General features: G+C 40.0%; 410 protein-coding genes and 7 tRNA genes (1 of these 417 only partly in view). 227 read left to right on the top strand and 190 right to left on the bottom strand.

The window, feature by feature from the left end; genetic code table 11:
- The 3 genes in view from kdsA to ACO1XM_RS02075 are tightly spaced (at most 59 nt apart) and all read right to left on the bottom strand, a layout consistent with a single transcriptional unit that may run on beyond the window.
- A protein-coding gene (kdsA, locus tag ACO1XM_RS02085; protein WP_486225448.1) for a 3-deoxy-8-phosphooctulonate synthase crosses the window boundary here: on the bottom strand, positions 1–184 show its beginning. 638 nt of this gene lie to the left of the window's left edge; the window shows 184 of its 822 coding nt (coding positions 1–184); the start codon lies at positions 182–184; its stop codon lies beyond the left edge, outside the window.
- A gap of 59 nt (positions 185–243) precedes the next feature.
- Positions 244–879, bottom strand: coding sequence for a Uma2 family endonuclease (locus tag ACO1XM_RS02080; RefSeq protein ID WP_486225447.1), 636 nt, complete (start codon positions 877–879; stop codon positions 244–246).
- Positions 880–937: 58 nt separating this feature from the next.
- Positions 938–1,477: a KdsC family phosphatase gene (locus ACO1XM_RS02075; RefSeq protein ID WP_486225446.1), complete on the bottom strand. Its 540-nt coding sequence runs from the start codon at positions 1,475–1,477 to the stop codon at positions 938–940.
- 74 nt (positions 1,478–1,551) lie between these two features.
- Between ACO1XM_RS02075 and ACO1XM_RS02070 the strand changes: the two genes are divergently transcribed.
- The 8 genes from ACO1XM_RS02070 (at position 1,552) to ACO1XM_RS02035 (ending at position 10,473) form a co-directional block, all read left to right on the top strand.
- Entirely contained in the window at positions 1,552–4,005 is a 2,454-nt protein-coding gene (locus ACO1XM_RS02070) for a penicillin acylase family protein (protein ID WP_486225445.1), read from the top strand.
- Positions 4,002–4,352 carry a hypothetical protein gene (locus ACO1XM_RS02065; protein ID WP_486225444.1) on the top strand — a complete coding sequence of 117 codons (351 nt, stop codon included), beginning with the start codon at positions 4,002–4,004 and terminating at the stop codon, positions 4,350–4,352. The genes ACO1XM_RS02070 and ACO1XM_RS02065 overlap by 4 nt, the downstream gene beginning before the upstream one ends.
- A gap of 210 nt (positions 4,353–4,562) precedes the next feature.
- Positions 4,563–5,678 carry an acyloxyacyl hydrolase gene (locus ACO1XM_RS02060; RefSeq protein ID WP_486225443.1) on the top strand — a complete coding sequence of 372 codons (1,116 nt, stop codon included), beginning with the start codon at positions 4,563–4,565 and terminating at the stop codon, positions 5,676–5,678.
- Between the two features lie 72 nt (positions 5,679–5,750).
- A tRNA-Ser gene (locus tag ACO1XM_RS02055) sits at positions 5,751–5,839 on the top strand.
- 114 nt (positions 5,840–5,953) lie between these two features.
- Positions 5,954–6,027 (top strand) — tRNA-Arg (locus ACO1XM_RS02050).
- A 79-nt stretch (positions 6,028–6,106) separates the two neighbouring features.
- Positions 6,107–6,180 (top strand) — tRNA-Pro (locus ACO1XM_RS02045).
- A 442-nt stretch (positions 6,181–6,622) separates the two neighbouring features.
- Positions 6,623–9,796: an N-6 DNA methylase gene (locus ACO1XM_RS02040; protein WP_486225442.1), complete on the top strand. Its 3,174-nt coding sequence runs from the start codon at positions 6,623–6,625 to the stop codon at positions 9,794–9,796.
- Positions 9,796–10,473 carry a hypothetical protein gene (locus ACO1XM_RS02035; protein ID WP_486225441.1) on the top strand — a complete coding sequence of 226 codons (678 nt, stop codon included), beginning with the start codon at positions 9,796–9,798 and terminating at the stop codon, positions 10,471–10,473. Before ACO1XM_RS02040 ends, ACO1XM_RS02035 begins: the two co-directional genes overlap by 1 nt.
- 282 nt (positions 10,474–10,755) lie before the next feature.
- On the opposite strand, the gene ACO1XM_RS02030 is transcribed toward ACO1XM_RS02035, so the two are convergent.
- Positions 10,756–11,100: a hypothetical protein gene (locus ACO1XM_RS02030; protein WP_486225440.1), complete on the bottom strand. Its 345-nt coding sequence runs from the start codon at positions 11,098–11,100 to the stop codon at positions 10,756–10,758.
- Between the two features lie 167 nt (positions 11,101–11,267).
- On the opposite strand from ACO1XM_RS02030, the gene ACO1XM_RS02025 reads away from it, so the two are divergent.
- Positions 11,268–11,477: a helix-turn-helix transcriptional regulator gene (locus tag ACO1XM_RS02025; protein ID WP_486225439.1), complete on the top strand. Its 210-nt coding sequence runs from the start codon at positions 11,268–11,270 to the stop codon at positions 11,475–11,477.
- Positions 11,478–11,541: 64 nt separating this feature from the next.
- Here the strand turns inward: ACO1XM_RS02025 and ACO1XM_RS02020 are convergent, their stop codons facing one another.
- The 5 genes from ACO1XM_RS02020 to ygiD form a co-directional block, all read right to left on the bottom strand.
- Positions 11,542–14,151, bottom strand: coding sequence for an ABC transporter permease (locus ACO1XM_RS02020; RefSeq protein ID WP_486225438.1), 2,610 nt, complete (start codon positions 14,149–14,151; stop codon positions 11,542–11,544).
- The gene (locus tag ACO1XM_RS02015; RefSeq protein WP_486225437.1) at positions 14,148–14,486 is read right to left on the bottom strand and encodes a PadR family transcriptional regulator; all 339 of its coding nucleotides are present in this window, start codon (positions 14,484–14,486) and stop codon (positions 14,148–14,150) included. The genes ACO1XM_RS02020 and ACO1XM_RS02015 overlap by 4 nt, the downstream gene beginning before the upstream one ends.
- A 17-nt stretch (positions 14,487–14,503) precedes the next feature.
- On the bottom strand, positions 14,504–17,164 hold the full coding sequence (locus ACO1XM_RS02010) for an ABC transporter permease (protein ID WP_486225436.1): 2,661 nt from the start codon (positions 17,162–17,164) through the stop codon (positions 14,504–14,506).
- A complete protein-coding gene (locus ACO1XM_RS02005) occupies positions 17,161–17,499 on the bottom strand; it encodes a PadR family transcriptional regulator (RefSeq protein ID WP_486225435.1) in 339 nt (112 codons plus the stop codon). Before ACO1XM_RS02005 ends, ACO1XM_RS02010 begins: the two co-directional genes overlap by 4 nt.
- A 130-nt stretch (positions 17,500–17,629) precedes the next feature.
- Positions 17,630–18,457: a 4,5-DOPA-extradiol-dioxygenase gene (gene ygiD, locus ACO1XM_RS02000; protein ID WP_486226527.1), complete on the bottom strand. Its 828-nt coding sequence runs from the start codon at positions 18,455–18,457 to the stop codon at positions 17,630–17,632.
- 233 nt (positions 18,458–18,690) lie between these two features.
- On the opposite strand from ygiD, the gene ACO1XM_RS01995 reads away from it, so the two are divergent.
- Positions 18,691–20,190: an OmpA family protein gene (locus ACO1XM_RS01995; protein WP_486225434.1), complete on the top strand. Its 1,500-nt coding sequence runs from the start codon at positions 18,691–18,693 to the stop codon at positions 20,188–20,190.
- Between the two features lie 176 nt (positions 20,191–20,366).
- Here the strand turns inward: ACO1XM_RS01995 and ACO1XM_RS01990 are convergent, their stop codons facing one another.
- The 4 genes from ACO1XM_RS01990 to ctlX form a co-directional block, all read right to left on the bottom strand.
- A complete protein-coding gene (locus tag ACO1XM_RS01990; RefSeq protein ID WP_486225433.1) occupies positions 20,367–21,209 on the bottom strand; it encodes a pirin family protein in 843 nt (280 codons plus the stop codon).
- Positions 21,210–21,287: 78 nt separating this feature from the next.
- Positions 21,288–21,851 (bottom strand): hypothetical protein, encoded by a 564-nt coding sequence (locus tag ACO1XM_RS01985; RefSeq protein ID WP_486225432.1) that lies wholly within the window; start codon positions 21,849–21,851, stop codon positions 21,288–21,290.
- Between the two features lie 317 nt (positions 21,852–22,168).
- The gene (locus ACO1XM_RS01980) at positions 22,169–23,650 is read right to left on the bottom strand and encodes a dihydrolipoyl dehydrogenase family protein (RefSeq protein ID WP_486225431.1); all 1,482 of its coding nucleotides are present in this window, start codon (positions 23,648–23,650) and stop codon (positions 22,169–22,171) included.
- 67 nt (positions 23,651–23,717) lie between these two features.
- Positions 23,718–24,671, bottom strand: coding sequence for a citrulline utilization hydrolase CtlX (gene ctlX, locus ACO1XM_RS01975; protein ID WP_486225430.1), 954 nt, complete (start codon positions 24,669–24,671; stop codon positions 23,718–23,720).
- Between the two features lie 36 nt (positions 24,672–24,707).
- Between ctlX and ACO1XM_RS01970 the strand changes: the two genes are divergently transcribed.
- The 3 genes from ACO1XM_RS01970 to ACO1XM_RS01960 are packed head-to-tail and all read left to right on the top strand — an operon-like array spanning position 24,708 to position 27,789.
- Complete coding sequence (locus ACO1XM_RS01970) at positions 24,708–26,684, top strand: sensor histidine kinase (protein WP_486225429.1); 1,977 nt, start codon at positions 24,708–24,710, stop codon at positions 26,682–26,684.
- A 1-nt stretch (position 26,685) separates the two neighbouring features.
- Complete coding sequence (locus ACO1XM_RS01965; protein ID WP_486225428.1) at positions 26,686–27,252, top strand: phosphatase PAP2 family protein; 567 nt, start codon at positions 26,686–26,688, stop codon at positions 27,250–27,252.
- Positions 27,253–27,279: 27 nt separating this feature from the next.
- A complete protein-coding gene (locus ACO1XM_RS01960) occupies positions 27,280–27,789 on the top strand; it encodes a YdeI/OmpD-associated family protein (protein WP_486225427.1) in 510 nt (169 codons plus the stop codon).
- A gap of 7 nt (positions 27,790–27,796) precedes the next feature.
- On the opposite strand, the gene ACO1XM_RS01955 is transcribed toward ACO1XM_RS01960, so the two are convergent.
- From ACO1XM_RS01955 to ACO1XM_RS01945, 3 genes are read right to left on the bottom strand one after another with little or no spacing between them, the layout of a single operon-like run.
- Positions 27,797–28,870 (bottom strand): glycoside hydrolase family 53 protein, encoded by a 1,074-nt coding sequence (locus ACO1XM_RS01955; RefSeq protein ID WP_486225426.1) that lies wholly within the window; start codon positions 28,868–28,870, stop codon positions 27,797–27,799.
- A 40-nt stretch (positions 28,871–28,910) separates the two neighbouring features.
- Positions 28,911–29,495, bottom strand: a complete 585-nt coding sequence (locus ACO1XM_RS01950; RefSeq protein WP_486225425.1) for a riboflavin synthase — start codon at positions 29,493–29,495, stop codon at positions 28,911–28,913.
- Position 29,496: 1 nt separating this feature from the next.
- The gene (locus tag ACO1XM_RS01945) at positions 29,497–31,119 is read right to left on the bottom strand and encodes an amidohydrolase (protein WP_486226525.1); all 1,623 of its coding nucleotides are present in this window, start codon (positions 31,117–31,119) and stop codon (positions 29,497–29,499) included.
- A 178-nt stretch (positions 31,120–31,297) separates the two neighbouring features.
- Between ACO1XM_RS01945 and ACO1XM_RS01940 the strand changes: the two genes are divergently transcribed.
- From ACO1XM_RS01940 to ACO1XM_RS01910, 7 genes are all read left to right on the top strand, one after another.
- A complete protein-coding gene (locus ACO1XM_RS01940; RefSeq protein WP_486225424.1) occupies positions 31,298–31,870 on the top strand; it encodes a hypothetical protein in 573 nt (190 codons plus the stop codon).
- A gap of 6 nt (positions 31,871–31,876) precedes the next feature.
- Positions 31,877–32,161: a winged helix-turn-helix domain-containing protein gene (locus ACO1XM_RS01935; RefSeq protein WP_486225423.1), complete on the top strand. Its 285-nt coding sequence runs from the start codon at positions 31,877–31,879 to the stop codon at positions 32,159–32,161.
- A 43-nt stretch (positions 32,162–32,204) separates the two neighbouring features.
- Complete coding sequence (locus ACO1XM_RS01930) at positions 32,205–32,729, top strand: hypothetical protein (protein WP_486225422.1); 525 nt, start codon at positions 32,205–32,207, stop codon at positions 32,727–32,729.
- A 44-nt stretch (positions 32,730–32,773) separates the two neighbouring features.
- Entirely contained in the window at positions 32,774–33,331 is a 558-nt protein-coding gene (locus tag ACO1XM_RS01925) for a DUF7010 family protein (RefSeq protein ID WP_486225421.1), read from the top strand.
- 8 nt (positions 33,332–33,339) lie between these two features.
- Entirely contained in the window at positions 33,340–34,095 is a 756-nt protein-coding gene (locus tag ACO1XM_RS01920) for a tetratricopeptide repeat protein (protein WP_486225420.1), read from the top strand.
- A gap of 4 nt (positions 34,096–34,099) precedes the next feature.
- Positions 34,100–36,211, top strand: a complete 2,112-nt coding sequence (locus ACO1XM_RS01915) for a carboxypeptidase-like regulatory domain-containing protein (protein WP_486225419.1) — start codon at positions 34,100–34,102, stop codon at positions 36,209–36,211.
- Positions 36,212–36,301: 90 nt separating this feature from the next.
- On the top strand, positions 36,302–37,207 hold the full coding sequence (locus tag ACO1XM_RS01910; protein WP_486225418.1) for a DUF72 domain-containing protein: 906 nt from the start codon (positions 36,302–36,304) through the stop codon (positions 37,205–37,207).
- Positions 37,208–37,219: 12 nt separating this feature from the next.
- Here the strand turns inward: ACO1XM_RS01910 and ACO1XM_RS01905 are convergent, their stop codons facing one another.
- Positions 37,220–39,247 (bottom strand): tetratricopeptide repeat protein, encoded by a 2,028-nt coding sequence (locus ACO1XM_RS01905; protein WP_486225417.1) that lies wholly within the window; start codon positions 39,245–39,247, stop codon positions 37,220–37,222.
- 128 nt (positions 39,248–39,375) lie between these two features.
- Here ACO1XM_RS01905 and cysS point away from each other — a divergent pair, with 128 nt between their 5' ends.
- Positions 39,376–40,878 (top strand): cysteine--tRNA ligase, encoded by a 1,503-nt coding sequence (cysS, locus tag ACO1XM_RS01900; protein ID WP_486225416.1) that lies wholly within the window; start codon positions 39,376–39,378, stop codon positions 40,876–40,878.
- Positions 40,879–40,962: 84 nt separating this feature from the next.
- Positions 40,963–41,256, top strand: a complete 294-nt coding sequence (yidD, locus tag ACO1XM_RS01895; RefSeq protein WP_486225415.1) for a membrane protein insertion efficiency factor YidD — start codon at positions 40,963–40,965, stop codon at positions 41,254–41,256.
- Here yidD and ACO1XM_RS01890 read toward each other — a convergent pair.
- The 6 genes from ACO1XM_RS01890 to tsaD form a co-directional block, all read right to left on the bottom strand.
- Positions 41,253–41,642, bottom strand: a complete 390-nt coding sequence (locus ACO1XM_RS01890; protein ID WP_486225414.1) for a tellurite resistance TerB family protein — start codon at positions 41,640–41,642, stop codon at positions 41,253–41,255. The two genes, yidD and ACO1XM_RS01890, sit on opposite strands and share 4 nt — an antisense overlap.
- Before the next feature lie 194 nt (positions 41,643–41,836).
- The gene (locus tag ACO1XM_RS01885) at positions 41,837–42,331 is read right to left on the bottom strand and encodes an HNH endonuclease (protein ID WP_486225413.1); all 495 of its coding nucleotides are present in this window, start codon (positions 42,329–42,331) and stop codon (positions 41,837–41,839) included.
- Between the two features lie 60 nt (positions 42,332–42,391).
- A complete protein-coding gene (locus ACO1XM_RS01880; protein WP_486225412.1) occupies positions 42,392–43,180 on the bottom strand; it encodes a C40 family peptidase in 789 nt (262 codons plus the stop codon).
- A gap of 233 nt (positions 43,181–43,413) precedes the next feature.
- Positions 43,414–43,878: an SsrA-binding protein SmpB gene (smpB, locus tag ACO1XM_RS01875; RefSeq protein ID WP_486225411.1), complete on the bottom strand. Its 465-nt coding sequence runs from the start codon at positions 43,876–43,878 to the stop codon at positions 43,414–43,416.
- Position 43,879: 1 nt separating this feature from the next.
- Complete coding sequence (locus ACO1XM_RS01870) at positions 43,880–44,263, bottom strand: thioesterase family protein (RefSeq protein ID WP_486226523.1); 384 nt, start codon at positions 44,261–44,263, stop codon at positions 43,880–43,882.
- Positions 44,264–44,305: 42 nt separating this feature from the next.
- The gene (tsaD, locus tag ACO1XM_RS01865; RefSeq protein WP_486225410.1) at positions 44,306–45,310 is read right to left on the bottom strand and encodes a tRNA (adenosine(37)-N6)-threonylcarbamoyltransferase complex transferase subunit TsaD; all 1,005 of its coding nucleotides are present in this window, start codon (positions 45,308–45,310) and stop codon (positions 44,306–44,308) included.
- A gap of 10 nt (positions 45,311–45,320) precedes the next feature.
- On the opposite strand from tsaD, the gene ACO1XM_RS01860 reads away from it, so the two are divergent.
- The 16 genes from ACO1XM_RS01860 to ACO1XM_RS01785 all read left to right on the top strand — a co-directional run bounded on the left by ACO1XM_RS01860 (position 45,321) and on the right by ACO1XM_RS01785 (position 61,803).
- A complete protein-coding gene (locus ACO1XM_RS01860; protein ID WP_486225409.1) occupies positions 45,321–49,883 on the top strand; it encodes a translocation/assembly module TamB domain-containing protein in 4,563 nt (1,520 codons plus the stop codon).
- Positions 49,864–50,796: a DUF2279 domain-containing protein gene (locus ACO1XM_RS01855; RefSeq protein ID WP_486225408.1), complete on the top strand. Its 933-nt coding sequence runs from the start codon at positions 49,864–49,866 to the stop codon at positions 50,794–50,796. Before ACO1XM_RS01860 ends, ACO1XM_RS01855 begins: the two co-directional genes overlap by 20 nt.
- Positions 50,797–50,928: 132 nt before the next feature.
- On the top strand, positions 50,929–51,327 hold the full coding sequence (locus ACO1XM_RS01850) for a hypothetical protein (protein ID WP_486225407.1): 399 nt from the start codon (positions 50,929–50,931) through the stop codon (positions 51,325–51,327).
- A 76-nt stretch (positions 51,328–51,403) separates the two neighbouring features.
- Positions 51,404–51,856 carry an SRPBCC family protein gene (locus ACO1XM_RS01845; protein ID WP_486225406.1) on the top strand — a complete coding sequence of 151 codons (453 nt, stop codon included), beginning with the start codon at positions 51,404–51,406 and terminating at the stop codon, positions 51,854–51,856.
- A 153-nt stretch (positions 51,857–52,009) separates the two neighbouring features.
- Positions 52,010–52,876 carry a hypothetical protein gene (locus ACO1XM_RS01840; protein WP_486225405.1) on the top strand — a complete coding sequence of 289 codons (867 nt, stop codon included), beginning with the start codon at positions 52,010–52,012 and terminating at the stop codon, positions 52,874–52,876.
- 386 nt (positions 52,877–53,262) lie between these two features.
- Positions 53,263–54,042, top strand: a complete 780-nt coding sequence (locus ACO1XM_RS01835; protein ID WP_486225404.1) for a hypothetical protein — start codon at positions 53,263–53,265, stop codon at positions 54,040–54,042.
- A gap of 146 nt (positions 54,043–54,188) precedes the next feature.
- Positions 54,189–54,752, top strand: a complete 564-nt coding sequence (locus ACO1XM_RS01830; protein WP_486225403.1) for a hypothetical protein — start codon at positions 54,189–54,191, stop codon at positions 54,750–54,752.
- 162 nt (positions 54,753–54,914) lie between these two features.
- Positions 54,915–55,454, top strand: a complete 540-nt coding sequence (locus ACO1XM_RS01825; protein ID WP_486225402.1) for a hypothetical protein — start codon at positions 54,915–54,917, stop codon at positions 55,452–55,454.
- A gap of 161 nt (positions 55,455–55,615) precedes the next feature.
- The gene (locus ACO1XM_RS01820; RefSeq protein ID WP_486225401.1) at positions 55,616–56,107 is read left to right on the top strand and encodes a hypothetical protein; all 492 of its coding nucleotides are present in this window, start codon (positions 55,616–55,618) and stop codon (positions 56,105–56,107) included.
- A gap of 176 nt (positions 56,108–56,283) precedes the next feature.
- The gene (locus ACO1XM_RS01815) at positions 56,284–56,682 is read left to right on the top strand and encodes a hypothetical protein (RefSeq protein ID WP_486225400.1); all 399 of its coding nucleotides are present in this window, start codon (positions 56,284–56,286) and stop codon (positions 56,680–56,682) included.
- A 178-nt stretch (positions 56,683–56,860) separates the two neighbouring features.
- Positions 56,861–57,241 (top strand): hypothetical protein, encoded by a 381-nt coding sequence (locus tag ACO1XM_RS01810; protein ID WP_486225399.1) that lies wholly within the window; start codon positions 56,861–56,863, stop codon positions 57,239–57,241.
- A gap of 656 nt (positions 57,242–57,897) precedes the next feature.
- Positions 57,898–58,335 (top strand): hypothetical protein, encoded by a 438-nt coding sequence (locus ACO1XM_RS01805; protein ID WP_486225398.1) that lies wholly within the window; start codon positions 57,898–57,900, stop codon positions 58,333–58,335.
- Positions 58,336–58,376: 41 nt separating this feature from the next.
- The gene (locus ACO1XM_RS01800; protein WP_486225397.1) at positions 58,377–58,835 is read left to right on the top strand and encodes a hypothetical protein; all 459 of its coding nucleotides are present in this window, start codon (positions 58,377–58,379) and stop codon (positions 58,833–58,835) included.
- Positions 58,836–58,920: 85 nt separating this feature from the next.
- The gene (locus ACO1XM_RS01795) at positions 58,921–60,081 is read left to right on the top strand and encodes an HNH endonuclease (protein WP_486225396.1); all 1,161 of its coding nucleotides are present in this window, start codon (positions 58,921–58,923) and stop codon (positions 60,079–60,081) included.
- 267 nt (positions 60,082–60,348) lie between these two features.
- Positions 60,349–60,891, top strand: coding sequence for a hypothetical protein (locus ACO1XM_RS01790; RefSeq protein WP_486225395.1), 543 nt, complete (start codon positions 60,349–60,351; stop codon positions 60,889–60,891).
- Between the two features lie 393 nt (positions 60,892–61,284).
- Positions 61,285–61,803, top strand: coding sequence for a hypothetical protein (locus tag ACO1XM_RS01785; RefSeq protein WP_486225394.1), 519 nt, complete (start codon positions 61,285–61,287; stop codon positions 61,801–61,803).
- Between the two features lie 728 nt (positions 61,804–62,531).
- On the opposite strand, the gene katG is transcribed toward ACO1XM_RS01785, so the two are convergent.
- Positions 62,532–64,760 carry a catalase/peroxidase HPI gene (gene katG, locus ACO1XM_RS01780; RefSeq protein WP_486225393.1) on the bottom strand — a complete coding sequence of 743 codons (2,229 nt, stop codon included), beginning with the start codon at positions 64,758–64,760 and terminating at the stop codon, positions 62,532–62,534.
- A gap of 177 nt (positions 64,761–64,937) precedes the next feature.
- Between katG and ACO1XM_RS01775 the strand changes: the two genes are divergently transcribed.
- Together ACO1XM_RS01775 and ACO1XM_RS01770 are read left to right on the top strand one after the other, a co-directional pair.
- On the top strand, positions 64,938–65,870 hold the full coding sequence (locus tag ACO1XM_RS01775; RefSeq protein ID WP_486225392.1) for a LysR substrate-binding domain-containing protein: 933 nt from the start codon (positions 64,938–64,940) through the stop codon (positions 65,868–65,870).
- Between the two features lie 526 nt (positions 65,871–66,396).
- Positions 66,397–66,852: a GNAT family N-acetyltransferase gene (locus tag ACO1XM_RS01770; protein WP_486225391.1), complete on the top strand. Its 456-nt coding sequence runs from the start codon at positions 66,397–66,399 to the stop codon at positions 66,850–66,852.
- Positions 66,853–66,863: 11 nt separating this feature from the next.
- Here ACO1XM_RS01770 and ACO1XM_RS01765 read toward each other — a convergent pair whose 3' ends face one another.
- Entirely contained in the window at positions 66,864–69,155 is a 2,292-nt protein-coding gene (locus ACO1XM_RS01765; protein WP_486225390.1) for a GH92 family glycosyl hydrolase, read from the bottom strand.
- Positions 69,156–69,371: 216 nt separating this feature from the next.
- Positions 69,372–71,648 carry a GH92 family glycosyl hydrolase gene (locus ACO1XM_RS01760; RefSeq protein WP_486225389.1) on the bottom strand — a complete coding sequence of 759 codons (2,277 nt, stop codon included), beginning with the start codon at positions 71,646–71,648 and terminating at the stop codon, positions 69,372–69,374.
- Positions 71,649–71,897: 249 nt separating this feature from the next.
- On the opposite strand from ACO1XM_RS01760, the gene ACO1XM_RS01755 reads away from it, so the two are divergent.
- The gene (locus ACO1XM_RS01755) at positions 71,898–72,299 is read left to right on the top strand and encodes a DoxX family protein (RefSeq protein ID WP_486225388.1); all 402 of its coding nucleotides are present in this window, start codon (positions 71,898–71,900) and stop codon (positions 72,297–72,299) included.
- A gap of 71 nt (positions 72,300–72,370) precedes the next feature.
- Here the strand turns inward: ACO1XM_RS01755 and ACO1XM_RS01750 are convergent.
- Positions 72,371–72,452: transfer RNA gene (locus ACO1XM_RS01750), tRNA-Leu, on the bottom strand.
- An 87-nt stretch (positions 72,453–72,539) separates the two neighbouring features.
- Complete coding sequence (locus ACO1XM_RS01745) at positions 72,540–75,983, bottom strand: PAS domain S-box protein (protein ID WP_486225387.1); 3,444 nt, start codon at positions 75,981–75,983, stop codon at positions 72,540–72,542.
- A 111-nt stretch (positions 75,984–76,094) separates the two neighbouring features.
- Here ACO1XM_RS01745 and ACO1XM_RS01740 point away from each other — a divergent pair, with 111 nt between their 5' ends.
- The 8 genes from ACO1XM_RS01740 (at position 76,095) to ACO1XM_RS01705 (ending at position 84,810) form a co-directional block, all read left to right on the top strand.
- Positions 76,095–76,460, top strand: a complete 366-nt coding sequence (locus tag ACO1XM_RS01740; RefSeq protein WP_486225386.1) for a response regulator — start codon at positions 76,095–76,097, stop codon at positions 76,458–76,460.
- On the top strand, positions 76,457–77,572 hold the full coding sequence (locus tag ACO1XM_RS01735; RefSeq protein WP_486225385.1) for a HEAT repeat domain-containing protein: 1,116 nt from the start codon (positions 76,457–76,459) through the stop codon (positions 77,570–77,572). Before ACO1XM_RS01740 ends, ACO1XM_RS01735 begins: the two co-directional genes overlap by 4 nt.
- A gap of 7 nt (positions 77,573–77,579) precedes the next feature.
- Entirely contained in the window at positions 77,580–79,025 is a 1,446-nt protein-coding gene (locus tag ACO1XM_RS01730; RefSeq protein WP_486225384.1) for a glycosyltransferase family 2 protein, read from the top strand.
- A 50-nt stretch (positions 79,026–79,075) separates the two neighbouring features.
- Positions 79,076–80,344, top strand: a complete 1,269-nt coding sequence (locus ACO1XM_RS01725) for a YaiO family outer membrane beta-barrel protein (protein WP_486225383.1) — start codon at positions 79,076–79,078, stop codon at positions 80,342–80,344.
- A 114-nt stretch (positions 80,345–80,458) separates the two neighbouring features.
- The gene (locus tag ACO1XM_RS01720) at positions 80,459–80,977 is read left to right on the top strand and encodes a hypothetical protein (RefSeq protein WP_486225382.1); all 519 of its coding nucleotides are present in this window, start codon (positions 80,459–80,461) and stop codon (positions 80,975–80,977) included.
- A 309-nt stretch (positions 80,978–81,286) separates the two neighbouring features.
- The gene (locus ACO1XM_RS01715) at positions 81,287–83,698 is read left to right on the top strand and encodes a TonB-dependent receptor (RefSeq protein ID WP_486225381.1); all 2,412 of its coding nucleotides are present in this window, start codon (positions 81,287–81,289) and stop codon (positions 83,696–83,698) included.
- A gap of 54 nt (positions 83,699–83,752) precedes the next feature.
- The gene (locus ACO1XM_RS01710; protein ID WP_486225380.1) at positions 83,753–84,310 is read left to right on the top strand and encodes a PepSY domain-containing protein; all 558 of its coding nucleotides are present in this window, start codon (positions 83,753–83,755) and stop codon (positions 84,308–84,310) included.
- Positions 84,311–84,339: 29 nt separating this feature from the next.
- Positions 84,340–84,810, top strand: coding sequence for an FKBP-type peptidyl-prolyl cis-trans isomerase (locus tag ACO1XM_RS01705; RefSeq protein ID WP_486225379.1), 471 nt, complete (start codon positions 84,340–84,342; stop codon positions 84,808–84,810).
- A 61-nt stretch (positions 84,811–84,871) separates the two neighbouring features.
- Here the strand turns inward: ACO1XM_RS01705 and ACO1XM_RS01700 are convergent, their stop codons facing one another.
- Together ACO1XM_RS01700 and ACO1XM_RS01695 are read right to left on the bottom strand one after the other, a co-directional pair.
- Positions 84,872–87,232: an ABC transporter permease gene (locus ACO1XM_RS01700; protein ID WP_486225378.1), complete on the bottom strand. Its 2,361-nt coding sequence runs from the start codon at positions 87,230–87,232 to the stop codon at positions 84,872–84,874.
- A gap of 115 nt (positions 87,233–87,347) precedes the next feature.
- Positions 87,348–88,580, bottom strand: a complete 1,233-nt coding sequence (locus ACO1XM_RS01695; RefSeq protein ID WP_486225377.1) for an ABC transporter permease — start codon at positions 88,578–88,580, stop codon at positions 87,348–87,350.
- Between the two features lie 124 nt (positions 88,581–88,704).
- On the opposite strand from ACO1XM_RS01695, the gene ACO1XM_RS01690 reads away from it, so the two are divergent.
- The 3 genes from ACO1XM_RS01690 to ACO1XM_RS01680 are packed head-to-tail and all read left to right on the top strand — an operon-like array spanning position 88,705 to position 94,314.
- The gene (locus ACO1XM_RS01690; protein ID WP_486225376.1) at positions 88,705–89,964 is read left to right on the top strand and encodes an asparagine synthetase B; all 1,260 of its coding nucleotides are present in this window, start codon (positions 88,705–88,707) and stop codon (positions 89,962–89,964) included.
- 27 nt (positions 89,965–89,991) lie between these two features.
- The gene (locus ACO1XM_RS01685) at positions 89,992–90,378 is read left to right on the top strand and encodes a hypothetical protein (RefSeq protein ID WP_486225375.1); all 387 of its coding nucleotides are present in this window, start codon (positions 89,992–89,994) and stop codon (positions 90,376–90,378) included.
- 9 nt (positions 90,379–90,387) lie between these two features.
- On the top strand, positions 90,388–94,314 hold the full coding sequence (locus ACO1XM_RS01680) for a T9SS type A sorting domain-containing protein (RefSeq protein ID WP_486225374.1): 3,927 nt from the start codon (positions 90,388–90,390) through the stop codon (positions 94,312–94,314).
- Positions 94,315–94,446: 132 nt separating this feature from the next.
- On the opposite strand, the gene ACO1XM_RS01675 is transcribed toward ACO1XM_RS01680, so the two are convergent.
- The 3 genes from ACO1XM_RS01675 to lpxK form a co-directional block, all read right to left on the bottom strand.
- Positions 94,447–94,854, bottom strand: a complete 408-nt coding sequence (locus ACO1XM_RS01675) for a PH domain-containing protein (RefSeq protein WP_486225373.1) — start codon at positions 94,852–94,854, stop codon at positions 94,447–94,449.
- Positions 94,855–94,916: 62 nt separating this feature from the next.
- Positions 94,917–96,803 (bottom strand): putative porin, encoded by a 1,887-nt coding sequence (locus ACO1XM_RS01670; protein WP_486225372.1) that lies wholly within the window; start codon positions 96,801–96,803, stop codon positions 94,917–94,919.
- 20 nt (positions 96,804–96,823) lie between these two features.
- Positions 96,824–97,864, bottom strand: coding sequence for a tetraacyldisaccharide 4'-kinase (lpxK, locus tag ACO1XM_RS01665; protein ID WP_486225371.1), 1,041 nt, complete (start codon positions 97,862–97,864; stop codon positions 96,824–96,826).
- A gap of 72 nt (positions 97,865–97,936) precedes the next feature.
- Between lpxK and ACO1XM_RS01660 the strand changes: the two genes are divergently transcribed.
- The 3 genes from ACO1XM_RS01660 to ACO1XM_RS01650 are packed head-to-tail and all read left to right on the top strand — an operon-like array spanning position 97,937 to position 101,332.
- Positions 97,937–99,034, top strand: a complete 1,098-nt coding sequence (locus tag ACO1XM_RS01660; RefSeq protein ID WP_486225370.1) for a Nif3-like dinuclear metal center hexameric protein — start codon at positions 97,937–97,939, stop codon at positions 99,032–99,034.
- The gene (locus tag ACO1XM_RS01655; protein WP_486225369.1) at positions 99,034–99,846 is read left to right on the top strand and encodes a zinc ribbon domain-containing protein; all 813 of its coding nucleotides are present in this window, start codon (positions 99,034–99,036) and stop codon (positions 99,844–99,846) included. Before ACO1XM_RS01660 ends, ACO1XM_RS01655 begins: the two co-directional genes overlap by 1 nt.
- Positions 99,847–99,850: 4 nt before the next feature.
- Complete coding sequence (locus ACO1XM_RS01650; protein WP_486225368.1) at positions 99,851–101,332, top strand: tetratricopeptide repeat protein; 1,482 nt, start codon at positions 99,851–99,853, stop codon at positions 101,330–101,332.
- On the opposite strand, the gene ACO1XM_RS01645 is transcribed toward ACO1XM_RS01650, so the two are convergent.
- The gene (locus ACO1XM_RS01645) at positions 101,311–101,934 is read right to left on the bottom strand and encodes a histidine phosphatase family protein (protein WP_486225367.1); all 624 of its coding nucleotides are present in this window, start codon (positions 101,932–101,934) and stop codon (positions 101,311–101,313) included. The two genes, ACO1XM_RS01650 and ACO1XM_RS01645, sit on opposite strands and share 22 nt — an antisense overlap.
- A gap of 118 nt (positions 101,935–102,052) precedes the next feature.
- Between ACO1XM_RS01645 and ACO1XM_RS01640 the strand changes: the two genes are divergently transcribed.
- The 10 genes from ACO1XM_RS01640 to ACO1XM_RS01595 all read left to right on the top strand — a co-directional run bounded on the left by ACO1XM_RS01640 (position 102,053) and on the right by ACO1XM_RS01595 (position 111,189).
- The gene (locus ACO1XM_RS01640) at positions 102,053–102,478 is read left to right on the top strand and encodes a hotdog fold thioesterase (RefSeq protein WP_486225366.1); all 426 of its coding nucleotides are present in this window, start codon (positions 102,053–102,055) and stop codon (positions 102,476–102,478) included.
- Positions 102,479–102,500: 22 nt separating this feature from the next.
- Positions 102,501–103,712, top strand: coding sequence for a chorismate-binding protein (locus ACO1XM_RS01635; protein ID WP_486225365.1), 1,212 nt, complete (start codon positions 102,501–102,503; stop codon positions 103,710–103,712).
- A 2-nt stretch (positions 103,713–103,714) separates the two neighbouring features.
- Positions 103,715–105,439, top strand: a complete 1,725-nt coding sequence (menD, locus tag ACO1XM_RS01630; RefSeq protein WP_486225364.1) for a 2-succinyl-5-enolpyruvyl-6-hydroxy-3-cyclohexene-1-carboxylic-acid synthase — start codon at positions 103,715–103,717, stop codon at positions 105,437–105,439.
- Complete coding sequence (gene menB, locus ACO1XM_RS01625; RefSeq protein ID WP_486225363.1) at positions 105,429–106,253, top strand: 1,4-dihydroxy-2-naphthoyl-CoA synthase; 825 nt, start codon at positions 105,429–105,431, stop codon at positions 106,251–106,253. Before menD ends, menB begins: the two co-directional genes overlap by 11 nt.
- Positions 106,254–106,400: 147 nt before the next feature.
- Positions 106,401–106,778 carry a TerB family tellurite resistance protein gene (locus ACO1XM_RS01620; RefSeq protein ID WP_486225362.1) on the top strand — a complete coding sequence of 126 codons (378 nt, stop codon included), beginning with the start codon at positions 106,401–106,403 and terminating at the stop codon, positions 106,776–106,778.
- A gap of 4 nt (positions 106,779–106,782) precedes the next feature.
- Positions 106,783–107,874: an AMP-binding protein gene (locus ACO1XM_RS01615; RefSeq protein WP_486225361.1), complete on the top strand. Its 1,092-nt coding sequence runs from the start codon at positions 106,783–106,785 to the stop codon at positions 107,872–107,874.
- Between the two features lie 217 nt (positions 107,875–108,091).
- Positions 108,092–108,799 carry a YebC/PmpR family DNA-binding transcriptional regulator gene (locus tag ACO1XM_RS01610; RefSeq protein ID WP_486225360.1) on the top strand — a complete coding sequence of 236 codons (708 nt, stop codon included), beginning with the start codon at positions 108,092–108,094 and terminating at the stop codon, positions 108,797–108,799.
- Complete coding sequence (locus tag ACO1XM_RS01605; RefSeq protein WP_486225359.1) at positions 108,799–109,551, top strand: hypothetical protein; 753 nt, start codon at positions 108,799–108,801, stop codon at positions 109,549–109,551. Before ACO1XM_RS01610 ends, ACO1XM_RS01605 begins: the two co-directional genes overlap by 1 nt.
- 103 nt (positions 109,552–109,654) lie before the next feature.
- The gene (locus tag ACO1XM_RS01600) at positions 109,655–110,524 is read left to right on the top strand and encodes a porin family protein (RefSeq protein ID WP_486225358.1); all 870 of its coding nucleotides are present in this window, start codon (positions 109,655–109,657) and stop codon (positions 110,522–110,524) included.
- A complete protein-coding gene (locus tag ACO1XM_RS01595) occupies positions 110,521–111,189 on the top strand; it encodes an SDR family NAD(P)-dependent oxidoreductase (RefSeq protein ID WP_486225357.1) in 669 nt (222 codons plus the stop codon). The genes ACO1XM_RS01600 and ACO1XM_RS01595 overlap by 4 nt, the downstream gene beginning before the upstream one ends.
- A 2-nt stretch (positions 111,190–111,191) precedes the next feature.
- Here ACO1XM_RS01595 and ACO1XM_RS01590 read toward each other — a convergent pair whose 3' ends face one another.
- Positions 111,192–111,899 (bottom strand): SDR family oxidoreductase, encoded by a 708-nt coding sequence (locus ACO1XM_RS01590; protein WP_486225356.1) that lies wholly within the window; start codon positions 111,897–111,899, stop codon positions 111,192–111,194.
- A gap of 57 nt (positions 111,900–111,956) precedes the next feature.
- On the opposite strand from ACO1XM_RS01590, the gene ACO1XM_RS01585 reads away from it, so the two are divergent.
- From ACO1XM_RS01585 to ACO1XM_RS01575, 3 genes are read left to right on the top strand one after another with little or no spacing between them, the layout of a single operon-like run.
- Positions 111,957–112,697, top strand: coding sequence for an MlaE family ABC transporter permease (locus ACO1XM_RS01585; protein WP_486225355.1), 741 nt, complete (start codon positions 111,957–111,959; stop codon positions 112,695–112,697).
- The gene (locus tag ACO1XM_RS01580) at positions 112,694–113,446 is read left to right on the top strand and encodes an ABC transporter ATP-binding protein (protein WP_486225354.1); all 753 of its coding nucleotides are present in this window, start codon (positions 112,694–112,696) and stop codon (positions 113,444–113,446) included. The genes ACO1XM_RS01585 and ACO1XM_RS01580 overlap by 4 nt, the downstream gene beginning before the upstream one ends.
- Before the next feature lie 15 nt (positions 113,447–113,461).
- Positions 113,462–114,259 (top strand): carbon-nitrogen hydrolase family protein, encoded by a 798-nt coding sequence (locus ACO1XM_RS01575; protein WP_486225353.1) that lies wholly within the window; start codon positions 113,462–113,464, stop codon positions 114,257–114,259.
- Here ACO1XM_RS01575 and ACO1XM_RS01570 read toward each other — a convergent pair.
- The 3 genes from ACO1XM_RS01570 to ACO1XM_RS01560 are packed head-to-tail and all read right to left on the bottom strand — an operon-like array spanning position 114,256 to position 117,661.
- Positions 114,256–115,023 carry a succinate dehydrogenase/fumarate reductase iron-sulfur subunit gene (locus ACO1XM_RS01570; protein WP_486225352.1) on the bottom strand — a complete coding sequence of 256 codons (768 nt, stop codon included), beginning with the start codon at positions 115,021–115,023 and terminating at the stop codon, positions 114,256–114,258. The genes ACO1XM_RS01575 and ACO1XM_RS01570 overlap by 4 nt on opposite strands.
- 2 nt (positions 115,024–115,025) lie before the next feature.
- Complete coding sequence (locus ACO1XM_RS01565) at positions 115,026–116,948, bottom strand: fumarate reductase/succinate dehydrogenase flavoprotein subunit (RefSeq protein WP_486225351.1); 1,923 nt, start codon at positions 116,946–116,948, stop codon at positions 115,026–115,028.
- Between the two features lie 35 nt (positions 116,949–116,983).
- A complete protein-coding gene (locus ACO1XM_RS01560; RefSeq protein ID WP_486225350.1) occupies positions 116,984–117,661 on the bottom strand; it encodes a succinate dehydrogenase cytochrome b subunit in 678 nt (225 codons plus the stop codon).
- Between the two features lie 548 nt (positions 117,662–118,209).
- On the opposite strand from ACO1XM_RS01560, the gene dnaE reads away from it, so the two are divergent.
- Together dnaE and trxA (ACO1XM_RS01550) are read left to right on the top strand one after the other, a co-directional pair.
- On the top strand, positions 118,210–122,394 hold the full coding sequence (dnaE, locus tag ACO1XM_RS01555) for a DNA polymerase III subunit alpha (RefSeq protein WP_486225349.1): 4,185 nt from the start codon (positions 118,210–118,212) through the stop codon (positions 122,392–122,394).
- Between the two features lie 205 nt (positions 122,395–122,599).
- The gene (gene trxA / locus ACO1XM_RS01550; protein ID WP_486225348.1) at positions 122,600–122,923 is read left to right on the top strand and encodes a thioredoxin; all 324 of its coding nucleotides are present in this window, start codon (positions 122,600–122,602) and stop codon (positions 122,921–122,923) included.
- Positions 122,924–123,001: 78 nt separating this feature from the next.
- Here the strand turns inward: trxA (ACO1XM_RS01550) and ACO1XM_RS01545 are convergent, their stop codons facing one another.
- Complete coding sequence (locus ACO1XM_RS01545; protein ID WP_486225347.1) at positions 123,002–123,976, bottom strand: polyprenyl synthetase family protein; 975 nt, start codon at positions 123,974–123,976, stop codon at positions 123,002–123,004.
- A gap of 94 nt (positions 123,977–124,070) precedes the next feature.
- Between ACO1XM_RS01545 and ACO1XM_RS01540 the strand changes: the two genes are divergently transcribed.
- Genes ACO1XM_RS01540 through ACO1XM_RS01530 form a run of 3 tightly spaced genes read left to right on the top strand, consistent with a single transcriptional unit; the run spans position 124,071 to position 126,967 of the window.
- The gene (locus ACO1XM_RS01540) at positions 124,071–124,916 is read left to right on the top strand and encodes a mechanosensitive ion channel family protein (protein WP_486225346.1); all 846 of its coding nucleotides are present in this window, start codon (positions 124,071–124,073) and stop codon (positions 124,914–124,916) included.
- A 2-nt stretch (positions 124,917–124,918) separates the two neighbouring features.
- Positions 124,919–125,947 (top strand): magnesium/cobalt transporter CorA, encoded by a 1,029-nt coding sequence (corA, locus tag ACO1XM_RS01535; protein WP_486225345.1) that lies wholly within the window; start codon positions 124,919–124,921, stop codon positions 125,945–125,947.
- A 57-nt stretch (positions 125,948–126,004) separates the two neighbouring features.
- Positions 126,005–126,967 carry a calcium/sodium antiporter gene (locus ACO1XM_RS01530; RefSeq protein WP_486225344.1) on the top strand — a complete coding sequence of 321 codons (963 nt, stop codon included), beginning with the start codon at positions 126,005–126,007 and terminating at the stop codon, positions 126,965–126,967.
- 3 nt (positions 126,968–126,970) lie between these two features.
- Here ACO1XM_RS01530 and ACO1XM_RS01525 read toward each other — a convergent pair whose 3' ends face one another.
- Together ACO1XM_RS01525 and ACO1XM_RS01520 are read right to left on the bottom strand one after the other, a co-directional pair.
- The gene (locus ACO1XM_RS01525) at positions 126,971–128,953 is read right to left on the bottom strand and encodes a BatA domain-containing protein (RefSeq protein WP_486225343.1); all 1,983 of its coding nucleotides are present in this window, start codon (positions 128,951–128,953) and stop codon (positions 126,971–126,973) included.
- Between the two features lie 267 nt (positions 128,954–129,220).
- The gene (locus ACO1XM_RS01520) at positions 129,221–129,556 is read right to left on the bottom strand and encodes a single-stranded DNA-binding protein (RefSeq protein ID WP_486225342.1); all 336 of its coding nucleotides are present in this window, start codon (positions 129,554–129,556) and stop codon (positions 129,221–129,223) included.
- Positions 129,557–129,692: 136 nt separating this feature from the next.
- Here ACO1XM_RS01520 and ACO1XM_RS01515 point away from each other — a divergent pair, with 136 nt between their 5' ends.
- The 5 genes from ACO1XM_RS01515 to ACO1XM_RS01495 all read left to right on the top strand — a co-directional run bounded on the left by ACO1XM_RS01515 (position 129,693) and on the right by ACO1XM_RS01495 (position 136,548).
- The gene (locus tag ACO1XM_RS01515; protein ID WP_486225341.1) at positions 129,693–130,073 is read left to right on the top strand and encodes a hypothetical protein; all 381 of its coding nucleotides are present in this window, start codon (positions 129,693–129,695) and stop codon (positions 130,071–130,073) included.
- 128 nt (positions 130,074–130,201) lie between these two features.
- On the top strand, positions 130,202–130,771 hold the full coding sequence (locus tag ACO1XM_RS01510) for an NUMOD4 domain-containing protein (protein ID WP_486225340.1): 570 nt from the start codon (positions 130,202–130,204) through the stop codon (positions 130,769–130,771).
- A 485-nt stretch (positions 130,772–131,256) separates the two neighbouring features.
- A complete protein-coding gene (locus tag ACO1XM_RS01505; RefSeq protein WP_486225339.1) occupies positions 131,257–131,901 on the top strand; it encodes a cation efflux transmembrane domain-containing protein in 645 nt (214 codons plus the stop codon).
- Between the two features lie 61 nt (positions 131,902–131,962).
- On the top strand, positions 131,963–136,192 hold the full coding sequence (locus tag ACO1XM_RS01500) for a CHAT domain-containing protein (protein ID WP_486225338.1): 4,230 nt from the start codon (positions 131,963–131,965) through the stop codon (positions 136,190–136,192).
- A gap of 35 nt (positions 136,193–136,227) precedes the next feature.
- Positions 136,228–136,548, top strand: coding sequence for a low molecular weight protein tyrosine phosphatase family protein (locus ACO1XM_RS01495; RefSeq protein WP_486225337.1), 321 nt, complete (start codon positions 136,228–136,230; stop codon positions 136,546–136,548).
- 72 nt (positions 136,549–136,620) lie between these two features.
- Here ACO1XM_RS01495 and ACO1XM_RS01490 read toward each other — a convergent pair whose 3' ends face one another.
- From ACO1XM_RS01490 to ACO1XM_RS01480, 3 genes are all read right to left on the bottom strand, one after another.
- A complete protein-coding gene (locus ACO1XM_RS01490) occupies positions 136,621–136,809 on the bottom strand; it encodes a hypothetical protein (RefSeq protein ID WP_486225336.1) in 189 nt (62 codons plus the stop codon).
- Positions 136,810–136,904: 95 nt separating this feature from the next.
- Positions 136,905–137,303 carry a hypothetical protein gene (locus tag ACO1XM_RS01485; protein WP_486225335.1) on the bottom strand — a complete coding sequence of 133 codons (399 nt, stop codon included), beginning with the start codon at positions 137,301–137,303 and terminating at the stop codon, positions 136,905–136,907.
- Between the two features lie 30 nt (positions 137,304–137,333).
- Positions 137,334–137,873 (bottom strand): thioredoxin family protein, encoded by a 540-nt coding sequence (locus ACO1XM_RS01480; protein WP_486225334.1) that lies wholly within the window; start codon positions 137,871–137,873, stop codon positions 137,334–137,336.
- Positions 137,874–138,061: 188 nt separating this feature from the next.
- On the opposite strand from ACO1XM_RS01480, the gene ACO1XM_RS01475 reads away from it, so the two are divergent.
- Positions 138,062–138,286, top strand: coding sequence for a hypothetical protein (locus tag ACO1XM_RS01475; protein ID WP_486225333.1), 225 nt, complete (start codon positions 138,062–138,064; stop codon positions 138,284–138,286).
- A gap of 182 nt (positions 138,287–138,468) precedes the next feature.
- Here the strand turns inward: ACO1XM_RS01475 and ACO1XM_RS01470 are convergent, their stop codons facing one another.
- The 9 genes from ACO1XM_RS01470 to ACO1XM_RS01430 form a co-directional block, all read right to left on the bottom strand.
- Positions 138,469–138,918, bottom strand: a complete 450-nt coding sequence (locus ACO1XM_RS01470; protein WP_486225332.1) for a hypothetical protein — start codon at positions 138,916–138,918, stop codon at positions 138,469–138,471.
- A gap of 2 nt (positions 138,919–138,920) precedes the next feature.
- On the bottom strand, positions 138,921–142,769 hold the full coding sequence (locus ACO1XM_RS01465; protein ID WP_486225331.1) for a T9SS type A sorting domain-containing protein: 3,849 nt from the start codon (positions 142,767–142,769) through the stop codon (positions 138,921–138,923).
- A gap of 302 nt (positions 142,770–143,071) precedes the next feature.
- On the bottom strand, positions 143,072–143,647 hold the full coding sequence (locus tag ACO1XM_RS01460; RefSeq protein ID WP_486225330.1) for a YkgJ family cysteine cluster protein: 576 nt from the start codon (positions 143,645–143,647) through the stop codon (positions 143,072–143,074).
- Positions 143,648–143,661: 14 nt separating this feature from the next.
- Positions 143,662–144,132: a hypothetical protein gene (locus ACO1XM_RS01455; protein WP_486225329.1), complete on the bottom strand. Its 471-nt coding sequence runs from the start codon at positions 144,130–144,132 to the stop codon at positions 143,662–143,664.
- Positions 144,119–144,628, bottom strand: coding sequence for a dihydrofolate reductase family protein (locus ACO1XM_RS01450; protein WP_486225328.1), 510 nt, complete (start codon positions 144,626–144,628; stop codon positions 144,119–144,121). Before ACO1XM_RS01450 ends, ACO1XM_RS01455 begins: the two co-directional genes overlap by 14 nt.
- Positions 144,629–144,631: 3 nt before the next feature.
- Complete coding sequence (locus tag ACO1XM_RS01445) at positions 144,632–144,856, bottom strand: hypothetical protein (RefSeq protein WP_486225327.1); 225 nt, start codon at positions 144,854–144,856, stop codon at positions 144,632–144,634.
- 97 nt (positions 144,857–144,953) lie between these two features.
- Positions 144,954–145,376 carry an SRPBCC domain-containing protein gene (locus tag ACO1XM_RS01440; protein ID WP_486225326.1) on the bottom strand — a complete coding sequence of 141 codons (423 nt, stop codon included), beginning with the start codon at positions 145,374–145,376 and terminating at the stop codon, positions 144,954–144,956.
- 20 nt (positions 145,377–145,396) lie between these two features.
- Positions 145,397–145,756, bottom strand: a complete 360-nt coding sequence (locus tag ACO1XM_RS01435) for a hypothetical protein (protein WP_486225325.1) — start codon at positions 145,754–145,756, stop codon at positions 145,397–145,399.
- Positions 145,757–145,863: 107 nt separating this feature from the next.
- Complete coding sequence (locus ACO1XM_RS01430; RefSeq protein WP_486225324.1) at positions 145,864–146,841, bottom strand: helix-turn-helix transcriptional regulator; 978 nt, start codon at positions 146,839–146,841, stop codon at positions 145,864–145,866.
- A 76-nt stretch (positions 146,842–146,917) separates the two neighbouring features.
- On the opposite strand from ACO1XM_RS01430, the gene ACO1XM_RS01425 reads away from it, so the two are divergent.
- Together ACO1XM_RS01425 and ACO1XM_RS01420 are read left to right on the top strand one after the other, a co-directional pair.
- Positions 146,918–147,724 (top strand): c-type cytochrome, encoded by an 807-nt coding sequence (locus ACO1XM_RS01425; RefSeq protein WP_486225323.1) that lies wholly within the window; start codon positions 146,918–146,920, stop codon positions 147,722–147,724.
- 78 nt (positions 147,725–147,802) lie between these two features.
- A complete protein-coding gene (locus ACO1XM_RS01420) occupies positions 147,803–149,698 on the top strand; it encodes an ATP-binding protein (RefSeq protein ID WP_486225322.1) in 1,896 nt (631 codons plus the stop codon).
- A 2-nt stretch (positions 149,699–149,700) separates the two neighbouring features.
- On the opposite strand, the gene ACO1XM_RS01415 is transcribed toward ACO1XM_RS01420, so the two are convergent.
- Positions 149,701–150,276, bottom strand: a complete 576-nt coding sequence (locus ACO1XM_RS01415) for a hypothetical protein (RefSeq protein ID WP_486225321.1) — start codon at positions 150,274–150,276, stop codon at positions 149,701–149,703.
- A gap of 150 nt (positions 150,277–150,426) precedes the next feature.
- On the bottom strand, positions 150,427–152,862 hold the full coding sequence (locus ACO1XM_RS01410; protein ID WP_486225320.1) for a DUF5916 domain-containing protein: 2,436 nt from the start codon (positions 152,860–152,862) through the stop codon (positions 150,427–150,429).
- A gap of 238 nt (positions 152,863–153,100) precedes the next feature.
- On the opposite strand from ACO1XM_RS01410, the gene ACO1XM_RS01405 reads away from it, so the two are divergent.
- The gene (locus ACO1XM_RS01405) at positions 153,101–153,613 is read left to right on the top strand and encodes a metallophosphoesterase family protein (protein WP_486225319.1); all 513 of its coding nucleotides are present in this window, start codon (positions 153,101–153,103) and stop codon (positions 153,611–153,613) included.
- A gap of 5 nt (positions 153,614–153,618) precedes the next feature.
- On the opposite strand, the gene ACO1XM_RS01400 is transcribed toward ACO1XM_RS01405, so the two are convergent.
- The 3 genes from ACO1XM_RS01400 to ACO1XM_RS01390 form a co-directional block, all read right to left on the bottom strand.
- A complete protein-coding gene (locus tag ACO1XM_RS01400) occupies positions 153,619–154,620 on the bottom strand; it encodes a tetratricopeptide repeat protein (RefSeq protein ID WP_486225318.1) in 1,002 nt (333 codons plus the stop codon).
- 89 nt (positions 154,621–154,709) lie between these two features.
- Positions 154,710–155,984: an OmpA family protein gene (locus ACO1XM_RS01395; protein ID WP_486225317.1), complete on the bottom strand. Its 1,275-nt coding sequence runs from the start codon at positions 155,982–155,984 to the stop codon at positions 154,710–154,712.
- Positions 155,985–156,072: 88 nt separating this feature from the next.
- Positions 156,073–157,023, bottom strand: a complete 951-nt coding sequence (locus ACO1XM_RS01390) for a glycosyltransferase family 2 protein (RefSeq protein ID WP_486225316.1) — start codon at positions 157,021–157,023, stop codon at positions 156,073–156,075.
- Positions 157,024–157,130: 107 nt separating this feature from the next.
- Between ACO1XM_RS01390 and ACO1XM_RS01385 the strand changes: the two genes are divergently transcribed.
- The 11 genes from ACO1XM_RS01385 to ACO1XM_RS01335 all read left to right on the top strand — a co-directional run bounded on the left by ACO1XM_RS01385 (position 157,131) and on the right by ACO1XM_RS01335 (position 168,774).
- A complete protein-coding gene (locus ACO1XM_RS01385) occupies positions 157,131–157,652 on the top strand; it encodes a hypothetical protein (protein ID WP_486225315.1) in 522 nt (173 codons plus the stop codon).
- Between the two features lie 41 nt (positions 157,653–157,693).
- Complete coding sequence (locus ACO1XM_RS01380; RefSeq protein ID WP_486225314.1) at positions 157,694–158,644, top strand: L-threonylcarbamoyladenylate synthase; 951 nt, start codon at positions 157,694–157,696, stop codon at positions 158,642–158,644.
- Between the two features lie 103 nt (positions 158,645–158,747).
- Positions 158,748–159,839: a 6-phosphofructokinase gene (locus ACO1XM_RS01375; RefSeq protein ID WP_486225313.1), complete on the top strand. Its 1,092-nt coding sequence runs from the start codon at positions 158,748–158,750 to the stop codon at positions 159,837–159,839.
- Between the two features lie 316 nt (positions 159,840–160,155).
- Positions 160,156–161,340: a phosphoglycerate kinase gene (locus ACO1XM_RS01370; RefSeq protein WP_486225312.1), complete on the top strand. Its 1,185-nt coding sequence runs from the start codon at positions 160,156–160,158 to the stop codon at positions 161,338–161,340.
- 178 nt (positions 161,341–161,518) lie between these two features.
- Entirely contained in the window at positions 161,519–164,392 is a 2,874-nt protein-coding gene (locus ACO1XM_RS01365) for a sensor histidine kinase (protein ID WP_486225311.1), read from the top strand.
- Positions 164,393–164,455: 63 nt separating this feature from the next.
- A complete protein-coding gene (locus ACO1XM_RS01360) occupies positions 164,456–165,184 on the top strand; it encodes a LytR/AlgR family response regulator transcription factor (protein ID WP_486225310.1) in 729 nt (242 codons plus the stop codon).
- A gap of 175 nt (positions 165,185–165,359) precedes the next feature.
- Positions 165,360–165,617 carry an RNA recognition motif domain-containing protein gene (locus ACO1XM_RS01355; protein WP_127122086.1) on the top strand — a complete coding sequence of 86 codons (258 nt, stop codon included), beginning with the start codon at positions 165,360–165,362 and terminating at the stop codon, positions 165,615–165,617.
- Between the two features lie 94 nt (positions 165,618–165,711).
- Entirely contained in the window at positions 165,712–167,184 is a 1,473-nt protein-coding gene (locus ACO1XM_RS01350) for an SLC13 family permease (protein ID WP_486225309.1), read from the top strand.
- Positions 167,185–167,304: 120 nt separating this feature from the next.
- The gene (locus ACO1XM_RS01345; RefSeq protein ID WP_127122088.1) at positions 167,305–167,655 is read left to right on the top strand and encodes a DUF6249 domain-containing protein; all 351 of its coding nucleotides are present in this window, start codon (positions 167,305–167,307) and stop codon (positions 167,653–167,655) included.
- A 40-nt stretch (positions 167,656–167,695) separates the two neighbouring features.
- Positions 167,696–168,244 carry an RNA polymerase sigma factor gene (locus tag ACO1XM_RS01340; RefSeq protein ID WP_486225308.1) on the top strand — a complete coding sequence of 183 codons (549 nt, stop codon included), beginning with the start codon at positions 167,696–167,698 and terminating at the stop codon, positions 168,242–168,244.
- Positions 168,245–168,249: 5 nt separating this feature from the next.
- Entirely contained in the window at positions 168,250–168,774 is a 525-nt protein-coding gene (locus ACO1XM_RS01335) for a hypothetical protein (protein ID WP_486225307.1), read from the top strand.
- Between the two features lie 237 nt (positions 168,775–169,011).
- Here the strand turns inward: ACO1XM_RS01335 and ACO1XM_RS01330 are convergent, their stop codons facing one another.
- Both ACO1XM_RS01330 and ahcY read right to left on the bottom strand, forming a co-directional pair.
- Positions 169,012–169,287 (bottom strand): hypothetical protein, encoded by a 276-nt coding sequence (locus ACO1XM_RS01330; protein WP_486225306.1) that lies wholly within the window; start codon positions 169,285–169,287, stop codon positions 169,012–169,014.
- Positions 169,288–169,389: 102 nt separating this feature from the next.
- A complete protein-coding gene (gene ahcY / locus ACO1XM_RS01325) occupies positions 169,390–170,697 on the bottom strand; it encodes an adenosylhomocysteinase (protein ID WP_486225305.1) in 1,308 nt (435 codons plus the stop codon).
- Positions 170,698–170,813: 116 nt separating this feature from the next.
- Here ahcY and ACO1XM_RS01320 point away from each other — a divergent pair, with 116 nt between their 5' ends.
- Positions 170,814–171,515 (top strand): DsbA family oxidoreductase, encoded by a 702-nt coding sequence (locus tag ACO1XM_RS01320; protein ID WP_486225304.1) that lies wholly within the window; start codon positions 170,814–170,816, stop codon positions 171,513–171,515.
- Between the two features lie 103 nt (positions 171,516–171,618).
- Here the strand turns inward: ACO1XM_RS01320 and ACO1XM_RS01315 are convergent, their stop codons facing one another.
- Complete coding sequence (locus ACO1XM_RS01315; protein WP_486225303.1) at positions 171,619–172,374, bottom strand: biotin--[acetyl-CoA-carboxylase] ligase; 756 nt, start codon at positions 172,372–172,374, stop codon at positions 171,619–171,621.
- Positions 172,375–172,428: 54 nt separating this feature from the next.
- Between ACO1XM_RS01315 and rsfS the strand changes: the two genes are divergently transcribed.
- Both rsfS and ftsH read left to right on the top strand, forming a co-directional pair.
- Positions 172,429–172,806, top strand: coding sequence for a ribosome silencing factor (gene rsfS, locus ACO1XM_RS01310; RefSeq protein WP_486225302.1), 378 nt, complete (start codon positions 172,429–172,431; stop codon positions 172,804–172,806).
- Between the two features lie 50 nt (positions 172,807–172,856).
- Entirely contained in the window at positions 172,857–174,932 is a 2,076-nt protein-coding gene (gene ftsH / locus ACO1XM_RS01305; protein WP_486225301.1) for an ATP-dependent zinc metalloprotease FtsH, read from the top strand.
- A 415-nt stretch (positions 174,933–175,347) separates the two neighbouring features.
- Here the strand turns inward: ftsH and ACO1XM_RS01300 are convergent, their stop codons facing one another.
- Positions 175,348–176,361 carry a redoxin domain-containing protein gene (locus tag ACO1XM_RS01300; protein ID WP_486225300.1) on the bottom strand — a complete coding sequence of 338 codons (1,014 nt, stop codon included), beginning with the start codon at positions 176,359–176,361 and terminating at the stop codon, positions 175,348–175,350.
- A gap of 277 nt (positions 176,362–176,638) precedes the next feature.
- On the opposite strand from ACO1XM_RS01300, the gene ACO1XM_RS01295 reads away from it, so the two are divergent.
- The 3 genes from ACO1XM_RS01295 (at position 176,639) to ACO1XM_RS01285 (ending at position 180,406) form a co-directional block, all read left to right on the top strand.
- On the top strand, positions 176,639–176,977 hold the full coding sequence (locus tag ACO1XM_RS01295) for a PadR family transcriptional regulator (RefSeq protein WP_486225299.1): 339 nt from the start codon (positions 176,639–176,641) through the stop codon (positions 176,975–176,977).
- A gap of 14 nt (positions 176,978–176,991) precedes the next feature.
- The gene (locus ACO1XM_RS01290) at positions 176,992–179,553 is read left to right on the top strand and encodes an ABC transporter permease (RefSeq protein ID WP_486225298.1); all 2,562 of its coding nucleotides are present in this window, start codon (positions 176,992–176,994) and stop codon (positions 179,551–179,553) included.
- A gap of 85 nt (positions 179,554–179,638) precedes the next feature.
- Positions 179,639–180,406, top strand: coding sequence for an alpha/beta fold hydrolase (locus ACO1XM_RS01285; RefSeq protein ID WP_486225297.1), 768 nt, complete (start codon positions 179,639–179,641; stop codon positions 180,404–180,406).
- 63 nt (positions 180,407–180,469) lie between these two features.
- On the opposite strand, the gene ACO1XM_RS01280 is transcribed toward ACO1XM_RS01285, so the two are convergent.
- Positions 180,470–182,371, bottom strand: a complete 1,902-nt coding sequence (locus tag ACO1XM_RS01280; RefSeq protein ID WP_486225296.1) for a tetratricopeptide repeat-containing sensor histidine kinase — start codon at positions 182,369–182,371, stop codon at positions 180,470–180,472.
- A 243-nt stretch (positions 182,372–182,614) separates the two neighbouring features.
- On the opposite strand from ACO1XM_RS01280, the gene ACO1XM_RS01275 reads away from it, so the two are divergent.
- The 7 genes from ACO1XM_RS01275 to ACO1XM_RS01245 all read left to right on the top strand — a co-directional run bounded on the left by ACO1XM_RS01275 (position 182,615) and on the right by ACO1XM_RS01245 (position 188,504).
- Positions 182,615–183,136, top strand: coding sequence for a GNAT family N-acetyltransferase (locus ACO1XM_RS01275; RefSeq protein ID WP_486225295.1), 522 nt, complete (start codon positions 182,615–182,617; stop codon positions 183,134–183,136).
- Positions 183,137–183,667 (top strand): DUF4269 domain-containing protein, encoded by a 531-nt coding sequence (locus ACO1XM_RS01270; protein ID WP_486225294.1) that lies wholly within the window; start codon positions 183,137–183,139, stop codon positions 183,665–183,667. It abuts the gene before it with no gap.
- 181 nt (positions 183,668–183,848) lie between these two features.
- On the top strand, positions 183,849–184,460 hold the full coding sequence (locus ACO1XM_RS01265; protein ID WP_486225293.1) for an HAD family hydrolase: 612 nt from the start codon (positions 183,849–183,851) through the stop codon (positions 184,458–184,460).
- A 57-nt stretch (positions 184,461–184,517) separates the two neighbouring features.
- Entirely contained in the window at positions 184,518–185,498 is a 981-nt protein-coding gene (gene rlmF / locus ACO1XM_RS01260; RefSeq protein ID WP_486225292.1) for a 23S rRNA (adenine(1618)-N(6))-methyltransferase RlmF, read from the top strand.
- Positions 185,499–185,697: 199 nt separating this feature from the next.
- Positions 185,698–186,540 (top strand): LytTR family DNA-binding domain-containing protein, encoded by an 843-nt coding sequence (locus ACO1XM_RS01255; RefSeq protein WP_486225291.1) that lies wholly within the window; start codon positions 185,698–185,700, stop codon positions 186,538–186,540.
- A gap of 62 nt (positions 186,541–186,602) precedes the next feature.
- Positions 186,603–187,814, top strand: a complete 1,212-nt coding sequence (locus ACO1XM_RS01250) for a dioxygenase family protein (RefSeq protein WP_486225290.1) — start codon at positions 186,603–186,605, stop codon at positions 187,812–187,814.
- Between the two features lie 105 nt (positions 187,815–187,919).
- Positions 187,920–188,504, top strand: a complete 585-nt coding sequence (locus tag ACO1XM_RS01245; RefSeq protein ID WP_486225289.1) for a Crp/Fnr family transcriptional regulator — start codon at positions 187,920–187,922, stop codon at positions 188,502–188,504.
- Here the strand turns inward: ACO1XM_RS01245 and ACO1XM_RS01240 are convergent.
- Positions 188,497–188,907, bottom strand: coding sequence for a DUF6326 family protein (locus ACO1XM_RS01240; protein WP_486225288.1), 411 nt, complete (start codon positions 188,905–188,907; stop codon positions 188,497–188,499). The genes ACO1XM_RS01245 and ACO1XM_RS01240 overlap by 8 nt on opposite strands.
- 269 nt (positions 188,908–189,176) lie before the next feature.
- On the opposite strand from ACO1XM_RS01240, the gene ACO1XM_RS01235 reads away from it, so the two are divergent.
- From ACO1XM_RS01235 to ACO1XM_RS01215, 5 genes are all read left to right on the top strand, one after another.
- A complete protein-coding gene (locus ACO1XM_RS01235) occupies positions 189,177–189,497 on the top strand; it encodes an ArsR/SmtB family transcription factor (protein WP_486225287.1) in 321 nt (106 codons plus the stop codon).
- Positions 189,494–190,459, top strand: coding sequence for an SRPBCC domain-containing protein (locus ACO1XM_RS01230; RefSeq protein ID WP_486225286.1), 966 nt, complete (start codon positions 189,494–189,496; stop codon positions 190,457–190,459). The genes ACO1XM_RS01235 and ACO1XM_RS01230 overlap by 4 nt, the downstream gene beginning before the upstream one ends.
- Before the next feature lie 36 nt (positions 190,460–190,495).
- On the top strand, positions 190,496–190,870 hold the full coding sequence (locus ACO1XM_RS01225) for a DoxX family protein (RefSeq protein WP_486225285.1): 375 nt from the start codon (positions 190,496–190,498) through the stop codon (positions 190,868–190,870).
- Positions 190,871–191,206, top strand: coding sequence for an iron chaperone (locus ACO1XM_RS01220; RefSeq protein ID WP_486225284.1), 336 nt, complete (start codon positions 190,871–190,873; stop codon positions 191,204–191,206). It begins immediately after the preceding gene.
- Positions 191,207–191,340: 134 nt separating this feature from the next.
- Positions 191,341–193,029 (top strand): carboxypeptidase-like regulatory domain-containing protein, encoded by a 1,689-nt coding sequence (locus ACO1XM_RS01215; RefSeq protein ID WP_486225283.1) that lies wholly within the window; start codon positions 191,341–191,343, stop codon positions 193,027–193,029.
- A 46-nt stretch (positions 193,030–193,075) separates the two neighbouring features.
- On the opposite strand, the gene ACO1XM_RS01210 is transcribed toward ACO1XM_RS01215, so the two are convergent.
- The 3 genes from ACO1XM_RS01210 to ACO1XM_RS01200 all read right to left on the bottom strand — a co-directional run bounded on the left by ACO1XM_RS01210 (position 193,076) and on the right by ACO1XM_RS01200 (position 196,478).
- Positions 193,076–193,510 carry a tellurite resistance TerB family protein gene (locus tag ACO1XM_RS01210; RefSeq protein WP_486225282.1) on the bottom strand — a complete coding sequence of 145 codons (435 nt, stop codon included), beginning with the start codon at positions 193,508–193,510 and terminating at the stop codon, positions 193,076–193,078.
- A gap of 182 nt (positions 193,511–193,692) precedes the next feature.
- Positions 193,693–194,784, bottom strand: coding sequence for a TolB family protein (locus ACO1XM_RS01205; protein WP_486225281.1), 1,092 nt, complete (start codon positions 194,782–194,784; stop codon positions 193,693–193,695).
- Positions 194,785–194,798: 14 nt separating this feature from the next.
- Positions 194,799–196,478 (bottom strand): AMP-binding protein, encoded by a 1,680-nt coding sequence (locus tag ACO1XM_RS01200; RefSeq protein ID WP_486225280.1) that lies wholly within the window; start codon positions 196,476–196,478, stop codon positions 194,799–194,801.
- 433 nt (positions 196,479–196,911) lie between these two features.
- On the opposite strand from ACO1XM_RS01200, the gene ACO1XM_RS01195 reads away from it, so the two are divergent.
- The 8 genes from ACO1XM_RS01195 to ACO1XM_RS01160 all read left to right on the top strand — a co-directional run bounded on the left by ACO1XM_RS01195 (position 196,912) and on the right by ACO1XM_RS01160 (position 203,550).
- Positions 196,912–197,379, top strand: coding sequence for an Lrp/AsnC ligand binding domain-containing protein (locus ACO1XM_RS01195; RefSeq protein ID WP_486225279.1), 468 nt, complete (start codon positions 196,912–196,914; stop codon positions 197,377–197,379).
- A 122-nt stretch (positions 197,380–197,501) separates the two neighbouring features.
- Positions 197,502–198,947 (top strand): Fe-S cluster assembly protein SufB, encoded by a 1,446-nt coding sequence (gene sufB / locus ACO1XM_RS01190; protein ID WP_486225278.1) that lies wholly within the window; start codon positions 197,502–197,504, stop codon positions 198,945–198,947.
- Between the two features lie 42 nt (positions 198,948–198,989).
- A complete protein-coding gene (gene sufC / locus ACO1XM_RS01185; RefSeq protein ID WP_486225277.1) occupies positions 198,990–199,745 on the top strand; it encodes a Fe-S cluster assembly ATPase SufC in 756 nt (251 codons plus the stop codon).
- 6 nt (positions 199,746–199,751) lie between these two features.
- Positions 199,752–201,038, top strand: coding sequence for a Fe-S cluster assembly protein SufD (sufD, locus tag ACO1XM_RS01180; RefSeq protein ID WP_486225276.1), 1,287 nt, complete (start codon positions 199,752–199,754; stop codon positions 201,036–201,038).
- Between the two features lies 1 nt (position 201,039).
- A complete protein-coding gene (locus tag ACO1XM_RS01175) occupies positions 201,040–202,281 on the top strand; it encodes an aminotransferase class V-fold PLP-dependent enzyme (RefSeq protein ID WP_486225275.1) in 1,242 nt (413 codons plus the stop codon).
- On the top strand, positions 202,278–202,712 hold the full coding sequence (locus tag ACO1XM_RS01170) for a SufE family protein (RefSeq protein WP_486225274.1): 435 nt from the start codon (positions 202,278–202,280) through the stop codon (positions 202,710–202,712). Before ACO1XM_RS01175 ends, ACO1XM_RS01170 begins: the two co-directional genes overlap by 4 nt.
- Entirely contained in the window at positions 202,709–203,059 is a 351-nt protein-coding gene (locus ACO1XM_RS01165; protein WP_127122123.1) for an SUF system Fe-S cluster assembly protein, read from the top strand. Before ACO1XM_RS01170 ends, ACO1XM_RS01165 begins: the two co-directional genes overlap by 4 nt.
- A gap of 74 nt (positions 203,060–203,133) precedes the next feature.
- Positions 203,134–203,550: a BrxA/BrxB family bacilliredoxin gene (locus ACO1XM_RS01160; RefSeq protein WP_486225273.1), complete on the top strand. Its 417-nt coding sequence runs from the start codon at positions 203,134–203,136 to the stop codon at positions 203,548–203,550.
- Positions 203,551–203,733: 183 nt separating this feature from the next.
- Here ACO1XM_RS01160 and kdsB read toward each other — a convergent pair whose 3' ends face one another.
- Both kdsB and ACO1XM_RS01150 read right to left on the bottom strand, forming a co-directional pair.
- Entirely contained in the window at positions 203,734–204,486 is a 753-nt protein-coding gene (gene kdsB / locus ACO1XM_RS01155) for a 3-deoxy-manno-octulosonate cytidylyltransferase (protein WP_486225272.1), read from the bottom strand.
- The gene (locus ACO1XM_RS01150; protein WP_486225271.1) at positions 204,483–205,811 is read right to left on the bottom strand and encodes an NfeD family protein; all 1,329 of its coding nucleotides are present in this window, start codon (positions 205,809–205,811) and stop codon (positions 204,483–204,485) included. The genes kdsB and ACO1XM_RS01150 overlap by 4 nt, the downstream gene beginning before the upstream one ends.
- Positions 205,812–205,994: 183 nt before the next feature.
- Here ACO1XM_RS01150 and ACO1XM_RS01145 point away from each other — a divergent pair, with 183 nt between their 5' ends.
- On the top strand, positions 205,995–207,059 hold the full coding sequence (locus ACO1XM_RS01145) for a LysM peptidoglycan-binding domain-containing protein (protein WP_486225270.1): 1,065 nt from the start codon (positions 205,995–205,997) through the stop codon (positions 207,057–207,059).
- Between the two features lie 11 nt (positions 207,060–207,070).
- Here ACO1XM_RS01145 and ACO1XM_RS01140 read toward each other — a convergent pair whose 3' ends face one another.
- Positions 207,071–207,886 carry a class I SAM-dependent methyltransferase gene (locus tag ACO1XM_RS01140; protein WP_486225268.1) on the bottom strand — a complete coding sequence of 272 codons (816 nt, stop codon included), beginning with the start codon at positions 207,884–207,886 and terminating at the stop codon, positions 207,071–207,073.
- Positions 207,887–208,006: 120 nt separating this feature from the next.
- Between ACO1XM_RS01140 and ACO1XM_RS01135 the strand changes: the two genes are divergently transcribed.
- Positions 208,007–208,378, top strand: a complete 372-nt coding sequence (locus ACO1XM_RS01135) for a VOC family protein (protein WP_486225266.1) — start codon at positions 208,007–208,009, stop codon at positions 208,376–208,378.
- 1 nt (position 208,379) lies between these two features.
- Positions 208,380–208,718, top strand: a complete 339-nt coding sequence (locus ACO1XM_RS01130; RefSeq protein WP_486225264.1) for a DUF3291 domain-containing protein — start codon at positions 208,380–208,382, stop codon at positions 208,716–208,718.
- A gap of 50 nt (positions 208,719–208,768) precedes the next feature.
- On the opposite strand, the gene ACO1XM_RS01125 is transcribed toward ACO1XM_RS01130, so the two are convergent.
- A complete protein-coding gene (locus ACO1XM_RS01125) occupies positions 208,769–209,455 on the bottom strand; it encodes a TonB family protein (protein ID WP_486225262.1) in 687 nt (228 codons plus the stop codon).
- 314 nt (positions 209,456–209,769) lie between these two features.
- On the opposite strand from ACO1XM_RS01125, the gene ACO1XM_RS01120 reads away from it, so the two are divergent.
- Positions 209,770–210,873, top strand: coding sequence for a VIT1/CCC1 transporter family protein (locus ACO1XM_RS01120; RefSeq protein WP_486225260.1), 1,104 nt, complete (start codon positions 209,770–209,772; stop codon positions 210,871–210,873).
- 344 nt (positions 210,874–211,217) lie between these two features.
- Here ACO1XM_RS01120 and ACO1XM_RS01115 read toward each other — a convergent pair whose 3' ends face one another.
- Both ACO1XM_RS01115 and ACO1XM_RS01110 read right to left on the bottom strand, forming a co-directional pair.
- Entirely contained in the window at positions 211,218–211,760 is a 543-nt protein-coding gene (locus ACO1XM_RS01115) for a YkgJ family cysteine cluster protein (protein WP_486225258.1), read from the bottom strand.
- A 66-nt stretch (positions 211,761–211,826) separates the two neighbouring features.
- The gene (locus tag ACO1XM_RS01110; protein WP_486225256.1) at positions 211,827–212,174 is read right to left on the bottom strand and encodes a hypothetical protein; all 348 of its coding nucleotides are present in this window, start codon (positions 212,172–212,174) and stop codon (positions 211,827–211,829) included.
- An 88-nt stretch (positions 212,175–212,262) separates the two neighbouring features.
- On the opposite strand from ACO1XM_RS01110, the gene ACO1XM_RS01105 reads away from it, so the two are divergent.
- The 4 genes from ACO1XM_RS01105 (at position 212,263) to ACO1XM_RS01090 (ending at position 215,988) form a co-directional block, all read left to right on the top strand.
- Positions 212,263–213,186, top strand: coding sequence for a helix-turn-helix transcriptional regulator (locus ACO1XM_RS01105; protein WP_486225254.1), 924 nt, complete (start codon positions 212,263–212,265; stop codon positions 213,184–213,186).
- A 46-nt stretch (positions 213,187–213,232) separates the two neighbouring features.
- A complete protein-coding gene (locus ACO1XM_RS01100) occupies positions 213,233–215,167 on the top strand; it encodes an AAA domain-containing protein (RefSeq protein ID WP_486225253.1) in 1,935 nt (644 codons plus the stop codon).
- Between the two features lie 168 nt (positions 215,168–215,335).
- Complete coding sequence (locus ACO1XM_RS01095) at positions 215,336–215,785, top strand: hypothetical protein (protein WP_486225251.1); 450 nt, start codon at positions 215,336–215,338, stop codon at positions 215,783–215,785.
- 2 nt (positions 215,786–215,787) lie between these two features.
- Positions 215,788–215,988, top strand: coding sequence for a helix-turn-helix transcriptional regulator (locus ACO1XM_RS01090; RefSeq protein ID WP_486225249.1), 201 nt, complete (start codon positions 215,788–215,790; stop codon positions 215,986–215,988).
- 141 nt (positions 215,989–216,129) lie between these two features.
- On the opposite strand, the gene ACO1XM_RS01085 is transcribed toward ACO1XM_RS01090, so the two are convergent.
- The 7 genes from ACO1XM_RS01085 to ACO1XM_RS01055 all read right to left on the bottom strand — a co-directional run bounded on the left by ACO1XM_RS01085 (position 216,130) and on the right by ACO1XM_RS01055 (position 224,888).
- Positions 216,130–216,567 (bottom strand): hypothetical protein, encoded by a 438-nt coding sequence (locus ACO1XM_RS01085; RefSeq protein ID WP_486225247.1) that lies wholly within the window; start codon positions 216,565–216,567, stop codon positions 216,130–216,132.
- Between the two features lie 38 nt (positions 216,568–216,605).
- A complete protein-coding gene (locus ACO1XM_RS01080; protein WP_486225245.1) occupies positions 216,606–217,883 on the bottom strand; it encodes an ABC transporter permease in 1,278 nt (425 codons plus the stop codon).
- 5 nt (positions 217,884–217,888) lie between these two features.
- Positions 217,889–218,527, bottom strand: a complete 639-nt coding sequence (locus tag ACO1XM_RS01075) for an ABC transporter ATP-binding protein (protein WP_486225243.1) — start codon at positions 218,525–218,527, stop codon at positions 217,889–217,891.
- A gap of 98 nt (positions 218,528–218,625) precedes the next feature.
- A complete protein-coding gene (locus ACO1XM_RS01070) occupies positions 218,626–221,874 on the bottom strand; it encodes a VPS10 domain-containing protein (protein ID WP_486225241.1) in 3,249 nt (1,082 codons plus the stop codon).
- A 183-nt stretch (positions 221,875–222,057) separates the two neighbouring features.
- On the bottom strand, positions 222,058–223,353 hold the full coding sequence (locus tag ACO1XM_RS01065; RefSeq protein WP_486225239.1) for a hypothetical protein: 1,296 nt from the start codon (positions 223,351–223,353) through the stop codon (positions 222,058–222,060).
- 58 nt (positions 223,354–223,411) lie between these two features.
- A complete protein-coding gene (locus ACO1XM_RS01060) occupies positions 223,412–224,269 on the bottom strand; it encodes a hypothetical protein (RefSeq protein WP_486225237.1) in 858 nt (285 codons plus the stop codon).
- Positions 224,259–224,888 carry an RNA polymerase sigma factor gene (locus ACO1XM_RS01055; RefSeq protein WP_486225235.1) on the bottom strand — a complete coding sequence of 210 codons (630 nt, stop codon included), beginning with the start codon at positions 224,886–224,888 and terminating at the stop codon, positions 224,259–224,261. The genes ACO1XM_RS01060 and ACO1XM_RS01055 overlap by 11 nt, the downstream gene beginning before the upstream one ends.
- A gap of 202 nt (positions 224,889–225,090) precedes the next feature.
- Here ACO1XM_RS01055 and ACO1XM_RS01050 point away from each other — a divergent pair, with 202 nt between their 5' ends.
- From ACO1XM_RS01050 to hisIE, 12 genes are all read left to right on the top strand, one after another.
- Positions 225,091–225,864, top strand: a complete 774-nt coding sequence (locus tag ACO1XM_RS01050) for a class I SAM-dependent methyltransferase (protein WP_486225233.1) — start codon at positions 225,091–225,093, stop codon at positions 225,862–225,864.
- Positions 225,865–225,933: 69 nt separating this feature from the next.
- The gene (locus ACO1XM_RS01045; protein ID WP_486225231.1) at positions 225,934–227,145 is read left to right on the top strand and encodes an MFS transporter; all 1,212 of its coding nucleotides are present in this window, start codon (positions 225,934–225,936) and stop codon (positions 227,143–227,145) included.
- A gap of 145 nt (positions 227,146–227,290) precedes the next feature.
- Complete coding sequence (locus tag ACO1XM_RS01040) at positions 227,291–227,725, top strand: ABA4-like family protein (RefSeq protein ID WP_486225229.1); 435 nt, start codon at positions 227,291–227,293, stop codon at positions 227,723–227,725.
- On the top strand, positions 227,712–228,497 hold the full coding sequence (locus tag ACO1XM_RS01035; protein ID WP_486225227.1) for a hypothetical protein: 786 nt from the start codon (positions 227,712–227,714) through the stop codon (positions 228,495–228,497). Before ACO1XM_RS01040 ends, ACO1XM_RS01035 begins: the two co-directional genes overlap by 14 nt.
- A gap of 250 nt (positions 228,498–228,747) precedes the next feature.
- Positions 228,748–229,611 (top strand): ATP phosphoribosyltransferase, encoded by an 864-nt coding sequence (gene hisG / locus ACO1XM_RS01030; protein WP_486225225.1) that lies wholly within the window; start codon positions 228,748–228,750, stop codon positions 229,609–229,611.
- A gap of 16 nt (positions 229,612–229,627) precedes the next feature.
- Positions 229,628–230,920: a histidinol dehydrogenase gene (gene hisD, locus ACO1XM_RS01025; protein ID WP_486225223.1), complete on the top strand. Its 1,293-nt coding sequence runs from the start codon at positions 229,628–229,630 to the stop codon at positions 230,918–230,920.
- 9 nt (positions 230,921–230,929) lie between these two features.
- The gene (hisC, locus tag ACO1XM_RS01020) at positions 230,930–231,967 is read left to right on the top strand and encodes a histidinol-phosphate transaminase (protein WP_486225221.1); all 1,038 of its coding nucleotides are present in this window, start codon (positions 230,930–230,932) and stop codon (positions 231,965–231,967) included.
- Positions 231,964–233,079 carry a bifunctional histidinol-phosphatase/imidazoleglycerol-phosphate dehydratase HisB gene (gene hisB / locus ACO1XM_RS01015; RefSeq protein ID WP_486225219.1) on the top strand — a complete coding sequence of 372 codons (1,116 nt, stop codon included), beginning with the start codon at positions 231,964–231,966 and terminating at the stop codon, positions 233,077–233,079. The genes hisC and hisB overlap by 4 nt, the downstream gene beginning before the upstream one ends.
- A gap of 93 nt (positions 233,080–233,172) precedes the next feature.
- Positions 233,173–233,763: an imidazole glycerol phosphate synthase subunit HisH gene (hisH, locus tag ACO1XM_RS01010; RefSeq protein WP_486225217.1), complete on the top strand. Its 591-nt coding sequence runs from the start codon at positions 233,173–233,175 to the stop codon at positions 233,761–233,763.
- The gene (gene hisA / locus ACO1XM_RS01005) at positions 233,760–234,476 is read left to right on the top strand and encodes a 1-(5-phosphoribosyl)-5-[(5-phosphoribosylamino)methylideneamino]imidazole-4-carboxamide isomerase (RefSeq protein WP_486225215.1); all 717 of its coding nucleotides are present in this window, start codon (positions 233,760–233,762) and stop codon (positions 234,474–234,476) included. The genes hisH and hisA overlap by 4 nt, the downstream gene beginning before the upstream one ends.
- Positions 234,466–235,218 (top strand): imidazole glycerol phosphate synthase subunit HisF, encoded by a 753-nt coding sequence (hisF, locus tag ACO1XM_RS01000; RefSeq protein ID WP_486225213.1) that lies wholly within the window; start codon positions 234,466–234,468, stop codon positions 235,216–235,218. The genes hisA and hisF overlap by 11 nt, the downstream gene beginning before the upstream one ends.
- 2 nt (positions 235,219–235,220) lie before the next feature.
- The gene (hisIE, locus tag ACO1XM_RS00995) at positions 235,221–235,829 is read left to right on the top strand and encodes a bifunctional phosphoribosyl-AMP cyclohydrolase/phosphoribosyl-ATP diphosphatase HisIE (protein WP_486225211.1); all 609 of its coding nucleotides are present in this window, start codon (positions 235,221–235,223) and stop codon (positions 235,827–235,829) included.
- An 8-nt stretch (positions 235,830–235,837) separates the two neighbouring features.
- On the opposite strand, the gene ACO1XM_RS00990 is transcribed toward hisIE, so the two are convergent.
- Together ACO1XM_RS00990 and ACO1XM_RS00985 are read right to left on the bottom strand one after the other, a co-directional pair.
- The gene (locus ACO1XM_RS00990) at positions 235,838–237,157 is read right to left on the bottom strand and encodes a sialidase family protein (RefSeq protein ID WP_486225209.1); all 1,320 of its coding nucleotides are present in this window, start codon (positions 237,155–237,157) and stop codon (positions 235,838–235,840) included.
- Positions 237,158–237,251: 94 nt separating this feature from the next.
- Positions 237,252–239,153: a CocE/NonD family hydrolase gene (locus tag ACO1XM_RS00985; RefSeq protein WP_486225207.1), complete on the bottom strand. Its 1,902-nt coding sequence runs from the start codon at positions 239,151–239,153 to the stop codon at positions 237,252–237,254.
- A 79-nt stretch (positions 239,154–239,232) separates the two neighbouring features.
- Here ACO1XM_RS00985 and ACO1XM_RS00980 point away from each other — a divergent pair, with 79 nt between their 5' ends.
- The 6 genes from ACO1XM_RS00980 to ACO1XM_RS00955 all read left to right on the top strand — a co-directional run bounded on the left by ACO1XM_RS00980 (position 239,233) and on the right by ACO1XM_RS00955 (position 247,720).
- Positions 239,233–240,249, top strand: coding sequence for an alkaline phosphatase D family protein (locus ACO1XM_RS00980; protein WP_486225205.1), 1,017 nt, complete (start codon positions 239,233–239,235; stop codon positions 240,247–240,249).
- Between the two features lie 53 nt (positions 240,250–240,302).
- Positions 240,303–242,132, top strand: coding sequence for an NAD(+) synthase (gene nadE / locus ACO1XM_RS00975; RefSeq protein ID WP_486225203.1), 1,830 nt, complete (start codon positions 240,303–240,305; stop codon positions 242,130–242,132).
- Between the two features lie 74 nt (positions 242,133–242,206).
- Complete coding sequence (locus ACO1XM_RS00970) at positions 242,207–243,322, top strand: prolipoprotein diacylglyceryl transferase (protein ID WP_486225201.1); 1,116 nt, start codon at positions 242,207–242,209, stop codon at positions 243,320–243,322.
- A 39-nt stretch (positions 243,323–243,361) separates the two neighbouring features.
- Positions 243,362–244,804 (top strand): BamA/TamA family outer membrane protein, encoded by a 1,443-nt coding sequence (locus ACO1XM_RS00965; protein ID WP_486225199.1) that lies wholly within the window; start codon positions 243,362–243,364, stop codon positions 244,802–244,804.
- A 52-nt stretch (positions 244,805–244,856) separates the two neighbouring features.
- Complete coding sequence (locus ACO1XM_RS00960) at positions 244,857–245,675, top strand: PorV/PorQ family protein (protein ID WP_486225197.1); 819 nt, start codon at positions 244,857–244,859, stop codon at positions 245,673–245,675.
- Positions 245,672–247,720: a helix-hairpin-helix domain-containing protein gene (locus ACO1XM_RS00955; RefSeq protein WP_486225195.1), complete on the top strand. Its 2,049-nt coding sequence runs from the start codon at positions 245,672–245,674 to the stop codon at positions 247,718–247,720. The genes ACO1XM_RS00960 and ACO1XM_RS00955 overlap by 4 nt, the downstream gene beginning before the upstream one ends.
- Before the next feature lie 83 nt (positions 247,721–247,803).
- Here the strand turns inward: ACO1XM_RS00955 and ACO1XM_RS00950 are convergent, their stop codons facing one another.
- The 7 genes from ACO1XM_RS00950 to porX form a co-directional block, all read right to left on the bottom strand.
- Positions 247,804–248,484, bottom strand: coding sequence for a hypothetical protein (locus ACO1XM_RS00950; RefSeq protein WP_486225193.1), 681 nt, complete (start codon positions 248,482–248,484; stop codon positions 247,804–247,806).
- A 220-nt stretch (positions 248,485–248,704) separates the two neighbouring features.
- Positions 248,705–249,940: a cation:proton antiporter gene (locus ACO1XM_RS00945; RefSeq protein ID WP_486225191.1), complete on the bottom strand. Its 1,236-nt coding sequence runs from the start codon at positions 249,938–249,940 to the stop codon at positions 248,705–248,707.
- 125 nt (positions 249,941–250,065) lie between these two features.
- Complete coding sequence (locus tag ACO1XM_RS00940; RefSeq protein ID WP_486225189.1) at positions 250,066–250,275, bottom strand: hypothetical protein; 210 nt, start codon at positions 250,273–250,275, stop codon at positions 250,066–250,068.
- A 24-nt stretch (positions 250,276–250,299) separates the two neighbouring features.
- Positions 250,300–250,896 (bottom strand): L,D-transpeptidase family protein, encoded by a 597-nt coding sequence (locus ACO1XM_RS00935; RefSeq protein WP_486225187.1) that lies wholly within the window; start codon positions 250,894–250,896, stop codon positions 250,300–250,302.
- A 54-nt stretch (positions 250,897–250,950) separates the two neighbouring features.
- Positions 250,951–252,171 carry an alanine dehydrogenase gene (locus tag ACO1XM_RS00930; RefSeq protein ID WP_486225185.1) on the bottom strand — a complete coding sequence of 407 codons (1,221 nt, stop codon included), beginning with the start codon at positions 252,169–252,171 and terminating at the stop codon, positions 250,951–250,953.
- On the bottom strand, positions 252,146–252,607 hold the full coding sequence (gene tsaE, locus ACO1XM_RS00925; RefSeq protein ID WP_486225183.1) for a tRNA (adenosine(37)-N6)-threonylcarbamoyltransferase complex ATPase subunit type 1 TsaE: 462 nt from the start codon (positions 252,605–252,607) through the stop codon (positions 252,146–252,148). The genes ACO1XM_RS00930 and tsaE overlap by 26 nt, the downstream gene beginning before the upstream one ends.
- Positions 252,597–254,156 (bottom strand): T9SS response regulator signal transducer PorX, encoded by a 1,560-nt coding sequence (gene porX / locus ACO1XM_RS00920; RefSeq protein WP_486225181.1) that lies wholly within the window; start codon positions 254,154–254,156, stop codon positions 252,597–252,599. The genes tsaE and porX overlap by 11 nt, the downstream gene beginning before the upstream one ends.
- A gap of 38 nt (positions 254,157–254,194) precedes the next feature.
- On the opposite strand from porX, the gene ACO1XM_RS00915 reads away from it, so the two are divergent.
- The 6 genes from ACO1XM_RS00915 (at position 254,195) to ACO1XM_RS00890 (ending at position 260,083) form a co-directional block, all read left to right on the top strand.
- Positions 254,195–255,421, top strand: a complete 1,227-nt coding sequence (locus ACO1XM_RS00915) for an HD domain-containing protein (RefSeq protein ID WP_486225179.1) — start codon at positions 254,195–254,197, stop codon at positions 255,419–255,421.
- A 104-nt stretch (positions 255,422–255,525) separates the two neighbouring features.
- A complete protein-coding gene (gene lpxD / locus ACO1XM_RS00910) occupies positions 255,526–256,584 on the top strand; it encodes a UDP-3-O-(3-hydroxymyristoyl)glucosamine N-acyltransferase (protein WP_486225177.1) in 1,059 nt (352 codons plus the stop codon).
- A gap of 85 nt (positions 256,585–256,669) precedes the next feature.
- Entirely contained in the window at positions 256,670–258,067 is a 1,398-nt protein-coding gene (locus tag ACO1XM_RS00905) for a bifunctional UDP-3-O-[3-hydroxymyristoyl] N-acetylglucosamine deacetylase/3-hydroxyacyl-ACP dehydratase (protein ID WP_486225175.1), read from the top strand.
- Positions 258,064–258,846: an acyl-ACP--UDP-N-acetylglucosamine O-acyltransferase gene (gene lpxA, locus ACO1XM_RS00900; RefSeq protein WP_486225173.1), complete on the top strand. Its 783-nt coding sequence runs from the start codon at positions 258,064–258,066 to the stop codon at positions 258,844–258,846. Before ACO1XM_RS00905 ends, lpxA begins: the two co-directional genes overlap by 4 nt.
- Before the next feature lie 14 nt (positions 258,847–258,860).
- A complete protein-coding gene (locus ACO1XM_RS00895; RefSeq protein WP_486225171.1) occupies positions 258,861–259,493 on the top strand; it encodes an ABC transporter ATP-binding protein in 633 nt (210 codons plus the stop codon).
- Between the two features lie 101 nt (positions 259,494–259,594).
- Positions 259,595–260,083, top strand: coding sequence for a hypothetical protein (locus ACO1XM_RS00890; protein ID WP_486225169.1), 489 nt, complete (start codon positions 259,595–259,597; stop codon positions 260,081–260,083).
- Between the two features lie 50 nt (positions 260,084–260,133).
- Here the strand turns inward: ACO1XM_RS00890 and ACO1XM_RS00885 are convergent, their stop codons facing one another.
- Together ACO1XM_RS00885 and ACO1XM_RS00880 are read right to left on the bottom strand one after the other, a co-directional pair.
- The gene (locus ACO1XM_RS00885) at positions 260,134–262,500 is read right to left on the bottom strand and encodes an endonuclease MutS2 (RefSeq protein WP_486225167.1); all 2,367 of its coding nucleotides are present in this window, start codon (positions 262,498–262,500) and stop codon (positions 260,134–260,136) included.
- The gene (locus tag ACO1XM_RS00880) at positions 262,497–262,871 is read right to left on the bottom strand and encodes a DUF4296 domain-containing protein (protein WP_486225165.1); all 375 of its coding nucleotides are present in this window, start codon (positions 262,869–262,871) and stop codon (positions 262,497–262,499) included. The genes ACO1XM_RS00885 and ACO1XM_RS00880 overlap by 4 nt, the downstream gene beginning before the upstream one ends.
- Positions 262,872–262,981: 110 nt before the next feature.
- Here ACO1XM_RS00880 and ACO1XM_RS00875 point away from each other — a divergent pair, with 110 nt between their 5' ends.
- Genes ACO1XM_RS00875 through ACO1XM_RS00865 form a run of 3 tightly spaced genes read left to right on the top strand, consistent with a single transcriptional unit; the run spans position 262,982 to position 265,819 of the window.
- The gene (locus ACO1XM_RS00875; RefSeq protein ID WP_486225163.1) at positions 262,982–263,860 is read left to right on the top strand and encodes a DUF58 domain-containing protein; all 879 of its coding nucleotides are present in this window, start codon (positions 262,982–262,984) and stop codon (positions 263,858–263,860) included.
- 2 nt (positions 263,861–263,862) lie between these two features.
- Complete coding sequence (locus tag ACO1XM_RS00870) at positions 263,863–264,777, top strand: hypothetical protein (RefSeq protein WP_486225161.1); 915 nt, start codon at positions 263,863–263,865, stop codon at positions 264,775–264,777.
- Positions 264,770–265,819, top strand: coding sequence for a vWA domain-containing protein (locus ACO1XM_RS00865; protein ID WP_486225159.1), 1,050 nt, complete (start codon positions 264,770–264,772; stop codon positions 265,817–265,819). Before ACO1XM_RS00870 ends, ACO1XM_RS00865 begins: the two co-directional genes overlap by 8 nt.
- Here the strand turns inward: ACO1XM_RS00865 and ACO1XM_RS00860 are convergent, their stop codons facing one another.
- Both ACO1XM_RS00860 and ACO1XM_RS00855 read right to left on the bottom strand, forming a co-directional pair.
- Entirely contained in the window at positions 265,820–266,446 is a 627-nt protein-coding gene (locus ACO1XM_RS00860) for a LysE family translocator (protein WP_486225157.1), read from the bottom strand. It abuts the gene before it with no gap.
- A complete protein-coding gene (locus tag ACO1XM_RS00855) occupies positions 266,430–267,986 on the bottom strand; it encodes a GH3 family acyl-acid amido synthetase (RefSeq protein WP_486225155.1) in 1,557 nt (518 codons plus the stop codon). Before ACO1XM_RS00855 ends, ACO1XM_RS00860 begins: the two co-directional genes overlap by 17 nt.
- 44 nt (positions 267,987–268,030) lie before the next feature.
- Between ACO1XM_RS00855 and ACO1XM_RS00850 the strand changes: the two genes are divergently transcribed.
- Positions 268,031–268,708: a YggS family pyridoxal phosphate-dependent enzyme gene (locus tag ACO1XM_RS00850; protein WP_486225153.1), complete on the top strand. Its 678-nt coding sequence runs from the start codon at positions 268,031–268,033 to the stop codon at positions 268,706–268,708.
- The gene (locus tag ACO1XM_RS00845; protein ID WP_486225151.1) at positions 268,705–269,070 is read left to right on the top strand and encodes a DUF423 domain-containing protein; all 366 of its coding nucleotides are present in this window, start codon (positions 268,705–268,707) and stop codon (positions 269,068–269,070) included. The genes ACO1XM_RS00850 and ACO1XM_RS00845 overlap by 4 nt, the downstream gene beginning before the upstream one ends.
- Before the next feature lie 51 nt (positions 269,071–269,121).
- On the opposite strand, the gene ACO1XM_RS00840 is transcribed toward ACO1XM_RS00845, so the two are convergent.
- A complete protein-coding gene (locus tag ACO1XM_RS00840) occupies positions 269,122–269,526 on the bottom strand; it encodes a DUF1573 domain-containing protein (RefSeq protein ID WP_486225149.1) in 405 nt (134 codons plus the stop codon).
- Positions 269,527–269,647: 121 nt separating this feature from the next.
- Between ACO1XM_RS00840 and ACO1XM_RS00835 the strand changes: the two genes are divergently transcribed.
- Genes ACO1XM_RS00835 through coaD form a run of 4 tightly spaced genes read left to right on the top strand, consistent with a single transcriptional unit; the run spans position 269,648 to position 272,335 of the window.
- Positions 269,648–270,121 (top strand): NUDIX domain-containing protein, encoded by a 474-nt coding sequence (locus tag ACO1XM_RS00835; protein ID WP_486225147.1) that lies wholly within the window; start codon positions 269,648–269,650, stop codon positions 270,119–270,121.
- Positions 270,122–270,165: 44 nt separating this feature from the next.
- On the top strand, positions 270,166–270,981 hold the full coding sequence (locus tag ACO1XM_RS00830) for a hypothetical protein (protein WP_486225145.1): 816 nt from the start codon (positions 270,166–270,168) through the stop codon (positions 270,979–270,981).
- 1 nt (position 270,982) lies between these two features.
- The gene (locus ACO1XM_RS00825) at positions 270,983–271,873 is read left to right on the top strand and encodes a DUF3822 family protein (protein WP_486225143.1); all 891 of its coding nucleotides are present in this window, start codon (positions 270,983–270,985) and stop codon (positions 271,871–271,873) included.
- Between the two features lie 6 nt (positions 271,874–271,879).
- Positions 271,880–272,335: a pantetheine-phosphate adenylyltransferase gene (gene coaD / locus ACO1XM_RS00820; protein WP_486225141.1), complete on the top strand. Its 456-nt coding sequence runs from the start codon at positions 271,880–271,882 to the stop codon at positions 272,333–272,335.
- Positions 272,336–272,338: 3 nt separating this feature from the next.
- Here the strand turns inward: coaD and ACO1XM_RS00815 are convergent, their stop codons facing one another.
- From ACO1XM_RS00815 to ACO1XM_RS00750, 14 genes are all read right to left on the bottom strand, one after another.
- Positions 272,339–274,786, bottom strand: coding sequence for a TonB-dependent receptor domain-containing protein (locus ACO1XM_RS00815; RefSeq protein ID WP_486225139.1), 2,448 nt, complete (start codon positions 274,784–274,786; stop codon positions 272,339–272,341).
- Between the two features lie 54 nt (positions 274,787–274,840).
- Complete coding sequence (locus tag ACO1XM_RS00810) at positions 274,841–275,476, bottom strand: NUDIX hydrolase (protein ID WP_486225137.1); 636 nt, start codon at positions 275,474–275,476, stop codon at positions 274,841–274,843.
- On the bottom strand, positions 275,476–276,420 hold the full coding sequence (locus tag ACO1XM_RS00805) for a tetratricopeptide repeat protein (RefSeq protein ID WP_486225135.1): 945 nt from the start codon (positions 276,418–276,420) through the stop codon (positions 275,476–275,478). The genes ACO1XM_RS00810 and ACO1XM_RS00805 overlap by 1 nt, the downstream gene beginning before the upstream one ends.
- A gap of 76 nt (positions 276,421–276,496) precedes the next feature.
- Positions 276,497–276,781 carry a hypothetical protein gene (locus tag ACO1XM_RS00800; RefSeq protein ID WP_486225133.1) on the bottom strand — a complete coding sequence of 95 codons (285 nt, stop codon included), beginning with the start codon at positions 276,779–276,781 and terminating at the stop codon, positions 276,497–276,499.
- Positions 276,782–277,021 (bottom strand): hypothetical protein, encoded by a 240-nt coding sequence (locus ACO1XM_RS00795; protein WP_486225131.1) that lies wholly within the window; start codon positions 277,019–277,021, stop codon positions 276,782–276,784.
- Between the two features lie 74 nt (positions 277,022–277,095).
- Positions 277,096–277,422 carry a rhodanese-like domain-containing protein gene (locus ACO1XM_RS00790; RefSeq protein WP_486225129.1) on the bottom strand — a complete coding sequence of 109 codons (327 nt, stop codon included), beginning with the start codon at positions 277,420–277,422 and terminating at the stop codon, positions 277,096–277,098.
- 18 nt (positions 277,423–277,440) lie between these two features.
- Entirely contained in the window at positions 277,441–278,847 is a 1,407-nt protein-coding gene (locus tag ACO1XM_RS00785; RefSeq protein ID WP_486225127.1) for an MBL fold metallo-hydrolase, read from the bottom strand.
- 251 nt (positions 278,848–279,098) lie between these two features.
- Entirely contained in the window at positions 279,099–279,428 is a 330-nt protein-coding gene (gene trxA / locus ACO1XM_RS00780; RefSeq protein WP_486225125.1) for a thioredoxin, read from the bottom strand.
- 128 nt (positions 279,429–279,556) lie between these two features.
- Positions 279,557–281,365, bottom strand: coding sequence for a bifunctional metallophosphatase/5'-nucleotidase (locus ACO1XM_RS00775; RefSeq protein ID WP_486225122.1), 1,809 nt, complete (start codon positions 281,363–281,365; stop codon positions 279,557–279,559).
- A gap of 12 nt (positions 281,366–281,377) precedes the next feature.
- On the bottom strand, positions 281,378–282,124 hold the full coding sequence (locus ACO1XM_RS00770) for a DUF6503 family protein (RefSeq protein WP_486225120.1): 747 nt from the start codon (positions 282,122–282,124) through the stop codon (positions 281,378–281,380).
- 39 nt (positions 282,125–282,163) lie between these two features.
- Positions 282,164–283,036, bottom strand: coding sequence for a sterol desaturase family protein (locus tag ACO1XM_RS00765; protein ID WP_486225118.1), 873 nt, complete (start codon positions 283,034–283,036; stop codon positions 282,164–282,166).
- A gap of 94 nt (positions 283,037–283,130) precedes the next feature.
- Positions 283,131–283,628 (bottom strand): rhodanese-like domain-containing protein, encoded by a 498-nt coding sequence (locus tag ACO1XM_RS00760; protein ID WP_486225116.1) that lies wholly within the window; start codon positions 283,626–283,628, stop codon positions 283,131–283,133.
- Positions 283,628–284,020 carry a rhodanese-like domain-containing protein gene (locus ACO1XM_RS00755; protein ID WP_486225114.1) on the bottom strand — a complete coding sequence of 131 codons (393 nt, stop codon included), beginning with the start codon at positions 284,018–284,020 and terminating at the stop codon, positions 283,628–283,630. The genes ACO1XM_RS00760 and ACO1XM_RS00755 overlap by 1 nt, the downstream gene beginning before the upstream one ends.
- A gap of 17 nt (positions 284,021–284,037) precedes the next feature.
- Complete coding sequence (locus ACO1XM_RS00750; RefSeq protein ID WP_486225112.1) at positions 284,038–284,445, bottom strand: DsrE family protein; 408 nt, start codon at positions 284,443–284,445, stop codon at positions 284,038–284,040.
- Between the two features lie 104 nt (positions 284,446–284,549).
- On the opposite strand from ACO1XM_RS00750, the gene ACO1XM_RS00745 reads away from it, so the two are divergent.
- Entirely contained in the window at positions 284,550–284,864 is a 315-nt protein-coding gene (locus tag ACO1XM_RS00745; RefSeq protein WP_486225110.1) for a rhodanese-like domain-containing protein, read from the top strand.
- 227 nt (positions 284,865–285,091) lie between these two features.
- Here the strand turns inward: ACO1XM_RS00745 and ACO1XM_RS00740 are convergent, their stop codons facing one another.
- Positions 285,092–286,513: an MBL fold metallo-hydrolase gene (locus tag ACO1XM_RS00740; RefSeq protein WP_486225108.1), complete on the bottom strand. Its 1,422-nt coding sequence runs from the start codon at positions 286,511–286,513 to the stop codon at positions 285,092–285,094.
- A 201-nt stretch (positions 286,514–286,714) separates the two neighbouring features.
- Here ACO1XM_RS00740 and ACO1XM_RS00735 point away from each other — a divergent pair, with 201 nt between their 5' ends.
- On the top strand, positions 286,715–286,924 hold the full coding sequence (locus tag ACO1XM_RS00735; protein WP_486225106.1) for a YgaP family membrane protein: 210 nt from the start codon (positions 286,715–286,717) through the stop codon (positions 286,922–286,924).
- Between the two features lie 81 nt (positions 286,925–287,005).
- Complete coding sequence (locus tag ACO1XM_RS00730; RefSeq protein ID WP_486225104.1) at positions 287,006–287,347, top strand: hypothetical protein; 342 nt, start codon at positions 287,006–287,008, stop codon at positions 287,345–287,347.
- 73 nt (positions 287,348–287,420) lie between these two features.
- On the opposite strand, the gene ACO1XM_RS00725 is transcribed toward ACO1XM_RS00730, so the two are convergent.
- The 13 genes from ACO1XM_RS00725 to ACO1XM_RS00665 form a co-directional block, all read right to left on the bottom strand.
- On the bottom strand, positions 287,421–288,851 hold the full coding sequence (locus tag ACO1XM_RS00725; RefSeq protein ID WP_486225102.1) for a hypothetical protein: 1,431 nt from the start codon (positions 288,849–288,851) through the stop codon (positions 287,421–287,423).
- 7 nt (positions 288,852–288,858) lie between these two features.
- Complete coding sequence (locus ACO1XM_RS00720) at positions 288,859–289,911, bottom strand: c-type cytochrome (RefSeq protein WP_486225100.1); 1,053 nt, start codon at positions 289,909–289,911, stop codon at positions 288,859–288,861.
- A 21-nt stretch (positions 289,912–289,932) separates the two neighbouring features.
- Positions 289,933–290,211 carry a hypothetical protein gene (locus tag ACO1XM_RS00715; protein ID WP_486225098.1) on the bottom strand — a complete coding sequence of 93 codons (279 nt, stop codon included), beginning with the start codon at positions 290,209–290,211 and terminating at the stop codon, positions 289,933–289,935.
- Positions 290,208–290,360, bottom strand: coding sequence for a hypothetical protein (locus ACO1XM_RS00710; RefSeq protein WP_486225096.1), 153 nt, complete (start codon positions 290,358–290,360; stop codon positions 290,208–290,210). Before ACO1XM_RS00710 ends, ACO1XM_RS00715 begins: the two co-directional genes overlap by 4 nt.
- Before the next feature lie 77 nt (positions 290,361–290,437).
- Positions 290,438–290,947, bottom strand: a complete 510-nt coding sequence (locus tag ACO1XM_RS00705) for a DUF6691 family protein (protein WP_486225094.1) — start codon at positions 290,945–290,947, stop codon at positions 290,438–290,440.
- Between the two features lie 18 nt (positions 290,948–290,965).
- A complete protein-coding gene (locus tag ACO1XM_RS00700) occupies positions 290,966–291,529 on the bottom strand; it encodes a YeeE/YedE family protein (RefSeq protein ID WP_486225092.1) in 564 nt (187 codons plus the stop codon).
- Positions 291,530–291,676: 147 nt separating this feature from the next.
- Positions 291,677–291,886, bottom strand: coding sequence for a hypothetical protein (locus tag ACO1XM_RS00695; RefSeq protein ID WP_486225090.1), 210 nt, complete (start codon positions 291,884–291,886; stop codon positions 291,677–291,679).
- On the bottom strand, positions 291,846–292,094 hold the full coding sequence (locus ACO1XM_RS00690) for a DUF6132 family protein (RefSeq protein WP_486225089.1): 249 nt from the start codon (positions 292,092–292,094) through the stop codon (positions 291,846–291,848). Before ACO1XM_RS00690 ends, ACO1XM_RS00695 begins: the two co-directional genes overlap by 41 nt.
- A 5-nt stretch (positions 292,095–292,099) precedes the next feature.
- A complete protein-coding gene (locus tag ACO1XM_RS00685; RefSeq protein WP_486225087.1) occupies positions 292,100–292,894 on the bottom strand; it encodes a sulfite exporter TauE/SafE family protein in 795 nt (264 codons plus the stop codon).
- Positions 292,895–292,959: 65 nt separating this feature from the next.
- Positions 292,960–293,565, bottom strand: a complete 606-nt coding sequence (locus ACO1XM_RS00680; protein WP_486225085.1) for a Crp/Fnr family transcriptional regulator — start codon at positions 293,563–293,565, stop codon at positions 292,960–292,962.
- Between the two features lie 132 nt (positions 293,566–293,697).
- Entirely contained in the window at positions 293,698–294,438 is a 741-nt protein-coding gene (locus ACO1XM_RS00675; RefSeq protein ID WP_486225082.1) for a hypothetical protein, read from the bottom strand.
- 164 nt (positions 294,439–294,602) lie between these two features.
- On the bottom strand, positions 294,603–295,727 hold the full coding sequence (locus ACO1XM_RS00670; protein ID WP_486225080.1) for a 2Fe-2S iron-sulfur cluster-binding protein: 1,125 nt from the start codon (positions 295,725–295,727) through the stop codon (positions 294,603–294,605).
- 27 nt (positions 295,728–295,754) lie between these two features.
- Positions 295,755–298,010: a DUF5916 domain-containing protein gene (locus tag ACO1XM_RS00665; protein ID WP_486225078.1), complete on the bottom strand. Its 2,256-nt coding sequence runs from the start codon at positions 298,008–298,010 to the stop codon at positions 295,755–295,757.
- A 105-nt stretch (positions 298,011–298,115) separates the two neighbouring features.
- Here ACO1XM_RS00665 and purB point away from each other — a divergent pair, with 105 nt between their 5' ends.
- Both purB and ACO1XM_RS00655 read left to right on the top strand, forming a co-directional pair.
- A complete protein-coding gene (gene purB / locus ACO1XM_RS00660) occupies positions 298,116–299,459 on the top strand; it encodes an adenylosuccinate lyase (protein WP_486225076.1) in 1,344 nt (447 codons plus the stop codon).
- A gap of 153 nt (positions 299,460–299,612) precedes the next feature.
- The gene (locus tag ACO1XM_RS00655) at positions 299,613–300,146 is read left to right on the top strand and encodes a rhodanese-like domain-containing protein (RefSeq protein WP_486225074.1); all 534 of its coding nucleotides are present in this window, start codon (positions 299,613–299,615) and stop codon (positions 300,144–300,146) included.
- A 1,189-nt stretch (positions 300,147–301,335) separates the two neighbouring features.
- Here the strand turns inward: ACO1XM_RS00655 and ACO1XM_RS00650 are convergent.
- Positions 301,336–301,409: transfer RNA gene (locus ACO1XM_RS00650), tRNA-Arg, on the bottom strand.
- A gap of 134 nt (positions 301,410–301,543) precedes the next feature.
- On the opposite strand from ACO1XM_RS00650, the gene ACO1XM_RS00645 reads away from it, so the two are divergent.
- Positions 301,544–302,311 (top strand): outer membrane beta-barrel protein, encoded by a 768-nt coding sequence (locus tag ACO1XM_RS00645; protein WP_486225072.1) that lies wholly within the window; start codon positions 301,544–301,546, stop codon positions 302,309–302,311.
- 130 nt (positions 302,312–302,441) lie between these two features.
- Here ACO1XM_RS00645 and ACO1XM_RS00640 read toward each other — a convergent pair whose 3' ends face one another.
- A complete protein-coding gene (locus tag ACO1XM_RS00640) occupies positions 302,442–302,927 on the bottom strand; it encodes a YkgJ family cysteine cluster protein (RefSeq protein ID WP_486225070.1) in 486 nt (161 codons plus the stop codon).
- 162 nt (positions 302,928–303,089) lie between these two features.
- Between ACO1XM_RS00640 and ACO1XM_RS00635 the strand changes: the two genes are divergently transcribed.
- Positions 303,090–304,220 carry a glycosyltransferase family 4 protein gene (locus ACO1XM_RS00635; protein WP_486225068.1) on the top strand — a complete coding sequence of 377 codons (1,131 nt, stop codon included), beginning with the start codon at positions 303,090–303,092 and terminating at the stop codon, positions 304,218–304,220.
- Here the strand turns inward: ACO1XM_RS00635 and ACO1XM_RS00630 are convergent.
- Together ACO1XM_RS00630 and ACO1XM_RS00625 are read right to left on the bottom strand one after the other, a co-directional pair.
- Positions 304,217–305,554, bottom strand: coding sequence for an MATE family efflux transporter (locus ACO1XM_RS00630; RefSeq protein ID WP_486225066.1), 1,338 nt, complete (start codon positions 305,552–305,554; stop codon positions 304,217–304,219). The genes ACO1XM_RS00635 and ACO1XM_RS00630 overlap by 4 nt on opposite strands.
- Before the next feature lie 41 nt (positions 305,555–305,595).
- Complete coding sequence (locus tag ACO1XM_RS00625; RefSeq protein WP_486225064.1) at positions 305,596–305,904, bottom strand: DUF3817 domain-containing protein; 309 nt, start codon at positions 305,902–305,904, stop codon at positions 305,596–305,598.
- A 515-nt stretch (positions 305,905–306,419) separates the two neighbouring features.
- On the opposite strand from ACO1XM_RS00625, the gene ACO1XM_RS00620 reads away from it, so the two are divergent.
- Positions 306,420–307,484: a 3-oxoacyl-ACP synthase III family protein gene (locus ACO1XM_RS00620; protein WP_486225062.1), complete on the top strand. Its 1,065-nt coding sequence runs from the start codon at positions 306,420–306,422 to the stop codon at positions 307,482–307,484.
- Between the two features lie 146 nt (positions 307,485–307,630).
- Here the strand turns inward: ACO1XM_RS00620 and ACO1XM_RS00615 are convergent, their stop codons facing one another.
- Together ACO1XM_RS00615 and ACO1XM_RS00610 are read right to left on the bottom strand one after the other, a co-directional pair.
- Complete coding sequence (locus ACO1XM_RS00615) at positions 307,631–308,089, bottom strand: cold-shock protein (RefSeq protein WP_486225060.1); 459 nt, start codon at positions 308,087–308,089, stop codon at positions 307,631–307,633.
- A 271-nt stretch (positions 308,090–308,360) separates the two neighbouring features.
- Positions 308,361–310,802 (bottom strand): TonB-dependent receptor, encoded by a 2,442-nt coding sequence (locus ACO1XM_RS00610; protein WP_486225058.1) that lies wholly within the window; start codon positions 310,800–310,802, stop codon positions 308,361–308,363.
- 157 nt (positions 310,803–310,959) lie between these two features.
- On the opposite strand from ACO1XM_RS00610, the gene ACO1XM_RS00605 reads away from it, so the two are divergent.
- Positions 310,960–311,610, top strand: coding sequence for a MarR family winged helix-turn-helix transcriptional regulator (locus ACO1XM_RS00605; protein ID WP_486225056.1), 651 nt, complete (start codon positions 310,960–310,962; stop codon positions 311,608–311,610).
- A gap of 56 nt (positions 311,611–311,666) precedes the next feature.
- Here ACO1XM_RS00605 and ACO1XM_RS00600 read toward each other — a convergent pair whose 3' ends face one another.
- Positions 311,667–314,066 (bottom strand): ABC transporter permease, encoded by a 2,400-nt coding sequence (locus tag ACO1XM_RS00600; RefSeq protein ID WP_486225054.1) that lies wholly within the window; start codon positions 314,064–314,066, stop codon positions 311,667–311,669.
- Positions 314,067–314,209: 143 nt separating this feature from the next.
- Complete coding sequence (locus ACO1XM_RS00595; RefSeq protein ID WP_486225051.1) at positions 314,210–315,298, bottom strand: DNA alkylation repair protein; 1,089 nt, start codon at positions 315,296–315,298, stop codon at positions 314,210–314,212.
- 227 nt (positions 315,299–315,525) lie between these two features.
- On the opposite strand from ACO1XM_RS00595, the gene ACO1XM_RS00590 reads away from it, so the two are divergent.
- Positions 315,526–316,182 carry a carbonic anhydrase gene (locus ACO1XM_RS00590; RefSeq protein WP_486225049.1) on the top strand — a complete coding sequence of 219 codons (657 nt, stop codon included), beginning with the start codon at positions 315,526–315,528 and terminating at the stop codon, positions 316,180–316,182.
- Positions 316,183–316,477: 295 nt separating this feature from the next.
- On the opposite strand, the gene ACO1XM_RS00585 is transcribed toward ACO1XM_RS00590, so the two are convergent.
- The 14 genes from ACO1XM_RS00585 to ACO1XM_RS00520 form a co-directional block, all read right to left on the bottom strand.
- Positions 316,478–317,689 carry a hypothetical protein gene (locus tag ACO1XM_RS00585; RefSeq protein WP_486225047.1) on the bottom strand — a complete coding sequence of 404 codons (1,212 nt, stop codon included), beginning with the start codon at positions 317,687–317,689 and terminating at the stop codon, positions 316,478–316,480.
- A 297-nt stretch (positions 317,690–317,986) separates the two neighbouring features.
- Positions 317,987–318,058 (bottom strand) — tRNA-Arg (locus tag ACO1XM_RS00580).
- Positions 318,059–318,155: 97 nt separating this feature from the next.
- Complete coding sequence (locus ACO1XM_RS00575) at positions 318,156–318,671, bottom strand: cupin domain-containing protein (protein WP_486225045.1); 516 nt, start codon at positions 318,669–318,671, stop codon at positions 318,156–318,158.
- 237 nt (positions 318,672–318,908) lie between these two features.
- On the bottom strand, positions 318,909–321,074 hold the full coding sequence (locus ACO1XM_RS00570) for a S9 family peptidase (RefSeq protein WP_486225043.1): 2,166 nt from the start codon (positions 321,072–321,074) through the stop codon (positions 318,909–318,911).
- Positions 321,075–321,132: 58 nt separating this feature from the next.
- Positions 321,133–327,804 carry an Ig-like domain-containing protein gene (locus ACO1XM_RS00565; protein WP_486225041.1) on the bottom strand — a complete coding sequence of 2,224 codons (6,672 nt, stop codon included), beginning with the start codon at positions 327,802–327,804 and terminating at the stop codon, positions 321,133–321,135.
- 57 nt (positions 327,805–327,861) lie between these two features.
- Positions 327,862–328,764: a PorP/SprF family type IX secretion system membrane protein gene (locus ACO1XM_RS00560; protein ID WP_486225039.1), complete on the bottom strand. Its 903-nt coding sequence runs from the start codon at positions 328,762–328,764 to the stop codon at positions 327,862–327,864.
- Between the two features lie 159 nt (positions 328,765–328,923).
- Positions 328,924–329,760: a hypothetical protein gene (locus ACO1XM_RS00555; RefSeq protein ID WP_486225037.1), complete on the bottom strand. Its 837-nt coding sequence runs from the start codon at positions 329,758–329,760 to the stop codon at positions 328,924–328,926.
- Entirely contained in the window at positions 329,757–330,326 is a 570-nt protein-coding gene (locus ACO1XM_RS00550; protein ID WP_486225035.1) for a hypothetical protein, read from the bottom strand. The genes ACO1XM_RS00555 and ACO1XM_RS00550 overlap by 4 nt, the downstream gene beginning before the upstream one ends.
- Positions 330,259–331,401, bottom strand: a complete 1,143-nt coding sequence (locus tag ACO1XM_RS00545) for a glycosyltransferase family 4 protein (protein WP_486225033.1) — start codon at positions 331,399–331,401, stop codon at positions 330,259–330,261. Before ACO1XM_RS00545 ends, ACO1XM_RS00550 begins: the two co-directional genes overlap by 68 nt.
- Before the next feature lie 7 nt (positions 331,402–331,408).
- Positions 331,409–332,470, bottom strand: coding sequence for a hypothetical protein (locus tag ACO1XM_RS00540; protein WP_486225031.1), 1,062 nt, complete (start codon positions 332,468–332,470; stop codon positions 331,409–331,411).
- A complete protein-coding gene (locus ACO1XM_RS00535; protein WP_486225029.1) occupies positions 332,463–333,644 on the bottom strand; it encodes a glycosyltransferase family 4 protein in 1,182 nt (393 codons plus the stop codon). The genes ACO1XM_RS00540 and ACO1XM_RS00535 overlap by 8 nt, the downstream gene beginning before the upstream one ends.
- A 221-nt stretch (positions 333,645–333,865) precedes the next feature.
- Positions 333,866–334,498 carry a response regulator gene (locus ACO1XM_RS00530; RefSeq protein WP_486225027.1) on the bottom strand — a complete coding sequence of 211 codons (633 nt, stop codon included), beginning with the start codon at positions 334,496–334,498 and terminating at the stop codon, positions 333,866–333,868.
- Positions 334,499–334,546: 48 nt separating this feature from the next.
- Positions 334,547–336,583: a tetratricopeptide repeat-containing sensor histidine kinase gene (locus ACO1XM_RS00525; protein ID WP_486225025.1), complete on the bottom strand. Its 2,037-nt coding sequence runs from the start codon at positions 336,581–336,583 to the stop codon at positions 334,547–334,549.
- Between the two features lie 88 nt (positions 336,584–336,671).
- A complete protein-coding gene (locus ACO1XM_RS00520; RefSeq protein WP_486225023.1) occupies positions 336,672–337,472 on the bottom strand; it encodes a helix-turn-helix domain-containing protein in 801 nt (266 codons plus the stop codon).
- 52 nt (positions 337,473–337,524) lie between these two features.
- Here ACO1XM_RS00520 and ACO1XM_RS00515 point away from each other — a divergent pair, with 52 nt between their 5' ends.
- The 4 genes from ACO1XM_RS00515 to ACO1XM_RS00500 all read left to right on the top strand — a co-directional run bounded on the left by ACO1XM_RS00515 (position 337,525) and on the right by ACO1XM_RS00500 (position 344,052).
- Positions 337,525–339,999: an FtsK/SpoIIIE family DNA translocase gene (locus ACO1XM_RS00515; RefSeq protein ID WP_486225021.1), complete on the top strand. Its 2,475-nt coding sequence runs from the start codon at positions 337,525–337,527 to the stop codon at positions 339,997–339,999.
- A 33-nt stretch (positions 340,000–340,032) separates the two neighbouring features.
- Entirely contained in the window at positions 340,033–340,674 is a 642-nt protein-coding gene (gene lolA1, locus ACO1XM_RS00510) for an outer membrane lipoprotein periplasmic chaperone LolA1 (RefSeq protein ID WP_486225019.1), read from the top strand.
- A 241-nt stretch (positions 340,675–340,915) separates the two neighbouring features.
- A complete protein-coding gene (locus ACO1XM_RS00505) occupies positions 340,916–341,605 on the top strand; it encodes a nitroreductase family protein (protein WP_486225017.1) in 690 nt (229 codons plus the stop codon).
- Between the two features lie 128 nt (positions 341,606–341,733).
- On the top strand, positions 341,734–344,052 hold the full coding sequence (locus tag ACO1XM_RS00500) for a TonB-dependent receptor (RefSeq protein WP_486225014.1): 2,319 nt from the start codon (positions 341,734–341,736) through the stop codon (positions 344,050–344,052).
- 241 nt (positions 344,053–344,293) lie between these two features.
- Here ACO1XM_RS00500 and ACO1XM_RS00495 read toward each other — a convergent pair whose 3' ends face one another.
- The 10 genes from ACO1XM_RS00495 to ACO1XM_RS00450 form a co-directional block, all read right to left on the bottom strand.
- A complete protein-coding gene (locus tag ACO1XM_RS00495; protein WP_486225012.1) occupies positions 344,294–344,677 on the bottom strand; it encodes an MmcQ/YjbR family DNA-binding protein in 384 nt (127 codons plus the stop codon).
- Positions 344,678–344,857: 180 nt separating this feature from the next.
- Positions 344,858–345,295: a hypothetical protein gene (locus ACO1XM_RS00490; RefSeq protein WP_486225010.1), complete on the bottom strand. Its 438-nt coding sequence runs from the start codon at positions 345,293–345,295 to the stop codon at positions 344,858–344,860.
- Between the two features lie 106 nt (positions 345,296–345,401).
- Entirely contained in the window at positions 345,402–346,175 is a 774-nt protein-coding gene (locus tag ACO1XM_RS00485) for a hypothetical protein (protein ID WP_486225008.1), read from the bottom strand.
- A 206-nt stretch (positions 346,176–346,381) separates the two neighbouring features.
- Positions 346,382–347,161, bottom strand: coding sequence for an RHS repeat domain-containing protein (locus ACO1XM_RS00480; RefSeq protein WP_486225006.1), 780 nt, complete (start codon positions 347,159–347,161; stop codon positions 346,382–346,384).
- Positions 347,162–347,310: 149 nt separating this feature from the next.
- Entirely contained in the window at positions 347,311–348,156 is an 846-nt protein-coding gene (locus tag ACO1XM_RS00475; RefSeq protein WP_486225004.1) for a hypothetical protein, read from the bottom strand.
- A gap of 82 nt (positions 348,157–348,238) precedes the next feature.
- A complete protein-coding gene (locus tag ACO1XM_RS00470; protein ID WP_486225002.1) occupies positions 348,239–348,625 on the bottom strand; it encodes a hypothetical protein in 387 nt (128 codons plus the stop codon).
- Positions 348,626–348,814: 189 nt separating this feature from the next.
- Positions 348,815–349,777, bottom strand: a complete 963-nt coding sequence (locus tag ACO1XM_RS00465; protein WP_486225000.1) for a DUF6242 domain-containing protein — start codon at positions 349,775–349,777, stop codon at positions 348,815–348,817.
- A gap of 157 nt (positions 349,778–349,934) precedes the next feature.
- The gene (locus tag ACO1XM_RS00460) at positions 349,935–350,417 is read right to left on the bottom strand and encodes a hypothetical protein (protein WP_486224998.1); all 483 of its coding nucleotides are present in this window, start codon (positions 350,415–350,417) and stop codon (positions 349,935–349,937) included.
- 125 nt (positions 350,418–350,542) lie between these two features.
- On the bottom strand, positions 350,543–350,794 hold the full coding sequence (locus ACO1XM_RS00455) for a hypothetical protein (RefSeq protein WP_486224996.1): 252 nt from the start codon (positions 350,792–350,794) through the stop codon (positions 350,543–350,545).
- 989 nt (positions 350,795–351,783) lie between these two features.
- Positions 351,784–352,209, bottom strand: a complete 426-nt coding sequence (locus tag ACO1XM_RS00450; RefSeq protein ID WP_486224994.1) for a hypothetical protein — start codon at positions 352,207–352,209, stop codon at positions 351,784–351,786.
- A 637-nt stretch (positions 352,210–352,846) separates the two neighbouring features.
- On the opposite strand from ACO1XM_RS00450, the gene ACO1XM_RS00445 reads away from it, so the two are divergent.
- The 6 genes from ACO1XM_RS00445 to ACO1XM_RS00420 all read left to right on the top strand — a co-directional run bounded on the left by ACO1XM_RS00445 (position 352,847) and on the right by ACO1XM_RS00420 (position 358,560).
- Positions 352,847–353,332 (top strand): hypothetical protein, encoded by a 486-nt coding sequence (locus ACO1XM_RS00445; protein WP_486224992.1) that lies wholly within the window; start codon positions 352,847–352,849, stop codon positions 353,330–353,332.
- A gap of 179 nt (positions 353,333–353,511) precedes the next feature.
- Positions 353,512–354,786 carry a WG repeat-containing protein gene (locus ACO1XM_RS00440; protein WP_486224990.1) on the top strand — a complete coding sequence of 425 codons (1,275 nt, stop codon included), beginning with the start codon at positions 353,512–353,514 and terminating at the stop codon, positions 354,784–354,786.
- Positions 354,787–355,947: 1,161 nt separating this feature from the next.
- Positions 355,948–356,328, top strand: coding sequence for a DUF2784 domain-containing protein (locus ACO1XM_RS00435; RefSeq protein ID WP_486224989.1), 381 nt, complete (start codon positions 355,948–355,950; stop codon positions 356,326–356,328).
- Positions 356,329–356,357: 29 nt separating this feature from the next.
- On the top strand, positions 356,358–356,948 hold the full coding sequence (locus ACO1XM_RS00430; RefSeq protein ID WP_486224987.1) for a hypothetical protein: 591 nt from the start codon (positions 356,358–356,360) through the stop codon (positions 356,946–356,948).
- Positions 356,949–357,110: 162 nt separating this feature from the next.
- Positions 357,111–357,908, top strand: a complete 798-nt coding sequence (locus tag ACO1XM_RS00425) for a hypothetical protein (RefSeq protein ID WP_486224985.1) — start codon at positions 357,111–357,113, stop codon at positions 357,906–357,908.
- A gap of 22 nt (positions 357,909–357,930) precedes the next feature.
- Complete coding sequence (locus tag ACO1XM_RS00420; protein WP_486224983.1) at positions 357,931–358,560, top strand: GNAT family N-acetyltransferase; 630 nt, start codon at positions 357,931–357,933, stop codon at positions 358,558–358,560.
- A 120-nt stretch (positions 358,561–358,680) separates the two neighbouring features.
- Here the strand turns inward: ACO1XM_RS00420 and ACO1XM_RS00415 are convergent, their stop codons facing one another.
- Positions 358,681–358,974 carry a hypothetical protein gene (locus ACO1XM_RS00415; RefSeq protein WP_486224981.1) on the bottom strand — a complete coding sequence of 98 codons (294 nt, stop codon included), beginning with the start codon at positions 358,972–358,974 and terminating at the stop codon, positions 358,681–358,683.
- Between the two features lie 98 nt (positions 358,975–359,072).
- On the opposite strand from ACO1XM_RS00415, the gene ACO1XM_RS00410 reads away from it, so the two are divergent.
- The 5 genes from ACO1XM_RS00410 (at position 359,073) to ACO1XM_RS00390 (ending at position 364,215) form a co-directional block, all read left to right on the top strand.
- Positions 359,073–359,270: a helix-turn-helix domain-containing protein gene (locus ACO1XM_RS00410; protein WP_127122314.1), complete on the top strand. Its 198-nt coding sequence runs from the start codon at positions 359,073–359,075 to the stop codon at positions 359,268–359,270.
- 416 nt (positions 359,271–359,686) lie between these two features.
- The gene (locus ACO1XM_RS00405) at positions 359,687–360,205 is read left to right on the top strand and encodes a hypothetical protein (RefSeq protein ID WP_486224979.1); all 519 of its coding nucleotides are present in this window, start codon (positions 359,687–359,689) and stop codon (positions 360,203–360,205) included.
- 119 nt (positions 360,206–360,324) lie between these two features.
- Entirely contained in the window at positions 360,325–360,573 is a 249-nt protein-coding gene (locus ACO1XM_RS00400; RefSeq protein WP_486224977.1) for a hypothetical protein, read from the top strand.
- Between the two features lie 161 nt (positions 360,574–360,734).
- Positions 360,735–361,343, top strand: a complete 609-nt coding sequence (locus tag ACO1XM_RS00395) for a phosphoribosyltransferase family protein (RefSeq protein WP_486224975.1) — start codon at positions 360,735–360,737, stop codon at positions 361,341–361,343.
- A gap of 232 nt (positions 361,344–361,575) precedes the next feature.
- On the top strand, positions 361,576–364,215 hold the full coding sequence (locus ACO1XM_RS00390) for a CHAT domain-containing protein (protein WP_486224973.1): 2,640 nt from the start codon (positions 361,576–361,578) through the stop codon (positions 364,213–364,215).
- 158 nt (positions 364,216–364,373) lie between these two features.
- Here ACO1XM_RS00390 and ACO1XM_RS00385 read toward each other — a convergent pair whose 3' ends face one another.
- Entirely contained in the window at positions 364,374–364,667 is a 294-nt protein-coding gene (locus ACO1XM_RS00385; protein ID WP_486224971.1) for a hypothetical protein, read from the bottom strand.
- Between the two features lie 98 nt (positions 364,668–364,765).
- Here ACO1XM_RS00385 and ACO1XM_RS00380 point away from each other — a divergent pair, with 98 nt between their 5' ends.
- The 3 genes from ACO1XM_RS00380 to ACO1XM_RS00370 all read left to right on the top strand — a co-directional run bounded on the left by ACO1XM_RS00380 (position 364,766) and on the right by ACO1XM_RS00370 (position 369,664).
- The gene (locus tag ACO1XM_RS00380) at positions 364,766–364,963 is read left to right on the top strand and encodes a helix-turn-helix domain-containing protein (RefSeq protein WP_486224969.1); all 198 of its coding nucleotides are present in this window, start codon (positions 364,766–364,768) and stop codon (positions 364,961–364,963) included.
- A gap of 445 nt (positions 364,964–365,408) precedes the next feature.
- Positions 365,409–368,453, top strand: coding sequence for a TrlF family AAA-like ATPase (locus tag ACO1XM_RS00375; RefSeq protein ID WP_486224967.1), 3,045 nt, complete (start codon positions 365,409–365,411; stop codon positions 368,451–368,453).
- A gap of 185 nt (positions 368,454–368,638) precedes the next feature.
- Complete coding sequence (locus ACO1XM_RS00370) at positions 368,639–369,664, top strand: hypothetical protein (protein WP_486224965.1); 1,026 nt, start codon at positions 368,639–368,641, stop codon at positions 369,662–369,664.
- Positions 369,665–369,812: 148 nt separating this feature from the next.
- Here ACO1XM_RS00370 and ACO1XM_RS00365 read toward each other — a convergent pair whose 3' ends face one another.
- A complete protein-coding gene (locus ACO1XM_RS00365) occupies positions 369,813–370,031 on the bottom strand; it encodes a helix-turn-helix transcriptional regulator (protein WP_486224963.1) in 219 nt (72 codons plus the stop codon).
- Positions 370,032–370,206: 175 nt separating this feature from the next.
- Between ACO1XM_RS00365 and ACO1XM_RS00360 the strand changes: the two genes are divergently transcribed.
- From ACO1XM_RS00360 to ACO1XM_RS00340, 5 genes are all read left to right on the top strand, one after another.
- A complete protein-coding gene (locus ACO1XM_RS00360) occupies positions 370,207–370,554 on the top strand; it encodes a hypothetical protein (protein WP_486224961.1) in 348 nt (115 codons plus the stop codon).
- 334 nt (positions 370,555–370,888) lie between these two features.
- Positions 370,889–371,269: a VOC family protein gene (locus ACO1XM_RS00355; protein WP_486224959.1), complete on the top strand. Its 381-nt coding sequence runs from the start codon at positions 370,889–370,891 to the stop codon at positions 371,267–371,269.
- Positions 371,262–372,113 carry a helix-hairpin-helix domain-containing protein gene (locus tag ACO1XM_RS00350; RefSeq protein WP_486224957.1) on the top strand — a complete coding sequence of 284 codons (852 nt, stop codon included), beginning with the start codon at positions 371,262–371,264 and terminating at the stop codon, positions 372,111–372,113. The genes ACO1XM_RS00355 and ACO1XM_RS00350 overlap by 8 nt, the downstream gene beginning before the upstream one ends.
- A gap of 249 nt (positions 372,114–372,362) precedes the next feature.
- On the top strand, positions 372,363–373,259 hold the full coding sequence (locus tag ACO1XM_RS00345) for a c-type cytochrome (RefSeq protein WP_486224955.1): 897 nt from the start codon (positions 372,363–372,365) through the stop codon (positions 373,257–373,259).
- 36 nt (positions 373,260–373,295) lie between these two features.
- Positions 373,296–374,174 carry an SDR family NAD(P)-dependent oxidoreductase gene (locus ACO1XM_RS00340; protein WP_486224953.1) on the top strand — a complete coding sequence of 293 codons (879 nt, stop codon included), beginning with the start codon at positions 373,296–373,298 and terminating at the stop codon, positions 374,172–374,174.
- A gap of 39 nt (positions 374,175–374,213) precedes the next feature.
- Here the strand turns inward: ACO1XM_RS00340 and ACO1XM_RS00335 are convergent, their stop codons facing one another.
- Positions 374,214–374,987, bottom strand: a complete 774-nt coding sequence (locus ACO1XM_RS00335) for a LuxR C-terminal-related transcriptional regulator (protein WP_486224951.1) — start codon at positions 374,985–374,987, stop codon at positions 374,214–374,216.
- 935 nt (positions 374,988–375,922) lie between these two features.
- Here ACO1XM_RS00335 and ACO1XM_RS00330 point away from each other — a divergent pair.
- Positions 375,923–376,423: a hypothetical protein gene (locus tag ACO1XM_RS00330; RefSeq protein WP_486224949.1), complete on the top strand. Its 501-nt coding sequence runs from the start codon at positions 375,923–375,925 to the stop codon at positions 376,421–376,423.
- An 82-nt stretch (positions 376,424–376,505) separates the two neighbouring features.
- A complete protein-coding gene (locus tag ACO1XM_RS00325; RefSeq protein ID WP_486224947.1) occupies positions 376,506–377,834 on the top strand; it encodes a M64 family metallopeptidase in 1,329 nt (442 codons plus the stop codon).
- A 1,128-nt stretch (positions 377,835–378,962) separates the two neighbouring features.
- Here the strand turns inward: ACO1XM_RS00325 and ACO1XM_RS00320 are convergent.
- The 3 genes from ACO1XM_RS00320 to ACO1XM_RS00310 all read right to left on the bottom strand — a co-directional run bounded on the left by ACO1XM_RS00320 (position 378,963) and on the right by ACO1XM_RS00310 (position 384,821).
- Positions 378,963–381,329, bottom strand: coding sequence for an ABC transporter permease (locus tag ACO1XM_RS00320; RefSeq protein WP_486224945.1), 2,367 nt, complete (start codon positions 381,327–381,329; stop codon positions 378,963–378,965).
- Positions 381,330–381,391: 62 nt separating this feature from the next.
- Positions 381,392–383,839 (bottom strand): ABC transporter permease, encoded by a 2,448-nt coding sequence (locus ACO1XM_RS00315; protein ID WP_486224943.1) that lies wholly within the window; start codon positions 383,837–383,839, stop codon positions 381,392–381,394.
- A gap of 190 nt (positions 383,840–384,029) precedes the next feature.
- Entirely contained in the window at positions 384,030–384,821 is a 792-nt protein-coding gene (locus ACO1XM_RS00310; RefSeq protein WP_486224941.1) for an ion transporter, read from the bottom strand.
- Positions 384,822–385,147: 326 nt separating this feature from the next.
- On the opposite strand from ACO1XM_RS00310, the gene ffh reads away from it, so the two are divergent.
- The 9 genes from ffh to ACO1XM_RS00265 all read left to right on the top strand — a co-directional run bounded on the left by ffh (position 385,148) and on the right by ACO1XM_RS00265 (position 391,614).
- Positions 385,148–386,479 carry a signal recognition particle protein gene (gene ffh, locus ACO1XM_RS00305; protein WP_486224939.1) on the top strand — a complete coding sequence of 444 codons (1,332 nt, stop codon included), beginning with the start codon at positions 385,148–385,150 and terminating at the stop codon, positions 386,477–386,479.
- 27 nt (positions 386,480–386,506) lie between these two features.
- Positions 386,507–387,055 carry a PepSY-associated TM helix domain-containing protein gene (locus tag ACO1XM_RS00300; RefSeq protein ID WP_486224937.1) on the top strand — a complete coding sequence of 183 codons (549 nt, stop codon included), beginning with the start codon at positions 386,507–386,509 and terminating at the stop codon, positions 387,053–387,055.
- A 151-nt stretch (positions 387,056–387,206) separates the two neighbouring features.
- Positions 387,207–387,716, top strand: a complete 510-nt coding sequence (locus tag ACO1XM_RS00295; RefSeq protein WP_486224935.1) for a DUF2911 domain-containing protein — start codon at positions 387,207–387,209, stop codon at positions 387,714–387,716.
- A gap of 104 nt (positions 387,717–387,820) precedes the next feature.
- Positions 387,821–388,282 (top strand): ATP-dependent zinc protease family protein, encoded by a 462-nt coding sequence (locus tag ACO1XM_RS00290; protein ID WP_486224933.1) that lies wholly within the window; start codon positions 387,821–387,823, stop codon positions 388,280–388,282.
- A gap of 20 nt (positions 388,283–388,302) precedes the next feature.
- Positions 388,303–389,211: a 30S ribosomal protein S6--L-glutamate ligase gene (gene rimK, locus ACO1XM_RS00285; protein WP_486224931.1), complete on the top strand. Its 909-nt coding sequence runs from the start codon at positions 388,303–388,305 to the stop codon at positions 389,209–389,211.
- A gap of 49 nt (positions 389,212–389,260) precedes the next feature.
- Positions 389,261–389,725, top strand: coding sequence for a hypothetical protein (locus tag ACO1XM_RS00280; RefSeq protein ID WP_486224929.1), 465 nt, complete (start codon positions 389,261–389,263; stop codon positions 389,723–389,725).
- A 216-nt stretch (positions 389,726–389,941) separates the two neighbouring features.
- Positions 389,942–390,406: a type II toxin-antitoxin system VapC family toxin gene (locus ACO1XM_RS00275; protein ID WP_486224927.1), complete on the top strand. Its 465-nt coding sequence runs from the start codon at positions 389,942–389,944 to the stop codon at positions 390,404–390,406.
- Positions 390,393–390,545 carry a hypothetical protein gene (locus tag ACO1XM_RS00270; RefSeq protein ID WP_486224925.1) on the top strand — a complete coding sequence of 51 codons (153 nt, stop codon included), beginning with the start codon at positions 390,393–390,395 and terminating at the stop codon, positions 390,543–390,545. The genes ACO1XM_RS00275 and ACO1XM_RS00270 overlap by 14 nt, the downstream gene beginning before the upstream one ends.
- Positions 390,546–390,654: 109 nt before the next feature.
- Positions 390,655–391,614: a succinylglutamate desuccinylase/aspartoacylase family protein gene (locus ACO1XM_RS00265; protein WP_486224923.1), complete on the top strand. Its 960-nt coding sequence runs from the start codon at positions 390,655–390,657 to the stop codon at positions 391,612–391,614.
- Between the two features lie 83 nt (positions 391,615–391,697).
- On the opposite strand, the gene ACO1XM_RS00260 is transcribed toward ACO1XM_RS00265, so the two are convergent.
- Both ACO1XM_RS00260 and ACO1XM_RS00255 read right to left on the bottom strand, forming a co-directional pair.
- Positions 391,698–392,045 carry a hypothetical protein gene (locus ACO1XM_RS00260; RefSeq protein WP_486224921.1) on the bottom strand — a complete coding sequence of 116 codons (348 nt, stop codon included), beginning with the start codon at positions 392,043–392,045 and terminating at the stop codon, positions 391,698–391,700.
- 94 nt (positions 392,046–392,139) lie between these two features.
- On the bottom strand, positions 392,140–393,723 hold the full coding sequence (locus ACO1XM_RS00255; RefSeq protein WP_486224919.1) for a Na+/H+ antiporter: 1,584 nt from the start codon (positions 393,721–393,723) through the stop codon (positions 392,140–392,142).
- 162 nt (positions 393,724–393,885) lie between these two features.
- Here ACO1XM_RS00255 and ACO1XM_RS00250 point away from each other — a divergent pair, with 162 nt between their 5' ends.
- On the top strand, positions 393,886–394,296 hold the full coding sequence (locus tag ACO1XM_RS00250) for a 6-pyruvoyl trahydropterin synthase family protein (protein WP_486224917.1): 411 nt from the start codon (positions 393,886–393,888) through the stop codon (positions 394,294–394,296).
- Positions 394,256–394,945: a GTP cyclohydrolase I FolE gene (gene folE / locus ACO1XM_RS00245; protein ID WP_486224915.1), complete on the top strand. Its 690-nt coding sequence runs from the start codon at positions 394,256–394,258 to the stop codon at positions 394,943–394,945. Before ACO1XM_RS00250 ends, folE begins: the two co-directional genes overlap by 41 nt.
- Before the next feature lie 46 nt (positions 394,946–394,991).
- On the opposite strand, the gene ACO1XM_RS00240 is transcribed toward folE, so the two are convergent.
- Complete coding sequence (locus tag ACO1XM_RS00240) at positions 394,992–397,406, bottom strand: ATP-binding protein (RefSeq protein ID WP_486224914.1); 2,415 nt, start codon at positions 397,404–397,406, stop codon at positions 394,992–394,994.
- A gap of 260 nt (positions 397,407–397,666) precedes the next feature.
- Here ACO1XM_RS00240 and ACO1XM_RS00235 point away from each other — a divergent pair, with 260 nt between their 5' ends.
- The gene (locus ACO1XM_RS00235) at positions 397,667–400,186 is read left to right on the top strand and encodes an aconitate hydratase (protein WP_486224913.1); all 2,520 of its coding nucleotides are present in this window, start codon (positions 397,667–397,669) and stop codon (positions 400,184–400,186) included.
- 120 nt (positions 400,187–400,306) lie between these two features.
- Here the strand turns inward: ACO1XM_RS00235 and ACO1XM_RS00230 are convergent, their stop codons facing one another.
- A complete protein-coding gene (locus tag ACO1XM_RS00230) occupies positions 400,307–400,987 on the bottom strand; it encodes an NUDIX hydrolase (RefSeq protein ID WP_486224911.1) in 681 nt (226 codons plus the stop codon).
- A 101-nt stretch (positions 400,988–401,088) separates the two neighbouring features.
- Between ACO1XM_RS00230 and pyrE the strand changes: the two genes are divergently transcribed.
- On the top strand, positions 401,089–401,730 hold the full coding sequence (gene pyrE, locus ACO1XM_RS00225; protein ID WP_486224909.1) for an orotate phosphoribosyltransferase: 642 nt from the start codon (positions 401,089–401,091) through the stop codon (positions 401,728–401,730).
- Between the two features lie 10 nt (positions 401,731–401,740).
- Here the strand turns inward: pyrE and ACO1XM_RS00220 are convergent, their stop codons facing one another.
- The 3 genes from ACO1XM_RS00220 to ACO1XM_RS00210 form a co-directional block, all read right to left on the bottom strand.
- Positions 401,741–402,628, bottom strand: coding sequence for an alpha/beta fold hydrolase (locus tag ACO1XM_RS00220; RefSeq protein ID WP_486224907.1), 888 nt, complete (start codon positions 402,626–402,628; stop codon positions 401,741–401,743).
- 41 nt (positions 402,629–402,669) lie between these two features.
- Positions 402,670–404,316 (bottom strand): S41 family peptidase, encoded by a 1,647-nt coding sequence (locus ACO1XM_RS00215; RefSeq protein ID WP_486224905.1) that lies wholly within the window; start codon positions 404,314–404,316, stop codon positions 402,670–402,672.
- A gap of 323 nt (positions 404,317–404,639) precedes the next feature.
- Positions 404,640–407,048 carry an alpha-ketoacid dehydrogenase subunit alpha/beta gene (locus ACO1XM_RS00210; RefSeq protein ID WP_486224903.1) on the bottom strand — a complete coding sequence of 803 codons (2,409 nt, stop codon included), beginning with the start codon at positions 407,046–407,048 and terminating at the stop codon, positions 404,640–404,642.
- 143 nt (positions 407,049–407,191) lie between these two features.
- Between ACO1XM_RS00210 and ald the strand changes: the two genes are divergently transcribed.
- The gene (gene ald / locus ACO1XM_RS00205; protein ID WP_486224901.1) at positions 407,192–408,304 is read left to right on the top strand and encodes an alanine dehydrogenase; all 1,113 of its coding nucleotides are present in this window, start codon (positions 407,192–407,194) and stop codon (positions 408,302–408,304) included.
- 840 nt (positions 408,305–409,144) lie between these two features.
- On the opposite strand, the gene ACO1XM_RS00200 is transcribed toward ald, so the two are convergent.
- Positions 409,145–409,588, bottom strand: a complete 444-nt coding sequence (locus ACO1XM_RS00200) for a type I restriction enzyme HsdR N-terminal domain-containing protein (protein WP_486224899.1) — start codon at positions 409,586–409,588, stop codon at positions 409,145–409,147.
- 22 nt (positions 409,589–409,610) lie between these two features.
- Here ACO1XM_RS00200 and ACO1XM_RS00195 point away from each other — a divergent pair, with 22 nt between their 5' ends.
- On the top strand, positions 409,611–410,381 hold the full coding sequence (locus ACO1XM_RS00195) for an AMP nucleosidase (RefSeq protein WP_486224897.1): 771 nt from the start codon (positions 409,611–409,613) through the stop codon (positions 410,379–410,381).
- Between the two features lie 347 nt (positions 410,382–410,728).
- Here ACO1XM_RS00195 and ACO1XM_RS00190 read toward each other — a convergent pair whose 3' ends face one another.
- The 5 genes from ACO1XM_RS00190 to ACO1XM_RS00170 all read right to left on the bottom strand — a co-directional run bounded on the left by ACO1XM_RS00190 (position 410,729) and on the right by ACO1XM_RS00170 (position 414,404).
- Complete coding sequence (locus tag ACO1XM_RS00190) at positions 410,729–412,036, bottom strand: MFS transporter (protein ID WP_486224895.1); 1,308 nt, start codon at positions 412,034–412,036, stop codon at positions 410,729–410,731.
- A gap of 198 nt (positions 412,037–412,234) precedes the next feature.
- Positions 412,235–412,696: an ExbD/TolR family protein gene (locus tag ACO1XM_RS00185; protein WP_486224893.1), complete on the bottom strand. Its 462-nt coding sequence runs from the start codon at positions 412,694–412,696 to the stop codon at positions 412,235–412,237.
- Position 412,697: 1 nt separating this feature from the next.
- Positions 412,698–413,252, bottom strand: coding sequence for an ExbD/TolR family protein (locus ACO1XM_RS00180; RefSeq protein ID WP_486224891.1), 555 nt, complete (start codon positions 413,250–413,252; stop codon positions 412,698–412,700).
- The gene (locus ACO1XM_RS00175; RefSeq protein ID WP_486224889.1) at positions 413,252–413,587 is read right to left on the bottom strand and encodes a hypothetical protein; all 336 of its coding nucleotides are present in this window, start codon (positions 413,585–413,587) and stop codon (positions 413,252–413,254) included. Before ACO1XM_RS00175 ends, ACO1XM_RS00180 begins: the two co-directional genes overlap by 1 nt.
- A gap of 10 nt (positions 413,588–413,597) precedes the next feature.
- The gene (locus tag ACO1XM_RS00170) at positions 413,598–414,404 is read right to left on the bottom strand and encodes a MotA/TolQ/ExbB proton channel family protein (protein WP_486224887.1); all 807 of its coding nucleotides are present in this window, start codon (positions 414,402–414,404) and stop codon (positions 413,598–413,600) included.
- 244 nt (positions 414,405–414,648) lie between these two features.
- Between ACO1XM_RS00170 and ACO1XM_RS00165 the strand changes: the two genes are divergently transcribed.
- Positions 414,649–414,735, top strand: a tRNA-Ser gene (locus ACO1XM_RS00165).
- 36 nt (positions 414,736–414,771) lie between these two features.
- On the opposite strand, the gene ACO1XM_RS00160 is transcribed toward ACO1XM_RS00165, so the two are convergent.
- The 6 genes from ACO1XM_RS00160 to ACO1XM_RS00135 form a co-directional block, all read right to left on the bottom strand.
- Positions 414,772–415,833, bottom strand: coding sequence for an asparaginase (locus ACO1XM_RS00160; protein ID WP_486224885.1), 1,062 nt, complete (start codon positions 415,831–415,833; stop codon positions 414,772–414,774).
- Positions 415,830–416,591 carry a TatD family hydrolase gene (locus ACO1XM_RS00155; protein WP_486224883.1) on the bottom strand — a complete coding sequence of 254 codons (762 nt, stop codon included), beginning with the start codon at positions 416,589–416,591 and terminating at the stop codon, positions 415,830–415,832. Before ACO1XM_RS00155 ends, ACO1XM_RS00160 begins: the two co-directional genes overlap by 4 nt.
- A gap of 345 nt (positions 416,592–416,936) precedes the next feature.
- Positions 416,937–417,998, bottom strand: coding sequence for a glycosyltransferase (locus ACO1XM_RS00150; RefSeq protein ID WP_486224881.1), 1,062 nt, complete (start codon positions 417,996–417,998; stop codon positions 416,937–416,939).
- A complete protein-coding gene (locus tag ACO1XM_RS00145; protein ID WP_486224879.1) occupies positions 417,991–418,620 on the bottom strand; it encodes a polysaccharide deacetylase family protein in 630 nt (209 codons plus the stop codon). Before ACO1XM_RS00145 ends, ACO1XM_RS00150 begins: the two co-directional genes overlap by 8 nt.
- 352 nt (positions 418,621–418,972) lie before the next feature.
- Positions 418,973–420,193, bottom strand: a complete 1,221-nt coding sequence (locus tag ACO1XM_RS00140) for a PP2C family protein-serine/threonine phosphatase (protein ID WP_486224877.1) — start codon at positions 420,191–420,193, stop codon at positions 418,973–418,975.
- 15 nt (positions 420,194–420,208) lie between these two features.
- Positions 420,209–421,336, bottom strand: coding sequence for a glycosyltransferase (locus tag ACO1XM_RS00135; protein ID WP_486224875.1), 1,128 nt, complete (start codon positions 421,334–421,336; stop codon positions 420,209–420,211).
- A 35-nt stretch (positions 421,337–421,371) separates the two neighbouring features.
- On the opposite strand from ACO1XM_RS00135, the gene ruvC reads away from it, so the two are divergent.
- Positions 421,372–421,926: a crossover junction endodeoxyribonuclease RuvC gene (gene ruvC, locus ACO1XM_RS00130; RefSeq protein WP_486226521.1), complete on the top strand. Its 555-nt coding sequence runs from the start codon at positions 421,372–421,374 to the stop codon at positions 421,924–421,926.
- A 2-nt stretch (positions 421,927–421,928) separates the two neighbouring features.
- Here the strand turns inward: ruvC and ACO1XM_RS00125 are convergent, their stop codons facing one another.
- Positions 421,929–423,356: a TonB-dependent receptor gene (locus tag ACO1XM_RS00125; RefSeq protein ID WP_486224873.1), complete on the bottom strand. Its 1,428-nt coding sequence runs from the start codon at positions 423,354–423,356 to the stop codon at positions 421,929–421,931.
- Between the two features lie 161 nt (positions 423,357–423,517).
- Between ACO1XM_RS00125 and ACO1XM_RS00120 the strand changes: the two genes are divergently transcribed.
- The 8 genes from ACO1XM_RS00120 (at position 423,518) to ACO1XM_RS00085 (ending at position 432,935) form a co-directional block, all read left to right on the top strand.
- Entirely contained in the window at positions 423,518–424,900 is a 1,383-nt protein-coding gene (locus tag ACO1XM_RS00120; RefSeq protein ID WP_486224871.1) for a sodium-dependent transporter, read from the top strand.
- A 526-nt stretch (positions 424,901–425,426) separates the two neighbouring features.
- Positions 425,427–427,340: an acetate--CoA ligase gene (acs, locus tag ACO1XM_RS00115; RefSeq protein WP_486224869.1), complete on the top strand. Its 1,914-nt coding sequence runs from the start codon at positions 425,427–425,429 to the stop codon at positions 427,338–427,340.
- A gap of 90 nt (positions 427,341–427,430) precedes the next feature.
- Positions 427,431–428,192: a UDP-2,3-diacylglucosamine diphosphatase gene (locus ACO1XM_RS00110; RefSeq protein WP_486224867.1), complete on the top strand. Its 762-nt coding sequence runs from the start codon at positions 427,431–427,433 to the stop codon at positions 428,190–428,192.
- Complete coding sequence (locus ACO1XM_RS00105; RefSeq protein WP_486224865.1) at positions 428,192–428,977, top strand: hypothetical protein; 786 nt, start codon at positions 428,192–428,194, stop codon at positions 428,975–428,977. The genes ACO1XM_RS00110 and ACO1XM_RS00105 overlap by 1 nt, the downstream gene beginning before the upstream one ends.
- Before the next feature lie 159 nt (positions 428,978–429,136).
- Complete coding sequence (locus ACO1XM_RS00100) at positions 429,137–430,483, top strand: sigma-54-dependent transcriptional regulator (RefSeq protein ID WP_486226519.1); 1,347 nt, start codon at positions 429,137–429,139, stop codon at positions 430,481–430,483.
- A complete protein-coding gene (locus ACO1XM_RS00095) occupies positions 430,473–431,822 on the top strand; it encodes a sensor histidine kinase (protein ID WP_486224863.1) in 1,350 nt (449 codons plus the stop codon). Before ACO1XM_RS00100 ends, ACO1XM_RS00095 begins: the two co-directional genes overlap by 11 nt.
- 70 nt (positions 431,823–431,892) lie before the next feature.
- Positions 431,893–432,606 carry a head GIN domain-containing protein gene (locus ACO1XM_RS00090; protein ID WP_486224861.1) on the top strand — a complete coding sequence of 238 codons (714 nt, stop codon included), beginning with the start codon at positions 431,893–431,895 and terminating at the stop codon, positions 432,604–432,606.
- 92 nt (positions 432,607–432,698) lie between these two features.
- Positions 432,699–432,935: an acyl carrier protein gene (locus ACO1XM_RS00085; protein WP_127122359.1), complete on the top strand. Its 237-nt coding sequence runs from the start codon at positions 432,699–432,701 to the stop codon at positions 432,933–432,935.
- 6 nt (positions 432,936–432,941) lie between these two features.
- On the opposite strand, the gene ACO1XM_RS00080 is transcribed toward ACO1XM_RS00085, so the two are convergent.
- A complete protein-coding gene (locus ACO1XM_RS00080; RefSeq protein WP_486224859.1) occupies positions 432,942–433,274 on the bottom strand; it encodes a YopX family protein in 333 nt (110 codons plus the stop codon).
- Positions 433,275–433,386: 112 nt separating this feature from the next.
- Between ACO1XM_RS00080 and ACO1XM_RS00075 the strand changes: the two genes are divergently transcribed.
- Positions 433,387–434,283 carry a diacylglycerol/lipid kinase family protein gene (locus ACO1XM_RS00075; protein ID WP_486224857.1) on the top strand — a complete coding sequence of 299 codons (897 nt, stop codon included), beginning with the start codon at positions 433,387–433,389 and terminating at the stop codon, positions 434,281–434,283.
- Positions 434,284–434,449: 166 nt separating this feature from the next.
- Positions 434,450–435,574, top strand: coding sequence for a DUF2911 domain-containing protein (locus ACO1XM_RS00070; protein ID WP_486224855.1), 1,125 nt, complete (start codon positions 434,450–434,452; stop codon positions 435,572–435,574).
- 224 nt (positions 435,575–435,798) lie between these two features.
- On the opposite strand, the gene ACO1XM_RS00065 is transcribed toward ACO1XM_RS00070, so the two are convergent.
- Positions 435,799–436,194: a hypothetical protein gene (locus ACO1XM_RS00065; protein ID WP_486224853.1), complete on the bottom strand. Its 396-nt coding sequence runs from the start codon at positions 436,192–436,194 to the stop codon at positions 435,799–435,801.
- A 330-nt stretch (positions 436,195–436,524) separates the two neighbouring features.
- Here ACO1XM_RS00065 and ACO1XM_RS00060 point away from each other — a divergent pair, with 330 nt between their 5' ends.
- Entirely contained in the window at positions 436,525–437,388 is an 864-nt protein-coding gene (locus ACO1XM_RS00060; RefSeq protein WP_486224851.1) for a sigma-70 family RNA polymerase sigma factor, read from the top strand.
- Between the two features lie 358 nt (positions 437,389–437,746).
- Positions 437,747–437,938, top strand: coding sequence for a cold-shock protein (locus tag ACO1XM_RS00055; protein WP_127123575.1), 192 nt, complete (start codon positions 437,747–437,749; stop codon positions 437,936–437,938).
- A 1,555-nt stretch (positions 437,939–439,493) separates the two neighbouring features.
- On the opposite strand, the gene ACO1XM_RS00050 is transcribed toward ACO1XM_RS00055, so the two are convergent.
- The 4 genes from ACO1XM_RS00050 to ACO1XM_RS00035 form a co-directional block, all read right to left on the bottom strand.
- Positions 439,494–444,524 carry a T9SS type A sorting domain-containing protein gene (locus ACO1XM_RS00050; protein WP_486224849.1) on the bottom strand — a complete coding sequence of 1,677 codons (5,031 nt, stop codon included), beginning with the start codon at positions 444,522–444,524 and terminating at the stop codon, positions 439,494–439,496.
- Between the two features lie 477 nt (positions 444,525–445,001).
- Positions 445,002–446,999, bottom strand: a complete 1,998-nt coding sequence (locus ACO1XM_RS00045; RefSeq protein ID WP_486224847.1) for a hypothetical protein — start codon at positions 446,997–446,999, stop codon at positions 445,002–445,004.
- A 109-nt stretch (positions 447,000–447,108) separates the two neighbouring features.
- Positions 447,109–451,704 carry a hypothetical protein gene (locus tag ACO1XM_RS00040; RefSeq protein ID WP_486224845.1) on the bottom strand — a complete coding sequence of 1,532 codons (4,596 nt, stop codon included), beginning with the start codon at positions 451,702–451,704 and terminating at the stop codon, positions 447,109–447,111.
- 141 nt (positions 451,705–451,845) lie between these two features.
- Complete coding sequence (locus ACO1XM_RS00035; RefSeq protein ID WP_486224842.1) at positions 451,846–452,769, bottom strand: hypothetical protein; 924 nt, start codon at positions 452,767–452,769, stop codon at positions 451,846–451,848.
- Positions 452,770–453,456: 687 nt separating this feature from the next.
- On the opposite strand from ACO1XM_RS00035, the gene ACO1XM_RS00030 reads away from it, so the two are divergent.
- The 3 genes from ACO1XM_RS00030 to ACO1XM_RS00020 all read left to right on the top strand — a co-directional run bounded on the left by ACO1XM_RS00030 (position 453,457) and on the right by ACO1XM_RS00020 (position 455,888).
- Positions 453,457–454,221 carry a hypothetical protein gene (locus tag ACO1XM_RS00030; RefSeq protein ID WP_486224840.1) on the top strand — a complete coding sequence of 255 codons (765 nt, stop codon included), beginning with the start codon at positions 453,457–453,459 and terminating at the stop codon, positions 454,219–454,221.
- A 117-nt stretch (positions 454,222–454,338) separates the two neighbouring features.
- The gene (locus ACO1XM_RS00025; RefSeq protein ID WP_486224838.1) at positions 454,339–454,854 is read left to right on the top strand and encodes a hypothetical protein; all 516 of its coding nucleotides are present in this window, start codon (positions 454,339–454,341) and stop codon (positions 454,852–454,854) included.
- A 287-nt stretch (positions 454,855–455,141) separates the two neighbouring features.
- Positions 455,142–455,888: a hypothetical protein gene (locus ACO1XM_RS00020; protein ID WP_486224836.1), complete on the top strand. Its 747-nt coding sequence runs from the start codon at positions 455,142–455,144 to the stop codon at positions 455,886–455,888.
- Between the two features lie 194 nt (positions 455,889–456,082).
- Here the strand turns inward: ACO1XM_RS00020 and ACO1XM_RS00015 are convergent, their stop codons facing one another.
- The 3 genes from ACO1XM_RS00015 to ACO1XM_RS00005 form a co-directional block, all read right to left on the bottom strand.
- Positions 456,083–456,793: a hypothetical protein gene (locus ACO1XM_RS00015; protein WP_486224834.1), complete on the bottom strand. Its 711-nt coding sequence runs from the start codon at positions 456,791–456,793 to the stop codon at positions 456,083–456,085.
- A gap of 174 nt (positions 456,794–456,967) precedes the next feature.
- Positions 456,968–457,678: a hypothetical protein gene (locus tag ACO1XM_RS00010; protein WP_486224832.1), complete on the bottom strand. Its 711-nt coding sequence runs from the start codon at positions 457,676–457,678 to the stop codon at positions 456,968–456,970.
- Positions 457,675–461,373 (bottom strand): fibronectin type III domain-containing protein (locus ACO1XM_RS00005; RefSeq protein WP_486224830.1); only part of this gene is annotated, 3,699 nt, incomplete at its 5' end. The genes ACO1XM_RS00010 and ACO1XM_RS00005, both read right to left, overlap by 4 nt.

Here is a 461,373-nt window from a genome sequence, read left to right as displayed (position 1 = left end):
TATCGAATGAAGCTTTGAACACATATTGAATCCCTAACTGTTCGGTCAGCTTTTTCATATGCGTGCCCACTTCCATGCAAATCTCGTAGCTCTCCGCTGCACAAGGGCCTGCAAATAAAACCATCTTGTCACCACCTAAGGTGATCTTGTCTGTTACCTGAACTTTATCTTTAAAAATCTCCACTGCTATTGGTTGTTTGTTGTTCGTTAGTCGTTGTTAGTTGTTCGTTGATGGTTGTTCGATTAGTTGAATGGAATGCGATGATAGGTGCTGTAGTCTTCTTCCGGTTCTTTTACAATGTCTTCAAAGACTTCGTTGAGATCAAGTGATAAGCCGGGTAATACTTTACTCTGCACAACATCGCCTTTGGTAAGTGGTTTTGTCGGCACATACTTACCTTCATCGTTTAAGTAAAAAACGATCAGTGTCTTTTCTGTTGGATGTACTATCCAATATTCTTTTACCCCTGCTTGTTCGCAGATGTTGTATTTCTCATGCAAATCTCTTGTTACCGATGATTTGGAAAGTACTTCCACCACAAGATCTGGCGCTCCGGTGCAACCCTTTTCCGTTAATTTTGACGGATCACACACTACTGTAATATCGGGTTGAATAACTGTATTGCTGTCGCCATTAATTTGTAAAATAACATCGAAAGGTGAAGAAAAAACCCTGCACGACTTTCCCTTCAGATAGTTAAAAATACTCGAGCTTATCACCATGGAAATATGCTGATGCTTACACCCCGGTGCAGGAGACATCATGAATATCTTTCCTAAAATTAGTTCTACGCGTTCCTGAAACTGCCAGGTTAAATAATCCGCGTAAGTATAACTTTTAGTAAGATCCAGTTGCTGAAAGTCTGTTATCGGTTTCATCGCTAAATCCCCGCAAAGATACATAAATGTGTACTTTCTTTGCCTATTGATTTCTCCATCAGCCCTTTAGAAGCTTCTCAAACTTGCCCTGTGCCGCCAGTACTAAATCGCCTACTTCGCGCACCACGCCTTCGCCTCCTTTGTATTTGGATATTAAGTCTACTTTATCTTTGATATAATCGAAGGCATCGGCAGGGCACACGGCTAAACCCACTAACTTAAAGGCCACCAAATCAATAATATCATCGCCCACATAAGCCATCTCTTTGGCTTTTAATTTATGATGTGCCGCCAGCTTCTCAACTACTGCACCTTTATCGACAATACCCTGGTGACAAAAATCGAATTTAAGTTCAACTGCCCGGTTGGCCGTTACCACTGAATCACGGCCCGAAATAGCACCTACTAAAATACCGGCTTTGCGCAAGTGAGAGATGATTTGACCATCTTTTACATTGAAGTTCTTAATCTCCTTACCCGTGGCATCATAAATGATTTTACCATCGGTAAGCACGCCATCCACATCAAAAAAAATGGCTTTAATCTGAGCGGCTTTTTTAACCTGCTCTTTTGTGTATTGGGCTAAAATCTTCTTCAAAATGAATTATTACAGGATCGGAGCTCGAAAATTAGGAAAAGGTTTTTACTTTATAGCACTAAACCTTGCTTAGCATGAAGATTATCTGGTTTTTGGTCTCACTGGCACTTACTTTGGCCTTGATTTTTACATTGAATTCAAGTTGGCCTGTAGGTGGCACACGTATTCCGCCTCTTGGTAAATTCTTAAGTCCCTTTGAGGGCTTTTGGCAAAATATTGAAGCTAAAAATGAGACACTCAGCGCTGAACTTCCCATCAGCGGACTTGAACAGGAAGTATCCATTTACCTCGACAGTCTGTTAATACCACATATTTTTGCGAATAACGAAGCTGACCTGTACCTGGCACAAGGCTTTGTTACGGCTAAACACAGACTTTGGCAGATGGAATTTCAGACCCATGCTGCAGCAGGTCGTATCTCGGAAATTATTGGTGCCGGTAAAGACAAGGCAGTGCTGAATTACGACCGCGGTCAGCGCAGGCTGGGTATGGTTTACGGAGCACAACATGCACTGGAAGCCATGGAAAAAGATGCTAACTCCAAATTGGCTGTCGAAAAATATACGGAGGGCATTAACCAATACATTCAGTCGCTGAGTTATAAAAATTTTCCTTTTGAATATAAGTTGCTGGACTATGCACCAGAGCAATGGACAAAATTAAAATGTGCCTTACTCCTTCGCAGCATGGCGCAAACACTCAACATGGGCGATAAGGATATTGAAATGACCAATACCTTAAAGCTCTTTGGCAAGGAAACAGTGGATTTACTTTTTCCTGATATGGAAAATGTAGGTGATCCCATTGTTGATAATACAGGGAAGTGGAATTTCAAACCAGTCACGCTTGAAAGTGTACCCTCTGCCCTGCCGAATGAATTAATTAAGTTATCCGGAAAACTGCCTCCCTCAGACCCAACCACTGGTAGCAATAACTGGGCTGTGAGCGGCAGCAAAACGGCCAACGGTGCGCCTATGCTAAGCAGTGATCCTCATTTGAATTTAAGCTTGCCTTCCATCTGGTATGCCATACAACTGCATGCACCCGGTGTAAATGTAATGGGCGTTTCTTTGCCAGGTGCACCTCACGTTATTATTGGATTTAATGATTCAGTTTCGTGGGCGGTTACCAATGCACAACGTGATTTGGTCGACTGGTATAGCATACAATTTAAGGACAGTACCAAACATGAATACTTGCTCGATAGCAATTGGGTAAAAAGCAACATCGTTAAAGAGCGCTTTGCTGTGCGTGGGCAAGAAGCTTTTATTGATAGTGTTGTTTACACGCATTGGGGACCTGTAACCTATGATGATACCTATCACGCAGAAGACAACCTGAAGCACCACGCTTTCCGTTGGATCGCACATGATGAATCGAATGAATCGCTGACTTTTTATAAACTTAACCGCGCCAATAATCACCAGGATTATATGGAAGCACTGAATCATTACAGTGGTCCGGCACAAAATTTTGCTTTCGCCTCTACCGGTGGTGATGTAGCCATGCGTGTGCAAGGCAAATTTCCGCTGCGGAGAAAAGATGAAGGCAAGTTTGTACTGGATGGCAGTAAAACCTCTAATGGATGGCAGGCCTTTATACCCAATGAACAAAACGTAATGTATAAAAACCCAGAGCGTGGTTTTGTCAGTTCAGCCAATCAGTATCCGGCAGATGCAACGTATCCCTACTACATCACGGCTTCTAATTTTGAAGCGTACCGTAACAGGCGCATTAATCAGGTATTAGGCGCCCTTAGCAATGCCAAACCACAAGACTTGATGAATTTGCAGAATGATAACTACAACTTAAAAGCAGCGGAAAGTCTCCCCTATTTCCTTGAACAAGTAGCAGACCTCGCCAACCTTACTGAAGCTGAAAAAGTTGCCCTTGACAAACTGAAAAGTTGGGATTACTTCAACAATGTAGACAGTGAGGGTGCATCGTATTACGAAGCCTGGTGGGATGCCTTGATGCCAATGACCTGGGATGAATTCAGAAAAGAAAATGTGTCGCTTTCCCGACCTACCACTTACCAAACCATTAAACTTTTAAAAGAACAACCAGCACTTGTCTGGTTCGACAGACAAGAAACACCGGAGAAGGAAAATGCCCAAGCTTTATTGCAAGCAGCATTTAGAAAAGGTGTTGCCGATATTGAAGCATGGAAAAAGAGTAAGAACACCACAACCGTTCCCTGGGCTGAATACAAAGATTCTTATATAGGCCACTTGCTCCGCATTGACGCGCTCAGCATCAAGATTAAACACGGTGGTAACCATGATATCGTTAATGCTCATTCCCGTACACATGGTCCATCATGGCGCATGATTACCTCTATGGAGAAAAACGGTGTGAAAGCCTGGGCAACATACCCTGGCGGGCAATCGGGGAATCCCGGCAGTCAATATTACGATCAGTTTGTAAGTCATTGGACTAGTGCCCGCTATTATCCACTTGCTTTTCTTCGCAGCAAAGAAGAAGCCACCGCATTCAATCACCTTCATCTTAACCCATTAAAGAAATGAAATTCGTATTTCAATTTTTATTTATCGTTGCAGCATCATTTGTGATCCAACTTTTCTTACCCTGGTGGAGTATTGCCATTGTGGCCTTTGCCGGAGGCTATCTTTTAAAATCATCGCAAAACTTTTTAGCAGGTTTTTTAAGTGTAGCTCTCCTGTGGGGATTGTATGCCTTATGGATTGATCAGGGTGGTGCTGCGCCATTGACTGATCGGGTGGCTGGTATTCTATCTATTAGTAAACCTTTATTATTTGTGCTTACTGCTGTTATTGGTGGTTTAGTAGCGGGTTTTGCTGCACTCAGCGGTTCTATTCTTAAAAAAGATAAAAGGAAGAGTTTGTATTATTAATCTGATTTAAAATCTTGTTGCCACAGAAAACACAGATAAGAATAAATTCAATCAGGCTAATTAACCTCAGTGTTAGACTTAAAAGTAAAACCACTTGATTTTACTTATCCGCTCCAATTTTTAACATGACAATGTTTATAAATTATAAAATTTGATGCTGATTTTACAACCATAAAAACTGTTTCATCTTAATCCTCAATTCGCAATATTTTGTTTAGAAAAACATGCTTATTTTGTTGCCTCTTCCTCGTTATCAGGCTGAACTTACCATCAAGCTGTTTTGGCCAGGATAGCCTGCGGTATGCTTTTGAATTAAATGCACACAGGGGTTCAATTCTTCCGCATCGCGATACCTTAAGAAAAACGGCCAAGGGTGCACATCCTACCACCCTTGAACTTGGCTTTAGCTGGCGCAATGCTTCCAAAAAAGGATTTGAAAAAGCCAATCGTTATACAGAGAATGGCGTGCTGTTTGGTTACACTCATTTTGATAAAAAGAGTATTCTCGGTGAAGGCTTTTATTACATGATGTATACAGAGCCTCAACTGACCTTGAATAAAAAAATTAATTTCTCACTCAGGGCGGCTGCCGGAATAATTTACCTCAACAAGGTGTATGACTTTACCAATAATCCTGACAATCGATTTTATAGTAGCCCGGTAAGTGGTTTGCTGCGCTTTGGTTTTCATGCTAACTATTCCATGGCACCCACATGGCAAGTCAGCGGTGCAGTAAACTTCAACCACATCTCTAATGGTGGTATGCGCGTACCTAACCTGGGCATGAACTATCCCACCCTTTCGCTTGGTGTCAAATACATTATTCATGATGTTGCTTTGCCAGCAAGAGCAAAGACTGAATTGTATGATAAAAGTTTGCGTTACCATGTGCAGCTGTTTACTGCTTCTCGCCTGGTACGCGACTGGGAGGCTCATTCGCCCCGCAAGCAAATGATTGGTTTGAGTCTGGCCTTAGCCAGGTCATTCAATCACATAAGCAGTTGGATGGTAGGCACAGAGCTCTCGCATGATGCCTCCTTACCAGAAACAGGGAAGATTTTTGAAAGATCGGATGATAGTCCATGGATTATTTCGTTGACGGGCGGACACTTGCTCACCATAGGCCGTGTAGAATTTTCGCAGTTGCTGGGCGTGTATGCTTTCAAAGCATATGGCAATGATATACCTGTATTTCAGCGCTATACGCTCTTGTATGCAGCCACCAAAAATATTCGTGCGGGTTTCTCATTAAAAGCACATGCTGAGGTGGCCGAGTTAATTGATTTGCGTTTGGGGATAAATTTTGGAGTATCTTCAAAAAGATAGGTTGAGAAATCAAACCCTTCGCTTATATTTGCAACTCTTTTTTTGGGAAGAAGTCCTGAAAAAGAACTTTAAGGAGAGGTGGGTGAGTGGCTGAAACCAACAGTTTGCTAAACTGTCGTACGGGTTAAACTGTACCGGGGGTTCGAATCCCCCCCTCTCCGCTTAACTACGCTCAAACTTGCCTTAGGGCAAGTTAAGCACAGTCAAGAAAAGAATTCTGGCAAGCGGCCAGCCAAACGAAGCCAGCAATGGTTCGAGGGCTGGGGCGCAGTTTGGGTCCGATAGCTCAACTGGATAGAGCATCAGCCTTCTAAGCTGACGGTTCGGGGTTCGAGTCCCTGTCGGATCACTAAAATAAATTGTCAGGGTAGTTTTATTATTGATTAATAGTTCTACTTTTGCAGCCCTTCTTAAACGAAGAAATTGTTCGGGGCGTAGCGCAGTCCGGTAGCGCACCTGGTTTGGGACCAGGGGGCCGCAGGTTCGAATCCTGCCGCCCCGACAGAATAACAAAAACCTTCTCATGAAAATGGGAAGGTTTTTTTTATTAAATGTATTATCTCTATATACTTGATTCTGATACTTCCAAAAGATTATACATTGGTCAGACCAATGATATTCAAGAACCAAAGGTAGCCCATCCCGACTTAAGTCGAAAGAGCCGCTGGTTCGAATCATGCCCTTTCTACATGTAAAGGATTTTTATGATTACAAAAGATTAATACAGAGATGATTTGGAATCAATCAATCTGAAGCTGCAATTTAAAGACGTTGAGTTCGAGCAATTCATTTTGTTTCATCCCTGATTAATGGGCCAAAATCAGCATCTACAGTCCATTTTGACAGTCCTTGTCAAAATTATTATCTAATTTTACAACAAGTTTTACACTTCCCACTAATAAAAGTTTGAATAGATAAAAACTATACTAGTAAATTGCTATCTAATGAGTGTGTTGGAATCAAAAAATCTTCTTTTACAGGCCTTCCAATCCTTGGAAAGTTATGAAGACTTGATAGATGTGAGTGTGAGGTCTGGAGATTTGGATATTGATCGGTACTTAGCCATTGGTCAATGGATCGATACCGCAAATAACTTAAATGATAAGGCAGACTTTAAGATCCATAAAATATTTTTTGCTCAAAATAATCCAATAATAGTTTTTGCCGATGCTTCACAATCCTCAAGAGAAAAATTGTATGAAGTCTATAATTCGCTATGGTCATTTGCCAGGCCAAGATTAGCTTTTATAGAACATAATTCTTCTGTTGATCTGTTCGACCTAGCACAGGGGGCAGCCCGGAATAACGGTGAATTGAAACCACTTAAAGCCCGAATAACAGAAGTTGTAGAATTGGTGGAAGTCATAAAAAGCTTTGGGCAGGAAAACATTCTCTCTGGGAAAATTTTTGGTGATGAACGCTTCCAAACGTTTAACAAACGCGCTGACCAGGCGTTGATCTCTGATCTTAAAGTTGTAAGAGAACGGCTATTTGGTCAAGGACTAAAAGGAGATAAAATAAGATACGCCCATGCACTTATAGGGCGGGCTATATTCATCAGATATCTTGAAGACAGAGGAATATTAGATAAGGATTATTTTTTACGCGTTGCAGGTCAGAATAAAGCATGGCAGAACATAGTTAACACCCCGCTTCAATTTGTTTTTTATCGCTCGGAAATGAGCGAACTCATTTTTCCAAGAATTTTATCAGATAAATACCTGACATATGCCTTCTTCAAACGACTGTCTCAGGATTTCAATGGTGATACCTTTATAACTGACGATGATGAGGATAACATTGTTAAGGAAAAGCATTTAGCACTGTTACGGGATTTTTTGATAGGAAAAGAAACGTCAGATCAGCAGTCCTTCTTCTTGTGGGCTTATAGATTTGATGTAATACCTGTTGATTTAATCAGCAGTATCTATGAAGAATTTTATCACACCCTTAATACTTCAGATAATAAGCTTGTCGATGGGAAGGGAACACATTACACACCATCAGCTTTAGTTGATTATGTATTATCAAAGGTTTTAACTTCTGAAGTTCTAAGTACCAAGCCACGGATACTTGATCCAGCATGTGGTTCCGGAATTTTTCTTGTAGAAGCATTCAGACGAGTGGTAAGACATAAACTTTATGAGCAAAAAGTAAGTAGTCTTGAAGCTTCTGAATTACTTATCATTTTAAAAGAACAAATTGCGGGGATAGAAATCAATCCCGAGGCAATAAAGATTGCAGCCTTTAGTTTGTATCTTTCATTTCTGCATTATTTAAAACCTCCAAATATTCTCCAGTATATACGCAGTGGAAATAAGTTGCCAAACCTCATAGCTGTAAATAGGAGAAGCCAAAACAATTACAATAATCTTGTCGAGTCGAACTCTTTTTCAACCGATACCGTAGAAAAATTTTTCCCTCCTAAATCTTTTGACGTTGTCATTGGAAATCCTCCATGGGGAACTCCAAAAAGATCAGACATAGTTGCACGCGAAGCGCTTGCCGTTATACAGGAATGGTGTGATGAAAATGGAAAGCTATTTCCGGATAAAGAGCCTTCCCATGCTTTTATCTGGCTCGCACTAGATTTATTGAAGGACAAAGGAATTTGTGCCTTATTGGTATCTAGTGGAGTCTTGTATAAATTTTCAAACATCAGTAATCAGTATAAGCTCGCTCTCCTGTCCAATTACAGAGTTTCAGAAATAATAAGTTTTGCCAACGTTCGATCTGTTTTTTTTTCAGGCGCTATTTCACCCTTTGTGTTCATTAAGGTCATTAATACAAAGCCTCAGGGATTGTATAACATAAAATACACAGCGTTAAAAAATTCATTCCTTGTAAGCAAGAACAAGATTGTAATAACGGATAGCAATGATGTTAAGTATATACCGAGTGAGCAGACTTCTGTAGGCAATGTGTGGAAGATATATCATTGGGGAAATGCTTACGATTTCAAACTAATCAGCGCAATAAAACGGTTTAATAAGTTATCACATTTTACAAATACCAAAGTAAGTGCCCAAGGGTTTCAGGTAGCCAACAAATCTAAACCCGCTGATTGGTTGAAAAACTTTTCTGAAATACCCGTTAAATATTTTAATAACAAATACCAATCTATCAATCTTTCCAAGAAAGACGATAGGGAAAAGCTTGTTGATATTCCTAGCAAGGTAAAGGTCAGGGGAAATGAACACATATTTCAGGAAAAAAGGATTGTCATCAGGAGAGGAATTATTCAGAGTGTTGAACCTAAAGGGCAAATTATCGTCCGCCTTGAGTACGATAAATTTGCTTTTAATCATTCCCTCATCTGTATAAAGTTAAAACATGAGTATTTAGAAGATACAGAATTATTCACGGCTCTTTTATGGTCGTCTTTGTTCCGATACTATATGTTTATGACCGCCAGCACCTGGGGTACCTGGCATCAGGAGCTGCATATGAATGAGGTATTGGATTTTCCGATTGCTATTCCTGATGCCAAGCTTAAATCAAAAATTTTAGAGAAGGCTTCACAGCTCACAGAACTCAATGCTCCAAAACTACTATCCAGTAAGAGTTTTGATCAAGCTTCAATTGACATTGCTGAAAGGGAGTTAGATCAACTTGTTTTTGATTTGTACAAATTGACACGGTTCGAACAGCACTTGGTTCAAGAGCGTTGCAAGATGGACATAGATCTGTACTACAATGGGTTGGATAGTTTTGCCGCAAAGCCGATCAAATCGACAAAAGATTTCAAGGGGTATATTAATTATTTCAAAACGCAGTGGATTAATTTTTTGGAACCGCACGAATATTTGAAGCCAACGCTCCACACATTTGGCAAAGAGGATTGGATAGCCGTTGTGTTTTCTTTAGAATCTAAAAACGTGACTCCAGAGACGAGTGATATAGCTGTGATAAAGGACGATGATAACTCAACCAACACGAAATTATCTGGTCTGAGAACTTCAGCAGAAATAACCTACGAAGCCTCAATAAGAAGTGTATCTCAAGAAGAAATAATTATTATTAAAAGAAACCAGAAACGACTATGGGGCATTACACAAGCGCAGTTGGATGTTGATGCTACAGTATTGATGGCAATGGACAAAACTGTTACTGTTTGATGGGATTAGGCTTAACTGACAACAAGCGGGATTTTTGGCAACGTACGGAGGCTACCGTAGTCCAAATAATTGAATTGGCTATTGAATTAATGGTTAAGAGAGTCACGCTTCCGAAAGAAGAAAATGAATTGAACAGGGAATTTTACTTTTGCCTAGTTGAGGCAAATTTTATTCTTCAGAAAAAAAATATGGGTCTAAATTTTCATCCCACTTACGAGGCTCTGAATCAACCATCACTCACACATTTAAATAAGCATGTTCGAGAGAATAAGCGTCCTGATTTTCAATGGTCTTTTGCGGACAATAGTGCTACCAGTCCTGCTGAAAGTGCAAAACAATTTAGTCTTGAGTGTAAGCGCTTAGATCTGAAAACTGCTTCGTGGGATTACGTAGGCCAATATTTTGAAGGTGGTATTAAGAGATTCATAAGCAAAGAGCATGGATACGGCTTCAATGTGAAGTCTTCCGCAATGTTAGCTTATGTTCAATCGGATGATTACAACAAATACCAGTCTGAAATAAATGGAATACTATCAAAACAAGGACATCCGATAATGGGCTCTTTGATAAATAAGTTCGACCATGTGCAATTTTCTCATACGATTCAAACAGAGCATAGTTTAATGGAGATTAAACTGATTCACTTTTGGACTGAGCTTACTAAGTTCTATACCTAATTGAAAATCAGGATAAATTGGTTGCTTCAACCGTCATTAAGTAGCGAAACGAGATTACCATATACAATTGTTCGTTCAGTACAAAAAAATTAGAATAGCAGTATGTGCCTTTTGAATTATTTATCTTTTCAATTTTGTTCCAAATGAATTAATTTTTAATAAATCGGCAACAAAAAGATTCTATGTAGCTACACTCTGGTCTAAAGAATAACAAAAACCTTCTCATGAAAATGGGAAGGTTTTTTAATTTGGTTCTGCCCAAGCAAAAACTTCGACTAGATTTTAAACTTTTTGTTCCAAACTTAGTCCTCTCCTATCAACCTCTTGTAATAATTCCCGATACATGTTTATCGCCTCTCTCTTGGCTGATTCAGCGCTTAAATCAAGACTGGCACTAAACCTTTCAAGTAAATCAAAATAGAAATCTATGGTCTCGTTAGTATCATCAACTAAGCCAACATGATTTAAAATAACAGAACTTAAATCTGATTGGAAGTACGCGTCATCAAGTCCGACACTTCTAAGGACTCCAAAAAATTTATGGCTTTTAAGTTCTTCTTTTATCAGAATCAGGATAAGGCTATCTTCAACGGGAAGATCGACTAAAGAGATATCTATTCCTTTCATAAATATTTAAATATTGATTATCTAAATAAATATAACAATAAAACGTAATTAAATAACAATTATATAATTTTTAATTATTTAAAACGTAATTTATTACGTTTTAAAATGATGTAATTCACTAATTTACAAACACTTAGATTTACCCAAACAATTACTTTCCGTTAAGTATGGCTAAATCTGAACCTCGAGAATACAACAGAATAAAAGTTCTCCTTGCAGAAAAAAAGAAGACCAACAAAGAACTTGCGGATCATTTGAAAGTCAGGGCAGGAACAGTATCACGCTGGTGCACAAACGACAGTCAACCAAACATTGCCACCCTTTTTGAGATCGCTAAATTTTTGAATACTAAAGTTAGTTCACTCCTGAATGAATAATAAAAAACCTTCTCATGCTGTGAGAAGGTTTTTTATTTGGTTCACTATCACAAAAGTAAATTACCTACTCTGTCTTCAACCCATCCACTGAATTTGCTTTCAGCACCCTTCTGATCTGCGTGGACACCGTGAGCAGCAATACAACAATTAAGATAATCACAGCCATGGTGGTGCCTGTGAAATCAACCGGCATGTGATACTCGTATGAGGTATCAAAGATCAGCTTAATCAAGGTGTAGCTGACTGGTGCCCCAATGGTAAGCGCCACTACAAAAAGCAAGGTATACTGCCTGTAGATGATTACTGCAATGTGCTTCAGCTCTGCGCCCAACACCTTACGAATGCTGAATTCTTTTAAGCGACCAGCTACATTCAGTTTTACCAAGCCATATAAACCTAAACTGGCCAGGGTTATGGCCAGGATGGCGATAACACGCCACACCACACCATGAATAGCCAGCTCACCATAGTAAGAACCCCATACATCTTCCTGATAGCCGCCTTCAAAAGGTATTTCCGGAAACAGTAGTGCCCAACTAGACTGCATGGCAGTGTAAACTTTTTGCTCTGCATCATTGCTCACTTTCAACGATAGAAAATGATATTCCTTTTTATCAGCCACGGTGAAAAAAGTAGGTTGTATTTCTCTGTAAAAACTGTAACTGTGAAAATCTGCCAAGACACCTACGATTTCATACTGCATGCTGTCCATTCTGAATTGCTGACCGATAGGATTTGTCCATCCTGCATTTTTTACGAAGTATTCATTAACCACCACGGCTTGTTTATCACTTCCTTCAAAATCTTTAAAGCCACGTCCTTCTTTTAAGGTTAAACCCATGGTCTCGAAATAACGGGCGTCTACCTTTAACTGATTGGCTTCGTAATCGCGATCCGGAAAATGTAAAACACGCGTAATGTGATTCTTTCCCAGGTGATGTGCCGAACCTGAAATATGAATAACATCGGGATGTTCAGCCATCTTCGCTTGCAATTGTTCAAAGGCATCAGCATTGGGAATTGCAGCGTACATGGTTTGAAACTGATTATACCCCCAACCGCGTGCGGCCATGTAGCGACTATTTTGTGTAAACATGACTGCTCCTGTAATAAATACACAAGCGAGTATCAGTTGCAGCGCTAAAAATACTTTTGTAAGCACATTTTTCTGGCCGAACCTGACAGCACCTTTGAGAATACCCACAGCCTGAAATTTTGAAATATAAAAAGCAGGATAGGCGCCAGAGGCTATGGCCGTAAATAATAAGATGACAGGGAGGTAAATCCACAGATTCTTGTCTGCGAAACTAAAATCCATACTAAAGTCCCATAAAAACTCGAAACCCGGAATAAAGAAAGTATAAGCAAGCACAAGACCAAAAAGCAAGGCGAAAAAAGTCATCACTACATTTTCAGATAAAAACTGAATAATAACGGCCACTCTATTGGCACCAATGGATTTTCTTACACCAATCTCTTTTAAGCGCCTGGCGGCTGATACGATGGCGATATTAATAAAATTGAAACATGCCAGGGCCAGCATAAATGTTCCAATCACAACCATATACATCACTGACGAATAATTGCTCTTGGTACTTCGCGAAATATCATCGCGAATGTATTCAGACTGCTCATGCAAAGTAGCCAGCGGTTCAAAGCCAAAAGATGAAATGGCCCAATCTTCTTCCACGGCTTTGTTTTGAATGCTGCGGTACTTATCCATACGTTGCTGGATCGCAATTACATCCTGAGGATTCTCAACTTGTATAAAAGTTGCATTCACCAGGGCACTCCAGTCGTGCAGATTATATCCAGTTTCTGCGCTTAATAAATTTTCAAAGTTGATAAGGAAATCAAATTGGATGGTAATGGACTTTGGAAAAGCTTTGGCTACACCACCTACTTTAAACTCTTTACTTACATTGTTATCAAATTTTACAAGCATAAGCTGACCTACGGGATTTTCATCACCAAAGTATTTCAGTGCCATGTCTTCACTCAAGATAATGCTGTTGGGATCCTTCAAGGTGCTGGCAACGCCCGATTGCAATGGGAAGGTAAACATGTCTAAAAACTCAGGATCGGCAAACCTGATACGCTCATGAAAAACATGGTCATCCTCCTTTACAATAACATGACGATCCTCCACGCGGCAAACTTTTTTCACCTGCGTAAAATCATTTCGCAACATCTCGCCCAGGGGTCTGGGGCTGCCTCCAAATTGTTGTTGTTTACCATCGCGGTTAGCAAAAAAGGTGGCGAGGTAGACATTATTTTTATATTCATGAAACTGATCTGTACTGTATGTCCAGTTAGCAAATGCATAGACAAAAATGGAAAACCCAATAGCGATTGAAAGCCCAACCAGGTTGATAGAGGAAGTCAATGGGTTTTTCATTAAACCTCTTATGGAAACCTTAAAATAATTTTTAAACATAGGGTATTGGTTTATTTTTTGAAGGAAGGCTGCATTTCTTAATAGCGAAGGTCTGAGCAGTTTGAACATTTCTGTCCAGTACAATCGCTTTGCTTTACTTAGCGTGTAGCATTGCAAGTTGTCATAAAAGACTTCTTCCATATCACCTTCAATCTCTTCGAGGTAATCTTCTTTTACAAAAAAACGCAAGAGTCGCAAGGGAAGCCTTGGCGGTGTTATATCCTTTGGCTGACTCATATCATCTTCAGTTGGTGTGCCAACGCAGGCATGGCTTCCCATAACCCGGCTCTGATATCTTTCATCTCCTTTAAAACTTTGTGGGCGTAAGAGGTTATAGTGTATATCCGCTTCCTCTTCCCGCCTCTTTTTTGTGTGGCATCTCCAAATTCAGAGGTAAGAAAACCTTTCTCCTCCATTCGCTTCAGGGCAGATTGTACTGACCCTACACTGAGTTTCTCTTTCAGTCTGGATTCAAGCTCGCGCTTAATTTCCACCCCATAGGCCTCCTGTTGTAAAGCAGCTACCGCCAACAATACCAATTCTTCAAACTCACCAAGTTTTGTTTTCTTCATAAGCTTATGTTGTTAACCTATTCATTCCTCAATGAAGAAACAGGATTCATCACGGCCGATTTAATTGACTGAAAACTTATGGTAAATCCGGCTATTAAAACAGCGATGAAACCCGCCACTACAAAAATCCATGGCTGCATCTCCATGCGGTATGCGAAACCGGCCAACCATTCTTTCATTACATACCAGGAAACCGGGGTGGCAATAACAATTGCAATCAACACCAGTTTGATAAAATCACTGGAGAGCAATAAGATAATCGCGCGCATATCTGCACCGAGTACTTTGCGAATGCCTATTTCTTTGGTGCGTAATTCGGCAGTGTAAGTAGCGAGACCTAATAAACCGAGACAGGCAATAAATATGGCCAGGCAGGCAAACACAGTAAAGAGTTGCTTAAACATCAGGTCGCTTTTGTATTGCTGGTTAAAGTCGTTATCCAGAAAACTATACAAAAAAGGTCTGTGGGGTACAAGCTTACTCCATACTTCGTTTACCTCTGTGATTGTTTTGTCTATGTCTTCAGGATTAATTTTAACTGACATGTAACGACTGGAGTAGGGATCGAATGGAAGTGTAAGCGGCTCTATATTTCTGTGAAGTGAAATGTAATGGAAGTCTTTTACTACGCCTATCACCTCTCCTTTCCTCCCCCATTGATCAAATTTTTTACCAACAATGTCAGCAGGATTAGTGTATCCGTATTGTTTTGCAGCCGCTTCATTCAGTACAAGTGCACTGGTTGAATCGGAGGGATACAATCTTGAATAGGATCTGCCGGCTACCAATTCCAGGTTAAAATGATTAACGAAATCAATCCCAACCTGAAAAATGGGTTGCACCATCATTTTCATTTCGCCATCTGCATTTTCGATGGTAGTACCTGCATTTGGAAAGTAACTGCCTGGTACACTTCTTGAAAATGCTACAGATGAAATGGCCTGACTAGCCTCTAGTGTATTTTTTAAAGATTCAGAATAATAATTAACTATTTCATCATAATTGTAATCGACAATCAGCATTTGCTCTTTGTCAAAACCTAAATCTCTATTCTGCAAATGATCCATTTGCGTATAAACAATGATGGTTCCTGTAATCAATGCAATGGAGAGACTAAATTGAAAAACGACTAATGCGCGTCTCAGGTATCCTCCACCACCACTGTTGTGCATAATTCCTTTTAGAACAGCCACAGGTTTAAATCCGGATAATACAAAGGCGGGATAAAAACCTGCCAGTATGCCTATGATAATAATTAATGTAAATGCAAGAAGGGGTGCTTGCCAGGTTAAAAGTGGTGTGAGTGTAAATTCTTTACCTGTTAGTCCGCTCATAAAAGGTAATGCAACAACCACTACACCTGCAGCCAATATCATGGCTAAAAAAACAATAAGTATAGATTCACCCAGAAACTGCAGAACCAAACTGCCCTGGGCAGCACCAATAGATTTTCTGATGCCTACTTCTTTGGCTCTCTCCATAGATCGCGCTGTAGAAAGATTCATAAAGTTGATCATGGCGATGATCAAAATGAAAAGTCCAATGATTGAGAATATATAGATGTTTGAAAGACTTCCTGTTTCACCCGGCTGTCTGTGTGCATTGGTTCTCAGGTAAACATCTTTGAGCGACTCAAGAGCAATGGTATACTTCGAATCTGAATCTCCTAAATTCTTCTTTATGAAATCCGGGATTTTCTGTTGAAAAGATTCTGCATTGAATTGTTCATTTGCTAAAAAGTAGGTGTAGAAATCAACATAACCCCACTCTTCGAAAATATCAGGACGTGATTTTCTAAAAGTATTCAGGGAGATCAACACGTTGAAACGAAAATGAGAGTTGTTCGGTATATCTTCTATCACTCCGGTTACTACATAATCACCGGCATCTGATCTTCCGGCAGACTCGCTTCCTTTAAGCACCTTTCCATAAGCCTCCTCGTTTCCAAAATATTTTTTAGCAGCCGATTGAGTCAACACAATACTGTAAGGAGCAGCAAGTGCTGTTTGAGCATCGCCTGCTATAAACTTCCAATCGAATACATCAAAAGCGGTTGAGTCAATAAAGAAAACGCCATCTTCCTGATAAGCCTTGTCGCCATGCGTAAGCAAGATGTCTGACCTTCCGGAAAACTGAACAACCTTGTCAATTTCGGGAAAGTAATCTTTCAGTGCAGGCCCCACCGGTGCATTGCCCCAAACCCAAAACGGATTTGCCTGAGCATCTTTTGCTGCATCTCCGGTTGATTTTGATCCATGCGTAATGCGGTAAATTCTTTCACCCTTCTCATGGTAATTATCATATGACAGCTCGTGCTGCACAAAAAGAAAAATCAAAAAGCATGATGCTATACCTAGTCCAAGCCCAGATATGTTGATGAAGGAGTAAGCCTTCTTTTTCAGCAGATTTCTCCAGGCAATTTTTATATAATTTTTATACATAGGGTAGTGGTTAAAGTTGACCGGTTGCATAAATTTTTTTAGAAGATTCGGTCTGATGAGTTTGAGTGTTTCATAGGCATACAATCTTCTTGCTTTACTGAGGGGATACTGTTCAATATTTTCCTGAAATAATTCTTCCAGATCACCCTCAATTTCTTCAAGGTATGCTGAGTTCAGAAAGAACCTCAGAAATTTTAAAGGCCATGCTGGTGGGTGTACGTTAGTGGACTCACTCATATCATGCGGAGCTCATGTGCCAGCGATGGAATTGACTCCCACAACCCTGCCCTGATTTCTTTCATTTCTTCCAATACTTTTCGTGCATAGGAAGTAGTGTAATAAATACGCTTACGCTTCCCTCCTCTTTTTTGGGTAGCCTCCCCAAATTCAGAAGTAAGAAAACCCTTCTCTTCCATTCGTTTTAATGCAGATTGTATTGACCCTACACTGAGTTTCTCTTTCAATCTGGATTCAAGCTCGCGCTTAATCTCCACCCCATAGGCCTCCTGTTGTAAAGCGGCTACGGCCAGCAGTACCAATTCTTCAAACTCGCCAAGTTTTGTTTTCTTCATAACCTAGGTATTATTCGTAATTGCAGTTAATATAGTTACACAATATTATTCGTAATTGCAGTTATTTTTATAAAGCACTGATATTCAATACTTTAATTTTAAATTTTAAATCTGAAATTTGAAATTGCACTTAAGCAATTTTTACCGAAGTCATGGTAAGCGAGCCTGCCTGGGCTTTGTCGTTGAATAGAGAGACTTCTTCTTTCTGTCCTTTTAAACCCAGTACATACAATAAAGGCAGGTAATGATCTGGTGAAGGAATGGCTAATTCAAATGCTCTACCTTGTGCAGCATAGTTAATCAACGGCTTGTGATTACCATCTAATATGTACTCACTCATTTTGGTACGCGCCTCCTGTGCCCAGTCGTAAGCATAATTATCTACGTTGAATTTATCCCAGGCAACCATGCGCAGGTTATGCACCATATTACCGCTGCCAATAATCAACACGCCCTTTTTACGAAGTGCTGATAATTCCTTTGCCAATTCATAATGATACTGCGGACCCTTGGTATAATCTAAACTCATTTGTACCACGGGCACATCTGCATTGGGGTACAAATGTTTCACCACACTCCAGGCGCCATGATCCAGACCCCATTTATGGTCGAATTCAACATCGGTGCTTTGTATCAAGGCTTTTGCTTCGGCTGCGAGTGAAGGACTACCTGGTGCTGGATATTGCACTTCATACAAAGCTTTCGGAAAACCACCAAAGTCGTGAATCGTTCTGGGTTTTTCCATGGCAGTGACTAGTGTACCCTTTGTTTCCCAGTGCGCTGAAATAACCAAAATAGCTTGGGGTTTAGGAATACTTTTACTGACAGAACGGAAACCTGCTACAAATTCATTTTCTTCAATGGCATTCATCGGGCTGCCATGACCTAAAAATAAAAGTGGCATTTGCTCGCTGCTTACCAGCGATTGTTCGAGTGTTGTGAGGGCTTGTGCTTTCATACGTATACCTGCAAAGCCAAGAACGGCTGTCAGTTTTAAAAAAGTGTTTCTATTCATTTTCTTCAGCTGACTATTCAGTCGTGAATATGAAAGTAAAAACAGTGGGCATATAAAAAAAGTGCCTGCCTGCGGGTATAAATGTATACCCAATAGACGGTATTTTGCTTAAATAGATGGACATCTGTTAGCTTGAACCTTCACATTCAACTAATTTGAAAGCATAATCTCTGTCTATGAAAGGCTTTCTTAGTGCCGTGTTGCTCGTATTTAGTTGTTACTGTCATGCCCAAAGCCCTGCTGGTATTTGGTACTTCGGGCAAAATGCGGGTGTTGATTTTTCATCAGGAAAACCAGTCGCCCTTACTGACGGGCAATTAAATACGGAAGAAGGTTGTGTGACCATTAGTGATAGTAAAGGAAAACTTCAATTTTATACAGATGGTGTTTCTGTCTGGAACAAACAACACAAGTTCATGCCCAACGGAAAAGGTTTGGTGGGCTCGCCTTCCAGTACTTCATCAGGCGTGGTTATTCAACATCCTGGTAATGCAAATTTATTTTTTCTATTTACCGTTCCTGCCATTGCCGACTCTTCAGGGTTTCGATATTCCATGGTCGATATGCAATTAGACAGCGGACGAGGCGATGTTATCGCCACGCAAAAAAATATTAAACTGCGCAATCCCGTCACAGAAAAACTTACCTCTACCCTCCACCGCAATGGTAAAGATTATTGGATATTACTACACGAATGGAATAACGATGTATTCGTTGCCTTTAAAATAACAGCGCAATGTCTTGACACAACACCTGTACTCTCTAACGCAGGTTCTATTCACCAGGGCAGTACGCTGAACACACAAGGCTATATGAAAGTAAATCCTGATGGCACCAACCTGGCTTTAGCACTTGAAGAAAGTAACGTAATTGAAGTATTCGACTTCGATAACGAGAGTGGCAAAGTATCAAAACCGATCAGTATGTCTTTACCAAGTGGATCATATGTATATGGTATAGAGTTTTCACCAGATGGTTCCTTACTTTATGTATCGGCAGCCGGAACAGGTGAAATTTTTCAATACAATTTACAGGCAGGATCTGAAGAGGCTATTCGTGCCAGTGGTGTGCGTATTGGTAAAACTAATCCTTCTGCCTGGGTTGGCGCTTTGCAGGTAGCCGTTGATGGCAAAATTTATTTCACCGTATATAAAACCCCTTATCTTGGTGTTATTGAAAACCCAAATCAACAGGGTATTGATTGCGGATTTAATCAACAGGCTGTTGAGTTAAAAGGAAAACTTTCTACCCTGGGCTTGCCTACTTTTAGTCAGAACTTTTTTTATAAAAGTGAAAACAAAAAAGTGGAGTATTTCAATGCCAATAATGTTGTAAAAGGTAAAGCACTTGTATTGCGTAACATTCTCTTCGACTTTGCTAAGGCAAGCCTGAAAACAAGTTCTTATGCTGAACTGGATAAAGTGGTAGCCGCCATGAAGGCCAATCCTTCTTTAAAAGCAAAAATCACAGGGCATACAGATAACATTGGTAATAAATCATTCAACATTACGCTATCACAAAACAGGGCGATGTCGGTTGCAGCGTATTTGAAATCGAAAGGTATTGCTGCCACTGCCTTGATTACCGAAGGTTTTGGTAGCGGACAGCCTGTAGCAGGGAATGATAGCGATGCAGGACGTGCGTTGAATAGAAGAGTGGAGATTACGTTTGAGTAAGAGAATTTAGAATTTAGAAGATAGAAGGTAGAAGGTAGAAGGTAGAATTAATAAATCATCGTCCCTGCGGAGATGATGATTGGACGGAATGACGTGTTATTCATTTTTCAAATTCTCAAATCTTCAAATCCTCAAATCAATCAAAGAATTAACTCATCAACAAATCAGCACATCAGTTAGCTTCCAAACTTCCCTGCCTGATAATCGGCATAAGCTTGCTGAATTTCCTCCATGGTGTTCATCACAAAAGGGCCATGTGCCACTAAGGGCTCATTGAACGGGACTGCGTGTCCAAATAAAATAATTGAGTCCGTTAAAGCTTCAATCGTCAAATCTTCTCCCTCATTACTAAACTCAACTAATCGCAACATGGCGGCTTTTGCTTCATTAATAATTACCTCCCCACGTATCATGTAAAAAAATATATTTCTTTCAGCTGCTACCTTAAGAGATAAGGAACTACCTTTTTTCAAATATAAAGTTGAAATAGTAACATCACTGATGGTTTCAAAAGCCGGTTTCTCCTCTTGCCACGAACCCGCAATGGATTGTGCCTGCACTTCCCTTCCCAACTGTACAACTGGTATTTCATGCTTCTGCAGACCTATGTATTTTGGTGTTGTCATTTTATGTTTTGCCGGAAGGTTGAGCCACAATTGCAAGATCTCTAAGGGGCCACCTTCTTTCTTAAACTTTGACGAGGATACCTCTGCATGAATTAAACCACGCCCCGCGGTCATCCACTGTACACCTCCTGCTTCAATCACACTTTCGTGTCCGGCAGAATCCTGGTGCATGATATCGCCTTCAATGATAAAAGTAACAGTCTCCATGCCCCTGTGTGGATGCGGGCCAAAGGGCAAGCCATTATTGTTAGGTTTATACACCTGAGGACCATGATGATTTAAAAACAGGAAGGGATCAATCTGCGGTAAGGAGGGCGCAGGCAATGCATTATAGGTTACTAAGTCAGCAATGGGCGTGTAACGTGCTTTATGAAGTGCTTTTATCTTTCGCATGAGCATACAAATTTCTCCTGCAAATTGCGACAAAGCTTTTTATCAGCGCTTGATGTAGATTAAGAAATTTGCCTAGCGCTACCGTTTGAAAACAAAGGGGTCAGAATCAACTTTAGGAAAGAGCTTGAAATAAGATAAACGTGTTGTGATCAGTTGCTTGCGTTTGCTTACTACAAATTGCCCTTCTAATAAGTCTGAATGGGTTAACAGCATAGAAAAGGTGAAAATGCTTCCGTCAGGTTCCCGGTGAATGTATTTAAAACCTGCTCCATCGGCAAATTCAGACAACTCTCCTACAACGGGATACTTACTGGCATCGCGGTTACTCATGGATACCTCCATAAAATCGCGCTTGCTGTCCATCGTTTCTTTGATGATGGCTACCCTGGCATAATTATCCTTTTGTTCTACGGTACGTGAAATCTGCTTTCCGGTAAGCCAATGTCTTTTGGTTTTGGTAATTACACAAGAGACTGAATAAATACCTTCCACCGGTTGTGCCGCGGTACCATCGCGGTGCAGGTAGCGATGGATCATGTCCTCAAAACTTACCTGTTCATGCTGGAAACGCTTGGTGCCTGTTCGTTGCGCTAACACATTTGTGCTGATAAACAGGGTCAGGAAGATGAGGGTGGGTCGCATATACTTATTTCTTATACGTAAAATCAAGGAATTGGGTATTAACTAAATTTACTAAATCATCGTCCCTGCGGAGACGGTTACTAATTTCAAATTCTCAAATCTCCAAATTCAAAAATTTATCATCCCATCTCCAAATTAACAAATCAGCATATCAGCACATCAATACAGATTGCTTCGCCATCCCACCCATACCCTACGCTTCATTCCTCGCAATGACGCGATCTTTAATCTTCAAATTTTCAAATCTTAAAATTATCAAATCAATCAACGAATTACCTCATCAACGAATCTACACATCAGCACATCAACAAATCAACCTAAAAGTCAATATCTGCATACTGTCCTTTAATACTTGTTCTGCAAGATAAGCGGCTACGCAATGCACTGGGTTTAAAAGTAGAGTTACCCAGCAACATGCGCACACATTCTTGTATACCCTCCGTTATTGATGGGTGTGGGTGTACACATTCTGCCAACTCTTCAATTCCCTTATCCATCGAAATTAATAAAGCCACTGCCTGTATAGCGCTGGATGCGTGATTTCCAACAACCTTCATGCCGAGTATCTTCATATGCTCATCATGGGTTACTAAAAGTTTGATAAAACCTTGTGTATTGCGTTTAGCAATGGCTCTGGGTATACAACTGTAATCGAGGGTTACTACTTTATAATCGATGCCCTTTTCACGTGCCTGTACTTCATTAAGCCCTACCCCGGCTACCTCAGGACTCAAAAACATAATGGTGCTTATATTTTCGTAAACGAGTTTGCGGTCTGGCTTACCAAAGATGCGTTCTACTGCATAACGCCCTTCCAGTTCTCCCACATTCACGAGGGATATGTCGGCAGTTAAATCGCCAACCGCAAAAATATTGCTGACATTGGTCTGTGTATCGTTATCTTCAATACCACGCTTGCTGATATTGATGCCCACTTTATCGTCCCACAAATCTTCCAGGTTGGGTACACGACCTACCGACACAAGGGCTTTTTCAACATTAAATACTTCTTTGCTGCTGTCGTTATATTCCAACTCATACTCTACACGACCATGCTTAATCTCCATGCGCACCAGTCTGGAGTTGCGGTGAATTAATACACCACTGTTCTCCATATTTCTTTCAATGACTTTCACAACATCATCATCTTCAAAGGGCAGTATTCTGTCGCCTTTGTCAATGAGGTGAACTTTGGTTTTACCAAAGCCAGAGAAAATGGTAGCATACTCGCAACCAATAACACCGGCACCGACAATCACCATGCTTTCAGGGAAGTCATTTAATTTTTCAATACCCTCGCTGGTTAAAACAATTTTTTCGTCAATGGGCAGCTCAGGTAAATAGCGTGGTCGGCTGCCAGTGGCCAATATGATATATTCGGCATAGACAACTTCTTTGACATGCCCGCGTGTGATTTCTATTTCATGCTGACTGATGAGTCTGGCGTTGCCTTCTTTAAAAGATAGCAAGGTTCGGCCATTCATGTTACGCAACGTATCCATGTGTTCGTCTAACATAGACTTGCGCTCTTCTACTGCGCGCTGCACCTCCTCCTGAATTTCTTTGTAATTGATACTGGGTGCCTGCAGGTTAAAACGTTTCAAGTTTTTGCGGAATGATGCCGTCTCGCGAGACAATTCCCACCAGGTTTTAGAGGATAGCGCACCGTTAGTAACCCCGGCACCACCTACCCTGTTTTTTTCTACCAGCAAAACTTTTTTCTTAAAATCGAGAGCACGCATGGCGGCTGCGTAGCCTGAGGGGCCGGCTCCAATCACAACCAGGTCAAATTTTTCCATAGACTAAAACCTTAGACGTTTCAGCCCTAAGTTACGAATAGGCATGAAGGACGAAAAGGTTTTTCACTCACTTTTTTGGGGCATGAATGCCCCCTACCATGCAACGCACACTGCCGCCACCGTGTGTTTCAATGGTTTGAATATTAATCGGTAATAAATCCGCAAATTGGGTAATCGCATCAATTTGCCCTGGAATTAGCGTATTAAAGGCTTGTTGAGAAAGTAATACAAAAGGTTCTCCTTTTTTACTCTTAACTTCCAACATGTTACCAGCAAAAGATTCCATCTGGGCATAGCTGATGGCCACTACTTTATGCCCAGTATTTGCAAAAGAGCTAAGTACCAACTCCTGATCCTCATCTTTTCGAATCGCATCCAGACAAAGCACCACAAATTTTTCTCCCACACACATCAGCACATTCGTGTGGTAAATGGACTTCCCTTGCTGGTCTACTGCATCGAAAATGATGAGTACATAGCCAAGGCGTTGTGAAATCTCGCGAGCTAAGCCTTCGTTTGTTCGTTCTGACCTTGAGGCATAGGCGATTTTATTGACGTGGTCGAATACCAAACTTCCGGTACCTTCTACTATTTTTTTATTTCGCTCTTCTGCAGAGAAATCAATAATGTCCTTGATAGCAAACTTATCTCTGAGCATTTGTACAAACTCCGGTCTTCTTTCCTGCCTTCTGTTTTGCGCAAGCATGGGGTATAAAAGTAATTTGCCATCCTCATGCACACTCATCCAATTGTTAGGAAAAATCGCATCCGGCTTTATTGGATCTTTGGTATCCTCAAATACCACTAATTCAATATTGTTTTCTTTCAAAAGGTCAACCATGGCATCAAACTCCTTCAATGCCATACGGTGTATATTAACCTGGTCAACTTCTGCAGATCGTTGAAAAGAATTGGTAGAAGCTGTTTGTTCATTAAAGCCAAAGTTGGCTGGCCTGACCATGAATAAAGAATGAGGAGCTTGTTGAAATAACATGGCGCAAATATGCCAAAAGAGCATCATTATTTAACTATTTTTGATATTGCTAAAATTGTAAATGTGAGATCCCTCATTCGTGCTTTGGTCAATGCCGGAATAAAAGACGGCAAATCAGCTTCCGAACGAAGAGGAATTTTACTTTGTAATCAGATTAACCTAATCTTATTTGGTTTAGGCCTTTTCCTCAGCATTTTTTACTGGATCTATTACCCACCCAATACCCTTCGCTATTTGATTCCAGCCATTGGGGGTCTGGGGATTCTTTTTATATTTTTAAATGCACTTCATTATAACAACCTAAGCAGAATAGGCACAAGCTTGTTTGTTCCATTTTCAACAATGGCGCTTTCTTTATACTCCAAAAATCTTTATTACGACCAACAAATTGATCTAGATTATTTTACATTTCGCTTCATAATACTTGGTGCCTCTATCTTACCAGCCGTTCTATTCTCTACAAGAGAAAAGTTTTATCTCTTCTGCTGTCTAATACTCAATTTTACATTATTAATCTCGCATGATCCTTTACACAATGCTTTTGGTGTAGGCTACAAAGCGCAGGGGATTGATTTGCAAACCTATAGTTTTGCTAATGTTGTAATTGGTGTCACCTATTTTGTCTTGTTGGGATCTGTGCTTTTTTTAAAAATAAATCTTGAGCGGGCAGATCGTAAAAATTTAAGGCTGTTGGATGATGTCCGCAAAAGTAATGAAGAACTTATTTTTAAAAATAATGAAATAGAGGCGCAGCATCAGGAGCTGCTGGCACAAAGTGAAAAACTGGCAATCAATCAAGAGGAATTACTGGCAGCAAATCGTGTGATTGAAGAACAAAAGGAACTGCTCTCAAATCATAATAAAAATCTGCAATCTGAACTGGTAGAAAAAAACCAGGATTTATCAGAAGCAAATGCAGAATTGATCAAATACAATAATGAACTAAGACAATTTTCTTACACAATCTCCCATAATTTGCGTGGGCCTTTGGCTAGTTTGTTAGGATTGGTCAGTCTCTTTGATCAGAAATCACTTAGCGGAGAAAATCTTACCATCGCCAATCATATTCTTGACTCTGCCCAAAGGCTTGATGGGATTGTAAAAGATTTAAATAAGATAATTGATATCCGAAATGACATTTTTAAGATCAGACAGAAGATTGCTCTGGAGGACGAATTATTTCTCATTCAGAACGTTCTCAAGAAAGAGTTAAATCCTGATCAAAGTATCCTGGATATTTCACTTGACGGATGCCCTCACGTGTATTCAGTACGTCCCATGGTTCACAGTATTTTATACAATTTAATCAGTAATGCATTAAAGTATAAAGCGCCTGAACGCAAGGCCGTGATTAGCATTAAAGCAACACAGAATACCGATTATTATATATTAAGTGTAGAAGACAACGGACTAGGCATTGATCTTAAAAAGCATGAAGAAAGTCTTTTCAAACTGTACAAAAGATTTCACTACCATACTGAAGGCAAAGGGATAGGTTTATACCTGGTTAAATTACAAAGTGAGGCACTGGGAGGTTATGTGGAAGTAGCCAGTGAACTTAACCGTTTTACGAGATTTACCGTTTATCTGCGGAAGCCGGATAATATTGAAAGACAAATATTATCTGATGAGCCGCATGCAAAGATATTTTTTGACGCCAGTATTAACGCCACTGGCATCATGTGGAAGGGCCCTATAACCAGCGAACAGTATAGAGATGTATTTTTAAAAAGCCTGGGATTTGTAAAAGCTTTTAACACACCCAACTACATTGCCGATATTTCTGCGCAGGGCCCCGTTTCAGAAGAAGATCAGCAATGGATGTTTACGAGTATAATTCCAGAAGCCATTCAGTTTGGTATGCGCAGAATTGCCAGTGTAAAACCTGATGTAAAACATGAGCTTATTAAGAAATACCTGGAGGGCATCAATAACACACTTCATAGACAAGGTGCAACCTATCAAGTGTTTGAAAGTATGGATGAAGCAACAAACTGGATGCGCGTGTCCAATGAATTAGAACTCAGTCAGAAAAAATAATATGGAAACCATCAAGGAACTCGACCGCGATCTGCTTATTTTTTTAAACAGTTTTCATGCACCCTGGCTTGATCCTATTATGTTTTGGACTACTAAAACATTCTTTTGGTTGCCCCTTTATCTCTTCCTGCTTTACCTGATCATTATCAATTACAAAAAGAAAAGTTGGATACCTGTTATTGGCATTGCTATTACCATTTTGTTAGCTGATCAGATTACCAGTGGTTTTATGAAACCATTTTTTGAAAGATTACGTCCCTCGCGAGAGCCAGGTCTGGAAGGCCTGCTGCACCATGTTAATAACTACAAGGGTGGTAAGTATGGTTTTTCATCCGGACATGCAGCCAATACTTTAGGCACTGCCACATTCTTTTTTCTGCTTTTCAAAAATAAATATCGCTGGATTATTTATCTGTTTGTATGGGCTGTGTTTATGACGTATACAAGAATTTACTTAGGCGTACACTACCCGGGCGATATATTGGTAGGTGGTACTATTGGTATACTCTGTGGTTGGGCTGGGTTTAAACTACAAGCTTCTTTAGAAAAACGTTTTACAAAAGTTTAGCACATTCATCAATTTTATGGAATAAGCATGGTTGAATACAAAACCACCATACTGAAATTTGCAAAGAACGGTGAGAAAACCGGTTGGACATACATTGATGTGCCCGCTGACGTTGCTGAACAATTAGTGGCCGGCAATAAAAAATCTTTTCGGGTTAAGGGTAAATTAGATAAGCATACCATAAAGCAGGTCGCGTTAATTCCGATAGGTAATGGAAATTTCATCATCCCTATTAATGCAACGCTAAGAAAAGCCCTTGGAAAAAAAGAAGGCGCTCAAGTAATGGTATCCATTGCTGTAGATAAAGCAGCATTTAAGTTTGATGAAGATTTCATGACTTGTTTGGAAGATGACGCTAAAGCAATGAAATATTTTAAAACATTGACAGGCTCTCACAAAAAATACTTTAGCAAATGGATTGAAAGTGCTAAAACAGAAGAAACAAAAGTGAAGCGTATCACCATGGCCATCAGCGCACTCAGCAGAGATATGGGTTATCCTGAAATGCTCAGAGAAGGTAAAGCAAAAAAAGGATAGGGATTAATCAATCGTTGAATACCTCTATAGCTGGCAGCACTTTATGATCAAAATCAAATAAGGCCATGTTCTCCCAGTCAGAACCATTGGTTGCTTCATTACCACGGTAAGCCACCCACTCAGGTGCCCAGTAAGCAAAACCAATCGCTTCGTCTGTATTTACAATTATGGATTTTACTTTTAACATAAAAGCCTTCTGCCCTTCGGGGCTTGCAGGATAACTCGCAATCAAATGGCCAGGTTCTCCAATTAGGTTATTTGTCCAGTCATTCCATTGCAGTGTAAATGGATATGCCGTCTCCGCTATTACAATATCTTTTTGATTGGCTACACTGATTCTTTTCAGTGCAGCTTCTACTTCAGTTAAATTTTTTGAATGCCAGCGTGGGTAGTAGGATAAGGCAATGATATCATAGTCTACTTGTTGGTTCTTTAGAATAGCATAAAACCAATCGGCATCAATGCCAGCATAATGAATCATTACTTTAGTAGCTGAAGATACATCTCTGACAGCGTCTGCACCGCGCTTGAGAAAAGTAACAAAGTTGTTGCTGTTTGCAATTGCTCCTTCGGGCCAAACCAACCCTCCATTAATTTCATTGCCTACTTGTATATAGTCCGGAGATAAACGTTGCATTACTTTCTTCGTGTAATTGTAAACACTATCAGACAGGCCTTGCAGATCAGCAACTTGCCAGGCTTGTGGTTTTGTTTGCTTGCCCGGATCAGCCCAGGTATCCGAGTAATGTAATGTAATCCAGATTTTAAATCCTTTTGCTTTGGCTTCTGCTGCAAACACAGCTACTTCCGCCAGTGAGGACCTTCCATCGGCAGGTGTATGCCATACACGCAAACGCAAAGTATTGCAACCCGCGTCTTTCAGTATATCGAGAACATCTTTGGGTGAGTTCTGAACATTATAAAAAACAGTTCCCTCTTCTCTGATCTCCTGTAAGAAAGAAACATCCGCTGCTTTAATCAAGTCTTTTTCAACAGGGTCAACAGCAGCTTGTGGATCATCAGAGCATGCCGATAATGAGATGAAGCAGAGCAAAAGCGTTGGAAGTAATTTTACTTTCATCTTTATTATTTTCTAGGTGCCATAACAATAATGTAAGGATTTATTTCCCCAGCAACCGTTTTACATATTTGCCCACAATATCAAATTCGAGGTTGACAGTATCCCCTGCTTTTATATGTTTAAAGGTGGTGTGCTCATAGGTATAGGGTATAATGGCCACACGAAAACTATTTGCTGAAGAATTAAAGCACGTTAAGCTAACACCATTGATGCAAATTGAACCCTTTTCTACAGTTACATTCCCTTCTGCCGCATCATATTCGAAATCAAAGAGCCAGCTACCGTTTTCATCTTGCACACTTTTACAAATGGCTACCTGATCCACATGGCCTTGTACAATGTGACCGTCAAAGCGACCGTTGGCCACCATACAGCGCTCCAGATTAACTGAGGAGCCTTTTTGCAAATGACCAAGGTTCGTTTTCTTCAACGTTTCGTCAATGGCAGTAACCCAATGCTTGTTGCCCTCAACCTTGGTCACGGTTAAACATACTCCATTATGCGAAACACTTTGATCTACTTTTAATGCATTGCCGATATCACTTGCTATGGCAAAATGGGTGTTCGTTTGTGTTTGTTGTATATCTACAATTTTACCAAGCGTTTCTATAATTCCAGTAAACATCTTATTTCTTCTCCGATAATTTTAATACTTGTTCGCGTTGATCTGGTCGTACCGTAGGATACTGTATACCCAATTGTTCCAAATAGGTTTTATACTTAGCAGGATTGTAATAATACTTTTGTAAGGCAGGCTTGTGCTGCGTCATGATCTCTTTGTTTAAATAAATAGCAGGATAATCCTTAGGACCTGCCAAGGGTGTGTATTGTAATTCTTTTGTCTGCTCATTCTTATAATAATCCCATGCATTTTTTAAAATGTCTGGGTTCAGTAAGAGATCAAGTACTGTCATGGCTTCTGCCTTGGCACCGGCAATAATGCCTTTATGTGCAATAGGTGTTGCCATAGAAATAGCATTTGACCAATGATGGCCTGGCAAATCAGGAATGTTGGATGGATAGCGTAGGACTACCGTTGGCAATGACCATGAAATATCAGCAATATCATCAGAGCCTCCTGCCATCGTCAGGGTCATTCTGCCCATGCTCATTACAGGTTTGGTAGCTGCCGGCATGCCAATGGTGTCCAGCTTGGTGGCCAATCCCTCTACTTTACTTGCCTTCATTTCTAATTGAGTAGCCTTGGCCAATAATTGATCATCTTCCGACCATGTTGGCAAGCCTACTTTTTTCATATTTAAATACATGGCCTCTGCAATAGGTTGATTAAAATGACCGGGCCATGCAGATCCCAGTACTTCATACTTTACTTTCGTATCCGTCATCATGGCTGCACCTTCAGCAATCTTCACACCTGTTTCAAATAACTTTTTTATGTCCGGATAAGTTCGCTCTCTGAAATAATACCAAACAGAAGCTTTCGATGGCACAACATTGGGTTGATCACCACCATCATCAATAACATAATGCGATCGTTGGGTAAGCTCTAAGTGTTCACGCTTAAAGTTCCATCCGATATTCATGAGCTCTACGGCATCGAGAGCACTTCTTCCACGCCAGGGAGCGCCAGCAGCATGAGCAGCCTGACCTTCGAAAGTAAAACGAACTGACACCAAACCATTGTTGCCCGCATCGCCATACGATACACCCAAATTATTGCCAACGTGAGTAAAGATGCAGGCATCTACATCTTTAAAATAACCATCGCGTACATAAAATGCTTTAGCTCCTACTAACTCTTCTGCCACACCGGGCCACAACATTAAAGTGCCGGGTATCTTTTCTCGTTCCATTATTTTTTTCAAAGCCAAGGCTGCCACAATATTTAAGGCTTGCCCTGAGTTGTGACCTTCACCATGACCGGGTGCTCCTTCCACGATCGGATCGTGGTAAGCCACACCTGGCTTTTGAGAAGCTTTGGGGATGCAATCCACATCAGAGCCTATGGCGATCACCGGTTTACCGTTGCCCCACTTGGCAATCCAGGCAGTGGGCATATTGGCAATTCCTTTTTGTATAGTGAAGCCGTTTTTCTGAAGCAAATCGGTGAGGTAGGTAAAGGTTTGTTCTTCCTGAAAACCAAGCTCTGAAAAACTAAAGAGCATATCGTTTATCTGCTGACCGGTAGTGTATTGTTTTTCCACTTCGGCCAAAACCTCTGCTTTAAGCTTTTCTAAGCGATCGGGATTTACTTGGGCATGTATGACAAAGCTTGTGCACACCAGCATCAGCAGTAAGACTTTTCTCATAAGTTTGAATGGTTTCATGCAAGATACCTAAAGAAGACCTGCCACTGCAAGCTTTACAGGACAGGGAAAAACCCTGTTTTAAAGGGTAAATAGAGGTTTTTAAAAATAATTTGGTTTATAATATAAACCAGTTTATGTTTGTGTCGTTATTACGATTATGGAAAGCGAGAACAAAAACCTTAGTCCGGAGCAAAGCCTCGATATTATTGCCAGCATGATCAGGCAAACACAGGGAAATGTAAGTGGCAACAGCTTTTATTTTCTTTTGTGGGGTTGGGTAATTACGCTTTGTAATTTCGGTATGTATATTTTATCAAAAATATATTCACCACAACATGCAGCCTTCATCTGGGCACTCAGTATACCTGCCTGGATTATTACCATGATTTATGCCAGCAGGCAAGATAGATCGAGAGCCATCACTACCCATTTAGATAAGATCAGTATGTGGCTTTGGATTGCACTGGGTATTACAATACTTCCCTCCTGGATATTTGGTTCAGCCGTAGAGTGGCGTGTAAATGCCCTTGTGCTGATGCCGGTGGGTATGGCCACCTTTGTGTCTGGTATTATCATTCGCTTCAAACCACTTTTGTTTGGTGGTATCACTTTTTGGATAGCAGGCACCTTGTGTTTTATTGTGTCGCCCCTTGATCAGTATCTGGTAGGTGGTGTTGCTATGATCTTCGGTTATTTGCTGCCTGGTTATATGTTGAGAAGTAAAAAATAAGAGACCATGTTGAAAGAACTTGATCCACTTCTCCATTCGCAATTAAGATTAGGTATTATGTCAATACTGATGAGTGTTGAATCTGCAGAGTTTACTTTTTTAAAAGAGAAAACGAATTCAACCGCGGGCAATCTGAGTGTGCAACTCGATAAACTTTCGGAAGCCGGATATATTACCATTGAAAAATCATTTAATGGAAAAAAACCATTGACCACTTGCAGGATTAACCGCAAAGGCATGAAAGCATTTGAAGATTATGTCAATGCATTAAAAGATTATATCAAAAAATAATTTTTTTGAGTTTTTAGTTTATAAAATAAACCAGTTTATGATTATGAAAAACCTACTCTTCCTCCTCCTGTTGCAGGTAAGTATTCAACAGGTATTCGCACAGCGTCCGGATGTATCAGCACGCTGCAGACAAGAAATGAAAAAGCTGGCCTATATGGCTGGTGACTGGAAAGGCGAAGCCAGTATTCGCAATCAAAGTGGTGTGATGAAAGTGGTGCAGACAGAACACATTGAATTTAAACTGGATAGTCTGGTGCTCAACATTGAAGGTATTGGTCGTGAGGGAGATAAAATTACTTTTCACGCATTGGCAAACATTCATTATGATGTTACCTCCCAAGCATTTCAATTTAAATCGTACGTAAAGGAAGGTTTTAGTACCAATGCTTATTTCAAAATTATTGGTGACCATCAATTCGAGTGGGGTTTTGATATTCCTTCCGGTGGCAAAACGCGCTATACCATTACCTTAAATCCTGCCAACAAAACATGGTATGAGATCGGTGCATATTCACGCGATGGCCAACAGTGGTTCAACTTCATTGAAATGAATCTTACTAAAATCTAACACTTCCTGCAATTTTAAATTTCAAATTTCAAATTCAAAATTATATGACACTCGATCAGCAACGCGAAGCATTCAGTCGCAGACGCTTTCTTGCCATGCCTCTTGCCGGCACTATCGTATGGATCTTCATTGGCATTGGCAGCAGATTCTTTAGTCCTACAGGTCTTGTCTGGTTAACTTTTATTGGTACAGGCAGTATTGCCTATCTCGGTATTATGCTTTCTAAACTGACAGGCGAAAATTTTACAGATAAGAACAAACCAAAAAATACTTTTGACACACTCTTCTTTTATACCGTAGGCATGTCTTTGCTGGTATATGCTATTGCTATTCCTTTCTTCATGGTTGATTATACCACCTTACCTTTTACGGTTGGTGTATTGGCCGGACTCATGTGGCTGCCGATGTCATGGATTATTCAACATTGGATTGGTCTTTTTCATGCCATCAGCAGAACGCTTTTGTTGGTTGCTGTTTACTTTCTCTTCCCTGAGCAACGCTTTCTGGCAAGTTCCATAGTTGTAGTCAGTATCTACCTGATCACCATCGTTGTATTAGAAAAACGTTGGAAAACAATTAATCAAGTTAAATCAAACCATTAATTAAGCATATGAAAACCGCATTCATTTTTTTAAGTCTATTGTTTTCTTTCAACGCCATTAATGCACAAGAAGAACTGAATAAGCTTCTTTACCGTGCCTACCTGATAAACAATACCAGCACACAAGCAGAGTTAAAGCAGGCAGAAACCAAATACCGTGAAGCAGTAAAAGCTGATCCTAAAAATACAGGCAAAAGATATACACTCGGTTTAATACAATGGAGTTTGCTCAACGCCAGTATGCGAACACAAGATGAAACACTCTTTGATGAATACTATGATCCACTGATTGACAACCTGGATGAAATACTCGCTATTGACAACAAACACGCAGAGGCACTGGCCTTACAATCATCTGCCTATGGATTAAAAATAAGTTACAGTCCGATGCAGGGAATGTTTCTTGGCCCCAAGAGCAGTGGTATTATTGAAAAAGCAAAAAAACTCAATCCCAACTCAGCATTGGTCTGGAAAATCTATGCCGGATCAAAACTATTCACACCTGAAATGTGGGGCGGAGATGTAAAGGAGGCTATTAAAGCTTTTGAAACGGCTGTTAAACTGTACGAATCAAAACCTGAATCACTAACCGATAACTGGCAATACCTGGATACATTGGCATTTCTCGGGCAGGCATACGTAAAAGATGAACAAGCTAAAAAAGCCATTGTCATTTACGAGAAAGCTTTGCAAGTAGAACCAGAGTTCAACTATGTAAAGAAGTCTTTATTACCAAAAGCAAAAGAAAAAGCCAAAACCATTTAATAAAATGAAAATTCTGCTGCCTTTCGCTTTGATTCTGTTTTTTACTCAGTTTATGTATGCCCAATGTTCAAATGTAAAAGGCCTGGTGCGCGATGCAGAAACAGAAACTGTTTTGCCGGGTGCTACAGTCTATCATGTAAATGATCATCAAAAGGGAACAACAACAGATGGTAATGGTGAATTTAGTCTGGTTGCAAATGTTGGTAGTCAGATAAAGTTAAGTTTTATTGGTTATGAAGCGCAAACGATCACGGTTGATAGCACCTGTATAGTTCTTATTAAGCTCGCACCGCTTGCAACAAGCCTCAGTGAAATGACCATACGGGCTGAGCGCTTAGTGGCCGAAGGGTTTACTATTACCAAACTTTCCAAACTCAATATTTACACCAACCCTGGTGCAAAAGCAGATCCCTTATTAGCGGTGAACACCTTGCCAGCAGCCACTACGTTAGATGAGTCAGCCAACATCAGTTTACGCGGTGCCGACCCTTCAGAGACGGGAATTTTTCTGAACAATGTGCCCGTTAACGATGCCGTACGCTATGCGCAATTAAATGGGATTGGCACCTTCAGTATTTTTAATACTGCCATTATCAGTCAGATGCTGGTATATCCGGGCAACCCGCCATTGGAATACGGAAATACTACATCAGGCTTAATTGCTTTAAGTACCGATGAACAAGTGCCCAAACAAAACACGCATTCGGTAACAATTTCATTAGCGAATATTGGCTTATTAAGTAGTCGAAAGCTTTCTGAAAAATCCTCACTGACTGCTTTTACCAATATTCAACCTTCGGCAGGAATAAAGTTTATTAACCCTGCCTCGCTGGAAAGATTAAAAAGATTCAACACGATTGATCTGGGTCTTCATTACTTAAATCGATTAAGTGAACGTACCCTGTTAAAAGTATTCAGTTACAGCAATGCAGAATCTTTCAGCTATGAAACACGTCAGCCTACTTACAATGGTAATTTTGATCAGGAAAAGCGGAGAACGCTTTTAATACTTAACCTGCGCCATCGCTTACCATATGGCGAGCTATCTTTTAACAGTGGTGCCAATATTTCGTCCAGCAACTTCCAACTGAGTATTATCGACACTAAACTTCAGATGCAGGATTATTACGCGAGTCTTACTTATCAGTACGCCTGGAAATTGCTGGAAGTAAAAACAGGCTTAACGTATGATTACAGGTCAACTGATTTTGCAGGTGATGTGCCTGTGTATGGATTTGCACTTGGCGAAGAACATCCCACTTTTAATTTATCCTCCTTGCAAACTGCACAGACCCCGGAAGCTTTTGTGTACGCTAATTATCACCTAAGCGACCAGTGGCAGGTAGGCACAGGCCTCAGGAAAAATGTTTTCCCAGAAAATAAAAACAATTACCTCAGCAGTCAGGTCAATGTTTCATATCAGCCGGCAGCATCCTGGAACATTATACTATCGGCTGGCAACTATAACAAAGTAACCATTTCGCAGGAAGGCTATGCGCAACTATTGCAATACAACAGCAAACAGTATTCGTTGGACATTGCACGTAAAACTACCAGGTTTGAAAACAGTTTGTCTTTGTATTACAAGCAAGGGAGCAGAAATGAACTGCAAACTTCTGTTAAGGGAATAGAGTTTTATAGTCGATACCAAATACCTCAAAAAATCCGTATTGAACTGGCGTTAACATCGCTGGATGCCTCTCAACAACAAACGCAATCCATCACGCAGGCCTCTCGTTACGACATCAATTATATCATCAGAAACACCATTGAATATAAGTTTTTCTCTACCTGGACAATTGCTGCAGTTTTAATGAGGCGCCAGGGAAGTTTTTATGATCCGGTTACGCAAGCCAATTATCGATCCGATCTAAATGTTTATGAACCTGTGTATGGAGCTTCGCAGCGACTCAGCGATTACGTACAAATGGATATGAGCTTAACAAAATTATTCCTGTTAGGAAAAAAAGGGACTGCCGTCATCTTTGCCAACACAGGCAATGTACCCAATTTTAAGAATGTAAGAAGTTACCATTACAACTTCGATTACACTGAAAAAAGTGAAGAACTATTTTCCTTGCGTACCTTTTATGTCGGGCTAATTCTGAATTTTTAAAATTGTAACAACAAAGCAAAATTACGTGGACGTTTAATATTCACAGGATAATTCTCAATTTACATTAACTTTACCTTTCAATTTTCTCTTATGGAATTCGGTAAAGTAGACGCATCTGATCTTGATAAAATAGATTTCAAATTACCCCCTGACCATGTTGATACTACCGCCATTTTAGCCAAAACGAAAAAAAAGGATACGCAGATTTACATCGGTTGTGCCAAATGGGGCCGAAAAGATTGGGTTGGCAAACTGTATCCACCCAAAACAAAGGAAGCTGATTTTTTAACACACTATGCCAAACATTTTAACTGCATAGAATTAAACGCTACCTTCTACCGCATGCCTACGCCTGCTCAGATAAAAACATGGAAAAGTAAAGTCGGAAAAGATTTTAAGTTCTGTCCTAAGTTTGTAGACCAGATTACACATTTGCGCAGACTAAAAAATGTAAAAGAACTCACTGATCAATTTCTCGAAGCCATTTACGAATTCGGAGAAAATCTTGGACCTATTTTTCTCATGCCTCATCCACAAATGGGGCCAAAAGCATTGGAAAACATACAAACATTTATTGAATCACTCCCGGAAGAAGTCGACTTATTTACCGAGTTCAGGCATCCTGAATGGTTTAGTAATCAGCAGGCCTTTGATCAGGTATTTGAAGTATTGAAAAAACAAAAATCAGGTGCCATAATTACCGATGCCAGTGGCAGGCGCGATTGTGTACACATGCGCCTGAGTACACCGGAAGCTTTTATCCGTTTTGTGGGTAATGGTTTACACCCAACAGACTACACACGTGTTGATGACTGGGTGCAACGCATGAAACAGTGGAAAGAGCAAGGCATAAAGCGCATGTGGTTTTTTATGCACCAGCATGAAGAATTACACTCACCAGAACTCTGTCGTTATCTGATTCCTGAAATCAATAAACATTGCGGTACGCATATCAAGGGAATCAATTTTATTGAAAGTCAGGACTTGTTCGGATAAATACGCTTTCTGCTAATGATGCTGTAAAGGGATGAGTACCTTGAATGTAGCCCCCTGCTCAGGCTCGCTAATCAGTTCTATGGAAGCCTGCAACTGATCGCATAATTGTTTTACGATGGTAAGCCCGAGTCCTGTTGATGCCTCCCCTGCGGTAGGTTGTGCGGACAGGCGTTGAAATTTCTTAAACAGATTTTTCTTATCCTCCTCTGTAAAGCCTGGCCCTTCATCTTTAACAGAGAACAATAAACTCCCCTGTTGTACCTGACAATCCACAAAAATATTTTTTCCTTTAGGCGAGAACTTAATGGCATTGGATACAAGGTTATCCATGATGCGCTGTACATGATCGTTTACAGATTCAACTCTAAGTTGATCCCCTGCTGTGGAAACGTGCAGTTTGATCTGTTTTTCAGTAAGCTGAGTTTCGTATTCACGTTGCAAATTTTCAAGTAACAAAGTCAGGTCTACTGTTGAATAATTCAGGTTATTGGTCTGTTCCCCATTCGCAGCTAATAAATCTGCGATCAGTCGCCTTCCCTGGTCTGCTACGTTATTAATTTTATTGATGTAGTCTTTCTGATGATCATTTAGCGCACCATCTAATTTCACCAACTCCAACAAGCCTTTCACTTTGTTTAATGGGGATTTCAAATCATGCGCCACTACATTCATCAAATTATTTTTTTCTTTAATTGACTCCTCTAATTCCTTATTTGCCCTTTCTATTCTTTCTGCATAATCATTCAGCATTTTATTGACACGTGTCTTGCGTTCATTGCGCCTCCATAGCAGCACAGAGAATACAATGACAAAAAATGACAAGAGGGCTGTCATGGAAAATCCGTAAAGGCTATTTCTTGCCTGAACTTCTTTTACCAGATTTTCTGTGCGCAGCAATTCATTCTCCTTCTCTTTCTTTTCAGCTTCATATCGCGCCATCATTTCAGCAATTTGTTCAGACTTATCTTTCCTGTAGAGGGAGTCTTCCAATTTACCTAAATGCTCTAATTGCTCAACTGCCTGTTTAAAGTTGCCCTGCTTTTTATAACAGCGTGATAAGTTAAGCGTTGCAGTGATCATCATCTCCAAAGAACCTATTTCTTTGGCCAGTTCATAGCTTAAAAGGCTATAAGGAATAGCTTGTTCATATTTACCTGCTTTCTCCAGATTAGCCCCAATGTTTCCATATGATGAGGCGATGCCGCTTTTATCATTTCTCGCTTGTTTAATTTTCAGTGACTTGAGATAGTAGCGGTGTGCCTGCTGATGATCCCCTACATTTTCATAGGTTATGCCCAGGTTATTGTAGATCATCGCATATTCTCTTTTATGGATACTCGTATCCAAAACAGCAGCGGATTGCATAAAATATTCCCGCGCCTTTAAAAACGCTTTTGTGTTCAGGTAGATTAGCCCAATGTTGTTTATTGTTCCCGCTACGGCCTCCTTAAGCCCTAGTTTAGTTCTGATGGCAAGCGCTTTTTCGAAATAAGAGAGCGCCATGTCATTATCTTTCTGAGTCTTGTAAACAAAAGCCATGCTGTTAAAGGCATTGGCCATGCCGACAGAATCTGTAAGGCGCTCTGCAATGGAAAGCGATTTGAGGTAGGCATCCATACTGTTGACCAGTTGTCCCCTGCGTTCATATACAATGCCAATATTTAAATGAGCTCTGATCTGTTCTGTTGAATCATGATTTGTTATGGCTAGTCTCAGGCCTTCATTAAAAAAATGAAGTGCGGAATCATATTCATCATTCGATCGTTTGATATTACCCAGTTCTTTAAAAAGGGAAATTTGTCGAGTCTGATCGCTAAGCTGTTGAGCCAACTTTAATGCCTCCCTGCAATAGCTTATTGCCTTTTCTCTATCATTGCTCTTATAGGATTCGCACAAGGCATACAAGGTTGTAAGGCGCTCTTTTCCCTGCGCTTTATTTAACATCTGAAGAAGACTATCTTGCGCTGATTGCTGACCCAGTGCCAATACATTGCTCAAACAGAGTGTGAGTAAAAGGATGAAGGGGATACGAAAGGGCATGAGGCAAACTTAGTAAAGCCAAAATAAGCTTAATGCATCAAAAATCTTATTACAATTAAAAAAATCAACTACTTTTCTAAAATTCCGTTACATCAAAATGTGCTATTTTCGCACCTTCTCTTGTACTTATGAAGCTTTACGATCAGCATCCCATTAGTCTTACAAACTCATTAAGCGGTAAAAAGGAGTTATTTAAACCCATAACCGAAGGTTATGTGGGCATGTATGTATGCGGTCCCACGGTTTACAACAATGTACACCTGGGCAATACCCGTACATTTTTAACTTTTGATATTGTTTCGCGTTACTTCCGATTTTTAGGCTATAAGGTGCGTTATGTGCGCAACATTACCGATGTAGGGCATTTAACCGATGATGCTGATGCCGGTGAAGACAAGATTGGCAAGAAAGCCAGGCTTGAACAGCTTGAGCCCATGGAGGTGGTGAAACGTTACACGGAAGATTTCCATGGGGTGATGCGTTTGTTTAACATACTGCCACCCAGCATTGAACCATCGGCTACAGCGCACATTATTGAACAAATAGAAATTACCAAAAAACTGATAGACTTAGGGTTGGCCTATGAAGTAAATGGTTCAGTATACTTTGATGTAAAAAAATATAACCAATCGCACCATTACGGAATATTGTCTGGCCGCAACATTGAAGAGTTGATGGAAAGCGGTCGTGACCTTGACAGTCAGGATGAGAAACGCGAGAAAGTAGATTTCGCCCTTTGGAAGAAAGCCTCAGAGGAACACATTATGCGCTGGCCATCTCCATGGGGTGATGGTTTTCCGGGTTGGCACATTGAGTGTACTGTCATGAGCACAAAATACCTGGGCGAAACTTTCGACATACATGGTGGTGGCATGGATTTGAAATTCCCACACCACGAATGTGAGATAGCACAGGCGACAGGTGCCAACGGCAAAGTGCCGGTTAACTACTGGCTGCATTCAAACATGCTTACGGTAAACGGACAGAAGATGAGTAAGTCCTTGGGCAATTCATTTTTGCCTGCCGAATTACTGAGCGGTAATCATCCTCTGCTCGACAAAGGGTACAGTGCTATGACTACCCGTTTCTTCATGTTGCAATCGCATTACTCCAGCACCCTGGATTTTTCTAACGAAGCCTTGCAGGCAGCAGAAAAAGCCTACAGAAGATTAAGCACAGCTTTGGGTACTGTAAAATCCTTAACACATAGTGCAGGTAAGGTAGACGAAACTTTATCTACTGAATTGAGTGCTTTAATTGATGCGTGTTATAAAAATATGGGAGATGATTTTAACACGGCCAAAACACTGGCTGTATTGTTTGAAATGTCTTCACGTATTAACGATTTTAAATCGGGTAACCGCAAGACAAGTGATGTGAGTGCGGAGCTTTTTGAGAATTTCAAAAAGACCTACATCGCCTTTATGGAAGAGGTTTTGGGTTTGCAGGAAGAAAGCAATCAAAGCAATAATGCATTAGATGGCGCCATTAAAGTATTGATTGACTTGCGTAAGAAAGCGAGAACCGATCGCAACTATGCTTTGTCAGATAAAATAAGAGACGATTTGAAAGCAGCGGGCATACAGCTGAAAGATGGTAAGGATGGGGAGATGAGTTATGAACTTGAATGATTCGTTGACCGGTAATCGTTGTTAGTTGCTCGTACTTCGTTGTTCGAAACAAAATTAACATAATCGAACAACCAACAACTAATAATGAATAACCAACAACGAACAACCAACAACCACCAACGAACAACCAATAACGAATTGCTAAAAAAGCCCTTCATATTTCTGATCCGTATTTACCAGGCTACGCTTTCGCCACTGCTCGGTGCTAATTGCAGGCACACGCCTACCTGTTCACAATATACGGTTGAGGCTATTCAGGAATGGGGTGTGATAAAAGGAATTGCCATGGGAGCAAAAAGGATTTCGCGTTGTCACCCGTGGGGAACAAGCGGCTATGATCCCGTCCCTAAAAAATCAGATCGTAATAAAATAGATTAAGCTGCGTGTTTATCTGAAGAAGATAATCTTGTAATCATTTCTACATCTTCAAAGTCAACATTAACCTGCTTAATGGCCGACATGAGCAAACGAATTTCATTCATATCGATAGTTGTATCTGCTTCCGCTAATTTGAAAAGGTAAGCAAAGGCACAAAGCTTTTCTTCATCGGTGCAGCCATTCAGTAAGGCCAGACCTCTTGTATAGATTTCCTGTTTTTTAGCAGCACCTATGCTTCGGGCAAAGCCTTGAAAAATAGCATCATCAATATGCTCTTCCTGCTTAATATTTTGCAACATTTTCATTTCTCGTTCATCAATACGACCATCAACATTGATCAGCATGTGAACAAGGTGTAGGAGTCCGAGGTGGTAATTCGTATTCATAAAACAGCAGTTTGGTTAAAAAATTTTACTGCGGATCAAAGCCATCAATCCGTTGGATTATTGAATATACTTAATTCTACCAATAAGGTTGCGTTGTAACCTATGCAGAACCAGGGTAAAGCTCGAAATCAGCCGAAAAAAGAAGTTTCAGGATAGAATTTAAGTATAAACACCTACAACGGTAGGCTATCTGTTTATGAGAGGTATTCTTCCCATTCGTTGGCATGCCCATTTGCATAATCCTTCAGGAAGATGGCATAAGAAGGTCTGATCGGTTTGTGTTTGAGAATCATGTTGGCTTCTTCTGGTGTGTAGTCACCTTTTTTAGCATTGCAGCGTTTGCAGGCTGTTACCAGGTTGGTCCAGGAGTCCTTCCCTCCTTTTGCTCGGGGAATAACATGGTCGATGGTGAGGTCGCGCTTGGTGCCACAATACTGGCATTCAAAATTATCGCGCTTAAAAATATTCTGACGGGTAAGGTTAACCCCTTTGTAGGGTGCGTTTACATATCGGTTGAGCCGGATAACCGAAGGCATGGGAAAAGATTGTGTGATGGAATGGAGTTTATATCCATTGGCACTCTTAACCATTTCGCTTTTATTGAGGTACACCAAAATAAATGCACGCTCAACTGAGCAGACCATAAGTGGGCTGGAATCATTATTTAGCACCAATACACGGTTGTTCATACTGAAAGATAGTAGCTATCTCTCATCTAACAAAACTTAATGTGCTTGGTTCAAAGGTACTTAGCCCAAAATTCTCCGGAAATGCGATAGCTGGTGGCTGAGTTGACCGCTTTCGGTATGGATGATGCCCTCCTCAGTGAGGCTGTCGATACGCACACGGCCTGAAGCATGGATAATCTGGTGGTTGGCATACACAATACCCACATGGGTAATGGCTTCAACGCTATTTTTAAAGAAAGCCAGGTCGCCCGGCTTGGTCTCCGATAAGAGCCTTACTGCTTTACCCTGGGTTGCCTGCTGGCGTGCATCGCGGTAGAGGTGGTAGCCGCAAATTTTAAACACCATTTGCGTAAAGCCTGAGCAATCGATACCGAAAGGAGTTTTGCCACCCCACAGATAAGGTGCATGCAGATAACGATTGGCAGTAGTTCTTAAAAATTCAAACTCTCTTTTCAGTCCAAGGTTTTTAGCTTCCCCGTTAAAAGCGAATTGTTCTTCCATTTTAAAAAGCTCAGTGCTCGATATGGGAATGATGCTTCCCATAACAATAGCCAATGGCACCTTGTTGTATAGAATACTGGTGGTTAAGTCCGTGGCTATTTTAAGTTCAGCCCTGCCCAGGTAATCGAAATAATCTTTGCTGATGCTGTGGTGTTGTTTAGCATCAATCCAGCCCTCGTATTCATCAAAAGCGATCCGGATCTTCAGCCACTTTTTATCACTTGAATGCTGTGTTACTACATAGTGCTCTCCAAAAAGCAATTGCGTAACCAGTTCTGCTTTATCAGCAGCTTCTGCCCTAACAGCTACTACACTTAAACGACAAACACCAAAATCTATAGTATCCATTAATTAATTCCTTCAATACGATTTATATAAAAATTGACCAGTTTATGTGAAGTTAAAAAAGCGTTGGTCTAATTGTTTTCTATTTATGATTTATAAAAAGTTCTTTCATGAAATCCGTCTGACCGCTGCTTACATCAATATTCAGCGGTCTGACGGATGGTAGAGAAATGTCATTTAAGCAAGCTCTTTGATTATGTAATTTTCTCCATCCTATTTTCAATTTATACAATATACTAAAATTTTACCCTGCTCAACTCGCGTTTAATATCACGTTCCTTAATTGAATCACGCTTGTCGTGCACTTTTTTTCCTTTAGCCAATGCTATTTCTAACTTGGCATATCCTCTTTCATTAATAAAAAGCCTTGTCGGTATCAGGGTGAGACCTTTCTCCTCTACCTTGCCTTCCAGCTTATTTATTTCTGCCTTTTTCAATAACAACTTTCTTTCCCGGGCCGCTTCATGGTTGTAGTGTGTTCCCTGTGCATAGGCATTAATGTTGATGCCTTTTGCAAAAAGCTCGCCATTATTCAAATAGCAATAGCCATCCTGCAGGTTTACCTTCCCTTCCCGTATCGACTTAATCTCTGTGCCCTTCAGTACTATGCCAGCAATGTATTTATCCAGCAACTCGTATTGGAAGCCTGCCTGCTTATTGCGTATGTTAATATCATTCGAAAAACGATCTTGCTTGCTCATCTTATAAAGGCTTTTGTAAGAGCCTGTTCAACTTATCTTTCTTTAAAATTTTCTGTCCTGTTTTGCCGATGGCCACCAATCTGTCGCCCACGCTAGCCTGATAATGGCAAATCAGTTCATTTCGTTCAATAGAATCAACCCAGGCCTCAAAAAAAATTTCCTCACCCACAAAGGCGGGCCCTTTATGTTCTATACTTAAAAACGTACCAATGCCTTCTTCATCGTCTTCCCGCATTTCCAATACAAACTGCCGGGTAGTCCATTCAATATCCCTTGCTAATGAAAAGGTAGCACACACCGGGTGAACTACCTCACCATGAAAGGCGGCTACATCTTGCTGTGTTACAAGGTGTTTAAATGTTTTTCTATCACCAGGCTTGAACATCTCTTTCACAAATAAAGCAAGTTTGTTTGTCAATTATTGTCACTAAATGGGCATACGGGCCAAGGGCGTTACACTTAAGTCGGTAAAATCGCCTTTTAAAAACTTATAATGTGCTGCCATGGCAATCATACCAGCATTGTCGGTACAGTATTCGAAAGCCGGAATGTACACCTGCCATTGTTTGCGTGCCGCCAGGGCTTGCAAACTTGTGCGCAAACCGGAGTTGGCTGAAACACCTCCGGCTATGGCTATTTGTTTAATGTTGGTTTGTTTGGCCGCTTGCTCAACCCGCTTCAAAAGCATACCTACCAGGTGCGCTTGCAGACTGGCACAAATGTCATTCAGATTTTGCTCGATAAAGTCAGGATTCTTCTTCACCTCATCACGCAGAAAATACATGAACTGCGTTTTGATGCCACTGAAGGAAAAATCCAGGTTGGGCATAAATGTTTCCGTAAAGGTAAAACGTTTGGCATTGCCCAACTGAGCATGCTTATCAACCAAGGGTCCGCCCGGATACGGTAAGCCCATGAGTTTCGCTGCCTTGTCGAAAGCCTCGCCAACGGCATCATCCTGGGTTTCGCCAATTACTTCCATCTGCAAAAAGTCTTTGACCAAGACAATCTGTGTATGCCCACCACTTACGGTGAGGCACAAAAAGGGAAAATATGGTTTGGGTTCGTCAATAAAATGCGCCAATACGTGCGCTTGCATGTGATTTACCTCAATAAGTGGGATATTAAGCGCCAAGGCCATGCCTTTGGCAAAAGACACCCCAACCAGCAGCGAACCTATCAGTCCGGGACCCCGTGTAAAGGCTATGGCAGACAAATTGCTCTTGTCTATGCCTGCCGTAGTCATGGCCTCGCTGATTACAGCTACAATGTTCTGCTGGTGAGCACGCGAGGCCAGCTCAGGTACCACTCCCCCATATTTTTGGTGAATGGCCTGCGTGGCAATAATATTATTAAGTACCTTGCCGTTGCTGATAACGGAGGCTGAGGTTTCATCACAGGATGACTCAATGGCAAGGATGATGGGATGCATGCTAAAGTAAATGAACGCGCAAATTATTAAAAATAGACTACGAAAAGTACTTGCCTACAGCGTTACAGGTCTGATCTTTCTACTTCTCTCCTCTTTTCTGCTTCTGCAGGCACCGCCTGTTCAACAAAGGCTGATTGACCACTATTTAGGCGAACTGCAGGAGGTAACGGCTTTCCCGACTACCATCAAGAGCTTTAAAATGCTTTGGTTTGATCGCCTGGAACTTGAAAACCTTGTAATTGAGGATACGGAGCAAAACAGGATGATTGCCGTAGAGCGTTTGAGGATCAACTTCAAGTTGTTCGAAATGCTGAAGGGTAAGTATGTGAATATTGATGGTATTGTCGTTGATAAAGCAGACGTTTTTTTAGACAATATCAAGGAATCTGATAGCACGGAAGATTTGAACATTAATATTTTTATTGACCGCATCAATAAAAAGTATGGTGGCTCCGGTGGCGGTGGTGCCAGCCCGGTTATTAACATCGGTGAGGCCATTCTACAAAACAGCAGTTTTCAATACAACGATGGCGCTACTGATACATTGCAGGGTTTCGACTATCACCACTTTACACTAGACATCACGGATGTATCATTGGATAAGTTCATGATTGTGGGCGATACCATTGAATTTGATGTAGCCTCGATAATAGCCAGAGATCGTAAAACACAATTACGTGTAAATAATTTCTCTACCTTTTTCAGGATATCGCAACAGGCCATGGAATTTTATAACCTGAAGGCTGATATTGGCAAGAGTTACATTGCAGACACAATCGTATTTTACTATCAATCGCTTCGTGATTTGAATCGCTTTAATGATGTAGTGAAAATTGATGCACACTTAGATAAAATAAAACTGCACCCGCAGGATCTCGAGCTTTTTGCCAGTGGTGCTTCCCGGCTAGACCTGCCCATGCAATTGTCAGGCAATTTTAACGGCAAGGTAAGTAAGTTTGTATTGAGCGATATGCTGTTACAAACAGGTAGTAGCGAATTGCGTGGTGAGTTAAGCATGGATGGGCTGCCATACCTTGATGAAACGTTTATTGAAATTGATCTCGATAACTCGAATCTTCGTTTTCAGGATTTATCTTTTGCGTTAGGTGAAGAGGTAATTGAAAAATTAATGCCTTTGGGGTCAACCAATTTAAAGGGGCAGTTTCTGGGATATGTAACTGACTTTGTTGCGAATGCCTCAATACAGACAAGGCTTGGCAATATCAAGTCTGATATTAACTTAAAAATTAATGAAAGCAACAATGAACGTTCAACCTATAGCGGTAACCTGAGTCTGGATAATTTTGATCTGGGCACTTACCTGAACGACACCCTTCATTTTCAACGTATAAGTTTGGCGGGGAAGATTAAAGGTTCAGGGTTGACCCTGAGTACCGCAGATTTTTTACTGAATGCCAACATCAGTTCCATTGGCGTTCTGAATTATAATTATCAAAACATTTATACAGATGCACGCTTTGCTAAAGAATTTTTCAGCGGCAAGATTGGCATTGATGATGCGCATGCCAAAATAAACCTGGAGGGTTCATTAGACCTTAGAAACGGCATTAATGAAATAAAAATGCAGGGTAAAATTGACACCCTCGATTTTAACAAATTGCTGTTAAGCAAAGAAGCACTCAGCCTGAGTACTGAAATCAATATCGACACCAAAGGTTTTGAACTGGATAGTCTGGTCGGTTCGGCTAATTTCAAAAATGCTGATATCCATTATCAATCCAGAAGTCTTGCACTAAAATCAGTTGACTTGTTTGCTCTACGCGAAAAATCACAACATGAGTTGAGTATAAAAACCGACTTGATAGAAGCTTCGGCCAAAGGTGATTTTAATTTCAGCGATTTGTTTATTGACCTGCAGGCCTTAATAACGGAACTGAATCTAAACATTAAAAATGATTCCTTGCGTATTGCAACGTATTACAAAAACGAAAGAAGCAGTTTGCATGACTATGCTGTAAACCTTGATGTATTAATTAAAAACGCAGCACCCATTGCTGAACTATTCAATATTAATTTTTCGCTTTCGCCCAACGTAAACATAGAGGGAAGTTTCACCAAAGGTATCACCACGATTTTTAATGCCTTTACTGCCATACCCCGGGTTCAGTATGAGAACTTCATTTTTGAAAATACGAATGTTGACATCAATACATCCAAGTTAAAAGACAGTACTGCAGTTTTAGCGATGGCCTTTATTCAATCCGACAGACAGAGTCTGGAAGGCATAGCCACTAAAAATCTGATCACAGAAGTTATCTGGAATAAAAATCATATTGACTTTAACCTTGACCTGGATCAGGAGAAATTAAATAATAATGTGAGGCTGCGCGGCACTGTCGACTTTAAAGACAGTACCTACATTCGCCTGCAAAATTCAACTTTTCAGTTGTTAGATAAAATCTGGAAGGTGAACGAAGAAACACGCGTGAGCCAAAAGGGCAGCGACTGGCACTTGCAGGATGTAGGATTTTTTCAAGATGAGCAAAAGATAAATCTGGAGGGTATGATTTCTTATAACAAGGAATTACCGCTCTACATCTCTTTGCGCAACATTGATTTAAATGGTTTCGAATCCATTATCACAGAAAAGTTAAGTGGTTTGGTAAATGCTGACCTTACTTTTAAAGACCTTTATGTAACACCTACCTTGGAAAATAAAATTGATGTACGCGACCTGACTATCAATAGTTTTCTGGTAGGCGATATTGTGGGCAACAACCAATGGAACAATGAAGAGAAAAAGTTTGTGGTTGACTTTATGGTGAATCGCAAGGGGATTGAAGCCATCAATCTTAAAGGATATTACGATCCTAACAACAGTACAAGTCCTTTGAACGTACTCGCCATCCTTAATCAGGCAAATCTGAAACTGGCTGAACCCGTCTTGCGTGGCATTTTTAGTCAGATTGATGGTACGCTTACGGGTGAGTTCGCCATCAGGGGTACCTTAAACAAACCCTTGATTCGCGGATCAGGTAAGGTAGAGAATGGACAGATCATGATTGACTACTTAAAGACCTTATACAATTTTACAGGTATTATTGGTCTTACGCCTACTTCAATCTATTTTGAAAATATCCAAATGAAAGATTCCTTTAACAACAGAGGTAAGTTAGAGGGCGTTATTGCACACCGCAATTTTGATAATATGCGTCTGAATATTTTCGGAAGCTTTACCAACTTTATGGTGTTGAACACTACGATTAAAGACAATGAGTTATTCTACGGCCAGGCTTTTGCCAGTGGTGAAGTAAACTTCTTCGGGCCGGTTGCTAACCTTAAAATTTCTGCCACAGCCAAGACAGATCGGAATTCTAAAATTTACATTCCGCTGAATAGCACAGGTTCTGTCGAGAAAAAAGAGTTTATCAGTTTTGTTAATTTCAGAGATACCACCCGCACCAACACAGAGATTGACAACCGTAAAAAACTTACTGGTGTTGCCATCGATTTAAATCTGGATATAACTGAAGATGCGTATTGCGAGATTATTTTTGACATTAAAGCCGGGGATATTATTCGCGGGCGCGGCAATGGCGACATTCGTTTACAACTGGATACCAAAGGTGAGTTTACCATGTTTGGCGGTATTGTTTTCGAAGAAGGTGGATACAACTTTACGCTATACAATTTAATCAACAAGGAATTTGATATACAAAAAGGAAGCAGGATTACGTGGTCGGGGGACCCCTACCAGGGTCAAATGAATATTAAGGCTGCCTATAATCAACTGGCTTCCATCGCTCCTATTATCATTGATGCGGAGAATCAGAATGATCCGGTGTTGAAGCGCAAATATCCGCTGCAGGTATTGTTGTCGCTGGAGGGTGCCATGCTGTCTCCACAAATTAACTTTGATATTGTTGCCCGCGATCTGCCACAAACAGTAACCTTAACCAATGGCGTGAGTAAACGACTTGCTTTCGAGTTCGCGGCTTTTAAAACCAAACTGGATGAACAAGAATTAAAGAAACAGGTTTTCAGTTTGATTATTTTAAGAAGGTTATCCCCTTTAAATGAAACCATCAGTACTACAGGTTCGGTAACCAATAGTGTGAGTGAATTACTTTCCAACCAATTAAGTTACTGGATGAGTCAGGTGGATGAAAACCTGGAGATTGATGTGGACCTGGGTGCTTTGGATGCAGAAGCTTTTAACACCTTTCAGTTGCGCCTATCGTATACCTTTTTAAACGGACGTTTGCGTGTAACACGCGATGGTACCTTTACCAATCAAAACACGGCTGCGGCCGGAGCAAACACCAACAGTACAGCTACACTTGTTGGCGACTGGACGGTTGATTATTTATTAACAGCAGACGGCAAGTTTAAGATGCGCATGTACAACCGCACCAATGCCAATGCCTTACTCAATGCCCTCAACAACCAGAATGCCATTACTACCGGTGTGAGTATACAACACACACAGAGTTTTAATACACTGAGTGATTTGTGGAAATCTGCCAGAGAGCGAAAAGAGGAGAATGCAAAAGATCCGGAAATGAATGACGAAGCTGTTTTGAAAGAAGAAGATGGAGGCACTGAGGAATAACATTAGTTCCCTGGTATCATTTTCATCTTTTCTAAAGAGAAAAACAGGCTTGTTCATTCTCGCCTATATGTCTGCTCACTTTTGTCAAGCTCAATTTCATTTAACAGACAGTATTCCTTATCAACCTAAAAAAGTAAAGCAATTAGGTATTGCTGCGGGCGCTGTTTATGGCGTAGGCATGTTAGTGTTGAGTGAAGCCTGGTATAAGGAAAACAAAAGGGAGGCATTTCACTTTTTTAACGATGCTGCCGAATGGAAACAGGTCGATAAAGCTGGTCATTTTTATTCTGCTTTTTATTTAAGTGCCTTCAGCGCACAAGCTGTTAACCATTGTGGAGTGAAGGCAAAGAAGTCTGCCTTTGTGGGTAGTTTGAGTGGTTTTGTGTTGCTGTCATCTATTGAGGTATTTGATGGTTACTCCGAAGCATACGGGGCGTCAGGCAGCGATTTACTTGCCAATGCAGGTGGAAGTGCATTCTACTGGTGCCAACAATACCATTGGGAGGAAATAAGGATACAACCGAAGTTTTCTTTTCATCGTACCTCATACGCTCCGCTGCGGCCGGCCTTGCTAGGTGAAAACCTTGCTACAGAAATTTTAAAAGATTATAACGGGCAAACGTATTGGTTGTCGGTAGACATGGATAAGTTTATGCGTTTTCCTGCCTGGTTAAACCTGGCTGTTGGCTATGGTGCGCATGGTATGTTATATGCCAGAGATGAAACAAACATAACGAATGGGTACGATCCTTACAGGCAGTATTATTTATCTGTTGATTTTGATCTGACAGCCATTCAAACAGACTCGAAGTTCGTGAAGGGCTTACTCAAGGCCTTATCGCTGGTTAAGTTGCCCGCCCCTTCCCTGGAAATGAATAAAAAAGGGCTGAAGTTTCATCCCTTCTATTTTTAAGCGGCTTTAGCTGGGTAAAAAAGCTTAATACTTGATTTTAGTCAGTCAGCAGAGATTTTTAAGTTCAATCTCTATTTTATGCGCCTGAAAAAAACTACCTTCCAATACTTCTTTCAACCAAACCAAGCATTTATGAACCTCTTCAAATTTATAAGGCAGTATGTAGACGATATTGGCGGCCAGTTTACAGATTATGACCATACGAAGGCTGTTGTGGTTGTTCCTATTGGTAAAAACCGATTTCAAACGGTTTTGGCTATTGTTAAACCCAGTCAGCTTTCGGGAAAGGATTTGGCTGTGTTTACCTCAAAGGTCTGTGAGTTTACTTCAACGATTAACGCCCGTGAGATTCTTGAGGAAAATGCCATGTTTGATTATAGTAAGTTTATGATTGAGGATGGTTACCTTAAGATTGAGGCATCGTGCCCTGCTGCTACCGTTACTGAGGAACAGGTGAAGGAGATGTTGCAGGAGGTTGCTGCTATGTCGGACAAGTTTGAAATGGAGTTGACGGGGCAGGACGTTTTTTAGTTTTGTACATTTTCAGGACTTATTGTGATGCAGGTTGATTGTAAGACCAATCAGAATCAACTATTTTTTTTAGGAAATGATAGTAATCGAGTTAGAGACTGAGATTAAAAGTACTATTGAAAAATGTTTTGATTTAGCCAGGAGCATTGAGGTACACAAACAGTCAGCCGGGAAAACACATGAAAAAGTAATAGCTGGACGCGCGAGTGGCCTTTGCGAACAAGGAGACAAAATTACCTGGGAGGCTACACATTTTGGCATCCGACAGCGACTCAGTGTTGAGATCACAAAGTTTAATAAGCCCTACTTTTTTGAGGATCAAATGACAAAGGGCGTATTTAGATTTATGCGGCATGAACACCACTTCAAAGAATCAAACGGACGGACGCTAATGACTGATCGCTTTGAATATCAAGTTCCCTTAGGTTTATTCGGTAAGTTATTTGACAAAATTATCTTAAAGAAATACATGACAGACTTTCTTCGGACCAGAAATCAACTAATAAAAGAAATAGCAGAGTTAAAATAGCCAGTGCTCATTAATAGCTACAACCCTACCTTGTAATTTGTCAATTATACACAAACTACTAATTTCGCTACTTAACGTTGGAAACAAACGGGCTCCGATAAGCGGCATGCCATGTAGCCTAGCGTTGATGGCAAGCCTAAAAAGAGAGGACAAATGATCGATTTAAAATATTTTCATGGTGATGGAATCAAGCAGGATTTTCCTGAACACTTAGACTGGTTTGTTCCAGGACTTTTAAAAAATATAAATAAACTAATAGCTGATTTTGAAATAAAAACCACTGACGAAAAAGTTAATTACCGCAATTATGAAATTGAGTTAACTGTAAAGGATAAAGAGAAAACAAGTCAAATTCTTATTGACTTTAAAGAAATTAATTCCTTGGATAATTTTGTTCGTTCTTTAATTGATTCAATAAATGAAGTGATTTTTAAGTCCCTAAACGGATTGGTTGTTATTGCTTACAGGCCCTTTAATGACTCGAATCTTACCCTCACTTTAGGAAACTGGGCGACACTTGAGAAGATAGAAGACTTTAAAAATTTAGTAAACAATCCAGAAAAATTTCTACTTACAAAAAATCAGATACCAAACGTATATTCGGGGCCTAAAGATTTTAAAGACCTAAACGTCAAACACTGCTCAAAGAAATTTGAAGGAGACTATTATCTTCCGTTTTTTCCAGAAGAAAAGTTTAAAAAGCAAATAATCGGACTTTTGAATGAAATCGCTTCATTGGATACAAGTAATAGTATTCAGTTTGAGGTGATATCGATGACTACTGAAGAAGCAAAAATCATTTTCTTTGAAAACAATAAGAAAAAAGAAGTCTTCTTTAGTGTCAGAGACTTTGACAAAATTGGACACGAGCTTAATGAATTTAAAAAAGAAATCGATTGGGAATTTGTCTTACTTCAACCTGACGAAGATAATTTAATTTATGCTTTTTGTTCTCAAAATGAATTGTTGACTCTTGAAAAATATGGTTTCATAAGAGAAGACTATATAAAGAAGAGATGAATGGCCAGCCGCCAACAATAGCTACATGCCATGCTGCGGGACAATTTGCCAATTACACACAAACTACTAACTTCGTTACTTAACGTTGGAATTATACGGGCTTCGATAAGCGGCACGCCATGTAGCCCAGCGTTGTGTGCAATTAAATCAGAGAATGGATGAGTTGGTCTGAGTATCAAGAATTAGTAGCTGATGTTTTCCGGAACATAGGAGCCGAAGTTAAAACAAACTATAAAGCGGTTGGTGCTAGAGGTGAACATGCTATAGATGTCTGGATAAAGTTGGAAAAGTTTGGAATTGACATGACATGGATATGTGAATGAAAATATTGGAAGGACTCCATACCAAAAGAAAAAGTACTTACACTTTATGAAATAACTAAAGACTTGGGTGCTGATAAGGGGTTCTTATTTTCAGAAAGTGGGTTCCAATCTGGCGCTATCAGATGTACAAAAAATACAAATATAACTCTTACGAGTGTTGATGAAATTAAAGAGTTGATTCAGCAAGAACTTGAAGAAGTAAGATTAATAGATTTTCTTAAGCGAATTGAAAACTTAAAGAAAACTTTGAAAGATTCTTGGATTGATGATTTAGGAAACCCAATTGCAAACAATAATACAAATTTTGATAAGTGCTTAACATTAGACGGAACTCTAATGTTTACAACACTTCAGATTCAAAAGGCAATCAATAATGATTTTCCAATATATCTTACTAAATATTCAATGGAGAATTGTAAATGTGAGAATATTGTAGAATTAAATAAAGTATTAAGTGAAGAATTAAATGGTATTGAAACCATTGTTGAAGAAATTAGAAAGCAAACAGAGGAAAGAACTATTCAAGTTTCTAAGGAAAGTGAAATGTTCATTCAATCAATCAAAAGTTTATTAGAATCCTCAGAGATTCAATTATTTGATAAATCAATTGATGTTGACAACCAGATTATGGTGACTTTGAAATATATGAAAGCTGTAGGCAAATCAGCAGATGATTTAAAAAAAATTTCCAGTGGAACTTTAGCTCGAGAGATTCATAAAATGATGAGATTGTTAATTGAATACATTTATCCCCATTTGACAAAGGTCGAAATGGAAAAAAATGAGTGGGCTGATTCCAAAGACAAGATTTTTAAACAACTAAATATTTTGACAAATAAATAACTGCACACAACAAAATGTATAAAACATGGCTGGGGTTCAGCGTAGATTGTAGTTTCAGTTTTCAAATCACGTTTGGTCACGTGGGACAGTGCATCGCTTCGAAAACCCAGCCACGTTTCATACACCAACGTTTGCAGCAATTTTTTATGAAATATGGATTACTAATACTAGGACTATCGATAATTTTGAGTTGTCAGACAAAGGAAACTCAGGAGACAGCAGATAATCGAATAGAAAGGAATACAAATAATGATAAGCTAGAGTATATAATGTCTTATAGAAATAGAGGAGCCCTTGATACAATATTTATGGACATTGTTGAACGACAGGCAACAGACTCCTTTCACATAATAAAATATAGAGTTCATTCGGATCAAAGTGACGAATCGCCATTTGAGCAAACTTATAGACTACCTATTAACATAGGCTCAATAAGTTCTGAGCATCTCGAATTGGTAAAAGAAACAAATATGACCTTTGAATCAAAAGACTACAAAATTTTAAAATATCAGCTTAACGTTAATAACATGGAGGATGAGGAAAGTTTACTTTTCTACACCTCTGACTTTGGAATAATCTTATTTCATTGGGGAACACACAGAAATAGTCAACGATTAATACACACTGGTGACAAACAGAAGGACAAAGCTGTATACTTTTTGGCTGACAAAATTGAAAATGACTTTGACTTAATAAAGACATGGGACTAAAAACTGCTGCCAACAATAGCTACACGGCATGCCGCGGGACAGTTTGCCAATTACACACAAACTACTAACTTCGTTACTTAACGTTGGAATTGTACGGGCTTCGCTAAACGGCACGCCATGTAGCCCAGCGTTGGGCGTCATTTTTTCGAGACAAGAGAACACATGGATTTCATAAGAATAGGACAACAAGACGGAGAGTTGATATTTGAGAGGTTAAAAAGAGCAGAGATTCTTTTCGTTAATAACGACATGAATAAAATGGAAATTTATGTCAACATTGAGAGTGACGCACAAACAGAGGCGGAGAGAAAATCAATCTCAGAACGTTACAAAACAGAGCTGAATGAGTTCATTAGTTTTGCAATACCAAAGCTACAATTCATAAACCTTGAAGAAGAGGAAGTTGATAAATTATTGAACGATAAAATTGAGATACAAAAAGGCTGGGCTGATCAGTTTAAGATGTCTGGAATTTATGTTGGTTGGGGAATTGAAACGTTTAATAATAAAATTGAATTTAGTAAGGTTGACAAGGACAAATTTCAGTTATCGTGGACTTGTCTGACAGATGATCTGAATTACTATGATGAGAAAGCAAAAAAATGTAAAGCCGAAATTACAGCTACATTAAATGCTATAAGATTCTCAACAAAGAAGGACTTCTGGACTTACGAAAAAGACAAAATGGACGGGAAGAAATAAAACGAACGCCCAACAACATGTATGTGCCATTGCTGGGCGTAGCTTAAATTTGCAGTTTTAGTTCTCAGAATATAGTTTCGTTGCGTGGGACATTTTAGTCTTTCAAAGACCAGCAACGCCACATACACAAACGTTTGGAGTAATTTTAAGAGACAGAACAAATGGAAAATATAATAGATAACAAAATAATTTCTGAAACTCATAAAAAGGTAATTCATATTTTGGTTGATTATTTTGAACAACAAAATATAGAATATCAGTTTACAGGTGGTTTTGCAGGAAACCTATATGGTTCTGTTTGGAAACTTCAAGATATAGATATTGAAGTGAATTTGAAAAATTTATATAAAATTGAAAAAGAACTTAAATCATATGTTATAAATGGAATTCATATATATAAGGATGACGAATTCGAAATTTGGTTATTACAAATAAAAATTGAAAATGTTGATGTGGATATTAACTCAGTTGAAGATTTTTTAATAAAGTCTGATATTGAAATTGAAACCAAAATTGAAAATGCAGTAAGCGTCTTATTTGAAAACAGACTCGTGAGAACTCAACCATTACAAGACATAATTGGGTATAAAAAATTACTTGGAAGAGATAAAGATTTAAACGAATTAAATAAGTTATCCAAGGAAGGAAAATAAAATTACTGCCAACATCAGTTTGGCAATATGGCGGCTGAAGTGCCTCTGTGAAAAATTTCCACAAGGCTCAACAGTAACAATTCAATTGAACTTTTGTGCTGAAAATCCGCCACATCGCCAAGCCGAAAACCTTTGGTGGTAATTGAGTTCTGGACAAATTGGACTTCTAGTTATAAATGAAAAATCGAGGCCTCCTTTTTCTTATTCTGACGACATCAATCTCATGTACGTATTCCGACAAAGGTGACTTTGTGGACGAAGAAAGATTGACGGGCAGATACGTATATCAAGCCAACAACCAAGACACAATTGACGTAAACTCTGATGGGACTTATACCAACTATACGTGGTGGGACAGAAAGAAATTAACTAACACTGGGACATGGAAACATGACTCACTGAGAGGTCGGGTGATTTTTGAGAACTTCTCATTTCTATTAGACAGCATGCCACGGGGCTTCTGGGACACCAGAATAAAGACCGAAGAGAATGAGATTCGATTCATTTATGCCACGGATATCTATAAAGGATATTTTTTGAGAATAGACTCGGTTGACAGAAAACAAATTGAGTAAGAACCCAACTACCCACAACAATATCCACATGTCATGCCGCGGGACAGTTTGCCAATTGCATACAAACTACTAAATTCGCTTTGTAACGTTGGAAACAAAAGTGCTTTGCTAAGCGGCACGCCATGTAGCCCAGCGTTGGCTGCAACTGCCGACAACCTATCAACTTCAAGTTTGACGAATGGAAAACAAATCAGAACCGAGAGAATATAAAGACTGGAGAAAAGGACTCTGGGACAGGAAAGAAGATGCAGCTTATACCTTTGGATATCATTTTATAAAATATTGCCGAGACCAAGCAGTTGACAACTTACCAAAGGATATGAATCCTGACGACAGGGAAAAAGCAATTGAATCAATTCACATCGCCTTACATAACGTAATGGACTTGGTAGAAGGTTTTTGGAAATTGAAGTCCGGAGAAAACAATTATGTCGAGTACCATTTGCAAGTTGTTGCTAAGGACAAAGACCACAATGAAATTGAAAGAGTAAACATTGCACCTGGAATTGATCTTCCAATTGGATTTTGGAAATGGGCAAAAGACGGAGAATATAGGTAACGGACAAATTTGAGCAAAGCAGCAGCAGCCAACAAAAGCTATTTGCAATGGCTGGGTGAAGTGTAAGTATGAAGTACTATCTTCGTTATTATGTTTGGTCAGGGTGGACAAATACGTTTCAGATAATAAATTGACAGGTGAACAACGAATTAATTGAACTATTGACAGAAATTAAAAAAAGAATATTGGATGACTCCGATATAGTTTGGACAAGATTTAATTCAGTTGATGAACTTCGAAATCACGTTGATAACTTAATTTCTAGAATTAAGTACGATGACAAAGATGTGCTTAAAGAAATCAGTTTTGAATTTGCACCTACATCGACTTTTCAAGAGCTGTCAATATTTAACGGGTGGAGTGATGATTACATGAATTTTGCGAATCAATTCGACCAAATATACGAACGACACAAATAAAACGGCACATGCTGCCAACAATAGCTACATGGCATGCCGCGTATTTTGCCAATTAAACACAAACTACTAACTTCGTTTTGTAACGTTGGAAACAAAAGTGCTTCGAAAAGCGGCACGCCATGTAGCCCAGCGTTGTGCGCCATGCCTATGAAAAAGATTTTATTAACACTGATATCGACTTTTATATGGACAATTGGACTTACTTGTACTTGTAAGGTTGAAGGGAATTTTTTAAAAATGAGTAAGAATGTTGACTTAGTTGCAATTGTTGAAGTGATTGGTTATGGTGACTCTATTGCCGTGGACAGGGGCGACAAAGACTTACCGACTGTGGAGATGCCTGAGACAATAATTTTAAACGTTCTGAAGGTTCTTAAAGGGTCTGACGATAGAAAAGAGTTGAGAGTATTTGGAGACGATGGACAATTATGCAGACCATCTATTCGTGATTTTACAAAAGGGAGATATTACGTTATTGGACTGCACAAATGTCAAGGATACAAAAGGTTAAGTGGGACTTTAGAAGCCCCTGATTATTATTCAATATCTATCTGTGGACAGTATTCAATTAATTATTCACCGACTGATAAAACAGTAAAAGGACTAATTAACAAAAAAAGAAAGGTAACGACCATGAAGTTGGACAAACTCGAGGTGTTATTGAGAGAGGACTAAGAGGCACAGGCGTACAACAACATGTATGTGCAATGCTTTTTATGGGACAGATACTACCAACAATCAAAGAAACAATAGCAATTGAAAATTCCACTTTTGTGGAGCGAGTAAAGGGAACGCTGAAGTTGTTCCACGCAAATGGTTGGAAAGTTCGGTTTGTTGTCGATCATGAAGGAAACCAGTTAACGATTCGAACGAAGCGAATCATTCAGATTCCGTATGATTCGGCAATTCTTAGTGGCACCATGATAGAAGGACGATTCAGTTACGAAATCAAACCTCGAAAAATACTATTGCTTTTGGCTCCTTGGTATCTATTTATGTTTGCTGGATTAGTTGTATCGATAATTGCGACATTATCTTCGATGAACGGGTTAATAGCCGTACTATTTTTCTCAGCAATGATTTTTGTGAGCTGGAGGAATATCAGCATCAATTATCGAAAAGATCTAATACTTCTCCAAAAGGCCGTAGAGCAGAATAAAAAGCACAGCACTTAACACTGTATATGCCGCATTGTCGTTTTATTGTTAATTTTAAAGGAAAACGCCAACGCGGCATATACTAACGTTGGCCGCAAGCCCTATGGACATTGAGTTAAAGTATTCAATTTGGAAAGCCTATGGACAAAGGTGTGTCTATAGTGGAAATTTTATAGACAATTTTGACGACTTAGAGATTGATCATATAATTCCAAAATCGGAAATTAAAGCAAACCTTGGACACAAAATCATCAAATACGAATTTGATAAGGATTTTGATGTATTAAGGTCTCCAGAAAATTTAGTTCCTTGTGTTAAGAGATTAAATAGACTTAAGTGGAAAAGACCTTTTGATGAATCAACAGAAAGATTTTTTATCAACATTGCTAAATCAAAACTAATACGCATTGCTGAAGAGAGAAAAAAGTTTAGAACAAAAAGGCGAAAGATTGAAGACGAATTGCTTCTAAAGGATTTAGAGGAAAAATCACTACCTGAGAAGAAGTTGGAATTCAAAAAGGAAAAAATAATTACTGATCGAGAAGCACAATTTTTAACAAATCACTATTGGAATTCTGATACCTATGTTTCAATAAATTCATTTTTACCTTCCAAATTTGATGAAATAGGAAGTTGTGTTATTGAATTTAGAAATAATGAGACGATGATCTCTCTAAAGCATTTTGAAATAATAGAGCTAATAAATGAGATCAAAATAATCGATTTAAAAGACCTAATTCTAAGAGGTCAGTCGTTTGAAAATACAAAATCCTTCATAATTATCGGAAGCAATGCGGTTCATTTGGATAATCTTGTTTTCAATCAACTATTAATACTTTTAAAAGATTTTCTGATTGAGTATAATAAGTTCTATAATGATTTCGAAAGATTTATTCAAGCAGAAAATTTTTCAAGAAAGGGCAAATCAGACTACTACGTCCTTTCAAAATTGAGCCGTAAAAATTGGAGTAAACTAATGGAGTACTCAAAAAAATATGACTTAGACAACGGAATAACGGAGGACTATTTTTTCAATTATAATCCAAATTCAATAATTGCTTTAGATAGAGGATACAACAATATAAAATTTTGGTTAGACTCAGGGGACGTGGTTTACAATACAGTGAATTCATTCGTAGCAGATGACCTTTACTTAGAAGTTTTATGGCGTATTCCATCAAGAGAAGAGAGAGTTAGAATTACACCAGGACATGTCTGGACAGCGGACAGGACATATCAGTGGATAATAAGCGTAATTAGCTAGGGCCAGCGGCCAACAAAGTGTATAAAAAATGGCTGGGGCTCAGTGCAAATTTGTAGCTTGATTTTCCTAAATTCATTCGTCAACGTAGGACAGTTACGTGCTTCGAATTACCGCCACTGCTTATACACAAACGCTGTAAGCACCTCAAAGAGATAAAAAAGTAATCAACTTTTACATTTCATTTACTATTTTTAACAATTCCTTTACTAAAATCAGGTGCAAAGATTCGTAGCTTCGTTTGAATTGACACCTAAATCTATAAACGACATGAAAAAAGTGATTTATGCCTTGATTTTACTTTTGTTAGTAATAAGCGGACTGGTGTTCGCCAATCGCGAAATCAAAAATCAAAAAATTGAAAAATCAGCTACAAAGACGCTTTCTGATGATGAAAGGAAAGATCAATTAAAAAAGTGGGAAGCCTCCCCCGATGGTGTGAAATTTCAAAAATGGAAAGCATCCCCAGAAGGCCAACAAGTACTTACCAGTGCAGCCAAAATAAGGAATCATGTTAGTGATTCTACCAATATGGAGGCTGTTGTAACTTCTCTTTCACTTCCACCAGGCTCACGCTTGGGTTTTGGTGTGATGGTCAGGATTAAAGGCTATGATTATATCCTTCGCTTTGGGCCGTTAAAGTCGAATGAGTTTCAGCAATTGCACAGCCTGAAGGTAGAAGACACGATTATTCTAAAAAGTCATGCTGTATCGTACGCCCCCAAGTATTTGTATCCCATAATTTCGGGAAACTATGTAGAACGAGATCGTAAAATAATTTATAAGCGTGCCCCTAATAAAGGTGGCTGCTGAGGAAGGCTGTCCCTAAAAAGGTTTTTGCGCGCTTTAATATTCAAGCAGTGTATCGCTTGTAGACAGTCACACAAATTGTGGCCACAAAACTATCAACAATAAAATCTGGTCCTAGGTTGATAATTTTGAACTCTGATCCATCATGAGAAGATGAATCCGTGTAAGCAGCTTACAGATTTCCATTAGCGCTGGGTGAAAGATTAAGTCATAAAATCAAGTTAAGTGATGGGGCCTCCTACCGCCAACAACATGTTTCAGGTCTGGTTAAATGACTGACTGAATTAAAGTTTTAACTTTAATCCCTATTTGGTATTACGCGACAAGCTGCAGCTTTGAGCAGGCACCACAATAGAAACACAAACATTACCAGTCGTTTTTAAAAACCGCGCAGGTATGAACATCAATGAACTAAGTAACAATGACAATTCAACAAGCATCTATTTCTATAGGCCAGATTTACCAACAGTTGATACAAGTAAGCGATTCGAGATTACTACAGAAGGTGAGAAATTAAGAGTTAAAAATGCAAATGTTACTTGTCTGTTTAGCAATTTAACATTCAATGATTTCGATAAGTTGTACAATGACTTCAATCGACACCTGAACCTGGATTTTAATTCTGTCACAATTAATGGAAAAGAATTTCTGCTGGACAATGGTGAGAAAGAAAAATTGACTGACTCTATTATCACTAATTCGATCTATTATTACACCATAAATAACTTAAAGGTACGCGTGAGACATGAAGACTTTAGCCATCCATATATGGTTGATTGGGTATTATCTATTCTTGATAAAAAATACGGAGTTGATACAATTGGATCTTTGACGCTGGGAGCAAAACTTCTTCGGCAATCATTGACAGATTATACAAATACGGTCAGCGCACGAAGACAATACTATGACAGATAGTTAAATTAGAAAAGTTGCAGGCCAAAAAAGTAATGTCAAATACCTGTTTCAGTGTAGCCTGTATTTCAGTTTTTTAAAATCGTTTGATTTTCCAATTATTGTACTAAAATAAAATACATTTCCCATCATTACTTATATAGTCCTGCGAAGTAGCGAGCCCCTTGATCAAGATGGGAAAATAACCCGCACGGTGTAAATGCTAAAATTGGTATGCATGAACTTGAAGTTGATTAATGGAAATAATATCTTCAGGCTTACTTTGCTGGCCATTTTTATTTCCTGCACACGCACGAGAAATTACTTAAAAAAAACTCTCGTGATTTCTGCTGCTGAAAAGTTGTGGTCAAAAAAGGAACGGATGATAATCTCAACGTCACATCCTGGATGTAAAAGGCTAAGCAGAGTCTAATCAATTCATAGCACTAAATGCAGTATTTATTAAGGATGAAAACCTTACAAGGTAGAACACAATATTGGCCAATTAAAAATACATACCATAATACTTGCTAAAATGCTTTCAAGTTCGCTAAACAATTCCTTCATCATCTCATCAGTTTTTTATTGCAGCTGACGAACATGCTGAAGTAAATTATGATATAAGAATCAGAATTAAGATTACCACGCTTGTTAAAAAAGAGTTAATTGAAAAGTATAGTGCCTTAAAATCCTCGTAATAAAAAAAGTGACCTGTTACCAGGTCACCTTTTAATTTTAAAGTACTAAGCTAATTAAGCTAAATCAAAACGATCGAGGTTCATTACTTTGTTCCAGGCAGCAATGAAATCCTTAACAAACTTAACCTGACCATCGCCACAGCCATATACTTCGGCAATGGCGCGAAGCTCTGAGTTAGATCCGAAGATAAGATCAACTCGCGTAGCTGTCCACTTTGTCTCTCCTGTTTTACGATCACGACCTTCAAAAACATCAGTAGATCCTGCAATACCTTTCCAGGTGGTGCCAAGATCTAGTAGATTTACGAAGAAGTCATTGGTTAACACTTCAGGACGATGCGTAAATACGCCAAGCTTTGATTTATCAAAGTTTGCATTCAACACACGCAAGCCACCGATCAATACAGTCATTTCCGGTGCTGTAAGTGTAAGCAATTGTGCTTTGTCCACTAACAATTCTTCTGATGAAACAGTGTATTTCTTTTTCGTGTAATTACGGAAACCATCTGCCTGAGGTTCAAGAACAGCAAATGACTCTACATCCGTTTGTTCTTGCGAGGCATCAGCACGTCCGGGTGTAAATGGAACACTTAGCTCATGACCGGCATTCTTTGCAGCTTTCTCAACACCAACACATCCACCCAATACAATCAGGTCAGCCAATGAAACTTGCTTACCGCCTGTATTGAATTCTTTTTGAATGCCTTCTAAGGCTTTCAGCACTTTAGCTAATTGAACAGGGTTATTGGCTTCCCAGTTATTTTGAGGTGCAAGGCGTATACGGGCACCGTTGGCACCACCACGCTTATCAGAGCCACGGAAGGTAGAAGCCGAAGCCCAGGCAGTCGATACCAGTTCAGATACAGAAAGCCCTGTTGCCAGTATCTTAGATTTTAATGTGGCGATATCCTGTGCATCAATGATCTTATGTTTTACAGCAGGGATAGGATCTTGCCAGATCAATTCTTCTTTTGGCACTTCCGGACCAAGGTAACGTGCAATAGGTCCCATATCGCGGTGTGTTAACTTAAACCAGGCGCGTGCAAAGGCATCGTTAAACTCAGCAGGATTCGCTAAAAATCTTCTGGATATTTTTTCGTAAGCAGGATCAAAGCGCAAAGACAAATCAGTTGTCAACATCATCGGTGCATGACGCTTTGAAGGATTGTGCGCGTCAGGAACAGTGCCTGCACCAGCATCACCTTTGGGCTTCCACTGGTGTGCACCAGCAGGACTCTTTGTCAACTCCCACTCATAACCGAACAAGTTTTCAAAATAATTGTGGCTCCATTTTGCCGGAGTAGTTGTCCATGCACCTTCTAAACCACTGGTGATCGTGTATTCACCGTGACCAGTACCTAAGGTATTTTTCCAACCCATGCTCTGTTCTTCAATGCTGGCCGCAGCAGGTTCAGGTCCAACATATTTACTCGGATCACCCGCACCATGTGTCTTACCCAAGGTATGACCACCAGCAATCAAGGCTACTGTTTCTTCATCGTTCATGGCCATGCGACCAAAAGTCTCACGGATGTCGCGTGCGGCAGCCACAGGATCAGGGATACCGTTAGGTCCTTCCGGATTCACATAGATTAAACCCATCTGCACAGCGGCTAAAGGATTTTCCAATTCACGGTCACCAGAATAACGCTTGTCTTCTAACCACTTACCTTCAGATCCCCAATAGATATCTTGCTCTGGTTCCCACACATCTTCGCGTCCACCAGCAAAACCAAATGTTTTAAAACCAGCAGATTCAAGTGCGCAGTTACCGGCAAGAATCATTAGATCAGCCCAGGAGATTTTTTTACCATATTTCTGCTTAATGGGCCAGAGTAATAAACGTGCTTTATCCAGGTTACCGTTGTCAGGCCAGCTGTTCAGTGGCGCAAAACGTTGTGTGCCGTTACCCGCACCACCACGTCCATCAGCAATGCGGTACGTACCCGCACTATGCCATGCCATGCGAATAAAGAAAGGCCCATAATGCCCATAATCGGCTGGCCACCAGTCTTGTGATGTAGTCATCAACTCATTGATGTCCTTTTTAACAGCCGCTAAGTCTAATGATTTAAATTCTTCTGCATAATTAAACTGCTCATCCATCGGATTTGATAAAGTAGAGCGTTGACGCAGGATGTTCAGTTTCAACTGATTAGGCCACCAGTCATTATTGGTGGTACCATTACCTGCGCTTTGCTTAAGCGCACCTCCATGAAAAGGGCATTTACCCTCACCATTCATGTTGTAAGATGTTGTGCTTGCGTGCGGATTGTTTTCCATTTTCGGTTGATTTACAATTTGTTACTTATAAAAGACTAATAATATACTTTATTGATGTTATTTCTGCTGATTAATGTCATACACAAGGCTTACAAATTTCATTTTCAGCATACAAGATTAAGGGGTTATGCTTAATAAATCAAATTGATTATATTTATAAACATATAGTTAATATCTATGACACTGACCCAACTGGAGTATATTGTAGCACTGGATACCTACCGCCATTTTGTACTGGCATCAGAGAAATGCTTTGTAACGCAACCCACCTTAAGCATGCAGATTCAGAAGCTGGAAGAAGAACTGGATGTAAAAATATTTGATCGCACAAAACAGCCTGTAATCCCAACGGAAATCGGTGCTAGTATTATTGCACAGGCACGCATTGCCTTGCGCGAGGCCAGCGTAATCAGGCAGGTTATTGCCGAACAAAAGAACAATATGGCCGGTGAAATTCGCATTGGCATCATTCCTACACTCGCCCCTTACCTCCTGCCCCAGCTATTTAAAAATATCCGTGAAAAATATTCGCAAATCAATCTTGTCATTAAGGAAACGATTACAGAAGAGATTGTACAGGAGTTAAAAAACAATCGCCTGGATTGTGGCATCGTAGTAACGCCTTTAAAAGATAACTCTATTAAAGAAGACATTCTCTTTTACGAAGAGTTATTCGTGTATGTGTCTAAGAAAAATGCACTCCACGACAAGAAATATGTAATACCCAGTGAAATTGATCCCAATCAACTTTGGTTATTAGAAGAAGGGCATTGTTTCAGGTCACAAATTCTGAACTTATGTGAATTGCGCAAATACTCGAATGTCAATTTCAAATATGAGACTGGTAGCATAGAAACGCTAAAGCGAATGGTTGACAAAAGTGATGGTATAACCATTCTGCCAGAATTAGCGGTGATGGAATTTAATCAGGCGCAAATGAAACATGTAAAACGTTTAAAAGACCCAAGCCCCGCACGTGAGGTCAGCCTGGTTACACATCGGGATCATGTAAAAATGAGATTGATTAAAACATTACAAGAAGAAATATTAGATATTATTCCAAAGCCTATGCATAAATTACAAAAGAAAAAAGTGGTAGAGATCAATTAAAAAAACTAAAAGTCATCTCAAAAATACTTCGAAACAAAATAATCGCGTCATTGCGAGGAAATAGCGTGGGGTTGTGCGTAGGATGACGAAGCAATCTAGTTAATAAATGGAAAATGTTGATTTATAGATTGCTTCGAAGCTCATCACTCATGCTTGCGCATACTTCTCGCAATGACGCAGGTTTATATTGTGGTCTGTTATTATAAATTAAATCACTCGCGTCATTGCGATGAACGAAGCGTTGAATGTGTGATGTTATGAGTAAGCAATCCGTGTTGATGTGCTGATTTGTTGATGAGTTAATTCGTTGATTGATTTGAAAATTAAACACAGTTCATCGCAATGAACCAAGCGCTGAGCGTGTGTAGGGATGATGAAGCCTCAATAAAAGTCAGCTAAATTGCTTCGTCCCTCCTGAACGAAAACCTTACCCAGAAGGCTCGCATGACGAGTTCACTTATTTTTAAAATGGCGCTTAGAGATACCCTATTGCTTATATTGCTGAATAAATATTGAATCAAGCTATATGCAGGATAGCCAACCTGAAATCGTTAAATACAAGGATGAATTTAAAGCGCAGCTCCTATCAGTCTGGGAAAAATCGGTGCGTGCCACGCATCATTTTTTATTACCTGAAGACATCGCTTACTTCAAAGAGGTTGTAGCAAACATAGCCTTCAGCACCTTCCCTGTCTATTGTTTAGTTGATCAGGAGAAAGTGATTGGCTTTATTGGTGTTGTTAACCATAAAATAGAGATGCTCTTTCTCTCACCTGAATACATTGGTAAAGGGCTGGGAAGTCAATTGGTTTCGTTTGCCATTGAAAAACTACGAGTCGACAAAGTGGATGTGAATGAACAGAATACCAGTGCTGTACACTTTTATACAAAGCTTGGCTTCAAAACATACAAGCGCTTAAAAAAAGACAGCGAAGGCAAGAATTATCCTATCTTAAAAATGAAACTCAATAAATCCCGATAGTGTAAATTTTATTATCTCACTGGCTTGCTGCTCATTTCAAACACCAATGTTCCGCCCTGCAGTAAGGCAGTATGCATAATAAAATTACCTTCCACTTTTTTTCCATTCAGCCTTACACTTTTCACATACACATTTTTATCGGACTGATTAAGCGCTTTAATAATTAATGTCTTACCGTTTTCAAAAGTAAGCACGGCCTCCTTCACCAGGGGACTACCCAATGCATATTGATCGGAACCCGGTGCGACAGGATAAAAACCTAAGGCTGAAAACAAATACCAGGCACTCATTTGCCCGGCATCATCATTACCACCTAATCCAGCTGAACCATTGTGATACTGGTGCCGCATAATCATGCGCACGCGCTCTTGTGTTTTCCATGGCTTAGTAGTCCAGTTGTATAAATACGCCACATGGTGAGCAGGCTCATTACCATGTACATAATTACCAATAATACCCTCGCGTGTAATGTCTTCTGTATGTGCAAAGAAAGCATCCGGTAAATCCATGGTAAAGAGTGAATCCAGGTGTTCGGTAAATCTTTTTTCACCGCCCATCAAGTCAATCATCGCTATAGGATTGTGGGGTACATATAAACTGTAATTCCAGGCATTGCCTTCAATGAAACCCTGCCCTTCGGTATTCAATACATCAAAGTCTTTTTTAAATGAACCATCACTTAAACGCGGACGCATAAAGCCGATGCGCTTATCGTATACGTTGCGCCAGTTTTCAGCACGCTTGCTAAACTCCTGATAGATATCTTCGCGTTTCAAGTGCTTAGCCAGTTGTGCTATGCACCAATCATCATAGGCATATTCCAGAGTAGATGATACGGACGTTCCGTTTTTGTCAGCTGGTATGTAACCGAGATCTATGTAATAACCAATACCCTCATAACTTCTTTTTCGGGCTGTGGCAACACAAGCATCTAAGGCCTGTTGCGCATCAACATTTGTATTGCCCTTGATAATTGCATCGGCAATTACCGAAACACTATGATATCCACTCATGCACCAGTTATCATTGGCGTAATGCGACCAGATGGGCAACATCCCTAAAGCACTTTGATCATAATGTGCCATCATCGATTTAACAATATCACCATTGCGTTTGGGATTAATCATATTGAGGTAAGGATGAAAAGCGCGGTAGGTGTCCCAAAGCGAAAGTGATGTATAGTTAACAAAATCCTTTGCCTTGTGCACATTCTGATCTAAACCCTTATACTCACCATTAACATCCATATAGAGTGTTGGCATTAAGGCCGCGTGATACATGGCTGTGTAGAAGTTAATTTTATCCTCTTCATTAATAGTTTGTACCTGAATCTTATTCAATTCTTTATTCCAGGCTGCCTGAGCTTCAGCCTTGCTTTGTTCGAAGTTCCAATGTGGAATTTCTGCCTGCATATTCTCCAAGGCGTTTCTGGTACTCACTGGGGATAAAGCCAGTTTCATTTTCACTTTTTCGTTAGCACTTGTTTCAAAATCAAAGTATAACCTCAATTGTTTGCCTGCTAAATCTGGATGGTTTTTAGTTTGATCGAACTTGCGCCAGAAACCTCTATACACTTGTTTTTTGGAGTAATCCTGTGCACCGTACTGTTTAAATGGTTTTGAAAATGATAGAGCAAAGTAAACCGTACGGGTACGCGACCAGCCGTTGGTTTGTCTGTAACCCGTAACCAAAGTATCATTTTCAATACGCACAAAGGTCCACACATTTTTGTCTTCGTAATTATAAATACCAGCCATCAAGTCCAGTATAATGTGTGCCTCCTCCGAAGCAGGGAAAGTATACTGATGGAAGCCTGTTCGCTGCGAAGTAGTGAATTCAGCTATGATATTATGATCTTCTAACTTTACTTTGTAGTAACCAGGTTCTGCCACTTCTGTGGCATGTGAAAATCGGGATCTGTAACCTGTCTCCGGTTTTTCTTCCGTACCCGGATTCAGCTGCAATAGACCAGTAGTGGGCATCACCAAAAAATCACCTAAATCAGAATGGCCTGTTCCGCTAAAGTGTGTATGGCTAAAACCAACGATGGTCTTATCGTCATATTGGTAGCCCGCACAGTATTTGTACACATCTTTATTATAGCGGTTGTTTACTTCATAAGGAATAGTATCGGTGTCCGGACTAAGTTGTACAGCACCAAAAGGAACGGTTGCTCCGGGAAAAGTGTGTCCCATTTTTTCTGTACCTATAATGGGTTTGGCAAAGGGAATCAGGTTTTGTTGCGCTGATACTGATGTAGCAAGCACAACCAAAAACAATAAGCTAAGTAAATTACTTTTCATTGATTGTATACGTGAATTATTTTCTTAAAAATGTCCCACTAAAACGTAAAAGTATCTTTAACCATTTGATTTTCTTGATGCTTTTTGATTGGCCTCACTCCTACCTCTCTCCATCAGAGAGAGATAGGAGAATCAAGGAAATCAAATGGTTACTTAAAATTTTCAAATTTTAGTGGGACAATAGCATTATTTTATCTAATATTTAAAGCAAGAGGATCAACGCTTCTCATTCGAAAAAGAATAAGGATAAGCATCTGCTGTTGTACCTCTTTTCATATTGGGTTTCGCTGACATGGAAAAATTCAGTACGGCACCCTTCATCAGTTCAGCATGGCTCAACCAGTTTTTAGTATAGGCTTTTCCATTCACCGTTAACGCATCCACAAATCTGTTCTGTGCATTATTATCTTTTGCATCGATAATGATCTGTTTCCCATTCTCTAAAGTCAGGCTGACTTTTTTAAACAAAGGTGCACCTAATACATATTGGTCGCTGGCCGGGCATACAGGATAAAAACCCAGGGCCGAAAAAATATACCAGGCCGATGTTTGTCCATTGTCTTCATCGCCACAATAACCGTCAGGTGTTGGTGCGTACATTCTGTTCATGGTTTCTCTTGCCCAATATTGTGTTTTCCAGGACGCACCGGCATAGTTATATAAATAGATCATGTGCTGGATCGGTTGATTGCCATGTGCGTACTGCCCCATGTTGGCAATTTGCATTTCACGTATTTCATGAATTACACCACCATAGTAGGTATCATCAAATTTTGGTGGTAAGGTGAATACTGAATCGAGTTTACTTACAAATTGAGTTTCTCCACCCATCAGGTTGATCAAACCCTGCACATCATGAAAAACTGACCAGGTGTAGTGCCAGCTGTTTCCTTCCGTAAAAGCATCACCCCATTTAAAAGGATTAAAAGGAGATTGAAAACTGCCGTCTTTATTTTTACCACGCATTAAACCTGTTTGTTTGTCAAATAAATTTTTATAGTTCATGCTGCGTTGTGCATACACCTCAATTTCTGCTTTCGGTTTGTTAAGTGCCTTGCCTAATTGATAAATCGCAAAGTCATCATAAGCGTATTCGAGTGTACGTGCTGCATTTTCATTAATTTTTACATCGTAGGGTACATAACCCAGTTCATTATAATACTGAACGCCTTTGCGCCCGACAGCCGATACAGGCCCTTCATGATTGGCACCGTGCACCAGGGCTTCATATAATTTTTCAATATCATAACCTCGCGCGCCTTTCAGATAAGCTTCTGCCACCACGGAGGCAGAGTTATTGCCAATCATTATATCGGCATAACCCGGACTCGACCACTCCGGAAGAAAACCACCTTCGAGGTATGCATTCAGTAAACCTTCCTGCATTTCTTTGTTAATAGCAGGATACATCAAATTTAAGAAAGGATACAAGGCACGAAAGGTGTCCCAGAAGCCTGTGCCTCCAAACATATACCCCGGAAGTATTTTACCATTGTAAGGACTGTAGTGCATAATCTTCCCAGCTGCATCTACCTCATATAATTTTTGTGGAAAGAATAAGGTTCTGTATAAACAAGAATAAAAAGTACGCAACTGCACATCGCTTCCTCCTTCTACTTGTATTTTACCCAATGTTTTATTCCAAATGGCCTTACCTTTCTTTTTAACCGTTTCAAAATCATCTTTACCTAACTCGCGTTGCAAATTCAACTCTGCCTGTTCAAAACTGATAAAAGAAGAGGCCACGCGCATCTGTACCTTCTCTCCTTTGGTTGTTTTAAATCCTACAACACCACCGGCATGATTGGCATATAACTCCAAAGAATCCTTCACCAACACATTACCACGCCAGGTATGTGCCATGGTAAAATTTTTACTCAGATAAATCACAAAATAATTTTTGAAATTGGTCAGGCTTCCTCTTCTGTAGCGGGTAGAGTAGCCGATAATTTTATTCTCTTCAGGAATCACTTTAACATAGGATCCCTTATCGATGGCATCAATCACTATAAAAGAAGAATCGCTTTTCGGAAAAGTAAATTGAAAAATGGCGGCTCGCTCTGTCGGTGCTAACTCTGTGGTCACATCAGCATCGGCCAGGTAAACACTGTAGTAATAAGGCTTGGCCACTTCCGATTTATGCGAAAACCAACTGGCACGATCGTCCTGGTTAATTTTTATTTTACCAACGGTGGGCATAATGGCAAACTGGCCGTAGTCGTTCATCCATGGACTGGGCTGGTGCGTTTGTTTAAAACCACGAATCTTGTCCGCATCATAAGTGTACATCCAGCCATCGCCCATTTTACCGGTTTGTGGCGACCACAAGTTCATACCCCAGGGTAAACCAATGGCCGGATAGGTATTGCCATTGGACAATGACACTTTAGAGAGTGTGCCCATCAAGGGATTAACAAGTTCTTCTGGCTCAGCAATTTGAGCAAATAACAGATGACTGACTAGAAACAGACAAATTGTAAAAATCCTTTTCATGGTTAAGTCTTGGCTACTTAAAACTAAAAAATAAGTACATGGAAAAGAAGTTTCTTATCGCCACTCATCATAAAATCAACAACAAGCGTTTTGACCTTACACCTCATCCTATCATCAACGATTGCCTCTAACTTGCATTACTTAACTTTTGTTAAGTTGTGATGCTGTTTCAAAGTGATACATTTACTTACAGTGGTGTACGACTAAAATAAACTCATCATTAACTACTTGATTTTACCAGTAATACATATGAAAACTTTTCCCTTCTTGTCTTTACATACCACACTCATACTACTCAGAGTAGCCGTTGCTTTAATTTTTATTACGCATGCAGTGGTTAGAGTATTTAATGGAACGATAGAACGCTTCGGCTCTTTTTTGGAAAGCAAAGGGTTGCCGTTGGGAACAACCACGGTGTGGTGCCTGAGTACCTTTGAAATTGTGGGTGGCGTATTGCTGGCTTTGGGCTATTATAAGCAATGGCTATCCGCTGGATTCATTTTAATCCTACTCGTTGGCATTATACTTATCCATGCCTCACTCGGATGGTTTGTGGGCGAACACGGATCGGGCGGTAGTGAGTATAGCTTTATCCTGATTGTTGCTTTGCTGGTGATTGCTGCTGGAGATGAAAAAGAGAAAACTAAATAAATACTTTAAAAAAGTTGACCTTTCTTCCCTGTTCTGACAATAAAAAAGCCCTTGCTTTCACAAGGGCCTTGTACCTCAGGCCGGAATCGAACCGGCACACCTTACGGTACACGATTTTGAGTCGTGCGCGTCTACCAGTTCCGCCACTAAGGCATTTTTAAGCAATTAAGGCACTGGTTTTCCTTAACGGGATGCAAATATCTGCAAAGTTTACTTCTTGGCAAAAACAAAAATCAGAATTTATACAATTCCCATCTCCTCTTCCAACCCTTCTTTTATACCTAGCCAAAGCCTGTTAAAATCTTCAATATTCCCGGAAATACCTTCAAAACCCCGTTCTTCAATGTTGTTTTTTAATTCATCTATCAAGCGCGAGAATTCACTGTCACCTAAAATAAATATAGAGGTTCGTACTTTATGCACTGCTTTGGAATAAACTCCTGCATCTTTCGCTTCCAAGGCCATGGTCAAAGCCGTTTTAAGTTCATCCAGGTTCTTCAGCAACAATGAAACGAACTCTCTTTTAAAGTCAGGATCCCCTTCTGTGTACAGATCAAAATCGACTCCTAAACGCCTACGCTTTATTGCTGCATTAGTAGTTTCAAAGAATTGATTTTCAGTATGATCTAAATAATTAAAGATCTTGGTTTGCAGATCATCCGGATCAAAGGGTTTGGTTATGTAATCATTCATACCCGCCTCCGTAACTTGATCTCTGACTTCCGACATGGCTGAAGCTGTGAGGGCGATGATGGGTATTTTTTTAAAATAGCTGTCTGTATCCATGGCTCGGATAATTTTTGTTGCTTCAAAACCATCCATTTGCGGCATCTGGATATCCATCAGTACCAGTTGATAGGACTTGTTCTGAATCATTTGCACAGCCTCAAGACCATTGCTGGCTATATCCATTTCTATCCCCCATTTCTTTAAAAAGTTACTCGCCACAATCTGATTAACGCGATTATCTTCAGCCAACAAAACTCTGCCACTTACTTTTTCAGGTTGTTGATTGAAGTGATGTTGAGCCGCACTGACCTTTTCCGCATTTCCTTCGGGTACGGTGAGTAAAAACGAAAAAGTAGATCCGTAACCAAGCTTACTATCTACTTTAATGCTGCTGTTCATAATATCCAGCAAACGTTTGGTAATGGAAAGCCCTAAACCTGTGCCACCAAATTTTCTGGTAGTATCTTCACTGGCTTGTGTAAAGCTTTCAAATATCTGCTTTACGTTTTCAGCCGGTATACCAATGCCTGTGTCCTTCACCGTTACTTGCAAAAGTTCCTGGCTGCCATTAGTACCTTGATACGATACCCTGATTTCTACATAACCCTTCTCGGTAAACTTAATGGCGTTGCCCAAAAGATTGGTTATTACCTGACTGATGCGAACGGGATCGCCAACAATAACCCTGGGTACATTTGTGTCGAAGACAAAAAATAATTGGATGCCTTTTTCACTTGCGCGATTCCTCAGCATGTTAACAATGTTCTGAATCAATTGATGCAGATCAAAATCAATCTCCTCCATTACTATTTTCCCCGCCTCTATTTTACTAAAATCAAGAATGTCGTTGATGATGGTTAGTAAGTTATCACCTGAAAATTTAAGTAATTTCAAACTCTCTTGTTGATCAGGTCTTGGTTCTTCTTGAAGTAATAAATTAGTAAGCCCAATGATGGCATTCATCGGGGTACGTATCTCATGACTCATCATTGATAAGAATTGAGATTTGGCTTTGGTTGCCTCTTCTGCTTCTTCCTTAGCCTTCTTCAAAGCTTCTTCTGCCAGTTTACGTTTTGAAATGTCTCTTACTGATGATTGAAAACCAGACAAAATTCCGTTAGCAAAAACAGGTTTAATTATATTTTCTCCCCATACTATTTGCCCTTGTTTGGTCAATATCCTGAACTGGACCGGAGGCAATTCACTGAGTTGATTGAGTTGATTTATTAATTCATTGCCATCGAAACCGGCTGCATCTTCAGGATGCATGAAATCGAGCGCTTTCTTTCCTATCACTTCTTCCGGCTCATAACCGTGCAGATTCTTAATAGAAGCTGTTACAAAAGTAAATGTACTGTCGAGCGAATGCAGACTAATTACATCACTGGAGTTTTCCGAAATTAATCTATAGTGTTTTTCGCTTTCTTCAATTCGTTCCCGTGCAAGTTTAATATCAGTAACATCATTGATGGTACCGATATATCCTATCACTTGATTATCAACATCCTTTAAAGGCGTAGCTTTACCTCTCACCCAGCGTACACTACCGGTAGGAGTTAACAGACGGAAAAGTTCAGAAAATTCTGTTGATTGATCTACAGCCATTTGCCAGGCTGTAAAAACCGGGTCTCGATCTTCTTCATATACAGCGCCAGCCCACCCGCTTCCCATAGCCAGGCTTAGTTCCATCTCTGCAATCTCTGCCCAGCGCTGATTCATGTATACAGCATTCCCATTTTTATCAGTTTGAAAAATACCAATAGGTGCTTTCTCCGCTAAGGTTCTGAATCGCTCTTCACTCACCCTCAGGTTTCGTTCTGTTAAAACGCGTTGGGTTACATCTCTGGCCACTGAACTGACCTTCCATACACGGTCGGAATTTTCTTTAAAAAACATTCTGACATTCTGACCTATCCAAACGACTTCCCCCTGCCTTGAAACAATTGGTAACTCCAGATAAGAATTCTCTTGCCGGCTCCTGCTTTGTTTTCTGTAAAAATCTACTACGCTTGTTTTTTGATCGGCCAAGATAAGATCCCAATAATAGGTATTGGAAAGTTCTGATTTAGAGTAACCGGTTATTCTCTCCATTACCGGGTTAACAAAGGTGAATCTACCCTCAGCATCCAATTCAAAAATCATATCTGAGGCCCCTTCTACCAAACCCCTGTATTGCTGTTCTCTTGCCTCTAAATGCTCCTGAATCACAGTCATCTGCTCCATATTACTACGCAACTCTTCTTCGGTTGCTTGTAGCTCTTTATTGGAGACGGCCAGCTCCATGTTTAAGTCATTCAACATCCGGTTGTTGGCTGTGATGCGCTTAATCATTGGTAAGAAAATAAAAATCAGTTCTCCTATCAGCAGCAGCATAGCAAAGGAGGCTAAAACTATCTCAACCTTTTTTATGTAGTTTAGCTTCTCTTCTGCCTCTCGCTGGTAGGTAGCTACTGTTGCCTCCATTGTCAATAAGAAAGGGAGTTCGTGCTGCTCCAGCACATCAACACTTGCAGCCATGGTAAGGGAGTCGGGATTTGTAATTATATTTCTGCTGGCCTGTAATATTTTTTGAAGATGAACTTCATTTGCTTTCAACAAAGAATCGATAGTTGCTGAATGGCTTTCACTAACATTCAACAATTCATCGCCTCGCATTAATGCCACCTGGACTTGTTCAAAGCGATTAACTAAATTAATTAATGAATCTACTTTGTAAGTACCTTCTTCACCGTACTGATTTAAATAATAAACAAGCTTGGAAATTCGCTGACTTAACATACGTTGCCGTCCAGCCAGGTTGATTAACTTGGCATCATCGTTTTGCATGCTGAGATCGTACTGAATAACCACCTGACTACCCACAATGGTAAGTAACAGAGTGCCTATAAAAAGTGCGTATTGAAGCCTCAGGCTATTCAAATTAAGCTTCGGAAGAGTCGATATAAGTTTTTTCACACCTGGTTTCGAAAAATTCTAAGACAAAAATGAATTCTCAATATATTAAGAATTAAAAATATTGCATATTATATAAATTTTGTAAGTCGATTTTAAAGAGCACTTAAAACAATGAAAATACTGGTTTGCGATGATGATGAGGCCGTTGTAAGCATGATTCGCTTTAAATTAACCCGTGAAAAGCTTGGAGAGGTTTCTGTTGTCAATAATGGCCGTGATGCAAAGGCCATATTGAATGATATGCATTTTGATCTGGTCATTACAGATATTCACATGCCCTATTGCTCGGGAATAGAAATAACACAATACATTCGCGAAACGCTAAAACGAAGTACGCCAATTATTATTTTATCAGCGGAAGGATTAGAAGACACTGTGCTACAAGCCTTTCAAATGGGTGCTACTGATTTCATCTCCAAACCTTTCAGCCCGGCAGAACTTGCCATAAGAGTAAAACGAATTCTGAGCAGTCAATGAAGTACTTTACTTTGACTTATCTGATACAGGCTTTTTCGGAAGAAGTCAATATACTTCTTTCCATTTCCGTAATCTTACTTCTGTTAAGCATTGCTTTAGTTCTTTTTATTTTAATTAGTCGGCTTGTAAAATCCTATTACCTTAAAAAAGAAGAAAAATTTAAGCAAATATTCCAGGAGATTATTTACGGAATAAGTGTTCAAGAGAAAAACCGATCGCATCAGGAATCTGATTTGGGTTTATCCGAATTAAAGAAAAACATCCACTCAGTTTTTGGTCAACAAGTGCTGATTGATGAATTAATTCACGTACGAAAAAATGTAGTAGGCACTTCGGCAGATAATATTTACGCTGTCTACTTAAATCTTGAACTGCACAAGAACAGTTTAAAGAAACTAAAAAGTATATCGTGGGTAACTAAAGCCCGTGGCATCAGAGAATTAGCAGAAATGGATTATTCCAATGCTATCCCCCAAATTGAGCAACTCCTTTCGGCTCCTCAACAGACAATTCGGGAAGAAAGCATTCTGGCGCTTATTCGTTTATCAAAGAATAACTCTTTCAATTTCATTAATGATTATAAAGGCGAAATTACACCCTGGATAGAGATAAACATTCATAAACATTTACTCACACTCGATGCACGAAAACTTCCGAATTTTAGTCTTTGGTTTAATCATTCGAATCGGAGTGTATGTTGCTTTAGCATAAAAATGGCACGACTGTTCAGGCAAATTGAATCAGTTCCAGATCTGTTATTATTATTATCAGAAGCTGACAAAGATCTTGCCTTACTGGCTGCAGAAGGTATCTGCGACATGGGCGGGCAAGAATATGCTACTCCGATCGCGGAAATATTGAGCAACACCTGGGATTATGATCAAATAAGCATCAGGCTGATGAATACCATGGCCTCCATTGGAGATCCTGATGTACACAGTAAATTCCTGACACCATTTTTATCGCATCCTGATTATGAAGTGAGGCTTGCCACAGTGCGGGCGCTGGAAAAACTGAATGGCACTGAACAACATATACAAGGGCTCGGAAAAGATAAACAAGTAGCAATACAGCAAATGATTGCCCATGTAAATAATACTTTTCTTAACTAATCGTCTCATGATGTTTTCATTCTGGGAAATATTTTTCTTTACAATCAATACCCTGATTCTGGTGTATGGCATATCCATAATACTGGGGTATTTAATACTTGCTGTATTATCGCAGTATGAATTGCGCAAATACATTCAGAAAAACCATTTTACTGATTTTAGAAATATACTTTCTTCACCACTAGCCCCTGGTATTTCACTTATTGCCCCAGCGTATAATGAAGGCCTGACTATTATCGATAATGTTAAATCACTTATGTCGATCATGTATAATAATTATGAAATCATAATTATTAATGATGGCAGTAAGGATGATACGCTGAATAAAATGATTGAAGCTTTTAATCTTGTTATCGTTCCTTTTGATTTACAATATACTATTGCTACCAAACCAGTTAGGGGTATTTATAAATCGCAGAACCGTGCCTTTAAAAAACTTACTGTTGTTGATAAAGAAAATGGTGGAAAAGCAGATGCATTAAATGTCGGACTTAATGTTTCTAAAAAAGATCTGGTCGCTTGTATTGACGTGGACTGCATCATAGAACCGGATGCACTTTTAAAAATGGTGAAACCATTTCTGGAGTCTACTAAACCAGTTATTGCAAGCGGTGGTGTAGTAAGAATTGCCAACTCCTGTATTGTTGAAGATGGCAGACTGGTGGAGGTGAAATTGCCACAGATACAAATAGCCAGATTTCAGGTACTTGAATATATACGTGCCTTTTTATTGGGACGTATGGCATGGAGCAAGCTCAATGGCCTCCTGCTAATTTCAGGGGCCTTCGGATTATTCAAACGCGATATTGCCGTAAAATGTGGGGGCTACAACCATAATACAGTGGGCGAGGATATGGAGTTAGTGGTAAGAATGCGTGTGTATATGCACCAACATAATTTGCCTTACAAAGTGACATATATTCCAGATCCGCTTTGCTGGACAGAAGCACCTGCCTCCTATCAGATCCTGGGAAGGCAAAGAAACAGATGGGCGCGCGGCACTTTTGAAGTACTTAAGCTGCATCGTTATTTATTTTTTAATCTAAAGTATGGTTTGATGGGCCTGGTTAGTTATCCGTTTTGGTTCTTTTTTGAATGGCTTGCACCCTTTGTGGAGTTTTCAGGATTGCTTTATTTTTTAACGCTTGCGTTTATTGGAAAAATAAACTGGATCTTCTTCTTCGCCATCACACTGGCTGTTTATGCATTTGCTTTCTTCATCTCCATGTTTTCGCTTTTCTCGGAAGAAACTTCTTATTACAAGTACACTCAAAAAAGAGACATTATTAAAATGATCGGTACTGCATTAATTGAGCCATTTTGGTTTCATCCACGTGTAGTGTGGTGGGGATTGAAAGGAAATTTCGATCTGATAAAAGGCAAAAAGAGCTGGGGTGAAATGTCACGCCAGGGTTTTGTTCAGTACAAAAAGAAAAATGAGCCTGTCAGATAAACACATGACGAAAGATGGATATGAGGACGAAAAAACAAATTAGTCAAATCATGAGATCTGTGATATTGTTGTTCATGTTGTTCGCATCAGTATTATTACATGCTCAAAAAAATGAAATTGACTGGCGCACACGTGACACGGATGATATTTTTCAGCAAGCCAGGACAAAGGCCTTCAACCAGCAGCGGGAAGAAGCACGGGAGATGCTTCAGTTTATTCTAAATAAAAATCCAGACTACTTCGATGCAAGGATATTATATGCACGAACACTTTCCTGGGACAATCGTTTTACTGAAGCACGGGAAGCCCTGCAACTGGTTTTAAGTAAGTCCCCAAAAAACGAGGATGCCTTTCAGGCGCTAACGGATGTTGAAATCTGGAGTGGTAATTTTCAAACAGCACTCAACATATGTAATCAGGCTTTAAACTTATTCCCTGTTAATAATGAACTGCTTTTTAAGAAAGCAGTTTCATTAAACAAGTTAACACGCGATGAAGAAGCACTTGTCATTCTGAATGACTTGCTCACCATCAATCCCGGAAACAATGAAGCTGCTGTATTGCGTAAGGCAATACAATCAAACAAACTGAAATTCACCGCAGGGGTAAACTATGGTATCGACTGGTTTAGTCGCTATTTTGATCCAGCTCAAAATTTATCGCTTCAGCTATCCAGAACCGCACATTGGGGAAGTGCATTAGCCAGATTGAATTATGCCAGCCGCTTTAATCAATCAGGCATTCAACCCGAAATAGAAGTCTATCCGAGAATTTCCAAAGGCGTATATGCCTATTTAAACTACGGATATTCTAATAGCAATCTCTATCCAAAACACAGAAGCGGTGCTGAGTTGTTTGTTAGGGCGCCCAAAAGTCTGGAGTTTTCCGGAGGACTTCGCAATCTTTATTTTAACAAGGATAATATCAGAACGATACTCACCACCTCAGCCTCCTGGTATTTCAAAAGTAACTTAATCACCATGCGATCTTATATCATACCTGAAAAGGAAATTGGCACTTCGTATAGTCTTGTATTAAGCTTTAGAAAATACTTTAAGGATAATAACACCCACCTTAGCCTGAATGCAGGCGCTGGCTATTCTCCTGATGAGCGTAGAATTCAAAATTCATCCGGACTTAGCGATGATCAACTATTTAAACTAAAAACACAACGACTGGGTATAGTCTTTCAAAAATCGCTACCCAACAACTGGATAATCGGTGGAAATTTTGACATCATTCATCAGGAGTTGATTTTTGACCTCGATCAGTATGTACTCATTACCAGTACGGGTCTGATGGTCCGTAAGCGATTTTAAGTAAAAGCTTTATAAGCCCGTGTTTTAGAAGACATTCATAGGCCGATTACAAAATTTAATCACCTCTTTTGTCAAAATCATATGAAAAGTCATTAAAAATACGCTCTTTCGAATGTGTTGCGCTTACTTTCCATTGGGTTGATCAGCTTACTGCTTTACCAGAGTGCCGGCTTTGTTGTCACTTTTGAGTTAGGTGTTAGCGCCATTCGCAAAGAAGTATGGGAACAATTCCTGCAGAAGGGCGAAGGAAACATTGTACGGTTAGCCTTTCATAAGTCTGCCCGCATTGCTTTTAAAGACGATGGGAAGGAGATCTATTACCAAAGCAACATGTATGATATCCTTCGCCAGGAGGTAAAGCATGATTCGCTAATCTTTACTTGCTTCCATGACATTGCAGAATCTTCCCTGGTGGCTGCCTTTGAAGAAGAAATAAAAGCCATTACTGATCAGGAACAATCTAAAAACAGAGAAACTAACACAGTTCATAAAAAATACGAATACATCCAACGTATTGTTGATACAATATCCGGGCCATTAGCTGCACAAAATCTTATACATAATACTTTAGTGAATTCTTCACTTTCAAATCCTCATCTTTCCATACTTAATCCTCCTCCGGAAATTTCATAATCAAATAGGAATAGTAGTTTAAGTAGTTGGCGTTAATCCGTCAACATGAAATCTTGGCATTATCTTTCTTGCTCTAATTTCTTTTGTATCGGATAGAGCAAGTGTGTTGATAAGGTTGAGTTAATGCTTACTTTTATCCCTAGGCTTCAATGGATATTACTGTTTAAGTTCTTGTGATCCTTTAAACGTAACTCCTGCCGAGGTATCAGGTAAGCACAGCAACGACTATTCATTCCTCGCATAATTTGCCATCAGGCTGATTATTAATAAGTACTCATTACTAAACGAGAATCAACTCATTTTTGATTTATGAAAATTTTTATGCTTAGTCTCCTGGCATTGCTATGCTGTGAGGTAAGTGCACAGACAATTATTATAAAAGACGAGACAAGTAAAAAACCGATTACAGGTGCGCTCGTTTTTGATGACCATCGAAAAACACAAAAGATAAGCAATGAAGCTGGCGCAGTGGACTTTACTGCTTTCGGCAACCCGGCTTTCGTTAATGTGCAAATGTTGGGTTACAAAACACAAAGAATATCCCTATCAGATTTAGAGGCGCAGGGCTATGAAATTCTTATGCAGGAAGATGCTTTATCCTTGAATGAAGTAGTCGTCTCTGCAAATCGCTGGGAACAGAACCTGCGAGAGTTGTCTAACCATGTTGCAATTGTTGATCAGCAGTCGATTGAATTTCAAAATCCACAAACAGCTGCAGATTTGCTAGGTTCATCTAACAGTGTCTTTATACAAAAAAGTCAGTTAGGGGGTGGCAGTCCCATGATCAGAGGTTTCGCTACGAACCGTGTATTGCTGGTCATTGATGGCGTGAGGATGAACAATGCCATTTTCAGAAGTGGTAATGTGCAGAATGTTATTTCGTTGGATGCCAACAGTATTGACGAATCAGAAGTAATATTTGGTCCAGGGTCAGTACTTTACGGAAGCGATGCTATTGGTGGTGTCATGGATTTCCATACGCGGAAAGCAACCTTTTCAGAGAGTAAGTCTACTCTCATGAAAGCTAATGCCCTGATACGCTACTCAAGCGCCAATCAAGAACAGACTGCACATATTGATGTTAGTATTGGCAGACAGAAAATTGCTTTTGTAACCAGTGCTACTTATTCAAATTATGATGACTTGCGTATGGGGAGCCGTGGTGCGAATGAGTATACAAGACCTACTTACGTTATCCGACAGAACGATAGTGACGTAATCGTCAACAATGCCAATCCAGATGTACAGGTAAACTCCGGTTATGAACAGTTTAACTTCATGCAAAAAATAGTCGTGGCACCCTCTCCTGCATGGCAAGTGGCCTATAGCTTTCATCACTCAAGTACATCTGATGTACCGCGTTATGACAGGCTTATTTTAACTGACGCACAAGGCGACCTTACACAAGCTGAATGGTACTATGGACCACAGCGATGGATGATGCATGCACTGCAAGTAGAAAGCAAATCAAGTACACTGTTGACTGACAAGCTGAAGATCACCGCTGCTTATCAGCAAGCCTCCGAAAGCAGACATAACCGAAGTTTTGGTGGCAGCCGTAAAACAAATCGTTTTGAAGCAGTTGACATCTATTCGCTAAACATGGATGCAGAAAAATACCTGGGTGGACGTTTCACTTTATACTATGGAGGTGAATATGTCTATAATGGTGTGAGTTCAACTGCCAACAGAACAGATATCAGTAATGGAAGCATCACGCCCACCTCTACGCGTTATCCTGACGGAGCTACCTGGCAAAGCACTGCTGCTTACCTGAGTTTGCGGATAAACATTAGCGAAAAATTTGTCATGAATGTAAGCAACCGCTTCAGCTTGATACACACAAACGCCACATTCGATAATACTTTTTTTGACCTGCCTCAAACCGAGGCTTCATTAACTAACCGTGCGATGAATGGAAGCCTTGGCCTGGTCTACAATCCAATACAAAAGCTAAAGCTCTATTCAAATTTTTCCAGTGGCTTCAGAGCACCTAACGTAGACGATATTGGTAAAGTATTCGATTCGGAGCCTGGCAATGTTGTAGTGCCTAACCCCGATTTGCAGGCAGAATATGCTTACAGTGCTGAGACAGGTGTAGCCTCAATCATTGGTAAAAATATTAAACTGGATGCTGCTTTATACTATTCCATAATTGATAACGCCATCGCCCGGGGAAACTTTATACTAAATGGTGAAGACAGTATTGATTATGATGGTGTGTTAAGTCGTGTGCAGGCACAACAAAACATCAGTAAAGTTTACGTGTATGGTATGCAGGCGGGTGTAGATATAAAATTATCTAATACTTTATCTTTTTATACCAAGGCTAATTTTCAAAAAGGTAAGGAGCGTGATCCTGAGACGAACAGAAATTTTTCACCTACACACGTAGCACCCTTTTTTGGCGCCTCTGGTTTCATGTTTGTTAAAGATAAAATCAGGGCAAGTGCTTATGCTCATTATAATGGTGAGATCCCTTATGCTCAACTGGCTTTGAGCGAAAGAGCCGACAATCATCTTTATGCTAAGGATGATAAGGGAAATCCACATGCGCCAGGCTGGTTTACTTTGAATGTAAAGGCATCATACCAATTGATGGATAAGTTAAGTCTAGATGTTGGCCTTGAGAATTTATTAGATAAACGTTATAGACCATACTCATCAGGTATTACGGCCCCAGGCAGAAATCTGATTGTAAGCGTAAGAGGCAAACTTTAACATGCAGAAAATTAACAATCCTGACTAATCATATCACTACAACACCAATCATTCATGACCTTTCTGGAAAAAATAGTAAAAAGAACCCGGGAGTATAGAAAGTTGCACCGTTATATTGGCTCTGCACTGGTCTTTTTCTTTCTACTCATTGCTATATCGGGAATTCTGCTGGGTTGGAAAAAACATAGTGGTGGTTACATCTTACCCAATACTGAAAAAGGCAGTTCTGTTAACCTGGCAGATTGGAAATCCTTAGATACGCTGGCTGCTGCCGCACAAGAAGCACTTTACAAGCATGATTCTTCGTTAAACAGTACGATAGATCGCATGGATGTTCGGGCAGATAAGGGTACGGTAAAAGTATCGTTCAAAGGTAATTTTTATGAAGTACAAATAGATGGTGCAACGGCCAGCGTATTGGCGATTAACCTACGCAAGTCAGACATTATTGAGCAGCTTCACGATGGTTCTTTACTGGATGCTGCCTTTAACAATGATGGAGGTTGGTTTAAACTCAGCTATACCAGTGTACTGGGCTCGGGATTGTTAATACTCTGTGTTTCAGGATTCTGGCTTTGGTATAATCCTAAACGAATCAGGAAAATGAAATAATTCTTAAATTGCATCCTTAAATAGATATCATGCAGATAACAAAAAACACAGTAGCCGCTATTCATTACACACTAACGGATAACAGTGGCAAAATCCTTGACAGCAGCAGTGGACGCGAGCCGCTATACTACATTCAGGGCATTGGCAACCTGATTTTAGGTATGGAAGAAGGCCTTGAGGGTAAAAAGAAAGGAGACAAACTTCAGATTAGAGTATCGCCTGAAAAAGGATATGGTGTAAAGGATCCTGCTATGATACAACAGGTACCTTTAAAAGCATTTGGCGGTGAGGCAGTGTCACCAGGTATGAAATTTCAGACTAACCAGGGACAGGTAGTAACGGTTACAGCTGTGAATACTGAATCTGTAACGGTAGATGCTAACCATGAACTGGCTGGTGTAGAACTTAATTTTGATGTAGAAGTGATGGAGGTGCGCAATGCAACTGCCGAAGAAATTTCACACGGGCATGTACATGGTCCGGGTGGTCATCATCATTAATATTCTAAAATTTCAAATTCCAAATTTTAAATTTGGAATTTGAAATTTTGAATTTAAGTAATTACTCATACCGCAGAGAGTTGGCAGGATTAGCCAACGCCACCTTCAGCGAATGATATCCCACCGTTCCCAGGGCCACTAACAAGCTGGCAACTGCCGCCAGTAAAACAGTAAGTAAATCCACATCAATATGGTAGGCATAGCTTTGTAACCATGAATGCATCAACCACCACCCTACCGGACAACCAATAAGTGCAGCAATAATCACAAGTCTTGCAAAATCCTTCGCCATAAGCCCTACCAATACCGGGCTGCTTGCACCAAGCACTCTTCTAACACCCAACTCTTTTGTTCTCTGCTCTGCAGCATAGGCTGATAAACCAAATAAGCCCAGACACGAAATAATAATGGAAAGTATGGCGAAGTAGTTAAATAACCTGCCGGTACGTTCTTCTGATTTATACAAGCTATCCCAGTCAGCATCCATTACATTGTAATTAAAAGGATAAGCAGCAGCATATTGTTTATTAATACCTTCCAAAGCCTTGATAGCGGCCTGTGCTTCACCACTTTTATGTCTGATAAAAACTATGGAGAACCAATCAGGTTCAAACATGATAAACAGTGGCTCTACTTTTGAGTGAATAGATTGGAAATGGAAATCTTTCACAACACCAATGATTTTTCCTTTCCGTTCTCCCCATAGTGTAAGTGATTGTTCAGCGGCCACCTTAAAACCCATCGCTTTTTTTGCAGCCTCATTAATAATGAAATTGGAAGTATCTGAGGGAAATTCTTTACTAAAACCACGCCCCTCCACAATATTCATTTGCATTGTGGTCACAAAATCTTCGTCTGCGGAAAAATTCGAAAATAAAATTTGCTCATCAGGTGACTTGCCCTCCCATACCAAGTTGGAAGTTGAATTTCCAAAATTAATGGGATTAGCACTGGAAAAGGAAACATGTTCTATGGCAGGATTATCTTTCAATTGCTGATAAATTGCCTCCTTATGCTTGGCTACATCGCCCTGAAAACGCATATACATAACGTTGCCTCGGTTAAAGCCAATATCTTTTTGCTGTACAAAGTTTAATTGCTTATACACAACAATGGTGCTAATGATGAGTATAATGGAAAGTGAAAATTGCAGTACGACCAATACCTTTCTGAATCGCGCTGCACCTGTACCACTTTTCATCTGCCCCTTTAATACCTTGCTTGGTTGGAAGGATGAAACATAGAATGCAGGATAACTACCCGACAACAATCCGGTAAATAAAATGATGGCAATGAAAATAGAAACAGAAGGAAGGTCAACCAATGATAATTGTAATTGCTTATCTGCAATCTGGTTGAAAATAGGAAGCATTAAAAAGCTTATGGCTATAGCTAAGAGGGATGAAATTGCCACCATAAGCATAGACTCTCCCAGAAATTGTGTGGTTAACTGACCGCGAACAGCACCCACCGTTTTTCTCAGCCCTACTTCTTTTGCCCGTTTAGCAGACTGAGCCGTGGTGAGGTTCATAAAATTAATACTGGCAATAACCAATACTAAAATAGCCACGATCAGAAATATCCTAACATACTCTATTCTACCACCTGTTAAAACACCGTTCTCAAACTTACCATGGAGATAGGCATCCCGGAAATTTTGCAGCATAAAAATAACGTTACTGCCTTCTACCTGCGCATTAAGTTCCTGTGTCATCTTCCCCGCAAGGGCAGCCACATTCGCATCTGGTCTCAATAATAGATTGGTTCTGATGTTATTATTCCCCCATTGCCCAAGCCAATTTTCATTTTTCTTATAGTAATAATCAAAAGATATCAGGTAATCGAATTTAAAAGACGAGGTAGATGGTATATCATCTAAAACAGCGCTTACGGTAAAGCTGTCTTCATTGTCCATCAACAGCACTTTGCCAATTGGATTTTCGTCTCCAAAAAATCTTTCAGCCATACCTTTACTCAAAACAATAGAATACATACTCTGCAGTGCAGTGGCTGTATCGCCTTGCGAAAGCTTAAAGGAAAACATTTGCAGAAAATCTGCATCAACAAATCTACCTTCCTGATAAAAGGATTTCTCTTGCACGGCAAACAAACGATTCTCAGGCCAGGTAATACGCGAGGCGCGTTCTATTTCTGGAAATTTTTCTTTGATAACCGGAGCCATGGGCCCAGGTGTGGAAGAGAACACGAAAATACTTCCGTTGGTATAGCTTTGCTTTTCTAGTACACGATACAAGCGATCGTTGTGTTCATGAAAAGCATCCATGCTCATCTCATCATTTACCCAAAGTAAAATGATAAGGCTACAAGACATACCAAAGGCAAGTCCGACTATATTAATGGTGGAGAAAGCCTTATTCCGGAATAAGGTTCGAAGGGTAATCAGCAGGTAGTTTTTTAGCATGTCTGTACTATTTGCAACAAGGACAACCTCTAATTAAAAAGGTTGCTTACAAATAATACTGCCTTACCTGAATTTGGTTACAAAGTCAGGTAAGGCATTTTAAATACTTTTAAATTTATTCGAAACGAAGTGATTCAATCGGGTCAAGCTTTGAAGCTTTGTGGGCAGGGTAATAGCCGGATAATAAGCCAACACCAACGCAAATAAGCATACCCACAAACATCCATAACCAGGGTACAACAAATTTATCGATACCGATAAGACTGGATATGCCGTTACCAATCAATATACCCAATATGATACCGGCAATGCCACCGAGTAAACAAACTACAATGGCTTCAATTACAAATTGCTGACGAATCCGTAAAGGTGTTGCTCCTAAAGCTTTACGCACACCTACTTCCCTGGTTCTTTCCGTTACCGATACCAGCATGATGTTCATTAAAGCAATGGCTGCACCTAGCAGCGTAATAAAACCTACACCAAAACCACCTATGCGAAGCGCAGAGGTTATACTTTCCAATTCTTCTGCTAGGGATTCGCTACGCTCAAGATCAAAAGAATTTGGTTTACCAATTTCATCACGTCTGATTGAGCGCATAATGCCTGTGGCCTCTCCCATGGCATAATCCATTTTTGAAGGATCACTGATGCCCACAGAAATTTCATACCACAACTGTCTTCCCTTCGCCATTTGATTGGCTTTAATCAAAGGCACTGTAACCATGTTATCGTAATTGTCGTCAGAAATATCACCCTTCTCTTTCATTACTCCGATTACACGAAGCTTGGTGCCTAAGAAACTGATTTCTTTACCCACCGGGTCCTGATTTTCAAATAAAGTCTTAGCCACTTTAAATCCGATCACTGTCACCTGCGATCCATACTCCATTTCAATGGTAGAGAAATTTCTTCCCTTCTCAATATCTGCACCCTTTAAAGCAAAAAACTCTTCGTTAACACCTTTAACCTGAACATTGGGATTGGTCTTTTTTGACAAGTATTTTACTTCGGCAATACCCGTTACATCTGCGGCCAGGCAGATAGTAGCTTCCGAACGAAAATCGTTGGCAAAACGTACTGTTTGACTGAAGGTGAGCTGTGGATAGCGCTTCTCTGATATACCTTGCGCGCTGCTACCCCTGTTTCGTTTGGAAGTAATGTCGAAAGTATTGACACCTAAAGAGGATAAACTTGAATTAACTGAATACTCTATACCGTCAATTGCGGTAAGAATTCCAACCAGCGAAGTGATGCCGATGGCAACAATTAGTGAGGTTAATACCGATCTCAGCATATTGGCTTTTATGGATCGGAGGCCTTCTTTTATATTTTCTAGTAGATTCATGTCAATGCTATACAACAATACGTTGAAAAAGAGGCGATAATGTTACAGCCAGGCTAAACTATTTTATCGTTTTTATGTAAATAAATCTATCGGTTACTTTTGGTTTTAGACGTAAATTTAAGGCATGCGTTACGGACTCATTATTACTTTTCTGCTTGTTTGCAGCACTTTGGTAAGGGCCAATCAGATATTAATTCCGATGGATGAGACCCAAACCAACCATTTAAAGGCTTATGGCATAGCCTATTGGATACTCAGAAGCGAAAAAGAAGTCGATTGGCTGCTCAATTACCGGGGAGGCAGCTTTATGTGCGAATATATTCCTGCCATACAAAACGAATTGATGATCAGGGGAGTAAGCTACCAAGTGATATCAGATGCGCAGGCAAACCAGATTTTGGCAGAAATTGCCAGCCCTGCGCTCAATTATGATGTGATGAAGCTGGAAAAATACCCAAAAATTGCCGTGTATTCGCCTAAAACAGCCCAACCCTGGGACGATGCCGTTACTTTAGTACTTACCTATGCAGAAATTCCGTACGACCTCATTTACGATGATGAAGTGTTGGCGGGGAACCTGCCAAAATATGATTGGCTTCACTTACACCACGAAGATTTCACCGGTCAATACGGAAAATTCTACGGCACCTTCAGTAATGCACCCTGGTATGTTGAGCAGCAGCGCGAAGCAGAAGAGATGGCGCAAAAGCATGGCTTTCACAAAGTTTCGCAGCTAAAGTTAGCCGTGGCTAAAAGAATACAGGAGTTTGTTGCCGGGGGTGGTTTTATGTTTGCCATGTGTTCGGCCACCGATAGTTTCGACATTGCTCTGGCCGCAGAAGGCATCGACATCTGTGAACGACCTTTCGATGGTGACCCTGCCGATCCGCAGGCACAAAGTAAATTGAACTTCACTTCCTCTTTTGCCTTTACTGATTTCAGGTTGGTCAGGGATATTTATGAATACGAGTTCTCTGACATTGATAACAAACCAAATGAAAGAGGCTTACGACAAGACAATGATTACTTCACACTCTTCGAGTTCTCTGCTAAGTGGGATCCCATTCCGACCATGCTGACACAAAATCATACAAAAATCATTAATGGCTTTTATGGTCAAACAACAGGCTTCAAGAAAAGAGTTGTTAAGTCAGAAGCCCTGGTAATGGGTGAGAATAAGGCCATTGGAGAAATTAAATATTTACACGGAACAGCGGGCAAAGGTTTCTGGACGTATTACGGAGGTCATGATCCTGAGGATTATCAACATCAGGTGGGCGAGGAACATACCGATCTTAACCAACATCCTAATTCACCCGGGTATAGACTTATCTTAAACAACATTCTTTTTCCGGCTGCAAAGAAGAAAAAACAAAAAACTTGATTACATTATCAGCCTAATCATTATTACATGCGCATAATACTATTTTGTTTAACATTCTTCTTTCTTTCATGTGCACAGAAATCTTCGGGAGTTGAACAAAGTAAAGAAGTGAATGCCGGCACAGACCAAACTGTTGAAAATTTCTTAGGCAAGAATAACTTAAGGACTGTAAATGAATCTAAAAGCCTAACCCTTATCTATCAGAATGATATTGATGCTGCAGGTACTACAAAATATATTGTGCTTGATAATGTTAGTAATATCATCCTTTCGAAAGGCTCTTTCAAAGCAGGCTATGTAAAATGGAAATCCGACACCTCGATTGAAATCTTGGATATGCCTGGCATGATACCAAAAGAAAAAACATTAGCTGATTATATTAAAATAATAAACCTACCTACACAAAAAAAATAAGCCCCAACCGTGAAAAAAATCCTACTCCTGCTTTTCCTTTATGTTGGCAGCATAGCTGCTCTCATACAAACCGACAAAAAGAATTCAGTTTCAACAAGCGATTTTCAAACAACTGCTGCCTCAACAAATGAGAAAGTAAATGGTCCGGCAGAGTTCGGAAAATTTCATAGAAGCATCAGAACTGCTGATGATGAGCTTAAGCCAGCTTACGCAACAGGTTATAAAATGCGAGAACTTAAAAAGGCAAAATTAAAAGCCTCAAGTGCCCGTACTAAAACAGATAATGGTGTAACGGCCTGGACCGAGCGAGGTCCCTCCAATGTTCCAGGTCGCACAAGGGGTTTAATTGTTGATCCCGATGATGCTTCTAAAAACACATGGTTTGCCGGATCCGCTGGTGGTGGTGTATGGAAAACAACCAACGGTGGTAATACATGGACTCTATTAACACCTGATCTTCCTAATTTGGCTACAACTGTATTGGCGATGGCCAACTCCAACAGAAACACCATCTACATGGGTACGGGCGAAGGCTTCTTCAATTTAGATGCAATCAATGGAGGCGGTATTTTTAAGTCGACAGACCGAGGCGTGAATTGGACTTCCTTAACTACAACGATTGCATTTGGTGACATTAACCGACTTGCCGTTAGTCCTGCAAACGAGAATATAGTTGTTGCAGCCACGAGTACTGGCATTTATAGAACAACAGATGGTGGTAATAATTGGACGCAGGTATTGGACGAAACCAACGTACAAGACATTAAAGTAAATCCAGCTGATTTCAATATTCAATATGCTGCGCAAAATAGTGTGGGTGTTTGGAAATCTACTAATGCCGGCCAATCATGGACACTTTCTAATAACGGTATGGGATCTTTAGGCAGGGTTGAACTTGCGGTATCCCCTGTTAATACAAGCAGAATTTTTGCCTCTGCTGAATCTTCGTTTGGCGAAGGATCCAAATTGCTCCTTTCTCAGGATGCCGGTGACACCTGGAATCAGGTGAACGTTTCATTTAGTGGTGAAGAGGTAGATTTTTTAGGTGGACAAGGATGGTATGATAACACATTAGTTTGTGACCCCTTTAATGCTAATGTAATATACTTAGGTGGTGTGGGTATTTTTCGTCTTGCGCTCACAGGAGGGTCAAGCACTATCAATTTTTATACTACAGAAGAAGTTAACTCTGATGATATTTTTACGCTCACTAATTTTGGTGCGAATTTTAATAGCGGAACTTTAGATGTAACTGAAGGTGCAGACATCAGCGTGGAAATCAGGTTTGGTGCTGGTAAAAGTCAAAAAGCGCATCGGTTTTTAGTACCGGTCGGATCAACCTCTGGTGTTACTGATGCTAATTACACATACCAGGATTATGTAAATGTTCCTTTTGAAGTTTGGGATATCACGAACAACCGCCAACTCATGATTTCATTCCGTGATCAGGGAAGAGATGGTGCTTTTAATCTTATCGCCTCTAATACAACCAGTACGGTGGCAACAGAACATAGCAGAGAATATTTATTTATAAGCGATATAACTTACAACAGTACAACACCAAATGCATCCATGGCGATTGCTGGTGGCCACGTGTTTAATCAGTTTTACAACATTTGGCCCACTTTAGCACCAGGAGCCGTTTGGAATCCAAATGCCCTTCCTGATGCTACATTCAGAATTAATTTTGAAAACAGACCACTCTTTAATGCAAACACCATTACCGCAGTTGATGTTTACAATGAATATGATGGCAAAAACAGGTTCATCAATTTCGGTGAAGATCTTCACCCCGATCAACATAATCTTGTAGTAATTCCTACTTCTGGCTCTACCTTCAAACTACTCAATGCCAATGACGGTGGAATCTTCATTTCCAACAGTGCAACATCACCAGGTACCAATGAAGGTGATTGGACCATGGTGGGTAATACTTACAATACAAGCCAATTCTATGGCGCTGATAAGCGTCCGGGTTTTGATGAATATTTTGGTGGCATGCAGGATAATGGTACCTGGAAATCACCTCCGGGAACAAACGCCACAGCTGCCACACAGTATCAGTTTAACATTGGTGGCGATGGTTTTGAAGTGTTGTGGAATAATCGTGACGACAACCTGCTTATTGGCGGATCGCAGGGCAATGGTTTGAGAAGATCGGCTAATGGAGGAGTTACGTGGTCGCCTGCCACCGCAGGATTATCCGGTGACGCACCTTTTATTACTAAGTTAGCTAATTCGCGTGCTTTGCCAGATCGCATATTTGCACTCAGTTCTTCAGGTGTTTTTGTATCAAATAACTTTGGACTCAACTGGTCCTTAACACCTATTACACAAAAGTGGGGCGTTGCTTCTTTCATGGATGTGGAAGTATCGCGTGCCAATGCCAACATTGTATGGGCAGGTTTAGGCATGACCAACAGTCTTAATTTGCATGTTTCTACCGATGGTGGTGCTTCATTCTCTACAGTCAATAACTTCACAGATGTTGTCATGGGGGGCATTACTAAACTGGCTTCACATCCCAGTGAAGAAAATACGGCTTATGCACTTTTCTCAATTGCTGGTAGACCTAAAATTCTAAAAACCACTGATCTTGGAGATACCTGGTCAGATATTTCAGGTTTTGGTACCAATAATACCAGTAGCAGCGGATTTCCTGATGTGGCCGTTTATTGCTTATATGTAAGACCCGACAATAACGATATCATCTGGGCAGGTACAGAAATTGGCATTGTAGAAAGTCTTGATGGTGGTAATACCTGGAATATCATCGATGATTTCCCCAATGTATCTGTATGGGATATGAAAGGTGTAGATGACCAGGTGGTGATTGCCACCCACGGGAGAGGTATATGGACAGCCACGGTGAATGCACCTCAGACTGAGTTGCCTCCGCTGCCACAATTTGTAGCCTTGGGAACGAGTCCAAGTGGGAAACTCGCAGTTAAAATTACAAGCGAAGTCGCATTTGAATCACTCGACATTCTGGTTGATAATCTTAATGTCGGTACGCTGGAAGACCTTGAGCCGGGTGAATCTATTGTTGAAATAGCCGGTTTAGCTTTTGGAAATAAAACCATTAGCGGAGTTGCTTATAAAGGTAGCTCACCATTTATCACCGAAAGTCTCAATGGTGAATATCTTCAGGTAAAACCTTTGGTTGATCAGCATGTTAATTATTTTACGAATGTGAGTGATTTTAGATTAACGGGTTTCCTGCCCAGAACATTTAGCAACCAATCACCTGGCGCGCGAAATACCATGCACAGCACACATCCTTATCTGGCAAACGCAGCGAGTAGTGCCATGCTGTTGGTGCCTGTAAGTGTAGCGAATACGAATGCCATACTTACATACAGGGATGTAGCTATCGTTGAAACTGGTGATCAAGTAACGATTGAAGCCACCACGAATGGTATTGATTGGGTAAGCATAATAACACCCTACAATGCATCCGCTAATCAAATCTGGACAAACACACTCAATGGTGGTAGTGAAGGTACCTACGATCAAATGGTGGCCCATGAAATCAATCTTTTAAATTTCTTCGATGCAGGAGATAAGGTACTCTTCAGATTTAAACTTACCTCTAATGCAAGCATTCAGGGCTGGGGCTGGGCAATTGATTACATTGCTATTCAGGAGGAGCCCACAGCGTTGATAGAGCCTACCAATATCAACACTGCTTATGTGTTTCCTAATCCTGCAAATTCACAAACATCACTTCAATATACCCTATCCAGTAAAAGCGATGTGAATATCAGTGTTGTTAATTCATTGGGAATGCGCCTGAACACTATTCAGAAAAAAGCGCTCAACCCTGGCAGCTATCATGAAACAATTGACCTTACCATGCTTACTACAGGAACTTACTTTATCATTATTAAAAAAGAAAGTGGTGATGAAACAGTCCGGCTAGTAAAACGTGAGTAAGCCTGGAAAGTGAACCCTGACTTATTGGACGTGATCTTTAAAATGCGCCTGACCTCCTAAAAATGGTCAGGCGTTTTTTTATATCACTCTTTATAGCAGAATCTAAAGGAAAGAATTATTTCAATTTCAAAATTAATCCAGTCTTACCTCTATCCTTGGATTGATTTTCTTCAATTCCTCTACAAGACCTGATCTGTCGGCTGGAGAAATACTCACACTATCAAATTTATTGTAATGAATCTCTATTCTGCTAAATGAGGTGGCAGGCGAGCTCAGAAAACCACTTGACTTTAGTACCTTAGAAATATGCTTTATCTCGATAGCGGTGTTAACAATAAAACCACTTCTTATTTTTAAAAAATTACCATCAACCCAATACTGTGTTGTTAAAAAAATATGCAACAGTAAAGCAAATACCAAAAGAATAATAAGGAGGCCAATCCAACTATTTTCACGAATCATAACAACAGCCAGCGTAACTATGACCAATGTAATTGGAATGGCCAGTAACGAATCGATTTTGGATTTATAGATTTTCATAATCACCTGAATTTTTATTCAGCAATAGAGAAAATAAATTTAAGAATTGTGCATGCATAATGCTAATCAAAAAACATCCAGTCAAATCCAAAGTCGATAATATTAACCTGACCAGGATAGAAGGGGGTGGGAAGGTAACCTGTTTTTGTAATGGCCTGAACTACGTTATTGTATTTAAAAAATATACGGCCTCGTTTCATTTTCCAGTTAAAGAATACATCGAGTAAAGGGAATTCATTATTCATGAAATGATTCTGTCTGTAAAACTGCTGCGTAGGCACATCATATCCATTCGCGAAATAAGCCGATTGCCAATGTGCTTCCAATCCAATCTGAAAATCAAAGTTGCCATGCACCCATACATCTTGAAAAACCAACTGTCCGTGAAGGAATACCTTGGGTACCTGAATAGCTGATGTACTGTCATTTTTAACCAAACTATAAACCCCTCTGCCTGATAAAGATATTTTTTTCCAAAACAGCAGACTAAAACGGAATTCAGGTGAACTGACAAATTGATTTACGGATGATTGCTCCGGCAATACTTTTTGATTAACACGAAGCGTGTCATATCTGAAAAACACATAATTATCTATTGAACTTACAGTACCACCTGCCGAGAGTGTAAACCATTTCTTCCTCAAATGTGCGAGTGCCTGAATCTGTGTGGCCTCTGTATTGTCGAAGTAATTGATCCAACCATCATGGGTCCCCACATAAAGCTGCTGTACAAAACCGGGTTTATAAGTATACCTGCTTACACTGGCATCTAACCAGGGTGATGTAACAGAAGCTTTGGCTTTATAATTTGAACTTAATAAATACTCTGCTTCTGCTGATAGTCTGATTTTTGAAGTAATGTCTAAAGCAGCACGTCCACCTGCATAGTATTCGGATCCTCTGGTTTTTAAGGCAAAGTTGTTTTCGTCAAGCCATTTATAATCAATATTAAAATTGCGGGCTGCCCAATACGCATTTAAAAATAAAGATCCCAGTTTTGTTTTTAATCCCAATTCATTTCTAAAAGAGCGGAATACCGTTCTGTCCAACACTGCTGTGTCTGGCAGAAACTCAAAATCATAATAATCATCCTTGCGTGAATTATCTTTAAACTCAACATACTGTCTGAATTTATCAGCTACATGATAAATTTCCACACCCTTTGCCAATCTGTATTGATGATACAAGTGAAGGTTAGTTCGCAAGTCATAGCTCTGCGGCCCTGTCAGGTTAGTCTCCACAAACTCATCAAAGAAATCATCCAATACGTATTCATCCTCTACCTTAACACCCCCATTTTCAAGTTGGATGTGACTCATTCTTCTGAAATTAAAAAAAGCCCAATAGCTTGAATCTCGGGTGTGGTAAGTTGTGAATAAATCATAATAATGACTCACTACATTGCGGTCGCCCCTCGCCTGCCTTAGAATTTGTTTATCCATAAACAGACCACGGTAATTAAAACCAAAATTCCAGTTTGGTTTAATGTTTCGGGTATAGTCTACGTCTGTAATGGATCTGCCCTGTCCACCCAATACTAAATGCATATTAGAATAAGGCGACTGTGTGTCGTAGTAGCGCACTTTTTCTGTATCCCAATAAGGTGTAAAGCTGTTCCAGCCTGAGCTTACACCAATTTGCTCTGGCAGCTTATAAAAAATGGGAGAAATCGCGGTGGCTATATTGCCTAGGTCATGGTACTCGTAATTGAGGCGTTGTATAAAATTATATTGATGAAAGTCACGGATAACCGTATCAAGTGTCTGACTCTTAAAATCCCTGAAGAATATATTCTCTTCAAAAAAGTAACGAGAAGTAGTTGGCCCATAGATGGATTTGGTAGAGTCGTCTACTACCCGCGACCTGGATGGTGCCGATGGCTCCTCTTGTGCAAAAAGCGTGGTAGAGAGCAAAAAAAGTAAAATGAATGCCGGCTTAAAAAAATTCACGCGCAAAGATAACATTTAGATTAAACGATGGATTCTGCATTATTGACATAATCCAGCACAATTGAATCAAAGTCCGTTCCACCTTTTATAAAAACTATTTCAATAGGCAGATAAAATAAGTTTTTCAGTTCTTCACTGGCCGCCAGAGCCCTTAACTTAGCCCTGTCCTTTTCGGTGGTCATAATCACCGCTTCGTGTTTTTTAGCCAGTTGATTTATCTTCACCCAATCCTTGTCGGTGTATAAGTGATGATCCGGAAAATCGAAATGATGAACCAACTTATAATGCTCTTGCACATATTCCTTTAAGGGTGCAGCATTGGCAAGACCAGATACTAATACAACGTTACTGGGCTCTAGGGCACTGATACCATCAAAAGCGATAGGTTCACCATAGCGTATGCTTGTAAAAAATACAGGGCGTTCTTCGTAATAACGAATGGCATGTTCCATCTTTATCATCTCCTCTTCATCTAAATGAGGTGGGCATTTTGTTACCACCACCATATCAGCCCGATTAATGCCCCTTCTTGATTCTCTTAATTTGCCGGCAGGCATTACAAAGTCCTGGTAAAAGGGATTTCCATATTCGGTAAGTACCATACTCAAGCCCGGCTTTACAGCCCTGTGCTGAAAGGCATCATCCATAATAATGACCTTCAGATCGGGGAATTGATCTACCAGAAAAGGTATAGCATAGGCCCGCTCTTCGCACACGGAAACAATTGTGTGTTGATGGTACTTATCAAATAACTGATAAGGTTCATCACCGATCGTTTCTGCTGTATCTGAACGATTGGCCAGACGCATGCCTTTGGTTTTTCTGCCATACCCCCTACTCAAAGTGGCCATGGCTAAGCCTTTCGTTTCAAATAGCCGTATAAGGTGCTCAACCATAGGAGTTTTACCAGTGCCACCTACGGCCAGGTTACCAACACTAACCAAGGGTATTTCGAATGAAGCAGAAGGCTTTAATTTTAAGTCATATAAAAGATTGCGAAACCGGGTAATGGCATCGTATAAAACAGCAAAGGGGAAGAGAAATATCCTTATCAGAAACATGTAGCTTTGTTGAATTACACAAAAGTACAGCTAAACCCTGAGCACACAATTGATTTAAGCCAAACAGCAAAAATGAAGATACAGGAAGTCATCCAATATTTAGAAAGTATCGCACCCCGTGCCTATCAGGAGTCTTACGACAACTCAGGATTATTAACCGGAAATGCCAACGCTGAGTTAACCAGTGCCCTGATTACGCTCGACTGCACAGAAGAGGTGGTGCAGGAAGCAATCACCAGGAAATGCAACTTAATTATTGCGCATCACCCCATTGTTTTTAAAGGCTTTAAAAAACTAACCGGTAGCAATTATGTGGAGCGTACCATCATACTGGCCATCAAAAACGACATATCCATATATGCAATTCATACCAACCTCGATAATGTTCATCAGGGTGTGAATAGGAAAATTGCTGAAAAGCTAGGTCTTCAAAATGTCCGCATTCTGCTGCCCAAACAGGATAATCTCTCAAAACTGGTCGTATTTATTCCCCAAAGTCATGCGGATACTGTACTGACTGCCCTCCATGCTGCTGGAGCAGGGCAAATCGGTAATTATAAAAATTGCAGCTTTAGCGTAGCTGGCACTGGTACCTTTCAACCGAATGATCTAGCCAATCCGCACATTGGCGAGGCCGGAAAACAAGAAAAAGTGGAGGAAATAAGGGCAGAAATGATTTTCCCAAGCCATTTAGAAAGAAACTTGCTGAAAGCGCTTAAACAAAGCCATCCTTACGAAGAAGTAGCCTATTATGTAAGCAGCTTACATAATGAAAATCAGGAAGTTGGCTCAGGCATGATCGGTGAATTGGCTGAAGCACTTGAGCCTGAAGCTTTTTTATCACATCTAAAGAAAAGTATGGCGCTTAAAGTCATTCGTCATACCCCCCTTATTGATAGAAAAGTAAAGAAAATAGCCCTTTGCGGAGGTTCTGGCAGCTTTTTACTGCCACATGCAATACAAGCGGGGGCAGATTTCTACGTATCGGCAGACTTTAAATACCATGAATTTTTTGATGCCGAAAAGCGTTTAACCATTGCAGATATAGGACATTATGAGAGCGAGGTTTACACTAAAGATTTGATAGGTGAGCTTTTAACCAAAAAATTTCCTACTTTTGCAGTCAATTTTTCCGGAACTATCACGAATCCAATAAGTTACTACCTCTGATGGAAACACAAACCGTAGCACAGAAACTCGAAGCACTTGTAAAACTCCAAACAATTGATAGCAAAATAGACGAACTGAAGAAGTTAAGAGGCGACCTGCCAGACGAAGTGCAGGATTTGGAGGATGAAATTGAAGGCTACAAAACCCGTTTAAGCCGCTATCAGACAGAACAAAAGGACTTAGACGAGAACATCAAGAAGAACAAAGAAGCCATTAAAGAAGCTGAAAAGCTGATAAAAAAATACCAGGAGCAACAAAAGAACGTGCGTAACAACCGCGAATTTGATGCCATCACTAAAGAGGTTGAATTACAAGAGCTTGAAATCCAGATCTCTGAGAAGAAAATCAAACAAGCCAAAGACGAAATCACCCGCAAGAAGGACGAACTTGATAAGATCGAAGCCCAGGTAAATGAGCGCGCTGAACACCTTAATATCAAGAAGAAGGAATTAGATGGCATCTTAGCCGAAAGCCAGGAAGAAGAGGTAAGACTGTTGGCTGAGCGTGATAAAGCCACTAAAAAAATCGAGGATAAGAATTTATTAAAATACTACGAGCGTTTGCGCGGAAGCCTTACCAACGGCCTTGCTGTTGTACGTGTAGTACGTGGCGCAGCTGAAGGTTGTAACATCGTGATCCCTCCTCAAAAAATTGCTGAAATCCGCGAAAAGAAAAAGATTGTAATTGACGAACACTCTGGTCGTATCTTAGCTGATGTAGATATTGATACACTGGATGAAAGCGACAAGCCTAAATCAGCTAAACCTGCCGTTACGGTTGTACCTACACGCAGAAGAAAAACAGCTGAATAAGTTAATGCTATTCATTAAGGAAAGTAAAGCAAAGGCTTTTCAATTCCTGGTTAAAAAGGCAAGCCTGATGGCTTGCCTTTTTTGCTTTCACCTGGTTGCTCAAGCCCAGGATAATGTCTCGCTCTCGCAAAGTAAAGCGCATGCACTTGCCCTTGATTTGCAATGGACAGAAGCCAGAAGTTTAATAAAGGATAATAGTGCTTATTCGATTTACGTCACCAGTCTTTGCAATACCCTGGAATTATTAATTAATGAAGATAAGCGCCTGTTGGATGCTTATGAACTTGCCTTTGAAAAACAGCTGGCTGAATTGGAGCGTCAACCATCTGGCGCTGAAGTAATATTTGCACAAGCAGAGCTTCAGTTGCAATGGGCTTTCGTTTACCTCAAGTTTGAACAAGAATTTGATGGCGCTTTTAAATTGCGAAAAGCTTACCAACTGGCGGCACAAGGCCGAAAAAAATATCCTAACTTCTTACCCATACTTAAAACGCATGGCCTTTTACAAATACTCTTAGGCGCTGTACCTGAAAAGTACGATTGGGTATTGCGCATGATGAATATGGAGGGCAATACACAAACAGGATTGGCGGAACTACAGCAATTAAGCAAAGCCAATTCCTTTGTCAGTACCGAAGCCAGCATTTTTCTTGCGCTCGTTCATGGTTACGTAACACAAGAACCTTTACTCGCAAAAACTTACATCTCTGAACTTATTACAAACTATCCATCCACAAGCCTTATCAGTTTTGTAGGTGCAAGCCTTGCCTTAAAAAATAATGATGCAGACCGGAGTCTGGAATTATTAAAAGCCTTAGTGCCACAAAACCTGCCTGCTATTCACTACCTGGCAGGAGAAGCCTTGTTATATAAGGGTAACTATGAAGAGGCTATACTATCATTCCAACAGTACAGTAAGCTTTTTAAAGGAAGTAGTTTTTTAAAAGATGCCCAATTCAAAACAGGCATTTGTTACCAGTTATTACAAAACAAAACCAAGGCAGAATATCATTACACTCTGGCGCGCGCCATTAATTCAGAAAATACAGAAGCAGATAAATATGCAACACGTATACTTAATTCACCGGAAGGTCTCAATACTAAATTAACCAGCATAAGATTTCTTACCGATGGCGGCTATTATGACCAAGCGAGAAAAGCCGCACATGAAGTAAGTCTTGCTGATCTGCCTACGCAAAAAGATCAGGTTGAATTTTATTACCGACAAGCCAGGTTAGCGCAACTTTCAGGCAATAGCAATGCAGCACGTTTATTTTATGAGCAGGTGCTGGACATGAGTGGAGATCAACCCTGGTATTTTGCACCCAATGCCGCACTGCAATTGGGTTATCTAAAAATGGATAAGGATAAGACTGAAGCGAAAATGTATTTTAATAAAGCCCTCAGTTATAAAAAGCACGAATACAAAAACAGCATCGATGCAAAAGCAAAGGCTGCCCTTAATCAGCTTAAAGAACGCAGATGATCAACATCGTTATATTTAACAACAGAATACATACTGCCCGTATAGTTTAGCTCATACAAGCACAGATTTTGATGCTCAAACATATCCATAGATTTTAAGGGATAGTTTAACAATAGACAAAGCAAAATGCGTATAGCCCTGCCGTGCATACAAATGAGCACTGTCTTTTCATCCGGCTTGCTCATGATGTAATCCATGGCACTTCTTAGTCTGGCCAATACCTCGTCAGGACTTTCGCCTTGCTCAATCCGAAGTGAGGTATTCCCCAGTTGCCATTGTTTCAGCATGTAGTGATAATACTCGTCCTCCTCAGGTGTAATGGCTTGTCCTTCCTTATTGCCCCAGCTGATCTCATTTAAACCCGCCAATTGTTCAAACGCTATCCCCTTATCTAAAAACTGCTGCACCGATTGCACAGTTCTCTGCAGGGCCGAGGTATAGATTTTATCAAAAGGCATGGAAGCATATGTCTCAAAAAAGGCAGCCGCCTGTGCACGACCCAAATCATTGAGCGAGCTGTCAACACCACTCCCCTGCACAATACCGCGCAGGTTAAAATCGGTTTGACCGTGACGTACGATATAGATTTTTTTGGGCTCCAAATTTGGCTAATTTGCCCAGCCATTTATTAAGGGTATGGCTTAGCGGGCGCAAGTATAAGAAGATATCCGGTATTTTCTGGGTTTTCTGATTGTTAGCCTCCAAACAAAAGAGTAGCAAATGAGCATTTTCAAAGAAGGCATCACTTTACAAGCACTTAATGGCCTGTCTGCCAACACAATGGTGGAACATGTAGGCATTGAATTTACGGCCATTGGCGCTGATTTTATTGAAGCAAAAATGCCGGTAGACCATCGAACCCATCAGCCCCTTGGCTTGTTACATGGTGGTGCTTCCGTGGTACTGGCCGAAACCCTGGGTAGTGTAGCGGCTACCTGCTGTGTAGATATCAGCAAACAATACTGTGTGGGACTGGAGATTAATGCTAATCACATTAAGAGCGCCAGAACTGGCTTTGTTACAGGTGTAGCCAAACCCATTCACATTGGTGGAAGAACACAGGTATGGGAAATTAAAATCCTTAACGAGAAGCAAGAGTTGGTTTGTATCAGTCGCATTACCATGGCTGTAATGGACAAGAAGTAGTGAAAATGGAATTGTGATTGTGATGATGAAATCTACAGAATCAGCAAATACGCAAAAGTTGAATGATAAAATGGCTTGTTGGCAGGTATTGCTCAATCATGCTTTTGCCAATGGCGATGCCGTTGCTTTGTGGCGTTTACCCAATCAAACTATTCAGCAACTGATTATCTCAAAAACTGAAAAGTTACTCACAGAAGATGCAGCACTGGAAGAGTTGAGCGAAGGTTTTATGCTGGCGCCTTTTATGGCTGAAGAGCGAACTTTCCTTACGGCTGATTATTACTTCCGCTTCGCTGAACAAACATTGGAAGAACCAGGTTCTGCTGCTGAAACAAATGCCCATGCCTGGCTTAAACAATTAAAGCCGATAGATGCGGCACCCGTATTTTATGAAAAGAATACTGTTGCTAAAGATACTTCTGTAAAAAGTGATTACGTTAATTTGGTCAATGAGGCTGTACAACTCATTAAAGCAGGAGCGGCCGAGAAAATTGTTCCATCGCGAACCAAAATCATTGCAGCTTCCATCAACTTACTGGAAGCCTTTGATACACTCTGCCAGCGCTACCCTACAGCCATGGTTTCGCTTGTCAGCACACCTCAACATGGCACATGGTTAGGCGCAACGCCTGAGCTGTTGGTATCACTTGAAGACCAGCGCATTTTTAAAACCGTAGCCCTGGCTGGTACCAAAGCCTGGATACCCGGAACGGATAGCAAGAACGTGGCATGGACACAAAAAGAAATTGAAGAACAGGCACTGGTAGAACGTTATATCATTAGCTGCTTTAAAAAGATAAGGCTACGCGACTATGAAGAACATGGTCCCAAAACCATTATTGCCGGTAACCTCATGCACCTTAAAAGTGATTTTAAAGTAGACATGAAAGAAACCAATTTTGCACAATTGGGTACTGTAATGCTCAAGCTCCTCCACCCTACTTCGGCCGTGTGTGGCATGCCTAAAGATTTATCGCTTGATTTTCTGTTGAAGCATGAAGGCTATGATCGCGATTTGTACAGCGGTTATCTTGGCCCTGTAAATATTCAGCAAAACACAGAGCTATTCGTAAACCTGCGTTGTTTGCAGTGGAGAAAATCCTCTGCTCAATTGTATGCAGGTGCCGGAGTAACTATAGACTCGGTAGCTGAAAAAGAATGGGAAGAAACTGAAATGAAAATGAATACGCTCTTAAGTGTAATTTTTGAAAACTATACACTTTCAACACGCTAGTTGTGCAGGCCATTTATAACATAGCAGAAATCTGTGCTCAGCAAGGAATCAGGCAGGTAGTATTATGTCCAGGCTCTCGCTGCGCTCCACTTACCCTGGCTTTTAGTCGACAAGGAAGCTTTAGTATCAAAGTATTGAGTGATGAACGAAGCGCTGCTTTTGTTGCTTTAGGTATGGCACAGGAGCGTAAACAAACTGTAGTGTTGATATGCACATCAGGATCTGCGCTTTACAATTTTGCACCGGCAGTAGCGGAAGCTTTCTTTTCGGGCATACCTTTACTCATACTTTCAGGCGACAGACCAACTGAATGGATTGGTCAGCAAGATGGTCAAACCATTTATCAGCAAGATATATTTGGTAAGCATGTCAAGCGATTCTTCCAATTACCCCAGGAATATGCACATGCAGATAATGTCTGGGCTATTAACCGCTCTGTTAATGAAGCCCTAAACCTAACTAACAACGAAAATCCAGGACCAGTACACATCAACGTACCCCTGCGTGAACCTTTATACCCTGTCAATAATCAACCGATACATTTTGTAAAAGATGTTCGCGTGATCAACAATACACCAAAAGAGTTTGTATTGAGTGATGATACTAAAGCCATCTTTACCAAACATTGGAAACAATACAATAAAGTATTGATTGTTGCCGGACAACAACCGGCCAATCTTGCCTTAACGCAGTTACTTCAATTCAATATTGAAAAACATAATTTACCTGTGTTGGCAGATGTCATTTCTAACCAACATAAGTTAACACAAGCCATTAAACATGCCGATGCATTCTTAGGTCAGGCACCGGATAGTTTGAAAGAATCCCTCCAACCTGAATTGCTGATTACTTTTGGTGGCGGTGTTATTGCCAAACAAGTAAAACTTTTTTTAAGGAAATATAAGGCCATTGTACATTGGCACATCGGTACTGAAGAGCAACAAGCAGATACTTATCAATCGTTAACACACACAGCTTCTGTTTCACCAGTAAGTTTTTTTAATTTTTTGAGCACTCTAGATAAAAAAGAAAATTTCGATAAGCAGAAAAAAGAAAATTATCAGCAAGTCTGGCAACTGGAAGAGCAAAAGGCACAAGCACTTATTTCTGATTTCTTCCCCGCTACAACACTAGGTGAATTTGAAATCGTAAACGATATCATTAAAAACCTTCCGCAAGACAGCAGTTTACACCTGGCCAACAGCATGAGTGTACGCTATGCGAATTATGTGGGCTTATCAGAAAATCAAAGCAGCCTTGAAGTATTTGCCAACCGAGGCACCAGTGGCATTGATGGTTGCACCAGTACCGTAGTTGGTCACTGTCTGGCGAATCCTGAAAAATTACAAGTACTGATTACTGGTGACATTGCTTTCTTCTACGATAGAAATGCCTTCTGGCATAATTATCCTCTACCCAACCTGAGAATAGTATTACTCAATAACCACGGTGGTGTTATTTTTAAATTGATTGATGGCCCTGCCGATCTGAAAGAAGTGGACGAGTACTTTGTGGCCAAACAAAAGCTAAGCGCGAAACATCTTTGTGCAGAGTTTGGCATCGATCACCTGATTATTGATTCAAGAAAAAAAGTAAGTAACCAGCTTAAAAACTTTTTTGAGAATGACGGAACACCAAAAATTCTTGAAATAGAAACGGACACTCAATTGAACAAGACTATATTTGAAAGCTTTAAGAAAAAACTAAAAGAACGCTATGAATCTTAAATATCCCTGGCAACCGATTAAAGAATACAAAGAAATTCTTTTCCATAAGTACGAAGGCATTGCCCGCATCAGCATTAACCGACCACAAGTGCACAATGCTTTTACACCACTCACTGTACAAGAAATGATTGATGCCATGAACATCTGTCGCGAAGACATGGATGTTCGTGTAATCATTTTAACGGGAGAAGGTGGTAAAGCTTTTTGTAGCGGTGGTGATCAAAGCGTACGCGGTCATGGTGGTTATGTTGGACAAGACGCCACACCTCGCCTGAACGTGTTGGATCTTCAGAAAATGATCCGCTCTATTCCAAAGCCTGTGGTGGCAGCCGTTGCCGGTTGGGCCATTGGTGGCGGTCATGTGTTGCATGTGGTTTGCGATCTTTCTATCGCTGCTGAAAATGCAAGATTTGGACAGACCGGTCCAAAAGTAGGCAGTTTCGATGGAGGCTTTGGTGCTTCTTACCTGGCCCGTGTGGTCGGTCAAAAAAAGGCTAGAGAAATCTGGTATCTCTGCGATCAATACGATGCTAAAGAGGCATTAGACATGGGGCTTGTCAATAAAGTAGTTCCACTGGAAATGCTGGAAGAAACCTATGTGGCCTGGGCAAAGAAAATGATAGCCAAAAGCCCGATCGCCTTGCGCATGCTCAAGTCTTCCTTCAATGCTGAACTGGACGGTCAGGCAGGTATCCAGGAACTTGCCGGGAATGCTACCCTCCTCTACTACTTGTCTGAGGAAGCGAAAGAAGGTAAAAATGCCTTCTTAGAAAAACGTGATCCAGACTGGTCAAAATATCCTAAGTTCCCGTAAGGGATTTAATCAAGGACAACCGCCATATTCAGAAAAGATTTTAAACAACTTTCATGGATATGGCGGTTTTTCTTTTCATCAGGCTTTACTTTATAGATTAAAAAACTGAAATTAGAGCTTACTCGTATAAGACGAATAAACATTACCATGCAAATTGAACAGAGAGAAATCTATCGTGCTATTGCTGAAATGGCTTATGTAATCGCTAAAGCTGACAAAGGCTTAAGCGCAGAAGAGCGCATGACCTTCAATCAAATTGTGGAAGAAGAACTTGATTTCAATTCCTGGGTAGCACAAAGTCGTTTCGAGTTATTGGATGAGGTTACACAACCCAGTATTGATATTGCTTACAACGAAGCCTTACACGATTTAAAAAAATACAGAGAACACCTGACCCCAGAGTTAAAAGCAACGGCTGTTCGCGTTATGCAGAAAGTTGCTGAATCGTGCAGTGGGTATAGCGAAAAAGAGAAACTCATCATCGATCGCTTTAAAAGTGATTTGAAAAGTTTATCACCAGCATGATGCAATGCATTATTCGCATACACACCTTCTGTTAAATAATAAACACATTTCACTTTCTTCCATACAACAAGGAAAGGTTACGCCTGAAAGTGATTTTGAAAAAGCAAGTCTTGATTTCATTCATCGCTGGCTGAATAATCAACAAATATTTATCCTGCAGACCAGTGGTTCAACCGGAACACCTAAAAAAATTGAAGTTACGCGTGAACAATTGATTGCCTCTGCAACAGCTACCATCAACGCATTAGGATTAAAAGAAAATGACCAGGCTTTAATCTGCTTGTCAACCCAATACATTGCCGGTATTATGATGCTGGTACGTTGTCTGGTTGGAAATCTGAATATCACTTCGGTAGAGCCAATAAGTAATCCCTTACGTCAGTTGCCTGCTGAGGCACAATTTGATTTTGCTGCCTTGGTCCCTTATCAGGCAGAAACTATTTGCACCGAAATGGGTGTTAGTGAATTGAAGCGCATCAAAAAAATAATCGTGGGGGGCGCTCCTGTTTCTGCCATGCTGATGGAAATTTTAAACAAAGCAACAAGCGATGTTTACCAAACTTATGGTATGACCGAAACACTTTCGCATATCGCTCTACAAAAAATATCCGGTGTTCATATTGACACAGCTTTTAAAGCTTTGCCCGGTGTTACACTAGATGTAGACAAAAGAAATTGTCTCATCATTCAAACCAATTATCTGCCGGTATCTATTGTAACCAATGATGTTGTTGAAATGCTTGATGCGGTCACATTTAAGTGGCTCGGAAGAGCCGACAATGTAATTAACTCAGGAGGGATTAAACTATATCCCGAAAAAATTGAAAAAACAATAGAACTTGTTTTCGCTTCACTATTTATTAATCACCCTTTTTTTATAAGTAGTTTACCCGATGCAAAGCTGGGGGATAAGGTAAGCCTGATTATAGAAAGTAAGAGTAAAATGAATGAAGAAGGCCTGCTTCAGGAATTACAAAAGCACTTACAAAAACACGAAATACCAAAAACAATTCTTTATACCGATGCCTTTGAAATGACACCTACGGGTAAGGTGAATCGCAAGGCCACCTTGCAGAAATTGTTGTCAGGGAGTTAATTTATAGTTGACAGTAATCAAAAAGCAATTGACAAGGGAGGCTTGTCTACTGTCAATTAACCCCTAATGTGCTCGCTACAGGTATATTGAGTACATAACTCAGTTGTTAATTTACTCCGTCTTATTGCCTACTGTCAACTATCAAGAAAATATCATAAAATCAGGCCTTTGAGGTATGGTCAAAGCCTTCTATTTTTGTCAATCTTAATCAATTCTTATGGGACGTGTATTTGAAAAACGTAAGCACAAGATTTTCGCCCGCAATGCGAAAATGTCTAAAGCCTTTACCAAAATTGGCAAGGAAATAAACATTGCTGTAAAAGCGGGGGGAGGTAATCCTGACACCAATTCAAAGCTTCGCACGATAATACAAAACGCCAAAGGCTTGAACATGCCTAAGGACAAGGTAGAGGCTGCTATTAAACGTGCCACGTCAAAAGATGATAAAGATTATCAGGAAGTGATCTATGAAGGTTACGGCCCGCATGGCGTACCCATTCTGGTAGAGTGTGCAACAGATAACCCTACCCGCACCGTTGCGAATGTGCGCCTTGTTTTCTCCAAAAAGAATGGCAGCATGGGCAATTCTGGTTCCGTAGCTTTTATGTTTGAGCGTAAGGGTGTTTTTAAGTTCGCACCCAATGTTTTAAACCTGGAAGAATTGGAGTTGGATTTGATCGATGCCGGTGCCGAAGATATAGAACAAAATGAAGAGGAAACCGTAATACATACCAAGTTCACAGACTTTGGGTTAATGGTAAAATTCCTGGAAGACAAAAAGATTGAAGCGATTAGTGCAGAACTGCATTATCTGCCAACCACTACCAAAGAACTCAGTGAGGCAGAACAAGACGAAGTATTAATGCTTGTTGATGCCCTGGAAGATGACGATGATGTACAAAACGTATATCACAACCTGGCCTGATGAAAAAAATACTGGCTACCTGTACAACGTTACTCATGCTCTCCATGAGTTTGTTTGCCCAGCAGGTAGATCCCGATAATTATGCACTTGAAAAACCCGTTAACATTATTCCGGGTTATTTCTACCTGGGCCTGGAAACAGGCATACCGGGCGAGCAGCTTAAACAAAATCTGCAAAGCGATTTTGGTGAAATCACCTTAGGGTTTTCTACAGGCTTTGGCTTTAATCCCTTTGGAAAAAAAAGAGCCTCACCCCTGTTGTTCGGTATCGATTTTTCCATTCATACTTTTGGGAGAGATAAAACAACTGATCCTTTCACAGATATCCGCTATAAAACCTCCTATAATAAATTCTTCATTGGCCCTGTGGCTCGTCTTTATCTTCCTGTAAGAGGAAAGTTGGCCATTTTTGGTGAAGGATTGGCAGGAGCGCATGTAATGAACAGCCGTATAAAGGTCGATCAGACCATTTTTGATGACAGTGAAGAGGAAATTTTAATTGACAGCGAAAATGATGGCAGTCTGGGTTATGGCTTCGGTATAGGCTTGCATACCAGGAAACAAGACAGCAGTGAATCTGACTTGCCCCAGGCACATGCTTCTTTCTTTATCAGACTTAGCTACTTAACTGGTGACCGCTCAAGACATATTGAAAGGGGATCTGTCAGTATTATTGATGATGTGCTCACTTATCGGACTGCCTATTCAAACACCGGCCTATTTCAAATAACATTAGGCGCCATACTCTACTAACCGCTAAAAACCGTTAATAGTCGAAATCAGTAATTTTCTATCTTCATCAACTGTAATTAATTGTTATTTTGCAGGTTATAAATAACCTCTACCCTCTTTGCCAGTGAACCCCCCGTTGGATCGCACGCATTTATTATTGCTTTTATTGATGCTCGCATCAACGGTAGGCTATGCTCAAAAAGAGATTACGTATTCAGTAGGGGCTTTCAGTGGACTCACCTCCACCTTTACTTTCGATGACGGTATCAACATCGATCCGCGTTACCAGGCTAAATATGGTGCAGATTTCATTCCCGGAGGCATACATGTGGGCGTTGATTACAATGGATTTGGTTTTATGATTGATCCACAGCTCACGCAAATCGGTCAGACTTTTAACATCCTGAATACGCAACGCGGGCAAGTTGGCGAGCGAAGTGTCAACATCACTTACTTTCAGCTTCCCTTCTCTTATAAAAAGCATATCATTGACCTATCGTTTTTCAAGGTAAGTTTTGTAGCCGGTATCAGCTATGCCCAATTATTAAATGCCCAAGAAAGCATCACGCACAGCAGAAGCAAGCTCAGTTTTCCGGCAACGGTTTACTCCATTTTACCCGATACTTATCAGGTTGAATACGATGGTGTGGTAAGTCCTCAGGTTAATAATTTAACAACCTTAAAAAAGTCAGATTTTAAAATGGTGCAGGTAATAGGCTCATTAGGTATTCGGTCTGATTGGGATATAACAGACCATGCCCGGATTTCTTTCGACTTCAGAGCCAATATGGGGGCTTTTGATCCACGATCTGCTGACTATCTTGAAAGGGCAAACAATGATCAAACCATCTATGAAATCGGTGGTGATAGAAGAGACTTATTCTTCTCCTTAACGCTCGGGTATTCCCGTTATCTTTTCATAGAGAAAAAACCTAAACCGAAAAAGATTAAACCTTTTGTTTCATACGGACCTAAACGCAAAAAACCAAAATGAGTAAACCTGTCTGTATCGTTAGCGGGGCAGCGGGAAATTTAGGAGAAGCCCTTGTGAGAAAACTTCAACAACAATTCTTTGTAGAAGCCCTTGTACGTAAAGAGCAAGCTTCTGGCGAATACGTTCACTACAATCAACTTGATCTTACCGATGAAGTGGCTGCTAATGCACTAGTCTTGCGTTGTATACAAAAGCATCAAGAGATTCACTCCGCTGCGCTCATTGCCGGTGGATTTGATATGGGCGATCTCTCTGCAACAGACTATGCTTCCATTGAGAAAATGCTCACTTTAAATTTCAAAACGGCTTATACGCTTATTCGCCCAATGTATGAACACATGCAGAAAAAGGGTGGCGGAAACATTATACTCATTGGATCGAAAAGTGCGCATCAATTAGCGAGTGGAGCTTTTGCGCTGGCCTATACACTTTCAAAAGCCATGCTGTTAAACCTGGCTGAAATACTCAATGCAGATCGAAATAAAAGTAAAGTGACCATTCATGTGATTGTACCAGGCACAATCGATACAGCAGAAAACTGTAAATCAATGCCAGCAGCAGATATGAGCAAATGGGTTACACCAGAAACACTGGCCAATAAAATTGTTGAGCTTTGTTTATCTTCTTTTGATGCCAAAGCTCAAACAATTCATACTTTTTATTAGCACTAAATATCACCCAATTGAGGACGAATTAAAATTTCCTCCACTACACTTCTTTTTGAAATCGCATGACAAGCATATACAGTAGCCGCTACATCTTCCACACTCATAAACCTGTCGTCTGGTAAATCAACACCATCCCAACTGGCTGTTTTCGTAGCCCCTGGCAATACTGCAGTTACACGAATATCATATGGCTTTAATTCTTCACGCAAACACTTCGATAAACCCAGCATGGCGAATTTAGTAATCGCATAACTACCGCCATTGGCATAGGCTTTGATACTCGCTATAGAGCAGATGTTAAAAATATGTCCGGCTTTCGCTTCCCGCATAGGCTGAATCAGGCCCCTGGTTAAGTAATAAGCGCTGTACAAATTTGCATCTATCATACTTTCCAGTGTTCCGTCTGGTTCGGTGGCAATTTCACCCGGCACAAAAAAGCCTGCATTATTCACCAATACTTCAATGGGTCTGTTGAGTGATCTTACAAAGCTTGCGAAATCATTTATCTGTTGTTTAACGGCCATATCGGCCTGAAAAATATAAAGCTTGCTACTAGCAAATCTCGTTTCTACCTCGGTCTTCATGGTGGTGAGATCGGCCATTTTACGTGCACAGATAACTGCGTCAAAACCATGCTGAAGAAATTCTTCGACAATTGCCCGGCCTATGCCTTTTGTGGCACCGCTGACTACAATGAGTTTATTCATAAAATGCTGAGTAAGATTATTTTTCTACCTTAGCAAGATAGTTATACCCCCTTTGTTATGAAGTTTTTTTATGAGGTAGGCCGTTATTTTATCTTCTTGCGGTCTCTTTTTATTAACAGAGAGTCGTTTAAAACCTATTATAAGCTTGTTTTAGACGAATGTATCTCCATTGGTATAGGATCTCTTTTCCTAGTTATACTGGTCTCCACTTTTATAGGGGCAGTATCTACCGTACAAACAGCCTATAATTTAGTAAGTCCCCTTATACCGCGTTATGTTATTGCGCAAGTAGTGAGGGAGATGACCGTATTAGAATTGGCACCAACCATTATGGCTATTATTTATGCCGGAAAAGTTGGTTCAAGCATGGCCGGTGGTTTAGGTACCATGCGGATAACTGAGCAGATTGATGCAGTTGAGGTAATGGGCATAAATTCTATCTCTTATTTGGTTCTTCCAAAAATTATAGCGTCCATGCTCATGTACCCCATGTTAGTAGTAATCGCAGGCTTTTGTTCACTTTTTGGTGGTTATTTGATTGGCGCGGCAACAGGAATTATTACACCCCCGGAATACATTTTTGGTATACGCTTCGTGTTTAATGAATTTACCATCACTTTTGCACTTATCAAGTCCGTTGCTTTTGCCTTTCTGATTTCTTCTATATCCTCTTTCAAAGGATTTTACACACAAGGTGGTGCCTTGGAGGTAGGTATTGCTACCACGGGCGCTGTAACCAATAGTGTTATCGCAGTGCTTATTGCCGATTATTTACTCGCTCAATTATTACTGGCATGATCAAGATCAAAGAAATTTCTAAATCCTTTAATGATAAAATGGTGTTGGAAGCCATTAGTGGTGAATTTCAAAAAGGAAAGTGTAATCTCATTATTGGATCCAGCGGTACTGGTAAAAGTGTGTTGTTAAAATGCATCGTTGGCTTAATTGCCGTTGATGAAGGTAAAGTGTTTTACGACATGCGTAATTTCTCAGATGCCGATCACGATATGAAAGCCGAGATCCGAAGGGAAATTGGCATGCTTTTTCAGGGCGGTGCGCTTTTCGATTCGAAAACGGTAGAGAAAAATGTCATGTTCCCACTCGACATTCTTACTAAAATGAAACCTGATGAGAAAATGGATCGGGTTAACTTTTGTTTGAAACGTGTGGGACTGGAAAATGCCGGTAAAAAAATGCCATCAGAAATCAGTGGTGGTATGAAAAAACGTGTGGGTATTGCTCGTGCTATTGTTAACAACCCTGCCTATCTGTTCTGTGATGAACCTAACTCAGGTCTTGATCCGCAAACTTCTATTCTGATTGATGAATTGATTCAGGATATTACCTATGAATTAGAAACGACTACCGTAGTGGTTACCCATGATATGAATTCTGTAATGGGTATGGGTGATAACATTATGTACTTGTACAAAGGGCATAAACTCTGGGAAGGCAGTAAAGATGATGTTACACACTCAGGTGTAAAAGAGCTGGATGATTTTGTTTTTGCCAATAAGGTGATGAGTGCATTAAGGGATAAACTGTAAGATAAAAACAGTTTTATGAGAATCGGCTTAGCTCAAATTCAATCATTAAGCGGAAATCTCAAGCACAATTTCGATCGACACATCCAAGCGGCAGAAAGTGCGTTGAAAAATCAATGCACTCTTGTTGTATTTCCTGAGCTCTCGTTGATCAACTACGAACCAACCCTTGCAAAGGAAACAGTAAGCGTATGCGATGCCTTCATCAAATCATTCCAGATGTTCTCTAATGATCGTCAAGTCAATATGCTTGTAGGCAGACCCATTCAATTAAGAGATGGCATTGGAATCGGCCTTACCCTCATACAAGCCAATCAAACACCGTCTACCTATTGTAAGCGCTATTTACATGCAGATGAGTTACCTTATTTTACAACGGGGAAAGAAGAAGTAATCTGGGATTTAGAAGAGCGAATTGCCCCAGCCATTTGTTACGAATCTACCCTGCTTGTGCATGCCGCAGAAGCAGCAAAAATGAAAGCGTCTGTGTATCTGGCAAGTGTTGCAAAATCTGCAGTTGGTATTACAAAAGTTCAGGAGCACTACGCTGCTATTAGCAAGCATCATCAGTGGTGGACATTATTAGTAAACATGATTGGTCCGGCAGATAATTTTAGAGGGGCAGGTGGCAGTGCTGTATGGAATCCTCATGGAAACAAAATAGCTTGCTTAGATGACAGGGAAGCTCTTTTATGGGTCGATACCATAACCGAGGAGTCTGGAATTCAACACCTGTCGGGAATGATCAGCACCATCGTAAAAAAACAAAGGGGCTTACGCCCCTTGTCTATTTATCTTAACAAAATAAAATCTTAATCGCCACCCTTCACGGCAACCTCATAAGAAGTTGTAATAGCAGAGAAGTATTCGCGGTTCATGCGGGCAATGTTGGTGATGCTGATGCCTTTAGGACATTCCGCTTCACAAGCACCGGTGTTGGTACAAGCTCCGAAACCTTCCGCATCCATTTGCGCTACCATTTTCTCCACACGCTCTTTGCGTTCAGGTTTACCCTGTGGCAACAATGCAAACTGAGAAACTTTAGCACTCACAAACAACATCGCAGAAGCATTTTTACAGGCGGCTACACAAGCACCACAACCAATACAAGTGGCTGCGTCAAAAGCTTCATCAGCAATCTTTTTAGGAATAGGAATTTCGTTAGCATCGGGTACACCACCAGTGTTTACAGAAACATAACCACCCGACTGCTGAATACGATCAAATGCGCTGCGGTCAACGACTAAATCTTTCACTACCGGAAATGCCTTCGCTCTCCAGGGCTCAATGGTAATGGTCTCGCCATCTTTAAAGCTACGCATGTGCAACTGGCAAGTAGTAGTTTGCAAAGGACCATGCGGGTGACCGTTGATGTATAAACTACACATACCACAAATACCTTCGCGGCAATCATGATCAAATGCAACAGACTCCTCTCCTTTTCTGATCAGGTCGTTGTTTAATACATCCAGCATTTCCAGAAAGGACATGTCTGGCGAAACATGTTCAGCAACATACGTTTTAAAAGCACCTTTGCTATTGCTGTCTTTTTGTCTCCAAATCTTTAACGTAATCTTCATAATTATTTATAGCTACGCTGTGTCAACTTAACATTTTCAAAAATCAATTCTTCTTTGTGTAATTGCTCTGGTTGGTCTTCACCTTTAAATTCCCACGCAGCTACGTAAGCATACTCATCATCCTTACGCTTAGCTTCTCCATCAGGGGTAGCAGATTCTTCACGGAAGTGACCTCCACAAGACTCTTCGCGGTTAAAGGCATCATCTACCATCAACTCACCAAGCTCTATCAAGTCAGCTACGCGCAAAGCTTTTTCCAACTCCTGATTCAATTCTGTGGCACCACCTAAAACAGCTACATTCGTCCAGAACTCTTTCTTCAAAGCCTGAATCTTTGCTTTGGCTGTTTTCAAACCATCAGCATTACGTGACATACCACAATACTCCCACATGGTTAGGCCCAACTCGCGGTGAAATTGATCTACCGTCTTCTTACCCTTAATAGCCAGCAATTTATTGATACGACTGTTCACTGTATCAACTGCTTCCTTAAACTCAGGACGATCCGTGCTTACTTTCTCATAAGGCAAACCTGACAAGTAATCACCAAGTGTATACGGAATTACAAAATAACCATCAGCAAGACCCTGCATAAGCGCACTGGCACCCAAGCGGTTTGCACCATGGTCAGAGAAGTTGGCTTCACCCAAGGCGTATAAACCTGGGATAGTTGTCATTAGATTATAATCTACCCACAAACCGCCCATGGTGTAATGGACAGCAGGGTAAATCATCATAGGGCCTTTGTAAGGATTATCTCCGGTAATCTGCGCATACATGTCAAACAAGTTACCATACTTGGCACGAATAGCCGCTTCACCATCACGCTTAATCGCATCAGAGAAATCCAGGAATACAGCTAAACCTGTTGCACCTACACCGCGTCCTTCATCGCAAACTGTTTTCGCATTTCTTGAAGCCACATCGCGTGGTACAAGGTTACCGAATGATGGGTATTTTCTTTCTAAGAAGTAATCTCTTTCCGATTCAGGAATGGACGAAGCTTCAGTTGCTTTCAGTCCGGGTTTGGCAACTTTGGGTACCCATACACGTCCGTCATTGCGAAGTGACTCACTCATCAGCGTAAGCTTAGACTGGTGATCGCCTGAAACCGGAATACAAGTAGGGTGAATTTGTGTAAAGCATGGGTTGCCAAACAAGGCACCTTTTTTATGTGCTCTCCAGGATGCCGTTACATTCGATCCTTTCGCATTTGTAGACAAGTAAAACACATTACCATAGCCACCAGTACATAATAGTACAGCGTGGGCACTATGTGTTTCTATTTTACCTGTTACTAAATCTCTGGTAACAATACCTCTTGCTTTGCCATCTACTAATACAACATCAAGCATCTCTGTACGGTTGTACATCTTTACTTTGCCGTTAGCAATCTGGCGGTTCAGGGCGCTATAAGCACCCAGTAATAATTGTTGTCCGGTTTGACCGCGTGCATAGAATGTTCTGGACACTTGCGCCCCACCGAAAGAACGGTTGGCCAACAAGCCACCATATTCACGTGCAAACGGAACGCCCTGTGCTACGCACTGATCTATAATATCTACACTTACTTCGGCCAGACGATACACGTTGCCCTCGCGCGCACGGTAATCTCCACCTTTTATTGTGTCATAGAATAAACGGTAAACGCTATCACCATCATTCTGATAATTTTTTGCGGCATTAATACCACCCTGAGCAGCAATGCTGTGTGCTCTGCGTGGACTGTCCTGAAAACAGAATGCTTTTACGTTGTAGCCAAGTTCACCCAGTGATGCTGCTGCTGAGGCGCCTGCCAGTCCGGTTCCTACAACAATCACGTCATACTTACGCTTATTGGCAGGGTTAACCAACTTCACATTGAACTTATGCTTTGTCCATTTTTCTGCTAACGGACCTTCAGGAATTTTTGAGTCTAACTTCATATATTTTAATCAGAGGTAGATGCTTAATAAAACCACTAAAAGAAGAACATGTTTAGCGGTATCCAGGCAAAAAGTGCCGGAACAACCACGGCAAAAGTTTTACCCACAAAATTGATAATGGGATTGTACTTCTGGTGGTTTAAACCCAGTGTTTGAAAGGCACTGGCGAAACCATGCCAAAGATGGAAGCCTACAGCCGTCATACAAAAAACATATAAGCCAACATACCAGCCTTTGCCAAACCATAGGGCAACGGTAGAATAGATATCTCGGTATTCAACACCATCGTAAACCACTTTTTGCATTTCAGTAAAGTGCATGGCGGCCCAAAAATCTTTTAAGTGAATAACCAGAAAAACTAATACCAGGGTTCCCAGAATACCCATATTACGCGATGACCAGGCAGATTTATTACCACTATTAACTGCGTAACGTTCTGTGCCTCTTGCATTTCTGTTTTTAATACTCAGAAAAAGAGAAACTGTGATGTGTAGTAAAATGAAGAAAAAGTTACCCTTGGATATAATTTGGATAAGCGGGTTGGTACTCATGAACTCCGCATAAATATTAAAGGACTTTCCGCCATCATCATTCAATAATTGAAGATTACCAATAAGGTGAACCAACAAAAAAAGGATGAGGAACAGGCCAGTAAGCGCCATCAGCAACTTGCGACCGAGGGTGCTGGTAAAGAGTGTGATAAACCAATTCATAGAATTATCAGAAGAATTATTTAGGTACGGAGCCAAAAATAGTTCTCAGTGGTTTAGCAAACAAAAGCCGGGATACTTTAAAAGGATTCTAAATAAGATTATTTCAACCGATTGAAAGGGAATAGCTAAGCGCCTGTGCTTAGGTTAAGCTTTCTCCGGCTGCTAAGCCATTTCAGTAATATAATAGTTAAGGCAAGTATCATATAATAAGGTTTAGCAAAAGCCGCAAAACTCGAATAACCAGATAATCAGGAGCAGAATTGTGACGGTGATGAACAAGAACCATTCTTTACGGATGAACTTGATGAGGGATTTCATGATTTTAATTTCCGACTATATACCAAGTTGGAGGCCAATACATAAGTAATTGATTACTAAACAATTGATTTTAAATAAGAATACCATTTTTCCAAAATCTGAATTACCAGACCAGGTTTTTCCATTTTTGGGATATTGAAATATTATGAATTTCAATGCAAATCAGCCGCCCTTTGTTGGCTTTAAGTTTAAAGGCTTGCGTATTTTTACACCACAACCACCACTGTTTTATGTATTTGATTTTTGATACGGAAACCACCGGGCTTCCGCGGAATAAAACTGCCCCTATTACTGATTTTGATAACTGGCCAAGGCTTGTACAATTGGCCTGGCAGCTGCATGATCATACAGGTAAGCTGATTTCGCGCAATAACCTGATAGTGAAACCAGTGGGTTTTGACATTCCCTTTAATGCAGAACAGATTCACGGTATCTCCACCAAACGGGCTTTGGAAGAAGGTGAAGATTTGCATGAAGTACTCACGCTTTTTCTTCAAGACTTAAACAAAACTGCCGTACTGGTTGGTCATAATATTGAGTTTGATATCAGTATAATCGGAGCTGAACTCTTGCGCACCGACAACAGTGCAGATAAATTCCTTTCCTTATCCAGAACAGATACTGCTGAAGCGGGTATAGACTTTTGTAAATTACCTGGTGGACCTGGCGGGCGTTTTAAAATGCCGAAGCTGGTGGAGCTACACCAAAAGTTATTCGGAAAAGATTTCGGTGATGCCCACGATGCGGCCTATGATGTAGCCGCAACCGGTCGATGCTTTTTTGGTTTGATCAACGTAAAAGCAGTAAAACCTTTCGATGGTGCCGCACCAGAAAACATCACCTACGAAGAACCTAATTTAGAGGCAGCCAACTTTGCTAAAAAAGAACAGAAACTAAGCGGAACAAAATCTACGGAAGATCATGCAGAGCGCTTAAAAGATAAACCCTTTGTTCACTTACACCTCCATTCACAATATTCAGTTTTGCAGGCAACTGCAGATATTAAACGCATCATCAACAAAGCTAAAGAAGAAGGTATGCCGGCTGTGGCACTTACTGACTTGGGCAATATGTATGGTGCCTTTAAGTTTGTACGTGAAGCACTTGACCACGGAATCAAACCCATAGTGGGTTGTGAGTTCTATGTTGCAGAAGAGAGAAAGAAGTTAAAATTCACTAAAGACAATCCTGACAAGCGCTTCAACCAGATTTTGCTTGCGAAGAATAAAGATGGTTACCACAACCTGGCTAAGTTAAGCTCACTCGGCTTCATCGAAGGGCTCTATGGTATTCATGCACGTATTGATAAAGAACTGATTACACAGTATCACGAAGGTTTGATTGCAACTACTGGTGGTCTTACTTCTGAGATCCCCTACCTGATTCTTAATGTTGGTACTAAACAGGCTGAAGAAGCTTTTGTATGGTGGCAACAACTTTTTGGTGAAGATTTTTATGTGCAATTAAACAGACATGGTTTAAAGCAGGAAGATCACGTTAACGAAGTGCTACTTGATTTTGCCAAAAAGCATGGTGTAAAATATTTTGCTTCCAATGAAGTTTACTATTTAACCAAGGAAGAAGCCGATGCGCAAGACATCCTGATCTGTATTAAAGAACAGGAATTGAAATCTACCCCAATCGGTTACGGAAGAGGCAATCGCTACGGTTTACCTAACCAGGAGTACTATTTCAAATCACAGGATGAGATGAAGCAGCTCTTCAGTGATTTGCCTGAAGCCATTGAAACACTGAGTGAAATTATTGATAAAGTAGAAAGCTATAAACTTCAACGCAACGTATTACTCCCTAAGTTTGATATTCCGGCAGGCTTTGATTCTGAAGATGTTTACCTGCGCCACCTCACTTATGAAGGTGCCCGTAAAAAATATGGTGAGTTAACACAAGCCATTACTGACCGCCTGGATTTTGAGCTTGAGACGATTAAGAAAACCGGATACCCGGGTTACTTCCTCATTGTTCAGGATTTCACAAACAAGGCAAAAGAGTTGGGCGTATCCGTTGGGCCTGGTCGTGGTTCCGCAGCAGGCTCGGCAGTAGCCTATGCCATTGGCATTACCAATGTTGATCCTATTAAATACGATTTACTTTTCGAGCGTTTCTTAAATCCGGATCGTGTTTCACTACCCGATATTGATATTGACTTTGATGATGAAGGCCGACAGAAGGTTTTAGATTATGTAATTCAGAAGTACGGTAAAAACCAGGTAGCCCAGATCATTACGTACGGTACAGAAGCTGCCAAATCCTCCATTCACGATTGTGCCCGTGTTATGGAACTTTCTCTGACAGAAGCCAACGTACTGGCTAAGCTCGTGCCGGAGCGTCCAGGGACTACGTTAGAGAAAGCTTTTGCTGAAGTACCTGAATTGAAAGAAGTCCTTAACGGCAATGACCTGCGATCAAGGGTATTGCACCAGGCTAAACGTGTAGAAGGTTCTGTACGCAACACAGGAACGCATGCCTGTGGTGTTATCATCACACCAGATGATTTGACCAAGTTTGTGCCTGTATCTACGGCCAAAGATTCCGACATGCTGGTTACACAATTCGATAACAGCGTAGTAGAAAGTGCCGGGATGTTGAAGATGGACTTCCTGGGACTGACAACTTTGTCGGTGATTAACAGTGCCATTAAAAATATTAAAAAGAGTAAGGGGATTGAAATTGTTGTAGATGACATCCCACTCGATGATGTGAATACGTATCAACTTTTTCAACGGGGTGATACCACCGGTACTTTCCAGTTTGAAAGTGTGGGCATGCAAAAGTATTTGCGTCAGCTTAAGCCCGATAAGTTTGAAGATTTAATTGCCATGAACGCCCTGTACCGTCCAGGGCCAATGGAATACATACCCCAATTTATTAACCGCAAGCATGGTCGCGAGCCGATCAAGTACGACTTGCCTGAAATGGAAGATAACTTAGCCGAAACCTATGGTATCACTGTGTATCAGGAGCAGGTGATGTTGCTTTCGCAGAAACTGGCAGGCTTTAGTAAAGGTGATGCTGACGTGCTGCGTAAAGCCATGGGTAAAAAGCAGAAAGACGTGCTCGATAAAATGAAGAGCAAGTTTATCGAAGGCTGCAGAAAAAATAATCATCCGGAAGATATCTGCGAAAAAATCTGGAAAGACTGGGAAGCATTTGCACAATATGCTTTTAACAAGTCGCACTCTACCTGCTATTCACTGGTTGCTTATCACACAGCTTATTTAAAGGCTAACTATCCGGCTGAGTACATGGCCGCAGTGCTTACCCACTCACAAAGCAACTTAGAGAACGTTACCTTCTTTATTGAAGATTGCAAAAGTTCAGGGTTAAAAGTATTGGGCCCACACGTAAACGAATCAGGGGTATACTTTGAAGTAAACAAAGCCGGAGAAATTCGTTTTGGATTAGGGGCAATTAAAGGAGCAGGTGATTCAGCCGTACGCGCCATTATTGAAGAACGTGAAACACACGGACCTTACGAAGATATTTTCGATATTACTAAACGCTTGTCTTCGAAAAGCGTAACCAAAAAAACATACGAATGTCTGGCGCAATCTGGTGCTTTCGATTGCTTTGAAGGCATACACCGCAGGCAATATATTTTCTCTAAAGATGGCGACAGCAGTCTGATTGAAAAAGCAATGCGCTATGCGTCAAAAACACAGCAGGAAGAGCTCAGCTCGCAGGTAAGTTTGTTTGGAGGAACAGCTACAGTAGCCATGCCTAAGCCCAGGGTAGAAAATGTAGAGCCCTTTAGTGAAATTGAAAAACTCAATCTGGAAAAAGAAGTTGTCGGGATTTATATTTCCGGTCATCCCCTGGATAATTTCAGGTTCGAACTTGAATCATTCAGCAATTTAAATTGCCAGCAGTTGAATGACATTGAGCCACTGCTAGGCAAAGAAGTGAAAGTAGGTGGTATTATTTCTGCGGTTGAGCACAGGACTACTAAGACCGGCAGACCTTTCGGCAAGTTTACATTAGAAGATTATAGCGGCAATTATACCTTCACCCTTTTCAGTGAAGATTATCTGAAATTCAAAAACTTCATGAATACAGGGTGGTTTGTGTTGGTGGAAGGTTCAGTAATCAAGAACAGCTGGGGACAGCAAAACGTGGAAATGAAAATTCGCGCCATTGAATTGCTGAATGAAATCGGTGTAAAGCGCTGCAAAGGTGTTCAGGCAAAACTGAATGCACATGAAATTAATGCAGAGTTGATCAAAGGCATCGAGACACTTTGCACAACCTTTAGCGGCAACACACCATTCTATTTAAAAATCAGAGACGAGCAGGAAAACATCAGTCTGGAATTACTATCGCGAAAGTTCCGCATCAACCCGATTAATGACATGGTAAAAGAAATGAAGAAGCTGGTGGAGGTTGAGGTGGTTTATTAATAGTGAAAGTTTAGCATCTATTACAGGAATAACTCTATAAAACCCAATCACACTTTTTTAGTCAAAACCCTGATATCCTGTAGCCCGAATCTGAACCGGCTGCTTTTTTGCCTTAAAGCCTATATTTTCCTGTAGTGCTTTTGAACTATTCCCCTTACCTTCGTGTTCGGTTAGTAGATTATTAAAAACTCTTACACATATAACAATGGGAAAGGCAATTGAAATAAACGACTCAAACTTTGAACAGTTTGTAAACTCTGATAAGCCTGTTTTGGTAGATTTCTGGGCAGAATGGTGCGGTCCTTGTAAAATGATCGGCCCTGTGGTAGAAGAACTTGCCGGTGAATACGAAGGCAAAGCGGTAATCGGAAAACTGAATGTAGACGAAAACCCCACCATGACAGCCAAGTTTGGCGTGCGTAGCATCCCTACCCTATTGGTTTTCAAAAATGGTCAGGTAGTAGACAAGCAAGTTGGTGCCGTTCCTAAATCGGTATTGGCACAAAAGCTTACTGCACAAATGGCTTAAATAATATAAATCTATAATGACGATAGCCAGGGGCATAACCCTTGGCTATTGTTTTTTTAGCTTAATAACGTTTATTGCCTAGTTGTTTCTCTCAATGGTAAACTGAACCAATTGCACCAGTGAGCGCTTATAAGCCGAATCAGGCAGGTCTTTAACCAATGCAATAGCATCGGTATGAAAACGATTCATAACAGCTTGTGCGTATTCTATACCGCCCGAGTTACGCACAAATTCAATCACTTCTTTCACTTTTTTAGGCTTACTGCTCTCATTACGCACAATGCCCATAATTCTTCTGCGCTCCAACCATGAAGCTTTGCTGAGGGCATGTATCAAAGGCAAAGTCATCTTCTTCTCCTTGATGTCTATCCCTAAAGGCTTACCCACCTCTTCTTCTCCGTAATCAAAGAGATCGTCTTTAATTTGGAAAGCCATACCAATCTTCTCACCAAACAAACGCATGGTTTCCACCATTTCATCAGTAGCCCCGGAAGATCTGGCACCTACCGAACAGCAGGAGGCGATCAGGGAGGCAGTCTTTTGCCTGATGATTTGAAAGTAAACTTCCTCAGTAATATTAAGTTGGCGCGACTTCTCCATTTGCAGTAATTCGCCCTCACTCATTTCCCGTACCGCGTCCGTTACTATGCTCAGTAAACTAAAATCTTTGTGTTCTACCGACAGTATTAAGCCCCTGGATAGCAGGAAGTCGCCCACCAATACTGCAATCTTATTCTTCCAAAGTGCATTAACCGAAAAGAAGCCCCTGCGATAATCCGCGTTGTCGACTACATCATCATGAACAAGGGTAGCTGTATGCAATAATTCTATGAGAGAGGCACCTCGGTACGTAGCTTCTGTAATTGAGCCCGTTGCTCCGGCAGTCAGGAAAACAAACATGGGGCGCATTTGTTTACCCTTGCGCTTCACAATGTAATTCATGATTTTGTCCAGCAACAAAACCTTCGTTTTCATAGAAGCCCTGAACTTTCGCTCAAACTCGTCCATTTCTGAAGCGATGGGTGCCTTTATGTTTGAAAGTGATAGAGCCATGTCCGCAATATTAAACCTAATTGTGGAATAGTTTTACCACTAATCAATAAGATTTGTGCACTTGATTAAGTTTTTAACTTAAATTTAGCTCATTATGAAATTTGCAGCCCTGGATAACCGCTGGGAACAACTTGTATTAGCCCTGGTCATACTGGTTTTCGCCTTTATCATATCGCTTATTATTAAGTTTAGCATTGGGCGCTTTGTGCGGATTGCCTCCTACAAACTCAAGGTTGACCCCACTAAGTATAAATTTCTTAAAAACGCAGTCGATTTCTTTGTTTACCTGATTGCCATCATTATTATTTTTAAATCTATACCAGAGCTGAATACTTTTGGCAATGGTTTGTTAGCTAGTGCGGGTATCATTGCGGCCATTGTTGGTTTTGCTTCGCAGTCTGCTTTTTCAAATATTGTCAGTGGTATTTTTTTGGTAATCTTCAGACCCTTCAGTGTAGGCGATAGAATAAAAGTAGGACAACTTTATACAGGCGATGTGGAAGATATTACATTACGCCATACCGTTATCCGCGATTTTGAAAACAAGCGTATTATATTTCCTAATACAGTTATCAGCAGCGAGGTAATTATAAATTCTACTACCTCAGATGAAAAGGTTTGCATGTTTATTGAAGTGGGTATCTCCTACGCATCGCCCATTGATAAAGCGATGGACATTATGCGGGACGAGGCACAGAAACATCCATTCTTTATAGACAATAGATCTGAGGAAGATATCACTGCAAATGCACCTGCGGTTACAGTTCGTGTTATACAACTAGCTGATTCTTCTGTTCAACTCAGGGCTTCGGTATGGGCCAAAGATCCATCAACTGGTTTTGCCCTGAAATGCGATTTGCTAAAATCTATTAAAGAAAGATTTGAAAAAGAAGGTATTGAAATACCATTTCCACACCGGGTTGTAATCATGAAGCAATAAAGATGACTAATACCAATACCAACCATAGCCCTACTGAATTGCCCCTGGGAGAAGGTCCGGTGATTCTGGAGCTCATACGCTATAACAGAGAAAGTTATGACCGCTTCAATAACCTGAGCGCTGATGAATTAATTGTAAACCTCGACAGTCAAAAAGTTAACTGGGTAAATGTAGACGGCCTACAGGATAAAGATATACTTGACAAGTTGCAGGCTCACTTTTGCCTGCACACCCTCTTGGTTGATGACATCACCAATGACCAGCGCCCTAAGGCGGAAGAATATGATGATTACCTCTTCTTTACCTTAAAAATGCTCTACCGTATTGAAGGGCGCACCATAGATTACGAACAGATCAGCTTTGTTTTAGGTACTAATTATCTCATCTCTTTTCAGGAAAAAGAAGGTGACTTATTTGATCCATTTCGTGAACGAATAAAACTTGATCAGGGGCGTGTACGCAAACAACATGCTGATTATTTATTGTATCGATTATTAGACACCATTGTTGATAACTACTATGTAATTCTGGAAAAAATTGGTGAGCAGATAGAGGATATTGAAGAAGAAATTGACAAGGGTTCTACGCATCAAACTTTCAAGCAAATACAGAAAATAAAAAAAGAACTTATTTTTCTTCGCAAGGCGGTTTATCCCTTGCGAGATGCCGTGAGTAAGCTTGTAAAAGGCGAAACAAGTTTTATCAAAGATGAGACCCTTCGCTTTTATGCCGATATCTATGATCATGTTGTACACCTGATCGATTCCTTGGATACTTACAAGGATCTGACTTCTGCCTTGATGGATATCCATATGAACACACAAAACAACCGCATGACGGAAGTCATGAAGGTATTGGCTGTCATCTCCACCATCTTTATACCCCTTACCTTTATCGTGGGTGTTTATGGAATGAACTTCGATTTCATGCCGGAGCTACATTCGCGGTGGGGCTATCCCCTAACCTGGGTAGTAATGCTAAGCATTGGAGCCGGTATGCTGCTTTACTTTAAAAAGAAAAAATGGTTTTAATAAAATTCGCAACATTTAAAAATTGGATTTATATTTATTCCACTTAATCAGACTGAAATGTTTTGGACTATAACCCTGTTACTGGTTGGCTTTGGTGTACTCATCAAAGGAGCCGATTTCCTTGTTAATGGATCATCTTCGTTGGCAAAGAAAATGAATGTATCCAATTTAGCTATTGGCCTTACCGTTGTGGCTTTCGGAACATCTACCCCAGAATTAATTGTTAGTACCTTAGCAGCAGTCGAGGGAAAAAATGATGCTTCTTTCGGTAATATTATTGGGAGTAACAATTTCAATCTTTTGTTCATATTAGGTATTGCAGGTCTTATTTATCCACTGGTTGTACAAAGGAGCACTGTAAAATACGAGGTGCCTCTTTCCATTTTAGCAGCTCTTGTACTTTATATATTAGTCAATGATTCACTTTTGTGGGGTTCTAGTGATAACATTTTATCAAGAGTAGATTCATTTATTCTATTGCTATTTTTTGGTGGTTTTATGTTTTACATCGTGCGTACGATGAAAAACAATAGCGATCTTGATCAAGATGATGTTAAAATATTGCCGACACCACTCTCTATTCTATTTGTGGTGTTAGGGTTAGCCATGCTGATTGGTGGTGGCAAATTAGTGGTTGACAATGCTATTGAGATAGCACATCACTTTGGCATGAGCGAAAAACTTATTGGTTTAACTATACTCGCAGCCGGAACATCTTTACCTGAATTAGTAACTTCTTGCGTTGCTGCTTATCGGAAAAATACTGACATCGCTATAGGCAACGTGATTGGCTCAAATATCTTTAACATATTTTTTATACTAGGTATTACAGGGCTTATTCAGCCATTGCCATATTCAACAGCAATGAATTTTGATATCCAAATCTTACTTATCTCCACAGTAATACTCATGGTTTTCATGTTCACCCTTAACACTAGAAAGCTGGATAGATGGGAAGCCTTAATTCTACTCTTAGGCTATGTTACATATACCGCTTACTTAATAGGAATAGATCAATAATAACTATTTCCAAAATCGAATTAATAAAATTTCAACCATTAAAAAGAGTATAGCAAGCATAAGCGCGTATTTCCACAAACTTACACCTTGATAATTTTCTTTTAACGCCTCAGCCATTGCCGTTGAGGAGCCAGCGTTAATATCATATACATCGGAACTATTTCCGAAAAAATCTCTTAGCTCATTATAAGCGAGTGATTTTATCATTGACTCGCTTTTTGTCTGGTTAAAAGCAATGCTGCTCAATGTATCATTTTCAACAGTAACCTGGTAGTGACCTGCCTCTAAATCCAGACCAGCCAAATCAATCAATACCTGATTGTTGATAATGCGTTGTGCCGGTGTTACCTCAGTTTCTCCTTTTAAGGTAATCAACTGGTTATCATTTAAAGAGTCGGCTCTCAAGTTTAAAATATCCTGTGAAAGCAACTGATATAATTGCTTCTCGCTTCGTCTGCTAAATGCGGCAATACGATACATTACAGGAACAATCAACGCATGATTTAAAAAAGTACCATAAGCACTTTGCATGGGGCCCCCAATAACATAAAGTCTGCCTTGTTGCTGAAAAAGTGACAAGTATGGTTGGTCGTCTTGTTGTTTTAAAATCGCTTGCCTGTCATCACCCCAGGTGATGCTATTTTTTACCAGAGGCATGGCCATTTGCGCTGGTTGCTCCTGAAACACATTGCTGAAAAAAGGATTCTTGCTGTCTGGTTTTGTCAGCTCTAATAATTTCTCTTGTTTACTGCTTACAAGAGAGGGCAATAGACTTTGATAAGAAGAAATTTCAGGATTCGCGGAGGGTATTAATAAAACAGTGCCACCCGCTTGCATAAAATCTTTTAAAACTGTTTGCAAAGACATATCTAGTCGCACCAATTCATTCAACACAACTAAGTCGGCTTGTGCCAATACAGAATAATCAATATTGCCACTGTTGCGACTTATCAAATCAAAAATTTCGCGGTTGGCGTATATTTTTTCAATAACCGAAGAAGCATTGCGTTCTGTTATTTGTAATATCTTAATCCGGTTCGAAAAATTAAGTGCAAGGTAAAATTCATTGTCGAAAGTAATGGGTGTATCACCAAAAGAAATGACAGCCTGATGAACACCCTTTTGATTATTGTTTAAAACAAAACTCAGGTCTTGTGTACCATTGGCAGGTATGTCTGCACTGACTGTACCTACCTGTAAACCGTCTACCACCAGTCTGACATTGAGCTGCGTTCTATCCGCATTGCCCTCGTTAACCAGGCGTAGGGTAAGTGTATTCTGCTCCCCTCCTATGGCAAAAGGATTGTCCAAAAAAGCAGTATCAATATAAATATTACTATTTGTTGACAACTGAAATGGCACCAGGTGAAAGCGCCTGCTACTGTCTGTCTGAATTACGCTACCCAAAGTTGATCGCTGAAAATCAGACAACCAGAAAACATCCTGCTCATTGCCAAGGCGATGTAACCTGGAAAGAATTTCACCAGCGCTCCTGCTTTTACTACTGAGTCTTAGCTTTGCCAGTGCCTCTTGTACTTCAGTTTTAGTTTTAAGGGTATTGGCAAAAGGCTCGAAATCATTTGTTAGAAGCCTGTAGCGTGTATCCGGAGGAAAAACCTCCGTAATGGTTCGCGCGGCAACTACTGATGCATCAAAAGCCCGGGAGGCACCCTCTACAGGTCCGGACATGCTCAATGAGTTGTCAACATACAAAGCTATGTGGTCGCCCGCCTGCAACTGTTGTCTGGCGGGTAGAATCGGTTGCGAGAATACAATAACAAGAAAAAAAAGAAACAGAAGTCTGCTGGCCAGCACAAGCCAATGCTTGAGCCTTCTTTTAGACGATGAAGTTTCCTGTACTTCCCGGATAAAGCGAGTGCTTGAAAAATAGATTTTCTGTGTTCTCCTGAAGTTAAAAAGGTGGATAATCAGGGGAATAGCCAAGGCAAATAAGGCCCAAAGAAAACCTGGATATAGAAACGTCATTTGGTAAAAGTAATAGGCTAATCAGTAAGTAAAAAACCGAAATTAAAGAAACCTATACTCTTTCCATAAACGGGTAGTTGCAACGGCACAACTACCCTATTATTGGTTATTTCTGTTCAGCGCTTGTTTAACACTGGCTACTTTTTCTTAACCACAGACCTGCCTTCCTGGAAAAGTCGGTTTCCCAAACGTTCCGCAACTGAAGAGGTTGATTCCATGTAAATATACAGTCATCGTTGAGTCCAGGGCCTCATGGAAATATAATGCTTATTTTTTGTCGCCCAACATCAGTAAGTCATTCACCACTATCTCGGTGATGTACCGTTTCTCACCTTCCGGTGTCTCGTAATCGCGATGCACGAGTTTGCCTTCCACGCAGACTTCACTCCCCTTTTTTAAATACTTCTCGGCTACAGTAGCCAGACTTCCCCAGATAACAACATTATGCCATTGCGTGTCTTCCACCTTTTCCCCTTTTGCATTTTTAAAACTGTCGTTTGTAGCTAAAGAGAAAGAAGCCTTCTTGCTCTCTCCAAAAGTTTTTACTTCAGGGTCTTTACCCAGATTACCAATAAGCGTTACACTGTTTCTTAAACTTTTCATAGTTATTTAATTTAGGTTAAAAATTTTCCATTTGACTTTTATTTGCTGCCAACATTGTAAAAATGCAAACAGATTTTTTTATCAGAATTATGAAAAACGATTACTACCGTTTATATTCATTTGTAAACGCTTCAATATGCAAACACTCGTTGAAAAAAGGTGCAGAGAATGTAATACAAAGCTCATTGGGAGAATAGATAAAAAGTTTTGTTGCGATCAATGCCGTACCAGCTTCAATAATAAATTGAACAGTGATGAAAATAATTATGTGCGCAACGTCAATAATATATTACGTAGAAACAGGCGCATACTGAAAGAGCTTAATAAAACAGGAAAATCAAAAGTGAGCCGGGAGAGGCTCAGTGAGCGTGGATTTGATTTTTCATACCACACCAGTAGTTACAAAACCAAAGAAGGATCACACTATTATTATTGTTACGAGCAAGGATACCTTCCTGTAGACAGCAGTCACTACCTACTGGTTGTTAGGAAAGAGTACACGATTCGCAACGGTTAGCTATTCAAAAAGCGCTAATGATAATTATTAATATAATTACAAGGTCTTTTAATATCCTCAAACGCTAAGGTGATAGAATCAAATAAGATTATTGCTTAATTTCACCTTACTCTCAAATAAAACACACCATGACAAAACTAAAAAGACCTGCCTTGAAATCACTTAAGGGCGAACAATGGAAAGAGTTAAAACTCAAACAAGGAAAAAATCAGAAGCGTTATTCCATTTCTGATTTAGGTAGAATTGCAAGTTTTAAAACAAAGTTGGAAGAAGGACAATTGTTAAAGGCGCGTCCAACGCAAGGTTATCCTAGCGTAACCATTACTTCCTCAGAAGGCAAGCACAACCTTTACATTCACCGCTTAGTGGGCGAATACTTTTGTAAACAGAAATCAAAGCAACACACTTTTGTTTTGCATAAAGATCATAAAAAGGAAAATAATAAAGCCAGCAACCTTATCTGGGCAACACAGGAAGAACAAATTAACCACGCCAGAAAAGATCCTAATGTGTTAAAGCACATAAGTCCGGCAAAGGGACCTAAGCTTACCGCTGATCGTGTACGCCTGATTAAAGTGGATCTCTTTAAATCAAAAGAAACACCCACCCTTAAAAGATTGGCCAAAAAATACCGTGTTTCTGACATGCAGATTCATCGCATAAAAATTGGTGAGAATTGGTCGCATGTAAAGGTGTGATCAATCTAGTAACCAAAGCAGTCAAGAAGTTAAAAAATAAATATTTGCATACCAGCTAATGATTTAAATAAGTTTTTCGATTTGAATAATCAGCTCTAAGTAAATGTCAATTATGAAATAGTTATAACATAAGTATTTATGCTTATTTCATTCTGAGAGGACTGCTTGTCAGAGTAAACTATTTTACTGGAGTGGTCATTTGTTCAGGATTTAAATTTTATCCCTTCTTGACAAATAATTTCAAATACCAAATTGAACTACCATCCCTCATTGGTAGATGATTTATGCTGAGGCTGCCGAGTAGTGCACTTTAGATTTAGACGGAACTAAGTCAATTGGCAATGGTCAACATCTTGATAAGGTGAAAAGAAATTTTCAAGCTTTAAGTCTTTGAATATACGATTACAAGTTTCGTTTCTGTAGTAAAGTAACAAACAATAGTCTTTTGACTCCCTGTTGCACTTGTCTATGGCTTATCTTTGATCATGGTAAAATCACAGCAACACACGCAACATAAATTATACAAGCTTGCATTTGCACTGGCCGTTTTTACAATTGTTTATAATCTTGCAGAAGGTATCATTGCAACCCTCATAGGATTTGAAGACGAAACGATCGCACTCTTTGGCTTCGGATTGGATAGCTTTATTGAGATGATCAGCGGGATAGGCATAGCGCATATGATTGTCAAACTTCAGCGCAACCCCATTCATAAACGTGATACTTTTGAACGCACCGCCTTGCGTATAACTGGTTATTCTTTCTATCTGCTCACTATCGGCCTGGTAATTGGTGCCATAATGGTTACATACACTGGCCAAACACCGCAAACTACCCTTTGGGGCATAATCATATCCATAGTCAGTATTCTTATTATGCTTGTGCTACTTTATGGTAAACTACAGGTTGGTAAAAAGTTGAGTTCTGATGCCATCATTGCAGATGCCAATTGTACACGCATTTGCATCTACATGTCGCTAATTTTACTCGTCTCCAGCGCAGTTTTCTATTTCACAGGCTTTCCATACGTAGATGCACTAGGCACCCTCGGACTCGCCTGGTTTTCCTTTAAAGAAGGGAAAGAGTGTTTTGAAAAGGCTAATTCTGACAAATTTTGTCATTGCGATTAAGAAGCAAATCAGTCTTAAAATTTGTACATTCGCTTGGTAATTCCTCAAACAACATTGACTCATGAAATCAACCCTCTCTACTAGCTGCTTCCTTGTCCTGACGCTTTGTGTAAACCTCGTTTTTGCACAAACCAAACACGACAAAGCCTTGTCAAAGGCAGATGCACTTTACAATCAGGGCTCGTTCGAAAAAGCTGCCAAGGCTTACGAAAAATTTTTCAAAAAAGCCAACACAAAGCTCGGTCAGCAGAATAAGTATACACCCATTTACTATTCGCGGCAAGCGCGCTTAAGTCTTGCCAATGGTCAGCTGATTGACTTTTCGGCTCAAATAGAAAACGCACTAAAAGCCAGCACAACAGTAAGTGGAGAAAGTTCTCTTACCCATGCTTATGCGCAAATAGATATTGCCGAACTCTACCTCGACTATGGCCATTACAAAAAAGCCAGGGAGATAACTGAGCTTGTTCAACTGCAGTTAAAAAATAAACAGTTACAGGATGATGCGCTGAAGGCAAAAGTTAACCTTGTATTGGCGGAAGCACTTACCGGACAGGGATTTTGCAGAGAGGCCTTGTCGCTGATGAGCGAAGTGGATGATTTCTTATTGTCTAAAGCAGTAGACCGCGAACAGATTGCTGAAGGTGACAAAATTGTTAAAAAGCGAATTCCTGAAAATGAATTACCTATTCGTTTTGGCAACTACGCACAATTAGTTACCCTCAGGGCGCAGGCGTATGCTAAAATGGGGGAAACAACAAAAGCAGATTCTGCTTTTGTTTCAGCGCGCAACTGGATTTCCAAGAAGCTTAACTACATGGGTGAGTATAGTCTTGCCCTGGTTAATAATAATTACCTGCATTCCCGTCTGCTTTCCGACAATGGTCTGATTAACTTCTCTGCTACTGAGAAAGATCTTGGCTATGACAATGTCTTGAATAGTTTAAAACGCAAAGCAAAACCAACCCATCAACTCGCTTTAGATGTCTATCAAAGTTATCTTGAACAATTACAAAAAGATGAAAGCGATTCACGCTTTGCCAATGTAAAAAGTGAGTACGAAAAGATGCTTGATAAAAACTTTAAAAAGAATAGCGTACATCTTATCAACTTTAAAGCCATTGAGTTTGACTCTAAACTGAGCAATCAGCGTACAAGAAATTTAGACAATGATGCAGTAAAGCTTTTATCCAATCCTGCACTGCCCGCGCATTATAAGACCAGAATTAAAATTCTTGAGTTCTTAAGTGATCTATCTATGTACAAAAGGAACTATGCGAATGTTGAGCTCTATCTGAATCAGATCAGTGACATACAAAAAGAATTATACGGTGCCAATGCACCAGAGTATCATTTAAACAGATTAAAACTGGCAGCTTATTACCTAAACTTTACAAATAAGATAGAAGAAGCAGGTCAAATCTATCAGAGAAGTTACAATGAAGTAGTAGCTCAAGAGATTGGTCCTTGGCAAAAAGATCACTTGGACATATTGAATAACCTGGCAGCCTTATACGAATTCAATGATCAGTACAGCGCTGCTGCTAAAACACTAGACAAAGCCTCTGATGTGGCCTACAGCAAATTCAGCAATGAAGATCCTGAATATGCCCTTCAACTGGATAAAATTGCAATGTTGCAACTCAAGCTTGGTTTATACGAAAAGGCAGAAAAGAACATTGAAAAGTCGCTTCAGATTTTTGAAAAATTCAGGAAAGACGAAACCAGAACAGAACAGTTTGTACATGCCTTAGAAACACAGGCTAAATTGTACGGTATCAAAGGTATGTTTGACGAGGCCCAGGAAAATCTGGACCGCACAGTTAAAATGATCAGTAAATCGGATATCACCTTCAGGAACGAATTGGCAACGGCAGAAGAATTATCTTCTTTGTTTATTCAGTTGGGTAAGTATTCGCAAACCGATGTAATTCTTAACAAACTGATTGCCGAGTATAAAAAATTATATGGCACAGATACGTATCGTTTAATTGAACCTCTCACCAATAAAGGCAAAATTTTATTACTTAAAGGTGATTACACTGAAACTGAAAAAATCGCCAAACAAGCCAATGCCCTCGCAGTAAAATTTTATGGAGAAACTTCTACCAAAACAGCGCCCACTCAAAAATTGCTAAGCGATTTATACTATACCCTGGGTGATTATGATAAGGCCGAAGCTGAGATTAAGAAAGCACTGGTCAGCCAGGAGAAACAATTTGGCAGAGATCATATTGAAACTGCAAAGTCTATCTCGCAGCTAGCCATTATTAAATTCCATAAAGGCGACAATAAAAATGATGTAGAGAAACTCATGCTGGAAAGTCGCGATGCGATGGCACAACGTTTAGGAAAAGAAAACCCTCAATACGCGGAAATACTGAAAAATGTTGCTGCGCTTTATATCTCAGAGAAAAAATTCGATATAGCTTTCAACTCACTTACCATTGCTGAAAGTATCTGGCGGGCTAAGGGTGGCCGAAAAAATAACATTAACCTGGCCAGTATTTATACTTTAACAGGCGATGTTTATTACCAGCAAAAGAATTACAAAAAGGCAGAAGAATTTTATGTAAAGGCAAAGGACCTGTACGAGAAATTCTTTAGTGTATCACATCCGGAGTTTGTAAAGGTGCAATCAAAACTTGCTAAAGTCTATTACATGCAAAAAGACTATAAGAAAGCCAAGAAGTACATTGAAGGCTCTCTTGATAACTACGAAGGCTTTATTAAGAGTTACTTCCCTGCATTAAGTGAACGTGAAAAAGCAAAATACTGGAATACGATTAAAGGTGACTTTGAATTCTACAATACACTTGCCTTCGGTCAGTTGGAAGATTTCAGAGACCTTACCGGCAGAGTTTATAACTACCAGCTGATAACAAAGGCGCTACTGCTATCATCCTCCATTAAAATACGTGAACGCATACTCAACAGCACAGATGAGGTATTAAAAAATCAATACAGTGCCTGGTTGCAGAAAAAAGAAACACTAACACTTGCCTTAAGCATGAGCGAACAGCAATTACTCGAGAATGGCATTGACCGTGGCTTACTTGAAAGAGAAGTTGAAACCTTAGAAAAAGAATTAAGCCAACGCTCAGAAGGGTTCGGACAAGGCATAGATAATAAGCGAATCACTTTTGATGAAGTGCGTAAGTCGATTTCTCCTACCGATGTAGCCATTGAAATGGTGAGATACCGCTACTTTAATCATAGTTTAACAGATTCGGTGATCTATGCAGCTTTATATATAAAGCCGGAATTTAAAGCCCCCAAAGCAGTACTATTCCCTGATGGTGCAAAGATGGAATCGCGTTATTTTAAGTATTACCGCAACGCGATAATCGGAAAAGTTCATGACACTTATTCGTATAATATTTTCTGGGAACCTATCCAGAAAGAAATAGGCATGGTATCAACGGTTTATCTTTCTGCAGATGGTATTTTCAATCAAATTAATCTCGAATCCATACCAACACCAGACAATCGCTACGTACTCGACAATTCTAATATTGTGTTGGTGAGTAATACAAAAGATATTTACCTGAATAAAATAAAGTCGAAAAACAAGGCCTCTGAAAAAGTGGCTTCGATGTTTGGTAATCCAACATTCTATTTGGCCAGCAGTGATAATGATAATATTTTGCCATTACCGGGCACAGAGAAAGAAGTGAGTCAGTTACAGCTATTGTTTAAGCAAAATGGCTGGGTAACCAATCAGTTTGTTGAGGACAAAGCCGTTGAGGAAGCCATCAAAGATTTGAACAATCCGAAAATATTTCACATTGCAACGCATGGTCTGTATAAGCCTACTGAAGAAATCAGTTTAGAAAAGGAAATGGAGGGTAATGAAGCTTTACTTACCCAAAACCCTTTAATGAGAACAGGCTTGTTATTAAGCGGTGCTGGTGATCTATTAGAAAAAACAGATTATAACTATAACATGGAGAATGGAATTCTTACTGCCTATGAAGCCATGAACCTGAATTTAGATAAAACAGATCTAGTCGTACTCAGTGCTTGCGAAACTGGCCTGGGAGATTTACAGGCAGGTGAAGGTGTTTATGGCTTGCAGCGCGCCTTCCTGGTGGCCGGTGCCAAGGTACTTATTATGAGTATGTTCAAAGTTGACGATGACGCCACTCAAAAATTGTTTTTGAAATTTTACTTGAAATGGTTGAACAGTGGTAACATACGCCAGAGTTTTACAGATGCTAAAAAGGAGCTGCGTGATGAATATCCGGAGCCAATTTACTGGGGTGCATTCATGATGATTGGTTTAGAATAAACCAATCACTGATTTTGTAAAGCAGAACAGCGCATTTGAATATTCTGTTTATCTGTAGTCGAAACCGATGGAGAAGCTTAACAGCAGAAACCATTTTTAAGCGACATCCGCATCACACAATCAGATCTGCCGGCACCGCCAGGGATGCCAGAATTAAAGTATCAGAAAAACTAATTCTCTGGGCAGATCTGGTTTTTGTGATGGAGAAGAAACACAAAGAAATTCTAAAACAAAAATTTGCTCAATCCATCGATGGAAAGGAAATTATAATACTGGGTATTGAAGACCTATACCATTATATGGATGATGAGTTAATTGACATCTTAAAGAAATCAACGGAACAATATCTGGATTGATTGCAAATCCATACACAAAAAGAACTGCTTCAAATCATCTATCAAATTAACCAATCAACAAATCATCAAATCTCAATTTTTTGCTTCGTCTTCACTATCATCATCCCGCTTCTTGTCTACTCTTTCAATCCTTATTTCTTTGTCCATATATCTTTCTCTATTGTTATTAAAAATATTTCCCATAATCCCCATTCCAAATACTGCTAATATTAAAAATACGACCATGACTAAAAGTCTCAGTCCTGACTTAACCTTTTTCATTTAACAAAAATTATTCCGGTCACATACCCGGATTGTTCGAATGTATTTAAGAATTGAGCCTAGTTTGAATTTAACTTTGGCTTGTGCGGGAAGAATTATCCCAAGGTGTAGTTCGTATCGAACGCTTCTGCACTATTAGTTGCGAAGTAAATTAGGAAACGGTGTTGTTCATTTATTGGTAACTCTTTGAAAATACTTTTTAGTTTTACCCTTACTCTGTTTCCTTCACAATTTAGTAAAGAAACAAAATTTTTCGGCTGATCAATTGCAGGTGAGAGTGGGGAATGAGTTCCGTTAAATACTTTTTCTAGATTAAAGGTTCTTTTAAAAGTTGCATTCCTGACTTCGCTTAGCTCAGTTTTATTTGGTGCGAAACTTGAAAATCTAACTTCATAAGCATGCCCAGAAAAAGCAATTAGCCCAAAAACTAAAATTGACTTTGCCAGCCATTTTAATGGACCACTTATTTTTAATATATGCTTATTTTGCTCCATTAAGCTTCACGCTTATATGATTGAATCAACTTATTTGGATGCATAAGGAGATTTGTATTTAGCTTCCCACTCGTTCCACTTTATGTTCTTGTAGTGGCCTTCTCCAATAAACTGGGCTATCTTATGAAACTCATCTGCTTTTCTATAACCTGGAAGTGGTTGGATCATACTAAAATCTTCAGCCAAAAAAACCACAGTTGGGTAGCTCATCTGGTTGTTTAACAAAGCTGCCGCTAATTGATGATAGCCTTTATTGCCGCTGGGTACGAACTTAAAGGTTGTACCTGAGAAAACTACATCTTCACGTTGCTCAGCATCAAACTTAACAGCATAAAATTTTTCATTAAGCAGTTTAGCAACCTGCGGCTCGCTGAAAGTGTTTTTATCCATCACCTTGCACCAACCACACCAGTCTGTGTAAACATCAATAAAAACAGGGCGCTTTTCTGTCTTTGATCTTTCTACGGCCTCCTCGAAGGTTAACCATTTAACGGCACCTTCTTCCGGCTTAAATCCGGTTAGGACCATGATAAAGACCAAGGAAAGGGTAGTGAACAAAAGCTTCTTCATACGGTGCTATTTTCTTTCAGAACAAATTTAAACATAAAGAAAGTTCTACAAACATATATACCTGGTTAGTCGGCACTGTAACCTCAGGGGTATTGTTCGGTATTGTATGTACAATTTTAGTTGATAGCGTTCAGAAATGAACAGTGAATGGGCTAAAATAGCCTAAAAACGAAGAAAAACGACTTGGCATGGACTTAGCAAAGCACTACGCAATGAAAGAAAGCATCTCCTTACGCAACCTCCTCCTACTGGCCGGTATACTGGTCGCGTTGATTGCGGCATCCCTCCTGCTTTCTGGCTCCATTAGCTTTACGGCTTACCTACCCAGCCCCGAGCTACCTGCAATAGATACTGCTGAAACAGCTAAGGTTTTTGTTGATAAGGTGATTAGCACGTTTTATTTTTCTCGATAGGCATTGTTGGACACTAAAATTATTGGTACTGTCTGACTAAAAATTGAATGACTAATAAGCACTTAACTTTCTTGTTCTTTTCTCATTGTCCTGACTCCCAACTCACTTTTGAGATAACAGTATCTTCATAAAGTTTACAAATTTCAAAAGGACATTAATATAAGATTATAACAAAAACCTGTTTACCTAATAAAAGAAAATACATATTGTCCAATAATAGACGAACCTCTTCCCTCACCAATTGTGTTTTGCGACCAGTAAAGCTTGATTTCAAAAGTATTTTCAGTTAGTGTAAGTACAGAAATTTGTAGGTCTCCTAAATATATTGATTGAGCCTCGGAATCTACAAAATTCCATTCTCCATTAACATCCCATATAGGCAACCCGCCAGTACTTTCAAAAGTATTGTCCTCTTTAAGATTGATCGTCATTCCGGTAAACAAATCTGATCTATCTACTCCATCGACCTTAAGACTAGCTAAAGCCCAAGTTCCTTTTGTCAAAATCTTAGTACGAACCTCAATGGGTGACGGTTCCGAGCTAATAGTTGGCTTATCACAAGAAATTAAAAACACAGCCAATATCAATATGAGCATAATTTCAATGCTACTATTTTTTTTATTCGAAGTCATATTTAGTCTTTAATTAATTTTTTAATGATTATCCTGTTATCCATATGCACCTTAATTAAGTATACACCTGCTGCATAAGACTTCATAGATAAATGATGCACTTCGGCACTAGCATGAGTCTCCAAAATTTTTCCGTAACCATCTGTTATGTCGAGAGAGGCTAATTTACCCTCGGGTATTGTTATGATAACTTCATCTTTTACAGGGTTAGGAAACACTTCTATAAAATCTGAACGTACTTCTAATCCGGTATATACAATAACAATAGGATTAGACTCGGGACTTGCACAACCCTGAAAAACCTCCTTTACTGAATAGGTACCAGTGCTTGAAACGGTCAAATGGCCTCCTACGACTGATGACCCAGTTGTTTCAAACTCTAGTCCATTGTAAAACCATTTCCATTCCCTGTCACCAACATCTGTTAGATCAGTAGAAATAGCCAAAAGATTTATTTCAGTGTCAGTCTGGTTTATTATAGAAAGCGAAGGCGCAGCAGGATTTATACAAAAATTGAAATATATTGGATTAGCAGGAAGATATATCTCATTACCAAGTTGCTTAAGCGCAATGCTGACAGAGCCAGGTTTCAGTATTGTTAAAGTGTTATTAGTGTTATCAAGGGATATCTTAGATAAAGAACCTGTGTTTAACTCCAAAGTTATAGGCAATCCACTAGTTGAAGTTGCCTCGACAGTAAACGGAGCAGAGTTTGACTCCTTATCAGGAATTGGTTCAGCAGTTATGGTTTGTTCCAGTTTTGATACAACCAAGGTTTGAGAACTTGTTGAAGTAACTGGTGCGGCATTATAACGGCTATCACCAGTTTGCAAGGCAGAAATGAGAGTTGTACCTCCACCCACAATAGTAACGATAGAACCTGAAATGGTTGCAACGTTTGGGTTCGAACTAGTGAATGTTACTGGTAGACCCGAAGAAGCAGTCGCAAATATTTCAAAGCTGGGATCATTGGCTGCCTTAGGCGGTATGGCTTGCAGGGTTACGGTTTGATTTCCCTTAACCACAACCAATTGCCTTACAATATTATTTGCTGCATTATAATTTTCATTTCCTGGTTGCGATGCTGTAATATTGGTGGTGCCGGCACTTAAGAGTGTAACGGTCGAACCAGACACAGTAGCAACACTTGGATTGGAGCTCTCGTAACTTACTTGTAAACCTGACGAGGATGTTGCCGTAAGCTGAAATGTCTCTTCCACCATTTGTCTGTTTAGGTTATCCGTAAAGGTTATTACTTGACTTCCTTTTGTAATGGTATAAGTTCTTACTACGTTAGCTGCCGCATTATAATTGCCATTTCCAGATTGACTGGCCGTAATCTGTGTTTCTCCTATCCCTACTATAGTTAGTGTATTTCCACTAATAGTGGCTACCATTGGATTGGAACTTAAGTAGCTTACAGTTAAACCTGAACTAGCCGATGCTGACAGTGAAATTGGGTTAGTGTTTAAAGGATAACTTTGATTGTTAAAATTAGATATGACCTGATCTGCTTTGTTTACAATAAAAGCTCTATCAACACTCGGTGCAGTATTAAAGGCTAAATTACCCGCTTGTGAAGCTGTAATGGTAACTGAACCTGCGCCTGTAATAGTAACCGTATTTCCTGATACTGTTGCCACATTTGGATTAGAAGATTCGAAGGTAATTGGAAGCCCTGAATTAGCTGAAGCTGTTAAAGCAAATGAGGCATTACCAAAAAACTTGTCACTGATAGCATTAAAAGAGATTGTTTGGTTTATTTTTTGAGGAGTAAAGGTATAAACCTGACCATTGGCTGGTTTTGAGTTTATTATGGGTGTTTCAACAGCGGATGAAACTAAAGGGCTAGCAGATGTATTATTCAGGGAAAGGAAGTTTCCACTACCTGTATTAATAAAACCCATTCCAATTGATGCTTCAGGAAATGATGGAACTCCACCAGCATCATTATAAATAAATTCCACCACGTTAGTTGTCTCATATAATTTGAGTTGAAAAGATATTACCGGAGTATTGGCTGTCCATCCCCACTCCCAATTAAGCCATTCAATAGTAAAAACACGATTAGGAGCATTACCTGTAGTTGCATATGAGGCCTCACCAGAAAAACCATCAAGGTCATCCCACAAAGGTGCAATGAGCGGACGCAAATTTTGGTTTGTTGATAGACTATTGTCAGAATCAGTTTGAGTTGCATAAGGATTAAAGGTTACAAAACCATCGGCTGAGGCTTTCAGTTGAGTAAAGGGAATACCGGCATGGTAAAAGGTAAATCCGATTGGCAGTGCCTGTGAAAATCCAAAATCTTGTTCAATATCATTCAGTGCAATACCACCAACCAATGGTGTAAACGAGCCTGCTGTTGGTGTGAAGATATAGTTAGGAACTAGTGCTGAATTATAAGTCTCTACTTGAATAATATTATTTGCTAACGGAGCAACATTAAACTTTTCTTGTCCCGGAGGTCCATTGTAATCTACTACGTGAAAGGTGTAGGAGGTAGCCGGGTTTAAATTAGTTACGGTAAAACCTGTGGTAGATGCACCATTAAATACACAGCGCCAACCACTAGTGCCAATTTGCGAACCTGAACCAAAAGTTAAGCTGGCATTATATGTTGTATTATCAACAGGTGCAGAAGCACCATTGTTTGTTTCTCTTGCCAATACAACCCTACCTGAACCATTACCCTCAGTAATATCTAAAGTAACTGAAGTGACTGTTTTATTTCTTACGCTAATGGTTGAAACCGGGTTACTAGGTGCTGCCAATACAGTTGTAAAGCTAGAAGGATTTTGTGTAGCGGATATAGCGTTATATTTTTGATTTCCGGCTAATCCGTTATACTCAGCCACTTGGACGCGGTAGCTAAAACCGGACTGCAAGTTTGTAACAGCCACTGAAGCTTCTGTACCATTATAAACACAATACCAACCAGAAGCTGCCAAGGAAGAAACACTTCCGAATTGTGTATTAGGTAAATAAGAAGTATTATCACTAAGTATTCCTGTCAAATCTTCAGAAATAGAGTTAGTCTGCTTCATAAATACTGCCCTATAGGCACCGTTGCCGTTTGTCCAATTTATTGTTGCGGATGATGAACCTATTGGATTCATTGCAATCGCGCTTGCCTGGGTTAACGGTGCAGAGATAGGTATAATGTTAGGTTGAAATGAATAAACCTGACCATTTACTGGCTTGGTATTAATATCATTAATTGGAAAAGGGCTAATTGTTGCTGATTCTGTGGCATTTGTTAATGAATAAAAAGTAGTAATGATGTTACCCACCAACCCAATCGAAGCAGAGGGCGAAACCAGCGCTCCCGCTTCTTGTCGGTACAAGAATTGTATCTGATTTGAACTTTCGAACAATCGAATTTGAAAAGAAATACCTGCACTCGCTGCAGTCCAATCCCAATTCCAATTTAACCATTCAATAGTAAAAATTCTGTTTGGTGCAGAACCGGTTATTGCAAAAGAAGCCGACCCACCTGTTCCATTTAAATCATCCCATAATGGAGCAATCATCAATGTTGTTCCACTAATGCCAAAACTATTACTATGAGCGCTAGAAGTGCTCACTACATTAAATGTAATAAAGCCATTACTGGAAGCTTTAATCTGTGTATAATTATTACCGAAATAATTAAAGTTAAAGCCTAAGTCAAGAACTCCACTCAGTTGATCATCAGCCTCGATGGCATCAACAGCAGTACCTCCAACCAAAGGTTCGAATACAGCTACTTGTGAAGAGAAATTGTATCCCTGGGCTTGGAGTTTTTTAGTTGAAAGTGTAATAAGAAGTATGGCTAATACAACACTTAGGAAGTTCCGAGAAAATTTCATACACAACAATTTATAAAGCAATAATAATTACCCAATATTAAAATCATTGATTTTGGCCTTACAACTGTATACAAAGAACTTTCTAATGGGAGAACCCTAAAAATTCTATAGAAATGAAGGTACAGAAGCTTACTACTTTTGACTTTATATTGTGTTGGATGATATTCTAATGCCTTGATTGCGGCATCCCTCCTGCTTTCTGGTGCCATTAGCTTTACAGCTCAGCTACCAAGTCCGCAATTGCCTTCGATTGACACCGTTAAAACTGCCAAGGTTCTCCTGGATAAGGTAAGCAATATCATTTATGCTTCTCGATAAGCATAATACGATAAGACATATTCGATTGCCCTGCGCATGGCCTCATTAATCGGATAAAAATGCTGAGTTAAATCCATGTCGATAGCATGGAGTTGCATATAAAACTGGTTCATAATGGGTATATCACCCCCCGCGGACACAGCCTTTGCCGTACGCTCATAATTATCTTTCTGTTCAGTCTTAATAATCTGACAAGTGACGTATTCTTTTTGATTATACTTATTCGTTCTTGCCGAGTAGCCAAACAAACGGCAGATCAATCCCCGATGAACATATTCTGAACACAAACCGGCACCACTTTGTGTTGGATTCAGGATGAGGCAGATGGAAGAATCTGATTGCTTTAGTTTTTCAAGCCATTCGAAGGCTTGATTTTTTTTATAAAGATCAAAAGCAAATGGGAGGAATTCTAAGGTAGTTGCTTCGATGTCTGGTTTAAAACAACATTTTCCGCAGCCAAATTTACAATGCAAGTCAGTTGTTTGCTGAAATGTTGCTATCTCCTGATCCAGCTTTGCAAAAACTTCTGCGACTGCCTTAACCTTTTCATCTAAACGCATAAACAAAAGTAAAGCTATTCCTTCTTGACTGGTGCTGTACTGATGCCTTCTTTTTTTCTTTGCTCAGCTACGAAATCTGCGCCAAACGATAATTTTTTGTTAAGCGGGGACTTTTCTTCCACCACACGCCAGAAAGGAGCTACACTTTTCAGCGCTTTTCCCGCTGTTAGTTGTTCATGGGCTGCTTCAGCCACAATACGCAAAAAAATGCCTGTAGTAACAGGACAGGTATAATCGGCTCCATATTCTAAGGCCAGGTCTTTACGCATATTTTGCAGACTAACTGCTTTGCCTTTGGGTATAGACCTGACATAGCCATCAATTATCTTGGGTGTAGCAATAAGCATCATGCTTTTCGCGGGCATATCGGCAAAATCTTTATCCAGTCGCTTTATTTGTTCCACTTTACTTTCATCATTCACTTTATCAGTCCAGTTTTTCTCCTTAACTGGCTTCATCATGGTTTTTGCTTTAACCTTTTTCATAATACAGCATTACTAAGCCTGAAGTATAACTTTGCACATGCTTTAAACGAAGATACTTTCTTTCTGAAATATTTTGAAAAAGTGGTTTGCCTGTACCCAACAAAACCGGGTGTACAGCAAGCTGGAATTCGTCCACCCAATCGTTTGCTAAAAATGTTGTTAATAATTCGGCTCCACCAAAAAACCAGATGTTCTTTCCTGGAGATTGCTTCAAGGCATTCAATCTTGTTGATAAATCATCAGCCCATATTTCAACACCATCAAAAGACAAGTCTTTGTTTTTTGAACAAACAATAGTTCTGAACTTTTGAAATGAAGTATCACCTGTTTTTAACAATAACTCATAACTTTTTCTTCCGTAAACTATGGTGTCTATGCTTGTTAAAAATTCGTTCATTCCATAATCCTGGTCGGTAAAACACCAATCATATTCTCCATTTGCTCCTTCAATATAACCATCTAAACTAATAGCCAATTGTACAATAATCTTTCGCATATATTAATCTTCTAATTCAATACACTCAAAACCCGATTCATTCAAAATAAAAATAGCCAACTCCGCAGGCACAGAGGCCGATTTTATTCTTAAAATCCGATCACAATCATCCAACGCAAAATTCCAATTGCCCTTCCCGGCTGTCTGGTTAAGTACAGGAGTAAGTTCTGTTACCGCATGCTGTGATGCAACAGATGTTTTGAATACAAGGACATTGGTGGGTGTCATACAATTTTAATAAAAATTTAAAAAGTACGCTGCCAGCAATCCGGCAGCTATACCAACGAGTAATAATAGATTTCTAAAAATTTGACGTGATGAAAGTTTACTTTCCATTTTCCAAAAGTGTTTTCAGATTATTAAGCACATCTGCCCAACCTTGCGTTGAATTTTCTTCCATGCTGGGTGTTGGAGAGTTTTCCTGTGTTACTTGCAATTTTGTAACCCCAGCATTTAATTGCTGCAACTCAAATCTAATGATGGCATAATTTTCAGGGAGATCTGGTATGCCTGTAAAATTGCTCCAATAATTATATGAAAAGCATTTTTCAGGTTCTAATACTAAAATAGTGCCTTTATCTTCATAAGGTTTTCCCTCCCAGGTGCCTGTGAACCGAATGCTGCTGCCTGTCTTCCAGTCTGAAATGACATGTGTGCCATAGAAATACTTCTTGATAATTTCAGGTTTAACCAGTGCTTCCCAAACCTTATTAATAGGTGCATTTAAATTTATTTCTTTCTTAATCATAAACTGGATTTTAAAATGAACTACTTAGCATTAAAGGAGAGTGAGGTAACAGAGCTAAAGTCAATCATGGCAGACATCTGTTTAACCGCCTCATCCTCTGCCGATTTTGCATAGGCATCCTCAAAGTGCTTTACACTGTGCCAGCGCAAAACATCAATCCAGGTGCTGTCATTTACTTTTCCCAATTCCCGGCTTACAAAACCTTCCTGCTTTTTTAAAAATTCGTTCACACCCTGATTTACTGATCCGAAATTCTCGTCTGTTATGTTGCCATTTAACCGAAAAGTCATGATTTCAACATGTTGAACCTTACCCTGAGGTAAGGTGCAGGAAAAACCTATCCAGAGAAAAATGAGTAGTATGCTTGTCTTCGTTATCATATCCGTTATTTGAATACGAAGTAAAGACTTGCTCCTGCCAACAGTATGGCAAGAGGAAAACCGGTATTAAAAAAATAGTGATTTTTTTTCTGATGCCTGGCCAGATTTCAGGAATCGGCAGGTTGAAGCTCCTTATCCTTGCTGTAATGCAAGAATAAATCTTCCGTGAGGTCTGCCATGATTTGTTTGAGCTCTTCAGGGCTCTCAATGGTTGCTGCACTGCCGTATACTAAAAGCATACGCGCGATATAAATCAGATTATCGATCAAAAACACAGTCTTAATGCGTTCACCCTGGTCCTCTTGAGAAAGGGAACCATAGACTTGTCTTCCTTTCAGGGCAGCTTTATCAAAATAAACGATGGTTTTAATCAGGCCTTCGTGCATTTGCCCCATGGCTTTCATGTACTCTTGTAATGATAAGAGATTTCTGTTTTCAACACCCTTTTCTGTGTTAATCAGGTTGCGTATCCTGTCTGCCCTGAAATCACGGTAGTCATTTCGTAAGCGACACCAGGCAATTAAATGCCACGCGCTGCCATAATAAAAAATGCCAATCGGTTCAACTTCGCGACTTGTCAGTTCCTGCTTGTTATTGGTGTAATCTATGACTAATACTTGTTTTTTTACTACGGCCCTTTGTATCGTAGTTAAAAAATTATCAGGAAAATTTCCTGCCGGTTTTTCCTCATTGCGCGGCCGCTCGAACACCTGAACCAGGTTTTGAAGACTCTCCAAATGATCTTTTTCAGATTCATTTAATACGGCTCTTATCTTGTGCAATGCTGAATCAAAGGATGTTTGAACGGATTTATCCGTTAGTTTCTCAACCAATTTTCCAGCCAGCATCATAGCACTTGCCTCATCTTGCGTAAACATGACCGGAGGTAAATGGTAGCCATCTACTATAAAATAGCCCTTGCCAGCCTCAGAGCCTATGGGTACACCTGCTTCCATCAGTGCCTTTACATCTCTGTAAACTGTTCGCTGACTGATAGCGAATCGGGAAGCCAGTTCTTCAGACTTTACCACCTTTTTGGATTGCAGGTGAATAAGGATGGCGGTTAGTCTGTCGATACGATTCATGCGTTAAATTTAACAGATTGCAGAGACTACTTAAACTCTACATTAATTTTCTTGTTCTTTGTGTAAATATTATTTCATGAAAAGGATTTTTTCGGCACTCTTTATGGCTTTACTCTTTGCATGTACGAGCAAGGATGTAGACGGACCTTTTGATTGTTCATCAATTAGTATCAGTGTAGAAGTTATAACCCTGACCAATGCCAGCGCCTGCAATAGCAATGATGGCAGCATTTCGGTAAGCGCCAGTGGCGGCAAAGCTCCGTATCAATTTAGTATCAATGGCGGTGCTTTTTCAGATATTACCCTGTTCCAGAATCTAGGGGCAGGCTTGTATACAATTGAAGCAAGAGATGCGAATGATTGTTCGGGTATTCTAAATCCTTCTGCACAAATTAACATACCCAGTTCTACATTAATTGCTACCGCAACTTCCATTCAGGATAGTAACTGTATAAATGATAACGGCTCAATAGCGGTCAATGCCAGTGGTGGCACGCCACCGTACACTTATAAAATCGGGAATGGAACATTTACTGAAAGTGCATCCTTTAGCAATTTAGCTTCCGGAAGTTATATGATTGTAGTTCGGGACAATGCAGGATGTTCTTTTTCTCTTAATCAGCAGGTGAACAGAGGAGATAGTGGCATTAGCTGGTCAGGTGAAATTCAGAGTATTATCACCAACAATTGTGCTGTTAGCGGGTGTCACAATGGAACGCAGTCTCCCAACTTGAGTAACCTGGCGGGTGTTCAGACCAATAAGGAAAATATAAAATCAAGAACCGCCAATGGCAGTATGCCACCATCGGGCAGACCGGACTTGACAGATGAGCAGATTAAAAAAATTGCCTGCTGGGTAGATGATGGCGCTAAGAATAACTAATGACAACAATAATATCTTAACGTGGGTACATAAATAATTAGTATTTTCACTTAAAATTATAATAAGAGCCCATCCAACATGCGAACAGACCGGATCAAAATTCTGTTGGTCTTTTCTATTATCCTTACCATACTGTCGGGTATCATCACCTATTTTGCTGCGATGGAAGGCCGCAAAAGGGTTGATCTCCTACTTCACTCTTATGCCGTGCTGCAAAAAAGTGAGGATCTGTTATCCATGATCAGCACTGCAGAGTCGGGTGTACGTGGTTTTATGCTGACACGAGATTCTGCTTTTCTAACTACCTATTATGCAGCACAAAAGCAGGCCGATGGATTAGTTAAAGATCTTAAGGCACTCTGTATCGATCGGCCTGGGCAGTTAAAAATCGTAAACCAGGGCATAGAGCCTTATGTTCACTACAAAATAAAGCAACTTGGTGTGGTCGCTACCTTATCGCATCAATTCGGCATACAAAAAGGGATTGATTATTCATATACAAGAAAGGATTCCCTAACTATTAATAATCTGATTTTTGCACTCGATGACTTTAACAAAAATGAAGAGATCCTATTGGATGAACGATTAACAGCACTTACCCAAACGCTTAACATTCAAACTAAAGTCCGGTACATCAGTTTCTTTCTTATAGGCCTTACCTTGGTATTTGCCTACATCACCATTAGCGAAAAGCATAAAAAAAATAATGAACTGATTGATACACTGAATAAAAGCAACACCTTACTTGAGCAAAAGGTAAAAGAAAGAACTGCTGAGCTTGATAGGAAAAATACAATTGTTAGTGAACTTAATGAAGAGCTTCAAATAAGCGTGGACCAAATTCAGTCTTTTTACGAATCGTTGCAATTAAAAAATCAGAAAACAGAAGATGCTTTAACAGAGGTAAGAGATCTTTACGACAACGCGCCCTGCGGTTATCATTCACTCGACAAAGATGGAAAAATTGTGCGAATGAATAAGACCGAATTAGAGTGGCTGAACTATACTGCTGAGGAAGTATTGAATAAACTTGCCTTTACAGATTTAGTTACACCTGAGTCGGCTATTCTTTTCTCGCGGTTATACCCAGAATTTAAAAGATCGGGCAGTATTAATAATGTAGAGTTTGAACTCAAAAGAAAAGACGGTAGTGTCATACCTATCGTGCTAAGTGCTACGGCTATTTATGATGAAGCTGGTAATTACCTGATGAGCCGCTCCACTGTTTTTGATATCTCGCGCAGAAAAGATCTCGAGCAAAAAATCATTAACGTAAATGATGCTCTCATACAACTGAACGTTGAAAAAGATCACTTCCTGGGTATTGCTGCGCATGATTTAAAGAGTCCGATTAACAGCATACTGGGCTTAATCAACTTATTTAAACGTGAAGAAAATCTCACGGACTCACAAAAAGAGTATCTCGCTATTATAGAACGTTCCTGCATCGGCATGAAAAGTCTGGTGAGCAACCTGCTGGACATTAATAAGATTGAACAGGGAGGAGCCGCTTTGGAGAAAGAGAAAATTGAGATCAGCCATTTAATTAATACACAGCAAGACATTTTTAAGGATGTAGCAAAGCAGAAGGATATTAAATTCATTGTTGAAGATAAAACTCAAAATTTGAGTTTTCTTTCTGATAAGGCTGCTATGAATCGTATCCTGGAAAATTTAATTTCTAACGCTATTAAATTTTCTCCGGCCTCAACACAAGTCAAATTGTTGGTGAGTGCTACACCCACCCATGTTAAGTTTGAAGTAAAAGATCAGGGGCCTGGTATTAGCAAAAATGATTTACCAAAATTATTCGGAAAATTCCAACGTTTATCGGCCAAACCTACCGGAGGAGAAAGTTCATCGGGATTAGGACTTTCTATTGTTAAAGAATTAGTAGAATTGATGAAGGGGGAAATAAGGGTTGATTCTACAGAAAATATAGGTACAACCTTTACTGTTGAAATTGCGCGGTAGTGCTAGCGGTTTGTTTTAACCTCTGCTAAACGGTTGCGCTCATCCTGCAGTTCGCGCGATAATTTCATTTGCTTTTCAAGAGAACGATGTTTGTATTCTTCAAACTCACTACTGAGTATTAACATCCCCTCGGCTTTTTCTTTGAGTGAATGTGATAGGAATTGTGATCGCGTAATGGATAACACCAATAACGTTGCCAAGCCGGCTAATGAAATAAAAAATACGCTAATAAACGTAGCCTTGTGCATCGCTATGCCGGCTACGGTAATATGTTCGCTGTCAAACTCAATTTCAGCTACTGCCTCTTCACGTCTGGCTATTTCTACCTTAAGCTGATCCATGCGCGTGTTAAATGCATTGATTTCAGCTTGCTGTGTTGTAATGGCTTGTCGCTGCTTAGCCAGACTATCTTCTACTGACTGCCAGAATGCATCGAGGGTTACCTGTTTTATTACTTTATAATCTTTAAAAGTCTGCGCTTTATCTCTGATTGTATTAAAACGATTCGTCAGTGTTTCTGCATCCTGAGCGTGAGCGAACAAAGAAAGCAGACAGAAAATGAATAATAAGGTTTTCATGGCATTGGAGATATAGCAAGTGAATGTAAGCCTCTATACCCTGAAATGTGCCCCCAATAAGCCAATGAGTCAAATACATCGATAAACTCAAAGATAGCTCGGTGAACACCCCATATTTCTGAAATATAAAGGTTACTTAAGCTTATATCCTCAGCCTCGGGTCAGCCCCCTTTTAACAGTAAGGTAGTCCAGAAAGTATGTAAGGCGTACTGACAGGCTATTCAGCTGCGGTTGCCTTGATACGTTTTCGAGGTTAGTGAAATAGGTAAGAGAAGTGTTGTTGTTGTCACCCTGAATAGAGTCTTTCCAGACAATATTAACGAAGGAACCAGGTGCTACCTGCCAGAAGTACACCAAATCAACATTGAGTGCGTTAAAATTGGCATCGTGTTGCGGTACGCCATTATTAAGGCCATCGTAAGCAATATTAATAAGATCGCCATTTGCGCCCAGCTCATAAAATTCTTTATACCGAAGTGTGCTCCAATAATGGCGTACACGCAGGCGTACACCCATTTTAGTATTAAACGTATAATTAAAGCCTAATATGTTTATGGTGGTAGCTAATTCACGTTCACCAAACATAATAAATCCCATATCGCTTTGGTTGTTTACATACCCACGGCTATCGCCCAATTCATAATTTACTTCCAAATCGAATGATAATTTATTGTTGGCTCTGTAGCGTATATAGTAACCCCACCAGTTAAAAGACTGATCCCAATATTTGCGATACCAACGGCCTGCATAACCATTACCTGCCAAGGCTTTTCGATTATCACTTTCTACAAACACATTATAATTATAACTTGAAGGTTGGAGGAAATATCTTCCACTTGTTCTGGGCTCAAAATAGTCGTAGCCTGTTACAGGCACAACACCGACATTAAACCCTGCACCCCAGAAATTTTTAAACTGTGTATAATGATTAAAATTTGTTCTGAATGAAGTGAACTCAAAAGGCTTGTATAAACTTTGTTGTGTGATGTTAAGGGTATTGTTCATTAGATTAATAACACCTTTTGGTTTTAAAATACTGTATCGCAAAAAACCAAAGTGTGATACTTCATTGGGTGCCTGTAGGTAGCCAAGATCATTTGGGTTATAGTCATCGCTCTCTACATTCCGCATAAGGCCATATTGCCACTTGCCGCTTACTTTAGCTAATTCTATATAGTATTTGTAACCATTATTGTTCTCATACCCATTTTCAGTTTTCTTAATTACATTAGAGACCGCAGCAAATGCAGAGACCTGATAAGTATTCGTTTTTTCGCGCAACACGGTGTTGATACCTGATGTGTTTGCATCGCGTCCACCGTCAGCTCTTATTACATTGGTATTGGTGAAATTAATATTTGAGTTGTTTTTTAAATTCTGATCGACAACAAAAACATTAAAGTTGGTAAGCGGATCTACCAATGCTTCTCTGGTTTCACCTGTATTCATGTTGCGAATTCTCGCATAACTTTTATTTGTAATGGCATTGAAAAAACCCAAACCCAAGCCCTTCTTGTTTCTTCCCGATATCTTGGTGGCATTAATCAAATTAGCCGCATTCGGAGTAGCGACCAGCTCTTCTGTGGTTTCATCATAATCAGCAGCACCAAACGATTGCCCAATTCTTCTTGAATAAAAAAGGCCACTCTTATTAAATAGATCTGTGCCTTCTGTAAAAAACTGCCGGTTCTCATTAAACTGCACCTCAAAGGGTGAAATGTTATACACTATATTATCTGACTGCACCTGACTAAAATCGGGAATAAGACTCATGTCGAGCGTATAACTTTCATTGATGCCATATTTCAAATCCATTCCACCCGCCATGGTAACCTTACCTTTGCCAGCAAAGCCATCATGGTTGTAGATGGTAGACACATAAGGTGAGAAAGACAAACGAAGGGGTGGTTCAATATTTTCAAGGCCATGCAGAATGCCTTGCTGGTTGACTATACCAGTCACACCATTGTCTACATAATTCCAATAAGATTCTTCCTGCTTCCGCTTAACGTTTCGGTAAAAGTTTAAGCCCCAGGTTTGAACGCTTTGTTTGGGGAAACGCAATGCGAAGTAAGGAATGGCCATCTCAATTGACCAACCCTGTTCATCAATCTTCACTGCACTGTTCCAAACAGCATCCCAGTTTTCATCAAAATCTTCAACAGTTACATAAAAATCGCCCTGCACACCGGCAGCCGAAACAAAAAAGGTAAAAGCATTAATCCCCCCATTGTAGGGATCAACCATAAAAGCAAACCAATCTGCATTGCGATCGAAGTCATCGCGTTTACCAAATTCTTTTTGAATTTTATGCGGTTCAGGATCATATAAGCGAGCCCCTATGTATATAGCTTGGTCTGTGTACAATACCTCTACAGAAGAAAAGAAATCCGAAGGACTTCCGTTATTGGGTGCAAACTGATGGAATTGAATTTTTTCACCCGATTGTTTCCAAACCGGGTCTGAAAGATCGCCATCAATACGGGGCGTATCTTGTACACGTTGCGCCTGAAAGCTTTGTTTTTCCTTTGCAAAGGAAGAACTTGCCACCAGGATTGCAAGCAGGCTTAAGCATGTAAACTTCATTGGGTTGGTTGGGTTTTCACAGATATACTCGCCATCTGAGAGAAAGTTGCCTGCAAAACTCTTAAAATTTGTTAAAAGTTACTGTAGGCATTAAGCTTATGGCAGTGGTTATATGGAATGGTTATTGAAATGTGATAACTCCGATGATACGGCTGTCTTGGCCACTTCGTACTGGAACGCAGAAATGCCAATCCCATATTCAGGTATGTCACCTGATTAAAAAAACAGAAATTTACACATGAAAATAGGCTTACTCTCGGATACACACAGTCATTTAGAAACATCCATTTTTGATCATTTTAAAGATTGTGATGAATTGTGGCATGCAGGCGATATCGGTGAGGAGACATTGTTGCACCAGTTACAGGACTTCAAACCTACCAAAGCTGTTTTTGGGAATATTGATAGTATGAAACTGCAACACAATCTTAAGGAAGACTACTGGTTTACCTGCGAAGGTTTACAAATATGGATGACGCATATTGGCGGGGCTCCACCCAACTACAATCCCAGGATTAAGAAAAAACTCAAGGAGTCAGTACCCGACATTTTTATTTGCGGTCATTCACATATTCTTCGCGTAATGCGCGATCCTGCTTACGCCAATATGCTGTACATCAACCCCGGTGCAGCAGGTAATCATGGCTTTCATCATATAAAAACCATTATGCGTTTTGATATTGAAGCAAAGACAATTAAAAATGTGGAAGTAATCGAATTAGGAAAAAGAGGTGCTTTACCCAAATTATAATTTTACTATTTCCCTTTACTCAGTTGTAGTTCGGCTGCACGAATTCTGTATGACTCCCCTTCATTTCCGGGTAACAATTCACCTAAACGATTGTATATCTCTAATACACTTTCATCGTAGGTCAAAGCTTCTTTGTAAAGTCTGATAGCAGTTTGCATATCTCCCTTCTTATCATACAAATATGCCATTACATGGCAAAGCCATCGGCCTCTGTTTCCCATCGCATAAGCCTTTTCATAATTTGGTAAAGCCTCATCGTGCTTGCCCAATTCATAATAATCATCGCCAAGCAATTGCCATAAATCTCCCTGCTCTTGGAAGTCAGCTTCAAATTCACTGATCTTATCTATGGACTGCTGGTATTGTTGTCGTGCATAATACCACCAGGCAATACTATACTTAGGTTGAAAGGCTTCAGTATCTGCTTGTACTGCTCTTTCATAAAAATAAAGTGCAGAGTCGTAACGCATTTGCATATAATGGGTGTTGCCCAGACCGAGCCAGGCTTCATCCATGTATTCATCGTTATTGCATGCGTACTTGTAATAATAATAAGCTGAATCGTATTGTTGCAAAGCATAAAATTCTTCAGCCTTGTTATAGGCATCGTAGGGCAATAGTTCATCCTGACGCTCTGTGGCGCTCCATATAAAATAAAAGAAAGCTGCGCCTAAAGCGGTAGCGGAAATAACGATTATTATTACGGCCATGCCTTTCAGACTTTCCATTGAAGGGATGGATGTGGGCGTTCCGGGTTGAGCGCTGGGTTTAGGTGTTCTGATGGGTGGGGATGAATATTTTTGTTGTGGTGATTCTGATCGATTATAGTGGCGGCTGTGTTCGTCTGTCGTAGCAAAACGATTGTAGAAGAAGAGGACTAAAAAAAAGCAGGCCGCTCCAAACAGAACATATGCCAGTGTACGGTCAAGCGCCCAGAAGAAGGCCCAGGCTACACCAAAGCCTATTGCTAATATGAGATTAAGGTAATTTCTGGATGATGCTTGCATGAAACTAAGGTACGTTTTTTTCTAAATGAAAAAGCCCGGTCGATTGCTCAACACGGGCTCTTCAGAGGGTCCTTCGCAGGACAAGATTATTAGTCACCGATTACTTCAACTTCTACCCTAACATTTCTTTTCGCATTGGCACTGTGCTTATCGTATAGCGGTTTTTTACCTCCCCAGCCTTTTACTTCAATTCTATCGCCAGCAATGCCATTGTCTATTAAATACTCCCTTATAATTTCAGCTCTTTCATAAGATAAATCCTTTGCAGAACCCACTGTATTGACAGCATCCTTACCCACGGAGAAAAAGTTTTTCTCTTTACCCATTTTTATAATTTTACCATGGTAATGTCCGTTGGTATGGCCGTGCAGGCGAATTTTCATGTACTTGTTTTCATTCATCATTTGCAGCAACTGATTTACTTCGTATCGCGATTCGGGAATCATAATGGCTGCATCATTAAAGAAATATACATGAGACAGTGTTTGTATGTCGCCTTTTACATAACGCACCAAATCGAAAGAAACTACAAAACTTAAACCCATCATATCTACATGCGCTAATGCGGTGTCAGCTTCAGGGTTGCGATAGTTTACTTCCAGTTGCAATTTTCTATAACCAAATACATCGCAGATCAGTGTGACTTTCCCACTTTGATTTTTAGGATCTGGCAAGGTGAGGTATTCATTACCTTTTACAGTTTTAATAAGTTTACCTCTGTCAGTATCAACAACCTGAACATCTCCATCAATAATCCGATTGTTTGATGCATTAAACAGACTCAGAAATATTTCAGAATTACCCAGGTTTATCGGAAAAACCTGAATAATTTTTTCTTCTGGCTCTTCAGCCACTGGAGCCTCTTCTGCGATTGGTTCCTTAATCTCTGCCGGGCCGCCACTGATCACTGCTTGTTGCTTCTCTGAAACAACTTCCATCGCTTCGGAAGGTTTAACTGGTGTTGTTTGTTGCGTTGCCGTTGATACGGCCGATGGACCAGGTTCAGCTACTACAACAGGTCTTGCTTCCTCACCCCTCTGGCCAATAACACCGGGGACTACCCTAACCCAGGCATCTTTAAAATCGCTTTCGCTTCTCAACTTGTACATTGACTGAAGCGAGCTTTTTAAATCGCTATGACTTTGCAGATATACAAAGTACAGCGCACGTGAGGTATTAAAACCGTAGTTAGCTTGAAGACCTTTATTGTTCAATTGTTGAACAAAACGCATCGCGTAATCTTCTTTCGATTTATCAAAAGCGCCAACTACAGTATAGTAACCTGCAGCAAGTTCTTTATTGTTTTGGGCTATAGATGGGGTGCAAATAAGCAGCAGAAAAGCCAGGGCAAGACATTTTCGCATGTAAGGTTTAGGTTATTTTGGACGTAATTTTAACAAAAAATATCCTTAATCAACCATTTTTTATGTTTTTTCTCTAAAATTAAATGTACTATTTCAACTTTTCTGTAAAAAAACCAAGCCCATAACCCACTAATTGTATGAGTGCAGAAGGTATTGCCAAAAGCCCTACTAAGATGCTTTTATACGCAGTTATACCACCCACCATAATTGCTCCAAAATAAAGCGCCACTACAACAGCCCCAAGCTTAAATAAGGGCAGATAGATGAAGGAGGTTAATAACCAGGCTATCATAGCCAGGGTGAACAAAAAAGGTATCCAATGCGTAAGTTTTACCTCTTGCGGATATTGCTTTCCGATTAAGACCCTGCCCTTTCCGAAGTTGAAAACCTGTTTATAAAACTGGCTCAGGTTTGTACGTCTTTTATGGTAAACAAACGCCTCCGGTATTAAACCCACTTGTAAGCCGCTTGCCTTTAGCCGGATGCTCAATTCAATATCTTCGGCATAACGGTCAAAGCGAAAGCCTCCGGTTATTTCAAAAGCCCTACGAGAAAGGCCCATATTAAAACTACGAGGTTGAAATGACCCCAGGTGTTGCTTTCCCCCTCTTATTCCACCTGTGGTTAGGAAAGAGGCCATCGTATAACCCATTGCCTTTTGTAATAAAGTAAAGTCTTGATGTGCCTTGTCAGGGCCGCCATAAGCATCCCATGCATCTTGTTGCAATGCATTTCTTACTATGCTCAGGTAATCAGGTGGTATGATACAATCCGAATCAAATACAATCAAATAATCTCCTTTTGCCTGGGCAAAACCCATATTGCGACTGGGACCTGGCCCTGAATTGGGTTTAAAAATGTATTGAATAGAGAAATAAGCATTGTATAGATCAACCAGATGTCTGCATGTTTTAGTGGAGCCATCTTCAACCAATACCACTTCAAAGTTTTTAAAACTTTGAAGTGTCAGGCTGTGTAACAATTCATCCACCTCTTCGGGGCGGTTATAAACAGGAATGATAATTGAAAAAGCAAGCATACTTAGATTTCGATGGCAAGTTACATAAATCGCGCTTGTTGGTTTGAATCGTGTAATTACTGTTTAAGGTTTCCGCACTATTGCCTACATTCCGAAAATATTACCAAATGAAAAAGATTTATATCCTGTCCGCATCACTCCTTCTCAGCAACCTGCTGTTTGCCCAACAGGCAGATTATTCAAAAGATGTGCAATCTACAGATGCTATCATTACTGCCTTATATGAGGTTATTTCAGGAGAAGCCGGTCAAAGCCGTGACTGGGATCGGTTTAAAAATTTGTTTACGCCTGACGCCCGCCTGATTCCTACTTCTAAAAATAAAGATGCAAAAATCAGCTATGCGAGTATGACGCCTGCCGATTACGTAAAAATGTTTGAGACGCGCGTGGCTACGGGTTTTTATGAGCGTGAATTAAATCGCCTAACGGATGCCTATGGGACAATAGTACATGTTTTTAGCACTTACGAAACCAGAGAAAGCAAAGACGGCCCTGTTACCAACAGAGGTATTAATAGCATACAATTGTTGAAAACACATGATCGTTATTATATCATGAATATTTTCTGGTGTGGTGAGAATACTGGATTCCTGTTGCCTGACCATTACATGAAAGGTCGCATTGAATAAAGATTTATAAAGGCTTTACCTGCTAATTTTTACTTTTGTACATGGCCGAGATAGGAAAAGATATTGCGAAGGCAAAAGCACTCTTAAAGCGAGGAAAGTTAGTGGCCATTCCTACTGAAACTGTGTATGGACTGGCAGCCAACGCCACCAATGCAGATGCCGTGGCACGCATCTTCGAAGCAAAGAACAGACCCTCTTTTGATCCATTGATTGTACACGTGCCCGACTTGCATGCTGTAAAATTATATGCCGATAATTTACCCTTAAAAGCCTTGGCGTTGGCCAGCCATTTCTGGCCAGGACCCGTTACGATCTTGTTTAAAAAGAAAGAGATCATACCAGATATTGTTACTGCAGGGCTTGATACAGTAGGCATACGTTGCCCCAATCATCCGCTTACACGCGAACTATTGGAAACGCTTGATTTTCCGTTAGCGGCACCCAGTGCCAATCCTTTTGGTTACATCAGTCCGACCACACCTGAACATGTAAATGAGCAACTGGGAGATAAAATAGCTTATATCCTTGATGGTGGACCTTGTACAATTGGTATCGAATCAACCATTGTTGGTTTTAACAACGACCAGACTACAGTTTACAGACTGGGTGGCTTAGGTATCGAAGACATTGAAAAAGTAATTGGTACTGTCGGTATCATGCTCCACTCCTCTTCTAACCCTAAAGCCCCTGGGCAACTAAAAAGTCATTACGCGCCAAGCAGGCGTTTAATTATAGGCAACCTTGATCAGGCACTTTCCGGTGAAGTAAATCCAAAGCTAGCAGTACTCTCCTTTCAAAAAGATTATAAAGTACAATATCAGTTTATCCTGTCTCCGACAGGCAATCTTACGGAGGCGGCTAAAAATCTTTTCCTTGGGCTGAGAACCCTGGATAAAATGCCCGTTGATGCTATTCTGACTGATCTCGTGCCAGAGGAAGGTCTTGGGCGTGCTATCAATGATAGGTTGAGAAGAGCAGCCGCTGAACAATAATACCTGACTGAACTATAATTGAGCGAGATAGATTGACAAAGTTTAGCTTGAGCATTGTCAATTGTTAATTGTCAATTGTTAATTCTTCCCTATTTTTATTGTTATGAAAAAAATCCTGATTCTCACCGGTGGTGGCGACTGCCCTGGTCTTAACGCAGTTATTCGTGGTATTGCTAAGCGTGCCCGCAAAGAAAAAGACTGGGAGATTTATGGAAGCATTGAAGCTTTTAACGGTGTACTGAATGAACCTCAGGAAATAATAAAACTAACCAGTCGTAAAACAGCGGGTATCCATATAAAGGGTGGTACTATTTTAAAGACCACTAATAAATCTAATCCCATCAAATTTCCCGTTACCCAGGCTGATGGTAGTATTAAGTTCGAAGATCGATCTGATGAATTGGTAAAAAAACTAAAAGCTTTAAAGTTTGATGCCATTGTGAACATTGGAGGAGATGGATCACAAAAAATTTCCAAAATATTGTATGATAAAGGCGTGCCCATTATTGGTGTGCCTAAAACAATTGACAACGACTTATCAGCAACCGATGTAACTTTTGGCTTTCAAACAGCAGTACAAATTGCTACCGACAGTTTTGATCGTCTGGTCACTACCGCAGAAAGTCATCACCGCTGTATGATTATGGAAGTAATGGGAAGAGATGCCGGTTGGATTGCCCTGCACACAGCCATTGCGGGTGGTGCAGAAATTTGTCTGATCCCTGAAATCCCATACGACATACAAAAGCTCGCCAAACGCGTATCCATGCGTTATAAAAATGGCAAAGGCTTTTGTAATATTGTTATTGCAGAAGGTGCCAAACCTAAAGATGGAACCATTGTCGCGCAGAAAGGAGATAAAGGTTCTGAGCATGTCAGGCTGGGCGGTGTGGCCTACCAACTCTCGCAGCAGTTAAAGGATGCGGGGTGCAAAGCCGAAATACGCGAAACAGTTTTAGGTCACACACAACGCGGTGGTACACCTGTAGCTTACGATCGGGTATTGGCCACTTTATATGGTGTTAAAGCTTTTGAATTGGCATTGGAGAAAAAATTTGGTCAGATGGTAGCGTTCAAAAATAATGAGATTGTTTCTGTTTCACTGGAGGAAGCAACCCAAAGCTATAACGTAGTAAGTAAGAATAACTATTTGGTAAAAGCAGCAAAAGGTCTGGGTATTTCCTTTGGTGACTAAGCAGAAGTGTCTACACAAACGTTAGCATCGCATTTAAACTTGTAAGTAACAATTCAATTTCGTTTAGTAAAGCCTCCTTATTCCCTAATTTTTAATCCTCATCGCAGGAAAGAATGAATTTGGAAACCTGACTTAACACAATTCAATCAACAATTAACTGATAAATACCTGATCTTCGTCACGTATAAAACCCAGCGCTTTACTACATTAGCAGCCTCAAATTTATGTCATGAAATAGCCAGGCTCTCCATTCTCACAAAAGAATCAGCATTTGCCTGGCATATTCCATGTGACAACTAAAAACAATTATTAACACATGAAAACTATTAACGATTTTAACTTTTCTGGTAAGCGTGCACTTATTCGTGTCGACTTCAATGTGCCTCTGGACAAATCCTTTCAGGTAACAGACGACAACCGCATTCGTTCTACTGTTCCTACACTTAAAAAGATATTGAAAGATGGAGGTTCACTTGTACTCATGTCTCACTTAGGCAGACCAAAGGAAGGCCCTGAAGAAAAGTACTCGTTAAAGCATACGCTGAAGACTACCGAACAATTACTGGGTGTCCCTGTTAAGTTTGCCAGTGATTGCATTGGCGAAGAAGCCTTCAAGCTTTCATCAGCACTAAAGCCGGGCGAAGTACTTGTTCTTGAGAACCTGAGGTTCTACAAAGAAGAAGAGAAAGGCGATCTAGCTTTCGCAGAAAAATTATCGAAGCATGGTGATATCTATGTTAACGATGCCTTTGGTACTGCACATCGCGCTCATGCCTCCACCACTATAGTTGCTCAGTTTTTTAAAGATAAATGTGCAGGCTATGTAATGGCTGCCGAACTAGACAATGCCAAAAAGGTATTGGAGAAGGCTGACAAACCTTTCACTGCTATTATGGGTGGTGCCAAAATTTCTGATAAGATCTTGATTATTGAAAAATTGCTTGACAAAGTGGATCACTTAATTATTGGTGGTGGCATGGCGTATACTTTCTTTAAAGCCCTTGGTGGGATTATCGGAAATTCTTTAGTCGAGGTTGACAAACTTGAGCTAGCAAAAGAACTTATTCAAAAAGCAAAAGCAAAGGGTGTGGAGCTACATTTGCCCATCGACTCAATCATAGCCGATAAATTTGATGCTAATGCCAATACTGATACAGCCAACAATAATGCCATTAAAGATGGTTGGATGGGCTTAGACATCGGGCCGCAGGCCATAGCCGTATTTGCTAAAGTAGTTGAAGACTCCAGGACCATTTTATGGAACGGCCCCATGGGTGTTTTCGAAATGGAGAAATTTGAAAAAGGGACCAAGGCCATTGCTGAGGCAGTAGTACGTGCCACTGCAAAGGGAGCTTTCTCATTGATTGGTGGTGGCGATTCAGCAGCTGCCGTTGCTAAATTTAATTTTGAAGAAAAAGTAAGTTACGTATCCACCGGAGGTGGTGCACTGCTTGAATATTTTGAAGGTAAGGTATTACCGGGCGTAAAAGCGCTGGAATAATCAATTACTACTTCACGAAAAAAGGGTCTGCTACAAAGCAGACCTTTTTTATTAACACCAGCCCAAGCACTTCCTGCTTACGTAACGCAACAAGCTCATTGTATTCTTATTGCTTCGTATTCACTATTTTTGATTATTGAAAACCTGCTCCACCATACTTGTCCTTCTTTGTTACTACATGGCAGGTTTATGTCAAGACCCTGTCTATAGGGCCATAGATAAAACGACTGGACTACCCACCAATACTATTTACGATATTTTTCAGGATGAAGCGGGCTTTATCTGGATAGGTCACGATAAAGGATTAAGTAAATACGATGGCTATCGTTTTAATCACTATCAAAACGAGGAACAACGCGGGCGCCCACTCAGCAATCTTTTACAAGACAATGCTGGTAAGATTTGGTGTCAGAATTTTGTAGGTCAGTTTTTTTTCATCGAAAATGATACCCTCAAACTCTCCAAACAACTGGAGCCTACGGGTATGTATATTCCTGCAGGCATTCTTCAGGGAAACACATTGGTCTCTACAGGAAAAAAGGGTATTCGTTATTTAAACACAAACACATTTGTGCTTGAAGAGAAGGTGTTGGGAAATTTTAGCAGCAATCATTACACCATTTCCAATAAAGAAAAATTCTATTTTTTGAACAAAAATTCAGGCAGGCTCATTATCAGTGATGCTAATGGTAATTTAGTTGAAGAAGAAGCACCTTTTCGATTAAACTATTTCTACCCATTACCGGTACAGTCAGGAGTGCATTATCTACCAAAATACCCTGATGAAGAACTTAACCTGATCAATTGGGAAACTAAAGAAACAGTTTTCAAGTTTCCACCTAAAACATTTATTCAAAATACGCGCTTTTTAAATGACAGTCTTATCGCCATTATTACTTCTACAGGTTTTTATCTATTCAATAATGAATTTAAATCTTTTCCGCTTGACAACAATCATTTTTTCAAGCGTAAAAATATCTCCAGTATCCTTCACGACAATGAAGGCAATTGGTGGATCGGCACATTAAATGAGGGCATTCTGTTTGTTCCCAATCTTACAACACTCAGGAGATTTGAAGATCAATCCTTTACGGCCATCCGATCAAACAAAAGAAACAATTCACTATTGATTGGTACTGCACACAATCAGGTATTTGAATATTCGCTTCGCAATCATCGATTAAATAAAATTTATAGCAATGAAATAAACCAGGAGATCATAACTATTTTTTATGATTCAACGACTGAAGCCATGGGCTATGCTTCCAATAATGTATTTATTTATCCAAAAAATAAAAAAGCAATCATACAAGACGGATCGATAAAAGACATACACAAACTTGACAATGATCATTATGTAGTAGCTGCCAGTGGATTTGTTGGTATCTGTGGCAATCAAAAAATAAACAGTAGCCATCCATGGGTAAAAGCCTATCAAGGTATTGGCTACTATTTGGGCCATGACTCCAGTCAGTTCAGACTAAATAATACAGAAGTGCGGGCTCGGGCGCTGGCACTTACGGATGATACGATTTACGCGGCTACAACCAATGGTCTGGTGGCTTATACACTCAAGGGACCGATTGAAATTAAGCATAAAGGAAAATCAGTGATTGCATCAGATCTGGAGCGCTATGGAAAAAACGTTTTTGCTGTATCTTTTAATGATGGCTTACTCAAAGTTGAAAATGGTGAACTGAAAAAAATATTTACACCAGATCAGAATACAGTAGTGGGTATTTTCAAGTTGAAGATCGTGAAAGATATAGCATGGATGCTCACTGAAAAGAATTTGATTGCTTACAACCTTAAAGAGAACATAGTAAAGCTCATAGATCAGACCAATGGCTTGCCTATGGACGATCTACGCGACTTCAGCATCATGAATGATACAGTGTTTATGGTGGGTAACAAGGGTTTGGTTTATTTTCCGATAACTCTTTCACGTGAGCATGAAGTCAAGCCAAGCCTCATTGTTAATTCAATCACTGTTAATCAAAAGCAGAAAGTACTGAGTGATAATATGCAACTGAGTAGCAATGAAAATGATATTGTTATTGACTACTCAGTTATTGCATACAAGTCAGGCAATAATGTAAAAGTAGCCTATAACATCAATGACTCTGAATGGCGCTTATTAGAAAACAATAATAGGGAATTACGTTTGGCCTCTTTAGCACCAGGCTATTATACAATTGGATTAAGGGCTGAAGGTGATACGGGCGTAACGTCTAAGCAAGTACTGGTAAGTTTCACCATTTCGAAACCTTTCTATCTTGAAGTATGGTTTATTGCACTTTGCCTTTCACTACTCATTATTTTTATCTACCTGCACTATAAGCAACGTCTTGCCAAGATACGCTATCAAAACAAACTGGAAACTGACAGATTACAATTAGAGCAGGAACTCCAACAATCATTACTCGCCTCTATTAAGGCCCAAATGAATCCTCATTTCATCTACAATTCCCTAAGCTCCATCCATGCATTTGTTTATAGTGATGATAAAGCTAATGCGATTAAATACCTTGATCGTTTTTCAGAATTAACAAGAAAAGTACTAGAGTTATCGGGCCATGAAAGTATACTGCTCAGTGAAGAGATCGAATTACTCGAAACCTATATTTCATTAGAGAAAATGCGTTTTGGTGAGACCTTTCAATCCAGCATAATTTGTTCGGAAGATATTGATGTACATTTTGTAAGATTGCCCTCCATGATCATACAACCGTTTGTTGAAAACGCCATCAAGCATGGCCTGTTGCATCGAAAAGGAAGCAAGCAACTCAACATCAGCTTTACAAGGGAAAAGGCTGACCTACTGGTTGCTATTGAAGACAATGGTGTAGGGCGGAAAACCAGTAGCGAATTGAAAAGCAATCGAAACAAGCAACACGCATCCTTTTCCATTTCGGCCAACAACAAAAGGCTTGAGTTACTAAATGCTAAAAAGAAGAATACAATTGGTCTCCAAATAGTGGACAAAACAGATGAGATGGGCCGAGGATGTGGTACAACTGTGTTAATAACTATTCCCACAGAGTTTTCGTAAACTTAGAAGCCCTTTACGTTAAATTGACCCTGTTAAAAATCTGAACGCTATTACCTTTACCTTGTGATAACTGCCATACTTGTAGACGATGAATTAAATGTGCGGAGCCTCCTTCGCATGTTACTTAAAGAGCATTGTCCTGAAGTTGAAATTCTGGCAGAATGCAGCGACCTGCCAGAAACCGTAAAGAGCATCAGAAAATTAAAACCTAACCTGGTGTTCCTGGATATAGAAATGCCTGGGCACAGCGGACTGGAGTTACTCGATTTTTTTAACGAAGAGGAAATTAATTTCCACATCATTTTTACAACAGCATACAGCGAGTACGCAGTGCAGGCATTTGATCTTTCCGCTGTAGGTTATCTGTTAAAGCCCATAAAAGCTGATAAACTAAAAGATACACTTGAGCGCTATAAAAAGCTTGAACAGAAAAGTACAGGCGCCTTAAAACAGCTCAGGCATAACCTTCAGCATTCGGAAAACAAAAGGATAACCCTTATCACTAAATACAAAACCTACTTTGTAGAACTTAACAACATCATGTTTATTAAGGGGGAGGGTGCGTATTCTGAGTTTAACCTTAGTGGTGGTGAGAAGGTATTGGTCAGTAAAAACCTGAAGCATTATGAAGATATGCTTGTAGTTGACAAACGTTTTGTAAGAATTTCCAAGCAAAGTATTATCAACAAAGATTACCTGCTGGAGATATCCAAAAATGGAGGCCACCATGTAATTCTTAAAAATAACGTAAGCCTTACCGTCTCTCCGGATAAGGAACAACTGCTTTTTTAATTGGCAAAAGCCGTCTATAGGCCTTTAAGCGGGTACTTTTTACCTAAAATTGGGTAATTACCGCCCTTCAATTAATCCTTTGTAATTCAAATATTTCATTATATTTGGTGAAGGATCAATATTTCGGCAACGGAATTTGAGCCATGTTTAATCATCACTTAATTCTCTTTCTATCATGAACATTTTTGTTGCAAAGCTGAACTTCAAGACACGCAAAGAAGATCTACAGGCTGCTTTCGAACAGTTTGGAGAAGTTTCATCTGCGAAAATTGTATTGGATCGCGACACCAAACGCTCTAAAGGTTTTGGTTTCGTTGAAATGCCAAACGATAATGAAGCGCTTCAGGCTATTGCTGCGCTAAACGAAAAAGAGCTTGACGGCCGCGTTATCGTAGTAAAGCCAGCCAACCCTAAGCCAGCTAATAACTACTAATAGATTTTAGCCCCAAGGCCTTATCAGTCCTTCTGCCCCACGGAAGGACTTTTTTATTATACACTATCTTCAATGCTGTATAATTACCTATTTTGTGACCGTGATAAATGCAACTACACGTTACAAACAAATTGGTTTCATCGCAGGCCCCCTTCTTTTCCTGCTTATCTTTTGGCTGCTGCCTAGTCAATTTATTTCGCCCACTGCCCCCCTTGTATTGGCGCTTATGGCCATGATGATTTGCTGGTGGATTAGCGAAGCCGCCCCGATTGCCGTTACTGCTTTACTCCCACTCGTGCTCTTTCCTGCATTTGGTGTAATGAACATGACAGAATCAGCCATGCCTTATGCCAACAGTTCTATCTTCTTATTCATGGGTGGTTTTATGATTGCCCTCGGGCTGGAGAAACACAAACTACACGAGCGTATAGCACTCAACCTGATTAAATTAACCGGTACTTCCGGTAACGGCATTATTCTGGGCTTTTCATTATCTACCGGTATACTAAGCATGTGGATCAGCAATACGGCTACCGCCATGATGATGCTTCCCATTGCGATTTCTGTAATTGAATTACTCAAAAATGCCAGAAGCGCTGAAGGGAAAGGCACTAGCGATAAACAAGAGCGAAATTTTGCCTTGGGCCTTCTGCTCTGTATTGGATATATGGCAAGCATTGGTGGTATGGCCACGGTTATTGGTACACCCCCTAATACTGTGTTTGCAGGCTTTACCAAACAATTCTATAATAACGACATGGAGTTTGGCAAATGGATGCTGATTGGTTTACCGGTAGCCATCCTGTTGGGCACGTCCTGCTATCTTTTTATAGTCCATCTGCTCTATCCTAATCGATTGAAGCAAGTAGAGGGATCAGACTTTCTTATCCAGGAAAGATTAAGCAACCTCGGTAAACTAAAGCTGGCCGAAAAACGTGTACTTATTGTATTCGTATTAACGGCCTCTGGATGGATCCTGCAATTACCTATCAATCAGCTTTTGGGTAAAGAAATACTTAATGATACCAACGTGGCCATGTGTGGCGGTTTGCTTATGTTTTTAGTCCCGACCAATTTTGCCAAGCATGAGTTTCTCTTAAACTGGGATGATACCAAGCGTCTGCCGTGGTCAATACTACTTCTTTTTGGTGGTGGCATCTGTCTGGCCAAAGGCATGGAAAGCACGAATATCATTACAACCATTGGCGAAGCCATCTCTTCTGCCAACAATATCAGCAAGTGGACTTTGTTACTCGGTATTATTACGCTTACTGTCGTGCTAACCGAATTAATGAGTAATGTAGCGCTGGTCACCATTTTTATTCCTGTCGTCTTTGCTGTCGCTGAAGGCTTTAACATGAATCCAATACTGCTGGGCCTCCCTGTAACTTTTGCTGCCAGTTCGGGCTACATGTTCCCTATTTCAACTCCACCCAATGCTATTGTTTTTGCCAGCGGGCATATTAAAATGAAGGATATGATTAAAGCTGGACTGATTTTAGACCTGGCGTCTATTATTATCATTTTCCTGCTATGTTGGACATTTTTGGAGAAAATCAACCTATAACTCGAAGCTAGAGGCTAGAGGTACACCTAGAAACTAAAGTTTAAAAACAATTCCAGTCACCTTGTAACCTGACTTAAAACCCCTGCGTCATAGGGACAAATTCACTTAAATAGAAGTTTTATGGCAACCGAAGTAATTGCAGTATTCATTCCCATCATCTCTGTTATTTGTATTGTCATCATGATCATGTATCTGCGCAAGCAAGAAAACGTTGAGCGACTGGCCATGATTGAAAAAGGCGTAAGCCCGGAGTTCTTCAACATCAAGAAGATGCGCAACACCTCCTTTCCACTTCGCGCTTCATTGCTTTTGATTGGTGTCGGACTAGGCTTGTTCTTTGGCTATTTCCTTGACATGCACTATCACATGGAAGAAGTTGGCTATTTCGCAATGCTCTTCATATTGGGTGGTGCGGGCCTTGGTCTGGCTTACATTGTAGAGGAAAAGAAGCAAAAAGAGGAAAGTAAATAATCAAAGTCTGAAGCAATAATGTTAAATTGTTTTAGCAGGCATGATTAACGATCCCGATTTAAGTCTTATTGTTCGCATACTGGAGGGAGAGCAACATCTCTATGCGCAACTGGTGAATAAGCATAAAAGCTATGCTTATTCGCTGGCGTTACGCGTGCTGGAAAATAAGGCAGATGCTGAAGAGGCTGCCCAGGATGCTTTTGTAAAAGCTTTTAAATACCTGGCCGGTTTTAACCGGGATGCTAAATTTTCAACCTGGCTATATCGTATTGTTTTTAATACCGCGATCAGCTACAAGCGCAAGCAGAAAATGAAAATGCAAAGTATTGACAATGTACATATAGGCTATCAGCAAGATACTTTAGAGAAAAACGACAAGAAACGTTTTATTGAAGAAGCCATTGGGAAGCTAAATGAGGCAGATCGTGTAGCCATTACATTGTTCTACCTGCAGGAATTCTCGCTGGAAGAAATAGCCGATATTACCAATACGCCTGCCAATACGGTGAAGGTGAGGATACACAGGGCCAGACACAGACTGGCTGAGGAACTAAAAGGAATATTACATCAAGAAGCCTTATCTTTGTAAAAGAAATGAAAAAGGATTTCAACGATAGCGATCAAAAACTATTCGACTACCTAGATGGTCTGATGACTGTTGAGGAAAAAACCTTGTTTGAAGAAAGCATGCGTCAGTCGCCTGTCTTGCAAAAAATGGTAGAAGAGCAGCGATTGCTTGAAGGCAATTTAAAAACAATGCGCCTGTCAGAACCTTCGTCCGCTTTTACCAACAACGTCATGAGCCGCATAAAAGAATCACCGCAGAGCTACACCTTGTCTATGCGCAACGGTATTCTTTTATTAATTGGTGTAGTGGTCGTTTCTTTTCTGGCGGTAATGCTGTTGCAATCAGGTGTTTTTGATGGGTCAACGGCCTTAAATATGAATAATGGAACAGGGCTGGTTGGTAAGTATATTAAACAACCATTGCCAAGTGTATCCATCAGCGGAAAATGGATTGTGAATATCATCGTACTCATAAACATGGTACTGGGCTTTATCATTTTAGATCGAGCCGTGCTACGCCCTTTCTTCGAGCGAAGAATGAGACACTCGTGAATTCAATTGACAATGGACAATTCGTGGGTTACTATTTGAAATCAGAACATCCATACAAAATATAGATTACCTGATCTTCAAATCTTCAAATCAATCAGCACATCAACAAAGATTACTTTGTCATTCAATTACACAACCCGTGTTAATTGCTGGTAATGATGTGTCCTTCTCTTTTAATTTTCAAATCTTCAAATTTTCAAATCCATCAACATATCAACGAATCACCTCATCAACACATTAGTCTTCTTTCTTCGGCATCGGGCATTCAATCTTCCAGTCTTTGGCTAAGGGTATTTCACCATCCATCACTTTCTTGATTACATCATCTTTCTTGCGTCTGCAACCGATATCTACATAACGGAACTTACCGCCATCCACCAGAAAATTATAGTGACATTCATTTTTTGCCTTCAGTACTTTCTGACAAACAAATTCTGTGTTTGACTGACGACTGGTAAAGCCAGTCGCTACCATTACACAAGCTACTAGTACAACAATGAGGATTTTTTTCATGGGTCTTTGTTTCATACAAAAATAACAGAATAAAAAAACCTTGCACATTTCGTGCAAGGTCTTTCTTTGAAGTGCTATTTACTCAGTTAAATGAATAAATGATTAGTAACGGTAATAGTCAGGCTTAAACGGCCCGGTTACCTCTACGCCAATATAATCTGCCTGATCCTTGCTCAGTACATCCAGATCCACACCAATTTTCTTCAGGTGTAAACGTGCTACTTTTTCATCCAGGTGCTTCGGCAACATGTATACTTTATTCTCGTATTTACCTACGTTGTTCCATAACTCAAGCTGAGCCAGGGTTTGATTGGTAAATGAGTTAGACATTACAAATGAAGGGTGACCTGTAGCGCAACCTAAGTTTACCAAACGGCCTTCTGCTAACAAGATGATCTGCTTGCCATTGCTGAGTTTCACTAAGTCAACCTGAGGCTTTACAGTATCCCAAGTACCATTCTTACGCAACCAGGCAACATCAATTTCATTATCGAAGTGGCCAATGTTACATACGATTGTGTTGTCTTTCATTTTCAGGAAATGACGGCTCACTACGATGTCGCGATTACCTGTAGTCGTAACTACAATATCAACGTCACCTACTACATCATCCATTTTCTTAACAGCAAAACCATCCATAGCAGCTTGTAATGCACAGATAGGGTCGATCTCAGTAACAATTACACGGCAACCTGCACCACGTAAAGAAGCAGCAGATCCTTTGCCCACATCACCATAACCGGCAACAACAGCAACTTTACCAGCCATCATTACGTCAGTAGCTCTGCGAATCGCATCTACTAATGATTCCTTGCAACCGTACTTGTTATCAAATTTAGATTTAGTAACAGAGTCGTTAATGTTAATGGCAGGTAGCGGTAAGGTTCCTTTGTTAGCACGCTCTTGCAAACGGTGTACACCTGTAGTAGTTTCTTCAGAAATACCACGGATACCCTTTACCAATTCAGGATAACGATCCAACACCATGTTGGTTAAATCACCACCATCATCTAAAATCATATTCAAAGGCTTACCGTCTTTGAAGGCATGTAAAGTTTGTTCAATACACCAGTCGAACTCCTCTTCGTTCATACCCTTCCAGGCATAAACAGGGATGCCCGCAGCAGCGATAGCCGCAGCAGCGTGATCTTGTGTAGAAAAAATATTACAAGAAGACCAAGTCACCTCCGCACCTAGTTCAACTAAAGTTTCAATCAAAACAGCTGTCTGGATGGTCATGTGTAAACATCCCGCGATTCTGGCATCCTTTAAAGGCTTTTGTTTACCAAATTCTTCGCGTAATGCCATCAGACCTGGCATTTCTACTTCAGCTAATTTTATTTCTTTACGACCCCATTCGGCCAGTGAAAGGTCTTTCACCTTAAATTTTGCTTTTGAATCAACTATCATTGTTGTTTTATTTGATGATTTTCAAGATAATAGACAAAGATAATACAAAGCTGCCATTGCCCAAATGCTGAACTAATCTTAGTGTTCACCTGTTTAAAGTCAAACGTTAAAACCGGATGAATAAGATTGAAATGCTTAACAAAACCACTGTTAAAATCGATGTTGTGTCTGATGTGGTATGCCCTTGGTGCTACATAGGCAAGCGTAGACTGGAAAAAGCCATAGAAGATTTGTCAGATAAATATAATTTCGAAATAACCTACCACCCCTTTGAGTTAAATCCTGCTATGCCTTTGGAAGGCGCTAATCAAAAAGAATATTTAACTAAAAAGTTTGGTGATGAAGGTCGTTATAAACAGATCACACAGCAGGTAACTGCAGTTGCTGCTACCGAAGGTTTGGCTTTCAATTTCGATAAGCAATCGGTTTCACCTAATACACGCGATGCCCACCGTATTATTGAACTCGCACGCAAAGAAGGCAAGCAGTTGGCAGCTAAGGAAGCCTTTTTAAAAGCATACTTCACTGATGGCATTGATCTTTCTAACCAGGAAAATTTAATCAAAGTGGGTAGTAGTGTTGGACTTGATGCTGAGAAGATAAAAACACTCTTAGCCAGCGATGAAGGTTTGGCTGAAGTGGAATTAGCTGAAGCAGAAATGCAGAAATTAGGGGTGAGTGGTGTGCCTTTTTATATCATTGATAATAAGTATGGCATAAGCGGTGCACAGCCTAGCGCTACCTTTAAACAAGCCTTGGAAGAGATTGGCAGTAAAATAGCAACTACGGGAGAAGCTTGTGATGTAGAAGGATGCTAGTCTTTGGAAGCTAGAGGTTGGAGATTCGAAGCCAGAGCTTTGATGATCGAAGCTTAGATGCTCGGAGACAGAAATGCATCGTGAAACCGCACTTTAAACGTCTCTACAAAAAACTAACTTCCTTCAAATCAAAGATTCTCATACCTTGTTTTGTTTCTATCATTAATTTACCCCAGGCATCAATGCCGAGAATGATGCCTGTAAACTGTTCGTTGTTGCTCTGGTAAGTATGTTCTTCATTGATCTGAAAAAGATTTTGAAGATAATCCTGCTTTAAAACTTCATACTTACCACTGCGTAGCATCAGGTATCGCGACTCAAGGTGTGAAAGTAATTCCGGAAAGATGGACTGCAAGGTAAAGTCTTGTTGAGCCAACAGACTAAGTGAAGTAGCTGTATGAATGGCAAAGTTTTTCTGGTTGATGTTAAGCCCGATGCCAATGACTGCCGTGGATATACTGTTCCCTTGCAATTGATTTTCGATCAGAATGCCTCCCAGCTTCTTGCCACCCATAAGGATGTCGTTGGGCCATTTGATCTTCGCAGGGAGGGGAATCAGTGTTTTAAAAAAATCATGGACAGCAAGCGCTGTAACCATAGTAAGGTAAAACTGATGCTTTACCGGTAGAAATTCCGGTTTCAGTATCACCGACAAAGTCAGGTTTTGGCCCGGCTCCGCATGCCACTGATTACCTCTTTGTCCGCGACCAGCAGTCTGGCTATCGGTTATCACCACAGCGCCCTCAGCTACGCCATGCTGGGGCAAGAGCTTAATTGCCAGATCGTTAGTAGAAGCGCAGGTGGGTACAAACACGATGTTTTTTCCTATAAAAAGCGTGTTTTCTACGGTTTTATACACGGTTATTTTGAGTTAACTTTGCAAATTGTTCAAATCAAATTATAAATCTGCCGAATGGCTAAAAAAAGAAAAGGAGCTGCCTCCGAAAAATTAAGCGAAATTATCGTGAAGGGCATGCAAGAGAAAAAGGCGAACGACATAGTTGTCATGGATTTGCGAAAGGTGAAAAATGCGGTAGCTGATTTCTTTGTGATTTGCTCCGGTAACAGCGACAAGCAATTGGACGCTATTGCCGATTCCGTTGATGTAGAGGTTTTTAAGGCATTAAAAGAAAACCCATGGCATTCTGAAGGAAAAAGCAATAAAGAGTGGGTACTTCTCGACTACATCGATGTAGTCGTGCATGTATTCCGGAAAGACAAGCGCGAATTTTATGCTTTAGAACGTCTGTGGGGTGATGCTGAGATCACCGAAATAGAAGACAAAGCATAGAACTAAAAAAAGAGTTAATCGTTATTCAGTTGGTATTTAATTTTTAAAAAATGGCTTATAACAAGAAAGAGTCCGACAATCCAAACAATAAACCGCCCCTCATTCCGAAGGGTGGCGGCCCTAAAGGCAATTATCAGTTGTGGGTAATCCTGGGCACCATTGCTTTGGTCATCGGCCTCATGTATGTAAACAATGCTAACACGCTTAAAGAAACTGACATGCTTGAGTTTAAGAGCATGGTAAGTGCCCGCGATGTTAAAAAAGTTGTTTTAATCAAGAATCTCGAGTATGTAGAAATTACACTGAAGGCGGAAGCCCTTCAGAATACAAAATATAAAACCGAACTGGATGAAAACTCCATGGGGGCTACGGCTAATGGACCTCATTACAAACTGAACATAGGCTCTATTGAAGGTTTCGAAAAGGAGTTTCAGGAGTTAAATGACAGACTCCCCGCGGCAGAAAAAATTGCTTATACTGTTGAGAAGCGTGATGATTACTTCAGCATCTTCTTCAACTGGGGCTTGTTGTTCTTAGTATTGATTGGTTTCTGGATGCTCATGCGCAGAATGACTGGCGGTGGCGGACCTGGCGGACAGATCTTCAACATTGGCAAGTCTAAGGCTGCTTTGTTCGATGCAGACAACAAAGTGAAAATTACTTTCGCAGATGTAGCAGGTTTGGAAGAAGCAAAGGAAGAAATTAAAGAGATTGTTGACTTCTTAAAAACGCCAGCCAAGTTTACAAAGCTGGGTGGTAAAATCCCTAAGGGCGCTTTATTGGTTGGCCCTCCGGGTACGGGTAAAACTTTATTAGCGAAAGCTGTAGCAGGTGAAGCAGGTGTACCCTTCTTCTCGCTATCAGGCTCCGATTTCGTAGAAATGTTTGTAGGGGTGGGTGCAGCACGTGTACGTGACTTATTCAAGCAGGCAAAAGAAAAAGCGCCATGTATTGTTTTCATCGATGAAATTGATGCCATTGGTCGCTCACGCGGACGAGGACAAATGCCCGGTGCGAACGATGAACGTGAGAACACCTTGAACTCTTTACTGGTTGAGATGGATGGTTTCGCTACAGATTCTGGTGTAATTATTCTCGCGGCTACAAACCGCCCTGATGTATTGGATAGTGCCTTGTTGCGTCCAGGTCGTTTCGACAGACAGATTAGCATTGATAAACCAGACGTTGTAGGTCGTGAGGCGATTTTCAAGGTACACTTGAAACCTATTAAGTTAGATGCGAGTGTAGATGTGAAAAAACTTTCGGCACAAACACCTGGCTTTGCCGGTGCAGAAATTGCCAACGTGTGTAATGAAGCTGCCTTGATTGCGGCACGCAGAGACAAGAAAGCTGTTGATATGCAAGACTTCCAGGATGCGATTGATCGTGTGATTGGTGGTCTTGAAAAGAAAACGAAAATCATTTCACCGGAAGAGAAAAAGATTGTGGCTTTCCACGAAGCCGGTCACGCAGTAGCGGGTTGGTACCTGGAGCATGCTGATCCTTTGGTAAAGGTGAGCATTGTACCCCGTGGTGTTGCTGCTCTGGGCTATGCGCAGTATCTGCCTAAGGAACAATTCCTGTACCAGACAGAACAGATGATTGACGAAATGTGCATGACCTTTGGTGGTCGTGCGGCAGAAGACATCGTGTTTGGTAAAATATCAACAGGTGCACTGAGCGACTTAGAACGCATTACTAAAATGGCTTACAGCATTGTAACTGTTTACGGTATGAACAGCGCCATTGGTAACATGTCCTTCTACGATTCTAAAGCATCTGAGTACAATTTCAACAAGCCTTACTCAGAAGCCACAGCCGAGAAGATTGATGTAGAAGTTAAACGTATCATTGATGACGCCTACGAGCGCACCAAATCACTTTTATTGAAACACAGAGCTGAGCTTGATATTTTAGCGAAAGAATTGTTGGAGAAAGAGATTTTATTCCAGGCAGATTTAGAGCGACTCATTGGTAAACGTCCTTTCGAAAAACTGACTACTTATCAGCAATTCACCAACGGACATTTAGATAGAAAAGTGGAAGTAAAACCGGAAACCGAAGCTGGCAAAACTGAAGAGCCCGCTCCTGCTGAAGAGCCGAAGACGGAAACACCTATTAATTAATACAGTATTATCTGAAATGAAAAAGGCGCTGATAAGGCGCTTTTTTTATGGCTTTAAGTGTGTACTCAATTCATTAATAACTTTTTTACATCAGCTGCATTGTCTTCTATAGACTTCAGTTTAAAGTTGTAAACAACAAATACAACAATTATTTTTTTTGTTAATCCCTTAGCATATTTATCTAACAGGGAGAATGATATGTTTCTTAATTCATTCTCGAACTCAACTCTTGGTTTAACAAGAAGTCCCTACTGCAAATGTAGCTCATTAACAAATCCTATATACTGTTTTCTAACAAACCTGATCGCTACTATTCCTTTATCTTTTGAATACGATAGAACTGCAAGGCTATTGGTTGCGCCCATAGATACAATTTGATAACTACACTTTGCATAGAGCAGCATAACTTAATCAACTACTTCTTCACTAACATCTCTGTTAATTTCTTTCGCAGTTTATCACCGCTCAAGTCTTTTGCAATGATGGTCCCTGTGTCATCAATCAGAAAATTAGCAGGGTAATAGGAAATTCCATAAATTAAAGCCGCCTCATTATTATCTCCCTTTAAGTCACTAACATTTGGCCATAACAACTTATCCTTTTTTATTGCATTCAACCATACCTCCTTTTTCAACTCTGCCCCTACCCCCAAAATCTCAAAACCCTTATTTTTAAACTCATTATAAATATTTACTAACTCAGGATTTGCTTCTCTGCAAGGGCCACACCACGAACCCCAAAATTCCAGTAGTACAACTTTGCCTTGAAAATCCGAGAGGCTTATTGTATCTCCGTTGGTGTCTGTTTGAGAAAAGTCCACATACTTATCTCCTACCTTTACATTCCTGTTTAAAGAAATGAAATTATATATTTCCTTGCCATAAATGTTATGTTTCTGTTCTTCTGAAAGTTTTTCATAAAGCAAAGTTGTTGTGTCTTTGCCCCACGTAGAACTATATACATTTAAAATGTATGTACTAATAAATGAGTTCGGATGATCACTGACAAACTTTTTCTCATGCCACATTCTCTTTTTATGAGGGAGTGATCCTGTTAATAAATCCAATGAATTTTGCTCGTCTTGTGTTTCAGAACCCGTTATTATGGCATTCCTGAAATTACCCTTCTCTGCCTTAAACGTTATCATTGAATTTTCCAGCCAGAAAAACTTATAGTCTCTATATTTTTGCGTTTTAATTAAAGCATGTACAACTTTTGATTTTACCTCACCCCTGAAACTAAACCTATCCGATATAACAAAAGTTGAGTCACGTATTTCATCATTCCCGTCCTTAAACTCAAGGTATAAAGTTGTGCTATCGCTCATTCCTGCTGCTATTCCTTGAATTTCAAAATACTTATTTCCCTGTGCTATTAAATTTGTTGCACCTGAAAATAAAATAAGAATGATCACTGATTGCTTAAACATATGAGGGAGTTGGTTCATTAATCTAGAATGTGATGCTACGTAACAGAAAAAGTTCTATCCCGGTATGAATGTTTACCCGATTTAATCTTAAGCTAAAGATCTCCACCTGTACTTTCTTTCCATTAAAATTTTCTACCACGCTGTCCATCTAAGGTCGAAAATGTTCAACAATGAACACCTAAAAATTGTAAAAGGTCAAAATAGGGTGCTTAAGGTCGTAAAAACAATTTCGGCATCCTATTTGATCGACAAAATGGGATATAATCAAATACTTGAAATGAAACGAGTCACATTGGGTGAGTTTGAAGAGGTTGTTTTGCTGGTAACTGCCGGCTTAGATGGTGAAGCATATGGCGTAACCATAACCCAGAATATTGAAATGCAAACGGGACGAAGTCCTGGCTTTAATACTGTACACACTACACTACAGCGACTTGAAGAAAAAGGCTTTATCACCTCAAGCATGGGTGGTGCCACGGCAGAGCGGGGTGGACGCAGGAAACGTTTTTTTACTGTAACAGCGCTTGGTATCCGTACCCTACGCGAGATCAGAGAATTAAGGGAAAAACTGTGGAATGAAGTGCCTGCTAAAACATTAAAATTATTAAAAAACTAAGTCCATTCATGACGATGAAAAAAAAAGATCCGCCTTCCTGGATACAAAGATTACTTAGTCGCTTTGCCAAATCAGAAACATTAGAAGAGGTAGAGGGCGATCTGCAAGAGTTTTACAATCTATGGGTTCATCAGTATGGAGTTAAAAAGGCTAACTGGAAATATTTTATTACAGTACTTACGATGTTGCGTCCACTCAACAGAAAAAGTAAAATCACTTTCATTAACCAATATTTTATGTTTCATAGTTATTTCAAAATGAGTTGGCGATCCCTTCTTAAAAACAGAGTATCTGCTGTAATAAATATAGCTGGTCTTACGCTGGGGTTAACCACAAGCATTCTCATAATGCTGGTGGTACTCAATGAGTTTAGCTACAATCAATTTCATACACATCTTCCCGACTTGCATTTGTTAATGAAAAATCAACAAACCAATGAGGGCATTGCTACAGGAAGATCTACACCAGGGCCGATTGCTGATGCTTTAAAGAATGATTTTTCTGAGGTTAAATTTATTTCTCGATTTACTCATTTTAATGGCCAACAAATCATCTATAACAACAACACTTCGTACGAGTCAGGCGTATATGTTGATCCGGATTTATTTAGGATGATGACATTTCCATCATTACTGGGCGATGCAACTGTAGCGCTTGAAAGCAATGGAGCTGTAGTCATTTCCGAAAAAATGGCCAAAAAAATTTTCGGGGAAGAAAATCCAATTGGCAAGACTATTCAGTTTAACAGACACCATACACTAGTGGTCGGAGCTGTTATCCGTAATATCCCTGGTAACAGTTCTGTTCAATTCGATATGGCCCTACCTTTTTCCATTTTTGAAAAGCAAAACGATTGGTTAAAAAAATGGGATGACAATCGTATTCAAACATGGATACAGTTTCAGCCTCTTACTGATGTTTCACTTTTTAATAAAAAAGTAACTTCTCTGTTGCAAGAAAAGACTCATGATAAGGCCGAGTCTCTGTTTGCTTATCCACTTGATCAGATTCATTTATACAACAACTTTTCCAACGGCTATCCAAATGGAGGCAAAATAACAATTGTTCAATTATTGATTGCCTTTGGATTATTCATGTTATTGATCGCCTGTATCAATTTTATGAACATTGCCACCGCACAATCCACCTTAAGAGCAAAAGAAGTAGGTGTGCGTAAAGTACTGGGGGCCTCTCGTCAATGGATTATACTTCAATTTTTGAATGAATCATTTTTGGTCACTTTTCTTTCATTAGCTGTGGCTATTGTTTGCGCCTACGCCCTCTTACCTATGTTTAATACGCTTATACACAATAATGTTGATTTCAATTTGTTGAATGGAAAAATATGGGCTTTCATGCTGATCATTGGCTTGTTCACTGCTTTACTGGCAGGAAGTTACCCCTCATTATTTCTTAGTCAATTTACACCTGCGCGTGTGCTGAAAGGAAGTGTTTTAAACACAAAAGGAGGCGTACTAAGGAAGGCCTTGGTAACAGTTCAATTTGCTATTTCTATTTTCTTTCTGATCAGCACAATCATTCTATATGCTCAATTTAATCATGTGAAAAACAGACCTATTGGATATGAACAAGATAACTTACTTGATGTACACATCGATTCTGTTCTGGCGGCCAATTTCAATATCCTAAAAAATGAAGTATTGCAAATACCCGATGTGAAATCGGTTACTGGTGGATCTGACAATATACTATATGTAGGAGGTTCCGTTACTGGGATGGACTGGCCCGGTAAGAAACCTGGTGAAGATCTTTCCATAGCTGTGTCGCATGTAGATTATGATTGGACTAAGACCATCGGTATTCAGATGATCGAAGGCAGAGATTTTGACCCAGCTTTCATGAGTGACACTAAAAATTGTTTGATTAATGAATCGGCTGTTGCTAAAATGGGATTAGAGAATCCAGTAGGTAGTACGGTAGGTGGGCACACAGTAGTGGGTGTCTTTCAAAATTTCGTATTCAACAATCCTACAGCCAATGTTGCGCCCATGGCCGTTTACTTGCAAAAAAATCAATTAAATCATTTTTATGTACGCATTCAAAATAATTCACAGTGGCGAAATACAATTGCTGAGATTGAAAAAATCACTAAAAAGATAAGCCCTGAATTGCCCTTTTCTTTCTCTTATGTAAAAGATGAGTATCAAAACCGTTTTAATGAAATGGCTGATGCGAGCATGATGATTTCGATATTTGGAGGTATGACTATCTTTATTTCTTGTTTAGGATTATTTGGATTATCCGGATTCATTGCTGAAAGAAGAAGTAAAGAGATGAGTATCCGAAAAGTCTTTGGAGCCAGTATACAGCGGGTTCTATTATCGTTGTCAAGAGATTTTTTAAAACCTGTAATTTATGCCTTGGTTATTGTGACTCCACTAACAGTAGTGCTTGCTCGTTTCGCGCTATCCAATATCAATTACAGGGTCTCGTTAACCTGGTGGATGTTCGCATCTGGTGGATTGTTCATTCTGCTTATCTCTATGAGTATTGTTCTTTACCATGGATGGCGAACAGCACGAGAAAATCCCATAGTCCGCTTAAGAGATGAGTAATCAATGGCAAGGTATCATTATTTTGTCTTAAGCCTCTAAGTTGTTAAATTGAGGCAACGACTCAAAAGCCTATTTAATAAATAATATGTCAGGATTCTCTGAGGTGAACGGTATCAACATGTACTATGAAACTTATGGTGAAGGTACAATTCTGGTTCTCATTCATGGGGGTGGTTCTACAATACAAACTTCTTTTGGAAAAATTATCCCTTTACTTTCAGCATCAAGAAAACTTATCTGTGTAGAATTGCAGGCTCATGGCAGAACAAGCGACAGATCAACAGATCTCTCATTTGAGCAGGATGCAGATGATGTAGCTGGACTATTAAAAAACCTGAAGATTAACAAGGCTGATGTATTCGGTTTTAGTAATGGTGGTAATACAGCTCTTCAGTTAGCCATCCGACATCCACAGCTTTGTAATAAAATTATTGCTGCTTCTGTATTGCTTAAACGCAATGGTACATTCCCACAATTCTGGGATTTTATGAAAAATGGCACATTCGAACAAATGCCTCAGCAATACAAAGATGCTTTTCTCGCAGTCAATCCGGACTTATCCAAACTGTACAACATGTACGAAAAATGTGCCAACAGAATGATCAACCTCGAAGACTTCCCTGACAATGACATTCAGTCTATACAAGCACCTGTATTACTAATTAATGGGGACAAGGATGTAGCAACGTCAGAACACATCGTTGCCATGTCCCGATTAATTTCTACATGTCAGTTGGCTATACTACCGGGTGGCCATGGAGAATACATGGGTGAAATTACAAGCGTGAATAGTACATCAGGTGTGGAGAATATTTTTGTTCCTTTGGTTGAGAAATTCCTTTCAATGTCCTGACTCGGATACACTACCTAAGATCAATTAAAGTAATCTGATTTTAGTGAAACTTGATTGGATATTTTAAGCTGCATTGCTTCGCTTAAGGTAGATTTTAAACTGACTGCCTTTCCCTACTTCGCTCTCAATCATTATTTTGCCACCATTGATTTGAAGAAACTCGTAGCTCAACATTAAACCCAGTCCAGTACCTTTTTCACCAGCCGTACCATTTGTGCTCTGCTTTTTTGCTAATGTGAACAATTTCTCTTTAACATCTTGATGAATTCCAACTCCGTTATCCATTACAACGATTTCAATCTCTTCATCAGAGAAGAGTGAGGCATGCAACAGTACTTCTCCACCACTGTTAGTAAACTTAATAGCATTGTTAACCAGATTTCTAATAATAAATTCAATTTGGTTTTTATCTCCAATTATAAACAACGAATTATTTACCGAGCAACGCATATCAATACCTTTCCTTTCAGCCACTGCCTTGTAAACCTCATAGATATTATTAGTGATATCGCTTAACCTGATCTCTTCCTTTTTATATTGTACATCGTGCATTTGAATTTTAGCCCAGGTAATCAGATTGTCTGCCATTTTTATTGTATTATCTACTGCGTTTTGCAATTGCCGACTCATCGTAAGAATCTCATCCTTACTAAGGTCATCATAATGATCAATCAGCAAAGAGGAAAAGGATTTTAAAGAAGCCAGCGGGCTTTTGAGGTCATGCGCAACAATACTGAAAAATCTATCTTTGGTTGTATTCAAGACCTCTAAATCAGCATTCTGTTCTGCAATAATAGTATTCTGTGTCTGTAGTTTTCTGCTTAATCGAACAAACTTCAATAGCAACCAGATTAAGATGATTATTGAAACCAGGATTATCAAAAGAATGGAATTTCTGCTTTTAATCTTTTGCTCCTGGAGCAAGCTCGTTTTTTCTAACTCGTTTTTTGATTTAGAAAGTTTATGCACTTGAATAATATTGTTAGCTAAATTATACCGATCTGCTAATTGTAATCTGTTCAATGAATCACTAATATTTTGATACGAATTAATATACTTAATTACCGATTGTTGATCATTACGGTTGGCTGACAATAAAATTAACTCCTGATATGTTCTTTGTAATTGATTAACCATACCGTGTTTTGTACTGAATTCTGCCGTTTTAAGTAAATACTGCAGCTGCTTTGCAAAATCACCTTGGATTTTAAAAATACTAGCCAATAAAAATAAGGACTCTGCGGTTGCTACTTTTTGAGAGTTTTCACCTAATGCTTCAGAAAGCAAAAGGACTTTATCGAAATAGTTTTTAGCAAGTTCATATTTTTGTTCGGACAACGCAATGATCCCCATTACCTTATAACAAGAAGATAATACTGGTTTATTACCAAGAGAATCGTTAATCTGAATGGCATATGCAGTTAATAATTTTGCTTTCGTAAGATCGCCAGCATTATAATAACTCTCGCCCAAGTTGTGGGATGTAACACCAATTCTTTCTTTATCATCTAATCTTTTAAATATTTCAAAAGATTGTCTATGGTAAAAAACCTCTTCCTTAATATTTTGGAGTCTTCTATAGGTATGCCCTAAGGATATGTAACAATTAGCAATGCCAACTGAGTCCTTATTAGTCTCAAATATCTCCAATGCACGTTGTATGTACTCCATACTTATAGAATAGCTTTCGTTATACGAGTGCAGACTTGAGAGGTTCCTGTAAGCGTAAGCTATTCCTTTCGTGTCATCTGTTCTTAATGCTAACTCCAAAGCCTGATTGGCATAATCAAGCGATTTTGATTGATTCACGAATGTCAATAATCTGCTTATTGTATTCAGGATATCGATACTGTCTGCCACAGAAAGTTTTCCCTCGCTCAGTTGTCGTTCTAGTTTTAGTACATTCTGAGATATTACAGGCTGTGCCGTAGTCAGGATCAGTAAAAAAGCACCGATTTTTTTCATGGATCTGTCTTAATCAATGTTTAAAAAAGTAGATATGATTGTTTAATCAATTCTATTATTCTAAATATACTAATCTTTTTACCTTTATTATGAACATAGGTTCTAGCCAGGCAATTCTTTCTTAAATACTGAAAATTGAAAAGTTAAGTCCAATAAATACTCTATTTTCTACTTGATTTAGACAACAGTTACTCTACATTTTTTATACTCCGAAAAATATTGCTTTCTTAAATTCCAATTCACATGAACCATACTTACAAAATAAGAACTGCCAAACCAGAAGAATATGAAGAAGTCGGCAAGCTAATGATACAGACCTATGCTCAATTGGACGGATTTCCTAAACCCCATGAACAGCCTAAGTATTATAACATGCTTGCCAATATCGGTGAGTTCATTAATAAACCAAATACGGAATTACTGATTGCAGCGACCGATGATAACAAGATAGTGGGAACTGTTGTATACTTTAGTGATATGAAACACTACGGTTCTGGGGGTATTGCAACGCAAGAAATAAATACTTCGGCTTTCCGGCTATTGGCAGTAGACCATTCACAACGGGGAAAAGGAATTGGTAAACATCTGGCTTTAGCATGTATACAAAAGGCTGTAGATAATAAATCCAAGCAAATGATTATTCATACTACAACGGCAATGCAGGCCGCCTGGACATTATATGAGTCTCTCGGATTTATCAGATCAAATGACCTGGATTTTCTGCAAGAGGGCCATCCGATTTATGGCTTCAGACTAAAACTTTAAATGCTATCTCCATTCGATACACTTGATTACTTAAAAACAGGCAACAGTAAGCAACGGAATGCCTATGCTACGCTTATGGAGCATGGCATTTTTACACTCCTCAGGCCTTACACTCCCATTCTTACCGGAACAATTCCTATCAATATTGACCTGGATGATAGTGACCTTGACATAATTTGCCAATATCAGAATATAGATACTTTTGTCCAGGTGTTGGTTGTTGAGTTTAAAAAATACAAGCAATTTAAGCTATCAGAAAAACTGGTAAATAAAGTTGAAACAGTAATTTGTACATTCTCGCTCAATAATTTTATAATAGAGATCTTTGCACAGCCTCGCCCCTCGAGGCAACAGGAAGCCTATAAACATATGCTGATTGAATCTGATATTCTGAACAGGTATGGGGAAAATTTCAGGAAAGAAATTATAGAGTTAAAAAAATCAGGATACAAAACTGAACCTGCCTTTGCCAAACTCTTGGCACTCGAGGGGAATCCATACGAAGCCATACTCAATTACAAAATAAAATAAGCAATCGATTTCGCGAGCATTAATTACCGTCAGACTTCATTTTTCTGCTTTACCATTTCACTCAAAAATTACATTCAATATATTCTCTTGAACTAAGTCATAAAAGTGATAAGTTTGACGGGCGGATGCTTGGATAAACTGTATTATACCAAAGCAGTAGAACATCAAAAAAATTAAAAAAATGAATCAAAAGGATATAGAAAAACTGCACATACTTGAAAAAATGACAAAAGGTGATTATGAAGCCTTTTTATATGATTGCGATGGGACCTTAGCTGATAACATGATGGCGCATAAACTTGCATACAAAGAAGTAGCATCAAAATATGGAGTTGATCTAGATATTAATATCATTGATGAAACGGCTGGTTGGCCAACGGTATTGGTTGCTAAAGAGATCAGTAAAAGATACCAGGTTTTATTACCAGATACTTTTGCTTCCGAAAAATCATCAGTCTTCATCAACAAGTACATTGAAAGTACACAGCCCGTTTCCTTTGTGGTTGAGCATTTAAAAAAACATGTAGGCCGTATTAAAATAGGTGTAGTTTCAGGTGGTTCGCGCTCAACCGTTTCAAAAACACTTTCAGTACTGGGATTAACACACCTTATTGATGTATTGGTATGTGCTGGAGAAACACCTCTTGGAAAACCAGCGCCAGATCCCTTCTTAAAAGCTGCCAACGATTTAGGCGTTGATCCATTAAAATGCATGGTATTTGAAGACGGTGATCCAGGCACTCAAGCTGCAACAGCCGCAGGTATGAAATGGATCAGGGTAGATCAGTTATAACAAGCAGGGAAAGTAATTTTCATGAAATATCGGATACCCTTCTTAACTTAGCCCTTGATGCTACCTAAGAAGAAAGAACATCCCAAAGAAAAGACATCGCTGCATCCGCGCAATAAGCATCGGCAACGTTATGACTTTCCCCTGCTCATCCAATCTTGTCCCGAATTATCCCCCTTCGTCAGATTAAATGAATTTAAGGATGCTTCTATTGATTTTGCAAATCCGGAAGCAGTCATGATGTTGAACAAAGCCTTGTTAAAACATTATTACCACATTACATACTGGCAAATACCACCTGGCTATTTGTGCCCTCCTATTCCAGGCAGAGCTGATTACATACATTATGTGGCTGATCTGTTGGCAGCATCTAATAAGGGAATAATTCCAAAGGGCGGTCAAATAAAATGTCTGGATATTGGTGTTGGCGCCAATTGCATCTATCCTATCGTTGGTCGTGCTGAATATGGTTGGCACTTCACAGGATCTGATGTGGAAAATGTTTCCATAAAAGCCGCTACGGAAATCGTTGATAAAAATATTTCCCTAAAGGGGAAAATAGAACTGCGTTTACAAAAAAATACCAGCGGTATTTTCAGAGGCATACTCCAAGCAGATGACTATTTTGATCTTACCATCTGTAACCCTCCTTTTCATGCATCATTGGAAGAAGCCCAGGCAGGTACGCTTCGCAAATTGAGCAACCTCAATCACAAAAAAATAACCAAATCAAACTTAAACTTTGGTGGAAAGAGTAATGAATTGTGGTGCGCTGGCGGAGAAAAAAGATTTATCCAAAACATGATCGTAGAAAGTAAGGACTTTGCTACTTCATGTTTTTGGTTTACATCATTGGTTGCTAAATCCGACCACCTTAAAACTATTTATGCAGCGCTTGAAAAAGTGCATGCTGTTGAAATTAAAACAATCACCATGGCACAAGGGAACAAAGTAAGTCGCTTTGTGGCCTGGACATTTTTAAATCACGAACAGCAAATAAAGTGGGTTGACGAAAGGTGGAGAATTGCGACTGGAAGCTAGAGTTTGAAGGTTAAATCACAGAGATTAAGATAAAATTGGGCTCTTTAATAAGAATTCAGATATGGCTACAATAAATATGCGCTGATCTCTACTGCCCTAATTATTTGCACCCAAAGACTTAAATCCGCTACAAATCTTGTTAAACAGTTCAGCACAGACTATTTTGAATAAGTTTTAGATAGGTTAGCCAATCAGCGAAATGGAAATGTATTTGAATCGCGTTCAACAATTAATCAATAGAAAAAAAATAATTTTCGCAATCGTGGTGCTCACGCTCTGCATTACTTTAACGATAATACTGGATGCCCTCGAATCCAGTTTTCACAACTACACCTTCTATCTTTCCGAATCGCTCCTATTCAGTTGTTTCTGGTGGTTGTTTTTAATCTTCTTTTATACACAGTATTTGTTTAGTCACCATGTATCAAAAAAATATCAGTATGCACCAGCAATTCTATTGCTTTCAGTAACACACCTTATGCTGTATTCAATCATTGTATTAATTATCTCGGCTTTATTCTTCGAAAATACCTTCCCATTTGCACAAACTTTTTACTACGGGCTTACTGAATACAGTTTTGTTTTACTGATTTCCTATGCCCTATCATTTTTTGTTTTTGAAAAGCTAAAAACGAAAACCAATCACCTTAAAAATAGTGCAAATGGCTTAATACAAGCTAATTCAAAAAGCTTTGTTCAGTCGCTGGCTATCACTGATGCCGACCGTCATCTAACCATTGAAACAAAAGATATTCAATTTCTATCGGCCAATAGTCCCTATGTTACTATTCATCACCTGGAAAAACGTTATTTATACAACCAGACGCTGAAGTCTCTTTCAAAAAAATTAGATAGCAATATTTTTGTAAGGATACACAAATCGACCATTGTTAACCTCCACTACATTCAATATTACAAATCCAGGCTTAATGGGGACTATGACTTAACCATGAAAGACGGTTCAACATTAAGGCTGAGCAGGAATTTTGTTGCTGATTTTAAATCCAAATTTGAGAAAAGTCCTCAGGATACAACAGATTGACATCGTGTTGGCCTATTCTTTTTGCAAGAAATGCTAGCAGAAGCGATTCTTGCCAAAAAAATATGAAAAAATCAAGAATACCTACCTTCGTGCTAATGATCCTCAGTTTGTCGCTCACTGGATGTAGTGGGCAAGCCAAGGAATCTAACCTAAGTACAAATGCCAATAGACAAATCGTTGGTGGCGGTTGCGATGGGTGCGAAATAATGTATGTTGACATGCCGCATGTTATTAATGCCACAAACACCAGCAGTGCTTGGTTTGAAAAAGGGCAAAAATTGATAATCACCGGAACAGTTTATAAGCTTGATGGCAAAACCCCGGCACCGAGTGTAATTGTCTATTATTGGCACACCGATCAAGATGGCTACTATGCTTACAAAGCAGGTTTAAATGAAAAAGCCAGGCAACACGGTCATCTTCGAGGCTGGATCATGACTGATCAAAATGGGAAGTACAGCATCCATACCATAAGACCGGCACCCTACCCTAATGATGTATTACCTGCTCATATTCACCTATCTATTAAAGAACCGAACATTGCCAATGAGTACTATGCGGAAGACATCGTTTTTGATGATGACAAACTGCTCATTAATTATCTAAAAAAATATCCCATGCAGAATCGCTGTGGCAGTGGTATTGTACGTGTTTTGCTGAATGATGAATTTCAGATTGCCGAGCATGATCTTGTACTTGGGCTCAATATCCCTAACTACCCGAAAAAAAATAGTGTATCTAAATCCTCGGGGTTAAATATCGGAGAAGATCAACCTTCGTTTATCCCCCATCATGCGTATGGCCCTGACAAAGGAACACAGACCTGTCCTGTCTGTAAGTACGGTCGCTATCACGGCATCATATACTTTGTTGGTAACAATCCAAATTGGGAGGATATAAAAAACTGGCTTCTATTTTTAGAAAAAGAAAGTATTAACAGAAGAGAATATTTAAAAGCTTACTTTGTGTATGGTAATGATAAAAATTACAACAAGGAAGTCAGGATAAATGAATTGACTAAAATCGGTGAAGATTTACACATCAAAAATGTTGCGCTCACATTCGTACCCTCCTTTACCGATGAATTTACAGAGGCCAATCTTAACAAAATCAATCCTGAAGTAGATAACACTTTTATTATTTACAAACACAGAAGCATTGTTGATAAATACATAGACTTAAAACCCACATCGGAAAATTTCAACATGATTCTTGAAGCCTTAAATGAAAGTAGGGACGAATTCTTTCATTTGAAAGAGCCAGCGCATCATTAAAAAAAAATAGTGTCTTTTACACACTTTGCTATATCGCAGCAAAACTCTACTTTCACGATTCATACTTGAATGGCTATTACCACCACAACAAAGTAACTTTACGTGATGCATCCGTTGATTAAACACTTTTCAAGTTTTGCTACTTTTACTCCTGAAGAAGAGAAGACCATTCTTGCCAGTATGATTGTGCTCCATTTTAAGAAGGGTGACATCATACTAAAAGAAAGTGATGTTGATAACAATACTTTCTTTGTTGTAAAGGGTTTAGTAAGGCAATACAAAATGGTAGACGGAAATGATCTCACAATCAATTTTTTCGCTGAAAATGAGTGGATCATTTCTCTGAATTCTTTTGCTGGAAATAAAACAACCAATTACTTTTTAACATGTCTGGAAGATACTGAGCTCATTACAGGTAATGAAGCATCTGCTCAGGCGCTTTTCAAGGTATTTCCTCGTTTCGAAACAATCTCCAGGGCAGTGATGGAAAATACCTTTGCTAAAAAACAAGCGCTGTTACAGGCATTTCAAACAGATTCTCCCACGCAACGCTACGAAAATCTTGTTAAGGATAAACCCGAATTGCTGCAACGCATACCCCAGTATTACATAGCCAGTTACCTGGGTCTTACACCCGAATCATTAAGCAGGATCAGAAAAAGAATAAGCTTCCAAAAAGAAGCTAAGTAGTAATTTCATTGCCAGACATTGACCTGATCCATTTTATCCCTATAGCAATAATGTAAAGGGTTGTACAGATTTCAATAAAAGAGAAAAATGCGTAGTACTGCGTTGTACTGCCCATAAACAAGGTAATTAGCATTACTACAGTCTTAATAAAACCAGTCACGATATTAAACCAGGCATTGATCCTGTCTCTCAATAGTCTTGATAGTAAAATCATGGCAATGGGGAGCTCCATTAATATGCCGGCATAGAGTAAAAAAGTTTCATCAATAATCAAACCCTCCACTGCTCCGGTCAGGTATTGCTTGAGGAGATTTGAATCCATCAAACCAATCAAATCGCAATACAGATAATTTAAGGTGACGAACACCCAGAGTGTAGATAACAGAACCTTATAGTCTTTCATACGCTTATAGTTTCTTCTATGCTCAAAATTAGGTACCCACAAACGCTTACTCGTTGACTATAGTCAATAAAGAAATCTTCTGTCCGCCTCTACATGCATAAAGGCAGGCATACATGCTGTATTATTAACTCAGCTAAATTTTCTTGGTTATTTCAATAAAAAACACGATTCCCATTATTCTTAAAAAAATGATTGAAAATATTTTGAGAAACCGATTGGTTGCGTGTATATTTGCAACTGTTTAGTTTCATATTAATGATAAACGGTTTATGAGGAGAGATGTTTTTCAGGCCATTGCCGACCCTACAAGACGTGCCATACTGTTATTGATTGCCGCACAGGCTATGACACCCAACGGACTCGCAGAGCATTTTGATAGCAGTCGCCAGGCTATATCAAAGCACTTGCGAATTTTAACAGAATGTCAGCTTGTGGAACAAGAACAATCAGGCCGGGAAATTTATTATCAGCTCAATGCCGACAAAATGAAAGAAATAGACAAATGGCTTGACCAATTCAGAAAAATCTGGGAAAGCCGCTTCTTACAACTTGATAAAGTATTAGCCAATCTTAAAACCAATAAGAAATGAATCCACACTTACAATTTGACTTTACCGTTAACAAAAAGAATAACACCATTGAGGTGAAAAGAGAATTTGCTGCCGATGTAGATTTAGTCTGGGCAGCGTGGACTGAAGCACAACTGCTCGACCAATGGTGGGCACCTAAGCCCTGGAAATGTGAAACAAAATCTATGAACTTCAAAGAAGGTGGCCGTTGGTTATATGCGATGGTAGGCCCGGATGGAGACAAACAGTATTGCACCCTGGATTATGATAAAATTGTGAAGGGCAAAAGCTTTTCCGGTAAGGATGCTTTTTCTGACGAACATGGAACTATTAACACAACTAAACCAAGATCAACATGGAAAAATATTTTTCATCAGCAAAAAGTAAATACACTGGTTGAAATAGAAATAGGTTTTGAGACCTTGAGTGATTTAGAAGCAATCATTCAAATGGGCTTCAAGGAAGGCTTTACGATGGGCTTGCAAAATCTTGATCAATACATTGAGGCACAGTTCCAACTTAGAAATCAATATAAAACAGACAATAGGGCAAGGGTTTGTACTTACCTCAATTTTCCAGGTAATACGGAGGAAGCTTTTCTATTCTACAAGTCTGTTTTTAAAACTGAATTCACCAGTGGTGGCATTCAACGCTTTGGTGATTTACCTGCCGATGCCAATCAACCTCCCGTAGCTGACAATGTTAAAAAAATGGTGTTACATGTTGAGCTGCCTATTATTGGTAACCATATTTTAATGGGCACTGATGCGCCTAAAGAAATGGGTTTTACTGTAACACAGGGAAATAATATGCACATCTCACTCGAGCCGGATAGCAGAGCAGAAGCGAAAAGGATCTTTGATGAACTTTCTGCCGGAGGAAATATAAGCATGCCTTTACAGGACATGTTCTGGGGTGCTTACTTCGGCAGTTTCACCGACAAATACGGCATCAACTGGATGGTGAACTGTCTGATCAAGTAAAATATTTAATCACAATACAAAATTTAAGTAACTGACATGAAAAAAGTATTCTTCGTTCTCTACGTTCTCATGGGGCTATTATTTATCAATGGTGGTCTTAACAAATTCTTTAATTACATGCCTCCGCCAGATAATTTACCAGAACCAATGGTAAAAGATTTTATGGCCATTATGGAAATATCCTGGCTCATGCCTCTGTTGGGAGCCGCAGAATTGCTAGGTGGTTTACTCATCATCGTTCCTAAAACCAGGGCTTTGGGTACCTTAGTACTGTTCCCGGTTGTGGTGGGCATTTTGCTTACACACATTTTTGTAGAACCAACAGGATTACCCATTGCACTTATTATTGTTGCACTCATCGGAAAACTGATTTATGATAATCGTGTGAAGTATGCATATTTGTTAAGTTAAATGAATCCGGTTGACCAATATATTAAAGCCTTTCCTGAAACTGTTCAGGAAAGGCTCAGTACATTAAGGCAATTATTCTTTCAGCTGATACCAAATGTTGAAGAGAGCATTCGCTATAAAATGCCTGCTTATAAAGTAGGAAAACATCATCTGTATTTTGCTGCCTACAAAAAGCATATTGGCATGTATCCGGTATATGGCTTAGGTGACTTAGAAAAAGAGATTAAAAATTACCGAGCGAAAAACACAAAAGACTCGCTTCATTTTTGGCACAGCGAAGCATTGCCCGTTGAATTAATAAAATCAATTATTCTGGCAAAGTCAAAACAGGTATAAATTCCCTATTCTCTTTGAACCAAATACTTTGGCTTAGTCTATTCCTTAAATCACAACCTTAAGATAGTATGAAGAAAAATTAACTATCTAATGCTCATTCTTCTGACTACTTTTCAGTTATAAAAAGTTGAGTCATGAAAGGAATATTAGTATTATTCTTAGCCTTAATCATATTTCAAAAAGTTCAGTCCCAACAAGAAGTACATCTTCTTAAACTCGAAGGCATTATAATTGACAAGGAAACAAAAGAACCAGTTCCATATGCCTCCATTGGCCTGGAGAATTCCGGAATAGGAACCAGTACAAATTTGCTGGGTGAGTTTTCCTTTAAAATTAAAGCATCTTTAATTAAATCAAATCAAAAAATTCGCATTTCATGTGTAGGCTATGAAGTTGGATTGGTAGAAAGTACTGAGGGCTTTAAACAGATTGAATTAACACCTTCAAAAACTGAATTAAGGGAGGTAGTGATTTTAGGTAAAGACCAGCGTCCTGAAAAAATAGTTAAGAAAGCTTTTAGTAAAGTGCGGAAGAACTACCATTCAAAGCCTTTTGTATACAAAACATTCTATCGTCATTATTGTAAAGATGACAGCTCCTATGGTCGATTGATTGAAGCCGCAGTTGATATTTACAAACGAAAAGGACATAAAGCCATTACCAACAAACCTGGTGTAAAAGATGAGATAAGGGTAACTCAATTAAGAAGAAGTCTTGATAGCACAAAAGTTTCAAGTAATCATGCACCAATCGCTTTATACTCAGCCATGGAAACTGACATTGCTTCTTATCAATCGGGAGGTACCTCATCGGACATATTGCAATCACTTTTCTCCGGAGTAAGCTCATTGAAAGTGAATTTAAAAGACTATGATTTCAATTTAGTAGGCATTACCAGGCATGATAATGAAGATGTCTATAAAATTGACTATCATTTAAGAAAAGAGGGCGTTGAGCTTAACTCGGGCTTTCTGCTAAAACAAACCAGGTCAGGTACCTTGTACATAAATGCAAAAGACTATGCCTTTGTTAGGGCAGAACAAAGGCGCATTGCCTATGACACCATTACTTCGGTTGTAACATATCAGAAAGCATTAGGCGAATATTATTTAAAACATATCTCAAAGGAGGGGAATAATTATATCAAACTACATAAATTCAAACACACCTACCATATAGATCTTATGGTCAACGATTTTCAGATAAAAGACTTTGAAAAATTTAAAGGTAAAGAACCAGATAAAAAAGAACTCTACTCCATCAAGTACGATTCTGCTTTCTGGAACAATTATAACATATTGAAAGAAACTCCGCTTGAAGAGAAAATTGTTCGCGATCTGGGAGGGCAGCGATCTCTTAAGGAGCAATTCATTATCTATGATAGCCTTGTGAAAAAATCAGTCGAGGAACATGGTACTGACATTGATAAGTTTGAAAGATTTTTTGAACAAAGTAAAGGGTCGCGCATACTCTACATTGACTTTTGGGCTTCCTGGTGCGGACCATGCATTAAAGAGTTTTACCATTCTAAAAAGCTATTAGATAAGTATAAGGATAAAATAACATTTGTTCTTTTGTCAATTGATGATGATGAAGCTGCCTGGAAAAAAGCATTGGCTAAACATAACCTGGTTTTGCCGGGGTTCATGCACTATAGAATTGGGCCTACTGCAGATTTTCTTAAATTCTTTGACGTGACCAGTATCCCCCGCTATCTACTAATTAAACAGAATGGTGAGTTCTTTGAACTCAATGCAAAACGGCCAAGTGATCCAGATTTGCTAAAAGATTTTAATCTCGTGATAGAGCAGGCATTAAAATAAAAGCCGGATCACCCGGCTTTTTGTAAGTTATCGCTTTAATTCCCTTTTACTTTTCCTCAAAGCGTTCCTCTGCTTCGCGCTTTATTTCTATCCACTCATCAGGTGGTGGTGGTGTGCCTTTTTCAAAAATCTTAATAAGCCAATTGACAATTCCCTTCTTCATTTGAAAACGTTTGGCTACATCCTCACAAAAGTCAATCTCGCGCTGCTCTACCACACCATCTGCATAAACCATTAATAACAAATCATACAAAAGATTCATTCTATCATTGAAGTTGTCCGGCACAGTCAGCTCAAATTTTTCCACTGAGTCCAGCAGGTTTTGTATCTGCCAGTCCTTTAAACCGTACTTCTGTCCTATCTTAAACAATAGGGTGATCTCACTTTCGTGCATGTGATCATCGGCTTTGGCCAAAGCCAGCAAGCTTTTGATGTGGTTCTTTTTGTAAGTAAGGTATTGGTGTTCGAAAAAGCCTTGCATAAAATCAGGTTGAAGAGTTCGAATTTACATTTCTTAACTAGAAATTACTAATATTTAAAACGGTAGTCAGTGTATTTACCTCAAATCCGTCTGACCGCTGTTTGCTACGCAAAAGAGCGGTCTGACGGATAGTTTACTGGTTGAAATTTTGGTTCTTCAAATTATATGGATTAGTACTATAGTTAATCAACCCAGTCTGCCACAAATAAATTGGTATTGCGTGTCCCACCATTATTGCGGTTGCTGGAGAAGATAATCTTTTTACCATCCGGTGAAAACATCGGAAATGAATCAAAAACGTTGTCGTAGGAGATTTGCTGTAAACCAGTACCATCCTCGTTGATCATAAACAAATTAAACTGAAAGCCACGCTGTCCATGGTGGTTGGAAGAAAAAATGATCTTCTTACCATTAGGGTGATAAAAGGGAGCCCAGTTAGCCTTGCCTAAATTAGTAACCTGTTTTAAATCACTTCCGTCCACGTTACAGATAAAAATTTCCATATTAGTAGGTGCTACCAAACCCTGATTAAGTAATTCTTTATACTCTGCTTTCTCCTCTTCAGTTTTAAAGCGTGAGGCGCGAAACACAATCTTTTTACCATCTGGCGAAAAGAAAGCACCTCCGTCATAACCGATGGTGTTCGTAATCTGCTTTACATTACTGCCGTCAATATTCGTGGTGTATAAATCCAGGTCACCATTACGCACCGATGTAAATACGATCTTATCTCCTTTCGGAGATACTGTCGCCTCTGCATCGTACCCGTCAGTCTTGGTTAATTGCTTAACAATTTTTCCACTCAGGTCTGCTACAAAAATATCATACGAAGCAAAAACAGACCAGAGGTACTTCCCTCCCGGTGTGCGCTCTGGTTCTTTCGGGCAATCATCACCACCCAAATGTGTTGATGCATATACAATCGTTTTATCACCCGGTAAAAAGTAAGAACAGGTCGTTCTTCCTTTTCCTGTACTTAACATCACCGGTTTGTTATCCTTTAATGATACACCTTCAATAGCTGTTGTGAAAATCTGATCACATTGAACACCCCAGTTACTAAAGTTCGACTGAAAAACAACGCGTTTGCTATCGAAGCTCCAGTACGCCTCAGCGTTATCGCCTCCAAAAGTGAGTTGTCGTAAATTCTTAAAATGCTTTTCCTGAGGATACAATAATGAATCTGAAGTGGCTGAAGCAACGTAAACAGAATTAGTAGAAGTCGCTGCACTTAACAAAAGTATACAGCAAACAAAAAGTATAGAACGTATCATTAATTAATTAGTGGTTAAGCTTTAGCCTCTTCTTCCTTCAATGCCCTGCGCAGGATTTTACCCACATTGGTTTTAGGCAACTCAGTTCTGAAAACAATGTATTTAGGCACTTTATAATTAGTCAGGTTTTTATGACAGAATTCCTTTACATCCTCTTCCGTCAGGCTTTGATCGCGCTTCACAATAAAAGCCTTAATCACTTCCCCTGATTTTTCATCGGACACACCAATGGCTGCTACTTCCAGCACACCCGGATGGCCGGCAATGACATTTTCAATTTCATTAGGATATACATTAAAGCCTGAAACTTTAATCATGTCTTTTTTGCGATCAACAATTTTGAAAAAGCCATCAGCATCCATTAAACCAATATCTCCCGTGCGGAACCAGCCACCTGGAAAGAACACACCTGAATTGTCTTTTTCCCAGTATCCCTTCATTACTTGCGGGCCTCTGGCACAAATCTCTCCCCTTTCACCTATGGCTAACTGTTTACCATCATCATCAAAGATGGCTACTTCGGTACTGGGCATGGGTAAACCAATAGTACCCTGTTTGTGATTACCATCTAAAGGATTGCAACACAATACAGGCGATGTTTCACTTAAACCATAACCTTCAATCAAGGGTGTGCCTGTAACTTCTTTCCATCGCGTTGCAACGGCATCTTGCACAGCCATACCACCACCAATAGCACCTTTTAATGCAGAAAAATCGAGGTGTTTAAAATCCGGATTGTTAAGCAGACCATTGTACAAAGTGTTTACACCTGTAAAGATGGTTACCCTGTGCTTCTTCAATTCTTTAATGAAACCTTTTATGTCTCTCGGATTGGTAATCAGCACACTTTTTACCCCAGTATTAAACATCAACATGCCATTAACCGTAAGGGCAAAGATGTGGTACATGGGAATGGCCGTAATAATTAAATCGCCACCCTCAACTTGTTTTTCCAGATAAGGCTTGAACCAATTCTTGATCATAGAATTGTGCGCCACAATATTGCCATGCGATAATTGCGCTCCTTTGGAAATACCAGTAGTACCTCCTGTATATTGTAAAACGGCTATGTCATCATTGCTGACAACGGGCTTGGTATACGAAAGCTCAGCACCTCTTTTTAGTACTGCGTTAAAGCTTAAAGCAGTTGGCAAAGAATAGGCAGGTACCATTTTTTTGATTCGCTTCACCACAAAATTCACTAAAGCACCTTTTACAGTGCCCAGCATATCGCCCAGCTGTGTTACAATAATATGTTTGATAGATGTGTGTGCAAGAATCTGTTCAAGGCTATTGGCAAAGTTGGCCACAATCACAATCGCCTTTACGCCTGCATCCTTAAACTGATGTTCCATTTCCCTGGGTGTGTACAAGGGGTTTGTGTTCACCACAATAAGCCCTGCTCGTAAAGCGCCAAAAAAAGCGACAGGAAATTGCAAAAGATTTGGCATTTGAATGGCAATGCGATCACCTTTTTGAAGTTTTAATTCCTGTTGCAGATAAGCTGCGAAATCTCTCGATAATTGATCCACCTGTCCGAAAGTCATGGTAACGCCCATGTTCTCAAAGGCCACACGGTCTTTAAACTTTTTACAACTGTCTTCGAACAATTCGATAATAGAACTATACTCGTTCTCTTTTATTTCATGTGGGATGCCCGCAGGGTAAAGCTTGAACCAGGGAAAATCTTGCATAGTATTTAGTCTTGTTAAAAAATCGAAATCGATTCCAAAGCTAAAAATTTTGAGGAATAACCTAAGCCCATTTTGTATGGTGGCAGATTCAGACTGATGAGTAATTCATGAATAGGCGCTTAAAAAAGAAAGTCCCGACCTAAGTCGGGACTTTTGCTGAAGGGGGAGGACTCGAACCTCCAAGAGGCAGTTAGGCCGCGATAAGATCCCATCCTGGTGGTGACCATCAGGATGGGTAAACCGGGCTTTTTCCTGTTTACCCCCACCCCCGAGACCGGAGGGCTTGTCTGCCAAATTCCAACACCCTTCAATGTCGAATTGTTAAGCAAAGCAAGCTATAACTGTTAACCTGTTCAATACTTAGTAGCAATTATTACATAATTTTTAATAATTTTATAAAATACTGATAATTCAATAAAACAAATACCTTAAAATGACTGAAAATTATCAAGTCGATAAAACCGACCTCAAAATTCTGGAAATACTCATGCAGGATGCCAAAAAGCCCTTTACGGAGGTGGCTAAAAAGGCCTTCGTATCCGGGGGTACCGTTCATGTGCGCATGAATAAACTGGAGGAAGCAGGTATTGTAGAGAAAACAACCTTAAAGCTTAATTATGCCAAACTAGGCTACGACATTACAGCCTTTATCGGTATCTATCTGGAAAAGAGTGCTTTATATGATCAGGTACTGGCCAAATTGAAGGGAATACCCGAAATCACGAGCATCCACTATACAACGGGCAACTATTCGATGTTCGTGCGCATTCATTGCCGCGACACAAACCACCTCAAGTTGGTTCTACACGATAAAATGCAACAGGTTGAAGGCATAGAGCGTACCGAAACCATGATTTCTCTCGAAGAAAGCCTCGACAGAAACCTGGACCTGACTACATGATCTCAATAAATGCCCATTCAAAGGTTCTGAAGTATTTTTTGTTCAAAGAATGCGTCCAAAAAGAACTTATAGTACCCCCTTTTGTTTTACTTTTGTAGATTAAAATAAGTCTAAATAGACACATGGCGAAGGACAACCAAGTTTTGGAAGAAATCACCTCAAAAGAGTATGAACATGGGTGGAATGTTGATTTAGAGACAGATTCCGCCCCTAAAGGCTTGAGTGAGGATATTGTTCGCTTTATTTCTGCGAAAAAGAATGAGCCAGAGTGGATGCTGGAGTGGCGTTTAAGCGCTTACCGTCAGTGGCTTAAAATGACTGAGCCTAAATGGCCCAATGTAACTTATCCAACAATCAACTATCAGGATATCATTTATTACTCCGCACCTAAACAAGCGGCCAAGCCTAAAAACCTGGAAGATATAGATCCTGAGCTTTTAAAGACTTTTGAGAAGCTTGGCATTTCCCTGACCGAACAAAAAAGATTGACCGGTGTAGCGGTTGATGCTGTTATTGATAGTGTTTCGGTAGCCACCACCTTCAAATCTACTTTGGCTGAGATGGGTATTATCTTCTGTTCATTCAGCGAAGCAGTACGTGAACATCCGGAACTGATTAAAAAATACTTGGGCTCGGTTGTGCCAGTAAACGACAATTATTTCGCAGCACTTAACTCAGCTGTATTCTCTGATGGTTCTTTCTGCTACATACCCAAAGGCGTAAGATGCCCGATGGAATTGTCAACCTACTTCCGTATTAATGCCGCTAACACAGGTCAGTTCGAAAGAACGTTGATTGTGGCAGACGAAGGCTCCTACGTAAGTTACCTGGAGGGTTGTACAGCTCCTCAACGTGACGAAAATCAATTGCATGCGGCCGTAGTAGAAATTTTTGCAATGAAAGATGCGCATGTTAAATATTCAACTGTTCAAAATTGGTACCCTGGCGACAAGCAAGGCAAGGGTGGTATTTACAATTTTGTAACCAAGCGCGCTTTGTGTGCCGGAGATCACTCTAAAGTTTCCTGGACACAGGTAGAAACGGGCTCTGCCATTACCTGGAAGTACCCATCTTGTATTCTGAAAGGCGATCATTCTTCCGGTGAGTTCTATTCTGTAGCGGTTACCAACAACATGCAGCAGGCAGATACAGGCACTAAAATGATTCACATTGGTAAAAACACCAAATCAAGAATTGTGTCGAAAGGTATTTCTGCCGGTAAATCACAGAACTCTTATCGTGGACAGGTGCATATCATGAAACGTGCAGACAATGCACGTAACTTCTCTCAGTGCGATTCATTGTTGATGGGCGATCAGTGTGGTGCACACACTTTCCCTTACATTGATGTAGAAAATAGCTCTGCAAAAATTGAACACGAAGCCACTACTTCAAAGATTGGTGAAGATCAGATTTTCTATTGCCAGCAACGTGGTATTGACGAAGAGTCTGCCGTTGCCCTAATCGTAAATGGTTATGCAAAGGAAGTATTGAACCAATTACCAATGGAGTTCGCAGTAGAAGCCCAGAAATTACTGGCTTTAACTTTAGAAGGAAGTGTAGGATAAAAGATTTAAGATTTAAGATTTAAGATTTAAGATTTAAAAATAATGTTGTCGATAAAAAATCTACAAGCTCGGATTGAAGAGAAAGAAATTCTAAAAGGTATTAACCTCGAAATCAAACCAGGCGAAGTGCATGCCATCATGGGACCTAACGGTTCTGGCAAGAGTACACTTGCTTCTGTATTGGCCGGAAGAGAAGAATATGAAGTAACTGGTGGGGAAGTAAACTTCCTGGGAAAAAACTTATTGGAGATGGCACCAGAAGAACGCGCTCGTGAAGGTGTGTTCTTAGCTTTTCAATATCCTATAGAAATACCAGGGGTAAGCACTGTCAACTTTATGAAGACTGCCTTAAACCAGATTCGTGTAGCCAGAGGTCAACAAGCACTCGATGCTGTTTCTTTCCTTCAATTAATGAAAGAAAAAATGAAACTGGTTGAAATCGATCAGTCCTTACTGAACCGTTCTTTGAATGAAGGTTTCTCCGGTGGTGAAAAGAAGAGAAATGAAATCTTCCAAATGGCTATGCTGGAGCCAAAGCTTTCCATACTGGACGAAACAGATTCAGGTCTTGATATTGATGCGCTGAAAATTGTAGCGAACGGTGTTAATAAATTGAAGTCAAAGAATAATGCCACCATTGTGGTAACACACTATCAGCGCCTGCTTGATTATATCGTTCCTGATTTTGTACACGTATTGTACAAAGGAAGAATTGTAAAATCAGGTGGTAAGGAGCTTGCACTTGAACTTGAGGCAAAAGGTTACGATTGGATTAAAGAAGAGGTTGAACTTGCTTAAGCGTTTATGATGGATTTAGCTGTAAAAAATAATTTACTTGAAAACATTGCTGTACCCAGCGATGCTACAAGTAATATTCGTCATCAGGCGCTGGATACGCTTCGCTCACTTGGTTTACCTACTTCTAAAACTGAAGAATACAAACACACGGCTATCAGTCGTTTGTTAGAAAAGAATTTTCAGAGTCTGGCTGTGAATGGAAGCAAAGTCAATACTGCTGCAGATACTTTTCGTATTCAGAATTTAGACGCACATGTGTTGGTATTCATCAATGGTGAATTTGATAAGGCACAATCTGCTTTCTCTACTGAAGAATTAAATATCCAGCCATTGGCTTCTGCATTGACTGAGCGCAAAGAACTGGTAGAAAAATACTTTAGCAAACTGGCTGATACCAAAGCGGATGCTTTTGTGGCACTCAACACTGCTACCTGGAACAATGGCTTGTTGATTGAAGTGAAAAACAAGGTCCAGGTAACAAAACCGATCCTGATTCACCAAATTAATGATGCGAGCAAAGGCAAAGTAATTACGGCTTCACGCAACCTAGTCCTTGTTGGCAAAAGCAGTGAGGTAAGCATTATTGAAAAATATGATTCCATCGGTGAGGCCAATTTTTCTACTAGCGTTAACGAAGTTTTCGTAGCAGAAAATGCAGGACTGACTTATACACTCATCCAGAATGATGGTGGTCAGCGTTACCAGTTTAACCACACCAGCATACAACAAGAGAGCAACAGCCGTGTTAACTGCTTTACACTTTCATTAAATGGTAAAGCCATTCGCAATAACTTACATCTTTCGCTGGATGGTGAGGGCATCGATTCGCACATGTATGGTTTATACTTACTCACAGGCGATACTTTGGCCGATAACCACACCGTTGCAGACCACCGTAAACCAAACTCCATCAGCAATGAGTTGTATAAAGGTGTAATGGATGGCAACTCCAAAGGTGTATTTAATGGTAAGATCTATGTTCGCCCGCAGGCACAAAAAACAAATGCCTTTCAGTCGAACAGGAATATTTTATTATCCGATAAAGCAACTGTCAACACCAAACCTCAGCTAGAGATTTGGGCAGATGACGTGAAGTGCTCGCATGGCTGTACTTCCGGTCAATTAGATGAAGAAGCGCTTTTCTACATGCAGTCAAGAGGTATATCCAAAGATTCTGCACGTGCATTTTTACTCTATGCATATGCAGGTGAGGTCATTGAAAAAATCAGCAATGAAACACTTCGCAACTATATTGATAATTTAGTCAGCGAACGCTTACATAAAAACTTTTAACATGATTGGTAGCAGGTTGCTTACGGAGTTGGACATTGCCAGATTAAGGGAGCAGTTTCCTGTATTAAATCAACAGGTAAACGGACGCGATCTTGTTTATCTTGACAATGCTGCCACTAGTCAAAAGCCGCGTGCCGTTATCAATGCACTTGTTGACTACTATACAGGCTACAATGCAAATATCCACCGCGGTATTCACACCTTGGCGGAAAAAGCGACAAAGGCTTACGAGCAAACCAGAGAGACGGCCAGACAGTTTATTAACGCAGTCACTACTGAAGAAATTATTTTCACCAGAGGTGTAACGGAAGGTATTAATCTGGTAGCCTCTTCTTATGCAAAAGTTTTCTTAACAAAAGGGGATGAAATCATTATATCAGGTTTAGAGCATCACTCTAACATTGTTCCCTGGCAACTGGCTTGCGAAGCAAACGGTGCCTCCATTAAGGTTATTCCTGTAAAGGATAACGGCACACTGGATATAGATGTTTACAAAACCCTACTTTCTAACAAGACAAAACTTGTAGCTGTTAATCATGCTTCTAACAGTCTGGGTACCATCAATCCTGTTAAGGAAATTATAGACCTCGCACATGAGGTCGGAGCAGTTGTTCTGATTGATGGTGCACAAGCCGGTGCCCATCTTCCTATAGATGTACAAGCACTTGATTGCGATTTCTATTGTCTTTCAGCCCATAAAATGTACGGCCCTACTGGCACTGGCATTTTATATGGTAAGAAAGCCTTACTTGAAAAAATGCCACCCTATCATGGTGGTGGTGAAATGATCAAAGAAGTAAGTTTTGAAAAAACAACTTACAATGATCTTCCTTATAAGTTTGAAGCAGGTACACCCAACATTGCCGATGTGGTGGCCTTTCATTATGCCATGACCTTCATTTTAGAAACCGGCCGTGAAGTTATGGCTGCCCATGAACATGATTTACTTGTTTATGCAACCGAACGCATCAGTCAACTGAAGGGCGTAAAAATATATGGCACTGGTGCTGAAAAAGTAAGTGTTGTCTCCTTTACCGTAGATGGTATTCATCCTTTTGACATAGGGCAGATGCTGGACGCCAGAGGCATTGCCGTGCGAACAGGACATCATTGCACCCAACCGCTGATGGATCGCTTTAAAATTGAAGGAACCGTAAGGGCTTCTTTTGCAGTGTACAATACCAGAAAAGAAGTAGACCACTTGGTGGAAGCTTTAGAACGTGTGATCAATTTCATGAAATGAGTCTAAACGAAGTTCAGGACGAAATTATAAGTGAGTTCTCTTTACTGGATGGAGACATGGAAATGACTGTCTTCTACATTATGGAACTTGGGCAAAAACTAAACGAAATGCCCGAAGAACAGAAAACCGAAGATAACATTGTAAAAGGATGTCAATCTAAAGTATGGTTAACTGCAGATTTGCGTGATGATAAACTTTACTTTCAGGCAGATAGTAACACAGCCATCACCAAGGGTTTAGTCAGTCTTTTAGTTAGAATATTTAACGGCCAGTCTGCAGAGGCAATCTTACATGCTGACCTGTACTTTATGCATAAAATAGGCATGGAACGATTTATTGGAACGCAACGTTCTAATGGTTTCGCATCAATGGTAAAGCAAATGAAGCTTTATGCCCTTGCCTTTAAAACCAAAATAGAAGCAGGAAAATGAGTGAACAAAGTAATACAAGTCAAACATTAGAAAGCGCAACGGTCCCCAACTTACGCGATCAGGTATTGGCCGCCATTAAAAATGTTTACGACCCTGAAATTCCTGTCGACATTTATGAACTGGGTTTGATTTATGAAATCAATATCTACCCGATCAATAATGTACATGTACTCATGACGCTAACTTCTCCCTCCTGCCCTTCTGCAGAACAAATACCTGGTGAAGTAGAGCAAAAAATAAAAGAGATTGAAGGTGTAAGTGATGTGAAGGTGGAGATTACATTTGATCCACCCTACACACAGGAAATGATGAGTGAGGCAGCACGTTTGGAACTAGGCTTTATGTAATTTTAAATTTCAAATTTGAAATTTAAAATTGATTGAAATAGAAATAATAATTGAATTCTAAATCTTAAATTAATATGTATCCTGAACAACTCGTAGCTCCTATGCGCACTGATTTAACAGTGGCGGGCTTCAAAGAATTAAAAACTTCAGAAGAAGTAGATAAAGAATTGAAAGACCACAAAGGCACAACGCTTTTGGTAATCAATTCAGTGTGCGGTTGTGCAGCAGGTGCTGCGCGTCCCGGTATTAAGTGGGCTATTCAAAACTCAGCTAAAAAACCGGATCACCTGACTACCGTTTTTGCTGGTGTTGATAAGGAAGCTGTGGCGAAAGCACGCGAGTATACCTTACCTTACCCTCCTTCATCTCCTGCCATTGCATTATTCAAAAATGGTGAGTTAGTGCATTTTGTGGAGCGTCATCACATTGAAGGACGTAACGCACAGCTTATCGGACAGCATCTTGTGGATGTTTTTGATGAGTTCTGTTAATCTGTAATACTACCTCGGTCTGTGGAGACACAGACCGAAAGAACACAACAAGGTATTGCTGGTCTGTGGGGACACAGACCAGGGTAAAAGAATATAACCACTTATTGCTGGTCTGTGTGGACACAGACCATGGTAAGGTGGTAATTGTAAAATAAAACGCCAGGCTGTTAAGCCTGGCGTTTTTTATGACGCAGGAATTTCGCTGAGATAAGCCAACGCTTTTTGCAAGTCTTCCGGTGTGTCTATACCAATGGTTTCTGACTTAGTCTCTGCCGTGATAATTTCATAACCATTGTCTAACCAACGCAGTTGCTCTAATGATTCTGTCTTTTCCAATGGAGAAACAGGCAATTTGGTCAGTTCCTCTAACACATCTGTTCTGTAGGCATACATGCCAATGTGCTTAAAATATTTATGATGCAATAACCAGGCATCTTCAGCAGTATTTCGGGCATGGGGTATGGGCGAGCGACTAAAATACAAAGCCTTCTTCTTTGCATTAATTACTGCCTTAACCACATTTGGATTAAATAAACTTTCCTGATCCTTCAGTTCTTTCACCAGGGTGGCAATAAAGGTATCGCCATTTAACAATGCTGCTAATAAGTCAATTTGCTCAGGCTTGATAAAAGGTTCATCACCTTGAATATTGATGACATAGTTAAAATCATTATTCATAAGCTGGTAAGCTTCAAAACAGCGATCTGTACCGCTTGGATGCTCGGCACTGGTGAGCACTCCCTTGCCGCCAAAACTTTCTACATGATCCATAATGCGCACATCATCTGTCGCTACAACTACCTCAGTAATCAGTGTGGATTTTTTTACTTGCTCATACACACGTTGCACCATGGTTTTACCCGCAATGTCAATCAAGGGTTTACCCGGAAAACGGGTGGATGCATAACGTGCGGGAATTACTCCTAAAATTTTCATGCCTTCTTTACGATCAAGCTGGTTGTGTCCTCTCCTATTACCTCTACACTTTCTCCTTTGTCAATGTATTCGCCTCGGGTAAAGGCATCATACACCTTATCATCAATCGTTACCTTACCACTGGGGCGCATAATGGTTTGGGTGGTTCCTCTCTTTCCTTTCATTACTTCGGGAAAAAAGGTGGCTACATAACCCTGTGCTTTATCCTGTGTTTGCATCAGGGCGATTTTTTGAAAACGCTTTGACTCTGTTAAACGAGAGCCCCCTATAAACAGTACTAACATACCTCCCAGCAAACCACCAAAGGCAGCCGCAGCAGCATAGAGCAATTGATTGGTTGGCACAAAGTTAAAGTCGAAGGCATCATTGTTTACCATGATCAAAATAAGCGAGACCACGGTAAGTGAAATACCCGCAATGCCGGCCACACCAAAGCCTGGCAATACAAATACTTCAACGGCTATCAGTGCTAATCCAATAAACAGCGCAATGATCTCCCAGTTGTCGGCCAGACCATTCAGGTAATAAGGCACTAAATATAAAATAAGTGCCACGGTAGCTGCTGCTAATGGAAAGCCTACTCCGGGAGTTTGTAATTCAAAATAAATTCCTCCAATAATCAGCAAGATGAGCAAACCGGAAATAAAAGGATTCAAGAAAAAGGCCACCACCCTGTCTGTTGCCGATAAACCAAAGCGATCAATCTCGTAACTGCTTATCTTATTTCTTTTCAAGATCTCTTCAACGGACTCCACTTTGGCTTCGCAAAAATTATATTGAATAGCTTCTGTGGTTGTGAATGTGATAATTTTTCCTTCCTCCTTGATGCCTTCAATCACGATGCTTTCATCCACCATGCCCTCCGCTATTTTAGGGTCGCGTCCGTTCTGCTCGGCTGTAGACCGCATAATACCACGCATATACGACTGGTACTTGTCCGGGGCTTTTTCACCACTGCCATCCACTACGGTAGCTGCGCCAATACTGGCACCTGGTGACATATAAATGCTATCGCAGGCAATGGAGATAAGGGCACCGGCAGAGGCTGCATCGGAGTTAATGAAAACCCAAACCGGTTTCTCTACATCCATAATCTTGTCTACGATCTCTTTGGCATCGGTAAGCACCCCGCCATACGTGTCCATGTCTATGATAATGATGTCAGCTTCTGTTTTTCTGGCATGCTCCAGAGCCAGTTCGACATAACGGTTAGTTCTGGGGTCAATCTCCGATCTTATCTCCATTACCATTACCTTTGTAGGGCTTGTTTGCGCCAAAGCAGCCCATGGCAGCAAGAAAAAGGCAATCCAGTTCAGTAATTTCATACAGCTCATTTTTGATAAAAATACGGAAAGAGAACAGCATGAAAAATGTATAAATTCATAAAAATGCATTGAATCTGTCAACTACATCATTTGAAAGATTTGAGCGTCTGTTTATTAGAATTTTGGCCGGTATTTTGATATTACTTTGTTACTTTACATCGTTTAAGATTTGTTTGTAGCGTTATGATGACACTTTTTGCACTAATCACGTCTTTTTCAATTTTCACCACTCCTGTAGACTCTGTTGGTAAGGAAACGATCAATGGAAAGGTTTATGTATTGCACAAAGTTGAACTGAAAGAGACCTTATACGGAATTTCCAAGCGCTATGGCACTTCAGTAGAGGCTATTCTTCAGCAGAATCCTTCAGCTGACGGAGGTCTGGACGTGGGGCAGATCATCAAAGTACCTTATGTAAGTTCACCAAAAAAGATAAGCAATACTGCAGCTAATAAGCACATTGTTGCAGAGAAAGAAACCCTGTACTCTGTTGCCCGACTGTATGGCATCTCAGTAGATGATCTCCGACAAATGAACAAATTGACCAGTGATGCCTTGTCAATTGGTCAGGAACTTATTGTTAAGCGCAGCAGCACAGCCACAGAACAGCCAGTGGTTAAGAGTAATAACACCGCTCCACAATCGCTTAAAGGTGTGCATACCGTGGCAAGCAAAGAAACACTCTTTTCTATTTCGAGGCAGTACAGCGTTAGTGTCGACCAATTAAAAAAATGGAATAACCTGAACAGCAATGAACTCAGTTTAGGTCAGACGCTTTTTGTAGTTGCCCCTGAAAATCAGGGTATGAAAACAACCAGCACAACCATTACGGAGCAACAACCCATTAAAACTACCACCACACAACCTGTACAAACTGTAACGCCTGCCGAACAACCTAAGGAAACAGCGCCTGCCAATACAAATGCACAACCTGTAATCTCTGCGCCTGTTAAAATTTCAGAAGCTTACAAAGATGGCAAAGAAGTACGCGAAGCCGGTCTTGCAGAACTGATTGAGGGAACACAAGGTAACAGAAAGTACCTGGCCCTGCACCGCAATGCACCCATTGGTACCATACTAAAAGTAAAAAATCAATTGAACGACCGCGAAGTGTTTGTGCGTGTGATTGGTCAATTGCCTGATACGGGAGGCAATGACAAGCTGGTCATTAAAATTTCTAAATCTGCCTACGACAGGTTAAGTGCCATCGACCCAAAGTTTATGGTAGAAGTAACCTGGTACAAATAAAAAAAGCCTGCTTATGCAGGCTTTTGTAATACAAAGCGATAATACTTCCGACTACCATCTTTTAGCGTCAGATAGAATTTGGAGCCCACCACTCCGGCAAACTCAGCAAAAAGTTTTTGCCATTTTTCAGGTACCAGCGCTCTTATCCGTTCTTGCTTACTATTGTCTTCTTCTTCGATTGAACGGATTACGTTCGCTCCTATATTCTCTTCCTCCAGCATCTTCATACCCGTGTCATGCAACTGTTGTTGAAGTGTCTCCATGTTCTCTACATTTGCCTGATTGCGAAAGTCCACCATCAACAAATGCCCACCTGGTTTTAACACACGTTTTACCTCACTTAAAAACTTAGCCACAGAACCGTATGCGTGGCACGATTCTACATTCACAACAATATCTACACTATTATCAGGCAAAGGTATAGCCTCTGCGCTACCTTGAATAAATTTAAGGTTGGGTAAGGCATGAAGTGAATTGGCCAGATCGACTGCACTCTGTGCTAAGTCGAGACCAACATAAGAGGCAGGCTTAAAATAAGTGGCTAAGTGACGTGCACCACCTCCTCTTCCACTGCCAACTTCCAACACCTGTTTTCCTTCCATGCTTACTTTAGCGCCCAGGTAATGATACATTTGCAGCGGGTAGCGTTGCATGGTATCTCCAGGCAGATCTAATGGTGATTCATGGCTTTTAGGTGCATAGCCATAATTCATAAAATGCCAGTCTTTAGCAGGAATCTTTTTAGCCAGTAATTCGTAAGTGACCTTAGCATTAAGTCGCTTGAACCAGGCAAAACGTTTGAGCTTGTGAATAACAAAATTGATCATGGTTGTAGGTTGGAATAGCCGCCAATATATAACTATTCGCTTAAAACAGCTATTGGTGCTTTCATGTATTGCGTTTTATTTGGCAAGCAAATAAGTTTTATTTGTAACGATTCTAAAAATATGAAAACAAGTATGCTAGGTTTAAGAACAGTCATTTATAAAGTAAGTGATTTAGCAAAAGCAACTGCATGGTATTCAACTGCTTTTAAACAAGAACCTTATTTCAAGGAAGTATTTTATGTTGGCTTTAATATAGGTGGTTATGAATTAGGCTTACTTCCTGAAGAAGGTTCTATAGCAAAAGCCGATAACATTGTTACCTATTGGGGCGTAGAGAATATTGAAGAAGCTTACAAACATTTTATTGAGCTCGGTGCTACACCACATGAAGAGCCCAATAATGTCGGTGGAGAAATTATGGTGGCCACTGTAAAAGATCCATGGGGAAATTGCATTGGTCTTATTTATAATCCTGAATTCAAATTGCCCTGATATGATTATTACATTAACTTCTATTAAATTAAAAAGTGCCTGGTATTTTTTTAAATTGAGTTGGCATGGACTGAACATTTCACTGCAATGCAAAAAAACACCTGGCTTTTTACACATAAAAAATACAGGCTTTGGTTACGATCATTTCACCATGAGTGCCTGGAATAGTGAAGCAGACATGAAAGCTTTTGCAAGAAGTGGAGCACATTTAACTGCGATGAAGCAAAGTGCACAACTGGCCAACGAAATCCGAACTTATACTTACGAAAGAGATAAGCTACCTGCATGGAAAGAGGCTAAAGAATTGTTAAAAGAAAAAGGTAAACTTCTGCAGTATTAAAATGTAGGATCAGGCTACCATAATAGCTGCGTAGCCTGATCCTTAATAACTCATTGAAGCTGAAAATTAATTGCCTGCACCAATCTTACATTAACCGGTACACCGCGCTGTTTACCCGGCTTCCATTTAGACATCGCCAATACCCTGAGTGCTTCCTCATCGCAACCATCGCCAACACTTTTAATCACTTTCATGTTGGTAAGTCTTCCATCCTTACCCACAGTAAATTCTACAAACACGCGTCCTGTTGTATGGTTGCGTTGTGCCTTTGAAGGATACTTCATGTGCTTCTTCAGTAATTTATAGAACCCTTCTAATCCCCCCTCAGGCACTGGCATATTTTGTACAATCCTGAAAGTATCCTCCACTATTGGCTCCTCTGGTAAAGGATCAATATCTACATTTACCGGTGGTGCATTGCTTGTAAGCGGTTCTACCGCTATCTCTGGTTCTTCTTTAGCAATAGCAGGTTCATCTTTTACCGCAACAATTTTATCCGGGTTTACCTGTTGTACTTTTTGTTTCACAGGTTCTTCAGGTTTTACTTCGCGTATCATGTGTTCTACCAAGGGTGCCATGAATACTGAAGCTTCCTGTCGAAGCACCATTTTATCAACCTTGCGAACGCTCCATTCGAAAAGAATTATTACTACCAGCAAACTAACACTCAAACTCGCCCCGAAAATCAGGGGGCGATAATGATGTACATCGTACACAGGATTTTTCTTCGGTTCCATATAGTAAAAGGTTTAGGTAAATACTATTGAACCGCGCGGTAGATTCAATTGCGTTAACAACTGAATGAAACATGTTTGAACCTATAATTCGCAATCCTGATAAAAGTCACAAACCATTAGGCTATTCAATTGTTAAAAATTTTGTTAAGTCCCTTGGATACCCACACATTTGAGAAAATACATTTAATATTATGGCAATCCGTCAGACCGCTCTATTGCGAATAAAACAGCGGTCAGACGGATTTTAGGTAAATACACGAGTCAGCAGATTAAAAATTAAGGATTGTTAGTAGTTTAGTACCAATTATCAGAAAATGGCATCAGGAACTAAGGTTTGGAAAGAATATTGGCAGGAAGAAGTTGACGCAGCTTTTCTCTATCAGGTATTGGCAGGTAAAACAATTGATGAAAAAGAGAAGAGTGCTTATCTCAAATTATCATCGATTGAAGACAAACATGCACAAGCCTGGGAAAAACTATTAAAGGAAAAAGGTACTATTGTGCAAGACCGTAAGCCTTCTTTTAAGGCAAGGGCCTTAGCAAAAATTACGGACACAATTGGCCCTGCCCTCCTCTCCGACTGGCTAAAAAAAGAAGAAAGCTCAGAGGTAAAATCCTACCTCAATCTATATAAGACTACAGAGGACCCAGGCACAAAAAATCTCGCCTTAAAACTGGCGAAAGATTCTGCCATGCATGCTGAGCAACTTGGCAAGATGAGCAATACAAGTACGGAGCCCTGGCATCGTACTTCTTCTGGTGGTTTGTTGCGCAATGTTGTTTATGGATTTAATGATGGACTTACGGCCAACTTCGGTTTGCTGGCAGGTATTGTGGGCGCTAGTGCACAACCGCATATTATTTTATTAAGTGGCTTAGCGGGCACTTTGGCTGATGCTTTATCGATGGGTTCTTCCGGTTATCTCGCAGCTAAAAGCGAGAAAGAAGTATATGAGAAAGAGCGCAGGATGGAAGCTGATGAAATCAGATTGATGCCTGAATTGGAGACTGAAGAACTGGCAGCTATTTATGAAACAAAAGGCATAGAAGCATCTCGCGCCATGAGCATGGCAAAAGAAGTAATGTCTGATCCGGTAAGGGCGCTTGAAGAAAAAGTAAAAGAAGAGTTGGGTATCAGCGCTGCCGAAATCAGTCCACTGAAAGAAGCCTGGATAACAGGTTTAGCGACTGCTATTGGCGCCATTATTCCTGTACTACCTTTCTTTTTTTTAGAAGGCATGACAGCAGCTTGGTTATCATTTGCATTGGCCATGCTCGCTCACTTTGCTGTGGGTGCAGCACGCAGCTTCTTCACTGGAAAAGGTTTGTGGAAGAGTGGCTGGGAAATGCTAGTCGTAGGTTTTGGTGTGGCGGCTGTGGGTTATTTCCTGGGCGAGTGGTTAATGAAATTGCTTTAAGCGTGAGGACTAGAGTCCATCTCAAAATAAGAGGACTCGTCATTGCTATCCAATGTGGTTTAATTAAGCCTTTTTATTAGCCTCACCTACAGTTCTCTCCGAAGGAGAGGATGACTAAGGAGCTTAACTAAACGACATTGCATTGCTCTCCCAATAAAAACGGGAGAAGCAATCTAGCTTCGTTCATCCCAATGAACGCGTATATTTTTCTATTTGTTTAATCAACGAATTAACTCATCAGCATACCAGCACATCAACTTAGATTGCTTCGTCATGCCAACACACACTCCTGCGCTAATTCCTCGCAATGACGTGCTCTCTGTATTTTTGATATGGCTTTTGGGTTACTTAAAATCCATCTTTTCTTTTAAAGCTTCTACTACATTGTAGACAATCGGGCACATGGCATAATTATCCATGAGGCTTTTCCATCTGTACTTAATGTTAGGTTGGTGTAAGTGAGGATAATCTGCGCAGGACGCAGGTCTGTCTTGATAAATAGTGCAAGAATTACTTTGTAAAAAAATACAAGGCTGGCATCTCAGAAAGTGAATAGCTGTACCGGCTTCCTTACCTACATATTCCTTTTCAAATTCTTCAGCGCTTATTTTCTTCAGCTCAGCAAGCCGTTGAACTTCATCATTATCAACGGGTGGTTCCAATACTTTACAGCAATTGCCACAAGTGGTGCAATCAATGGATGAAGCAATTTTCTTTTCTAATTCCTGCACATGGGTATCAACCATACGGGTTGGTATGGGTTTCAGAAAAGTTTTGAAACGTTTATTCTCTTCACGCAGTTCTTCGCTTTTCTGTCGGATGATGTCAAGGTCGAGCAGCACACACAAAACTACAATAAAAAAAGGATGTGGCTTTGCAGCACACATCCCTTCAACGCTATGGCAACGTTAAAATCTTAATTTTAAATTTCAAATTTGAAATTTAAAATTGTCTTAGGCTACTTTCTTCAACTGGCCCTGGTTTTTAAATAGGAGTCGTGCAATGCGGTTGCACACTTCATATTCTTCGCGCTTTTCAAAGCTTTTTATCATGCCACGCAAGGCCTCAATGTAAAAATCTTCTTCTATGTAATATCCTTGACCCAGGTAAATACGATTAGCAGGTAAACCAGCGTAATGCGCCTCGATGTATTCCAGAATTTCAGTCTCAGAAAGTGGTTTTTGCTCCGGATAGTTAAAAAAATGTTCACGGCTGGGCTCATATCCAAAGCCAGTCACTACATTTTTGTAAAAACGTTTGATTACTAACTCAGATGCGATGCTTGTTGCGGCCGTTTTCATATCCTTTTGTGTTAATTGATGATACGAAGTAAACAAAGACCATTGACAGCTTGTGTCAATCATAAAATACACGTAAATCGTAGGCATTATGGCAAAAGCAAAAGAAACAGCCGATATCCCCCAGGCGAAGATTTTAAGGGTTTTTCAATTGATCGGCCTCCTGAAAAGTGGGGGGCGTACTGTTAACCAGCTGGCGCAACAATTAGATGCCAACGCCCGAACCATTTACCGTTATTTTAAGCTGCTGGAAGAGCTTGGTTTTATGATTGACCAGGATTTCCATGGCAAATTTTTTATTCACCGCGAAGAAGGTGAAAATCCGGAGGACCGTTTCTCACTGGAGGAAGTAACCATGATGCGGCAGTTACTCCAAAGCGGAGCCAGTGGACATCCTTTACAGGAAGCCATGTTGCGCAAACTATCCTTTCACTCAGAAGCACGCGATCTGCCCGAGCAATTCCTTAAAATGCGCGTGGCCAAATTATTCAGAACAATTAATGAAGCCATTGAAGGAAAGAAGCAAGTCTTGCTTAAAAGCTATCACTCAGCTAACAGTCAGGAAATTAATGACCGCCTGGTAGAACCTTTTCAATTTGGCGAAGGCTTTCAATCGGTATTGGCATTAGATACTAAAGACAAGCAAAGCAAATACTTTAAGCTGGAGAGAATTGGCGAAGTCGTTGTACTAGACAAACCTTATAAGTTCGAAGCGCTGCATCAGAAAAATGCCACCGATATGTTTGGTCTCAGCGGACGCAAACAAATATGGGTGAGCATGCGACTCAGTTTGAAAGCCTGTATGCTACTCAGAGAGGAATTTCCGCTCTCGGTTAAATACATCGAAAAAGATAATGAATCGGAAGGCAAGAGTTATTTATTCAATGGGCCTGTCTTACACTTTAAAGGCATTGGTCGTTTTGTAATGGGCTTAGCCGATGAAATAACAATTTCCTCCCCACCTGAGTTTAAGCAATACATCAAAGACATTATCAAACAGCAAAAATTAGTTTAATCTTCAATGCATTCGAATAGCCTGAGGCTAAACGGTGCTGTACTTCATGGCCGCGATAGACGACTTAAAAAAAACATTCGAACTGATTAAGCAGGAAAGACAAGCCGACTTGCAACAGTATCAGCAAAAAGTATTACAAAAATCCATTACACAAAAAAAGAAAGATGGTGTATGCTGGTATCCTGTTAAACTGGACAAGACTTACATCGGTACAGGCGAGAGACTGATTATTGAAGTACAGAGGACTAATAACTTCGAACAAAGGCATTCCTTTCAATCTGGTAAAGCCGTTAGTGTTTTCTCTAATGCGACCAACACCCCACAGAAGGACCATGTAAGTGGGGTCATCAACTTTGTGCGCGACAACAATATGGTGATTACACTTAATGTTGATGAACTCCCAGACTGGATTGAAGACGGATCGCTCGGTGTAGATGTTATGTTTGATGAGATCAGCTACCGCGAAATGGAGTTTGCCTTAAAAACGGTAATGAAAGCAGAAGAAGGCCGGATCGTTGAACTGAGGGATATTTTGCTTGGCTATCAAAAAGCAACTTTTGCAAACACAACATTCGCAGATTCATCACCAACAAGCGCATTGGGAAGGTTAAATGTAAGCCAACAGAAAGCGCTTGAAAAAGTATTGTGTGCAAATGACGTGGGTATTATTCACGGTCCTCCAGGTACAGGAAAAACCACTACACTTGTACAAGGCATTATACAAACAGTAGCCGAAGAAAAGCAAGTACTGGTTTGTGCACCCAGCAATGCAGCCATCGATCTGCTGGTGGAGAAGCTCAGTGAGCAAGGATTAAATGTATTGAGAATTGGTCACCCCGCACGAGTAACAGAACAGACTTTGAGTAAAACCCTTGATTCACGCATTGCAAATCACGAATACTATAAAGACTTGCGCGGCATGCGCAGAAAGATGGAAGAGCTTAAAACATTGGCCTTCAAATATAAACGCAAGTTTGGCTATGAAGAACGTGAGCAACGCAAGCTACTGTTGAATGAAGTAAAGGCACTAAAAGCAGATGCCGATGTTTTGGAATTTTACATTACCAATAATTTGATTGAAAAAAGTGATGTAATCGCTTGCACTTTAGTAGGTTCTTCTCATTATGTATTGCGTGGCAAAAAATTTAAAAGTGTTTTTATTGATGAGGCTGCACAATCACTCGAACCAGCCTGTTGGATTCCGCTATTAAAAGCACAGCGCATCATCTTTGCAGGTGATCATCAGCAACTACCGCCTACCATTAAATCATTTGAAGCAGCCAAGGCTGGCCTGGCAGAAACGCTCATGGAGAAATGTATCCGTCATCAACCGGATACTGCCAGTATGTTACAGGTACAATACAGAATGCACGAAGCCATCATGCGTTTTTCATCCGACTATTTCTATAAAGGCGAATTGATTGCTGATGAAAGTGTGAAACACCATGTACTAAAAGATGGTGAAGCAAGCGTTTTGTTTATCGACACTGCCGGCTGCGGATATAACGAAGAACAAGATATGGAAACACTTAGCCGCTTTAATAAAGAAGAAGCGGAGTTGCTCATGCGCAGTGTTGAACGGTTGGTCCGAGAAATGGGTGAAGAACGTTGGCTGGAGGAGAAAATTACCTTAGGGATCATTGCACCCTACAGCGCCCAGGTTGAATATCTAACTAAACTGGCAGAGCAATCGGAAGAGTTAGTTAACCTGAAACACCTGGTAAGCATTAATACAGTTGATGCTTTTCAGGGACAGGAAAGAGACGTGATTGCCATTGGTTTTGTGCGCTCTAATGACAAAGGCGAAGTTGGTTTTCTCAGCGATATTCGCAGAACGAATGTGGCACTCACCCGCGCTCGTAAAAAATTACTTGTTGTGGGTGATAGCGCAACGCTTGGTGCTCATCCTTTCTACTTACAATGGCTGGAGTACGTTCAAAAAAATGATTTTTATAAAAGTGCTTTTGAATTGGAGTATTAGCACTCAATTGACAATGGACAATGGACAATTTAAAAAAGAGCTTCCAAAAAAGTAAGTGGCATTAAAGACGAAAAAGGCACATTTTTAATATAATGTCAATTTTATTTGATTAAATGTAAACTTTATTTGACATATTAGCGTATAATTGTCAAATAAACTTTACAATCTATGAAAACGAAACTCCTTTTACCCCGCAAATTCAAATACGTTGGGCTTATTATCTCAGTCATTTTTATAGGCTTTGGCATCGCCAATATGTACTTCCAATTCATGTTCGAGGTTTACACTCCCTTTGAAGTGCAGGGAATTCTTGGTAGCGATGGCAGTCGCAATGAACTAACAGATGAGATCCTGGGTGGCGGACTAATTATCGGTTTGATGATGCTGGCTTTTTCAAAAGAAAAAATTGAAGACGAATTTGTCAGTAAGATGAGACTGGAGTCGCTGCTTTGGGCTGTCTATGTGAATTACATTCTCTTGATTCTCGCCTTCTTCTTTGTGTATGGAAACTTCTTCTTGGATGTGATCATCTACAACATGTACACCATACTGCTGTTTTTTATCGGCAGGTTTAATTTTCTGATGTATCGTCATTTACAAACACCTGAAAACGATTAAGCATGAAAAATACTATTCGCATTCAGCGTGCCGTAAAAAATATTACACAAGCGCAGTTAGCAGAAGCCATCGGGGTTTCGCGGCAAACGATTAACACAATTGAATCTGGCAAATACGTACCCTCTACCGTATTAGCATTAAAAATGGCTAAGGTATTTGAAAAGTCTGTTGAGGAACTGTTTGCGTTGGAGGAGGGGGAATAATAATTGACAATGGACAATGACCAATTGAAAAAAGTGCTGGAGATCAGATGACTAAATGGATTGAGATGATTGATGATAGGGAATGCTAATGGTATCCCTTATAAAGGACAATGGTCAATTGACCATTGTCCTTTATAAAATTTACTTGCTTACCAATACCGCGTCTGTTAAAATAAAATTAACGTGCTCAATATCCTCAGCGTTAAGTTTCAATTTGCCTTTTACCGTAATCAAATCGTCAACTTCAAATTTGGGCATGCCTTTCACAAAAGTTACTTCTGCAATGGACTCAGGACCGGCACCACCACAAAAGAAACACTGACTCATCGGATACTTTGAGATGATAATGTAGTTACCATCCTCTGGAGCAAAAGGAACATAAAAACCCTGAATGGTTATTTCCTTGCCTACTAGTTTGTTTAGCTCCTCAGTAAAGTTGGGGTAAAATAAATACTCACCAATTTTCTCGTAGTACTTAGGTTCAAATTTGGTCTTGGCAAATTCGTTCCACATATCTTTGGTCTGTGCACTTGCAGCAATCCCAACAATCAAAAAGATAAAAACTAATAGCTTCTTCATAAACACATCTTCAAATTTTCAAATCACTCATCTTCAAATTAATTTCCTGCCAATACCTTCGATATATCTGTTCTATAGGCTTGCAAAGCGGGTATAATTGCACACAGCAGACCTAATAACAAACTTCCGGCCAAAAGTATCCATTCTTCTGTATAAAATACAAGGGCTGTTACACCGGCTTTTTGTGTTTCTTCCACCAGGCTGGTCATCAATGCTAAAACACCATGTCCTAAGGCCAGCCCCAACAGACTACCCAGTACAGTCAACACCATTCCTTCTAATAAAATGGTAAAGACTAGCTTTAAACGACTGGCACCCATGGAACGCATAATGGCCAAATCATAGCGTCTTTCTTTTAAGGAATTATATAAAGCAATGAAAATACTCAATGCCGAAATGAAAATAAGCACGTAAGCAAAGGCCATTAGGATGTCAACACCAACCCCTAAAATGGAGAAAAGACGAGCCGTTTCAAAAGCGGGCGAAGCTGCCTGCAATGAGCTTTGTGAATTGACCATACGAGGCATCTGCACGGCTCCCAGGGGCGAACGGTATTCCAGTAGCATGGCCGTTATTTCGTGGGTTGAATCATTGACTGAAACCGAGGGCACTAAAACCGAGGGTTTAAAGTCGGCCGTTACTTCATGGTGATGATCTTCTTCATCATCATGATGGTGATCTGCTTCCTCACCTTCAGCATGTTCTTCATGCATAATCCAGACGCTTTCCACATTGGTAAAAATCAGATTATCGATAACCGTATTGGAAGGTTTCATGATACTGACTACCTTAAACTCGTGTGCGTCATGAGCATGCCCTCCTTCTGTCATGCCATGGGCACTTGCAAAGGCATCACCAATTTTTAATTTACCAATAGCGGCTACGTTACTTCCAATCGTTACTTCCAGGTTCTTCTTCCACCATGCTCCCTCTTGCAGTTGCATTTCATACAAATCTGCATACTGTTGGTTAGTGCCCACAATTCTGAAACCATTGTAACTATCACCCAAGGCCAGTGGAATGGCTTGCTTGATCAGCCTGTTTTTAGCAATTCTCTCTGCTTCATTTAATTTGATATTGCCTGTTGGAAAATCTATATGAAAAATGTTACAAAGAATAAGTTGAAGCGGGCTGCCTTTTGCACCTACTACCAGGTCTATACCGCGTCCATTCTTGGCAATGTTTTCACGCAATTGATTATTGAAAAGTAACAGGAGTGTAATTACCGCAATACCAAGCGCTAACAACACAATATTCAAGATGGTGTTAAGAGGTTTAGCCAGCAGGTAATTCCAGACAAGTTTAATGACTGACATAAGGACTAGTGTTGAGGTATTAGAATAACTTGTTTACTGATGTAGTTTTTGATCCGCTGATCATGTGTGGCCACAATCAGAGAGGCCTTATTTTCTTTAGCCACTTCCATTAATAGTTGAATAACCTGTTCGCAACTTGTATCATCTAAAGCAGAGGTTGGTTCATCAGCCAGAATAATGGCTGGCTTATGCATCACTGCCCGGGCAATAGCCACCCGTTGTGCCTGCCCCTGACTGATCTCTGTAACTTTTGCTGTCCGCTTGGATGCTATGCCTAGTCGCTGTAATACTTCACCTATTCTTTTTTCGTCAATGCTAGCACCCGCCAGATAAGGCGCCAGTTTCAGGTTATCCTCAACAGTAAGTGCATTAATCAAATGATTCTTCTGAAAGATGAAACCCATGTGCTTACCACGAAAAGCATCGAGCGCGCTTTCTGAAAGTTGAGAAAGCTCCTGTCCTGCCGTGATAACTGATCCTTGATAGTTACGCAATAAGCCTCCTAGCAGATGTAATAGTGTAGTTTTCCCAGACCCGGACGAACCTAATAACAAACAATGTTCCCCTTGATTTATGCCAAAATCAGGGAAAGAAATGGCTTTTTGGCCATTATAGGTATATGTTAAACCTTTAACCTCAATCATATCTTAATGCAACAATGTTGCAATTTAGCTATTCTTCTTATTAAACAAAAGAGTCAGGCAAAATACCTGACTCTCTTATCGTAAACAATGTAAGTATGCTATTTAATAGGCGCGTAATCTTTAAATGGCGATAAACTAACTTTCTCCATCATGTCGCGGTAGGGTTTCCATTGTGTTTCATAGAAATCGTTAACGCGTTTGGTGAGAATAGCCATTTTATCTACAGCATGTTGGTATACACGCTTATCTGTATCACTGATAGGGTCTTGTGAACGCCCCACATAACCTTGCGCTGTTTGAATATAAGAAATAGGTGTAGGATCAGGTGAACGAACGATGCCCTGGCGCTTGTCTACTTTACCAAACATGAAATCTTGAACAGCTTCAATTGAATCTTTCATGGCTTTGGTTTTATCCATGGCTTCTTTCAGATCATTGCGTTTCGCCTCTTTCAGCTTCTTCTCATACTCCTCTACGATTTCTTTTGATTCGCGCAAACGATCTGCCGCAGTTGCAGCAGCAGCACGAAGCTTTTGCAAATCTTTCAGCATATTATAGCGGTCGGCATATACAGCAGGCGCAACATTCATGCGTGGATCTGCTTTTACAGTGATCATGCTTGAATCTTTCTGATCGCCATAGAGCAAACGAAGTTTATAAGTGCCCGGTAAAACGCTGGTACCACCACCGCCTCCAAAGCCACCACCTCCGCCACCACCGCGTTGTTCGCGTGCAGGTTGACGTTCTCCTTTCTCATTCATCATCCAACTCATGCGGTAAACACCATTTTCTTCTGGTGCTTTCTGACGAAGTGTGTTAATCAATACACCCTTATCGTTGTAGACTTCAAGTTTTACTGAGTCGTACTTCACAGTAGATTTTGCTGGTGCAGGTGCAGCAGGTTTTATTTCTTCTTTTCCTTTCTTTGCTTTAGCATCTTCAACCGGTTTGCTGGCTTCTACTGCGGCAGGTTTATTAACTGAATAGGTAATCATGGCACCTGGCTGACGGTTATCGCCATTGTATACAGCGTTGGCATCAAAACGAGGACCTGAAGGTTGCTGAATAGAAACCAGGTATGCATCTGGCGGTGTAAAGAGGTGCGCAGTCTTAGTTATCACGTTAGTAGATTTTGCCATTTCGCGTAGTGGGCGAATGTCGTCAAACACATATAAAGCACGACCGAAAGTACCAATCACTAAATCATGTTCACGTGGGTGAATAACCATATCGATGGTAGGAACACCTGCAGGGTATCCGTTGGTCCACTTGGTCCAGTTCTTCGCTCCATCAATACTTACAAATAAACCATTCTCAGTACCTAAGAACATCAGTTTTGGCTCAATAGGATCTTGCACGACAGAAAGTGTATAGTTGCTCTCTCCCACTTGTGCTCCCGTTACAATACTTACCCAGGTTGCACCAAAATCTTTCGTGTGGAATAGGTAGGGCTTGTAATCGAACATGCGGTAGTTGTTTACTACTACAAAGGCTTCTCCTGCATTATAAGTAGACGCTTGTATTTGTGCTACCCAGGCATTCTTGGGCATGCCAACAATTTTAGCTGTTGTATTTGTCCAGCTCTTGCCACCATCCTGTGTTACTTGCACCTGACCATCATCAGTACCCACCCATATAACACCTTGCTTTACTTTGCTTGGTGCAATTGCCAAAATTGTACAATGATTTTCAGCACCTGTAGCATCCATGGTCATACCTCCACTATCATGTTGCTTTTGCTTTGACTTATCATCCGTTGTTAAATCCGGAGAGATGATATCCCAGGTATCGCCTTTGTTAGTTGACTTGTGTAAGAACTGGCTTCCGTAATAAATAGTAGAGGTGCTAAATGGATCTTGTGCCAAAGCAGAGTTCCAATTATAGCGCAGTTTCAAATCAGGGTTAGGGTGTGTTGGTCTCAGGTTTTTGGTAAAGCCCGTTTGTAAATCAAAACGAGCCAGATTACCACCTTGCGACATCGCATAACCATAGCGGTTATCATCAGGATCCGGAGCAGCATCAAAGCCATCACCAAAAAGTACTTCTTGCCAATATGAATTTCTGATACCACCATTTCTCCATACATAAGCCGGGCCTACCCATGAACCATTGTCTTGCATACCACCATATACATTGTAAGGGTGCGCCATATCTACATTGATATGATAGAATTGACCTACAGGAATGTTATCAGCAAACACCCATGTCTTACCCATGTCGCGTGATATGTTTAGACCTCCATCATTACCATCGATAATCATGTTCGGATTTTCGGGATTGATCCACCAGGCATGGTGATCGGGGTGCACACCATAGTAAGGCAATAATTCTTTAAAAGATTTACCACCATCCTCGCTCACATTAACACGAGAGAAAATAGTATACAATCTGTTTTCGTTTTTCGAATCAACATAAATTTCAAAATAGTAAAAAGGACGATCACCGATTTCCCCTTTATCGTTTACCATGGTCCACTTTTCACCACCATCTTCAGAGCGGTATAAAGCATTTTTCTTTGCTTCAATCAATGCGTATACAACGTTAGGTTTATTGCGCGCAATAGCTAAGCCCATTCTTCCAACATCACCTTCTGGCAAGCCTTCTTTCTTGCTCAGTTTTTTCCAGTTCTTTCCACCATCATGGGTAACATATAAACCAGAGCCTGGCCCACCAGAGTTAAATGTCCATGGCATTCTGCGATGTTCCCACATGTTAGCAAATAGTTTATTAGGATTGGTTGGATCCATCACCAGTTCACCACATCCTGTTTTATTATCTACAAACAACACGCGTTCCCATGTTGCACCGCCATCGGTCGTCTTATAGACACCACGTTCGGGATGCTCGCCCCATGGTGAACCAATAGCGCCAACGTATACTGTGTTTGGATTTTTAGGATCGATGATGATTCTATGGATGTGTCTTGTTTTTTCAAGACCAACTTTTTTCCAGGTCTTTCCACCATCTAATGTTTTGTATAAACCATCGCCTCCATTTAAACTATTGCGTGGGTTACCTTCACCCGTACCAACCCAAACTACCGATGGATTATCCTGCTGTATAGCTATAGCACCAATAGAAAGCGTTGATTCAGAATCAAAGAGTGGTTCCCATGCTACACCTCCACTGTTTGAGCGCCACACACCACCAGATGCTGCACCTGCATAAATAATATCAGGATTGCTAACCACTGCATCGATGGCTGTAATACGACCACTCATGCCTGCAGGACCAATCGCCCGGGGTTTTAAGCCCTTTAGTTTCTCCATGTCCAGTTTCTGGGCAAAAGCTGTTAATCCACAGAGGATTAGCAAAATGCCCATTGCACATTGTATAAGTTTCTTCATAGAAATTAGTTTTGAATAGTTCAGTAAGATAGGTCTAATTTACTATTCAGGCGGGGGCTGCTTTATTTTCGGGATTTAGAGAAGTTAAGATGCTACAGAATTATATGAATGGCTGAAATCAAGGCCATAAAAAAAGCGAGGCGTCCCTGAGACGCCTCGCTTTTTTATGCAACAGGATGCTGCTTACTGATTCAGTCCCTTCTTCACTTCCATTTTAGCCAGTGCTGCATTTTTATCCAGCTTGCCACTCATGTAGTCAGCCAAAACAGAGGCTTTTGTAGAAATTTCTATGCTTGAAGGAATACCGCATTCTTTACACTTGGTCAGTCGAACATTGAATACCAAGACTTCCTCAGGTTTTAAACTTTTGATTGTACGGCCATATTCAAGAATATTTTCTTTCAATTCACTTTCAAAAACCGGGTACAGTTCTTTTACCTTTTTGTTGCGTTCTTCTTCTGTTACTTTCTGTGCACCTTGGGTAGGCATTGAAAAATAACCACGCTCCATCTGATTGGAAGAAAATACCTGCATATGGTATATCGCTCCAAAATCTTTCAGGCGTTCATAATATGTATTCTGCTCTGTAAAATATGTTTTCGACAAGTCGGGCTGATATAATCTGTCAATAATGGTGGTTAATAATTCAAGGTCTTGCACGCGTTCGTTAAGTACCTCACTCTCTACCACTTTAACCTTAGCAAGAAATTGTTCTTTAGTAAGCTTGTTACTCTGATATTGCTTAACATCAGCGGCACTTGTTTCAATGGATAAGAAGAAACGCTTTTCATCGCCCATAAAGCGCCAGTAGCGGTTGCCACCTTCGTTAGCGCGGTTGGTAATAATGATACGTTCATCTGGTTTTAGCTGGCTAAGTATTGTGCTGTAATCAGCAAGGAAAATTTTACCGGCTTCAACAAGCATTTTATTAAGTTCCTGTTTATCCTTTTCACTTACACCAGAGCGCATTACTGTAACTCCATTCAGACTACGTTGTATATCCCGTTCTGATTCTCGCATGGCCTCTTCAGCATCAGCCATGGCCGCTTCTGCTTCAGCTAATCTCTCTTCTGCTTCAGCTTTTCTATCCTCGGCCTCAGCTTTCTTATCTGCTGCTTTTCCTCGCAACTCTTCAGTTATTACCTCACCTTCTTCATCAGTTTCAATTGAATAAGTATAACCAAAACCCTGCCCACCCTGTACGTGTACTCTTGGAGCCATTGGAGCCCGCGGAGCTACCATGTAATTCATAGGGAAGTTAGAAAAATTAGGTACTGAGAAAGTCACGCCATATCCACTTCTATAACTACCTTCTACTGAAATTGGAAACCAGGCATCCTTCTTAAACTGTTGTTTAATAAGGGAACTTAAAACACCCTCAGCGACTTTTATATCACGTTCCATTCTTTCATCTGCCTGCGCAAAGGCCAGCGTGCTCATCACCATCAGACACACCACATTCAACATCATCTTTTTCATATCTTCTATTTATTAGAATTCTTAATTATTGATTAAAACCTATTCTATTGTTCATGCACTAATTTCTGATTCCGGCTTTCTGAAAACTAGTACCTGAGTTACTGATTAAACTGGTTAAAATTTGTTCTGTTTCTGCTTTAAAGAGGTTATTGTTTTGTTCTACATCTGTAATTTTAGTTTGTAACAAACGTAGGTCGTCATTTCTCTGCTGTTGTAGGTATTTAGAGAAATCAACCAGCAAGTTTTCCATGTAGTCTTTTTGCTCATTTGAGGTTAACTTCATATAATCTTGCATCATTCTCATGTTCTCAGTTTGCAAGCTCGCTACATAGCTTTCAATCTGATCTTTCGAAGCACTCGCTACTTGTTGAACCAATGCGTCTACCCTTTCACTGTTGCGGGTATTGGCCGCCAGGTTTTTCCGTATAGACTCATCAATCTTAAGTCTGTTCTCTGCCAGACTTTGTTGCCATGTGCTGTTATTTTCAGAAAGAGAGGCGTTAATCATCTCTTGCACTTCCGCTTGTGTAAGCAATGGTACTCCACTCACTGGCTTTTCAATTGCTTTTGCTCCAAAGCTAATGTGGATGCCTGTCTCATCACTTGCTATAGAAGTACCTGTTAATCTGCCCACTACCATAATCAGTAGGAGCGAAGCTGCAATACTGATAATGGTTTTAGCGTAAGGGAAATCCCACAGACTTCTGGTCTTGTGATTATCCATCACTATCGGTGGTGCTATTACTTCCTTATCTTCAACAGTGCGCAGCATTTGCTGCAGCGCCTTCATGTTTTCCAATTCAATTCGGGCGTTCGCATTTTCTGCTAAATAAAGCTCCATGCGCTCGCGTTCTTCACCCTCCATCTCACCGTATAGGTAAGCCATCCACGCTGCTTCGTTTGGTTTATAGCTCATAATGCACTGTGTCTTTAGTTATGTTGCGTTGTTCTAAAATCTTTTTCAATCCATCAAGTCCGTAATACATTCTGGACTTTACCGTGTTTTCAGAAATATTTAAAACTTCTGCTATTTCTCTGAACTTCAAGCCTTCAAACTCTTTCATAATCACCACTTCCCGTTGCTCTTCACTAAGCGTCATCAAGGCTTGTTGTAATATCTCCGACAACTCAGCCTGTTGAAACTGTCGCTCTGGATTTTCATGTCGCATGGCACTACCCTCCCAACGTGGAGAATTCTCTGCTTCAGGGTTTACCACAAATTCGAAAGGAACAGACCTGTTTGATTTTTTCTTTCTTAGTTCCTCGCGGCAATAGTTCACAGCAATGGTATATAACCAGGATTTGAACCTGTTTGTGTCCTGCAAGCCTTCCAGATTTCTGCACATGGAAATGAAAGTCTTTTGCGCTACCTCCATGGCCAAGTCATGATCCTGAAAAAACTTAAAAGAGAAATTATAGATACGTTTGTACCAAAGTTGCACCAGCTTTCCCTGGGCATTCTTATCCCCTTGCCGTGCGCGCAAAAGCAGGGAGTCGGAGTGCATCATGGCAATGTCCAGTAAAGTTTCGGCCACAAATTCAGTTGTTTTAAAGGTTTAAACGCTTCTAATCGATTACGCTATAAAGATGGAACTGTTGCGCAAAAAGTTTTAAGTGTATCAAAATATTATTTATCGCTAGATAAGGGTCCATGGCCGATAGTCCATAGACAACTGACCATTGACTATCGTCCTTTAACTATGGACTATTGACTATCCGTGTTATCTTGCGGCTTTTATGAAGAAAATTATTGCTTTTCTGATCCGTTTTGTACCTCGCAAGTACCTTCAACTGGTGGGGGGGGCTGGTTTAAAAGTAACCGGAGCGCTCTTTTACCGGGGTACCAAGGTCAGCTGTCCGGTTTGCGATCATCAATACAGGATTTTTTTGCCTTACGGCCGTATCAATACAAGATCTAATGCCCTTTGCCCGAATTGTTTATCGCTTGAGCGCCACAGGCTTATATACCGCTATCTGCAAGAGAAAACGAGTTTTTTTACTAAGGCGCAAGCTGTTTTACACATAGCACCAGAAGCTTGCTTTATTCCGCGATTTGAAAAAGTACACGGAGAAAGTTACATCACTGCGGACATTGAATCGCCCTTGGCCAAGGTTAAAATGGATATTCACCAGATACCTTTTGAAGATAATCGTTTTGATGTAGTGCTGTGCAACCATGTGCTTGAACATGTACGCGATGATATTCAGGCCATGCGTGAAATATACAGGGTGTTAAAGCCAGGCGGTTTTGCTATTATGCAAGTACCCTTTTTTAACCCAGTGCAGGAACAAACGTTTGAAGACAATAACATTACTGATAAAAGAGAACGAGAAAGAATTTTCGGACAGGATGATCATGTGCGTAAGTATGGTCACGACTATCCTAAGCGCATACAGCAAGCCGGCCTTCAAGCCATAGAAGAGAATTTCGTTAATGAATTAAGTGAAACAGAGCGCCAGCGTTTTGGTCTGGTAAAAGGGGAGATTATTTACATCGGAAAAAAACAATAAGATTTTTTCCTCTTCGTCAACCTTTTTGGGACGCCTTGTGTTAAACTCTCTTTATACCATTCTCCCTTCATGAAAAACGAAAGAATTTTGCTGTTCATTCTGGCGGCCATCATGTTTACCCATATCATGGACTTTATGATTATGATGCCGCTCGGGCCACAGCTCATGCGCATCTTTGATATTAGTCCACAGCAATTTGCCTTACTGGTTTCGTCTTATACCATTACTGCGGGCATCACTGGTTTTATTGCTGCCTTTGCCATCGATCGCTTCGACCGTAAGAATACTTTACTGTTTATGTACATCGGCTTTACAGTGGGCACCATCGCCTGTGCCTTTGCTCCTACCTATGCTGTGCTGTTGATTACACGTTCATTGGCTGGTGCCTTTGGTGGTGTATTGGGTGCGCTTATTCTGGCCATGGTAAGCGATGCAGTGCCGCTTGAAAGAAGAGCCAAGGGTATTGGCATTGTGATGGCTTCTTTTTCTATCGCTTCTGTATTTGGTGTACCCTTTGGACTATTTCTGGCCAGCGAGTTTTCATGGCATGCACCTTTTTTATTCCTGGGTATATTCTCTGCAATAATTTGTGTGTTTGTTGTTTTCTTCATTCCTGTTATGCGCGGTCATATTGCAGCGGACGGCAATCATAAGAATCCATGGGAAGTGTTGACTGCCATTTTTGGTAATAAAAATGCAAGGCTTGGGTTGACATTCTCAGCTGTATTGATGCTCGGGCATTTTACCATCGTCCCTTTCATTTCTCCTTACATGGTAGGTAATGTTGGTTTTAGTGAAGGTGAACTGATGTACATCTACTTAGTGGGTGGTGCGAGTACCATTTTCTTCTCGCCCTGGGTAGGGAAGATGGCAGATAAACATGGTCGTTTAAAAATCTTTACCATTTTTGGGTCACTCGTATTAATTCCGATCATCGCTATTACCAACATGCCACCCTGGCCGCTATGGGCAGCCTTGGTTGTGGCGGCAGTGTTCTTTGTTTTTGCCAATGGTCGTATGGTGCCCAGCACAACCATGGAGACTGCCATCATCAAACCTGAAAACAGAGGGAGCTATATGAGCATACGTTCTTCTATACAACAACTTACTTCAGGCTTTGCCGCTTTTATTGCCGGTGTCATCGTAACTGAAAAGCCGTCACTGTTCTCAACCGATGCAAAAGCCCTGGTGAATTATGAATATGTAGGTTTAATCGCGGTGTTCTTTAGTTTGGTTTCTTTATGGGTTGCTCGTAAGCTTAAGGTAGAAACGGAAGCTTAGACTATAGTTTAATAAAACATTTTTAACCATATTGGTTATCTATAAAGATGCCCGTCCCTTAAGCTTGAGGCGGGCATTTTACTTAAATAAGCTTTTCAACAACTGGGAGTATTTCAATTAATGTTTAACTTGATTAAAAAAAGACATGACCCCCGAACTACTCTTTTCACTTTGTAACTCACTGGCTCCTCTGGGTTGGATTCTTTTACTGGTAGCCCCCCGTTGGAAAGTTACACGTTATCTTGTGCTCTATGGTATTATTCCATTGCTCTTTGCCTTTCTTTATTTAGGCGTCATTATAGCGATGGGTGGTATTTCTTTCAGTGACTTTGGCTCCTTACAAGGTATTAAATCATTATTTGCTAACGACTATGCCCTGGTGGTGGGCTGGGTACATTATTTAGCCTTCGATTTATTTGTAGGCAGTTGGATTTTGACGAACGGCCAAAAGCATAACATTGCTCATTTACTATTAATACCATGTTTATTCTTCACGTTCATGCTAGGACCGGTGGGCTTACTCTTATATTTTATTGTAAGAGCAATCAAAACTAAAAAAGTATTGCATGAAAATTTCTGAGTTTCTTGACAGCTTGAAAAATCGAAACAGGTTGCTGTATTATTTTGGCTGGCTGAACTTTGTTGCTTTTGTAGTTTGTTTGGTGCTCTACTTTATCGATACCACTTTAATCACTGGCATCAATGCCTGGATTAAGCCCATGAAGTTTAGTCTCAGCATTGCCATCTATTCATGGACCTTCGGCTGGCTACTCCATTATCTCAAAAGCAAAACGATGGCAACCATCATCAGCTGGTTTGTGATCATCAGCATGCTGGTAGAAATTGTTATCATCATTATTCAGGCCGCAAGAGGCGAAATCTCTCACTACAATATATCAAGTGCGTTGAACGGCATGCTTTTTAGTTTGATGGGCATCTTCATTGGTATCAACACTACGGTGAATGCCTTTACACTTATGTTGTTCCTTTTTAAAAGTCAAATTACTATTCAAGGGTATCAACTGCTTGCCTGGCGTGCAGGTCTGCTCCTGTTTTTTATAGGTGGCATATCCGGAGGTTTGATGATTGCCAATATGGGGCATACCTATGGCGCAGTGGATGGAGGTGCCGGTATTCCCTTTACCAACTGGAGCACACAAGCAGGTGATATGCGTGTGGCACACTTTTTTACCTTACATGGTTTACAACTCATACCCCTGTTTGCTTACCTGATACCTGCGCATAAAAAGAAGAAAGCCTTACTTGTGCTCCTGTTTTCGGTGGGATACGCCCTTGTCTGTATGTTTATGCATTATCTGGCCTTGCAAGGAAAACCCTTATTCAGCTTTTAAATCGCGGTTCAAACAAAAAAACAACCTTCTGACAGAGAAATTTTGATTTCTGACATTCCTTACCTTTATTCGCACCATCAAATCATGAAAAACACACAAAACATAAACCTTCACCACCATCATCATGTTAACCATGCGGATCGTGGCTGCGCTATGTTTTGATTGAATTATAAAACCAATTAAAAGGCTTGTCACGATGTGGCAAGCCTTTTTTGTTTTCATCAAACTTGAAAAAGATAAATCGATAAACATGAGCAATACTTTACTTAGAATCGCTATCCAAAAATCTGGTCGTTTACAGGAGGGTTCATTGGCACTCTTAAAAGAGAGTGGTTTGTCCATCAGCAATGGCCGTGATCAGCTGAAAACACAAGCACGCAATTTCCCGGTTGAAGTGCTATTCCTGCGCGATGATGATATTCCTCAATATGTAGAAGACAACGTAGCTGATATTGGCATCGTTGGTGAAAACGTATTTGTTGAAAAACAAAAGAAAAATCAACTCATAAAAAAATTGGATTTTGCCAAGTGCAGATTGTGCCTCGCTATACCACGATCTGAAAATTATACAGGTCTGCAGTGGTTTCAGGGAAAAAATATTGCTACCTCCTACCCTGCGATTGTTCAACAGTTTTTAGACAAGAATAATATAAAAGCCGGCATACACGAGATCAGTGGTTCTGTTGAAATCGCCCCAGGCATTGGACTGGCAGATGGTATTTGTGATATTGTCAGTACTGGCAGTACTTTACTCAGCAATGGTCTTAAGGAAGTAGAGACAGTGCTATATTCAGAAGCTGTGATGATTGCCAGCCCGCAATTAAGCGATGAGAAAAAGAACATACTTAACAAACTCTTATTCAGAATTGAGTCTGTACAGAAAGCCAAAAACAACAAATACATTTTGTTGAATTGTCCCAACGATGCCATCGACAAAATCACTGCCGTGATTCCAGGCATGAACAGCCCCACAATTTTGCCTTTGAAACGCGAAGGTTGGTCATCACTACACTCTGTAGTTGACGAGAATGACTTCTGGGAAAAAATTGATTTACTGAAATCCTTTGGTGCCCAAGGGATTCTTGTTATTCCAATAGAAAAAATGATCGGTTAGTCTAAAGAAATTAAATATGAAAATTTTTAATAACCCTAACAGAACAACCTGGACTGAATTAACAGCCAGACCGGCACTAGAACTTGACTTTCTGGAAAGCACCGTAAAAAATATTTTAAATCGCGTGAAGCTTGGTGGCGATGCTGCATTGAAAGAATTAACCTTTCAACTGGATGGTGTTCAATTGGATAGTTTATTAGTTAGTCCAACTGAAGTAGCGGCAGCCTCAGAAGTGTTAAGTGTTGAGCTGAAACAAGCTATTATTACAGCACAGCGCAACATTGAAGTATTCCATGCATCTCAAATAAAAACGGAAAGCATTATTGAAACGATGCCCGGAGTTAACTGCTGGAGAAAGGCTGTAGCCATCGCTAAGGTTGGTATTTATATTCCAGGAGGCACTGCCCCCTTGTTCTCCACTGTATTAATGTTGGGCACACCTGCTAAACTGGCCGGCTGTAAAGAAGTAATTCTTTGCACACCTCCAGATAAAAATGGAAAAGTAAATCCTGCGATTTTATTTGCTGCCAGTTTGGTTGGTGTTACAAAAATTGTGAAAGTAGGTGGTGCACAAGCCATTGCTGCGCTGTCCTATGGTACTGAAAGTGTATCGAAGGTTTATAAAATTTTCGGACCTGGTAATCAGTATGTGACCATGGCCAAACAATTAGTCAACCAACAAGGTATAGCCATAGACATGCCCGCTGGCCCCTCAGAAGTATTGGTGATGGCGGATGAAGGCGCAGAGGCTGCCTTTGTTGCAGCAGATTTATTGTCGCAGGCTGAACATGGCATTGATAGTCAGGTAATGCTTGTTTTGTTGGATAAGAATAAACTGAAAGACATTCAGGCAGAAGTAGAAAAACAACTGTCCTTACTACCTAGAAAAGTTATTGCCACACAGGCACTGGAGAACAGCAGGGTTGTTCAGTTTGATGAATTATCGGAAGCGATTGACTTTGTAAATGAGTATGCGCCCGAACACCTAATCATTAATTTAAAAAATGATGAGGAAGTAGCAGCACAAATTAGCAATGCAGGCTCCATCTTTTTAGGTAACTATACTCCCGAAGCCGCGGGCGACTATGCATCAGGTACTAACCATACATTGCCAACGAGTGCCTATGCGAAAGCTTATGCCGGAGTTTCACTCGATAGCTTTGTGAAAAACATTACCTACCAACGTATAAGTAAGGAGGGCATCAAAAATATCGGGCCTACTATTGAATACATGGCGGAAGCAGAGCAACTGGTTGCACACAAAAGAGCCGTAAGCGTTCGCCTTGAAAAATTATTGACAAGTAAATAAAATCTTGCCATGCAGAATTTTGAATTGAATAAACTGGTTCGTAAAAATATCCTTGCTTTAAAACCATACTCTTCAGCCCGTGATGAGTTTAAGGGTGAAGCTGAAGTATACCTTGATGCGAATGAAAATCCATACCCCTCTGGTTATAACCGCTACCCTGATCCCTTACAATGGAAAGTAAAGAAACTGCTCGCCCAGCAAAAGGGTGTAAAAGCTGAACAAATTTTTTTAGGCAATGGCAGTGATGAAGCAATTGACCTATTGATTCGTGTATTTTGTGAACCGGATCATGATAGCGTGATGATTACTGAACCTACCTACGGCATGTACAGGGTTTGTGCTAACATCAATGCGGTAGCTATTAAAAATGTATTACTCACAAAGGATTATCAACTTGATACTGAAGGAATACTAAAAACAGCTACGCCAAATACTAAAATCATTTTTTTATGTTCACCTAATAATCCTACAGGTAACTTATTAAAGCTTGAAGATATATTTTCTGTTTTAAACAGATTCTCAGGCTTAGTTGTAGTAGATGAAGCTTACATCGATTTTGCAGGAGATATTAGCTTAATTAAGGAACTTAAAAACTATCCCAACCTTGTTATTTTACAAACCTTCTCTAAAGCATGGGGTTTGGCCGGGCTCCGTTTGGGAATGTGTTTTGCTTCGGAGGCTATTATTGCTTTACTCAATAAAGTGAAGTATCCTTACAATGTAAATATCAAAACACAGGAGTTAGCAATAGAGGCGCTAGTGCAGGTTGATAAAAAAAATAAAGCGGTTAATGAAATATTATCCGAACGAGCCCAATTGATTACCGCACTTCAGCAGGTTCCCTTTGTCAAAAAGGTATATCGTTCAGATGCAAACTTTGTATTAGTCGCCATGGATAACGCCCCGGCTATCTACCAAAAATTAATGCAACGAGGCATTATCGTAAGAGATAGGTCAACAGTGGTGCTATGCGAAAGTTCCTTGCGGATTACCATAGGTACACCAGCAGAAAATAAGAAATTGATACATACACTAACGCAGCTATGAAAAAGGTACTATTTATTGACAGAGACGGAACATTGATTATTGAACCACCTGATCAGCAAATTGACAGTCTGGAAAAACTGGAATTTTATCCAGGTGTTTTCGCTGGTTTGTCGCAAGTGGTGGTCGCTAATGCTTTTGAACTGGTGATGGTTACTAATCAGGATGGTTTAGGGACTAACAGTTTCCCGGAAAACACTTTCTGGCCTGCACAAAATAAAATGCTGAAAATACTGGCAAATGAGAATATCAACTTTTCAGCTATTCATGTTGATCGCAGTTTTTCTCACGAAAACAAAGCAACACGGAAGCCCGGTACGGCCATGTTAACTGAGTACTTTTCGAAAGAGTACGATCTTTCTTCATCATTTGTCATCGGTGATCGTATCACTGACATTGAACTGGCTAAAAATCTTGGTTGCAAGGGTATACTTATCAATGATGGTTCTTTACTTGAAAAAATTAAAGAAAAAGCCTTAGAAGAATATTGCGCGCTCGTCACCACCTCATGGTTAGAAATTGCCACCTTTCTGATTAAACCACAACGTAAAGCTGAACACATTCGCAAAACAAAAGAAACTGATATTAAAATTTCTTTGAATCTTGATGGCACTGGTGTAGCCAATAACAAAACAGGTTTGGGTTTTTTTGATCACATGCTAGATCAATTAGCCAAACATGGTAATATCGACTTAGCAGTCGATGTAAAAGGAGATTTGCATATCGATGAGCACCATACCATTGAAGATACAGCATTGGCTATCGGTGAAGCTTTTGGCAAGGCCCTGGGCGATAAGCGTGGCATAGAACGGTATGGCTATTGTTTACCCATGGATGATTGTCTGGCACAAGCAGCCATCGATTTTGGTGGCAGACCCTGGTTAGTATGGGAGGCAGAATTTAAACGCGAGAAAATAGGTGAGATGCCAACAGAAATGTTTTTTCACTTTTTTAAATCCTTTTCTGATGCATCTAAATGCAATTTGAATATTAAAGCAGAGGGTACAAATGAACACCATAAGATAGAAGCCATCTTTAAAGCTTTTGCTAAGTCAATTAAAATGGCCTTGAAAAGAGAAGGAAATGAGCTACCGACTACGAAGGGAATTATTTAAATGACGAATGGAGAAGTCAATTTGAAATTTGAAATTTGAAATTTGAAATTTGAAATTTGAAATTTGAAATTTCGTAAATCGTAATTCGTAATTATGAAAGTAGTTATAATCAAATACAACGCAGGCAATATACGCTCTATGGCTTTTGCTATGGAAAGACTCGGTATTGACTATAGCATTACCGACAATCAGGAGGAAATTAAAAAAGCTGATAAAGTAATTTTTCCTGGGGTTGGTGAAGCGCGGTCTACCATGGACTACCTGCAAACACATAAGCTGGATTTATTGATTAAAGATTTAAAGCAACCTGTATTAGGTGTTTGCTTAGGTATGCAATTGATGTGTGCTTATTCGGAAGAGAATGACACAAGATGTTTGAATATATTCGATGAAAAAGTGAAGCAATTTATTCCTAAGAATGCAGAGAAGGTTCCACACATGGGCTGGAATTCAATAGCCCTCAGCAATTCCTGGATTGATGCTTCACTGGATGAAGCTTATATGTACTTCGTTCACAGCTACTATGTTCCCGTAAACCAACATACTGCAGCTATCACCGATTATATTCAACCTTTTAGCGCTGCATTACAAAAAGATAATTTTTATGCAGTTCAATTTCATCCTGAAAAATCAGCAAGTGCTGGAGAAAACGTTCTGCGCTCTTTCTTAAATATACAATCATGAAAATTATTCCAGCGATCGATATCATTAACGGACAATGTGTAAGATTAACACAGGGCGATTACGATCTAAAAAAAGTGTACAATAATAACCCCCTGCAAGTGGCGCAGGCATTTGAAGCAGCAGGCATAAAATACCTGCATGTAGTGGACCTGGATGGTGCCAAGGCGGGTAGCATTCAGAATTTTTCAACCATCGAAAAGTTGGTAAAGGAAACTAAGTTACAAATTGATGTAGGTGGCGGTATAAAAACACAGGAAGATATCCAACGACTTTTAGATATTGGTGTTACCCAAGTTAACCTGGGTAGCATTGCTGCAAAAAATCCAGAGCTGGTAAATGAATGGCTGGATTTATTCGGGCCTGAGAAGATAATCATCAGTGCCGATGTACGCGATGAGAAAATTGCCCTGCATGGTTGGCAGGAACAGTCCACATTGTCCATCTATGATTTTTTACAACTCTTCCCCTCCAAGCGTTTGTATGTAACCTGTACAGACATTGCTACGGATGGGATGTTGTCAGGACCTAATTTGTCCTTGTATCAAAAGATACAAGAAAGATTTCCTGATGCCAGTATTACCGCCAGTGGGGGTGTTAGTGCTACACAGGATCTCGATGCCTTATCAAAACTACAAGTTGATGGTGTCATTATTGGCAAGGCCATCTATGAAAATAAAATATCACTCACTGAACTGAGTAAGTATGTTAACTAAGCGCATTATCCCTTGTCTGGATATTAAAGAAGGCCGTACAGTGAAGGGAATTAATTTTGAAAGCATCAGGGATGCCGGTGATCCGGTGGCACTCGCTTCGCTTTATGCACAACAAGGGGCAGATGAATTAGTCTTCCTGGACATTGCTGCCACCAACGAAAACAGAAAGACTTTTTCAAGTTTAGTGCGCGAAATAGCCAGACATATTAACATACCTTTTACCGTAGGTGGTGGCATCAGCTCTGTTGAAGATGCCAGCGTGTTGCTGGAAGCAGGAGCAGATAAAGTCAGTATTAATTCATCCGCAGTTCGCAATCCACAACTCATCGATGAAATGGCTAAGGCTTTCGGATCGCAGTTTGTGGTAGTGGCTATTGATGCCAAAAAAGTAGGCAACCCCTGGATAGTGCATACGCATGGTGGTAAAAAACCAACTGAAAAAAAACTATTTTCCTGGGCAGAAGAAGCTCAACAACGCGGTGCTGGTGAAATTTTGTTCACAAGTATGGATCATGATGGTACTAAAAATGGATTTGCCATTGATGCCTTAAGTAAATTCAATCAATTATTGAGCATACCCGTTATTGCTTCTGGTGGAGCAGGTAACATGGGGCACTTCATGGATGTATTCCAGTTGGGTAAAGCAGATGCCGCTTTGGCAGCCAGCATTTTTCATTTTGGTGAAGTACCTCTGCCCGATTTAAAAAAATATTTAAAAGACAGACACATCAGCATTCGTTAACCATGGAGACACTTACAATCGACTTTGCAAAAAATGAAGGACTTGTACCCTGTATTGTTCAGGATGCCCAAACACAAGTAGTGTTAATGCTTGGTTACATGAATGAGGCAGCGTACACAAAAACTTTAGAAGAGAAAAGAGTTACTTTTTACAGCAGAAGCAAAAAGAGATTATGGACAAAAGGGGAAACCTCTCAACATTATCTGAATGTAGTTTCTGTAACTATTGATTGTGATCAGGATACCATACTCATCAAGGCAATTCCACAAGGACCTACATGCCATACAGGTGCTGATACTTGCTTTAATGAAGTCAATCGCAAAAACTGGTCTCTGCACATGTTAGAAGAAATTATTCAGGAAAGAAAATCAAATCCGAGCGAAAATTCTTACACCAATAAACTTTTAGCTTCCGGCATAAATAAGGTTGCACAAAAGGTAGGTGAAGAAGCAGTTGAATTAGTTATTGAAAGTAAGGACGATAACAAGGAACTCTTCTTAGGCGAGGCTGCAGATTTAATGTATCACTATCTCGTGTTGCTGGCAGCCAAAGATTTTACATTAAGTGATGTAGAGAAGGTGTTAGAAAAAAGACATGTGAAGGCTTCGTAGCCTTCACATTATTTCTTCGTTTCAGCCAGCTTCACCAAATCTTCATGCTTGATAATGGCTGTCCAAACACTGGTCTTCCCTTCGTCCATTCTTGTCCACACCGGGGCAATAATACCATCGTGTGCAGCAATGTTAGTATAGTCGCCAAAGAAAACTTTTTCATCAGGAACAAAAGAGGTTTCACTGATTTTTACATTAGTGAACGAAATACCTGAATTGGTGGAATAAGCCAGGTAAACATCCGTAGCATTTCCCTCCTGGTCACGTCTGTCATAAAAAATAGTATAAATGTAGCCGGTTTTATGATCGACTGTTACCCAAGGGAAAAACTGGTGCTTACTGGCATTATCATTATTAATTAAAGAAGGTTGTGTCCAGTTATCTCCAAAATTATTAGAACGTGAAAAGAAAATATCTGTATTGTCTTTTCCATTGCGTTGATCAGCCCATACCAGATACAACATACCATTGGCACTGCTCTTCGCGTTATTGTCACAAACAAGCACAGGCATACCGTTGCTTCGCATAATGCCTGGTATGTCCATAGCCCAACCACCCACATGTTCAAAAATAGCCAGGTCATTACGCAACCATGTATCTCCACCATCAAATGAGCGGTCTAGAAAAATTTTACTCTGGTTTGACCAGGCTACAAATAATTTACCATCATGACTCACAGCAGGCACAGCGCCTTCCGCAGTATTGTCATCATCAATGCAATCACCAGGTGTTTGAGAAAGTATGATCGGTTCAGACCATTTTTCTCCTTTATTGGTTGATTTGCTAAACATAATGTTCGACTGACAAGCTGGATCCTTAGAACCGTATTGATCAAACTGAGTCCAGGTAACATAAATATTACCTGTCTTCGGACTAATCACCGGCCACTGTTTGTCCTGATCTTTTGGTGGGTTATGCCCGATAGAGAAACCATCTCCCCAGCTAACTCCCCTATCTTTAGATTTATTGACTACGATCCTGTCCAGCCATGCCTCATTGCTGCGTCCTTCACCAGAAGGATCTGCTAAATGAAAAAAGTAAAAGTCGCCTTTACTATCTGATACCAGGGCAGGATCACCATACACGCCATAAGGTGATGTAACGGTGGTTTCTTTCCAGGTAGTACCTCCATCCTCTGTATAAATAATTCTATCCAGAATTACCCCCACCACAATGTTGTTTTTATCTTTCAGGTTGATGGCTACACTTGGCTCGCAAGGCTGAAATTTATCACCGGCTTTTGCCTCAGCCAACTTGATATTTTTAAACTGCGCATTGGCTGTTATTGATGTAATACTAACTAACAGCGTAAAAAGTAAAAACCTCATATACCAAACATTAAAACGATAAAAAAATCGTAATCATTAAAAAACAAAAGTAGCGCTTGCAAAGCAAACGCTACTATATTATGATAGCAAAATTTTACTTTTTAACGTCAATTCTGGCTTTCATCTTTTGCTCGCCACCCACCTCAACTACAGAATTACCGTAAACCTTAATCACGGCCTTTACAAAGTCTTCTTCATTAGCCTTGTAGATGTTATCCACATACTTCTGTGGATTGCGGTCTATATAAGGAAACCAGGTACTGTGAATCTGAATCATCATCTTGTGTCCTTTCTTGAAAGTGTGCAGCACATCCTGCAAAGCAAAATTCACATCAGTAATTTCGCCTGGCTTGAACGGCTCGGGTTTTTCAAAACTGTTTCTGAATCGCCCTCTTAAAACCTCACTACGCACCAACTGCTGATACCCTCCCATTTTTATATTTTTAGGATTTTTAGAATAGCTGGGGTGATTAGCCGGATAAACATCAATCAGCTTTACAAAGAAGTCAGCATCTGTAGTACTCAGTGCCACTTTTAACTTGGCCATGATTTCACCAGCTACTGTTACATCATCCGTCAATATTTCTGTCTCAAAGGTTAGCACATCAGGTCTTCTGGAAGCCTCGCGCTGATCATCACTCATAAAAGAACGTGGCGTAAAAGTTAAGCCTTCCGTTTGGGAGGTATAAGGTACCGGCTTTGCTGGATCACTGATATATTCAAAGCTTGCTTTTTCATCGATAGGTTTGTTAATCGATAACTGCCCCTTCTCTCCAAAATACAAGCGCAGCGGTGCGACATCTTTCGGGGGCCACACGTCAAATTTCTTCCATTCTTTTTTTCCTGTATCAAACATGTAGGCTTCTGGCAGGTTGGAAGCACCCTCTCCTTTCAAATGAAATGCAAAAAACTTGCGCTCAATTTCCCTTTGATAAAATGTGGAAATACTATCACCAAAATAAATATGGTTATGGTAATGCTGCCCTTGCTCACGCGCCCAGTCACCATGGCCCCAGGGTCCCATTACAATTGTGTTATAGGCACCTGGACTTGTGTTCTCAATGGTTTTATAGATATTCAAAGGGCCATATAAATCTTCTGCATCAAACCAGCCACCAACAGTCATTACCGCATGCTTTACATTTTTCAGGTGTGGTAATAAATTTCGTTTCTGCCAGAATTCATCATAGTTAGGATGCTCAACAATTTGTTGCCAGAAGAAATTGTCGTTGTGGTAATCTTTGGTAATATTTTTAAGAGGGCCTTGCGCTAAATGGAAATCATAACCATCCGCAATAGTTTGTCCATAGAAACGCATCAGCTTATCCATGTACCAGTCTTCTTTTGTCTGCTTATCTTTTTGATAACCGAATACTGCAAAAGCAGCCGTATAACTCTGCAGGTAAGCACCATTGTGATGGAAATCATCGAAGAAAAAATCGGAGATGGGAGCCTGCGGTGACGATGCCTTTAATGCTGGGTGTGCATCAGGTATGGCAGCTGCTGTATAGAAACCGGGATATGAAATACCGAACATTCCGACTTTTCCATTATTGCCTTTTATATTTTTAATCATCCAGTCAATTGCATCGTAAGTGTCGGAACTTTCGTCAATAGCTTTTTTATCTTTTACATTATTACCGGGAATGTTGGGGGTCATATTGTCAAACTGCCCTTCACTCATATAACGACCACGTACATCCTGAAAAGCTAAAATGTACTTATCACGTACCAGATAAGGGGAAGGATGCGAGTAGGTTTTCCAATCGCCATAGGTTGATGCGTTGTAACATGTTCGGTTTAACAAAATAGGATAGGTTTTAGTCTTATCTTTTGGAACGTACGCTATTGTGTAAAGTCTTACGCCATCCCGCATCGGAATCATGTGTTCCACCTTGTCATAATGCTGACGCATATAAATCGAATCTTGTTTTATATCTTGCGCGCCTGCGAAATGAAAAGTGCACAACATGAACAGGGTAACTAATTGTTTCATAAATAAATTTTGATGGAATTTAACAATAAGATAACCAGTAATGCAATTGCAAAACGATAAGCGGTTCTATTTTAATGCCATGAAAAACATCCTTGTACTTATTTTAAGCATTGTTTCGATTCAAACCACAGCTCAGGAGCATGTTAAGATAGCCTTTGGCTCTTGTTCACGACAATACCTGCCTGAACAGCTATGGGAAGAAATCGTATCAGAAAAACCAGAAATCTGGATCTGGGGTGGTGATAATATTTATGGTGATGCGCATGATATGCAATTCATTGCTGCGGAGTATAAAAAGCAAAAGGAAGGTGCTGGGTACCAAAGCCTGCTGGCCACCTGCCCTATTACCGGCACCTGGGACGACCATGATTACGGTATTAACGATGGTGGGAAATATTTTTCCAAGAAAAAAGAAAGCAAAGTATTGGCTGCTAATTTTCTCGGTTTTGATCAGAATAATGGTGTTTGGCAACATGAAGGCCTCTACAATAGTATCAGCCTGAAAAAAGGTGATAAAAGCATACACATCATCAACCTTGACACGCGTTATTTCAGAGACACCATTCAAAAAGTATACTACATCGACTCGCTTACTAAGAAAAGAACTTACCGATATCCTGCCAACCCTGAGGGTGATATGCTGGGAGAAGCGCAGTGGCAATGGTTTGAAAATGAATTAAAGAACACGCATGCATCGCTTTATATTATCAACTCCAGTGTACAATTACTGGCTGAGGAACACCGTTTTGAGCGCTGGGCTACCTTACCAAAAGCACGGCAGCGTTTTTTTGATTTATTGAAACGCTATCCCGATAAAAGAGTTATTGTTATCAGTGGCGACCGTCATATCGCAGAGTTATCAAAAAAAGATATTGAAGGCTTGTCTTATTCGCTGTATGATTTTACCGCCAGCGGACTAAGTCATACCTGGAGTGATCATTGGGAGGAGAAAAATAAGTACAGAGTCGGTGAACTGATTATTAACCGAAATTTTGGAATCCTTGATATTCACTTCTCCACCACTGGAATTCAGGTTACATTTAAAGTAATTGGAAAAAATAACCAGGTTTTGGCTGAACATCAGGCTAAATTTTAATACATCCAAACGATATTCGCGTCTGATTTGTTACTTTGAGTAATTTACAGACTGTGAGAAAATTGATCCTGGCAGGTGCCACCCTTAACCAGACGCCATTCGACTGGAACCATAACATAGCCAACATCAGGCATGCCATTGAAAAGGCTAAAAAAAGCAAGGTAAATGTGCTGTGTTTTGCAGAGCTTACCCTCACTGGCTATGGTTGCGAAGATGTATTCTTAAGTGATTGGCTGGCCGAAACGGCATGGCTCAAACTGGTAGAGATCACTGAGTATTGCGATAATATTACAGTGGCTATAGGTTTACCCATTCGCATAGATGGGAAAACCTATAACGGTGCTTGTTTGATCCACAATAAAAAAATACTGGGTGTTACCCTGAAACAAAACCTGCCCAAGGATGGTGTACACTACGAACCTCGATGGTTTGAACCCTGGAAACCAGGAGAAGTAACAAGTATAGAAAGGGCTGGAGAAAAGGTGCAGGTAGGCGACCTTGTGTACAATGTAAACGGGGTACGCATTGCTTTCGAAATTTGTGAAGATGCCTGGGTGCTTTCTAACCGTCCTGGGGAACGTTTATGTAAACAGGGGGTTGACCTCATGCTCAATCCGAGTGCGAGCCATTTCGCCATGAGCAAAAGCAACATTCGCGAAGAATTGATCAGAAGCAGTTCGGAGAAATTTAACTGCACATATCTATACGTAAATCAATTAGGCAATGAAGCCGGTAAAATTATTTATGATGGCGATGTTATTCTGGCGCAACGTGGCGAAATAAAGGCACTTAACAGGCGACTTACCTTTCAGCCCAATGACGTGTTGTGCTGCGAAGTAGATGTAGATAATCCTAAGGCCACGATACCTGCCATTGAAATTGATAACAAAGAAAAAAATGAAGAATTAGCACAAGCAGTGTCTCTGGCACTTTACGACTATCTTCGTAAAAGTCGAGCCAAAGGATTTGTTCTATCCCTTAGCGGTGGTGCCGACTCTTCTATCATTGCTACCTTTGTTGCCGAAATGGTACGAAGAGGCCTGACCGAATTAGGCGCTGAAAACTTTTGTAAAAGTCTGGGCCTCACGCACGAAAACGATGCTAAAAAAATAGTATCACAAATACTTACCTGTGTTTATCAGGGTACAAAAAATTCGTCAACCCATACCCTGCAGGCAGCTGAAGAATTGGCGAAGTCTATTGGCGCAACTTTTCACCATTGGGAAATAGAAGAAGAGGTTAACTCCTATTCCAAAAAAATTGAAAAGGCACTTGGCAGAACTTTAAGCTGGGAAAAAGATGATATCGCTTTGCAGAATATCCAGGCACGGTCACGCTCACCCATTATCTGGATGCTCGCCAATATCAAGCAGGCCCTTCTGCTAACTACCTCCAACAGAAGCGAAGGCGATGTTGGTTATGCCACCATGGATGGCGACACCTCTGGAAGCCTGGCGCCCATCGCAGGACTGAGTAAACCCTTTGTAATACAATGGCTGCAATGGGCTGAGCGGGAACTTGGTTACACGGGACTTCGCTATGTGAATGACCTAAAACCGACCGCAGAATTAAGGCCACTGGAAAGACAGCAAACAGATGAGGCCGATCTCATGCCCTATACAATCCTCGAGCAAATTGAATTACTGGCTATCAAACAGCGTAAATCACCAAAAGAAGTGTACACTGCGCTTAATCAGGGAGCTGAGGACGAGGTATTGAAAAGCTACATCAAAAAATTCTTCCGCTTATGGTCTATCAATCAATGGAAAAGAGAGCGTCTGGCCCCCTCCTTTCATTTAGACGACCTCAATGTGGATCCGCGATCCTGGTGCCGTTTCCCGATTCTGTCTGGCGGCTTTAATGAAGAGCTAAATACCCTATAATTAAGGCCTTAAAAAGCCGTTAACATGTAGTTAAAGCCATTTGCGCTTTCCCATTTGTAATTATATTTGCTGCTATGACTTATCTGACTTACATCATTTGGAATGGTTCTCCCGAAATTATAAACCTGGGTGGTATCTCCCTTCGTTGGTATGGCTTGCTTTTCGCCCTGGGCTTCTTAATCAGCCAACAGATTTTATACTATATCTATAAAAAAGAAGGCAAGCCTGAAAGTGATGTTGATACGCTCACCATTTACATGATACTGGCCACCATTTTGGGGGCGCGTTTAGGTCATGTTATCTTTTACCAGCCAGAGTTATTCCTGGAAAATCCTTTAAGCATCATTCTTCCAGTTGAATTTTCGCCCAAGTTCAGGTTTACAGGCTTTACCGGCCTGGCCAGCCATGGTGGTGCCTTTGGTATTCTATTCGCCCTATGGTTATATGCACGCAAGAAAAGACCCGGGCAAAGCTACTTACAGGTAGTTGACAGAATTGTAATTGTTACTGCCATCACGGGAGCGCTTATTCGTTTTGGAAATTATTTCAACTCTGAAATTATAGGCAAACCAACTGAATCAAATTATGGTGTTGTCTTTGCCAGTAATGTAACTGAGCTTATTAAGTTTGATGGCTATGTGGAAGATGTAGATTATATCGCCATTGATACTGTTGCCAATGTTGGCCCGGCAAAACCTGTAAAAGTGCTGCTGACATTTAAGAAGGATGAAAGTTATACCGAAGAGCAACTGAACAGTTACATTAGTGGACGCTTGCAATCTATGCTTTCTTACAATACAGGGGTTGCTGAACATGTATATCAAACCGGACCACTTCGCTATCGACTTGGCAAAGAAGGCGACCAGTATCATGCAGTCTTATATACAAATATGATACCGCGTCATCCTGCACAATTGTATGAATCTATCTCATGCGTGTTGCTCTTCGCCCTGCTGTTCTGGCTATGGAGTAGAAAGAAAAATGATCTGGCTCCTGGTAGCTTATTAGGCATATTTTTAATTGTATGCTTTGGTTTGCGCTTCTTATATGAATTCCTGAAAGAAAATCAGGTTGCCTTTGAGGATGATCTTACCCTTAACATGGGACAGATTTTGAGTATACCTTTAGTCATTGCCGGAGTAGCGCTCTTAATATATTCATTGAAAAATAAGAAAAGTCAGAACGCTTAGTCGTTCTCTGAACATAATCGATTTGTAGAAGTTGAAAGCATGTGGGTACTGAGAATCAGTTTTATTGTTTGCCTCTGGATGCAATGCATCACTGATTCTCAGGCTACCGCAGATTCAACAAGACAAAAAAATAAGAATAAATTAGTTGTCGACACATCTAGCGTATTGACCATCAATCGCATTCTAATTGTCGGTAACAAAATCACCCGCGACTTCATTATTCAACGAGAGCTTACTTTAAAAAGTGGAGATACCGTAAGTACGCAGGCACTCACACTTATTATAGAAAAAGACAAGAGTAAGCTCCTCAATACCAGACTATTCAACACAGTAAGCATGCGTCCATTAGATTATGGCAATGGTTACGCAGATCTGTTTATAGAGGTGAGCGAGCGATGGTACACTTTTCCGGTACCCATTGTTGAACTGGCTGACAGAAACTTTAATGAATGGTGGCAGAACTATAACCATGATTTCAGAAGATTAAACTATGGGCTTAAACTCTATCAATACAATTTCAGAGGAAGAAATGAAACACTTTTACTAACAGCCAAGTTGGGATTTACCAATGTATTCAAGCTTAGTTACAGAATGCCCTACCTCGATAAAAAACGTAAGCAAGGTTTATTGCTGGATCTTAATTACGATGAAAGAAAAAATCTTGCCTATCAAACGATTGGCAATATACTAGACTTTGCAAGGGCCGACAGAAATTTAAGAACCACCAGAAGTGCCTCACTCACCTACACGTATCGAAACTCTTTTTACCATTTTCATGGATTTAATATTGAGTATACTAAAAACACAGTGAGTGATTCCTTAATAACACTCAACCCCGAATATCTGGGTAATGCCACCTTGCGCGAACAACAGTTTACTGCATTAGGTTACCAGTATGTTTATGAAAATCGTGATTTTGTAAGTTACCCGCTAAAGGGAAGCTATTTATCCGCGGCACTTCGTTATCAGGGCATATTTGATAAAGATGACATCAAACGCTCCGACATGAGTGTTACCTATGCGCGTTATCTCCCGCTTGGTAAAAATTATTACCTGTCAAATTACTCAAGTGTATACGTAAGTATGCAAGATGCATTGCCCTATATAAACTATAGCGCTCTTGGTTATAATAGACAGTTTGTGCGCGGCTACGAAGTCTACTTAATTGAAGGGCCTCAGTTTGCATTTAATAAAACCACTTTCAAAAAACAGATTTTCTCCCGTGTTTTTGATCTTGGAGGACGACTCGAACAATTTCAGGAGTTACCCATAACCATTTATGCTAAGACCTATGCTGACTTTGGTTATGTGTGGAACTACCCTGGTTATACCAATGGAAAACTCCTCACCGACAAGCTAATCAATGGCGTGGGCTTTGGACTAGATTTTGTGAGCTCCCACGATGCTACCATGCGTTTGGAATACTCCTTTAACGGAGAAGGCGAGCAAGGATTTTTCTTTCACTTGAAAAAAGAATTTTAAAATCAATTGTATCATTCAACAATTATTTAACTTCGGTTAATAATAATTGACTGTGCAGCACTTAGTATTCACTACACTATTTGTTCTGATTATTCAACTTGCTTGTGGGCAAAGTACTTCCATATCTATTGGCGGGCGTACAGCAGGTATGGCCTATACATCTGCTTGTTTGCAGGATGAGTGGAGTCTGTTTAATAATGTTGCAGGTCAAGCATCACTTAAGCAGATAATAGCAGCTTCAACTTATGATGCTAAACCAAAACTAGAGGGTGCTAATCGCAGTGCTCTTGCAATCGCTATTCCCACAAACATTGGTGTAGTGGGAGCAGGCGTATTACGCTTTGGTGATGCATTGTACAATGAGCACTTACTCGTTGCCAGTTTTAGCAATCAACTAGGCCTTGCTTCCATGGGTGTGAGTTTAAATTATTTACAGTACACAGCACAAGGTTTTGGTACGAAGTCGGTAATCACAGTAAGCACTGGTGGTATTGCTTCCTTAAGTAAAACTGTATCCATAGGTGCCTATATTCTTAACATTAATCAACCTTTACTTTCAGAAATAGAGGGTGAAAAAGTTCCAACAAGATTAAGCCTTGGACTGGGCATTACGCCTAGTGATAAAGTGCAGTTTAACAGTGAACTGTCGAAAGAAATGGATCATGCAGCCACATTCAAAACAGGCATGGAATATAAAGCCACCAAAAAATTCCATACCCGTACAGGTTTCTCACTTTACCCAAATAACATCTTTTTTGGAATTGGCTTCATTCAAAGCAAGCTAAGCATTGATTATGCCTATCAATATGCCTTTACAGGATTGGGAGATAGCCATCAGGCATCATTGGCCTATAAGTGGAAGAAAAAATGAAAAAGTTACTCTTCATTATTTCCTTGCTGCCATGCCTAAATCTACAGGCACAATCTGTTGAGTCAAAAGAGATTGACATACAGCGCATATTAGATGAACTAATCAGCTATCAGGACGAGGATGTTAATTACGAAGAACTCTATGAGACCTATCTCGACTTGCTCAACCATCCACTTGATCTCAATAATGCAACCGCAGAGCAATTAAGAAATTTATACATTTTGAATGAACTGCAAATCAGTAATCTGATACAATACAGAATAGAAAATGGAGCGCTATTGTCTGAGTATGAACTACAGTCAATTCCTCATTTTGACTTACAAAGTATTCAAAAGATTCTACCCTTTATTATTGTGCGAAACCCTGAAGAACAAATAAACAGCAAACTACTCAGGCGCATTCGTTACAATCCTAACAACTACCTGGTATTACGATCTGAAATGGGGCTTGAATCCAAACAAGGCTTTTCTGAAGATGATAGTCTTCGTAAATTTTTAGGTAACGCTCAAAAATACTATCTGCGGTACCGTAACAGTATTGCCAACGATTTTAGTTTTGGCATTACTGCCGAGCAAGATGCAGGCGAGGCTTTTGAGTGGATACCGCAAAACAAACAGCTTGGTTTCGACTACCTATCTTTTCATGCCCAGTTGCAGCATAAAGGCAAAGTAAAAAATCTCATCATTGGTGATTATCAAATACAATCAGGACAGGGCCTTGTATTAGGTGGTGGATTTGGCACCGGCAAGGGTGGTGAAACAATTAATACCATCAGAAGAACTAATATTCTTGCCATCCCATTTACATCAGCCTCAGAAAATTTTTACCTGAGGGGATTAACAATCACCTATCAAATAGCTCCAACGGTTCAACTCACGCCATTTTTTTCTAACACCCATCGCGATGCCAACATTGCCAACGACAGCCTTGATAACAACTATATCACTTCCTTGCAAAACTCCGGTTTTCACAGAAACCTTAACGAGCTTATTGACAGAAAAACTTTAAATGAACAACGTATCGGCTTTACATCACAATACATAAAGGGTGCCTTACAAACCGGAATCATCTACCAGTATGTACATTTCAATAAACAGATACTACCCGAAGAAAATTTATATAACCAATTTGCTTTCCACGGAAAGTACAATCAAACAGCTTCAGCTTTTATTAACTATTCACTTTACAATTTTGCCTTCTTTGGCGAACTGGCATATCAGCATCCTGCTACGTTGGCTTTTGTTGTGGGCACACTTGGTAGCCTTTCTCCTTATTTTGATATAGCGATACTTGTACGGAACTACCCGCGCAACTTCCATACATTTTCTGCCAATGCATTTAGTGAAGCCAGTCAACCAAAAAATGAACGCGGACTGTATTGGGGACTGAAGTATAAAATACATAAACACTGGCTTGCCACAGCCTATATTGATATATTCGAATTCCCCTGGCTTCAATTCAGGAACTACAGCCCATCGCATGGCTATGAATGGCTCTTTAGATTGCAATACCAGCCTGCTAAAACCATTGGTTACTCCTTACAGATACGTGAGGAATCTAAACAGCGAAATATTTCGATCGAAAGTCCGTTTTACCAGACTGCTCAAGGCATAAAAAGAAACCTGTTTTTAAATGCTGACTATAGTGTTGCTCCAAGATTAACCATGAGGAGTCGTTTTCAATTCAGCCAGTATGTATTTAATCAGCGTATCACTCATGGCATGGCCATGATTCAGGACTTTACCTATGATTTTGGTAAGCTTAAAATAAGCGCACGTTATGCTTTGTTTGATACTGATGACTACGATAACAGGCAATATGCAGCAGAAAAAGATATGTGGTTGGCTTACTCCTTTCAACCCTATGATGGCGAAGGGTTAAGACGCTATGCCCTATTACAATACGATGTCAATAAAAAATTAAGCCTTTGGCTTCGCTATGCTTATGCTCGCATGAATAATGTTGAAAGTCTGGGATCAGGGCTAGATGAAATTGGAGGCAACGAACGCAACGATCTTAAATTTCAGGTGAGGGTAAAATTTTGATCTGAGCAAAAAAAATAAGCCGCTAAAATTTTAAAAATCTCCTACTTTGGAGTTCTCCAAGATTAATGTGTCAATCCATCAGATCATTTGTCGAAAATATATGCTAATATGATTAAGCAGATATGAAAAGCTATTGCTATATAAAACCCCTTGAACGAAGGTTTTGACATGGTTGACATATACTGATCCATCTTAGTAAAAATGATGTCAGAAAACCTGAGATTATCCTGATTGAAATTAACATCATCCAGTTTAATCATTTTTAATCCAAATCTTAGTATTCGCTTTTGAATAACATTGGCTTCCTGGTCATTTTTGATTTGATCCATCAACTTAAGTTTTACTTTCACGGGTGATCCTATTTCCTTCAACCAATTGGGGCCCGCCTCTGAAAGTTTCTTACCGTATACCTCGATTTTTTGCTTTATAAAATCATTGCCTTTTAATTGCCACACCTTGTAAACCGTAAGGCTTAACGTATACTTGTTAGCAATTGAAAAGTACAGAGTAGTAAAAAGCAGAGATGCCACTAAAAGCAAGGCTGACCAAAATTCGGTTACAAATAAATAGAGAAATGTAAGAACAATGCCAATAACGCCCCCCGAACGTGCTCCTGCATAACCACTATCGCCATTGTTACTAATTAAAAAAACCGAAATTATTATACCCAACAAACATATAAAACAACCGAGTCCCATCATCAATATCCATCGTATGAACATCGAACCTGCAATCCCTGAAAACATTTTAATTGAGTCTTTCATTTTTCAAAAAAGATAAAATCTAAAAACCAGAAATAGAAATCTAAAAATCATCTATTAATCTGATGCAATTTAACAGTAGTGGAATAGGGTTCACTTTTTTGAGCGTCATGCTACATAAAAAAGACGTTTAGCCATTAGCACTATACTTCATTCTGTACTGCCCCACCCTGGCACAAGCGCTTAGAGGCAAATAGCCAGAAACTATTAAATTAATTTCTCATTATTTATTAATAAACGAGATGAGCTTACCAATACTTAATCCTTGCACAACAATGGAAAAAACAACTACATAATAGGTGGCGGATAAGAACAGATTCTGATTAAGATGAGGATCAATGGTTAAGGCTAAAGCAATAGACACTCCTCCCCGCAAGCCTCCCCAAACCAGTACTGCCATTGTCTTGGCATCAAAACGACCAATATTCGGAATCACCCACATTGGTAACCAAATGGATAAATAACGACTCAGCAATACAATCAGAATGCTTACCAAACCAATGATCCAGTCTTCTTGAATATTTGGTATGAGCAGTAACTCAAGGCCTATGATAAGAAATAACATGGCGTTGAGAATTTCATCGATCATCTCCCAAAATTTATCGAGATAATCTTTGTCGGTAGCAGACATAGCTGTCTTCTTGCCATAATTGCCAATAACAAGACCTGCGGCAGCCATGGTTAGCGGTCCGGAAATATGTAAGAAACGTGTAACCATGTATCCACCCATCACTATAGCCACTGTAATCAATACGGTTACCTGATAATCATTGATTCTCTTAATGCCTTGCGAACCTATATAGCCCAGCAACAAACCAATTACTAATCCACCGATCATTTCCTGCACAAATAAGCCAGCCACATTCCTGAATGTAATATCAACCTCACTCCCTTGCGCCAGTTGTAATAAAATGGCAAACAGTAGAACTGACACCCCATCATTGAAAAGTGACTCACCTGCTATTTTAACTTCGAGATGCTTACGGATTTTAGCCTTCTTTAAAATGGCAATTACTGCTAGCGGATCCGTTGGCGATATCAATGCCCCGAATACCAGACATTGAATGTACGGAACATCTAGTCCCAGCTGTACCAACAAAGTATACATGAGTGAACCCACTAAAAGAGTTGACACGATAACACCCAGCGTTGACAAGATGAGGATAGGCAGTCTTTGTTTTGCCAAATCCTGCATGCTAATATGGATGGCTCCGGCAAACAATAAAAAGTTAAGCATGGCCCCCATCAGCACCGATGGAAAATCGACACTGCTTACAAGACCAGAGAAATAAGTTGAAAAATCAGGATAAGTCTTACCTATCGCAATAAGTGCGATAGAAGTAACAATAGCCAATAGCATAATGCCAATGGCCGGGGGAAGTTTTAAGTAACGACTATTAAGGTAAGAGAATAAAGCAGAAAGAACAATGAGTATCGAAAACGTAAAATATAAGTCCATGGCTATACAAACGAATGCTCAAGATAGCAAAATAGTTGTTAGTCCAGAGTCTCGAAAGCTACCAATGCGCAATTGATAATATGAATAGCGCTTAACCAGCCGTTGTAAACCAATCACTGGCAGAATTACTGGGTCAACCTTTGTTTACCGTACCGTTTAATCACCAATAAAACCAAACCTATTACACCGATCAATTTGATTGCGTGCCCAAAAATAGTACCCACAGCAAAGCCCTTATCATATGAGGTGGCATTGGCCGGAAAGTCGATTGACAATGTGCACACTATCGATAAAAAGAAAATTATGATAATGAGTACAATAGCTTGATTTTTCATTTTGATCATTTTTTCAATATAAATTTATTTCAATATTTCTACCTCCATCCCTACATAAGTGACACCGTAGATTTCATTAACATCTTTGTTCTTCAATGAAACACACCCTAAAGTCCAATTTTGCTTTTGATCAATCGCATAGTCTGAACCTGAGGGTACTCCGTGAATGCCTAGCTCACCACCAATGCGAGAGTCCATTGGTATTAGTCCTTGCTTTTTTGCCTCATTATGTTTTTTCCATGACGATTCATTCGGGTAATCAAACCAGATAAATTTAGACCACGATTTGTGTGGATACAGGGCTCTTACTTTAAAAGTTCCTTCCGGTGTTGCTCCATCACCTTCTCTCCGTTTATCGTCAATGGCATTAAAACCAAATACAACAGGATAACTTTTAATAATCAAAGTGCCCTTTACAATGGATAATAAGTAGTTTGATTTAGAGACAACAATTCTTATCTCGGATTTTTTTAAATCTAAAGAATCCAGCAGATGACTTAATGGGAAACCATAGTTAACCAGTTTAATATCAGATTTTATATCCGCAGAGAAATCTACGTTAGCATCCTGTCCACTACTTAAAAGTGTAATAAACATCAACAATATAAAGCAATACCTCATCAGCATTAAGTAATCAAATCAGTATCTGGTTTCTTTCAAAATCCATCACAGGATTTAAAAGCGTGCTGCCACCAGCAACTCAATATTTTTATACTTTATACCAAACTTTCTTGCCAGCGATTCATTTGTCAGGCCACCTGAATAAGTATACACACCCTTCATAAAACCTTTGTGCGAGAAGATCATTTTATCAAGACCACCTTCTTCTGCAGCCCGCAAAATGGTAGGTGTGAAAATATTACTTAAAGCTGTTGCTGCAGTATGTGCCACACGTGAGGCAATGTTGGGTACACAATAATGAATAACAGCGTGTTTCTTGTAGATGGGTTTGCCTAAAGTGGTGATTTCAGAAGTTGCTATACAGCCACCCTGATCAATACTGACATCTATAATGATAGAGTCAGGTTTCATGCTGCTCACCATTTCTTCGCTTACAACATGCCTGGCTCTTCCCTTCTCTGCGCGCAAGGCACCTATCACTACATCTGCACTCCTCAATGTATCACTCAAGGTTAGGGTGTCAATTGTTGAAGTATATATTTGTTGACTCAGCAATTGCTTGATCCTTCTCAGTTTGTATAGATGATTATCAAAAATCTGCACATCTGCACCCAAGCCTAAAGCGGCTCTTGCTGCATACTCACCCACAGTGCCCGCACCAATAATTACAACCTTGGTTGGTGGCACGCCCGTAATGCCTCCTAAAATAATGCCTCTTCCATTATTGGCTGTACTTAAATATTCCGAAGCAATCAACATCACTGAGCTGCCTGCTATCTCGCTCATAGCACGGATGATAGGCATCCCCCCCACCTTGTCTTCTATAAACTCATAGGCCAAAGCGGTAACGCGTTTTTTCAAGAGTGCCTGAATGGTGTCCGACTTTAAATGGCCTAGTTGTATGGCTGATATCAGCGCTTGCCCGGGGCGCATCATTTCTATTTCCTCCAGGGTGGGTGGTTCGATTTTTAAAATTACTTCTGCCTTATATACCTCCTGTGCTGAGTAAACAATCTTGGCACCGGCATCACTGTATTGCTTATCAGTAAACTTAGAGCCCAAACCAGCTTTTGTTTCTATCCAAACATCGTGACCATTGTTTACCAACAAGGCCACTGCATCGGGTGTAAGACTTATTCTGTTTTCCTGTAGTGAAACTTCTTTAGGCAATCCAATAAAAAATGAATGGTTACCTGTCTTCACAGGCATTAATTGCTCTTGCGTAGAGATGGCTGATTTTGCCAGTGCTTCAAATCCGCTTTTCTTCTCGGCCATGGATGGTTAAGGATAAGGTTCTGGTGGTTTCGGTTATCGGTTGGATGTTGACGACTGCATAGTCATCGGGTATTAGGTTTATGATTTTTTCACTCCATTCTATAAAACAATAGGCGCCTGAATAAAAATAATCATCAATGCCTATATCGATTGCCTCTCTTTCATTTTTTAAACGGTAAAAATCAAAATGAAAAACGACTTGCTTATTTGCGGCCTCATATTCATTCACAATAGCAAAGGTCGGGCTGCTCATGTTATCTTTTACACCTAACAAGGTACATATCGTCTTGATAAATGTTGTCTTTCCAGCACCCATTTCTCCCTCCACAAGCCATATCTTTTGGTCAACCGCTTTTTGCAAAAAAAGGCTGGCAACTTCTTCAAGTTGATGTATGCCTACATCATGCAAAACTATCGTCTCTTCACTAATCTGCATTCTTCGAACTTAAAGATATTAAGGGAATGATCATCTCCTCTAAACTAACCCCTCCATGCTGAAATGTATCTTTATAGAAATTGACATAGTAGTTGTAGTTATTGGGATAAGCAAAAAACTGATCTTCAATAGCAAAAACGTACGAAGTGGATACGTTTAGCTTAGGCAAAAAAAGTTTCTCTGGTTTTGCAGCTACCATTACTTTGGCGCCTTCATAACCTAAATTTTTTCCTTGCTTATATCGCAGGTTGCTGTTCACTGCACGATCACCTACAATTTTAAAGGGGCGTTTTACGCGAATAGTGCCATGATCGGTTGTAATGATCACCTTGACTTTTTTCTCTGCCACTTTTTTAAGTATGTCCAGTAAAGGTGAATGCAAAAACCATGACTTCGTAATAGAGCGATACGCAGATTCATCAGGTGCGAGTTCACGGATCATGGCCATGTCTGTTCTGGCATGCGAGAGCATATCTACAAAATTATAAACGATCACATTTAAATCGTTTTGAAAAAGATTATTAACCGAATCTGCCAGTTCACGACCTTCCTCCAGGTTTTTTATTTTATGATAGGAATGCTTAATGCTTAGGTTATTTCTTCTTAATAATTTTTCAAGAAAATCATGCTCATGGTTGTTCTTGCCTTCCTCATCATCCTCGCCTACCCAAATATCCGGCTGCGACTTTGCCATATCGGATGGCAGCATGCCTGAGAAAATGGCATTTCGCGCATAGGCGGTTGTTGTTGGAAGTATCGAGTAGTAAGTTTCTTCCTCATCAATAGCAAAATATTCATTGATGATGGGCTCCAGTACTTTCCATTGATCGTATCTTAAATTATCAATCAAAAACAGAAATACCGGTTCTTTACCCAGCATGGGGAAAACCTTGCGCTTTAATACCTGGTGCGATAAAAGGGGTTTGGGCGCATTGGCATCGTTCAGCCATTTTTCATAATTACGCATTACGTATTTACAAAAACTGGCATTGGCTTCTGTCTTTTGCATGGTCAGCACTTCCGACATATCCTGGTTGTCGTTTTGGTCCATTTCCAATTCCCAAAACACAAGTTTTTTGTATACATCGGCCCATTCATCGTGGTTTAGCTCGCCCTGAAATGACATGCTGATACGCTGAAAATCCTGTTGGTAATTCAGGTTTGTTTTCTCAATTACCAAGCGCTTATTATCAAGTATCTTTTTTACGGAGAGCAATATCTGACTTGGATTCAATGGCTTGATCAGATAATCCGCGATTTTGGAACCAATCGCCTCCTCCATAATCTGCTCCTCCTCATTCTTGGTGATCATCACCACGGGCAGGTTTGGTTTCAGGTTTTTAATCTGACTCAGCGCCTCCAATCCCGACATGCCGGGCATATTCTCATCCAAAAAAACAATGTCAAAGTGCTTATCTTCGCAAAGTTCTACCGCATCTGTACCATTATTAATGGGCGTAATATCGTAGCCTCGCTGCTCTAAAAAGAGGATGTGCGGCTTCAGTAAATCAATCTCATCATCTGCCCACAGTATCGTGTATCTTTGCATGAAAACGTTTTTCACCAAGTTACAAATTCCAGCGCGAAGTGAATAAGAAAAAGATAATAAACGATCCTGTATATGGTTTTATTCATATACAGAGTGAGCTGATCTACGACATCATCCAGCATCCGTATTTTCAGCGACTGCGTCACATCAAACAATTGGCCCTTGCAAACCTCGTCTATCCGGGTGCTATGCATACACGCTTTCAGCATGCCCTGGGGGCCATGCACCTGATGGGCAGAGCGCTTGAGAATCTCCGCAACAAAAAAATTGATATCAGTACTGAAGAAATGGAAGCTGTTCAACTGGCAGTTTTGCTTCATGATATCGGTCATGGTCCCTTCTCACACGCACTCGAAGAGTCATTATTGCCCTCCATCGAACATGAGAGCCTCTCCTATCTTTTTATGAATGAACTCAACAAAGAGTTTAAAGGAGCGCTCGACCTGACCTTAAAAATTTTCAGAAACTCCTACAAGCGAAAATTCTTTCATCAATTGGTGTCCAGTCAGCTGGATATGGATCGCCTTGACTACCTGAAACGCGATTGCTTTTTTACCGGTGTAGAAGAAGGCACTATTGGCGTGGACCGGATCATAGCCATGCTAACCGTACACAACAATGAGCTGGTGGTGGAAGAAAAGGGAATCTACAGCATCGAGAACTTTATTACCGCCAGACGACTTATGTATTGGCAGGTTTACCTGCATAAAACTTCGGTAGCTGCCGAGCGTATGCTGGTTAATTTGATTACGCGGGCTAAATACCTGGCGCATTCTGGTCAGTCCATTGCCGCTAGCGAATCCCTTAAGATATTTTTAGAAAAATCTGTTTCATTCGAAGAATTCAAAAATAAGCCTAAGCTGCTCAGCCATTTCGGCAATCTTGATGATAACGACATCTGGGGGTCAATAAAATTCTGGCAAAATGATCCCGACAAGATTCTGTCCACTTTGTCAAAAATGCTAATTGAGCGAAAACTTTTTAAGATAAAATTCAGTACCGCTGCCATTCGCAAAGAAGATGTAAACAATGTAAAAGAGGCTGTGTCTATTCATTATAAGTTGCTCAGGGCTGAGGCACCATTTCTTTTTTCTTATGGATCGGTCAGCAACGAAGCTTATACCGAAGGCCAGAAAATCAATATTTTAATGAAGAGTGGTGAGGTAGTGGATATTGCCCAGGCTTCGGACTTGCCCAGCATCCAGGCCTTATCCAAAACCGTGAAAAAAAACTATTTGTGCTGGCCTAAAAATGTATCTTTGTAAGATAAAGGTTAGTTATTTACCTGTTATACCGAGCCGGTTGCTTACGCATCCATAACACACAAATAACTATATCGAATAGTATTTAATGGATGCCTCAATAAATTATGGAATTTACCATAGAGCAAATTGCTGCCATGCTTGGCGGTCAGGTACAAGGTAACAAGCTGGCAAAGATCAACATGCTGGCGAAAATCCAGGATGCCAAGCCAGGACAAATTGCCTTTTTATCAAACCCAAAATACGAACAGTATATTTATAGTACACAGGCCTCTGCTGTTATTGTTAAGAAGGACTTTGTGCCTAAAAAAGAATTACAGACAACGCTGATTCTGGTTGAAGATGCCTACTCTAGTTTTACTGTTTTGTTAGAGGAGTATCATAAAATGATCAGCTTCCAGAAAGTAGGTGTGGAAGAACCCTGCTTTTTAGGAAATGGAAGCACCTGTGGTGCCAATATTTATCGTGGTGCCTTCTCTTATATTGGTAGTAACGTAAAGATTGGTGACAATGTAAAAGTCCATCCGAATACTTTCATTGGAGATAATTGCACAATTGGCAACAACACTATACTTCATGCCGGAGTTAAAATTTATGCAGATTCGAAAATTGGAAACAACTGCGTGATTCATGCCGGTAGTGTGGTGGGTAGCGATGGCTTCGGCTTTGCTCCCCAGGCTGATGGCACTTATAAAACCATTCCTCAGTTAGGCAATGTAGTAATCGAGGATAACGTGGTGATTGGTGCAAATACTGTAATTGACTGTGCTACACTATTTGGCGACTCAACCACCATTAGAAAAGGAGTAAAACTCGATAACCTGATACAAATTGCTCATAATGTGGAAATTGGTAAAAACACTGTAATGGCTGCACAATCTGGTGTTTCAGGGTCTACAAAAATTGGTGAAAACTGTATTATTGCCGGACAGGTAGGTATTGCCGGACATTTAGTAATCGCCAATAAAACAGGTATTGGCGCTCAGGCTGGCATTTCTAAATCTATTGAAGAAGAAGGTGAAAAGATTATGGGCTCTCCGGCCTATGACGTAAAAGACTACTTCAAATCCTATGCAGTCTTTAAAAAACTACCCGAACTCAACCTACGTCTACGGGAACTTGAAGAAAAGGTACATTCTTACAAAAGCAACGGCCATAGTCTCTAAGAACCATTGAGCACACGTCTTGATGCATTTTTTGGAATATCCCGATAATTCGGCTTAACTTTGTCGACTTTGCAGGACTCAAAAGATGCTTAATATCAAACAACAGACTATTCAAAAATCGGTAACGCTTTCAGGTGTAGGCCTCCATACAGGTGCCCCTACTAAAATGACCTTCGTACCGGCAAAACCTAACCACGGCATTAAATTTCAACGAATTGATCTCCCTGGTTCTCCTATTATTGACGCAGATTGCGACAATGTGGTGGACGTTTCCAGGGGTACAACCATTGAACAAAGCGGTGGCCGGGTAAGCACTATTGAACATACCCTGGCAGCATTGGTTGGCCTGGAAATAGACAATGTGTTAATCCAATTGGATGGCCCTGAGTGTCCGATTATGGATGGCAGTTCCATCGAATTTGTTAATAAACTGAAAGAAGCAGGTACAGAAGAGCAGAACGCCTTGCGCGATTTCTTCGATGTACAGGAGCCTCTTTTTTATAGAGAAGCTGCCCGCAATGTTGAAATTGCTGCCCTTCCTTTAGATGATTATAGAGTGACTGTTATGGTTGACTATAATTCTCCAGTATTAGGCAGCCAACATGCTTCAATTACTGATATACGCCAATTTGAAACAGAAATTGCTTCCTGCAGAACTTTCTGCTTCCTGCATGAGTTGGAGATGCTCTACAAAAACAACCTCATTAAGGGGGGTGATCTGAACAATGCCATTGTGATTGTAGACAGAATCGTGAAAGACGATGAACTGGCCAATATTGCCCAAATGCTGGGTAAACCTAAAGTTGAGGTTAAACATGAAGGCATTTTGAACAATGTTGAGCTTCGTTACAAAAATGAACCAGCACGTCATAAACTTTTAGACGTTGTCGGTGACTTAGCCCTGGCTGGCCGCCCCCTAAAGGCTCAGGTATTGGCTGCCCGTCCTGGTCACGCGGCTAACGTGGCTTTTGCGAAAAAGCTGAAAAAGGCGATGGCTGAAGCTGATAAGCAAGGCAGACCAAAATACAATCCAAGCTTACCTCCGGTAATGGATATCAATAAGATTGCGGCTACCCTGCCTCATCGTTATCCATTCCTACTCATTGATAAAATTATTTACCTCGATAACGAAAGTGTAGCCGGTGTGAAGAATGTAACCATGAATGAACCATTCTTTCAAGGACATTTTCCTGGCAACCCAGTAATGCCAGGTGTGCTTCAGGTAGAGGCCATGGCACAAATTGGTGGCATTCTGGTACTAAACACAGTACCCGATCCTGAAAACTACTGGACCTACTTTTTAGGTATAGAAAATTTCCGCTTTAGAAAAATGGTGCTCCCAGGCGATACACTGGTTATTCAGTGCGATTTGCTGGCGCCTATTAAAAGAGGTATCGCAAAAATGACAGGCCGTGCTTATGTAGGTAACACGCTTGTTTGTGAAGGAACCATGACCGCTAGCATTGTCCGTAAAAATTCATGAGCCAATATCCCTTAGCCAACGTACATCCTGAAGCCAGGATAGGCAAAAATGTAGTGATTGAACCTTTTGCTACTGTTCAAAAAGATGTAGTAATTGATGATGGTTCATGGATAGGCCCCGGAGCAGTTATCTGGGATGGTTCACGTTTAGGAAAAAATGTGAAGGTTTATCCTGGTGCATCCATATCTTCTATCCCGCAAGATTTGAAATTTGCCGGTGAGCAAACAGAAACCATTATTGGTGACAACACCGTTATCCGTGAGTATGTAACCATCAGCCGCGGCACAACCGATAAAATGAAAACAGCCATTGGTAAGAATTGCCTTCTCATGGCTTATGTTCACGTAGCACACGACTGCATCATTGGCAACAACTGTATATTAGTAAACACTGTACAAGTGGCTGGCCATGTTACCATAGACGACTGGGCTATTATTGGTGGTGCCAGTGCACTGCACCAGTTTGTAAAGGTGGGGGCTCATGTTATGGTATCAGGAGGTTCTTTAGTGCGTAAAGATATTCCGCCCTTCACTAAAGCAGCCAGAGAGCCACTAACCTATGCAGGAATTAATTCAGTGGGGCTAAAAAGAAGAGGTTTCAGCGCTGATAAGATCAACGAGATTCAGGAAATATACCGTTACATCTTTATGCGTGGGCTGAACAACTCAAAGGCCATTGAAATGATTGAAGCTGAACTGCCAGTGAGCGATGAGCGAGAGCTGATTCTTAATTTCGTAAAAGAGTCGGAACGCGGTATCATGAAAGGTTATGGCAACTAAGTGCTTTAATAGCCTTGGCTAATCCAGCTACTTATCTGCAAACAGGAAAACTCGGTAAGCGATTTAACCGGGAGTGGATTTTTCGAGACTTTAGTTATCAGTTTACAGCAGGCAACACTTACGTCATTACAGGTCCTAATGGATCCGGTAAATCAACCTTGCTTCAGGTTTTATGGGGACAAGTACCTGCCAGCGCAGGCACGGTCTCCTATCAGGTTAAAGGTATTGCAAAACCTGTTGACACTATTTTTCAGCAAATAAGTATTGCAACACCCTATCTGGATCTAATAGAAGAGTTTACACTTGTTGAGTTATTGGATTTTCATTTTAAAATGAGAAAACCAAGAATCGGGCTTTCTATAAAAGACTTACCAGCACTTTTGGAACTGGAACACGCTAAAGACAAATTAATCGGCAATTATTCCTCCGGGATGCGGCAACGTGTAAAACTTGGATTGGCTATATTTACCGAGGCTAGTTTTGTTTTTTTAGATGAACCTTTCACCAATCTGGACGAAAAAGCCATTAACTGGTACAAAAAGCAACTTAACTTAATCACCGATTCTGTTGTTTTTATAGCCTCTAACGACCCCAGAGAGTATGAGAATAGCCATGAAAGTATTAAAATGAATGACTTTAAATTTTAAGGGGGTTACAAGTGTGCGCTTAAATCAATTTATATCCATCTGATTAAAAAACTTTCAGAAACCGACATTTTCCCTATTTTTGAATATTATAAAAGATCAATATGAAGTTTTTAAGAAATATACCCCTGGTTTTAGTGCTGGCAGCAGTTATTATTGTTTCAAGTTGTAAGCCTGGTGATGATCCGGATCCATTTGAAAAAGTACAACTTGGTAAGTTTGCCAAAACCTGGACAATCTCCTCAGCCAAGTTAGGTACCACACCTCGTACTGATTTCAGCACACTATCACTTGTATTGGCCGGTACCTTTAACGCTAGCTCACCTGAGGGCCCTTACCAATATACGGTAAATGGAACAAGACCTAACCCTAGCCCATGGCCTGCAAGCGGCTCATGGTCTTTTGCAGAAGGTGAAGGTGCTAAGACTACCATTATCAGAGATTCTGATGCCAACGAAGTACAGATGTCTTATGTGTTGTCTGCTGATGCTAAAACATTGACTTTGAACTTTACAGTAGCAGGTACAGGATGGGCTGGCTCACGCACTAACGAAGTTGAAGGTAACTGGGAGTTTGTATTTACAACTAACTAATCTCTACCCTTTAAAATATTAAAAAAGGTGCTTCAAACGAAGCACCTTTTTTATTTTAAGACAACAATCGTAATTCCATCACCCCCTCTGTCTACATGCTCATCCTTAAAAGAAGCTACTTGTTTATATTGCTTTAGTCTATCTCGAATTACTTTACGAAGCACACCTTCTCCTTTGCCATGGAGAATTTTCAACTCACCATGACTTAACAAAATGGCTGAATCCATAAATGATTCAAGTACAGGCATTAACTCTTCAACTCTTTTACCACGTACATCAAGGGAAGGATTGAAGGCCGCTTGTTTTTCATATAAATTAATACCGCTGCTTCTCAGTTTTACTGCCAATTCTTTTTGAAAAGCGCCTTCGACTTTCTCCAGCTTAGTTAAGCTGATGGTAGATTTTAACTCACCAAATTGCACCACTGCATTCTTACCCTGAAGCGAAAGAATTAAACCACTGCCCTGCTGGCCCATAATACGTACCCGATCCCCCTCTTCCATTTTCTCTGTTTTAGGAAGTGCTTTCTCATGCAAACCTTTGGCTACATTATGCGATAAATCCTCAAGTGACTTTCTGACTTTTAATGTCTCCTTTTTCTCTGCTTTGTTTTCGCGAATATGCCTGATCGTTTTTTCAATCTCGCGATTGGTGGTTTTTAGTAAAGTCATGGCCTCTTCTTTGGCCTTACCGATAATATCTTTTTTCTTGGATTCTAACTCGCTGGATAGTGTTTGATACTTCGCAAGAGTTTGCTTCAACTCAGCTTGTAACTTTTCAACTTGCCTGGTCTTCTCTTCATTTTCCTTTCGCTCTTGTTCCAGCGTGCGCGATAGTTTTTCAAAACCAGCCAAATCAGTACCTACCAAACTTTCAGCCACTTTTAAAGTGTTTGCTGACATGCCCGTTTTGCGTGCAATCTCCAACGCAAAAGAACTGCCGGGCTTACCCATCTCTAATTGATAGAGAGGCTGCAAGTGCTCTTCATCAAAGCGCATGGCTGCATTTTTTATACCATTGGCCTGATCTGCAAAAAGTTTTAGATTGTAATAATGTGTGGTAGCCAGACCCCAGACTTTCTTATCTAATAAAGATGCGAGAATGGCCTGTGCGATAGCTCCACCAAAATTAGGATCAGTACCTGAACCTAATTCATCCATGAGCACCATCGATTGATCCGTTGCATTTTCTAAAAACACATGCATGTTTTTCAAATGACTGCTGTAGGTACTCAAATCATTTTCTAAAGATTGCTGATCGCCAATATCCAGAAAGATGTCTTTAAAAATACCCATGCGGGAATGGTCGGCCATGGGTACAAGCAAACCACATTGCAACATATATTGAAGCAGGCCCAGTGTCTTTAAACAAACTGACTTTCCCCCGGCATTAGGTCCTGATAAAAGTAAAACCCTGTCTGTATCATCTAACTTTATGTTGAGTGGCACCACTTCTCGCTTTCCTTTCAAACTCAAAAACAAAACAGGATGCTTAGCATTAAACCATTCAACGACAGGCCGATTTTCCACCAAAGGCAACACCGCTTCTATATCTCTAGCCAACTTGGCTTTTGCTCTTATAAAATCGATAATGGCTTGAAAGGCATAGGCTGTTTTAAGTGTAGGCAACTCAAGTCTTAACCTTGTGGTTAAGGCTGTTAATATTCTGACCACTTCTCTTCGCTCCGCATGTTCAAGATCACGAATCTCATTATTCGTATCCAGCATTTCCGCTGGTTCCATAAATACCGTTTGTCCGGTAGCTGATTCATCTTGAATAAATCCCTTCAGCTTGCGTTTATGCTCTGCCAAAATAGGTATTACCACACGACCATCGCGCACGGTAGGTAAGGCACCTTCCGGTACCCATTTCTCCTGCACGGCCTGTCGGTAGATTTGCTCAGCTACTCTTCGCAGACGACTTTGTTCATCACGCAATTTTCTTCTAATACTTTGCAATTCTGCAGTGGCATTGTCTTTAACATGCGCTGTGTCATCAATCTTACTGGCGATTTCGCGTTGTAATTCCTGTGTGTTACCAACAGGTAGCGCTAGTTTATTCAATTCGGGAAACGCTTCCTGATACTTGATCAAAAAGTTTTTGCACGCCTGGATACTGGTCAGAGAATTGATTATTTGCAGGAAGTCCTGCTCATCCAAAAAATTGCCTTCAATGGATGCTTTGGTAAACCACATTTCAGGATCAACAAAATGTCGTGCAGGAAAATCGAGTGACCGTTCTTCTATTGATTTGAATTCAGCTGTTTGCCTGAGTTGAAGGGTAATAAAATCAAACTTTGCACTAAACTTCATGGCAGCCACCAAGCGCTCGCCTGCTGATGAAAGGCAATAGTTGGTGAGCCGCTGCCGGATCTGCTCAAATCCTAGTTTAATCTCAAGGTTATCAGGGTAAATCATTGCGCTGCTGGCTTAACCGTGAGTCGTTGCTCCATTAAATTGAGAGAATCTACCACTACCGAATAAATTTTTTCCAGCGCCACAGGCTTAGCCGCATAATATTCCAATGACTCACGAAACAAGGTGTCGCTAACACCAATTTTTTGAAAAATAACAGGTTTTGCCAGGCTGAATATCTTTTCTGCAGAGTCGCGTCTCAAGTTCATCCTATTAATTTTCTCTTCATTTAGGTAGATTTCTATGATCACACGTGTCATCTCTGCCTCGCTTAATAACCGTGCAGGCTTCTTTTCGTTTGTACAGGCAAGTACAAAAAGTGACATTATCAGGCAAACAAGCCCTTGAAAGAAAGAATCGCGTAGTTGTAGCATAAAAACCTTTAAAATAGAGGCAAATAATTATTTTTGAGTTATCTACCTATAATGGGTATGATCCATTTGGGGTAGTCTCAAAAGAAAGCAAATATACTGCCTGATTGCTGATGAAAGAGCTGTTAAAAAAGTTAAGAAAGTACGAAATCCAGATTCGGAAGGCTATCAATAGCCACATGATGGGGGATTTTCATTCTATTTTCAAGGGCTCGGGGCTTGAATTTGACGATGTAAGGCCCTATCAATACGGTGATGATATTCGCAGTATTGACTGGAATGTTTCGGCTAAGGGACATGGGCTTTTCGTAAAAACTTTCCGGGAGGACAAAGAGCAGACCGTATTTTTTATTTTGGATGTGAGTGCCTCACAAAATATTGGCAATGAGGGCCGAACAAAAAGTGATATTGGCAAAGAAATTTGTGGTGTACTTTCTCTGGCTGCCACCAAAGAGTCGAGTCACGTAGGGCTTATCTGCTTCTCTGACAAAAATGAATTGTACCTGAAGCCAACCAAAGGCAATAGTCAGGCCTATGAAATCATCTCGGCACTTGCCAAACTAAAACCACAATCGAAAACAACCAATTTAAGTAAGGCTATATCTTTTGCGGTGAATATCATAAAACGAAGAAGTGTTATCGTCATGATTTCAGATTTTATTGATGGTGGGGATTTCTATCACGATTTAAAAGCGCTGGCCAAGCGACACGATCTCGTGATGATACACGTCAGCGATGCACGCGAAACAAATTTACCCAAACTGGGCATCATCCCTGTGCAGGATAAAGAGAGTGGCAAGACCTTATGGATTAATACTTCCTTTGGCGATTTTCGTCAAAAAATTTCCAGTCAGGTAGTGGATCGAAAAGATGAACTCACTAAATTTTCGCGTAAACACCAAATCAACTTTGTATCGTTAAGCACTGAGGATGATTATGTGCCCAAACTGCTTCGTCTCTTTAAAATTCGTAACCGTACGATGAAAGTTTAATCATGAGAAGCCCTGTTATGTATTTGCGTGCTATAGTTTTCGTATTGGCTTCCCTCACAGCTTTCTCCACCTGCGGGCAGGTAACAGTCAGGGGTGCCTTTATACCGGACAGTGTAGTGATTGGAGATGAGGCCGCTTTTTATCTGTCTGCCACTTATCCGAAAAAACTTCAGGTGATCTTTCCTGATTCCACCTATAACTTTTCTCCTTTTGAATTTGTCCGGAAAAAATATTTTACCACCACTACACGCGACAGCATAAGCTACGACAGCGCGGTTTATACACTCAGTACTTTTGAGGTTGATCCTGTGCAGATGTTGCAATTATCTGCCTTTGTATTGCACCAACAAGACTGTACCGCCTTTTCGACAGCAATAGACAGTGTGTTTTTAAAAGAGCTTGTAACCATACCCCTACCCGATACACTTCAGGCTCAAAATTTACCGCTGATCAGTAACACCGCTTACGAACCTGTTGACTGGCTATTGAATTACCCGCTCCTGCTCTTCATTGGTGGTGGTCTTTTAATTTTGTTAGTTATTCTCTGGCTGGTATTTGGTAAACGGATACGCAAGCATTTTACAGTAAAACGTCTCATTAAAGAGCATGAATCCTTTGTCAATAGTTTTGACAGATATAATCAGACACTGCGGGAGGCCTTTAATGCTAAACAAGCTGAACAGCTTTTGTTTCTATGGAAAAAATATATGGAATCGCTTGACGCCAAACCGTATACAAAACTTACTGCAAAAGAGACAGAACGACTTTTACAAAACCAAAGCCTCGGACAGCAACTGCGTTTAGTTGATGCTTCTGTATATGGTAACAATCAGCAGATAGAACAACCTGTGGCTTTTTTGCGCGAACATGCCATGCATACTTTTCAACAAAAATTAGATCAGGTAAAACATGGATGAACTAAATACTACAGATCCCTGGTACTCACTTACCTGGTTTTCTCCCTCCACCCTCTCTGCATTTACCTGGGAACAACCCTTAGTGCTTTATGGAATCCCCGGTGTTTTAATTTTGTTCATTATTCGTTGGTTAACACGGTATAACTTCAATCAGAAATTACCGGTTGCGTTGGCGCAAAAAGATTTGCACAGTACCGCACTTGCGTGGTTACGCTTATTACCCGAGCTAGTTTTTATGCTGATGATGGTGCTGTTGTTAGTCGCCTTGGCCAGACCTCAAAAAACAAATGAAAAGGTTGAGCAGTGGACAGAGGGTATTGATATCATGCTGGCCCTGGATATATCACAATCCATGCAGATAGAAGATTTTACACCCAACCGCCTGGCCGCAGCAAAAGAAGTTGCTCATAATTTTGTGAGCGGTCGAAAGCAAGACCGCATTGGCATTGTCGTATTTTCGGGCGATGCCTTTTCTTTGGCCCCACTCACCACCGATTACGATTTGCTAAAAAATTATTTTGACGAAATTAATTTTGAGATGATCGAGAACAGAGGTACAGCCATTGGTAGTGCCTTGGGTGTGCTTACTAATCGCATGCGCGAATCAGAATCAAAATCTAAAGTTGCAATTTTAATAAGCGATGGCGATAATACTGCGGGCAATATTGACCCGATTACTGCGGCTGAACTGGCTTCAGCTTATGGGATTAAAATCTATACCATCATTGTAGGTAAAGAAGGTATGGTGCCGTATGGAAAAGATTTTTTCGGAAAGCCCAACATGATCGAAAATACTGTTGATGAAACTACGATGCGCAAAATTGCTGATATCGGTGGCGGTCAGTTTTTCCGTGTTACCGATAATGAGGCACTCTCAACTGTATTCGCGCAAATAGATGCTTTCGAAAAAGCGGAGATAAAAGAAACAAGGTTTAAGGACACATCCGATTACTATTACAACTACATGGTGTGGGCAATATTACTTTTACTCCTATGGCTCGCCTTGAAGTCGAGTTTTATGAGTAATGTATTGCAGGATTAATCAAACCAGTTTGTCGGCATAGAAAATCAGGCGGGCACCAAAAAAAAGTAGTACGATCCCGAGCACGATATTCAACCTTCGAATGGTGTTTCTTGTCATCACCAAACGCAAGCGATCTGCCAACTTTGCCTTGATTAAATCGGTCACAAAAACTGTGGCAACAATAGCTGAAAAATAGGTGCCTACCTGCCAGTCTTTTACATAACCAAATTCGGTGGTAGCCAGCCCGACTGTCCCAATCCAGAAAATTAATACCATTGGGCTTAGACCGTTGATAAGAAAACCTTTAGCCATCAAACGCAAGGGACTGCGTGATTTAATGTGTTCCGGATGATACTCCTGCAGTTTTCTACTCTTTATAAATAAGTAGTAAAGGCCAAACACCAGCAGTATGCCTCCACCCACGTATGACAAATACAGGCGTGAGGTTTCATCTTCAAAAAATTGGTACAGGCCCAGATAAGAAATCAGAATGTAGAGTGCATCGCTAAGAGAAACCCCAACGGCCACCCATGCGCCACTTACAAAGCCGCGTTCAATACTGGTTTGAAGGATTGTGAAAAATACAGGCCCGATTAAAAAAGCCAATACCACTCCGGAAATCACACCATTAAGAACGATTTCCATTACTGAAATTTTGAATGAAAGATTGCCAGTCGGCCAATTGTGTATTTTTCATAACACGGGGAAATTTATTTTGTCCTCCCACTTTCCCTTTAGACTCCATCCAGGCATAAAAAGTTTTTAATGGAAGCACCTCTACATGTATATCTTTGAGTGCTGCACTGCGTTCTACTGCATAGTCGTCATTCAATTCTTTTAAATGGCCGTCAATTTTTTCCTTTAATAATTTTGCCTCCACTTCATTATCTGTACCAACATACCAATGGTGAGCAAATAAGTTATCATGCGGTATGCCGGCCACTGTAAACTCCGGAATAGCTACATTGAGTTCGTTGGCAACCAGTTCAATGGCTTTGTTCATATTATCCACCGAAAGGTGTTCGCCACATAAACTTAAAAAGTGTTTCGTTCTTCCGGTGATAACAATCTCTGCTTCTTCCTTCGAAACAAATTTAATGGTGTCCCCAATCAGATAACGCCAGGCTCCGGCACAACTTGATAGGAGAATAGCATATTCTTTACCCTCCTCTACTTCATCGATCATCAGTGTTTCAGCCTCAGGCAATACATCACCGTTGGCGTCAAAATTCTTTGATTCGAATGGAATAAATTCATAGAAGATTCCATTATTCAACACAAGGCGCATTGAGCGTCTGTTGGGATAGGCCTGAAAAGCAATGAACCCTTCAGATGCCAGATAAGTTTCTATATAATGAATGGGTCTTCCCAGCAATTTCTCGAAACCTTTTCTATATGGGTCGAAAGAAACGCCACCGTGCACATAAACCAATAAGTTTGGCCACACATCATGTATGGTTTTTACTTTATGGTAATCAATAATTTTTTCCATCAGAATCTGAAGCCAAGCCGGCACACCAACAATGATGCCTATATCCCACTCCTTTGCCTTTGCTGCAATCTCATCCAGCTTGGCATCCCAATTTCTGTTTTTGGCTATTTTTTTTCCAGGCTTATAAAAATGCTGAAACCAAAAAGGAAGGCGTGCAGCCTGTATACCACTTAAGTCGCCTTCGAAAATACTACCTCGCTTATTCAAGTGTGTACTGCCTCCCAACATCATAATACCTGATGTAAATACATTAGGGGGCAAATCGTATTTAGAAAGTGTAAGAATTTGGCGCACACTTGTTTTCTGAATGGCCTTGGTCATATCTTTAGTGACCGGTATATATTTGGAAGCCGATTCGGATGTTCCGGAACTTAAGGCAAAGTATTTTACTCTACCAGGCCAGCAAACATCTTTTACACCCCGCAGCGATAGTTTCCACCAGTCGCTATACATTTTATTGTAGGTATGCAAAGGGACAGCATTCTTGTATTGCCTGTAATATTCATGCCCCCCTTTTCGGAAAGCCTTAAGTATGGACGGAAAATGATAATGTTTTCCGAATTCTGTACCGCTGGCTGTCATTAACAACTCCTTCAGCTCTTTTTTCTGTAAATCGCCTGGAGAAGTGTATTCTTCTTCAAGCATTTCGCGTAAGCGAATTCCCTTTTTTAATAAGGTTCCGAGTATGGCCATCGTTAAATGAAGTTTACACTGTACTTTTGAACCGCTAAAAATACATGATTATCAAACAAAATTTAGAGGAAATACTAAAAACGGTTGCAAAAGGTTGCACGTTGATCGCGGTTAGTAAAACACATCCTGTGGAAAAGGTGCTGGAGGCTTATGACTGTGGCCAGCGGGTTTTTGGCGAAAATAAAGTACAGGAACTGACGGCCAAGTATGAGGCACTCCCTAAAGACATTCAGTGGCACTTAATTGGTCATTTACAAAGCAATAAGGTAAAATATATTGCGCCCTTTGTTCACCTCATTCACTCTATCGACAGCCTGAAACTTCTGCAGGAGGTTGATAAGCAGGCAAATAAATTTAATCGCAGGATAGACTGCCTCCTTCAGATACATGTAGCACAGGAAGAAACAAAATTCGGCTTCTCTCCTTCTGAAGTAATGGGTTTACTAAAGGACCCTGCCCTGGCGCAGCTAAACGGGATAAGAATTGTAGGCATAATGGGCATGGCCAGTTTTACCGAAAACATGGAGCAGGTAAGGAATGAGTTCAAAAGCTTGAAACAACTTTTTGAGGAATTAAAATCAATGCACCTTCCGGAAAATGTGGTCATGAAAGAGCTATCGATGGGCATGAGTGGTGACTACAAAGTGGCCATGGAAGAAGGAAGTACTATGGTAAGGGTCGGCTCCGCCATTTTTGGTCAACGAAATTATCCTACGATATGAAGTCTAAATATATTTTAATAATAGCTGCGGCCTCTGGTATGCTTTGCGTTGCGCTCGGGGCTTTTGGTGCACATGCACTTAAAGAAACATTGAGTAAATATGGCAGGGTTGACACTTTTGAGTTGGCTGTACGCTACCAGTTTTTCCATACGCTGGTGTTACTCTTTCTTGGACTGGATACAACACAGAAGCATGGCCTAAGTGCAGGCCTGTTTATGGCTGGCATTTTACTCTTCAGTGGCAGTCTTTATTTTCTAGCCCTGACTAACGCAATTACCCTGGTATTGGTAACTCCACTGGGGGGTACTTTACTTTTGGCTGCTTGGGCAAGTGTACTATGGCAGTTTATCAAGCGGACATAAAAAAAACCTGCTGTTGTTGCAGCAGGTTTTATTTTTATCAATAGCAGCTTCTTATTGAGGCTTCTTGTCTAATACAACTGTATTAAAAACTATTCTCGTATCGTTTACTGCATTTGAAATAATGGTAACAGGTTTTGTCTGCGCACCCATTTTTCCTGTGCTGTTAAAAGCTACCGTTAACTCACCTGTACCACCTGGCATAACAGGATCTCTTGGCCAACCTTTTGGCACAGTACAACCACAGCTCACCTGAACATTGGTAATAATCAGTGGCTCTGTACCAGTATTGGTAAACTTAAAAGTATGTTCAACCACATCCCCCTGTACAATATTTCCGAAATCGTGAGTGCTTTTATCCCAGGTCATCACAGGGCCATTTTGTTTAGGCGCACCGGCCTGACCAAATACTGCGCTGGCAGATACCAACAGAATTGCAAACATTAGTACTTTTTTCATACTCTTTAAAATTTGTTCAAATTTAAGCTTTCAATAACAATATTACTGCCAGAACTACGGTTTTTTGGCTGTTAAAGTTCGTTAACGGTAGATGTTTCTCGATGAGTGGAGGTAACCCAATATGAAAAAGGAAATAGAGCAGGTATATGGGCACAAGTTACGCGTTCGTGTGTGTGGCCTTTGCTGGCAAAATGAAGAATTATTGGTATTGGACCACGGGCACCTTGGCGCGAAACATTTCTGGGCTCCCCCTGGCGGAGGCATTGATTATGAGGCTAGTGCAGAAGCTAGCCTGGTAAAGGAGTTCCTTGAAGAGACGGGATTACACGTGACCGTTGGCGATTTCTTATTTGCCACGGAATTCATCAAGCCCCCTTTGCATGCCATTGAACTGTTTTTTGAAGTGCATATACAATCTGGCCGGCTTCAGCTTGGCCATGACCCGGAAACGAGCATAAATATTTTGCAGGATGCCGCCTTTAAAAGTTATGATGAAATCCTGGCCTTACCTCCTAACCAAAGGCACGGGATTTTTGAAATGGCTGCTTCACCATTTGAACTAAGAAAACTGCGCGGATATAGGAGATTGTTGTAATTTAGCCGCGAAAATAACTATACTTGTAGCTTAAACCGTTTACCATGAACCTCACCAAGATTATAGCTTTTGTACTTTTGGCCGTAAGCATTTTTCTGGCCTACTATCTTTATAACAGCATTGATACCACCATTAAAGAGCGCGAAGCAATCGCTAATACTGAGGCTCAGATTATTGAAAAATTAAGTATTATCCGTGAAGCTGAAAAAGCTTACCTGGAACAATACGGAAAATATACAAGCAGCTGGGATACATTGATCAATTTTATTGAGACTGGTTCTGTGCCTATCATAGAAAAGAAGGAGACAATTATCCCTAAAGGTTATGGTGTTGAGGAGGTTATCGTTAATATAGATACTATCGGTTTCCTTTCAGCTAAAGACAAGATTTTCAAAAAGAACTATACAGTTAATGCCGCAGACAATGGCGAGTTACGTGAGGTTTATGTTAAAGTTGGTGATGAAGTGGTGAAGGGCTCAAAATCTTATCGTATGAAAAAAGATGGTAACGAAAAATCTGATGAATACCCGTTTATGGAAGGCGGAACTATCAGCAATGTTACTTCCCTAAAATCAGGTGACCGCGTTTCAAAGGGCGATTTGATTATCGGCTACTGGAATTATTTATTGAATCCTAAAGTGGATATCAAGACATTAGCGGTTGTACCAGGTTCAGGCGGTAAAACTTTTGACATTTTTACGGAAGTTAAAGACAGAAATGGTATTAAAGTTTCTGTAATTGAGGTGAAAGACCCTGCGCCTACCAACCCTGAGCGTAGAGAAAAGAATGAAGCGAAAAACAGAAAACCTCTTCGCTTTGGATCACGTACTGATGTAAGTACTGCCGGTAACTGGGAATAAGGTGCAAGTAAGAACGGAACACTATAGGCTATTAAAGAAAATAAAAGACGACCGGTTTGATGAAGAGTCCCTTCATCAATACCAGTTGTGTTTACACATAGGTATACGTGATTTCCAGGTGTTGGTAGTCTCTGATGACCAAAGGGTATTGCTTTTGGAAGATTATGTACTCCCTGAAGTAAGCTCGCCACAAGAACAGCTAACCTCATTACAAGATCTTTTTGAAAGCCATGCGGTTTTGGGCGCTGGGTTTTGGGGAAGTATTAAAGTATCTTTTAAGACTCAGAAATTTGTTCAGGTTCCTGCCGCTTTATTTAATGAGGACTCCATGCTTGAATACCTGATGTTCAATGCTCAGGTAGATGAACAAACAGAGACCATTCTAAAAGCACAACACAATAAACAAGATACCGTTACGGTGTTTGCCGTTTCCACTGACTTGATTGATTGGTTGAAATCCATTTATCCGAATAGCAAGCCAACTTTTTTACACCAGTCAGCAGCCTTAATTGAAGGTGTGTTATCTGAGTCTGTAAAATACAATAACAATACACTCTACGTTTACATCGATCGCTTCAAATTACATATTGTTTCCTGCAATAAAGGGAAGCTGATCTATTACAATCAATTTGTCATCAATCAGTTTCAGGACTATGTGCGTTACATCATGCTGGTGATGAAATCGCTAAAGATGGATCAACGGAGCAGTCAGGTTGTGTTGTGGGGCTATATCGGTAAGAATTCTCCACATTATCACGAGTTTTACAAGTTCATCAGTAATGTAAGTTTCGGTGCAAGACCTTCTTCATTGCGCTTCAGTTATTTCTTTGACGAATTACAGGAGCAACATTTCTTTGATTTATATAGCATTAATCTGATTGCTAAAGCATAATATTTAATGAAGCGGATAGCCCTTTTCCCAGGCTCATTTGATCCTTTTACAAAAGGGCATCATGACATAGTACTGCGTGGTTTACATATTTTCGATGAGATTATTATCTCTATTGGTTACAACAGTGCCAAAAGCATGCGGTACTTCGAGGTAAACCAGATGGTGAATAAGATCAGAACAACTTTTGAAAAATATCCCAACATAAAAGTTGAAACGTATGCCGAGTTAACGGCTGAGTTTGCCAGAAAACACAAGGCCAATTATTTACTCCGTGGTCTTCGCAACACCACCGATTTTGAATACGAAAACAGCATCGCACAAATCAACCGAAAGCTTTACGGTGATTTAGAGTCTGTATTCCTGATTACTTCTCCTGAATTTGCCTGGATTAACTCTTCTATCATCAGAGAGGTGCACAAGTATAAAGGAGACATTTCTCAGTTCTTGCCTTACACTTTATAGTTTTTACAAGTTTGCTTTAATACCCAGGAGAAAAGTTCTTGGCATCCCCGGACGTACACCAGCCGGACGTCTTGCTACTATATACACCTGATCCGTAAGGTTGCTTACACTTACAAAAGCAGAAACAGCTTTACTAATTTTATAACTGCCCGAGACATCAATTACAAAATTCGCATCTATCAAATCATTCGTTGCTATACTTCCGGTACCTGGTGTTGCACGCATGGCACCAACATACTTACTGCTGATGTTGGCATTGAATAAGCGATGGTCTACCCCAGCATTGGCAGTAAGCTGATGATTGGATAAGTAAGGTAATTGATCCCCACGCGCTACGCTTCCCCAATCTTCGTTTGTTGCCGCAAAAGAACTTCCAAATTCGCCATTAGTAAAAGTATAAGCCAATACCAATGGAAACGTTAAGCCATTTTTATTAGGAAGCACAGCGAGGTAATTTAACTCAAACTCAGCACCATAAATAATTGCTTCACCAGCATTAAACTGATCGCCTGTACCTCCGCCTCCGGCCGCAGCAAGGTCTGATCCGAGCAGGTTTTGATAATCGTTAAAGAACAGTACTGATTGAAGGTTAAGACCTGCTTTATTTACACGGGCACCTAACTCATAGTTAATGCTCTTTTCCGGTTGTGCGCCCTCAGCGACACCCGGAGGTGCAAAGCCTCTGTGAATACCAGCAAAGGCTTTTGCAAAAGTGCCCAGGGTATATTCAAAACCGATACCTGGAATCCATACATCCGTTGTATTACCTGACTTCACTAAGGCTGCTCCTGTTCGTAATGGATCGGTTTTACCAAAATCTTCTCTTTGCAATGTTATTTGCTCGTAACGCAAACCGGGCAGTGCATGTAACTTACCCCATTGTAAGTTGTATTGAAGATAGGCTGCAAAGGCTGTGGCATTGGTGATTCTGTTACTTTCTGAACCGGGTGCTCCTTTGGTGCTTAGTTGAAGTATTCCGTTATTCATAGCATAATTATCATCGGCCTGGTAACGATCTTCTTCATCAAAATGGTAACGTAGCCCTAACTCAAGGTCATGCGCTATTTCCCCTGAGGTAAAGTTGAAGCCAGCGAGTGATTGCACACCCTGCGACAGATAAACACGGTTGTTATTCCTCACCACCAAAGCATTCGTAGTAGGACTGGTAGTACCCGTTAAGATGGCAAACTCATTGGCAAAGGTAGTTGGATCTTCCAATACATCGGATACAGCCCTGAAAGGTGAAGCATCAAAACGCACGCGTTCCAATTTGTACCAATTGCGACTGAATTCATTCCTGTAAGCACTGATCGACACATCAATATTTTTAGATGGAATGATATTGTACTTAAGCATGTACTGCTTGTGATTGGTTTTGATGTTATCTACTTGAGAAGCAGCATATCTTCTGAAAGGGTTAATAGCAAAATCGCTTTCAGTTAAACCCAGATAGGTTTCATCTGCATCTCCTGTAGCCTGGGCAATTTTGAAAGTAAGTGCCTGGTAAATTTTCGCATCAGCACCCGTGTTTAGTCTTACTTTCGCAAGGTAATCCTGAGCTACAAAACCGGTAGGGCCACCGTTATCTAATTCTTTAAAACCAGTTGCAGCATTTTGATAGGTTTCAAACACAAATCCTCCGTGTTCAAAAGATTGTCCGATGGCTGCATGGGCAAGCCTTCTTCCATAATTGCCGCCCATGATATTTACCTTGGCAAATAACTGCTGTGGTATGGCTGTCGATAAAAAATTAATAGCACCACCAGTAGTGTAGGGACCGTACTTAATCTGGCTTGAGCCCTTGCGTACTTCAACACCTTGCATACGACCAACCGTAGGAAAGTAGTAAGCAGCTGGTGCCGTGTAAGGCGCTGGTGCCGCCAATATTCCATCTTCCATCAAGGTAATTTTGCTGCTGCGCTCTACCCCGCTTCCGCGCATACCTATGTTCGGGCGCAAACCAAAACCTTCTTCTTCCTGAATATTGATGCCTGGAATATTTCGTAAAATTCTATTGATATCCGAATAGGCAAACTTATCCAGTTGCTTTGCGCTGAGGTAGTGCGCTGCCCCGGGTACATCAGATAAAAATTGACTACCCCCTGTTAATGTTTCGCGGCTAATAACAATTTCGGGAAGTTCGTATAAGGATTCTTTAAGCGTGATGGTCAGTTGCTGTGATTGTTCAGGAAGTGAAATGGCTTCTTCATAGGCAACGTAGCCGATACTGGAAACCTTTAAACGATAAGCCCTGGGGCTTAAACTCATCAACTTAAAACGCCCATTTCTATCAGTGGCTGTTCCTTTATTGAAACCTTCAACATAAACATCAACACCTTGCAGCGGCTTGCCTTGCTGATCTAATACTACACCCTCAATGGTATAATTTTCCTGAGAAAAAGAGTGTAATGAATTGATAATTAGAAAGATAGATAATAAAATAGCCTTCATTGCCCTGAAAATTTCTGCAATGCTAAGATCTATTTATAATTAATCCAAATAAACTTAATTATTAATATCTTGTATGACCATCCTGAATTCATTGAGCATCATGGCCGTAGCACCCCATACGATTTCATGCTCTATTTCAAAATGCGGTGCCCACATCTGAAAGCGGCCTGCAGCAAGAATTTCCTTTTCGCGTATGGCATCCGCCCTTAACAAGTCCTGCATGCTGCCTTGTAAAATACGTTCTACCTCATGTTGGTCTCCTTTGAATTGCGGTGAACCTTCTACAAATCCAATAACAGGGGTGACCATGAAATTACTGGGCATCACAAAAAATTCGCTAAGCGTGCCTAATACATTTACTTCTGATGCCCGGATGCCAATCTCCTCCTCCCCTTCGCGTAATGCTGTTTCAATGATTGTTTCACCAGCCTCGGCCTTTCCACCAGGTAAACTAATCTGACCACTATGTGCACCTAAATACTGTGGCCTCTTGATCAAAGGGAATTTAATAATTCCGGCTTCTTCATAGAGAAGAATTAATACACTTCCCGGCTTAGGTGGTAGCTTGTGGGTAAAATCAGGAATGACTGATCCACTTGGTCTGGCACGCAAAGGCTCATGCGCAAGCGCTCCAGGCAGTGGCGATTGTAATCGTTGACTCAAATAAGAAGTAAGTTCTTGAAGCTTCATTATTTTTTTGCCGTTGCGGATTCTGCCTCTTTAATGTATGCATCGATATCTTCAACAAAATCGTCCATACTTTTTGCTTGCTTAAATAGACGGAGGGCATTCGGATAATCCTTCAGTTTCAAATAATATATACCCTTATTTCTATAAGCCCATGGATTTGAAGGATCCAGAAAAATACTTTGGTTAATATCTGCTAATGCATCTTCAAGTCTGTTTTCAATTAAATGAATAAAGCCTCTATTGTTTAAAGCATAGGCATCATCTTTATCTAAGGCCAAGGCTTTGTTAACAGCTTTTAATGCTTCGCTGTTGTTATTGAAGGCAAGCTCTACCAATGCTAAAGTATTGTATGCATTGGGGATAGAATCGTTTTGTTGAATGGCATTTTGCAGTAAAGTTTTAGCTTTATCGAGTTCGCCTTTATAGTAAGCGAGCGTGGCCAGATTAATCAGTACTTCTGTATTATTGGTAGTCAGCCTTGAGGCTTTGGTGAAACTCTCTTCTGCTTTTACAAAATTCCTGAGTTTGGTATAAACCAATCCTTCGGTAAAATGCAGGGGAAAGGTGTCAGGCTTAATTAAGCTGATCTTGTTGAGATCCTTTAGAGCACTGTAATACTCCTTAAGTTCGTAAAAAGTATTAGCCCTGTTAAAATAGACGGGTAAGTAATCAGGTTGGCAGTTAACTGCCGCAGTGTAGAACTCAAGCGCCTGCGGGAAACGATTTTGTTTGAAATAAATAGTGCCGGAGTTATTCAGCGCGTCAACAAAACAGGAATCCAGTTTTAATGATTCTCCAAAGTAGTACAAAGCCTGTTGTGCGTTGCCTTCAATCAAGGCTTCGTTTCCCTTTAGCAGAAAACGCTGCAGCTTGGTATCGGTTGACTCAATACAAGACAAAAGCAATACGAAAAGTACCAAAGCAAAAAAGGATCTACTCATCATGGCTGCAAATTACAAACTTCTTTAGTAAAGTTAAGTTGCAGCCTAAGTAAACAATAGAAATGATCTTCTGTTCTTATTAAGATGATGATTTTTGTTGGCGTCCCCCCTCTATGGATTTCACCACTTCATACGTTACTTGATCAATGATAGTTCTACCTTCTTTCTTCGTTGGCACTGCACATCCATCTGCTCCACAACAAGCTGTAGTGGTAAGAGCCTGAAATAAAAATAGTGCTGCTATCATGCCTGCAAATCCATCACGTAAAATAAGTGTCTGATAGCCCACAAATAAGCCCAGGCCGAGACGCAGCCAGCGCATGAAATGCCAGTTGCTCAATAATGTTTGCGTAACTACTTTCATTTAAGCTTTTTCTGCTTTTGGTTGTACCAGCGATAATCCTTTTAAAAACAACAGCCGAAGCAGTAATAACCAGGGCAAGCCGTGAAGGAGTGTATCAAACCAATCCACGGTTTGCATGCCATTTGCACCTCCTGCAATCCATTTTAATTTTCCCCAAATGTGCGGCTCAGGAACAAAAGGCGCTAAACCAAGTGTAACGCAAGCAACAGCTACTAATGGCCAACTATTCCAAATTTTCATACTATCAATTTAAGATGATAAAAAAACAGGCAGTCCCCAGATCTGCCTGTTTACCCTCAACACAAACCAACCCCTTATCTTGGCCATGCACCTACACCACCATAAAGGTTATGCACTTTATAACCTTCTTTTGACAGTATGTTGCATGCTTGTCCGCTACGGTTTCCACTGCGACAGAAGAGAAAATACTCCTTATTCTTATCCAGCTTTAAAAATTGTTCTTTAAAGCTTGGCGACATAAAGTCAATATTTTTAGCACCCTTGATTGTGCCTGATGAAAACTCACCAGCTGTACGCACGTCTACCAATATAGCGTCTGCTGTTCCTGTAAACTTTTCTTTGAATTTGAGGCCGTCTAAGTTCTCGTAAGCCCTAGTGCCCATTGAAAATAAATTAAACATAATATTGAATCTTTAATTCTAATTATTTGTGATAACGGGGTTACCGTTATTTACCCATTCATTTATACCACCTGAGTAGTTTTTGATATTCTTAAAGCCATGCTTTGTCAGCAAAGAATAAGCTATTGAAGAACGATCTCCTCCCTGACAGTGAATGACTACCTGCTGATCTTTGTTTATTTTACTCAAGTTCTTCTCCAGTGTTCCGATAAATACATTCTCTGCACCTTTCACATGTCCTGATTTATATTCAGCAATACCGCGTAAGTCAACAATTTGCGTGTGATTTGTTTTTAAGATGTTTTGGAACTCGTCCAGAGAAATCACATTTGCTTTTTCCAGCTTGTTACCAAGCCTTGTCCATACATTTACGTTTTCTACGTATCCGTATATATTATCCATACCTATACGCATAAGCTTGCGCGTCAGGTCATCAAGTTTGTCGTCTTCAGCAATTAGAATAAAAGGTTCTTCATAAGTAAGAAACCAACCCATCCAGGTTGCGAATGCATTGTTTCCCTGAATATTAATGCTTCCTGGAATAAAGCCCTGAGCGAAATCTGCTTTCAAACGTGTATCAATAACTTTGATACCTTTATCCATAGCTGCTTTCAAATCTTGTGCAGTAAGCTTTTTCAACTTAGGCACTTCAGTGAGGAGCGGACGTTCTACCTTATTTAATTTCTTCATCATGGCAAAGTATTTAGGAGGCTCTGGTTGGTCTTCCAATAAATACTTAACAAAACCAGGTTCATTATTTTCATATTGCAAAGCCCAGTTTCTTACCTTCTCATAGCCAACCGTTGTGCTTGGTACAGCACCCAGTGCCTTACCACAGGCAGATCCTGCACCATGACCAGGCCATACCTGTATATAATCTGCTAATTCTCTGAAGCGTTCAACAGATTTGTACATCTGTTTAGCACCTATATCTTTAGTGCCTATCATACCGGCCGCTTCTTCCAATAAATCAGGACGACCAATGTCACCCACAAACACGAAGTCGCCAGTAAACATCATTACCGGCTTATCGCTGGCGGGTGTATCGGTCAATAAGAAACTGATGCTTTCAGGGGTATGACCAGGGGTATGCAACACTTCTATTTTCAGGTTACCCACTTTTATGATATCCCCATCCTTTACACCTTCATGTGGAAACTCATACTGCCATCCTTCACCTCCTTCATCAGATAAATACATTTTAGCACCCGTCATGGCTGCCAACTCACGCGCACCTGAAAGAAAGTCAGCATGGATGTGTGTTTCAGCCACGTGTGTGATTTTCATATTGTTCTGTTTGGCAATTTCCAGGTAGGTATCAACATCTCTTTTAGGATCGATTACCATGGCCACACCTGCTTTTTGACAGCCAATAAAATAACTTGCTTGTGCTAGGCTTTTGTCATAAACGTGTTGAAAATACATAGTCTATAATTTGTTGTTTGATTACTTATTTAACCTATTGTCCGACTAAAAAAGAAACTGACTTTTGACCACTTGATTTTCTTGATGCTTCTCTGATTAGCCTCGCTCCTACCTCTCTCCTTTGGAGAGAGATAAGAATCAAGAAAATCAAGTGGTTACAATATGTACATCAATTTTAGTCGAACAGTAGTGACTTATTTAATTAACGATACAAAGTTCAGGATTCTGAAATTCTTCTACAGTGACGGATGTCACACAGATTGATTTTTTGTTGTTTCGGAAAATTGATTTAACACCTGCTCTAGTTGGTTAGCGTTAAGCACACCTGATTGTCTCCAAAGGGGTTCACCGTTTTTAAACACCATTAAAGTAGGAACACCCTGAATGCGATAAGCGCTGGCAACAGCAGGATTTTTGTCAACATCTATTTTAATAATACTGGCTTTATTGCCAATACGTGCTGCTAATTCTTGTAAAATGGGGTGCATCATTTTACAGGGACCGCACCAGGTAGCAAAAAAGTCTATCAACACTGGTTTTTCGCTGTTAATAATGTCATGAAATGTTTTTTTCTGTTCCATAAACTGAATATATACTACAAAACTACAGTTGATGGATAAGAAGTTCCGTGATCTTCGTCACATAGGGAAAAATTGCTTTTAAGATATTTTAAAGGTGAAAAGGAAAGTTTATTAAGATCAAAGCGCAACTAACGAAACTCATACCCAAAACCCATCAATTGCGTTAGTAGGGTATTGGGTGCATCTGTGGCGGTTGCTCTTCCTTCCAACTTAGGGGCTATGGGGGAATGCTTAGCCAGGTATTCTTCTATAACTCTGTGCAAGGTAATACCTAAGCGTTTTGGCGCTATTACATTTTCTACACGGCAAATCGTTGTGTCCGGGTCTCCTTCCCGCTCGCATGCCACAAAACTGTATATTTTGTTTAAGTCAACAGCTTTACCTTTTACTTTTATCCAATTAACGCGTTTGCCTGCATCATTGGCTATTGTAAAATTCACTTCCATGCCTTTAAAGCGGACTACCCATCCTCCGAATCGTTTTGCCGGATCTTTTGCAAAAGCATTTTGTAACTCCTTCTCCATCCAATCCCATAATTGCTTTCCAGTAATCTCACCTTGCTTTGCTTCACTATCAACTGGTAGCATACTCCATAAATAATCCATGGTTATTTCGGCCAAACCAGTTTTGGGATCTGGTACTAGTGGTGGGCAAAAACGAAAACCATTACTAAGGGCTATGTCTGGTCTAAACTTCCACATGATGGCATCTGTTATAAAATTATCCATCGGGGTTTCATTTACATAATACCTGACCAGGGGTGTTTTTGTAGTGCCTATTACACGATCGAGATTTTTTGCATAAGGTTCCCGGGTTTTCTTTACCAGGGCTTTCATCTCCTCGTCCTCTTTATACACATCGGGATCTACATCGAGCAGTTGATATGTGTGGTCTTTGATAACTCCTTCTTCCACTACAAAATCGAGCTTGGCTACAAAGGAGCCAAAGGCACCCGGCTCTGTTACTTTGGCGTGTACACCCTGAATAGGTTGGCGAATGCGTTCATGTGTATCAGCGCCCAGAATATAATCTACACCTTTTACAAAAGGCATGTTTGCTAAACCAATTTGCTGCGCAAGCCCCATGTGTGTTAATAGTATCACCATTTGGCAGCCTTCATACTCGCGGAGTAATCTGATATATTTAGCCACATTTTTTTCAGGATGTGTAAACTGAATGCCTTCACTATACGCTGGCGACTGACGCTTTGGTGTAAGGGGGTCGTTGTAACCAACAAAACCAATTTTAATACCGCCCAATCTTTTAACAAAATAAGGCGGAAAAATTAAATCTCCATTCAGTTGATCATTGGTTTGATGAAACATATTGGCACACACCTTAGGAGCATCGTAGCCAAACATATCTTTCATCATCAGCTCTTTGCCATACACCACTTCCCAGTTACCCGGTAACATTAAATCATAACCGATGTTATTCATTAAGGGTACGATTGCACGCCCTTCGCTTAATGCTGCCACGCCTCCGCCCTGAAAACAATCACCGCCATCAATTAAGAAAGTGTTTTCAGGATTTTGCGAACGCAAACTATTGATCATTGACTTTAACGTAGCATATCCGCCACGTTTTTTATAAACAACCTTTCCCTCTTCAATAAAAAATTCATCGTGTATGAGTAACTGAGCGTGAATATCTGCTGTCTGCAATAAGGAAATCATAGTGGCCTTACCACTTTTTACAACGCCACTGCCCTTCATCTCTTTACTTTTTAAAGCAGCATCTTGCTCACGAAGTGCCGAAGCGGCAAGCGGACTGACCAAACCACCACCAAGGCCTAGTGCTAAACCAAGGTTGCCTGCCTTCTTAAGAAAATCGCGCCTGCTCGATTCTGATATGGATACGTGGTACTCTTTTTCTTTATCAGTAACACGCTCAACACTGCATGAATGACAAGCACATGACCTGGTGTGATTTTCCATATGGATTTAAGATCAGTTAAAATCTGTTCTTACTTGAATATTCTTTAATTCAATACGTGACAGCTCTATCAACTTACCTTCTTTAAACAAAGGCATGAGTTGCAGCAGGCTTGTTCCTTTTTCGTCCGCAGCTTTGTAGTTGACATAATCCTGCCAAAGTATACCTCCAACTTTTTGGGGATTAATTGCTTCACGGAAGCGAATGCCCCCTCCATTGGTATGATAGCTGTATGCCAGATAGTCGACAGTGAATTTTTCAGTCTCAATCCAATATAGAAACTCATCCTCAAAGTCGGCACCGCCACCCTCTTGCTTAAAAGAAATTTTAACTACAAAATATTGCTTTCCTCTAACCTCTTCCTCACTAATCAATTCCTTTACGACAGCGGCATCATTTAAGCCGAAGGGTAATAATGCAAAGTAGATTACACTATTTACTGAGTTCGTAAAAGCATTGCTCTTTTCACTTGTTAATGTTTGCAAAGTATCGTTTCTGAATCTGGAAAAACCAGCGTTATTCAGTATATCACGGTAGGCGCCAGTAGAATCTGTAAAGGCGCGTACATAGGTAAACTCACCCCCTTTTCTGATGGCTGTGTAGTGTTTGTCTCTGAAATCGAAATCGGCCTGAAATTGCTCGAAGACTTTCCCACCATGTGTTGAGATAGCTGAATCAATAATTTCCTGAGCCGTAGGCTTAATTGAACAGGCGTGAAACAAGATGGGAATGATAAGTATTAGCCAATATTTTTTCTGCATTTAATTAATTGTTTAGTGCTATGAGTAGTTTCAAATTTCTTAATTCTTTTGTTTAAATAAAGGATAGGTGATTTGTTTCCAAAAAGTTTTAGGGAAAATCTCATCTCCATCAAAGCCCAGTTTTTCATCACGCCCACTTTTAGGAATATAAGCCGTACCAAAAATATAATCCCAAATACTTAAACTTAAGCCATAGTTTACACCATATTGATTTGGCAATTTTTTAGCGTGGTGCCAAATGTGCATGGTTGGGCTATTCAATATATATTTTAATGGACCGTACGTAATATTTAAGTTTGAGTGATTGAGATGGCCAATGGCGACTGCTGTGATGTGTATAATAAAGAAATCCTGCAACCCAAAACCGATCATCGCCAGCGGTATATATTGGATCACTTTATAAATGATTGTTTCCATCCAATGAAAGCGCAGGTGGGCAGCGAAGCCCATTTCTTCAACAGAATGATGTACTTTATGAAACTCCCACATCCACGGTATGCGGTGTAATAAGCGGTGGATGTTCCATTGAATAAAATCGGCTATTACAAACATCGTTAGCAGCTTAGCCCACACCGGCCAGCTTTGCACGTTGATGGCTACCAGATTAGTGATGCCAAACAAAGCAAGAAAATCATTAAAGGCATTTACGCCAATGTTCGAGATGGCATTGTAACCAATTAATGAAAACAGAAAGAAGTTAAAGAACATATAAAAGCCATCTAGCCAGAAATCTTTTCTTATAATGGACTGTCCTTTACGCCAGGGAACAATTATTTCGAGTATCCACACAAAAAGTGATAAACCTACCAGCCACCAGAAATAATTGTGCCACCCCGGATAGGCCACTTCATTAACAAAGTAGTTCCAATAACCCGTGTACGAATCAACTATAATTTTCCAATACGCTCCCATACCTAACTTAAATCGAGCAATAAAACAATTGCAGTAACAATGGTTAAACACATGATGCAAACAATGAGCAGCTTAAGAACAGTTTTGGATGCTTTCATGGTTCGTAAACCTTATTACCTTTATTTAACCACACACCCCAGGTTTTGTTATAAGCATGAATATTGCTGGTTTCCCTTTCATTACTATTGACAATCTTATTTCCCTGATTTACCCATTCAAAAATACCTCCATACAAATTTGAAACGTTGGTAAAGCCAGCACTTTTCAACTTCTCAGCAATCTTCTCACTCCGATAGCCCACAGAACAATACACAACTATTGCTGCATCTTTATAGATATTTTTTACTGAATCAATACTGAAATTATCATAGCCAACAAACCTGGCTTTTAACAAATGACTTACATCGTATTCTGCTGCCTCTCTTGCATCCAGTAAAACCACGTTTTTCAACTTAGTTAGCTCAGCCACAGAAATCTCTTTGACGCTATGCGACAATAATGCTTTCAGTGTTAGATTAAAAGCGGAACTTTCAACCTGTGCTTTTGACCCGAAAGCAATAAACAACAAGAGTATTGACAAGACAAATCGCATTATTTAACAAAAGGCTTGTTTGCACTACGCCATCCGTTAAATCCGACTTTCAGTTCATATACTTCTTTAAAGCCTAATTCCTGTAGTATGGGGATTGTCTTACCACTTCTTCCTCCGGAAGCACAGTAATAGAATAAGGGTTTTGATTTATCGAGCTTACTCAATTGATTCTTAAAATCGCTGCTGTAGTAGTCAATCATTACCGCCTTCTCCAGATGACCTTGTTTATACTCATCTGGGGTTCTGATGTCAACTAAATTATATGTGTTTGTTTGCTTTAACTTTTGTTCAAATGCCTGTGCCTCCAACTGTTTTACGGCACCACTCTGCGACTGACAACTTAAAGTTATCAACATGAACGTAGCTACAAGGGATATTAGTACTAATTTCATTGCTTCTGTTTTATCTGTTAAAAACCTGCTTTTACGTATAACCAATTTTCGTTTTGTTTGCGCACAATTTCAACTATCCCATGAGAAACAACCCCACTGTATGGGCTAAGATCAGCTTTCGCTATTTTTCTTTGCGCCATAGTAAACTCACAAGCAACAACCTTAACATTGGATAGGTTCATTTTCGCCAACCGGTCGATGTAAGTACTTTTGTTTGATAACGTGAACTCTACACCGGGTCCGTTGCAAACTACCAGTACCTCTGCCGTTGGGATCTCCTGCTTCAGATTCTTAATCTGTGTCACCACCGATTTATGTACCAGCGTATCAGAAGATTGCAGGTGAAAAAGCACCTTGGGCGATTCCTGGCTGTAGCCAAATATAGAAAGGCCTAATAACAGTGATAAAAGCAGAAAATTCCTCATATAACCTAAATTTACTATTAACAAAAATGAAAAAGAAGTATTAAAAGTTCTGTGACTAAGGTTACAAATGCATAAATTGAGCTCTATATAATAAGCCCTTTTTTATGTTTCAAAATGTAGATAACCAACAATTCAGAGAACTATTCAAAAAACCTAATACGCTTGTTATTGATGTCCGTACCCCTAGCGAAGTAGCGGAAAGTCATATTCCTCAAGCAAACCTATTTTTAGACTTCAATAATGGAGTCTTTGAAAAAGAAGTAGATAACCTTGATAAATCAAAAAACTATCTTGTCTATTGCCGAAGTGGTGCCCGTTCTGCCAGGGCTTGCAAACTTATGGAAGAGAAGGGTTTTAAAGGTGAACTCTACAATCTGGCCATGGGTATTACCGGATGGGATGGAGACGTCAAAAAATGATTCGGTAATTCGTTGATTCGATGATTTGGTGATTGACCTCATCCGCAACTATTTAATCATTATTGGTTATTCGAATTGGTATAAATCCGAACTGGTTACCAATCATCTGAATAAATAATTTTCGAAAAACGGTCTCATAATACTTAATCTAAGCATTATCCGTCTGACCAAACTTACTTTTATAAGTAGCAGTCAGACGGATAATTGTTAAAGGCACAGATTAGCGATTACAACTCGCTTATCATTTCTTTATGCTCTGTACGCGACAAATGTGTTTCGCAGAGGGCCTTGTACCCGCCTCGCACATTGACAATGTTATGGTATCCCCTTGATTTCAGAATAGAGGAAGCAATTACAGATCTGTATCCGCCAGCACAATGGATGTAGTAAGTCTTATGCTTATCCAGTGCACTCATATTCTGATTAATGGTATCCAAAGGAAAATTTTCTGCCAGTACAAGGTGCTCTGCATCAAATTCACTTTTTCTTCGGGCATCTAAAATATTCATTTTATCGCCTAGTAGTGTAAGTGACTCCAGTTCCTGTGCACTTACTTCATCAAGGGTATCAACGGTATTACCTGCCTCTTTCCATGCTGTAATTCCTCCCTTAAGATAGCCCAGGGCATGGTCGTAACCTACTCGCGCCAAACGAATCACAACTTCTTCTTCTCGCCCAGCATCTGCTATAAATAAAATAGGTTGCTTCAAGTCGGTTATCAAGGCACCTACCCACGGTGCGAAGTTATCATCAATACCAATGAAGATCGAACCAGGAATAAATCCCTGAACAAATTCTTCTTTCTTTCTGGTATCAATTACCAAAGCTTCATTCCCCTCCCAGGCAGCCACAAACTCTCTCACGGTTAAAGGTCTTGTACCCACGCTTAACAATTCATCAATACCTTTCACCTCGCCCAATACATTCATCAGTACATTCGCAGGAAAATATTGTGGTGGTTCTGTCAAGCCCTCTGTTACAGCTTCAATAAATTCTTCTTTTGTCATATCTGCCCGTAAAGCATAATTAAACATTTTCTGTCTGCCTACTGTAGAAACTGTTTCCTTGTCCATCTTCTTACCACAGGCACTACCAGCACCGTGACCAGGATAAACAATTACCTCATCAGGTAATGTCATGATTTTATTGCGGAGTGAATCAAATAATAAACCCGCCAAGTATTGTGGAGTAACTTCAGCCTTTAACTTCTGCACCAAATCAGGTCTGCCGACATCACCTACAAACAATGTATCGCCAGTAAAGACTGCGTGTGAATTGCCTTGCTCATCCTTTAAAAGGTATGTAGTGGATTCCAATGTATGGCCGGGCGTGTGCAGCACTGTTATGGTTATATTTCCAACAGGGAACACTTCTTCGTCTACCGCCACGTAAGCTTCATATCCGGGTTTTGCAGTAGGTCCAAATACGATGGTCGCTCCTGTCTTCTTTGCCAAATCAATATGGCCTGAAACAAAATCAGCATGGAAATGAGTCTCCATTACATATTTAATCTTTGCACCATCTTTTTTTGCTCTTTCTATATAGGGCGCTGTTTCCCTCAGTGGGTCAATGATTACTGCCTCGCCTGCGCTTTCGATGTAGTAGGCAGCTTCTGCTAAACAACCTGTGTAGATTTGTTCAATTGTCATATATTGAAATTTTAGTGTTTGAGTTATCTGATGCAGGCAAATTTGAAAAAGCGCAATGATTCTGCATGTGACAAGCGTTACAGTAACAGGCTGATTTTTGTCAGGAATCAATAAGAAAGGCGGGGTGTGTGACAAATGTCACAATAAAGTGAGCTAGTATTCAGCTACTTTGTATAGAAACAAACATCAAAAAATACTTTTATGAAAAAGAATGTAGGATATGCCGATAAAGTAATCCGCATCTTGCTTGCGGTAGTTTTTGCAATACTCTATTTTACAAATACAATAAGCGGAACGGTAGCGTATGTAGTACTCGGTTTGGCTATAGTGTTTCTACTCACCAGTCTTGTCGGGTTCTGCCCTTTATATGCGCTTGTTGGATTAAACACCTGTCCGGCAAAGAAACAATAATTTTCCTGCTTTGACCGGAAAGGAAGCTCGCACGTTAATACAAACTTTCGTTGCTTAGCTAATAAATTATTAGTTTTATGTGTGAGAAAAAAATTAGCCGAACAGGCAGAAGAAAGAAAGACTTTCAGGGCTGTACTGAGTCGTTTTGGTAAAAAAACTAATTTCAAGGGGTTTTCTGAAGATACACTTTTATTCACACATGTGGTTGATGTCGACCTTAAACAAGTGGTATCAGATCATGTGTGGTTTACCTACAGCAAAGCTTTTGAAAGTCTTTCCCTTAAACTTGGCGATGTCATTGAGTTTGATGCCAGAATTAAAGGCTATCAAAAAGGTTATATTAATAAAAGTTTAGGCTTCCATAAAAAGACAGCGGATTATAAATTGAGTCATCCTACGAAGTTGAAAAAAGTAGAAGAATGACTTCGTATTATTCAATGACATGTCTGCTGCTACTCCACGTCAAAGTGAGAATTCAGCTGTATCTGGTTCATCTTTAAAAATAATAATCCAGTACAACAGAAAGGTGGTGAACATTAATCTTGTTGTGATAGAACTGCACCGACCCTTGCAAGTTTGGCTCCATATTACCTTTGTACACGTAAAGCAAATCAGCCTGCAGCCCTTGTAAGAATCCTGTAAACTTATACTTCGTCCGCAGGTTCGCCTGAAAGAAATCAGGCATTGCATATTTATTAAGTACGGCATTATCCACATCGCTCATCCAAAATGAACCAATACCCGCTGAAACCAATACATGGTGTGCCTTATCTGCATAGCGTTGATGTTGTAGCACAATGGCATGTGCATCCCCTGACCCCTCCATTCTTTCGCGCTGCATAAAGGTGTAGAGTGGTTCAACACCCCATTCGCGGGGAAAAAGGAAACGGCCATGTTTTGTTATTCTTGTGTAACTAAGGTTCCACTCAGCGTTGGTATATAAATTAGTTCTGGCAATTCGTCCGCTAAATGTATGCGATTGCTCCCCCTTGCTTACATATTGTTTCTCTACAGCAAGGGTATCGTTAAAAAGAGCATGTTGCCAAATATATTGTAAGCCTGTCATCCATTGTACATGATCATTTTTCTTTTTCCACTCTGTCCTATGAAATAGCGTGTTTTGTAAATCCGGTACAAAATAATTCCAAATTTCAGATTTCAAATTCTTGTGTAATACTAAGCTTGCGTTAAAAATGGTTATACCCGATGTTTTCACATAACCGGCATAGTCAGCTTTTAATCCATTGATCGCTCTTCCCATTGGGTAAACACCAATTGATTTGCCGATATCATACCAATGAATAGTTCCGCGTGGAGATGTCTTCCAAAAAAAGCCTCCTTTTAATTTAATCTTCTCCCAATTACTCCATTCAGTCCATATACCCTCTTGTAGGTTGGGGCGCATACGTCCATCCTGTAGATTAATCAATGGTGTAATTAAATGGAATTTGCCAAACTGCGCATAGCTATGTTTGTCTGCATTTAAATAATACCTGATGTATAAATCTTCTAACCTGTCAAGGTCTTCATGGTTATCAGGATTGCTGACATCGAATAGACCAAGCTCATACCTGTTTGAAAAACCATTCCGTGGGCCCAAATGCGATGAAGCCATATTGTAGATAATAAAACCCGACATGCCCACTTGAAAGTTTTTAATAATAGGTGAGTAATACCCAAGGCCCCCACCAACGCCTAAAGCATAATAGTCAGGATATTCATGGTGATTTGTCGTGCCCATAAAAAATGTTCTTAAATGCCCTTCGAAAGTACCCATCTTATGCAGCACATTACACAAACTGTCGTTCTCCACGCGTTGCTGGTTAATGATTGCCCTGCGAACAGACCAACTGGGGTCCTGATGTTGGGCATAGGTATATTGCACACTTAAAAGTGTAAGGCTGACCGCCAGTATTACATACTTCATTACTTGATTATTTCTTACCCGACACTTCCTTTCGTTTGCTCACAATAGGTTGATATGGACCAAACTTGTGTTCTTTTTCATTAAAGCCATCTGCAAAAGGACCAAACGGATGGTCTATTGGTTTTTTAGAAATATCAGGCCAATCCTTACTGATGTCCATTTTAGGTCTATCCATAGCATTAACATAGGCTGCTATATCCCAGGCTTCTTCATCAGTCAGCAAGGGTGTTTCATGCGTTGCTCCCAGTGGCATGTTTGCTTTGATGTAGCCAGCAAAACGTGATAACCTGAATAAACCTGCTCCATCATTGTAACTGTTCTTGCCCCATAAGGGTGGGTAAGTCCAGGCATTACCACCTTGATTTATCACACCTTGTCCATCACTACCATGACAAACCGTACATTTCTCTTCGTAGAGCATCTTTCCCTTCATTGGATCAGCAGCTCTCTCTAAATAAGATAGCTCAACCAGACCAGCACCTTTGGGTACCTCACCCTTAGGTACTCCGTTGCCCAGCCAATGAATGTAGGCTACTATTGCCTGCATCTCCATACTATTTTCAGCTAAGGGCTTTCCATTAAGGCTGCGTTCAAAACAATCGTTTACTCTTTTTTCAATCGTTTCTTCCGAACCAGATCTTGCCCTGAATTTCGGATAGGTAGATGCAACTGCACTGTAATTGTTTCCAAAAATCTTAGTGCCTGCTTCCAGGTGACAGTTCTGGCAGTTCATACCATTGCTTATGTTTAACACTTTTCCTTTCGGCCCCAGGTATTCAGCGGTATGAATAATTAATTCGCGTCCATAACGAATTTCATCTCCGTCTGCACTTGATGGAATGTTGCTTACATCTGGCGCCTCCCAAAACGACAATGCATTCTCAATTTTAATGACGGTAACAGCAGTCTCATTGGTTTGAACCAGGTCTGAAAAGAAAGTGGGTTTAACGTATAGGATACCAACAGCTGTGCTCGTCAGGATCACCAAAATAAATAAAGTGATGATCAGGCTTGTAATAAGCTTTGTAACTGTTAGTATTTCTTTAAACTCAGTTTTCATTTTGCATCTGCTGTATCATTATCATTTAGCTTTTTCTAAAATACTTTTGTTACTTCGAGTAGTGAGCCAAGCTTTGGGTTCTTGTAAGCTTTCAAAATTTTTGATTTGCATATCCGAAACATCCGCCATGTTTTGTACTGTTCTTTCTGCTAATCTGTTAAAAGTATCTTTACTTAAAACTGTAGCCATTTCTTCAATACCATGTTCTTCTGCTTTTGGAAACCAATGACTTGCAGCCCAGCTATAATCGTTTGGTGAGATTATTTTCCATTCTGTGTTATCAGAAAGAATTTTCTTCATCTTGATTTTTCAACTGCTTTAACAATTTCGCAGGCAAGTGTTCTGAACTCTGTGCTGGGTATAAAGCCTTTCCATGTCAGCAAAAGATATTGATCAGTTTTATAATGCTTAATAGTCAGGTGTTTATTTTCAAAAAGTAAGGACAACATATAATCTTGTTTATATCATACAAAGATCGCTCGTTGTCCTTTCCTTATCTGTGACTTTGATTACAGTACCTATAAAATTAATGGGGCAGTTTATCACGCAACAATCCGTATACCCATGTTCCGGCAATGGCGCTAAGCAGGGTGACAATCACTACCAGAAAACCACTCCCAATTTGTGCAAACAACGGCCCCGGACACGCTCCTGTAATGGCCCACCCTAAACCAAACATCAAACCACCAATTACATTTCCCCAATGAAAAGTCTTGTCGTGAAATACAACCTTCTCGCCTTGCATGGTTTTAATAGAGAATTTTTTAATTAATAGTACTGAAATAAGTCCTACCACTACTGCAGTTCCTATTACGCCATACATATGAAAAGAGTGCAGGCGAAACATTTCCTGAATTCTATACCAGGAAATAATTTCCGCTTTCACAAATACAATTCCAAACAAGATACCAACAACCATATACTTGATGTTTGCGGTAATTAAAGGCTCATTGGCCACCTGATCATTCGGTGCTTCACATTCAATAGGATGCTGAACCACCTGCGTATCTACAAATTCGTCATTAGTTTTTTGCATACAATATCTTCTTTATAATTAAAGTGTCATTAACCAGGGAAAAATGAGGTGTACCATTACAAAGCCACCTACCATAAAACAGCATGTTGCTACCAATGACGGCCATTGTAAGTTTGACAAGCCCATGATGGCGTGTCCGCTGGTGCAGCCTCCCGCATAACGTGTACCGAAACCCACCATGAAGCCTCCTACTACAAAGAATAAGAGGCCACGAATGGAGAAAAGATTATCAAAACTAAAAATGGAGGCAGGCATTAGTTCATTATGAGTTTCAATATTCAATGCCTGTAATGCCGCTATTGTTTTTTCAGAAACAACAATAGGGTCTGGGTTGCTAAGCCATTGGGTAGCGATCAGCCCACCAAACAATACGCCCGCAACAAAAAATAAATTCCATACTTCCTTCTTCCAGTCATATTTAAAAAAGGAAATATTGCCAGGAATACAAGCGGCACAGATGTGGCGCAAGGAGGAGGAAACGCCAAAATGTTTATTACCCAATAATAGCAAAGCTGGTACCGTCAATCCTATAAGAGCGCCCGCCACATACCAAGGCCAAGGTTGCTGAATGGTTTCTAACATAGATTATTATTAATATTTAGTTCAATTTAATACAAAGATAAAAAGATGACTTCCGTAAGTCCGTAACAAAAATTACGCAAGAAATTTTCGCTTAAGATTAAAAAAGTGATTCTGTTTGGGTAAATGTTTCCTGCAAGTTCTGTACGGTTACTTCCTATTTTTTTTCTTCAATGCTTTCTTATCAAGTTGCCTACTGATTTTATCCAACTTCGCCTCGAGCTCAAGGAGTTTACTGATAATAATAATGTGGGTGTGTTTGGCGTCAATGCCGACAACGCTTTCAGCACTCTTAATAGCATCACCTATTATTTGATAGTCAGGATGATGCTTTTTGATCAGTTTCTTTTCTACTTTCATTTTCAGATTTAGTTTTTTGTTTCTCGAATACATTCACAAATAAAATAGCCATGATACCACCATAGATAGAACTATTAACCGGTGAAGAAGTGATGGCACAACTGCCACTATTACAACCAATGTAATACCAATACACAAAACCTGCTGTTGCACCAATTACTGCGGCAATAGTCCAAATTACGAATTGCTTTGTATAACTATTCATCATAAATATTAAAACAAAAGCTCTTTTCCTAAGATATATATGCCCATGATCAGTACAAACCAACCAAAGGCCGGTTTTAGTTTCTCGTTAGGAATAAATTTGGTTAAATAACTCCCCAACACAATGCCGACAATGGCAAAGCCCGAAAATAGCAGCATAAAGTTATAATCGATGGCAAGACCAGATCCCAAATCGCCTGTAAATCCAACCAAGGATTTTAAGGCAATAATAAGCAACGAGGTGCCTACTGCCTGTTTCATGGGCAGGCCGGCCAATAACACCAGCGCAGGTATAATGAGAAAACCGCCACCGGCACCAACCAACCCCGTTATACTACCGACTAACAGACCCTCAGCAAAAATAAGTGGATAGTTATACTTGACATCACCCTCAATATGCCTTTGATACTTTGGTTTGCGTATCATAGAAAAAGAGGCCAGCAGCATGAGCACAGCAAACAGAACCATGACAAACAAGGCTTTGCTAAACACAAAATCACCAATACTGAAAAACGGATCCGGAATAATGGGGACTACAAATTTTCTGACTGCATAAACAGAAATAATAGATGGTATACCAAAAATAATGGCCGTCTTCAAGTGAACATTACCTTGTTTAAAATGTGAAAAAGATCCGATAAGACTTGTTAAGCCAACTACAAATAAAGAATAAGCGGTGGACAATACAGGATCAGCACCAAAAAGATAAACCAATATGGGTAGGGTTAGAATTGAACCGCCTCCTCCGACCATGCCTAACGATAGCCCCATGATAATTGCTGCAGCAAAACCAATAATTTCCATGTACAATAATTTTTATGCAAAACTACCGTACTCATTTACAGCCTACCGTAACTTAAGTCACATAGCTAGAGAATTGTAATCTTATTTCTAGAAAGCGTAATCTTTTTGCTCTTTTCTAATTGTTTAAGCAAGCGGGATACTACTTCCCGGGCTGTGCCTAATTCATCTGCTACTTGCTGATGGGTTACTGCCAATTCCCTGGTTTTATTCATTTCCGATTTTTTCTTGAGCAACTCCCAAAGTCGCTCATCCACTTTTTGGAAAGCAATGGCATTAATTACGTCCAGTAATTCTTCAAAGCGTCTGTTGTATAGTTGAAAAATGAACTCAATCCATTCCGGAGCGCTGCGAATTAATTCTACCGCCTTGCTGATAGGCAACATAAGGATTTCAGCTGGTTCATCTACAATTGCCTTAATCTTACTGCGCTCATTGCAGGTTGCACCCAAAAAGGACATAACGCAGCTCTCGCCTGGTTTTATATAATAGAGAAGTATTTCTTTTCCGTCATCATCTGTGCGCATTACTTTAATTGAACCATTCAATACAATTGGGATGGCTTGTATGTAATCATCTTCGTTCATCAACACGGCATCCGCTGCCATCCTGCGCATACTTCCGATTGATTTTAATTTTACGAGCAGTGAATCACTGATAAGAAGAGGTTGCATAAAGTTTAAAGTATAGGCGTAGGTTGATACAAAGATATTTTTTCAGGATAACCGAAACTACTGAAAGAAGGTTCACAAAAAAAAGCAGGTTACTTTTTGAGTAACCTGCTTTTTATTACACTATTAAAGATGTTACTTAACGTTAGTAGAAAGCTTGGCGATGATCACTTCTTTGGCTTCGCGATGGCGGCAATAAGTGCAGCGGTAGTGCTTCAATAGCAATCCGGTTTCATTGGCTGTTGGCTTAACTTCAATTTCTTCGTTTACAATTTTTGAAGTGAAGAAACCACATTCGGAACATTCTTCAGCATGCTGGTAGGCCATATATTTTTCAATTTTTTTATAGCCACTCTTCTCATCAATCCAAACATCATAATCGACAGAGTGTATATCACTTGATTCCTGATCAATCTGATCCTGATCCAAATGCACGTCTTCCTCTTCTTCAGTTAATTTACGCATTAGATTTCCAGAAGGAGATACACGGGGTTTATTTCTGATTTTTTGTAACCTTCTTTCTACAACACGTGGATAAAGTATACGCACTAAGCTAGATAAGGACACATAAGCCAGCGCAGCAAAACCAACTGTGTAAAATATACGCACGATTACTCCTGTAAGACCCTGCACATCGAATACATCTGCCACAATAATATTGGTATATAGAGCGGTTCCTACTATTAAAGCTATAATAGCATACCAGAAATATTGTATCTCATGAAGGTTTACATAGTCATACTTCTCCTTCAAATCTTTAAGCAGTAGGAGTCGCAGCTCGTGATATAAAAGAATAATGATGGCGATAGCAAAACTTGTGTATGCGCCAAGTGCAATCAGGTTATCCCATGATCGGTAGATTTCGGTACTTTCCATTGTTAACGGTTTGGTTGATGAAGGGAAGTTAATAAGTTTTCCTTACAAAAACCACAATCAAGCCACAAGGAATAACCTTAGGCCCTCCTAGATGATTATCATCCATAGCCAAGGGCTACTCAAAATCACAAAAAGTTTATCCTATAAAATCTGTAGGCCAAAGATTAGCCTATCTCAATGACCACATCGTCTGTCATAGGGTGCCCTACACAGGTTAGTACATAGCCTTCTGCCCGCTCTGATTGCGACAGGCCTTCCTCCTCATCTAATTTAACCTGGCCACTTAATGCCTTACCCCTACAAGCTGTACACAAACCACTTTGACACGAATATGGTAAGTCTATACCTTGGTCGAGTGCACTTGCTAAAATAGTGTCCGATGGTTTCACTGTTACTTTGTGCTCCATGCCATCATAGCGAATGACTACCTCCCTGGTTTTTACTTCACCGGATACAGCAGCACTGGCTTCCTTCTTAGCATCTTTATCAATAGTACCTTGTACAAAGCTCTCTTTAAAAATTCTATCCTTGGCAATGTTATGTTGTTCTAATAAAGAATCAACATTCTTCATCATGCCTTCGGGGCCGCACATCAGATAAGTAGTTTTATCTATTCCCCAGGCTGGTATGCGTTCAAATAATTTTTTGAGCATCTCATGGTTAAGCAAGCCAGAGTAGCCCTGCCAATTCATGGGTGCATTATCCAGCACATGTATTACATGCAACCGTCCCTCGTATTTTGTTTCCCATTTAGTCAACTCGTCTTTAAAAATAATGCTGTCAATATCTCTGTTGCAATAAATTAAGGATACGATACTTTCAGGCTCTTGGGTAAGCAAACTTTTGATAATGGAGAACATGGGTGTAATGCCAGAACCTCCTGCAAACATGATAATGTGACGTTTTTTATCTGAAGCATAGTCGGTGGTGAACTGGCCCATAGGCTCCATGATTTTAATGCTTTGCCCCTCTTTAAGATTATCGGGCAGCCAGTTACTCATTAACCCATTGTCTACACGCTTTACGGCTACTGCCAAATCTTCATCAGTAAAAGGCGAAGAACACAAGGAGTAGGCACGTCTCACCTCTTTACCAGCAATGGGAATAATTAACGTTAAAAATTGACCAGACTTGTAGAGTATTTTTTTATCCTTCGGTTGCTCGAACCAAATTGATATGGCATCTTTTGTTTCTTTAACCACGCGCTTCACTTTCAGGTCATAATAATGCGGACCACTGTGTTGCTCTTCTTTCTTTGATTCGGATTTCTTGAAAAAACTAAAAGCCATTTTGTATCAATTATAAAATGAAAAAATTTAAAGATTAAACCAGTATGTGAGTTTTAAAACCAAGGCCCTGTTTTTACTTAAGAGTCCTTCTGGAAAATAATTCTCGGTATATACAACAAAGAAATCGGAAGCTGGTTTAAAACGCCACTGAAATCTTGCGTTCAGGTTGATATTATCAAACCTGCTGTTGTATTGTACAAAAGTAGTAAGGAATAACTTATCTGTGAAGGTAAAGTCAAGCCTTGGACTCAAGAGTACAAAAACTGCGCTTCCATAAGGCTGTCCCAGTTTTATGTCGTTGTAGTCGCCAGAAAGTGCAATGCTGCCAAAAGGCTGTACCCGGTACCGTAGCGATGCATTGAAATTAACACGTTCTCCACTATAGTAAGTGCCATATAACACACCGGCATCCCAATTGAAAAGTTTACGTGTATCCGAATTAAAACCAAAGGCGAACTCAGACCAGGTATATTCTTCACCCGCCTGAAAAGCAATTTCTTGTTTTGGAAAAAGTGGGTTAAAAGATCCGGGTAATACCTGAAAAATATGGGCGTAGGATATGCCTAAACCTGAAGTATTAGAAAATGTCATCCCAAAATCTGCTGAGAAAGTCTGATCTGTTACTTTGCCATCGGGTGTCATCGTAAAATTATATCCATAGCTCGGGCGAACGTTGATGATACGCGTTGACTTAGGATAAATAGGATTTTCTACCCTGAAAAAGCCATTGGCATAGCCAGGATATACTTGCATGAGTGGTACGTAACCTGACTCAGCGTTATAATTTTTCCCCAGGTTTTCATGCCCGGCATAAACAGTGAGGTTACGACTAAAGTAGCCAAGAAATGCACCATAGGCATAGTTATCGCTTTCGGTAAAGTTATCGAGGGACTTAAAAAAGTATACGTCACTGTTCCATCGATTTGTCTTCGTAAATAAATTAAAATCACCACCGATAACCCTGTTATATTTATTAAACGACAAGGTGGTATCTCCATTCTCAACCTTATTCCGAAGCAGCGATGCATTGTAATAACGGTTGGAGTCGTACTTATCTAAACCTAGTGATTGTTTATTAATAAAAACCAAATCAACATTCGATCGCTTAAAAATCTGGCGCTGCACAACAGCAACAGTATAATTTTGATCTGGTAAGCCAAGCTTCTTCTCTTCCCGCGTTTGTAAATTCATTACCCCAATACGCCAGTCTGGTCCAAGCTTGCCGCTTAAGCGTGCTCCATATACAAAAGGTACTTTTGCCAGATTGCCCAGGGTATCTTGCGCAAGCCCGATACGTCTGGAGAAAAAAGGTCTGGTCTCACCAAAACCGGGTGTAGAAAATAGATCAGTATTCTCCAAAAAGAATTGTCTGCGTTCAGGGAAATTAACCTCAAAGCGAGTTAAGTTAATTACTTGCCGGTCAACTTCTACGTTAGAGAAATCTGGATTAACAGTCAGATCCAGGTTGAGTGATGGGGTAACCGCAATCTTCGCATCAAAGCCTGCATTTACTCCATAATCAGAAGATTCACCTGCTACTTTGTTACCTTCTGTAGTCAGATAAGGTATTACCGAAATATTCATACCAGGCTTGGGTAATGGCTCCTCCCAAACCATCGTTCCGGAATTTTGAAAAGAGGCTGGCATGTATTGAACAGGTGTAGCAATCCAGCTTGACACCTGATTACGACTTACATCATTGCGCAACACATTAAAATTCCACTCGCCAATATTGTATCTAATCGATTTAAAGGGGATAGCAATTTCTGCCACCCAGCGATCCTCATATCGTTTTACAGCTGAGTACCATTTGTTATCCCAGAAAGAAGAGTAGTCACCATCGGAAATGCCTGCATTGGCTACCGTGCCCTCTCGTTGCACACCGTAAGGTGTTATGTTAAAATAGAAACCGTTGGTAAAGTCATTGTAGGTGTTGAGGTAAATGCCAACGTTATCATTGGGTCCAAAGGCAAAATCTCTTCGTAAAGACTCTACGATAGGTTCCTTTGCCTCAGACATGCATTCAAAGCCTATATATAAAAAGTCTTCATCGAAGGTTATATAAAAATAGGTTGGGTTTGCAGGAGCGATCGAATCTATGGGTCTTGCTACCCAAAAATCTTTGCCTTTTTGAGATGATTTCCAGCTTTCTTCAACCAGTTCACCATCAATTTTAATGACATCGCTGGCCTTTTTTACCAAAAAATCAATACCTGCAATATTTTTCTGGGCAAAAGCAGAAAATGATATCAGAAAAAGTATCGGCAGGAGTATTAATTTCATAGCTCGCAAAGCTATAAAAAGTGGCATTCAGCGCCCTACATGGGATAGTCTTTTATAGCCTCTACTATTCGATTTTTATTACTTTTGTCTCTTAACGTATATAACGTGCAACTCAATCAGCTTACTGCCATTTCGCCTATAGACGGCCGCTATTTTAACAATACCCAGGCGCTTGCCCCATACTTCTCAGAATTTGGTTTGATTCGCTACCGCGTGTTGGTAGAAATTGAATACTTTATCAGTTTAACGGGTGTGCTTCCAGAGCTGGAGAGCTTCCCTGCCCGTGACCTTGAAAAACTCAGACTGATTCATAAAAACTTTTCGGAAGCAGATGCTTTGGTCATCAAGCAAATTGAGCTGACAACCAATCACGATGTAAAGGCGGTAGAATACTTCATCAAACAAAAATTTGATGATTTGGGCCTTGCTGATTTCAAAGAGTTCATTCATTTCGGGCTCACTTCGCAAGACATTAACAATACCTCTATTCCGCTTTCGCTGAAGGAGTTCATGGACAAAGAGTTTTTGCCTGTCATGCATGCCTTTGTTGAAAAACTATCTGCTAAAAGTCTGGAGTGGAAAGATATTGCCATGCTGGCACGCACACACGGCCAGCCCGCCTCTCCAACTCGCTTAGGCAAAGAAATCAGTGTGTTTGTAGCACGCATTAATAAACAATTAGAGTTATTAAAAACAGTTCCGCATTCAGCTAAGTTTGGTGGGGCTACTGGTAATTTCAATGCACATCATATTGCTTATCCGGAAGTAGACTGGAAAAAATTTAGTAATGAATTTGTCAGCCATAGACTGGGTTTGGTCAGGAGCCATCCTACTACACAAATAGAACATTACGATAACCTGGCAGCCATTTTCGATAATCTGAAACGCATCAATACCGTGTTGATCGATTTCAGTCGCGATGTTTGGCAGTATGTAGCCATGAATTATTTCAAGCAGAAAATAAAGGCTGGTGAAATTGGCAGCTCTGCCATGCCGCATAAAGTAAACCCTATTGATTTTGAAAATGCTGAAGGCAATTTGGGTTTTGCCAATGCCATTTTTGAACACCTCTCTGCCAAACTTCCTATCTCTCGTTTGCAACGCGACTTAACAGATTCAACTGTGTTGCGTAACATAGGGGTTCCATTGGCACACACTTATCTCTCAATTAAATCGTTGCAACGCGGTATTGATAAACTGGAATTGAACAAAGCCGCTATTGATGCCGATTTAGAAGACAACTGGGCTGTGGTGGCAGAAGCGATACAGACTGTATTGCGCAAAGAAGGATATCCGAACCCTTATGAAGCGTTAAAGGATCTTACCCGCAAAAATGAAAAAATTACGCAAGCTTCAATCAGTACCTTTATCGATGGTTTAGCCGTAAAGGAAGAGTTAAAGAAAAAATTGAAAGCGATTACGCCTTATAATTATACTGGGATAGAGTAAGCTTGCCGTTCAGAAGTAAATTGCCTGTGGTCGGTGAAAACAGCGACCACAGGTTAATTGCTGTTAACGCAGCTGCACCTTCGTATTCGCTCAATCATAAAACATCAGGTTGTTTTTAGGCTACATGAATATTTTTCTTATCCTATTTTTGATATGAGTAGATTCCTTTTCAGCTTAATACTAATTCTTGCGGGCAATATGATACTTATTGCTCAGCAAACTGAATACGTGTGTACGCCCTGTGGGCAATCCTGTGATGAACATATATTTCATAAGCCCGGATTTTGCCCTGATTGTAATATGAAACTGATACCAAAATCAGAAATTACGTTCGAGAATTTAAGTATTGAAGAGTTTTGTAATCGTATCACAAGTAATCCCTCAATCATTTTGCTTGATGTTCGTAGCAAAGCTGAGTTTACAGGTGAAAGACGAAATAGCTATGGTTATTTCAAGAATGCAATCAATATAAATATTGATGACCTCGAGAAAGACCTGGTTAAACTGGAGGATTTTAAAGACCGTGAAATTCTCATCTATTGCAGTCATAGTATACGTAGCCCACGTGCTGCACTTATCTTAAGTCGAAATAATTTTAAAAATCTTAAGAATCTCAAGGGAGGTGTATCTACCATCACTTCATCTGAAAGTGTATGCCTCCAGAAACATTTTGTGACCTTCAGGTAAATTGATAGCTTACTCTTTGCATGTTAATGACCTGCCAGTTTAGGACTAAAGTATGTGTAGCTGACACTCCATTTGATGCGTGTTGCTTACAAAGTTATTTTATGTAAGACAATTTATAACTAAATATCTCAAGCCACCTGATGAAGTAAGTTGCCTCTGGTCGGTGTTTTCACCGACCGGCTTATTTCTTTTACAAATAATCCTCAAAATGAGTGATAAAACCTCAATCGTCTTAGTTGAGTTCATAAAGCCTGTAAGTGAAGTATTTGTACTCCTCTGAAATTTACACAAACCCGCCTTCACTGGATTGTAATGTACATAGTAGCCTTGTAAGATATTCTCTCCCATAAATAATTGAGTCGATGTTGCTGCCATACTGCTCCAATGATGTTGGCGCAGATTTTATTAGGTTAAACTTAATCTACTGTGCTGTAAATTTGAGAAAAATCTGCTCATTGCTTTTATTAACCCAAGCATCTTGTCTGCACGATAGCAAATGAATGTGATTTGGTCTAATGACAAATCCATAAAGCCATATACGATTATCCTTCACTATGAATTAAGGTTTTCAATTAAGATGTCCTTCCGCTCATCTAGTAACAAGAGCGGCTACCATACTAGTCAAGGCATGCAGCGGTAAAGAACAAACGCTGTTCGAGATGTTAGCGCAGCGCATCTTGAACTACAAATAAGGCCGGATTTTAAATCCGGTGCATGAAAAGTTCCAGATGCCCTTCGGAACATCTGGAACAGCAAGGTGGGGAAGAGTGGTCAGCGTGGTCGGTAAAAACACCGACCACAGGGTAAAACGCTGTTCGAGATGTTAGCGTAGCGCATCTTGAACTACAAATAAGGCCGGATTTTAAATCCGGTGCATGAAAAGTTCCAGATGCCCTTCGGAACATCTGGAACAGCAAAATGCACTCACAGGGATTACTTGTACGCGCAACTATGCCGCACAACCCCTCGTGATCCAACGCTGTTCGAGATGTTAGCGTAGCGCATCTCGAACTACAAATAATGCCGGATTTTAAATCCGATATATAAAAGTAAGGGGGGGTCAGTAGTGCACTCGCAGGGATTACTCATACACGCAGCCATGCCGCACAGCCCCTCGTGATCCCCACCATTTATTAAATGATATATCCTAAAACAAAAAACCCCTCACATAAGCAAGGGGTTTCAGTAGTGCACTCGCAGGGATTCAAACCCCGAACCTTCTGATCCGTAGTCAGATGCTCTATTCAATTGAGCTACGAGTGCGGTTCCAATCAGCTGTTTTTAACTGAATTGGGTTGCAAAAATAAAGAATAATTTATCTCTCACAACATCGTTATTTGGGTTGCCCCATAAAAAAACTATTTTTGAAGCTTGTTATGATGTTTTCAAAGGAAATAATGAAGAAACTACTGATTACCGCCCTTTTTGCCATGCTTTCTACGGCAATTTTTGCTCAGGAAATTGCTAAAACCAGCAAAGGACGCCCAAATATTCCCGGAACTCTCCAATTAGACCTTGGCATTAACCGCCTGGTTGATGCTCCCAACGACTTAAAAATTGGTTTGTGGGGATCACGTACCTTAAATGTTTATTATTTCCACGATATCCGTTTAGGAAAATCCAAGTTTAGTGTCCACCCTGGTATTGGTTTCGCCTTCGAACGTTACAAACTGCTCGAGTTTGATAAACGCTGGACAACTGACACCATCAGAAGAGCAACGCCTACCCTATCGGTAAATGCCGCAGGCAACACTTTCCTTCAACAGTCGGCTCGGGTGCTTTATGGTGCTGCTGATACGGTGAGTGCTATCAATAAATCAATGCTAATTACCAATTACCTGGACGTACCCCTGGAATTCCGTTTCACCACCAACCCTGATGATCCTTCTCGCAGCTTCAAAGTGTCAATTGGCGGCCGTGTGGGTTATTTAATTGGAGCACATACTAAACTTAAGTATAAAGAGGATGGCGAGACCAAGAAGTTAAAAGACATGCAAAATTTTAACCTGAGCCCGCTTCGTTATAGTGCAACCCTGCGTATCGGCATTGGAAATTTCAACTGGTTTGCACATTACAATCTCAACCCCTTATTTGAAAAAGATAAAGGCCCTGAAGCTACCAAGGCAAACAACTACACCGTTGGTATTTCGCTTTCTGGTTTCTAAAGTAATGTTATTTAGTTAAGCTGCTTTAATTATCCTCTCCTTCAAGAGAACTAGAGGTGAGCTTGCCTGCACTTAGCCGTTATGGCAAAGGCAGGGCCAATAAAAAGGTTTAACTAAACAACATTGGGTTCTAAAGTCCAACCTTCTTTAATCGTTCCACCATTTCAAATACGGCAGGACACACAAGTGTATTCTTGTGTGTTAATTCCATGATCTGCACCATTTTTTTTCGATCTGTGTGTGGGTACTCACGACATGCCTTGGGTCTGCTCTCATAAATAGAGCATTCATTATCATTTCCCAGGAAAGTACATGGAGAAGACTGAAGTACGTAATCTTTATCGGCATCCATTCTCAAGTATTGTTCGACAAAATCGCCTGGCTTCATGCGCAGGTATTTAGCAGCACGCTCAATATCTGTCGGGTAAAAAATGGGGCTGGTGGTTTTACAACAATTGGCACAAGCAAGGCAGTCGGTCTTTTCAAATACTGCCTCATGCAAATCATGAAAAGCTGCATCTACCTTTTTAGTGTCCTTTTTCTTTAAACCTGTCAGAAACTTCTTGTTCTCATCACTTAGCTTTTTAGAACGATGAGAAAAATATTGCAAATCCATAGTTCAAAACTACGCAATGAAGCCATTAATCAGTCAGGGATTTAATTCCTTTTTTGGGAATACTCAATTTCCAAATAGGAAAATTTATCGATGAAATGCTGAAAATAGCGCTAAAATCCATCAGGACTGATTTATGCGTATGTAGAGAAAAATTATTGAGGCGTGAGAATTGCTATTGTTATCAACACATCCTGGAACATTTATAATTTCAGGATGAATTTTGTAAAAGCACTATTGGATCAAGGTCATGAGGTCCATACGATTGCACCCAAAGATGAGTATACGCATCTGCTTACTGAGATCGGATGCAACCACCACAATGTTTATATGGACAGTCGTGGTGCTAATCCATTAAAGGATTTTGCGCTGGTAGTAGAATTAACTATGCTCTACCTGAAAGTAAAGCCAGATGTAATTCTCCATTACACGATTAAACCCAATGTTTATGGCTCTATGGCTGCAGCCCTTGCAGGGATACCTTCAATTAACAATGTGTGTGGTTTGGGAACTGTCTTTTTGAAAGAAGGACTCGTATCTACGATAGCCAAAGTTCTTTACAAGATTTCATTCCGTTTTCCAGAAAAAGTGTTTTTTCAAAATCCTGATGATCTTCAGCTTTTTCTAGATAAAAAAATAATTAAACGTGAAAAAACTGAACTGCTGCCTGGTTCGGGCATTGACTTAAAGCAATTTGTACCGAAGCCTTTTAAAAGAAACAGCACCTTTACTTTTCTGGTGGTATCCAGAATACTTTTTGATAAAGGGATCATGGAATACATTGAGGCCATCAAAATACTAAAAGCAAAAAGTATTGACGCCAGATTTCAACTGCTGGGCGGTAAAGACCCTGAACACAAAAGAGGTGTTCCACTGGCTGATATTCAGGCATGGATATCAGAAGGACTTATTGAGTACTTGGGCAAAACAAATGATGTACGCCCCTACCTAGATGCGGCTGATTGTATTGTATTACCATCTTATCGTGAAGGATCACCGCGTTCACTTATGGAAGCAGCAGCCATGAGTAAGCCTATTGTTACAACGAATGTGCCAGGCTGCAATCAGGTTGTAATTGGTGGATTTAATGGATTGCTTTGTAACTCACATGATGCCGTAGATCTTGCAGATAAAATGTTGCACATGATGAAACTATCAGATGCTACACTCCAACTGATGGGTGAGTGCGGTAGAAGGAAAATGGAGTTGGAGTTTAGTGATACCATTATTGTTGACCGTTACACGAAAGTATTGAATCAGTTAAGGCATGATGCTGTTGTAACACAACTGGCCTAAATGGTTTTATTTTTCCATCGTCCGGATTTCATATAAAAGTATGCCATGGTAAACATACTGGTCCAGTATAACCATTCACTGGCCCAACCCCATGTGATAGGCAAATTCAACCATTCTAATACCACAAATACATACACACAGTAGAGTACAATAGTGATTAACTCAATGAACAGGTTAATTTTAGAATTTCCTGTACCTGTTACAGCATTTAGCCAAATGGTACCAAACGACATTAACACGAGCGCTATCGAAACAATACGCACCACTGGAATGGCCTCTGCAATGAATTGATCATCTTGTCCATAAAAAGAAAGGAAAAACTCGGGAAAGATATTGATCGCAGCACAAAGAAAAGCAGCAATACTAAAACTCATCGTAACTATTCTTTTGATCAGTGGCAGCACATCTTCCGATCTGCCTTGACCAATTACATTGCTTACCAGGGTGTTGGTTGCAGAGGCAAACGCCCAACAGAAAATACCAAACAAACCAAAAATATTTCGCATGGTGTTTGAAATAGCTAAGGCTCGCGGCCCATGGTGCTCAATCAGTATGTAAAAAAACTCCCAACTAATGATGCTGATAGCAAACTGCAAAATTAATGGCAGTGACTGCGTAAAGATTAACCTGGTAATGGTAAAGTCAATTTTTGTTTGTTCAAAAAAAGAAAATTGCTTGTGAATGCCTTTAAGGTGAATAACCCAGTAGATGACAAGTAAGCCACTTGCCTCTGCAATAATTGAAGCATAGGCTGCACCATTAAAGCCTAGGTTAGGCAGGCCCAATTTTCCATAAATAAAGCCATAGTCCAATACAATATTCACTATGGCCTCCGACAACGTGCCCCATACTAAGAATCTGGTTTGGTTAGTACCAACCAACAACGCATTACGCATTACATACAAATACAAAAAAGGTAATCCCCATATTCGAATCAGCAGAAAATCAACAACCTGTTCTGCAATGATTGCATCATGAATGGTGGCTCGTAAAATAAAAGGAGCCAATACGTAAGTAATACAGATGCCAACCATAGCCATGGCAAGAGCTACCCACACGCCATTATAAAAAAGTCTGCCGATTTCTTTGGGTAAATTTTGTCCAGCCCTGCGTGCAATCAATGCTTGCAAGCCATTATTAAATCCACTTCCTATTACTGCAAAAATAAGGTAATAAACACCGGTTATACCTGCACTTGCTAGTTCTTGCTCACCAAGCCTGCCCAAGAAAATATTGTTGGTAATGAAATTAATTTGTGGCACCAATAAAGCCAATGAAATAGGCAACGCCAATTTCAATATGCTGCTATAACTGGTTTCTAATTTTAATTCCATTTGTTATGCCTGAGCAAGTATTAGCATCGCATGGTGGTCTGCTATTTGGATTTACCAAAAAGCTGGCGATCCATAAAAAAAGTACCAAAGGGTAGAAGACTTGAAAGAAAAACAAGCACTATTTTGAGCAGCCCCCATCGAAAGCGAATAATCATTTCCAGTAGACTGATACAGAAGCCCACAAAAAGCACCCCATGCAACATACCCACTATACGAACTGCTATTGGTAAATCTGCCAGGTATTTCAATGGCATGGCCACAAATAAAAGAATAATGTAGGACCATCCCTCAGTGTTAGCGATAAGCCTGAATCGTTTTTCAGCTGGTGATGATATAACTTCCGCTTGCATATTTTCTTAAGGTTTGCTTTAAAGCCTTTGTTCTTAAAACCCATGTGTAGCTTATGCTACAGGGCATTCAATTCAAGATTTAAGCCGCAAATCAACAAAATTTTGAAGAGAATAAGAAAACCAAAATAGCTACAGTCAAAAACGGATACGTTTTCCCTATCATGATAAAACTTTGGGATTTCAGCGTATATAAAGAGTAACATCAAACCAGGTATACATATTATGAGACCAAAAAATAAATAGCAAAAGTGGAGATGGTGAATTGATCTTGCCTAAAAATTATCATCGTTTTTTCTTGAAATACAGCTCCATGTGTTTATCTCTTTTAACACTTAATTTTACCAGGCACTATCGTTCGTTAGGAGGAAAATGTGCCTGATAATTGTCACCTAACAGCTGTTACTACATGCCAGGGATCTATCTTTACGCAGGCGTAGGTAAAGGGTTTTCACATCTGATACTTACCTATTTTTTTAATAGAGTGAGTAGTCACTTTTAACATTTTAATTCGACTAATGTATACATCATTCATTGTAGGTACAGGTTCCTATATACCTGAAATTGAAATTCCAAATGCCAATTTTTTACAACACAGCTTTTATGAAAAAGTTGGCGAACCTTCTTCTAAAAGCAATCAAAGTATCATTGATAAATTTTCAGAAATTACGGGTATTAAGTCAAGGCGATATGCGAGACCCGATCAGAATGCATCAGATCTTGGAACACTTGCTGCTGAGGCTGCTATTGCCGATGCAAAAATTGATAAAGAGAGTCTCGACTACATTATCGTTGCCCATAATTTTGGCGATGTGCGATATAACAGTAACAAAACGGATATACTACCTTCGCTCGCCTCGCGAATAAAATCGAAGTTGCACATTGAAAACCCAAATTGTGTTGCCTATGATGTGCCATTTGGTTGCCCGGGTTGGGTAGAGATTTTTATTCAGGCTAACTATTACATCCGCAGTGGTGATGCCAAGCGCTGTCTGATTATTGGTGCTGAAACCTTATCGCGTGTGATTGATCCGCATGATCGTGACTCTATGATTTACAGCGATGGAGCCGGTGCTGTCATTATAGAGGGGCACAATGATATAAGCAGAGGTTTGTTGTCGCATAAAACGCAAACCTATGCATCGCAGCATGCTTATTTGCTTACGCTTGGCGAGTCGTATGTAAATACTCCGCAAAAGGAATTGTACATTAAAATGAATGGTAGGCGTGTGTATGAATTTGCCATCAGTCATGTGCCCATGGCCATGAAGCTTGCGCTGGATAAGGCGGGCATTGCATTAAAGGATGTGAAGAAAATTCTGATACACCAGGCAAACGAAAAAATGGATGAAGCCATTATTCATCGTTTGTATAAACTATTTGATATTCATGAAGTGCCAAAAGGCATTATGCCCATGACCATTGGTTGGTTAGGCAACAGTTCTGTCGCCACTATTCCCACCATGTTAGATCTGATTTTAAAAGATAAAATGACGGATCAAAAAATAAAGGAAGGCGATGTAGTCATTTTTGCATCGGTAGGCGCTGGTATGAATATTAACGCCATTGTTTACCGGTTTTAGTAGCCACACAATGTTTGTGTGGCTACTAGCACACGAGTATCGTGTGGCCACACAAACATTGTGTATTATAGGATACACGAGCATCGCGATTATAGGATACACGAGCATCGCGATTATAGGATACGCGAGCATCGCGTATTTACTAATTATGGGGTAACTTTAACGCGTACTGCGTTCAGGCCTTTTAAACCACGTTCCACTTCAAAAGTAACTTTGTCGTTTTCTTTGATTGGTCCAGTTAGTGCGTTGATGTGCACAAAGATGCTTTCCTGGCTTTGTAAGTCTTTGATAAAACCATAACCCTTAGAGTCGTTAAAGAAAGTAACCTTTCCTTTGCGAATGGCATCAGCCGGATCAAGTTCTACGTTATTGCGTGCTCCCAAAACGATGTCTTCTTCACGAATAACTGTTTTCTTCTTGGTAGGATCTGGAGGAGTTGATGTAATGTTTCCATTCTCATCCACATAAGCCAACATTTCATCGAGGTTGTTGCCATCTTTTGCATTGGCTTTACGATCCTCTTTACGTTGTTCTTTTTCTTTTCTTTTTTGAAGTTTCTTCTTCTCTGCTTCTTTTTTGCTAAAGGTCTCTTGTGATCTTGCCATACTTAATTTTGATGTTGCACTTTATTTTTAATGTTTTCCTTGCAGATAAGATGGGAGTCGGGAGATAATTCCCTCAAATAAAGAAAGGAACTGCAAGGTACTTGAATTAAGTGACTATTGCTAAAGCAAAAACGTATAAGTCAGTACAAGCAAAAAAATCCTGTAGTCTAAACCACAGGATTTTTGGGAATATTTATGCTTTTTCCCTTAAAATGATCTATTCAGAATGATTTTAAAGTCAGGTTGATGTCATCCGTTCACTTCACACTCATTAAAATTCAATGATAAAACCAATGGTAGGCACAAAGAAGGGTGAATCATCATCCAGCAATAACGGAATGGCATTTGAACCATCCTGTTTTACCGGCTGACCATCTGTAGTCGTATAGGTGCCATCTGCATTTCTCTCGAAAGTATATTCAGCCGGCTGAGGGGTAGTGCTGCGGAAAGCATTCTGGATATCCAGATACAAATCGAAAGTAAATTGCCTGTAATTCCATTTCTTGTCTACGCGCAAATCCACCTGGTTAAAAGCATTCAGCCGTTGTGAGTTTAACAGCGACAAATCACGTACACCAACACCCTGGCTCAGGTAATTAGCACGTGAAGCTTCTAAATCAAAAGGTGTATAAGGTGCACCACCTGCATAGCGAAACTTCAATCCCAGCTCCCAACCTTTCTTCAGTTTTTTGCCTAACAAGGCAGAAACAAGGTGTTGGTTATCCCATGAAGATGGAACGAATACACCATCTACCCCAGCGAATTCACTTTTGTAGTAAGTGTAGGCCAACACATAAAACAGACTTTTAGTTAGTTTCTTTTGGGTGAAGAACTCCACACCAAAACTTCTGCCCTCTCCTGTGCTGGTTACTGCCTCATTGCCAATGGCGCCAAAGCTCGCCCCCTCATTGGCCAAGGAAATACCACGACTCACTGAAACAGGATAATTGTTATATTCTTTATAGAAACCCTCCAAGGTAAAACGCAAGCTTTCATTTGGTAAAAACTCAATGCCTGTTACGTAATGGTCGGATTGTATGTATTTGTTAGATCGGTTAACAAACTCGGCCTGATTATTTTGGTAACCTAACACAGTATAAATAGGAATTTTATAATAACTGCCGAGTGAAGCATTCACATTCCACTGATTATTTACGGCATAGGAAAAGGAAACTCTTGGTGATAATGTTTCTAAAGGATTATTACCATCATCGGTAAAGCTATTCATGTCTGTACGCACACCGCCAGATACACTAAAGCGGTTGTTAAAAAATGATCTGGTGGTCTGGAAGAAAGCACCATACTTCACAAAATCCAGCTCAGTATTGAAATCAAGCAACACTTGTGGTTGTATCACATTGTCATTTACATCCCTTAACTCCTTTTGCAATACATTGAACACATCATTTTTAAACTGCACGTATTGAAACATAGCTCCATACGAATACTTCCAGGCACCGATGGATTTATTAACATCAATGCGCAGTTTATTTTCAACTTCATCAGAACGGGTTTTGAGTGTACGCAACGATTCGTCTCCATTATTTCCATCCTCAAACTTATCCAGTCGGTTATCTAAATAATTGCGACTTAGTGAAATATTCATGTATCCATTATTAAGCAAATGCTTTAAGGCAAAACCTATGGTATAGCTATTCTGATTGATTAATGGATTAGAGCGTAGTGTATATTCTTTTTCAGGTGTGCTCTCTTTAGGCACCGCAAAACTAAATTCATCAATAGCCCCGATACCAATAGCTGTAAGTGAAGTTTTAGCATTGAATTTATGCGTAACCTTATATTGAAAATCCCAATAGCTGGGACGAATTGGTAAATCGATCAGTTTAAAAAATGCCTGTAAATACGACCTGCGTGCAGACGCGAGGAAAGTTGTTTTGGAAGAGATTGGGCCATCAAACGTGGTAGCCAGTTCTGTACCGCTTAAGCGAATGTTCCCCTGAATACGTTCTGTATTTCCATCGCGCTGCTTAAATTGAAACACAGAGGACAAGGGATTATCGTAGCACGCATTAAAGGCACTGGTGCTCAGTGTTACATCTTCAATAAAAGAAACGTTAAGGATACCTTGTGGGCCACCCGAACTACCCTGTGTAGTAAAATGATTGATGATGGGCACTTCAATACCATCGAGATAAAAAACATTCTCGTTCGGTGCACCACCACGTATAATGATATCGTTGCGAACGGTGCCGCCCGTGCCACCACCCACGCCAGGCAAAGATTGTATTACCCGTGATATATCAAAATTACCACCGGGGTTACTCTTGATTTCTTCTGTAGAAAGTTTTTGTATGGAGAGCGGTGTTTCTAAAGTAGCAACAGCGGCAGTCTTGCCTGCCTTCACTACCACTTCGTTCAGTGTGGTGAGTTCTTCTTCCAGGTCAAAATTGATGATGGCAATATTGCCCGAGGTGAGCACCACATTGTATTTTTTCACTTCGCGATAGCCCACAAACGTAGCTTTAAGCGTATAGCTACCCGTTGGCGCATTGAGTTTATAGTTACCATCAATGTCTGAAGAGGTGCCGATGATTGGATCGCTTCCTTCAATAAGGATCGAAACACCAATTAATGCCTCCTGAGTGTTGGCATCTTTAACCTTACCCGAAATAGTACCTGTTTGTGCCCATAGCTCAAACGTCAAAAGCATCAAAGTCAAAATAAGACCTAATCTAGCTGATATGTTTTTCATGTATCTTGAATTAAATAGGATGCAAACATATTATAATGATGTAATATATAAAATGTTTTCATTATAAATATAGTTAAAATATTGATATTCAGATAATTAATTTTTATTTTTTAATAAATTATATAATGTTATCATTTTATTTTATAAATTTGACTTTATGAACCAACACCCGTCTATAGTACCCCTGGTAGAGCAATGGGAAGCATTTGTGAAAGCGAAAGCAGGGTCGACTGTGGATGATTTTGCTAAATGGGTTTTGTTAAAGGAAAGACCAGAACCAAAAACGACAGCTCCTACGACACCTTTCTACGATCCTTTGTTAAAAGAAGCTCAACTCCAGGGTGACTATCCTGCCATACCCACCAGTCAGGGTTTGGCCATTCATATTGTGATACGTTTGTTCAAGGCCATACGCTTTTATTTCAAACCTACCTTGCAAAAGCATGGCTTTAAAAGTCTTGAGGAGTTTCTCTTTCTGGCGACCCTTAGCTGGAAGAATAACATCAGCAAAAAGACTTTATGCCGCACCAACATGACAGACATACCCACAGGTATTGATATTATTAAAAGATTGATTCAGCAAGGGCTGGTGGACGAACTGGAAAATCCGGAAGACAAACGCGAAAAATTATTGCGCGCAACAGATCTAGGAAAACAGAAGTTGTTTCAACTTTTTTCAGATCCTGAAGAAACTGCCGATGTTATGGCTGACATGAATTCCGAAGAGCGTTTAATCTTTATGCGCATGATCGATCGTCTTAATAACTTCCACACGAAAGTGTATCATCAACAGATTGACGAAAGATAGCCTGCAGGGTCGTGATGAGGTTTACCTGCAGGCTACGAAGTTTGATAACAAATTTTCTATTCCTGTTTGAGCGATTGTATAGGATTGTGTAGTACAGCTTTAAGCGATTGATAACTCACCGTAATCAAAACCAATACCAATACAAAAAAGCCAGTCAGAACAAATGCATTAGGACTCATCTGAATTCTGTACTCAAAAGCACTCAGCCACTCTTTCATCATGTACCAGGCGAGAGGACAGGCCAGCACAAAAGCAATGAATACATTTTTGGTGAAGGAAAACGAAACCATGAAAAAAAGATTTATTGCATTTGCACCTAACACTTTGCGAATACCCAGTTCTTTGGTTCTTCGTTGTACATGATATGTGGCCAAACCCAACAACCCCAGACAGGCAACAATGACACTTAATATTCCTGCCATTTCAAATATCTTACCCGCCTTTTGTTCTGAAGTATAAAATCTGTTTAATTGTTCCGATAAGAAATGATACTCAATAGGTGTTTGCGTATCAAATTTTTCATGCACTTTAGTGGCATCCGCTATTAATGCTTGCGAAACCCCCGATACTTTGAGTGTAAAATAATCAATGGAATTAATCGGGTTGTTGCGATAACCAATAACAATGGGTGCAATCTTCTGGCGCAAGGATTGGAAATTGAAATCCTTCAAAATACCAATTACATTCATTTCTAATGCAATACCATCCACACTGATTCGAATTTTACTACCCACAGGATTCTTTAAGTTCATAACTTTCACGGCTGCCTCATTCAACAGAATGTTTAAAGAGTCTGCTTCATTTCTTCCCGTAAAGAAACTACCGGCACTGAGTTGCAACTGGTATGTCTTTAACATATCTTCATCAAATCCCATAAAGAAGGTTTGCACGGAATCAACGCCCCCCCTATCTGTGCTGGCGTATACTTCATCGAGCTGCTTCCATTCTCCAGGTATATTCGATGAGACCGCTACCTCCTTTACTCCGGCCAAACGCGCAAATTCATTTTTCATACTTTGAAATTGGCTCCTGGCTGCACGGCTATTGATATCAATAACCATCATCTGTTCTTTATCAAAACCTATATCCTTATTCTGAATAAATTGAATTTGATCGCCAATTACCAAAGTAGATACAATTAATATGATGGTAATGGTAAATTGAAAAACAACGAGTGATGTACGCAAGTCAAACCTGCCTTTAGTTACTACAGGTTGGCCTTTCAGTGTAGCAACTGGTTTCAGCTTTGCCAGATAAAAAGCAGGGTAACTTCCTGCAATAAGTCCGATCAATAAGGTGATCAGTAGCAATGAGGGCAGGAACTGACCTAAGGTATCTAAAGTAAGATCAAAACTTTTTCCAGTAATCGTGTTAAAAAGCGGGAAGCATAAATCAATGGCAACGATGGACAATAGCATAGACAGCAGTGTAATCACAAATGCTTCTGTAAGGAATTGAAAAACAAGTTGTGTTTTTACTGCGCCTACAACCTTTCTTAAACCAATTTCCTTTGCCCGCAAAGAAGCTTTAGCTGTAGTTAAGTTAATATAGTTGATGGCTGCAATAATTAAGAGAAAAACAGCCATGGAAGAAAAGACATAAATGTACAAAGGCTCACCGTGTCCACGTTCAATACCCGACTCAATACTTGCAGAGTTGAGATAGATATCCTGAATGGGTTGAAATTCGGTGGTGAATGAGGCAGCATCGGCCCCCGCATATTGGGCAGTAAACGCAGGTATTTTTGATTTTAAGTCCTCAATCGATGCTCCTTCTTCAAGTACAAAATAAGTTGAGGCACCTATGCGCTGCCAGTTATTGAGGTAACTTTCCCACTCATCTCCAGTGCGCACGTTCGAAAACAAGAGGTCAAATTGTAAATGAGAGTTGTCGGGGATATCTTTTATTACTCCGGTTATTTTTACTTCGCCTGCTGATGTTGTGATTGTTTTGCCTATCGGATTCTCATCTGCAAAGTATTTTTTTGCTATTGATTCTGTGATGACTAAAGAAAATGGATCCTGCAAAGCAGTGGCTTTATTACCTGCTACAAATTCAAAATCGAAGATGTTGAAGAATCCGGGATCAGGCGTGGTAAACCAATTGCGCTCATTGTATTTTGCCTCACCAATGTTTACAATTACCTGACCTGATAATCGGAACAGGCGCGTCATTTCTTTTACCGCTGGAAATGTACTGACCAAGGTTGGCCCCATGGGTGGGTTAGTGCGTGCAATGGTTCTTACTTCATCAGCAGAAGATTCATCCCTCGTAAGAATTCTGTAAGTCCGGTCTGCTTTGGAATGGAACGAATCGTAGGATAATTCATGACTTACATACGTGTATAACATCGTGCTGAACGATATACCCAATACAAGACCCAGTATGTTAATTAAGGTAAATGCCTTATTTCTGATGAGTGAACGAAGTGCGATTTTAAAGTAGTTTTTGATCATAAGTATAGTGCTTGGCAAGGCTACGTTTACGATTTTCGTGCCAGTCACTAAGCTTTGATTTTATGCTTTAAACAAAGCTGTTTAAAATACGGCATGTTCGGAATCAGGTAAACTTGTTCGAAAGCGGGCAGGATAAATGAAGCTTATTTCTTACGCATAACCATGAAGGGAGCGCTTTTAACTACAAGTCCGTTTACCAATATTTCAAGTTTGTGCTTACCTGCGAAATGTTTTCTGGTTGTAAAATCCTGAAAGCTTTGTTTCTTTGAAATGCTCACTGTTGCATTAGCCTCCAGATTAACTTCTTTGAGCTTAAACACCTTGGGAGAGGTGTCACCGCCCTTTTTAACATAATGCACACGGTAGTCCACCATTAGTTTTTGTGCTTTAGTATGCGTGGAGATTAGTTCAAACTGAAAAGTGATGGCCGCTCCTATCCTGATTGAGTCGCTGCTTAGTTTGAACTTTCGAAGCGACACTTTTACATTTTTTGTGAAATTAAAAGCAGCCAATGATTGTGGGTCGCCTTGCTTAAAAAGTGAACGACAGCCACGTTTTACAATCCAGGCCGTATGCGGATGTTGCTTATCCCATGCTTTAACCAAACGCAATACGTAGTCGGGTGTATCTTTTGAAATATCATTGATATGGTTAGCAACCGACTTTCTCACATATAGAGAATCATCTTGTTTCAGGTTTTCAAGGATGGGTTGGGTTAATGCAGGGTTTTGTATGATGGCATCCAGCTTGAATGACCAGGGTAAACGCGGACGGCTACCTTCGGAAGATAACCTGCGCACATGCTCATTATCATCTTCCGACCATTGGTACATGGTTTTGATGGTACGGTCGATGTCGGCTTTTAAAAAGGTGCGGATAGCAAATTCTGACGAACCGAATTGAGTAAAATAATGCAGTGCATGCAAACTCGTTTTTACATCATTTATGCCAAACTGACTGACAAAATCGGGGAAGACTAAATTAGTATAGCCAGGTTTAAGTAAGGGAATGGTTTCTTTTAAAATACCTATGGCTTTTTCATACTCTGCCGGTAAGTAATGATGCAAGACAACACTGGTATGGCGCATACGCTCGTTCAGCGACAAGGAAGCCAATGGTTCTATAGCTTGCTTTAAAAATTTTTCAGAATCAAAGGGTCTATACACCTGTTTGATCTGATGTGCCAGCCTTGCATAGTAGGCTTGGTTAAACATTTCTTTGAGTGGTTCCATACGTGAGTACAAAGAAAGCAATCCCTTATGACACCTGTATGTCAGCAGTAATTTGCCTGGAAAAATACGCCATAAAAATATGGTTAGACCTAATGGAACTCTTGGCACTTCCTAAACCAATATAAGTAAGGGCGAAAGCAACTAACATAAATTTTATTTATGTTTTATATAATTAATATAAATAAAAATATATAATTCTCACCACCCATTTTTGCAGCAAAAAAAATATGAAACTGAAACAGTACATCATTCTCCTACTTCTGAGTACGCTTTTCAATTATCTATTACAGGCACAGCAAAGACTTACACCCGATCAAGCACTTGCTTTATTACAAGCAGGCAACAAACGATTTACCACCGGAAAATCCATTCATCCCAACCAAGATCTACAACATATAAAGGCTGTTGCTGCTGCCCAGTATCCTATTGCCACCATTATTGGTTGTTCAGATTCACGTGTACCCAATGAAATTATTTTTGATCAGGGGGTTGGCGATTTGTTTATAGTGCGAACAGCAGGCCAGGTTTGCACCTATGCCTCCTGGGGCAGCATTGAGTTTGCAGAAGAAGTGCTGGGAACAAAATTGATTGTGGTACTTGGGCACACGCAATGTGGTGCTGTAAATGCCGCTGTTAAACTAAATGAAGTGCCAGGCCATATTGTAACACTAATCAATGCCATCAAACCAGCTGTGGAAAGTGCAAGAGAGAAACATCCAAATGATTTATTAGATGCTGCTATCCGTGAAAATATTAAAATACAAGTTGCGCAACTGCGTAGCCTGGAGCCGGTGTTAGCCAAGCGTGTGCGCGAAGGCAGCATCAAAATAATTGGTGCATTATATCACCTGGAGACGGGAGAAGTAGAGTTTTTAGAATATTAGGCAGATATTTCCTCCGGGCATTTTAAAGCCTTGATGATCTATTGCCAAGGCTGGATTTAAAAAAGAAAGACCGATAAATTACCGGTCTTTCTGGTTTTGTAGTCATGATGTTACTCATATCGTACCAATTATTCAAAATTTAAAGAAATTCAATAATCTGATATTTTATTAAGATACTTTTAGGTATGCCATTACTGTACCTCTACAAAAATCATTTAACAATAATAAGCTAATTAATTGGGTGTTATATATGTTTACCCTATCTATAATTGTGCGAATCCATCAAGAAAATTCGTTATTCAGCAAAAAAAGATTTGCCATTAATCACATTTAATAAATTATGACGATACACTACTATCATACATAAAACAAATATTATAAGTGGAAGTAACCAGTAAAACCATGTAAAGTTTTCAGGCTGCTTACTAATGACAAAGCTATTTACAGCTACAAAAAATAATGCAAGATATCCGATCGCGCCATCTCCTATATTTGGAAACCCAACTACGACAATTAAAGATAAGAATAGTAATACAGAATTAATCAATCCCCATTGCAACATGAAGCCTGCGCGAGTTCTGTAATGGATCAAGAGGGTACCCATAGGATTATATTGTGCTTGAAGCTGTTCAATTATTTCTTGTTTATTAATAAGTTGTTCAACATATGAATCCTCAATTTGATGAAGTTTAGAAAGCTGACTTACTTTTTTCAAATCATCTAAAAACGCCCATAGCGGATATTCAATTTCTTTGGAATTGTTTGCTTTTTTCAATATACTTTCTGCTGTTTCCTTTAACAAAGGATGGATAATTGCCATCCTAAACTGCTCTGAATCAAAATAAAGCGACTGTAGCTCAAAGTTAAAAATTGCTATGGCTGTTCTTTCTACTGATTTCTTTGATAAACTTGAGCCTAATAGAATTGTGTGCCCTTCTAATATTGTTTGGTGTTGAAATACATCTGAGCTTTCATTCTCCTTAAGAACTGTCTCAGTGAAAAGCCAACGTTGTTTTCCAATGATACTTACGATTGCAGATTTTTCAAGTTTGTATGGTGTAATGGGCCCGTCCAATGAATTATCTCCGCTTATTTCGATTTCTCCTTGGATCTTAAAAATACTAGAGTCAATTGCACTTCCAACAATTACAGTCTTACCATCTGAAAAGTCGCGTTCCTGATAGATCTCATGAAATCTTATTTGAGGATCCAGATTTGTTCGTTCTATCTTTATTTTTGGTTCTGTTTTCGAAACTACAAATTGCAACAGTGTTTGCTCATGAGAGATTACAGCTAGCACGTCAAAGTTTGTTTTACCCGCGTAACGAAATTTATCACTAAACCTTAACTTCGCTGCTTCGCTTAGAGTTTCTTGGAAAACGTCTTTGTACACCTTGAAGAAGTGCCTAGTTAGCCATTTAGCAATTTTGTCCGGATCAGTCTGAGGGGGAGGATTATTTGATTTCGTGATCACATTATTAGGATCTATTTTCTGAATTGTCTGCATACTGATGTTAGTGTCTTTAGGTTGACTAAATGCAATTGTCAGAGGTATTAAAACAAAGTACCATAAGAATTTCAATCGTAGAGTGAGGTTTGGCATACCAAGACGAGGATAAAATTATTTTCCAGGAAATATTTTAGCATCTGTAATGTAATTTGATTCTCCAATCTTTGTTTAGTGGGAGCTTCCGGTCAAAACTCAGATTAAAGCACTTTGAGCTTATCCTCCTTTGGTTTGTATTCTTCACCAACCAACTTTTAATTCCCGTAAACCACCGAGCTTTAAACAAGTTGAGAAATGTAGTCCCGGTAGGAATCGAACCTACATCTTGAGAATCGGAATCTCAAATACTATCCATTGTACTACGGAACCAGTTAATTTGATCTAATATGCCAGAAACTGCTTCAAAAATACTGCTTTTCGCTTACTTCAAATAAAAAAAATCGCAAACGCCATCGCTCCTCGTTTTTTATCTCCCAAAATCATCCTGAACCCGGACAATATCATTCTCATCTGAGGGTGCTGAGGCATCGGTATGCTGCCAGATTTCGGCTAATACCCCCCATTCTTTACGTCCGACCAAGCGGTGACGCTGGCCCTGCGCCAGGCGTATTTCATCGCCCGGATTTAAGATATGCTCTTCACTTTCTACATCGGTAAGGCTGGTAACCACGCCCACAACGCCCGCCACACTTCTCCAGATTTCTGCACGCCTGTGATGATATTGCCACGATAAACGCTTACCCGGCTCTACTACGAGTATCTTAGGGCTCAACTTACCACTTATGCGCAAAGAGGCTAGTGCTACATCAGGGAAAAATAACTTTGCAAAAAGTTCTGCCTGTGTTTCATCTAATACAAAGAAACCTCCCCAGGGCCGATTAAAATCATTAGCCACAATTTTCAGTTGCAACTTCAAAAGGTATGCATGTATCTCAGCAAACACCATTGATCGGTCTGTTGTTGTAAGTTTCAGGCTTTCCATCTTATAAAATTCTTCAAAGATAACTTGAAAACATGTAATCAAAATAAAAAAGTGCTACCGACTTACATCAGTAGCACTTTAAATTTTATTGTTTTGAATACCATGTCGTTTAGTTAAGCCTTTTTTTGGCCCTGCCTTTGCCGAAGCGGCTACGTGCAGGCAGGCTCACCTCGAGTCCTCTCCAAAGGAGAGGATGAATATGGAAGCTTAACTAAACGACATGGTATTTTGAATATCCTACTCTTTTATTCCGGCTAAATCTAAAATGAAGGCGTACTCCTGTGCCTGTTCTTCATAAACCCGGAAGCGTCCTGTTGTTCCGCCATGTCCGGTTTCCATATTGGTACGCAATAGCAAAGTATTATTATCAGTTTTCATTTCGCGTAACTTGGCTACCCATTTAGCCGGTTCCCAATACTGCACTTGTGAATCATGCAAACCTGTTGTCACCAGCATGTTAGGGTAGTCTTGTGGTTTCACCTGATCGTAAGGTGAATACTCTAACATATACATATAAGACTCAACATTATCTGGATTACCCCATTCATCAAACTCATTTGTTGTCAAAGGAATACTCTCGTCTAACATGGTATTGATCACATCTACAAAAGGCACTTCGGCTATCACACCTTTGTATAAGTCAGGACGCATGTTCACCACCGCACCCATCAATAAACCGCCTGCACTTCCTCCATTGGCAAACATCTTATCTGCACTTGAATATTTCTCAGCAATTAAGTGCTCCGTACAATCGATAAAATCTGTAAAAGTGTTTTTCTTTTTAAACATCTTGCCGTCTTCATACCACTGACGTCCCATTTCTTGCCCGCCACGGATGTGTGCAATGGCATACACAAAGCCACGATCCAATAGACTAAGACGTGTGCTGGAGAAAGTAGGGTCTGTGCTTGAGCCATACGATCCATATGCATAAATCAGGCAAGGGTTTGTACCGTCTTTCTTCAGGCCTTTCTTGTAAACCAGAGACATCGGTATTTGTGTTCCATCATCGGCAGTTGCCCATATCCGCTCGGTTGCATATTGTGAAGCGTCATAACCACCCTGTACTTCCTGTTGCTTTAACAATACACGATCCTTCGTTTTCATGTTATAATCATAGGTAGAGAAGGGTGTGGTCATGGAGGTATATCCATAGCGCAATAAGTCTGTATCAAAGTCGCGATTTACTGAGGAGTAAACCGTGTAAGCAGTTTCTCCAAAATTTAAATAATGTTTATTACCGGTTGGTTGGTGTATAATGCAAAGGTGTGTGCTTGCTTTAGCGCGCTCACTCAATACCAAGTAATCTTTAAATACATCTATGCCTTCCAATAAAGTATCCTGACGGTGTGCTACAGTTTCCTTCCAGTTCGGTTTCTCCGTTTTGTTTACAGGCGTTTCCATTAAACGGAAATTCAAGGCATTATCGTTAGTTACAATATAAAACTTGTCCTGATAATGATCGATAGAGTACTTATGGTTTGGCTCTCTTGGTGTAAATTCTTTAAACTTACCGTTAGGTGTATTGGCGTCAAGAATCTGGTTGCCATCGTTCATCGTACTGCTGGAGCTGATGATAATGTATTTCTTAGATTTTGTCTTGCCCACACCTATATAGTAGGAAGGATCCTTTTCTTCATATACCTCTACATCTTTGCTTGGATCAACACCCACGGTGTGACGCATAATCCAGCGTGAACGGAGTGTAACGGAGTCCTTACGCGTGTAAAAAAATGTTTTGTTGTCGTTTGCCCAAACTGCATAACCTTCTGTATTGGCTACAGGTGTATCTATAATTTTACCTGTGCGCAAATCTTTTACATAAACCGTATAACGCCTTCTGCTTACTGAATCTTCTGCATACACCAGCAAATTATTATCCTCACTTACAGTCAAACCGCTGATCTGGTAATAACTGTGACCCTTAGCCATCTCATTGACGTTAAGAAGTATTTCTTCTTTTGCCTCTAAGCTTCCCTTCTTGCGGCAATAGATAGGATACTCCTGCCCTTGCTCGTAGCGGCTATAATACCAATAACCATTACTCTTGTAAGGAACAGATTCGTCAGTCTGCTTGATGCGACCTACCATTTCATCGAAAAGTTTCTTTTGTAAGGCCTCGGTGTGCTTGGTTTTGGCTTTCAAATAATCATTCTCTGCAGTAAGGTAAGACAACACCTTTTGTGTCTGCTCATCTTTCTCAGTTGCGTTTTTCTGTTCATCACTCAGACGCATCCAGAAATAGTTGTCTACGCGGGTATGACCGTTAGAGGCTATTTCAAATGGTTTTTTCTCAGCAACCGGTGCCGGAATGTCGTCTGTCTTCTTTTCGCTTGTGCTGCAAGCAGTGGCGACAACTATCAGTGCCAGTGCAGCATACATTTCAATGGAAGGTAAATGCATATAAGGTTATTTTGCCACAATCTAAAAAGTAGAAGGGACAAGAGAAAGAAGAATTACATTAACGTTTCAGGTATAGGTAACCGTTTTTGGGCGAACGTCCGGAATTGAACTCTATTTTATAAAAATAAGTCCCTGTTGGCAGCTCTTTCCCCGAATTACTTAAACCTTTAAAGACTTTCTGATCGTTATCATAATCAGAAACACTAAAGACTTCATCTCCCCAACGGTTATAAATGGTGACTTTATTATTCATGGTCTCCGGAATGCTGTTGATATATTGAATGATAAATACATCGTTAAGATCATCTCCGTTTGGTGAAACAGCATTGTAAATCGCGACATCTCCTACTACCTCAATTTCCAGTGTCTGTTGCGTGCAGCTACCCAACAAATCACACACCTGAATAACGAGTATGTCTGTTCCCGTAAAACTGACATTTACATAATCTATTTGAAGACTACCATTTTCAATAGTCGCTAAAGCGCCACTGGCTGGCTGTGATATAATCTGGAGGGTAGTCAGATCCAGGTTATCATCCGGATCGGTAAGCAAAGCCAGTAAGTTAAATGTCAGTACACTGCCCACTTGCGTTGACAAAGGAGTAGTGTCAATTAAAGGTGGTTGATTATTGCAGTTTATCAACGTAGTCACTACTGGCTGCGAAGGTAGACTAGTACATGTATTAGCATCTGTAATGCTTACTGTAAACGACCCTGCTGTGCTTACATCAATGCTTTGTGTAGTTTCTCCAGTCGACCATACGTAAGCAATAGCCAAGGGAGCGGTTAATGTTATGTTCTCACCATTGCAAATTTCGCTGCTGCCTGATAGTTGAACGACTGGTTGCAAAGGCACAGGATTGATGGTAGCAGAAACCGGTGCCCGTGTACTTTCACAATTGCCGTTGCGAAGTGATACATAATAGATTGCATTGGAGGTGAGTGTGGGTGTTGTAAAGGTTGCACCTGTTTGTCCAGCCAATGCTGTTCCGCCCGTTTCGTTTTCATACCAGTTATAATTTCCATCCACACCTCCCGAAGCTGTCAATACTAATGATGAAGTTCCGCAAGCCGATGCATCTGTTGTAGTAGGCGCAGCGGGTGTATTGACTACAGCAGCCAATACCGCTATTCTGTTACTTTCGCAAGTACCATTGTTTACCGATACATAATAGACTACTGAACTGTTTAGCGTTGGTGTTGTAAAACTTTCATTGTTTTCGCCTGTTTGTGCACTTCCACCTGTTGGGGTTGTATACCATCTATACTGTCCGTTACTTGCCCCTGACGCTGTTAATACTAGTGAACCACTATCGCATACTGAAGCGCCCGTTGTGGTGGGAGCATCAGGCACATCCACTACAGTAGCCGTTACTGGGACTCTACTACTTTCGCAAACACCATCACTAATCACAGCATAGTAAGTTGCATTGTTTGTTAATGCCGGTATGGATAAGGTGCTGTTAAACGCGCCTGCGATAGCTGTTCCTCCACTCGCCATATCATACCATCTGTACTCACCATCCGCAGCACCTGAAGCTGTTAGTATGGCCACACTTCCTTCGCACGCTGTTACTCCATTTACAGTGGGTGATACAGGAACACCAACCACTTGTACTTGTTGCGTTTCACTATATGAACAAGATGATACCGCATCCACATAGGTATATTGAAGCAAATGCTGACCTACACCAGCCGTAGCAGAATTGAAAGAACCACTGGTAACACCTGCTCCAGTAAAAGTTCCGCCAACAGGCGTGGTTTGGGTTTGCAGGTTAGTTATTTCTCCTTCGCAATACAGTGTGGGAAACTGAAAGTCAAAGACTGGTTCTTCTGTAATCGTTAATGTTGTTCCTGTTGAGAATAATGCGCATCCCCCCGATGCACCAGTAATTCTGACCTGATAATTACCTGTTGTTTGTGCCTGATAGGTTGAAGTAGTGGCACCTGCTATAGCTTGTGAATCTCTAAACCATTGTAAGTTGTAGCCTGGTTGTGATGTGCTCAATGTAATGGGTGTTCCACAACTCGTCACTTGTCCGCCAACCACAGTAAAAGTGGGTTGAACAGAAGTAACTATTTGTAAATCCGCACCATTATTAGCACTCAATTCATTGGGGTTACTCGCACGTACACGCAGGCGATAACCCACACCTTCTGTTAAACTTGCAGGCAAAGTTGATGTAATAAAACCTGTGCTATTGGTTGTGCTTTGCGTTCCTAGTATAAGCGGAGAAGCAAAACTACCTGTAATGTCTGAGAGCTCGACTGACATAACATTGCCCGCACTTAACACACCAGTAAAAACATAAGGCACATCAACCTGTTGTGAGGGACAGAAAGTAATTGCATCAAAGCCACCAATAGCTAAACCACTTGCGGGAAGCGTTGTGAAAAATCCACGCAACGGTTCTGAAGTGTATACAGGTTGAAGACCACCATTATATTCAAAAATGGCAACATGATACGTAGTGCCAGGTGCAAGGTTAGTAATATTTACGGCAGTGTTGGCTCCACGTTGAATATGTCTGTGGTCGGGTGGCAAGACTGTGGCAGCAGTATAGTTTGTTGAAGCAGTTCCATGCGTTGTCAAATTAACTGGCGAGAAAGCTACAGGCTGGAAAGGTCTCAATACGATCATGCGTCCTTGTCCGCTTCCTGCCGTCCAACTCAAATTAATGGATGTGCTGCCTAAGGCGTTGTACAATAGTGAAAAGGTAGGGATCGTAGGTGTTGCAGATGTCTTTACCAACTGGTTTATATAGGAGGTGACGAGGTAACGTTCATTACCCGCAGCACCATCCAGCTCAAATACAGCCACCCCATACGTTGCGTTCGGTTCTAAACCACTTACTGTAATGAATCCCCCATTTGAAATTAGTGCAGTAACAAAATTACCTGTTCCTATTTGTGTACCAACACCAAAAGCTCCGGGAGTATAGGTGGTTAAATCAGCAGGTACAGCATTTACTAATCCGCCCTTTCGCAGAACAATAAGCCGCCTTGTTCCGTTGCCAACGAGAAAGCTAAGGGTAAACCTGTCACCATTTACATCTTGTACATTCAGATTTTCAGGAGCTTCTGAAGGGCGGGGTGCAGTTGTAAAAGATGCGCGACCTACTGAAGTAGTGAGGTACACTTTACCACCCGTAAGACCATTAAACTCAAATGAAGCAATATGATATGTGGTGCCCGGTTGCAAGTTGGTAATGGTAAGATTATCGCCAGGACCATCGAATACTACATAGTTACCGCCACCTAAATCCGATCCCGAAATAAAACTCGAACTAGAAGCATACTCTACTAGATTGGTCGGAACAGCATCTACTGCCGACCCTGCCTTAATAACAACTAAACGCCCAACACCATTTCCATTGGTCCACGATACATTCATTCTATTACCAGTAATTCCGGTTCCAAAAAAGCTTGAAGTAGCAAGTGTTGGACCTGATAGTGTAGATTGACTACTTGTTGCTACAATAGCAGGAAGCTGATAAAGGGCACTACTACCAGATCCGTTAAACTCAACCACTGCAAAATGATAAGTAGTGTTTGGCTGTAATCCTGTTATATTAAAAGATGATGTTGAACTAGTAGTTTGTGCTACCACAAAGTTATTGCCTCCAAGATTAGAACCGGTTCCAAAACTACCGGCCGAATACCCAGTGTTATCAAGTGGCCAGGCATCTACAGGGCTTCCCTGTTTAGCCACAATCATGCGCGAAAGCCCATTTCCCCGGTTAAAAAGTATGCCTACAGAATTACCTGAAATACTTGAGAAAGTAATATTAGTCGCTGGTATATCTGGACGATCTCCTACAGTTACTGTTGAGATAAGCGGATCTGAAGTACGGTACACCGGACCACTGGTTCCATTATATTCAACGATGGCAATATGGTATAAAGCGGGTGACATACCCGTGATGGTAACAGAAGAACCTGTGTTGTTATAAACAATTTGTGAAGTGCCCAACGAAGGACTTGATGGATAAGAGGAACTGGCAGAATAGGTGGATAGATTAACAGGAAAACTAGTAACTGCTTGTCCTTCTCTGATTAACACCATTCGTCTGTTTCCATTTCCATTTTGCCAATTGATCGTAACACCCGTAGCAGTGATATTGGAAAAGGAAATGTTACTTGCTTGTGTGGTGGGCTCAGTGAGTGTAATCTGATTTCCAGTAAGGGCTTCAGCGGGCGTTACATAAATACGTTCTGTACCCGTACCGTTGTACTCGATGATGGCAAAGTAATAGGTCTGCCCGATCGCTAACCCGGATATATTGGTGCCAGTATTCACGCCTAAATCACCATTATTTTGTATTACGTAGTTGCCACCTCCCAAGTGTGCAGAAGCAGTTCCAAAAATGGAACTTTCAGGATACGATGTAAAATCAGTTGGGAATACATCAACGGGAGAACCTTGCTTGGCGATAACCATCCTGCCAAAGCCATTCCCTGTTGCGTAATTAAGTGTCATAAAATTTCCCTGAATACCTGTGTATGTTAAGGTGGAAGGCAGTGCCGTTGGTTTTCCTTCTGTAGTGAAGGAACTGATCCCCGGGTCTGCTTGCTTGTACACCGGACTTGTAGTTCCGTTATATTCAAAAATGGCAAAATGATAAGTAGTGTTCGGCTGAAGTGTATTAATGTTAAAGGTTGTACCATTACCATCGTAAACTATTCTGGAAGTACCCAATATAGGAGCTGAAGGATAGCTTGAAGAGGACGAATAATCCACCAGGTTTACTGGCACATCCGTAACGGCTGAACCTGCTTTTGCCAACACTATTCTGCGAGTTCCATTTCCTGCGGTAAATGTAACTGTCGCTCTATGACCATTAATGGCTGTGAATATTGGATTACCAGAAGATGTGCTGGGAGGTGATAACGTGGAAACTGAACCTGTTAGTACTTGTGCTGGTGTGGTTAGGTAAACCGTGTTGGTGGCAGTACCGTTATATTCAAACACAGCAATGTGGTAAGTAGTGGCTGGCGTTAAGTTCAATATGTTTACAGACGAACTTGTGAAATCAGCTACGGCAAATGTATTGCCACCAAGATTATCACCTGAACCAAATGTTGTACTCACATTATAATCTACGCCATCCGTTGGTGTCCACACAACGGGAACATCTTGCCTCATAACTACGAGACGTCTTGATCCATTTCCTGCATTAAATGAAAAACCAGCACTGGCACCTTGTATACCCGAGGGTGTAAAACTTGTACTTCCTACTGTGGGTGCTCCTTGTGTAGTGAATGAGCCTGTAAGCATATTGGATAAATCATACACAGGTCCTGATGGGCCATTTGCTTCAACTACTTTATAAAAATAAGTGGTGTTAGGAGCAAGGTTAGTAACATTCACAACATTGGTCGAATTGAAGTGTACAACACGACCTGTGCCAATAGCCGAACCTGAGCCAAAGCTGGTGCTGGCCGAATAGTTAGTATAGTCTATTGGATTGTCAGGTGTTGCGCCTGTTTGCAAAATCACTAGCGAGCGAGTACCGTTACCTCTTGTCCATGTAAGAGAAGCTGAGTTACCTGTAGATGTGGCTATTAAATTGGTTGAGCCTACCGTTGGTGGTGTAAAAGTTGTGCCGCTTCCCGAAAGAAAATCAGCGACATTATAAACCGTATTGGTAATAGTACCATTAAACTCAAACAAACGAAAATAATAAGTGGTGCTGTGTACCAGCCCGGTAACCGTAACACTTGTGCCAGTGCCTTCATATACTACATAGTTATTTGTGCCCACAGGGTTGCCCAATCCAAATTGTACATTCTCGGTGTAGTCAACACCATTAGCTGGCAGTCCGCTACCGTTAAATGTCGGACTCTGGCTGGCCACCACCAATATCTGACTACCATTACCACGCGTCCAGTTGATGCGAAAGCGATTGCCATCAAGATTAGTAACAGAAAAAGCAGTAGCAGGTGCGGTGGGTGCACCTCCTGTAGTGAACGACCCTGTAAGTGTTGTAGTCAAATCATATATCGGGTAGCTTGAACCATTATTCTCAACTACCTTATAGAAATAAGTAGTGTTGGGCTGAAGGTTAGTAACGTTTACGGTATTACTAGAATTATTGTACACCACCCGACCGCTTCCTATGGCTGATCCTGATCCAAAACTTGTGCTGCCGGAATAGAGTGTGTAATCTACTGGGTTATCAGGAATGGAGCCTATTTGTAAAATTATCAAGGAGCGAGAACCGTTACCACGCGTCCAGGTGAGGGAAGCTGAGTTACCTGTTGGAGTAGCTACTAGAGCAGTTGAACCAACGGTGGGGGGAGACACTGTACTACCGCTACCCGATAACACACTGGATGTATTATAAAGTGTGCCAGTACCTGTTCCATTAAATTCAAAAATTCTAAAGTAATAAGTGGTACTGCTTGTCAAAGCTGTTACAGTAACACTACTTCCTGTACCCTCATATACAACAAAATTACCAGCACCTACAGGATCACCAGCACCCAGATCAGCATTTTCATTATAAGCAACGCCATCCACCGGTAAACCTGTACCGTTAAAAGTAGCGCTAAGGCTACCCACGACTAACACCTGTGCCCCATTACCTCTTGTCCAGTTTACACGCAAACGATTACCATCATTATTTGTAATAGAGAAGTTGGTAGCTCCTGTTGTTGGTGCCTGCGCAAAAATTAAATTGTTAGCAAAAATTAAAGCAAATAGAAAAATAATATTTGATAAACGCATAAAGGAGAATGGTTTAGGGGGTGTAAACAATTCATGACAAACATGTCATTTATATAATTAGAAGTTACTCAAGGAACGTTCATGAAAGGGAAGCACAGAAAGTAGAATACCCAAGCTGATCTCGTGTGTAGTTACATTACCTCCTACCGATTTATTTGTAGGCAACTCAAAAACATAACCAAAACGATATTGCTCTTTTAAAAGCGTTTGCACTAAAAGCCCGTAGGTATTAAAATTTCTGGTAAACAGACCTGCTGTATGGATAGCATTCAGGTTAACATTAAAGGCCAGGTCAATTGAAGCGGGTGCGCCCTTAACACCACGGAAAAGTATCGATGGCTTCAGCCGGATATTACTGCTCAAATAATGAACATAAGACCCTGCCAAATAATAATGCTGATTATACAATTCAAACTCCTGACCACCGTTCTCAAAGGTTGATGGCATCAGGCGTGGTACTGATATACCGATAAAATATTTCTCACTTTTTAAAATGGCACCTGCTCCAATATTTACACGACTGCCCTGTTCACCTCCTATAAAAGCATTATCACCGGGATCAAAAATATTCAATTCTGAAAAATCGGTTCTATAACTTTGAAAACCGGCTTGCATACCAAAGCTCAATACCTGTTCTTTAAATTCCAGTTTGTAGGAAACAGAAAAATTAGTTTCTGTGTTGGATATATTTCCGATTCTGTCCTGGATTAATAACATACCTACGCCCAGCTTATTATCCATCAATGATGTGTGAGCACTTGCGTTTAATGTCGTTGGTTTACCCTCAAGCCCTACCCATTGTGTTCTGTAACCCAGCATGGCATTTAAATTATTGTTTAAGCCTGCATATGCGGGATTAATCAATAAGGGGTTTAACATGTATTGTGAATAAAGAGGATCTTGTTGTGCGTGCAGACAATAACTTAACAACAACAAGCAGCAGGGGAGCAATTTCTTCATATACCAAAGATCGTAAGATTTGAGAGCGTGGGGCATCACATGATTATGCGATGTTTAAGAACGAAACCTATCAGAAATGGTTTTAAAGAATTAACTCAATTTAAGCTTTGCGCCCTACATTAGTTGGACTCGCCATGTAAATCTTCACAATATTCAATCCTATCCGTATAATGACCTGCGCAGCATCCCGGCTCTCCATACCTGATCATCGTATTTACGCGGAAAAGGAATTAGTGTAGTTTTACCCAGAAAGGGTTTTATTTGTTGAACTGTATTGAAACCGGCTCCACAGAAAATACGCGCTGCCAGCGGAAACCAGTCTACAGCAGGAAAATAGCGTATACATACTCCGTTGTTTACCTTAATTTCCTGATCGCTGATGACAACAAGATAAGGATTAGATTTTTCCTGTTGCGCAACTGCTTCAGCATATTGCAATAACATTTCAACTTCATCTGCATCAAAGGCGTGTACGATCAGCCATAATGCTTTATCTGTTGATATTTTAAAAGCTGCCAAATCAATCTTTTCGGATTGGGGATAGTGTAATGTTAACTGTTGTATCTTTTTTGATTTAGCCTTAACAAAAATCTGATGATCATCTTCCAACTCCTCCAATAGATAAACAGCTTCGAAATAAAAATTATTATACTCAACATTGGACTGATAGTTGTTCCATTTCAATCTTCTTGCCAGGTAATAAACCGGATAGTTTACGGTTGGCCAACAGGAAAACTCACCAGTCAGGCCGTTTGGAAAACTATCAATAAATAATTTTTCTATAGCAAGTTCAGGCAACTTTTCATCCGTGAAAGATTTCCATGCATTTGTATAATTTTCAGGTGGAAGAAAAATTATTTTGGATTCGGGAAAAAGCGTAAAAGCTAAAGGATTAGAAGATAGAATAGCATAATCTTCAATGGCAAATTGTTTAATGAACACAGTGATGCGAAACAAATGCCCCATACCCCCACCCATCACATAAAAAAGATTCACTTTCCTTTTGCTTTTATTTCAGCCATCAGAATAAATTTTTCCATATCCTTCAATTCCTCAATTAATAAAATAGCCGGAGCCAGGGACAGGCCTGTTCCACGGGTAGTGTAAGTTTCATTTACCTGAAACCATTCAGCTTCATTATTCATTCTCAATTCGGTCACTAAAGCATCATTCCTTTCCAATTTAATTTTACCCTCTTCTCTCAATTTTATTTCATAAGCATTATTCATTTCTTCATTATTGGCCAGCTTAATTTTATCGTCATACAGTTTCACTTTCCAGAGCAGTTCTTCGTTATGATTCCTCAGCTTAAAGCCATCATCTGAAAATTTAACTGCATACTGCATGGTATTGCTCCCATCGTAGTATTTTCTTTTTTCCTTTTTAAAAATGCCTGTCAGCGAAAGTGCTTTTGTATCAATACTAAACTCGTCACCTACGCTAATGGCTGCCAGTTGTTCTCGTGTTGCATCATGTACAGAAAATTTAGCTGGTTCACTGGTTGGATTGCAAGCGGAGCTTACGATCATTAAACCCAGGCATAGCATCCATAATTTTTTCATAAGCATCTGTTTCATGGTTGTTTGTAAATTTGGTTTCAATATTTTTTTTCAAATCATTCCCCCATTTCAATCGCTGTGCTGTGTCAGCTTCCAAAAATAGGGATAAAACATGGTGGCAAGCCTTGAAGTCACCAGGATCAAACAGCAGTTCATCAGTGATCCCCTGCATGACATCCTTCATTCCATCAATGTTAGAAGCCAGCACTGGAATACCCAAGGCACCTGCTTCTAACAATACATTCGGCATACCATCGTAGTAAGAAGGAATGGCTACTGCATCACAACACAAATAATATTTAATCAATTCGTAACGATCCATAAATGCATAATGAGAAAAACTTAGGTTCGCCCCTGTCAGCATGTTGTCTATTTCTTCACTGATTTCGCCAACCAACAGTAAGTGAAAAGCCTCATTACGCTCCAGCGATATCATGGACCGCACAAAGAGGTCTAAACCTTTTTTAGCCTTCAACTGACCAAAAACACCAATGCAGATTTTACCAGCGGTATTATCAGTTCGCCACTGCCTGGCAAGGCTCTCTTCACTGGGGCTTACCTGCCACGATGCCAGCGCAATGCCATTGGGCACAAAGCTTATCGGTACATCGGGAAATAGTTTAGCAAGTTTCCATTGTTTATCGCTGCTTACTACACAAACGTGCTTAGATGCCAGTAAGGCATCTTTTAACAAATCTCTTTTACGTGGGGTAAAAATAGCCGCATCAAAATCATTGCCTCTCAATAAGGTAAGCAGGGGTGCGTTCATCCATTTGGCATATACAGGTGCTGCGAGCACAGGCAAATATCCACCAAAGCAAATCAGCAGGTCGTAGGTTTGTCTTTCCAGATAATTCCAGGTAAGATTAAGCGTATGTGCCTCGCTGTCTTCAAAAGGAATACTAATGTAGACGCCATTAAGTTGTTGCGTAGTTTTAATAACACCGTTCCTGCTTGCAAAATGCAGCACATCAATCGTATAGCCCCGCTTTCTAAGTCCATCCACTATCCGATCGCAGGACTGCGACATGCCGCCCCGTTGTGGTGGATAATTCTCTGTTAAGAAACAAATTCGCATGATGTTTTCAGCTATCGAATATATTCATCTTTACATCTTCCTCTGCCAGTCGGTTCATATCATCTCTGTCGCGCATGGAATTAAAATCATGTCTGTCAAAATAGTCGTTAGACATCATGTATGCAGGCAACACAGGATCCATGCCCGCATCTGAACCACCTACACCAGCATTAGTCACTTTATTGAAAGGCGCAGTCGATGAATTTGGCAGTGGGGTACTAAGCGGCTTGTTTAAATCTGCTGGTGGTTCATTAACATTTTGCACCTGGTTATAAATGTTCCGGATGCCCTGCATATATTCCTGCAGGGTAAGAATTTTATAGTCCAAAGTTTTACCCTTGCCTTTTAATTTAAAAACATAGCTATCTTCCGTTTCTTCCAATTGCATATGACTTAACAACTTTAATCCTTTGAGTTTGTATGTGCTTTTAGGCAGTGTAAGACGCTGAAAGTAATGATGTACTGTTTTCATTTTCGATTTATACTTTCCTCTCGGGTTTCTATAGCTGATTTTTTTGATATCATCTGCCACCACGGTTTCCAGGTAAGCACCATCGCGAAGTAAAATTTTGGCTGCAATGTATTTTGCTTCATAAGTTTTAATATCTCTACCGCTGACTTTGCTTGTTGCAGGCTGTACGTTTCTTAATGGATCACGAAAGTCAACTGCGGCTGAAAGCTTAGCCTCCTCGCCCGCGAGGTCTTTCATTACATTAAGAAAAGGCATAAAAAATAAACGCAGGTAATTGTTCAAATCCCTTTTTTTAACAGTGCTCTCTCTCATGATAAGCCAGGCTGCAAAAATGGCACACAAGGTTGGTGCAATAATCAGTAAAGGCTCCTGCAACTGATAGTAGGCTATCGATGAAATAATGGTCAGTATAACAAACACTGTAATCCAAATGGTTGAACTTGCGGCATGTTTGTCGCGGTGAGCATCATAGGCGCTGGCACGTTGCAAAAAGGTAATCCAATTTTTCACGCTCAAGGTCGTACTCATGGTTTTATCTTCGATAAAACGTTTTTCCTGTGGTGAGAGCGCGTCATAAAATTTACTTGCACTAGCCATATCGATAATTATTTTTTGAATAGCCAAAAGAGAAATCATAAACCTGATCATACAATTTTGTAAGATCACACTCAATTTTTTCCCAGGTAAATTGATCCATTATTGTTTGCTTCGCTCTTTCACTCAGCGTTTTACGCTGTTCCGGATAATCCGATAGCATGCGAATAGCCCTGGCAAGTTCTGCTGGTCTGCCTGGCCTAACCAACACACCATTTACGTTGTGTTGAATAATCTCTCTCACCACTGGAAGATCCGAAGCAATAACCGGTGTTGCACAAGCCATGCTTTCAAATATTTTTAAAGGCGAACAACCTTGCTCCAGGTTGCGGCTGCACTCGGTAAGTGGTGCAACACTGATGTACGCATGTTGAATTACCTGTTGCAAAGCATCTTTATCCAATTGATACTTCCAATCAATTCGTTCACTCACGCCAATTTTATCTGCAAACTTTCTGTACGCCTTACAATGGTGTTCTGTGTGTGAAGCGCATATCACCAGTTTTAAATTTACCTTATCTTCAAGGTAACGCATGGCCTTCAGCAAAACATCAAGGCCCTGCCAGGCTTGTAACGCTCCGAAGTACAAAATATAATCACCTGAAATAATAGGTTGAGGTGATCCCGCAGGTAAATCAGCACCATTACTAAGCACTTTTATTTTTTCCGGAGCAACACGCCTGTTCACTAAATGCTTTTTGATAACCTGCGAAGGTGTCAGCACAAGAACCGATTCTTTCAGACACTGATCCTCTAAATGCTTTAATTTCTCATGCATAGCATTTGTGAGATTCGGATAGCGGTATGGCCATTCCATGCTGGGTAAACCGTTCACTTCAAAAATCGGGAGTATGTGCGGGTTTGCCAATACGGCCATAGCGCCCCATACATCCCGGAAGTGTCCTACAAGGAGTGTGTCTTGGGCATTCAATATATTTTTAACCCATGCTGAAAAAAGTAAGGCACGCTTCAACACATGCTGTTCCTCACTTACAAAGCAAAGTTGTTTTATCTGTCGATTGTCTATTTTGGGTAATGGCCCCTCCACCGTGAGCAGCAGCGTTGGCCCATAGCATTCGCTCAGTACTTTACACATATGCGTAATATGGGTGGAAGCACCTTTAAAGGAAGGGTGCTGATCAAAAGCAATGTATACTGAACGAAAATTTGACTGCACGCTACTGCTACAATTTGAATTTAAGAGTAAAATACGAAGCTTATTTGACTATAGTCATAAAAGTCATAAAAACTTCTTTAATCTTAATCAGGGCAAACTCCCTGACCTGCATTTTTTTTAAAATGCACTACTACACATTAGCCCTAGCCATCATAAAAGCGCGTCAGTTATTAGCTCACCACTTTAATACGCTAACACTTTAATACTTGAACACCTTAAACCTACACAAGCCGTTCTTGTATGGCTTTGCTTACTGCTTCTGTTTGAGAATGCACATGCAGCTTTTCATAAATCTTTTTTATGTGACTTCGCACCGTATCCATGCTAATGGTAAACTCAGCGGCAATTAATTTGTAACTGTTGCCTTTACTTAAGGAGCTTAGTACCTCCTGCTCACGGGCGGTAAGCTGATAAGGATTGTTAATTTTTGCCTGCTGTTGCATAGAGGCTATGACCATACGCGCAATGCTTGGAGACATCGGAGCGCCACCTTCCATGGCTTCCTCAATGGCCGAAAACAATTTAGTTGATATGTGTTTTTTTAAAATATAACCAGAGGCGCCTGCACAAATAGCATCAAACACATGCTGATTGTCGTCAAAGACGGTCAACATAAGGATGGGAATTTCTTTATTTATTTTTCGCACCTGTGTTACCGCCTGTATGCCATTCATAAAGGGCATGTCAATATCCATAATTAACAGATCAGGTTTGTGCGTTTGCAGGTGAGTGCTTATTTCTACCGGGCTTTGAAATGCGCCTAGTAAAGCGATGCTCGCATTTAAGCGAAGCATGCTTTGTATGCTTTCGCTCAGCTGCAGATTATCTTCGTAAAGTAGAATTGCACAGGCCATTATAGAATCTAGGTAAATATCAAAGTCTTTTAAGAGAATAGCATCACATCATGATGTGATGCCCACCTGAAGCTCCATACTTGTTCCTTCACCGACAATACTTTTCAACGTAAAGTGTGCATTTATCTCAGCAGCGCGCTCTTTTTGATTCCGCAAGCCATTACCGGATTTAATGCGATCTGTCTCAAAACCTTTGCCGTTATCAACAATACGCATCATCAGGTTGTTTGCTGTTTGCTGCAACGTAATGTCTATCCGCTTTGCCTCACTGTACTTCGCTGCATTGTTAATGGTTTCTTTAAAAATTAAGAAAATATTTTTACGCTGCTCTGGTGTAAGCCTCATGCCCTGTGTGGTAAGGTCAGTAAATTGGTAGTTAATATTTTTTGCTTCGAGTATTTCTGCTGTAAACTCACGCATGTGGGTAAGCACTTGCTTAATAGAATCATTGTGTGGATTAACCGACCATACCAGGTCACCCATGTCTTCCATTATCCTGGCAGATTGGTCGCCAATCCGCTGAAGGTAGTTTTGAACATTCCCATTCTTTTCGCTGAGTGCCACCTGACTTAAAATATTGATACTCGAAAGTGTAGAACCAATGTCGTCATGTAAATCGCGGGCAAGGTTATTTCGCACTTTTTCAATCTCCAGCAGGCGCTGTGTCCGGCTCATAACTCTGTAGCGGTTTACTAATAAAAAAGCAATCACAATCAGCGATACCAATAAGATAATAATGGCGGTGATGATGAGTCGTTGCCTGCTTAAGGTAAGATCCTGTACGTTTTGACTAGCCTTCAACAATTCAATTTCCCCAGCCTTCTTTTCATTTTGGTATTTCACTTCCAATTCATGAATCGCCTCGATGCTACTGGCTTCACTCAAGCTATCCTTCAAGGTGGTAAAAGCACGCTGGTAGAATAGCGCTTCTTTGTAGTTTTTCTGTTCAGCGTAAATATCTGATAACACTTCATACGAATCCAGTATGGTATAAGGGTCATTTATTTTTTTTGCAATATGCTGGGCTGAATCCAGGTAAACAACAGCTGACCCGTATTGCTTAAGTTGGAAATGCGCAAACCCCATAGCAGCATAAACGCCACCCAGCAAGTGATGATTTTCGCTTTTCTTAGCAATATGAATGGCCTTTTTATATTGATCCTGTGCTTGTTTAAAATCTCCTTTATCAAAATAAATATTGCCAATATTCGAATAAGTTTCAGAAGCTTCGCGGATATAACCCAATTGTAAATACATCTCCAGCGCTTGTTTATATTTTTGCAGGGCTTCCTCTAACTTTTTTTGCTTCCGGTAAATCCTGCCCATAAGCTGAGCAATGTAGGCAATGTGTTTTTCTATATTATGCTCAACAGAAATTACCTGTGCTTCACGCGCATAATCAAGTGCCTTATCATAATCTCCGATGAGGTACTGCACATTACCTATGTTAACCAAGGCTCTTGACTGCGCTACAGGGTCATTTAAAAGACTGTCTTGAATTTTAGCAGCCAGGATATACTGCTTTAAGGCTTGCTCGTAATTATCTTCCTGCAAAAAAATGTTCCCCAGACTGTTATATATTCCCGACAGATCCTGATAATCTTTACTTTTTTTCGCAATGACTTCGGCTTGCGTTAAATAATACCGGGCGGAATCATATTGGGTTAACCAAAGCAGACTCGCTGACAAACCCTGGTAAGCTATTGAACGCTGCTTCTCGTTTTTAATACTCGCATCCAGTGCTTGGTGGTAGTATAAAGAAGAGGAATCATATTGTCCCTGATTGTGGTACAGTGTGCCCAACTCATTGTAACAAACAGCGATGCTATTATTTAACTCTAACCTTGTTGATAATTGAAGGGCTGAACGAAGATACTGATATGCCTGACGGGGATTTTTTCCTTCATTATTTATGGCCAGCCATATCAGGGTATTTATTTCACTTGTATCTCCCCGATGCATCCCAACTATGGCAAGGGCGCTATCCAGTTGTAGGCGTTGCTGCGCACTGTCATCAGCCGGAGCTTGCGCAAAAGCCTGTATAAGTAATTGCAGCCAAACTGCGGTAATAAGTAACTTTTTCACAACTCTGTTTTAGTCAAAACCATAAGCGTTTAAAAGTACAGGGGCTTGTCGGAAAGGTATAGTAAAAATCCGAACTGACCGGCTGATGTTAATGATGAAGATAAGAACGTCCCATTTCAACATTACTCAACAAATAATTTGAGGGAGTATGCCCGGTAAAGCGTTTAAAATCTTTGATAAAGTGGTTCTGATCATAGTAGTCCTGTACAAAATCCATTTGTCGCCACCGAGGGTTCGTGCAAGCATTCAGCTGTTGCTCGATTTGTTTAAAGCGCAATATGAGAGAGTAGGTTTTGGGTGACAAGCCTACATATTTTTTAAACTGCATCTCTAAATATCTTTCGCTGACACGAAGGTCTTGTGCCAGTTGCTTTATTGAAACTGTTGCATGACGGTGAATATTCAGCAGTGTAGCATCTGCTAGCGTGTTACTGGCCTCAATATCAGCGAAGGCTTCAACAAAATACGCGTTGAGTAAAGCCATTTTCTCTGTCAATCCAGTTGATTCTTCCAGTTTTATATGCAATTCTTGTAAGTCCTTCCGGATAAGCCTGCCATCAAAAGCCTTGTTGGTAAACTCACTCATGTCGGCACGCAATAGTTTCGAAAGCGAAGTGGGTTTCAAGAGTACGCCCAGCGAATAGAATCCTGGAAAATGGATGGCTGTAAAATGATGGTCGATTTGCCCGTAGATGCTGACAGGTGCGATGGTATAGGTTTGCTTCAGTATCAGTTTTCCGGGCACACCAAAGTTGAAGAATATGCCTGAGAATCCGTTGGGGAAAAGCCGATGCTCCCCGCCCTCCGTACTATGCATACTGTTTGCCTCTAAATAACCCTGAATATGGGGTAAAAGTATTTTAGTGGGGGCGTGGAAGTTAAAAACCATACACTAAATATAATTCAAGAGATTCATTAATTTTAACCACTTTTTAAACTACATGGCAGAGAACACCTACAAAAGCAATACTTTCAAGAAACCTGAAAAGGAGAAGGAAAAGAAGAGCAAAAAGGCAAGTACAACAGACAAAAAGCCTTTCTTCGCGTTTTTGCAAGATCCACGATTCACACTCGCTACAGGATTTGTACTAATCGTGAGTGCACTTTTTCTGTTTACCAGTTTCTTGTCGTATTTGTTTACTGGCAAGGCCGACCAAAGTGTTATTGATGCCCTGGCTTCCGATACCATCCTGGAGTCAGGCATGGAAACCGATAACTGGTTAGGTTTATGGGGTGCCATTGTTTCGCATGCTTTTATTTTTCGCTGGTTTGGCATTGCCGCATTCTTTATACCCCCGATTGTTTTCATTGCAGGTTTCCGCATGGTTTTTAAAAGAAGCATCGCTTCCATTGTTAACGCTACAATCTTTTCAATTTTCTCTATTCTCTGGCTTAGCCTTATGTTCGGTTACATCACGCTGCAAAGCGATGGCGTTTCCGAATGGGGTTTTCTGGGTGGTGGCTTAGGCTACAACCTGGCCTTGGTGAGCGAAAGCATATTCGGATGGGGAACTTTTCTGGTGCTGATTTTAACCCTGCTCATCTTTATCATCTTTTATTTTAATGTTACTGTTATTAATGCTTTCCAGCCTAAGGAGAAAGCCATGGGTAATGCTGCCTTTGTAGAAGAGAACGGAGATGAAGACGATAAGCAGGCAGACGACAAGATTATTCCGACTTACACAGATGACAAAGACGTTTGGGTTGAAGACCTGAAACCCGAAGAAATTCCTGATCCGGTTTTAGTTACACCTCCGGTAATGCCAGCGCATGAAATAAAACTGGAGATTGAAAAAAGCGAGCCTGTAAAAAATACACCTAAGCAAGACCCGCTCTTTACAGTAGAGGAACAACTTGAAACCGATAAATTGGCCGAGCAACTGGTAGAACAACAGGGTGCTTACGATCCTACCCTCGAACTCAGTCATTATAAATTTCCACCGCTGGAGTTGCTGCGAGAATATGAAGTAGGCAAAGTACAGGTAACACAGGAAGAACTTAACCAGAACAAGGATCGCATTGTTGCTACGCTGGTTAACTTTAAAATTGGCATACAAAGCATCAAAGCCACCATCGGGCCAACGGTTACGCTATATGAAATTGTTCCCGATGCCGGTATCAAGATCTCGCGTATTAAAAACCTGGAGGATGATATTGCCCTGAGTTTATCAGCCCTGGGTATTCGTATCATCGCCCCTATTCCTGGTAAGGGTACCATTGGTATAGAAGTGCCGAATAAAAACCGCGAGATGGTGAGCATACGTTCTGTGCTGAGCATAGAGCGCTTCCAGAAAACAGATTATGAGTTACCCATTGCCTTGGGTAAAACCATTTCCAACGAAGTACACATTGTTGACCTTGCTAAAATGCCGCACTTATTGGTGGCGGGTGCAACTGGTCAGGGTAAGTCAGTTGGCTTGAATGTGATTCTCGCTTCCTTGTTGTACAAGCGCCATCCAAGCACCTTAAAATTTGTTTTGGTCGATCCAAAGAAAGTGGAGATGTCCATTTTCTCTAAAATAGAACGCCATTACCTGGCTAAGCTTCCCAACACGGAAGAAGCCATCATTACCGATACCCGCAAGGTTGTGCATACGCTCAACTCTCTGTGTATCGAAATGGAAAATCGTTACGAGATTCTGAAAGATGCAGGTGCCCGTAACCTGAAAGAATATAACGCCAAGTTTGTAGGTCGTAAACTTAATCCAAAAGAAGGCCACCGTTTTCTGCCTTACATTGTGTTGGTTATTGATGAGTTGGCCGACTTGATGATGACTGCAGGCAAGGAAGTGGAAACCCCCATTGCACGTCTGGCACAGTTGGCACGTGCCATTGGTATACACTTGGTGGTGGCAACGCAACGCCCCTCGGTAAACGTTATTACTGGTGTGATCAAAGCCAACTTCCCGGCACGTTTGTCTTTCCGTGTTACTTCCAAAGTCGATTCACGCACTATTCTTGATGCTGGCGGTGCCGATCAATTAGTGGGTCAAGGCGATATGTTGTTGTCTACCGGTAATGATGTTATCCGTCTGCAATGTCCGTTTGTAGATACACCTGAAATTGACAAGGTCTGTGATTTTATTGGCTCACAACGCGGTTACGATTCTGCCTACATGTTGCCTGAATACGAAGGCGATGATGAAGGAGGCGCCTCTGATGTTGACCTGAGTGAAAGAGATGCCTTATTTGAAGAGGCCGCGAAGTTGATTGTGATGCACCAGCAAGGCAGTACTTCCCTCATCCAGCGCAAGCTGAAATTAGGCTATAACCGTGCAGGCCGACTGATTGACCAACTCGAGGCTGCTGGTATTGTTGGCTCTTTTGAGGGCAGCAAGGCCAGAGAGGTTTTAATAAAAGATGAGATGAGTTTGGAACAATTATTGTCATCTCTTCGCGAAAAACACGGACAATAATATCTTTGCATTTTCATTAACAGCGCCCATAACATGAAAAACCTGATTTTCACAGCATTAGCCCTTTTTACAGTCACTTTCGCCTTCTCTCAATACGATGCCAAAGCCCTCGAAACACTGGAGGCCATGAGCAAGAAGTACAAGGCCATTCCTGCTTTCGAAGCCAACATTACCTCAACCATGACCAATGAAACAGAGGGCATTAAGGAAGAATTTAAGGGCAAAATCACAGTGAAAGGTGATAAATTCAGGTTAGCACTCGATGATCAGGAGATTATTAACAACGGTGTTACCGTGTGGACCTACCTGCCGGCTGCCAAAGAAGTGAACATTGACAACTACGATCCAGGCTCAGACGAAATCAATCCTTCTAAAATTTACGAAGCCTATAAAAAAGGATTCAAGTATTTATACCTGGCTGATAAAACAGAAAACGGTGTTGTATGCGAGGAGATCGACTTAGTGCCAGAGAAGAAAGACGCTCAGTATTTTAAGATTAAAATGATGATCGGCAAGAAGGATAAAAATATCCAGAGCTGGACTATGTTCGACAAGAGTGGCAACAAGTACAAGTACACCATTAACAAGTTCACACCAAACAGTGCTATTACCGATGCCTTCTTCACTTTCGATCCAAAGAAATATCCAGGTATTGAAGTGATTGATTTGCGATAGATAATTAGCTGTGCTTAAGCATAAGCACCAAGGCAGCACTGGCTTAAATATCATTAGGTTGTCTCATCTGTGATGATTTGTGAAATCTGAGGCAAAAGAAAATTTAGCATCACTACCAAAAGCTGATCCATAGGGTCAGCTTTTCTCATTTATAGGCAAGCGTAGTAAATACTCCTTTGTCGCCCGCACAACAACTTTTCCCCAGCCTTTCTTTACATTCGTTGTCATAAAATTACTGGCCATGAATCCTGATGAGAAAATAATCAATGGTTATCCATTTTTGCGCTACCACCAAAATGAATACAATGGTGATCATATGATGCAACGCAGTAAGGACTTTTATAATTTTATCAACCAGCGAAGAACCGTCAGAGATTTCTCTTCACGCCCCGTGCCCAAAGCAGTTATTCACAACATTTTGCTCAGCGCCTCTTCTGCCCCATCGGGTGCACACAAACAGCCGTGGACTTTTTGTGTAGTGAGTAATCCGGAGATAAAAAAACAAATCAGAGCAGCAGCAGAGCATGAGGAATTTGAAAGCTATAACGGGCGCATGAGTGAAGAGTGGAAAGATGATTTAAAAGCACTCGCCACCGACTGGCATAAACCCTTTTTAGAAACTGCACCCTACTTAATCATCGTTTTTAAAAAAGCGTATGACCTCACCGCTGAAAATGAAAAACGTAGCAACTATTACGTAACCGAATCAGTCGGACTGGCCTGCGGATTTCTACTGGCCGCTATTCACAACGCAGGGTTAGTGGCATTAACACATACACCCAGCCCTATGAATTTCCTGACTAAAATTTTAAACAGGCCTGAAAACGAAAGACCCTTTTTATTGATCCCTGTAGGCTATGCTGCAGACGAAACCTATGTACCTAAACTGGAAAGGAAGTCGCTTGAGGAATTTGCTGTTTTTTACGAGTAGAAATGCATTGAGAGAAACCATTCAAGGCATGTCATGGCTATTGACAAGCACATAGCACCATTGCACTATTCCTTTAAAACAAATCGGGTTTAGCCTTGTTATCTTTGCACACCAATTAACAAAACGCTGTGCAATACTACTTTCTACTTTCTTTAGCACTTTTATGTGGCTTCTCAGCACAAGCCCAGGAGGTTTTTTCTGTTAAAGGAAAACTGACGGAGCAAACTACGCAGCATCCTGTACCCTTTGCGAATATTGGCGTGTATACAGAAAAGGGGCTTTATGGAGGCGTGAGCAGCGACTTAAACGGAAACTTTACTATTCAAAATTTAGCACCGGGCACTTATACTTTTGAAATACAGGTAATCGGTTATCAAACCAAGAAACTGAGTAACATGAAGGTGCAGCAGAATATTGATCTCGGCACCATTAACCTGCTTGAGTCGACTACCGTACTTAACGAAATTGTAGTGAAGGGCGAAGCCATTCGCAAGCCTGTAGAAATTACAGCAGAAGGAATGACCATCAATCCCAACCAGAATATATCCAACACGGGTGGTAGTGCGCTGGACGTACTGCGCAATACACCCTCTATCAATGTAGATGCTGAAGGCGGCATATCACTGCGTGGCAGCAATTCAACCAACATTTTAATCAACGGTCGTAACTCTTCCATCAGTGCCAATCTCGATCAGATTCCGGCCAGTGCAATCAAGTCCATTAAGATTGTAAACAACCCGGGCGCCAAGTATGATGCCGATGCCAAAGGCGGTATCATTAACATAGAATTAAAAAAAGGAGATGACCTGGGCACACATGGCAACGCAGAGTTTACCATGGGCACAGCAGGCCGATACAACGGAGCCGTACAGATGAGTCACCAGACGATCAAGTACAATATGTACGGAGGTTACGATATACAACGCCCCATCCGGCCGAGCAGCGCCAGCGTTTACCGACAAAGCTTTGGAGAGAATCCACAAACACTCAGGCAAGAGGCCACTTTCGAAAGGAGTTCGCTTAATCAAAACATTAAACTGGGTGGTGACTATTTCCTGGGTAAAAATCAATTTACCTACGAAGGTGTTTTTGGCAATGGTAAAGACGATGACACTGAAAACAGAATCAGCAATATTGTTGACAACAATGGTGAAGAAGACATACTCAGAAATAATCGAGAAACAGAGAATGGTTTCTCTTACGATAATGCCTTGATCTACGAACGCAGTTTTGATAATGAAGAGCAATCCTTAAAAATAGTAGCGAGTAATTCCGCAAGAAACAATACAGAAAAACAACTGGTGGAAACCGATCGGATGAATGGCAATGTGCTGGAAGAAGGCATAGAGCAAAGAAGTGCTACACGCGAAATCCGCAACATCAGTGTTTTTCAGGCTGACTATGTGCACCCCTTCAACATGGACAATAAACTGGAAACCGGATACAAAACCGTTATCCGCATGTTCGATAATGATTTCAATTTTGAAAACCTGGACAAGGCCAGCGGAAACTGGGTGGAAGACGCTGCTGTGAGCAACCGTTTTAAATACCAGGAAGTAGTGTATGCCGCGTACGCCAGTTATGGGCAAAAGTTTGAACGCTTCAGCTTCGCCTTGGGTAGTCGAGTAGAAATGACTACTATTCAAACCCGGTTGTTCAATAACAATCAACGCAACCAACAGCAATATGCCAACTTTTTTCCGAGTGCTAACTTTCAATATAAACTCAACAAAAAGCAAGAGTTGCGTTTCACCTACTGCAAGCGCATAGACAGACCGGGAGGCGGCCGCTTAAATCCCTTCCCTGATATTGCAGACTCTTTAAACATCCGCAGCGGCAATCCTGACCTGCGACCAGAATACATACAGTCCTTTGAATTAGGGCAGCAACTTACATTAGGACGTGTAGATCTTACCACCACTGTTTTCTACCGCTACACCACAGGCATTATCGATTACATTGTGCGACTTGAAGATGGCATCGCCTATGGCAGACCCGAAAATTTAAATGATGGCTATGACCTGGGCTTTGAATTGATTGCCGTGTCTCCCCTCACCGCATGGTTAAACCTGAATGTGGGTTACTCACTCTTTCAACGCACGGTAGATGGTGCTAACGTAAGTGCAGAATTTGTCAACAGCAACCTTGCGTGGAACACCAAAGCTGTAGCTGACTTCTTATTACCCGCGTCTGTTAAGTTTCAGATAACAGGCAATTACGAATCACCAGAAATAGAAGCGCAGGGCACAGATGTAGCACGCTACAATGTAGACTTAAGTTTATCTAAGTCCATCAAAGATGGCAAGGCCAAAATCAGTTTCTCTGCCAGAGATGTATTTAACACCTTGCGTTATGGCGGCACCTCCTTCGCAGACTCCCTCCTGCAAGAGCGCACCGTAAAACCCCAGAGCAGAATTTTTCTGGTGAGCCTTGGTTTTAAAATATAACATCGTTGTTCGTTGTTGGCACCAATTTGTCTAAGCCGAATAAAATCTAAAACCCGCATCACTTAAAGCACACTTCAACCATGCGCGTCATTGCGAGCGAGTGGTGGCTTATGCGGTGGGGCGAGCGAAACAATCTGGGAATTGTTGATGGTTGATCGTTGTTAGTTGTATGCATTGAGTTATTCATAAAGAACAGTATCATGCAACCTTGTCCTCGCTTGTGCTGCGTAAGCTGACCTTACTAATTGCCCAGCATGTTTTTCTCGGTATAGTCTTTTACTTGTTTCTTTGTTGCAAGTTCTTTCCAACTTTGCTCCAGCACTTCCCTTAATAGAGCTTTATTATAGTTATGTATCCACATACAGATATATGGATACGGCTTAAAGTGGTCAGGTAAGTGAAAAATCTCAGGGTGACTCTCAAGATATTTATTTCTAATTTCAAAGCTGAGGTGAATTGGTATAAATTCACCGTTATCATGCAGTCTGCACATCAATTTTCCGCGAACCTTTACTGAAGGAGTTCCCTCATGCGAAATGCCTTCTTCCGTGCCGGGAAAAGTTAAAGCAATATTTTTTACAACCTCGAAGTCTTTATAATCAAAGTTTCTTACTTTCTTTTTCATGAAGATTATGTCAGTTTCGAACACTTCAATTTACAAATTATATACTACACAGAGGTGCGAGCGATTCGCTTCTGCTACCCTACTCTTATTGTTGAGCGATAGGATGGCGTGTAGGGCCACAAATTCGTATATCAGTAATCGGAAGGATTATTCATGGAAGCCATTGTTGCTGGCTGCCCATTAAGTCAAATCTGTTTTAATTCGCTTTCTGTGTAACCAATCTTTTAACTTGCCCTCAATGTCTCTCTTCTCGTCCGTAGTCAATAATTTTTTCTCTGGGAAAAACCACTCATTGAGTTGGTCGACCGCAACTAATATGTCGTATTGCTTAACTCCTGATAATTCAAAATATATTTCACACATTCTTTTGCTGTTGCAGTAATAAATTGTCCCACTCCGTCCATCTTCAATCATATGAAATCCGTCTTTGTCAACGAACCGTTCAACTCTATCCTTTTGTCGTCTTTTAATGTCCCAAGATTCCATCTCCCCTTTCGGAATATGATGGATAAAAATATTGCCCGTAATTTTTTCAGCGTCCCAGCTGTCGGGAGTTTTGAATTCATCCTTTTCTTTCTTTGTCCCTTGTCCAAATATTTTTTTAATAAATGTCATCATTGTCAAAAAATGGGGTGGCGCAACGTTAGTATATGCGCTGTTTAAATTTTCCTTTAAAATTAACAATCAAATTTAGATTGCGCATATACATTGTTAGCCACTGTTTTTAATCTATTTCAAACACCTCTTTAAAAGGTGCTCTTAATTTTTCCCTCTCCGATTCGGTTAAAATATTGTCCGAAGCATATGACATTCCAGCGTGAAGTAGTTTTTCTACAGCTTGTGCCCAAATAGGCATTAAATAAATCTCTCCATCTTCATCGATTCCAAAAGCTGAATCTCCAACTAATTCTCCTGCTCTAATATTAAATTGAGATGAAATAATTGATAATCCCTCTTTAATTGGCGAACAGTATCTCTGATTTTTAGGCACAAGTTTAATTGTATCGAAATGGTCATCATTCACAAAAGGATGATTAGCATCATAAATTTTTATCCAATTCCTCCAAGCTTTTGTAAATAGTTCATTATTCAATCCTTTGTCAAACTTCGATAATTCCACAATTTCTTCTTCTGTGATATTTCTTGTTGAGTTGATAATTTGCTCGACCTTTTGTCCATTGTCTCCAAATAATTCTTTGATTTCAACTTCTTCTAATATTTTAACTCCAAATGTTCGTGTATACCATACATCCTTTACTAATCCCATATTTATTCTTTTCTCTCTTGAAGGATTAATGACTTCGACTTTAAATAGCTTTCCTGGCCATTGAGTGATAATCTTGGTATCAAGTGAATGGTCAACAACAATGAAAGGAGGTTTTTTGTCTTTTTTAATTATTTCGTCTCCAACTTTAGCCTCTCCAAATAATTCGTTTTCATCTCTCGATGCATAAACGTATCCTTGAATTTTCCTTTTATTAAAATTGAATAGATTCATTCTCTTTAAAAAGCACCTAACGCTTGGCTATTTGCAGTTGCGGGCATAGGAGGCCTTAAAAATGCAGCGCACCGGAATGCTAAAGCCGACCTGCTGTGAAATTGTCCCTCCTGACCGAACTGCATTGTGAAACATAAATTTCAATTTGACACCAAAACCCGCAATTGCAAATAGCTTTTGTTAGCGTTCGTGCCCTTTGTCCGCTCCTAATAGTAAACGTATTCAAAGAATTCTGGAACATACCCTTCAGCTTTAATCAAAAGCCCTTTGTCGTCATAAAAGTACTTTGTCGTTTCCATTTCCTTTTTTCCGTCAAATCTCACAAAGCTTTTAACACGACCATTCTCAAACTCATACTTAAATGTATAGTTCCATTTACTCTTTTTTCCATCTCTAATTTCCCATCCGTAAAATTTCTCTTTATGAAATTCGGTCAAGTACTCAGTTGTACTTTGCTCTGTTAGCTTTCCATTTCTGTACCAGTCCCGAACTTTTCTTTTTCCGTTGTTCTCAATGTTGTCAACAATGTCAAGTGAGCCGTCTGGGTTGTATTTCGTTACTTTTATCAATTGGTTACCGGAATATGTCAACTCGTATTTTGCAACTTCAACTGGCTGTCTATTTTTATCTTTTTTGTTCAATTTATTTGGGTCAAGTCCCATTTTCTTCAATTTCTCTATTTGTTCTTTACTCGGTTCACCATTTTTTGTCGTGTCGACCATTGCAATAAGTCGTCCATTTGAGCCATAAGTGTAGTGAGTTGTCCGTTGGGCTCCGTCCATGAAAGGTTCAAGTTGATATTTAATAAGTCTTCCATTTGTATCATAAAACGTTGTTATCCCCAATTGCTTATTTGTCCCCAAATACCAGAGTCTTGCCTTAACCTTATTTATTTTGTAAATACTGTCACTTTGATACGTTCCTGTTTCTTGTCCAAAAACTGAAAACGTAATAGCTGTCAAGGTGATTAAAAAAAATTGCTTCATAATTTCTTCTCTGTAATTGTCATTTGTTAAAGTTAGCTACTTTGTCCGTAGTAAATGGTTGCCAACGCTTGTGTATGAGCAGTTTAAAATCATCAAAAGATAATTAATAAATTTACACTGTGCATACACTTTGTTGGCATCAGTAAAAATTAACACCCAACGCTGGTATGTCGCCCAACTACTTTCAAGACGTTTTCCTTGTCAGAAGGTTTGGATAAGTAAAGTGTCGGCCTGAATGCATTGTAGTGATTAGAAGTATTAATTAATAGATCTAAAATCCCGTCACCGTCTATATCGCCTGAAAACATTATGTCAATCATCTCATCATCAAACGCAGGTTGAGCTACAAGCAATTGAGTTACATTCTTGTCTGCAGACTTAATTTTGATATAGAGTTTATAATTACTGTATTGAACGTAACCGTCTGATTGCTGTTCCTTTATCCCAGTAGCAAACAACTCGTATTCTGCATTAAGGAATTTAAATTTAACCGTGTCACCTGGAAATATCTCTTGTTTTACTAAGTCAACATAGTCAACTTTCCGAATTGTCGCAAAATCAAGTCCGCTAATTAGTACAAGTGATGTGTCTTTGGTTGATGTTGCTATATCCCATCCTGTTTCATCGCTTTCGTCATCGAGAATTGGGTCGTTGACTCTATTGGTCAAAATAGTTGTCTTTTCAATATAGTACTGTCCGACTTTGCTGAACAATCCAAACCAAACATCAGCTTCAATATTATCCCATACTTCGTCTGAATGAAATTGTCCAGTAGTTATTATATTCGCAGGGTAATTGTCGCTAGGTCTTGGTAATATTGTTGTGTCTTGGATAGATAAGATTTCATTGTTTTTTATTTCTTCCTTCGTTTCAACAAATTCAAGTTTGTCATCTTGAACTGTATCTATAGTAGTAGCTAATTCTCTATTGTCAGTCTTCGCGCAAGCAAAACTGATAAGAAATCCTAAGATGATGGTGTGGTTTAATGCTTTCATTTTTATTGCTGCCAATGTCTAGCCATGAGTCGTTGTTTTGGCCTTTAAAAATAATTAATAAAACAATGGCTCAAAGCTTTTGTTAGCGGCTGGCCAATCCTATAGCCATAAAAATCAAAGCAATAGTTCCAAAAGTCATAAGAAATATCCAGGGAATATTTTTAGTCCAGTCGTTCGGAATGATTTTTCTTGGGTTCTTTGGAGCATATATTATATCAATCTCACTTTTGTCGCTGTGTAAATTATCATCAAGTTTGTTCTTTATTGTTCGTCCAGTCTTGTCGACATATTCAAAAACTGGAACTTCAATTTTATCATTGTTATGATCTCGAATTGTCGTAAAGCCGATGCGTTTTCCTTTGACCCTAACTCCAACCCTCGGAAGCCTCCTAAGCCGGAGGAGTTCAATCGTACCAGTCGCATAACACAAAATTGCAAGTCCTATTGATATTAGTATAAAGTTGTCCATTTTTAATTGGCTTGTCGTCAACGTTAGTGTTTATGCAGTTCGGGGTATAGGAACGCTAAAAAATGAAGCGAAGCGGAATGTTTAGCGCGACCATCTCCGAACTGCCTCACGTTACCGAACTAAATTAGGAAAATACTTTTAATACCAACACTGAACCCCCACATTGCATAAATATTTTGTTAGCGGCTGTTATTCTTTTCTCCCAAGTGTCCACAAGTCATTACTGTATCTAAAATCCGGTTGATCAGGTGTTCCACCGTACTTACCGCCAGTTATGAATATTTTATCCTTATGAACTGTTGCTGCAATGCCGCCTCGTGGTGTCCAAGGCGCGTCTTGGCCAGTCCAGTTTTTGCCGTCTTCACTTATTAGTACCTGACTTGAAAATTGGCCGTTACGATTACACCCCAGTAGCCATATTTTATCGTCATATACTAAAGCCGCGTACCCAAAAATCTTTTCTCCCTTAACAATTTCACTTGTGACTAAGCTCCAATCTATACCATTTGTTGAACTCCAAACGTCATTGTCAAGCAAGTACAATTTATCATTTAGTGTCACTATTTGACTCCCACTTCGCTTGCCGAAACTCAGGTTGCCTTTCTGTTTTGTCCACGTAACACCGTCTGGCGAATTCCAGATATCAGAATATTGAGTGTTTTTATCCTCTCCACCAATTATCCATATCTTGTTCATGAAGGTAAATGGGTGGTAAAAAAAACGTTTTGGTAGATTACTGTTATATGATAGAGTCGTCCATTCTTCAAAATCATCAGTTCTATATATTTCACTCTTGAAAGTGAACTCTTCAATGTTTCCTGCGAAATGTCCAAGCCCGTAAATCGCATTATTGAAGTAGACGTAGTCGAGAAATGCTAAGTTGAATATTGAATTTGGAAGTTTTGATTTTGTCCAAGATTGGCCATCGATTGAATACCAGTTCCCATCTGGATGAAAAGTCCAAAGTGTGTCGCTAACACTGAACATTTGAAAATTGTAATTCTTTCTCCATTCAGCACTATCAAGAACTTTGGTCCAGACATACTCCTTTTTATTGGTTGTTGTTTCACTCTTCTCCTGTCCTGTATTAGATGTTTGATTTGAACAAGATATTGTCGTAACAAATAGAACCAAGTAAATTATTCTTCTCATTGTTTCTCGGTTTAGTTGTCCCCTGAAGTATAGTCGCGAACGTTCGGCTATAACCAGTGGTGGCTTTTGAAAACGTCATTGTCCACCGTCACCAAACGTAATAGCGAAGATAAAGCTTTATCCTTACACATCACCCAGTCATTGCAAATAGCTTTTGTTATCGGGTGGCATTTTTCTCCCCTCTCCAAACTAAATCTCCGTTTCTTTTTTTTAAGTAAAGTCTTCTTGTTATCAAATACCTGTCACCGAAGAAAAGGAATTTCTTGTGTCTGCTTAATCCCTTTCCTTTTTTAACAATTTTTCCATCAATGGTGAATTCATGTAGTCGTCTGCCTTTGTACAGAAGCTTTTGGGGTCTCTTTCCGTTACTTGATAGCACTCTTTCAATTGTCGCTAGTGAATCTTTGTCAAATGCCAAGTGAATTGTTTTCTGGTTTTCAATTCTATACTTTCCTGTCCCTTTGTTATATATCATGTCTCCGCTGAACTCATATTTGAATGTAGAGTCTTTGTTCAGTTGAATTCTAGTCACGAAGAATCCCATATCTGCCGTGTTACTTGAATAGTAGCCTGTTATGTCTCGTTGTCCGAGTGCAGATATTGCAATTGTCAGAAATAATATTGTCCAGTATATTTTCAATGAATAGCTTTAAAAATGCTTGCCGCCAACGTTTTGTTTTAAGGCGTGGCGGTACACAAAAATATAAAAATTAGTCATCCAAAGTGCCTCCATGACTTATAGCTTTTTGTTGGCAGCGGTATTACTTACTTCACTCTTTTATCGTCCTCAAATTTTTCAATTTTTAAGGTGTCACCAGATTCGGAATAATATGTCCACGTACTATCTCTCAACCATTTAATTGAATTGAATGAAGTATTGTCCTCAGTCATTATTTCTTGACTTTTATAAATTTCTCTTCTCTTTGTCGCTGAAGACGATTTGTAACCATATGTAACTATTTTATATCGATGCCCATTTTTATAAGGATACCACTCCGATTCAATTTTGTCAGTCATTGATAGTCCGACCGAAATTGTCAATAAGAAGATTATAGGTGTCGCTAGAAAAAGTCCGACTTTGTCCCCGAGTCTACTAACTATTATTTTTTTTCTCATAACCAGAAAGGTTAGAATGATCCCAGAAATTATCCAGAATCCCAAGATGTAAAATCCATATCCAAGTGAACTACTTGAATCGGATCGTCCTTGGAAAAATAATATCAAGGTCCCCAGGTAATAACCTAAATTAAAAAGTATTAGTCGTGAATTCATTGTCCAAGTAACATGGCTGCCAACGTCTAGCTATGAGCCGTTGTTTTGGCCTTAAAAAATAATTAATAAAACACGGGCTTATAGCTTTTGTTGGTAGTTGGCTTTCTAATTCAAATCATTAACTATCAATCTTGTATATCGGAACATCATGTATTTTTCAAACTTCATTCTAAAATACACGAACATGGAAAAAAAAGTCCAGCCAAACGCAACTATCATTAAGGAATATATCGAGCGGTCAATAAGAATTCCGAAAACTGTAAGAAAAACCCCGAATGCAATTAGAATGGGTCGTCCCCATGGAAATAATTTGTTAAAGGGAATAATCTCAAATTTCAAATTAGTTTTCGCTTCGGCTAATTCTTCAATTAATAAATCTATTTGACCGAATGTTGTCAAATTGTTCGGCTTCCTCTTTATTTTAATTTTGTCATTTTCAATTTTAAATTCTTTGTAGTCCACATTGTCCGCGAGGAGAGCATTTGTCCAAGTACACTTATTAATTCGTTCGTGAATTTTGTCCAAAAGAAGTTTCTTGGAGATGTTAACCTCATAAGTTATTGAGTAGTCTGTCTTGTTTTTCTCGTTTATCATCAGTTGTCTACTCTGTTCAAAAAGCTTGCTGCCAACGTTTATGCATAAGCCGTGGTGCTGCGCAAAAATAAAAAAATGTCCTCCTTATCAGCAACATAGATTATACATTTTATTGTATGCTGTTATGCCCTTACTCAATTCTATTTGTCTGCCAACAGTTTATCAACTTCTTTATTGTCTGGCCACCCGTTACTTTCTTTCATTGCAATCGCTAAATACATTGCCGATTCATTGAGAGTCGGAGCCACTCCTTTGACAACTGCATAAGGCCATGGAAATTTGTCCTCAGGCATCCGATATTCAAAATTATATTCCTTTGTCCCAAAATTACTGACAGCGACAAACCAACCCGATTCCCAACCGTCTTTTGCTTGCAATACCAAGGTATCGTGCGAGGTCATTCCCCAAATTTTTGTTTCCTTGAACTTTTCGTCAATCATGTCAAGAAAGTCCAACATTGCTTGTCCTTTTTTCTCGCAGACTGGATTTGATTTTTCCTTCTTCAGCTCTTTGTAGAATTCTCGAAGTGACTGGCTCTTTTGGTCTGAGCATCTTTCTATTGGCATGTCGTAAACGTAAAATTGTCCAAGGGCATAATTGCACACAACCTTTTCTTTAATTCTTCCGGTGTTAATATCATCATAGTCTAATTTGTCTCGCGCGAATGACCCACAACGTCTGTGTATATACACCTATTGTATATATTTCTCTTATATAAAACGGCATAAAATACCCAATAATTACTTTAAATAGACTAAAAATGCGTATATATTTTTTGTTCAATTGACATGGTTTTTCGAGAGTAAAATTGTTGTTTAAAGAGCCACACTTCAGAGTCAAGCTTCTTGCTTGTGTCAATATCAATTAACTAAACCCTAGCTGGTCTTTTGTGCAAAGCTTGCGCATGATGTTGCCAACCAACGCAAGAAAAGACACTTGGCGAAATAAAAAGGCCCCTATCCCATTTGGATATTTTGATGTGAATGTTTAACTACGTAGTAGAATTAAAAAAGTGCTATAGCCTTTTTTGATTGGAATAATTAGTGAACGTGCAGTGATAAGCGGAATATGCGTAAGTTTTTAAGAGAGAGGGAACGAAAGGGGCGGGTACAAGAAAAATATACGCATGTTTTTAACACAAAGCACGAAAAAGATGTGTATATACAAATGTTGTGTGCAACCCCATCTGGACAGATTTGACCAATGACAAAAAAGACACTGCTTATCATTTCAATAGTTCTAGGTGGACTATTTCTCCTATACAAACTTGCGGACATGTTTTCTCCTGGGAGTTATGGACATGCTGAGAGATACGAATTGGAATATCCAGAAGAGAAAGTAATTGAGGCTATAAAGAAGCTTAAGGACGAAGACAAAGACCTCGTACTCCCTAAAGTCACTATTCAAAACAGCGGACAATGGGATTTGGATGATGGAAAAGTAAAAGAGACGGACTACTGGTACAAATTCTACTTCTACGACAAAGAGAAAGATCAAATATTGCTTACGTGGACGAGACCATCAGGACCCAACACTACAACATTTGCATTTGTCTCCATTAGCAACGGACTTGACTTGGGACACTGGAAGGACATAAATAACGACTTTGGATTTTTTGAGAATAGAGAAATCAAAAAAGATTTCGAGGAGACTATCTTAAAGAAGGTACAGGACAATCTTGGTAAATGACAGTGAAGATGGGGCAGCACACAACAAAATGTATAATCCATGGCGCTGATAAGGAGGACATTTTTTTATTTTTGCTCAGCGCCACGGCTTATACATAAACGTTGGGCGCAAGCCGCGGACTTCGTAAAAAGTGACAGCAAAATTTATAAAAATTCAATCACGGTGGACTTTTAAAATAAATGACATTTGTGAATAAAAATGTAATGAGAAACACCCTGACAACTAAAATTAACGTCCTAATTTTTTTAACTGCACTACTGACATCAACATCAGTTCTCTCTCAACCATACTTTCCGATTAGGCAGAACAAACTTTGGGGAGCGATTGACTCTACAGGGACTCTTATAATTCAACCCCAGTATGACAGACTACATGTTACCGGAGAGAATAGTAATTTCATTGTTGCTTACAAGGGAGACTCTACTTTTCTAATAAACTCTAAACTAAGCATCATTGCTAGAACGACATACGCAAACATTATAGAAATCGGTGAAGGTATATTTCAAACAACAGGAAAATCCAACTCTTATCCTTGGTTTTATGGTTTGATGGATTCGAACGGGAAAATAGTCTCGCAACCAAAATTCTGTTTGGTGTATCAATTCAATGATAAAGTGACTAAAGCGGACATCTACACGGATACAACCGCTCCAAATTTTAGAGATTGGAAAAGGAAAAGCGGAATAATTAACAAAGAAGGTAACTGGGTTATCCCTCCAACTTATGAACCTAAATATATTCAGCCTTCCAGTGAAGGCCTGATAAATTTCTACGAACGTGACAAAGGATGGGGCGCTATGAACATAGAAGGAGAAATTATTATTACTCCAAAATATTCCCATCTGGGTCCATGCAAAAATGGCTACATGGAATATAGACAGACGCGCGGTAGATCTGGATCTGGTCTTATGAAGAAAGATGAAACAATCGTAATTCCAGATGATACCCAACATATGACAAGCTACTATCCAAGATCTCCTTATGATACGCTTGTTGTTGTACATACCCTGGAAGTAAAGAATGATTTTTTGGGATATGGGTACTTCGACAGCAAAATCTATACTGTTAGTGGTGAGTACCTATTTGAGTCATCCTTCAGAGGTGAATGTTCTCATCAATGCAACGGTTTCTTTTCTGTAAGTAATAAAGAGAGAAAGCAAGGAATGATGAATTCAGCAGGAGAAGTTGTTATAAAACCTAAATATGACGTTCTACAATTTTGCCAAAAAGCCTTAAAACAAGTATGCATCGGTAGGAAATGGGGTTTTGTAAATGATAAAGGTGAAGAAGTAGTTCCTTGCACTTACGATGATTCAGGACCATTTAACAATGGTCTGGCAGCAATATATATCGGAGGTAGTCAGTTTGACTACACATCTCCAGACAAGTATCCAAATGTAAAAATGGGATATATTAATCGTTCAGGTGACATTGTATGGACACCGTCATGGTAGATTAAAGAAAAGGACATCGTTCCCACAGGCTGACCAAAAGCAAAACTGCGACAAAGTAACGTTCGACCAAAATGATATCACAACCGACAACGACTCATCAAATAAATAATGGTCGACAGAACGGCCAGCGCCCAACAAAAGCTATAACCAATGGCGGTGTTCAGTATAAATTTGTAGTTTAGTTTTGAAATTACGTTTGGTGTCGTGGGACAATGACGAGCTTCGAAATCCCGCCACTGGTTATAGCCAAACGTTGGCAGCAAGGCAGTAAAATGATTGCCAACAGAATATGGTTGAGCCTACGGACAATATTTTAATTGAGAGGGAGTTAAAGAATAATCGCACTAACCTCTCAACCTATGACATCATCGAGAACTATCGGTTTTTTCTCATGTGTTTTCTTCTTGGCAATCACAGATTGTTTTTCGCAGAAAACCGATACCAAATCTCATTGTGAACAACCTGCGACAATAATACTGTTTAGGACTTTTAACTTCTTCAGCTTTAAATTCAGTTATAATTTGTTTTCGGGAGATAGTTTGTTGGGACGTGTCAAAACACATGATGTTATTATCTTGGAGACCTACGACAAAGGGGTTTCTTTTCATGCTACAACGAAAGCTCCCTCATTGAATGCTGACAAGAAAGGAAATTACCAAAAAAGAAAAACAATAAAATACCCATTTACTCTTCAGCAAGGACAAGTTTACTTTGTGAAATGCGATTTTCTTAATCAAAGTCTTTTCGACTACCCACGACAGCCTACTATAAGGTTGCTAAAGAAGAATGAAATTGATAAGTACATGAGAAGGCGGTTTCTGAAAAAGAAGGTTAAACTGTACTTGTATAACGAGTGGTTATCAGAGAAGAATTTGAAAAAAACACAATAGCAAAGATTGTCGCATTGCCAAGCCGCCAACAAAATGTTTATGCCAGCTTGGGGTGATGTGTAAATTTAGAGTTTTGTTTTGTTAATTTCGTTTAGCCACGTGTAACAAAAACGCACTTCGAAAGCCCAAGCCGTCATAAACATAAACGTTAGCTGCAAGCATGAGAGAACCACATTACTGCCAGACATTTTGTAAAACGTTTGAAGCACATACACTCTTTCAAAAAGATGACACGAATTAATATTATAATATATGATAACAATTATTCGACATGAGTAAAGACATCTACCTTATATTGACACAATCTACAGTAATTCTTCATGTATTATTCATTCTATTTGTTATTTTAGGTGGGTTTTTCATACATAAGAAACGCTGGATTATGATTGTACATTTGAGTTCATTGGTGTGGGCTATATATGCTGAACTATCCTCAGGTGTAAAATGTCCACTGACAACCCTTGAAAATCATTTTGGACAGCATGCTGGACTATCGACTTACAAAGAAGATTTTATTACTAGATACCTCATTCCTATTATTTATCAGGAAAGCATTACTTATAACTTTCAAATAGCAATAGTTGTAATAGTGATTTGTATTAACATAATTGCTTACAGAATAAGATGGAAACAAAAAAAGTGGATTTCTTAACAACAAAACGTTTAATTACCATGTAAATAATGCCAGCAGCTAACACGGGTTTGGCAAAAGTGGCTGTTCAGTGCTCCGCAGACACATTTGTGGTTAATCAAAGTTTGGTTCGCCGCATCAACATTTGTGGTGAAAATCGCCCCTTCGCCAAGCCCGAAACCGTTGTAGGTAATGCGCTAAAAAAAATGAGACTACTAATTGACTTACTAATAATACTTACACTAACGACCTCGACACTTTTCGGACAGGATATAAAGAAGTGTGACATAACAATTCTAAAATCAAGTGCTGACAAAATTGGGCAACTAAACCAAAAAGAGATAACAGACTTTCTACTAACATTTGGATTTGAATGTGAAAACAATGTAGAATACTCTGAGTGGAGCAACGAATTACTTTTTCAAATTTTATACGAACAGACTGAATTGACTTGTAAGATAATCGAGAAGAAAGAGAAGAAATTTGACAAAAAAGCGATACTCAATGACTTAAGCGATCCAATTACGGACAGAATTAACATCTTAAAACTTATTACAAAGATCGAAAAAGTAAATTTTAACGAAAGAATTAAAAGTGAAATAATACAAAATCTCAAAGCTGCTGACGGAAAAAAATATTAGTGTGGGCGCACTACCTACAACAATAGCCACATTCCATGCTGCGTATTTTGCCAATTACGCACAAACTACTAACTTCGTTTTATAACGTTGGAACCAATCGTGCTTCGCTTAGCGGCACGGCATGTAGCCGAGCGTAGCACCCATACCAGTGACGAGTAAAAAATGAGACACATTGTAACTTTAATATTTACTCTTTGGACAACGATTTGTTTGGCAACTGGACAAGGTGGTGAACTAGTTATTTACAAGGGCGACACCTTGACGATGTTATCGGAACCACTTGAGATTTACCTACGAAATAACGAACCAAGACAAAAATTTCATCCGTCATTAGAGAACGGTTGTTCAACGGCTCTCTGGAGAGGTTACGTTGGGCTTTGGAGAATTCAAAATGGGAAACTGTTACTTGTTGATATTTACGTTTGCGGTAACAGGACTCAAAGTATCAAAGGGACGATTTTTAAAAATCAGAATGGGGAAATACCTGCTGACTGGTTTACTGGAGACCTTTTTATCGAGAAAGGCAAGATGATTAAATACAATCATTCTGGTTACGACAGGTATTATGAAACCGAGATTGTGGCAACTGTTAGTGAAGGAAGTATTCAGACAGAAAAAGAATACAAGAACGGTGTTAGGCCTGACGACAAACGATTTTCGAGCGACATCAATAAAATAATTGAAGAAATTCATAGACGAATAAGCTGGGACAAACTTCCCAGACTATCGAACGACAAAAGAGTATTTGCAAATTTAAAACTTGATAATGGTAAGCTTGTGACACTTGACTCGATAATTGACAAGCAGAATATTGAAGACGTTTACAAAATGGAAGTTAAACGTGTCATTTCAGATTTTCCAGATGTTCAGGTTTTCTACTCACGCGGACAACCACTAAGAGAAGGTTATTATGGGGCTATAATATTTAGTAGACAGAATAAGAGGAGGTACGCACGCTAACAACGGCTATAAAGCATTACTTTTGATTAATTATTTTTTAAGAATAAATGTAACGGTTCATAGCCAAACGTTAGCGGTAATTATGACAAAGGATCAACCAGTATTAAGATCACAGTCACTAATTGGTGAAAAAGTATCTCTTCGTCCTTTGACGCTATCGGACAAAGAAGCATTTTATCAATGGGCAACAAATTCAGATGCGACTCCTTTCTGGTATGGCGAATTATATGGAGACAATATCCCCGACAGAGAAAAGTTTTTTAATGACTGGACAGACGAATATTTTTCTGATGCGTCAATAAGGTACAAAAGAAGTTTTGCTATTGTTCTTACCTCAGAAAATATTGAAATCGGACAAATTAACTATCAACTAGACCAAGATGAGGATAATAACACCGTGTATGATATTGATATTATTATTGCAAAAGACGAGCATAAGGGATCGGGGTTTGGTTCTGAGGCGATTTCAATTCTTGACAAATATTTAAGTGATACTTTCCCCAATGTACCATTCACAATTTATGCTTTGACATCTAATAGTAGAGCAATAAAGGCCTACGAGAGAGCTGGTTTCATGCAACAAAAGGCATTTTTAGATGATAAAAAAAATGAATGGACAAAACTTGTAAAAAGCAATAATCACTACCGCTAACACGGGCTTTGCATTAGTGTACGGACAGTACGAATAGAAACATTTGAACAATTAATTAACTTTGGTGCTGGCAGACAATTTACTGTTACAAAAGCCCCACCAACGCAAAGCCCCAAAACACTATCCCCTCCCATTCCCTACAAGCTTTTCATAAACACCTTTCGCTTCCTCCGCCACTGACTCACCTTTGATCCCGATCTTACTGGCATGCTCGTTCATAACAGCAAAGTAGAAATCAAGAGTGGCGTTTGAGTCATCGAGTCCGAGGCAGGCCATAATGGCCTCATCGAGATGGGGCTGAAAGTATGAATCATCGAGACCCAGTTCCTGTAACGTGTTGAAGAACCTGCGCGATTTAAGCTCTTCGCCAATAAGAAAAATGATGTGATCGGTGGTGTTAATGGCAGCTGACATAGGATATCTTGATTACAAAACAAATATATAACTACACAAAAGATATAGCAACATAAAAGATATATATTTCTCATGTACACATGCCCTATTTTTGGTATATGGCAAAACGGCTGCATCGCATCAATGAAGTATTGAAAGAGAAAGGAAAATCTGGTTATTGGCTAGCCCAGGAGACCGAGATTACATATAACTCTATTAATCGATATGTAAATAATAAAGTAGAGCCATCCCTCACTAACCTTTTCCGCATTGCGGCAGCCCTGAAAGTCGACCCGAAGGAATTGATCAATAGCTGAGGGTTGGCATAGGAGTTACTCCCATAAAAGGTGCTATATCTGTGCTTTCCCCAAGCAGGCGAAAGCATCTCACTTGTGCCAATATCAATTAACTAAACCTTAGCTGGTCTTTTGTGCAAAGCTTGCGCATGATGTTGTCAACCAACGCAAAAAAGACATTTGGCGAAATAAAAAGCCCCATCCCATTTGGATATTTTGCCGTGAATGTTTAACTACGTAGTAGAAACAAAAAAGTGCTTATGGCTCTTTTTTGATTAGAACAATTAGTGAACGTGCAGTAGTAAGCGGAAAATGCAAAAGCTTTTAAGAGAGAGGGAACAAAAGGGGCGCATACAAGCGAAATATGCGCAAGTTTTTAATACATAGCGCACCAAAGGTGCGCATATACTAATGTTGTAGCCAATGCGGTGAAACAGATGAGACATCAAAGTAGTAAAAATGATATCCATGGATTCTTGACAAATTTGCATAAGGCAAATAAGTACTTTCTTTATCACAAGGAGTTATCAAACTACTGTTATAAAAAAGCTTCTGACAAATACCCTATAATTTCAGATGCCAGACAAACATTTTACTTCAGAGCCGTACTTCATTTGTGCAATTTTTTGCATAAGGGACAAGACCTTTACCTAGGAAAAGTAGCAGATACTGTGACAAATGAAAAAATTAGAAAGGAAATCGACTACAAAATCCAATTCCTCGAGACAGATTCCAATTTCAAAACTCTATTCAACTTAAGGGACAAATGGATCGGACACAGAGACAATGAGTGGTATCTATCGCCTCAAAATTTCCCAGACGAGACATTTGAACTCTATCTTAAGACGATAAAAGAGATATTAGAACAAGGGCTAGAAATGCAAATACCCATTACTTACAAGAAGGATCTAATTGAATCGGCTGAATTATTAGATCATATAAAAGAATTTGGTTAATTGCCCAATGTGACAAGAATGCTACTTTACCAAGTAAGAATAGATATTTTGATATAAAAGCGTTTTGACAAATCAGTTTCGAGGACTTTTAATACAATTGTAATTAAACAAATAATTCAATGGAGACAACGAAACAAAAGTTCTACGACAACGGAGACGAGTTTGAATTAACAGTCATGGAATCAAATGAAATTCTTCCACAACGAAAGACACCTCCGGTGAAGAAGGGATTTTGGTGTTATTGGACTGTCAGTAGAAATGGCAAACCAATAACAGGACTACCTGTACAAGATGGACATGGGAAAATAATGATCTTCAAAAGTGTTGACGAGGCAATAACAGAAGGAAAGATATTTATGGGATTCTAAATAAAGAAGAAATGGAGTACTAACACTAAACTTAATTTGAACTGAATTAAACCTATAAAATAGCACTGGCTACAACAACGGCTATAAATCATTACTTTTGATTAATTATTTTTTAAAGGATAAAAGTAACGCTTCATAGCCAAGCGTTGTGCGTTATTCATATGGACACTCTAAATATCATATCATTTATTATTGGAGCAATTGGCTTATTCGGTACAATTTATTTTGGACTGGAGGCAAGGCGGTTAAAAAATAGAAACATTCGTTTCGATTGGGATGACATACAACTTGGGACGAGAAAACTATCTCAAAAAATTTTCAAAGAATTTGCACCAGATTTTATTTTTTGCTCTTCTGGACCAAGTACATTAGTTGCCAATCTAATGATGACAGAGATTGACAGATATATTCCAATCTATGTCGGCTTTTCTCAAAAAATTGACAGAGATGATTTCACTCTAACTTCATCTTATCAATTAGAAATAACAACAACAAAGTGGAAAACATATCTACCGAATGACCTATTTATTCTTAATGACAAAAAAGTACTGATAGTGGAAGATTGTGTTATTACGGGCGACACTTTGAGTGAGTTATTGAAAACATTTATCTCAAGAGGGTTTAAAAGGGAAAATATATTGGTTGCAAGTTTAATAGTGACAGATTTTGCGTTGAACTCTAATAAAGGTGCGGATATGTATTATTACAAGGTTTCTGACAGTAGTGTTTTCTACATGCCTTGGGGAAAAGGTATAGGGAAAGATTATTGACAACGTACAACAGCAGCTATTTGGCGATTGCGGGGTGTAGTGTTAAATTAAAGTTTATGTTTCATAATGTAGTTTAGTCACGGGGGGCAATTTCACAGCAGGTCAGCTTTAACATTCCGCTGCGCTCCATTTTTAAAGCCTCCTATGCCCGCAACTGCAAATAGCCAAACGTTATAGGCTATTTTAAAGAGGCTATGTATTTGAGAACATAACTTAGAAATTTAAATCATGTATGCCAAACGAAATACAAATTGAAGATATACTTAACTATTCGGAAAATGAATATTCAGAATATATTTCCAAAGTCTTAAAAGAAGATTCCATATTTTATTTACTAGATGAGATTGATGATTACCTCCATAAAATAGTAGAATCAGCCCCGGAAAAAGTTGAAAGTATCTGTAAACAAAATGCCAAAATTTACAATAGCACAAAGTCAAGTGAGCAACTTGACCTAGCAATAGGTTACAATTATAATACTCATTTGATTGCACTTATTTATAAAGGAAATATAGAAGAGTGTAAAGCCTTATTTCTTGAAGCAATTTCTTTTTGCCTTCAAAAAAAACAGTATCATTCAGGTAAATCAATATCCCAAAATATTGTTAATATTTTTACTAAACAAAACATTCCAAATGATGAATTAATGTTTTTCTTATCAAGAATAACTCAATTTTATAAGTCATTAAAAAAATATCAGGACAGTATAGATGTATTATGTGCTGCAGCAAACCATTTTGCTGATGCTTCTGCTTTTCAATCAGCCTACCGCGCTATACATGATGCCCAAGAAATAGCAAACTTGCATAACAAATCGCCACATACACAAATTCTTATTAGAGAAACTCAAGGAATGATTGCTCTTCTCGAAGGAGACCATGATTGTGCTGAAATTGAATTTCAGAATTGTTTTAAAATATATGAAAGGATAAATGAAACCCCAGCACTACAACTTAGAGTAAATGCAGCAACTGTAAAGTTGCGTAAAAATGATTTCAAAGGAGCTCGGGCGATTTACGAAACCTTAAAAGACAGTTCTGAAGTAATTTATAGCTTCCAAATAAAAACTAATCTTCTAGTATGTTATAGAGAACTGAAAGAAATTGAACTCTTTGAGCAGTTATCTTCAGAGATCGAGGCAAATCTTGTGACATTTAAACTTGACCATCGAATCGAATCAAGGCTCATTTTAGCTAAATCGTATTTTCATTTCAATAAGAATATCCAAGGTACAACCCAGCTAACAACAGCGTGTATTGACATTCAAGAAAAAATCAACCAATATCAACGCCTGCATTATCGAAGAGGTGTTCGTGAACAGTATCTACCTCGAATTAAAACAATGTTGAATGAAATAAAAGCCTCTGGCAAAGCTGATGAAATAACTTATATCTTATCATTTTGCTCAGCAAATTCCATGTTTGATTGGATTTCTGTACTTGAATGGTTCGATTTGTTTAATTCTTCAACAGATATTTCATCTCAAGACAGACAAGAACTTTCAATCAAAATAAAGGACTTGATAAATTTTGGGGCACCTTTTTTATATGGTTTTCGAGAAAAATATGACGACCCTTTTGAACAATCAAGCCCAGATCTTCAAAATAAAATTGGTTTACAAGCAGCAAGTGCACTAGATTATAGTCTACCATGGCGAGAGTTTAATGATTTAACATCTAAGATTAGTCATACATACTCTATTTCAATGCCATTTGACAATGCGACAATTCAAAAAAGTACTGATATAATAAATATCGCTAAATCATCAAAAACAGCCTTTCTTTTCTCTTATGCGTGTCATGGTAATTGTATATTATTTTTTATTTATAGAGATAAATATAAAAAAACAGAATTTTCAATTGACAGTTTATTACAATACAGTGCAACAATTAGTAGTTATCAAAGGGGACAGGCTAGTAGAGCTGAGTTTATTAATGCATTAACCAAGCTTGAACAAATTATAAAACCAGCATTGAAGGAATTCCTTGACGATTTTTTAGATGCTAATTTGAGTGAATTTGTTTTTATTCCTGATTCTTTAACTGAAAGCATACCAATATTATCTATTATTCTCGATGACGGTAGAATTAGATTGCTAGCAAAGAATTTAAAATTTAATTACAGAGCCTGCCCTGCACTTAAAAATGAATTAAAAAACACTAATAAAAATGGAGATGGTATATTTATTTCAAATAGTGATGAAGAGTTAGAGCTTTGTAATTCCGAAGAAGAGATTGTTAATAATAGTTTACAAAACAGCACACTTCACAAACTTGATTTAGCATATGATAAAATTGATTTTTCTGTCAGTCCGATAAAAGAAGCCAAGTTTATTCATTTGTCAACTCATAGCGTACCAGCAAATGTATTTACAGATCCTATGTTTATTTCTACTTCGACTAATACTTCAAAAAAAGGTCTATGGCTTGAATCTGTACAACGAGAATCGTTCCAACTCAATCTTGATTTTATTGTTCTAAATGGCTGTAATACTGGATCTACAGCTAATCGCAACTATTTTAAGGGTTTCTCAACAAGTGAAAGGACAGGATTATCTTCGGCTTTCTTATTAAATAGACATTGCACTGTTATAGGTACACAATGGAATGAGCCGGAGATTGTGTCTTATGTATTTTCATCACTGTTTTACAAACATATTCAAGAACAACGATCAGTAGTTAATGCCTTTATTTTATCATTGGTGGATTTATATGAATTGAATATAAATGCTACTATTATATTACTTGACGAAATAGAGGACTCCATCTTAAAAGAACAAAAGATTACTATGATAAAAAAATCAGGTATAGAGTTTCCATTCCGTTCTGTATATATTTTGAGTATGTTTCAGTGTTATAATTTAATAGACTAGTAAATAAAAATGAAATTATAAAGAAAAACAGCCTATAACACGGGTTTTGCATCAGGCGGGCTGACGTACAAACTTGGAGCTTTGTACTTCTATTGAACTTTAATAATAAATTGAAGCTTTGTGCTCTGAAACCCGCCCGAACGCAAAGCCCGAAACCGCTATCCCCTCCCATTCGCTACAAGCTTTTCATAAACACCCTTCGCCTCCTCCACCACTGACTCACAATTGATCCCGATCTTACTGGCATGCTCATTCATAACAGCAAAGTAGAAATCAAGGGTGGCGTTTGAGTCATCGAGTCCGAGGCAGGCCATAATGGCCTCATCGAGATGGGGCTGAAAGTATGAATCATCGAGACCCAGTTCCTGTAACGTGCTGAAGAACCTGCGCGATTTAAGCTCTTCGCCAATAAGAAAAATGATGTGGTCGGTGGTGTTAATGGCAGCTGACATAGGATATCTTGATTACAAAACAAATATACAACTACACAAAAGATATAGCAACATAAAAGATATATATTTCTTATGTACACATGCCCTATTTTTGGTATATGGCAAAACGGCTGCATCGCATCAATGAAGTATTGAAAGAGAAAGGAAAATCTGGTTTTTGGTTAGCCCAGGAGACCGAGATTACATATAACTCTATTAATCGATATGTAAATAATAAAGTAGAGCCGTCCCTCACTAACCTTTTCCGCATTGCGGCAGCCCTGAAAGTCGACCCGAAGGAACTGATCAATAGCTGAGGGTTGGCATAGGAGTAAATACCCCATGCGCAAGCGTATCGCTTGTGCCAACATAAATTAACACCCGCCCTTGTTGGTGTTGCGCGACAGGCTCAATGGGCAGGTTCACCAACAAGTTACTTCGCTTTATGTGTTTTGTTGCTTACCCGCTTTAAGGTATGCAAAGAAACAGCCTTCTACATATTGTAGTCTTAATTTGCTATTCTGTACAAAACTTTCCGATATTAGTAATTATACGCACATCGATGGGCTCTAAAAACGAAATATATCCAATAATTGTATGTAGCCAGTATTTATGTGCAAGCTCCAAGCGTCACGGTAAATGGTATTTTGGGAGTTAGGTTATATCGAAACTATGAACAAAAAAATGAAAGTTGAGAACTCGTTGATCATACCACTCTCTTGTAACCGCCCTAATACTAATGGCCCACTATAAATTAACACTATGAATGATAAAAGAGGCTCTAAATGGCGAAAATGGGACTTACATGTTCATACTCCCGCTTCTCTTATTCAATCCTTCAAAGCAGACGGGGATGATGATGTATGGGAAACCTATATTAAAGATCTTGAAAGTCTTCCAAAAGAAATCCAAGTCATAGGAATCAACGACTATATCTTTATTGATGGCTACAGGAAAGTTCTTGATTATAAATCCAAGGGTCGATTATCGAATATTCAACTTATACTTCCTGTAATTGAATTTAGAATAAAGAAATTTGCTGGACATCGTCAATTCAAGCGTATTAATCTGCATATAATATTCTCTGAAGAGGTTACCCCAGAAATTATTCAAGCTCAATTCTTGAATGGATTAAGTGCTAAATATAGTTTGACACCAGGGTTAAATGGTGGAATTTCATGGGGTGGATTAATCACCCCTGAAAGTTTGCTCGATCTTGGTCGCCAAATCAAAGCCGGAATCCCAGCTCACGAACTGCAACATTTTGGATCAGATTTAGAGGAGGGCTTTAATAATCTTAACTGTGATGAAGACGAAATAATTTCTTTCTTAGAAAACTCTACGTATTTCACAGATAAATTTTTAATTGCAATTGGCAAAACGGAATGGGATGCTTTTTCTTGGAATGATAATAGTATTGCAGAAAAGAAAGATGCAATCAATAAATGTCATATAGTTTTTACATCATCGGAAAGTATTCTAGCTTTTTATAAGGCCAAGGAAAAACTAACAGAACAAAATGTAAATAATCTATTATTGGATTGCAGTGATGCGCATCATAATTCAAGTACGAAAGAGAAAGATCGAATAGGGAAATGCTATACTTGGATAAAATCTGACCCCTCTTTCGAAGGATTAAAACAAATCCTACATGAACGTGATAGAGTCTTCATTGGCGAAAAACCCGAATTAATATATAGAATTGAGGGTAATCCAACCAAATTCATTGAAAAAATTAGCATAACAAAAATTCCAGATTCTCCACTTAATGAAATATGGTTTGACGGACTAGATATATCTCTTAATGCGGGGTTAGTTGCTATTATTGGTAATAAAGGAAATGGTAAAAGTGCATTGGCTGATATTATTGGACTATGTGGAAACACCCATAACGCTGACAACTTTTCTTTCTTAAATAGTGAAAAGTTTAAAAAAAGGAAGCCATCAAATAAAGCAGAGGAATTTGAAGCCACTTTGACATGGAGAAATGGAACTACCAATACTAAACGACTTAGTGAGGATGTCGATCGTAGTTTGACAGAGAGGGTAAAATATATTCCACAAAATTTTCTCGAAACATTATGTTCTGTAGAAGATGGCATAGATTTCGAAAAAGAACTTCGGAAAATCATCTTCTCACATACCCCACAAAGTGATAGAATTGGAGCTAACTCACTTGATGAATTAATATCTAATAAAAGTGAGGTTATTCAGCAGAGTATAAACAAAATCAAAAATGAAATCACAACACTAAATAATAAAATTGCAGATATTGAATCTAAAAGAAATCCTAATTATAGAAAAACAATACAAGACTCACATGATAAGAAAAAGACAGAACTTGAAGCTCATGACAAAATTAAACCTACTGCAGTAGCTGCGCCACAAAACAGTGGCAATCAAGAAGCCATAAGCAAACAAATAGAAACTCTTAGAGAAAAGCTACTTAAGCTAGAAGAAACAACAGTAGAAAAAAATCAAGAAAAAACAGATTTAAATGTTGCCATAAACGAGCTAACTAAAGCTAATCAAGCAATATCAAATTTATCCAATGAATTTAACTCCTTTATAGCCGCTCAGAGGCCTATTTACGAAAAGTACAACATTCAACTTGACAAAATAATTACTCTTAACGTTAACAGCGAACCACTAACGTCACTAATTTTTGAAAAGCAGAAAGGATTAATTGCTGTAAACAACTTATTAGGCAATGCAGATGACAGTTTACCTTCTCAAATAAAAAATATACTTGATGAAATCACAACATTTAAGGAAAAATTAGACGAGCCTTCTAAATTGCACCAACAATATTTGAGTAATCTTAAAGCTTGGGAAACAGGTCGAGCCGCAATTGTAGGCGAAAAACAAGTTGAAGGAACTCTTAAGTATTTCGAAGAAGTATTACGCTACATAGATAATGATCTCAAGACCGAATTTGAAACAGCTAGAAATGCGCGTAGAGCCCTTGTAGAAAACCTATATGAGAAAAAGAACGAAATTATAAGTCTATATAGACAGCTCTTTAAGCCAGTGACAGATTTTATTGACGCGGATAACAATTTAACTGATAATTATAAAATTAAACTTGATGTTTCCTTGCATCTTCAAGGATTCATCGAAAAGTTCTTCGACCATATAAGTGTTGGTGCAAAAGGTAGTTTTATTGGAAAAGAAGATGGCTATAAAAAATTGGAACAATTAATCGAAGTTTCTGAACTCAATACAAAAGAAGGATTTATCCTTTTTATTCAGGACCTTATTACCCATCTTTTTTATGACAAAAGGACGGATCAAGACAATGCTGCACGCAATCTTCACGATCAACTAAAGAAAGGCTATGGTCCTGTAGATTTCTACAATTTCCTTTTTTCAATGGACTATCTAAATCCAATTTATAAATTAAAATTAGGTGACAAAGAATTATCAGAACTTTCTCCGGGTGAACGAGGCGCTTTACTTCTGATCTTTTACCTCTTAGTTGACAACGATAATATTCCTTTAGTTATTGACCAGCCAGAGGAAAATTTAGACAATCAAAGCGTCCATACAATAATTGGGAAATTCATAAAGCAAGTAAAAGATAAGCGTCAGATAATTATTGTTACACACAACCCTAATTTGGCAATTGTATGCGATGCAGAGCAAATTATTCACATTAAAATAACCAAAGAGGATTCTAATAAAGTCAGTTATTCTACAGGAGCAATTGAGAATCCAACGATTAATAACAGTGTTGTTGAAATTCTTGAAGGAACGTTCCCTGCTTTTGATAATAGAACTGAAAAGTATAAAGTGACTAAAAGATAAGTAGCAAAGACTTGATGAGAAGTAGAGAGACATTCTACTTCTCAGAGTCACTGGGCAGGTGGGGAGGATGAGCGTAAGGACTCTGAGAATCAAAGTAAGTCCATATCAAGCTCAAAGTTCCCTCCAGGTAACTCTGAGTAGGGTAAATTATGAATTAGAGTAGATAACATAGCGAGCAAGATAATATGAAGGATAATGAAAAAATAAATGATTTTCTAGGCAGAAACTTAGATCCATTGGTAAACCCTGACTTTGGAAGCCAAAATTTTAAAGACATTTTGGTTATCTTCAGTGAACTTCGTGATCTAATCACTGAAATGATCAATATTGGAGTTAATATAAGTCTTCCAAGAGGCATAGAAGAAAGGATCATCTACTTTGCCTCACAATGGAATTCACACCATAATAATATTAGAAAATATAACTTTGTTGAAGACGCCAGAAATGGATTCGCTCAAAGACAACAAATTTTGAATTCGGTTATTAGCTGGCATAACTCATGTTTAATTGGAGCAGACCCACAACAAAGCAATAATCCAAACAATTTTTTTTCAATTTACAGCACAGTAAAGTCTCTAGCAAACAAGGATATTGAAGGTGACAGAATTCGTCTTAATGAGTTAATTGCTGATTTTGAACGAAAGAAAAAAGATGTTGACGAAATAACAAATGAGTTAAGGAAAAAATCCAGTGAAGAAACGATTTCCGATTATGCTCAAATATTTAGAAGCGCTGCGGACGGCCATTCTTCTTTTGGATTAAAAGGAGGGATAAAACTTGGATCAGCAGAAAAGTGGCTTACACTAGGTATTGTAATGATAATTGTTTTTGCATTGACCATCAATAAATTAAATGATTGGCTGGGAATAAGCTACACCACAAGTGAGCCAGGATTATTGACAATACAAATAATAAGTAGACTGTTAGTAATCTCAATCTGGGTTTATGTGATCTCATTCTGTTTAAAGCAATACTCTGTTAACAAGCATTTGGCAACATTAAATCGGCATAGGCAGAACACATTAAATTCATATAAACTATTCTTACAAAGTATTGATCCGACTGACGGGATTACAAAGAATGCATTAATGATGGAGGTGGCTAAATCTATTTATGAGCATGGTAACACTGGACATTTATCGAGTAAGGCATCAGACAATAGCCCATCCATTATAGAGTTGACAAGATTTATTAATCAAACAAGTAAGTGAGCCAATGCTCCTAATTTCCTCCTTCCTCTCAGACTCAAGCATCTCGCTTGTGCCACTATCAATTAACTAACATTCATAAGATCAGAAGTACTTAAAACAGAAAAGCACAAGCGAGACGCTTGCGCTTGTGTAAAAGGGAAAAGGAAACTTACTTCTTCGACTTAGTTGGTATTAACAATTCTGATATATCCACATCAAGAGTAATTGCCATTTGACGAAGAAACTTTAATGAAGGCTGAGTTTCGTTATTACAAATTCGTGTGATTGTATTAGGGGTTTTCTTAACCATCTTAGCAAAATCCTTTTGACTTATTTCCTTTTCGGTTAGCACGACCTTCAAACGATTTATTTTAACCTTATCTGCCATTTCCAGTAATTAATCTGATTCACAAATTACTGAATCCTGATATGACTATCATATCTAAATGTTTGAGTTTCAATCGTTTAAAAGATTATAATAACCATAAAACGAATTTATATAATCTTATTATGAAATATAATCACCATTTTATGTATGTTTAATCATTCAAAAATATTTAGCTATGAAACTCAAAAACCTCAAAACCCGACTCATTAAGCTGCCAACCAACATCGAACTCACACTCTACCTGATCAGACAGGATCTGAAATCAACCAAACTTGCTAACGGTCTTGCAGCCATTGGTTTTTCAGACAGTTTATTTGAAACCTACTACGGCAGTCTTGTACTCTCCTACCTGGGCTTTGCAGAAAATGATGATGCCACACATAAATTGTATTTTGAGCTGCTGGATAAATACAGCAACAAGATTGATTCAAGCAACGAAACGTTGATGAAGTATACCATGAAAATATATGTGGAACTGCAAATTGCTAAAAAGGCTAAAGAAAAGTTGAAGGTGTTGAAGTGAGATTGCACCCTCTCCTTCTCAGCGTCACTTAGCAAGCACATGTAAGTATAATTTTTATAATGTGTTGGCGAACGTATGGCTCACTTGTGCCTCATTAGCATCCATCTATTGTCTCGCACAGGCATACCCACAGGCTGAAGACTTGCACTAGGTTGAAGCTGAAATTTTCAATGTATTCGAAAAAAACTATGCGTTGTCGGTATGAAAGACATCGATTACTGATAGGGACAGCTTTGCTTTTGTATACACCGCAGTAGCTCATTCACTTTAGCAATTTCGGCACATTTGCTCATCACGCTTTTGTCTACTTTTGAACGAACTTAAAATCATTCAAATGATGAAATCAATTTCGCCTACTATTTTTGTCAACGACATCAAAGCCACCATCACCTTTTATTCAAAGCTGGGCTTTACGCTAGCCGATGAAGTGGCCACACCTGATGGTGAGAAAATATTTGCCCTGATGAAGAACGGAAGTGTTACTTTTATGTTTCAAACCCTTGCCAGCATTGAAGGCATGCACCCGATGGTAAGTCGTAGTAACGGTGGATCACTCCTTTTATATATCAGTGTCGATAACATTCACCAATATTATGATCAGATCAAAGGCAAGGTAGATGGGCTCACCGAGCTGAACAAAACTTTTTATGGTGCTACTGAATTTTCACTCATCGACAATAATAATTATCTATTAACTTTCGCAGAACATGAGTAAAGAGGAACTCAATCCGCTGGAAGTTACGCCAGAAGAAGTAAGGAAACTGCGCGCACATAAAATCAAGAAGGGTGAAATCCATCTGCACACAGTAGAAACTTTACAAAAATTGCTCAACACATCCAAGATCAGAGCGATGGAACTCTTTGCACTTTCCCAGTTTCAGAGCCTCCCCTCTATAGGAATACGTTTTGCACACGACCTCATCGGGATGGGCTATTATTCATTACATGATTTGAAAAGAAAAGACGGAGCAAAACTTACCGATCAATACGAAAAGCAAATGGGTGTTTGGGTAGATCCGTGTGTGGAAGACCAGTTTCGGCTTGTGGTGCATTTTGCCAATCACCCGGATAGCAAACTCAACTGGTGGAACTTTACACCCGAACGCAAAGCCTTTCGTGAAAAGAACGGCTATCCTGCTAATCGACCAAAGAAGCCATGGTTTGAGTTACCTCAATACCAGACGGCCAAAAAAATACCCGCTACGCATGAGTCTACACAGAAGGATTTACATAAAAAGTTAAAGCTGGCATTGGCCTATATGGTCAAACATCCTGAAAAAAGTATGACCATCGCCCAATTGGCGAACTTAGCACACCTCTCCCAATATCATTTCATCCGCTGCTTTCGAAGTGCCTACGAACTTACCCCGCTGCAATACCTCACGCGAATACGATTAAAGAAAGCATCACTATTATTAAAAAAGACAAATACTTCCATAGGCAATATTGTGCCTGAATGCGGTTTTGAAAATGAAAGTGCATTCATCCGCTTGTTCAAAAAAGAATTTAGAATGACCCCCATGGCTTATCGGAAGGCCTTTAGTAAAAAGAAGTTATAGTTACGCTGCTCTTGTTGGTGCTGTTCGTCAGTATTACTTGCGTTTTTCCTCTTAAGCGCCATGTCTAGTCCTAAAACAGGTTTACACAAAACTTAAAACAGGACAAAATGGAACACAAAATTGAAGTAAGGCAACAGTACGATGAATCATTCAAGCTCAAAGTTCCCTGCGGATAACGCTTAGTAAAGTATTTTTTTATGATCCTTTTGGGCTACTGACACGAAAGCTTTTGAGTGAGAATTTTGTTTCATGAAAGGTTACAAAAAAGTTCTTAAACTATCGCTGACCATTTTAGCCTGCGTTGTTCTGGTATTGATCGCTTCAGTGTATGGGATTAGTGAATACAAACTTCGGAAGGAACATGAAGTGAATGACTACAGTTCGCCCGGTTTTGTATCAGATAGTGTTGCAGTCCTGCGAGGTGAGTATCTATCAAGTGTTACCAATTGTACCCTTTGCCATGGAAACGACCTTGGGGGCGCAATTTATTACGAGGGTTTTCTTGGAAGAATCATCGGGCCCAACCTAACGCAGGGGAAAGGCTCCGCGGTAAAAGGATATACCGATGAAGACTGGATCAGGTCGATCAAGCGAGGTGTTGATAGAAACAAGCGATCCTTACTCGTCATGCCAAGTGAAGTGTATGTTAAGTTGAGCACTGAAGATGCAAACGCTTTGATAGCCTACCTGAAACAAGTTTCACCTGTCAATCGAAACTTAGGAAAATCCGAACTTGGGTTTGCTGCGAGAGCCTTGGTTACAATCGGAAAATTACCCTTGCTTGCTGCTGAGAAGGTAAAAATAACAGACGCTGAGAATCCTTCTATTGCAGACTCTACGGTAACCGGAAGTTATCTAATGGAAATATACAGTTGTAAATCATGTCACAAAAAGGATCTATCTGGAGGAAAGCAAATGGGAATTCCTGGTGCTCCGCAATCGACTAACCTCACGCCTGCTGAGATTGGCCATTGGACGAAAGAAGACTTTGCAACAGCGGTAAGGACTGGAATACGACCAGATGGTAAAAAGCTTAATGATATAATGCCATGGAGGAATTATTCGCAACTGACCAACGAAGAAATTGATGCCATGTGGATTTATCTCCGGGGACTTCCTCCAACGCCCAGTAAAAAAAACAATTAACGGCCTAAAACATATAAAGACTTCTAAATGAACAGTATGAAAAGACAACGAGTGACTTTAGTTACCGGAGCAACGGATGGAATTGGACGCGCAGTTGCAATAAGTCTAGCCGCAGAGGGTTGCACAGTCATTGTGTGTGGCCGAAATAAGCAACGAGCAAAAGAAGTTTTAGACTTACTCTTTCATCACAATCCAGCAGGCAAACATATCTTCATTTGTGCTGACCTTTCTCTGATGGCTGATACTGCGCGTGTCGCTCAAGAGGTTAAGGTTGCCACTGAAAGGTTAGATTCAATTATATTTTGTGCAGGCAATATATCGTTTATACCTTCTTGGACATCCGAAAATCTTGAGCGAAGCTTTGCACTCAACTATCTTTCACGCTATTTACTTTCACGGTTGCTGCTACCCATGATCAATAATTCAAATACTGGTGCTTTGATTTATGTAGCAAACCCAGGTGTTTACGATGATACATTGAATTTTGATGACTTACAATATAGAACTGGCAAACGAGGATTGCGCGTTGCCGCTCGCGCACAAGTAGCAAACGATCTGTTTACACTGGAATTGGCAGATAGGGTAAAAGGTACTTCTACATTGGTTGCATGTGTGTGGCCGGGAATTGTTAATTCCGAAATCTTCCAGCATGGCGTTGGCATCAACCCTTTTCTTCGAGGATTGATGAAACTCGTGCAGCGTATTATAGGAATTTCGGTTTCACAAGCTGCGATCACACCAACGGTGCTGTCGCAGCGAGAGTTCGGTGAAATACTTCCACCAACAAACTTCTTCGGACCAAACATGAAACCGAAATATATCCGCCAAGCAAAGATAAATTCGAAAAGGCGAAAACAGCTTTGGGATGCAAGCGAATCTATAATTGAAGGCTATTTGAGTTCAAAGAATGTATAATGTTTTATAGTTTGAATTTCTTAGTATCCGCTTTGAATCTCAAATCAAGTGAAGACTTCTTGCGTATCGGGTAAGCTCCCGGCTATTGTTCACCTGCGCTTTTTTAAACATATTCTGTTTATGATTTTTTACCGTGAAAACGCTTATTGAAAGTGCCTCTGAGATGCTAATAGTATCAAGACCCTTGTCCAGTAGCTTGATAATTTCTAGCTCTCTCGTTGAAAATGGCTTGGTATTATCACGAAAAAAAAACTCATAAACCCGAATCATTCGATTGCCAGCAAAGCGTTTGTATACTTCAAGTTTTACAGGACTCTTCTCATCCTTACACTTGCTATAAATGTTAAAATAGGTAAGTGTACTACTCGGAGTTCGCAAGCAGACCTTTTCATCATGCACAATAATATAATTGCCGTCCAACATCCGTACTCGATAAGTAAAGATCACTTTTTTCTCAACTGGTGAAATGTCTGAAAACTCCTGCAGTTTTGTGAGGCCAAGCTTTACATGTTCTAGGTCTTCAGGGTGGATGATTGAAATCAGATTTTCTAAAGAAAACGATTCAAGTATTTCTTTTGAATATCCAAACAGGTTGACAGCGTTTGCACTGGCATACTTAAAAATTTTGTGATGTTCTTGGCACAACAATACCACCTTATCCGGATAAAGCTGCTCAAGCATGTGTGCACACTGTAAAATTAAATCGATATCTTGATCAGACTCAATCATGGGGTTCGCAACTTTTTCTAGGCTCAACACCCGCGCCACGCTATTTTTTACCGCCCTGGATTCTGGTGCTATAGACTTTTGCATAATTGTTTATGATTATCAGCTAAAATAAAATTTGAGAACGGATTAATGCACTTAAAGGTTATACTATCATTCTGTCATAATATCGGAATTACCAGGTTACCCATAGCGTAAAGAGCTTGTATCAATCTTTGACCAACTGACTTATTTTATTAAAAATTGATTTGACCAATAAGCGATAGTACAGTGATGTTAAAAATTTCACCAGGGATCACCAGTCAAAATTAGTTGATCGATGGAAATATCAACATAACTATACTTCAATCGCCATAAGAAACATTGACGACATTAAGATCCGAACCCTTCAAGTGCTTTGACCTAACGACAGCCACTCAACCTACAACAAGTAAGACGGGCCACGAAACAGATATTCTTCATTGTTAAACACATTCACCAGAACGCTGAATCGTCCCCTGTATAGATTTTGACAAAATACTTCTATAAACAAGAGTTCTTCTATAGTACAAAAGAACTATTTTTTAAAGTTTGTACTCTTGTTAGTGTTGTATGTATGTATTGGCAAACCTCAGGCGCATCGCTTATGCCACTATCAATTAACTTAAAGCACAGTATCCAAAACAATATCCTTCTACGCGTATCCTGGCAAGAGTGAACGATGGGTGTAAAGACTCTTAGAATCCATGCTTGTCAGGCCAAAATTCCTTACGGATAACTCTACGTAGGCTAAGAATCTACTCATTGCTATTGTTTATATTTTTATCTCTGCCAGTGCAAATTTCTAAAAAGGGATCGTTCCAGAATAGGCATAAAGTACTAATGCTTATTTTAGTTGAAAGGTGGGTATACAGTTAATTATTATTAATTTCATTAAATCATTTCAAAAACCCGCTTAGAAACACAAAAAGTTGTTAAGATTAACATCAACTATTTAAAAATGACCATAATCACTATTTTGATATTAAACACAATCCAATTGTATGCTTGCTCCTTATTCAGTTTATAAGTATTTAATGGCAAGTTTAATGATATGTTTTATGGTATTGGCCTGTAAAAAATCCAATTTTTCGTACCAATATCAAAAACCAACGGTAGAAGATAAAGCTACTTCTCGAATACATTTTATTTCGTTTAAGGCAACTGCCAGATATGATAGTTCGACCCTTATTGAACAACTTGATTTAAGGGAAGTAGCTGGATCATTTAAAAAAACATTCATACAATCTCAATCCTCCAATCGTTTGGAAATTAAATTTCTGGACGCTGTTGAAAAAGAACTGGGTTCATATGCCATTGATCATCCGCTATTCAAGAATGTTGAATACCAGGATGACAAGGGTCAACTTGTAGTAAAATTAATTAAATTACAAAAAGAAGAATTTTTCATTAGGGTTACCCTTCCCAACAATACAGCATTGTTGCGTATAGATGAAATCAAACAAAACAAAGTTGTTGATCAAACTTTTTTCAAACTGAAATAATATGCCATTCTGTAAGCTAAAGTTCATACTGATTATATGCCTTGTTCTACGAGTTATAATGGCAAGTGGTCAGACTTTTTCAGTGGATACACTATTTAAAAATGGAGATCTTCAAAACCAAATCAATATTGTTTTCTTAAGTGATGGCTATCAACAAACGGAGATGGACAAGTACATAACAGATGTTAACTTAATGTTATCGTCTATGTTCGACCAAGTACCTTTTAAAAATTACAAGAACTATTTCAATGCTTTCGCTATAAAAGTTCCCTCACTAGAATCTGGTGCTATGCATCCTCAAAATACCACTGATCCTGATTGTGCCGTTGTACCTATAGCACCAACCATTAATAATTATTTTGGCAGTACTTTCGACTATGCTGGAATCCATCGATTATTAGTAATCACTAAACCTAGTGCTGCTGCTTTAATTTTGGCCAATCAATTTCCTCAATATGACTTAGTGTTTGTATTGGTTAATAGTCCATATTACGGAGGCTCAGGTGGAGCTATCGCCACCTCATCTACTCATGACATTGCTTCCGAAATTAGTATTCACGAAATAGGTCATTCATTTGCACTTTTAGCTGACGAGTATTGGGCTGGATCCAGCTATGCAGCAGAGAAACCAAATCTAACCCAGCAAAGTAGTCCATCAATGATAAAATGGAAAAACTGGCTGAACATCAAAGGGATCGGGATTTATCCACATGCTGAGTCACCTTCTTGGTATCGGCCTCATCAGATGTGTAAAATGCGATCATTAGGAAATCCGTTTTGCAGTGTTTGTACAGAGAATTTTGTAGAGCGAATACATTTATTGACCAGCCCTATCATATCATTTGAACCAAAAACTGATAACTTAGATTTAGGAGATACCGATCTGCAATTCAAACTTTTTACGCTCAAGCCAGACCCCAACACGTTAAAAATTGAATGGAAAAAAGCCAATACGGTTATCGGCAAAAATGTTGAATCAATTACTGTGCCTGTGAGTGATTTCAATGCTGAGGTGACCACTATCACGGCTACAGTAATTGACACAACAGCGCTCACTAAGAACGCTAATCATCTAACTACGCATCTTTATTCAATTCAATGGACAGTAAGAGCAGATAATATTGTTACTGAGGTAACTTCATTGCAGCAAGAATTTCAGGTAAAGGTTTTTCCTAACCCTATTAAACTTCAACTGAGCTTTACTTTTGCAATTCCAACTTCGGGTAGCGTGTCAGTTGTATTAACAGATATAAACGGGACAGTAACAAAGACATTAGTAAATGAACACATGAAGGCGGGGGAACACGCATATCAATTTACAGCCTCCGAAGTGATTCCTGTTCCAGGCATATACTTTCTAAATTTTAACCTGAATGGCAATTTAATTACTCAAAGAGTTATTCGAGAGTAGATAAATGATAATACAAATTATTTTCAGGCTCCAATTAATATCCTGCTTACCAACAAGCTAACATAATATAACTCTTCTCAGCAACCCCTTCAGGCGCAAGCATCTAGCTTGTGCCACCGTCATTTAAATAAAATTCATAAGATCAGAAGCACATAACATAGAAAAGCACAAGCGAGAAGCTTGCGCTTGTGTAAGAGGGAACAAAAAAGAGAACTCACTTTTTCAATTTAGTTTGTCTTAACAATTCTGAAATATCCTTCGCCCTTGTTGGCTTTGCACGATGGGATTGGTGGGGAAGATCACCAACAAGTTCCTTTGACAAAATTGTAAAGCTTTTCATTAATTTTATGTTCAATGAAAGAACAACTCGTTTTCTCAAAGGAACATCCGGAGTTTACAACCATTACCTGTTTGGAATGGACGCATATTTTAAAAGAAAACAAGTTCAAAATATTATTAATAATAGTCTAAACCATTTGAGTATAACGAAGCGGGTAGCCATTTATGGATTTGTTATTATGTCGAATCATTTTTACATGATATGGCAAATGTTAGGAGATAATAAAAGACCAGATGTACAGCGGAATTTTTGAAGTTTACAAGTCAGCAGGTAATAAAAGTATTAAAAGCTGAAAAATATCACTTACTTGGCAGCTTACTCGTTAATGCGAAGGACAGTAAGTAACAACTATGGGAACGAAACTCGTTGGGAATTCTCTTGTGGACAGCAGATGTTTTTGAGCAAAAGTTAGCTTACATTCATGATAACCCTGTAAAGGCCGGGCTTTGTGAATTACCTGAAAGTTATAAATACTCAAGCGCTCTATTTTATGAAAAAAAATGAAAAGAGTTGGCCACTTTTATCACATCATGAGGGTTGAATAAAAGAAGTAAGCTTAATGTTGAACTGAGTATATACGTGCTACACAACAATAAACATGAATGAATCAGGATTGGCGGGTAGGATCAACAACAAGTTTACTTACCCCTTTCACTTCTTCTCAGCGACACTTGGTAAGTGTGCAGTACACACGGGAAATCAGCTAAGCATTTACAAGCTAAGTAAATAAAAAAGCGCCAGCCAGTGGCCAGCGCTTGTCTAAAATACCATATACGTTACAAATCTTCTTATTCGCTTCTAAGCGAATCGGTAGGATTACTCATCGCTGCACGCAAGGCTTGTGTACTTACAATCAATAGCGCCAATATAAGCGCAACACCTCCAGCTGCCAGTAAAATCCATCCGGAAATATCCACACGATATGGATAGCGCTCCAAGTAATTTGTCAGTACCCACCAGCCTATAGGTGAAGCAATAAAAAATGCCATAAACACCAGTTTTGAAAAATCGCTGCTTATTAAAATAACAATACTGCTAACGGTGGCACCCAATACTTTACGAATGCCGATCTCTTTGGTACGCTGCTCAGCCATAAAGGCGGCTAAGCCCAACAAACCAAAACAAGTAATGATAATAGCCAGGGCAGCAAAGATGAAAGAAAGTTTACTCACTAAATTAAGGGAGGAAAACTTCCCTTGAAAATCAGTATCTGCAAAACGAAACTCGAATGGATACGCTGGATTTAATTTTTTAAACACTTGCTCAACCTGATCAATAGATGCCGACATATCCTTGGTTGGCTTTAGTCTAAGTGTAATCGTACTTGTCCAACTCGGATCAAAAATCATTACCAAAGGTTCCACAGGTTGATAGGGAGAGTCCATGACAACGTTGGCAGTAACACCAATGATCTCATGAGGTTCCCTGTTGTAAATTAACTTTTGTCCGATCGGATCTTTCATTCCCATAAAATCAGCAGCCGCCTGGTTAATGATTACAGACATCGAATCACTTGGAAAGTCACGTGAGAAGTCGCGGCCCGCAACCATTTTTACACCCATCGTTTCGATGTAATCGTATTCAGTAGCAATGGTTGAAAAAGAAACGCGCTCTTCTGTATTCATTCCCTCCCATTTTACTTCGTTGCTGGTAAAAATAGAAGTAATGGGGCTATTGCTTTTACAAACTGACTGAACAACACCTGTATTAACCAAGGCTTGCCTGATGGTCTGGAAATTTCTTTCTAATTCATTATTAGTCCATATCTGCATCAGGTTTTCACGATCATAGCCAATATCCCTGTTTTTAACATGCATAATCTGCTGGTAGATGGTAAGTGTACCAATGATGAGAAATATCGAAAAGCCAAACTGAAGTGTTACCAATACTTTGCGTGGTGTGCTGGCGCCTTTTCCTATGTTCACTTTTCCTTTCAATACTTTTACTGGCTTAAAAGAAGATAGATAAAATGCCGGATAGCTTCCTGCAATTACGCCTGTAACAAAAATGATAGCCAGGCCAGAGAGCCAAAACATAGGATTGCCATAATCAAGTACAATGTTTTTACTTACCAGGGTGTTGTAAAAGGGTAGTGCAATTTCTACCAGCACAATTGCCAATAGAAATGAAAGAAATGTAATAGCCAATGATTCTCCGAGGAATTGAAATATCAATTGTTTTCTTCTGGAGCCTACACTTTTGCGAATGCCTACCTCACGCGCACGGTTCTCGCTGCGGGCAGTAGCCAAATTCATAAAGTTGATGCACGCAATGATCATAACAAAAACGGCAATTATCGTAAACAACTGCACGTATTCAATCATACCGCCTGTGTTCTTTCCGTTTTCGAAAGTAGAGTATAGGCGCCACTTACTCATGGGGTGAAGGAAAAGCTGAGCTGTTGGTGCTTTCGGATTATTATCTTTTATGATATCTTTTATACTATTGGTTACACTCGCCTGTGTTGCATTGGGCTGAAGCTGTACATACATCTGAAATGAGTTATTATTCCAGTTATCTGATGAATTACGTACCCAAGGTTGTGTGGCTACATAATAAGCAAATGGGAGTACGTAATCAAAATCAAAAAACGATTGTCTTGGCAAATCTTGCACCACGCCTGTCACTTTTAATTCACGACCATTATCAACTTGTATCAATTGGTTAAGCGCTTCTTGCTCACCAAAAAGTGCCTTGGCGGTAGACTCAGTAATAACAATAGAATTAGGATCCTGCAGGGCTGTAGCAGAATCGCCCTTTATCATGTGATAACTAAACATGTTAAAGAAGTCTTCTGTTGCACTAATGCCGAATTTAGATATACGCTTTTCCCCCACCTGCAGCATGTTGCCTTCGCCCCAGTTGGTCATAACCAGGTATTTAACTTCGTTTGTTTTGTTGAGCAAGGTTTCTTTGAGCGGATACGGCATGGAGGTACTTGTACCGATACCCTGTGCCCACTGTTGAGACTGATACAGTTTGTAAATACTGTTGTAATTCTTATGAAAACGATCATATGAATATTCATCGGCCACCCACAGTAATATTAAAATACTGGAAGCAATACCAATGGCTAAACCACCAATATTGATAAATGTGTAAGAAGGATTCTTGATGAGACTCCTTACTGCTATTTTGAAATAGTTTAGTAACATGGTGTTTTGCTTAATAAAACTTTAACACTTTAACATTCTAACGCTCTAACACTTTAACACTTTCATTCGTTTCTCAAAGAATTCACTGGATTGTTAATGGCTGCCTTCACAGACTCAAAACCTACAGCAAACCAGGCAATAAAAAAGGAGACCAAACCGGCTACTATAAAAATCCACGCACTCATTTCCACCCTGAATGAAAAGGTCTGTAACCATTCGCTCATCAGATAATAACTAATGGGTACAGCAATGAAAAAGGCAATGGCTACCAATTTTAAAAAGTCGGTTGAGAGCATGCCCACAATGCTGGCAATAGAAGCGCCCATTACCTTGCGAATACCAATCTCCTTTGTTTTTCTCTCGGCTACATAAATAGATAGTCCATACAAGCCTAAGCATGAAATAATAATAGCAATGGAAGTGAATGAAGTGATCATCATGGCCATGCGGTTATCCGCTTCATATTGTTGCTTTACCTGCTGACTTAATAACATACTTTCAAAAGGCGTGTTTGGGTTCAGGTCTGTCCACGTTTCTTGTACTTTTTCCATAAATGATTCGTAGTTACCCGCTGCAATACTGGTTGTAACGAAAACATATTCATTACGGGAAGCAGGCACCTGAAAAACAAGAGGCTCTATTTTTCGGTGAAGCGACATTTGATGGAAGTTCTCCACAACACCCACAATTTCATGCGCTTTAATCTTTCCACGCCACTCTGTATATAAGGTTGCACCAATGGCTTCGGCCAATGGGATTCCCATTTGCTTCAGACTTTCTTCATTTACCAATACATTCACTTTTTCAGCACTCCAGGATGCGGAGTCGCTGCTATAAATAAACTCGCGTCCGGCTACTAATTTAATTCCTAAAGTTTTAAAATACTCTTCATCATTAAACACAACAAAATGGTGGACAGCCTCCTGCATGGAACTTCCCTTTTTATACAAGGAGAAGTCGCGCATCAGGGGTGTGGCTGGCAAACTGGTTGAGGCAGAAACACCGGATACACCGCTCAAATTTTGTAATGCATTTTTTAAGTTGTCGTAAGATTCCTTTGCCTCCACTGTACGCAATGGAATAGTAACATTGTATTCGGGATTAAACCCAAGTGATTGTGATTGAATAAATTTCATCTGCGAATAGATGATCGCCAAGGCTGAAATGAGCGTTATCGATATAACAAATTGCACTACTACCAGCCCTTTGCGCAACCAATTACTTCCACCACCACTCAGGCGTTTATTTTTTAATACAATAGCCGGTTGAAAAGATGATAAGTACAAAGCCGGATAACTGCCGGCACCAATGCCCGTTATTAAGGCGATAACAAAGAGCGATCCCATTAGAAATAATAAATTAATGCCTGTTAAGTTGAGATCTTTTTGTGTAACATAATTAAAAAATGGTAAGGAGATCTGCACTAACATAACCGCCAGCAAAGTTGCCATTAACACCAGCAAAATAGACTCGCCTAAAAACTGGTAAATCAAACTATTGCGTGTAGCGCCCATTGTTTTGCGCACACCCACCTCACCTGCACGCTGGCTTGCTTTAGCAGTAGTCAGGTTCATAAAATTGATGCACGCAATCAGCAGGATAAAAATACCAATGGAAGAGAGAATGTATAAATAAGTGATGTTCCCCTTCTCTCCCAAATCGCCCTGGTAATGCGAGGAGTGTAAATGAATATCGGTGAGTGCCTGCAGGTGAAGTGTTTTGTTCATGCCCATTTCGCGCAACTCCTTACCACCATTTTTTTCCAGAAGTGTTGCGAGCTTACTTTCTGTTTCGCTAACCGAGGTATGTGCTCTCAGCAACAGATAAGATTGGATAAAGTTCTGGCCTGCCCATGTATTAATACTGCCAATCCATTGTCCCCAGCCCTTACTATTCATGCTCATGTAAAAGTCTGCATCCACATGCGACTTATGTTTAGTGGGTTGCAACACACCACTCACACGAAAAGTATCAACCGAACCACCACTTGTAATCACCAGTAATTCATCAAGGGCAGATGCTTGTCCAAAAAGTTTTTCAGCTACTGGAGCACTCAGCACCACAGAGGATGCCGTGCGAAGTGATGTAGTAGCACTGCCCTCTTTAAAATCATAATTAAAAACCTGGAAGAAGGTAGAGTCTACTAAATAGCCTTTGCGTTCATAAAAAGATCTGTCTTTGTATTGTATCAAATGTTGCTCCACTTCAGGCGGACTTACAACACGCGTTGCTTCTACAACTTCCGGCAAGTTGGCGCGCACGGCCATCGCAATGGGTGGCGATGTGCGTGGGTTGTGCAGATCACCATCGCTGGTTTTAAAAGTACTTGTGATGCGATAAATCTGATCAGCGTGTGCAAAATGCTTTTCGTAACTAAATTCATCCTTTATATAAAGTGCCAATAGTGTACAGCACGCAATACCAATCGCCAGTCCTGCGATGTTAATGATTGAAAAAACTTTGTGTTTAAGAAGATTGCGGACAGCGATGGAGATATAATTTTTGAACATAGTTATGGCTTTGATTTGATCTGTATATCAATCTCAATGCCATTGAAAAAACCTTTGATTTAACGCAGAATCAAACTTTTAGTGAGTTGGATGAATGCGAAAATGGACGCCCCTGTCCGCATCCGGTCGATTTAAAAACAAGGGGAATGCTCAACAATCATTGTCAATGCTAACCCTTTCATTCAATCAATTACAAATCCTTACCACAATGGGGGCAGCGTTTTTCTTTACCTGCCTTATGGCTATTTAAGTGATCAGAAATACCGGCTGATAAAATACCGGCCGGGAGTGCATACATACCCACACCAATGATGGCAATAATACCGGCCAGAAATTTTCCGAGCGTGGTAATGGGCACCATATCCCCATAGCCAACCGTTGTAAGCGTGGCAATGCCCCACCACATGGTAGCCGGAATGCTGGAGAACACATCCGGTTGTGCGGGGCCTTCTACATAAAACATCACTGTAGCAATAATCACCAGCAGAAAAAAGATGAACATGATCACCACCATCAACTGTTCGCGTCTGTCTTTTATTACAGCGAAAATTAAATTCAAGGCCGACAAATAGCGCGCAATTTTAAGCATGCGCAATAACCTGAACAACCTGAAAATTCTTAGCCATCGCAAATCGATCGGTAAAAAATTCAGGTAAAAAGGAAGTATAGAAAATAAGTCAATTAAGCCAGAGCGCGACATGATGTAGCGAAACCTTCCTTTGAGGGGATTTCTGTAGCGGAGCATTTCTGTAGATGTCCATATCCGCAGTACATATTCGATGGAGAAGATGATCACCGAAAAGATTTCAAAATTATCGAAGAAGCGTTGGTAGCGATCATAAAAACGGGGTACGGTTTCCAGTTGTATGGCGGCAATGTTGCAGATGATCAATCCAATAAAAAAATACTCGATTACTCTGGCGCTACGCAAACCAGATACCGCAGGCTCCAGTTGTTCAAAAACTCGTTTCCGAAAGGACATAGGTTAAATCAGGTAAACAACGAATACGTTGATTAAAACTTAAATATAGCCTCTTTTCTATCAAAAAAAGCATGTTAGCCTATTTCAGAAGCCTGTTCAAGTATAGGTCAAATAAAAAATCGAATTAACTTTGCACCCTGTTTGTTAAAACCATATGGCCAAATCAATGCCGTTTAGTTAAGCTTCCATAACCATCCTCTCTTTTGAAGAGGATTGGAGGTGAGCCAGCACGTAGCCGTTATGGCAAAGGCAGGGCCAAAAAAATCGCTTATCTAAATGATATTGTATTGCAAACTGGTAATATCTACTTCTAAAAATTCCGGCACATGTTTGATAATTTAAGTTTAAAACTGGAGAAAGCCTTTCAAACCCTGAAAGGCCAGGGACGCATCACGGAAATCAACGTAGCCTCAACGGTTAAAGAAATACGCAAAGCATTAATTGATGCAGACGTAAACTATAAAGTTGCTAAGGAAGTAACGGACGATATCCGGGAGAAAGCCATGGGGCAAAATGTACTCACGTCCATCTCTCCAGGGCAACTCCTCACAAAAATTACCAACGATGAGCTTACCCATTTAATGGGCGGAGAAAGCGTTGACATTACTATTCAGGGCAATCCGGCCATTATTCTTATTGCCGGTTTGCAAGGTTCCGGTAAAACTACTTTTTCGGGTAAGCTCGCCAGCTATTTAAAAAAGCAAGGCAGGCAGGTACTGCTTACGGCCTGCGATATCTACAGACCAGCCGCCATTAAACAGTTACAAGTACTGGGTGAGCAAATCGGAGTAGACGTTTATGCTGAACCTGAAAATAAGGATGCCGTAAAAATTGCCAAAGCTGCTATTGAGCACGCTAAGAAAAATAATCACCGCATCGTCATTGTCGATACTGCCGGTCGTTTGGCCGTAGATGAGGAGATGATGAAGGAGATCGCCAAATTAAAAGAAGCGCTCGCTCCTTCCGAAACTTTGTTTGTGGTGGATGCCATGACAGGTCAGGATGCGGTAAACACAGCCAAAGCATTTAACGACCGCCTTAATTTTGATGGTGTAGTTCTAACCAAATTAGATGGTGATACCCGCGGTGGTGCTGCCCTTTCTATTCGCAGGGTAGTAGAGAAACCCATCAAGTTCATCAGCATGGGCGAAAAGATGGAGGCATTGGATCGCTTCTATCCTGAACGTATGGCAAGCCGTATTTTGGGCATGGGCGATGTAGTGACACTCGTTGAAAAAGCACAACAAGCCTTTGATGAAGATGAAGCCAAAAGATTAAACGCAAAACTTCGTAAAAACCAATTCGACTTTAACGACTTCCTTACGCAGCTAGAGCAAGTAAAGAAGATGGGTAACATCAAAGACCTGATGAGCATGATACCAGGTGTAGGTAAAGCCATGAAAGGTGTTGATGTAGATGATAATGCATTCAAACCGGTGGAAGCCATCATCAGATCTATGACTTCACAGGAGCGAGAAAATCCGGATGTTATCAATGGCAGCCGAAAAGAGCGCATTGCTAAAGGCAGTGGTACTTCCATCCAGCAGGTAAATCAATTGCTCAAACAATTTAGCGATATGCGTAAGATGATGAAAACAATGAATAAAATGGGTGGTGGCAAGCGTGCCTTAAGCGCATTAAATCCTTTCGGACGATAACATTTTAAACATACCTTCTTCTTTATCATGAAACTAACTGCCCGCTCTGTTCACCGCGACTTTGCTTATTTTTATTTAGGCCTGATCATTGCCTTTTCTTTTTCTGGTATTTTTCTTAACCACAGGCGCGACTGGCACCCAAGGCGCTACACATACAGTGCAACTGAAATCACCATTCCTGCCATTAGCAAACCCGATAGCATTGTAAATGATGCTTACATAGCTGCATTTACAGAAGCGCAGGGTATTAAAGATAATTTGAGAAGATTTACAGTAGACAAAAATCAATTGAGCATCTCGTACGAAAAGCATGATGTTAAAATTGATCTGAGTACAGGCAAAGGAAAAATTGAAGAATACAAAACCACACCCGTGTTGGGACAAATGACCCAGTTGCACGTTGATACCAGCAAATGGTGGATTTATTATTCCGATTTTTTTGGTGTTGCGATGCTGGTCATTGCCTTCACCGGCATGTTTATCCAAAAAGGTGAAAATAGTTTCAGAAGTCGCGGCTGGAAATTAGCCCTAATCGGCATTATTTTCCCACTTATATTTTTATTCCTGCTTTCTTAAGCTAAAAACCCTTCAAATCCGGAAACTTTTATAGGCCTTCAACCGTTCTTAAAATAGTTACAGGTATATAATTAATAAATAGAAAATGCTCCGAACGTTCGGGGCATTTTCGCGTTATACCCATAGTTGAAACTCATTAAAACCTAACATCATGAAAAAACTACTTGCCTTATCATTACTGTTGATGGCTTTTGTAAGCGTAGAAAGCCTGGCACAGGATAAGAAACCTGCCAGCCCTAAAGAAACCGTTGAAGGTACTATTGATGGCACCAAAGTAACCATCGTATACCACCGTCCATCTGTTAAAGGTCGTAAAGTAATGGGCGATCTTGTTCCTTTTGGTCAGGTTTGGAGAACCGGTGCCAATGATGCAACCACCATCACTTTCGACAAAGCCGTTACCATTGAAGGAAAGGCCTTGGCTGCTGGCACTTACAGTCTTTTCACCATCCCTACTGAAAATGAATGGACCATCATTTTCAACAGCGAAGCAAAGCAATGGGGCGCTTACAAGTACAACGATAAAAACGATGTGCTGCGCGTAAATGTGAAGCCTAGCAAAGCCGAATTCACGGAATTGTTTACCATTTCTGTTGATAAAGGTGGAGTAAACATTGTTTGGGAAAATACATCTGCTTCTTTCAAAGTAAAGAAAGGTTAAGCTGATAAAGCGCTAAAAACCCTTGCTAACATCCTTAGCAAGGGTTTTTTATTTTATACGAATGCCAAATTTGCGAAGGCCTGTTTTTTTTACAACCTTTAATAATGGAGGTTTTAGGCCGTTACGATCGCGTTGATTTACCCGGTCTGGGATTAAAAAATATTCATGCTAAAGTAGATACGGGCGCCTACCGGTGTAGTTTACATTGCCAGAGCGCTAAAGTTGTTAATGGCATTCTGGAATTTGTGTTGCTGGACGAGGAGCATCCCGAGTTTACAGGAATGAAGTTTACATCAGACACTTTTCATGAGCGGGATATAAAAAATTCATTTGGTGAAGTGGAGAGACGGTACGTTATTACCACTACCATCAAAATTTTTAACGAAGAAATAACAGCAGAATTTTCTTTAAGCAACCGAGGCTCACTTAAATTCCCGATCTTAATAGGACGAAAAATATTGCAGGCGCGCTACCTGATTGATGTTAAAAAGAAGAATCTCTCTTATAAATCGAAACAACAAGCATTACGCGAAATGCGTGAAAGAAGAATAAAAAAGAAACGCTAACCCCAATCAACCCAGGAATTATGAACATCGCCATATTATCACGCGACCCTAAACTCTATTCCACACAGCGGCTAAAAAAAGCTGGTGAAAAACGTGGTCATAATGTTGAAATTATAGATCACATGAAATGCGTGCTCTACCTGGAAAAGAAGAACCCAATGGTATTGTACAATGGGCGCAAGCTGGATTACTTCGATGCCATCATTCCACGCATTGGTGCTTCCGTTACTGTTTATGGAGCTGCTGTGGTGCGCCAGTTTGAAATGATGAAAGTATTTACTGCGGTGGAATCGCAAGCCTTGATTCGTTCACGAGATAAATTCAGAAGCTTGCAGATACTTTCGCGTGCTGGTATTGGTTTACCTAAAACCATGTTCATGGACTATACGAAAGATACAGAAGGTATAGTTGAAGCAGTGGGGGGTGCGCCCGTAATCATTAAACTGCTTGAAGGTACACAAGGACTTGGTGTAGTACTTGCTGAGAATAAAAAAGCAGCTCAATCGGTAATTGATGCTTTTCATGGTTTAAAGACACGCATCATGGTGCAGGAATTTGTAAAAGAATCCAAGGGAGCAGACATCCGTGCCTTTATTGTAAATGGCGAAGTAGTTGGCGCCATGAAGCGCCAGGCAAAAGAAGGTGAGTTCCGGTCTAATTTGCATAGGGGTGGAAAAGCAACGCTCATCAAATTATCATCCGTTGAAAAACAAACAGCCATAACCGCTGCAAAGAAAATGGGCTTAGGTGTGGCGGGTGTAGATATGTTGCCATCTGCCCGTGGCCCATTGATTATCGAAGTCAATTCATCACCAGGTCTGGAAGGCATTGAGGGTGCAACCAAAGTAGACATCGCAGGAAAAATAATTCAGTATTTGGAAAAAAATGCCATGAAGAAGAAAATTCAGAAAGATAAAATCAATGCATGATTTTAATGGTCTGAAGTGAAATGGTGGTTTGTCGCTTCCTCTCCCTGTCATGAAACAATTACTTTATAAATTAATATTACCCCTGACGATTATTTCATTCACAATTTTTTCTAAATGGTGGTATGTCCAGGTTATTGATGGACCTGATGAAATTCTAACAGGTTTTCCAATTCCCTATATGTGCCGAGGATGGCACACTTCACTCTCATTACAAATTTTTGTTTTCGGTTTAATAATTGATCTTTTGACATATTTTGCCTTTTGGTACATCCTGGTTTTTATTGTGAACCAATTTGTGGTGAAGATTAAACCGAACAAAATCTTCACTATATTCATCTTGATTATATCTGGATTTTTATCAGCAGTTATGATTTTGTTTGGCAGTAATCCTGAAAACATTTATACGTTTCGCATGGGTTTTGAATCAGAAATACTCGAGACAGGATACAAATTTATTTGGGAGAAGGAACCTCAGCCTGATTATTATAAATATCAACCGGAAATGAAGAAGTAAAAAAAAACGCAGAAAAAAGCTCATTGCCATGCATTTTAAACACTTGACTAGCACTTAATTTTGTACAGGTAAATACAACCGTGCTTTTAAACTCAGATCGTCACATATAGCTAATAGTGACATGGTGTTGCTATCAGTCCTATCGAGAATTGAAAATCAATCTATTTCTTATTCTATTCTTAATAGACTTAGGTCTATTTTTCGTAGATTCGAAGAGTGAAACAAAGAATTTATATTGACACATCTGTATTTGGTGGTTACTTTGATGAGGAGTTTTCTGAATACACTATTCCATTATTTGAACGACTCAAGGGCCATGAGTTCACCCTACTCTTTTCGGCAGTGACTCAAGATGAGTTATACAACGCTCCTGATCAGGTGAAAGATCTCGTAAAAAGCCTTAGAACCGATTCGACTGAGTTTCTTGATGCTACTGACGAAGTCGTTGACTTGGCAACACAGTATATAGTTGAAAAAGTAGTTGGGCAAACCAGTTATGCTGACTGTTTACATATTGCCTTAGCAACAATAAATCGAGCTGATTTTTTAGTAAGTTGGAATTTTAAGCATATTGTTAATGTTCAGCGAATACGTGGTTATAATTCTATCAATATAAAAAATGGATATAAACAGTTAGAGATACGCTCACCTAGAGAATTTGAAAAATATGAAGACGATTGAAAAACAATTTGATGCTGTCAAATTTATGAGAGAACAGCGCGCTAAAATTAGCGAGAAGCTATCAAAGATGACTAAAGAGGAAATCATTGCTTATTTTAATAAGCGCAAAAAAGAGACATCAATTAAGCCCAGTGCATAACAACTATCTACCTTGGCTGGATCTTCACCCTACAGTTTAGTAAAAGTAAGCAGATACAGTTTAAAAAATCAGCCGCTGTGAATAATATACTATCGACTGCTCAGTACACATGAAAAAAATACAAATTGCCGGTCAGGAGATAAAACCTGGCGAGTTTAAGGAGATCAACATTAACATCGCACGGCTTCCCTCCCACACACAAATCGATACACCGATTTATGTTTCCCGCAGTCAGGAAGATGGCCCTACCCTCGCCCTGATGGCCGGCATGCATGGCGATGAAATTAATGGTATGGAGATCGTACGCAGAATTATTGAACGCAACCTCCACCAACCTAAACGCGGTACTGTTGTTTGCATACCCATCATCAACGTATACGGATTTTTAAACTTCTCGCGCGATGTACCCGATGGTAAAGATGTAAACCGGTCTTTTCCGGGTAGCAAGTCAGGCTCCCTGGCTTCTCGTGTTGCCTACCACGTTACCCACGACATTATTCCTAACATCGATTACGGTATCGATTTTCATACGGGTGGGGCCATGCGCACTAACTATCCGCAGGTACGTGCCACGCTGAGCGATAAAAAAAATGTTGAACTGGCCGAAGCTTTCTGCGCACCTTTTACACTCGATGCACCTTTCCGTCCAAACTCATTAAGAAAAGAAGCCTCTAAAAAAGACAGAAATATTATTGTTTACGAAGCCGGTGAATCCTTACGTTTCGATCAGCATGCAGTTGAAGAAGGCATCGAGGGAACGTTGCGTTTAATGAAACACTTAAACATGATTGATGAAGCGCCAGCGCCAAAAGAAGTAAATCGCATTATCTGGCATTCATCATGGGTGCGCGCCAAACATGCGGGGCTCTTTCAAACACAAGTGGCGGCTGGTCAATTAGTGCACAAAGGTGACTGGATTGGCACCATCACTGATCCCTTTGGTGAATTCAAAGAAAAAGTAATAGCAAAAGAGACTGGTTATGTTATCGGACTTAACAATATACCTGTAGTGAATGCCGGGGATGCGCTTATGCACCTAGGCATGGATAATCTTTGTAGGTTAGAGTAAGCGTCTTTGTTTATTAAAAACACTTCCATTCAATTTAAAAGCAGAAATAGTCCGATATTAAATAGTTGATATAAGGAGATTTATCATTTTACCTTATGGAATTTATACCCTAAGCCTACTGACCAAACCCACGTATCTGAAGTATCAAAATGGAAGAATGGTGCTATTAATACAAGGTGCTTATAGTCAATTCGCGGTGACACACCCAGTTTCGCACCTGTCTTCCCCTCTTTAATGTAAAAAGAAGGCAATGCACCAAAACCAATCTTCAAATCTTTATTCAATCTTAAAAGAAGGCTCGGACCACCTACATTGAAAGCATAAAAATCCTTGCCTGTTGAAAACGCAAACATACCCTCCAATCCTAGGTCCCATGCGACATCTTCTTTTTCCTGGCCATAGATTGATGTTGAAATAAGATACAGCATCATTATTAAAACAATTCGTATAATATTCATTCTTCCAATTACTGTTTAATAAGTATTACCCACTCTTAACTTAGCATCATCTTGTCCTCTTTAACCATTAGCGCTTATCAAGTATAAGCCTTGCCTCCTCCAGGTCTAGTTCATACTCTAATTTTCTCAAGGCCTCGTCACTGATTTTACCAGACCTGCGCATCGTATTAACATGAAGGCGCTCCATTTTCAACAGCTCTTCCTGTATCCGATGAAACTCAATAAGCTGTGCATCATCTAACCTGCTTCTTATTTTATTTTTGGTAACGCGCTGAATCCTGATTTCATATTTTGTTTTGATCTGGTTAAGCACATCTTCACTTAAACTCAATGAATATTCTTCTTCAATTTTCTCAATCACTGCAGAAGCAATTTTCAGTCTCGCCTCCAATTCATCTTGATGCTCGCGATCGTCCGGTTTTATGCCTAACCATTTAATAATGGGACGTAAGCTGAGACCTTGAATAACTAATGTTGAAAAAATAACACAGAAGGTTAAGAAGATAATTAAACTTCTGTTTTCAAAAGGCTGATTATCTGAAAGGGTGAGCGGTAAAGCCAAGGCTGCTGCCAAGGACACCACACCACGCATGCCCGACCAGGCAATGACAGTAACCAGGCGCACATTGGTTTCCGGCTCCTGCTCTCTTACTTTTTTAGAAAGCCAACGGGGTAAGTATGCGCCCGGATATACCCAGATAATTCTACCTACAATTACTGCAAGGCTCACAATAGCGCCATAACCAATAAGGTTACCTAATGAAGCGTGATCAATGTCTTTTAATATGACAGGCAGCTGCAAACCAATCAGAATAAAAATAATACCGTTTAGTAAAAAGATAACCGTGTCCCAGGTGGCATTCGCTTGCAGGCGTGTACGTTGCGAAAATATGTCTGACGAATTCCAACTCAGGTATAAACCCGATGCCACCACAGCCAGCACACCCGACATATGAAATTCTTCTGCACCTAAATAAGCGATAAAGGGAACCAGAAAAGTCAGTGTTGTATCTGTAGTTGGATTATCCGGTGTGATTTTATGTATCCATTTAAAAATAAAACCAAGTGCCAACCCAAATACAATGCCTCCACCCGCTACATAAAAAAACTGAATGCCAGCTTCTGATAAACTGAATACACCTGTAACCACGGCCGCGACTGCATACCTATAGGCAATCAATCCGGTGGCATCGTTTACCAGGCTCTCTCCTTCTAAGATGGTTACCACACGTTTAGGTACACCCAGACCTTTCGTAGCAGCTGTGGCTGCTACAGCATCGGGAGGGGAAATAATAGCGCCCAACACAAAAGCCTCAGCCCATGAGAAATGAGGAATAAAATAATGAGCAACCACTGCCACTGCACAGGTTGTAAAAATGACGCAACCAATAGCCAACAGTGTTATAGGTCTTTTGGCGCGCTTAAAATCTGGCCAGGAAGTTGTCCAGGCGGCTGCATATAAAATAGGTGGCAGAAATATCAGGAAAACAATATCCGGATGCAGCTCTACGGAAGGTAAGCCTGGTATAATGCCTATGCCCATCCCTGCCAGCACCAATAAGATCGGATAGGGTATGCGAATCTTATCGGTAACCTCAGCCAATGCGGTTACCACAGTCAACAAAATAATAATAACAGCCAGGTTACTCATCTGCTTTTAATCGTAAATAGACTTGAAAATATTAAAAAGAATTTAGGCTAACGGAAGTAAAATTGAAATAGTTCTCTGAAATAGGCGCATGTATCAGGGTTTTGTTTAGTTATTTCAAGAAAACCTTGAACTATTCAACATTTTCTCTGTTCTTGAAATACGATGAAGGTTAAAGTCTCCCGAAAAGAACATTTCAACGCAGCACACCGTCTCTATAACCCGGATTGGACTGACGAACAGAATGATAAAGTCTTTGGCAAGTGTAATAATCCGAATTTCCACGGCCACAATTATGAATTGGTTGTTAGCCTCATTGGCGAAATCGATCCTGCCACGGGTTACGTATATGATTTAAAAGAGCTCAGCGATATTATTAAAGAAAATGTATTGCTGAAACTCGACCATAAAAACCTAAATTTAGATACTGAATACTTTCACAGTCTCAATCCAACAGCCGAAAACATTGTACTGGTCATCTGGAGAATTTTGAGGCAAAAAATAGACCCTAAGTTTGAACTGAAAATCACCCTTTATGAGACAGAAAGAAATTTCGTTGAATATCCGGCCTCTTAAGCCCATTGATGATGAAGATGACGATCACCACTCGTCATCTGTAGAGACGCCCATGCGCAAAGATGCTTTCGATCTCAGCGATGAGGAGAAAATTGAACGCATAGAATCCCATTTTCGTCAGATCATGGAAACATTAGGGCTTGACCTTACAGACGACAGCCTGGCAGGTACACCCAAGCGTGTGGCGAAGATGTTTGTAAAAGAAGCTTTCAGCGGTTTAAATCCAAAAAATAAACCGGTAGCAAGACTCTTCGAAAACAAATACAACTACGACCAGATGTTGGTAGAAAAGGATATCACTTTCTACTCACATTGCGAGCACCACTTTGTACCTATTTATGGAAAAGCACATGTGGCTTATTTCAGCAGTGGAAAAGTAATCGGACTGTCGAAGATCAATCGCATTGTACAATATTTCTCCAAGCGACCACAAGTACAGGAGCGTTTAACAGTACAGATTGGTAAAGAACTGGAGCGCATCTTGCAAACCAAATCGATTGCTGTGGTCATGGATGCTAACCACATGTGTGTAGCCTCCAGGGGTGTAAGCGATACCAATAGTAAAACAGGAACTGCTTATTTTTCAGGTAAGTTCAAAGAAGATGACAATGTTAAACGAGAGTTTCTTAACTACATCAATAGCAAGTAACATCTTCATATAATCAACATTAGTATCAGAAGAATTATTCTCTGAGTTACTTTGAATCGGTTACGTTTTCATACAATGCCTGGTCATATACTGGAAACGTAACCGTAAAAGTAGTGCCCTCATCTAAAACGCTTGTCACTTCAACATGACCATTAAGCGACTCAACCTGGGCTTTAACAAGATAAAGACCCAGCCCCTTTCCTTCAATGTGGGTATTAAATCGTCTGTACAGGCCAAACAATTGATTTTTGTACTTCTCTAAATCGATACCTATCCCATTGTCTTTCACCACCAACACCATATTATTGCCCTGAAGTCTTGAGCTTACTTCCACATAACAGGGGCGATTGGGCGATTTGTATTTAATGGCATTACTAATCAAGTTGTACAAGATGCTATCAATATAAGCACCTACCGATTTGATGATATTCACCTCTGAAAAATCCACCTTTACCTTTGTGCTGCTCTTTTGCATGACCTGCTCCAGCGTAATTAATGTTTTGTTTGCTCTCTCCTGAAGATCAATCGATTCAATCATTAACTGGGTACTGTATTTTATGTCCAGAATTTTAACCAGGTCTTTTATTACCTCATCTAACTCCAGGGCACTATCCGCGACTTTGACTAACATAAAATTTCTGTCAATAGTCTCTGGATTGACCAATAACAGATTAGTAAGCCCTAACAATCTTGCAATAGGCCCTCGCAAATTATGCGAAACAGTAAAAGCAAATTGTTCCAACTGATTGTTATACCGAATAAGTTCGTGGTTGGCATTCTTGATTTCTTTTACCCTTCGGTCAATTTCCTCTTCCAGGTTGCGACTATATGAAAGGAGTTTCTTATTCTGCTTGTCGATTATTTCCTGTGCCTGGGTTAGTTGGAGGTTTTGTTTTTCCACTTCACTGGAGCGGTCGTTTAAAGTATCGTTCAAGGAAACTAACTCCTCATTTTGGGCGATCATTTCATTGTTGAGGTTGTTGATAAGCTGGTTTTGTTCAGCCAACTCCAGGTCTTTTCTGTTTCTGTAAAAATATAATGCAATGGCTATGGCCAATAAAATCAACAGTAAACCTATAATGATAAAACTGTATTCTTTTATTTTACGCTGTTGTTGCTTTGCATCCTCCAGCAATTCAATCTCTTTTTTATTTTTTGCCAGGGTAAAATCCTGAAGCTTTTTATCTTGCTGAAGTAGTTTAATTTTTTGTTCCTGATCGGCAACGGCTGCTTTCTGTTGCACAATTTCTAATAACTGACTGATCTTCTCTTTCTCCAGCAATTCATTCTGATAACGGATTGCCTGGAGATCGTTCTCATTCTTTAAAAATGCGAGCTCCTTCAATTTCAACTCCAGCTCGCGTTCTTTTTGAAGTGCCGTTAGCTCAGATTGAACAAGCTGAACTTTGTTATTTTGATTCTCAGAAATTAGCCGCTGGATCTCACGCTCTTGTTCCTCTGTGGCAAACTGTCGTTCCAATAAAAGTCTGTATCTTCTTTTTTGATATTGTAAACTATGTTCCCTTAAGTCATCGTATTGCTTTTGGTAGAAGCGGAATAATTGAAGGTCGTTTTTCTTCAGCATTAATTCAGCCATAAGTTTATAGCAATCCGAACGTATCGCATCCGACTCCTCCGTTTCAGCCAGCAATTTTAGTATCGACATCGATTCTTGCAAGATGGTAATGGCATTATTTACTTGACCCCTGAGGTAATTTCCAGTGGCTGTAAAGTTGAGTGCTCTTGCTAAAATCAGAGAGTCACCCTCCTTTTTTGCAAGCTCAACAGCCTCAGCAAATAAAGCCTGTGCTCGTTCAGGTTGGCCAAGATTTGCATTAACAACACCCAGGTTGATGAGTATCTTCACCCGATCCGGGTTCTTAATGGAAATTCCTTTTGTAGTGGTTACCGCATAACTCTTGTTGAAATATTCAGATGACTTTTTAGAGTTGTTCTGGAGATGATAAATATAACCTAGGTTATTATAGGCCTGGGTGATTAATTGATAGTCTTTTTGAACCATCGCTTCTTGCAAGAGTCGTTCAGTATATGTTATAGCTTTGTCATACTTTTTTGATTCGAGATATAAAGTCGATAAGGCCTGAATATTTGATATCGCCATAGCCTTGTCCTGAGCAGCAAAGCGAAGTATTTCTTCCCGCACCTCAATCTCTGAACCCTGTTCGCCCAATTCATGGTAGCAAAAAGCCATGCCTACACGTATTTTTTGTGCTCTTAAGGTATCTAAGGCCCTTCCTTTCAACGCTTTTTTATAAAATTCTATGGCCCTGGAATATGCTTCCTGATCCTGATACGTCCAGGCCAGTCTTTCTTCAATGGTCGTGCGTTGGATGGAGTCGCGGGTGGTATTATAGTCCAGCAACAATTGATCTATAGACTGCGCCCATGAAGTTGCGGTAATCATCCAAAAAACTAAATACGGCAGTATCCGCAATGCCATTCTTTTCAATGGTCTGAAATTTAAAATTGTGTTCAAAAGGGCTTAAAGCATTAATCGGATATCCAACGAAGACTCCCCCGATTGTTGATAATCAAAGGTAAGGTTAATGGTAAAGTTTAAGATACAAAATAAAAAAGTGAAAGACCATCGTTACCACCCCGTAACCTACCAATGGACAAGAAAATAAGGGCATATTGTCTAAAATTCAGTCTTTTTAGTACTAAAAATCCGTAGCTTAGTACCTTAAAATTTCATCCACTATGACATTCGATTTAGACATGATCAAAGCGTTATATGCAGCCATGCCTGGCCGCATTGCCAAAGCCAGAAAAGCCGTTGGCAAACCGCTTACCCTATCTGAAAAAATACTCTATTCTCACCTCCACAGCGAGCAAAAGCTGGAGAATTTTGGTCGCGGAAAGTCTTATGTAGACTTCGCACCTGATCGTGTGGCCATGCAAGATGCTACTGCTCAGATGGCCTTGTTACAATTTATGTCTGCTGGTCGCCCCAAGGTAGCTGTACCTTCTACTGTGCATTGCGATCACCTGATTGTAGCCAAGACGGGTGCAAAAGATGATTTAACTGCTGCAAATAATGAGAGCAAAGAAGTGTTCGACTTCCTCGCCTCTGTTTCAAATAAATATGGTATTGGCTTCTGGAAACCAGGTGCCGGTATTATTCACCAGGTTGTATTAGAAAACTATGCCTTCCCAGGTGGTATGATGATCGGAACTGACTCACACACGGTAAATGCCGGTGGTTTGGGTATGGTCGCTATTGGTGTAGGTGGTGCAGATGCTGTTGATGTGATGGCTGGTATGGCCTGGGAATTGAAATTTCCTAAGCTGATCGGTGTAAAACTTACTGGTAAGCTTAACGGCTGGACTTCAGCGAAAGATGTTATCCTGAAAGTGGCCGGTATTCTAACAGTAAAAGGTGGTACAGGTGCTATTGTTGAATACTTTGGCGAAGGTGCAACTTCTATGAGTTGCACGGGTAAAGGTACCATCTGTAACATGGGCGCAGAAATCGGAGCTACCACTTCTACTTTTGGTTATGACGAATCAATGTCGCGCTACCTGGTAGCAACAGGTCGTGCCGATGTGGCTAAACTGGCCGATAAAATCAAGGAACATTTAACAGCCGATCCTGAAGTATACGCTTCTCCTGAAAAATATTTTGATCAGGTAATCGAAATCAATTTATCAACCCTTGAGCCACACCTCAACGGTCCGTTTACACCAGATTTGGCTACACCACTTTCTAAATTGAAAGACGAGGCCATTAAAAATGGTTGGCCAACAAAAATTGAAGTAGGTCTGATCGGTTCATGTACTAACTCTTCTTACGAAGATATAGCCCGTGCTGCCAGCCTGGCTAAACAAGTGGCCGACAAAGGACTGAAGACAAAAGCAGAATTCACCATCACACCAGGTTCAGAGCAAGTGCGTTACACTATCGAGCGTGATGGTTTCATCAGCACTTTCGATAAAATTGGTGCTAAAGTATTTGCCAATGCTTGCGGTCCATGTATTGGTATGTGGAATCGTGTTGGCGCAGACAAGAAAGAGAAAAACACAATTGTTCACTCTTTCAACCGAAACTTCCAGTCACGTAACGATGGCAACCCGAACACTTTTGCATTTGTAGGTTCACCTGAATTAGTAACAGCATTGGCCATTGCCGGTGATTTAACTTTTAATCCGCTTACAGATTACTTAACAAACGAGCGTGGCGAAAAAGTAAAACTGGAGGCACCTACCGGTGATGAACTACCGAAGAAAGGCTTCGATGTAAAAGATCCTGGCTTCCAGGCACCTGCTAAAGATGGCAGCAAAGTAAAAGTGAGTGTAAGCCCTACATCAGATCGCTTACAATTGCTGGCACCATTCAAAGCCTGGGAAGGCACAGATTTAAAAGGTCTGCGTTTATTAATTAAGGCAAAAGGTAAGTGTACAACCGACCATATTTCTATGGCAGGTAAATGGTTAAAATACCGCGGTCACCTGGATAACATCTCAAACAACCTTTTGATTGGCGCCACCAACTATTTCAACGAATCAATCAACAGCGTTAAAAATAATTTAACAGGCGCTTACGATGAAGTTCCTAAAGTGCAACGTGCTTACAAAGCGCAAGGCATTGGTTCCATCGTAGTCGGTGACGAAAACTATGGTGAAGGTTCATCACGGGAACACGCAGCGATGGAACCACGCCACTTAGGTGTGCGTGCCATTCTTGTTAAATCATTCGCTCGCATTCACGAAACCAATTTGAAGAAGCAGGGTATGCTTGCACTTACCTTTGCGAATAAAGCCGACTACGATAAAATCCTTGAAGATGATGTGCTCGACATTGTTGGCTTAACCAAATTTGCTCCTGAAAAGCAACTAGAGTTAGTGTTAAACCACAGCGATGGCAGCAAAGAAAGCATTTTAGTTAACCACACTTATAATGCTAACCAGATCGAGTGGTTTAAGGCAGGTTCTGCATTAAATGCCATGAATGCTGTTAAAGCAAGTAATGGTAAAGCAAGCGCTCCGAAAAAGAAAAAAACTGTTGCTAAAAAGTCTGCTAAGAAAACTGCTAAACCTGCTGCTAAAAAGGCAGTGAAAAAGGCAGTGAAAAAAGTGGTAAAGAAAGCTGCCAAGAAAACCACTAAACCCGTTGCGAAGAAAAAAGCTGCTAAAAAGGTAGTGAAGAAAGTAGCCAAGAAAAAAGTGGTGAAAAAAGCCGCTAAGAAGTCTTTTAAGAAAGTAGCTAAGAAGAAAAAGTAAGCTTAGTTACAATTTTCAGTATAAGAAAAAGCCAGGTGTAATGCCTGGCTTTTTTATTTTACTTCAAATCAACGAATTACCACATCAGCACATCAACACATCATCAAATTTTCAAATCAATTAACGAATCACTTCTTTAAGCGCATAGTATTGCTCAAATACGTAGTGTATTGATTTATACGAATTTTGAAGTGAGTGATAAACTTCTTTAGGATTCATCCATCTTACCTCCTCAATATCCTCCTCCAGCATGGGTGCCATTTTGCTGTCGTCTACAATGTCCATCACATACCACTTTGTCTTTTTCAACATGGCGTGTTTATTCATGGTATAGGTGTGCCACGTGGTGCATAATTTTTTTCCAAGCTTCACACTTACATTGCACTCTTCTTCAATTTCGCGAACAGCAGTCTCTTTATACTTCTCGCCTCTCTCCTTCTTGCCTTTCGGCAAATCCCATTTCTTCAACCGGTAAATCATCAGGAATTTATCCTTTTTACGAACCAAGCCGCCTGCAGCTTTTACCACCTTAAACTTACTGTAAAGAAAATCCTGAATGGAATCATAATCCTTAACCGACAAGTGAACAGACAATACATTCAAGGGCACCTTAGAATTGAGTAATTCCAACAACACATTCATATGCTTGTCATCGGCATTTTGTATCCACACGTGGTGTAATAGCCCCGCAGGGGTTATTGGTTCCACCTGAGCGTCAACCTTATGGTTGTATTGGCCAGAAGCCGGTTGCTCATTTGATTTATAAATGGTGAGGCGTATGTCGTTTACAAATAGAACCATCAGGCAGTGAGGGATTAACCCTCTGCAAAAGAATAAAATATTTCCATGCTGGCAAGTGCTTCTGTATTTTTTACCATTTTCGCACTATCAAATTTTGAGATATGACGATTGTACAAAGCACTGCCCATCCTGTATCAGAAGCACTTTTAAGCATTGGAGCCATTAAATTGAACACAGAAAAGCCATTTACATGGAGTTCTGGCTGGAAGTCCCCTATTTATTGCGACAATCGTCTGTCCTTATCATTTCCTGAAGTACGAACACTTGTTAAGAATTCTTTGGCACAGGCCATTAAAACACATTTCCCCAAGGCTGAGGGCATTGCGGGTGTAGCTACTGCAGGCATTCCACAAGGCGCGTTGGTTGCAGATGCACTTAATCTTCCTTTTGTATATGTCAGACCTAAGCCTAAGGATCATGGCATGGAAAACCTGATTGAAGGCAAAATTGTGAAAGGTCAGCGCATCGTGGTTATTGAAGACCTGGTTTCTACTGGTGGCAGTTCTTTAAAAGCGGCAGAAGCTTTGCGCGATGCGGGCTTTATAATTGAAGGAATGCTGGCTGTATTTACCTATGGTTTTGATGTGGCCGAGCAGAGCTTTGCAAAAGCAAATATCCCTTTAGTTTGCCTGAGCGACTATAATCACCTGATCGATTATGCATTAACCTCCAGGAAAATTTCTGATGAACAGCTCATGTTGTTAAAATCCTGGCGCTTTGATCCTGCCAACTGGAAGGCCTGACGATGACTGATTATTGCTTAGCCACTCCGTTGGCTTCAATTTGATCCAGTAATTGCAATATAGCCTGTTGAATCATCTCCGGATGTGTCCAGGGAATGAAGTGATTTACATCTTCTTGCAGCACTACTGTTACAGGTGCATTGGTTAGCATGCGTTTAGCGAAAACCGCATTGCCCGGGGGTACTAACTTGTCCTTGGCACCTTGTAAAACAATAACCGGACACTTGATATTCTTCCATAAGGGCAGCATGAGCTCCAGTTCCTTTTTTGCTTCTAAAATTTCATCGTTAGAGGCTTTAAATGATAAAGGCATCAGCCAGTTGAAAAAAGGTGTTGCCAAAGGAACTCTGAACCAACGTTCATTGGGCTCGAGCTCCGGATCAATAGAACCTGCCACCATGATTAAACCATCCACAAGGTCGGGATAATCCATGGCCATGCGTGCAATGACGGGACCGCCAAGTGAATGCCCCACTAGAATAATTGGCCGGTGCTGTTTTCTTAATGCAAGCAGTGGCTGAAGTAATGCAGCCTGCTTTTTTAAAGACGGCTCTGCCATTCCAAAATTAGAGTAGCCAAAACCCGGCCTGTCAATAGTTACTAAATGTGCTTTTGCCAAGAGCAAACTATCGGAAAGAAAATCGATAAAAGCACTGAGTGAACCGGGTGAGCCATGAACAAATACAACGGTGGGTTTATCTTCTTTTCCGGTAGCTACAAAATGCTGTGTGCGTTTATCTATTTTAAGTGCATCCTGTTTTACAGCAATATTTTTTTCTTTAAAATGTCTGGCTATTTCTTTTTCCGACATACGGAAAGTCATGCAGGCATGCGACACAAGCATAAGCCCTGCTATGCAAGCTATTGTGATGAGGTAACGTTTTTTGACAAGCTTCACACTCTGTTTATTGTACTGCAATCTCAGAACAGATTATGCACCTAATTGTTCAGCAGAATTTTATTGTAGTTATCGGTCTTGGCCAATAATTCTATTGATTTGGCCAACTCTTCATCATACTTAAAGCCTGCCTCCACATAACCCTTCTCCAGGAAATAACGTGAAAGTATGTCTGCCTCCAGTGCTTGTTTAATCTGATCTTTATGCACCACGAGATCATTTTTTCTTTTATCGCTTACCGTTGATTCAATTTTCTCTATCATCGATTTAATTTCTTCATAATTCTTCTCCCGCTTTGCCTGCTCTTTTATTCTTAATAAATCTTCATCAAGGTTTGTTGTATAGTTATACGGCTTGTCTTTCATCCATTGAACAAAGGCATTATAATCGGCATCACTTAATTGAAATGATTTCACATCCACCGGAGCGGTTCGTTTGGCGGTGAATGCTGTAGCGTAATCAAACAAGTAACCTGATTCAAACAATACCTGCACGATAGGATGATAGGTTTGATTAACCGTAAGCAGATCGGGATCAATACCTCCACCATCGTACACAACGCGACCTCTACTGGTTTTAAAAGATTTTTTCAATGAATCCGGAACAGAACCTACGCTGCCATCTTCGCGTCTGCGCGAATAATCCAATACCTGTATGCAACGACCACTCGGAGTATAATACTTGGCGGTGGTAACTTTTAGTTGTGCTTTATAAGAAAGAGGTCTGCTGATTTGCACCAAACCTTTTCCGTACGATTTCTCTCCGATCACCACTGCACGATCGTAATCCTGCAAAGTACCCGCCACAATTTCTGAGGCCGATGCACTTCCTCTGTCTATCAAAACAACCAGTGGTATTTCTGTATCAATCGGTGCATTTAAAGTTTCGTAAGAAAAATTGTGCTCTGGCATCTTGCCCTTAGTGCTTACTACCAATTTTCCTTTAGGTATAAAAAGATTACAAATGTTTACCGCCTCCATTAGCAAACCACCCGGATTACCACGCAGGTCAAGCACTAATTTTTTGGCGCCTTTTTCTTTCAATGCAACCAAGGCATTTTTCACTTCTTTGCCTGCATCGGGTGTAAAATCTGTTAATTGTATATAACCTGTATCATCACTCAGCATTGTAAAGTGTGGCACATTGTTGACCTTGATTTTTTCGCGCTTAAAACTCAGGGTAAAGGGCTCGGCTTCTCCCGGTCTCTTCACAGTTAAACTCACTGCGGTACCGAGTTGCCCTTTCATGAGCGCTCCGGCTTCTTCACTGGTTACACGGGCCAATTCTACCTGATCTATTTTTAAAACTTCATCACCTATTTTCAAACCTCCGCGTTGAGCAGCAAAACCCTCCATAATCATGGTTACTACCGTTCTGTTTCCGATTTGCCGTGTTACTGCACCAATGCCTCCATATTGTCCTGTATTTACAGTCCTGAAGTTTTCTACCTCATCTTCAGAAATGTAATTGGTATAGGGGTCAAGCGAGGCGAGCATAGCATCCATACCGGTACGCATGAGTTTGCCTGGATCTACTTCGTCAACATACAGCGCGTTAACTTCTTTAAAAAGCGTTGCGAAAATATCGAGGTTCTTGGCAATTTCGAAGTAGCGTTCGCTCGGTGAACTAGCAGCAATCAAAAGAATTACTGCCATAAAACTGCTTGCCATCAATAATCTTCTTCTCATAAATCTTTCTATTAAATAGATGCTTGCAACCAGGCAGCAAGCCTACTTTACAACGTAAAAGTTAGTAATTCGTGTTCAAAAAAACTGAGGAATTCTATTAATGGTCGCACAAGTGTCGTTTTTCACTGTTTAATGATACACTCGCCATCAAAATGTTGATTTTTACCCTTTTCATTACCAAGTCATCATGGCAAGACCATAAACCACTGGTCTTTCATCACTGATAATGGGTGATTGGTTATTAAAATGAATGTCTCAGGGTTTAAGGAATTACAAAGGAGGCAGCCATCATTAAATGATGGCTGCCCTCTCATTGCACCAAATCAATAGATGCCAGGAAAACGTTCCGGTTCTGCTTCCTGCATCATGGCATAAATCTTATCGAAAACAGTTTCCGGGTTCGGCTTAGAGAAGTAATCTCCATCCGATGCATAAGCAGGACGATGCTCTTTAGCCGCAATGGTTAATGGTTGTGAATCCAGATAGCGGTAAGCTCCTTGCTCTTCTACCACTTTCTGCATCATATAAGCACTTGCGCCTCCGGGCACATCTTCATCTGCCAGTACAAGTCTGTTCGTTTTCTTTACCGACTCTACAATGCTGTGATGCACATCAAAAGGCAGGAGACTTTGCGCATCAATTACTTCGCATGAAATACCCACCTTTTCTAACTCTTGCGCTGCATCTAAGATAATACGACACATAGAACCGTAGGTAACAATGGTTACATCACTTCCTTCTCTCAGAATTTCAGGCACCCCCAGTGGCACCGTGTATTCTCCAAGATTTGAAGGCATCTTCTCTTTTAAGCGATAACCATTCAAGCATTCTATGACGATAGCTGGTTCATCTGATTGCAATAAGGTATTATAAAAGCCTGCTGCCTGCGTCATGTTGCGTGGCGTGAGAACATGCATGCCTCTCAAGCTGTGTAGCATCATACCAATGGGAGAACCTGAGTGCCAAACACCTTCCAGGCGATGACCTCTGGTGCGAATAATCAAAGGCGCTTTTTGTCCGCCTTTAGTCCTGTATTGCAGACAAGCCAGATCATCACTCATGATTTGCAAAGCATACAACAGATAATCCAAATACTGTATTTCCGTGATCGGCCTCATGCCGCGCAACGCAGCCCCTATACCCTGACCAATAATGGTACACTCGCGAATACCCGTGTCAGTTACACGGAGTTCTCCATACTTCTCCTGCAAGCCGGCAAAGCCCTGGTTCACATCACCAATCTTGCCCACATCTTCTCCTATAGCGAACACGAGAGGATCGCGTTCTAATGCAATATCAAAAAATGCCTGCATCACTTCACGCCCATCTACCTCGGGGGCATCTTCTGCATACATTGGTTTAATCTCTGTCACTTTTAGAGCAGCTTCTTCCGATTCGCTTAATAAGTGTGAGCTGTAGCGTCTTTCATTTTCTTCTTCAAGGCGCTTTAACCAGTTAATCAAATTCGTTTTGGCCACTGAACGCTCAGAACGCACCAAACGGAGTGCTTTCTTTACTGCCTTGATGCCATCCAGGCGAATAGGGTTCTGTGTTTTCTCTAAAGTCTCGGTAAGTGCACTTACTTCGTTGCCCGCGGCTGAAGCAGAAGCTAGTTCTTTCAATAAGGATAAAGCCTCTTTGAAATCTGCCTGCATCGAATCATTGAAGGCTTTCCATGCTTTTTCTTTAGCCTCCTTCGCTACCTTCCTGGCCTCAAGTTCAATATCATCAAGCTCATCTGGTAAAATATTAACTTCATCAATAATCCATTCACGCATTTTGCGCAAGCAGTCATGTTCTGCCTCCCAGGTTAAACGCTCCTTTGATTTATATCGCTCATGCGAGCCCGAAGTGGAATGACCTTGCGGCTGGGTTACTTCATCCACATGCACCAATACAGGCACATGCTCTTCACGACAAATTTTTTCTGCCTGCTGATAAGCTTCTACCAGTGCAGGATAGTCCCAACCTTTTACATTGATGATCTCAAAACCTTTTTCACGCTCATTACGCTGCAAGCCTGCCAAGGTTTTTGAAATACTTCCCTTGGTTGTATGGTACTCCTGAGGAACAGAGATACCGTAGGCATCATCCCACACACTCATCAGCATAGGCACTTGCAATACACCTGCTGCATTCATGGCTTCGTAAAACATACCCTCACTGGTAGAGGCATTGCCGATGGTGCCAAAAGCTATTTCATTGCCATTAACAGACAAGTTGGTGTAGCTGTGCAGGGCTTTATTATTTCTAAAGAGTTTAGAGGCATAGGCCATACCCAGCAAGCGTGGCATTTGACCAGCGGTGGGGGAAATGTCGGCACTGCTATTTTTACTTTCTGTTAAATTCTTGAGTTTACCCTGATCGTCCAGCATGCGGGTGGCAAAATGGCCATTCATGAGGCGTCCGCCAGAAGCCGGGTCAGCTTCTACATCGGTATGGGCGTATAATTGTGCAAAATACTGTTGCAGGCTAAGTTGGCCTATGGCGAACATAAAAGTCTGGTCGCGGTAGTAACCCGACCTGAAATCGCCATTTTTAAAGACCTTGGCCATGGCCAACTGGGCAACTTCCTTACCATCACCAAAAATGCCAAATTTGGCTTTTCCCATGAATACTTCCTTTCGGCCAATTAAACTAGCCTCCCTGCTTTCACAAGCTAACCGGTAATCAGCTAAAATTTCCTTGATTTTAGCCGGGGAAAACCTCACGCGTTCTTTCGTTGCACTCACAGTATATCAGTTTTACGGTTCAGGGTGTAAAAATACGGAAATAGACTTTCCCCTAAAACTTGCTTTTCTATCGATTGCAAACCTTTGCAAAAACTACCTGCCAAGCGTTCGGATTGCTATATTTGCGGCTCTAAATCAATGTTATGATCATAGGCGTTCCAAAAGAAATCAAGAATAACGAAAATCGTGTTGCCCTAACTCCTGCCGGTGCGCAAGAGCTAATTAAGCGCGGACACACTGTATATGTAGAAACCAATGCAGGTGAGGGCAGCGGTTTTAGCAATGAAGAATACATAAAGGCTGGTGCTCAGATGATTAAAACGGCTGCTGAGGTATTTAGCCTGGCTGAAATGATCATGAAGGTGAAGGAGCCGATTGAGCAGGAATATAAACTGATTAAAAAAGATCAACTTGTTTTCACTTACTTCCACTTTGCTTCTTATGAGCCCCTAACCAAGGCCATGATTGGTAGCGGAGCCGTTTGTTTAGCTTATGAGACTGTAGAACGTGTGGACGGTAGCTTACCACTGCTTATTCCTATGTCTGAAGTAGCAGGTCGTATGGCGATACAAGAAGGTGCGAAGTATCTTGAAAAACCATTAAAGGGTCGTGGTATTTTATTGGGTGGTGTACCCGGTGTAAAACCTGCCAAAGTATTGATTTTAGGGGGTGGTGTTGTAGGTACCAATGCAGCCAAGATTGCAGCTGGTATGGGTGCTGATGTTACCATTATGGACTTAAACCTGAACCGTCTGCGTTATTTGGATGATGTAATGCCAAAGAATGTACACACGATGGTATCTAACGAATATGCTATTCGCGAAATGGTGAAAGACCATGATTTGATTATCGGTGGTGTATTAGTACCTGGTGCAAAAGCGCCTAAGTTGATTACCAAAGATATGTTAAAGACAATGCGTCCTGGTACTGTGTTGGTGGATGTGGCTGTTGATCAAGGCGGATGTATTGAAACTTGTCGCCCGACAACTCACGAAGACCCTACTTACATTATTGATGATGTTGTTCACTATTGTGTGGCAAACATGCCGGGCGCAGTGCCTTACACTTCTACCCTGGCTTTGACGAACGCAACCTTGCCTTATGCCATTAAGTTGGCTAACCAGGGCTGGAAGAAAGCCTGTCAGGAAAGTCTTGAGTTACGCAATGGTTTGAACGTAATGTTTGGCGATGTTGTGTACAAGGGCGTGTCGGAGGCATTCAACCTGCCTTACACTGATGTGAAGAAATATTTGTAGTTTTTTATTTGAGTGATAATGAAAGGGGTTGCTAAGTAATTGGCAACCCCTTTTTATTTTGAATTGCTTCGTCAATTATTATCAACTGTGTAGGGGGCGATACGATTTTTACTATTCGTCAAGTATCGTCTCCCGCTAGGGGACGATACGATTTTTATATTTTTAAAATAAGTATTTACAAAAATAGCAACAATCAAGTTTTCGCTCTTAGCCTGCAGAACCTCACTTACCTCTAGAATGAATTGTGTTTTTTTTGCATAGGGAGTAGTATCCAAATAAATCATCGTCCCTGCGGAGACGATTATTAGACGGAATAAGTGTAGGGGCGATACGATTTTTACTATTCGTCAAGTATCGTCTCCCGCTAGGGGACGATACAATTTTTATATTTTTTAAAATAAGTATTTACAAAAATAGCAACAATCAAGTTTTCGTTCTTAGCCTGCAGAACCTAACATACCTCTCGAATGAACTGCGTTTTTTACGTAGGGATGAGAATATAAATAAATCATCGTCCCTGCGGAGACGATGATTGGACGGAAATATTTTTTAATAACGATGGAATTGCACAAAATTATTTGAGTAGAAAGCAACAATCAAGTTTTCGCTCTCAGGCCGCGAGGCCTCGCATACTCATTCAGGGCTGTATGCTATCCGCACATACCCTGCCAGGCCGAGGATAGCATAATGCCCTGCCTGAGCATGCTGTGATGAAGCATAAGAAATTCAATTTCGACAATGATTTTGTAGGTGGATTTCCATTTTCAAATCAATCAGTTTACTCAATGAATTAACGAATTAACTCATTAGCACATCAACAAATCAGCACATCAACTTCTTCTATTCAAAAGCCGGAAGTGCATCCAATCGTTTAATTGTTTTTTCTTCCCAGTTGGTTTCAAAGTAATAGTGCTGCATGCCATTGGTAACCACTACATATTTTGCCTGCATGGTTATGTTATAGTTGCCCACCTGATCTAAGGTGGTTTGATTAATTGAGATCAATGGATTCTTACACTCTACCAACATCCACGCTTTGCCCTCCCGGTTAAAAATCACTATGTCGCTTCTCTTGCGTAACTCATTTACAGACAAACCGCCCTCAATCTTAAAAAGTGACTTAGGGTAGTTTTCAGATATCAAAAAGTTAATAAAATGCTGTCTTACCCATTCTTCAGGCGTTAGTACCAGGAACTTTTTCCGTATCACGTCAAAAATCCATATTTTACCAACGCTTTCCTGAAGCCTTGCCTGAAACGGAGGGAGATTAAGTTTGGGAAGCATTTGTAAATGAAGAAATAAAACTATGAAAACAAAAGCAGATATTGTTAATAACTGGCTGCCCCGTTATACCGGCCTGGCCCTGGACCAATTTGGTGAATACATTCTACTGACCAACTTCGACAATTATGTAAAGATGTTTGCTGAATGGAATAATGTACCTGTTATAGGTCAGGACAAAGCCATGCGCTGTGCTACTGCACAAGGAATCACCATTATTAACTTTGGTATGGGTAGTCCGAATGCGGCTACCATTATGGATTGTTTGTCGGCCATTAAACCAAAAGCCTGCGTGTTTCTTGGAAAGTGTGGCGGACTGAAAGCCAAAAATGAAATCGGTGATTTGATTCTGCCCATCGCTGCCATTCGTGGTGAAGGTACTTCGAATGACTACTTCCCGCCTGAGGTTCCTGCTTTGCCATCATTTGCTTTGCAGAAAGCTATTTCTACAACCATCCGTGACTACAACCAGGATTACTGGACCGGCACGTGCTATACCACCAACCGCAGGGTTTGGGAATGGGATGAGGACTTTAAAAATTACTTAAGAAAGATTCGTGCACAGGCCATTGATATGGAAACGGCCACCATTTTCTCAACTGCTTTTTATAATAAAATTCCGACAGGTGCACTCTTGCTGGTATCCGATTCACCGATGACACCCGATGGCGTAAAGACTGAGGCCAGTGACAAAGTAGTAACTACCAGTTATGTTGATCTACATCTAAAAGTAGGTATCGATTCATTAAAACAATTGATCAACAATGGTATGACAGTAAAGCACCTGCGTTACTAAATAGCCAGTTGCTTACGCTAATCGAAAAATCAATGTCGTTTATTTAAGCCTCTTTATTGGCCCTGCCTTTGCCGAAGCGGCTACTTGCGGGCAGGCTCACCTCCAGTCTTCTCCAAAAGGGGGGAATGAGCATGTTAGCTTAACTAAACGACATTGAATTGAAAATCTGAAAAGATTATTTTTATGGTTAAGTGATTACATCACTGTATTTGGATAATTAGTTATAAAGTTTTCGCTCTCATGCCGCGAGGCCTCGCATACTCATTAAAGGATGATTTCACAATTTTCAAATTCTCAAATTTTGAAATCAATCAACGAATTAGCACCTCAACAAATCAGCACATCAATTAAATCCATTTATTCTTCACAACATCTTTTGCCTTTACGGTCATCAGCACGAGCATTCCTAAAACAAAAAATACAGCCAAACCCAAGGCACTGTTACGCATATCACCCGTAATCTGGTTGATAAAACCAAAAGAGAAGGTGCCTACTACAATAGATAAGTTATAGGTAACATCGTAAAAACTGAAGTAAGAAGTGTTGTCAATCGTATTTTGCGGAATCAATTTGGAGTAAGTAGCCCGCGACAAAGCTTGTATACCACCCATCACCATACCCACCACAACTGCCAGGGCATAAAACTCATACTCTGTGGTAATTAAATATGCCACAATACAAATGCCAATCCAGATGGTGATCATTACTGAAAGTGAAAAACGATTTCCCTGCCAGACAGACAAACGTGCAAAAAGTGCAGCACCTACCGAACCAACCAACTGTATCAACAAAACAGTAACTATCAATTTTGTGCTTTCCAGGTGCAATACATCTGTGCCGAATAAAGCTGCCAAATACATCACTGTTTGCACGCCTGAATTATAAAAGAAGAAAGCAAGTAAATAACGTTTCAGATCTGGTAAGTTTTTAAGACTGTGCCATACTTTAACAACCTCCTCGTAACCTTTATGCCAGGTGTTTCCCAAAGTGGAATCCTTTACTCTTACGGTTTCAGGTAAAAAGCGAAAAGGAATAAAAGAAAAACCAATCCACCATAAACCAACTAAAAGAAAAGAAACACGTGTTGCCTCGCCTTCGGTGGGAAATCCAAAAGTCTGAAACTTAATAATTAAAACAAGGCAGATCACCATCAAAATGACGCTACCTATATAACCCATGGAGTAACCTCGTGCACTGGTAATATCATACCTGTCTTCAGTAACAATCTCTGGAAGGAAAGCATCGTAAAAAACCAGGCTGGCCGAATAACCGATGCTGGCCAATATTGAAAAGATAATGGCTAGATCTAAACGGCTCACATCATCAAAAAAGTAAAGCCCCATACACGACAAGCCCCCCAACCACACGAAAAACTTCATATACCTTTTTTTCCTGCCTGTATAGTCAGCCATGCCTGATAACAAGGGTAGCATCAAAGCCACCAGCAGAAAAGAGAATGATAAGGCGTAGGAATAGAGTACAGAATTCTGAATAGAGAAGCCCAAAAACTGAACAATATCCGAACCTCCATTTACTGCTACAACCTTGTAATAGACAGGGAAAATAGCGGACGTTATTACTAAAGAATACACAGAGTTGGCCCAGTCATACATATACCAGGAGCGAACTACTTTAGCATTATTGAGTTGTTGCATAGTTAAAGCCAAAAGGGCTTACGAAGATAGAATAAATAATGAGTTGATGTGCTGATTCGGAAATGAGTTAATTCGGTGATTAATATGATCAGAAGAAGTCATAAAAATAGCTGGCCATTTCAAAACCTTTTGCGTGTCTTAAAAATATAAAAGCCCCTACGTCAGACGCAGGGGCTTTAACCTTTTGAAAAAACAATATTAAATCTCTTTCTTATTTACAGAAGAGTAGCTGATGATACGTGCATTGGCACGTCTCAGCTCGGTTTCCACATCAGATATAATGCCTCGCTTAGCATCACTATCTACTTTGAAGGAAATCGTTAGTTGATCACGTTCAAATTCATTCAACTTAGCTTTTTCAACATTAACCCACTGGATAATATCCTTAGGTTCGATGAAAACATCGTTTACCTGAATTTTAGGCTCTTTACCATACTGCTCAGTTTTGCTAGGCTCACCGATGTATAAGTAAGTAACCAATGATTTACGCATCAGTTTACGCAATTGCGTTGCCTGAGGCATTTTTTGCTTCACCATAATGCTTGAGTCACGCATCTGTGTTGTTACCATGAAAAAGAATAACAACATGAATACAACGTCAGGCATGGAAGAAGTTGGGATCTCCTGCTTTACGTTTGCTTTCTTTTTAAACTTCGACATATTACCCTCCTACTTTAGTTGGTTCTGCAATAGAAATATTCATAGGAATACCTTCCCTTGACTTATTATATTCTGCCTTCTTTTCAGGATCAGAAGCGATGTCTCTCCACTTATCCACAGTGACACCAATTTTTGAAGCGTAAATTTCGTAATAGGCGCGTTGTGCTGCATCCAAAACTTCTACAAACTTCTTATGACTGGTACCTCGGTCGGTCTTGAAAGAAACAATTGCTTTATCAGGACTGTCTGAAGATTCAGGATTAACGCCATTGTTCTGTACAAAATCCTTGATCATATCCGACAACTCACGCATACTGCCAGTGTAAGGTTCCCCTTCAACCAACAAAGCATCAAATGAGTTGATTTGAATTTTGAAAAGGTTACGCTCCTGAATTTTTATATCCAGATCCGGAGGCAAGGCCTCCGGTGGTGGTGGTAATAAGAGTGTTAACCCTTTATCATTGGCTACCGTTGTTGTCACCAAAAAGAAGGTAAGCAACAAGAAGGCTATATCAGCCATTGATGCATTCGGGATATCGGGTACGGGTCTAGGCATTATTTTAAAGCTTTAGAAATTTCAGAATAAATAATTCCAATTATTGATCCAAACAAAGTGAAGTAGAACATGGTAAGGCCTGCTCCAATTAACTTAGAAGAGCTCTCATCCACACCCATTGTCATTTGTTTAGCGGTAACACCAGAACCAGACAACGCATAAGAGATTACAAATACTACAGCAATTGCTCCAACACCTATAAGTGACTTTTTAAAGGTACCTGGTGTTTTTATTGCATGAAGTAAAGGAAATACTACGGCCGTCACAATACTGGCAAACAGGAGTATGTAGAATATCCACATACCTGCATTTATTAAACCATCATTTGCTAGCATCGTATTTTATTTATTTGTTATTAACCAACTTGTATTTCACCAAGATATCTACCAAAGAGATAGAAGCATCTTCCATGTTATTGCTGATAGAGTCGATCTTAGAAACTAAATAGTTATAAAGAATCTGAAGCACCATACCTACCACAAGACCACCAACGGTTGTGATCAAGGCCACTTTCATACCACCCGCAACGATGTTAGGGGAGATATCACCGGCAGCTTCGATATCAGAGAAGGCCTGCACCATCCCGATTACAGTACCGAAGAAACCAAGCATGGGACCAAGGGCAATGAAAAGGGAGATCCAGATCAAACCTTTTTCTAAACGGCCCATTTCAACACCACCGTAAGAAACGATTGATTTTTCAACCATGTCTATACCTTCGTGGTAACGCATTAAACCTTGTGTGAAAATAGAAGCAACAGGGCCTCTTGTGTTCTTGGTCACTTCAAGCGCGGCATTAACACCACCCTTGCTCAAGGCCTCTTCAATAGTACCTAGTAATTTTTTGGTATTTGTTGTAGCCAGGTTAAGTGTGATGATTCTCTCGATCGACACAGCTAGACCCAAAATCATACAGATAAGGATTGGCCACATGTACTCAACACCACCCTGGATGAATTGATCTTTCAATACCTCGTGGAAAGATGCTTCTTCTTCGGCAGCGGCTTCTTCAGCAGGAGCGGCTTCTGGTTCGGCAGCGACAGCAGTTGTCTGAGCAGAGTCAGCAGCAGCTGTTTGAGTTGAATCCTGTGCGAATAGGGAAGTGGAGAAGAGAACCCCCACCATAGCGAAAATCGCAAGTTGTTTTTTCATAGTTAAAGGTTTAAGTATGCTTATAGCGTTTTTGAAAGTGCCAAAATTAAAGGTTTTGTTGATTCATAAACACTTTTCAACATATTTTTCTGTGAATGGCCACATTAACCATAAACTATACCCCTAATTCGTTACGAAACAGAAAGTCACACGGTCTGGGGGACTATTTCTTTTATAAGTCCAGATCTTTCAAAGCAGGGCTTGTTTTCGGGATATTTTATCGATTGTTTTGCAAACTTTTTTTGGAGAGGTGTCCGAGTGGTTGAAGGAGCACGCCTGGAAAGTGTGTATACCTGAAAGGGTATCGCGGGTTCGAATCCCGCCCTCTCCGCATTTATTTAGAAATTTTAAGCTAACACTTGTTGGCTTAAAGTGTCAACTCGCCTGATAAGGACTTGACAATTAACTCCTTTACTTCTGCTTTCTGGTAATTACCCAAGAGCAACATCAGCTTAGTCAAGGCTGCTTCCACGGTCATATCTGCACCCCCCAACACCCCTATTTCCGCTAATGCTTTTGAAGTTTCGTACTTTCCCTGTGTAACCCTGCCGCCTGAACACTGAGATACATTCACTATTACGAGTCCTCTTTGTATGCCCTGGCTAAGTTCATCAATCAACCATGATAGGGTTGGTGCATTGCCACTGCCATAGGTTTCAATAATTAAACCTTGTAGCCCGGGTGTATTTAAAACTGCTCTGACTGTGTTCAGGTTAAGTCCGGGGTATAGTTTTAGCACAGCTACCTGTGTGTCAAAGTTTCTTATCAAGGTAAGCGATTGACCATCAGCTTTATGAATAACACGCCTGTCGTAGTCTATCTTCACCCCAGCCTTGGCCAGTGGCGGATAATTGCCGGAGTCGAAAGCATCAAACTGCATGCTCTCTACCTTTTTTGAACGATTGCCCCTTAACAACTCAAAGTCGAAGAAAATACAGACCTCAGGCACGGCAGGTTTTCCATCAATGGTTGCTGCTGCAATTTCCAGGGAGGTGATCAAATTCTCCCGGGCATCAGACCGGGGCTCACTAATAGGCAGTTGGGCGCCTGTAAAAATTACGGGCTTGCTCAGTCCCTGAAGCATAAAACTTAAGGCAGAAGCTGAAAAGGCCATGGTATCGGTTCCATGTAAAATCACGAAACCTTCATATTGCGTATAGTTTTGCTCAATAATATCAGCCATTACCTGCCAATGATCCGGTTGAATGTTGGAGGAATCAATGGGCTTATCAAAAGAAATAACTGTGAGCTCAAGTGCCAGGTTACGCAAGGTGGGTAGATGCTCCAAAATATTAGAGAAGTCGAAGGGAGCCAATACACCTTGATTGTTACGCATCATACCAAAGGTTCCTCCAGTATATATAATGAGTACTTTCGCCCTTGCCTTACCCGATAGCGCTGTATTGATATAAGTCTTGTTCAACTTCATACAGCAAAGATAGCTTTTGCCGTTAAAGTGGTTTGTGTGATTACCTCCCCAACGCTGATGTTTTTAACCAAGGCAATTTTTTCGGCTATGTAATGGAGGTAGGATGGTTCATTTCTTTTCCCCCGATAAGGTACAGGCGCCAGGTAAGGACTATCAGTTTCTAAAACCAGGTATTTAAGATCAACTGTTCTGAGTAAGTCGTCAAGCTCACCCTTTTTAAAAGTGGCCACGCCCCCAATACCCAGGTGAAAGCCTAACTTAATGGCTTGTTCTGCCTGCGCAAGTGTTCCACTGTAACAATGAAATACACCTTTCAACTTACCATCCTGAAGTTTTTCAACTATGGCCAAGGCCTCAGCGGTACTTTCTCTTGAATGAATGGAGACTGGCAAGGCATACTGTTTGGCCAGATTTAATTGTACCTGAAAGGCTTCCTGCTGTTCTGCCCATAAAGATTTATCCCAATACAAATCGGTACCGATCTCTCCTACTGCACAGAATTTCCTTTTAGCTAACCAGGCTTCTACTTCGTACAAATCCTTTTCGAATCCTTTTTTAACATAACAAGGATGAAGGCCCATCATGCCCACACACAAGTCGGGTGCTGAAAATTCGAGCTCAAGTAAACTGTCTATCGATGTACTATCGATATTGGGCATTAGAATTTTTTGTACACCTCTTTCACGGGCCCGATCCAATAAGGCTGAACGGTCTTCTTTAAATTCATCGAGGTAGATATGGGCGTGGGTGTCAATCATTTTAGATGGTGAATACTTGTGAAGGCAAATTTAGAATTTAGAATTTAGAATTTAGAATTTAGAATTTAGAATTTAGAATTTAGAATTTAGAATTTAGAATTTAGAATTTAGAATTTAGAATTTAGAATTTAGAAGTTAGAAGTTAGAAGTTAGAAGTTAGAAGTTAGAAGTTAGAAGTTAGAAAAATTAAAATATAAACGAATGAGCACATCTAATCAGATTGCTTCGTCACCCACAACACATACCACGCTTCTTTCCTCGCAATGACGTGGGTTTTAATTTAGGATTTCAACCCAATTACCAAATCCGCACATCAACGAATTTACACATCAGCACATTAACTCATCAGCACATCAATTGAATTGCCTTCAATAAGTATTGTCTTCCTGATTCACTTTGCTGAAAACCTGTGTATGATTTCGCTTGATCAATGGCCTCATGCAAATTAAATGTATCTTGATTTTCGCTATAAACAATATTTGCTCGCTTCAGTTTTTCTGCCAAATATTCCTGCTCCGTTTGACCAGGTGTCGGGATAAATATCGCTTTACTTTCTAATTCATATAAGTCCATGACAGTTGTGTAGCCGGAGCGTGAGACAATTATTTCACTGCTTTCTATCATGTGCTGAAGTTCAACTGCCTTTAAATGGTTGATCATTTCAACATTGGCAGGATGTGTTTGTATTTTTGTCTGAACACCTGGAAGCCCTCTTATAAACATTACTTTACCTTCATAATTTTTCAACTGACTCAGTAATTTTTCTTCTAATAGGGTACGCTGCGGTTCAGGACCGGAAAGTAAAATCAAAAGCTGGTAAAGTTTTTCGGGCCGCGAAGCACTTTTGGTAAACCTGGAGATTGATCCAATAAAAAATACAGGTAAGTAAGTTGATGTCAGCACATTCGTGAGTCGCTGATCAGGGAAGTCAGGCACCCAACACATATTAAAACGTTTAATAAGTGCATGATGAAAATAACTAATGGATCTCTGCAACCAGATCAATCCTTTCGGCATTTGAATAGTGAGCTGATGGGTAATGAAAATACTTTTTACTTTTATTGAATAACAACCATAGCGATTATCTGAAATAACGATATCAATTTTATGATCGTCAATTAACTTATTTACAAGCGCGTGCTCTTTCCTGATGACATAAAAGAAATAAGGACTTTGCCAGAAAACCTTTAACATTAAAGGCAACCATCTGGCATAGGTGGCTTTATAAGAGGGAAGTTCAAAAAAAGTAAGCCCCGAAAATTCTTGCTTTAACAAATTAAGTGCTAAACCACTGCTGGCTACCATCACCTCATTACCTTGCTTTAATAATTCCTGAATGATGGGGATGCATCGTGTGGCATGACCAAGTCCCCAATCCAATGGCGTTATGAGAATGCGTTTACCCACGGAATGCTGCAAATGTATACCCTTGAGCTAAACAGGCTTCGATATATTTTGGTAATACCTCCCGTAGATTTTTTTCAGCTTTCACGCTATCGTGAAATACAATAATAGAGCCATTGCGTGTCGCTTGTAGAGAATGCTTAAGACATCGTTCGGGAGACAGGGTCACATCATAATCGCGGGTGAGTACATCCCACATCACAATTTTTTTATTGGCGAGTGCCTTTATTTGCGCACGCTTAATCCGGCCGTAGGGTGGTCTGAAATACGTAGCAGCAGGCAAAGAACTATGTGAGTTAATTACCTGATCGCATTTTTTAATATTATCAAGATAGGCGGGTGTACTTGTTTGCCAGCCCTTCAAGTGATTAAAAGTGTGGTTAGCAACAGCATGGCCTTCGTTGATGATTCTTTTAAATAACTCAGGGTGTTTGTGGATATTATCACCAATGCAAAAGAAGGTAGCAGTTAACTTGTGTTTTTTCAATTCATTCAACACAAATTCAGTAGGGCCAGGCACAGGGCCATCATCGAATGTTAAATAGACTTCTTTTTTGTTGGAGGGCATGCGCCAAAGTAAGCCAGGGTATAGAAGAGGAAGAAAGAAGGGCGTACGGTGCAACATGCTTTTTACTTTTCTGGGAATTACGTGATTTCAATGACGCTCTACTAATTTTCAAACCCACCAATCTTCAAGTTGTCAAAATTAATTAACGAATCATCACATAAACGAATCAATTAATCAAAACAGATTGCTTTGTCATGCCACTACACAGTCCCACGCTGATTCCTCGCAATGACGGGCTTCGAATTTTCGAATTCCCAAATCTTCACATCCTCAAATCAATTAACGAATTACCGAATTAACTCATCAGCACATCGATAAGATTGCTTCGTCATGCCAGCACACTACCCAAGCAATTCCTCGCAATGACGTGTTTTTCATTTTCAAATCTTCAAATCAACGAATCAACGAATCAGCTCACTCTACACGAAAGCATCGTAATATCATCATGGTATGCATTGCGGCCTTTGTGTGTATCAAGGGCAACGATTAAATCCTGATGGATGGTGCTTAAATCTTTTAATACATTTTCCTTTTTACTGAAATAATTCAATAAGCTTTCCTGACCAAAATCTTCACCGTTCTCACTGGATGTTTCTGTAACACCATCGGTATAACAGAATAGAAGAAAATCACTTAGCCCTGTAATGAAGCCTTCATTGATAAAGGGTAATTCTGGTAAAGCGCCCAATACAATACATCCTTCTTCCAATAACACTTGCTCTCCCGAAGATTTAACCAGGATGGGTGGATTATGTCCGGCATTAATATAAACCAACGTCTTTAACTCCAGGTCATAAATGGCGCCAAAGAAGGTTATAAATTTTTCACCCTTGGCATTCTCCATTACCTGAAAATTCAAAGCCTCAACAATTTCGCGCAGGTTGGGTGTTTGTCTCAATAAGGTTCTTAATGAAGCCTGAAAGTTAGACATCATTAAAGCTGCTGCTACACCTTTGCCACTTACATCGGCTACACAAATCAGGAACTGATTTTTATTGATTGGTATAAAATCGTAGTAGTCACCACCCACCATATCGTGCGGTAAGTAACTGGCTTCCATTTTTAAACGCTCTGTATTGGGCAGCTTTTCTGGGAAAAGGAATTGCTGTACATCACTGGCAATTTCCAACTCCTTGCGGTAGGCTTCTCTTTCTAATTGTTTACGCGCCAGTTTTTTATTCTCAATGGCAACAATGGTGATATTGCTGAGGGCTTGTAAAAATTTCAAACCATCTTCAAAATCCAGGTTATGCGTTTCAAGTCCACCAACAAACACCAAAGCCAATACCTCGGTTTTGTGCACTACAGGAATGAGCATTTCAAACTCTGCAAAGTCAGGTTCATTAAAGTCAACAATTCTTCTGATACCTGTCTCTCTGTGGAAAACCAAAGGCAGCTTGCACTTATTTAATGACTTTGTTGTGCCGTAATTAACCTTGCAACTCCAAACCTCATCAAAGACAAAGAGTGCCAGCTTTTTAACCTGCAGGTTGGCGCGAACTGTAAAATTGAAAATTTTATAGAGCTCCTCCTCCGTTTTATTCATGTTAATGGACTGTGTTACCTCCAGCAAAGCATTGAGCTCAAGGTTTTTACGGTCAAATTTATGTTGGAGAGGTAGGTCGAGCATAGACAAAAATAGAACTTAGTAAGGAGATTTAGAACTATTATAACCTCTTCCCTTCCATTGATAACCTACGACATTGGCCAATAGTCCAATGGTTACAACGTAGTAGGGGTAGATAAATTGTAAGGTAATAAAGGCAGGTAGATGGAGAGGTGAGCGTAAGAACCTGAGCACGGGGATAAAAAAGAACAATTCGGCAATAACCTTAAACAAGATCAGGCCAAGTACCAGCCTCAAGTTCAGATAGCCAACGAGCATGAGCCAGGGGCTTAATAGAAACACCAATTGAAAGCTGAAGATTAGCAGCGCCAGGAATTTGCTGAAGAAACCTTGGTGTAAGGCCCATTTGCTTGCCCAACGGATACGCTGATTAATAAAAGACTTTATGCTATCATGGGTGTGGGTCTCAACTACTGTTTCCGGATTATGGTTAAAATAAATACTACCTGGAAAGCGCTCATGGATTTTTCGCATCAGAAATTCATCATCACCTGAGGCAATATGACTATTTCCTTCATACCCTCCCACATCATTAAATACTGACTTTCGAAAAGAGAGGTTTGCTCCATTGGCCATGGTTGGTAGCTGCCATCCGAGCGTGGCTGCGCCAGAACCAATCAAACTGGCAAACTCAAGTTGTTGCAAATGGTCTGTGAAAAGCTTGCCCTTCATGTGCACTGCGCCTACGATAAGATTGGTTTGGTCATCAAAGTGTTCAACTGTTTTACCTATCCAGGTGCCCGGCAATGCACAATCGGCATCGGTGGTCATGATGAATTCTCCCTGTGCGTTTTGCACAGCGAGGGTTAGTGCCGCCTTTTTTCCTGCTGCCTGGTTAGTAAGAAGTTTGATAAAATCCGAATTAACCTCGTTTACGACAAGCCAACTTTCAATAGTTTCACTACTTCCATCTTCAGAATGATCATCAACAATAATCACTTCAAATTTCGGATAGTCCTGATGCTTCAAATCATTTAATAGTCTTGTTATGGTCAATGCTTCATTACGCATAGCCACTATTACTGATACAAAAGGTTGGGTCGTATTTACTTTTCGCTTGTTACGTGCACTCCTGTTCCAACCCATGCTAAGCCAGATGAGCAAAAGAATGTAGAGAATAAAAAAAACTGAGATGAGGATGTTCAAGCTTAAATTCGCGTAAGTTTACAAGCGTGAGTAAGATAGTAAAAGAAAAAATTATACTAGGCCTTGACCCCGGAACGAATGTGATGGGCTATGGATTAATTTCTGTAAAAAACTCTTTGGTCGAATTACTCCAGTTTGGTGTTATTCACCTGAGCAAGTATGAGGGCCACGAACTGAAGCTTAGAAAAATATTTGAACGTGTTACACACATTATTGAAGAGTACCACCCTGACGAAGTAGCCCTAGAAGCACCCTTCTTTGGCAAAAATGTTCAGTCGATGTTAAAATTGGGAAGAGCGCAGGGTGTGGCCATGTCTGCTGCCTTGGCTCGTGACATTCCCATCGTTGAATATGCGCCTAAAAAGGTAAAACAATCAGTAACCGGCAATGGCAATGCCTCTAAAGAGCAAGTTGCCGCCATGCTGATGACGATCTTTAAATTTAAGGAAGCACCCAAACTGCTGGATGCAACGGATGCACTGGCAGTAGCACTCTGTCATCATTATCAGAAAGGGAAGCCAGAATCGAAAAACAAATCGTGGGAAGCCTTTGTAACGGAAAATCCCAAGCGCGTAAAAAAAGCAAAATAAGTTTAATTAAGCTGCTCCTCTTTTTTTACTAAGGGATAATCGAACAAACCTTGCTCTTTAATTGCTTCTTCTACTTTGTGAGGCACAAACTTTTCCCAACCCTCTTCTCCTTTTTTGATCATGGCTAACACGTTGTCAGAGATAATATGGAGATTGTTGATATTGGCATCTTCTACATCCTGCAGCTTGTTATTATCCATTAAATATCGGAACAAACTCTTCAGATTAGCCGGCAATTCTTTTTCGAAAGTATTCAGCGTAAATAATTCGTTGTTTGCCTTTACTGCCGGATAGATATAGAGTTTGATGTTAGAACCAAATAGTGAAGCGAAGCATTCTAATATACCACCACGAATATTTTCGTAAGTCTTTTCTTCAAAAACTTTCTGTAAGGCGTACACGCCCATGATCATACCGATTTTCTTGCCCTTTGTGATTTTAGACAAATACTCAGCAAGTCGGTAATATTCAAAATAATTGGAAACCAGCACGTTTTGTCCAAGCGAGCAAAGAATCTCAGCCCTGTGCAAGAAATCCTTTTCGTCTATTTTACCATCAGGACTTAAGTCGTTGAGTGTTAGCTCACTGACGAGCATGATTTTAGAACGGTCAACATCAGGCTCTGTTTTAAAATGCCTGCGTGAAGCCAGCAACATATCAACGTTTACGTGTGTAGGTGGTCTGAAGCGTCCGCGCAACACGAGCACATTCTTTTTGTAAAGGGCTTCTGATGGTTGCATCACATTACCGTCCGGACCAAACATGGCTGCTTTGGTCAAACCATTTTTCACCAACTTCAGCGCCATCAAACGGTTATCGATGTGTTCAAAGTCAGGACCTTCCAGGCGGAACATGTCAATCTCAATTCTTCGGGTTGTTAATCCGTCCAATAATGAAAGCATGATTTGCTCCGGATCGCTTAACTTATAACATCCGAAAATCATGTTAACGCCTACTATGCCCAAAGCATATTGCTGCTGGAGCGGATCGTTGTCATGCATTTTAACATGAATGACATAATCGTTAATGGCTCCATTAGGCTTTAACTGAAAACGTAGTCCAATCCAACCATGTGCCTGGTTGGTTCTTTCGTAATTGAGTGTTTCTACGGTATCCGCAAAAGCAAAGAAACAAGTATTTTCAACCCTGTGTGGTAATCTTTCGGGCAGCAAATCATATTCATGATCCAGCATTTTTCCCAGGCGGTCTTCGCATACATAACGCTCGCAATGCCCATAAATGGCATCACTGAACTTCATGTCGTAGGCCGAGATTGTTTTGGCAATTGTTCCAGAGGCGCCTCCTGCCTTAAAAAAGTTGGCTGCTACCTCCTGACCGGCACCTATTTCGGCAAAAGAACCATAAATACTGCGATCGAGGTTAATCTGAAGCGCTTTCTCTTGTGTAGTCAGTCTTCTGTATTCTTCCATAAAATGCTGCTGCGAAGTTATGTGTTGCGGACTAAAAGTTGACGCTAAATCATCAATACTTCTTAAAACAAAATGATAAACACTGTTTCAGGAGAATAACGGGAATTTGATTATTAAAGTTTAGAACCTATTTTGCCCGACATTTTTGAACTTAAGAACGTATGTCAAGCAACAGAGGTAACTTTTCCAGCCGTATAGGTTTCATTTTGGCCGCTGCCGGCTCCGCAGTAGGGCTAGGCAATATCTGGCGATTCCCCTATTTAGCGGGACAAAATGGAGGTGCCGCCTTTTTGCTGATTTACCTGATCTGCATTTTCCTGCTTTGTTTCCCTATTATGGTTGGTGAAATTGCCATTGGCCGGGCTGCAGGCAGTGATGCTATGGGCTCTTACACTAAATTAGGAAACAAACGCTGGGGCTATCTTGGCCTGTTCGGAATCCTGGCAGGTATATTTATTCTGTCGTTTTATAACGTTGTGGCTGGTTGGGCCTTTGGTTATTTTCTTGAAATCTCCTTTGGCAGTCTTCTTGCCGAACCCGATTTCGGTTCATTCTTTGGTGCTTATGTAAATGATATCAGTGATAACCTTTGGTTTTCCTTAGGATTCATGATCCTTACTGCATTAATCGTTTCGCGTGGCATCCAAAAAGGGGTTGAGGCCGCAAACAAAATTATGATGCCATCGCTGTATTTAATTCTTATTCTCCTCATTATTTATAGCCTTACACTACCCAACGCCATGGCGGGTGTACAATTTTATTTGATTCCTGATTTAAGTGAGATTAATGCGCAAACCTTGTTTGATGGTTTGAAGCAGGCTTTTTTCTCTTTATCGCTGGGTATGGGGGCATTGATTACCTATGGTTCGTATGTAAACAAGCAACAAAATATTGTTTCATCAGCGGCAGTAATATCTATTGCCGATACCTCGGTTGCATTTTTAGCTGGCCTTATGGTGTTCCCTTTGGTGTTTTCACAAAACATGTCACCTACGGAAGGCCCCGCCCTGGTATTTATGGTACTACCCGAGGTATTTCGTGATATGGGCCCTATACTAGGACGTGTTGTCGGTGGTAGTTTCTTTTTACTCCTTTGCTTTGCCGCGTTAACTTCAACCATTTCTTTGTTAGAAGTGCCAACGGCTTATCTGGTTGATCAGAAAAAAATAAAGAGAACTACCGTGGTCTGGGGCTTAGCCATTTTAATTTTCATTTTAGGACTACCCAGTATGATGAGTCAGGGTATGGTGCCAGCACTGAATCAGTTACCTTTCTATAAAGGCAGAGATTTCTTGACTTTTATTTCTGATATGTGCGATCTGACACTAACCATAGGTGGTTGCTTGATGTGTGTGTTTATTACTTATCAGTGGAAGATTAAAAACATGGACAACGAACTGGCTATTGGAAGTGCAGGGTACATGAGTTCATTCTTCAGGTCATACCTCAGCTTTACCATTCGTTACGTTTGTCCACTTTTACTGGGTGTGCTTTCCATCCTTATCATCATCGATAAGTTCTTCGGTTTGAGTAACGTATTTTAGATATCATTATTCATAATATCACTGAAAAGCCCTTCTGATCCAGAGGGGCTTTTTTTGTTTGTATACTATGTTCTGAATTCTGGACTATTATTATGATCACTCATTTTAATAACTATCAGTAATTCACCCTTTTGTACCGTTACGAAATAGTTAATCAGTTAAACAGGCAGCTGTTATTAAAAAGAGGGTGCTTTAAATCATTTGAATAAATAGCAGAAAGAAGGTTTTCGCTCTCAGGCCTCTGGGCCTCGCATGCTCATTCAACGCTGTATGCTATCCCTGCTTGCGCTAAAGCTTCAGCGAAGGCAAGTGCACATACCCTGCCAAGCCAAAGATAGCCTAAGGCGTTGCCGGAACATGCTGAAAGAAAGCATAAGAAATTCGAATTGCGCTGATAAAATTTTGATGTCCCTGTGTTTTAAATAAACATTGTCACTTAGAAAATCTGGCAATCATTCATCTAACTTTTGCGAAATCGCTGGCAATCGTTTTGATTATGTGTAAATTGGTTGACTAAAATCAAAGCATGTCTTATCCTTTTCAAATTACATCGCAGGAAGCCTACAATGAGGCTTACAAAAAAAGTGTACAACATCCTGAAGCGTACTGGGCAGAAGTGGCCTCCTCTTTTGTCTGGAAGAAAAAATGGGATAAGGTTTTAGACTGGAATTTTACTGAACCAAAAATTTCCTGGTTTGAAGGTGCTCAACTGAACATCACAGAAAACTGCCTCGACAGGCACTTACCAAGCCATGGCGATAAACCTGCTATTATTTGGGAGCCGAACGATCCTGAAGATCATCATAGAATACTTACTTACCGCGACCTGCATTTTAAAGTAGAGCAGTTTGGAAATGTTTTAAAAAACAATGGCATCAAAAAAGGTGACCGGGTTTGCATTTATATGGGTATGGTACCTGAACTGGCCATCGCTGTATTGGCTTGTGCCCGCATTGGCGCGATTCATTCTGTTGTGTTCGGAGGCTTCAGTGCGCAGAGTATAGCAGACCGATTGATTGACGCGCAAGCTGAGTTTGTAATTACCAGCGATGGTGCTTATCGTGGTAACAAAGAAATACCACTGAAAAGTGTCATCGATGATGCTTTGGTGCAATGTCGTTTTGTAAAAAGAGTTGTTGTACTTACCCGCACCAGAATACCCGTGAGCATGATTAAGGGAAGAGATGTGTGGTGGGAAGATGAAATCAAAAAAGTTGAAACACAGGGTAACCCTGCTTGCCCCGCAGAAGTGATGGATGCTGAAGATCCTCTTTTCATTCTGTATACCTCTGGCTCTACAGGCAAACCCAAAGGTGTAGTGCATACTTGTGCAGGCTACATGGTGTGGACTACTTATACTTTTGTCAATGTATTTCAGTATAATCCTGAGGACATTCATTTTTGTACAGCTGATATTGGCTGGATTACAGGCCACAGCTACATCCTTTACGGCCCCCTGAGTGCAGGTGCCACCACCCTTATTTTTGAAGGTGTGCCCACCTGGCCTGACGCAGGTCGCTTCTGGGATATTGTAGACAAGTATCGTGTTAATATTTTATACACCGCCCCTACTGCTATCCGAAGTTTAATGGGTTTTGGCTTAGGCCCATTGCAAGACAAGCACCTTACTTCGCTTAAAGTATTGGGCACAGTAGGCGAGCCCATCAATGAGGAAGCCTGGCATTGGTATCATGAACATGTAGGTAAAAAGAAATGCCCTGTAGTAGACACCTGGTGGCAGACTGAAACAGGAGGCGTGCTTATTTCAAATTTAGCAAATGTTACTCCTGCGAAACCAAGTTTTGCAACGCTACCCCTACCCGGCATTCAACCTTTGTTGGTAGATGAGAACGGGAAAGAGATGGAAGGCAATAACGTAAGTGGCAATTTATGCATCAAGTTTCCGTGGCCTGGTATGCTCAGAACCACTTACGGAGATCATGAACGATGCAGACAAAATTATTTTGCTACCTATCCCAATCTATACTTTACGGGCGATGGTTGCTTGCGCGATGAAAATGGTTTTTACAGAATTACCGGACGCGTAGATGATGTGTTAAATGTAAGCGGACACCGTATCGGCACTGCCGAAGTAGAGAACGCAATCAATATGCATACGGGAGTTGTTGAAAGTGCTGTAGTTGGTTATCCGCATGATGTAAAAGGGCAGGGCATTTATGCTTACGTTATCTATACAGGTAACCATGGCGATGAAAATCTATCCCGGCAAGACATTACACAAACCGTCAGCAGAATTATTGGTCCGTTGGCAAAGCCTGATAAAATTCAATTTGTAAAAGGTTTACCCAAAACGAGAAGCGGTAAAATAATGCGTAGAATTTTACGCAAAATTGCCGAGGGCGAACTTTCAAATTTAGGCGATACCTCCACCCTTTTGGATCCAAATGTGGTGGATGAAATAAAGGCGGGAAAAATTTAACAACTGGCAACATCATTCGAGCCACAAGCTTATGGGGCATAACTTGCGACTTGCAGTCAAAGTTGTTTATTTGTGGTTCCTTATGTTAGCATGAAACTGGATCTGAACAACAAAAAGATATTCTTTGCCTCTGACTTCCACCTGGGTGTGCCTAACCATGCCGAGAGTATAGATCGTGAAAAACGCATTATCGCCTGGCTGGAGTCCATTCAGCACGAAGCACATGCCATCTATTTACTGGGCGATATTTTTGATTTTTGGTTTGAGTACAAACACGCCATCCCAAGAGGACATATCCGTTTGCTCGGCAAGTTGGCAGCACTCAGGGATGCCGGTATTCCGATAAGTTTTTTTACCGGCAACCACGACATGTGGATGTTTGACTACTTCCCTACAGAATTGGGTATTCCTGTTTATAGAAAACCCCAAGTGCTGGAAATTGGCCAACACAAAATTATGATTGGACATGGCGATGGTTTAGGGCCTGGAGATCATTTTTACAAAATCCTGAAGAAATTCTTCAACAGCCAAGTGTGTCAATGGCTCTTTGCACGTCTTCATCCAAACTTTGGCATAGGGCTTGCAAACTTCTGGTCGCACAAGAGCAGAATCAGCAATATGAAACGTGAAGAGAAATTTCAGGGCGAAGAGAATGAGTTTTTGCTCACATATTGCAAAGAGGTTGAACAAAGTGTGCATCACGATTTCTATATTTTCGGGCACAGGCACTTGCCGCTTGATTTAAAAGTAGGAGAAAACAGCCGTTACATTAATATTGGCGAGTGGGTGCATTTTAATACGTATGCAGTATATGACGGCAAAACAGTCGAACTCAAAACTTTCACACCGTAATGCGAATTGTATCCATACTATTCTTTCTTCTGGTATTCAGTAAAGTTTTTGCTCAACACAAAGCACTTGCCTCCCTGCAATTCGACAAACTTTATCATGCAGGCATTAATCCGGCAGGCGAGTTGTTTACTTTATCAAAAGAAAAAATAAATCGTTTTGATAAAGACGGACAAGTAGCACACGAAATAAATTTTACCAAAGCTGCAGCGGTTACCCAGTTTGATGCCTGGCATTTAACGCAACTGGTGCTCTATTACAGAAGCACGCAAACTGTAGAATTTTATAACCCTGTGCTTGACCTGCGCAATGCATTTGTGATTGACTCAGTCTTTGCCATTGAGCCCGAATGGATCGCTGCATCTTTCGATCAGCAGCATTTCTGGATTTTCGACAAAGCCGATAAGAGCATTAAAAAAGTAAACTACAAAACACAGGAAGTAGTGGTAGATGAAGTCGTTCAAGTATTCAGTGACCAGGAATTAGTAAAGGGCATGCGTGAGTACCAACGCTTTTTATTTGTGCACACCACTGCCGCTTTGCATGTATTCAGTGCCATGGGACGCCACATAAAAACAATAAACATAAAGCCCAACCAAAGTTTTGATTTTTTTGGTGAAGAACTGGTCATCTTAGAAGCAGATCAATTGCTTATGAGTAGCCTCTTCACAAACGACAATCGGAAAGTATCTGCATTTTCAACTTTTGATAAAGTCTTCCTGACCGATGAGAGGCTTTTTGGGATCAGAAAAGACAGGATAGAAATTTTCGAATTCAATCCCCAATAAGTGTGTTCGTTTTTGAACATTTTTGTACCTTTCCGGTCGTGGTGTTCACATTAGAACGCTGAAAATCAAGTGTTAAGCACTTGGCACAGATTTTTCCTATATAGCAACTTTACATTTTAAAAAACCTACGCTGTGAGTCAAGAAGGTGGCAAAATATTAATGATTGATGATGATGAAGATGTTTTGCTGGCTGCCAAAATGCTGCTCAAAAAACAAAATCATCAGGTTTTAATTGAAAAGAATCCCAACAAGATACCCTTCTTGCTTCACAACGATACATATGATGTGATTTTGCTGGATATGAATTTCAGCAAAGACATTACCAGTGGTAAAGAAGGTTTCTATTGGCTCGAACAAATACTTGGCCATGAGCCCAATGCCGTGGTGATTATGATCACGGCTTTTGGCGATGTGGAAATGGCGGTGAAGGCCCTTAAAATGGGTGCCACTGATTTCGTGTTGAAGCCCTGGCAAAATGAAAAACTAATTGCCACCATCAACACAGCTATCAAGTTAAAGCAATCCTATCTGGAAGTAGATAAGCTGAAGAAAGCAAAAGAAATGCTCGAAGAGCAAATCTCTAAACCTTTCGGTGACATTATTGGAGAAAGTCCAGCCATCAAAGACGTATTCACCATTATTGACAAAGTAGCCAAGACCGATGCCAATGTCTTGATTCTGGGTGAAAACGGAACCGGTAAAGAATTAATTGCGCGTGCTATACATCAACGCTCTTTGCGCAAAGACAAGAGCTTTGTGTCGGTTGACATGGGTGCTATCACTGAAACACTTTTTGAAAGTGAACTATTCGGTCATAAAAAAGGCGCCTTTACCGATGCGCGTGAAGACAGACCCGGTCGTTTTGAATTAGCCAACGGTGGTACGCTTTTCCTCGATGAGATTGGTAACTTGAGCATGAGCCTGCAGAGTAAATTACTCAGCGCCCTACAATCGCGACAAGTAACACGTGTTGGTGCTAACCAGGCTTTGCCTGTAGACATACGTTTAATTTGTGCCACCAACATGCCTTTGCAGAAAATGGTGCAGGAAGGAACCTTCCGTCAGGATCTTCTTTACCGCATTAATACAGTGGAATTACAAGTGCCACCATTGAGCGAACGCATGGATGACATTCCATTGCTTGCCAAACATTACCTCAATTATTACTCAAAGAAATATCATAAAAACGTGGCCACCATTGCACAAGAAGCAATGGATAAATTAAAACGTTACCCGTGGCCAGGTAATATCCGCGAGTTACAACACGCTATTGAACGTGCTGTAATCATGACCGATTCATCCTCTTTACAAGAAAGTGATTTCCTGTTTAGTCGAAGCATGAATAACATGACCTCCACCAACGATACACTGAACCTGGATGAAGTAGAAAAAACTGCGATCGTAAAAGCACTCAGCATGCATGGTGGCAATATTTCCAAGGCAGCAGATGAGTTAGGCTTAACCCGCGCCTCACTTTATCGTAGAATGGAAAAGTATGGACTTTAACTGGCGCTCACCGATTGTACCAAGAGTAGGCATACTCACGGCTACATGGATTGCGTTTGGTTTTTTTGCCTTTCAAGCAGATGACTTCTGGTTTGCACTTCTGTTTGCAGGCATAGGCGCTTATCAGATTAAATTGCTGGTGCGTGATTTAGACAGCTCTAACAGAAACATTGCCTCATTTTTAGATTCCATCCGCTTCGATGATTTGTCGGCCAGTTTTAAAACCGACAGCCAGGATCCCACTGTGCAAAGACTGCACGGAGAGCTTAACGAGGCTATTACTAACCTGAGAAATACCAGAAAAGAAAAAGATGCTGACCTGCTCTTTTTTAAAAACATTGTAACCCACGTGGGTATCGGTCTTATCGTTTTTAAAGAGAATGGCAAGATTGAAATTATCAACAGCGCGGCACGCAAATTATTACGGGTAAACCGTATTGATAAAATTACTGACCTGATGGAGGTGAGTGAAAACCTGGTAGAAGTATTCACAAAATTGCGCACAGGCGGAAGGGAACTTACCCGCATTAAACTTGGTGAAGACCTCTTACAACTCTCCATCTATGCGATAGAACTCACACTGCGCAACGAAAACCTTAAACTCATTTCTCTTCAGAACATTCAAAGCGAACTGGAAGAAAAAGAAATGGAGGCCTGGCAAAACCTGGTGCGTGTGCTTACGCATGAGATCATGAACTCCGTAACCCCCATCTCATCCCTGTCTGATATGGTAGAAGAGGATTTGGGCAAACACCTGGAAAAAAACGGTGATCAACCCGTAACCAAAGATCAACTGGAAGAGATTCACTTGTCGCTGAAGACCATCAGTAAGAGAAGTGAAGGCCTGATCAATTTTGTAAAAGAGTTCAGAAGTCTGGCGATGGTACCCAAACCCCGCATGTCAGACATTAACCTAAAAGATCTGTTGGATGAATTATGCCAGCTACACAAAAAGGAAATGGCCGATGCCAACATACAGATAAACATGAGTGTAATACCAGGCACCCTGTCCATTCACGCTGACAAAAGCCAGATTGAACAAGTGGTGATTAACCTCATGAAAAATGCCATGCAGGCCTTTGATCGACCTGATAACCGCATGCTTGAGGTAAAAGCCTACCTGAACGACAAACAGCGGGTTATTATCGCTGTAAAAGATAATGGCACTGGCATTGATCCGGAGGCCCTCGAAAAAATCTTCATTCCTTTCTTTACCACCAAGAAAAATGGCTCTGGCATTGGTTTAAGCCTCTCCCGTCAGATTATGAGACAGCATAAGGGCAGTCTTACCGTAAAATCTACTGTGGGTGAGGGTACAGAATTTTTTATGCGCTTCTAAAAAAAAATCAACAATCGCATAGGGGTGAGTTGATCTCGGGTTGTCTTAGTACCAAACAACCTTAAAAGACATGAAAACCTCATTTTTAAGAAATACCCTAGCGATTGGCTTTTTAGCCCTAAGCCTTACTGCCTGCTTTGATTATGAAGATGAAGGGCCCCTGCAATACGAGGAACAAAGATTTACTATTACAGACTTTGACAGGCTTGAGATTGGTGACGCCTTCATTATTCGTGTTACGGAAGGTAACTACTTCAGCGTAGAAGTTCGTGGGGATCGCAGAAATTTGGATGATTTAGATGTATACAAGAGTGGCAACACCCTGGTTGTGCGTTATGACGAATATGAGAACAGAAGACACGAAACCTATGTAGACATTGTGATGCCCGGTATTAGTGCGGCTGTTTTTTCAGGGGCTACCAATTCAGTAATCACTGGTTTTGATGATCTTGAATTACTAAACCTTTCGCTATCAGGTGCCTCTGTTTCACAAATTGATATAGAAGCCAATCAATTAATCCTCAATCTATCGGGTGCTTCTGTAGCTGATTTACGTGGAGAGACTAACCAACTGAATGCTGAAGTATCTGGCGCCTCATCCATTAAAGCCTTTACCATGCCTGTAGTCAATGCTCACCTGAATGTAAGTGGTGCCAGTGTAGCGAAGGTAAGCGTAAGCGATAACCTTGAGGCCATTGTGAGCGGTGCCAGCACAGTTTTCTACCGTGGAAATCCAGTTATCACCCAAGAGGTAACGGGCGGCAGTTCCCTGCAACGCGACTAAAACGTTTGTTTAGGCAACATTTACCGGAGCCTTCCAACAAGTTTGGAAGGCTTCGGCCGTTTTGATACTTTTGCCAAACCTTTTACGATCATATGCAGAATGTAGCTAAGCGTGTAACTGAGATTCTTGTTGAGAAACTTGGTATCGCAGAATCTGAAATAACTCCGGATGCCAATTTTGTTAAAGACCTCGGCATCGACTCACTTGATTATGCAGAGATTGTCATGGAGTTTGAGCAATCTTTCAATATTCGTATACCTGATGAAGATGCTGAGAAAATGCAAACTTATGGTCAGGCTGTAAAGTACATAGAGTCTAAACTTGCCTGATCACCTTTACTCTTCAAAATAACTTTTTAAGCGCATAAACTCAGCGGCTTCTTTAGCCAGTAGTGGTTCATGATTTTCAGGTGCACTTGCCTTGGAGTAGCACCAGCCATTGTTTACTTCATCCCACCTGACCAGGTACTTTACATTTCCTTTTAACAGAATATCCATTTCGTAAATCTCTTCTTCCTGCTTATCGAACATACCAGTAAACTGCAGGAGGATGTGATTTTTCTTAAAAAGCTCTCCCCTGTTGCAATCGATGCTGTTCAATCGCATTAATAGTTTCTCCTCCTGATTCCAGGCTTTAAACTTCAATTTACGTGGAGTAAAAATTTGCATAAAGAAAGTTAATGATATTTAGAGCACGTACTGCATGTCTATTAAACAAAGTTAGAACACCTGCAGGGTCTGTTCATTGCAAGATTCAAATAAGAACCACTAACTTAGCGCTATGGCTAATCAGTCTGCGCTTTTCATTATTAACAAATTTGCCGGAGGTGGCTTTCAACCCAAAGTGGAAGGCAAAATTCTTGATATCTGCGCAAGACACAATGTAGAATGCAGTATTGAATTTACCAGAGAAAGAGGCCATGCAACTGCTTTGGCGCAAGAAGGCATTAATAAAAAATTCACCAGCATTATAGCAGTTGGTGGCGATGGTACCGTGAATGAAGTAGCCAGGGCTTTGGTGAACACGGAACAGATCATGGCCATTGTTCCCAAAGGATCAGGCAATGGATTAAGCAGGCATCTGAGTATTCCACTGTCATTTGAAAAAGCAGTTGACAATGTATTTACCGGTAAGGTACTGCGCATGGATACCTTTACCATCAACAACAAACTTTCTTTAAATGTATCCGGCATTGGCTTTGACGGACATGTGGCCAATCTTTTTGGTAAAGATGGTAAGCGTGGTTTATTAGGTTATGCTAAACTAACCTTAAAAGAATTCCTGCGCTTCAAAGCCTTCCCTATCGCCATCAACATTGATGGCAAAGAACAAAACACGACTTCCTTTATCGTGGCCATTGCCAATTCATCACAATATGGAAACAATGCACGCATTGCTCCCTTAGCCTCCGTTACTGATGAACAACTCCATCTTTCCATCTTAAAGAAGGTGCCATCGCGGATGAGCCTTCCTTTCATGCTTAAAATGTTTGCAGGCAAGGTTCATCAATCTGCTTATTGCGAAACTTTAGCAGGCAGCCATATTTCTATCAGCACCACACAAGCACAACCTTTTCATGTTGATGGGGAGCCTACGGGTTACGATCAGCAATTCGATATTAAATTACAGCCCCATTCGCTGAGCATCATTGTGCCTCAACACGCTTCAAATTACTAAAGCGTAAATAAATACCGTTAGGCGGGTTAGACCTTTATTGCTTGATTTTCGTAGAATACAAATCAATCAATTTTCAAACCTATGAAATGGTCAATGCAAAATTTGTCTTCAGACATTATATTGAGCTTGGCCATTCCATGTTAACTTAACTTTAAATTATTAAACCATGAAAAAAAGCATTACGCTGGCATTATTCCTTTTTGGAATTTTAGTGGCACAAGCACAATTACCCTTACCGCCTAGTGGCGATAATCAGAAGTCCATTGTATCACAAATGATCGGACTTGTTAAAGTTACCGTTGACTATAGCAGTCCGGATGTACACGGCCCCAATGGTGAAGACCGAACTGGTAAAATCTGGGGTGAAGTTGTTCACTACGGATACATTGATCAGGGCTTTGGTACATCGAAGGCAGCTCCATGGAGAGCCGGTGCCAATGAGAACACCCTTATTACTTTTTCGCATGATGTTACCCTGGGCGGTACCATTGTAAAAGCAGGTACGTATTCCTTACTTCTTGAAGTACAAAAAGAAGGTGCCTGGACATGGATTATCAATAAAGACATCAATAGCTGGGGAAGTTATTTCTATGATGCACAAAAAGATGTGGTTCGTGTAAAAGCAACTCCGGAAGAAACTGCTTACACTGAATGGTTAACTTATAACTTTGAAAACCGGAGAAGAAATGCGGCCACGCTTTATTTACAATGGGAAAATAAAAAAGTGGGCCTCCCTATTGCAGTACCCAATACAAATGATCTGTATGTAGAGGCTATTAAAAATACTTTGCAGGGCACTACCACTGGTTTTACACATGAAGCTTATATTCAAGCGGCTACGTTTTGTATGCAAAACAACGTACAACTGGAGCAGGGTTTACAATGGGCGGAGTATGGACTTACCGATCCATTTGTAGGACGCGAAGATTTCAATGCACTGGCCGTTAAAGCACAATTACTTACGGCATTAAAAAGAGAAAGTGAAGCGGAAGCTGTGATGAGCAAAGCCATTGTACATCCAACCGCCAGCATTCAAAACGTGCATCAGTATGGAAGAAGTTTACTTACTGCCGGTAAGAATGAAAAGGCCCTGGAAGTATTTAAGCTGAATGCCAAGAATCATCCTGAAGATAAGTTCACTGTAAATGTCGGATTAGCGAGAGGCTACACTGCGGTTGGTGATAAGAAAAATGCCATCAAATACTGGGAACTTGCCATCAAGAACCTACCTGAAGCCCAAAAGCAAAACCTGAATTTTTACGAAGGTGAGCTAAAAAAATTAAAAGGATAAATGGAGACTTTGTGTTTAAGTAAGCTTAACACAAAAACATCAATATTCATTATAGGCTGAAGTTATCAAGCATAAACAAAAGCGGGCATTGAAAGCACTTTCAATGCCCGCTTTATTTTTCAACTTAAAATATAATGTAGTTTAGGATATCCGGGGTGTGTATTAAAATAAAAAAGACTCCCTGACGAGAGCCTTCTTATTATTTATATGTTGTTCTTGAATCTTTAGAGAACGCTCACTTCAGCATTCGCCACTACAGGTGCAGCAGGCTCCACTTTTTTTACACTGAGTACAAACTGCTTATCAAGCACAAATTCATATACTTCTTGTGCTAATAATTCAGTGGCTTTAGGCGATTGTTGTAATACACTTAAAAGACCCTGTGCTACTTCAGAATTTTTGATGTTGTTACTTGCCTTGCTTTTGTGCGCATGCAAGGTGAATGCGTAACCGCCCTTTTCTTTAGGGTTTACACCTTTAAATTCATGACCAGAAAGCGAGTATTGTTGAGCAGCTTCACTTGTTGTAGAAACCATCAGCTTTAAAATAGCCGGACGGTACTTACTCCAAACGTGCGAATAAGCGTTAGTAATGATTGAATTGTAGTAAGAAGCTGCCATGTTACGGGGTAATTGGTTGAAAATAAAAGAAACAATTCAGCTAACTCTTACGTATGAAATTGCTGATGTTGTGAAATCTTCTGCAAGATACGGATATTCCTTGGTTAGTCGTTCATATTACGCGATTATCGCTCAAATATTCAATACTTTAGCTCAAGGGGCGGTAAATCCGTATAAAAATGCTAACTTGCGCACTTTCCAATCATGCTAGCAGCAGATAGCATTTCTCAAGATATTTCTTGCTGCATTTCTGGTTAATACGCCTTTTCTTCATTTAAGTTGATTGCAGGGCATACATCCTGCGATAACGCCACTAATTTCTACGTATCGATGAGACAGTTAAAAATCAGCAAACAGATCACCAATCGCGAAAGCCAATCTTTAGATAAATATTTACAGGAAATCGGCAAGGTAGACCTTATTACCTCTGATGTTGAAGTGGAGCTGGCCAAGCGAATAAGACAAGGTGATCCGATTGCGCTGGAAAAACTAACTAAAGCGAATTTGCGATTTGTAGTATCTGTCGCCAAGCAATACCAGAACAATGGCCTAACACTTGGTGATCTGATCAATGAAGGCAATCTTGGTTTGATTAAGGCAGCAAAACGTTTTGATGAAACAAGGGGATTTAAATTTATCTCCTACGCAGTGTGGTGGATTCGTCAATCCATTATGCAGGCACTGGCTGAACAATCGCGCATTGTACGCCTGCCACTTAACCGTGTAGGATCGCTGAATAAAATATCAAGAACCTTCTCTGAGCTGGAACAACAGTTTCAACGCGAACCTTCTGCTGATGAATTAGCCGAAGTGATGGGCATCAGCCTGGAAGAGATCAGTAGCACCATGCGTGTGGGTGGAAGACACGTATCAATCAATGCGCCCTTTGCGCAGGGAGAAGATGGCAGCTTGCTTGATGTATTGCAGGATGACTCTGAAGTTACACCAGACTCTGGTTTGATGAATACTTCACTGCAAATGGAAGTATCGCGCGCCCTGGCCACACTTACACAGCGTGAAGCAGAAGTGATTTCTTATTATTTCGGACTTAATGGCTCTCATGCCCTTACGTTGGAAGAAATTGGCGATAAGTTCAATCTGACCCGCGAACGCGTAAGACAAATTAAAGAAAAAGCTACCCGCAGGTTAAGAACCACTTCGCGCAGCAAGACGCTTAGATCGTATTTAGGATAAGCAATTTTAAAAAGCACATAGTGAATGAGTGATGGTATTAAAACCGTCACTCATTTTTATTTTATGTCACTCAATAACGCATCACTGCACCTAAACACCACTCTTATATAAAAATATTAATCAGCAATTTGACGCAGATTCACAGTATATCAGCGAAGTAGAAAGTAATTATAGGTTAATGAATTAATTCGCTGTATCTTTGATAAGTAATATCATTTAAGGCTCTTCCAAGAGTTCCTTTGTAGTTCAGAATAATTCTCCTCTTCTTCCTTTATCGGAATTAAATCAGAATCTTCCCTGCCATTATTGAGGCGAATGCTTTTACGCAAATAAATTTTTAATTATTACAATTTTTACAATGCAAGGAACAGTAAAGTTTTTTAATGACGCCAAAGGTTTCGGTTTCATTAAGCCATCAGATTCAAGTGAAGACATTTTTGTACACACTTCAGGTCTTATCGATGAAATTCGCGAGAATGATTTAGTAGACTACGATCTTGAAAGAGGCAGAAAAGGCATGAATGCCGTTAACGTGAAAGTATTGAACTAATCATACAATTACATTGATTAAAAAGGTGTCTCACAAGGACACCTTTTTTTGTTGAGATACACCAACAGTAACCTTGCCCTATGATTTTCCTGCTTACCCTGCTTTTAATAAAGCTCCTCTCTCGCAAAAAAGGCATGGCCACCATATCAAAACCATGATGCCCATCATGCTAAGCACCTATTAGCGCCACTGCAACATCACCTCCAATTGCCATCATCACGTCTTTCTTATAGGACTGCGTCATAATGATTATAAAAGCTGGAGATGCTTACCTGCTTTATTAGCACTCAAAGCGCTTGCAAAACTGAATAAAATCTTCCGATATTAGATTTTGTAGACAACGCACCGGGCTCTTATAGGAGAGATTTATTCAAGAGTTGAATATAGGCGGGGGTTGTTTGCTATACTTCAGGACAGATGAGAATTCTACTAATAGTGATATTTTTCCTTTTGACAATTTTCCTTTACGGACAGAGCACAGGTGACTTAGTATTGACTCAAGAACAAAATGACAAATGGTTTGCGTCATTTGAGCAACTTAGACTTGAAAAGCAAATAGAGTTTCTAAACATGAGACTATTAGCTGACACAAACATTTTTGTGCCAACAAACTTTGAGTTACTTGAGAAAGTTCAATTGAATGGAAGGCATATTGGATTTTGCAAACCGCTTATGATAGTTAGTGGAATCCAGATATCAATTGAAAATCGAACAATGACCGAAGACGTCAAGAAATTGACGTCACTATTGACGACTAAGACAGTTAAGGAAATAGAGGTAATTAGTGGGGATAAAGCTACCAATCTTTTGGGTTCGCGAGGTACTTGTAATGGAATAGTCATTACAATAAAAAGTAGACGGATGAAAAGAAGTTTCGAGAAATTGGCAGACGACATGTATCCATCAATCAAGGAAATTAGATGGAGACATTGAAGCATAGCATGCAACAAAATCTATTTGCAATGGCTGGAGGAAGTGTTTTAACCTGTGGTCGGTGTTTTCACCGATCACAAACCTTACTGTCAAATTTTGACCTGAAAATAGAAACAAAGTGAAGATAAATGCGGTTCGGTGAAAACACCGACCGCAAGTGAAATCTACCGGCCTCTATCCTATTATGCGTCAAAGCTAAAGAAGGAATTTTTGGCTACTGGATATTTTCATTCGATAAAGAATTAGGCCTTGTTAAAACTAAGTTCGTTGGTGATCTGATTTACTTCAACATATACCTGTAAAAAAAACGAATGCAATACAACTACTATAAAATATCTCTTTTGATTTAGTATTTTTAAAGAATAAAAGTAACACTTCGAAGTCAAATTCTTAGTCTATAGTAGGTGTTAACCTGTGGTCTGTGTTTTCACCGATCACAAACCTTAGATGCTGTGCGGTGAGAACACAGACCGCTGTTGAAAATAGAAACACCGTGAAGGTAACCGTAAAGTAGATGCGGTTCGGTGAAAACACCGACCGCAGGTGGAACACCGACCGAAGGTGGATAAAACATTATCCGACAATAGAAACTAAACTTTTCTGGAGATAAGCATAGCTTACACTAGTTTACAACGAAGCGCAGGTATTTTACTCCACCGCTATAATCCATTCTTAGTATGTAACTGCCTGGGGGTAGCGGATGCAAATCCATGTTAACATTAAAGTCCTTGTCGGATTCAAGGTTAATTTGTTTAACTGTTTTGCCCGTCAGCACTTCCCAAATACTTAAGGTTGCCAATGTTTCTTCTTCAAACTGAAGTCTTACCATAAACGCACCCTGTGTAGGGTTGGGATATATTTCAAAAGTTTTCACAAATTCCTGATACCCTAATAACTCGTCTTGCGCTAAAGCTGCTGCTCCTGCAATGGAGATGGTTTTTGTTATTTCATCATGGCAACCTGCCAGGAGTGCACGCAAACCAATGTTGTAAGTACCCGCCTTCAGAAACTTTCCATACACAACTTCGTTCAGGTTTTGTATCACCACCAAATCTGTCGGCAACTTCCAACTGATACTTTCGGCCATTGGCCAGGTTATATCAATTATTACAATGGTGTCATTCACATTGGCTTCTGAAGGAATGATGAAAGAAGCTTCTAATAAATCTGTTGAGGTTTCAAGTAAAAAAGTATCACGCGCCACACAGCCTAAGGCATCGGCTACTTCCAGCCAGTATTGTCCCGCCTGACTTATTACAATTTGCGGTGCCTCACTTCGAAAATTTACATTACTGCTCCAATCGTACTTTAGCCATACGCCTTCCACACTCAAGGTATGGGTCTGCCCTTCGCATATGGTTCTGTTTTCCCCGAGATCAATCGCTAATGGCGCAGGATTTTCCAATACATGTATTTGCTGCACTTCGCAGGCATTTGCATCCTGAATGGTAATCGCGTGAGTGCCTGCACACAAATCGACTGCTGTGGTGTTTGTCTGCCCGTTTGACCATGCATAAGTATAATTGCCTGCGCCTCCCGTGGCATCGACTACAAGTTCACCATTGCAACCATCATGGCAGTCAGGTGCTTCGCGTGACAATAAACGCGCTAACAATGGTGCTGGTTGACCAAGGGAATAGTTTCTGGTGAACGTACAACCCTTTGCATCCTGTACACTTACAGTATGATTATCTGAACATAAATTAGTGGCTACTGCCGCTTCGCTACCAGAGCTCCAGTTGTAACTATAGTTCCCATTACCACCCATGGCTACTACTTGCATTGCTCCATTACATTCACCGTAACACCTTGGCAAAACGCGGGAAACTAAATCTAAAGACAAGGGCGGTGGTTCAGACATGGAATAACTTGCCTGCGTACTGCACTGATTGGCATCATACAAAGTAAGGTAACTGTTTCCTTTACTTCTTCCGCTAAAGAGAGAACCTTGAAAAATTCCCCAGTCGTAGGCATAAGGAGCCGTTCCACCTGTACCGAGTACTTCTATACTGCCGTCACTTAATCCATAACAAGAAGGTGGTTTTAATTCAAGCAGTGTAACAGCTAAGGGTGTTGGAGCACTTACTATGGCCGAACTTACGGTCTGACAATTATTGACGTCTTCAACCATTACAAAATACTCGCCTTGCGACAAGTTTAAAGCAGTAGCAGATGTTTGTCCATCCTGCCACTGAAAAGTAAAAGGTCCATCTCCTTGAATTACCTCCATCGTAATACTGCCGTCTGATGAATAGGAGCATTTTGCCGGAACAATTTCACGTGTAGTTAAGATTGGTCCATCAGTTGCCTGAATGCCTAAAAATTTCGATGCCTCGCAATTATTTCCATCAATAATTTCTAAAGAATACAAACCTGCTGCGAGATTCTCAATGAGGTGATCTTCATCAATTATCTCAGCTACATTATTTTTCCATCGGTATACATAATTCATGACTCCACCCGTAACAAGAGCCGAGGCCCTTCCCCGAGGGTCACTACAAAAAGCGGGCTCTATATTCTCAAATGCAATCTCGATTTGTGAAGGCTGCACAAGGGTGTGTGAGGTGGTTGCGTGGCAGTTATTCCAATCATAAACATGCAAGGTGTAATCGCCTGCCGTTAAAAGCGAAAACTGATTTTCATTTGTAGCATCCAATTGATTGATAGCAAATGTATAGGCATCAACACCACCATTGGCCTGAATACTAATTTCACCATTGTTGCCACCAAAGCATGTTACATCATGTTTATCTATAACCTGTAGTGTTAAGACCTGAGGTTCGGTAATCACATGAGACACATCATCGCTACAACCATTGTTATCTGTAACAGTTGCTGTATAGTTACCCTGCCCCAGTCCTTCCAATACATTGCTTGTCTCCGTCTCATTTAACCAGCTATATAAATAAACGCCTGTGCCACCTACAGCTGCTACTTCAATAAATCCATCCATCATGCCTGCGCAAGAAACACCAAATCCATTGTAGTCAGATGTATTTAAAATCGAGACTGATACCGGTAGCGGTTCAATAAGGGTTTTCTGGTTCACAGCCTGGCAACCGTTTGCATCTGTTGCCAACACTTCGTAAAGTCCGGCAGGTAGACCATTTTGAATAGATCCGTTTGTTCCCATACTCCATGAATAGGAAAATGTATTAGTTCCTCCTGTAGCAATTGCTTCTAAACGTCCGTTTGCTGCACTGGCACAAGTAATATGCTGGCCATTGTAATCCGATAGCACGAAGATGGATACTGCTACCGGTGCAGGGTCGCTTATACTCAAATTGGCTTGCGCAGTACATCCATTCTCATCTGTTGCCATCACTTCATATTCGCCCGCAGGAATATGCGTGAGTGCAGCTGTATGTACGCCTGTATTCCATTGATACGTATAATGATCGGTACCACCAGTAGCAGTAGCCAGCAAGGCGCCATCTGCCTGACCATGACAACTGATAGGAAAGCTGGAAAAATCAGAAGTGACTTCAATAGAAGCAGTGAGTGGTGGCGGATCTTCAATAATAAAGTTTGAGAATGCAGGACAATTGTTGATATCATGCGTAGTAACCGTATATACGCCTGCACCAATATTTTCGAGTAATGCGTTTTCAGTCCCAGTATCCCACGCATAAGTATATGCTCCCGGAGTACCGCCACTTGCTACCGCCAGCAGGGCCCCGTTGTCTGCGTCCACACAAGAGATAACATAGCCGTGATAATCAGTGTTCGCTTGTATTTGTACATTAACAGGATCAGGATCAGATAATGTAATTGCACCGTTCGAAGTACAACCACCCTGATAGGTAGTGATCACACTGTATTCACCCTCACTAAGATTATGAATACTGCTTAGCAATTCACCCGAGGCGAGTGGCACCCCATTGCGTGACCATGCATAATATTCAACGGGAGTTGGCTCAGCTGCTTCATTAAATAAAGTGACAGCAAGGACGCCATCGCTGGCACCATTACAGCTAATGGTTGCCCCATGGTAATTGCTCTGTACTGAAATAGTAGTGGTATACGGTTCAGGAGCGTTCAAGAAATAAGTTTGCTCTGCTGTACAATTATTTCCATAACTCGCTATTACCCTGTAATTACCTTCGTTGAGCCCGTATGCTGTTGCACCAACACCAGCTGATACCTCACCTTTGTACCAATTAAAGCCTTGTGCTGTTTGAATACCTTGATTTGAGTCAAATAGGGTCGCTTGTAAGATACCGTCAGCGGCACTACTACAACTGATATAATGGCCATCGTAATTACTTTGCGGTGCAATGCTCACTGTATAAGGCGCTGGATTTGTCAAACTTCGCTGTGCGTAGGCAGTACATCCTTGTTCATCGGTGATGGTTACATGGTAATTTCCGGCAGGAAGGTTTTGTATTGTATTGCTAGCGCCTACTACTCCATTAGACCATGCATAAGAAACAGTGCCGATTTCATTTTGAATATCTGCAGGATTAACGGACAATGAGCCTGTTGAAACATTAGGGCAATCAATGCCTGATACTTGCTCAATTGAAAATGCAATAGGTGGTGGTGCTGTTAAAGTAATATTTGAATTGGCCATGCAACCATTACCATCTGTGACAGTAACACTATAATTACCAACGCCTATTCCCGAATAAATTGCGCCACCATTTCCATCACTCCACTGGTATGAATGCCCACCTGCGCCCCCGCTTGCATTGGCAGTTATAGAACCATTAAGTGCACCAGAGCAGCTTACATCAAAATTATTATATATGGTTTTGTTATTTGATTGAATTGAAACGGAGAGTGCAGGAGGTTGTGTTATGGTAGCATCACCTGAAGCTAAACAATTGTTACCATCCTGATAACTAACTGAATAATTACCCGCACTAAGCCCTGAAATACTTTGCGAAGTTACGCCATTACTCCATAAAAAATTCTTAAAGCCGCCAGCACCCCCACTGGGTGACACACTTACCTGACCATTACTTCCACCATTGCAACTGATATCATATCCGTTTTTTAGCGATCGCATAAAATTGGTGGTAATAGGATCTGGGTTAGTAAAATTATAGTTTTGTGATACTGCAGTGCACGAACCATAAGTATTGTTATCAGTATTATTCTGAACCGTTACATAAAATGTTTTTGAAGAATTACCTGTTACCCCCAAATTTTGAAATGAATAATTTGATGAATTCTCCAATTGAATCTCTGTAATAGCCGGTGCATATCCTGTTTTTGGATCTACAGTCTGTGTGGGATCGTGCAAGCTAACAATAAAATCATTCACAGTTGGTGGCAAGGCACTTGTAATTGTAACCGCTAATGAACCATTCATGATATCACGGCAAGTCTGATTAGTAAAAATAACCGAAATTGCAGGAGCTGGAGCATGAAAATTAAAAGCATCTGAACTTGGCCCCTGCCTATTGGTTAAACATCCCGATTCTACTACTCTGACATTTCTGGTGGCATAAGCGCCATTGCCGGCTGCTGCCTGTAGTTCTTGTCGTGTAGCAACAATAGCATTGGAGGCATTCTCTCTGAATGTGATCCAATTGCTTAAGGGATTACGTACCTGCCAGTTATATGAGGGAGCGGTATTGTTAACCTGAAGATTAACAAAGTCTGTATTACAAGTTGCAGAAACGGGAGTAACTTCAGGAGCGGTCATTGCAAGCGTGAAAGAATAATACAATGTAAAGTTTGCTCCATTATGACTATACACAGAATTATTAATTAAGCAACTACTATTGAAGTTTATTGGAATAATTTGATCTATAAAGGATCCACTAAGACTTGGACAGCCTCCAGGTGCGGAGCCCGTACATTCACATAGGTCGTAACTAAATTGAGCTTGAAATCGAAGATTACCGACAAAGCTAGAACCTATTAATGGAATCTGATGAGAAACAATTAAACCAACTGAGGCTGGCTGCTGCTCATTAATAAAGTTAACATTCAAATTATTACGAAGTTGAATTGAAATTGAATTCATAGCTACTGGTATCACATTCAGCTTGCAATTATTTATGGATGTTAACTTCGCTGAAATATCTACCAATATAGTTTGTTGAGCACTTATATTTTGCAAAAGCATTAAACATAATGTTGCCGTAAGAGGGATTTTAGCGCAGCTCATAAAATTAATTTAATAGTTTACACAAATCATTTCACTCAATTTTCCCTTTTTCCCGTTCTTGAATATTGGTAAGACAGCGTAGTTATATTTCTTCATTGAAAAAATTCTATCTGTAAATTGATTGCTGATTGCATCAATAGTTCTAAAAAGACTTAAGTCATTACTATCAACCGATCTGTATATATGAAACTGCGCAACTTCTTCATTGGAGTAGTTCCAATGAAGTGTCAGGGTTTTGGTCTCTCTATCGATCACATAGTCCTTCCATTCTATTGCAGGCCTTAATAAATTATCAATCTTTACACCACGCACAGGCGCAGCTGGATCTGATTCAAGTCCTGCATCGTCTATCGCAATAATGGTGTACAAAGGCAATTGACCCGCTTCCAGGTTAGCATCCACATATTGAAAAACAGAATCGTTGGTGGCTGACATCATTTTCAGTCTGATCCAGTTATCCTGATTGCTTTCACTCCGGTAAACATCATAACGCACAACATCGGCACTGCCGCTAGGTAACCAGCTGAGTGAAACTCCATTTTCAGAACTTGTAATAGGTAATAAAACAGGCGTCTGTGGTTTAATTTTATCAGGCAGCAGGAGTTTAACGCGCGGAGAGATCTGCGACTCATTCTGATTATGATCTACTGCCACCACACTGTAGAAAACTGATTCCTGCAGAGAATTTACATTTACTTTGTCTTTATAAAAGTTAGCTTGTATGGGTGTGCCTGTGAGCATGACCAGCTCTTCATCTGAAAAATTACTGCGATATACCTTATAGCCAAAAAGGTCTTCTTCTTCATTCTGTGTCCAGTTCAATTCAGTATTACCAAATTCATCCACTTTTACTTTCAGATCAAGTGGTGTCTGTGGTGCTATGCTATCGATACGCTGTACCAGGTAGGGTGGTGAAACATGTTCATCGCCATTAATAACAAAGGTCCTGATTCGAAAGTAGTTGATTTGTTTTGTGTTATAATAATCGAAAGTACGATGGTCTGATGGAAGAAGTTGTTGATTGATTTTATGATATTCACCTTTTGCTTTATCTGCTCTTTCAATGGCAAAACCATTAATTAAGGAATTCTCTTGTTCATCCAGCGACCATGTTATCCTGATTGCACCCGTCTTCAAAACTTCACTATTCGTGATAAAAGGAAATGAATCTAATGACCTCATGCTTTTCCCTTTAACCACCTCTGATGGTGGTCCTAGTTCGCCAAATGACGAAATGCCTCGCACACGGTAATGATACTCCATATCAATATGATCTATCGTATCTGTTGCATATTCAAATCGATTTAGAGATGTATTGTCAGGGCTTAGGGTTATTAAAGGATTATCTGAAATTGTTTTAAAATTAACTCCATCCTCAGCACGTTCAAGCCGATAAGCTGTATAGTAGCCAAATAGGTTGCTATCCCATTGCAGAGACACTGAGGGAAATTTGAAATCCGCTTTTAGATTTTGAGGTTTAGGTAATTCATACACATCATTGACTCCAATAAAAGCACTGCCTCTAATTGAATCCTTGCTATTAGCGATTTCAATTCTGTACAAGTATTTTTCATTTTTTCTCACTGCTGTATCCACATACCAAAGACCGGATGCCATGGCTACAAGTGTTGACATGTCTGCACAAAAAAGTGCAAAGTAAAAGCGCTGTTCTTGTTCGCGCACTTTATTTACGATCGTCATAATATTGCTCTCACCAAGATTTACTTCAAAACGATCTCCATAAATAGCTTGAGCGGCTATGGCTACGTACTTGTCTCTGGCAATAATTGGTTCCCATTCATTCAGTGATTTTACTTGTACAGGTGTGTTATTTAAAATTTGCATTTCCGGAGGCAGCAGTACAGTGCTGTCCCTTATGATAGTGTAACGTTTTATGGTATACCCGTGCTTATTTCCCATTTGCCAAGCGCTAAAATTCAATGGTGCCCAACGAAGTATAATCGAATCTGGATTGGGTCTTCCTACTACTGCTATAAGCTCTTTCATTTTTAGGCTATCTTGAGCAACGGAGAAATGAGTACTGATGTGTATTAAAAATACAGTTATACAAAAAACTCTTTTCACTATCTTCAATCTTTTGTCAGTCATTAGCTGATTAATCATTATTGTATCTTATACTGTTGAATAGTTCCCATTGATATTCGCTGGTTTGTACGTTTACGTAAGGAATAACATATTTAAACCGGATTCGGTAAGCCCCATAGCGAATGAAAGGTGTTCTACTTAAAATAATGCTTTGTAAACGAGTTGTATATCCTGCAGGATTATTAGTTATGTAGTTTACTGCCTGTCGCTGGAGATCTATATAATCTAAATGGACCGGAATATTCATTCCATAAACAATGTAGTCACTGGTAAAGCCTGGCATTGTATAGGCTTTTGCATCATCTGGAAGAGAAGTTGGCGTCTGTCTGTTTATAAAGTAATTAAATCTTACTGGGGGCAAGCCAAAAATTGCTGGATCTCTTTTTATACGAAGACTACCTGCTATCGGATAATCCTGGTACAACAAAGGATAAACAATATTTTGATACCAATCATTACCATCCAGTATTGATTCCATCTGAATAAGTGGAGCGCTGTTATTGAGACCGTTTAACTCAGCCATGTCCCAAACTTCATTACCTGCGAGATAACTCGATATAGTAAAAACATTATTCTCCACTGAGTTCCTCACGGCAGGTATCAGTGTAATTGCGGCCATCTTCTCCCTGAAGGTATTGTACCGACTGGTTCTAAAATAACTTGAGAAGATTGTTTTCATTTCAAGCTGTTCAATATTTCCTTCTAAAGCTTTGGTACTTAATGTGGCTTCGTTACCTGTGTCTTGCTTCAGTTCTGTATCAACCTGACGAACATTAGCATCTATTGCATTATGTTGACGTGGTATATTGAGGATTTGAAACTGGTAAATTTTATTCAGATCAAAGCCAAGTGGCATTCTGAAATCAATTCGTTTCAATTGTTTATCATAAGTAAAATCAGTTTCTGCAAAGCCATTATCGGTGGTCATTCTTACCTTTTGAATCCAACCAGCATTTCTTTCAAAAAGATAGGCCTGCCCTTCTCTTAGTTGTATAAAACCTCTGTCATACTCTTTGGGGTAAAAATTTAACTGACTTTTAATCGGATATGAGTACCCTACATTATGATCAGGTATGTAATCGGGAGCTTTATCTGTTTCGAATATTGCACTGGCTGCTTCCTGTACTGCCTGATTATCAAATCTGGCAATAGCCCACACACCATTAATTCTCTCCTGAAAAGAAAGTTTTACGTTAACTGTAATTTTACTTTCACCAGGCAATATTTCCTGGCCATCAAAGACAACTACATCTTTTGTTTCATTCCATACCAATACTCCATTTAATTGTGTTGTCTCTGTTTCAACTTTAAATTCATCCAGCACTGCCTTATAATAATGTTTTTTATTTTCTACATCCGCAATTTCGAACACCTGCCCTACGGGAATATTAAAAGCAACCTGAGGTGCATTAAAAACATCCACTTTATCACTCCCATTGGCAGGACTTACTTCAGCTATCATGTTTACATCAGCCAATAAATCCTGCTCGCCCACAGGTATACACTCCTGACCTACTGTTACTTCAAATCGACAATTTCCTTTTACCAAACCTCCCAATATGTTGTAATTCCCACCTACAATTCCTTTCATCCAAAATGGATTAGGGCCTTTCGTTTGCATAACTGTAGCAGCTCCTATTGATAAGATATCATAATCACCTTTATAGAATTTCAGGTTAACCTTAACTCCAATTTTACCAGCAACAAAAGCATATGCCTGTCCATTGGCAAACCAGCCATTGATGCCCATGGGCTCAGATGATCCGGCACAGTGATAACCGTTGCCATAATCTTTTAACATGATATCAAAACCTACCCCGGCTGCAAACCTTCCGTAGAACATTAAAAATTTCAAGTCCCCAGTATCTACAGTGAAACCCATTCCGAAGGCAAGACCAGTTCCGGATTCCAAATCATTCAAGTTCCGCATGTAATCGAGATTCACATTACCAAGCAACTCACTGACCTGTGCTGGTGGTGGTGGACTACCCGGTACATTTTTTCCTGCCATGAAATAGGAACGTGATTGAAAAATGCCAGCGAAACTGGTTCCGAGGGGTTGATCTGGGGTACCTATTAAAATTTGCCAATCATTTTGCTCAAAGTGTATCACTGCCCAACCAGCTCTGTTACCACTACTTACACCACGTACAACACCGCCTGCTACATTAACAATTACCTGCATGGTTCCATGGAACACATCATTTACATTATCGAATTGTAAATGCATACTACCACAAACCTGACCTGCTAACATGCCCGCAAGCTTTGAAGCTATGTTACCACCTGCAGCATCACCGGCCAGTTCTTTAATTTTGTCTTCTGCCAAATCTTGTAAGCCCAGGAAGTTTGCATTACCCGCCAGGGTAACAGTATTAATACCCCCACTACTATTCATTACAATCTCCAGAGTAACTACACCATTCATGAGTTCAGGTCTTGGCGTAGCAAATTTCATTAAAGCTTTTACGCCTCTGCTTTGCTGATCTGGTATGTAGCGAATGCCAGAAGGCGTTGTGCCGACCGGTGTTGAGAAAGATTCATTGCTTTGTTTCATCCGGTGATAATAGCCGCCACCAAAAGCCGTGGCATTGAGTACACCTGGAATCAAAGGAACACCTGGTTCAGGTAATTTTACAAGCGCATCTGCAAACCAGTACCGGTAGGTTTCTGTTCTTCCGAAAAGTGCATAAACTTGAAATCCACTTTGGAGTTGACCGAAGGTTCCGGTTATCTGTCCGGTGAAACCATCACCATAGGTTGCATCGTCTTCAAAAAATCTAACTTGTCCAACAATCTTAATAACATCAGGCTTATTAAAATTTATTCCGATAGCGGTAAGTTCTGTTTTATCATATTGCCAATGATCTTCAGTTGCTACGGGTTCTCCTTCGGCTCCGTTGATTTGTTGCACTTCATTTTTTGCCCACACTATTAATCCGGCTGAGCCACTTATTTCTGCCACCGAGGCACTACCTGCTATGTTTACATTTAAATCAAAGCCAAGACCAAAACGGTTTTCTTCTTTCTTCACCATGATGCCTGTAATGGAAACTGGAAATTTTGATACTTTTTGTTGTTGCCCTTCTCTGCCAAAACCAAGTGCAGTAATATCAAATTTGGGATACTCTGTGCTGATGCGCATACCTTCAAAGTGTATTCCGAATAATTCCGCTTTCGGGCCAGCTGCTGTTCCTTTTATTTCTAATGATCCATTCAGCAGAAGCGTTGGATAAAATTTATCGTTCCGTTCCCGCACCGTAACGGATGATCCTTCAGTCAGATTTAAGTCTGCTAATAATAATGGCATGCGAAGGTTGTTACTTACCTGAACAGCAAACAAATATTCTCCATTGATGCTCCGATGTGCTCTGTAAACAAAGCTTGTCGGATTACCATTTCTCTGTTTGATAACAGGAACAGAAAGCGTGCCCGCCAATTCGAAACCTGTAACCTGATTTGCAACAAGGCCAAGGGCTACTTTATTTAGCGTAAAATGCCATCCTTCCATATCACCAGCTTCAATAATCGACCCCTCGACAAATGCAACACCCGTGAAGCCCTGATCGTCCAGTAACATGTGCTCAACACCAATTGCTGTTCGCTTTGTACTGTCGCCTTTCTGCTTTAAACTTTTTGGCAAGCGCACTTCCAGGCGTTTCATATAAATGCCTTGCCATAAATTTGGGCTACCTGCCTGTAGAAAGGGCGAAGTATAACCAGTAGGAAAAGTTAATTGTGGCGGATTGGCCAAATCACTCCAGTCGAGGTATGCTTCTGTAACACTGAAACCAAAACCTTCTAAACCTTTTACCTGAAAAGGTGGCAGCGTAATGCCCACCATCAAATCTGTCCAGCTTTGGCCTTGCACAGCGAATTTAGTTTTTACACGCTTACTTACATCGGTTTCAATCTCTCCATTCGGTTTTTCAGGAACTATCAAGTCGCGCGAAAATTGAATCTCTGCTTCAATGCCCATTCCCTTAAACCCATTACAATCAAACTCCACGAATGAATTGCCTTTACCCAGCAACCATGCCATGGTTTTATCTCCTAAGGGGATGTTATAATCGCCCACCAACTCTAAGCGCCCCTCACCTGCCAAACCACCCTCTTCTGAAAATCCGATATTTTTACCCTTGAAGGCAATCTTAGTATTATTGGCATTGGGTAGTGTTAATAATAGATAGGCTTCCAAAAAGGCACCTTGTGCATTGACTTTAACTTCAGTAATGATAATGGCATAGTTAGGATCTTCATTATCCGATGTAAGTCCTACTGGTAACTCTAGGGTAAGCAGTTCATGTAGATCGCTTACATATGCGTTCTGACTAGTTACTTGTTGATGGTATTCTTCAGCCTTGGCGCGATAATAGTTAACTGAATCATCGTTACTGAATGTCTGCAATATAATGGGGTCCTGATGATCAGAAAAATCAGTGATCGGCAAATTGACAAATTTTCTTAAGACGCTATTTTCATCATCATGTAATAGTCTTGTTCGCTTAGTATTATTGAGCGAATCTTCTTTACAATTCAGTTCCAACCCCTTTACAGAGAAAGAGAAAAGCAGGAAGGCGATTATTATAGTAAATATTCTTGCCATCAACGAGTGTTAACTAAGCAACAAGTTAAATCACCACTGAGGAAAATGAAAGAAATTGAAATTTGATGTAAGGAATTAGATAAGAAAGATTAATTGAACTTTGGGAGATATAAAAAATGAGCCAGTCATTATGGTGCTATTTTATAAATGTTCAAGATCTATTATATAAAGATCAGCATTAGACTTCATCCAATTTCTAACCATTTGTAAAGCTTCTTCATAATTATTAACCCTTAATTCACCGATAGCATCCGTTCGCACAGGAAAGTTCGTAATTACCCTTGCCAGATACTCCATTATTCTATAGGCACAAGACATTGTTTGCTTACGTTCAGCATTAGAACTAGTACAATTTTCCTGATCACTGTAAAGTTGCTCAACTAAATAATCAAAGGCTATCCTTTGTCTGGTATAAATAAGGTCAGGAAATAAGACATCAGTCACCTCATCATTCACATTCTTCGCTTTAACCTTATCAAGGACCAGTTGTGTGGCCTTACTATCGCCCATACGACTTAAGGCCAAATAAGCAGACCAACGCATACGTTCACTTTTAATACTCTTGGTATCTAATTTTTCTTGTAGCACAGGTATCAAAGAATCCATCTGCAAAAAGCCAGCTATTCGAAGTAACTTATCATAATAGCCAGGAGATTTGCTGATTAACAAACTTATGCTGTCTTTAGCTGATGAGGTAAAATCGCCTTTTACGTAAGTGGAAAGACAGGATGCCACAAAACCATGAATGCCTGTATCCTCGTCAAACCAACCATGCAATAAGTTCAATACAATTTTCTGTCTATCGGTTTGCTTTTCACTTCGCGTGCCCCGTTCGTGCAATAAGCGGTATGCACTCAGTCGAATTACAGTAATAGAATCATTCAGATGAGGCGAAACAAGTTTGCAAAGGGTGCTAACTTCCATTTGTTGTATCTTATCAATGCTTGATGGCTCCGGGCTCTTGTTCTGTCGAATACTCAAAAAATACTCTTCGATAAGATTGCTGTTCGATTGAGCAAAAGACGATATACAGACAAGCAAGAATACAAGAGTGATGTAACGCATAAATAAATGTTCAGTTGAATAAAGCTAAAGAATCTTCGATCTAAAATGCGCTATTATGCATGTGCATGTAAGTAATTCTCAATAAATGAAGAAATGATCTTTGTAGAATATAGACATGAGCCTATTTCAACAGAGTTTATATATTTATGAAAAAGTGAGATGAGTCAACTTCTAATTAATGCTGAGCAATTAGGAAAACTGATGTCTATTTCAGGTCAAGTTTTATTTTCAAGAGTCAACTTGTTGATATTAAATCGTAATCATCGGTGAGTGTTGGATCATTCCCTGTTTGGCGCTAGTGATGAGCGATGGCTAGAGCATGGCCCTCTTGGGGCATGGTCCAAAGTAATGGTACGTTTTACAATTTTTCCCTGGTAGCTAGTCTTAGCGTCTCGCTAAGACTAACTGTATTTTTCTCTATTTTGTTAGGTTGTAGGGAGACCCTACGACCTAGGAGGGGTTTTTGACTACTCTTGTTAGGTTGTGACACCGTAAGGGTAAATGCGGTTCGGTGAAAACACCGACCGCAGGTGAAATCCACTTATTGCCCATCGGCAAATCTTCTGTATATTGACGGTGTGAGCCCATCATTGTTCTGCCAAAAGGCGGAAAGATGATGGGTTTCTGATTTGTGGCACTTTATTTTAAAAATTATAATTTATATCAATTGTCGATGACCATGTTGAAATGGAAACAAAATACAAAGACTATTTAAGGAGTATAGGTATTGACATTTTACAGGGAATTCATCCTCTGGCAAAAGAATACTTGGATGTCAAGAGCCTTGGTGATGAAATATCTATAAAATGCTTCGAGCATATTTTGCTTATGCTAATTCTTGATCTGGAAAAAATCAAGGAGAATAATTTGGAAATGTATAATCATTATTTGAAACGTATTAGAGCTTCAAACACATCATTTTGGGGGCAGCGGTTTGAGATTTTTTGGTATTCTTCATTAATTTCTAGGTTGAAGACAGAAATTCGAAATTTGAAACATGGTAAAGATGGTGAAGAAGCAGATTTTATTTTTGAATATGGGGGTAAGCACCTATCAATTGAAACAACCTCTGTAACCTACGAGCCTACATCTAAAATGAGTAATCCGATTTCAAAGATTAAGGGGGTAATTGGTGAAAAAGAGAAAAGAAAGTATGCTTGTACTGACTGCTGTTTAATTATCGATATCACAAATTTGAGTTTTTACCGAAAAATAAAACAAAATTTCTCAATAACGATCAGTGAATTAATTGATACTTTGACAAGTAAATTTGGAATAATTCTTTTTCATGAAAGCTTTCATGTAGGTGTATATGATAATCCTCAATATGTCACACAGGTTTATAGCTGGGTAAACAAAGATGCTAACCCTGAATTAACAAGATTTCTAAAAGACAACTTTAATAGGGACGAAAATCAAGAATCCAGACGAGTTTTCTTTAGAGTTAGTTGAGTATTATATTCAAAATATTCCATACGTGAGATTGGTGTTAGGCTTTATTTTTGATATGCACTAAAATTATGGAAAGTAGATAGCAGAATTATATATCAATTATGATTTGTACACCAAATGAATTCAAACCGTCTAACATTTGACTTTAAAAATTCAATCGAGCTTTTTGAAAATTTATTAGAGGAATTTGAGGATTTTAAGAAAGACTCAACAAAGTCAAGATTTGCAATGAACTGTGTAATAAATACATGGCATTTGACAGACTGGACTTACCATGAATACTTTAATAATGATTTAAGATTTCAAGAACATATTAAGGTAGACAAGAATGGTTGCAAAGAAGTAATATCAGGCCTGTTAAAATATCAAGATTTTGTGATCAAAAGCTGCCCCGAAATGAAATATATGCGCTTGATCACAAATGGAGTTAAGCATTTCAGACTGAGAAATCCTAATATAAATGCAAACACCATCCATCATACTGGAGAATTTAGCAATGAGTTTACTAGGGAATTTAATGTTTCGCGCTTTATAATTGTTGTTGGAGATAATGAATATTTAGATTTCTACCAAACTCTTGAAGAAACCATCCGATACTGGGCGGGTATCTTAAATAGAAATGTAAAAACCTAGCCTAGCCTTATAGAAGTCTTTAGCAGTATGAGAAAGGAAATGGGAGACCTTTACCCTGCTATTTTTAGCGGCTTGCTGAGACTACCTAATTACATCTTTCTTTAGTTGGTTTAATTCCTTTAGTTATGCTAGGTCATAGAGATCCCCTATAACCATTGGAGTATACTCTTAGATATAAAATGATCCACATAGAATGTAATTTAGTACTGGCCATTACTAAATTTAAATATTACAATAATCAATTAAACCACATGTTGATGGCCCGTTATGACATTAAAATAAACACAATGAAGAAAATTGGATTGACTATAATCATATTAACATATTACTCGGTGACTTTTGGTCAAAAGAAAGGGCTTGACTCTTTTTTAACTCTTGACTCTCTAGAGATTCCAGTTAAAAATTTCTGTCTTCCGCGTAGCTTTGTAAAATTTGATCCAAAAAGCACAACAGTTTACGGAACGAATTTAGATATCAATCTAGACACACCTGTTAACCAAGAATATTCAGTTGGGAATGATAATATAAAATTGATCAAAACAAAGATTGACCCAAAGGAAAATAAATACTACTATATCAGTTTTGGATCCATTGACGGACCTTCATTTGGATTTACAATTTTTGAGGCAGATTTACCAAATAGAATAATTGGACAAATTCAGGCTGTTAGCCTAATCGTTCCGGGAAATGGAAGCTTATACTCAATAGACAGGTGTTGGGAAGATTTTATAACTAAAAGGAAGCATTCAATAACCGCAGACAAATTAATTGAAGATAAACAACCATTTTATTCAGTAGATATCAAATCATATGCTTTAAGACCAATTGAAATATACGCTGACTTTAACTTCAAAGACAAATTAGCAACAATACCCGTTAACGGTAAAATTGAAGTAATCTTATGCACAGGATCTAACAGTAGCTCGAACATTTACCTTGTTCGCACTAGTTTTGGTCTACTGGGATGGGCTAAACTTAGAGCCGCACAATATCAGTCTGTTGATGTTGAAGGCCTTTTTTATAATGGAGATTAATTTCACTGTTAGAGAGATAGATATTCGTAAACTTACGAAAGTGTTGTGTGGTGACTAGAGTACGGCCCAACTAGTCTTAGCGTCTCGCTAAGACTAACTGTATTTTTCGCTATCTTTTTTAGGTCGTAGGTAGACTCTACGGCCAGAGAGGGTTAGGAACCCAAATCTTCACACGACAATTGCTCTTGAGCATGTTAATCATGACTTTCTTCTAATTCACTTTCTCTGATCCGCTTCTTTAATTTATCAAAGGCCGGGTCCCTATAATTACTCAATAATCTCAACAACTCCCTTTGCATTACGGCTCTTATTGGCATCAATCCATCATCTTCTTCTATCGTACATAGTAAAGGCAAATACACAACACCATCTTGGCTCACCGACTTATTTTTTATCATAACATCTTTATACAAAATCGGATCATAAATCAAAAAAATGTATTTGCTATACCCCGGGCTACATTCATCCTCTCCTTGAGTTATCCCTCTTTTCGCGCTATCAAATCTTTTTAATAAAAAATCCTCATCAATCGTAAAATTGACTTGAAATTCTTTTAATCGATCTAAAATAAAGATTTTTCCTTTACGCTGTTCTTCAGTATCAGGTTTTACATCATTTACTCTTTTGTAAATCATACTACACACAACAGTAAATTCTTTAGCATTAGCCTCTATCGTCTGTTCTTGAATTGATTTCAATTTTACAAGTGACTTTTCAAATTGATTTTGACCAATGGAATCTTTACAAAACTCTATCAATTCAATTTCACAAAAGATCAACTTATGGAAGCTTATTGCCTTAAAATCTTCTTTCATTAAGCTCAATACCGAATGGTTAATCTGGGCTTCACCAAAACAGGCAATCATAAGGAATACAAAGAATAAAATCGCTCCTCTTTTAATCATGAGTCAATTATTTCGAATGATTCATCAATTATAATTTTCTTAATAACGGCCTGTTGTTTAGATCTTTGCTTTATTTCTTTCTCCAATTGCCTCATACTCGTCTTAGCATCTCGCTAAGGCTAACCGCTTTTTACTTCTTAAATCGTAGGGAGATCCTGTGACCAGAGAGGGTGTTTAATCATACTTAGCGTTCAAATCAGCTGATTTGATTATATTCCTTAATTGTTCAAAATTCACACCATTATAATGAGCTATTTTTTTTAAAAACTCAGATTGCAACTTTGTTTTCATCTCAAACGGCAGCTCACTTAATTCTTCAAGAAAACACTTTGATGGAAAAAGTATTTCTCCTGTTGGATTGGCGATTTTATCATTTATCGTAGAATTCAGATATAACTTAGGATCATATAAAAAGAAAGTATATAAGGTGTAATCAAAATCACATTCTTCATCACCAAAAGGCATACCTCTTCTTTCTGGATTAATCCTTTCAGACAAAAAACCTTTATCAACAACAAAGTCGAGCTTTTTGTAATCCATTAATTTTTTTAATAAATAGCTCTTACTATTCTGTAGTTCTTCAGACTTTACAGAAACTTGATTAATTCTATGGTAGAATGTATATAGAAAAATTTGCCTCTCTTTAGAAATTTCAGAATTTGATTTATTGATTTTTTGGATTTGTTGACTTAGAACAGTCTCAAATTGCCTACGGTATGAGGTGTCTGTTAATATTACTAATAGCTCGTGTTCAAAAAAGACGTAATACTCAAGATTAAGATGTGTTATATTCTCCCTAAAATATTTAACAAACTTATTATTTGTCTGAGCATTTAGATTTAGTGTCATTACAATGAGTACTGAAATTAATCGCATTTTTTTCATAGTTCTTCTTTTTCTTCTGATTCATCTATTATTAAAATCTTACGAACTCCAGCAATCTGTTGTCTAACCTCAATTTGCTCTTGCATTTCCTTAACCTTATTTCTTAATTTTAATGCTGGATTAGATGGTTGAGAATGTGAATTAGGTTTAGGAGGATACGGATTCGCGACAGTCGCTTTAACAACACCTTGTCCACGCAATTTTTCATCTTCATAGGCGTTTGGATACACATCAAATTGTGGATTAAATTCATTTATCAATAAACACCCATTTGACTGATCAACCCGATTACCACAATGCATCTTATAGGCACTATGATCCACAAGATAAAGCGTAACATTATTAAACTTTATATCTCCGCCAGAATACTCAGAGTAGCTTAAAGTGTATGTACCAGCTGGAACACGTTTGTTGGTTTGAAATGTTGTAGGCTTATCTCCCTTTGGCCTCTCCAAAATATACCCTCTATAATCAGTGCCCACAATAGTAAACTCTCCCCATGTTCTATATTGATTTCGTCCTTTACGCTTATAGTGTATTACAATCTCTTCAGGGACTATAATTTCACAATTCTTCAGGTTTTCGTACAAAACATCAGCCCTTTCTTTCAGCGCTGCATCTAATCCATTTACAAATGTTTTTTTAGTACTGCTCAGCAGGTAATCATTCACAGCTTTTGTACACGCTGATTGCAAGCCACTAACCGGAAAAAAATTCTCTCTAAAAGATACAGTTTTTAATCCGTCTGCTAAAGCTGTATCATACTTGGCATTTACAATGGCCAGCAGATTAAAGTTCTCTGTTTCAATGTTTCGCTTAATGCTATCTATTGCATGGTTAAAACTATTCTCAATCAGTTGATCGAATCGATCTATGTTTCCGGGATGAAACCAAATGTAGGCGAAATATATATAGGTCTTTACATCGGCTGTATCCAGTTGATACAACTTAGCATCAACATAATTAACTGCATCTTGTGTGAATTCATCTGCTCCCAGGCTGGTGGCATATGCTCTAGTGCTGAGTTGATCATGCATAAATACATACTCACTTGTTAAGAGGCTTTTCATCGCCCCCTCTTCATCCCCATCAAACAGTCCCAACATCGCCACTGGGTTGTGTATGTAATCCCATTGTGTTTTGTATAAGTTTTTGCCTGTAGCACTGTAGTCCATCAGGTTGTCGCCTTGCTCTGGCAAGGGTGGGAAGCTATGCTCTAAACGGAAGGCACCATGGGCCAGCTCATGGGCGATGGTTTTGGTAATGTTTGTTGCGCTTACTTTCTCCGAACAGATAAAGCCTATCTGTTTCTTACGCGGCATAAAGCCCATCACGCGTGCATCGTCTGTTTTGGGTACAATAAATAAGTAATAGGTGTCAGGCATGATCGATCTGTCCCTTAAATAATGATTGATGATGCTGCGCATCTCGCTGGTGTAGTTGGAGTACCAGCTGCTGTTGCCATATTCAAGCCCGTTTCTATCGGTGTCATATACTACTTCTGTTATTGTTTGCATGTCCTGCACCTGCCAATCGACAACAGCCTGCTTGTAAATGTCATTGAGTTCTCTTTCAAGTGTTTCTTTCGCGATGGATAGTTGTGCGCCATTTACCGAGATCAACACCAGATTCCTGAAGGCCTTGTTGTAGCTTACTACATTGAGTTTACCAACAGCTAGCCTGTTTGTCGTAGAGTCTGTATTATTCTCTTGATTGAGATAGGCCGTGATTTGATCTGTGTCTTCATGATCTTTTCCCTGCAAGGTTACGATCAGTTCATGGGCATTTTCTCCCTGTTGCTTAGGCAGAGAATCTGTTCCTGTGCTAAAACCTACTTCCCGCAGCAAGTTTTCACGTTGTACAGAAGCACTTACCTTAACCTGATCAAAACGCCCTGTCTCTACGGATTTCCAGGGGATGGTGTAAGGATCGTCTTCTATTTCTGTTGTTTCATAATGGTTGAGTACCGCGTGTACTTTCGCATCAAAGCCATAGTCCTGTTCTTCTTTGGCGCTAAAGTTTACCTTATAATGTACGCTTGAAGCCACCGTACTGGTTGCACTCGATCCGTTGTTACTTACTTCTCCTGCTTCATTCACCGTATAAGTATTGCCCACACTATCAGTGAGTACAACTGCTTGCATTTCTCCACCCGCAGTTGTTGGTCTTGTTATCTCTTCTTGTGTTCCATCTTCTCTCAGTACGATAATCACACTGTCTTGTACCCACACACTGTCGATGATGCCTGTGATGCTGATGGCCACTGGTGTGGGGTTGGCAGCACTGTCTATTTTATCTTGGGCTGTTTTCCGGTCGGCTCCGATCTTCTCCATTTCATCTACCACTCGGCCCAGGGCACTGTTCTTTCTTGGCAGACTTACAATCTCGCCTGCCAACTCATAGTTTTTATTCACCCTGCCACTGAAGCGCACTTTCACGCTGGCTTTGTTAAATAGCGACACAGGCATTAAACCTATTCCGCTGAAGTTGCCATTGCTGCCTTCTACCGTCAAGACCCGCACCCGAAAGTTGTGCATCTTGATTTCATCTCCGGGCAGTAAGTGTTGCAGGATTTCTGTAGTGGTGGGTGTGGTCAGCACCGGTGCCTGTCCGCAGGTATAGCCTCTGTCTTCCAGTGAAGTTGTACTCATCTGCAAGGGTGCACTGTATTCACTGCTGATGCTGTTGCGCTCTGATCGCACCTGCACAAGGTAGTTGGTGGAAGGACTCAGTTGGCCTAAGGTATAGTAGCGGTTGGGTGTAACAGATTCAAACCAATTATCGGCAGGACTGGTAAAGGGCTTGTAACGGATGCGGTACTGGATAGGCATCTCGCCTTCGCTGGGTAGTTCCCATTGCAAAGCAAGTGTAGTGGCATTGCCTCCTTGTTGTAAAACGTTTCGGGGTACACCTAGTGCATCCCCATATTGAAAAACGAAGACTTCACTTTTTCCATTGTTTCTAAACAAGTCTCTGCCTTCTGTGTCGATGGCCTGTACCTGCCAGGCATATTTTCTACCTGCTAACAAAGTGGGCTCTGCAGGACCGTACACAAATTGGTTTTGACTCAGTGTTGTTTCGTATAACACAGGCTGACTTAAAAATGCAGCGTTGGCAGATTGTGTAGTGGCATTGGGTGCCAGCTCGATCAGTCTGAATATATAGTTTGTAGTGAAGGCTGCATTGGGTGAGCCGGTGTGGCGTGGTGTCCAGGTAAAGGGAATGTTGATGGGTTCGAGGATCGTGATTTTACTATCGTGGCGTGGCAGATTTAGTATAGGCGGGGCGTTGAGTACGATCCAGGCAGTGGTACCTATTTTAGTACTCACCACGGTACCTCTATGGTAATCGAGTACTTCTATGCTGAAGCGATAGACGCCTTCGGGAAGGCGTTGGGTTCTTTCATACTGGCTGCGGGTGAGTCCGGCAAAGTCGAGGTTGGCAGGATTGAAGTAGGCTGCCAGGTCATCACCATAAAAAAATTGGGGTATGCCTCCACCTTCTAAAGTAATGGGTGGTGGAAGAAAACTATTCTTCGTGCGTATAGTAATGCCGACACCTTCTATGGTCAGGCGCAGTTTACAATTATAATTAGCAATGGTAGGATCCTGCAGTCGCACGCTAAGCCAAAAGCGTTGTGAACCGATGGCAGTTAGGTCAGCCAGGTAGGGACTATAAGGTGGATTGAGTACAAG

It is taken from the genome of Chryseotalea sp., assembly GCF_057350905.1.
Note: the sequence above shows the minus strand (reverse complement) of the source record. Positions and strands in the feature narration are given on the sequence as shown.

Excerpts from the sequence above, each read along its gene's own strand:
- ACO1XM_RS00185 (WP_486224893.1), bottom strand. The coding sequence starts at position 412,696 with ATGTCGAAGTTTAAAAAGAAAGCAAACGTAAAGCAGGAGATCCCAACT.
- porX (WP_486225181.1), bottom strand. The coding sequence starts at position 254,156 with ATGCAAAGATACACGATACTGTGGGCAGATGATGAGATTGATTTACTG.
- ACO1XM_RS01990 (WP_486225433.1), bottom strand. The coding sequence starts at position 21,209 with ATGCGAAAGATAAAAGCACTTCATAAAGCACGTTACACGCCCATTGCT.
- ACO1XM_RS00700 (WP_486225092.1), bottom strand. The coding sequence starts at position 291,529 with ATGTTAGAAACCATTCAGCAACCTTGGCCTTGGTATGTGGCGGGCGCT.
- ACO1XM_RS00075 (WP_486224857.1), top strand. The coding sequence starts at position 433,387 with ATGGCTAATCAGTCTGCGCTTTTCATTATTAACAAATTTGCCGGAGGT.
- ACO1XM_RS01595 (WP_486225357.1), top strand. The coding sequence starts at position 110,521 with ATGAGTAAACCTGTCTGTATCGTTAGCGGGGCAGCGGGAAATTTAGGA.
- ahcY (WP_486225305.1), bottom strand. The coding sequence starts at position 170,697 with ATGATAGTTGATTCAAAAGCAAAATTTAAGGTGAAAGACCTTTCACTG.
- ACO1XM_RS00195 (WP_486224897.1), top strand. The coding sequence starts at position 409,611 with ATGAAAACAAAAGCAGATATTGTTAATAACTGGCTGCCCCGTTATACC.
- sufD (WP_486225276.1), top strand. The coding sequence starts at position 199,752 with ATGATGGATTTAGCTGTAAAAAATAATTTACTTGAAAACATTGCTGTA.
- ACO1XM_RS00370 (WP_486224965.1), top strand. The coding sequence starts at position 368,639 with ATGAAGGATAATGAAAAAATAAATGATTTTCTAGGCAGAAACTTAGAT.
- ACO1XM_RS01085 (WP_486225247.1), bottom strand. The coding sequence starts at position 216,567 with ATGAAGAAGCTATTAGTTTTTATCTTTTTGATTGTTGGGATTGCTGCA.
- ACO1XM_RS01095 (WP_486225251.1), top strand. The coding sequence starts at position 215,336 with ATGAAAACGAAACTCCTTTTACCCCGCAAATTCAAATACGTTGGGCTT.
- ACO1XM_RS01760 (WP_486225389.1), bottom strand. The coding sequence starts at position 71,648 with ATGAAAAGGATTTTTACAATTTGTCTGTTTCTAGTCAGTCATCTGTTA.
- ACO1XM_RS01500 (WP_486225338.1), top strand. The coding sequence starts at position 131,963 with ATGAAATCAACCCTCTCTACTAGCTGCTTCCTTGTCCTGACGCTTTGT.
- ACO1XM_RS00240 (WP_486224914.1), bottom strand. The coding sequence starts at position 397,406 with ATGGCATTGCGGATACTGCCGTATTTAGTTTTTTGGATGATTACCGCA.
- ACO1XM_RS01915 (WP_486225419.1), top strand. The coding sequence starts at position 34,100 with ATGAAAATTCTGCTGCCTTTCGCTTTGATTCTGTTTTTTACTCAGTTT.
- ACO1XM_RS01365 (WP_486225311.1), top strand. The coding sequence starts at position 161,519 with ATGGCAGGTTTATGTCAAGACCCTGTCTATAGGGCCATAGATAAAACG.
- ACO1XM_RS00145 (WP_486224879.1), bottom strand. The coding sequence starts at position 418,620 with ATGTTGCACCGTACGCCCTTCTTTCTTCCTCTTCTATACCCTGGCTTA.
- ACO1XM_RS01650 (WP_486225368.1), top strand. The coding sequence starts at position 99,851 with ATGCTATTCATTAAGGAAAGTAAAGCAAAGGCTTTTCAATTCCTGGTT.
- ACO1XM_RS01255 (WP_486225291.1), top strand. The coding sequence starts at position 185,698 with ATGGAAATGTATTTGAATCGCGTTCAACAATTAATCAATAGAAAAAAA.
- ACO1XM_RS01530 (WP_486225344.1), top strand. The coding sequence starts at position 126,005 with ATGTTTTGGACTATAACCCTGTTACTGGTTGGCTTTGGTGTACTCATC.
- ACO1XM_RS01140 (WP_486225268.1), bottom strand. The coding sequence starts at position 207,886 with ATGATCAATTTTGTTATTCACAAGCTCAAACGTTTTGCCTGGTTCAAG.
- ACO1XM_RS00085 (WP_127122359.1), top strand. The coding sequence starts at position 432,699 with ATGCAGAATGTAGCTAAGCGTGTAACTGAGATTCTTGTTGAGAAACTT.
- ACO1XM_RS00255 (WP_486224919.1), bottom strand. The coding sequence starts at position 393,723 with ATGAGTAACCTGGCTGTTATTATTATTTTGTTGACTGTGGTAACCGCA.
- ACO1XM_RS01460 (WP_486225330.1), bottom strand. The coding sequence starts at position 143,647 with ATGCGTTTAGATGAAAAGGTTAAGGCAGTCGCAGAAGTTTTTGCAAAG.
- ACO1XM_RS00175 (WP_486224889.1), bottom strand. The coding sequence starts at position 413,587 with ATGCTAGCAAATGATGGTTTAATAAATGCAGGTATGTGGATATTCTAC.
- ACO1XM_RS01860 (WP_486225409.1), top strand. The coding sequence starts at position 45,321 with ATGAACGCGCAAATTATTAAAAATAGACTACGAAAAGTACTTGCCTAC.
- ACO1XM_RS01210 (WP_486225282.1), bottom strand. The coding sequence starts at position 193,510 with ATGCAAGGCTTTTTCGAACACCAATACCTTACTTACAAAAAGAACCAC.
- ACO1XM_RS01525 (WP_486225343.1), bottom strand. The coding sequence starts at position 128,953 with ATGACGTTTCTATATCCAGGTTTTCTTTGGGCCTTATTTGCCTTGGCT.
- ACO1XM_RS00450 (WP_486224994.1), bottom strand. The coding sequence starts at position 352,209 with ATGCCAATAGAAAGATGCTCAGACCAAAAGAGCCAGTCACTTCGAGAA.
- ACO1XM_RS02005 (WP_486225435.1), bottom strand. The coding sequence starts at position 17,499 with ATGAAGAAAACAAAACTTGGCGAGTTTGAAGAATTGGTACTGCTGGCC.
- ffh (WP_486224939.1), top strand. The coding sequence starts at position 385,148 with ATGTTTGATAATTTAAGTTTAAAACTGGAGAAAGCCTTTCAAACCCTG.
- ACO1XM_RS00110 (WP_486224867.1), top strand. The coding sequence starts at position 427,431 with ATGAAACTGGATCTGAACAACAAAAAGATATTCTTTGCCTCTGACTTC.
- ACO1XM_RS00945 (WP_486225191.1), bottom strand. The coding sequence starts at position 249,940 with ATGGACTTATATTTTACGTTTTCGATACTCATTGTTCTTTCTGCTTTA.
- ACO1XM_RS01465 (WP_486225331.1), bottom strand. The coding sequence starts at position 142,769 with ATGAAATTTTCTCGGAACTTCCTAAGTGTTGTATTAGCCATACTTCTT.
- ACO1XM_RS00595 (WP_486225051.1), bottom strand. The coding sequence starts at position 315,298 with ATGGAACCACTCAAAGAAATGTTTAACCAAGCCTACTATGCAAGGCTG.
- rlmF (WP_486225292.1), top strand. The coding sequence starts at position 184,518 with ATGCTACCTAAGAAGAAAGAACATCCCAAAGAAAAGACATCGCTGCAT.
- ACO1XM_RS01265 (WP_486225293.1), top strand. The coding sequence starts at position 183,849 with ATGAATCAAAAGGATATAGAAAAACTGCACATACTTGAAAAAATGACA.
- ACO1XM_RS00720 (WP_486225100.1), bottom strand. The coding sequence starts at position 289,911 with ATGAAAACTGAGTTTAAAGAAATACTAACAGTTACAAAGCTTATTACA.
- ftsH (WP_486225301.1), top strand. The coding sequence starts at position 172,857 with ATGGCTTATAACAAGAAAGAGTCCGACAATCCAAACAATAAACCGCCC.
- ACO1XM_RS00705 (WP_486225094.1), bottom strand. The coding sequence starts at position 290,947 with ATGCAAAAAACTAATGACGAATTTGTAGATACGCAGGTGGTTCAGCAT.
- ACO1XM_RS00310 (WP_486224941.1), bottom strand. The coding sequence starts at position 384,821 with ATGTCCTTTCGGAAACGAGTTTTTGAACAACTGGAGCCTGCGGTATCT.
- ACO1XM_RS01785 (WP_486225394.1), top strand. The coding sequence starts at position 61,285 with ATGAACATCAATGAACTAAGTAACAATGACAATTCAACAAGCATCTAT.
- trxA (WP_486225125.1), bottom strand. The coding sequence starts at position 279,428 with ATGGAACAGAAAAAAACATTTCATGACATTATTAACAGCGAAAAACCA.
- ACO1XM_RS01705 (WP_486225379.1), top strand. The coding sequence starts at position 84,340 with ATGCAGATAACAAAAAACACAGTAGCCGCTATTCATTACACACTAACG.
- hisA (WP_486225215.1), top strand. The coding sequence starts at position 233,760 with ATGAAAATTATTCCAGCGATCGATATCATTAACGGACAATGTGTAAGA.
- ACO1XM_RS01150 (WP_486225271.1), bottom strand. The coding sequence starts at position 205,811 with ATGAAATTACTGAACTGGATTGCCTTTTTCTTGCTGCCATGGGCTGCT.
- ACO1XM_RS00845 (WP_486225151.1), top strand. The coding sequence starts at position 268,705 with ATGAAGTCTAAATATATTTTAATAATAGCTGCGGCCTCTGGTATGCTT.
- ACO1XM_RS01240 (WP_486225288.1), bottom strand. The coding sequence starts at position 188,907 with ATGAAAGACTATAAGGTTCTGTTATCTACACTCTGGGTGTTCGTCACC.
- ACO1XM_RS00575 (WP_486225045.1), bottom strand. The coding sequence starts at position 318,671 with ATGGAAAGCCTGAAACTTACAACAACAGACCGATCAATGGTGTTTGCT.
- ACO1XM_RS01230 (WP_486225286.1), top strand. The coding sequence starts at position 189,494 with ATGAATCCACACTTACAATTTGACTTTACCGTTAACAAAAAGAATAAC.
- ACO1XM_RS01725 (WP_486225383.1), top strand. The coding sequence starts at position 79,076 with ATGAGATCTGTGATATTGTTGTTCATGTTGTTCGCATCAGTATTATTA.
- ACO1XM_RS01585 (WP_486225355.1), top strand. The coding sequence starts at position 111,957 with ATGAAGTTTTTTTATGAGGTAGGCCGTTATTTTATCTTCTTGCGGTCT.
- ACO1XM_RS00385 (WP_486224971.1), bottom strand. The coding sequence starts at position 364,667 with ATGTCAGCTGCCATTAACACCACCGACCACATCATTTTTCTTATTGGC.
- ACO1XM_RS01135 (WP_486225266.1), top strand. The coding sequence starts at position 208,007 with ATGAAAACAAGTATGCTAGGTTTAAGAACAGTCATTTATAAAGTAAGT.
- ACO1XM_RS00685 (WP_486225087.1), bottom strand. The coding sequence starts at position 292,894 with ATGGAAATTATTGGTTTTGCTGCAGCAATTATCATGGGGCTATCGTTA.
- ACO1XM_RS01340 (WP_486225308.1), top strand. The coding sequence starts at position 167,696 with ATGATTAACGATCCCGATTTAAGTCTTATTGTTCGCATACTGGAGGGA.
- ACO1XM_RS00080 (WP_486224859.1), bottom strand. The coding sequence starts at position 433,274 with ATGCAAATTTTTACTCCACGTAAATTGAAGTTTAAAGCCTGGAATCAG.
- ACO1XM_RS00645 (WP_486225072.1), top strand. The coding sequence starts at position 301,544 with ATGAAGAAACTACTGATTACCGCCCTTTTTGCCATGCTTTCTACGGCA.
- ACO1XM_RS01775 (WP_486225392.1), top strand. The coding sequence starts at position 64,938 with ATGACACTGACCCAACTGGAGTATATTGTAGCACTGGATACCTACCGC.
- ACO1XM_RS00970 (WP_486225201.1), top strand. The coding sequence starts at position 242,207 with ATGACTTATCTGACTTACATCATTTGGAATGGTTCTCCCGAAATTATA.
- ACO1XM_RS01425 (WP_486225323.1), top strand. The coding sequence starts at position 146,918 with ATGAAAAGGATTTTTTCGGCACTCTTTATGGCTTTACTCTTTGCATGT.
- lolA1 (WP_486225019.1), top strand. The coding sequence starts at position 340,033 with ATGAAAAACCTGATTTTCACAGCATTAGCCCTTTTTACAGTCACTTTC.
- ACO1XM_RS01940 (WP_486225424.1), top strand. The coding sequence starts at position 31,298 with ATGGAAAGCGAGAACAAAAACCTTAGTCCGGAGCAAAGCCTCGATATT.
- ACO1XM_RS01170 (WP_486225274.1), top strand. The coding sequence starts at position 202,278 with ATGAGTCTAAACGAAGTTCAGGACGAAATTATAAGTGAGTTCTCTTTA.
- ACO1XM_RS01330 (WP_486225306.1), bottom strand. The coding sequence starts at position 169,287 with ATGAAAAAAATCCTCATTGTTGTACTAGTAGCTTGTGTAATGGTAGCG.
- ACO1XM_RS00230 (WP_486224911.1), bottom strand. The coding sequence starts at position 400,987 with ATGGTTCTATTTGTAAACGACATACGCCTCACCATTTATAAATCAAAT.
- lpxD (WP_486225177.1), top strand. The coding sequence starts at position 255,526 with ATGGAATTTACCATAGAGCAAATTGCTGCCATGCTTGGCGGTCAGGTA.
- ACO1XM_RS01590 (WP_486225356.1), bottom strand. The coding sequence starts at position 111,899 with ATGAATAAACTCATTGTAGTCAGCGGTGCCACAAAAGGCATAGGCCGG.
- ACO1XM_RS01930 (WP_486225422.1), top strand. The coding sequence starts at position 32,205 with ATGAAAAACCTACTCTTCCTCCTCCTGTTGCAGGTAAGTATTCAACAG.
- ACO1XM_RS01050 (WP_486225233.1), top strand. The coding sequence starts at position 225,091 with ATGAAGAAAATTATTGCTTTTCTGATCCGTTTTGTACCTCGCAAGTAC.
- ACO1XM_RS01160 (WP_486225273.1), top strand. The coding sequence starts at position 203,134 with ATGTATCCTGAACAACTCGTAGCTCCTATGCGCACTGATTTAACAGTG.
- ACO1XM_RS00805 (WP_486225135.1), bottom strand. The coding sequence starts at position 276,420 with ATGATGAGTAGATCCTTTTTTGCTTTGGTACTTTTCGTATTGCTTTTG.
- ACO1XM_RS00160 (WP_486224885.1), bottom strand. The coding sequence starts at position 415,833 with ATGAAGTTGAACAAGACTTATATCAATACAGCGCTATCGGGTAAGGCA.
- ACO1XM_RS00750 (WP_486225112.1), bottom strand. The coding sequence starts at position 284,445 with ATGAGGAATTTTCTGCTTTTATCACTGTTATTAGGCCTTTCTATATTT.
- ACO1XM_RS00675 (WP_486225082.1), bottom strand. The coding sequence starts at position 294,438 with ATGGAAAGTACCGAAATCTACCGATCATGGGATAACCTGATTGCACTT.
- ACO1XM_RS01695 (WP_486225377.1), bottom strand. The coding sequence starts at position 88,580 with ATGAATCTACTAGAAAATATAAAAGAAGGCCTCCGATCCATAAAAGCC.
- ACO1XM_RS01690 (WP_486225376.1), top strand. The coding sequence starts at position 88,705 with ATGCGTTACGGACTCATTATTACTTTTCTGCTTGTTTGCAGCACTTTG.
- ACO1XM_RS00520 (WP_486225023.1), bottom strand. The coding sequence starts at position 337,472 with ATGGTTTTTAACTTCCACGCCCCCACTAAAATACTTTTACCCCATATT.
- corA (WP_486225345.1), top strand. The coding sequence starts at position 124,919 with ATGACTAATACCAATACCAACCATAGCCCTACTGAATTGCCCCTGGGA.
- ACO1XM_RS01505 (WP_486225339.1), top strand. The coding sequence starts at position 131,257 with ATGGTAAAATCACAGCAACACACGCAACATAAATTATACAAGCTTGCA.
- ACO1XM_RS02070 (WP_486225445.1), top strand. The coding sequence starts at position 1,552 with ATGAAGATTATCTGGTTTTTGGTCTCACTGGCACTTACTTTGGCCTTG.
- ACO1XM_RS01950 (WP_486225425.1), bottom strand. The coding sequence starts at position 29,495 with ATGTTTACTGGAATTATAGAAACGCTTGGTAAAATTGTAGATATACAA.
- ACO1XM_RS00930 (WP_486225185.1), bottom strand. The coding sequence starts at position 252,171 with ATGGCCGAGAAGAAAAGCGGATTTGAAGCACTGGCAAAATCAGCCATC.
- ACO1XM_RS01545 (WP_486225347.1), bottom strand. The coding sequence starts at position 123,976 with ATGGCTCTATCACTTTCAAACATAAAGGCACCCATCGCTTCAGAAATG.
- ACO1XM_RS01105 (WP_486225254.1), top strand. The coding sequence starts at position 212,263 with ATGGCAAAAGCAAAAGAAACAGCCGATATCCCCCAGGCGAAGATTTTA.
- ACO1XM_RS00830 (WP_486225145.1), top strand. The coding sequence starts at position 270,166 with ATGAACCTCACCAAGATTATAGCTTTTGTACTTTTGGCCGTAAGCATT.
- ACO1XM_RS01375 (WP_486225313.1), top strand. The coding sequence starts at position 158,748 with ATGAAAAAAATCCTGATTCTCACCGGTGGTGGCGACTGCCCTGGTCTT.
- ACO1XM_RS01400 (WP_486225318.1), bottom strand. The coding sequence starts at position 154,620 with ATGCAAGCATCATCCAGAAATTACCTTAATCTCATATTAGCAATAGGC.
- ACO1XM_RS01575 (WP_486225353.1), top strand. The coding sequence starts at position 113,462 with ATGAGAATCGGCTTAGCTCAAATTCAATCATTAAGCGGAAATCTCAAG.
- ACO1XM_RS00855 (WP_486225155.1), bottom strand. The coding sequence starts at position 267,986 with ATGGCCATACTCGGAACCTTATTAAAAAAGGGAATTCGCTTACGCGAA.
- ACO1XM_RS00050 (WP_486224849.1), bottom strand. The coding sequence starts at position 444,524 with ATGACCGCTCCTGAAGTTACTCCCGTTTCTGCAACTTGTAATACAGAC.
- ACO1XM_RS00940 (WP_486225189.1), bottom strand. The coding sequence starts at position 250,275 with ATGAAAAATCAAGCTATTGTACTCATTATCATAATTTTCTTTTTATCG.
- ACO1XM_RS00365 (WP_486224963.1), bottom strand. The coding sequence starts at position 370,031 with ATGGCAGATAAGGTTAAAATAAATCGTTTGAAGGTCGTGCTAACCGAA.
- folE (WP_486224915.1), top strand. The coding sequence starts at position 394,256 with ATGAGACAGAAAGAAATTTCGTTGAATATCCGGCCTCTTAAGCCCATT.
- ACO1XM_RS00885 (WP_486225167.1), bottom strand. The coding sequence starts at position 262,500 with ATGATTTACCCTGATAACCTTGAGATTAAACTAGGATTTGAGCAGATC.
- ACO1XM_RS01850 (WP_486225407.1), top strand. The coding sequence starts at position 50,929 with ATGAACCTCTTCAAATTTATAAGGCAGTATGTAGACGATATTGGCGGC.
- ACO1XM_RS00670 (WP_486225080.1), bottom strand. The coding sequence starts at position 295,727 with ATGGCTTTTAGTTTTTTCAAGAAATCCGAATCAAAGAAAGAAGAGCAA.
- ACO1XM_RS00295 (WP_486224935.1), top strand. The coding sequence starts at position 387,207 with ATGAAAAAACTACTTGCCTTATCATTACTGTTGATGGCTTTTGTAAGC.
- ACO1XM_RS01220 (WP_486225284.1), top strand. The coding sequence starts at position 190,871 with ATGAATCCGGTTGACCAATATATTAAAGCCTTTCCTGAAACTGTTCAG.
- ACO1XM_RS00350 (WP_486224957.1), top strand. The coding sequence starts at position 371,262 with ATGAGTAAAGAGGAACTCAATCCGCTGGAAGTTACGCCAGAAGAAGTA.
- ACO1XM_RS00380 (WP_486224969.1), top strand. The coding sequence starts at position 364,766 with ATGGCAAAACGGCTGCATCGCATCAATGAAGTATTGAAAGAGAAAGGA.
- ACO1XM_RS01040 (WP_486225229.1), top strand. The coding sequence starts at position 227,291 with ATGACCCCCGAACTACTCTTTTCACTTTGTAACTCACTGGCTCCTCTG.
- ACO1XM_RS01795 (WP_486225396.1), top strand. The coding sequence starts at position 58,921 with ATGGACATTGAGTTAAAGTATTCAATTTGGAAAGCCTATGGACAAAGG.
- ACO1XM_RS01640 (WP_486225366.1), top strand. The coding sequence starts at position 102,053 with ATGAGCATTTTCAAAGAAGGCATCACTTTACAAGCACTTAATGGCCTG.
- ACO1XM_RS01430 (WP_486225324.1), bottom strand. The coding sequence starts at position 146,841 with ATGAATCGTATCGACAGACTAACCGCCATCCTTATTCACCTGCAATCC.
- ACO1XM_RS00180 (WP_486224891.1), bottom strand. The coding sequence starts at position 413,252 with ATGCCTAGACCCGTACCCGATATCCCGAATGCATCAATGGCTGATATA.
- ACO1XM_RS00125 (WP_486224873.1), bottom strand. The coding sequence starts at position 423,356 with ATGGAAGAATACAGAAGACTGACTACACAAGAGAAAGCGCTTCAGATT.
- ACO1XM_RS02025 (WP_486225439.1), top strand. The coding sequence starts at position 11,268 with ATGGCTAAATCTGAACCTCGAGAATACAACAGAATAAAAGTTCTCCTT.
- ACO1XM_RS00550 (WP_486225035.1), bottom strand. The coding sequence starts at position 330,326 with ATGAAAAAATTATGGATGCTATGCCTGGGTTTAATGATCGTAAGCTCC.
- ACO1XM_RS01980 (WP_486225431.1), bottom strand. The coding sequence starts at position 23,650 with ATGGAAAAATTTGACCTGGTTGTGATTGGAGCCGGCCCCTCAGGCTAC.
- ACO1XM_RS00710 (WP_486225096.1), bottom strand. The coding sequence starts at position 290,360 with ATGTTGTCCTTACTTTTTGAAAATAAACACCTGACTATTAAGCATTAT.
- ACO1XM_RS00360 (WP_486224961.1), top strand. The coding sequence starts at position 370,207 with ATGAAACTCAAAAACCTCAAAACCCGACTCATTAAGCTGCCAACCAAC.
- hisD (WP_486225223.1), top strand. The coding sequence starts at position 229,628 with ATGAAAATTTTTAATAACCCTAACAGAACAACCTGGACTGAATTAACA.
- ACO1XM_RS00055 (WP_127123575.1), top strand. The coding sequence starts at position 437,747 with ATGCAAGGAACAGTAAAGTTTTTTAATGACGCCAAAGGTTTCGGTTTC.
- ACO1XM_RS01800 (WP_486225397.1), top strand. The coding sequence starts at position 58,377 with ATGGGACAGATACTACCAACAATCAAAGAAACAATAGCAATTGAAAAT.
- ACO1XM_RS00070 (WP_486224855.1), top strand. The coding sequence starts at position 434,450 with ATGAAAAAAAGCATTACGCTGGCATTATTCCTTTTTGGAATTTTAGTG.
- ACO1XM_RS00260 (WP_486224921.1), bottom strand. The coding sequence starts at position 392,045 with ATGATGCTGTATCTTATTTCAACATCAATCTATGGCCAGGAAAAAGAA.
- ACO1XM_RS01945 (WP_486226525.1), bottom strand. The coding sequence starts at position 31,119 with ATGCTGGTGTGCACAAGCTTTGTCATACATGCCCAAGTAAATCCCGAT.
- ACO1XM_RS01685 (WP_486225375.1), top strand. The coding sequence starts at position 89,992 with ATGCGCATAATACTATTTTGTTTAACATTCTTCTTTCTTTCATGTGCA.
- katG (WP_486225393.1), bottom strand. The coding sequence starts at position 64,760 with ATGGAAAACAATCCGCACGCAAGCACAACATCTTACAACATGAATGGT.
- ACO1XM_RS01570 (WP_486225352.1), bottom strand. The coding sequence starts at position 115,023 with ATGAAGATTACGTTAAAGATTTGGAGACAAAAAGACAGCAATAGCAAA.
- ACO1XM_RS01490 (WP_486225336.1), bottom strand. The coding sequence starts at position 136,809 with ATGAAAAAGGTTAAGTCAGGACTGAGACTTTTAGTCATGGTCGTATTT.
- ACO1XM_RS01275 (WP_486225295.1), top strand. The coding sequence starts at position 182,615 with ATGAACCATACTTACAAAATAAGAACTGCCAAACCAGAAGAATATGAA.
- ACO1XM_RS00890 (WP_486225169.1), top strand. The coding sequence starts at position 259,595 with ATGAAGTTTTTAAGAAATATACCCCTGGTTTTAGTGCTGGCAGCAGTT.
- ACO1XM_RS00270 (WP_486224925.1), top strand. The coding sequence starts at position 390,393 with ATGAAGACGATTGAAAAACAATTTGATGCTGTCAAATTTATGAGAGAA.
- ACO1XM_RS00170 (WP_486224887.1), bottom strand. The coding sequence starts at position 414,404 with ATGAAAAAACAACTTGCGATTTTCGCTATGGTGGGGGTTCTCTTCTCC.
- ACO1XM_RS00620 (WP_486225062.1), top strand. The coding sequence starts at position 306,420 with ATGTATACATCATTCATTGTAGGTACAGGTTCCTATATACCTGAAATT.
- ACO1XM_RS01560 (WP_486225350.1), bottom strand. The coding sequence starts at position 117,661 with ATGAATTGGTTTATCACACTCTTTACCAGCACCCTCGGTCGCAAGTTG.
- ACO1XM_RS00140 (WP_486224877.1), bottom strand. The coding sequence starts at position 420,193 with ATGCTCGACCTACCTCTCCAACATAAATTTGACCGTAAAAACCTTGAG.
- ACO1XM_RS01405 (WP_486225319.1), top strand. The coding sequence starts at position 153,101 with ATGAAAATAGGCTTACTCTCGGATACACACAGTCATTTAGAAACATCC.
- ACO1XM_RS02030 (WP_486225440.1), bottom strand. The coding sequence starts at position 11,100 with ATGAAAGGAATAGATATCTCTTTAGTCGATCTTCCCGTTGAAGATAGC.
- ACO1XM_RS00415 (WP_486224981.1), bottom strand. The coding sequence starts at position 358,974 with ATGTCAGCTGCCATTAACACCACCGATCACATCATTTTTCTTATTGGC.
- rimK (WP_486224931.1), top strand. The coding sequence starts at position 388,303 with ATGAACATCGCCATATTATCACGCGACCCTAAACTCTATTCCACACAG.
- ACO1XM_RS01870 (WP_486226523.1), bottom strand. The coding sequence starts at position 44,263 with ATGTTCAAGCCTGGTGATAGAAAAACATTTAAACACCTTGTAACACAG.
- ACO1XM_RS01805 (WP_486225398.1), top strand. The coding sequence starts at position 57,898 with ATGAGTAAGAATGTTGACTTAGTTGCAATTGTTGAAGTGATTGGTTAT.
- ACO1XM_RS00495 (WP_486225012.1), bottom strand. The coding sequence starts at position 344,677 with ATGAAAAAGAAAGTAAGAAACTTTGATTATAAAGACTTCGAGGTTGTA.
- ACO1XM_RS00640 (WP_486225070.1), bottom strand. The coding sequence starts at position 302,927 with ATGGATTTGCAATATTTTTCTCATCGTTCTAAAAAGCTAAGTGATGAG.
- ald (WP_486224901.1), top strand. The coding sequence starts at position 407,192 with ATGATCATAGGCGTTCCAAAAGAAATCAAGAATAACGAAAATCGTGTT.
- ACO1XM_RS00880 (WP_486225165.1), bottom strand. The coding sequence starts at position 262,871 with ATGCTACAACTACGCGATTCTTTCTTTCAAGGGCTTGTTTGCCTGATA.
- ACO1XM_RS00810 (WP_486225137.1), bottom strand. The coding sequence starts at position 275,476 with ATGAAGCTTCAAGAACTTACTTCTTATTTGAGTCAACGATTACAATCG.
- hisIE (WP_486225211.1), top strand. The coding sequence starts at position 235,221 with ATGGAGACACTTACAATCGACTTTGCAAAAAATGAAGGACTTGTACCC.
- ACO1XM_RS00320 (WP_486224945.1), bottom strand. The coding sequence starts at position 381,329 with ATGTTACTAAACTATTTCAAAATAGCAGTAAGGAGTCTCATCAAGAAT.
- ACO1XM_RS01250 (WP_486225290.1), top strand. The coding sequence starts at position 186,603 with ATGAAAAAATCAAGAATACCTACCTTCGTGCTAATGATCCTCAGTTTG.
- ACO1XM_RS01345 (WP_127122088.1), top strand. The coding sequence starts at position 167,305 with ATGGCAACCGAAGTAATTGCAGTATTCATTCCCATCATCTCTGTTATT.
- tsaE (WP_486225183.1), bottom strand. The coding sequence starts at position 252,607 with ATGCAGATTAGTGAAGAGACGATAGTTTTGCATGATGTAGGCATACAT.
- ACO1XM_RS00545 (WP_486225033.1), bottom strand. The coding sequence starts at position 331,401 with ATGCGAATTTGTTTCTTAACAGAGAATTATCCACCACAACGGGGCGGC.
- cysS (WP_486225416.1), top strand. The coding sequence starts at position 39,376 with ATGAAGCTTTACGATCAGCATCCCATTAGTCTTACAAACTCATTAAGC.
- ACO1XM_RS01565 (WP_486225351.1), bottom strand. The coding sequence starts at position 116,948 with ATGAAGTTAGACTCAAAAATTCCTGAAGGTCCGTTAGCAGAAAAATGG.
- ACO1XM_RS01100 (WP_486225253.1), top strand. The coding sequence starts at position 213,233 with ATGGCCGCGATAGACGACTTAAAAAAAACATTCGAACTGATTAAGCAG.
- ACO1XM_RS01825 (WP_486225402.1), top strand. The coding sequence starts at position 54,915 with ATGGATTTCATAAGAATAGGACAACAAGACGGAGAGTTGATATTTGAG.
- ACO1XM_RS00355 (WP_486224959.1), top strand. The coding sequence starts at position 370,889 with ATGATGAAATCAATTTCGCCTACTATTTTTGTCAACGACATCAAAGCC.
- ACO1XM_RS01885 (WP_486225413.1), bottom strand. The coding sequence starts at position 42,331 with ATGAACAACCGTGTATTGGTGCTAAATAATGATTCCAGCCCACTTATG.
- ACO1XM_RS00470 (WP_486225002.1), bottom strand. The coding sequence starts at position 348,625 with ATGGACAACTTTATACTAATATCAATAGGACTTGCAATTTTGTGTTAT.
- ACO1XM_RS00625 (WP_486225064.1), bottom strand. The coding sequence starts at position 305,904 with ATGCAAGCGGAAGTTATATCATCACCAGCTGAAAAACGATTCAGGCTT.
- ACO1XM_RS01580 (WP_486225354.1), top strand. The coding sequence starts at position 112,694 with ATGATCAAGATCAAAGAAATTTCTAAATCCTTTAATGATAAAATGGTG.
- ACO1XM_RS01845 (WP_486225406.1), top strand. The coding sequence starts at position 51,404 with ATGATAGTAATCGAGTTAGAGACTGAGATTAAAAGTACTATTGAAAAA.
- ACO1XM_RS00715 (WP_486225098.1), bottom strand. The coding sequence starts at position 290,211 with ATGAAGAAAATTCTTTCTGATAACACAGAATGGAAAATAATCTCACCA.
- ACO1XM_RS01335 (WP_486225307.1), top strand. The coding sequence starts at position 168,250 with ATGAAAAAGGATTTCAACGATAGCGATCAAAAACTATTCGACTACCTA.
- pyrE (WP_486224909.1), top strand. The coding sequence starts at position 401,089 with ATGACGATTGTACAAAGCACTGCCCATCCTGTATCAGAAGCACTTTTA.
- ACO1XM_RS02065 (WP_486225444.1), top strand. The coding sequence starts at position 4,002 with ATGAAATTCGTATTTCAATTTTTATTTATCGTTGCAGCATCATTTGTG.
- ACO1XM_RS00985 (WP_486225207.1), bottom strand. The coding sequence starts at position 239,153 with ATGAAACAATTAGTTACCCTGTTCATGTTGTGCACTTTTCATTTCGCA.
- ACO1XM_RS01385 (WP_486225315.1), top strand. The coding sequence starts at position 157,131 with ATGAAAAAGATTTATATCCTGTCCGCATCACTCCTTCTCAGCAACCTG.
- ACO1XM_RS00035 (WP_486224842.1), bottom strand. The coding sequence starts at position 452,769 with ATGCGTTACATCACTCTTGTATTCTTGCTTGTCTGTATATCGTCTTTT.
- ACO1XM_RS01955 (WP_486225426.1), bottom strand. The coding sequence starts at position 28,870 with ATGAAAGTAAAATTACTTCCAACGCTTTTGCTCTGCTTCATCTCATTA.
- ACO1XM_RS00560 (WP_486225039.1), bottom strand. The coding sequence starts at position 328,764 with ATGAAGAAATTGCTCCCCTGCTGCTTGTTGTTGTTAAGTTATTGTCTG.
- ACO1XM_RS01700 (WP_486225378.1), bottom strand. The coding sequence starts at position 87,232 with ATGCTAAAAAACTACCTGCTGATTACCCTTCGAACCTTATTCCGGAAT.
- ACO1XM_RS01715 (WP_486225381.1), top strand. The coding sequence starts at position 81,287 with ATGAAAATTTTTATGCTTAGTCTCCTGGCATTGCTATGCTGTGAGGTA.
- ACO1XM_RS01830 (WP_486225403.1), top strand. The coding sequence starts at position 54,189 with ATGAAATATGGATTACTAATACTAGGACTATCGATAATTTTGAGTTGT.
- ACO1XM_RS00725 (WP_486225102.1), bottom strand. The coding sequence starts at position 288,851 with ATGAAGTATGTAATACTGGCGGTCAGCCTTACACTTTTAAGTGTGCAA.
- ACO1XM_RS01735 (WP_486225385.1), top strand. The coding sequence starts at position 76,457 with ATGAAGTACTTTACTTTGACTTATCTGATACAGGCTTTTTCGGAAGAA.
- ACO1XM_RS00475 (WP_486225004.1), bottom strand. The coding sequence starts at position 348,156 with ATGAAAGCATTAAACCACACCATCATCTTAGGATTTCTTATCAGTTTT.
- ACO1XM_RS01060 (WP_486225237.1), bottom strand. The coding sequence starts at position 224,269 with ATGAGCTATAAACCAAACGAAGCAGCGTGGATGGCTTACCTATACGGT.
- ACO1XM_RS01855 (WP_486225408.1), top strand. The coding sequence starts at position 49,864 with ATGGAGGCACTGAGGAATAACATTAGTTCCCTGGTATCATTTTCATCT.
- ACO1XM_RS00850 (WP_486225153.1), top strand. The coding sequence starts at position 268,031 with ATGATTATCAAACAAAATTTAGAGGAAATACTAAAAACGGTTGCAAAA.
- ACO1XM_RS00250 (WP_486224917.1), top strand. The coding sequence starts at position 393,886 with ATGAAGGTTAAAGTCTCCCGAAAAGAACATTTCAACGCAGCACACCGT.
- ACO1XM_RS01540 (WP_486225346.1), top strand. The coding sequence starts at position 124,071 with ATGAAATTTGCAGCCCTGGATAACCGCTGGGAACAACTTGTATTAGCC.
- ACO1XM_RS00690 (WP_486225089.1), bottom strand. The coding sequence starts at position 292,094 with ATGATGAATAGTTATACAAAGCAATTCGTAATTTGGACTATTGCCGCA.
- ACO1XM_RS00395 (WP_486224975.1), top strand. The coding sequence starts at position 360,735 with ATGGACACTCTAAATATCATATCATTTATTATTGGAGCAATTGGCTTA.
- ACO1XM_RS01660 (WP_486225370.1), top strand. The coding sequence starts at position 97,937 with ATGAAGATACAGGAAGTCATCCAATATTTAGAAAGTATCGCACCCCGT.
- ACO1XM_RS01245 (WP_486225289.1), top strand. The coding sequence starts at position 187,920 with ATGCATCCGTTGATTAAACACTTTTCAAGTTTTGCTACTTTTACTCCT.
- ACO1XM_RS00100 (WP_486226519.1), top strand. The coding sequence starts at position 429,137 with ATGATTGATGATGATGAAGATGTTTTGCTGGCTGCCAAAATGCTGCTC.
- ACO1XM_RS01355 (WP_127122086.1), top strand. The coding sequence starts at position 165,360 with ATGAACATTTTTGTTGCAAAGCTGAACTTCAAGACACGCAAAGAAGAT.
- ACO1XM_RS00440 (WP_486224990.1), top strand. The coding sequence starts at position 353,512 with ATGACATTTGTGAATAAAAATGTAATGAGAAACACCCTGACAACTAAA.
- ACO1XM_RS01235 (WP_486225287.1), top strand. The coding sequence starts at position 189,177 with ATGAGGAGAGATGTTTTTCAGGCCATTGCCGACCCTACAAGACGTGCC.
- ACO1XM_RS00745 (WP_486225110.1), top strand. The coding sequence starts at position 284,550 with ATGTTTCAAAATGTAGATAACCAACAATTCAGAGAACTATTCAAAAAA.
- tsaD (WP_486225410.1), bottom strand. The coding sequence starts at position 45,310 with ATGCATCCCATCATCCTTGCCATTGAGTCATCCTGTGATGAAACCTCA.
- ACO1XM_RS01225 (WP_486225285.1), top strand. The coding sequence starts at position 190,496 with ATGAAAAAAGTATTCTTCGTTCTCTACGTTCTCATGGGGCTATTATTT.
- ACO1XM_RS02015 (WP_486225437.1), bottom strand. The coding sequence starts at position 14,486 with ATGAAGAAAACAAAACTTGGTGAGTTTGAAGAATTGGTATTGTTGGCG.
- acs (WP_486224869.1), top strand. The coding sequence starts at position 425,427 with ATGTCTTATCCTTTTCAAATTACATCGCAGGAAGCCTACAATGAGGCT.
- hisG (WP_486225225.1), top strand. The coding sequence starts at position 228,748 with ATGAGCAATACTTTACTTAGAATCGCTATCCAAAAATCTGGTCGTTTA.
- ACO1XM_RS00060 (WP_486224851.1), top strand. The coding sequence starts at position 436,525 with ATGAGACAGTTAAAAATCAGCAAACAGATCACCAATCGCGAAAGCCAA.
- ACO1XM_RS00405 (WP_486224979.1), top strand. The coding sequence starts at position 359,687 with ATGAGACATCAAAGTAGTAAAAATGATATCCATGGATTCTTGACAAAT.
- ACO1XM_RS01610 (WP_486225360.1), top strand. The coding sequence starts at position 108,092 with ATGGGACGTGTATTTGAAAAACGTAAGCACAAGATTTTCGCCCGCAAT.
- ACO1XM_RS00735 (WP_486225106.1), top strand. The coding sequence starts at position 286,715 with ATGAAAAAGAATGTAGGATATGCCGATAAAGTAATCCGCATCTTGCTT.
- ACO1XM_RS01065 (WP_486225239.1), bottom strand. The coding sequence starts at position 223,353 with ATGAAAAAGATGATGTTGAATGTGGTGTGTCTGATGGTGATGAGCACG.
- ACO1XM_RS00840 (WP_486225149.1), bottom strand. The coding sequence starts at position 269,526 with ATGAAAAAAGTACTAATGTTTGCAATTCTGTTGGTATCTGCCAGCGCA.
- ACO1XM_RS00965 (WP_486225199.1), top strand. The coding sequence starts at position 243,362 with ATGTGGGTACTGAGAATCAGTTTTATTGTTTGCCTCTGGATGCAATGC.
- ACO1XM_RS00430 (WP_486224987.1), top strand. The coding sequence starts at position 356,358 with ATGCCAGCAGCTAACACGGGTTTGGCAAAAGTGGCTGTTCAGTGCTCC.
- ACO1XM_RS00265 (WP_486224923.1), top strand. The coding sequence starts at position 390,655 with ATGAAAAAAATACAAATTGCCGGTCAGGAGATAAAACCTGGCGAGTTT.
- ACO1XM_RS01290 (WP_486225298.1), top strand. The coding sequence starts at position 176,992 with ATGAAAAAAAAAGATCCGCCTTCCTGGATACAAAGATTACTTAGTCGC.
- ACO1XM_RS00955 (WP_486225195.1), top strand. The coding sequence starts at position 245,672 with ATGAAAAAGTTACTCTTCATTATTTCCTTGCTGCCATGCCTAAATCTA.
- menB (WP_486225363.1), top strand. The coding sequence starts at position 105,429 with ATGAATCTTAAATATCCCTGGCAACCGATTAAAGAATACAAAGAAATT.
- ACO1XM_RS01910 (WP_486225418.1), top strand. The coding sequence starts at position 36,302 with ATGGAATTCGGTAAAGTAGACGCATCTGATCTTGATAAAATAGATTTC.
- ACO1XM_RS00570 (WP_486225043.1), bottom strand. The coding sequence starts at position 321,074 with ATGCATTTACCTTCCATTGAAATGTATGCTGCACTGGCACTGATAGTT.
- yidD (WP_486225415.1), top strand. The coding sequence starts at position 40,963 with ATGAATAACCAACAACGAACAACCAACAACCACCAACGAACAACCAAT.
- ACO1XM_RS00480 (WP_486225006.1), bottom strand. The coding sequence starts at position 347,161 with ATGAAGCAATTTTTTTTAATCACCTTGACAGCTATTACGTTTTCAGTT.
- ACO1XM_RS01280 (WP_486225296.1), bottom strand. The coding sequence starts at position 182,371 with ATGAAAAAAATCGGTGCTTTTTTACTGATCCTGACTACGGCACAGCCT.
- ACO1XM_RS01075 (WP_486225243.1), bottom strand. The coding sequence starts at position 218,527 with ATGATTGAGGTTAAAGGTTTAACATATACCTATAATGGCCAAAAAGCC.
- ACO1XM_RS01115 (WP_486225258.1), bottom strand. The coding sequence starts at position 211,760 with ATGTGTGCTGCAAAGCCACATCCTTTTTTTATTGTAGTTTTGTGTGTG.
- ACO1XM_RS00760 (WP_486225116.1), bottom strand. The coding sequence starts at position 283,628 with ATGCGATTTGTCTTGTCAATACTCTTGTTGTTTATTGCTTTCGGGTCA.
- ACO1XM_RS00785 (WP_486225127.1), bottom strand. The coding sequence starts at position 278,847 with ATGTATTTTCAACACGTTTATGACAAAAGCCTAGCACAAGCAAGTTAT.
- ACO1XM_RS02035 (WP_486225441.1), top strand. The coding sequence starts at position 9,796 with ATGGGATTAGGCTTAACTGACAACAAGCGGGATTTTTGGCAACGTACG.
- ACO1XM_RS00065 (WP_486224853.1), bottom strand. The coding sequence starts at position 436,194 with ATGGCAGCTTCTTACTACAATTCAATCATTACTAACGCTTATTCGCAC.
- smpB (WP_486225411.1), bottom strand. The coding sequence starts at position 43,878 with ATGAGCAAGCAAGATCGTTTTTCGAATGATATTAACATACGCAATAAG.
- ACO1XM_RS01070 (WP_486225241.1), bottom strand. The coding sequence starts at position 221,874 with ATGAAGAAACTTATACAATGTGCAATGGGCATTTTGCTAATCCTCTGT.
- ACO1XM_RS01995 (WP_486225434.1), top strand. The coding sequence starts at position 18,691 with ATGAAAGGCTTTCTTAGTGCCGTGTTGCTCGTATTTAGTTGTTACTGT.
- ACO1XM_RS01165 (WP_127122123.1), top strand. The coding sequence starts at position 202,709 with ATGAGTGAACAAAGTAATACAAGTCAAACATTAGAAAGCGCAACGGTC.
- ACO1XM_RS01215 (WP_486225283.1), top strand. The coding sequence starts at position 191,341 with ATGAAAGGAATATTAGTATTATTCTTAGCCTTAATCATATTTCAAAAA.
- ACO1XM_RS00505 (WP_486225017.1), top strand. The coding sequence starts at position 340,916 with ATGAATCCTGATGAGAAAATAATCAATGGTTATCCATTTTTGCGCTAC.
- ACO1XM_RS00795 (WP_486225131.1), bottom strand. The coding sequence starts at position 277,021 with ATGAAAATTTGGAATAGTTGGCCATTAGTAGCTGTTGCTTGCGTTACA.
- ACO1XM_RS00865 (WP_486225159.1), top strand. The coding sequence starts at position 264,770 with ATGGATGAACTAAATACTACAGATCCCTGGTACTCACTTACCTGGTTT.
- ACO1XM_RS00095 (WP_486224863.1), top strand. The coding sequence starts at position 430,473 with ATGGACTTTAACTGGCGCTCACCGATTGTACCAAGAGTAGGCATACTC.
- ACO1XM_RS00770 (WP_486225120.1), bottom strand. The coding sequence starts at position 282,124 with ATGCAGAAAAAATATTGGCTAATACTTATCATTCCCATCTTGTTTCAC.
- ACO1XM_RS01925 (WP_486225421.1), top strand. The coding sequence starts at position 32,774 with ATGACACTCGATCAGCAACGCGAAGCATTCAGTCGCAGACGCTTTCTT.
- ACO1XM_RS00190 (WP_486224895.1), bottom strand. The coding sequence starts at position 412,036 with ATGCAACAACTCAATAATGCTAAAGTAGTTCGCTCCTGGTATATGTAT.
- ACO1XM_RS01790 (WP_486225395.1), top strand. The coding sequence starts at position 60,349 with ATGAAAAAAGTGATTTATGCCTTGATTTTACTTTTGTTAGTAATAAGC.
- ACO1XM_RS00025 (WP_486224838.1), top strand. The coding sequence starts at position 454,339 with ATGAATTCAAACCGTCTAACATTTGACTTTAAAAATTCAATCGAGCTT.
- ACO1XM_RS00410 (WP_127122314.1), top strand. The coding sequence starts at position 359,073 with ATGGCAAAACGGCTGCATCGCATCAATGAAGTATTGAAAGAGAAAGGA.
- ACO1XM_RS00445 (WP_486224992.1), top strand. The coding sequence starts at position 352,847 with ATGACAAAAAAGACACTGCTTATCATTTCAATAGTTCTAGGTGGACTA.
- ACO1XM_RS00680 (WP_486225085.1), bottom strand. The coding sequence starts at position 293,565 with ATGCAACCTCTTCTTATCAGTGATTCACTGCTCGTAAAATTAAAATCA.
- ACO1XM_RS01605 (WP_486225359.1), top strand. The coding sequence starts at position 108,799 with ATGAAAAAAATACTGGCTACCTGTACAACGTTACTCATGCTCTCCATG.
- hisC (WP_486225221.1), top strand. The coding sequence starts at position 230,930 with ATGCAGAATTTTGAATTGAATAAACTGGTTCGTAAAAATATCCTTGCT.
- ACO1XM_RS01320 (WP_486225304.1), top strand. The coding sequence starts at position 170,814 with ATGAATAAGATTGAAATGCTTAACAAAACCACTGTTAAAATCGATGTT.
- ACO1XM_RS00515 (WP_486225021.1), top strand. The coding sequence starts at position 337,525 with ATGGCAGAGAACACCTACAAAAGCAATACTTTCAAGAAACCTGAAAAG.
- ACO1XM_RS00630 (WP_486225066.1), bottom strand. The coding sequence starts at position 305,554 with ATGGAATTAAAATTAGAAACCAGTTATAGCAGCATATTGAAATTGGCG.
- coaD (WP_486225141.1), top strand. The coding sequence starts at position 271,880 with ATGAAGCGGATAGCCCTTTTCCCAGGCTCATTTGATCCTTTTACAAAA.
- ACO1XM_RS00345 (WP_486224955.1), top strand. The coding sequence starts at position 372,363 with ATGAAAGGTTACAAAAAAGTTCTTAAACTATCGCTGACCATTTTAGCC.
- ACO1XM_RS00215 (WP_486224905.1), bottom strand. The coding sequence starts at position 404,316 with ATGAGAAGAAGATTATTGATGGCAAGCAGTTTTATGGCAGTAATTCTT.
- ACO1XM_RS01480 (WP_486225334.1), bottom strand. The coding sequence starts at position 137,873 with ATGAAGAAGCTTTTGTTCACTACCCTTTCCTTGGTCTTTATCATGGTC.
- ACO1XM_RS01615 (WP_486225361.1), top strand. The coding sequence starts at position 106,783 with ATGCATTATTCGCATACACACCTTCTGTTAAATAATAAACACATTTCA.
- ACO1XM_RS00335 (WP_486224951.1), bottom strand. The coding sequence starts at position 374,987 with ATGCAAAAGTCTATAGCACCAGAATCCAGGGCGGTAAAAAATAGCGTG.
- ACO1XM_RS00600 (WP_486225054.1), bottom strand. The coding sequence starts at position 314,066 with ATGATCAAAAACTACTTTAAAATCGCACTTCGTTCACTCATCAGAAAT.
- ACO1XM_RS00875 (WP_486225163.1), top strand. The coding sequence starts at position 262,982 with ATGAAAGAGCTGTTAAAAAAGTTAAGAAAGTACGAAATCCAGATTCGG.
- ACO1XM_RS00105 (WP_486224865.1), top strand. The coding sequence starts at position 428,192 with ATGCGAATTGTATCCATACTATTCTTTCTTCTGGTATTCAGTAAAGTT.
- ACO1XM_RS00665 (WP_486225078.1), bottom strand. The coding sequence starts at position 298,010 with ATGAAATTAATACTCCTGCCGATACTTTTTCTGATATCATTTTCTGCT.
- ACO1XM_RS01130 (WP_486225264.1), top strand. The coding sequence starts at position 208,380 with ATGATTATTACATTAACTTCTATTAAATTAAAAAGTGCCTGGTATTTT.
- ACO1XM_RS00800 (WP_486225133.1), bottom strand. The coding sequence starts at position 276,781 with ATGAAAGTAGTTACGCAAACATTATTGAGCAACTGGCATTTCATGCGC.
- ACO1XM_RS01770 (WP_486225391.1), top strand. The coding sequence starts at position 66,397 with ATGCAGGATAGCCAACCTGAAATCGTTAAATACAAGGATGAATTTAAA.
- ACO1XM_RS01810 (WP_486225399.1), top strand. The coding sequence starts at position 56,861 with ATGGAAAACAAATCAGAACCGAGAGAATATAAAGACTGGAGAAAAGGA.
- ACO1XM_RS00155 (WP_486224883.1), bottom strand. The coding sequence starts at position 416,591 with ATGATTGACACCCACGCCCATATCTACCTCGATGAATTTAAAGAAGAC.
- ACO1XM_RS02040 (WP_486225442.1), top strand. The coding sequence starts at position 6,623 with ATGAGTGTGTTGGAATCAAAAAATCTTCTTTTACAGGCCTTCCAATCC.
- ACO1XM_RS01120 (WP_486225260.1), top strand. The coding sequence starts at position 209,770 with ATGGCATCAGGAACTAAGGTTTGGAAAGAATATTGGCAGGAAGAAGTT.
- ACO1XM_RS02020 (WP_486225438.1), bottom strand. The coding sequence starts at position 14,151 with ATGAGTCAGCCAAAGGATATAACACCGCCAAGGCTTCCCTTGCGACTC.
- ACO1XM_RS01470 (WP_486225332.1), bottom strand. The coding sequence starts at position 138,918 with ATGACTTCGAATAAAAAAAATAGTAGCATTGAAATTATGCTCATATTG.
- ACO1XM_RS01125 (WP_486225262.1), bottom strand. The coding sequence starts at position 209,455 with ATGGAACCGAAGAAAAATCCTGTGTACGATGTACATCATTATCGCCCC.
- ACO1XM_RS01965 (WP_486225428.1), top strand. The coding sequence starts at position 26,686 with ATGGAAACCATCAAGGAACTCGACCGCGATCTGCTTATTTTTTTAAAC.
- ACO1XM_RS01110 (WP_486225256.1), bottom strand. The coding sequence starts at position 212,174 with ATGAAAACGGCCGCAACAAGCATCGCATCTGAGTTAGTAATCAAACGT.
- ACO1XM_RS01435 (WP_486225325.1), bottom strand. The coding sequence starts at position 145,756 with ATGATAACGAAGACAAGCATACTACTCATTTTTCTCTGGATAGGTTTT.
- ACO1XM_RS01205 (WP_486225281.1), bottom strand. The coding sequence starts at position 194,784 with ATGATACGTTCTATACTTTTTGTTTGCTGTATACTTTTGTTAAGTGCA.
- ACO1XM_RS01620 (WP_486225362.1), top strand. The coding sequence starts at position 106,401 with ATGCAAATTGAACAGAGAGAAATCTATCGTGCTATTGCTGAAATGGCT.
- ACO1XM_RS00015 (WP_486224834.1), bottom strand. The coding sequence starts at position 456,793 with ATGATTAAAAGAGGAGCGATTTTATTCTTTGTATTCCTTATGATTGCC.
- ACO1XM_RS01045 (WP_486225231.1), top strand. The coding sequence starts at position 225,934 with ATGAAAAACGAAAGAATTTTGCTGTTCATTCTGGCGGCCATCATGTTT.
- ACO1XM_RS01370 (WP_486225312.1), top strand. The coding sequence starts at position 160,156 with ATGAAAACTATTAACGATTTTAACTTTTCTGGTAAGCGTGCACTTATT.
- ACO1XM_RS00935 (WP_486225187.1), bottom strand. The coding sequence starts at position 250,896 with ATGAGGTATTGCTTTATATTGTTGATGTTTATTACACTTTTAAGTAGT.
- ACO1XM_RS01890 (WP_486225414.1), bottom strand. The coding sequence starts at position 41,642 with ATGAATACGAATTACCACCTCGGACTCCTACACCTTGTTCACATGCTG.
- ACO1XM_RS01920 (WP_486225420.1), top strand. The coding sequence starts at position 33,340 with ATGAAAACCGCATTCATTTTTTTAAGTCTATTGTTTTCTTTCAACGCC.
- ACO1XM_RS01710 (WP_486225380.1), top strand. The coding sequence starts at position 83,753 with ATGACCTTTCTGGAAAAAATAGTAAAAAGAACCCGGGAGTATAGAAAG.
- ACO1XM_RS01635 (WP_486225365.1), top strand. The coding sequence starts at position 102,501 with ATGATGAAATCTACAGAATCAGCAAATACGCAAAAGTTGAATGATAAA.
- ACO1XM_RS00605 (WP_486225056.1), top strand. The coding sequence starts at position 310,960 with ATGAACCAACACCCGTCTATAGTACCCCTGGTAGAGCAATGGGAAGCA.
- ACO1XM_RS01935 (WP_486225423.1), top strand. The coding sequence starts at position 31,877 with ATGTTGAAAGAACTTGATCCACTTCTCCATTCGCAATTAAGATTAGGT.
- ACO1XM_RS00400 (WP_486224977.1), top strand. The coding sequence starts at position 360,325 with ATGGAGACAACGAAACAAAAGTTCTACGACAACGGAGACGAGTTTGAA.
- ACO1XM_RS00300 (WP_486224937.1), top strand. The coding sequence starts at position 386,507 with ATGAAACTAACTGCCCGCTCTGTTCACCGCGACTTTGCTTATTTTTAT.
- ACO1XM_RS02010 (WP_486225436.1), bottom strand. The coding sequence starts at position 17,164 with ATGAGTGAGTCCACTAACGTACACCCACCAGCATGGCCTTTAAAATTT.
- ACO1XM_RS00200 (WP_486224899.1), bottom strand. The coding sequence starts at position 409,588 with ATGCTTCCCAAACTTAATCTCCCTCCGTTTCAGGCAAGGCTTCAGGAA.
- ACO1XM_RS00485 (WP_486225008.1), bottom strand. The coding sequence starts at position 346,175 with ATGAATCTATTCAATTTTAATAAAAGGAAAATTCAAGGATACGTTTAT.
- ACO1XM_RS01455 (WP_486225329.1), bottom strand. The coding sequence starts at position 144,132 with ATGAAAAAGGTTAAAGCAAAAACCATGATGAAGCCAGTTAAGGAGAAA.
- ACO1XM_RS02080 (WP_486225447.1), bottom strand. The coding sequence starts at position 879 with ATGAAACCGATAACAGACTTTCAGCAACTGGATCTTACTAAAAGTTAT.
- ACO1XM_RS01395 (WP_486225317.1), bottom strand. The coding sequence starts at position 155,984 with ATGCGAAAATGTCTTGCCCTGGCTTTTCTGCTGCTTATTTGCACCCCA.
- ACO1XM_RS01200 (WP_486225280.1), bottom strand. The coding sequence starts at position 196,478 with ATGCAAGATTTTCCCTGGTTCAAGCTTTACCCTGCGGGCATCCCACAT.
- ACO1XM_RS01445 (WP_486225327.1), bottom strand. The coding sequence starts at position 144,856 with ATGACACCCACCAATGTCCTTGTATTCAAAACATCTGTTGCATCACAG.
- ACO1XM_RS00615 (WP_486225060.1), bottom strand. The coding sequence starts at position 308,089 with ATGGCAAGATCACAAGAGACCTTTAGCAAAAAAGAAGCAGAGAAGAAG.
- ACO1XM_RS00465 (WP_486225000.1), bottom strand. The coding sequence starts at position 349,777 with ATGAGAAGAATAATTTACTTGGTTCTATTTGTTACGACAATATCTTGT.
- ACO1XM_RS00740 (WP_486225108.1), bottom strand. The coding sequence starts at position 286,513 with ATGACAATTGAACAAATCTACACAGGTTGTTTAGCAGAAGCTGCCTAC.
- ACO1XM_RS00815 (WP_486225139.1), bottom strand. The coding sequence starts at position 274,786 with ATGAAGGCTATTTTATTATCTATCTTTCTAATTATCAATTCATTACAC.
- ACO1XM_RS00980 (WP_486225205.1), top strand. The coding sequence starts at position 239,233 with ATGAAAAACATCCTTGTACTTATTTTAAGCATTGTTTCGATTCAAACC.
- ACO1XM_RS01755 (WP_486225388.1), top strand. The coding sequence starts at position 71,898 with ATGAAAACTTTTCCCTTCTTGTCTTTACATACCACACTCATACTACTC.
- ACO1XM_RS00330 (WP_486224949.1), top strand. The coding sequence starts at position 375,923 with ATGCTTGCTCCTTATTCAGTTTATAAGTATTTAATGGCAAGTTTAATG.
- ACO1XM_RS00290 (WP_486224933.1), top strand. The coding sequence starts at position 387,821 with ATGGAGGTTTTAGGCCGTTACGATCGCGTTGATTTACCCGGTCTGGGA.
- lpxK (WP_486225371.1), bottom strand. The coding sequence starts at position 97,864 with ATGTTTCTGATAAGGATATTTCTCTTCCCCTTTGCTGTTTTATACGAT.
- ACO1XM_RS00435 (WP_486224989.1), top strand. The coding sequence starts at position 355,948 with ATGAGTAAAGACATCTACCTTATATTGACACAATCTACAGTAATTCTT.
- ACO1XM_RS01380 (WP_486225314.1), top strand. The coding sequence starts at position 157,694 with ATGGCCGAGATAGGAAAAGATATTGCGAAGGCAAAAGCACTCTTAAAG.
- ACO1XM_RS01985 (WP_486225432.1), bottom strand. The coding sequence starts at position 21,851 with ATGCGACCCACCCTCATCTTCCTGACCCTGTTTATCAGCACAAATGTG.
- ACO1XM_RS01300 (WP_486225300.1), bottom strand. The coding sequence starts at position 176,361 with ATGTTTAAGCAATCAGTGATCATTCTTATTTTATTTTCAGGTGCAACA.
- ACO1XM_RS01175 (WP_486225275.1), top strand. The coding sequence starts at position 201,040 with ATGATTGGTAGCAGGTTGCTTACGGAGTTGGACATTGCCAGATTAAGG.
- ACO1XM_RS01655 (WP_486225369.1), top strand. The coding sequence starts at position 99,034 with ATGGAAACACAAACCGTAGCACAGAAACTCGAAGCACTTGTAAAACTC.
- ACO1XM_RS01905 (WP_486225417.1), bottom strand. The coding sequence starts at position 39,247 with ATGCCCTTTCGTATCCCCTTCATCCTTTTACTCACACTCTGTTTGAGC.
- ACO1XM_RS00090 (WP_486224861.1), top strand. The coding sequence starts at position 431,893 with ATGAAAACCTCATTTTTAAGAAATACCCTAGCGATTGGCTTTTTAGCC.
- ACO1XM_RS00030 (WP_486224840.1), top strand. The coding sequence starts at position 453,457 with ATGGAAACAAAATACAAAGACTATTTAAGGAGTATAGGTATTGACATT.
- ACO1XM_RS00280 (WP_486224929.1), top strand. The coding sequence starts at position 389,261 with ATGAAACAATTACTTTATAAATTAATATTACCCCTGACGATTATTTCA.
- ACO1XM_RS00490 (WP_486225010.1), bottom strand. The coding sequence starts at position 345,295 with ATGATGACATTTATTAAAAAAATATTTGGACAAGGGACAAAGAAAGAA.
- ACO1XM_RS01730 (WP_486225384.1), top strand. The coding sequence starts at position 77,580 with ATGATGTTTTCATTCTGGGAAATATTTTTCTTTACAATCAATACCCTG.
- ACO1XM_RS01840 (WP_486225405.1), top strand. The coding sequence starts at position 52,010 with ATGATCGATTTAAAATATTTTCATGGTGATGGAATCAAGCAGGATTTT.
- ACO1XM_RS00905 (WP_486225175.1), top strand. The coding sequence starts at position 256,670 with ATGCTTAATATCAAACAACAGACTATTCAAAAATCGGTAACGCTTTCA.
- ACO1XM_RS01410 (WP_486225320.1), bottom strand. The coding sequence starts at position 152,862 with ATGAAGTTTACATGCTTAAGCCTGCTTGCAATCCTGGTGGCAAGTTCT.
- ACO1XM_RS00315 (WP_486224943.1), bottom strand. The coding sequence starts at position 383,839 with ATGTTCAAAAATTATATCTCCATCGCTGTCCGCAATCTTCTTAAACAC.
- ACO1XM_RS00590 (WP_486225049.1), top strand. The coding sequence starts at position 315,526 with ATGAAACTGAAACAGTACATCATTCTCCTACTTCTGAGTACGCTTTTC.
- ACO1XM_RS01475 (WP_486225333.1), top strand. The coding sequence starts at position 138,062 with ATGGACTTAGCAAAGCACTACGCAATGAAAGAAAGCATCTCCTTACGC.
- ACO1XM_RS00610 (WP_486225058.1), bottom strand. The coding sequence starts at position 310,802 with ATGAAAAACATATCAGCTAGATTAGGTCTTATTTTGACTTTGATGCTT.
- ACO1XM_RS01195 (WP_486225279.1), top strand. The coding sequence starts at position 196,912 with ATGACTGAAAATTATCAAGTCGATAAAACCGACCTCAAAATTCTGGAA.
- ACO1XM_RS01485 (WP_486225335.1), bottom strand. The coding sequence starts at position 137,303 with ATGGAGCAAAATAAGCATATATTAAAAATAAGTGGTCCATTAAAATGG.
- hisF (WP_486225213.1), top strand. The coding sequence starts at position 234,466 with ATGTTAACTAAGCGCATTATCCCTTGTCTGGATATTAAAGAAGGCCGT.
- ACO1XM_RS00585 (WP_486225047.1), bottom strand. The coding sequence starts at position 317,689 with ATGCAGACAATTCAGAAAATAGATCCTAATAATGTGATCACGAAATCA.
- ACO1XM_RS01450 (WP_486225328.1), bottom strand. The coding sequence starts at position 144,628 with ATGCGAAAGATTATTGTACAATTGGCTATTAGTTTAGATGGTTATATT.
- ctlX (WP_486225430.1), bottom strand. The coding sequence starts at position 24,671 with ATGATGCTCTTTTGGCATATTTGCGCCATGTTATTTCAACAAGCTCCT.
- ACO1XM_RS01145 (WP_486225270.1), top strand. The coding sequence starts at position 205,995 with ATGATGACACTTTTTGCACTAATCACGTCTTTTTCAATTTTCACCACT.
- ACO1XM_RS00835 (WP_486225147.1), top strand. The coding sequence starts at position 269,648 with ATGAAAAAGGAAATAGAGCAGGTATATGGGCACAAGTTACGCGTTCGT.
- ACO1XM_RS01515 (WP_486225341.1), top strand. The coding sequence starts at position 129,693 with ATGCAAACACTCGTTGAAAAAAGGTGCAGAGAATGTAATACAAAGCTC.
- ACO1XM_RS00790 (WP_486225129.1), bottom strand. The coding sequence starts at position 277,422 with ATGTTTAATTTATTTTCAATGGGCACTAGGGCTTACGAGAACTTAGAC.
- ACO1XM_RS01820 (WP_486225401.1), top strand. The coding sequence starts at position 55,616 with ATGGAAAATATAATAGATAACAAAATAATTTCTGAAACTCATAAAAAG.
- ACO1XM_RS01675 (WP_486225373.1), bottom strand. The coding sequence starts at position 94,854 with ATGAAAATCTATAAATCCAAAATCGATTCGTTACTGGCCATTCCAATT.
- ACO1XM_RS00340 (WP_486224953.1), top strand. The coding sequence starts at position 373,296 with ATGAAAAGACAACGAGTGACTTTAGTTACCGGAGCAACGGATGGAATT.
- ACO1XM_RS00040 (WP_486224845.1), bottom strand. The coding sequence starts at position 451,704 with ATGGCAAGAATATTTACTATAATAATCGCCTTCCTGCTTTTCTCTTTC.
- ACO1XM_RS00870 (WP_486225161.1), top strand. The coding sequence starts at position 263,863 with ATGAGAAGCCCTGTTATGTATTTGCGTGCTATAGTTTTCGTATTGGCT.
- ACO1XM_RS00655 (WP_486225074.1), top strand. The coding sequence starts at position 299,613 with ATGAGTAGATTCCTTTTCAGCTTAATACTAATTCTTGCGGGCAATATG.
- ACO1XM_RS01035 (WP_486225227.1), top strand. The coding sequence starts at position 227,712 with ATGAAAATTTCTGAGTTTCTTGACAGCTTGAAAAATCGAAACAGGTTG.
- rsfS (WP_486225302.1), top strand. The coding sequence starts at position 172,429 with ATGGCTAAAAAAAGAAAAGGAGCTGCCTCCGAAAAATTAAGCGAAATT.
- sufB (WP_486225278.1), top strand. The coding sequence starts at position 197,502 with ATGGCGAAGGACAACCAAGTTTTGGAAGAAATCACCTCAAAAGAGTAT.
- ACO1XM_RS01815 (WP_486225400.1), top strand. The coding sequence starts at position 56,284 with ATGAAAAATCGAGGCCTCCTTTTTCTTATTCTGACGACATCAATCTCA.
- ACO1XM_RS00390 (WP_486224973.1), top strand. The coding sequence starts at position 361,576 with ATGCCAAACGAAATACAAATTGAAGATATACTTAACTATTCGGAAAAT.
- ACO1XM_RS00755 (WP_486225114.1), bottom strand. The coding sequence starts at position 284,020 with ATGAAATTAGTACTAATATCCCTTGTAGCTACGTTCATGTTGATAACT.
- lpxA (WP_486225173.1), top strand. The coding sequence starts at position 258,064 with ATGAGCCAATATCCCTTAGCCAACGTACATCCTGAAGCCAGGATAGGC.
- trxA (WP_486225348.1), top strand. The coding sequence starts at position 122,600 with ATGGGAAAGGCAATTGAAATAAACGACTCAAACTTTGAACAGTTTGTA.
- hisH (WP_486225217.1), top strand. The coding sequence starts at position 233,173 with ATGAAAGTAGTTATAATCAAATACAACGCAGGCAATATACGCTCTATG.
- kdsB (WP_486225272.1), bottom strand. The coding sequence starts at position 204,486 with ATGAAAATTTTAGGAGTAATTCCCGCACGTTATGCATCCACCCGTTTT.
- ACO1XM_RS01415 (WP_486225321.1), bottom strand. The coding sequence starts at position 150,276 with ATGAAAACCTTATTATTCATTTTCTGTCTGCTTTCTTTGTTCGCTCAC.
- ACO1XM_RS00695 (WP_486225090.1), bottom strand. The coding sequence starts at position 291,886 with ATGAAAGTAGAAAAGAAACTGATCAAAAAGCATCATCCTGACTATCAA.
- ACO1XM_RS01510 (WP_486225340.1), top strand. The coding sequence starts at position 130,202 with ATGACAAAACTAAAAAGACCTGCCTTGAAATCACTTAAGGGCGAACAA.
- ACO1XM_RS00010 (WP_486224832.1), bottom strand. The coding sequence starts at position 457,678 with ATGAAAAAAATGCGATTAATTTCAGTACTCATTGTAATGACACTAAAT.
- ACO1XM_RS01270 (WP_486225294.1), top strand. The coding sequence starts at position 183,137 with ATGCTATCTCCATTCGATACACTTGATTACTTAAAAACAGGCAACAGT.
- hisB (WP_486225219.1), top strand. The coding sequence starts at position 231,964 with ATGAAAAAGGTACTATTTATTGACAGAGACGGAACATTGATTATTGAA.
- ACO1XM_RS00375 (WP_486224967.1), top strand. The coding sequence starts at position 365,409 with ATGAATGATAAAAGAGGCTCTAAATGGCGAAAATGGGACTTACATGTT.
- ACO1XM_RS00045 (WP_486224847.1), bottom strand. The coding sequence starts at position 446,999 with ATGAAAGAGCTTATAGCAGTAGTAGGAAGACCCAATCCAGATTCGATT.
- ACO1XM_RS01285 (WP_486225297.1), top strand. The coding sequence starts at position 179,639 with ATGTCAGGATTCTCTGAGGTGAACGGTATCAACATGTACTATGAAACT.
- ACO1XM_RS00120 (WP_486224871.1), top strand. The coding sequence starts at position 423,518 with ATGTCAAGCAACAGAGGTAACTTTTCCAGCCGTATAGGTTTCATTTTG.
- ygiD (WP_486226527.1), bottom strand. The coding sequence starts at position 18,457 with ATGAAAGCACAAGCCCTCACAACACTCGAACAATCGCTGGTAAGCAGC.
- ACO1XM_RS00765 (WP_486225118.1), bottom strand. The coding sequence starts at position 283,036 with ATGGGAGCGTATTGGAAAATTATAGTTGATTCGTACACGGGTTATTGG.
- ACO1XM_RS00235 (WP_486224913.1), top strand. The coding sequence starts at position 397,667 with ATGACATTCGATTTAGACATGATCAAAGCGTTATATGCAGCCATGCCT.
- ACO1XM_RS00950 (WP_486225193.1), bottom strand. The coding sequence starts at position 248,484 with ATGAAAGACTCAATTAAAATGTTTTCAGGGATTGCAGGTTCGATGTTC.
- ACO1XM_RS00455 (WP_486224996.1), bottom strand. The coding sequence starts at position 350,794 with ATGACTGACAAAATTGAATCGGAGTGGTATCCTTATAAAAATGGGCAT.
- ACO1XM_RS01960 (WP_486225427.1), top strand. The coding sequence starts at position 27,280 with ATGGTTGAATACAAAACCACCATACTGAAATTTGCAAAGAACGGTGAG.
- ACO1XM_RS01295 (WP_486225299.1), top strand. The coding sequence starts at position 176,639 with ATGAAACGAGTCACATTGGGTGAGTTTGAAGAGGTTGTTTTGCTGGTA.
- ACO1XM_RS01765 (WP_486225390.1), bottom strand. The coding sequence starts at position 69,155 with ATGAAAAGTAATTTACTTAGCTTATTGTTTTTGGTTGTGCTTGCTACA.
- ACO1XM_RS01090 (WP_486225249.1), top strand. The coding sequence starts at position 215,788 with ATGAAAAATACTATTCGCATTCAGCGTGCCGTAAAAAATATTACACAA.
- ACO1XM_RS00425 (WP_486224985.1), top strand. The coding sequence starts at position 357,111 with ATGAGACACATTGTAACTTTAATATTTACTCTTTGGACAACGATTTGT.
- ACO1XM_RS00530 (WP_486225027.1), bottom strand. The coding sequence starts at position 334,498 with ATGGCCTGTGCAATTCTACTTTACGAAGATAATCTGCAGCTGAGCGAA.
- ACO1XM_RS00540 (WP_486225031.1), bottom strand. The coding sequence starts at position 332,470 with ATGGCTAGTGCAAGTAAATTTTATGACGCGCTCTCACCACAGGAAAAA.
- ACO1XM_RS01740 (WP_486225386.1), top strand. The coding sequence starts at position 76,095 with ATGAAAATACTGGTTTGCGATGATGATGAGGCCGTTGTAAGCATGATT.
- ACO1XM_RS01420 (WP_486225322.1), top strand. The coding sequence starts at position 147,803 with ATGCGAACAGACCGGATCAAAATTCTGTTGGTCTTTTCTATTATCCTT.
- ACO1XM_RS01520 (WP_486225342.1), bottom strand. The coding sequence starts at position 129,556 with ATGAAAAGTTTAAGAAACAGTGTAACGCTTATTGGTAATCTGGGTAAA.
- ACO1XM_RS01880 (WP_486225412.1), bottom strand. The coding sequence starts at position 43,180 with ATGGATACTATAGATTTTGGTGTTTGTCGTTTAAGTGTAGTAGCTGTT.
- ACO1XM_RS00020 (WP_486224836.1), top strand. The coding sequence starts at position 455,142 with ATGAAGAAAATTGGATTGACTATAATCATATTAACATATTACTCGGTG.
- ACO1XM_RS01390 (WP_486225316.1), bottom strand. The coding sequence starts at position 157,023 with ATGCTTGCTTTTTCAATTATCATTCCTGTTTATAACCGCCCCGAAGAG.
- dnaE (WP_486225349.1), top strand. The coding sequence starts at position 118,210 with ATGTATTTGATTTTTGATACGGAAACCACCGGGCTTCCGCGGAATAAA.
- ACO1XM_RS00990 (WP_486225209.1), bottom strand. The coding sequence starts at position 237,157 with ATGAGGTTTTTACTTTTTACGCTGTTAGTTAGTATTACATCAATAACA.
- sufC (WP_486225277.1), top strand. The coding sequence starts at position 198,990 with ATGTTGTCGATAAAAAATCTACAAGCTCGGATTGAAGAGAAAGAAATT.
- ACO1XM_RS01080 (WP_486225245.1), bottom strand. The coding sequence starts at position 217,883 with ATGTCAGTCATTAAACTTGTCTGGAATTACCTGCTGGCTAAACCTCTT.
- ACO1XM_RS00860 (WP_486225157.1), bottom strand. The coding sequence starts at position 266,446 with ATGGAAATCGTTCTTAATGGTGTGATTTCCGGAGTGGTATTGGCTTTT.
- ACO1XM_RS01440 (WP_486225326.1), bottom strand. The coding sequence starts at position 145,376 with ATGATTAAGAAAGAAATAAATTTAAATGCACCTATTAATAAGGTTTGG.
- ACO1XM_RS00565 (WP_486225041.1), bottom strand. The coding sequence starts at position 327,804 with ATGCGTTTATCAAATATTATTTTTCTATTTGCTTTAATTTTTGCTAAC.
- ACO1XM_RS00775 (WP_486225122.1), bottom strand. The coding sequence starts at position 281,365 with ATGGAAAATCACACCAGGTCATGTGCTTGTCATTCATGCAGTGTTGAG.